Below are 455,802 nucleotides of genomic sequence, written 5' to 3'. Positions count from 1 at the left end.
AGCGATCAACGGCCGACTCGGACCGATCGTCGTCTGGTCGGCGATCGCAGCCACCGTCAGCATCATCATCAAGTCACTCGAAGAGTCTGACAACCCGATCGCATCGATTTTAGGGACGCTGTTCGCGGTTGGCTGGTCCATCATGACGTTCTTCATCGTTCCCGTGATCGTCTTCGAAGACGTTTCGGTGACCTCGATGTTCAAAAAGAGCGGCAGTACGTTCAAAGACACCTGGGGTGAAACCATCGGTGCTGGCTTCGGTATCAGCCTCATTTCGGTGCTCATCGGTATCGGACTGATCGCCATCGCGCTCGTCATCTCGGTTCCCGTGGCAGCCGTGTTCCCCGGACCTGGCATCGTGCTCGGCATCATGCTCGTCGGTGGCGCGTTCGTCATGGCGTACTTGCTCAACCAGACCGTCTGGGGCATCGCCAAGACGGCCCTGTACGTCTACGCGAGAGAGGGCGAACAACCGGAGGAGTTCGAAAACTTCGACTTCGAGAGCCTCGGCGGCCGTGCGGAAAAGCCCGCCGAACCGGGCGGGCAGAGCACTGGCGGCATCAAAGCGGACTAGTACGCCGTCACTCACCGAACTCGGCGACCCCGACCGACACGTTCTGGCGTGACGAACCACCACCTTCGACTCGCGGTCGTCCTGCAACACTCGAGTGAGCACATTGCTCTCGTCGTTTCCGCGGCGATAGATTGCAGTACGTCCCTCGAGGGAGCGTCGTCGCCTCTCTTTCGGGACTCTTCCCGTCCCCTCGCCGATCAACAATAACGGCTATTACCCCGGCCCGACGCTACGATGACATATGCGTTCCCGCTCGCGCCTCCACGCTGGCGCTCGACGCGCTCGCCGACACCTCCATCGATGCGTTCGGATCGACGCGCGAGCACTGGCGATGTTTCGCGTTTCGCTCGCCCTGTTGATTCTGGCTGATCTGCTGTTGCGTTCACGGAACTTCACGTTTTTCTACACCGAACACGGCGTCGTGCCACGCTCGCTGGCACGGGAGTTGTCCGCTGACTACGCCTTCTCGTTCTACCATCTCTCGACCAACACGACGGTGATAGCGGCCCTGTTCGTCATTCAGGCGCTGTTTGCTATCCAGCTCCTCGTTGGATACCGTACCACGTTTGCGACGGTCGTGTCGTTCCTGTTCGTCGTCTCGCTCGACCACCACAATCCGCTCGTATTGAGCTACGCCGACGTCCTCTTCCGGCTGCTCATGTTCTGGGCGATTTTCGTTCCCCTTGGTGAACGCTGGTCGGTCGACGCGGTCCACCGGCGACGGGAGCCGCGAACGGCCGTCGCGGGTATCGCGACGGCGTTTATTCTGGGACAGATGGTCTACATGTACGTCACCAACGGCATCATCAAATCCGTCTCGAGCACGTGGCGAAGCGGCAACGCTGCGCCACGAGTCCTCGGCCTCGATGAAATGACGTTCCTGCTCGGGGACACGGTTCGACAGTTTCAGACGTTCCTCGAGTTCGGCGGCCTGCTGTGGTACGTGATGATGGTCTGTGGCTGGGTGTTGCTCGTCACCTACGGTTGGTATCGGATACCGTTTCTCCTGTTGTACATCGGCGGCCACCTCTCGTTTGCGCTGACCGTCCGAATCGGCGCGTTCGCCTACGTCGCATTGGCCGGATTGTTGTTGTTTGTCCAGACGCCGGTTCTGGACACGCTCGAACACTGGCTTCGGAGGGCTGGTGAACGCTCACCGAGTCTGCAATCGTTGGCGCGACACCTCGAATCGATGCGACATCGGCTTCGCTCTGTCGGCGCTCGACTTCCCCCACCACATCCGCGATGGACGACTGACCGTGTCCGACGGGCGCGTGCGAGGATTCACGGCGCAACATTGCGACTGATCATCGTCACTATCGTCTTCGTTGGCGTCGTCCTGGTCGCACAGACCGCCGGTGCGGTCGCCGACCACGACGGGTCGGAACCGCTCGAGGAGGTCATCGACCGGACCGTATCAGAGACGCTCGAGGAGACGACGGGAGTCAAACAGGTCAACACAGTTGCCTCGGCGATGGCTATCGACCAGCCCGTCGGTTGGGGTGTGTTTGCGCCGAACCCGCGAACGACCGATCGGTACTACGTCTTCTCTGCTACCACCGAATCCGGTGAGTACGTCGACGTGTACAGCGACCGGCCGCTCGCATACGACCGGCCGTTCAACGAACTCCAGCGGCAGTACGGCACCTACCGCGAACGGTTTTACATGAATAGCGTTCGACGGGGTGGCTCGAGTACAGACACGGCCGCAATTCTGGCCGAATATCGCTGTGCCGAGTGGGAGGCCACACACGGTGAACGTCTCACGCACCTGAACATGTACGTCGTCAGTGAGGAGGTGACGAGAGCAACCGTCGACAGCCCCGAAGACCGCGACCGAAGCTATCGGCTATTCTATCGCCATGGCTGTGGTGATAACGAACCGATGACGTTCGAGCCACCCGAGTAATAGCAAACTGTCTTCTCGTCTCCGGCGCCGGAGACGAGATTGCACGCACGGGCGGCCCTCGAGTCGATGTTTGGTCGTCCTCGAGTCAGGGTAGAGAATCCGTCGACGGTTAGAACGCGACTAGGCCAGACGGGCGAACGCCAGGTTGCCCGAGATGTTTTTGATGTAAATTTCGACGACGTCCCCCTCACTCGCGCCGGGGACGAAAATCGTGTACTCGCCTTTCTCGGCGACACCGTCGCCTTTCCGGCCCGTGCCGGTGATCTCGACGGTGTAGGTTTTCCCCTCTTCGACGGCATCGCGCTGTTGTTGTTGCTGGCTCGTGGTCGAGCGCTTGGTCACCGGACGGAACGCGCCACAGGCGTCACAGCGCAACATCGGCGTCCGGTCCTCGCGAACCAGACGGGTGTCGGGCAGGCCACACTCCGAACAGCGAACGTACTCCTCGACGTAGGCGTCGACGGCTGCATCGAAATCTTTCGCGGAGAAGCTTCCGTTGTATCGGCCACGACCATCGCCGAGTTTTCCGCTGGTCCCCAGTTCACGCTGGACGAACCGGTGGAGGTGTTCGGTCTCTCTCGAGAGACTGTCGGCGATATCACCGAGGTTGGTAAACCTGGTGAACGCACCGTCTTTGTGTGCTTCCGCATCAGGCACCTGCAGTCGCTCGTCGCTACCCCCGATGTCGGGGACGTTCTCCATCGCTCGGTCGAGACTGGCCTCGTAATCCATATTCGAGGCAAGTAGCCGGTGACGTAAAGCCGTTCTGCTCTGGCTATCCGGAAGCCCTGGGCTGGAGAGCGGTGTTTTGAACGTCTCTCACTTCGTGGTCACCTGTTGGCTCGGCTCGTCCTCCGACGACGAGTCGTGGTCTCCGACGTCAGAGCCTATATGGGTGGTCTCGAGGCCATCGTGACTTACCGCCACGCAGACCACCCCGATGTTCCACTCCTCAAATCGCCAGGCTGAGGCGACCTGGCACGTGTAACCAGTTCCAATCCACTTTTCGCACCGATTTTCGAAATCGGGAACCATCGGTAAACGCTCTGAAAGCAGCGTTTACGGCGAAATCACTAGGTACTACAAAACGGCAGCAAAGGAGGTCCGCTCTCCCCGATTATGAACAGATGAGAGACGATCTCGCTCTCCGTTCGCGAGCGTGCGACTCTCGTGTTCAAATCGGCTCGATTGGACGTTTCACTGCTCACTGTCGTTCGCAGTAAAAGTCCGCTCTCCCCGATTTGAACGGGGGACAAGTCGATCTACAGTCGACTGCTCTACCAGGCTGAGCTAAGAGCGGTCACTCGTATGTAGCAGACGAATCCGGTATAAGGGTTATTATTTCGTCGGCCCGAGCGCGTGTGTGACACTCGTCAGACAACGGAACAAACTTGATATAGAATGGCTCACAATAGGTGCAGTAACTCGGTATCGATCATGGGTAAAATAACGTTCCGCGCGGATGACGAACTCGTCGCCGAACTCGAGGCGTTCGACGCCTCGAAAAGCGAGGTCATGCGCGAGGCACTCCGGACGTATCTCGATGCGCACGCGGCAGACGGTGTCGCCGATTCTCACAGCGACGTCGCTACCCAGAGCCGTGCGCGCGAGGACAGTCTCGATGCCCTGATCGAAACCCGAATCGACAGCCTACTCGCCGAGCGGTTCGAGGGCAGTCACGTCGGAAATCGGCCCCGAGAGGGCGGCCAGGATGTCAACGTCACGATTGCACTCGAAGGAGTGTCTGAGCACGCACGCCTACAGCACCAAGATCAGTCTGCAGTCGACGCCAAGCAGGACGGTGCCCACACTGGTGTTCGAACCAACGCGAACGAGGCCTCGAGTTCGGCTCCTGGTCGACACAGCGTGGGATCCGTAAACGGGGAAAACTCCGGTGAAAGCCACACTCACTCGAGAGACCAGAGCGAACCAGCTCGTGCCTGTGGACAGTGTGGATCGGCCCTCGGCGCTGATCACGTGTTCTGTCCGAACTGTGGAGAGAAAGCGTCACACCGGTTGTTCTGTGAGTGTGGTGACGAGATCAGGTCCGACTGGTCGTTCTGTCCGAGCTGTGGCCGCCGAACGCCCGCAGCGGACGTCCTCGAGTCCGACGGCGTGTGACTGTCATACGCATACGACAGTCGTAAGACGAAAACAATCACTCTCGCCGATAGTTTTATAATGGGTCGCGCTGTTGGCTTCAGCTACGTAAGACGAGTGTCTTACACGGGGGAATACAGGCCCACAAATCGGCGTACGTCTGTCGGTTTACCGTGTAAGACACACCGCGTCTGATGAGGCGCGCACCGTCTTACAACAAAGGGAATACAACAATGGAGCGTGTGACACTGCGGATTCCGAAACAGCAGATCGAGGAGGTCGAACAACTGGTCGAAACGGGCGAGTTCCCTAACCGGAGCGAAGCCATTCGATCGGCGGTTCGAGAAATGATTAACGAGCAGCAGGATGCTCGCCACGAAAGCCCGGGTAAACGCGGCTGGGCAAAGGTGTAACTATGCAGGATATTGTCCAGGACGCACTCGAAAACGCGGAAGCAGAGGCTCGAGACATGGATGCCGCACTCGACGATGACGACGAGTTCGGCGATCCTCGAATCGTCATCATCGGGTGTGGTGGTGCCGGGAACAACACGATCAACCGGCTCTATAACATCGGTGTCGAAGGCGCAGATACCATCGCCATCAACACCGACAAACAGCATCTGAAAATGATCGAAGCCGACACGAAGATTCTGGTCGGCAAATCGCTCACCAACGGCCTCGGTGCCGGTGGCGATCCGGATATGGGCGAGCGAGCGACCGAGATGGCCCAGGGAACGATCAAAGACGTTCTCGGCGACGCCGACCTCGTGTTCGTGACGGCTGGCATGGGTGGCGGAACCGGCACGGGTGCCGCTCCCGTTGCCGCCAAGATCGCCAAAGAACAGGGCGCAATCGTCGTCGGCATGGTTTCGACGCCGTTCAACGTCGAGCGTGCCCGGACGGTCAAAGCTGAGGAGGGCCTCGAGCGACTGCGCGAGCAGGCCGACTCGATCATCGTTCTCGATAACAACCGACTGCTCGATTACGTCCCGAATCTGCCAATCGGTAAAGCGTTCTCGGTGATGGATCAGATCATCGCCGAAACGGTCAAAGGTATCTCCGAGACGATCACCCAGCCCTCGCTGATCAACCTGGACTACGCCGACATGTCCACGATTATGAATCAGGGTGGCGTCGCGGTGATGCTCGTCGGCGAGACCCAGGATAAGAACAAAACCGAGGAAGTCGTTCGCGATGCGATGAACCATCCGTTGCTCGACGTCGACTATCGCGGTGCCTCGGGCGGACTCGTTCACATTACTGGCGGTCCGGATCTTACCCTGAAAGAGGCCGAAGGAATCGCAGACAACATCACCGAGCGCCTCGAGGCCAGTGCAAACGTCATCTGGGGGGCCCGGATCCAGGAGAACTACAAGGGCAAGGTCCGCGTGATGGCTATCATGACGGGCGTCCAGAGCGCACAGGTCCTCGGTCCGAGTACGCAAAAACAGGCCGACAAATCGCGTGCCAGCATTGAGGGGCTGAGTGATGCGGACTTCGACGCAAGCACAAACGTCGAAGGAACGAGCCAGACCCAGACGGGTCGAGGATCCGGCTACGGCGCACAGAGCGACGGTGGCCGCGACCAGCTCGAGCGCAACAACGGCGTCGACGTCATCAGATAATCCGCTGGCGATTCTGTTTTCACGTAATTTTATCGAAGCGGCTGCGCTTGCGTGTGTCGATCGTCCTATCGCACTCGAGCGTGTTAGAATCGTCTCGAAAATTGGCCCTGTATTACGCGGCTTCCCGACCCCGTCTCAGAGGGATCGTTGTCCCTGATTACCGGTCAGCGACGCACCGAAGTGGTCGCTGACTGGAAGTGATTACACGAATCCTCTCACTCGACGTACCGGCCTCGAGTCTCGATCTCGCGCAGTCGCTCGAGGATGCGTTGATCGCCGACCGATCGGTACCCCTCTCGGAGGTCGTCACGGAGTGGTTCGGGGTCGGCGGCGGTGCCGACGAGACTCTGATCGAAGATGTGGAGGTCCATCGCGTAGTCTTCGACGTGGTCGGTGTGATAGCCCAGGCCAAAGTCGATCAGATAGGTGCGGTCGTCGCCGACGCGAACGTTGCGCGTGGTTGGATCACCGTGAACGAACCCGGCTCGGTGAATCGTTGCCAGCGAGCGGCCAACCGAGCGCACACGGGCTGGTGTCAGTGCGTCCCGCAGGTCACAGTCGCCGACGTACTCGAACTCGAGGGTTGCATGTTTCCTGTCGACGTCGGTAACGACGGGAGTCGCCACGCCGTGTCGACGGGCGAGGCTCGTCAGCCTGGCCTCGAGAGTCGTCCGGTCACGGCGGAGTCGTGCGTCGAGTTCGGGATGGCGATAGGCTTTCTCGAGGCGTCGTTTGCGAACCCGCCCCTCGGTCGGCTCGATGGTGAGGTGTGCTTCGGCGCCCTGTGTAGTGTACTCGGTCGAATCCGTCGTTGCGGCGATACCGACCGACTCCTCCTCGAGTGTCCGTGGGGATCGCCAGGTGACCGGAACCTGGTCGGGTCGGAAGTTCGGGTCGACCCGTGAGTTTTCGACCGACAGCGTGTCCCCGGAATCGTACATTTTGGCACCCAGAACGGCGATCATCCCGGCGTTGTCACCCAACAGACGGGGTTCGGGGGCGTAAAACTCGGCTCCACGGTTAGCACACATAGTCTCGAGCATCTCACGCAAGCGGGCGTTCCGGCCGACCCCGCCACCAAGGACGAGTTCGTCACAGCCGGTCAGCGAGAGGGCGCGTTCGGAAACTTCGGTCAGCATGGCGAAGATGGTCTCCTGAAGGGCAAAACAGACGTCCTCGACCGCGTGGCCGTCGTCGACGGCGTCTTTCGCGGCGGACATGATGCCCGAAAACGAGAAGTCCATTCCCTTGACGACGTAGGGGAGGTCGATGTACTCGCCGTCTTTCGCGGCTTGCTCGACTTTGGGGCCGCCGGGGTGGGACCAGCCGATGTGGCGCGTAAACTTGTCGATAGCGTTGCCGACGCCGGTGTCCATCGTCTCGCCTAGAACGCGATAGCGGCCGTTTCGAAACGCCAGGAGATGCGCGTTTGCACCGCTGGCGTTCAGACAGATCGGATCGTCGAACCCGGACTCGTGGCGGCCGATCTCCAGATGGGCGACCATGTGATTGACGCCGACCAGGGGCACCTCGAGGGTTGCCGCCAGCGCGCGCGCTGCGGTGGCGACGATGCGTAAACAAGGGCCGAGCCCGGGGCCGCGGGCGAACGCGATGGCGTCGATGGCGGCCCGATTGTCGACGGTTTCGTCCTCGGGAGCCGTCTCGATGGCGTGCTCGAGCACCGTCTCGATCACCTGTGGGATTGCCTCGGCCATGTGCTCGGCGGCTTCACGTGGGTGAATGCCGCCGCTATCGGGTTCGTATGCGTCGCTTTCGATGTGGAGAGTGTCGGATTCGGTATCGAAAAGCGCCGCACTGGCCGCCCAGGCGGTGCCCTCGATACCGAGAATGCGTGTTTCGTTCACGAGTCAGTGTCGGGGCAAGGTCAAAACGCGAGAAGTGTGTCGACTCGAGTCGGGTTACTCCCACTCGGTGTAGCCACACTTGCCACAGTGTTTGCGGTCGCCGTGGTCGGCGAGGAAGGTGTCGCCACACCGTGGGCAGGCGTCGCGCTGGGCCGTACCGTCGTCGGCGTAGATTTCGTAGTGTGCCATCTCAGGCCTCCTCCGCCTCGGCGTCTGCTTCTTCGCTGACGATCTTGTTGCGGTCGAGCATGTGGTCCTGTTCGACTTCGGTCGCGTGGGCAGACGTCTCGTAGACTTTCGCGTAGCCGACGGTTTTGCGCATGCCGAATTTGGTGTCGAGTTTCCGGATGACGACCTCGTCGGCGTCCTTGTTCAGTTTGGCGGCGAGACTGTCACGAACCTGGAGCCGAGAGGGCGTAGCCTCCTCGTGGACCAGTTCGAACGTGACGTCCGTGCGGTGCAACATCGGATTCTCGTCTTCGGAGATGATGTCGACTTCCATGATATCACTCAGTTACTCTACTATGTCCGTGTTGCGCCTAAAAGGATTTCGAACCGGGGGGACTGTGACAGGTTCACATAGATACCGCCCATCTCGATGCGGTGTCTCGAGCTTCGAACCGAGGCTTTAGCGTCTGTGTCCGCTCCGTATGCTCACTTGGCTTACAATAGTGTGAAATAGTGTTTCAATACTATATTAGTAGCTATTCTGTAGCAAAAGATGTCGCACTGGATTTTCCTCGCTCGAGTTACTACCAGTCCGGTATAGGGGGCTGTTGTCGTCTCTCCTCGCTCAGCGATTACCCGGTTCGTCGGTCACCGATTCCACCACTCCCTGTCACGGAACGACGGCCAGCCCTCGAGGCGTCAGTTCCTCGAGTTCATCGTCCCACGCGACCGGGACCCGCCCCCAGGAATCGCCGAAGTCGCTCGAGGCGAACAGGCCGCGGTTGGTGGCGGCGTAGACGGTTTCGTGCTCGCGGTCCGCCTCGAGGATCGATCGGACGACACCCTCGCCCATCGGCAGGCCACGTCCGTCCAGTCGCTCCCAGTCGGCGTTGCTCGCTGGCTTGCGATACACGTAGGCGTCGGCGTTCTCCGGCGTGTGCGCACGCGAAGCACCGCTCGCACTCGAGACCAGGACGCGGTCGGGGTCGGCGGGATGTGGACACACCGACCAGCAGTAGCGATGGTCGAGACCTGCTTGCGGGTGCGACCAGGTTTCGCCCCCGTCGTCGCTCATCGCATACCCGTCGCCCGCTGCCGTGTATACACGTCCTTCGCGTTCCGGATGGGTCGCCAGACTATGGTTGTCGATGCGGGAGCCATCCGGGCGCTCTCGCCAGCTATCGGCCCCTTCGTCGCGGATGACGAACGCACCTGCCTCGATGCCGACGTAGAGGCGGTCGGGGTCGAACGGGTCGACCTCGAGCCAGCGGACGTGGTGGGTGTCGGGTCTGGGCGGGAAGTACCACTCCGATTCGGAGGGTAGGTCGGTGAGGCCCTCGAGGTGTTCGAACGAGTCGCCGCCATCCCTCGAGCGGTACACGCGGCTGGGTTCGGTGCCGACGTACACGGTGTCTGCGTCGTGGGGGCTAATCGTGACGGACATGACGGCGTCGCTTTCGAATATCGGTGGCTCGAGTCGGTCGAAGGACTCGCCGCCGTCGCTCGAGCGAAACAGTCCGTCGTCGAACGTGCCGACGAACACGCGTTCGGGGGCGTCGGGAGAGACGGCGACGCACTCGAGGTGGTGGTCCTCGAGGTGGACCTGTGTCGATGGATCGTTTCGTGGCGTTGTATCGTCGTCGTACACGAGCAGACGGTCTCGAAGTGCTGTGTAAACACGGGTCATACAGTCCATTCGGGGCGTGGCCTCTTCGACCCGTCGACTGTTGAAGGACGTTGTCCGGATCGATTCGACTGTTGGAGGGCGATGTCCGGATTGGTTTCGGAGACGAGTCAAAACGAGAACCGACTCGTGAAGTGGCTTTAGGTTTCGCGTTTCGCGATGTGGTACTCAGTTGTCAGTGTACTCACTCGAGGTGGCTGCTGTCGATGTTCGAGCGCGACCACTGAAAAGTCGACTGCCCGGGGAGAGCATTACACCAGAGGTTTACATACCCACAATTTAAACGTCGGTGATTTTCATCGAGTCACCAATTATCCGGACTCGAGTGTCGGGTACTGCGGGAATAAGGGGGTTCTCAGTCAACATGCTCGAGAGTGAGTTCTGGAAGGTTATACTCAACCGGAGAGAACGTAGCGAAATCGGCATCATTGGTGAAAACCGTCGGTTCCCGATCGCGATGCTCGAATCCCAGAACGACGATCGGGATGTCTTTCGGCTGTACGCCGGTAATTCTGGCGAGGAGCCGGGTGTGAACGTTCGCTCGACGTTCGTCGAGTAGCGAGTTGGTGACATCGCGACTCGAGGGGGGTTCGATGAGTCCGGTCATTCGGGTAAGCCGAGTCAGAAATAACGTCTTTAGCTCGTCTCGTTCCCTCGCTGTTAGCCCAGGTGTCCGATCGAACGCGTTGAGCGCTTCTTGCACCATATAGGCGTTGATCGCCGATATCGTCTCCCCTCGTTCGATCTCGTCGAGAAGCCGGGCTGCTCGGTCGTTCGTCCCAAGTGTTCCGAAAACCCAGAGGTTCGTGTCGAGGATCTTCACGCGTGATCGGCGTACTCGTCGGCTGTTTCTTCACGAGCGGCTGCAACCGCGTCTGCGACCTCCTCTTCGTCGACACGCTGGCGAAGATCGTCGAGTCGGCCGTGCAGTTCGTCGTCACTCACCGGCTCCTGCTCGGCGCGAGCGAGTAACTGCTCGACGCGGAGCGCCGCGATCGCCGGCTCGTTGTTTAGTTCGATCAGGTGGCGACGGACGGACTCCTTGATGAACTCGCTCTTGTTCGTGTAGACACCCGTCTCCTCGAGGAACTGCTCGAGCTCCCGATCGAGTTCTTCGGGAAACTTGACGCTGACGTTGGCGTACTTCATGGTAATACCATGGTAGTACAAACAAATAAAGGTACGGTCGACCGCCTTAGTCGGCCGAGAGCGCCGCGAAGGGTTTTACTGCGCTATGCGTATGGTTTACGCATGACCTTCGCGTCCACGTGGGGAAATGTACTTGACGAGTGTGAGGCACTCGAGGATAACGCGATACTCATCACACCGTTATCCGGCCAGCGATTTCGGATCACCGACGTCTAAGAGCATCGTGTTGTCGTCGAGTTTACCGGCTCCGGAGAGTCACGACCGTTCCAGCGGGATCAGTTTGAAACGCTTGTCGACCGCGTCCGAAGCGAAGTTGGCGGGTTCGAACTCGATCGACTCCCACCGGAGGCCGATCCGATTCCGGCAGTCATGAGCCTGCACCCGCGTTTCGAGATTGACAAACAGACCGGCACGCTTCGCGAAACCGATGAACCGACACCCTCCCAATTCGTCCGGGGTGTCTCTCCCAGTGTCGAAACAGAACGCACAGCGCCAGATCTCGATATCTATTCGGATGCGCTCTTGCTCATCGATGCCCTTGAGCAGTACGACGTGACCGAACTGGAGGAACTACCAACGCCATCGCTGATAAATCTCTACACGCTCCTCTCGGACGTCCAGCGAGACGCCGACGATCTCCGGGGTGACGTTGCGACTGTCCTCTTAGACCGCGTCCATCACGACCAACCCGTCCACGGGCAGTTCGGTTCCGTTCAGCGGACCAGTCGGACCTACCGATCACTCCGCGACGAAGACAAAGTCCTCGAAACGCTCGAGGAAGCAGGTATCCCTCGCGAACGAGTCACCAGCGTCGATTCGTCGAAGGTAGGCGAAGCACTCGAGGTGACCGAGTTGGCACCATCGGACGTCTACGAGATCGAAGAGCGCGAGTACGTCCGGAAAGCCGAGGTCAACGAGGAGGAAAAGGAGAGCCGGTTGCAGGGCCTCAAAGACCGGCTGGCTGCGACGGAAGGGGCCGAAGCCGAGGTACTTCGCGAGGAGATCGAGGAGTTGGAAAGACGCATCAACGACCTCACGAGCTTCCGATCCGGCGCGGAGGTGTGAGATGACTGCCTATCGCTTCCGTGTCAAACTCGAGTGGGATCCGACTTCGTTGTGGCGCGATATCGTCGTCGGAGAGGACCGAACACTTGCAGAGTTCCAGGCGATAATCAACGAGTCAATGGGACTCAACCAGGCCCATCTGTAGTTTTTTGGCGCGGATCAAGACTACTGGCAAAGCACAGTGAAGTACCAGCGACCGGAAGAGTACGAGAACCTCCCGAGCGGTGAGCCGATGGGGTGGGACGAGGTGGTGTACAACGCAGGGAAAATAGAACGTGAATCCCGAAGGGGTCGGGTTTCGGCCCATGTAGCCAACGTGAGAGACCCACTCACAAATATTGAAGGATTTTTAGATTCGATATGTACGATTAGTTGTTACTATCTGCCGAAGAGCGTCTCAATCCATAATTGTCAATTTCCGAGTGGGAATTGGACGTGTTCTGGAAGAGGGCCGGAACGCTGGTTCCCGACGATCGCGAGAGGCGAGAGTGGCTCCGCATCAAGGGTGGTACGCTTACCGCCAAAGCAGTCACTTTCGATGCAGCCGAACCCTCTTTTCGAGGGCTTCAACGGGAATGACGGCTGCGAAGGTCCGGGGTATTTTTCTCGCCAATGCACGAAATGGAAATATTAATATTCTAATCTAATAGGTGCGTAAGTATGAACCGTTGGGTTTTGATCGGGATCGTTGCAATCCTGCTGGTGTTCGCTGGGGTCGCGACTACGTTCGTGCTCCCCCTGAGCGTTGATTCGACGGGCGGGCCGTTCGAACTTGGCCAGTCCGAGTCGTACGTCTCCTCAGGGAAAATATCGACAGATGAAGTGGGGCTATTGATCGCGCACGAAGCCACGGTCCTCGCCGACGACGACGCACACCTCACGTTCGAGTACGAGAACAGGACCGTCGAACAATTCTACGACGACGGAACAGTCTATACAAAATACGAGGGCCACGTCGACGACGAGGAATGGATGGCGTCGACTGAGCCCACCGACGTCGAGGAGGTATACTTCGGAGAGCATGAGGACAGGTTTGTCCGAATCACTACGGAAAACGGAACCGTCGACTCCTCTTCCTCTCATATGTTGTTTGTGCGTATGGAGACCAGACACCTGCTGTCGGTTCCCGCGTACGAGCGCGTCAACGAGCAGGGTGACCGGACGGGCTACGCGCCGTCTTCGACGTGGACCAAAATGGAATCGGGGACGATGCGTGCAACTCCTGAGTCGGGTGAACTCAGCGTCGACACAGAAACCGGCGTCCTGCGAGAGGCGTCGCTACGGTATCAGTTGACTGAGGCTTCATCGTACGGGGAGTATCTGCTCCGGCCAGGCAATACGACGACGGTAAACGTACAATACGAGTACGACCCTGGCCCCAGTGTCGACGACATCGAGACACCCGCGTGGGTAGAGCAGTGTGTCGAGAACGATCACTGTGAGTTCTAGACGGAACCGGATCGACTCCCACAACGGCACGTACCCGGTTCCAGACGCTGGAACTGAACCCGCGCCCCGGTAGCCACTTCCGGTCAGGCCGACCCACGCCGGGCGGAGCGGGTTCGTGGGTTACCCCTCGCAGATTTCCAGATCCTCACCGGTGTCGACGCTCTTGATCCCGAACGGGAGCGCGACGACCGCCTCGTCAGATTCGTCGTCCACGACGGTGACCACGAGATCAAAGGACCCGGTTTCGTTGAACGCCAGTTCCCGAGTGAGGTCGAAATCGAGGTCCGGCGGGAACTCGATCGGTTCGTCCGTGAGTTCGCCGACCAGCGTGCCGTCGTCCTCCTCGAGGCCGTCCACCGGAAGGCAACCGCCTTCTTCGACGATCTCGACGACATGGAGGCGTGTCTCCAGACGCTCGAGCCCGAAGACATCCGTATCGAGTTTAAGAACGCCTACAAGCGATTCTCGCAGCTGATGGACGTCGTCCTTCCGGACCCGATGGCGAACCCGTACAAAGAGGATCTCGACCGGCTCAGCGAGATTTTCGCCCGCGCAAAAGAGCGCTACCGGGACGACTCGATGAACCTCGAAGGCTGCGGTGAGAAGGTTCGTGAACTCAAATCGAGTGGAGTCCTGACCGCTCCACGATCGGGCTCTCGATGGACGGTTCCATGGAGTTGGCCGTCCGGGCACCGACCAGTGCAACGGTGGATGACGTCGAGGACGTACTCGAAAAGAAGAAGCAGTGGATTCTCGAGACGCTATACGGCCTAGTCGAACAGGACGACCCGCCGCTGGACAAGGAGTACCTGAGCAGTGAGAAACTCCTTTATAACGGTCGTCGGTATCGGCTTCGAGTCGAGGAGTCCTCGGTGATTGAACCGGAACTCATCTTCGACGGAAATCGATTCGATCTACTCGTTCCTGAAAATGATGCTATCAATACACGCCGAAAGCGGCAGGCGGTTGTCGACTGGTATGTTACCGAAGCGACTCAGAAACTCCCCAAGCGAGCGGACGATTACATCCAAAAGTTGGGTATCGACGACATCGAGATCGAAGTGACGACGCTCCAACGTCGGTGGGGAGAGTATCGACCGGGACACGTTTCACTCCATTCGCGGCTGATTCTCGCACCGCGTAAGATTCAGGATTACGTTGTCGCGCACGAACTCGCCCATTTTAGGCACGAAGAACACTCGGACGCGTTCTGGAATACGGTCGGAACGTTGGTTCCCGATTATCGCGAGAGGCGAGAGTGGCTCCGTGTCAAGGGTAGTACGCTCACCGTCTAAACCGTCACTCTCGAAGCAGTTGAGAAGCAGTTGAACCTTCGCTTCGAGTGTTTCAACTGGAACGTCGGCTGCGGAGGTGCGGGGTATTTTTCTCGCCCGTGCCCTTAGGCACACTCCCTAAGGGGGATGTCCCACTGCCTGGGACGAAACCCGCCTGTCCAACGACTGAAAGGGACGCTGAAAGCACTCCAGACGAAGATACCCCCCCTCTCTCGCGACACGAAACCGGCAAAAGAAGCCTTGTTTTAGTGGGCTATTACAGTGTTGCCACTCACGAAGACAGCGCTATCTGAGCGTTGGTTTCACCTTCCCGACTTCCCACGCATCGCCTCCGGCTCGCCACTTCACCGTTGCCTCGAGCAGTTCACCAGGATCTCGACCGTCACGGTGCCAGTCATCTACACCTTCGGAAAGAACCTCTTGGAGATTCGGATACGAGGTACTCTTGAGCCGTGAGAGAATCGTATCGATTCGAACCGTCGGCTGATTCTCGTCAGTCACGTCGGTGATCTTCGCGGCGTACTTCTGACACCACTTCTGCCAGGCGCTCGAAGCGGCTTGGCGCGTTTCGAGGTCGAGAATCTTCGCGGCGCGATCTGCTGCGTTCTCGATCTGGTGCTCGGTGCTCTCGACGATCGCAGCGATCTCTTGCTCGTACTTCTTGCTCGCGAACGAAACCGAAGCACCTTCATTTCGAACGATTCCGTGGAGGCGCTCGAGTGCTCGGTAGATCGTACTGATTCCTCGCTCAGTGTTGTTCGCTATCTGTTGGGGGTGTTGCTCGCCGCCGTCGGTCACGAGCGTCTCGAGGACTTCCACGTCGCTCTCACAGAGGTCTCGCAAGACGGTAATGAGGAGCGTCCTGGTTCGCCTCCATCTCCGGCGTCGGATCAGCGACGAGCGGAACCGATTCGTCGGCTGGCTGCACATCAAAGTGCTTGTCCGGGATGTACGTCGTCTGATCGGCTTGGACGGGGACGTCACTCCAGTAAAGCACGTTGATGAGCGTCTCGTCGATCTCTCGGCGCAGCTGTTGGCGATCGCCCCAAGCGAAGGCATGACCCGTCAGCGACTTCTTCAACAGAACGCCGACCTTGGGGTGGTAGAGTGGGTCACTCTCGTCTTTCGTCCGGACGTGTTTCGGATGGTAGTGCTTGATCTGTTTGCCGTACCGGTGGCCTGAGATGAGCCGTTTGGCGTCCTCTTTCGGCAAGACAATTCGGTGGTTGTAACCGACGACGTCCTCGTTGTCGATCTTGTACTCGACTTTACTGTCCTTCTCCGTCGCACAGAGGAGCAAGAGCCGCTGCATAGCCCCACCGCGACCGACGAGCTTCTGACTCCAGTTCCGGTTCAGGCGAACGTAGCGCTCGTATGTCGTGATGTTGCTCATCTCATGAACCGAACTGGCGAAGTATTCTGGGTTGACGTAGATGTCACCCTCGAGGGCGAGCACCTGAACGAACTGCGGGAGCAACGCGAGGAACTCGTCCGGCTCGAGGTTCGATCCCGAGAACCGGACGTTGATGCCCTCGTCTTCGGGAATGTGATCGAACGGCGTCGAAACCGGCTCGCCCGTTTCGTAGTGGCGCATGTCGGTGAACCGGGGCTGAATCAAGTAGTTCGCCTTCCGCTCTCCTTGGCCCTAAGCGCCGATCCGGAACTCGTAGAGCCGGTCTCCGCCAATGGAGTCCTCGAGCCGGGGCGCGATCCCGCTCTTCTGGTAGGTGAGCGTGAGCGTCCACTCCTCGCCATCGATCTCCGTCTCGATCTCGCCGGAGTAGCCACCGAAGCCGGACGTGAGCAATTTCCCGACGATCCAGTACGGGCTCAGGCCGTTCTCGGTGAAGATGAGGTTGCCCTCGCACTCGTGCGGGGCCGTCGCCACGTGGCTCACGGCGCACCTCCGTCGACGAGATCACTGCGAAGACGAGTGTCGCAGTACGGACAGAAGTATCGCCGAGCACCGGAAACGAAGACGATCCGGATCGAACGCCCGCAGGATCGGTTGGGGCACTCGGTTACCGTCTCCCCGGGTTCATCCAGTCGACGGGCAGGTTGGTCGTGACGCGCTCGAGCGGTCACCGTTCCCACCTCCGCCAGGTGACCACCGGTGTCGGAGGAGACGAAACGATCGCGAGTTGCCTAACGACCGAAAAGCGACAGTATCCGGAATAAACGCTACACTGGGTAGTCGTTAGGGCATGATAATAATTTGATAAGTGCCCGGGGAGGGCTCCGAACCACGGAACGACTCACCTCGTTCGTCGTTCCTGCCTTCACCTCGCGTCGCTCGGTGAAGACCACCGGGTTCGTCGCCTCTTCCGGGCACCCCTTTTAGACTCGTCACTCACTCCGTTCGTGACTTCGTGTAGAAAGGAAGTGCCCGGGGAGGGCTCCGAACCCTCGATCTCCGCATGTCCCAGGTTCGAGGCTCGGCAGTCCTCGTATGGGGGACACGCAGGCTTCCAAGGCGAAACCGCACCGAATCTCTGAACCCTATGAGTGCGGCGCTATGTCCAGCTAAGCCACCCGGGCTCACTCTCCGCTTGTGCGCTGTGTTTCTTTAACCTTCCCATTCGACCCCGGCGTGCAATCCGTACCCACGGATTTATGACGAGGTCGTGCGAATTTCGCCGCATGACCGTTCCCGGAATCGTCCAGTCGACGCTCGAGGGCGAGGAGATCGCCACCCGTGTCGGGCTCGGTGGCGACGACGAACTGTTTATTACCCCCTCGAAAACCATTATCTATCGCGCCGATGGCCTTCTCAGCGACGAATCCGTCGATAGCTTCCCCCACGAAGCCGATCGACTCACGCTTTCTGAAGGCCGCCGAAAAACCCGATTCACGCTCGAGTACCCACTGGAGGGGACCCGCGAGTTTACCATCCCCGCAAAACGCACCGACGACGTCTTACATCCCGTCCTCGCGGGCGTCCTCAACGGCAACGGAATAACCGAACCCGGTGAAACCGTCCTCCAGACGTTCCGCTTTAGCGAACTGACCGTCATCCTCACGAGTCACCGCCTCGTCAAACACATCGGCGAGGCCGTCTGGGACGGCGATTTCGAGCAATACGGGTACGAATCCGTCACCAACCTCTCGTTCGAACCCGGGAGCGTCGCCACACAGATCGTCCTCGAGACCGACGGGCGACAACAGCGATTCAAAACCCCGAACGACCGCGCGGGCGAGGTTCGTGAACGCCTCGAGCGCGCCCTGTTTACGTATTACGACGTCGACTCGCTAGAGGAACTCAACGCCACAGTTGCCGAAGACGATGGTGATGGGGAGCCAGCAGAAGCGTCTCGTTCCGCTGTCGATTTCGGCGTCGGTGTTGACCCGCTGGATGCCAACCCACCGGAACTCGATGCTGACGGGGCGATTGCCGACGACCAATCAGGGGCAGACCCATCGGCTACCGCCGAGTCGACTGCCGTACAGACGGACACGCCGAACGATACCTCGAGTGACCCGCTTGGCGACACCACAAACGGTCCCCGCACAGGCTCGCCGACGACCGAGCGAGCGACGGGTGCGAGCAACGTTGGAGAGGACCCCTTCGAGTCCCCCACACTCGAGGCGGTCGACGAGAGTCAGGGATCGACCGAGTCGTCCCCGCCAACGCCCCGGACGGACCCCGAACTGCTCGAGCGAATCGAGGTGCTCGAGGAGACGGTCTCGAAACAGACCGAACAGATTGCCGCCCAACAGGAGACTATCGAGCAACTGATCGAAGAGTTACGCCGCGGCCGGTAAGGTTTCCCAGCGCCGGTACTCGACGCCCTCGTCACCAACCGATTTTCCTGTCACTCCCGCCCGGTAACTTTCCGAATACACGACGAGCCGAACGGCCCCAGTTCGCCGGCCTCGAGTTTGAGAAAGTAGCCCGTCGAGAGGCTCGAGCCACAGCGTCGGCAGGAAAAATCGCCCTCTTTGGTCACGACCTGTTCCTCGAAGCGAACGTACTGTCGGCTTTTGACGCGGACGATACCCTCCTCGCGTTCGATCAACCCCCGAAGTTCAGCTTCATCGAGGATCGTTCGGGCAACGATGGGGTCGTTCGTGATCGTCTCAATTCGGTCGACCACCTCGGGCAACGGCAGTGACTCGTATTCGAGTCGCTCGAGCAGAGCGAGACCGAGTTCGACGCGCTCGTCCATCGATCCTGAGTGACCTGCGAGTGTGCTTAAACATTGTGTCGGCGACCGCGCCGGATATCGAGTTGTAGACCTGCTGGATACCTCCAACGGGCACGCTTCGATCGAGAGTGACACAACGTATTGAAGGTGATACAAAACACCGGGAGAGGCACAAAGGTTTCAACGGCCGGGTTCGAACGCCCGCGTGTCGATGCAGCGTATCGGATCGGTTCGTGTCGTCGTGGGTACGCTACTGGTCGGTATCGTGCTTCTCGGCGCCCTGATTGTTTCTCCAACGGCCACCGTGGCGGCGCTCGACGGCATCGTCACCGACCCGACTACGTTTGCGCTTCTCGTGATCGGACTCTACGTCTTCCGGCCACTGTTTGCGTGGCCGACGACGCCACTCGCAGTCGTCGTCGGATACGGCTACGGACTGACGCAGGGCGTTCCGATTGCATTGCTCGGCGTCGCTTTTACCGTGTTGCCGACGTTCGGGGTCGCTCGGTGGCTCCTCGAGCGAGACGCGAAAACCGGTTCAGCCGAGCACGCTGGTCCGTCGGTTTCGAGTCCCGAACGTACCGCCGGAACCGGTCGATTCGACACACTTCTCGAGCGGAGCCACGACGTGGTCACTGGCTACTACGAGAACGCCGGGCCAATTCGTGGTGTCATTGCCTCGCGGTTAGCGCCGATTCCGTCCGATATCGCGACGTGTGCTGCAGCCGCAAGCGGTGTCTCGAGTCGTCAGCTCGTCGCCGGGACGGTAATCGGTGAACTCCCGTGGACGGTGGCAGCCGTCGCCCTCGGTGCGTCTGCGGCTTCGCTCACGGGTGCAATGGAGCAAGGGACGAACGGCGAGTACGGCCTGGTGTTGGCCCTGTTTTGTACGGCTACAGCCGGGATGCTTCTCGGGCCGACGCTGTATCGAGCGCTTCGCCACCGTGGCGAGGTCGTCCAGTAAGCGTCCTGATCACCCGTCTTCGACGAGTGCATCACTCATCTCTTTGAGGTCGGCCTCGAGTTGCTGGTAGGTTTCCGTTTCCTCGAGTTCCTCGAGGTCCAGTTCGTCTTCGAGAGTTTCCATCTTGTTCGAGAGTGCCTCGAGTTCTCGGCGGCCGTTCTGGGTGTAGCGAGACTGCACGCGCAGGTTTTCGATGATTCGGGTGAGCTGCATTCGTGAGACGGGCTTGGTCACGTAGTCGTCGATGTCGAGTTCGACGATGTCCAGTCCGGGGTCGACGGCAGTCACCATGATGATCCAGCAATCGTGGCCGCGACGCCGGATTTCGGCGAGGACTTCGTCGCCCGTCAGATCCGGCATATGACGGTCGAGCAAGACGACGTCGACGTCCGTATCGATCTGCTCGAGTGCCGACTGCCCGTCGTAGGCCGTTTTGACGTGATAGCTGTCGTCGACCCAGGTAGCGTACAGGTCGGTTATCTCTCGCTCGTCGTCGACGACGAGGATGGTCGGTTGGGTAGACATAGGGCGGTAGTTGTCGAGAAAAGGATGATAGACGGTGTAATCGTTGCGGTCAACTCAGTTGGTGAGTCGGGCCACTCGACTTATCGTACGCAGTGATCACCGGAAGGGGTCAGAACAGTCGTAGATGACGCCGTGTTGTGGACACACGTACTTACAGTGGCGCTTGTAGAGGGACGCCTCACAGCGCGGACAGGGTGGACCGTCATCGCGTGCAGGTTCCGCCATTGGTCGTTCGTTTGTGCCTCGAGTAGCATGATGGCATCGGTCAACGGGCGGCCTACCGGTTTCAGCGCAGTCAGTCATCGGGGGTTCCACGGTGGCCTATCGGGAACGCCCCAGCACGCGCCTATCGAGTGGTTTGAGGTGCCCGCCTGTCACGCGTCTCGAGCGGTGATTCGCCCCGTATTTCGATTATCCAACGATGATAACTGCTGACAACTTATTTGTGACTGGTTCGCATGCTGTGGGTCATGTCCACCGGACCACCGATCGACGAACTCCACTTTGCGGACGCCCCTGCCGTCGATACCGTTCCCGGCCCCAGGTCCCGAACCCTGCTCGAGAAGCAACGCGAGATCGACAGCAGCGCCGTCGCATATCCGAACAACATTCCGCTTGCGTTCGAGGCTGGAAAGGGAGCCACGATCCGGGACGTCGACGGGAACACGTTCATCGATATGTTCGCCGGAATCGGCGTCCTCAACGTCGGGCACGCAAACCCGTACGTCGTCGAAGCCATCCACGAACAGATGGACAAACTCGTCCATACGGTCGATTTCCCGACCGATGCGCGCCTCGAACTGATCGAGAAACTCGACGAAATCGCACCGGGGTCGCTCGCCGGGAACAATCGCGTCGTCTTCGGCGGCCCGACCGGGAGTGATGCGATAGAAGCTTCGATAAAACTCGCGAAGTACAACACGGGCGGCGACGGACTGATCGCGTTCCGCGGCGGGTATCACGGGCCGACGAGCGGGGCGATGAGTCTGAGTTCGAACAGAAAATTCAAGCGTCACTACACGCCGTTGCTCCCCGATGTCGTCCACGCGCCTTATCCGTACGCGTTCGCACAGGGAAAAACCCCTGACGAGGCGACGAAAGATGCCCTCGAGGAGGTTCGAGCGATCGTCGAAGACCCATACAGCGGTCTCGCGAACCCGGCGGGTATCTTCGTCGAACCGATTCAGGGTGAAGGCGGCGTGGTCGTCCCACAGACGGCCTTTCTCGAGGGACTCAGGGAAATTGCTGACGACAACGGGTTGCCGTTGATATTCGACGAAATCCAGAGCGGCATCGGCCGGACCGGAGAGTGGTTCGCCGCCGACCACTTCGACGTGACACCCGACGTCATGACGATGGCGAAAGCGCTCGGCGGCAACGGACTGCCGCTCTCGGCGACGATGTACCGGGAGGAACTCGATACCTGGGGGCCGGGTGATCACGCTGGCACGTACCGCGGTCACGTGACGGCGATGGTCGGCGGTATCCGCGCCATAGAGTACATTCAGGCCCACGACTTACTGGCCCACGCTCGAGAACTCGGTGACCACATCCGTGGTCGACTCGAGGAAGTCGCGGATACGAACCCGATGCTCGGTGAGGTGCGTGGGAAAGGATTGTTTATCGGGGCCGAGTTCGTCGACGGGGATGGGACTCCGGCGGGCGAAACGGTTGCGGCGATTCAACAGTACTGTTACGAACATGGCGTGCTGGTCTGGACTGCCGGTCGCCACGACAGCATCGTCCGACTACTGCCACCGCTCGTGTTAACCCGCGAACTGGCCGACGTTGCGCTGGACGTACTCGTTGAGGCGATTGCGGCGGCGACCACCCGGTGACGTGACAGCGGGTAATCGGTTGCTGCCTTTCGGTCGAAGCGTCATCGCTTCAACGTCACTCAGCCTCACTCGATATGCCCTACATTACTCCATGCTCGAAGACGTCCACGACCGGCCCCCTATTGATTCATCGGGCACTGACTTTTGGCCAGGCGTGTAGATTCTCTTCAAATTTTGTAACAATCATGATAAGGACACGATACCAACTTCTGCAGATTGCAATTCTAGTCATACTTAAGGAGAGGTATGTGGTGTGTGCGTGTCATGGTGCCAATTAACACTCGGGGAATTGGTGTACTATCAGACGAGAATCGTATTCGTTTGACCGACTGGGCCGTTCGAGGCGGTGATTACGATGTCTAACCGCGATGATCTCGGCGCTGTCGGCCGTTTCCGTGAGGAACTCGACCCCATCGTGTTCCTGTTTGGTGCGGGACTGACCGTCGGCGTGATAGCGACGTTTTTCATCAGCCGTTCGACCCTGGATTGGGCCATCAGTGGCCTCAACACGTTCTTCCTGGAGTACCTCAACTGGGCGCTGCTGGTGATCGTGTTTCTGGTCGTGGTCTTCCTCCTCTTTCTCATACTGGGGCCGTGGGGGAAAATCAAATTCGGCGACGATCCACCGGAGTATAGCTTCCTCTCGTTTTTCGCGATGTTGTACTCCGCAGGCTTCGCTGCAGGTGTGGTCTTTTGGGGACCGACAGAGGCACTGTTTTACTACGATAATCCATCCCCACTGTTCGACGTCTCGAGCCAGTCCGGACCGGCCATGGCTGTTGCTGTTCAACAGACACTGTTCCACTGGGCGCTACCCCAGTTGGCCGTGTTCACGATAATGGGCATTGCTATCGGCTACTTCGCGTACAACTACGAGAACGTACCACTGCGAGTGTCTTCAGCACTGACGCCGATTCTGGGCAAGGAAAACCTCGACGGGCCGGCCGCGAAAGCGATCGATATCCTCGCCGTGTTCGCAACCATCGGTGGCGTTGCGACGTCGCTCGGATTCATCGGCAGTCAGTTCGTCACTGGACTCGACTACCAGTGGGGTATCGACCTGGGCGACACGGGCATCTTACTCGTCGTCACGACGATGACGCTCCTGTTTACGATTTCGATGGTTCTGGGGGTCAACCGCGGCATCCGCCGACTCTCGAACTTCAACATGATTTTATTCGTGATTTTGCTTCTAGCGACGTTCATCGTTGGACCGACGATTTTCCTCGTCCTGCTCGGCACGCAGGCGCTCAGCGGGATGGTCACGAACTTCGTTTCCATGAGCCTCTACACCGGTGCGGGTACCGAGGGAGGCACCCAGTGGATGAACGATTGGACCGTGTTCTACTGGGCGTGGGCGCTCTCGTGGTCGCCGTTCGCCGGCCTGTTCATCGCTCGTATCTCTCGTGGGCGAACCGTTCGGGAAGTTGCGTTCACGGGTATCGTCGCCACGTCGGCGGCGACGATTCCGTGGTTCGTCTCTCTCGGCGGTACCGCGCTGTATGCACAGCACAACGAGATCGCCGACTTTAGCTCCGTCATGGCGTTCGAGCAGGGTGCGGAGGTCACTGGCTTCATCCTGTTCGAGGCGTTCCCGCTCGGAACGGTGTTCATGATCGCGTTCTTGATACTCGTAACCACGTTCTTCATCACCTCTGCGGACTCCTCGACGCTCGCGGTGTCGATGATGACGACCGGCGGGAAAGCGAGACCATCGAACATCAACCGAGTCTTCTGGGGTATCGTCCTCGGGATGACGGCGGCAATCCTGATGATACAGGGTGGCGTCGAGGCACTCCAGTCGGCCGCCATCATCACCGGCGGACCGTTCGCGTTCGTGTGCTTCCTGGCTATGCTCGGGCTGATCAAACACTTCACCTCGACGTACGGTCGCGTCTTGTTGCAAGAAGAGACGACGCTCATCGGCTCGAGTGACACGCCGCCGACGGTCGGCGGTGCCGCACAATCGAGCGACGACGACTGACCGAGAGCGCCACTCTCGTCGCTCCATCGAGTTCTCGTTCTGGGAACCTGCCTTTTCGGACGGGTGCCATTTTCGGTCTGTTCTTGAGGTTCGCGCCAGTGTCGGTCTGGAGCCCTCTCCCATGAGCGTAGCGACAACCGGCCACTCTGATACGGTTTCCTGTCGTCTCACAGGTGATGGTTGCAGCTGACTACCGCTCGAGCGTCTCGAGTTGCTGGTCTCGGGAGGTCTCCTGTTACTGACCTCGAGTGACCTAAATAGGTACGACAAAAAGCAATTACCGTCGTTCGGGAGTGCCGTCGGCCGTTCAAAACATCGGTCTGGCGGATACTCCTGCCGTTATCGACGAAGCATTGCGATGAAGCGCTCGAGGTATGCCGTGAATTCGACAGTTGGCGTGCCTGGCAGGTATATTTCCGGTTCTTCTTGGTCGATCGGCACGTTGGTAATCGGATCTCTGGATTCAGTCTCGTCCATACGACGTCTTTGAACTGCGCGAATTTATGCATTCGCAAATATAGTTTTTAGATAGTGAATCAACAATCGTTATTGTGAAATGCTCCCGTGGCAGTTTCGTTCAGAGATATCCATTCGTCGTCGATCAACCCGCTCAGCGACCACCAGCGCGACAACGGATTGGCGGCTTCCTTCGAGCAGTGACGTTCCAGAGGTTGACAGACCTGGGTGATACAAGTGCGAATGTTCGACGCGACGTATCGGGTACCGAGTCGAACGGTTACAATTGTACGTCCTCGAGTCGACGGGTCGCCCCTATCAGGACGTCCGCGGCGATCTCGAGGCTCCGCTCGTCGACGTCGAAGTGCGGTCGGTGATGGCTGTCCGGGTGGTCGGTACCGACGATCAGGTAGGCGGCGAATCCGCCGGACTCCTGGACGCGTCGCATGAGGAAGGTTGCGTCCTCGCTCGCGCCAAACGGTGCGGTTCGGATGGGTTCGTCCACCCCGTCGGTTTCTGCGGCAACGTCGTACACCAGTTCGACCAGGGCCTCGTCGCTGTCGGCTCTCGGGGACTCGCTCACCACCTCGAACTCGAGTTCACAGCCGTGCATGCTGGCAGCGGACTCGAACGTCCGGCGGAGTTCACCCTTCATGTACTCCATCAACTCCGTCGTTTCGCCGCGGGCTTCGGCCACGACGTCCGCTCGTTCGGCGATCACGTTGCTCGCGGTTCCGGCCTCAATCTGACCGACGTTGACCCGCGTCATGCCATCGCCGTGCCTGGGGATCCCGTAGGCGTTTTGCACGGCCGTCGCCACTGCCTGGATCGCGTTTCGCCCCTCGTTGGGTTCCTTTCCGGCGTGGGCTGATTCTCCCAGGATCGAGGCTTCGACGTGGCTCATCGCCAGGGGCTTCACGATGCCGGCGACCACCCGCCCCGTCGGATGGCCGAGACCGACGTGGACGGCAAGCAGATAATCCAGTTCGTCGGCATACGGCCCTTCTGCCATCGGTTTCCCCCCGCCAGCCTCCTCTTCGGCGGGCTGGAAGAAGACCGTGAACGTGCCACCGAAGTCGCTCTCGAGAACGCCCTCGAGGACGGCCAGTCCGATGGTCATGTGCGCATCGTGTCCGCAGGCGTGCATCAGCCCCTCGTGTTCGGAGCGAAACCCCTCGGATGCGGGCTCGTGGTCCTCGTCTTCGGCCTCTTCGACGAACAGCCCGTCGATGTCGACGCGAAGGCCGACCGACGGTCCGTCGCCTCGAGACACCCTGGCAACCACGCCGGTGTACCCTCCGCGCGTCGCCTCGAGAACGTCCTCGCGGGCGCCACGCTCTCGAGCACGAGTGAACCACGTCTCGAGGGACTCGTCGTCCGGAACCGCCATCCTGGCGTCGGGGTCCATCGCGGCCGGGCCGACGGCGATCTCGTCGATGCCGCCTGTCCCTGCCGCCTCGCTTCGCGCATCGATGCCCTCGAGTTCGTCGACGAGCAGGCTCGTGGTGTAAAACTCCCGCCAACCGGGTTCGGGGTAGCGGTGGAACCGTCGTCTGATCGCCCGCAGGTTATCGCGAACCGTTCGAGTCATCTATGCGGTTCGTTACCACGACAACACACTTAACTACGCCATCGATACCGTGTCACGCCACGGCAACCCCTTTTATCGGCCCTTCTCGCGTGTTGATATCTATGCACGATTCACCGCCGAACGTCGTCGTTCTCCGTGAGGGGACCGAAGGACTGCCGACGAAGCCGTACGCCGACCTGCTGGCCGAGCGATTGCCCGAGCACGAGGTTCGCCACGCACCGACGCCGCAGGCGGAACGCGAACTCGTCGAACGGGCACCGGTCGTCACGGGCGTCCGTATCGACGAGGCCTTGCTCGAGCGCGCCGAGAACCTCGAACTCTTCGCCTGCTCGTTCGCGGGCACGGATCACCTCCCGATGGAGGCGTTCCGCGATCGCGGCGTGATCGTCACCAACGCCGGCGGGATTCACGCCCCGGGTATCGCCGAGCAAGCCCTCGGCAACATGCTTGTCTTCGCCAGACGACTCCACGAGGGATGGCGGCGAAAGCAAAATCGAGAGTGGCGACACTTCCAGTCGTTCGAACTGACGGGGTCGACGGTCACCGTCGTCGGCCTCGGCTCCATCGGCACCGAACTCGTCGCCCGACTCGAGGGCTTTTCGGTCGAAACTATCGGCGTCAGATACAGTCCGGAGAAAGGCGGGCCGACGGACGAGGTGATCGGCTTCGACGAGGACGCCATCCACGACGCGCTCGCCCGAACTGACTACCTCGTGATCGCCTGTCCGCTGACCGACACCACCCGCGGACTGTTCGGCGAGGACGAGTTCGCGACGCTCCCACCTGACGCCGTCGTCGTCAACACCGCTCGCGGTCCGATACTCGACACCGAGGCGCTGGTAGCGGCCATCCAGTCCAACGAAATTCGCGGGGCCGCTCTGGACGTTACCGACCCCGAACCGCTTCCCGCTGACCATCCGCTCTGGGGTTTCGAGAACGTCCTTATTACACCACACACCGGGGGACACACGCCCAAACACTGGGACAGACTGGCAGACATCGTCGCGAGGAACGTCACCGCGCTCGAGGAAACGGAGTCGGTGGCTGGCCTCGAGAACGTCGTGTATGCACCAACGTAGCCACTGCACACAGAAACGACTGCTAAACCCGTTTCAGGGTCATATTATTGCGTCGCGTGTGTAAATTGTCGCACTGGCTAACAGACGGTCGCGTGACGGACAGTATATCAGGGGGCATCTCCGAAGACCGTGTATGGCCGTCGAACTGACCGGGATCACGCTCGGACTGGTTCTCGCGAGCGGATCGGCCGTGTTGTGGGCCGCCCAGTTTCTGTGTATCCGCCTGGGGACGGACAACGGCCAGGTGACTGATGCGGTGTTGGTGACGCTGTTGTCGAACGTCGTTCTGTTGACTCCGATAGTCCTCGTTCTCTACGCTGGGGAACTCTCGACGCTGTTTACTCCATACTCGATCCTTTCGTTTGCCGCTGCTGGCGTCGCTGGTTCGCTCGTGGCCCGGTTGCTCATGTACCGCAGCATCGAGACGATCGGAGCGAGTCGGACGTCGCCGGTTATCTCCGCGAACGTCTTCTTTGCGACCGTCCTCGCCGTCGTCTTTCTGGACGAACGGCTGACTGGAACGCACCTCCTCGGCATCGTTCTCATCGTCGGCGGCGTCGCCGTCATCTCCTGGGAGACGGCGTCCTCGGCCGAACCGGATCAATCCCTTCGCGACCTCGGCCTCTCGCTGGCGCTGCCGATTGGCGCGGCGGCCGCTATCGGCGTCGAGCCAATTTTCGTCTCGATGGGACTCACAGCGGGAACGCCCGCTATTCCTGGGGTCTTGTTGATGACGTTCGTTGGCACGATCGGGTTTGCTGGCTATCTGGTCTGGCACCGCGCGCCGGTTCGGGTTCCCTTGAAAAGCGCGACGATGGGCTGGTACCTGGGTGCCGGCGTCTCGAGCACCTTCGCGCTCGTCGCATACTTCGCTGCTCTCGAGGTCGCACCTGTCGTCGTGGTCGTTCCGCTGTTGCAGACTACGCCGTTGCTCGTGGTCGTCCTCTCTGCACTGTTTCTCCCCCAGCGACTCGAGAAGGTCACGCCCGCGGTGATCGCAGCGGCCGCCGTCGTCGTCATCGGAGCGGCGCTGGTGTCGATATCTGGCTCGTTGTGACCCCCTCGCCGTCTTGAAAGGGCGTGACGAGACGCGCCGCCTCCCGTTGCACCCGAAAACGTAGAGCGTGTTCGAGGACGAGGATTCCGAAGGGGTAGTAATACGCTGTTATCCACGGTAGTTTGTCGGCTACAATCTTGGTTACCGCCGAAACGGCCCTGTCGATACGTCCACTCGATCACACCGAAAACAGTTCCTGCGGAAAGGACGAAAAGCGCTCTGCGCCCGTACTCGTCACCCGGAACGGCTCGCTGATTTCGACGCCAAACTCGTCGAACCAGATGCCGGGAATCATGTGGAACGTCATATTCTCCTCGAGCACCGTCTCGTCGCCCGGACGAAGGCTCGCAGTGTGTTCACCCCAGTCTGGCGGATAGCCACAGCCCATCGAGTATCCGATTCGAGACGCCTTTTCGATGCCGTGTTCGGCAATGGTTTCCCGCCAGGCCAGTTCCACCGCCTCGCAGGTGACGCCCGGTTCGGCAACCTCGAGTGCGGCGTTTAGCCCCTCGACGACGACGTCGGCAACGCGCTGCATCTCCTCGGAGGGGTCTCCAACGACGGCCGTCCGCGCCAGCGGGGCGTGATACCGATGGCGACAGCCGGAGAGTTCGATGATGACGGGGTCGCCTGCCTCGAACGCCTCGTCAGACCAGGTCAGGTGTGGCGTGCCCGTGTGTTCGCCCGAGGGCATCAACGGGACGATGGCGGGGTAATCGCCCCCTATACCCTCCACGCCGTCGATCAAGGTGTGATAGATCTCCGCGGCGACCGTCGATTCGGGGACGCCCGGTGCCAGCGCATCGAGGCCCGCCTGCATCGCCGCATCGGAAATCTCGACAGCCTGCTCGATGTACTCGAGTTCCCGCTCTGACTTGACGATCCGCACCTCGTTCACCAGCAGCGTTGCGTCGGTGAAGGTCGCATGGGGAAGTTCCCGCTCGAGTCGCTCGTGTGACCGGGCGGTGTAGTAGTAGGCGTCCATCTCGACGCCGATTTCCGTTCGTTCCCGTCCCATCTCCTCGAGGACTGTCGCGACGTAGTCCATGGGGTGTTTGTCGACGGGCGACTGGACGTGGTCGTCACTGTAGGATCTGATGTGCTCGTGATCGATCCACACCGTCGCCTTCGCCCCGTTTGCGTCCATTTCGCGGCCGATCCACACCGGCTGGTCGTGTTCGAGCGAGACGACGACTCCCTGGTGGACGTAAAACGACCAGCCATCGTAACCGGTGAGATAGTTCATGTTTGCGGGGTCGGTGACGAACAGCGTCTCGAGACCGGCCTCCCGCATCCGTTCTTTCGTCGCGTCGACCCGGCGCTCGTACTCCTCTGGCTCGAACGGTGTGGTTGTCATTGACAGTCAGTCGAACCATCCATACCCGCATAATAGTTTTCCTGCGTCTCAACTCGACCGATTGGATGGCCCAGCGCGAGTTAGCTCGCGGCCTCGATGGATTCGAGTAACAGGTCTGCACCGAGGTCGACCTCTCGTTCGGTAACGTCGAGCGGGGGCAACAGCCTGATCGCTTTTTTGCCACAGCCAAGCGTGAGCAGGCCGCGCGTGACGGCTTCTTCGACGACCGCATTTCTCCGTTTGGTGGAGTCAAACTCGACAGCTATCATGAGTCCGCGTCCACGAACGTCGACGACTCCTGCCGGTTCTGCCTCGCGAAGTCGCGTTTTCATGTGTTTCCCGCGGTTGACGGCGTTGTCACACAGGTCGTACTCCTCGATGGCCTCGATGGTTAGCGCTCCCTGGAGCGCCGACAGGACGTCGCCGCCGCCCCACGTCGAGCCGATTCGGTTTTTCTCGGCGGGGAAGACGTCCGCCCGCGATATCGTGGCTCCGACCCGCAGCGCCTTGCCGGCGGCGATAACGTCGGGTTCGATCGGGTACTGATCGGCGGCCCACATCGTTCCGGTGCGTCCCATTCCGGCCTGAATCTCGTCGACGATCAGGCGGATGTCGTAGGTGTCACAGATGCGAGCAACTTCCGTCATGAACGCTTCGCTCGGGAAATTGTAGCCGCCAACACCCTGAACGGGCTCGAGAACCACGAACGAAATTTCCGACGGATCGAGGTAGCCACCCTCGGGCTCGAGCAATCGCCCAAGCTGGGACCGTTCGCCGGCGAAAAAACCACACGAACACGTTTTGGCGGTACAGTTTCGGTCCTCACAGAACGGGACGGTTCTGGACCCTGCAAGCTCCGGATACGATCGTGTGTATACCGATTTGGTGCGGGTCATCGAGAGGGTTCCCAGCGTTCGCCCGTGGAACCCACCGACGAACGTGACGCCGTACTTGGGGGCTTTGGCGGTCGTATGGGCGATTTTCATCGCGTTTTCGACGGCCTCGGCTCCGCTGTTACAGAGAAAGACCGTATCCATGTCGTAGTGACTCGAGATGTCGACGAGTCGATCCATCAGCTGACTCGGGCCAGGATGAGACGGCTCCTCGGGCGAAGGACCGGCGCCGACGTAGAAATCTTGACCCGCGATTTTCATCGGGTCACCGAGTTCGAACTCGGCCATCGGCTCGAGGATTTTCGGATTGTCGTAGCCAAGCGGCGCAGCGCCGATGTGGCAGGTAAAATCGAGGAATACGTTTCCGTCGACGTCCGTACAAAACGGGCCCGCTGCGGGTGCGGTTCGATCCCAGACGAATTCGTGGGAGTACTCACTCGGGGCGGCGTTGCGGTGGTGGTATTCGATCCACGAACGCGCTGCCTCGCCCGGGACAGTACGCACCGTTGGCTCTACTACGTCCCGATCCATAGGCAGAAATCGCGAATATGGTTATTAAGCGTTAGCGTCTAGCCGATGCCTAACACTCACTCCAGCCACAGGACTCACACGTCTTGCAGCCCTCCGAGAAGTAAAGCGAGAGCGAGCCACAGGAGGGACACTCGGGCGATTCCCCGGCGTCGATCAGGTCCTGGGTTGCGTCTTCGCGGTCGGCGGTTGCCGCGCCGCCGTCGGTCTCGTGGTCTTCGTACTCGATCGCCTCAGCACCGGCTTCGGCTTCCGGGTCGGCCGACTCCTCGAGCGTCTGCTGGTGTGGGTACGGTTTGTCGATCTCGTCGTCGAGGTAGCGTCGCATAGCTGTTCCAATCGCGTCTGGGATCGACTGAATCTGCTCGCCCTTGTCCCAGGCGACTTTCGGGGATCGGGTCCCACAGAGTTCGTCGACGACTTCATCGGGGTCGACTCCCGAGCGCAGCGACGTCGAGATGACTTTCGCCAGGGCCTCGGTAAAGGAGTTCGTGAAGCCGCCGGAGTGACCGATGTTCGCGAAGAGTTCGAACGGCTGGCCGGTTTCGGGGTCTTCGTTGATCGTGACGTAAACCTTGCCGTAGCCGGTGTCGATACGCTGGCTGACGCCGTGGAGTGCGTCAGGTCGCTCGCGTTTTTCGGCGAAGTCTATTGCCGGCTGTTTGACAGCCGTGTCGGTGAAACCGTCACTCTCGAGCACCTCGCGCACGTCGTCGTGCTCGAGGAACTGCTCGAGACCGCCGAAGATCTCGTCGATCTGTTCGATCAGGGCTTCCGCGGCTTCGGTCTCGTCGGCGAACTCGGTGTTGTCTGCTCGCGTTGTCAGTACCTGCTTGGTGCGGGTGCCGTCACGGTAGTAGGTGACGCCCTTCCCGCCGTTTTCGTACACCCACTCGAAGACGTCTTTGGCGTCCTCGAGCGTCGAGTCGTTCGGTGCGTTGACGGTTTTCGAGATGGCCGAATCGACACCTTTCTGACAGGCACACTGGACGGCTGCGTGGTCTTTCGCTGAGAGGTCTGCCGTGATGACGAACAGTTCGCCGATGGCGTCCGGGACGGTCTCGAGTCCCTCGACGCCGTTGAACTGGTTGGTCGCCATCTGCTCTTGGGCTTCGCGCTTTGCGGCCTCGACGTCGATGTCGTTTGCCTCGAGCGTGCGCAGGAAGTAGTCGTCGAACTCGACGAGCATCTCGTCGCCCTGGACGTCGTCGGTGACGTTCTTGTAGTAGGCGACGTTGTAAATCGGCTCACAGCCACCCGTGGTGTTGCCGACCATCGAGGTGGTTCCCGTTGGCGCGATAGTCGTTACGTTGTGGTTCCGGATGGGGAAGCCATCTTCCCAGTCGTCGGCAGATTCGCCGGTCTGGTGTTCGAACCACTCGCGGTACTCGGTTGGGTTCGCGTATTTCGACTCGTCCCAGTCGTTGAACGAGCCGCGCTCGGTCGCGAGTTCGTGACTCGTGGCCTTCGCGCCGTGGTTGATGTGGGTCATCAGCTGGCGGGCGACTTCGTTGCCTTCGTCACTGCCGTATTTGATGCCCAGCTGGATGTACAGCTGTGCCAGCCCCATGATACCCAGGCCGATTTTTCGCATGTCGCGAACTGTCTGTTCGATCTCCTCGACCGGGAAGTCGGACATGGTGACGACGTTCTCCAAAAAGCGGGTCCCGTACTCGATGCGCTCGTCGAACGCTTCGAAATCGATTGCCTCCTCGAGGAACGCGGCGACGGCTGCCTCGTGGCTATCGTACTCGTCTTCGTGTTCGGCCGACCAGACGCGCCAGTCGGGGGCGTCGAAGTCGGCGAGCGTCGAGAGGTTGATGTGACCGAGGTTGCAGGCTTCGTACTCCTCGAGCGGCTGCTCACCGCAGGGATTTGTCGCCAAAATGGTATGTTCGGGGTGTTCCTCGACGTCGAATGAGTGTTCTTTGTTGACTCGCTCGAGGTAGATGACCCCGGGTTCGCCGTTCTCGTGGGCACCTTCGACGATGCGCTCCCAGATGAGTTCAGCTGGAACCGAGAGTGGTTCGCCGACTTCGACGTACTCGTCGAGGTCGTAGCGGCCGTACATCTCCTTGGTCTCTTCGGTGGCGATGTGGGGTTCCTCCGTGCGCGGGTTGGTGAAGGTGTACTCCTCGCCGTTCTGGAGTGCTTCCATGAACGAATCGGTCACGCCAACGGAGATGTTAAAGTTCGACAGGTGGCCTTCGACGGCGTTCCGCAGGTGTTTTGGCACCTTGCCGTCGTCGTCGATCAGTTCGCGGGCTTCCTCGAGGGCCTCCGCGAAGGTGGTGTAGGTGTAATCGTCGGGGTCGTTCAGTCGGAGGGTGTGTGCCAGGGAGACGTCTTTGTTTTTCGCGTGGATGAACTCGATGACGTCCGGGTGGGAGACGCGCATGATTCCCATCTGGGCCCCGCGTCGAGTACCACCTTGGGCGATAGTTTCACACAGCTGGTCGTAGGTGCGCATGAAGGTGATGGGGCCGGAGGCGATACCGCCTGTCGAACCGACCGAGTCACCGAACGGCCGCAGTTGCCAGAAGCCGTAGCCGACGCCACCACCGCTCTGGAAGACCTCCGCGGCCTTCTTTGCGGTCTCGTGAATGTTGGCGAGATCGTCGTCTGGGCTCATGACGAAACACGCGGACAGCTGTTGAAGTTCGTCGCCGGCGTTCATCAGCGTCGGCGAGTTCGGCATGAAAGAGAGCGACGACATGCCCTCGATGAAGGTGTCTGCCACGTCGTCGACGTGTTCACGAACGGGTTCGGGAAGTTCGGGAACGACGGTGTCGTAGGCGAACTTATTGACGTTGTGTTCGGTCAGAACCGTCTCGACGTCATCGTCGACGGTCGTTCCGTCACCGAAGACTTCCGCGGCGAGTTCGTCCCGTCGCGGGTGGCCCGGCTTGAGTTGGTCGGGACTGACGGAGATTTCGAGATTCTGGTTGTCGGCTTCGTACACCGCTTCGGCGAGGGCGATGTTCTTGCCGATCCGCTCGAACAGTTCGTCCTGCGTTTCCGTGAGCTCGCCGTCTGCGTCCTTGCGAAGATAGCGTGCGGGGAGAATATTGTGATACGCGTTCGCCGTCATCCGCTCCTCGAGGGTCTCGCCCTCGGTGCGTTTGATCGGCAGTGTGATGTCGTCCGCAGTAAGCTCGGACCCGCTCATGCGCGCGACACCTCGACCGCACAGCGTCTTCGGCTGGCGATTTTCGAACCGAATCGAATGTTCCGTTCCATGAGTAGTGACGACGGTTTGGTATTCATCCAGAGGTATAAATCTATCTGACTTGTATTAACTTCACATTAGTTGTGTAGAAGTCACTCGCGAGTCGCGGGTGAGGGTGGGACGGCCGAAGTGGCCGTCTCCGCGGCTAACAGTGGCTACACACGCGATGGTCTTAATGATTTTCAGACCGGACTGAAAGTAGTCCCTCGGAGGATGGACCACCACGTTCCCGGTCGCAGTTATCGATTCCATCTCCATTATCGTTCCTACGGTATACGTACACTTGTGCGTGTCTCCGATCAGTCGCCTGTGACAAACAGTATCTGGTTGTCATCCGATACGAATCGCGCAGGCCACGCTCTCGAGACTCAGTGTTCGTTGATTGTCACGACATCCGGAACTATTAGGTAGGTTGAGTGCGCCAGACAAGCTATGTTGGATCCGATCACAGGTTCACCAATTCTGATGGCGCTTGCAGCACTGGCCCTCATCGCCGTCGTCATTACCGCAGTTAGATTCGCTATCAAAATCGCCATCCGCGTCGGATTGATCGCCGCGGTGGTTCTCGCCGGCATTTACACAGTCGGTTACCTCGGCATTATTTAACGACGGCCAGTAGTCGATTTCTGCGTCGATCTCGATCACGCGACGACGCGTGGCAGCGATACTTAGCCCGCTACTGACAGTTCTCGAGGAAATTTTCGATGACGTCGTGTCCGACAGCGGTGAGTACGCTTTCGGGGTGGAACTGGACGCACTCGAGCGGGTACTCCGCGTGTCGGACGCCCATAACGAGCGTTTCGCCGTCTGTTTGGTCATCGCTCTCGCTTTCTGCGCTCCCGCTGTCGTGGCGTGCCGTCGCCGTCACCTCGAGGCAGTCGGGGACCTCGGTGGCAACCAGTGAGTGGTACCGTCCCGCCTGAAATCCTTGCTCGAGGCCGGTGAACACGCCCCGACCGTCGTGATCGATGGGCGAGGCCTTGCCGTGGATCGGAGACGGGGCGCGTCCGACGGCGCCACCGAAGGCGTAGACGGCGGCCTCCAGGCCCAGACACACCCCCAGCGTCGGGATCGTGGGCGAGAGCTCGGAGAGGACGTCCATAGTGACGCCAACGTCGCGTGCGTTTTTGGGGTGGCCGGGGCCAGGGCTGATAATGATTGCGTCGGGGTCAACCTCACGAACTGCCTCGAGGTCGGCCGTGTTTTTCAACACCGTCGTCTCGGCGTGTTCGCTGACGTACTCGACCAGATTGTACGTAAACGAGTCGAAGTTGTCGATAAAGAGAACGTGCGGTCGGCGCTCTTCGATGGTCGATGACCCCGTGGTAGCTTCGCTCATCGTTCGCCCTCCGTGTGTTCGGGTGCGTCAGGCACGTGCTCGGTCGTTTCGATTCGCTCGAGTGCGTCCAACACGCCGCCCATCTTCTGTTCGGTCTCCTCGTACTCTGCAGTCGGGTCACTGTCGGCGACGAGGCCGGCACCCGCGCGAACGGTGATGAGTTGCTCGTCGGCTCCGCAGGGAACGCCTGGCGACGCGCCGTCTTCGACCGTAGCGGTTCTGATGACGATGGCGAAATCGGCGTCGCCGGTCCAGGAGTAGTAGCCGACGCCGCCACCGTACAACCCACGTGGTTCCTCCTCGAGCGCGTCGATAATCTCCATCGCTCGGACTTTCGGCGCACCCGATAGCGTGCCAGCAGGGAACGCTGCGCGAGTGGCGTCGAAAGCGTCACACGACGGTTCAGTGCCAGTCCGTTCATCGTTACCTTCGCCGGTTCGCAACCGCCCGGTCACCGTCGACTCGATGTGCTGGACGTGACTGTATTTGAGCACGTTCATGAACTCGTCGACGCGAACCGAACCGGGTTCGGCCACCCGGCGGACGTCATTTCGGGCCAGGTCGACCAGCATGGTATGCTCGGCCCGCTCTTTCCCGTCGGCGAGCATCTCGCCGGCCAGTCGGCGGTCTTCGACGGGGCTCGAACCACGCTTGCAGGTGCCGGCAATTGGGTTGGACATGATCTTCTGGCCCCGAACGGAGATGAGCGTCTCAGGGCTGGCTCCGACGACGGTCAGGTCGTCGTGCTCGAGGAGATACATATACGGGGATGGATTGACTGCCCGAAGCGACTCGTAGAAGCCCAGCGGGTCGACCTCGCCGGCTATCTCGCGTCGCCTGGAGATGACGCCCTGATAGATGTCGCCGTCGAGAACGTGTTCTTTGGCGCGCCGAACGGCGTCTTCGTATGCTGGCTGTGGGCCTGCAGTCTCGCCGTGTCGGACGAACCCCCCTGTCTCGAGCGGGGCTGCTGACTCGAGCGTTTCGCAGACTGCTGTTGTTTCGGCCAGCAATTCGTCGTAGACCTCGTCGGGGTCGTCGTTCGCGCCGACGATGGGCGTGAAGACGAGCGACAGCGAGTCGTCGTTGTCGTCGAAGACGAGCGTTTTGGTCGTCAGAACGAACTGGGCGTCGGGGAACCGTGAGTCGGGGCGTTCGAGGCCGACCTCCTCGAGCCAGAGGTCGTAGACCGCGTCGTAGGCGAGAAATCCGACGAGGCCGCCCTCGAGGTGCTGGCGTTCGCGCTCGGGTACGTTTTCGAGGCGCACATCGGGGAGTGCCTCACGAAGGACGTCGAGCGTGTCGACGTCGTCACTCACGTCGAGGACGTCGATCGGTACCGAGTCGGCAAACGTCTCGACGGTCGTGCCGTCGGGGTCGACGGTGACGACGGCTTCGGGATCGTAGCCGACGTAGGAAAACCGGGCGTGGCGGTCCGTACTGCTCGAGTTGGGGCGGAACGCGCCATCGGGGTCGCTCGAGGCGGTTTTGCCGGCGCTCTCGAGTAAAAACGCGTACGGTGAGCGCTCGGCCGTTTCGACGTCGGTTCGTCCCGTCAGTGCGGCATAGGCGCTCAGCGGCGTCGTCGCAACGTCGAGGGTTGCTTCGACCCGAATAACGGCCGGACGGTGCTGTCGGTCGGTTTCGTCGGCGTACGCGCGGAACTGCTCTCGCTCGAGGTCGAGCGCAGGGGTCGAAGCGGATGCCGACGCGGTGGGTGGTGAGAGGTGATCTGTCATGTCTGTGGTTCGAAATGGTTCAGGATTCTATCACACGTCGGTCGTCGACCGACGAGTCGATCCCTTTGCTGGCGTGGTGTGCGCTGGTGACGAACCGGCTTAGTGCCTCGTGGTCCTTCCGGCCCGGTTCGGTTTCGATGCCGCTCGAGACGTCGACGGCGAACGGATCGACGGTTCGAATCGCCTCGGCGACGTTTTCGGGCGTCAGTCCCCCAGCGAGCAAGACGGGTGACTCGAGGTCGGCGATAGCCCTTTGTGTCTGTTCCCAGTCGTGGGTTTCGCCGGTCCCGCCGGCCCCGGATTCGTCGACGGAGTCGACGACCAGGGCGTCGGCTATGTCGTCGTAAACCCCAGCGGTCGCGATGTCGTCGGCGTCGACGGCGAGGAACACGTCTGTGTTCGATTTAGCGCGAAGATAGGCGAGGTCGCCGGGACGCATTCCGCCGTGAACCTGAATAGCGTCGGGCTCGACCGTCTCCACGAGCTCGATCGCTCGTTCCGGTCCTGAGGGCATCGTCACGAGTACCGTCGTCACCAGCGGCGGCGCTGCGGCCACGAGTTCGGCCGCCCGTTCGACGGTGACCTCCCGTGGGGTATCCACAGTCACGTCACAGATGATACCGATGGCATCTGCGCCCGCGTCGACGGCCGCCGCGAGGTCCTCCTGCCGGGTTATACCACAGAGTTTCACCCGGGTCATCGGCTCACCGCGTCGGTCGTATCTGCACAGAGGCGCTCGAGGGTCGCACTCGCACTGCCCGAGCTGATCGCTTCGAGCGCCATCTCGGCTCCCGACTCGAGGGAGGTAGCTTCACCGGCCACGTAGAGTGCGGCCCCGGCGTTCGCCAGGATGACGTCGCGTTTTGGTCCCTCGAGGTCGCCCTCGACGATACCGCGCATGTCGGCGGCGTTCTCGACGGGACTGCCACCGGCGATCGCGTCGATGGAGGCTCGCTCGAGGCCGAGGTCACCAGGCTCGAGGGTATAGGTTTCGACCGCGTCGCCGTCGACTTCGGCGACCTGTGTTTCGCCGTGGATCGCGATTTCGTCGGTGCCGTCACCGTGGACGACGAGGGCGCGGTCGACGTCCATTCGGGCGAGTGCACGCGCGAGAACTGGAACCAGTTCCGGGTCGTAGACGCCGACGACCTGGGCGTCGGCACTCGCGGGGTTCGTCAGCGGTCCGAGGACGTTGAAAATCGTTCGCATACCGAGTTCCTTTCGGGGGCCGATGACGGCTTTCATCGCGGGGTGGAACACGGGCGCGAGCATGAAGCCGATGCCGTCGGTTTCGATTGCCTGCTCGACGGCCGGGGGCTCGGCATCGACGGTGACGCCGACCTCTTCGAGGACGTCCGCGCTCCCCGAAGACGACGAGACGGAGTAGTTTCCGTGTTTGGCGATGGGGACACCAGCGCCGGCGGCGACGATGGCACTCGTCGTCGAGACGTTGATCGTGTCGTAGTCGTCGCCACCGGTCCCGCAGGTGTCGACCAGCGGCGCACGGTCCGGGTCGATCGTGCGGGCGGCGTCGCGCATGCCTTCCGCGAAGCCGGCGATCTCCGCTTCCGTTTCACCCTTCGCTCGTAATGCGGCGAGGAGCGCACCGATCTGGGCCGGTGTGGCTTCCTCGAAGATGGCGCTCGAGGCCGCTCGAGCCGCCTCTTGTGTGAGATCGTTGCCGTCAGTGACGTGTTCGACGTAGGATTGCATAGAGGACACCAATGTACGATTCTGTCTTGTAATGTTCAAACAAGTACATCGACTTAAGCGTGTCGGAGCCATGCGACGGACGAGGTGGCTGTGGTGGTCACTCGCGTACAGCATCCGATTCGAAACCTTCAATTAGGGTGGCGGGCAACGATTGGTTGCAGCGCGAAAGCACGCACGAACCGGGTTGGTGGTCTAGTCTGGTTATGACACCTCCTTGACATGGAGGAGGCCGGCAGTTCAAATCTGCCCCAACCCACTATTTTTGCGCCGAACAATTCTGTGAGGCGAAAATCCGTTACGTTGGGTAGATTTAAATTAGACGAGTCGAGCGCAGCGTAGCGAGCATGTCTCGACGTAGTTCAAATCTGCCCCAACTCAGTCAGGCGGTTTCTCGAGCGATAGCGAAAAACGAGTTGCCAACGACCGTTATCGGCCGAACAGGCCACGAATCTTGTCGACGATACCGCCCGTCTCCTCGTCTGCAGTTTCCTCCGTGTCGGTGTCGTCATCCGGTTTCGGGCCTGTCGATGCGAGCGGGCCATCCGTACTTCCTGTCGCGTCAGCGTCCGTTTCGGCTGTCGATGCCGAGGCCGACGTGGTCGCCTCGAGGTCGTCGAGCGAGAGGTCGATTTCGTCGATTTCCGGTGTTTTCTCCCGCCCGTCACCCGCCTCGGCGGCCCGGACGTCTGCGCCGGTCACTGCACCGCTCTCGATGCGCTCCGTGAGGTCGGCGTCGATGGTCGGCTCGGCTTCCTCGTCGCCGGCATCCGTTTCGTGATCGGTACCCGGCGCTGGTTCCGTATCAGCCCGTTGCCCGTCGACAGGAGAGTCGGTTTCGTCGTCGGACTCGTCCTCGAGCGAATCGTCGGCCACTGTGTCCGTCCCAGGATCAGTTTCTTCGCTCGAGCCGTCACCTGTCGTGGTCTCGGCGGCCTGAGACTCGGTTCTGTCAGCGTCACCGGCGTCATCCGGTTCGTTCTCTGGATTGGAGGGGGTGTCTTCCACCTCGCTTGAAGCATCCACCTCGTCCAGCGATGATTCGATGTCGCTACTCGAGCGGGTGACGCGCGCGGACCCCTGCGGTTTGCTATCCGGCTTCGTCTCGTTCAGCGACGAGAGGATATCGTCGACGCTGGTCTTCGAAACGACGCGTTTTGGGCCACCACCGGGCCTGTCATGTTTGCGTTCGTCTATGTCCTCTCTCTCGCTCTCGTCGGTAGGTTCCCCCGAGGTCTCGTCGGCCGAGTCGGCCACCCCCTCCCTTGCGGACTCGTCGTCGCTCATTGCATCGGTCTGGCGCACGAATGATAATAAGGTTTCTCCGTCCGGTACCCACTCGAGTTTTTCACTCTCCGATGATTCGTGGACGTCTCGAGGGGCCAACGACCCCTATCCACCTGCGAGGTCTGGTCTCGAGAGGACGACGTTAATCACGGCACCCAGTAACAGCAAGATGCCGGCGAAGTAGAGCCAGGTGACGAACAGGATTATCGCACCGAGGACGCCGTAGGCCTGGTACTGGCCGGCGTTTGCGGCGTACACCTGAAAGCCGAACTGGAGGACGACCCAGCCGGTGGCGGTGAACACGACACCGGGGAGGATTTCCGACGGTGTCACGTCGACCGGGGGGAGCACATAGTAGATCGGCGTAAAAACGAGGACGAGACCGACCAGCAGTCCGAGCCAACTCAGGAGTCTCCCGAACGGAACGCGTCCGGCCAGAAAACCGATGATGATCCCGAGTAAGATCATCAACAGGAGTGCGAGAATCCCGGCCAGAAGGACGGTAATTCCATCGCGAATTTGCGTCGCAAGCGAATCTTTCCCGGCCGACCCGTACACCTGGTCGAACGCGAGACTGAGTCCACGCACGACCTTCAGCGCACCCCACGTCGAGACGACGAGTGCGACCACTGTCGCCTGCGTTCGTCCAGCCTCGGTCGTCAACGCCTCGAGCAGGATGTCTTCGCCCGCCTGTGGAAGGAAGTCTCCGGCGAGGACGACGAGTCGCTCGGCGAGTTGTTGACCGCCGATGAGCGAGCCGAGCGCAAGCGCGAGAATCACCATCGGAATCAGGGAGACGAACGCGTAGTACGCAAAACTCGCCGCTAAAAACGAGATTTCGCGGTCTTTGGCCGTTCGAGCGATCGCTGTCCCGACTTCGCGGACCTCCTGTGCCGACGGTGTCGACATACTCACGTCATACTCGTGGACTCGACACTGTAAGAGTATTCAAAGCATGAACAACAAATAACCGTCCCTACAATCGGTTCACCGGAGCGTACAGAAGTTATGCGTCGCGAACACTCGCCCCTCGTCGGAAATGTATATGCCGACACCACCACGGTCCCAGCCGTCGACATCCTCCTCGAGGATGGCTGCGCGATGGTCGGGGGAGTTCATCCACTGGTCGACGATACCGCCGGCGAGTTCCTCGGCAGTCTGGTGTTCGACGGTCTCGCCGTCTGAGGCCCGTTCGACGGGCTGTCCGACGCTCGTTTCGGCGATGTTCTCACCGTACACCTGACAGTAGTCGGCGACGGCCTGGAAGCGCTCGTGTGGCGACTCGCCGTCGGTATTGATGTGGCTGAACTCGCCCGTCTCGTACATGTCCCAGCTGTGTGCGCGTGAGACCGACGCGACGGTGCCGTCCCAGTCCAGCGGCTCGAGGCCGTGTTCGGCACGCTTCTCGTTGGCGATATCGTGGATGTGATCTTCGACCGCATCGGAGGAGACGACCGCTTCATCAGTCTGGTAGGTCGTTTCACCAGGGTCGCCGGGGTCCGTGAGCTCGGGGTTGCGGTCGCCAGCGTCGGGGATCTGTGCGTCGTCACCAGTACCGGTGACGTCCTCCGCGGTCGCCAGGGCCTGCGGGCCGACGAGCGCACCAGCGAGCACCAGCGCGCTGAGAACGCCGATGGCGACGAAGAGTTTGCCAACCTCGAGTGCACCCCTCTCGGTCGCTGTCTCTGTATCTCGACTGCTCGAACCGCTGTGTGAACCACGGTCACGTACTCCGTTCGAACGGCCACCAGTCCGTTTCATACCCCTACTGGTAGCGTGTCTTTCATAAGTCAGTCGGCTTCCCGTGAGTGTTCGACGTGTCGAGACGTCTCATCTCCCGTCCTGGGGCTGGTCGTCGTCCGCGTGAATGTTTTCGTGAAAACCGATGACGAGGCCAGGAACAACGGCCATAAAGAGATGTTCCTCGAGCGGGATGCCTCCGATTTCGATTCCGGTTCGAAGCGGAATGTCGAAGACGCCAACCTCGAGGGTATACCAGTCCCAGAAGTAGGCGATGGGATACAGCGCGAGGATGGTGACGGCCGCCCGTCTGAGCGCGCCGGCGCGGCGCAACAACAGGAAGGCGATTGTTCCCCAGAAAACTTCGGTCAGGAGGTAGGTGTATCGTCCGAAAACGCTAATGTCTCGAGCCATATCCAACACAGGAAACGATCACCTATAGCTACTGGGGCAAACCACGTTGTCGGAGTCGTGTTGCCGTGTCCGCTCGAGCACACAAGATACCGGCAATCCGTTCGAGCGTACAAAAGCCACACGGTCATTCTAGGGGCGAAGCGGTTGGCGGTATCTTAAATAGTTCCGCGAGAGTAATGGAGAGTGAAACGATGAATATCGCTGATATCGCCACGACGGAGTACATCGAAGTCGATGTTGGAACGCGAATGGGGAAGGTTCGTTCGATGTTTGAGAACGGCAATCCCAAGGGACTGATCGTCATCGATGACGGCTCGTACGCTGGCGTCATCAGCGAACGAGAGGTCCTCCAGTCACACGTCGAGGACGACGCCAAGGTCGCGGCCCTGATCAAACCGAGCCGTAACAACCCATCACCCAAAGTCGACCGACACGAAGACGTCCGCGAGGTCGCACGCGTGCTCGTCGAGGGCAATACCAAAGTCGCGCCCGTTTTCGAACACGACGAACTCTGGGGCGTCATCACGGACAACGACCTGCTGCGGGCCGTCCTCGACAATCTCGACGCGCTGACGGTAACCGACCTCTACACTGAAGAACCCGTCCGACTCGAGGAAGGTGACGGAGTGGGCAAGGCCATCAATCACCTCCGCGAGCACGGTATTTCGCGACTGCCGGTCGTCAACGAAAACGGTTACCTGACCGGTGTCGTCACCACCCACGACATCGCCGACTTCGTCATCCGACAGAACGAACGGATGACCACCGGCGACCGCGTCGGCGACAACGACCGGATGCTCGACGTCCCAATCTACGATATCATGAACAGTCCGGTCGTCACGACGACGCCCGACGCGACGGCCAAAGAGGCGGTCGAAACGATGCTCGAGCACGACTACGCCGGCCTTGTCGTTACCCCGGCAGACGACGACCGCGTGATTCAGGGTGTCGTCACGAAAACGGACGTCCTCCGCGCGTTGACGTTCACCGAAGAAGAGCACATGGATGTCCAGATTACGAACATCTCGTTGATGGACACTATCAGCCGGGAATCGATCACCCAGAGCATCGAGCAGGTCGCGGACAAGTACGCCGATATGCAGGTTCAGCACGCACACGTGCGCTTCCACGAGCACAAAGAGAAACTGCGCGGAACTCCGCTCATCCAGTGTCAGATTCGCCTGCGTACCAACAAATCACAGGTCGCCGGGTCCGGTGAGGGCTACGGCGCGGAGAACGCTTTCCGCGTCGCGCTGGACAAACTCGAGCGCAACGTCCTCGAGTTGAAAGGCGTCAGAAGCGACGAGGAGTACCGCGGTCAGTTGCTCCGCAAACTGAACGAACTGTAGCCAGCTTCATTATTTGGCGGCTCGAGTCGCCTTCGGTCGTGGCATCGTCCTTTTGGCTCGTTCTTTCGGAGGGAAAACCGCCGTTCAACCGTTCAGTCGCGCGGGTTCGTCGGCCCCCTCGAGGCCGTCGCCCGTGATGCGGAACGTCGCGGAGTCACCGGCGGCTTTCGAGCGGTGTTTGGTCAGCGTCGCACGGCGGTTGCCGCCGCGGAACCGGTCGAGACGGACGACGACGCCGGTCCAGTGTTCGAGGGTATTGCCGCCGAGCGGACGGGTGCGGTCGCTGTCAGGGTCGGCGAACACCTGGTTCGTGATGACCACGGCGAGGTCGTGTTTGCGCGCGAGCGAGAGCAGGTGTGTGATCTGATTGGCGACCTGGCGGAGGGCGTCCCCTGCCTCGCCGTCGTCGCCACGCTCGAGACGATAAAAGCCGGTGGCGCTGTCCAGGACGATCAGGTCGGCCCGTTCGGCGAAATCGGCCGCGTCGCGGACGGCTTCGGCCTGTTCGCCGAAGTCGTAGGCGTCTTCGATGACGATGTTCGAGGCGACCGCTTCCACGTCGTCGGTTCTGGCTCGTAACAGCTGTTCGAACCGGTCGACGGAGACGCCCTCGGTGTCGATGTAGACGGCGGTACCCCCGTTCGCGGCTGTCTCGACGGCCGCAGAGAGCGCGATATTCGTCTTTCCCGACGCTGGCGGCCCGTACACCTGGGTGACGGCCCCGCGTTCGAATCCACCCTCGAGCAGCGAATCGACTGGTCCACAGCCGGTCGGGATAGCCTCGTCGTTCACGGTCGACCTTTCCCGGCGGTGATAAAAAAGGCCCCGAAAACGGGCTGTGACGCTGGTTCGCATGACTCGAGTGTGGAACCTCGAGGCGGAAAGAATACCGCTCAACGAATGCCTGAGGGCGAACACACTTTATTCCGTGGAACGCCAAAGACGAGTGTGATCGTCGTCGCCACAGCCGATTTCGAAGTGTACCACGGGGTCGTCAACGAACTTCGCGACCGGGGAGCGACGTTTACGACCGTCGAACCGGACGACGACCTCCCGGAGTCGACGACGGTGATCGTCACCGGGGCCGAACACGCCGAATCGTTCGCGGACGAAGGGGTGTCAGTGATCGTCGCTGACCCCGACGCGATTCGGGCGGCCGTCGACGAAGCGCTGGCGACCGTTCGAGGTGGTGGCGGCCGCACGATTATCGGGGTTGACCCCGGTCGAAACCCCGGCATCGCCGTACTGGCGGGCGAGACCGTCGTCGCCGCCTTTCAGGTGCCGATTGGCGACGCCGTCGAGGTGATCCATCGGGAAGTTCGCGAGGGCAACCCGGTCGACCCGGTGGTTCGCGTGGGCGACGGCTCTCGAATCGAGGGAGCAAAACTCGTCTCCGACCTCGAGGACGTCCGCGTCGAACTGGTCGACGAGACGGGGACGACGCCGTACCTGGGCACCGGTGCGCGTGGCATGGGTGACGTGCTGGCTGCAGTCAACATTGCCCGCCTCGAGGGCGAACCCGTCGAAACACGAGAAATCGAACCGACAGCGGGTGAGCTACAGGTAATCAAAGACCGCTCGCGCGAGTACAGCGAGACCAACCGGGCCATCGACGAAGCGCTGGCCCGGCGGGTTGCCAGCGGTGAGTTGACGGTGCCCGAAGCGCTCGAACTCCATCACAACGGCAACGAGGAGAACCGAAACAACGACGCGGAGAAGCAAAACGAAGACGCTGAGTAGCGAACGTCTTTCGGTCGATAGCTACGTTGAGTCGTCCTGACCGTACGATTCGAACTTCGTGAGCACCGTCTCGAGCTGGCCGTCGGTGAGCGTCTGTGGCTCGAGACCGGCCGCGCGTGCTTCCAGGTAGAGGCGGGCCAAACTCTCGACGTGAACAGTGTTCTCGAGGGCGGTCTCGAGGTCGGGGCCGGTGACCACGAGGCCGTGGTTTTCGATGAACGCCGCGGTCGTGTCGGCTCGCTCCATCGCGTCGACGATGTTCGCGGCGAGGTCGTCGGTGCCGTAGGGGGCGTACTCGGCGACGGGAACGGATTTGCCGACCGCGACGATCATGTAATGAATCGGTGGCAACGGTTCGTTGGCGATGGCCAGCGTCGTCGACCACGGGGAGTGGGTGTGGACGATTGCGCCAACGGGGTCGCGCCGGTAGATGGCAGCGTGCATCGGCACCTCGCTGCTCGGAAGCATGTTTCCGTCGCGGTGTTCGCCATCGACGCCGACGACGGGTACGTCGGGCACGTCGAAGGAGTCGTAGGCGACGCCCGTGGGCGTAATCGCGAACACATCGCCTTCACGGACGCTGAGGTTGCCGGTTCGACCGGGGGTGAGCGTCGCGAGCTCACTCGCCCGGTCGACGACCTGTCGGCGCTCGGACTCGAGCATCATCGTACCAGATCAGTTAGCTCGCCGAAGGCTTGTAGGTGGTGGTCCGGAGTTTCGTGCGGGGATAGCGCGTCCACATCGGGGTCGTCACCTGCACAGTACAGCACCGACTCGAGGCCTATCGCGTTCGCACCGACGATATCGGCCGGGACGGAATCGCCGACGACCATCGCTCTGGAGGGCGGGCACTCGAGACGAGCGAGCGGCAGCGTGAACATGACCGAGGCGGGCTTTTCCTGCCCGGCTTCCTCGGAGGTGAGGACGAGGTCGAACGCGTCCTCGAGCCCCAGCGCCGTGAGTTTTCGAAGCTGGATTCGCGTCGTCAGATTGGTGATGATCGCGAGCGAGATGCCGTCGTTTCGAAGCGTTTCGAGCGTCGCCAAAACGTCCGACTCGAGGGACATTGCCTCGAGGTAGCCGTCCCAGTAGGCGTCGGCGAGTGCGAGCGCGTCTTCGGGCTGGGGCTCGCCGGTTTCCGCCTCGAGCGCGTATTTGAAGTACAGCAGTCGGTGATGAGAGGCTGCGGTACCAGCGACGTCGCGCTTGGCCCCGTGACGGCCACGTTGATAGAACGCTTCGAAGGTATCAGGGTCTGCGGCGAATTCGTAGCCTCCCTCGCTCGCAGTCGCTCGTGCGGCGGCTTTGCCAGCCTCGTTACAGGGTCCGTACGGATAGAGCGTGTCGTCGAGGTCGAACAGGACGGCGTCGACGGTCATAGGTGACGATGACTGGCGAGTCACAAACCGGTATCGGTCGCTGTACCGACGATGGGCCGTCTCTCCATGTCAATAGAACACACAACTGCCCTCATACCAAGCCTTAGGACACCTCGAGTCCTTCTCACGTCAAATGACTCGTATCGGACTCGTGTGCGTCCAGAACGCCGGTCGCAGCCAGATGGCCACAGCCTACGCCCAAGCCGAACGGGAGGCGCGAGGGCTCGAATCGCAGGTCGAAATCATCACTGGTGGGACCCATCCAGCCGACTCCGTTCACGATATCGTCGTCGAGGCGATGGCCGAAGTGGGATTCGACCTCTCTACTCGAACACCAAAGCCTGTCACCGACGCGGAACTCGAGGCCTGTGACGTCGTCGCTACGATGGGGTGTTCGACGCTCGAACTCGGTGCCGAGACCGACGTGCGTGACTGGGACCTCGAGGACCCACACGGGAAGGATCTCGAGACGGTCCACGAAATTCGCGAGGAGATCAGCGAGCGGGTTCGCGCCCTGTTCGACGACCTGGAGGCCGAGTTCGTCGATCAGGCGTCGTCGCCGTAGCGACTCTCCCACAGTCGGAGGTAGGTGAAAAGCGGGGCCAGCGCTGTGGCGGCTTCGGTCGGCCGGTACTCGACGCGCGGGGGCATCTCGTCGTATGACTCGCGCTCGAGCAAGCCGGCCTCGGTAAACTCGGAGAGTCTGGCCGAGAGCGTACTCGGGGCCGCGCCGATTTCTTCCTCGAGTTCGGAGAACCGTCGAGAGTCAGGCGTCGTGGCGACCGCCCGCAACACGGCCAGTGCGTGTCGACGCTCGAGCAGTTCGAGCAGGTCGGGAGACTCTTCGGTCTCGAGGTCGGAATCGACTTTGTCGGCCGCTTCGAGGGCGTCTTCGGAGGGTGCTTCGAGCAGTGCTTCCAGTGCGTCGGACACTGAATTTGGTTGTGCCATACGGCTTACTACGCTCTCGAGAGCCAAATACTTCGCGCTCCATAGTCCGTTCTACAGCGCGACGACGCGGTCACACTGAAGTCAGTGAGCCAACCGGGGCGTCGGTTCGCGCTCGCGCTCGTTCGATGCCATCGGTTCCGGCGGCAATCAGGGCGAAGACGCCTGCGGTTTCGGCGTCAGCGGTGTCGACGATGTCGAGGAGGAGTTCTTGCGTTTCGCCGGAGCGAATCAGGTCGTCGACGACGAGGACGCTGTCGCCCTCGTCGATGGCCGAGGCGGGCAGGTAGTAGGTGAGTTCGATGCCGGACTCGAGGCGTTCGCGGGCTTCGACGAACGTTTCGACGGCGGTCTCTTTGCGCTTTTTGGCGTAGGCACAGCGGGTCCCGTAGTAACTCGCGAGTGCGGACGCGAGGGTGATGCCGTCGGTCGCGGCTGTGAGGACGACGTCGGGACGACCGAAGTCGAACGCGTCCGCGACCACGGGGGCGACGAGGTCGAGAAACGGCTGATCGAAGACGGCACCGGAGTTGTCGACGTAGCCGTCCTCGTCGACCCGAATGCGAGCCTCGAGTTCGGTGACGAGTGCTTCCCGACCGACGTCCTCAACGACGGTTCGGGCGCGTTCGGTGCCGGGGAGGACGTGGCCGTTGACGTACCGGTTGAGGTCGCCGGCGGGGAGGCCGGTTCGCTCGGCGAGTTCGTCGTACGTGCGAGTTTCTTTGAGCATACACAGCACGTCGACGGCCCTCAGCTGGAGTGCGGCTTTTTCGGCGCGGTTCATACCTCGCCTGTCACGACTGTGTAAGTATGAACATATCGATGCGGATACAGCCGAGAATATCCACGGACGTGGTTATCGTCGAATCGGAACGTAATTCACGCCGCGTTGGGTAATAACAGGTGTGAGTGATGGTGAAGAAAACACTGATGGTCCTCCACGGCACGTTCAGCTAGCCTTTTTCGGCCTCATCGTCGTGAATATCTTTCCGCTCGTCGGCGTGTTCGTCGCCGGGTGGAGTGTCGGCGCACTCCTCTTGCTCTACTGGTTCGAGACCGCTATCGTCGGTCTGACGACGGCCGTACAGATGCGATTTGCCGGTGGGCCACTCGAGGATGCTGATACCACCCAATCGGCAGCGGTGATCGACGCCTCGAGCCGTCGGCGCTCGCGAAATCGACGTGAAGCCGGCGGCTTTCTCCTTCAACACTTTGGCTTCTGGGTCGCCCACGGTCTGGTGCTCTGGCTGTTTTTCCTGGTTCCCGAGTGGACAGCCGTGACCGCTTCCCTCGAGTCGTGGTTCTGGCTCGCACTCGGGGCATTCACGCTCAATTATCTGTTCACGACCGGCCACGAGTACGTCTTCCTCGGGGCGTATCGAACGGCTGTCCCCGATGACGTTATCGGGTACGCCTATCGTCGCCTCTGGTTCATGCACCTGGTCGTGACGCTTGGCGTCGTGTTCGTCGTCCTGTTGCACTCGACGCTCCCAGGATTGATCGTGCTGGTACTGTTAAAACTCGGTGCCGACCTCCGGGAGTTCGTCATCGAACATCGACCCGAACGGCGGCCACAGCCAGCCTGATACGGTTTACTCGGCTAGCAGACCGACTACTGGCCCGAGGCAGGCTTACTCGGCCAGGAAATCCGGCTCCGGTCGTTTCTCGTCGCGTTCGGCCTCGAGGTGGGCTTTGAACGCCTCGATTTCGACGTCGTACTCCTGGTCCTCGAAGCGGTCGCGAACCGAGATGTTGCCGGCTTCTTCTTCGTTGTCGCCGACGATGATCTGGTAGGGGACCCGGTCGTCGTGAGCGGCCCGAATCTTGCGCTCGAGGGTGCTGTCGCGGCCGTCGACCTCGACGCGGAACTCGTCGAACTCGTTTTTCACGCGGTGTGCGTAGCCCAGGTTCGCGTCGGAGATGGGGAGAACCCGAACCTGTTCGGGGGCGAGCCAGAACGGGAAGTTGCCCTCGTAGTGCTCGATGAGCATCATGAAGAACCGCTCGTAGCTGCCATAGAGCGCGCGGTGGATCATCACGGGTTTGTGCGTGTCGTTGTCCTCGCCGACGTAATCGAGGTCGAAGCGCTCGGGCATGTTGAAATCCAGTTGGACCGTTGGCCCGTCCCAGCTTCGCCCGATGGCGTCTTTGAATGCGTAGTCGATTTTGGGGCCGTAGAAAGCCCCGTCGCCAGCCTCAAGATCGTAATCGACGTTGCGTTTCTCGAGGACGGACTCGAGTTGGGATTCGGCCTTCTCCCAGATTTCGTCGCTGCCGACGCTCTTGTCGGGGCGGGTCGCCAGCGCAACCTCGTACTCGAGGTCGAACGTCGAGAGCACCGTGTCGATGCTGTCCATGATGGCCTCGACCTCGCGTTCGATCTGGTCGGGGCGGACGAACAGGTGCCCGTCGTCGATGGTGAACGACCAGACTCGTGAGAGCCCCGAGAGTTCGCCGCGCTGTTCCTTGCGGTAGACCTTCCCGTTTTCTGCGTAGCGAACTGGCAGGTCGCGGTAACTCCAGGAGTGGTCCTGGAAGATGGCGGCGTGACCGGGACAGTTCATCGGCTTCAGGCCGAACTCGTCGTCGCCGACGTCGAAGATGAACATGTCGTCCTGGTAGTTCTCGTAGTGTCCCGAGCGGTGCCAGAGTTCGGTCTTGAACACGTGGGGCGTCTCGACGTAGTCGTAGCCCGAATCCTCGTTCAGGTCCTCGACGAAGCGCTCGAGTTCCCGGAGAATCGTTTTTCCGGGCGGGTGATACAGCGGAAGTCCCGGCCCCGTCACGTCCTGGATGGAGAACAGGTCCATCTCCGACCCGATTTTGCGGTGGTCGCGCTCTTTGGCTTCCTCGCGGCGCTCGAGGTAGGCCTCGAGGTCGCCCTCCTCGGCGAAGGCAGTCCCGTAGATCCGGGTCTGCATCGGGTTCTCCTCGTCGCCGCGCCAGTACGCGCCGGCGATCTCGAGCAGTTTGACGACGCCAACCTCGCCCGTCGATGCGACGTGGGGGCCCGCACAGAGGTCTTCCCACTCGCCCTGGCTGTAGAAGGTGACCTGCTCGCCCTCCGCAGCGAGTTCTTCGAGCAACTCGAGTTTGTACGGTTCGTCGGCCAGTCGATCTTCGGCTTCTTCGATCGACACCTCCTCGCGCTCGATGTCGTAATCGGCCTCGATGATGGCCTCAATTTCGTCCTCGAGCGCGTCGAAGTCGCTCTCTTCGACGTCCAGGTCGTCGAAGTCGTAATAAAAGCCTTCATCGGTCGGCGGGCCGATGGCGAGTTTGACGTCGTCGAAGTGGCGCTCGACGGCCTGGGCGAGACAGTGGGCCGCCGAGTGACGGAGTACCTCGCGGTACTCGTCTGACTGGTCGGTGACGATTTCGAGGCGCACGCCGTCGTAGACCGGGGCCTCCTTGGCGACGAGTTCGCCGTCGAGTTTGCCGGCGACGGTGTCGCGGCCGAGACCGGGGCCAATCTCGTAGGCGCAGTCTTCGACCGTGGCGTCGGCGGGGACCTCGAGTTCGGAGCCATCCGGGAGGATGACCGTAATCGGTGACTGTTCAGCGTCGGATTGGGATTCGGATTCTGACATGGTGGCTGTGTGATGACTGTCCGGAGACAGCAATAGCTCGTTGGTGATTCGGAACAGCAGGAAGTAGGTGAGGTTTAAAAGCGGGCGGGCGGCCCTGTAAAGTAGACACCTACCATCGTGTCTCGAGGTAGTCTCAGGTAGAATAAAAACGTTGTGATGGTGTGTTCCGAGAACACGACGTTTAAGCCCAGTCGCACGGAAGCCGCCAACATGGCACTGAAAGAGTCCGAGTCCGAACTCGAGGCCGGCGACCCTGCACCGAGTTTCGAACTCGAGGGCGCAGACGGAGAGACGTACACGCTCGAGTCGTTCGAGGATAACGAGGCCCTGCTGGTCGTCTTCACCTGCAACCACTGCCCGTACGCGAAGGCGAAGTTCGATCCGCTCAACGAACTGGCCGCGGAGTACGAGGACGTCGCCGTCGTCGGTATCAACTCCAACGACGCCGAGGAGTACCCCGAGGACTCCTTCGAGAACATGCAGGAACTCGTCGAGGACGGCACCATCGCCTACGACGCTTACCTGTACGACCACACTCAGGCCGTCGCCACGGCCTACGGAGCGGTCTGTACTCCGGACCCGTTCCTGTTCGAGAACGACGGTGAGGAGTTCCGACTGGTGTATCAGGGCCGCCTCGACGACGCGCTGAATCCCGACGACGAACCGACGCGATTCCACATTCGCGAAGCTATCGACGCCGTCCTCGCCGGCGAAGACGTCGACCTCGAGTGGCAGCCCTCACAGGGTTGTTCGATCAAGTGGAAAGACGAGTGACCGGGAACTGATTCTCACTTCCCGACCGCACGACGGTACTGCACCGGCCACTCGGGGCCCTCGAGGCCGAGGTCGTCGGCCCAGCGAAGCGGGAAGTACGGATCGCGAAGGAACTCTCGAGCGATTAGCACGAGGTCGGCCCGGTCGTTGCGGACGAGGGCGTCGGCCTGTTCGGGCTGGGTGATACCGCCGACGGCACCGACGGCGACTTCGTTGCCGACGGCGTCGCCGATTCCCTCCGCGAGGGGCACCTGGTAGTTCGGCCCCGAGGGGCCTTCCTGGTCGGGGTGAATCCCGCCGGAACTGACGTCGATCAGGTCGACGCCGAGTTCGACGAGGTCGCTGGCGAGGCGTTTCGACCCCTCGAGGTCCCAGGACTCGCGGTCGGGGAGCCAGTCAGTCCCGGAAATCCGGACGAACACGGGTTTATCGTCGGGCCAGACCTCCCGCACGGCTGCTGTTATTTCACGGACGATGCGGGTTCGGTTCTCGAAACTCCCGCCGTAGTCGTCCTCCCGGCGATTCGTGACCGGCGAGAGAAACTGGTGCAACAGGTAGCCGTGGGCGGCGTGCACCTCTGCGACGTCGAACCCGGCCTCGAGCGAGCGCTCGGCACTCGAGCGGAACGACTCGATGACGGACTCGATATCAGCCGCCGTCGCCCGACGCATGGACTCGGGTTCGTGCTCGAAGGGGTACGCTTCGGGCGAGGGCGAGAGCACTTCCCAGCCGCCTTCGGATTCCGGCACGGGGAGACTCCCCTCCCAGGGCTGGTTCTTGCTCGCCTTGTGGCCCGCATGGGCGAGTTGAATCGCCGGGACCGAACCCTGGTCTTTCACGAACGCCGTGATCGGCTCGAGCGCCCGGACGTGTTCGTCACTCCAGATGCCGAGGTCGTGGGTCGAGATGCGCCCGCGGGGTTCGACGGCCGTGGCCTCGGCCATCACGAGGCCCGCCCCGCCCACGGCACGGCTTCCGAGGTGAACGCGGTGCCACTCGCGAGCCAGCCCGTCCGTCGGCGAGGAGTACTGGCACATCGGCGAGACAGCGATGCGGTTTGGAATCTCGAGGTCACGAAGCTGCAGCGAGGAGAACAGATCGGTCATTGACCACCGTTGCGTCTCGAGGGGGAAAACCGACGCGACAGCCGAGGTGTTTGCCGGAACTCGAGCGCTCCACTATAAAAACAATAGTAAATACTATAATTCTTGTATAATATACTACATTATTGGTTCCAAAAACTACATTATCGATATCAATCCGAAAACTCGCCTCTCGAGACCAACAGGATAATCGCCTCGCTCGAGCAACTGTCGCTATGGCCTGGAATCTACAGGAGACGTTCGAGACAGACCGCCCGATTCTCGGGATGATTCACCTGCCTGCACTGCCCGGTGCCCCCGGCTACGACGGGAGCCGCGAAGCGATTCGAACCCGAGTCCTCGAGGACGCGGCGGCGCTCGAGGCTGGCGGCGTGGACGGTATCGTGGTCGAGAACTTCGGTGATTCGCCGTTCTATCCCGATTCGGTCCCGACACACACGGTCGCGGAAATGAGTGCCATCGCGACGACGTTGACCAGCGCGGTCGACGTTCCGGTGGGCATCAACGTCCTCAGAAACGACGCCGAAGCCGCGCTCTCAGTCGCCGCGGCGGCCGGCGCGTCGTTTATCAGGGTGAACGTGCACGTCGGGGCCGCCGCAACCGACCAGGGCGTCCTCGAGGGACAGGCTCACGAGACGCTCCGGCTTCGCGACCGACTCGAGGCCGACGTGGGTATTCTGGCGGACGTACACGTCAAACACGCGACGCCAGTTGGCGACGCGAGTCTCGAGCGGACGGCGCTCGAGACCGCCGAACGCGGGCGAGCGGACGGCCTCATCGTCTCCGGGAGCGGGACCGGCCAAGAAACCGGGCTCGAGGATGTCGAACGAGTTGCGTCGGCCCTCGAGGGTCTCGAACGAGACGTCCCCGTCTTCGTCGGAAGCGGAGTCACCGCTGAGACGGTAGACGACTGCCTCGCGGCCGGGGCGAGCGGCGCGATCGTCGGCACCGCTCTCAAAGTCGATGGGGAAACCACGAACCGGGTCTCGAGCGAGCGCGTGAAATCCGTGTGTGAGGCGGCGCGGGCGGCCGCCGGAGAGACGGGCGCCTAACGAGTACCACAGTCAGGTTTGCCAGGCCAGTGAAAAGCTGGTTTCCGACCGAATCCAGGCGTCGTCGTTTTCGGGGTCATAAATCGTGGTCGAACCGTCTTCGGTTTTTTGTGCAACAGGGCGCGTTTTCATGGACGCAATATCCTGAACCAGCGAGGCTGCTGACTTAAGGCTTGGCGTGTTATTGAGTCTCCTTTATACGTCGATCTCAAATACCATCAGATAATCTGAGTTTATCGGTGGTCTCCCGGTACAGTTGAAAAATGATATATGTCTCATTCCTGCAGTAGAGTAGTGTATGACCGAGACACGAAAGCGCCGGCTTGGAGTTGCGGCTGGGCTGCTCAGTATCGCAATCTCGCTTGCCCTCATCGTAAACGGACTTTTATAACCCGAGAACGGCAGCGATACGCTCCGGTGACGTGTCTCGAGTCTCGACAGCGTGTCATTGTATCGTCCACAACGATCAGTACAGCTGCGAATAGAACACTAGGAATTGTTGAGCATCCGCGAACGAAGTGAGCGGTTCACCGCCGGAGCGGGGTGAAACCCCGCGACGGCGGCCTTTTGGCATCAACGGGTTTTACCGGGGTTCGACCGGGTGAGCAAAGCGAACGAGGGAGGACCCCGGTAAAAGAGGTTGCTGTACTGATCGTTTTCAACGTCCAAACCTCTCTTCTCATAATACAATACTCTCGAGGAAAAATACGCTCGAGGGCTAAAGCTGCCGTCTCAGTCCGCTGGTTTCTCGCGGGCTGGTGCTGGTGGGTGTAGTTCGATACCCACATCATCTGGCGTCATCACGTCCGGGAGGTCCTCGTCCCGTTCGCCGGTGACGTCCGCCAGAATCTCCGTAATGTAGGCGTTGAACAGTTCGGGATGTTCGCTCATCGGGAAGTGGCCGATTTCGGCCATTTCGACGGCGACTGCGCCTTCACCGATACCCTCTGCCGTCTGTCGACCATCTTCGGGGGTCGTCAGGTAATCGTACTCGCCGTTGACGATATAGAGCGGACACTCCTGGGCGTTGACCTGGTCGAGTTTGTCCCGGTAATCGTGATCGACGGAGTAGTAGTACAGGTCGCCTTTGAACACCCCCGTCGCCCCCTGCTCGTAGAGATACATCGTCTCCCGTCGGGCCTGTTCGGGGCTCTGCGGTGCCATCAGCCCCCAGCAGGCGTAGGCGTTTACCTCCGTGGTGTTCACTTCCGGGTGGTCCAGCCAGTCGATGTAGAAGCCGGGACTGTGCGCTCCGCACTCGAGACCGATCAGTGCACGGAATCGGTCCGGATACCAGTCTGCCAGCTCGAGACAGATGTTTCCGCCCATGCTCGAGCCCATGTAGATGGGGTCCTCGAGGTCCATCGCGTCGGCGATACCGACGAGGGTTTCGGTGAACCGCTTTGCGGTCATGGTGTAGTCTTCGGTCCACCACTGCTGTGTCGTCGGTGGCACGGATTTGCCGTGGAACGGCAGGTCGTGAGCGATGATGCGAAAGTCTTCGGTCAGATTCTCGTCGGTCAGAAGGTGTCGCCACTCCTGACAGTTGTTCCCCGCGGTGTGCTGACAGAGCAGCGGGATGCCGTCTTCGGGACCGTTCTCTTCGACGTACACGCGGTGGTTGACGCCCTCGATTTCGACGTGGACGTATTTGCCCGTAATCGGTTCGACGTCGCCGTGTTGGTGTGTCCCCGTCATCTATGAGCCTCCGTTGTTGTGTGCCACGCGCATCAGATCCAGCGTTCGCTGGAACGCACGTAGGTTCTGGAAGATACGCTTGTTGTCGCCGGTCAACTGGAGGTGCCCGTCCTCGTTGCGAACCGCACTGCGATAGTGCGAGGCGATGATCTCGTGATTGAACGCGGGAGGTGTCTCCTGGACGAACTCTTCCCAGGCTTCGCGGTCACCTTCGACGCCGAACGACCACTGGTGGTTCATCGTCGGGTTCGGCGTGATGTCGCTGATCTGTCCGCCGTCCATTCTGATGAGGACTCGCTCGTCACCGATGTCGATGTAGAAGTTTTCGTCGAACTTGTCGTGCCCTCGCACTTGCATCTCGTCGTCGTCGTTCACCGTCTCCTTGAACGATTCCCACCATTCGTGGGTGGCAAAGCTGGTTTCGGTCACTGTATCACCGGGACAATCTCCACCAAACTCGTATATGAAGCTGACACACGTTCGCGTTATATGTCGCCCACACCACGCCAGAAATCAGTGCCGAGTAAATCGAATATTACCGCAACTAAAGTGACGTTGCAACAATCGTTCGGTGTGAGTACTGGGGACGGTAGCCACGTCGTACGGTTACTGCTCGGTTGCGTCGACGGCCGTGGCATCGCTCTCGTCGTCGGTAGCGACCGTCGATAGCAACGTCGAAACCCGCGCGTTTTCTTTGAGTCTGAGGCCACCGGCGGGAACCGACAGCGGCAACAACGGCAGGTGAGAGACCACGTGGACGGTCGGGTGGGTGCCACCGCGGGCCAGCAACTCGTTTCGGGGCTGGACCACGAGCGGGCCGTCCGCCCCGGTCAGGAACTCGTTGTACTGGACGACGTACTGGCCGCCCTGGAGATCCCACCACTCGTACTCGTCGTCCGGATTTCGCGGCTCGGTTTCCACGGGCTCGAGGTCTGCGTCCTCGAGTTCGTCGCCGCCGAAATCCAGTCGGCCGGGACCGGCGACCTCGTAGATGGCGCTGACCGTCAGGTCGACGCCGTGGTCGTGGACTTGCGTCGGTTCGTACACCAGGTTATCGACGTAGGGAAGGACGTCGTTTTCGACGGACATGCTGGTCGAAGATGGTGCCGGGAGGGCAAAAAGCGTGGTGTCTCGAGTGGCGTGCTATCCGGAGGCGACTGCAAGAACTGAGACGGGTTACTGTATTCGCTTCCCGGTGATTGCCGATCCGGTATGGGCAACCCCGGGAAAAAGTGACAGTAGACCGTATGAGCGGACCTCTCGTATAGTTGCGTGCCACCGAACCCAAACCTCGTAACGAGCGCTCGACGGTACAGTGTCACGACAGTTTCCCTGACACGTCGTCCGGACGAAACTGCCTCGGTGTGGATCGCCTGTGACACAACACACATCGCCCTGGCCGACGAGACGCGGGTATGGATATCGACGCGGAACGATTACGGGCCGACCTCGAGGCCTCCGGCAAGATTGGAGAAGTTGACGCGTCCGAGGGCTGGGGGCGAACGGTGCTCACGGGCAGCGAAGCCAATCGGCAGGCTCGAGATCGGTTCGTCGAGCGACTCGAGGCCGCCGGACTGACCGTCGGTGTCGACGCCGTCGGTAACGTGACCGGGACCTGGACGCCCCCCAGCGCCGACCGGGAGGCCGGAGCGGTCGCCGCCGGCAGTCATCTCGATTCGGTCCCCGAGGGCGGTATCTTCGATGGGGCGCTGGGCGTTTACGCTGCCCTCGAAGCCGTTCGCTCGTTACAGGAATCTGGATTCGAACCTGTCCGCCCGCTCACGGTCGTCTCGTTCACCGAAGAGGAGGGGTCGACATTCTCGGGCGGATTGCTCGGCTCATCGGTTGCCACCGGCCAGCGCTCGGCCGAAGACGCCCTGGCCCTGTCCGACGGCGGCGCGCTGAGCGACGGCGGTGAGTGCCAGGATGAGGAACGAACGCTCGGGGACGCCCTCGAAGCCATCGGCTACCGTGGCGAGGGTCGACTCGACGCGAGCGATTGGGACGCCTTCCTCGAGGTTCACGTCGAGCAGGATACCGTACTCGAGTCCCGCGACGTTCCTGTCGGCATCGTCACCGATATCACGGGTATCTCACACTCGAGCGTCCGAATACGCGGTGAGGCCAACCACGCTGGCACGACCGCGATGGACGACCGGACCGACGCGTTCGCGGCCGCCAGCGAGTTCGTACTGAGACTCGAGGCGGCAGGCAGTCGCGCGGCCGAAGCCGGCGGTAACACTGCGGTCGCGACGGTTGGCAAGTGTACTGCTCGACCGAACGCGACGAACGTGATTCCCGGCTCCGTCGACCTCGGTGTAGACGTGCGAGACGTGGACGGCGAGGTCATGCGCGAGTTGCTCGGGGAGGCCGAGACGTTCCTCGAGGATCTTGAGGGCGAACGTGGCGTAGAAACGACGATCGAACGTCACCTCGAGGTCGAGCCAGCCCCGATGAGCGAGCGCTGTCGGCAGGCACTCGAATCCGAAACAGCCGCGATGGATATCGACTCGCTGGACCTCCACTCCGGGGCAGCTCACGATGCGATGCACGTCGCCCGCGTTACTGACGCCGGGATGCTCTTTGCCCCCTCGCGCGGAGGCTACTCCCACAGCCCGCTCGAGTGGACCGACTGGGAGGACTGTGCGACGGCAACGCGGGTACTTGCGGGGGCGATGAAACGACTCTCGAGTGAATAAAAACCACGTCAGCTACGACGCTATCCGTTTGCGCTCAGTACACGTACTCGTCTTCGCGCAACTGAACGTACTTTCCGTCGCGGAATTTGAACTTCCGTCGCTTGTACGCCGCAAGAATCTTCGTCGCACCCACGCCGGCACTGTATTTCTTGCCGAGAATCGATCCCTCGTTGCTCGAGCCTTGCATCCCGCTGACGACGTCGAACGCCCAATCCCAGTCGTCGGGTTCGTAGTCTTTGACGATGTCGGCGAACGCGATGTTCCGCAGGAGTTCGTCACCGATTGCGCGTTTCCAGACCTCGTTGTAGTGTTCGAGCCCGTCAGTCGCTGCGAGTCGCCCGGCGATCTTGCCCGAGCGAACGGCGACGTGGTAGCCGCCTTCGTGGAACGCCGACGTGGTGCCCATCGCACCGCCCGCGACGGCGATGTTCGCTCCCACCGGCGACTCGATGGGACGCGTCGAGGAGATCGGATAGGTTTCGGTGCCCTTCGACTTCCCGCGGTCTTCGACGAGGGGAATGTCTTCTTCGATGTCGTACTCGTCGCCGTACTCGAGTTCGAGCAGACGGCGGATGTACTCGCCACCCTGTGGGATGCGCTCGTCGCTCGGACGCAGGAGTTTGTACGATTCGGGGTGGGCGACGTCCGCGAGGTCCATCCCGATGGGCATCGTCAGGCCGACGCGGGCGACCGTCCCGTCGTTGGGGAAGATCCACGGATAGGCGGTTTCGCCGGGCATGTACCCCCACCAGAACTTGAGGGTGTCCTCGAACTCCTCGAACAGTTCTTCGGGGAACTCGCGATATTCCTGGTAGGCGATGTGATTCGCTTTCGGCGGCGAGAGGTGATCCGAGACGCTCTTACCAACCGGGAGGAACTGATCGAGAGCGTTCAGCGTGATTCGACGCTGTGGACCGTCGGCCAGCACGACGTGGGTTGCCTCGACCTGGTCGCCGTTCGAAAGCGTCAGTCTATGGGTCGTCTCGGTACCGGAGAGGTCGGTCTCGAGATTCTTGACGCCCGTTCCGACACGGAGGTCGGCTCCAGCGTCGGCCGCGCGTTCGTGGAGCCAGTCGTCCATTCGGGCGCGGTGGAAGGTGTAGCCGAACTTCGGATAGCTGGCTTCGATGCCAGTCGTCTCGAGGCGGACGCGACTCGAAGGGCCGATGAACTCGGTTCCCTCGAGTTCGCGGTGGATGATCTCGTCGGGAATCTCCTCGTAGTCGAAGTCCATGATGTCGATCCAGTAGTCGAGCATCCCCGCAGCGTCGGTCGAATCGGGGCCGAGTCCCTCGCGATCTTCGCGGGGGACGCCCTGCTCGAAGAGGACGGTTTCGGCACCGTGGGCCGCGGCGCGCTCGGCGGCGGATGCGCCGGCCGGGCCACCGCCGACGATGGCGACGTCAACGTGTTCCATATGCCGTTGGGACTCAGCGACCCCTATTAAAGTGCCTGAAAATCATCGCGGCGTGAGAGGGCGAAACGGGAGCAATTGTTTCGGCGACGGGTCGGAATATCGACGCGCATAGGGACTAATGCAGTCTACGGGTGCCGTTGAGACGGTGTGTAATGAGTTTCACTGGGTACTCTCTTTCCATCGGCCACTCCCTTCTTCGAGGCCATACGCTCAAGGTACCTCGAGCGCATTCTAGAGCTATGAGCGACACTGCCCCACCCGACGGCGACGAACCAGTCAACCGACCCGTTGCCCTCGAGGACGAGTCAGACCTCGAGTCGTTCGTCGACGAACACTCGGTCGTCTTGCTCGAGTTTTACACCGATGGCTGTGGCATCTGTGCGTCGATGGAACCCGTTATTACCGGCATCGCCAAATCGACGGATATCGCGGTGGGAACGATCAACCCGCGAGATGATCCACCGCTGATCGAGCGATTCGACGTTCGTAGCGTCCCCCTCTTCGTCCTGTTCGAAAACGGTGACGTGGTCGCGAGACGGGCCGATGGGTTCATTCCGGGTGAGGAGCTACGCGAATGGCTCGAGGCGAATCGGTGAGTTTGGATATTTTCGCTTAAAACGTATCTGCCGGTATTTCGTCGCTGTTCTCCCTGAGTAACCGAATCACCGGCTCGATTTCCTCCCAGTTTGGCCCCTTGACGATATTCTCGTGTTCGCGATCCCACACGATGTAGCCCATGTCATCGAGTGTTGGTAGATGGGAATGGATCAACTCCAGTTCCCGTACGTCCTTCTTTCGGGGATGGATTTCCGCCATAGTTTCCGTTTGTCCCACTGGATTGTGATCCAGTAGTGTCAGGAGTATGTGGCGCCGTGCTTGCGCCCCAAGAGCATTCGCGATCTGGTTAAAACCCATCGTATCACTCACGTGTGTCGATATGTCTCACAGGTGCTTATCCATATGGCATGGTGAACCAAGCATTTGATCTACCCCCGGCAGCAGCAGGCTCGGCACCGTCTGTAGCGGTGATCAGGTATTCTGGACCGGCTCGAACGTGTCTTCGAGTTCCTCATCCATGGCGATGAGTGTGTTTTCAGTGAGCGTCTCGATAGCCCGTCGAAGTCGCTCCGTGACGGCCTGATCGGATATTCCGAGTTCATCAGCCAGGTCCTGGGTGGACATTCGGCGGGGGATTGCGTAGTATCCACCCTGCACAGCACGCATCAGCGTTTCGCGCTGGGCTTTCGTCACCCCGTACCACATACCAGTCCCGGGCCGAACGGGGTTGTAAATCCGTCCGACCTCGAGGGGGATATGCCCGTTCGAACAGTACTCCTGGAATTCACTGAGCGAATCGTGCGTTGGAAACCGAATCTCGAACTCCCACGTGCTCGGTGTACCGGTCGCGCTCAGGAGTTGTCCCTGCAACTCGAGGATTCCCTGGAAAAACACGTCGCGGGAAACGTTCCAGTCGAGCGAATACAATCGCTCGTTGTTGTGGTGGGTCACTTCGACGATGCGTTCGACCGACGGGTGCGCCTCGACGTTTTCCTCGAACGATTCTCGAACGTCATCGGTCACCGAGAAGAACGGGACGGCTTTTTCGCCAAGCGGGACCATGTTCTCGAGTTCTATCGTCCCGCTGGCTTCCAACTCGAGGATCCGACCGAGTTCGAACGAGTCGGCCGGAATCCGTAGATGCACGATAACAGCCATCCTTCTATATACGTTGGGGACCGAGAGGGGTAAATATAGTCGGCCTGGTGCACCAACGTACACGAGGTTTGCATGGTGTACCATGCAGAACGGCAGACCTATTGGGGTGGCGACCCTCGAGGGGAGTGGACCGAACGCCCTACGCGAAGTACGACCCAGTGGTGTGGATGTGGTCGTGGCTTACCCCCAACTCTTCGAGTCGAGGATTGTGGCCCATCCATTATGACACGCGATCAACTCAGCGACCTTTCGATCACCACTGCCGACGAATTCGAGGCTATCCTCGCCGAGGTGATAGAAAAGGCGATCAAAGCCGACGTCGACGTTCGTGGCGCCTGGGAGTTTCAAACGCGCGGATCGACGCACGACTGGGAAGTCGAAATCATCGAACTGGCCAAACGTCTCGATGACGACGAAGAATAACGACCTTCTGTAGAGGCGCTATCGAACCACTGTCACCGGTATCGGTGCCCGGCGAACCACTTTCTCGGCGACGCTTCCGAGCAGGACCCTGGAGACGCCCTGTCGACCGTGGCTTCCGACCACGATGTGGTCCACGTCGTTCTCGGCGGCGAACTCGACGATCTCTCGAGCGGGAGAGCCGACGGCGGTTTCGACCCGGAACTCGACGCCAGCCTCATCCAGGAGGGTCCGTAATTCTGTGGACACATCGGGTGCCGCTTCGGCCTCGTCGAACCGTTCTCGCAGGAGATTGTATCCCGCGCTCGTGTAGCCCTCCGCGAGCTCGATCACCCGCAGGAGGATCAACTCGGCGTCGGGATAGGTCTCGGCTGCGTGTCGAACCGCCTGCTGGGCGGGTGTCGAACCGTCGTAGGGAACGAGGATTGCCATACTGAACCTGGGCCCTGGGCCGAGAAAAAAGTGTGGTTCCGCTTGGTGTCGCCGACGGTCGCCGATTGCAGTGTCGAAGGCCCTTATTTTCGAGGGCACTGCTATACTCGAGTACTATAGTAGCCAGTGAAAGTCATTGCACACCCTATCGCAAGCAGGCGTCGCAGTAGGTGTGTAAATCGCTTCAATGGCTACTATCCGTCTATCGCTCGAGTCTGTCCGACAATCGAGTCCTGCTCGTTCAGCGCCCAACACTGCTCCGCAGGAACAATCAGTAACTTGTCTGGATGTGTATTTGATGAGTGATATTTGTGGGATGGGGTCTCACTCGAGAACGAACCAGGAATATCACTCACCTGATTCACTTCTCAGGTGGTTGATTCGGCGCTTTGGGTTTCTGTCGTGTACGTCGATCGGTTCTGTGTGCCCAGGTTGCACCGAAGCCAGCACCCACGAAAAGCCCAGCAACGAGACCGATCCCGCCGGCTATGGCTGCACCGGTCATACCGGAGAGGAACGCGAGGCCGGCGACGACGGCGTCCTTGTAATCCATACCCTGCTATTCGGATTACTGGGTAATAATCCTCCCGTCTGCCAAAACAAATATTTTGATACTGATATGAAAATACTACGGTTACCGATAGGAAAGTTCGAGGTCCAGCACACGCTCGAGCAATCCATCGTCGTACAACTCGGTCGTCTGTTCGGGTCGAGTTCCGTGGACCGTTCGCACCGTTACGACGGTGTTGCGAAAGTTCTTGAACGTCGCCTCGTCGACCATCTGTCCGTCGATGGTCACCGCGCCCGTGCCCTCGGCTTTGGCCGCGTTGAACCGCTCGATTTTGTGGACGTCGCGCTCGAGTTCGGCGGGCGTTGGCAGGTGAATTCGATTGGCCTGGACGGTCTGTTTCGGGTACAGCGACCAGGAGCCATCGAGTCCGATCTGGGCCTCGCGCTCAACCTGGTCGGCGTAGGCGTCGGCGTTGTAGATGGTGACGCCCGCCCGTTCCCGAAAGAGGTCGTCGAAGGGGCCGCCGATGGCGAGCAACCCGTTCGCGCTGGCCTCGTTCGACAGCGCCTCGAGGAGGCCGTCCCAGCGCGGGCGACCATCACCGAGGTCCCGGCCGCCGAGTTCGGCGGCGTAGTCGACCGGGCCGAAGACGAGTGCGGTGAGCCTCGCGTGGGAACCGTCCCCGAGCATCGATATTTCTCGGAGGTCAGACCGTGCAGCCGCGGTCTCGATGATGATCGAGAGGCCGATCGAACCATCGGACAGCCCGGCTTCGGATTCGGCATCGGCGACCGCCTCGAGCGCTCGTTCGACGTCTCCGCGACGGCCGACTTTCGGGACGACGACGCCGTCGATATGGTCACCGAGTTCCCGAACGAGCGTCGCGATCTCCTCGCGGCCTCGGTCCCGAAAGCTCTCGTCGTCGTAACTCCACTGGACGCGCGGCCAGATTTCGCCCGGGAAGTCGTGTTCGGGGACGAGTTCGCAGACGTTCTCGAGGGCGGTCGCCTTCATATCGGGTGCGGTGCCGTCCTCGAGGTCGGGGACGAGCCAGTCGGGAGCCTGAAAGCCCTCGGCGGTGAGGCCCGAGCGGAGGTATTTCGCCGTGTCGTCTCTGGGGACGGCGGCCGGTGCGGTCTGGAACGTTCGGCAGATGTGTCGAGTCATGCTATTGCTTTTGTCGCTATTTCTGGTCGTTTTTGTCGCTATTTCTGGTCGTTTTTGTCGTGGTGTCCGGTCGTTTTTGTCGTGGTGTCCGGTCGATTTCGTCGCTTCGTCCGGTCGTTTTTGTCGCTTCGTCCGGTCGTTTTTGTCGCTTCATCCGGTTGCTTTGTTGCAGTTCGTGTGTCGGTCCTCGGGGCGGATACTCGTCGCTCACGTATCTCGAGTGAGGATTTCGGCGGTACGAGTGCCGGAGTACACCGGTTCGTCGCGCTGGTTGAACGCGATGTGTTCGAATCTGACCGTCCCCGCTCGTCCGTTGGCTGTCGTCGTTTCACGGCTGGTCTCGAGGACGCGGGTGAAACAGTAGACGGTGTCGCCGGGCGTGACGAACGTGTGGAACTGTTCGTTTTCGAACCCGACCTCGCGGAACGTGCGTTCGTCCGACCGGGCGTGGCCGAGGGCCGTCGATCGGGTGACGTCGCCGTAGGTGACGATGTCGCCCGATGGCGAGTTGGCCATCGCGTCGACGTTGTGGTGTTGTTTGGCCGTGTTGAGCGTCGCGAGCGGGAGGGTGGCGACGGTCACGTCATCCATTGTGCGGCCGCGCTCGTGTCGGTAGGCGACGACACCGTTTTCGCCTCGAGCGGTCTCGAGGGCGGCCTCGAAATCCTCGAACGCTTCGCCCCCGGGCGTGATGAAGGGCTCCGGAAGCGACGGGGTGGCCGCCTGCTCGGAAGGAGGCCGCTCACTTCCGCCATCGGTCTCCACCGATGCCGGCTCTCGACGCGGAATCATGTTCGTTCGTTCGTACGTACACAGCGTCTCTTCGGTGTCACCATCGTAGCCTCGAGTCTGCCAGGTGACGATACCGTACTCGGGCCGGGAGCGGGAGGTCTTGGTCTCGAGGACCTCGCTTTCGACGCGGAGGTCGGTGCCGGGTGCGATTCCGTCGACCGGAAACCGAACGTTGGTTCGGCCGAGGAAGTAGCCGCCTTTCTCGCTCAGGTCCTCGACGGTACAGCCGAGGGTGGCCGCCAGCAGGTAGTCGGGATGAATCGGCGGCGCGTCGAGTTCTTCACCGCCCGACTCCCCGTCTCGAGCGTCCGCGGCAGACGCAGAGCCACGCGTCTGAGTACCATCGGGCCCGCTCCCATGCGTTCGAGCCACGTCCTTTCCTCCATGCGTTCGAGCCACGTCCCGCCGCCAGTAGCGCGTATCGTGGTTCAACGTCTGGCTCGTCCACAGTTCGTTCCCCCAGCGGGTGAGCGTCAGGCCGGGTTCGTGGTCGATGCGCTGACCCACCTCGAAATCCTCGAAGCAGTGTCCTTTCTCGCGGGTCTCGGCCCGCTCGAGTGCCCGTGCGAACGTGTCCGTGTCGGTCCACTCGAGGTCGTCAGTCATTCCGAGGTCGTCAGTCATTCGCCATCACCTCCGTCTGTGTGGTGGCTTCCGACTCCCTCGCTACCCGCCGGGCCAGCGTTCGGCGCATCTCGTTTTCGACGATCATGTAGCCCTCGTCGAAGCCCATGCCGGGCTTGGCGAGCACCTGTGCGGCGTCGGTGGCGAGGGCCACGTGTGCACAGACGCGGGCAGAGCGATCGGTCTCGTTGCAGGTCCCGCCGAGGTACGCTCGCGTGTCCGTCCCCTCGCAGTAGCGAACGGCCTCGCCGCTGCGGTGAACTGAGCCGAGGTCGGGCGTCTTGATCTGGACGACGTCCGCCGCCCCGGCATCGACGAACGCGCGGACGTCTTCGAGCGTGTTGCACCACTCGTCGGCGACGATATCGACGTCGATGCCCGTCGAATCGAGGCCATCTCGTAACTCAGCCATCGCGTGAATCTGACACTCGCGGGTGCCGACATCCATCGGACCCTCGATCTGGAGCGGAATGTGGCCCGTCGCCTCCTCGAGGCGTTCGAAATACTCGAGCACAGCGTCGCTGTCGAAGGGGGCACCGAACAGTTCGCCGATCATGCCGTAGACGTCGATGTGAAATCGGGGCTCGTAGCCGGAAGGTGCCAGTTCGTTCGAGCGCTCTCGAAGCCACTCGAGGTAGGCCACGAGTTTCTCTCCGTCGGGTCCCATCTTCGAGCGGCTGTTGAACAGCCCGTGTGGCAGGACTGGCACGCCTTTGAGCAGCATCTTTTCGGCGTTCGTTCGCCGGTCGTCGCCGGATTGGCCGAACACGGGAACGGGTTCGGTTGCTGGCTGGGTTCCCAGCGTCTCGGCGAGTACGTCGGTCATTGTCGTTCCGCGGGCTCGAGCGGCGGCGGCGAGCAGCGCCTGTGAGACGCCGTAGCGGATGGCCGTGTGCAGTTGTTCCCCGGAACTGCCGGCTAACTCGCCGTCCCGAGCCAGTGGCTTGCCGTCCGGTCCGAGCGACTCGAGGGAGGCCACGTTCTCGCCGAACGCTCGCGGATCGCGCCCCTCGAACGCGTCTGCGACGGGACCTTCGACGAGCGGTTTGCACCTGTCGGCGCGAAAGACCGGGTCGCGCCCGCCAGCACCCGAGTACTGGACGGCAGCGCAGTCGCCGCGAACGACCGTCCCGTCGGTCAGTTCGAGGTCCACGAGAAGCGCTTCGCCAGCCTGTCGGATGGCATCGAAGCCCTCCGTCACCGGGTCGCCATCGTAGGCAAACCCGTCGGTTCGAGCCCCGTCTTTGATCGCTCGCTGGTCGTCCGTGTAGAATCCTGCAAGGCCAGGGGTGGCTCGAACCGATTCAATCTGCACGGTTTCCACCTCCGTTGGGCCGACCGATGAGACGACCGTCGCTGATCGCGTCGACGTCGTCGGCGACCATACGGAACGACTGTTTTCGGCCCTCGGTTTCGGCACGGCGGGCGAGTCGGGCCGCGTGAATCTCGCGGATATCCTCGCCCATGGCGAGGTCACCGAACTCGAGGATACGAACGCGACCGTCGTCGTCCCTGGCGGGCAAGACCGCTCCGCTCGCGCTGTCACTGGGCGCGAACGGGACGTCGAGTGTGCCGGCGTCGAACGCTCGGATGGTGCCTCGAGCCACGTCGCCGTCGCCGTGATCGAACACAGTGTCCATCAACGCGTGGGTTTCACGTTCGATCAACGCCTGTTCGTCTTCGATACCGTCGATGTCGATCTGCTGTTCGAGTGCCATATCGATGACCTGTCTCGTCGTTCGCAAGCCGGCCGCGTTGGCCTCTTTCGTGGGGACGCCCTGGAACTCCTGCGGTGATTTCGTGATGACCTTGTCGGGTCTGGCGATTGCCGCGGTCATGCCGCCGAGGCTGATGACGCCGTTCGCCCGTGCCTCGTCCGGCGGGAATCCCCCCATCCACTCGTGGAAGACGGTCGTCACACACACCGCATCGGGCAAGTACTCTTCTCCGAGTGAGCGAAGGGCCCGCAGGGCGGCCACGTCCTGAACGACGTTGCCGACCTGTCCGTAGCCGAGCGTGAGCGATCGGACACCCTGGGTTGCCGCGAGCAGTCCCTCCAGGAGCATCACGGTAATGGCGATACTCGGGGGGACGAGGGTGCCGGTGAGCGGACCGAACGGTTCGCGATTGATTCGCACCCCTCGCTCGGTGTACGCGCCGGCGAGACGGTCGACGAACTGCCAGTGTTCGATGGTCGTCGCCAGGTCGTGGCGCTTGGTGTAGGGGATGTTGTACGAAATTGGACCCCCTTCGAAGCTCTGAAACCCACCGGCGAAGGTGATGGCAGCTAGCAATCGGGCGTCCGGCGTGCCGTGGCGAACTTCGATGGGGGCGTCGACAGAGTCGATCAACGCCCGGCAGCCGTCGATGCCGTGGTTGACCGCCGGAAAGCCGTTGAGGGTATCCGTGCCGGACTCGCGAGCGTTTTCGAGCCCCTCTTGAGCTTTTGCGTATTCGTTGTCGCGCGTGTAGGAGTCGATGGTCGTGGGGAGGAGATCGGCTTCCCCCTCGGTGTGGAGATACTGGAGCAACTCGATCTGGTCCTCGAGTCGTGGGACGCCCGCTCTGGGTTGCAAGAGCGGTTGGTCGGCTCCCTCGAGGACGTCGGCAAATCGTTTGTGTGCCGGGAGCGACTCGTGGTAGCGAACCGCTTCCTCGAAATCGACTTTCTGCCCGGTCGGCCACTCGGTCCGTAGTTCCTCGTCGATGCGTCGTAACTGCTCGGATTGGATGCGTTCGTCTCGTATCATCGTGGTCGGCTACGTCGTCACCGTCGCGCGTTCGCGCTCTGTCGTCGTGATCTGGAGATCACGCTTGAGCGCAGCGATCGCTTCTTCCGGCCTGGTTTCGGCGTCGAAGACGCGATCGAAACCGAGCGCTTCGAAGGTCTCACGGGTCTCCTCGAAATCCGCCTGGCCGACGCTCAGGTTGCCACCGATGTAGGTAACGGCATCGACGCCGTGGTCCTCGAGGACCTCATGGAAGCCCTGACAGTCCTGTTCGGCGTGCCCGTACAGTGATGAGACCAGTACGGCCTCAGCATCGTGAGCTACAGCGGCCTCGGCGAACTCCGTCTGGGAGCTCTGGACGCCGAGGTTGATGACCGTAAACCCTGCTGCACTGAACGCCTGCTCGAGGATCGTAATTCCGACGACGTGTGCGTCGGAACCGATGACCCCGAGAACCACCGTACGGGACATTGTATGCACAACCATGATAGATGGGTGTTTAAAGTTAATGGTCGATCATGATAAAACACCTATTATCTCCTAACACACCTTCTGTGGGGCTGTATGACACTGTCATGATTTATAGTAAAGGTTTTTACGCACCTTTCGAGAGCATCACCCATGGGAGCGCTCTCTTCGCTTCGTGTGCTGGACCTGACCCAGGTGCTGGCTGGCCCGTACTGTACGATGTTGCTCGCGGATATGGGCGCGGACGTGGTAAAGATCGAACGCCCGGGTGGGGATCTGATCCGCCCGAACCCACCGTTCGTCGACGACGCCGAGGAGGAAGCCTACGGCGGCTACTTCCAGAGCGTCAACCGTGGGAAACGTAGCCTCGAGATCGATCTCGGTTCGGAAACCGGCCGGGAGGAGTTTCTCTCGCTCGTCGAGGAGGCGGACGTGGTCGTCGAAAACTATCGCGCGGGTACGATGGAGCGCTTCGATCTCGGCTACGAAACGCTTCGTGCGTACAACCCGGAACTGATCTATTCCTCGATTCGCGGGTTCGGTGACCCCCGGACCGGTGAGACCCACCGTCAGGGCCAACCATCGTTCGATCTCATCGCGCAGGCACTGGGTGGCGTCATGGAGATAACGGGACAGGAGGATGGACCGCCGACGAAAGTTGGTCCCGGTATCGGTGATCTCTTTACGGCGACACTGAACTGCATCGGGATTCTCGCCGCGCTCCACCATCGGGACCAAACTGGTGAGGGCCAGTACGTCGACACCGCGATGTACGACGCGATGATCAGCATGACCGAACGAGCCATCTACCAGCATTCGTACACCGGCGAGCCGCCGACCCGACAGGGGAACTCCCATCCGACATTGTTCCCCTACGACGCGTTCGAGACGACCGACGGCTACGTCGTCATCGCCGCTTTCGGGACCAATCACTGGCGGGCACTGTGTGCGGCAATGAACGAGCCAGAACTCGCCGAGAGCTATCCAACGCCCGGCAGTCGGCTCGAGCACCGCGAGTCCCTTCGGGAAAGGGTTCTCGAGTGGACGCGCCAGCGCCCGAGTCAGACGGTGATCGATGCGCTCGAGGGTAAGGTTCCAGTCGCCCCGGTCCAGACCACGGCGGATATTTTCGACGACCCGCACGTGCACGACCGCGAGATGCTGGTGTCGGTGGAACAACCCGGTGCAGACCGACGGGTCGACATCGCCGGTAGTCCGATCAAGATGAGCGAAACCCCGCCACGGCCGCGTGGTCGGGCACCGCTGCTCGACGAGCATCGAGAGGAACTCCTCGAGCAGAATGGGCGACGGGAGGGGATCGAGCACGGAGCCGAAACGGATTGACACGGTCTGTAGACTAATTGCCGGCTTTTTACACGTTTTTAACTCTCTCGAGCGCGGTCGCTCGGCATATGTCCGGAACCGTGGGGCCTATGATGACTCGAGATAGCTGCGCTATTGTTTGTTGTTCAATTTGCGATGGACATCAAACATGTCTTGTGACTGTTCTCATTTAATATTGTGGAACATATTGATTAGTGGGCGTCGACCTGTGCGTCTTCTCCGCAGGTGTTGGGAGGCGATAAGCAACGCTTCGTGTACCCAAATCTCGAATTAGCGGTCTATCTGCGGATCGACTCGATCCCATCTACAAAATATTTATTTACCGTAAATATGCAAGTATACAATCGGTATTTTGATTTATATGCGATACTCGGCGCATTTGTTCGTATTATACGTGTATCGATGGAGTCATTGGGAAATCTCACCATTGTGCAATGGTATTGTAAATAATATAAAATACTGTTGCATAACAATCGGACATTTATATTTATCCTGACAATCTCGGCCCGCGGGTATACACGTGCCGCGACGGAAACGGTTTTGTCGCTGCGTTAGTGACAAGGTATCATGGCACGAGCTACTGCACTATACGAAGGGGAGGCGTCCGTCTCCGGTTTCGAGAAGGAACTCTTCGATGACATCTCGGAAACCGAGCCCTGGGCGCTGGTCGAACGATTTAGCGACCTCGAGCGAGTCTCCGGAACCGAAGACGAGCGCGAGGCAGCAGCCTACCTCGAGGAAGAGTGGTCAGCACAACTTCTGAACATCTGGAAGAAATGTCTCAATCCAGTCGCTAGTGAAGCTCACCCGATGACTCAATCGGAGAAATGTCTCAGTGAGGAACGTTCTGAATTGATCTTTGTCCTCGAAAATCTCTGGCGAGATTTCTCGTTTGGTGCTCTTCCAGAGCGGTTCGATCGCGTTGAGCGTGGGTGAATATGGCGGGATGAAGACGAACTCGATGCCGAGTTCGTCGGCCCGTTTCTGGGTGAGTTTCGCGTGATGGGAGCCATAGTTATCGGCCACGAGCAGAATCCGCCCGACCGGATTCTGCTCGCGGCTCTCTTCGAGCGCCTCGACGATCGTCTCTTTGACCAACCGTTCTTTGAACGTAATCATGCTCTGGCAAGTCAGCGCGTAGAAGCCGATCGACCGCCATGGAAAGGTGACTAACGGCTTTTCGATCTGTACTGTCCGATCGAACGACCACATTCGCTGAGAATTCTCGAACGGCTGCGGCCACGCTTCATCGAAAGAACCCAAAGACGACGGGCTCATCACCACAAGCCTTGTGCTCGTCCTCGCTGAGCGCCTGACCAAGGCGCTCGGCGAGAATCTCCTCTGCATCGGCCGGCCGACGTGGATCCATCGGTCGTGGTTTCGCGTAGTTCATTCCTGCAGCGCGAAGTTTCCGGCTCAAGTGGGATGGATGATACATGACGCCGTAGCGGTCTTCGATGAGTGCGTGGACCTGTCGTGGCGTCCAAGGTTGGCCATCTTCGAGAATCGTACAGAGTTCGTCAAACTGGGCTAGGGTGAGCTTCGGCGGCCAGCCGCCGCCGAAGCGCGGTCGGAGCCCGTCGACATTGCCCTCGTTCCACAGGTGGGCCCAGCGACGCGTCGTGGATCGGGAGATCCCGATGCGGTCGCCAGCTTCTTTCCGGCTATCACCCTGATAGAGGTTCTTTACGAAACATAACCGCCGGACGAGACGGGTCTCGTCCGCCTTCTTGGCCTCTTCGATCGCGTGATCGAGTTCTATTTCCGTCAGATGCTTCACCAAAAGGCCCCGTGAACTGCTCTTCATCACGGCTTATACGCTTCCAACGGGGTCAACCCTTTCGCAGACCACTCAGGGCGTTATTTTTCAGTAGCTCCCGGCTCGATTCGCTTTGATTTCACAGAAACCCTCTCAATTGAACCAGCAACGAGTGATTACCCATCCCGTTTTCGTATCTGCTACCAACAGTGCCACTGTTGTAATGGTACCGGCACCGCAGACCCGACGATAGTATGACACTACCTGCGGTGGTGTTACACACATAACTTTGTAACATTAGATTATACAGGCGAGTTGAACACCGGTATCGGTTGGATTATCAGTAACCCTGGTTTCGAAGGCTGTCGGTTCACCTCGAGTCACGACTGTCTTCGGGAGATTATACGTACGTCGCTTTGATTCCGATAACTCGAGCGCTCCGGCGAACGATATCTGGTATCTCTGTTTGATATCGATCTCCCTGAAACCGCGTGGTGGGCCCGGAGACGCTCAACCCCCCGAGGACGGTGCCGTCCTGGGCTAGAATCGGCGCACCGACCGCTCGCATCCCGAGAATTCGCTCCTCGTCGTTGAACGCCACTCCCTGTTCTCGAATCTCTTCGAGTTCCTCGAGGAGGTCCTCACGGTCCGTCGTCGTCTTTTCGGTTATCTTCTCGAGCGGGCTGCTCGTGAGAATCTCCTCGAGGTCGCTCTCCGGGAGGTATGCGAGGTACGCCTTTCCAACTGCCGTCGCGTGCAAGTCAACTCGCGTCCCGATGTGCGAGTCCGTCGTGATCGCCTGTTCGCCGGACGTCTGGTAAACGTACACCCCTTCGGTTCCTTCGCGGACCATGACCTGACAGCGGTCGCCGGTCCGCTCGGCGATGTCGTCAGCTTCGGGCTTGGCGGCCTCGTACAGCCGATACGGGCGGCGAGCGTGATACCCGAGATCGAGCAATCGAAGCCCCAGGGTGTATTCTCCGTCGTCGGCAACCACGTATCCCAGCTGCTCGAGCGTTTGGAGATGATTGTGCACGGTACTTTTCGCGAGGTCGAGTTCCGACGCAATCGCCGAGACACCACCGCCGGACTCTCTGAGCACCTCGAGGATCCGAAAACTCGTTACGACGGCGCGAACGTGTTGATTTTCCCCTTCTGTCTCGTTCATGTGAGTACATCACACCCCAGTTCAATAATCCTTACCGTTCGTCCAGCCCGAACATGAGTTCATTCATGGCGGAATTATCGTGAAAGAGTGTTACAATTGACGCACACCCACCATTGTGGTGTGTTATCATTGGTTTATGTTTCTTCAGAATGAACAGGCGTTTTTTCTGCCCGAACGAATTGGGTTCCTCCTCGTTATTCCGAGCGCTGTGACCCCTATTTCGTCCCAGTGGCCCGTAGATGTGTACACGTGTTCGTGAGAGGAGGACGACGCCCTCGATGTACAGCTATCCTGGCTCCTCCTCGTGAGATATCTTTACATACTCCTGGACGTGATACATCGTATGGCAGGCTCCGAGCTAGGCGAGCGAACGATAGACGAGTCACCTCCGGAGGTCGTCTCGAGCGACGACGTCTCAATCGACGTGGAAACCGACGTCCTGATCGCCGGTGGCGGCGGAACGGGCCTCGTCGCAGCCCTCGCTGCGGCAGACCGAACGGATGGGACGATAACTGTTCTCGAGAAATCCGACCGACTGGGCGGGAACACGTCGTTGTCGACGGGCATGATACCCGCTGCAGGGACGCGACTCCAGCGCGAGGCGGGAATCGAGGAAACTCCAGCGGATATGGCTCGAGATATTCTCGAAAAAAACGACTATCAGGCCGACGAGGCGATGGTCGAACATCTCTGTGCGGAGAGCAAACACCTCATCCACTGGTTGATCGACGAATGGGATATCACGCTCAACCTCGTCGACGACTTTCGCTATCCGCGTCACTCTACGTACCGAATGCACGCCCCAGCGGGGCGAAACGGCGAGAACCTGATCGCCGAACTCGGGGAACGAATCGAATCGACACCGAATATCGAACTCCTGCGTAACACGCCAGTGCGAAAGCTGGTCGCCGACGGAGATGCAGTCGTGGGCGCGGTCGCGGGCGAAACACACACAGAAGTCATCGGAGCGAAGAAAGTCATCCTCGCGACGGACGGGTTTGCGGGCAACCGACGGATGGTCGAACAGCACTGCGGTGAGATTTCGGAGGCGCTTTACTTCGGCTCCGACGGGAACACCGGCGACGGCATTCGGTGGGGCTCGGCACTCGACGCCGAAATCGCGTACATGGACGCCTACCAGGGTCACGCGACCGTTGTCCACGGCACCGGTGCGCTCTCGACCTACGCGGTCATTATGAACGGCGGCTTTCTGGTCAACGAAGACGGCGAACGGTTCGGCAACGAGGCGAAGGGATACTCGGCGCTCGCCCACGACGTGGTCGCCCAACCGGGGGGTATTGCCTACGAAATCTTCGACCAGCGAATCTACGAGAAACTCGAGGGCGAGTTCGACGATTTCGACGAGGCCGTCGAACTGGGTTCGTACACCTCGGCTCCGAACATTGAATCGCTCGCGGAGACGCTGGGATGTGACCCCGAAGACACTGCGTCGACCCTCGAGGCGTACAACGAGGCCGTTCGAGAAGGTGAACCCGACAGCGTCGGCCGCCTCGATAGTCGACACGAACTCGAGTCACCCTTCTACGGGACGGCCGTCGTCGGCGCGCTCTTTCACACGCAGGGGGGACTCGAGGTGGACGAACACGCACGCGTCCGCAAAACGGATGGGACGCCGGTCGGAAACCTGTACGCTGGCGGTGGGACGGCAGCGGGAATCAGCGGCCATGGACCGGGTGGGTATCTGAGCGGCAACGGATTGACGACCGCCCTGGGCTTCGGTCGACTGGCAGGTCGTCATGCGGGGGCCGCTATCGAAGGTGAGGATCTCTCGTAGGATGACGGTTCGAACCGCTCGTCACGCAGGTCGTGTTGTGCGCTCCCGTCACTCGAGACAATGTGTGAGCCCGGAAACGCGGAAACGGACTCGTTCGGGGGTCAATAAAATAGCTCGGCGTCACTCGAGTGGCCCGGTTGGCAATCCTGGGAGGACACAACTATATAACGACTCGGTCACACAGTATCAGCTATGACGGATCGTATTTGGGAGGACCTCCTCTCTGAGCAGGACAAGCAAGTCATCCAGAAGGCCGGTTACGACAGCGAGGGCGCCTCCTCGTGGGAGTCACGCGGGACGGGTGAGAATCCGATGGTGCTCGTCATCGACGTCCAACAACTGATCGTCGGCGAGAACGTCCCCATCCTCGAGGCCGTCGAGGAGTATCGGACGGCGATGGGCGAAATCGCGTGGGACGCCATCGAGCACATCCAGTCGTTCCTGTCTTTTGCCCGCGAGCGAGACATTCCGGTGACCTACACCCGGGTCGTTCCGACGAGCTACGATGACCCGAATCACGAGGACCTGGCGATCGTCGACCCCGTCGCACCGGAACCCGAAGACACGGTGATCGACAAGAGCTACGCCAGTGCGTTTTACGGGACTGACTTGCTCTCGCGGCTCGTCAGGGACGACGTCGACACGCTCGTCATCGTCGGCAACTCGACAAGCGGCTGTGTACGGGCGACGACGGTCGACGCCCAACAACACGGTTTCGACGTCGTCCTGCCACAGGAGTGCATTTTCGACCGGATCGAGGCCTCCCACAAAATCGGACTGCTCGATATGTGGATGAAATACGCCGAAGTGCTCGAGACGGCCGAAGTCGAAACGTACCTCGAGTCGATGGGTGATGACGAATGAGCGACGGAACGTACGACCTGGTCATCGCAAACGGCACGCTCGTCACGGAAACTGGCCTCGAGGACGCCGACCTCGGCGTTGCGGACGAGAAAATCGCCGCCATCGGGGCGAGCGGGACGCTTACAGGCGAGGAAACACTCGATGCGGCGGACAAGTACGTGCTACCGGGCGCAATCGATCCACACACCCACCACGGCATTTACAACTCCCTCGAGTCAGATGCGGATACCGAGAGCCGCTCGGACCTGGTCGGCGGGGTGACGACGATCGGGAACTTCTTCCGCCGACCGGGTGCCTACGGCGATATCATGGACGATTACTTCGAAGACGCCGAAGCGAATTACCGCCACGATTACTTCTTCTCGCTGGGCTTGCTTTCGTTCGACCACGTCGCGGAGATTCCCCGGATTATCGACGAACTGGGCATCACCTCGTTCAAGTGGTACATGAACTACAAGTACGCCGCGAGCGAGAAGTTCGGCGTCGACTGTGACATGCTCGACGACTTCGGCGATGCGTTCATCCGGACGCTCGCCGAGCAGGACGTCCCGACGACGCTCGGCTATCACTCCGAGAACGTCGAGATCACGAACGCGCTCGCCGGCGGGAATCCGTACGTCGAATCCGAGGGCGACGAGCCGACAGGCGACTCCGATGAAACCTACGAGGTCTTCCTCGAGGAGTTCCCGGATTATGCGGAAACCCAGAGTATGGTCGCCGGGGCGAGTCTGGCTCGGCAGCACGACTACGACGAGAGCTTCTACGCCGTCCACGTCAGTGCCGGCCGAACGGCAGACGAACTCGCCAACTTACAGGAAGCGGGCTACGAACTCACGGGCGAAACTTGTACGCACTACCTGACACTCACTGCCGAGGAGTGTGACGACCGGATGAAAGTCAATCCGCCGGTGCGCCACGAGACAGACCAGGAGACACTCTGGGAACGCCTCGCCGACGGAACTATCTCCTGTATCGGGACCGACCACTGTGCGAACCGCACGGACGAGAAAATCGGCGCGACCATCCGTGACAGCAAACTGGGCTTCCCCTCGAGCGGTACGATGCTCCCGTTGATTCTCTCCGAAGGCGTCAACGAGGGTCGCATCGACCTCGAGCGCGCGGTTGCGGTCACGAGTACGAATACGGCGAAAGCGTGGAACCTGTATCCGAAGAAAGGAACCATCCGCGTCGGCAGCGACGCCGACCTCGCGGTGGTCGACCTCGAGGAGACGAAGACGGTCACGCCGGAACTGCTCCAGAGCGACGGCGACTATTCGATTTACGAGGGTCGATCGGTGACGGGATGGCCGACCCAGACGATCGTTCGCGGCGAGATTGCCTACGACGACGGTGAAGTGCTCGCGGCACCGGGGACGGGAACGCACATCGACCGGCCGGTATAAGCTGCCACAATCACACAACTATGACAAACACCCAATCTGGCCCGTTAGACGGGCTGACAGTAATCGAAGCGGGATCGATGATTTCCGGGCCGACCGTGGGCCGCTTTCTGGCGGACTTCGGTGCGACGGTGATCAAAATCGAACATCCGGAGTACGGTGACCACATCCGAAATTTCGGGACACAAAAAGACGGTATCGGGATGTGGCACAAGTACCTCAGTCGCAATAAGCGGTCGATAACGCTCAACATCTCCGGCGAGAAGGGGTCTGCCGTCTTCCTCGATCTCATCTCAGAAGCCGACGTCCTGGTCGAGAACTTCCGACCGGGTACCCTCGAGCGATGGGGGATCGGCTGGGAGCGACTGTCGGCGGTAAATCCGGAACTGGTCATGGTGCGGCTGTCGGGCTACGGTCAGACGGGTCCGTACTCTGAGAAACCCGGTTTCGGCACGCTAGCGGAGGCGATGAGCGGCTTTGCTTACGTAAACGGATTCGACGACCGGCCACCGCTGTTGCCGCCGACGGGACTGGCCGACAACATCGCTGCCCTGTACGCGACGTTCTCGCTCATGTTTGCGCTCTATCATCGCGACGTCAACGGCGGCAGCGGCCAGGTCGTCGACGTGAGCCTTATCGAGCCAATATTCAACCTCATCGGGCCGTTCCCGCTCACCTACGATCAGACGGGCGAAATCGCTCGCCGTTCGGGGAACCGATCGACCTCCTCAGCACCCCGAAACGTCTATCGAACCGGTGACGACCGATGGGTTGCCCTCGCCGCGAGCGCTCAACCGCTGGCGATGCGGACCTTCGACGCCATCGGCCGTCCCGAACTGAAAGACGACCCGCGGTTCGAAACCAACGAAAAACGCCTCGAGAACGTCGAAGAACTCGACGCGATCATCGGCGACTGGATGGCCGAGCACACCCGCGAGGACATCCTCGAGATCTTCGAGGAACACGACGCGACCATCGCGCCCGTCTACAACGTCGCGGATATCCTCGAGGACGACCACTACCGCGAGCGGGAGGCAGTCGTCGAAATCGACGACCCTGACCTCGGGACGGCAGCCGTCCAGAACACGATTCCGAAATTCAGCGAGACGCCGGGTGACGTCGACTATCTCGGCCCCGATCTGGGCGCACACAACGATGAAATATACGGCGAGTTTCTGTCGTACGACGCCGACGTGCTCGCCGAACTCGAACAGGAGGGAGTGATCTAATGGCTCTCGAGCTACCGGCGCGTGGCCGAATCGTCGAGATGCTCCCCCGCGATGGGTTCCAGCGGTACCCGGAGTTCATCCCGACCGAGGCGAAAATCGAGATGATCGACGCGCTGTCGACGACCGGCGTCGACGAAATCGAGATCACGTCGTTCACCCACCCGAAAGCAGTCCCGGCACTACGGGACGCCGGCGAGGTAGCCGCGGGCATCACTCGTCACGACGACGTCACCTACCGGGCGCTCGTCCCCAACGACGTCGGGATGGAACGAGCGATCGAGGCCGATCTGGACAAGGTCAACGCACTGGTCGTCATCAGTGACGGATATCGAAGCAAAAACCAGGGTGGGATGACTCTCGAGGAGAACCTCGAGCAGATCCGTCGTATCGTCGAGTTGGCTGCGGGGACGGGAATCGAAGTCGAGGCCGGACTGGGGACGAGTTTCTTCTGTCCGTACGACGGGCAGATTCCACAGGAGCGGACGTTAGGGGTCGTCGATGCGGTACTCGAGGCTGGCGTGGACGAGGTGACGCTGGCGACGACGATGGGGATGGCCGATCCGAGGGGAGTGACCGACATGCTCGAGGCGTTGTACGACGACCATCCGGATGCGGACGTGGGCTTGCATCTCCACGATACGAACGGGATGAGTCTGGCCAACACGCTCGCGGCGATGCAGTGTGGCGTCGACCGTTTCGACACCTCCGTCTGTGGACTGGGCGGGGGGACCATCCTGCCCGGCGGCCTCGGTGACGTCGGTAACACGCCGACGGAGGACTTGGTCAACATGTTTCACGACATGGAGGTTCACACGAACGTCGACGATGCCCGCCTCCGGGAAGTCGCTCGCGACGTCGCCGACCGACTCGAGTTGGGCACCCCAAGTCGCGTCCTGATGGGGGGCACTCGAGAGCAGGTCCTGGAGACGGCCGCCTCGAGTGCGGGAGGGGCGAAAAAATAACGACCACTGGCTCCCAAGGTACACTCACCGGTCACTCACACGACCACTCATCCACACGACCACTCACAACCACCCAATCTATGCACACGATTTCACAGCCACGTACACACTCGAGTGCGTTCCCAGTTGAGGGATCGCCATGAGTTCCAGCGCACGAACGATAACCGAAAAGATCCTCTCGACGAAAGCCGGTCGCGAGGTGACGGCCGGCGACTACGTCGAGGCGGAGATAGACGCGATGGTCGGTCACGACGTGACGGGGCCGCTCGCAATCGACGTCTTCGAGAGCGTTACCGGCGATGACGGGACGGTGGCCAACCCCGAGAGCGTCGTCTTCACGCTCGACCATCACGCGCCGGCCGACGGCGTCGAAGCCGCGAACAACCACAATATCGTCCGCGAGTTCGCCGAAACGTACGGTACTCACCAGTACGAGATCAGCGACGGCATCTGTCATCAGGTGATGATCGAAGAGGGCTTCGTCCGGCCGGGAGACCTCATCATCGGGGCGGACTCACACTCGACGACCTACGGCGGTCTCGGCGCGTTCGGCACCGGCGTCGGCTCGACTGACCTCGGGACCGTCTTCGCGACTGGCGAACTCTGGTTTCGGGTGCCGGAAACGATCCGATTCGAGGTCGAGGGGACGCTTCCGGACGGCGTCTACGCCAAAGACCTCATCCTGCGGTTCATCGGCGACGTCGGCTTCGACGGCGCGACGTACAAAACGGCAGAGTACGGCGGGTCTGCCATCGCAGATCTGCCGATCCACCAGCGACTCGTCCTCTCGAACATGGCCATCGAGATGGGCGGGAAAGCCGGTATCGTCGAACCCGACGAGCGAACGGTCACCTACCTAGAGCGCCAGTCGGGTCTCGACGTGTCGCTCGACCCGGATCTCGGTTCTGACCCCGACGCCGACTACGAGGCGGTGTACACCTACCGTGGGAGCGATCTCGCGCCGCAGGTGTCGAAGCCGTCGAACCCCGAAAACGCGGTCGACATCGACGAGGTGGCTGGCACGCCGGTCGACCAGGTGTTCGTCGGCACCTGTACCAACGGGCGCTACGAAGACATTCGTGCCGTCGCGGACGTCCTCGAGGGCGAGCGGATCGATTCGAACACGCGGCTGATCGTCGTTCCAGCCTCGAAAACGGTCTACCAGACCTGCCTCGAGACGGGCGTCCTCGAGACGCTGGTCGAGGCCGGTGCAACGTTCCAGAGTGCGGGGTGTGGTCCCTGTGCCGGCTATCACCAGGGCGTTCTCGGCGACGACGACGTCTGTCTCGCGACGGCGAATCGAAACTTCCCCGGTCGGGAGGGATCGATGCAGAGCGAGGTATATCTCGCGAGTCCGGCAACCGCTGGTGCAACGGCGCTGTATGGCGAGATTACCGACCCGCGTGACCTCGAGACCGACCGGTACGACGATTACGCAGTGGCTACCGTGGAGGGGGGACGATGACGGACACAGCACCTCGAGCCGACGGCGGAACGCCGCCTGTGGACGAACCCGGTCGAGCCTGGGTGTTCGGCGACGATATCGACACCGATCAGATCACGCCGTCCCGGTTTCTCGTTTCGACGGAACCGGCCGAACTCGCCGAACACGCGTTCAACGACCTCCGACCGGCGTTTTCGGCTGACATCGAAGCCGGTGATTTCGTCGTCGCCGGCGAGAACTTCGGCGGCGGTTCCTCCCGGGAGCACGCACCGCTGTCGCTGATCGGCGCGGGCGTCTCGGCGGTCATCGCCCAGTCGTTCGCCCGGATCTTCTTTCGAAACGCGATCAATCTGGGACTACCGGTGTTGATCTGTCCGGACGCCGGTGCTATCGAGGACGGTGCTTCGGTGTCGATCGATCTCGACGCCGGCCTCGTCCACGACCACGACGCCGGGGAAACCTACGAGGCCGAGCCCTTACCGCAGTTCTTACAGGAACTCGTCGACCAGGGTGGCCTCGAGGCGTACACCCGACAGAAACTGGCTACCCAGACCGAGTAACGACTCACTCGAGGTGGTCTGTACCGATTTTACCGACGTGATCTCGAGACGGCGAGCACCCAGTCTAGAACAGATCCGCAGGCTCGGCGACGCGATTCGACTTACTCCCGGAGCGCGCGACCGAGCGCTCGAGCAGCGTGTTCGTCCGGGACGAGTACCGTCTGCAGTCCCGTCGTCGCTGCCTCGTCACCGAGACCGTAGGCCAGCAACGTCTCGATTCGGGCTTCGAACTCGTCGGCCGGGATCGGGTCGCGGTAGTCTCCCGCCGGGTAGGCTCGCTCGCCCACGACACTCGATCCATCTGCGAACTCGAGGGTCACTCTCGCCCCCCAGTCTTCGGGGAACGCCGCCTCGTAGTCGTCGTCGACACGAATCTCGACCCGGTCTGCGAGCGCTTGCACCGTCTCGTCGGCGATAGCCTCGTCACTGAAGTGCTCGAGTTCGATGGACCCATCGTGGAGATAGCGTGAGCAGACGTACGGGATCGAGAACTTCGCCGCTGTGAGCGTCTCCGGGCTATGGTTGTCCATCTCGGCGGCGTTCGCGTAGGTCTCGACCAGTACTCGTTCGATCGTCTGGGCCTCGAGTGGGCCTTCGTGCGTTCGTTCGATCTCGCGAATTGCATCGACGGGCGCGTGGGTGTACCGACACGAGGGGTACGGCTTGACGTAGTGTTCGGTGACCGACCATCGCGTACCAAGATCCGCGAACAGCCGGTCGAAGCCATCCGGGAGCAGTTCCTCGAAGGGATCGTAGACGGCCGACATGGCGGCTCCGGAGCCCGGAATACCTGCCCGAGCGAACTGGGCCATCGTGACGCCGACACCTGCGGATGCGCCTGCAGTGAGATTGCGTGAGGGCGGTCCGGACGTGTACGGGTCGTCCATCGAGACGACGGCCCGATTAGCAGCCAGTCTGAACGTTTCTCGAACGGTTTGTGGGTTGGGATCGGTACAGAGGACTGCCGCAACTGCAGGTCCGACCGTCGTCCAGGTGGCGTGTGGATTCCGCACCAGCCACGGAACGGCGTCGTTCATACGGGCTTTCATCGCGAAAATCGCTTCCTCGAGTCGGGTGCAGATTTCGTAGGCTTTGACACAGCTTTCGACGAGCATCCGTCCGTCGGCGTCGACGTGTTCGGCCATCGCCAACCCACCGGTGACGATGCCGGAACCCACGTGGCCGCCCGTGTTGTGTCCCTCTTCGATCTCCTGGACGATCGCTGCGGTGCCGTTGAGTGTGGCTGCCTGCACGGGTGCGGTGGTTCGACCCGAGCCGATGACCGTCGTGTCGCCCGGCGGCAGGTCCATACGTTTCCAGGCCTCGCGATAGGGCTCGGCTTCGCTCCCCGCGACGGTGGCGGCGAGGACGTCTGTAACCATCGTTTGGCCGCGTTTTCGAACGTTCTCCGGGACCGGTTCCTCGAGGAACGCGAAAATGGACGCCTCCCACTCGCCCACCGGTTCGGGGTTCGTCATCTCGAACTCCTCCAACTGGCCGCTGTCGGTGATTCGGTGATGGACTCGAGACGCGGTGCTGGTTCGTTTCGGCAACTACTCCGTGTCATACGAACGCATTCGCTGGGAGGTACCTAAAGGTTCCTCGAGCGCTCGTTCGACTGTCGATCGCCGATTGGAGAACGTCGAAGGAGCTACGGGAGCGCTTAAGCCACTCGCGGCGAATGCGTAGGTATGTCACGGACACCGAGAGCCGTCGTCGAGGACTTTTTCGACCGCATGGCTGATGATGACCAACGGGAAACCGTCGGCGAACTGTTTGCAACTGATGCCACGATCACGCTTCCTGGGGCAACCTTCAGCGGGCCGGACGCGGCGAACGCGATGCTCGAGTGGCTCGCGCCACGGTACGACTGGGCGGCGAAATCTTACGGAACCTGGATCGAAGCCGGCGACTACTGTATCAGCCAGGGAACGCTGTATGGGGAAGACATCGATGGTGAACGTTTCGAGGACGTTCGCTACGTGGACGTGTATCGGGTCGAGGACGGGCTGATCGAACGGCTGGACATCTACAACGACCTCGCGGCCGACGGGGTGGTCACACCGGAGACGGCCGGCACGGCCGCGGAGGGAGAGCGGTGACCGAACGAACTGGCGTCCTGTTTTCGACCCGCGACGACCTCGAACTGGTCGCACGAGCGGAGACACTCGGATACGAGAGCGTCTGGGCTGCTGAAGGGCAAGGTAAAACCGCGTTCGGCAAACTCGAGCGGTGGGCGACTGTCACCGACGAGATTGGGTTGGCGACGGGAATCGTCAACGTGTTTTCCCGAACGCCGGCGGCGACGGCTCAGGCGATTGCCACCCTCGACGCACACTCCGACGGACGAGCGATACTGGGGCTTGGCGTGGCCCATCCTGGCGTTATCGAGGACTTCCACGGCGTCGAGTTCGACCGGCCGCTCGCGCGAATGGCCGAGTACATCCGACTCGTTCGGCGATATCTCGAGGGAACGCCTGGCGGCTTCGACGGGGAGTTTTTCACTCCCGATCGAACGGCGTTCTGGGAGGCCTTCGACCCGGTTCGAGCCGATGTTCCGATCTACAACGCGGCACTCGGTCCGGGAAACGTTCGCCTGACCGGCGACCTGGCCGACGGCTGGCTTCCGAATCTCTACCCGCTCGAGCAGTTCGAAACCGCCCTGGGCTGGCTCGAAGACGGTGCCGAACGCGGCGGCCGCCGGCTCGTGGATGTCGACGTGGCGATGTACGTACTGGCGTCGGTCGACGACGACCCCGACCGGGCCAGACGCGCGGCGGCCCGTCACGTCGCAACGTACTTCCGAGACATTCCCGGTTTCTACGACCGTGTCGCGGTCGAAGCCGGGTTCGAAGCCATGCTCGAGGCCGTGAACGACGCCCCGTCGACCGACACGGCAGCCGACGCGGTCGATCCGGCGTTTCTCGATATGGTCGCGATCACCGGTCGCCCCTCCAAGGTCCGTGACCGCCTCGACGAATTGCGTATGGTCGGTGTCGGCCTTCCCATCGTGCGAGCACCGATCGGTGTCGACCGAACCGCGGTCGAAGCCGTTCTCGAGGCGGCCGCCCCACAGTAGTTCCTCACGCGTTGATGTACGAGGTGAGTCCGACGACAATCATTATTTCGAGGAGTCGGTGATGGCCGACTGCCCGCCATCGATGTGGACCGTCTGGCCCGAGATATAGCGAGCACGGTCGCTGGCGAGAAAGCTCACCAGTTCGGCGACGTCCCGTGGGCGGCCAACTCGCTCGATTGCCGTCTGTTGCCGGTACCGGTCTTCGTCCCCCGAATCAGAGTGGATCTGTGTCATATCCGTTCGAATATAGCCCGGGTTGACCGCGTTGACCCGGATTCCGGCCGATCCCAGTTCGGCAGCCAGCGCTCGAGTCATCGAATCGAGTCCGCCTTTCGACGCGCTGTAGGCGACCCGTTCCGGTGCCCCGACCGTCGAGAGCATCGACGAGATGGAGACGATTGCACTCCCGAGCTCGTCCGCGTTGCGGAGTGCCGGTGTCGCTGCTCGAATTGCATTGTAGGTGCCGGTGAGGTTCACCTCGAGCACATTCGACCAGGTTTCGGGCTCGAGGTCGTCGATCGGTGAGCGGTCGATGATTCCCGCACAGTTGACGAGGACGTGGATACCGGTTCCGTTGTCAGCGCGGTCGACGACGCTCTCGAGGGCCTGCTGATCGGTTACGTCCGCCTCGAGCGGGTGAACGGTCCCACTGCGCTCGCTGGCTCCACTGGCGTCAGTCGGTTCTGTCACGTCGGTGGATCTATCCGCGTTAGGGGGCACCTCGTCGAGTGACTCGAGGTCGGCGACGTCGCAGGCGTACACCGTACAACCTCGTTCGGCGAGCGTGCGTGTACAGGCTCGGCCTATCCCGCCAGCCGCACCGGTGACGATGGCCGTTCGACCGCCGAACCACTGTTCGGATGGTGTCTCGTTCATACTCCGCTGTTCGGATGGGATGTACTAATCCTCACGGGTGTTCCGGTGACGACAGCCCCGACGTCTCGAGTCCCATTGCGTGCCGCTACCTGGCGGTTCACCCTCGTGTGGTGGGAAACCCTTATGCACACCCCCTCTGATATACACTCGTGACCGGAAGCATACTCGAGACTGTCGAGCTGCGAAAGCAGTTCGGCAACCTGGTAGCTAACGACGGGATCTCCCTCGAGATCGAAGCGGGCGAGATCCACGGTATCATCGGCCCGAACGGGAGTGGCAAGTCGACGTTTTTCAATACGGTAACGGGATTCTACGACGCTGACGGCGGTGACGTCATTTTCGACGGTCGGACGATTACGAACGAATCGCCGGACAAAATCGCCCGCAGTGGACTGGGTCGAACGTTTCAGATAGCCTCTCCGTTCCGGGATCTAACCGTCCGAGAGAACCTGTTGAGCGTCTACACGGCCGGCCTGGGATCCGGCCTTCGTGTCAGCGAGGACAAAAGACGCCGCGCAGCGGAAATTCTCGAACAACTCGAGATCGAGCACATCGCCGAACACGAAGCGAGCGATATCAGTGGTGGTCAACAGAAACTGCTCGAACTCGGTCGCATCCTGATGCTCGACCCCAAGTGTATCATGCTCGACGAACCGACGGCCGGCGTCAACCCGGCGTTGCAGAACCGTATTCTCGAGCACCTTCGTGAGCTCAATGAGGGAGGACGGACCTTCGTCATCATCGAACACGACATGAGCGTGATCTCGGGATTGACCGACCGTGTGACGGTGTTCAACCAGGGTCGGGTCGTCATGCAGGGTGATTTCGAGACCGTAACGAGTGACGAACGGGTGCGAGAGGCCTACCTCGGCGAAGCCACTGACCCGGATGCTGGACTCGCGGAGACGCTCGACGCCTCGGTCAGTACTGGGGGGGCCAGCGAGGCGCCTGCCCAGGCGGCGGGGACGAACGGCGGCGGGGGCGCTGGAACGGTCGCCAGCAGCCCAGGTGGAGTCCAGACCGATCCGACGGCCACTTCGGCAACTGTCGTCGGTGGCGAATCGACGGACAAAACGCTCGTCGCCGACGATATCATCACCGGGTACGGTAATCACACCGTCATCGATGGTGTTTCCGTCGAGAGCCGACCAGGGGTGACCTGTATTTTCGGTCCGAACGGCAGCGGGAAATCGACCCTGCTCAAAGCGCTCGTCGGTGCCGTCCCGGTCTGGTCCGGGTCGATTCACTACGGCGACACCGACATCACGCATACGAGCGCACACGAGAACCTCGAGCATGGGATGGTGATGCTCCCACAGGATGGCGGAATCTTCGGGAAGCTCACGGTCAAAGAGAACCTCCTGCTCGGTGGGTACCAGGTCGACGACCGGTCGGTTCGCGAGGCACGTCTGGAACACGTTCTCGAGACGTTCCCCGACCTCGAGCCGAAACTCGGTTCGAAGGGACACTCGCTTTCGGGCGGCCAGCAGATGATGTTGAGTTTCGGCCGGGCGATGATGACCGGATCGGACCTGTACTTGCTCGACGAACCCTCGAGTGGATTGGCTCCTTCGCTTATCGACGACGTGTTCGGGATGGCACAGTCCCTGGTCGATCAGGGTGCGCAGGTCATTCTGGTCGAACAGAACGTCCGCGAAGCGCTTCGTATCGCCGATTACGTCTACATCCTTGCCCAGGGTCAACTCCAGTTCGACGGTCCGGCAGCCGATCTCCTCGATGAGGACGAACTCGTGAATTTGTATCTCGGCCTCGAGTAAAAATCACAGAATCGATCTGGCACTTCTTTTCTCCGATTGTTGTCTGGTGTATATAACAAACTTATATGTGTGTTGCTTGCTACGGTGTGTGTATGGGGACGAATAGCAAGCAGTCTGAGAGACGCTCGTTTATCAAGTACCTCGGTGCAGCAGGTGCAATCGGTCTGGCCGGCTGTATCGGAGACGATCCGGATGCCGACGATGGTAACGGGAACGGCAACGGCGACGACGACGGAAACGGAAACGGTAATGGAAACGGCAACGGTGCTGATCCAGACGTTGACGAAGTCGTGATCGGATCGAACCATCCACTCAGTGGCGGGCTCGGTGGAACGGGAACTCGCATGGACAACGCCGTGAAGCTGGCGGCGATGATCAAAAACGAAAACGGCGGCATCGAATCGCTCGGCGGTGCCGAACTCGAGGTTATCAGCGGCGACAACCAGGGTGAACAGGAACTGGGCGGTGAGGTGACTGACGAACTCATCGACGATGGTGCACAGATACTGACCGGGTGTTTCTCCTCGCCGGTGACGAGTACGGCCACACGGGCGGCCGAACGAGCCGGCATCCCGTTCGTCGTATCGGTGTCCGTCGACGACGCCATCTTGCAGGAAACCGAACTGGACTACATCTACAGGCCACAGCCACCGGCTAACCAGATGGCCCTCAACCACGCGGAGATGATGACACAGGTGATCCGTGATGCGGGGCATTCAGTCGAAACCGCCGGTATCTATTACATCGATATCGACTTTGGCCAGTCGGTTCGAGACCACCTACGTGAGCAGTTGCCTGCAAACGACGTCGAAATCGTGCAGGAAGTTGGTATCGACTTCGGCGAAACCGCCGACACACAGGTGACACAGCTTGCCGATGCAGATCCGGATGTCGTCATTGCTATCTCATACGAAGCTGAAACGGTCGAACTCGTCCGGGCCATGGACGACCAGGACTACTCGCCACCGTTCCTGGCTGGCTGTGCTAACGAGGCGCTCAACGACAGGGCGGCGCTCCAGGAGATGGGCGAGACGACAGAAGGTGCGTTTGCAACGAACTTCGCGCTCAACCCGGTCGATGACCGAGCGGCCGAAGTGCGCCAGCGATTCGAAGACGAATTCGATCAATCGTTCGATGCGAACGTTGCGATGACCTACGCTGCAGCGGAAGTCATTATCGCCGGTATCGAAGCAGCCGGCTCCGATGACCCGGACGACATCAACGACGCACTCACCGACATAACTGTCGAAGACCACATCGCGGCGATGCCGCCGATTACGTTCGGTCCCGATGGTGAAAACGAAAACGCACTGGCACCGCTGTTCCAGGTCCAGGATCTGGAAGACCGTGTCATCTTCCCAGAAGAGTTTGCCGAGAGCGAGGTTCAACTGTAACCCCAGATGAGTGTCAGCATCTCCGGTCTGCTGTTCGTCACGGCGGATTCGGTGACAGCCTTCCAGCTGTCGCCGTCTTTTATCCGGCCGTCGACGTTTCTGCAGTTACTCGCGTTCGCGATTTTGCTCGGTGGCATTTACGGGCTGGTCGCGCTCGGGTTGACAATGATTTTCGGCGTGATGGACGTGATCAACTTCGCCCATGGCGCGCTCATGGTCGTCGGTATGTACATCGTCTGGTGGTTGTCGACAGCCGTCGGTCTCAATCCGTTCCTGACGATTCCCGTCGCTGTCGTGGCTTTGTTCGTGCTCGGTATCGCTATCCACCGGGTAACGATTGCACCGATTATGGACGCCCCACAGGAAAACCAACTGATAGTTACGTTCGGTGTGTTGTTGATCATCGTCAGCGCCATCGAAATCACGTTTTCTGCTGATCCGCAATCTCGAGTGTTGGACCTCGGAGCGGTCGGTATTGGCGGGGTCGCGTTACCCGGTGGCCAGCTCATTGCATTGCTAATCGCAATCGTTGCGGTAGTGATCGTCTGGGCGTTCTTACAGCGAACGCAACTGGGCAGAGCGATCCGTGGAACGGCTGACGACCGTGAGGCGGCTCAGTACGTCGGAATCAACGTGCCTCGAATCGACTACCTGACGTTCGGACTCGGTGCAGCGCTGGCCGGATTGGCGGGAGCTGTAATTCCGTTTATTCAGCAAATCGATCCGCATCTCGGGGATACCTATCTGATAAACGCGTTCGTTATCGTCGTCCTCGGGGGACTGGGTTCGTTCCCCGGTGCCCTCGTCGGCGGCATGATAATCGGATTTGTTCACGTGTTCGGTCAGTTCTTCCTCCCGGGATCTGGCAATCAGATTGCGATCTTCCTGATTTTCATCCTGGTGTTGCTGTTAAAACCTGAAGGGCTGTTCGGAGGTGGTTCTTGATGGCAACCGATGGCTTCTCACAGCGTCTCGATGGTGCCCGCCTCCGATACCGTTCGTTTACCAGTGCCTGGTATGGCGTTCCAATCATCTTGACGATCATCTTCCTGGCGCTCGCTGTGTTGCCGTTTACGCTCGGCCTGTATGCCTTCGGGTTCAGTCTCGGCAGCTGGGTAAGCGTCCACATGCTCGTGATAACGCTCGTCTGGGCAACCACCGCTCAATCGTGGAACATGATGTCGGGCTACACGGGCCAGTTCTCGTTCGGGCATGCTGCTTTCTTCGGGCTCGGTGCCTATGGGACCATCTTGCTGTTGAGTACCTACAGTCTCAACCCGTGGATCGGGATGATTATCGGCGCGACGATTGCCGGACTGTACGGACTCCTCATCGGCCTCCTCTGTTTCAGATACGATCTTCGAGGACACTACTTCGCGCTGGCGACGCTCGCGTTCGCCGAACTACTTCGGTTTACGTTCAACACCGTCCCACAGCTCGGTGGCGCGAGTGGCTTCTTCAAACCACTGCCGCGTGAGTACGCCGAGGGGTTTGGCCTGGTTGCGTTCCAGTTCCAGGAGACGTTACCGTATTATTACGTCATTCTGGCGTTCCTGGCAATCGTCACGATCGTCTCCTTTGGAATCAAGGAGTCACGGCTTGGCCTGTATCTCTTCGCGATTCGGGAGGATGAGAACGCTGCCGCGGCTGTCGGTATCCCGACGTTCCGCTACAAACTGCTCGGCGTCACCGTGAGTGCGTTCTTCACCGCCTGGGCGGGCGCGTTCTGGGCGATGTACTTCGATACGATCCGGCCGGAAACGGTCTACGATATCCTGATCAACGTCGAAGTCCTCCTGCCCGCAATCGTGGGCGGCGTCGGCACGGTTATCGGTCCGATCGTCGGTGCCTTCATCGTGATCCCGTTCAGTGAGTTCGCCAGGCAAAGCGTCGACGTCCCCGGTTTCGATCACATCGTCTACGGGATCCTCCTGATCGGTATCGTCCTGTACAGTCCGAAGGGAGTCGTCTCGTGGCCGAGTCGGTTACTGTCGTTGTTACACGAGCACGGCCCGTACGACAGTGACCTCGAGACCGAAGAGGAATTGGCCGATTCAGCACCCGAGACGAACGAATGACGCTCGCCAACGATATTGCGTCGTTTACGACGCAGCTCACCTACGACGAGTTACCGGCCGACGTGCGTGACCGAGTTGGGCTCGTCGTTGCAGACACGTTTGGCGCGATCGTTGGGGGCGCCTCGACCGAACCAGTCCACAGCCTCAGTGACCGGTATCACCGAACCGAAGCAGGCCCGGTCCCAGTTCTTGGAACCGACGTGCAGCTCCCGGTGAATCGTGGCGCACTCTGTAACGGCATCGCTGGCGTCGTGCTCGAACTCGACGAAGGACACAAAATGGCCGCCGGTCACCCGTCAATTCACGTGCTCCCGGCGGTGCTCGCTGTGGCCGAACGCGACGACCTGTCGGGTGAAGCCTTCGTCACTGCGTTCGTTGCGGGCTACGAAACCGCAGTGAGGATCGCTCGAGGATGTACGCCGCTGGCTGACGGCTATCACCCACACGGCGTCTGGGGCGTCGTCGGAGCGGCGGCCGCCGTCGCTCACGCGACGAATCTCGACCGATCCCAGACGACCAACGCACTCCGTATGGCGGCCAATCACGCCCAACACACAAGATTCGAAGCGGCACTCGAGGGAGCCACCGTCCGGGACACCTACGCCGCGATGAACGCCCCAGCTGCACTCTTTGCCGTCGAACAGGCAGCCGCCGGGTTCACCGGCCTCGAGGACGGCATCAGTCGCCATCTCGAGGGAATCACCGCCGAAGGCGTCGATCCGGCGCCCGTCGAGACGCTCGGCGACCGCTGGGAGATCACCAACGGGTACTTCAAAGTTCACGCTGCCTGTCGGTACACGCATCCGACGCTTGATGCGCTCGAGGACCTACTCGAGAGCGAGTCTATCCAACCGGACACCGTTTCGTCGGTCACCGTCGAAACCTATCCTGCCGCGGCAACGCTGACTGAGACGAATCCGACGACCCGCCTCGAGGCGAAGTTCTCGATCCCGTTTGCCGTCGCCACTCGGCTGATCAACGGTGGTTCGGGTAAAGACGCGTTCGAACCCCACGCAATCTCCGGAAGGACACGGGAACTCGCACAACGGGTTTCGGTTACGAGCACGCAGCGGTTCATCGATGCCCTCCCAGATTCACGAGGGGCTCGAGTGGCGGTCGCACTCGAAGATGGAACAGAACACACACGGACGGTCACACAGGCTCGCGGTGGAAGCGAACGTCCCATCACCGAGGCGCAACTTCGCGAGAAGTTCCGGTCGCTCACCGAACCGACACTCGGCGAGGAAAAGGCTCTCGAGGCCTGGGAGGTACTTCGAGAACCCACGACCGTTCCCGTTTCCTCACTGACTCGAGCGTGTCGTCCGGACACATAAACCCCAACTATCGACTGTGTGCAACGGCAGCGTTGTTCGCATAGACAGTATTTACAGTAAAATCACACAATTGTATAACGGATACGTACAATCCAGGGGTGGTTTCGACGGGCTCCTTGCCTCCACAGATATTGACCGGAACTGTTCAGGTTCGGGAAGCTACTCAGATCGACGTCACGCGCCGGTACTCGTCGTCGAGCGCGGCCGCGTCCTCGGGGAGCAACGCCGTGACGAGCGTGTCCGCGTAATCGCTGAAGTAATCGATGAGTCGCGCGATACGGTTCGAATCGATCGCCTCGAGCGAGTCGAGCAACATGAACGGCACCGTTTCGTACACGTCGTGGACGAGGTAGCCGGCGAGTGCGAAGACCAGTCCGGTCACCTCTCGCTCGCTTTCGCTCAGGTGTTCGATGGTGTCCTCGTAGGTCTGACCGTCTTCGGTCTGGCGAACGATGTGGAGCTCGAACACCGTCTGCTCGACGCGTCGACGTCCCTGTTTCACGTTCTGTTCGGTCTGTTCGATCCAGATCCGTTCGATATTTTCGTATTCCAGTACCTCGAGCACGGAGGCCATATGCTCGTTGAACGCCTCGACGGCCTCTTCTTCGATGCGGTCGATACGCGTTCGCAACTCGGTGAGGCGTTCGGCGACCGCATCGCGTTCGTCGCGAACGGCTTCGATTCGGTCGGCCGCGTCTTCTGCATCTTCGATATCGGCTTCGACGTCCGCGAACTCGTCGCGTTTTCGTTCGAGTCGAAACTCGAGTTCCGTGACGGTTTTTTGTTGATCGAGGGTTTCGTCCTCGCTTTCGGTCTCGAGTTCGCTGACGGTTTCCTCGAGGGTTTCGACTCGTTCCTCGAGGGTGTCCTCTTGCGATTCGAGCGTTTCGAGCCGTTCCGTGCGCGTGTCTATCTCCGTTTCCGTCTGGTCGACGCGCTTGGTTAGCCGCTGGCGGCGGTCGGTGATCGAGCGCGCGTTTTCGATCGTCGATTTTCGATCGTCGATCTGCTGACGGAGTTGGTTTCGTTCGTGAACTTTCTCTTCACGGAGAGAACGTAACCGATCGATTGTCGCCTCGATCTGGGCCCGTTCGACGGACGAGCCACAGGTCCAGCAGACCACTTCGTCGTCGGGTTCGACTAACTGGTCGGTGACTGAAGCCGCTTCCTCGTCGGAGAGGGCAGCTGTGATCTCCTGGTTCGTTCCTTCGAGCATCTCCTCGTTGAACTGGATGATGCTCTGGAGTTTCGATGTCTCGGCATCGATTGACGACCGCCGTTCACGCAACTCTTCGAGTTCGGTCTCGAGGGCGTCCGGATCGGTTTCGAGACTGCTCGGTAGCTCCTCGAGGTCTTCCCGGAGTTCCTCGAGTTCGTCTTCCAGGGTTTCGATGCTCTGTCGCTCGGTTTCTTGCTGGAATCGGGTTTCCTCGAGTTCGTTGCGCGCGCGCTGAAGTTCGTCCAGTTTCTCGTCGACCGCCTCGTCGTCGGGTTCTCGTTCGGTACGGGCTTTCTCGAGTTCGGAGCGGGCCGTCTCCAATTCGTCTTCGGTCGCTTCGATCTCGTCTTCGAGTGAGCGTTTTCGAGATTCGAGCGATGGCAGCGTCGATTTCGTCTCTTCTAACCGTTCGAGTTCCTGGTCCAGCTTTCGCTTCTCTGCGGTGGTCGTCTGGATTTGCGCTTCGATTTCGTCGACATCGATCGGACGCATAATGACGTCACGCAGGTTCCGTTGCTGGGTAACCGCCTGGCGGGCGGCGTTCGACTCGAGCAAGAACGCAAAGAGATTGGCGAGTGTCGGATCTTCGAGGTACGGGCTCCCGCTGGTGACGACTGTCCCGTTTCGCCGTTCGAACCGACGCTCGTAGGTTTCGCCCTGCATCGTCAATCGGACGTACCCCTCATCGGCATCGCCTTTGAGCGAAGCCTTGTTGCTTCCGAGCGCGGCCATAATTGACCGCAAGAAAGACGTTCTGTTGGTTGCGTTTTTCCCGGTGAGAACGTTGACGCCGTCCGTGAGTTCGACCGTCGAGCTGTCGATACCGCCGATGTTTTTGACGGTTACCGTCGGGCGTGTCGTCGTTTCCGAAGTGCTCATTGGGAGCCTTTGGGGGAGGACCTACTTATATGGTTACGTCGAATCGGGGCAGTTGTGCCGTTCGCTCCGAGACTGACCACGCCGTCCGTACTCGTGGCCGCTCATTCTTCGCAGCCACAACCGCCTTCCTCGAGGAACGTCCGCACGTCGTACTGCTCTCCACAGGATTCACACAGGACGTTCACGTCGACGAGGACGGAGACGGATTCGTGTTCGATGGAACCCGAACTCGCGTGTCGCTCGATGGTGTCTTCGGTGACGGCGGCGAGTCGGCTCGAGAGCCGTTGAATCGAGTCTGTATCTTTCTCGAGTCGCTCTTCAGGCGAGGTCTCGTTCCCCGGACCCTCGAGTTCTCGATCGGTCGTCAGGTAGGTGTGAATCGCCTGATGGGAGACGAACGAGGAACGTAACCTATCGACGTCGATGCCCGCACGTTCGAGTTCCCGTTCTGCCTGGATACGCATCCCGGCACTGACGTCGTCGTCGGTGAGCAGTCGGTACGTGTTTTCGGCTTCGCCGTCGAGCGGGGATTGGCCGGCCTGTGAGAGGCGTTCTTCGAGGAGCCGGACGTTGAATCGCCTGGCGAGTGCCCGCAAGCTTTCGCGTTCGTATCCCTCGCCGAGCCACCGTTGCTCGAGTTCGAATCCGAGGCCGTCGAGTGGCTCTTCCTCGAGCAGACGGGCCACCTTAGTTGGCATCGTTGGCCCCTCGCGGTTCGCGACCTGCCTTCGGTTGGATCGTGTTTGCGTTCATACGGACGGGTTCGAGTTCGATGTATTCGTGTGTACCGGTTTCCGTGGTCGGCCAGGTGGTGATCGGCCGGGACCTCAGCATACCGTAATTAATAAACTTCTAAGAATTTTATGAGATATACTGCGATAAGGTTAACAACAATAAATTGATAACCGATCCCCCATCGGCTAACACACATACTGTAGAGTATACTGGCTAATTCGCCCGTTCCTATGCATCTGCTTTCCAAATCACTTTCTTTTGTGTACGGGTTCGGTTCTCGAGAGAGTCTGTTTCCTCGGCACCCGAAAAATCCGTGAACTGGTGCCACTGTGTCTATTTCCGTTCTTATTATGGGTCGCCAATTCTGAGGGGTCGTCGGCGCCAGTTCTGACGACTTGCAGACTTTTAATAAACAGCAGCTAATTTATTACTTGGAAACGGTGCAAGATGACCGGACTGACTCCCTCGAGTACCGTGTTCGGTGTCCCGAGGTGTCGAGGCTGTCTCGGGTGGATCTTTGGGTTGGACAGTAACGCTTTTGCGCCACCCACCCACACCTTCCGGTATGGACTGGCCACACGATCCGGACGGGGACGAAGGCAGCGAGGGAATGCGCAAGTTCGATATGGCGGTCATCGCCAAGAAAGTCGACGAGGACGAAGACTTCCCGCTCGAGCGTGATGCCTTTGTCGAGGCCCACGGTGACGAACCGATTCGAATCAACCACCAGTCGGTCGTCGCTTTGCGTGAAATCTTCGAGTACGTCGAACCCGAGGAGTTCGAAACCATCGTGGACATGCACAAGGCTGTCGGTGCGGCGATGCGGAAAGGCAACTTCTGGGACTATCATCCGGTCGGTTCGAACCCAAAGCAGAAATCGGCCTAACAGCGCCCCAGGGGTGGAATTTGGCGTGTTTCGATTTCGTTTCTCGCGCTCGCAACTGTGAGCAACAATGCTGCATTGTCGATCCGACGAGGTGATACTGACCCCATCTCAGATCTGGATTACGTATCGCTTATACGATACCGTTCGAAACGAAGCAATACCGTGACGAACACGCAGGTGACACTGGTTCAGATCGACAACTACGGGCCGTGGACGGTAACCCCGGAGCCGCGACGCGAGGCGGATCTACAGACTCTCCAGTCGCGACTGTATGCCGACATTTCCCAGTTCGTCGGCAACCGGAACGGCTACGTTTTCTTTACTCGCTTCGACAATATGATCGCCGTGACGAACGGCCTCGACCTGGAGGACCACCGGCTGTTACAGGAGTCGGTGGGGAACCGCTATCCGGTCACGCTCAGTCTCGGCGTCGCAACGGGGACGACGCCGGCACAGGCGCTCTCTGACGCCACCTCGTTGATTCAGGATGCCGGTAGCGCCCAGGACGAAAACCGGCGCGAAATCCTTGATGGCCGGACCATCGATACTGCGTATCGAACGCCCGAGGACCTCCAGATCGCTCACTTCGACGTGATCGACGCGACCGGCGAGTACACCGACGAACTCAACGCGTTCGACAGTTTCATCGAAATCGAACAGGGCTACGCCTCGCTCATGCGCTACATGCGCCACGCCCACGACAGCCTCTCGTTCTTCGTCGGCGGTGACAACATTATCGTCGTCTGCCCGGACCTCGAGCGTGCGGACTACGTCGATGCTATCGAACACGTCGAGTCGGACGTTGAAGTAGCTCTCCAGGTGGGTGTCGGGCGGGGTGAGAGCGCACACGACGCAGGGTATGCGGCAAAACACGCCCTCGAACGATGTCGAGCACGCGGCACGCAGGTCGAACTCGAGCGGTAACGGGTCCCTCGAAGGTCCACACCAACCGCACTCGAGACGAACAGCAAGACCCGACAATTCGGTGTGTGAGTGTATAAACGTGCTGGAGGTAGTTTTTAGGTCGTCAGTGCAGTCTATTAGGATATGGAATCTAATCTCTCGGTCAGAGAAACCCTCACCACTGAATACGTCGGGGTGAGTGAATCTGACAGCGTGCTTGGTGCCGTTCGGCTGATGCGTCACGAACGCGCCGGCTGTGTCTTGGTTGTTCGCGGCTCAGAGGCAGTCGGTATCATGACTGAATGGGACGTTCTCGGCCTCGTAGAGGAGGAAGCCGACCCGGCTACGACGACCGTCGGCGACGTCATGTCCTCGCCGGTGCTGTCGATCGAAGCGGACCGTTCAGTAACCGACGCGGCCGATATGATGGCTCGAGAAAACATCCGTAATCTCGTCGTAGAGGACGAAGACGACGTACTGGGCGTGTTGACCCAGCGCGACGTGATCGCCGTGACGGGTTCGTTCCAGGGGGCGGCAAACGCGACGGGGGAACCGGTCTCGAGCGGACCGGCGGCCGAGCCGGAGGGTGAGGTCGGACAGACGTTGCTCACTAACGGCAACGGCAACGACGAGTTCAGCACGCAGGGCGTCTGTGAGGCCTGTGGCTCGCTCACCGATTCGCTACAGGATGCCAACGGCCAACTGGTCTGCCCGGATTGTCGCCGACTATAATCTGTGGGTCTCGAGTAACTGATCGTTCCTCCTTCGTTTCCAGCGACCTCGAGTGATTGTCCGAAGCCTTAACCGACGATCTGTGCGAACAGTTTGCGGTAGCCGATGCCGACGACGCCGGCGTACAGCATGATGGCACCCATAGCCGCGAGCCAGAGGGCCACGACGAGTTCGCCGGAACCCAGGTACTGGAGACTGAAGTACTCGGCTGCAGCACCAAGTGCCGTCAGTATCCCGGCAGCCAGAGCGTAGGCGAGAAGGACGGCGAACTCGATCAGCAAGTCAGCGTTCAGTGCAGTCATTGGGAATGAGTAGTGGCCTTGAGCAACCTAACCCTTTCCGTTGGTGCCCGCTCGTCAGATTCTTTTCTGGTGCGCGTGGGTGTCGATGTCAACGTGCACCATCGCCCCTCGCTCGAGGTGGTGGTCGGGACAGATGAGTTTCGCTCCGAACCCACCGTCTCGAGCGCAAAAACAGGAGAGGCCAGTAATCGGCGTTCCATCTACGGTGACGGTCACGTCGTCCCAGGTAATCGTTCGTCCGGTTACGGATCCGAGGTCAGTGCCGAGGAGGTTGACGGTGCCGTCCGTCCGCTCAGACGGAGAGTGGCGTTCGTCACTCGACCTATCAGGCTCGAGAAAGCCACCGCCCTGGTAATGGGGAAGCCCGCCATCGAGCACGCCTGTTGTCGCCGTTGCTGTCTCTTGTCTTCTGTCCGTCGCTGTCCCCCTTTTGGCCGTCCCCCTTCCTCTGTGTCTGGTGGCGCCAACGCCAACGAAGCCCGAACCTGGGGTGGGGTGTACGGGTTGGTCGAGGACGGCGTAGGTCTCTCCCGTCTCGACGACGGTGCCGGTGCCGTCCCACTCGAGGGGAGTGACGTCGATGTCGAGTGACAGCTCGAGCGAGCCGCTGGCTCGGTGATGGTTCTGGTCTGGCTTCCGAAAACCGACGTGCAGGTGGTTGTCGACCCAGGGGGCGAAAAATCCGGCGCGGACGAGCGTGCCAAGCGAGTCGCCGGCGTCCACGTACTCGCCGGGTTCGACGTCGGGATCGACGTGCAGTATTCGGGCGACGAGACCGGCGACGGACGGCGGACCGTCACACGAGAGTAAAATCAGGTGGTCGTGTTCTGGCGCGTACGGCTTTGCGGGCGCACGGACGCTCCGGGTTTCGAGGACGGTCCCCGAGACTGGTGACGGTGCGACGGTGGTTCGTCCGTCCGCAAGCGTTCCAGGATAGAGGTCGATGGCAGAGCCTCGGTCGTGGGCGGTGTACGGCGAGTTGTACAGCGAGAATCTGACGGTGTGGGACAGAAACGACGAGTCGACTATCACCGACGAGTCCATATTTCGAGGTGGGGTCGCGGGGCTTTAGATACCTCGGCTCGAAGCCGTCGCCATGACGCAATCCGTTCGAGTGCTTCGGGGTCGCGCCTCGACCATCGAAGACGACCGGGCAGCCAGCGGTCGCTTGCTCGAGGTTGCGGCCGAAGGCGAGCGCGCGGTTCGCGTCTGGACACCCCATCGGCAGGTCGCGTTCGGTCGTCGCGATAGCCGCCTCGAGGGCTACGAGATGGCTCGATCGGCCGCTGCGGAACACGGTTTCCCACCGGTCCAAAGACGGGTCGGCGGCCGAGCAGTCGTCTACGACGGAACGACCACGCTGGCGTTCGCCCGCGCTGAACCGGTCGCGGATTTCCGACGAGGGACTGACGACCGGTACGAGCGACTCACGAGCGACGTCGAAAACGCGCTCGACGGCCTGGGTCTCGAGGTGAGCCGTGGAGAACCCGCCGACTCCTTCTGTCCGGGCGCGCACTCGCTTTCGCTCACTGCCGGGAAGGCGAATGCGCCGCGGAAAGTGGTCGGTATCGCCCAGCGGGTCCAGCGCGAGGCCGCCGTCGTTTCGGGAATTGCCATCGTCACTGGGGCCCACGAACTGGCTGCCGTGCTCGAGGCGGTGTACGGCGCACTGGATGTCCCGTTCGATAGGCGGTCTGTCGGGAGTTTGGCGCTGGCAAATCAAGATATCGGCTACGAGGCGGTCCGCGACGCACTCGAGTCCGCGCTCGTGGGAGACGACAGAGCGGTTATCGAACCCGTCGAGTCGTAAGCCGTCCCGAACGCCGTCTCAGCGACGCTTACAACAGCACTGTCACGACGAGCACACCTGCCAGCGCGAATGCGGGAGCGTCTCCACGGGTCAGCACCAGCGGCGGCAGCGTCGGGTTCCAGGCGAAACACCGTGCCTGCAGCGCGAGCGAGAGCCGGTCAGCGCGGGTGAACGCCCGCTCGAGCGAGACGGTTCCGATGTGGACGACACGTTCGAGGAGGCTTCGCTCGGTACCGAGTCTGGCGGCCGAGGCGTCACGAATCGTCTCGAGGTCCTGTCTGAGCAGTGGGAGGAACCGAAAGACGAGTGCAACGCCCATGCCGAGCAACTGGCCGGGTTTGCCGGGGACCGTTCGTTGAATGGCCGCTCGAGAGTCCCGGACGGGCGTCGAGCGGATGTAGGCAGCGCTGACGAGGATGATCAACAGCACGCGGTAGCTTGCCAGTGCGGGAACGAGTGCCGCCTGGGGATCGAACCAGGGTGCCCCGAGTGTGAACGCACTGACGAGTGGTGCCAGGGCCAGCAGGGGCAGGGCAAAACGGTAGGCGTACAGGGCCTGGCGGAGGGGGACTCGTGCACTCCAGAGCAACCCGAGTGCGAGCCCAGTCAGTACGGCGAGGGCGGAGGGCGTCGTATGCGCGAGTGCGCTCGCAGCGAACCCGACCTGGACCGCGAGCTTCGATCGCGGGTCGAGACGATGAGCGAGCGTGTCGTCGGGTTCGTAGGTGAGCATTGATCTATTGGATGGCGACACTCAGGCTCGAGTCTCCGCTCCCGCTTCGGGAACGCGGACGTTCAGGGCCTCGAGTTCGGCGAGTGCCCGTTTCGGCTCGTCGTCGAGGACGATTTCGCCATCGCGCATGGCGATGATTCGGTCAACAATCGCGTGGAGGTCACGCAGGTCGTGCGTGGCCACGATGATCCCTGTCCCCGCCGCAGAAAGCGTGCGGAGGTGCTCGAGCACGGACTGTCTGGCGGGTTCGTCGAGGCCGGTGAACGGCTCGTCGAGCACCAGATGGGTCGGCTCCATCGCGAGCGCGCCGGCGATGGCGACTCTCGACTGTTCGCCGCCGGAAAGCGTTTGTATACGCTCGGTTTCGCGTCCCTCGAGGCGGACGGCTTCGAGCGCTCGCTGCACTCGGTCGTCGATTTCTGCACGTTCGAGGCCGAGGTTTTCGGGGCCGAAGGCCACGTCTTCGCCGATGGTTGCGGCGACGAACTGGTCTCGAGGTTGCTGAAAGACCATACCGACGGCTGTCCGTGCCGCCACGAGGTCGTCTTCGACCGGTGTGCCGTCGACGAGTACGGTTCCAGAAGTGGGTGTGAGCAGGCCGTTGCAGTGACGCAACAGGGTCGTCTTTCCACTTCCGTTGGCCCCAGCCACCAGAACGAACTCGCCGTCGCCAATCTCGAGGGAGACGTCGCTGAGTACCTCGACGTCGGCGATGGTGTGACAGACGGACCGAAACTCGATCATCGGGTCAGACCGTCTCGATGCGGCCGCTTTTGACGATAGCGGCGGCTGCGGCGAGTTTCACCAGATCGAGTGGGATGTAGTAGGCCGCACCCAGCACGAATGCCTCTGCAAGACTAATTTCGAGCACCGAGGCGAGCCACGGAACGCCGATGCCGTAGATGAGCGTCAGGCCCGAAACCAGGCTCACCGCGAGGACGGGTATCGAGACGGCTGTGAGTTCCCTGAGGGTTCGCCCACGATGTACCATCGCCCCGATGACGAACGCTGCAACCGGGTACGACCAGAGGTACCCGCCCGTATGTCCGAACAGGTGGCCGATTCCGCCGTTGCCGCCGGCGAAGACGGGGATACCGATTGCTCCTGCAGCGAGATAGAGGACCATCGCAACGGGCCCCCAGACTGGCCCAAGAGCGAGGCCGGCGAGACAAACGAACAGTACCTGGAGTGTCAATGGAACTGGCGATACCGGGAGCGGAATCGAGACGTACGCGGTTGCGCTGATCAACGCCGCGAGAAGGGCTGCTCGAGCGAACGACTGTACCACGTCGCCATCGACCAGGTCGACCGGCTGGTTCGAAGTAGCCATATCGGACCAATCTCGTAAACCGTGATTAAAACTTCCGTTTACGAGATTTGCGTGCGGGCTCGAGTGAGCATGATCTAATTACTATACTAAGACGATACTGATCTTGTACCGTTTACTATGTATTTCGTACCAAAATCACGGTTCGGATGTGGTTACCTCGAGCGATCACTTGCCGGGAAACAGTTCGGTCCTGATCGAAGGTGGTGGTTGGCCACAGTCGTACGAGGTTGCTGGCCACGGTCGTACGAGGTGGTTGGCCCGCGATTGAAGATAGTAATTGACTCGGCTTTCGTCCGTAGTTGGGAGTAACAGACGGTGCTGAGCGTTCTATGGATCGCTATGAGCGATTAGTGGTGGTGCCCGGTCGCTTCGGCAAACGTGACGCCGAATCGCTCTTCGAACAGATCCATGATGCGTGCTTCCTGGGCCTCGAGTTCGGCGTCGGGGCCCTCGCCGTGGTGGACGATGTGGTGAGCGCGACTGGCGAACGACAGCAGCGTGATGTCAGCGACCGTTTCGGCACGGTCCTGTCCCTCCTCGGCGAGCAAATCGACCAATCCGGAGGGAATAGTCACGTCGTCGGTCTCGCCGTCTTCGGTTTCGATGGTGAACGTCGTCGTTTCGATTTCGTCTGACATGGCTCTGTAGTTGGTGGGCATCCCTAAAGACCCTGTGACTTTCTCCCTCCAATCCTGACAGTCATTTGGTGTGACTGTCGTCTTTATACGCCTGGGTGTCAAGGGTTCGCACATGCCCAGTGTCGAACTCGAGGAAGAAACGATCGACCGCCTCGACAATCTCCGTGTGGAGGACGAATCCTACGACGAGTTGGTCAGCGAACTGATCAGCATTTACGAGGCAAGTGAACGTACCCTGTTTCACGCTGGGGACTGATCGAGCCCCTGTCCAGACTTGCTGTGTGAGAACTGTGCCGATAGCGGTTGACGGGGTACCCTCGGGCACGGTATGAGGAAGCTGCCGTACTCATCTCGAGGAAGCCACTATTCGGTCGAGATGGCGGACACGGGTTCGTTGGGTGACTACTCGGCCGCCAGCGAGCAGACTTCCTCCCAGCGGCCGTTCGCTTCGATTTTCGCCTGCAACTGCTGGGCGTACTCCTGTGTGAGGGTCTCGGCAGCCTCACGTTCTTCGTCGTAGGAGGCCTCACCGCCCATACCGAGGGCACCCTTGATCGACGAGAGAAAACCGCCAGAACTCGAGGAGCCAGCACCCGGATCAGCACCCATCGCACCGGCCTGGTTTCGAATGTTCTCGAGTTCCGGGAGAATCTGTTCGACCTTGTCGGTGTTGGCGACGACGCGCGCCGTCTCCGGGTCATCGGGGTTCTCGATTTCGAACTCCGTCGCGGTCATGATGAGGCTCCACTCCTGGCTGGTAAAGCGTGAACTCTCGACGCGAGAGGAGAACTCCCGGTCGACGGTCATTCGCTCGCCGACGACGCGATCACTCCACGAATTGGCCATGGTCGACTATTCGTGGTCCAGCGTATCAGCGTTTCCCTCGAGTGACGTTCGAGGTGGTCTCCCTCGACGTTCATCGTGGGAACGATGTCAGTAGTAGCCTGACTGGTTAGGGTGCTGGCGTGACGTTCCGTCGAATCAGCGTCGCGGGCTCGAGTCTGGAGTACTCTGCGGTTGCGACGAACGCGATGGCCCAGATAATCGCGAGCGCGCCCCAGAGGACGCCGGTCGACCCGGACTGGTCGGTGAACGCGATGGACATGAGGCCGTAGTAGGTCATCGGCAGCGCGGCGAGCCAGGCGGCCAGCCGCCAGCCGGTGAACCCGAGTGCGGCGACGAATCCGTACGCGAGCGGTGCGATGGCGAGTCCGGCCATCATCACGTAGTGCCCGTCGAGTGCGTGTGGGTCAGTTGCGCTCGTGGAGAGACTCCACTGGTTGAACGCGAACGCCAGAAGCGGAACCGCCGCGATGGCGACCAGTGCCAGCATGACGGGGCTGTAGGAACTGCCGCGTCGGAGCAGGGTACGACCCGCTGGATGGGCAACCAGCACGATGCTCGTGATTGCCATGAACGGGAGTACCTCCTCGGGTCGGCCGACCCCGTACCAGACGGTGCCGACGGTGATAACGAGAATCGTGACGAACGCACCCCACATGGAAGCGATGCGGGTTCTCGGTTTGTACGCCTGTGCAAATAATCCAAGGAGGAACACGGCAACTACAGCCGCGATTCCCATGACGTGAAGGCGATGGATGCCGAGTTCTGCTCCACCAGTCCCGGTCCATCCGGTCACGAGCGTCGCGAGTAACTCTGGCAGGAATGCAACGGTCATGATTGCCGCCGTGACCAGGGCAAGGGTGAACGCGACGATTCGAGTCTTCCCGATTGTAGATCGGTCTTTGAACGACGATGGTGCTGTCTCAATGGCGATGTCTCTTGTCGACATGATTGATCATGTTGTATTGGACACCCAACAGCATAAACATATCTCGATTGACATTATATTTGAATTGTCTTATTATCCCGAAGTATTTGCTAATTCGTGTCATGGGTGGTCGTGAGGAAAACTCAAATGGGTTTGAAAAGCCGCTATAGGCTTCTATTGTTCCTTGCTCGAGGGAGCGGAAAACCGAGACCATCGTATAAATCTGACACTCTCTATTATATGTCAATCACTTGGGTATGTATAGATGGGTTTTCTGAAGGGATAGCTGGTTGCTCGTATTAGCTCCCTCTCCTCTCGGTGGAGTGCCTTCCCCAGAGCCTGCTACCGTACACGAACTGAGGAATACGTGATCGAGTCGATCTAGAACGCGTCGCCTTCGAAGCTCGTCTCGGCGTGCAGCGAGTCCTTCAGGGCGTCGTGGACCTTACACAGTTCGAACGCGCGGTCGACGATCTTGTCGCCGGTTTCGTCGTCGACGTCTGCTTCGACGCGAATATCAAAACTGACTGCCTCGAGTTTGTCGTCGTCGTTGAGGTCGCCGGTGACGTCGATAGCGATCTTCCCGAGGTCGTCGACCCCGCGTTGTTGGCCGCCGACGCGAAGCGCCGGGACGTAACAGGCTCCGTAGGTCGCCAACAGCGTCTCGAGCGTGTCCGGCGCGTCCTCGCCGGTGGCGTCGATGGTCGTTTCGAACTGTCGGATCGTATTCGTCGCGCTGAATCCCGCTTCGGAGACGGTGGTGACTTCTTTTGTCATTGCATTTTACCTCTCGACAGCCACCGCCGTAAACGCAACGGAGTCGGCCAAATGGATTCGTGCTGAGCGCGACCTTCGTCAGAGCGAGAACGTTTCGTCGCCCTCGAGGACGACGACCTCGGCGTCGCTGCCGGTGGCCGTCACCTCGCGTTCGAAGTCCGCCGGGTCCTGCTCGATCGGTGGGAACGTATCGTAATGTTGTGGGAAGGCGTAATCGACGTCCAGCCAGTCGACGGCGATGGCGGCCTGCCAGGGGCCCATAGTGAAGTGGTCGCCGATGGGGACGGCTACGGCATCCGGCTCGAGGTGCGGACCGATAACGTCTCGCATCTCGGTCATGAGGCCGGTGTCGCCGGTGTGATAGAACGTCGTCGACTCCTCGTCTGAGACCTGGGTCGGTTTCGTATCGGAGATGATGAACCCGGCTGGCATGCCGGCCTCGACGTCGTACTCGGTCATGATGCCGTTCGTGTGGTCAGCGCGGTGCATCGTCACGTACGCGTCCCCACACTCGACGGTGCCGCCGAGGTTCATGCCCATGCCGCCGACGGCGTTCCCGTGACCGAAGTTGTCCTGGCAGTACGACACCAGTTCGGGTGTCGCGACGAGGGTCGCATCGGGGAACGCCTCGGCGTGGGCGATGTGGTCGGCGTGTCCGTGCGTGAGCAGAACGTAGTCAGGTGCGTCGACGTCATCCGGCTCGAGGTCAGTCTTCGGATTGTCGAAGAAGGGGTCGATCAACAGGTCGGTGTCGCCAACGGTAACGTGCCACGTCGAGTGGCCATGCCAGGTAAGCTCCATACGGTTGTCCCTTCCGCTGACAGAAATATAAAAGTGGCCGTCGCTTCCCAGCCTTCAGAACCACTCGAGGTAAATCTGCCCCGGGATTGAGACGAATCTGTCCAGGATCGAGGTGAATTACGCCCTCTCGAGGGGTCGAGATAGGGCTACTATAGCGTTTTGTTACGGAAACGGGCCACACCCACTTTTGTACGCGCCGTTCGTAGCTGCCGGTCACATGATCACGCTGAATCTCGAGAATTTCATGATCGAACTGAAAGACGGCAGCCTGAAAAACGTCGGCCCGACGAATAAATCGGCGACGGCAAAACTGTTCGCTGTCGAGGAGGCAGAGGCCCGCGAGTTCGGCGACAAACGCGTCAAGCTCGTCTTCGAAGACGACGAAGGCAACGAGGTACAGGTCGCGCTGTTTCCCGAAGAGGCTCGAGCGATTGCAGACGACCTGGCCGACCTCGAGGACTCCTCGCCCGTGTTCGAAGAGTAGGGCATCGGGCATGCGAACGGATTCGCCATAGCCGTCAGCTGAAAGTCGGCGGGACCGGCCGAAAATCCTGGCCCGAACACGTTGAAACCGACAGCAACGGGACCGATAGCCTGTGAAAAATCTCTCCGGATCGCTCCCTCGAGTGTGGCGAACGTATTTCGACAACCGTTTTAGGCACTACCTGTTTGTGTCGAGTAGATGGGTAACTGTATCATCTGTGGCAAGCCCGTCGACGGCTGGGTCTGTGAGTTCCACCAGGAGGACGTCGCCTTCGAGTTCGAAGGCACGTCCCCGTCGGAACTCGTCCCACCTCGGTACTACCGAGGGACTGTCGACGGTTACGCCGACTTCGGTCTCTTCGTCGATATCGGAGACCACGTCACGGGTTTGCTTCACCGAAGCGAGTTGGATAGTCGTCTCGAAAGCCTCGACCTCGAGCCCGGGGACTCCGTTTACGTCCAGGTGCTCGACGTCCGGGACAACGGAAACGTCGACCTCGGCTGGTCGATCCGCCAGGAACCACGTGAGTTCCGCGGCGAGATTATTCAGACGGCTGACGGCGAACAGGTCCTCCCCGAGGAGCGAAATGACGACGCGGACGACGCAGCAGACAGCACCGAACCGGAAGCCGATTCCGAGACGGATACCGCGCAACCGACGACCGCTCCGTCGCCATCGCCCGTCGAATCGACGAGCGAGGGTGGGGCGGGTGCTGCGACGGCAACCGCGCAACCGGCGACCGACGACGCGGCCGACGCGACGGCCGAACTCAACCGAACGACCGTCGACGCCATCGGCGACCAGGTCGGTTCGCTCGTTCGCCTCGAGGGCGAGATTGCGAGCGTCCGCCAGACCAGCGGTCCGACCGTGTTCGAACTCAGCGACGAAACCGGGACTGTCGAATGTGCCGCCTTCGAAGAAGCCGGCGTTCGTGCCTACCCGTCGGTCGAAACCGGCGATATGGTTTCGCTGGGTGGCGAAGTCGAACGCCGCCGTGGCGACCTACAGGTCGAAACGGAAGCGCTCGAAATCCTCGAGGGTGAAGAGGAAGCGACCGTCGAGGCCCGACTCGACGCCGCTATCGAACAGGAAGCACGCCCAACTATCGTCGCGCCGCTGGCCGAAGATGAATCGGTCGCCGCGGTCGAAGACGACGTTGTCGAGGCTGCGACGACGATTCGCCGCGCCGTCATGGAAGCGCGCCCGATCGTCGTCCGCCACAGTGCGACGGCAGACGGTTACATCGCCGGTGCGGCCATCGAACGCGCCGTCTTGCCGCTGATCGCCGAGAAGCACACGCGCGACGACGCCGTCTACCACTACTTCGAGCGACGCCCGCTCGAGGGCCACGTCTACGACATGGACGCGGCAACTGGCGACGTTACCTCGATGCTCGAGGCTCGCGACCGTCACGACGAGCAACTCCCGTTGGTCGTGCTGGTCGACGCCGGTGGGACGCGTGACTCGCTCGACGGCTACGACCTGCTCGACATCTACGGAGTCGACCGGCTGGTCATCGACGACAGTCGCGCCGACGCCGAAATCGTCGACGCCGTCTCCGTCGCTGTCTCACCGTCGCTCGCTGGCGACCAGGTCGACCTCTCGACGGTCACCTCGAGCGTTCTGGCAGCGAACGTCGCCGCCCACGTCAACGACGACGTCCGTGGCGACCTCGAGCACCTTCCCGCCGTGAGCTTCTGGGGCGACGTCCCCGAGGTGTACGCCGAACTCGCCGCGTCTGCCGGCTACGACGAGACCGCCCAATCGGAGCGACGTGAAGCGGTTTCCCTCGAGGCCTACTACCAGTCCTACAAGGACAAACGCGAACTCATCGCCGACTTGCTGTTCGACGACGATGGTGACCTCGCAGCCCACGTCTCCGAGCAGTTCCGCGACAAACTCGAGACCGAACTCGAGGCAGCACGCGTGAACCTCACCACCGAGGATGTGGACGGCAGCGCCGTCAACGTCCTCGATACGGCGGCGTTCACCCACCGGTTCAACTTCCCGACGGCTATCTTGCTGCTCGAGGAACTCCACCGGCGAGACGACGTTGCGGTAACGCTCGGCGTCGACGAGGACGAACTGCACGTCCGCGACGGTGACGCCATCGACGTTCGAGAACTGGGCGAGGCCGTTCGAAAGGCCGTGCCGAGTGCTGGCGTTCACGTCGTCGGCGGGCGCGATGGCTACCTGACGTTCCTCTCGGGCGAGCGCGACGCGGTTCGCGAGGCCGCCCTCGAGGCCGTTGGCGAGCGCCTGAACTGAGCGAACCGTCGTCTTTCTTCGACTGCAACCTCTCGGAGTAGAAACGTCTTTTTACCTCCGAAATGACAATCTGTTATGGCAACGGAATCGACGGTTGGAGAGCGTTTTCGCCGGAACGCCTCGGGCATCGCAGCGACCCTGATTACCGGCCTGTGGCTCGGGTTGCTGGTGAGCGGTGTCGGTGGCGACCTCTGGCTCGCCGTCATGTTCTTTGGCTACGTCGCCGTGATTCCCATCGTTTCGATGCTGTTCGACGAGGACGAGTGGGAAGGTGACTGGAACGAAGACGAGAGTGCCGACCGGAAAGCAGCGGACGCAAACGGAGATATGGATGCGACCGACGCCCTCGAGACGCTTCGGGACCGGTACGCTCGCGGGGAACTGACCGACGAACAGTTCGAACGGAAACTCGAGCACCTGCTCGAGACCGAATCGCTCGAAGATCTCGAGGACCGACTGTCCGAACAGGACTCCAGAAGCCGATCACGCGACCGGAGATTGGAGCTCGAGTAAGCCCCGTTCTCGACGTCGTCTGTACTGTGTTCGTCTGATCAGTCGTCTGCAGCGATCGGCTCTCCGTGTGAGATTTCGTCACCGAGCAGGGCCATGAATTCGGCGAGCCACTCGGGGTGGTCCGGCCAGGCCTGTCCGGTAACGAGGTTGCCGTCGCGTACGACGCCGTCGACCCAGGAACAGCCGGCTGCTTCGACTTCGGCGCGAACGGCCGGGTAGGCCGTCATCTCGTACCCCTCGAGCACGCCGGCGGCAGCCAGAATCTGCGGCCCGTGACACAACGAGGCGACCGGTTTGTCCGCCTCGAAGAAGTGCCGAACCGTCTCGAGCACCTCGTCGTAGGTGCGGAGGTACTCCGGTGCGCGCCCGCCCGGGACGACCAGCGCGTCGTACTCGGTTGGGTCGACCTCGGCCATCGTGGCGTTCAGGACGAAATCGTGGCCGCGCTCCTCGAGGTACGTCTGGTCGCCACGGAAGTCGTGGATGGCCGTCTTGACCGTGTCGCCGCTTTCTTTCTCCGGACAGACCGTATCGACGCTGTGACCGACGGCCTCGAGGGTCTGGAACGGAACCATTATCTCGTAATCTTCACCGAAATCGCCGACGATCATGAGGATGTGTTTTCCCATAGTCTCACCCGGAAAGTCCTACATCGAACTCGCATATAATATTGACACAGGTTAGCGTGGCCACACAGGTTACTGTAGGTAGAAAACGTTGGCCCCATCGCTGTGTAGTGGTCTCCTCTCGTTTCTTCTCAGCGGCTGGCTGCTCTCCTGTAAGTATCAGTCTACAGGTTCGACAGTCGAGACGATACCCTTAACCGGGTTCCACGGCCATACATTCCCAGATGAGCGGTGCCAGTGAAACCGAGGCCCTCGAGGCAGTGTGTGAAACACTCGTCGAGCGAATCCTCGACGGTGAAATCGAGCGAGACGAGGTCGAGAAGGCCAAGCTAGCGGCGTGTTCGGAACACTCAGCACCGAAGGTGCCGAAAAACTCCGAACTGCTCGATTACGCGCCACAGGAACACCGCGAGACGCTCGAGGCAGTGTTGCAGCGCAAACCCGTCAGAACGGCCTCTGGGGTCTCGCCGGTGGCGATTATGACCAGTCCAGAGCGCTGCCCACACGGGAAGTGCCTGTACTGTCCCGGTGGCCCCGATTCGGAGTTCTCGAGTTCTCAGAGCTACACCGGGCAGGAACCCGCCGCCGCCCGTGGCGTTCAGAACGATTACGACCCCTACGGACAGGTCACCTTACGACTCGAGCAGCTACGCGAAATCGGACATCCTGTCGACAAAGTCGAACTGATCCTGATGGGCGGAACGATGACCGCCCGAAGCCACGACTATCAGGAGTGGTTCGTCAAACGCGCCCTCGAGGCGATGAACGACTACGACGTCGAGAAAGAACCTGAACCGGCAGAAGGTGTCAGCTTCGCCCAGGACTTCGACGAGTACGAGTTCAAATACATCGAAGACGTTATCGCCGAAAACGAGACGAACGACGTCCGAAACATCGGGACGACGTTCGAGACCAAGCCCGACTGGTGTGACCCCGAACAGATCGACCGCATGCTCGAACTCGGCGGGACGAAAGTCGAGGTGGGTGTACAGACGACCTACGAGCGCATCAACCGGGAGATGCACCGCGGCCACGGGACGAAAGACTCCATCGATGCCAACCGCCGGCTCCGGGATTCGGCGTTCAAAGTCGGTTTCCACATGATGCCCGGCCAGCCAGGCATGAGCAAGGAGATGTGCCTCGAGGATTTCCGGGAACTGTTCGAATCGACCCAGTGGCGGCCGGATTACCTCAAAATATACCCAACGCTCGTGGTGCGAGGGACTGCGACCTACGACTGGTGGTACAACGACGAGTACGACCCGCTCGACAACGATGAGGCTGCCGAACTGGTCGCTGAAATCAAGGACATGATTCCCCGGTACACGCGGCTTCAGCGGGTCCAACGCGACATCCCTGCTGATTTCATCGATGCTGGCGTCTGGAAGTCGAACCTGCGACAACTCGCCCGCAAGCGCATGGACGAACACGGCTGGACCTGTGACTGCATCCGCTGTCGCGAGGTCGGGATGAACGACGAGGAGCCCGAAGAACTCGATCTCGAGGTGCTGACTTACGAGGCCTGTGGCGGCACCGAACACTTCATCTCCATCGAGGACTTCGAAAAGGACCTGTTGATCGGCTTCTGTCGGCTTCGATTCCCCAAAGACCCGGTGCGTGCCGAACTCGAGAACGCCGCCCTGGTTCGCGAACTCCACGTCTACGGCAGCGAGGTGTCAGTCGGCGACGAGAGCGAAGGCGGGCAACACCAGCATCAGGGATATGGCCGACAGCTCATGGAACGGGCGGAAACCATCGCGGCCGACGCCGGCTACGACAAGGTCAGCGTCATCTCGGGTATCGGCGCTCGAGCGTACTATCGCGACAAATTGGGATACCATCAGGACGGTCCGTACGTGAGCAAGCGTCTATAAACGAGAGCCGGTTGCGGATTGTTTTCGGATAGGTTGGACAACTGTACTTTCGGTTACGCTCAATGGCTCCTGATGGGGTTCGGGACCGTGAGGGGAACTGGCCACTCACTCGTGATGGACTCGACGGGGGCTCGAGTCTCGTCCAAGATTGATAATTTTACCAAGAATTAGTTAATTTTATAGTGTGTTGTTGTGAACGGGTAAACGCCGACCACGTCGGCAGCCAGGTTCATTTCCCCCACAGATGGACTGGCCGCATCTCCCATTCGGTTCCGTCGCCGGTCCGGGCACCCTGTCCCCACAACGCCCGATCGGTCGACGGCTTCGATTCTCGTAGTTGCGCAGTCATCTCGTCACTCATACGGTTTGCTGGCGTCTCTTACTGATGATTCTCCTATCGGGTCGCCAATCACCGTAAATTGCATCAGACGGCCAGTACAGTGTCGACGACGAGCATCAGTGCAAAGCCGAGCAGGAACGCCACCGTCGCCGTGTCGACGTAGCCGTGACCGTGACTCGAGGGAATCATCTCTCGGAAGACGACGGCGATCATCGCCCCGGCGGCGAATCCGGCCGCGACGGGAAAGAGACCGGTTACCACCGCGACCAGTGCGAACCCGGCCGCAGCAGCAATCGGTTCGGGAACGCCACCGGAGAGCGTCGTATACAGGACCGTTCGGGGCGGTGAAACCCCCGCTCGAGCGGCCGGCACGGCCATCGCGAACCCATCGGGGATGTTCTGGACGGTGATCGCGATGGCGATGGCGAATCCCAGGGCCGGCTCTCCGCTGGCAAAGGCGATGCCGACAGCCAATCCCTCGGGGACGTTGTGAATCGTCACGGCTCCGCCGACCAGTAGCGCTCGGCGTTTGTTATCTTGAATCGCTGTGGTCTCGAGCGCCGATCGAGTTTCGTCAGCGCCGTTTTCAGCCATAATTGCCGTCCCCTCGAGTTGTTCTCCTCGGTCTGTAAAACGCAGATGCAGGTGCGGGAGTGTGGCGTTCGCCACGAGCAAGAAGCCGCCGCCGGCGAGGACCCCGATGACCACCTCGAGTGGAGTCCCGATCTCGAGTCCGGGAACGACCAGCGCGAAGACGGCAGCACCGACCATGACCCCGGCGGCAAAGCCAACAGCGCCGTCGTAGAGGCGATGGCTCACGCTGTCGGTATAAAACGTGGGCAATGCCCCAATACCGGTGGCACAACCTGCGGCAGTGGCGATCAACACGACCTCGAGCAGCGAGACCATCGTCTGTCAATATACTCGTTCAGATTGCGTAATAGTGACTGGGTTCGGTATCCAAATTTGAATCGGTGACGCTACTCCGTCTCGGTTTCGCGAGAGAGACTCTCTCTGGTCGTCTCGAGTGTTGCAGTCTCGAGCAAGCACTCGAGTTTCTTCTCGAACTGTTCGTCACCGAGTTCCCCGCGTGCATAGCGCTCCCGAAGGATTTCGTGGGCGTTCGTGGTGGATTGTTGGCTACCGGTTACCGGGTTCGTATCGGTGTGCGGTGTCGGACCGGTCTGCTGGCTCGACGGCTCCTTCTTGCCTTGCGGAGATGCTGATTCCGTTCCAGAGTGATTCGAACGTCCATCCATCGCTGTTGGCGTAGAGTCTCGGTCTCGAGTTCCTTCAATACGATCAGACGACTGCTGGCCCTCGAGCCACACCGGTGCCGTGAGATACAACGGCAACAGACAGGCCAGGGCGACGGCAGCGAGGCCAGCGAGGAAGACGCCAGGGAATCCGGCCTCGAGCGTCGAGACCAGGTAGAGGGTCAGGAATCCGACGAGCGCACCGAACACACCGCTCAGGGCGATCCAGTGGCGTTGCCGTCGAAGAGGCTGTCGTGGGTTCTTTCTGGCTTTAGCCATTCGTCGAACTCGGACTAATCGTCACCGGCTTCACGCTTTTTCTCGTCGCCGGTGGCCGCTCGTTCGTCGATCACGTCGATCGAGATCCCACCCTCGAGCCCCCGACCGCGATCGGCATCTCCGAATCCGGCGCTCAGCACGCGGGTGAGGGCGTCCTCGACGTCTTCGTCGAGTTCGGTGATTCGGTCCGATTCGACCTCGATGACGAATCCGGTCGTAATGTTCGGTGAGGTCGGCAAGAACAGCACTTCGCGGTCGTCATCGGTCGTTCTCCCCGTTTTGAACGCCGTCATCCGCAACCCGTCCCAGGTCTCGAGTTTGACCGGGGTCTGCAGCGAATCCTGTTCACCGAAGGCGGTTTCAGCGGCCATCTTCGAGGCGTTGTAGACGACGCGCAAGCCAGGTACTCGGTTGGCCAGATTGTCGAGGATTCGCTCGAGTAGGCCACCGACGGTCGTCCGCATAAGATACCCCATCGACAGCGTGAGGATGATGAAAACGGTCAGGACGACGACGACACGAAGGAACTGTGCGAGTTGCTCGCGGGTCTGGTCGGCCCCCTCGAACGCCCCGTCGGGGATCAACGGTGTGAGTACGTCGGCATCCAGAATCACGCCAGGAGTCATCCCGGCGATGATTCCGTAGAGCCAGAAAAGGATGTACAGAGAGACGAGGATGGGACCGAGGACGATCAATCCGCTCGCAAAGTCCCGCTTCCACGAGGTCATGTGATGGGAGTCACACTATGGGGTTATCAGCCCTTCCCTTTTTCCGGCGAGTTGCCCGCATCTCAGCGACCGAGAATGGCTCGTGCAGCAAACAGCACGTTCTCCTTTCGCTCCATCATGCGGCGGTAGAAGTACGATTTCCAGCGACCGCCGTAGGGGACGTACTGCCACATTTCGTACTCCGCCGCGAGTTCGTCCTGTGCGTCCTCGCGCACCCCCATCAACATCTGTAACTCGAAATCCGTTCCGTACTCCTCGTGGAGTTCGATTCCGTACTCGATAAACTCCGGGTCGTGGCTACCGATCGCGATGCCGCCGTCGAAGTGTTCGAACGCGTACTCGAGCAGTTCCCGATAGACGCGATTGACCTCGGCTTTGTCCTTGTAGGCGACTTCAGCGGGTTCGTCGTAGGCGCCTTTGACGAATCGTACCTTCCCGGGCACGTCTGCGAGGCGTTCGACGTCTGCTTCGGTCCGTTTGAGATTCGCCTGCACACAGACGCCGACGCCACCGTCGTACTCCCTGGCGAGCGATTCGTAGGCGTCGAGGGTAACGTCAGTGGTCGTGTGATCTTCCATGTCGATCCAGACGAAGACGTCGTGTTCGGCCGCCTCCTCGACGATTTCCTCGAGTAACGCGCGGAACACGTCATCGCCGAGGTCGAGGCCGATCTGTGAGGGTTTGACCGAGATGCAGGCGTCGAGTCGCGAGTTCGCGATGTCACGGACGAGTGAGCGGTACTCGGCCGCGTCGGCTTCGGCCGGCGAACGGGAGTCGTAGTGCTCGCCGAGGAGGTTGACGATGGCCTTGATGTCGCGCTCGTTGAGCGACCTGACGTGCTCGAGAGCGGTTGCAGGGCTCTCCCCGGCGACGAACCGACTCGCGATAGGCGGAATCATACCCAACAGTCGGGAGCCGAGTACTTTCCAATTTGTGGTTCGTTCGTCCGGAGCGACCTGAACCACCCCGATTAAGAACGAGGGGTTCGTTGGCGCGGATATGGCAGTACTCGAGACGATCGCCGTCGCGTTCTGGGTGATGTTACCGGCGTATATTCCGAACAATGCGGCCGTCCTGTTCGGCGGTGGTCCACCGATCGACGGCGGCCGAGAGTGGGGTGGAAAACGCGTTCTGGGGGATGGGAAAACCTGGCGCGGGACCGCTGGCGGTATCGTTTCGGGGCTCGCAGTGGCAGGACTGTTGACGCTCCTCGCGCCATCGGTGGGCGACGTCGTCGGATTCGAGGTCCCCGACTTCACGCCGTTGGCAGCCGTCGGCCTCGCCGGCGGAGCGATGCTCGGCGATATTCTGGCATCGTTCGCCAAACGCCGTACTGGTCGTGAGCGCGGCGCGATGTTCCCTGGCGTTGACCAGCTCGATTTCGTCGTGGTCTCCCTGCCGTTGACCGCCTTGCTCGCCACCGACTGGTTTCGAACCTGGTTTACGCTCGAGGTTATCCTCGTCATCGTTATCCTGACGCCGATTTTGCACGTCACGACGAACGTGATCGCGTACAAACTGGGGCTCAAAAACGAACCCTGGTAAGGCGGGCCGCCACACACCGTTCGATAGCTTCTCCTCGGACACACATCACATCCCTTATTTGAACTCGGTGCGCCACTCTCGCCAATGACGAACCAGGCACTCATCGATGCACTTCGTGCGGCCGATGCCGTCCAGTTTGGCGAGTTCGAACTCTCACACGGCGGGACCAGCGAATACTACGTCGACAAGTACCTCTTCGAGACCGATCCGCGCTGTCTCGAGTTGATCGCCGAGGCCTTTGCCGACCGACTCGAGGGCGACGCGAAACTCGGCGGCGTCGCCCTCGGTGGCGTCCCACTCGCGGCCGCAACGAGCGTCGCTGCGGGCGTCCCCTACGTTATCGCTCGGAAACAGCGTAAGGAGTACGGAACGGCGAACCTCATTGAAGGACGACTCGAGCCGGGCGAGGAGGTCGTCGTCGTCGAGGACATCGTCACGACGGGGACGAGTCTGGTCGACGCGGTGGAAGCGCTGCGCGAGGCGGGTGCGACCGTCGAACGCGCGCTCGTCGTCGTCGACCGGCAGGAAGGCGGTCGCGAGAAGGTGGAAGCGGCAGGCCTCGAGATGGAGGCGCTGGTGACTGCCGACGAACTGCTGGCAGACCGGGACGCCTGACCCGGCTCCGTCAGTACTCGTCGTCGTAAGCTGCTTCTGCCCGTCGCGCAATCGAGCGAATAGGTTCCCCCGTCTCGGCTGCGACGGCGGCGACATCGTCGTACTCGGCGCTCACGTCGTACACCTCGCCATCGTTGTCGCTGCCGATTTTCACTGTCACGTCGTAGGTGTCGCCAGCTACCTCGAGGCTCACCGTCTCGAACGCTCTGTTCGCGATCCAGCGGTGGGAGGCCCCGGTTTCTCGGATACCGAGCGTCCCCGTCTCTTCGGCGAGTCGGCGGGCAACCGCGTCTCGGTCTTCAGGTTTACAGATGACTTTGACCAGGTGGCCCGGTCGCGACTTTTTCATCGTCAGCGGGACGATAGAGACGTCTCGAGCGCCAACCTCACCCAGCCTCTGGTGGAGACCACCCAGCACCTCGGGGGCCACGTCGTCGAGGTTCGTCTCGAGGACGGCGATATCGTCTCGCTCGAGCGAGCGGTCGCCCCCTCTGGATGCGAGTAGCGCGCGTAACACGTTCGGGTGCGGGTCGAGGTCGTAGCCGCCGGCACCGTAGCCCGTTTTATCGACCTGCATGGATGGGAGGGTATCGACCCCGTCTGCCACCTCGGCGAGAATCGCGGCTCCAGTCGGAGTGAGCAGTTCGGTCTCGACGGGGCCGCCTGCTATCGCCCAATCTGCCCGTTCGACGATCTCGAGAACGGCCGGTGCCGGAATGGGGTACTCGCCGTGGCTCATCGACCGGGTACCGCCGCCCACCGACAGCGGTGTCGTCACGACCTGCTCGACCGCGAGGTCTGCGAGCAAGGCGACGGCACCGACGATGTCTGCGATGGCGTCATCGGCCCCGACCTCGTGGAAGTGAATCGACTCGAGGTCTGTCCCGTGGACGCTGGCTTCGGCCTTCCCGAGACGCTCGAAGATGGCGATCGCCGTGGACTCGATGTCGGACTCGAGATCCATTCCCTCGACGATTTCCCGGACCTCGAGATAGCTCCGGTGGGGGCCGTGGCCTTCCGCGTGGACGTGCCCGTGGTCATGATCGTCTTCACCGTGGTGGCCGTGCCCGTGGTCATGATCGTCTTCACCGTGATGGCCGTGCCCGTGGTCATGATCGTCTTCACCGTGGTGGCCGTGCCCGTGGTCATGATCGTCTTCACCGTGGTGGCCGTGCCCGTGGTCATGGGTATCCTCATGATGATTGTGGGAGTGACTGTCTCCGTGGCTGTGATCGCGTTCGTGTTGATGATCGTGTTCGTGGCCGTGAGATGCCGTTTCCTCACCGGTCAACAACACGTCGACCGTCGTTGCTGCAATCCCACACTTCGTCGTTGAACCGATCCGATACTCCACCTCGAGTGCGTCTTCGATTGGCTCGAGGGCCGTCACTGATGCACCGGCATCGATGAGAGCGGCGAGGAGCATATCGCCACTGGCCCCCATCCGGCCGTCGAAGACGAGCGTCGTCGTCATACTAACACAGGCGAGGGTGTGGGTCAAAAACCCATCCATCGTCTGGGGGTTCCGGCGATCGAGGGCCTTTCCCCTCGGCTCTCTCGCTGGCGACCGAAGCTCCATTTTTTGTATCGGCCACGTCTCCCAAATCGACCGATGCCGGTACATCTATGTACTTCGCTGTCTGAGTTTGATATGGTATCGTCTAGCACAGGTGCAGACCGTCGCTAGCAAAAAACCTATCCGACACGGTGTCGGAGTCAGGAGTATCCCCGTCTACCCACAATCATGAACGAAGTGCAACTGGAGGTCGCGAAAGCATACCCCAACGACTCGGGTCGTGGTATTGCCCGTCTCGACCCGGACACGCTATTACATCTCAAGCTCAGTCCGGGCGACATCATCGAAATCGAAGGCGCAGAGACGACCGCCGCGAAAGTGTGGCGTGCAGACCGGCAGGACTGGAACACGGACACCGTCAGAATCGACGGCTTCACCCGGCAGAACGCGGACGTCGGCATCGGCGAACGGGTAACGATTCGCAAAGCGGAGGCGACGAAGGCGAACAAACTGGTGCTTGCCCCGCCGGAAGAGGCATCGGTCCAGTTCGGCTCGGACGCCGCTGGCATGGTTAAACGGCAGATCCTCAAGCGGCCGGTGGTGGGCCGCGATATCGTCCCCGTCATGAGTTCGACGAACCATCCGTTCATGCGCTCACCGGGACAGGCGATTCCGCTCATCGCGGTCGAAACCGATCCCGAGGGCGTGGTCCTCATTACCGAAGACACGGATGTCGAGCTACGAGAAGAGCCGATTTCCGGCTTCGAGAAAACCGGTGGTGGCATCACCTACGAGGATATCGGTGGCCTCCAGGGCGAGATCCAGCGCGTTCGCGAGATGGTCGAGTTGCCGATGAAACACCCACAGATCTTCAAGAAGCTGGGGATCGAGCCGCCACAGGGTGTCCTCTTGCACGGCCCGCCTGGTACCGGGAAAACGCTGCTCGCCAAAGCGGTCGCCAACGAAACCTCCGCCAGTTTCTTCTCTATTGCCGGCCCCGAAATCATCTCCAAATACTACGGTGAGTCAGAACAGCAACTCCGGGAAATCTTCGAGGACGCGAGCGAGGAGTCGCCCGCGATCATCTTCATCGACGAACTCGACTCTATCGCCCCCAAACGCGAGGACGTCACCGGCGAGGTCGAACGGCGTGTCGTCGCCCAGCTGTTGACCATGATGGACGGTCTCGAGGCCAGAGGCCAGGTCATCGTCATCGCGGCGACGAACCGCGTCGACAGCGTCGACCCGGCCCTTCGACGACCGGGCCGTTTCGACCGCGAGATCGAGATCGGCGTCCCGGACGAGATCGGCCGTGAGGAAATCCTGCAGATTCACACCCGCGGGATGCCGCTTTCGGACGATGTCAACCTCTCGCATCTGGCGGACGAAACACACGGCTTCGTGGGTGCTGACATCGAGAGCCTGACCAAAGAGGCCGCGATGAAAGCGCTCCGTCGGTACCTCCCCGAAATCGACCTCGACGAAGAGGATATCCCGCCAAGTCTCATCGATCGGATGATCGTCAAACGCGAGGACTTCCGTGGCGCACTCGCCGAAGTCGAACCGTCCGCGATGCGCGAAGTCCTCGTCGAACTGCCCAAGATGAGCTGGGACGACGTCGGCGGTCTCGAGGACGCCAAATCGAAGGTCCAGGAGTCAGTCGAGTGGCCGCTTCGTACTCCCGAGAAGTTCGAACGAATGGGCATCGATCCGCCGGCGGGCGTCCTGTTGTACGGGCCGCCGGGCACCGGGAAGACGTTGATGGCGAAAGCCGTCGCCAACGAGACCAACGCGAACTTCATCTCAGTGCGCGGTCCACAACTGCTCTCGAAGTGGGTCGGTGAATCGGAGAAGGCGATCCGACAGACCTTCCGCAAGGCGCGTCAGGTCTCGCCGACAGTGATCTTCTTCGACGAACTGGACTCGCTCGCACCCGGCCGGGGCGGCGAGGTCGGCAGCAACGTCTCCGAACGCGTCGTCAATCAACTCCTGACCGAACTCGACGGCCTCGAGGAAATGGGTGACGTGCTGGTCATCGGCGCGACCAACCGTCCGGACATGATCGACCCCGCACTCTTGCGGTCCGGTCGGTTCGACCGCCTCGTGATGATCGGCGAACCGGACACGGAAGGACGTGAACGCATCCTCGAGATCCACACTGAGGACACCCCGCTGGCTGCAGATGTCAGCCTCCGAGAAATCGCTGAGATCACCGAGGGCTACGTCGGCAGCGACCTCGAGTCCATCGCCCGCGAAGCGGCTATCGAAGCACTACGGGAAGACGACGACGCCGATATCGTCGAAATGCGTCACTTCCGACAGGCTATGGAGAACGTCCGTCCGACGATCACGGACGATATCCTCGAGTACTACGAACAGATCGAGCGCGACTTCAAAGGCGGGACCAAAGCCGTCGAACCCGGTACCGGGCGTCGCGGCAGCCGTATCGGCTTCCAGTAGTCTCTATACGTCGGTTTTCGATTCTTTGCCGTTGATCCGACCGTTACTCTGTTTTTCGTGGTTCATCGAGTCTCCGCTCGAGTCGTCCGTTAAAACGGGTTGTGCATGGTCGGGACAGTCGCTCACCTCGATGGCTGAACATTGACTCGTGTCGACAGTAACTCGGGATTACTCGCTGGTAACGATACAAAACGGACGGTTGGTTGATGGATACTCAGGTGAACGGTCGATGGCCCGCCGAAACGACGACGGTAGTATATATCACCCACTGTCCTCTCTCCGACGAGGCGATGTCAGGACCACGGTCGACACAGGATGGCGATGATGGAAAACGGTCGAACGAGCAGGGTGCGTTCTCCCGGGAGTTCGAAACGAGTGGTCGACTCGAACAGTACGCACCGTCCTTTGCGAATCAAATGCGTGTGGCGAGCTTCTGGGCGGCCATTTGCTTGCCGGTATTGTATCTCCCACTTTTGATCGTTGGTCTCTCGAGTGCAGTGGTCACGCTTGTCTTTACTGGGCTGGTCTGTTTACACGTTTTGACGTTGTACGTTGGACATACATACAATCAATAGTGACGGGAGACACGATTTGTTTTGGTATGTAGCATATCCTGGTGGCGCTGAAAGGTTTATATGCCTTAGTATGTTCATTAATCACCAATGGAGCAGACTCGAGGTACCTATGTGCAGAAAGCCTGTGCGTACCTGACCAGACCCAACGGCGATTTTCTCGCGTTCGAGAGCCCGGAACACAACGGTCTGCAGGTCCCGAAAGGAACTATCGAAGGGGCAGAGAGCCCTCGAGAAGCAGTGTTTCGGGAAATTGTCGAGGAGAGTGGCATCGGTTCGATTGGTCCGACGACGCATCTTACGAGTGACGTCTGGTGCCGGCGTCGATCGCCGCTGAAACACTACGTCCGCCACTTCTATCACGCCGAGGTTTATGACTCGCGGGACACCTTCACCCACACTGTGACGGGAACCGGCGAGGAGGTTGGGCTCGAGTTCGAATATCAGTGGATCGACCATGAGACGGCCTCGAGTCGGCAGTTTGCGCTCGACCTCGACGACTATTTGTACTTGCTCCCAGCGGGTGGCGCTCACTCGAGCGCGATTGATGCCCCACGAGTGGACGGTTTCTCGGACTGAGAGGGATTAGCGTAGCCAACCAGAGGTTTCGAAGGACGGCTGTCGACGCTGTGCCTCGGTTCTTCGTCGGTGACGATGAACTCCGACGATAATCCCTCTGAAAAGCGCGGCCGTTCCTCGAAAAGACGACTCCTCAGGATCCGATCTTTGTTCGCGGACAACAGACGGTGCCGACCCGTCTTGGTTTCGGTAAAAAACGGGTACTACTCTCCTGTCTCAACGAAATCGTGTCAGCGGCTGAGTAGGCAAGAGTGGTTTACCCGCTCCAGGTGCCGCCGAGGTCGCTCGAGACGTTTTCACGCCAGGTTTCGAACTCGGAGCGACACTCGGAGTTGTGGCCGATGTGCGTCATGAACCCTTCACCGGGATCGGCGAGTTCACCGCCACAGAACGGGCAGGTTGCGGTATCGTTCCAGTGGGTCGTGTGTACTGACATGGATCAACAGTCATCCATTTCGTATATAAGGTTACCCACTATACGTATCATATTCATCCATTGGCATTATATTTCACTAATATGATTTGGATAGCGGACGCTTCGCGCTATCTCTTTTTGACACGGATCGTTGTCCCGTTTTATCGGTGATCGGTAATCCTGTTTGAGCAGTTGCCACAGATTGTGTGACTGGCACGTTCGATCCCCGACCGTGGAAGCTATGAACACGCCATCACAAACTGGATGATAGGATATGGTGGACCCTTCCCAACCCGGTCCGGTCTCGAGACGGCAGTTCCTCGCCGGTGCGACGATTTCAATCAGCGGACTTGCCGGCTGTGCACTGCCCGGCTATGGAACCTACGACCGGGACCAGGAGTCGTTCGACCCCGTTCACCTGCCGTACGACGAAACGTATCCGGACCGGAACGACGTGACGATGTTTCGCCGAGGGCTACGAAGACTGGGCTATTATCCCGATCAGACGGTCCCCGACTCGGTGTCGGTCAACTGGTCCCTGCCGGTGAACTACATCGGTCATACGGCCGCGAAATCGACGCCGATGCCGACGCCCGATGGAGAGACGATTCTGATTCCCTCCGACACCGGGCGGCTACACGCCGTCACGCCCGACGGCGAACATCGCTGGGCACACATGACCGGCGCTGGTCGGTCGCTGGGATTTCACGGCACACCGACTATCGTCGGAGACACGGCCTATCTCGGCGGCTACGACGGTGATATGTACGCCTTCGACGTCGAGACGGGTGACACGATCTGGCGGACGACGGGTGCTCAACTCGACGGTTCCATTGCTATCGGCTCGAGTCCGGCCTACTGGGAGGGTGTCATCTACGTTGTGACCGAGTATTCCAATCCCAACGCGGGCACGATGTGGGCGCTCGATGCCGGCACCGGTGAGCCGCTGTGGAAAGACGACCGATTGTGGGGAATGCCCCACCCGTCCACGGCTATCGACCCGGTCGCCGAACGCATGCTCACCGGCTCGAACGACGGTGTGTTGTACGCCTGGGAGTTCCCCTCTCTCGAGTTCGAGTGGGCGTTCCAGACGGGCGGCGAGATCAAGGGGACGATTCCGACTTACGACGGTGGCGCATTTGTCGGTTCGTGGGATGGATCGTTCTACCGGGTTGACCTCGAGGACGGCACCGAGGAGTGGTCGTTCGAATCGGGCCCGATCATCATGTCGAACCCGGGGATCGACCCCGACGCCGGCATCGTCTACATCGCCGGTAACGACAGACACGTTCACGCACTCGATACTGACACGGGGGAGCGCTACTGGTCGACCAACGTCGGCGGCAGCGTGATCGGCTCGCTCACTGTCACCGCGGACACGGTCCTGGTCGGGTCGTACGATAGCCACCTGTACGCTCTCCACAAGGAGACGGGCGAGGTCCGCTGGCGGGTAGAGAATCGCGGCCACGTCACCAGCGAACCGATTCCGTACGACGGACGAATTTACTACGCCGAACGCGCCGACATTACTGGCCACTGGGACGAAAACGTGGAAGCGGTACTCGAGGCACCCGGCCACGCCTACTGTCTGGTTGCCGACGAGTGATGGTGTTGGGAACCGGCATACCGACCCCGTATCAGACGGGTTAAGTCGCTTCGACCACTGGCTACCCACAATGAATCGACCCGCCGAGCGAGGAGACCGTATCTCGAGACGAGCGATCTACCGATGAGCAAAGAGTACATCGAAGTTCGGGGCGCACAGGAGCACAACCTCAAAGATATCGACGTCTCGATTCCGCGAGAGTCGTTCACCGTCGTCACGGGGCTCTCCGGGTCGGGGAAATCCTCGCTGGCGTTCGACACCGTCTACGCCGAAGGCCAGCGGCGGTACATCGAGAGCCTCTCAGCCTACGCCCGAAACTTCCTGGGGCAGATGGATAAGCCACAGGTCGAAAACGTCGAAGGCCTCTCACCGGCCATCTCCATCGACCAGAAAAACGCCGCCAACAACCCCCGATCGACCGTCGGCACGGTGACGGAACTACACGACTACCTTCGCCTGCTGTACGCTCGAGTCGGCACCCAGTACGACCCGATCACCGGCGAGGAAGTCGGGACCCAGACGGCCCAGGACATGATCCAGCAGGTGATGGACTTGCCCGAAGGAACCCGTGCGAAAATCGCGGCACCGGTCGTTCGCGACCAGAAAGGCGCGTTCGAGGACCTGTTCGAAGAGTTGCTGACCAAAGGGTACGCTCGCGTCGAAGTCGACGGCGAGGAACACGACCTCAGCCTCGAGGCACCCGATCTGGACAAAAACTACGACCACACCATCGACGTCATCGTCGACCGCGTGAAAATCAGTGAAGAAGCGCGTCCGCGCATTACCGACAGCGTGGAGACGGCCCTCGAGGAAGCCGATGGCGTCCTCAAACTGATCATCCCGGAGCCGAGTGCGGACATCGAACTGGGGTCGAACACTCGCTCGACCGGCGACCTGGCTGGCGACGGTGACGACCGACTCACCCTCGAGTTCTCGACGGCGCTCGGGAATCCGAACAGCGACTTCCAGTTCAGCGAAATCGAGACGCGCAGTTTCTCGTTCAACAGCCCACACGGGGCATGTCCGGAGTGTGAAGGGCTTGGCAAAACCAAGGAAGTCGACGAAGACCTCGTCATCCAGGACCCCGAAAAACCGCTGAAAAACGTGTTCGAAGCCTGGAGTTACAACCGGTCGTACTACCAGACCCGAATCGACGCGGTCGCAGCCCACTTCGACGTGAGCATCGACACCCCCTGGGCGGAGCTCGAGGACGACGTAAAGCGACAGTTCCTCTATGGCACCGACGACCAGGTCGTGTTCAAACGTCGGACGAAAAACGGGATTCGGCGCAAGACCAAGCGCTTCGAGGGCGTCATTCCGAACCTCGACCGACGCTACCTCGAGACCGAATCGGAGGGGACTCGCGAACACATCGAGAAGTACATGGCGGTCACCGAGTGTCCAGCCTGTGATGGCTCCCGGCTCAAAACGCAGTCTCGACACGTCCGGGTCGCTGGAACCTCTCTGGACGAAATCAACCGCATGTCTATTGGGGACGCCCTCGAGCACTTCGAAGGCCTCGAGGCCGACCTGTCGGGGCGTGACCTGACCATCGCCGAGGAGATTCTCAAAGAGATTCGGGCGCGGCTTGGCTTCATGTGTGAGGTTGGGCTCGAGTACCTTACCCTCGACCGAGAGGCCTCGACCCTTTCGGGTGGCGAAAGCCAACGGATTCGTCTGGCAACGCAAGTCGGGTCCGGCCTCGTGGGCGTGCTCTACGTACTGGACGAACCGTCGATCGGACTGCATCAGCGAGACAACGACAAACTGCTGGACACGCTGTGTGAACTTCGGGACATCGGCAACACGCTGCTCGTGGTCGAACACGACGAGGAGACGATGCGCCGGGCGGACACCATCATCGACATGGGTCCGGGTCCGGGCAAACGCGGCGGCGAGGTCGTCGTCAACGGGCCGCTTGAGGAAGTCAAGGCCTGTGAAGCGTCGGTGACGGGTGACTATCTCTCCGGACGCAACGGGATTCCCGTCCCCGAAACGCGTCGAGAGCCAGCGGGTGCGCTCACGATTCGAGGTGCCCGCCAGCACAACCTCAAAGACGTGGACGTGGACATTCCGCTCGGGTGTTTCACGGCTATCACCGGCGTTTCGGGTTCCGGAAAGTCGACGCTCATGCACAAAGTGCTGTACAAGGCGCTGGCGCGACGGATGAACGACAACACGTCCGTCATCCCGGGCGACCACGACGATATCGAGGGCATCGAGGAGATCGAAACTGTGCGCCTGATCGACCAGTCGCCGATCGGCCGGACGCCGCGCTCGAACCCGGCGACGTACACGGGTGTCTTCGATTACATCCGGGAGCTGTTCGCCGAGACCAAACTCGCCAAACAGCGCGGCTACAAGAAAGGGCGCTTCTCGTTCAACGTCAAAGAAGGGCGCTGTGGGGAGTGTGGCGGGCAGGGGACGGTCAAAATCGAGATGAACTTCCTCTCGGACGTGTACGTTCCCTGTGAGGCCTGTGGCGGCGACCGGTACAACGACGCGACCCTGGACGTCGAGTACAAGGGGAAAACCATCGCCGACATCCTCGAGATGTCCGTCGAGGAGGCGTACGACTTCTTCGAGGCCTCGAGTCGCCTCCGCGACCGTCTCCAACTGCTCAAAGACGTCGGCCTCGAGTACATGAAACTCGGTCAACCCTCGACGACGCTTTCGGGTGGGGAGGCCCAGCGAGTCAAACTCGCCGAGGAACTGGGCAAACGCGACTCCGGCAACACCCTGTATCTGCTGGACGAACCCACCACGGGGCTACACTCGGCGGACGAGCGAAAGCTCATCGACGTGCTTCATCGACTCACCGACAACGACAACACCATCGTCGTCATCGAACACGAACTGGATCTGGTTAAAAACGCCGACCACATCGTCGATCTTGGACCGGAAGGCGGCGAAAACGGTGGCGACGTCGTCGCGACTGGGACACCCGAGGAAGTCGCTCGCGTCGAGGAGTCGTACACGGGGCTGTACCTCCGTGACCTCTTGCCAGCCGTCGACCTCGAGGGCCCACGCGGTGAGCGTGTCGAACCGATGACGATGGCGATGGACGACGATTAGATTTGTGTCTGTCCACCATGACTACACGTACCAAGGCAGTTGAATATATATGTGTCGTCCGACCAAGGTTTTTGCCGGTGCCAGCGCCGTCGGCTTTTATCGAATGACCGCTGTTTCTGTCCGGGAAGCCTCGGATTCTCCCTCGCGCGAGGTCGATCGCTCGAGCGGGAACGAGAGCGTTACGATCGAACCACCCTCGGGCCGGTCTGAGAATCGGAGGTCACCGCCAGCGTTCGTCACGATCCAGGTGACGAGCCAGAGCCCGAGACCCGAACCGTGATCGAGTTGGGTCTCTTTCCCATCCAAAACGGCCCGCCGTTCCGCTTCCGGGATGCCCGGCCCGTCGTCGCTGACGGTGAACTCGAGGCGGGAGTTACCGTCGTAGTCGACGCGTTTGACGCCAATTTCGACGGTCGGGGTTGCGTCGTCGGGTATCTCCGGGAGTCCGTCTTCTCCGCCAGTGCTCGTTTCGTGATGGTGTTCGACCGCGTTGTCAACGAGTTCGTGTAATGCGTCGACAATACTTCCGTCGATGGTCGGACAGTCAGATTCCTCGACGTACGTGAGGATCTGTGCGCCCGGATACGCCGCCGTGGCTCGGTCGGCGGCAGATCGAACCGCCTTCGAGGGCTCTATCAGGGAGTGATTGGAACGTCGCTCGAGCGTTCGTTCGACGCCACGAGCCTTGTCGGCGGTGGCAAGTAAATCGCTAATTTCGCGGCGAATGGGCTCGACGTGGGTGCGCTCGAGGGCAGGGTCCTGATCGGCGATCAGATTTGCGTGCCCCTGAATCACCGTAAAAGCGTTTCGAAGGTTGTGCCTGAGAACGCGGTTGAGGACCTGAATTCGCTGTTCTCTATCCCGTTGTTCGGAGATATCACGGACGATGGCGACGTAGCCGTCTTGGAGTGTACTCACGGTAACGTCCTGTGGAAACGTGGTGCCGTCTCGACGAACCCCGGTGAGCGTTCCACGCCAGGACGAGCGTTCTTCGAGTGCTGGGAACACTTCGCGCTCGATCTGAACACAGGCAGCGTTCGTATACAGGGCGTCCCAGGGTGTGTACTCGAGTGAGCGGTCTATGTCGTACAGGTCGGTGTAGGCATCGTTGACGTAGCGGTGACGATTCTCGTCGAAAATGGCAATCCCGTCGTTGGAAGCATCGACCGCCTGTGAGAGCCGTTCGTGAGCTCGGTAATGCCTGGAAAAGTCGACGTAGACGTGTCCCAGCAGTGTTCCCACACCGAGGCCAATGCTCGTGGCTGTCAACAGGATCTGGGTTGGACCGCCGGTCTGCCCGAACCGTAGCGTGTACAGATACGTGACCCAGAGACTGATGGCGATTGACGCGACCGCACTCAGGAAGGCTGTCGCTACGATGAGCCGCTGTTTACCAGCTGATAACTTGTCACGCTGTCCGTACCAGAGTAATAAAATCCCAACACTGACGGGTACCACGAGTTCGAGCACGAGTGTCGTCGTTGACCCGCTTGCAAAGAGTGCGTACACCGTCGCCGCCCCTAAAAGCCCGAAACCGACCAGCGTAACAGCCTGAGACGTAATGGCACCCACAACTCGGTTTCCAGCAGCCCCCGCTTCCATTATACGTATGACGTAACTCCCACACCGGATATAAACGATATGGCCAATTGTTACTGCTGGTTATTTCACTGCTGTGGATCTGGGCAAAATTGGGTAAACCTCGATACCAGTAACGTATTTCATGTTCGACTGATATTATGGTCCCATGCCCAGTTCCAACCGACAGGTGACCAACCCCGGTGCGTTCAGCCACCGATCACTCGGCAAGCAGGTACTGTTCACGGTTATTACGCTCGGGCTTTATCCTGTCTACTGGTACTATATCACTCTCGTACAGTTCAGCGAGGGCACTGATGCGGAGTACAGTCCTGTGCTTCGGTTCATTGGATTTTTCATTCCGTTCGTGAATCTCGTCATCATGTGGTGGTTCGCACAGGATGCTGAGGCTGTGGTCGAACAGGACGGCCTCCTCATCTTCCTGGCTGAACTCGTGTTCCCGCCCATCGTCTGGTATCTCGTCCAGACCGGCATCAACGACGTTGCCCAGTCAGCGTGAACAGGGTCGCTGCAATCGCATGGCGGAATTTCTGCGGTGTAGGAGAAAGCCCGGAGTTTGACCCCGAGCGGTTCACCGATGATCGCGCTCGAGCGATTCGTCTTCGAGGATTTTCGGGCAGTCTGCGACCCGGAAAGAGTCCATCGACGGCATCTCGAGTATCTCCGTTTCCTCGTTCGTACAGCCAACGACCGGTGGCTCGGTGAAATATTCACACTGGTGGCAGTACTTGCGCTTGGGGATGGTTCGAATCTCGGGTTCATCGACGGCTGGTTCCGTCGGTTCCTCCGAAGGACCCTGGAGTTCGTCCCAGAGTTGGTCGGGATCGATTTCGTCGACGGATTCCTCGTCGAACAGTTCGTCAAATGGCGTGTCGTCGGTGCGTCGGTCGTCGATTCGTCCGGTCAGTTCCTCGAGAGGGCTTTCGTGTGTCGTCTCGGGATCAGCTTCAGCCCGCGAGAGACTCGTTGTTGCTTCGAGAGCGGGAATCGCTTCCTGGTCGTCGTAATCCGCTTTCCCCTCGAGTGCCGACGGCTCTTCCTCGTCGGCTGACGGTGCATCATCTTCGGATTCGTCGTAGCTTAACGCCGTCTCTCGAGGGGTCGATTCGTGTGGCTCGGTTGGTTTCTCGTCGTTACTCATCGGAATCCGTCTCTGTTTGCCCTTTGGAGAAGGCGTCGTCGTCGTGGTCTGACTGGCCGGTTCCTTCGGTCGAAACGGCGGCGACGGAGTCGAACAGTTCCTCACCGCCCGTCGTCGAAACCGCGTCGGCTGCGTGATCGGGAAGCGCCGGTGGGTCGCCAACCTCGAGGGTATGGGTGCCGAAAAATGAGGTTTTCTTGGAGACGTCGGCGATGGAACTCTGGCAGTGCGGACACGCCGGTTCGGTCAACAGTGCGATGTCGACTGCTGCCGAGCATGCCTCGCACGTTGCGGTTCGAACGCCGAGCTGGTTGGCGGCGAGTTTGAGCTGGTCGACCTCCGACCGTCGGCGCTCCTGTACGGCAAGGGTGTCGCGTTTCTCTCGGAGGTCGAGCACCGCAGTGGCAAGCAGCGTCGACTTGTCCTCGAGGTCGTCTGTGGTCTCGAAGAGGTGCTCGAGAATCGACTCGAAGTTCTCGAATCCCGAATCGACCGTTGTTTCGAGTGCCTCGAGCCCAGCTTCGAAGTCCTCGCGGGCAGCCTCGAGCGCGACGATCCGTTCCTCGAGCGCGGTGATCTCCGCAGTCTGTGCGAACTCCTCGTGCGAGTGGTCTTTCGGGGCTTTTTCGTCCGTCTCACGTTTGATTTCGATAGTGCGCTCGCGAACGTCCTCGACGTGGTCGATGAACTCTTGGCGTTGTGCCTCGAGGTCGGCCCGGAGCGCTTCAACACGTGCCACATCGGCGGGTTCGAAGTCGCCGTTGGTGGCGGCGGTTTTGACTGTGGTGAGGAGCTGTCGACATAACTGCCCGTCGCTCAGGTCGTGCCGGTCGGCTTCGTCCTCGAGCCACGTCCCCACTTCGGGTGGGAGGCTAACCGAAACCTGGTGTTGCTCTTGCTCCTCACTTGCCATCGAATCGGTATTAGGACGATGTACTCTTAGTGATTGTGGCGGTTTCCGGCGGTTCTCGAACCCACTGAACGACCAGTGGCCTGACCGTCGGTGATACCGTAGTTCGAGTCAGGGTCCGTTGGCGACACTCGGCTGTCAGTTGTCTCGAGTGCGGCTCAGTCCCCCATTTCGAGTACGGGAGTCACCGGATCTTTCGGACGTTGCTGATGTCGAATCCGCTGTCCCGGATTTCCGTCTCGAAGCGAACGATGTTCTCTTTCTCGAGACGCGAGAGCACGCCTCTGAACTCCTCGACGACGAGGGTGCGGTCGCGCTCGGAGCCGCCGCTTTCCCACTCGAAAAGCAGGGTGCCGTCGGCGGCCTCTTTGATGCGACCGAGTTGCCGGCGGTCGAGAACATCGACGTTGACGAGCAAGAGCATGAGCCCGCCCCAGCGATAGGTCGCCCGTTTGAGTCCCTTGAGTAACATGGCGAGGTTTGCTCGACCGAACTCGGCTTCTGCGGCGACGAGCAAGTCGCTTACCGAGTCGATGACAACCAGATTTCCAGCCGCGTTGGCACTCAAGTAGTCTCCGAGCGCCTCGAGGACACTCTGTCGGGTCGTATCGGTGCCGAGGGAGGTGATGTTCGTTTTCTGTTCGTTGTACCACTCGGTCGGGACGGGGGTCATCTGGAAGAACTCCCTCGAGAGGTCGGCAAACGCGACGGGGTTGGTGCCTGAATCCACGAGGTCGTCCTCGAGGACGAATCGCATCTCGTCGACGATGGCAGCCGGTTCGCTGGTAAAGGTCACGTAGTGGACTTCGTGGGGGAGGGTGACGTTCGATCTCGTCTCTCCGTAGTAGAACTCGAATAGATCGCTGTCGGCCTCGGCGAGTCCGTTCATCGCCGTGGCCGTGTAACAGAATTCGCGGCCACCCGCACCTGCTTCGCTCGCGGCAACGACGACGCTTCCGGCCGGTGCGCCGCCACCGATCATCTCGTCGAATCGCGACACGCCGAGTGGCATCCGCTCCATACTCGAGGATGCGAGGCGAGTTGCTTACGTGTTGTGGCGGATGAGGTCTCCAGTGGCCTGGGAGATCACTATAGTAGCCAGTGAAACGATTGACACACCGACTGCGACGCCTGCTTGCCAGGTGGTGTGAAATGACCTTCACTGGCTACTGTGGGTGTGAGTGCAACGAATTGATTTACGCAGTGTCCGTGTAACCTTCTGCCTTCTCTACCGGATGGATACGCACTGACACAGAGATATTGTACATGACTGTGGTGATTTCCATTGGTATGGTTGTTTAAGCCATTCACTATTTAATTTGTACCCGAGCCTCGGTATTCGTTCAACCGCTTTCTCAAGTGACGCCTACAGTTCCCGTTGTCGTCCTTTCGGCACCGTCGATCGCAACTCGCCGTGGAGGTAGAGGCCGACGCCAATCGGTTCACGCTCGCCGGCGATTTCGTGGGCGACGATCAGGTATCCCCAGTCCCCGTCCCACTCGAGGGACTGGTCCTCGCCACCTGCGAACCGTCGGGCGGCCTCACGCTCGAGGTCGATAACGCAGGCGTCTGCGTGCCTGCCAAAGCGCTGGACGAAATCGGTCGTCGGCTTCCAGTGTTCCTGTCGCGTTCGCAGGCAGGTCATACCGATAGCTTCGATCGGTGCGGGCGACGGACTCTCTCCGCTGAAAATCCAGATTTTGCCCGCGCCTTTCTCCCAGAAGGTGAAGCAGTCGAACGTCTCGGCTGGAATCGCAAATCGGTCTTCGAAGTACTCGAGGACTTCGGCTCTGGTTGCCCGCCCCGCCACGACGCGCTCGCTCGCCGTCGCCGGAAGCCTGTCGAATCGCTGGCCGACGTTCGATTCGCCGTCGCTCGAGTCACCGCCACTCATGCCGACCCCACCTCCAGTTTCGCGACGAAGAACCCACCGGTGTCGTTGTGGTGTGGGTAGATTCTGATCGCCTTCTCGAGGCTTTCGTCGTACGTGTCGTCTTGCCATTCGGTGATGCCGGGTACCGACTCGAGGCCGATATCGATGTCCAGAAGGCGACAGTCCGTCGTGTCGAGGGCGTGCTGGACGACGGCTTCGTTCTCCTCGGGCGCGAAGGTACACGTCGAGTAGACGACGGTACCCCCCGGCTTTGTCGCCTGTACTGCGCGCTTGAGGATCCCTTTCTGGATACCGGCGACGGAGTGGACGTGGTCTTCGGTCCACTGCTCGAGCGTCGTCGGATTCTTCCGAATCGTTCCTTCACAGGAACAGGGTGCGTCCACGAGGGCGTGATCGAAGGCGTCGAACGCGAGGGGATTGAACGAGAAGTTTCTGGCGTCCTGGTTGGTCACTGCGAGTGAGGTCGCGCCGAGACGTTCGGCGTTGAATCTGAGTGCCGAAAGCCGTCCGAGATTGTTATCGTTGGCGACGACGGTGCCACGGTCGTCGAGAAGTGCCGCCAGTTGCGTGGCTTTTCCGCCGGGGGCCGCACACGCGTCGAAGACGCGGTCGCCCGGTTCGGGGTCGAGAACGACCGGCGGGACGGCCGAGACCTCCTCTTGCGTGTGGATGAACCCGTGAAAGGAGGCCCACGTCGAACCCGGTGCGTTCGTCTCGAGGCGCAACACTCGTGGATTCCAGTCGGCCTGCTCGACGGGAATCCCGTCTTCAGCCAGGGCAGCCATAGCTCGGTCGATGTCGGCTTTGATCGTGTTGACGCGCGCGGCAATCCCGAGCGGTCGATCACACGCCGCTCGAAACGCCTCGAAATCGTCGATAATTGGTCGGTACCGCTCGAGAGGCTCCATTGCACCCTCGTTTGCGGGCCGGTCGTTTGTGGGTTTCGAAGCGTCCGCTCACAACACTGCCCGCACTGGGCAGCCACCTCCCAGAGGCAACCCCCTTTTAAGAGGATGGCGCGAGTCATCCCCCGTATGTCTCGTATTTGTACGCACAAATCGTCGGTCGATTTCGAGAAACCTGCACTCGTCGAGGGGTTTCCGGGCGTCGGTCTGGTCGGAAAGATTGCCACCGATCACCTGATTGATCAACTCGAGATGGACTACTACGCGAGCGTTCACTGTGAGGGACTGCCGAGAATCGGAATCTACCGCCGTGGTGATGGTGTTATCCGGCCCCCTGTCAGACTGTACGTCAGCGAGGAAGCGAACCTGTTTGCCCTCCAGAGCGACGTCCCTATCGGGTCACAGGCGGTCAAAACCGTGGCCGAGTGCCTGACCGGCTGGATTCTCGAGCACGACGCCACGCCGTTGTATCTCAGTGGGTTGCCGACCGACTGGGACGACCGTCCCGATGTCTTCGGCGTGGCGACCGGGGACGGAATCGAGCAACTCGAGGCCAATGGTATCGACTTCCCTCCGGAAGATGGTGCTGTAAGTGGGCCGACCGGGGCGTTGCTCAATCGAGCCGCCGAACTCGAGGTCGACTCGCTCGGCCTGGTCGTCGAGTGCAGCCCACAGTTTCCCGACCCGAAAGCTGCGAGCGTGTTGATCGAGGAAACGATCGCGCCAATCGCTGATATCGACGTCAACGTCGAAGATTTGATCGACCGTGCGGCGGAGATTCGCCAGCAACGGGAGGCGTTTGCTCGACGAATGCGCGAGATGGGGGAAGCAGAGAGCACGCAGGCACAGCCGTTGCGAATGTATCAGTAACCCGGCTCTGGCTACTATAGTACCCCGGTGGTGTGAACCTCGAGAACCGAAAGACAGTTTTCCCGCCTCGGTAATCGGTTGGTATGCTTTCGATTGCACTTGCCGGCAAACCAAACGCCGGGAAGTCCACCTTCTATACGGCGGCGACGATGGCCGACGTGGACGTCGCGAACTATCCGTTCACTACCATCGACGCCAATCGGGGGGTCAGCTACGTTCGGACCGAGTGCCCGTGTCTCGAGCGCGATGAGCGCTGTACCAGCGACGACTGCCACGGCGGCAAGCGCTACGTCCCTATCGAACTGCTCGACGTGGCCGGTCTCGTGCCCGGGGCTCACGAGGGGAAGGGGCTTGGCAACCAGTTCCTCGACGAGTTGACCAACGCCGACGTCATCATCAACGTCATCGACGCCTCCGGAGGGACGAACGAGAAGGGCGAACCCGTCGATATCGGGAGTCACGACCCGCTCGAGGACATCGACTTTATCGAAGCAGAAATGGACATGTGGCTGGCCGGCATCGTCGAGGGAAACTGGGAGGGCGTCGAGCGCAAATCCAGATCGCCCGACTTCGACCTCGACGACGTGCTGGCGGAGATGATGTCCGGTTTCGGTGCTTCCCCCACCGACGTCGCCAAAATTCTGCGTGGACTCGAGTACCCCGACGATCCGATTCAGTGGACCGACGAGGACCGGGAGGCGCTGGCCACGGAGATCCGCCAGCGAACCAAGCCAATCGTCGTCGCCGCGAACAAAATCGTCGTTGCACCCGAAGCAAACGTCGACCGCCTGCTCGAACTCGACAAACCCGTGATTCCGACCACTGCCGAGGGAGAACGCGCGCTCAGAAAGGCTGCCGAGGGCGGCCTGATCGAGTACGACCCCGGTGACACCACCCTCGAGATCACCGGCGACGTGAGCGATGCGCAGCGAAACGCACTCGAGGGCCTCGCCGAGACGATGGGCCAGTGGGATGGGACGGGTGTGCAGGCCGCGCTCAACTACGCGGTGTACGACTTACTCGACCACTTGACGGCGTATCCGGTGCAGGACGCCTCGAAGTGGACCGACGGTACCGGGAACGTTCTTCCGGACGCGCTGTTGATGCCCGACGGGTCGACGCCGGTCGATCTGGCCTACGCCGTCCACTCCGACATTGGCGACGGCTATCTGCACGCCGTCGACGCTCGCTCCTCGCGGGAGATCAGCGATAGCTACGAACTCGAGGAAGGAGACGTGATCAAGATCGTATCTACTAACTGATTATATTGTGACAAATAAGATTCTGCGTTTTAGGCGGGCGCGGTGATCAGTACAGGTAGTACACATAGCACGCTAAGTAGCGAGTTGTCCGTTCAATAGACGATAATCACCTATTTTTCCAGTAAGCCAATCTCCGAGTATCGCACCGACCATCCCTACCAGTACAGAAATTCCAATACTGGCGGCAGATATGAAAATAACAGCCATGATTTGAAAACCACCGAATCCTAGTGGCTGGCTCAATCCTGAGATGAACACAAGTAGGTCAAGGAACGGCCATAATACCGGCAGTGCAGCGACAAGCCCAGTTCGCTTCCCAACTTGACCCGCCTCTATCCCACGTCTATTGGCAAGGAATCCGACGAGTAAACCTGCGAAAAACACAGGAGAAAAAGAGTTGCTGAAGTCAGGGTACGATTGCCAATAGAGGATGATTGTAAACGGAGTGGACGCGAGACCAGCAATGATAGCATATCGCCAAACTTCATCAGAGAGTGTATCTGAGATAGTCTGAAGGCGACTCATAGCTATTTGTTTAAGATTGTCTGATATAAACCCGTTGTTCACTTCGCACCTGTAGTGACCGCGAAGGTCAAAGCAAATCAAGATCGAGTTTATACGTTGTGTACACTGTGTGTACTCAGATATGGTAATCAAGATCGTCAGCACCAACTGACAATATTCTAATAGGACGGCTCTACGTTTTAGATGGGTGTGTCGATCAGTACAGGGAAAAGAGTGGCCGCGCTGACTATCCACTACTTGTTATTGAACGGCCATCCCGCATGTTCGGGATTGCCGAGCATGTTTGACCAATAGTAAAAGAGCAAGATAAGAACCGCCATTAGAAATCCGTATAGAATTCCAGATACGAGGGTGTCACTGAAAATATAATTGACGAGTCCTATCGCTGCTGATAAAGTCAATATAAGTGCAACTGACTGCTTGAGGGCAAGTGCAGTATCTATCTCAGCCATTATCTAATAATACTATTCTGCCATGTATATTCTCTTCGTCGTTCAGTTTGCATCTAAAGTGATCGCAAAGGTCAAAATGGTGTTTATATGTTGTGCACACTGTGTGTACTCAGATATGGTGATCAAGATCGTATCTACTAACTGATTGTACTGTAACAAATAAGACTCTGCGTTTTACGCGGGCGTGATAATCGGGACAGGCGGAGGAATTATCGGAGTTGTTCTTCGTTCAATCGACGGTGATACTCAGATTTCATTATGTGTAGCGTGAGAAGTGCCGGAAAGAGAAGAAGTGGCCATAACCACGGAACCAGTAGAATAAGTATCGTAAACTGTACGGCAAAGAGCATCAGTAGAATATCGCTCTGCCTCTCGGAATTTATGCACATTAGACTATCATATTTCTGAGCTTATAATACATATTTCGCTTCTAACTAACCACTTCGCATCTGCAGTGACCACGAAGAGCAAAGCAGACCAAAATTAAATTTATACGTTGTGTACACTGTGTGTACTCAGAAATGGTGATCTAGATCGTGAGTACGAACTAATAAAACAGGAGTCGTAGCGCGTTACTCGTTTTCGAGTGCGTCGTAAACATCCGGATTCGCGTCCCGGTCAGCCGCTACCACTCGCTGGATGCGCTCACCTCGGATTTCTATCATCATTTCCCGTTCCCGTTGCCGTTGGCTCGTACACGTACGAGCGACGAATATCGATATCGTAGAGGAGCGTCCCTTCGGGAAGTCCTCGGAGTCGCCAGAGTGCATACAGGTCACCGATAGCGCCCGCCGTGTTCAACACGAGGACGAACCCGGCGGTGATGGCCACGCCCGGAATCGGGACGAACAACAGCGGTACGCACACGGCGCTGATGACGACGAGTGGCGCACTGCCGACGCGCAACATGTCGTCTCGGCGCTGGAATTCGCCGAAGACGGCAGCATAGAACGCTCCCATCGACGGTACGAAGCCGAAGGTGACGTCGTGGCCATAGTACCGAAAGGCCAGGCCGTGGAGACCTTCGTGGACGACGGTTGTTGCAATCAGGGCGATGAGAAACGGGATGCCGATAGCGGTCAAATCCATCGCGTACGTGGTCGTCTCGCCGTCGACGCTCACCTCGAAGAATGTGAACGTTTCCGGACCGTGGACGGCCGTCAACAGAGCCACGACTGCGACGGCCGTCCCAATGCCCAGGAGACTCGAGCCAACGATCAACGCCACCGTTGGATACGAAAACTCGTAGGGTTCCGCGTAGCCATCGGGTGTTGACGGGAGTGACGGCGAGGGTTTCGCGGTCGAGGATGTGGGGTGTGTTGCCGACACTGGCGACGGCTTCTCACTCGTGAAATAAGTATGCTCTGTTGACCTGCTCGAGGGGCTGCTCACGCCTTCAAACTGGAGTTGTCCTGCGTTTTCAGTTACCGAGTCTCCAGTGAAAAAACGAACCGCGTTGCAGGCGCTCCCCAACAGTCCCGATGTGGAACCTGATTGGGCGATGGTGGCCTCGAGGAGGGCGTCTCGGACACCTGCAACCTTTGCCGTGGCCGCGGATGCTCGCGCGAATTCACGAACGGCCTCGTTGCGATACCGAGGGGGCTTGGTCAGAACACAAAACGGCTACAAAGGCACCATAGAACCGTCATAGACGGCGTCCCCACTCGCCGTCAGTGCCACCCTTATGCCCATAGCGACCACGAGTACGAGTGCATGACGAACCACGATACCGACACGCTCGTTTCGGCCGACTGGGTGGAAACTCACCTCGAGGAGTTCCAGGCCGACGACCCCGCGTACCGACTGCTTGAAGTCAACAATCCGACCGTCACTGCCGACTCGGAGTACACCCCCTACGAGGAGGGCCACATCCCCGGCGCGACGTTTTTCGACTGGGACGCCGACCTCAGTGACTCGACAACTCGTGACCTGCTCGATAAAGCTGCCTTCGAGCGACTGAACGCCGAGGCGGGCATCACCGAGGACTCGACAATCGTCCTGTACGGCGGCGGGCGCGTCCCCAACTGGTTCGCGCTGTTTGCCTACTGGGAGTACAAATACTACGGCCACGAGGACGTGCGGATTATCGACGGCGGGAAACCCTACTGGGTCGAAAACGAGTACCCGCTGACGACCGACGAACCCGAGTTCGAACCCCAGGAGTACAACGCTCGAGGCCCGTTCGAGAGCATTCGAGCCTACCAGAACGACGTCGAGCAAGCCATCAGCTCCGGCGTGCCGCTGGTCGACGTTCGTTCGCCCCAGGAGTTCACCGGTGAGGTCATCGCCCCTGAAGGGCTCCAGGAGACGGCCCAGCGAGGCGGCCATATCCCGGGCGCAAAAAACGTCCCAACGACCTCGGTGTTGAACGACGACGGGACGTTCAAGGACGCCGACGAACTCCGGGCGCTGTACGAGGACGTCGGCATCACCGAAGACCAGTCGGTAATCACCTACTGCCGCGTCGGCGAGCGGTCGTCCATCGAGTGGTACGTCCTCGCCGAACTGCTCGGCTTCGACGACGTCGAAAACTACGACGGATCCTGGACGGAGTGGGGCAACCGCATTCGCGCGCCGATAGAGACCGGCTCGGCTGATTGAGAGCGTTTGTCTGAACTCCGTGACACTCGAGTCAAGCGTTTTCGCTCGAGTCTCGAGTTCTTCATCGACCTGCTGAGTGGCCCAGAACTATCGATGCTTGCCTTCGTGAAACTGTTGGATACCGTTGTATCGGAGGGTACCGCAGCACCGCGGGCGACCACGGAGTGGGTGGACGCCGGTGAAACGATACACACCTGTTGCGACGCCGTCTTGCGACCGGGTCTGCATTGACTGTCACTGGCTACTGTACCCAGGTACAGAGCAGACGTGTGTTTATCTGTTAGCAGAATGAAACAGGAGTAATGCGACAGTTCGTTCGGGCAATGGTTATCCCGTTTTTTATGGCGCTCTTTCCGGCAGTCTGGTATATCAACCGTAACCTGACGACAGCGCGACTCCCACCACATACTGAACCCACCACCACACTGGTTGTAGCGGCTATCGGAATCGCAGTTTTCGGCTCTCTCGTGTTTGCTGTGATCGTGGCTCAATTCAGGCGCAGAGATAGCAAAACACCATCGCAACCGGTACCGTATCCACAGCGGATCTTCCAGCCGGATACGACGGCGCTCGTAATCTTCGGTTGTTTCGTCGCTACCGCTTTCGTGTGGGCGCTCATCGAAATGGCCGGGTTTGGGCCAGCGTGGCTCGGGAGGCTCCTGGAGTTCCTCCTTATTCCAGTAGCGCTCCCTCTCTTGGTACTTGCACCGCTTGCAATACGCTTTCACTGGGCAGTGGTCCTCGGGCTCGTCCTCTGTGTCCTTTGGATGTCCCTTCTCGGGACTCTTTTCTCCGATGTCGTCCACCAACGGTCGGGGCCAGCGATGAATACCTGATACCTGCCGCGAACGGACCCATTTATACGCGTTCCCCTGTCACACTCGAGTATGGCCTACCACGATCCAGGAGCGGCGGACCCGCTCTCGATTCACGGTGTCGTCCCACCGACGGTAACGGCGTTTCACGAGGACGAGTCGGTCGATTACGAACAGACGGCGGCCCACGCCCGCTTCGTCGTCGACGGCGGGGCACACGGTGTGTTCCCGCTGGGAACGAACGGTGAGTTCCCGCTGTTGACGCCCGACGAGAAACAGGGCGTGGTCGAAGCCGTCGTCGACGAAATCGACGGCGACGTCCCAGTTATCGCTGGCGTTGGCGCACCGAGCACCCGCGAAACGGTGGCCCACGCCGAACACGCCGAAGCCGCAGGCGCTGACGGTATCGTCGTCGTCACGCCCTATTACTATCCGCTGGACCACGAGGCCTACCTCGAGCACTACGAGCGCGTGGCCGCGGCCACCGACCTGCCGATCTACATTTACCACATTCCAAGCAAAACTGGGAACGCTATCCCGCGATCGACGCTCGCCGCCCTCGCCGAAATCGACTCCATCGTCGGCCTCAAGGACTCGAGCAAAGACGTGCCGTGGCTCGCCCAGTCGATCGATGCCCACTCGGAACTGACCTTCCTCGCGGGCTCGGACTCGCTGCTCTTTACGGGCCTCGAGATCGGATGCTCGGGGATGGTGAGCGCCGTCGCGAACGTGTTCCCCGAACTCGTGGTCGAGTTGTACGAGGCGTACGACGAGGGTGACGAAGCACGCGCTCGAGAACTGCAAAGCGAGGTCTACGATGTCCGTGACGCGCTCAAAACCGGCGGCGCGTACATGTCCGGCGTTAAAACCGCACTCAAACTCCGTGACTTCGATGCCGGGCCGCTCCGAAGCCCGCTGCGGTTGAAAGACGACGAGAGCACGGCCGAACTCGAGGCCGAACTCGAGGGACTCGGCTTGTTGTAACCGCAGAGCTTACTATTTCGACACTGTCCGTTCGAATTACCCCCTCTCGAGAACCGCTTACCGGCCACCTGCAAAACGGTGGCATTTTTTGCCAACGGCCCGGAACTCGAGGTATGGAACTCACCCCGGAGCAGGAAGCGATCAGTGAGGTGGTGCGAGACTTCGCTCTCGAGGAGATCAGACCGACGGCGATGGAGGCCGACGAGACGGAAACGTTTCCCGAGGACGTCTGGGATGGACTGGCAGACCTCGACCTCACGGGACTCACCGTGCCCGAAGCGTACGGGGGCTACGACGCCGACCCGGTCACGTACGCCATCGTCAACGAGGAAGTCGCCTACGGCATGCTCGCCGTGGCGACCGCGTTATCGGTTCACTGTCTGGCAACCTCCTGTATCGCCTCCTTCGGGGACGAAGATCAGAAAGAACGCTGGCTACCCGAGATGGCGACCGGTCGGCCTGTCGGAGCCTTTGCCCTTTCGGAACCCCACGCTGGGTCGAATCCGGCGGAGATGTCGACCGAAGCCCGGCGTGAGGGTGACGAGTACGTGATCAACGGTGACAAACAGTGGATTACCAACGGCCAGCGCGCCGACGTCATCATCCTCTTTGCGAAAACAGACCGGAACGACCCCTCGACGGTCACCCAGTTTCTGGTACCGGGTGACGTCGACGGACTCACCGTCGGCGAGAAAGAGGACAAACTCGGTCTCCGGGCGAGTGATACGACGGGGCTGCACTTCGACGACGTTCGAATTCCCGCCGAAAACCGACTCACTCCGGAGGGTCGTGGACTCTCTGCGGCCTTCGATATCCTCACTGGCGGTCGGATCGCTATCGCGGCCCAGTCGGTCGGCCTGTCGCAGTCGGCGCTCGACATCGCCCTCGAGTACGCCGGCGAGCGCGAACAGTTCGATCAGCCTATTGGCGACTTCCAATCGATCCGGCACAAGTTCGCCGAGATGGCGACGCGCACCCAGGCGGGCCGCTTGCTCACTCGGGATGCGGCCCGCAAACGCGCTGCCGGGGCCGACGACGCGGCGATGGCTGCGAGCATGGCCAAATACAACGCGAGCGAGGCGGCGATGTTCGTCACCAACGAAGCGGTCCAGATTCACGGCGGCTACGGCTACGTGACCGACGGCGAGGTCGAACGCCTGTACCGTGACGCGAAGATCACCGAAATCTACGAGGGAACGACCGAAATCCAGAAGAAAATCATCGGTCGACACCTCCTCGAGTAACTGATCGATAGTGTATCCGTTCGAGTGACGGCCGGACTGTGCGTATCTTCGAGTCCCGTCCGACAGTATATTTTTCCTCGAGACATACACCGACTCGTGACCGAGTACGACGCCATCGTCTACGATCTGGATGGAACGCTCGTCCACCTCACGGTCGACTGGGGACGTGTCACCACTGACGTCCTCGAGGTGTACGAACGGGCACGTATCGAACCGCCAAGCAGCAGTCTCTGGGAGTTACTCGAGCGCGCCGAGGAGTATGGACTCAAATCGCCGGTCGAATCGACGATTGCGGGCCACGAACACGATGGTGCGCGAGCCTCGAGACGACTCCCGCACGCTGACGAGTTGGTCGGTCAGCCGGAATCGATGCCCATCGGCGTCTGTTCGCTCAACTGTGAACGGGCCTGCCACCTCGCACTCGAGACGCACGACCTGTTCGAACCGGTCGACGCCGTGGTGGGTCGGGATACCGTGACGACGAGCAAACCCCATCCCGAACCGTTGCTCGAGACGATATCTGGGCTGGGCGCACGTCCCGAACGAACGCTGTTCGTCGGTGATTCACCACGAGACGAAACGACAGCAAAGCGGGCGGGGACGGGCTTCGAGTACGTTGACGGACGGCGAACGCTCGAGTTGGGGCGGTAAGTTTCCTGTTTCGTTACCGCCCAGAGATCCAATCGGCGAGCCAGCGGTCTGTGTGCGGCATCTCGCTCTCGTGGGCCATCTCTCTCACTGCATCGAGATCGAATGGGGTCCGCCGCAGTGATACATCGAGCGTTCCGTTAGACTGCGTGAGCAGTGCGTATTCTGCCTCAAGCCGATTGTACACCCTTCCTGTTGTACGTTCTATCCCGTATGAGAGGCCCACGCTTCCAGGATTCAGAAGAATCGCATCTCGATACTGTTGAAACAGTTGGATATGCGTGTGACCTCCAGCAAGGATGTCTGCCTCACAGTCATCGAACATTTCGTCGAGTTCGTTCTGAGGCGTCGTTGGTGCTACCCAGTCAGTCGTCGATTGGGGCGACCCATGATAGCAAACAAGTTGGAGTCCGTCATCCAACTGCACCTCAATTGTCGAATCAAACGATTTTACAAAATCCAGTTGACTGTCCGACAGCTGTTCGCCACCCCATGCCCCGATATCACTGAACCACTCTAGGGACTCCTCCGGTTCTTCAGCCGCTTCCGGAGTAATTACCCACTCATCGGCGTTGCCCATAACGACCGGGCAATCCAATCGCCGTATTCGATTCACTGCCTCGGAGGGTTCAGGACCGCCAGCCGCGACATCACCCAAGCAAACGATTCGGTCAATAGTTTCATCTTCGAGATCGCGTAACACCGCATCTAGGGCAACGGTGTTTCCGTGGATATCTGCAATAATGGCTGTTCCCATGCACTCACTCGACTGGGTGCCAAGAATAATATACTGGTCAACCAGATTAGGAGGGGGCCGTCTGGAAGCGATGTTCACTGTAAAATCGGTCAAACCCTATCAGTCTCCATCAAAACAGTGGCCTGTACAAGTCTCGCGCTGTGAGTGTAGCATGTCGTCCACAACGCATTATCGAACCGGATTGTGACAGATTTTCCAGTAGAAAGTCCGAAATTTGACGTGCGTTCGTCACTCGCGGCCCTGCGCTCGTTTCGCGTAAGCAAGCACCGAAAGCGCGATAACGATCCAGATGGGTGCGCCGAGGCGGACTGCAAATTCGGCTCGAGCACCCCACGTGGGCAAGTCCACTGGGATCGAAGCGAGGGTGACGAGTGGCGCACCGACCAGAATCGTGAGCACGAAGGTGACCTGCATGACCCAGCCGTAATCGACTCCCTCCGGAGAACTGGTCTCGACGCGTTCAGGCACGTTCGGGAGTCTCGAGGCTGCGTGCTTAAACACGACGCTTTTGGCGTCCTGACCTCCCCTGTGACCCGACCTGTTGGTCTACGTGACTCCCCAGTCTGCAACCGTGGTTGAAACTGGTGGCGGGTATCCAGTTTCATCCAGCAGTCGACACGTGACTAACAACTAACACGATCTGCTGTTACTTTTATCAGTGATCACCCATACCGGGTCGGCAACCATCGGAAAGAGACGACAGTAAACCGTACAGGGAATCGTCAAAACTGCGGGCCGTGACCGCGATCGTTCACGCAACAGAATATAGTAGCCAGTGAAACGAGTGACACATCGACCGCGACGCACGCTCGCGATCGGGTGTGCACTGACTTTCACTGGTTGCTCAAACTGTGTACTCCGCGAACGTCTCGATGCTGTGACTCGAGGCCAGCGCATTCATAAGGTTTCGAGCGAAATAGAGATAGACCTTCCCGAGACGAGCGCTATGACTGACCGCAATCTTCTGTATCTCGTTGCTCTTGCCATTGCCGCTGCGTTGGCTGTTGGTATCTCGATTTATGCGATTCGTAGCAGCCATCGTAAGGGTGACCGTGTCCGTTTGCTACTGGCGGCGATGATGGCAGTGACTGCGCTCTGGTCGGTGAGTTCGTTGTTCGCGCATCTGACTGTTAGCGAGTCGATGACGCTGTTCTGGTTCGGGCTGAGCAACGTTTCGACGTTTGCACTACCAGTGGTCTGGTTTGCCTTTGCACTCCAGTATGCAGGCTACGGCCGATATTTGACGAAACTGACAGTCGGCGGACTCCTGGCCGTTCCGGTGTTTTCACTTGGGGCGCTCGTAACCAATAGCTGGCACGGACTGTTTTTTTCGAACATTAGCGTGGTGGCGGACGGTTCGATTGTCGATTTCACACCGGGAATCGTGTACGGTACTCATCTTACGTATGCGTACGCAGTGATCGTTGCCGGCCTTGCTCTTATTACTCACTTTGCATACGTCTCGAGGAGTTTATACCGCCGGCAGGCTATCGGCATTGTCATTGCGGTCTGTGTCCCGTTGGCAGCGAACATCGCGTATACGGGAAGTGGCAGTGCACAACTGAACTGGACACCGGTGGCGTTCGCCGTCACTGGGGCGGCTATCGCCGGATCTATCTACCGGTACCAGCTACTCGATGTAATCCCAATTGCGCGCCAATCCGTCGTCGAAACGATGCGTGATGGAGTCATTGTTCTGGATTCTGATCGCCGAATCGTCGACGCCAATCCGGCGGCAGCAACGTTACTTGACCCGCCCGAAGATCGCCTCATCGGTAGTCACGCAGACACGATACACATCGGACAGGAACCGCTGACGGCAGTCCTCTCGAGCGAGGAAACAGAACGGGAAATCTGCCATGATGGGGGTCGCCGAGACGTGACGATTCGAACGACACCACTCGTCGAATCGGCCGGTGGGATGCTCATCGTCTTACAGGACGTGACCGAACGCCGACAACGAGAGCGTGAACTCGAGCGAACGAACGAGCGTCTCGACGAGTTTGCGAGCGTCGTCAGTCACGACCTGCGAAATCCGCTCAACGTGGCGTCGGGGTATCTCGATATCCTCGATGAACGCGTCGACGACGAGGCAATCGAGGTGCTGGCCACCCAACACGAGCGCATGGAGCACATTATCGACGATGCGCTGACGCTCGCCAGAGAGGGGGCAAGTGTGACCGAAACGTCAACACTGTCACTGGCAGAACTGGCCACTGCGGCCTGGACAAACGTCGAGACGGCCGACGCGACGCTCGAGATAATCGACGACCGACAGCTCGAGGGTGATCGAGGTCGGTTACTGCGGGTCTTCGAAAACCTGTTTCGCAACAGTGTCGAACACGGGTCCGACACGGCGGATACTGACTGCGCCGAGACGACGGCGTCGGATGAGAATCTCGGGGTTGCTGTCGCCGTCGGGACCACGCCGGATGGGTTCTTCGTCGTCGACGATGGGCCCGGCATTCTACTGGAGAAACGCGAAGACATCTTCGATTCGGGATATTCGACCACAGCAGAAGGAACCGGATTCGGTCTCGCCATTGTCGAACAGATCGTGGCCGCTCACGGCTGGCAGGTGGCACTCGAGGAGAGTCCGCTTTCAGCGTACGATGGTGCATGTTTCGTCGTGAAGGCCTCGGAGGTGGCGATACAGCCGCCGCCCTCGGATGAAAAACAGTGATGTTTAACCGTTAGACGACAACCCTCGAGCATGCCAACCGTTCGGGACGTTCGTGCCAAGGCGGGGAAAGAACCGATTACGATGCTCACCGCGTACGATGCGCCGACGGCGGCTATCGTCGACGGGGCCGGCGCCGACGTTATTTTGGTCGGTGATAGTCTGGGAAATACGTCACTTGGCTACGAGACGACCCTCCCGGTTACCGTCGACGACATGGCTCGACACGTCGGCGCCGTTGCTCGAGCGACCGATGACGCACTCGTCGTGGCCGATATGCCGTTTCTCTCCTTCGGCGTCGACGAAGCGGCCAGCCTCGAGAACGCGGGTCGCATGCTCAAAGAAGAGGACGCCCACGCGGTCAAACTCGAGTGTGGACCCCACACGGTCGAGTTGACCGAGCGGATGGTGCAACTCGGCATTCCCGTGATGGCGCATCTCGGGCTGACACCCCAACACGTCAACCAGTACGGCGGCTTCCCACGCCAGGGAACGGACGAGGATTCGGCACGGCGCATCCTCGAGTTAGCACAGGCGCACGAGGATGCTGGCGCGTTTTCGCTCGTGCTCGAGCACGTCCCCTCGAACGTGGCCGCCCAGGTAACTGAAGCCATTGACATCCCGACTATCGGTATCGGTGCGGGCCCGGACTGTGACGGACAGGTGCTGGTCATCGACGACGTTATCGGACTCAGTGACTGGAGCCCCTCGTTTTCGAAGCAGTTCGGGGATGTCAAGGGTGAAATGGAATCTGCCGTCGAGGGGTACGTGGACGCCGTAGAATCCGAAACGTTCCCGGCGGCGGAACACAGTTACGAGGAGTCGGATCTGGATCGAATCTATTGAGGGCGAGCCAGCAACGTACTATCGAGGACGATTCAGTGGCGTGACCGTAGCGGCCGTGGTCGCTGTTAGTTGGCTCGAGATCCCGCGAGACGATTATGAGATGTCTTCGAGGAACGAGAGAAGTGCCTGGTTGAACGCGGCCGGCTGTTCGAGCATCGCGAGATGGGCGGCGTCGGGTATCTCCTGACGGGTCCCTGCCGGGAGCTGGTCGGCCAGATACTCGTGGTAGTCCGGCGGCGTCAACTGGTCGTACTCGCCGTGGAGTGCCAGGGCAGGCACGTCGATTGTGCCGAGTTGCCCACGGACGTCGAACTCGTGGCAGGTCAGGAAATCTCGCTGTGTTACCTCGCGACCGCACTCTCTCATGGCAGCTTTCGAGAGTGCTTGCAGGCGTGGATCCGGGTCGTGGAAAAACCGGTCGGTATCGTGGAGAAAGTCAACAGCGCGTTCGAAGTTTTCCGCGAGCCAGCGACGGATATCCTCGAGGACGCCGAGTCGTGCGCCGGTTCCGGTGAGGATGGCCGCGCCGACGGGTATCTCCTCCGATCGTTCGAGTAAGATGTGCATGACTACGGCGCCACCGAGTGAGTTCCCCGCCAGAACCCGGCTGTCGGTTGCCTCGTAGACGGCGATGACGTCGTCGGCGTAGGCTGAAAGCGTCGTATACCCGGGTTCGGCGTCGATATCGTCCGACTCTCCGTGGCCGCTCAGATCGACCGCGACGACGGGATGTTTGTCCGCAATTCGATGCTGTGATTTCCAGACGGTGCTCGAGCCCCCACTGCCGTGGACGAAGCAGATCGGGGCTCCCGGAGCGTCCCGGTCGGCGTACTCGTAGGCAGTGTCACGACCGTGGTGGGAGACCGTGTGCATACCCGTCCTGACGGGAGCAAGCCCCATATACTGTCGGCTACAAATCGCCTTCTGAGGGCGACTGCTCGATCCAGGTCCGGGCTACTGTCGACCACTGTTCGTTGGAACTGCAATTCTAGTCTTGTTCGTCTATATCAACTACGTACTGCGATTCCCCGACGAAAGATTTATATATTTGAAAACCTTACCTCGAGTTAGTTATAATGAAACTCGACCAATTCGCTCGTGACGACGACCGCATCGTTCGTCAGTATCAGTACGACGATGGAACGGTGCTCGCCGTCGACTTCGGCGGCGTCGGTGCCGAGTGCTCGGTTGACGTCGTCGATGGGACGGTTATCGTCGTCGTCGGAGACGAGCAATACGAACTCGATATGCCTGTGCAGGCAAGTGACGCACAAGCGTTTATGCGAAACGGCGTCCTGACTGTCGAACTGGAGGCGTCATTATGAAACTCACCGTTAGACCACTGAAACAGAAAGACGCGGGTCGTGGACTGGCTGCGATCGACCGCGTCTCGATGCGGGAACTGGGACTCGAGAACGGCGATTACATCCTGATCGAAGGAAACGGTGACGAGCGCGCGGTCGCTCGCGTCTGGCCAGGGTATCCCGAAGACGAGGGTCGTGGCGTGATCCGTATCGACGGTCGGCTCCGCCAGGAGGCCGGCGTCGGTATCGACGACCGTGTGACCGTCGAAAAGGCGGACGTCAAACAGGCGGCTAGCGTCACGGTTGCCCTCCCACAGAACCTCCGTATTCGCGGCAACATCGGACCGCTCGTTCGTGACAAACTGAGTGGACAGGCCGTAACCGAGGGCCAGACGGTGCCGTTCTCGCTCTCGTTCGGTCCGATGGCAGGGTCAGGACAGTCCGTTCCGCTAAAAATCGCCTCGACCACGCCGGCTGGAACGGTCGTCATCACCGACTCGACCGAGATCCAGATATCGGAGACGCCCGCCGAACAGGTCAGCGCTGGTGAACAGACGGGCGCCGAGGGCGTACCGAACGTGACCTACGAGGACATCGGTGGGCTGGACGACGAACTCGATCAGGTCCGTGAGATGATCGAGTTGCCGATGCGCCACCCCGAACTGTTCCAACAACTCGGTATCGAACCACCGAAGGGTGTCTTGCTCCACGGCCCACCGGGTACCGGAAAAACGCTGATGGCGAAAGCCGTCGCCAACGAAATCGACGCCCACTTCCACACGATTTCCGGCCCGGAGATCATGTCCAAGTACTACGGCGAGTCCGAGGAACAGCTCCGTGAGGTGTTCGAGGAAGCCGAAGAGAACGCTCCCGCGATCGTCTTCATCGACGAAATCGACTCGATCGCCGCCAAACGTGAAGACGCAGGCGGCGACGTCGAACGCCGGGTCGTCGCCCAACTACTCTCGCTGATGGATGGCCTCGAGGAACGAGGCCGCGTCACCGTCATCGCGGCCACGAACCGCGTCGACGCCATCGACCCCGCGCTCCGCCGTGGCGGCCGTTTCGACCGCGAAATCGAAATCGGCGTCCCGGACAAGGACGGCCGCAAGGAAATCCTGCAGGTCCACACCCGCGGGATGCCCCTCTCGGACAGCGTCGAACTCGACCGCTATGCGGAGAACACACACGGCTTCGTCGGGGCCGACCTCGCCAGCCTGACCAAAGAGGCCGCGATGAACGCCCTTCGGCGGATCCGCCCCGAACTCGACCTCGAGCAGGAAGAGATCGACGCGGAAGTGCTCGAACAGCTACGCGTCACCGAACGGGACTTCAAGGAGGCGCTCAAGGGTATCAACCCCTCGGCGCTCCGTGAAGTGTTCGTCGAAGTACCCGACATTACCTGGAACGACGTTGGTGGGCTGTCCGACACAAAAGAGCGCCTGCGTGAGACGATCCAGTGGCCACTCGACTATCCCGGAGTGTTCGAGGCGATGGATATGCAGGCTGCAAAAGGGGTTCTCATGTACGGACCGCCGGGGACCGGGAAGACCCTGCTCGCAAAAGCCGTCGCCAACGAAGCCCAATCGAACTTCATCTCGATCAAAGGGCCAGAACTGCTGAACAAGTACGTCGGCGAATCCGAGAAAGGTGTCCGTGAGGTCTTCGAGAAGGCACGGTCGAACGCTCCGACCGTGATCTTCTTCGACGAGATCGACTCCATCGCCACCGAACGCGGGACGCGCCAGGGGGACTCCGGCGTCGGCGAACGAGTCGTTTCACAACTCCTGACCGAACTCGACGGTCTCGAGGAACTCGAGGACGTCGTCGTCATCGCGACGACCAACCGACCGGACCTGATCGATTCGGCGTTGTTGCGCCCCGGTCGACTGGACCGACACGTCCACGTGCCCGTGCCAGACGAGGAGGGCCGTGCGAAAATCTTCGAGGTCCACACGCGTAACAAGCCGTTGGCCGACGCGATCGACCTCGAGTGGCTCGCGAGCGAGACCGAGGGATACGTCGGCGCGGACATCGAAGCCGTCTGCCGTGAGGCCTCGATGGCAGCGACCCGGGAGTTCATCCGGACCGTCGACCCCGACGACATGGACGACACCGTCGGCAACGTTCGCATCAGCCGCGAACACTTCGAGGAAGCTCTCGATGAGGTGCCACCCAGCGTGACGCCCGACACCCGCGAGCGCTACGAAGAGATCGAAGAGCAGTTCCAGAAACCCGAGGCCGAAACGGGCGACGAACAGCTAGGCCGAACCTTCCAATAGGACCTTTTCCCTGCGGTTTTTCGCTCTCTTTGGTCGTTCATACCGCTTGAAAAGACCTCCACCAAAAAGCCGAGCGCGAATCGCTCGGTGAAACGCGGCGCGTCGCGCCGCGTACACTTCCCCGCTGACAATTCGGCTTTTTTCGAGATAGATGATTCTCTGCAATTGTATTCTCCCTGCAATCGCTAACTCTTCTCCCCTTACTCGAGTGTCTCCAGCACTTCCTCCGCGTGCCCCTCGGGTGAAACAGCCTCGAAGACAGCGCTAATGGTGCCGTCAGGACCTACGACGTAGGTGTTCCGGAAGACGCCATCGAACGTGTTACCGAACATGTTCTTCTCGCCGTAGGAATCGTAGGCGGCCGAGACCTCGCCGTCTTCGTCCGAAAGCAGGTCGAACTCGAGGTCGTACTCCTCGGCGAACGATGCCAGGTCATCGACGGGATCGTCGCTGATACCGACGACGGCCGCGTTTTCGCTCTCGAACGATGGGCGGGCATCGCGGAACGCACAGGCCTCGACCGTACAGCCTTCGGTGTTCGCTCGCGGATAGAAGTAGACGCTCAGGTGCTGCCCTGAAAAGTCCTCGAGACAGACAGTCTCGCCGTGTTGATTTTGCAGTGCAAAGTCGGGTGCCTCGTCGCCGATCTCGAGCATACGGGACCCTTCGTCTCGACGGTAGTAGTGATGTCGGTCGCGCTCGCGTCACTCGAGTCGCTCGGCCGCTTCCCGCTCGAGTAGCGGCGTCGCGTTCTGTTCGGGAAGTGTGACGATGTCGTCGCTTGCGAGCGTGTACTCCCGGTCGTCGATTCCGAGAATCGATCCGACGTCCTGGGTGATTTTGACCGTCGTTCGCTCGACGTCCGTACCATTGCCCGCAGGCGCATCGTCAGGTTGCGTTGAGGCGTCGTCGGCTTTCATCGTCGTGTCGTCGATACCACTTGCGGGGGGACCATCACTGGCTGACGGCTCGGGTGTCTTGCCTTCCGTGGTGTCCTCGAGCGGCCCGTTGTCGACCGGTGGCTCCTCTGGTGGTGGCGGTGGGGGCGTTTCGGTTGACGCGTTTGGCGAGGCTTCAGCAGAGGCCCCCTCGTCTACAGCGCTCGAGAAATCTCCGCCCATGGCATCGGCAACGCTTACGCCATCGGTTGGTGACTCGGCCTGGGAGTGAGAATCCGCGTTCGGTGACTCGGTGGTGACATCCACGCCGACCGAATCCTGGCCGACCTCCTCCTCGACCGGCGGCACGTCGCCGCCGTTGTCGAGTACCTCGAGCACTCGCGTTTTGTTGCCCTGGATACGCTCGACGAGGTCGTCGAACAGGTCGACTTCCTCGGCAGTGAGCCCCTCGTCGTTGGCTGCCATTCCGGCCGCGGCGAGGCTCGCCTGCTTGACGAGCTTGCCCATCCGGCGTTCGTAGATAGCTTCGACGACGTCTTTGGCCGTCTCGATTTCGTCGGTCAACTGGATAACCTCGGGAGAGGAAAACGGGTCGTCGGCGGCGTCCGCGACGCGCTCGCGCTCGGCCTCGAGGTTCGCGATGTACTCGCCGACTTCCTGGTAAAACGACGGGCGCAGGTGCTGAAGGCTATCCTTCTGGCGTTCTTTGCTCTGCACCGTGCGTAACTCGTCGAGATTCATTCTTTTTCTTTCTCCGCCCGACCGCGCGCCATGAGGAACATGGCAACGTACTCTGGGAGTGACTGGTCACCCTCCGGCACTGTAAAGATATCGCCACCGAGTTCCACCTCGCCGCCCCGTGTGACGTCGACGGTAATCTCGTGCCCGGTGAACGTTTCGGGGACGGCGTCGACCAGCGGGTCGAACGACTCGAGGTCGTCGTGGTCGATTCGACGGGTTTCGAGGGCGCTGCCGCCGTGGAGACTTCCCGGAAGGCGAATCAGCCGGTTCGTGTCAGTCGTCACCGGTTCGTCGATGGGCGCGTTGTCCCGTTCGACTGCCATCGAAGCGAATCGCTCGGCGAGTTGTGAAACCGCGGTGTGGACCGTGACGTTCCCTGTCTCGAGTTCGTCGCGGTTGGTTCGAGCGGCGTTGAGGGTCGCTTTGGCTTTGCCTTCCCCGATGCCGTCGAACGACTGGAGGCGCTCGAGGGCGTCAGCTTCCTCCAGGGCCAGTATTTCGTCGATGAAGCCCATGAAGTGGCGGTGGGTTCGACGACCCCAGCCGCCGTCGATGGCGAGGTGCCGTCGCTGGGTCGGCGTCTTGCGGCCGAGGCCCGCGACGGTTTCGGTTTCGATCAGTTCCTCGTAGTCGAGGCCGATACCGCGGACGTAATCGACGATTTCGCGTCGATGCTCGCGCTCGAGATGCTGGACCGCATCGTCACGGACGTGGACGTGATAGCCCCGGCCGCCGGAGAAGACGATCTCGAGGTCTTCGAATCCGAAATCGTCCTCGAGGAAGTCGAGCAGGCGAAAGAGGGCCTCCTTACAGGTAGCGAGCATTTCGGCGTAGGAGTCCTCGCCGAGGGTGACCCGCGGCAGGTGGTCGGCGTCGAGGTCGAAGACCAGATCGGATGTGCGCCACTCTTTTTCGCTCATCGAGTTCGCACCTGGGTCGCGATAGCGACCGACAGAGAAGTAGACGTGCTGGGGCCGTTTACGCTCGAGGAAGTCCTCGAGCGAACCTAACTCGAGGAGCGACCGGTGGCGAACCATCGTGGTTTTGGGGCCTTCCGTCCAGGGGATGTAGCCCCACTCGCGTTCGTTTGCCGAAGGGGGTGGCGTGATCTCTGTACGCCGATAGTGGTCTCGAAACCGCCCCCGAAGATAGGCTCGCGTGCGCTCCTCCATGCGTCCACGACAGTCGGGAGTACGGGCATATAGTCGTTTCCGAATGCTGGCGCGGGCGACACACTGGCCGAGCGTCTCGACGGGACGATTTCGTACGGGTTCGAAGGTGCCCCCGTGCTTGAGGGCCGTGTCGGCGCTCGAGTGTGACACTATCTACTCGATGGTATCTGTCGACTGCCAGTCCATAGCACACGGATTACCGGCGAATAAGATCCGAAATACGGTCGGTGAGTCTGGCACTCGAGCCCAGCCGGAGGTAGTAGGCGTCGCCACCGTCTTCGTAGTAGTTGTCGATGCGGCGTTTGATCTCGAAGCCGAGATGTTCGTAAAACTGGAGGGCGTTTTCGTTGGTCGTCCGAGCGTGGCAGGTGATGGTGTTGTGGTCTTCGGCGACGTGACCGACGAGTCGCTTGCCGATGCCCTGTCCGCGACACTTCGGTGAGACGGCCAGAAAGAGAATGTAGCCGTCGCGTCGGACAGCGGTAAACCCGATCAGTTCTCCTTCCTGCAGATAACAGTAGACCGTCGACCGACGATAGGCGTCGACGAAAAAGTTACGCCGCTGCTTGAGGACTCCCTCGGCCTGGCTAATCTTTTCTTTGAGTGCCCAGGCCGCGTCGACGTACTCGTCGTTTCCGGGGCCGACGACGCGACTGTCGATGTTGACGCTCACTACCACACAGTATCACTGTCACCAATATAATTCCACCGGCAGCGAGGCTCTGTGGCGCAGTTCGAATTGGACGCCTACCACCAATGTTCGCACAGAGACAAATACCGTCGTCCCCATGGTCCACCAATGGACGAGGCGCACTCACTTCCCGATGAGACGTACATTGGTCGGGTCGCACTCCGTACCGGTAGTAATCTCGACTCGATGGTCGCCTTCTACCGGACTGTCGTCGGCCTCGAGGTCATCTCTCGAAAGGGGACGTCGGCGAGTCTCGGCGTCGATGGAACGACCATACTCGTGTTGACGGCCGACGAATCGCTTTCGTCCCGGCGCGCCGAGCACGCCGGATTGTTCCACACGGCATTTTTGCTCCCGGACAGGGGGGCGCTCGGGGCGGCACTCGAGCGGATTCGCGAGAACTGGCACCTCTCTGGTGCATCCGACCACTTCGTGAGCGAAGCGCTGTATCTGCGAGACCCGGAGGGAAACGGTGTGGAAATCTATCGGGATACGCCACGGGAGTCCTGGCCGTGCCGCGACGACGGGACCGTCGAAATCGGGACGAAACCGCTCGATCTGGAGGTCATTGCAACCCACGCAGACGGGGGCGACCGCGTGCCGTCGGGGACGAAAGTCGGACACGTCCACCTCGAGGTGACCGACCTGGACCGATCTCGGCGGTTTTACGGCGATATGGTGGGCCAGACCCTCCAGACAGACCTGCCACAGGCGGCGTTTCTCGCGGCTGGCGACTACCACCATCACATCGGGCTCAACACCTGGAACGGCCGAACACAGCCGGCAGCAAAGACGCGGGGACTGGCGTGGTTCGAGTTCGTCCTGCCGGATGCGGACTCGCTCGAGGATGTCCGTCGTCGACTCGAGGCGGCCGGGAGTTCGGTCACTGACGTGCAGTCCGAAGTGTCCGTCGGTGCGGGTGAACCAGGGTTGGCCGACGGTGCGGTGGAATCTGGGACTACGGCCGACGAGATGGAATCCGGATTTGGCGTCCGCGACCCGGATAACATCGCCGTTCGGTTTCGCTCGGAAGGGTGAGGTCCCAACAACGGGATATATAGTACCCTCGAGGTGGTACGGTCGGGTATGCAGTACGAACTGCGGCCGCACACTGCCGATGTCGGCGTCGCAGCGTCGGCCGACACCCTCGAGGAGACGTTCGCGGCGTTGGCGGAAGGGCTGACGGCGGCCTCCTGGGACGGACTGGAGGCCTTCCAAGGCCCCGAAGATTCGTCGGCGCGATTCGACGTCACCGCCGTCGCCGAAAGCCGTGAAGCCCTGCTGTTCGAGTATCTCGACGAACTCATTTATCAACGGGATATCCGCCTCGAGTTACCCGTCGACAACCGAATCGAGTCTCTCGAGTGCGTCGACGAATCGGACGACTCCACAGCGGTTCCGGAGGATTCGGCAGCGACTGCGGACTCTTCGCTGTCGTCTTCGGCGGTGGCCATCGACCGCTGGCGACTCGAGGCTAGCGCTCACGGGATTTCACTCGAGTCGATCGATGCCAGAGAAATCAAAGCAATCACCTACGCGGATATGCGCCTCGAAGAAACTGATTCGGGGTGGGAGGCGTACGTCGTTTTCGACGTGTAGCGAGGGGTGACTCGGTTCGTGTTGTCGTATTTTGGCTGCCTCGAGGTGTTTTGTCGACTTCGAGAATCTGGACTATGACTACGATAGCAAAAGATACAATACTAATACTAAATTGGTTGGGCTTTAATACCAGTGTTTCACAACACCACGTCACCGGCGATCGGTATCGAGGAATCGGTCTCCAGTCGGTGCAATGCGAGAAGCACGCCCCTCGAGGTCGAGGCTGCTTCCACTTCGGACGAACGGTCACAACGTAATCGAACAGGACGGACAGAACCCTATAGTAGCAATTGAAACGATTGACACACCTACCGCGATGCTGCCTTGCGATAGAGTGTGCAATGACTTTCAATAGCTACTATAGTTACAACGTAACCGAACAGGACTGACAAAGCCCTATGAGTCTCGCGGGTGAAGCCTCACATATGACCGAAACGTTCGACGCCGACGGGATCACTCTCGAGCGAGTCCGTGAGTTCGTGTGGGAGATGCCGCAGACCGGTGATATGGGGGTGCCGGCGCGCGTCCTCGCGAGCGAGGCGTTACTCGAGGAAATCAGCCAGGACCGGACACTCGAGCAGTTGCGAAACGCGACGCATCTGCCGGGGATGACCAAACACGCCATCTGTATGCCAGACGGTCACCAGGGGTACGGCTTCCCGGTCGGGGGCGTGGGGGCAATCGATGCGGAGAACGGGTGTATCTCACCCGGATCGATCGGCTACGACATCAACTGTGGCGTCCGGATGATGCGGACGAACCTCACGTACGAGGACCTACAGGGTCGCGAACGCGACCTCGTGAACGCGCTCTTCGAAGCGATTCCGTCGGGTCTCGGCGGTGGGGGTGTCGTCGAGACCGATGTCGACACCGTGGAGGCGATTCTCGAGCGCGGTGTCGACTGGGCGCTCGAGCACGGCTATGCCGTCGAAGACGACCTGTTACACTGTGAAGACGAAGGCGTCCGGGCGGGTGCCGACGCGTCGAAGGTGAGCGAGAAGGCCAAAAACCGCGGGAAAAATCAGATCGGTTCACTGGGTTCGGGCAACCACTTTCTCGAGGTTCAGCGGGTGACCGATATCTTCGATGCCGAGGTCGGGGATGCCTTCGGCCTCGACGCAGATCAGATCGTCGTCCTCATCCACTGTGGTTCTCGCGGGCTGGGTCACCAGACCTGTAACGATTACTTGCGAAAGATCGAACGCCACCACAGCGGCCTGCTGAACCAGTTGCCCGACAAGGAACTCGCGGCAGCACCCGCGGGCTCGCAACTGGCCGAGGAGTATTACGCGGCGATGAACGCCACGATCAACTTCGCGTGGGTCAACCGACAGCTCATCATGCACCGAACTCGAGAGGTGTTTGCAGACGTGTTCGACCGCTCGTGGGAGTCCATGGAGATGGAGCTCCTGTACGACGTCGCACACAACATCGGGAAAAAAGAGCGACACACCGTCGACGGCGAAGAGCGGGACCTGTTCGTCCATCGAAAAGGGGCGACGAGAGCGTTCCCGGCCGGCCATCCCGACGTCCCACGGAGCTACCGCGACGTCGGCCAGCCCGTCATCATCCCGGGCAGCATGGGTGCTGGCAGCTACGTCCTCCGAGGTGGCGAGCATTCGATGGACGTCAGCTTCGGGTCGACGGCCCACGGCGCTGGCCGACTCATGAGCCGGACGCAGGCCAAACAGGAGTACTGGGGCGAAACCGTTCAGGCCGAACTCGAGGACACCCAGCAGGTGTTCGTCAAAGCCCAGTCGGGAGCCACGGTCGCGGAGGAAGCCCCTGGCGTCTACAAGGACGTCGACGAAGTCGTTCGGGTGTCCGACGCGCTCGGTATCGGAGACAAAGTCGCCCGGACGTTCCCGGTGTGCAACATCAAGGGGTGACGCGTCCTCGCACCGCTCAAATGCCTCGTCGACCTCGAGACAGGACTGTTCACACTTGAGACAGCGGCGGGGCGTGCCAACCATACTCGAGCCGAGGTAGCTCTCGTGGTCGATTTAGGGTGATGACTGGAGATTTAGGGAGGTGACTCGAGCCTGTGCGGGTTCCCTCGGGCCGCTTCGAGCCCTGGGATGGCGCTGGAAGCGTGCTCAATCACTGATTCGGAACGGACTCTCATCGTCCTCAGATCCGTCCTCGTCCTCGAGATAGGGCTTTCGGGCCGTAATCGTCACTTCGGCCTCCGGGGCGTCCTCGTCGACCCATGGGCTATCGTAACTCGAGAGTTCGAGCCCGGTGACCTCCCAGCCGGCGGATTCGATCAACTCGACCAGTTCGCGCTGATCAGTCAGCATTTCTCGGTCCATATCCAGAGAAGTGTCTCGAGCGAGGTAGTGGTTACTCACAGCGTGGCCACTGAGTGAGCAGCGGCCCAGACTGTCTTCGAACCCGAAAGATGAAACCAAAAATGGTTTCACAAACCCGTCTTCGACCCTCGAGTTTAAGCGGATTCGAACGATACTGCATCATATGCTTGCCGACGAGTTCGGGCGCGAGGTCACCGGGGTACGCATCTCGCTCACCGATCGGTGCAATTTCGATTGTATTTACTGTCACAACGAGGGGCTGGGTGACACCCGTGGGCCGATGGATCCACAGGACGACGAGATGGAAACCGACGACGTCGTCCGTTTTCTCGAGGTTGCCGAGGAGTTCGACATCAACGCGGTCAAGTTCACGGGTGGTGAACCGATGCTCCGCCAGGACCTCGAGGAGATTATCGAGCGGACGCCCGACTCGATGGAGGTGTCGCTGACGACGAACGGCACCTTCCTCCCCGGGCGCGCCGAGGATCTGGTCGAGGCGGGCCTCGACCGGGTAAACGTTTCTCAGGACGCCCTCGACCCGGAAGCGTTCGCCGCAGTGACCAAAAGCGGTGCCTACGACAAGGTTATCGAGGGCGTGGAGGCAGCGCTTGCTGCCGGTCTCGATCCGGTCAAACTCAACATGGTCGTCTTCGAACACACTGCGGGCTACGTCCCGAAGATGGTCGATCACGTCGCCGAAAACGAGGGATTACAGCTCCAGTTGATCGAATACATGCCCGAACTCACTGGCAAACCGGAATGGAACGTCGACATCGAGCGCGTCCACGACTGGTTGGCCGAACAGGCCGACGAAATCGAACACCGGGAGATGCACGACCGCAAACGCTACTGGATCAGTGCCGACGGCTCGAGTGGGGAATCCGTTAGTGAACCGAGCAACGAGCGGCGCGGCATGGTGGAAATCGTCGACCCCGTCGAAAATCCGACGTTCTGCGCGAACTGTCACCGCGTTCGGGTAACTCACCAGGGCTATCTCAAGGGCTGTCTGAACCGCAACGACGACCTCCGACCGATGGGTGAGATGACCAAACCCGAAATCCGCGAGGCGTTCCGGGAGGTCGTCGCCAACCGCGTCCCCTACTACGGCGAGTACATGGTCCGCAACGGCAACGGGGAATGGGAACTCAACGAGGAGTATATCGGCGTCTGAATTTGGATCGAGTATTCGCTATTCTTTGCCCGCTCGAGTGTTCATACGGTTTACTGTCGTCTCTTCCCGGTGATTGCCCATACCGGGTCGGCAATCGCCGGGAAAAAATTACAGCAGACCGTATCAGTCTGTGATCGAACCGGGCACACGCCAATCAGGACATATCTTCTCTGTTGGAACCCTCATCACGGAAATCCATTTCCATCATCATACTTAATGCGTGCTCCTTGTTCTCACATAACAGGAAACTACGCTGCATTTTTCCCAGAAAATATCATTTATATATGTGTGAGGGACAATGAACGAATTGTACAACAGACGGACAGTCTTACAAAGTGGGGGAATCGGTGCCACAGCACTCATCGCTGGGTGCTTAGATGACGTTGGTCTCGGTGACGAGCCCGGTGACGAAACCTACTACATCGTCGCCTATCATTGGGGGTTTGCTGCGTTCGACGAAGATGGAACTGAACACGAGTTAATCGAAGTCCCAGAGGGAACCGAGCTAACCATCGTCGCGATCAACGATCATGCAAGCGACGCGTTCGGAGATCTACCTGAGCCTGTTGAAACGATACTCGAGGACTTTGATGCGCTGGAACGGACGAAACAGCACGTCGAGGATGGGACTATTCCTGAACCTGAGGACGCTACGATTGAGGAAGTATACGAAGAGGCTCACGACCACGCTCACAATGGCCACGATGACGATGGCCACGATGACGATGGCCACGATGAGAACGAGTTAACGATGTTGGATCACGAGCTGATCATACCTGGACACGACGTCGAAATGATGGTGTTGAGCACCGCAGACGAACCTGTCCAGACGTCGTTCGTCACCGACGAAACCGGAACGTTCGATTTCGTCTGTACCCATGACTGTGGATACGGCCATCCGTACATGGTTCGGGAGATGCTACAAGTCGAATAACTCTCTATACACTGAGGGGCTAGCGCTGAAAAACTGACGAAACCCCGACTTCAGCTTACTACCTCTTCCTTTTAGAATGAGAGGGAGAAGAATTGGCCAGCTGGGACAGAGACAAACACATTGACAACAATTCTCGATCCAATAAAAACTCACCTGAAAGAAAAATTGACTGGGAAATAATGAGATTCACTACCTTGTTCACCAGTACTGACCGATTACTCCCCATCGTAGATTCTCTCTCAGTCGTGGGCGTAGTCACACTGTGTATTCAGCATGTGGATTGTGTGTGTACAAAAGGATTCTAACAGACCTGGCATATCCCAGTGCGGGGGCAGGCCGTTTTCAGGCGGCTTCCGGTCGACTCGAGCGAAGCCCGGCGATCAAAAAGACGACGGCCAGGATCAGGAGGACGACGACGCCGAGGGAGTAGCCGGCTCCGCTGAAGACGAACACGCCGTAGCCGACCGTCGCCGAGAGGAGACCGACGGCGAGACTCGTGACGATGTGGGCGGACTCGAGCCGCCCGGTGACGGTCTCGCGACCGAGTTGTTCCCCGAGTTCGACGGCGCTGTTGGCGAGATCCCAGGCTAGCAGTGTGCCGACAGCACCGATGACGCTCGCTTCGGGGGAGAGACCCTGTAACCCGCCGAGGACGACACTGATAAAGAGGATGCCTCCTCCGAGATCGACGCCGAGTCGAACCCCGCGATGGAGTCCCAGCGCGAGCAGGCCGAGCCCGACCAGGCCGAACAGCCCGCCGGCCGGTGAACCGGAGCCGATGACGACCAGTGTGCCGAGCGCCGCGGTGATCGATGCGGCCGTGTTTCGCCGGGTGGGTTTTCGGGTCAGCTCCATCATCGGGAATCACCGCTGTTGGCGCGGGCAACGGCTTCGTCTATCGACTGCTCGGCCGTCCAATCGATGACGGGAATGCCGGCTCGCTGGAGGTCGAATCGCCGGATTCGACGGCCGACTCGAGCGAGCTGTTGACTCGTCGTGCGTTCTGCCGTCGGGTCCGGGCTGATAACGGTCACAGCGTGACCACGGGCACCGAGCCGTCGGGCGATACGGACGCTGGCATCGTCACACAGCGGCGTAAAGAGGACGACCTGCGTCTCGGAGGTGAGTCGCTGGCGGATGAGTCGAAGCTGTGGGTGCCACTGGGTTCGACCGTTGGGCGGGACCGTCGAGAACTGCGGGTGTGAAGACAGCAGCGACCGTAGCTGCCCACGATGGTGTTGGCCCGAGGACGGCGCGAGCCAGCAGGTGTTTCGCAAGTCGAGTTTTCGGTCACCGGTCCGGTCGACTGGGCCGAGCGCCGCCAGCCCGACCGTGTCGCCGGTGTCGAGCAACGATGCGGCGATGCGTCCGGCAGCTTCGACCGAGCGGTCGACGGCGTGTGGAGCATCCGGCTCCGGTGCCAGATACGACGATTTGCGAGCGTCGATCAGGATGACGACGCGGGCCGCTCGTTCCTCGTGGAACTGGAGGGTGGCGAGTTCGCCGGAGCGGGCGTGACGGTTCCAGTCGATGCGGTTGAGCGGGTCGTTTCGCTGGTACTCACGAATGGAGTGGAACTGCATACCTTCGCCGGCGTCAGCCGTCGTCAACTGCCCGGAGAAAGCGGCGGCTGCGGGCTGTAACGGGACCTGCGTTGCGAGCGGCTTCAGCGTTGGTTCTGCCGTCATCGTCGTTTCCACGCCGAGATAGTATTCTTTCTCGCTCGCTCGAGAGAGGTCTCTCGTCAAGATCACGGCCGGATCGAACGTGTGTGTCCCTCGTCTCGCGGTGACCGTGTACTCGAGGTCGACAGACTCCTCGGGGCGAAGCGCGGTGCCGATGCGGGCGGAGCCGTCGGTGATGGCGAGGCCTGCCGGGACGCCGTCGATGATTCGAAGGTCCGCTAACAACCGGCCCGAGTCGTTCGTGATGGTGACGGTGACGTCGACCTCCTCACCCGGCTCCGGTTGCTCGTCGCTGAGGGTTCGCTCGAGCGAGAGCGTCGGTTCGGGAACCGATTGGATGTGGGCGAAGCCGGCGTAACCCGCGGCAACGACGCCGGCGAGGACGACGCTCGGTGATTCGGCAACCGCGCCCAGCCCAACTGCAAGCAGTGCGAGTCCACCGACGCCGGTCCAGTAGCCCGTATCGCGAACTGCGGTGAGGTGGAGCCCGGTCGTGGATGCCGCCGTGGTTCGGGGGACGACGTTCTCGAGGGTTTCTGCGTCCGACTGTGGAATCGACTCCGGTGCAGCCGCCTCGAGACCGGTGTAGCCGATGGCGGCGATTGCTGCGGTCGTTCGCCGGACGTCCGAGCGAAAGCTGCTTTCCCTGTCCAGTACCGCCGCAAGTCGACTTCGTATCGGTCGGCCGGGGGCCTCGAGTTCGGGTGAGAGGAAGGCCGCGACGCGCTCGTCGCTCGTCCACTCGCCGGTTTCAATCTGGTGCTTTGCTGCTTCCTCTGAGAGTCCTTCGAACCGAGTGAGGACAGCCACTGCGGCACCCTGCAACCCTTCGAGGACCTGTCTCGAGCCAGTAGCGAAGGTGTACGTGTCCGTGCGGAACTGGTTGATCGTCTCGGAGAAGTTCGCCCCCGGAACGGGAACCGTCGTTCGGTGTTCGGGGTCTGTGGTCTCGGCGGTTTCAACCGCTCGGCGTCGCCGAGCGAAACCGTTCAGTGCTGCGCCGATGGCGACGAGGCCGACTGCGGCCACGAAGCCTTGTGTGACGTTGAGGTCGGTCACCCCGACGAGAATCGAGAGCGCAGCCAGGAGAATCGCGACGCCCACGAGCAGTGGGATTCGCTTGACGTTCACCACCCGCCACCTCCCGTCTCGGCGTTCGTTCTCCATCCGTCACGTACGCTCATCCATCTGACCTCCGTCCGTCACTTTCGTCCATCTCTTTACCGTTTCCGTAGGTCGCTTCGATCTCCCTGAGAATCGAGACGGCACGCTGTTCCCGTTCGTCGGTCGTCTCCTCGTGGCCGTATCGAACGTCCTGGAACAGTTCCGTTAGTTCGTCAACGTGCTCGCGAGCGAGCCCAGCCTCGATGGCTGCGTCGGCGAATTCACCGGGCGTCGTCGTTTCGGGTCGATCGACTTCGAGGCCCTCGGTCATCTCTCGCCAGGCCCGGTACACCTCGTTATCGAGGGCACTCGAGTTCGCGTCGTCGATTCGGTCGGCGGCCCGTCCGGCAGCGCTGGCAACGGCGAGTTGATCGCTCGTGGGTTCGGCGTCGACCGCCGATTCGGTGTTCGATTCTTTCCCGCCTGGTGACCGGTTACTCAGGAGCAAGCCCGCGATAAAGATGAACGCGAGCAAGCCAACGGCGGCCAGAATTGGTGGGACCTGATTGTCCGTTTCGCGTTCGGTATCGGCGCCGCCTTCCCCTCCGCCGACCTCGGGCGTTTCGTTGACGGTTTCGTTGGGTGCCCCGCCGAGTTCGGGACCACTTCCGAACTGGAGGAGTAGGTAGACGACGGCGATGATGATCGTACTGGCGAGTAAGATCACGGCCCCGGCTTTGACGGCTTCCCGCCTGAAATACAGTAGATACCAGACCAGTGCGATGCCGGCGATGGCGACCAGGGCGTACAGAAGATATTCGAAGAACGTTGGGAGTTCGCCGCTCGGTGGTTCGTCCATCTCGGTTTCCGGAACCTGCTCTCCGGGACCGGGTTCATCAGCAGGTCCGGTGCCGGGGCTTCCGGTGGGGTCGGCTGGATCGGCAATGGTCGCTGCGATGAAACCGATCGAGACGATCACTGCGAGGGCAACCGCAATTCGAACGAGCGTGTCCGTGGAAGGCACCAATTGACCGTCGTTTCTGGCTACCGACTAATAAGTCCGTGTATTCTGTTTGTCAACACGACTCGTTCCGCGCGCTTTCGGGCGGTCTCTATCGTTGCCCTTAAGTACTGTCCCCGGGAAAGTGAGCGTGCAATACACTGCAGGGGATGCGTCCCCGAGTCTGTATAGGCGACATTGACCACGGTGTCGTGGTAGCCAAGCGGCCCAAGGCGCATGGTTGCTAACCATGTGGCGTCAAGCCTCCGGGGTTCGAATCCCCGCCACGACGTCGATTGCGTGACCGCAGCTATCAGTCACTGGTGACTGCTGTTACGTTTGCATCGCAAACCGACCACACACTAGAAACCATATATGAGCGAGGAAACACCTCAAGACCAAGCCGAGGACGACGACCTTCAGTACTTCGTCCGCATCGGGCAGACCGACCTCGACGGGACGAAATCCGTCGAACGGTCGCTCTCGGAGATGAACGGGATCGGTCGACGAACCGCCCGACTCATCGCCGACGAAGCCGGCGTCGACAGAACAGCGACGTTCGGTGCGCTCGAGCAAGAGACGATCGACGAAGTCGTCGCCGCCGTAGAGAACTACGCCGAAACAGTCCCTGGTTGGCTCACCAACCGCCAGAACGACTTTTACACCGGCGAGAACAGCCACCAGACCGGAAACGACCTTCAGCTGGCCCGCCAGCACGACATCAACCGGATGAAGATGATCGACTCCTACAAGGGCGTGCGCCACAAGCGCGGCCAGAAGGTCCGCGGTCAGCGAACCAAATCTACCGGCCGTACGGAAGGGACCATCGGCGTCAACGTCGAGGAACTCCGCGAGGAAGCTGCCGAGGAAGCAGCAGAGGGTGACGAATAATGCCACTCGGATCCAACACCAAACAGTACGAGACGCCGAATCACCCCTATCAGGGTGAACGTATCTCGAGCGAGCACTCGCTGCTCGACCGATACGGTCTCAAAAACAAAGAAGAACTCTGGCGTGCCCAGTCCGAACTGCGTTCGTACCGACGCGAGGCTCGTGACCTGCTCGCCCAGGAACAGGACGACCCCGCCGTCATCACCCGGACCGAGGAGTTCCTCGGTCGACTCAAACGCGTCGGCATTCTCGACGAAGCCGACGGACTCGGCGACGTCCTGGCGCTCGAACCCGAAGACGTGCTCGAGCGCCGTCTCCAGACGGTCGCCTATCGGAAAGGACTGGCACACACGCCACAGCAGGCGCGCCAGTTCATCACCCACGGCCACATCGTCCTCGACGGACAGCGCCAGCGCGTCCCGTCGTACGTCGTCGACGTCGACGAGGAGGACCTGGTCGCGTTCGACGAGAACAGTCCGTTTGCGGACGAACTCCACCCAGAACGAGCGGAGGGACAATAACATGGCAGACGACAAATGGGGCGTTGCCCACGTACACGCATCGTTTAACAACACCATCATGACCGTGACCGACCTCACGGGCGCCGAAACGATCGCCAAGTCCTCCGGTGGGACGGCGGTCAAACAGAACCGCGACGAAGCGTCGCCGTACGCGGCCATGCAGATGGCCGAGTCGATCGCCGAAGAGGTCAAAGCGGCCGGCATCACCGGCCTGCACGTCCGCGTTCGTGGCCCCGGCGGAAACCTGCAGAAATCCCCCGGCCCCGGCGCACAGGCGACGATTCGCGCGCTCGCCCGCTCGGGCATCGAAATCGGTCGCATCGAAGACGTGACCCCGATTCCACACGACGGGTCGCGCGCACCGAAAGGCAAGGGCGGCTTCTAGATCATGACAGAAGCATACGACGTCGAGTTCGTCGAACGCGGGGACCGGAACATCCGGTTTCTCGTCCGTGGCGTCACGCCAGCGTTCGCCAACGGCATCCGGCGAGCGATGGTCGCTGACGTCCCCACGATGGCGATCGACGAAGTCCGCTTCATCGAGAACTCGTCGGTGATGTTCGACGAGCAACTCGCGCTCAGGCTCGGACTCGTCCCCCTGACGACCCCGCCGGAAGGCGAGTTCGCCGAGGACGACGTCGTGACGCTCTCGATCGACGTCGAAGGGCCGGGAACGGCCTACTCGGGCGACCTCGTCTCGAGTGACGATCTCGTCCGTCCGGCCGACGAGAACGTGCCGATCATCAAACTCAAAGACGGTCAGCGACTCGAGGCCGAAGCAGATGCCGTCCTCGACCGTGGAAAGGACCACGCCAAACACCAGGGCGGCGTGGCCGTCGGCTACCGACACCTCCAGCGTGTCACCGTCGGCGAGGACATCTCGGAGTTCGAAGAGCAGGAGACGCAGATCATTCGTGGCGTCATAGAAGAGGGTGCGGCGGAAGCCGCAGAAACGTCGAGCGGCGACGAGCCGCGAGACGGCGACCTCGTTCTCACGAGCGAGTTCGACCACGACCTCTCCGAGCGATATCCCGGCAAAGAAGTTCACGTCGAAGACGTGCCCAACGCCTTCGTGTTCCACGTCGAGACCGACGGCTCGTTCGACGCGAGCGACCTCGTGACGCGCGCGGTCGACACCATCGATTCACGAGCCGCCGACCTCGAGGAAGCCGTCCAGCTGTAACGTAACGATACCAACACACGATCAAATCATGACCCATCGCCCGACACACACCGTTTCGATGCCGCCGGCCGCCAGCGCCGACACCGACGAGACTGGCGTCCGAGCGGCTGTTCAAATCGAAAGGGGTTTTACGTGGCGACGGGTACGGGGAAGTGCGAGCAGGGATAGCCAAGTCAGGCCAACGGCGCAGCGTTCAGGGCGCTGTCTCGTAGGAGTCCGCAGGTTCAAATCCTGCTCCCTGCATCACTTCTCCGATCTGTCGAGACGGACCTCACCGACTCGAGCATCAGCTATCAGCCGAGGCGAGCGCTCGTCTCGTGTCGCTGGTCGCTCGAGGTTCGTGACTCCGTCTCGCATTCTTGTTCCCCAATTTGGAGGAAACCAATGAGTACAAAGACCAATCCGAGACTTACCGATCTCATCGCCGAGTTGAAGTCTACGTCCCGCGAGCGGGACGCAGCCGTCTGGCGAGATATCGCAGACCGTCTCGAGAAACCCCGGCGTAACCACGCAGAGGTCAACCTGGGGCGTATCGAGCGCTATGCGAGAGAAGAAGAGACCGTCGTCGTCCCCGGCAAGGTGCTGGGGTCCGGCGCACTACGAAAGAACGTCACCGTCGCCGCCGTCGACTTTTCGTCCTCGGCGGAGACGAAAATCGAACAGGTCGGCGAATCCGTTCGACTCGAGCAGTTGCTCGAAGAGAACCCCGACGGTTCGAACGTCCGGGTGATCGCCTGATGTCCGTCGCCGAATACGACGCCGACATCGTCGTCGACGCCCGTGACTGTATCCTTGGCCGCGTCGCTAGCGAGGTCGCTCAGCGCGCACTCGATGGCGAGGCTGTTGCCATCGTCAACGCCGAAGGTGCCGTCATCACCGGCGACAAAACCGACGTGTTCGACACCTTCCGAACGCGCATTCAGCTGGGTTCGGACAACGGTCCGTACTACCCACGGCGTCCGGACGCCATCCTGAAACGCTCCGTTCGTGGCATGTTGCCGTACAAAAAGCCACGCGGACGAGAAGCACTCGAGAACGTTCGCGTCTACGTCGGCAATCCGTACGAGGGCGACGAAGACCGTGAAGCCGAAGTTCTCGAGGGCACGTCACTGGACCGACTCTCGAACATCCGCTTCGTCCACCTGCACGAAGTTTCCGAACAGCTAGGTGCTAACGTCACATGGTAACGAACACGAGTGGAAAGAAGAAGACGGCCGTCGCCCGTGCAACCGTTCGCGAGGGTGAAGGCCGAGTCCGAATCAACTCCCAACCGGTCGAACTGGTCGAACCCGAGATGTCGCGTCTGAAGATGCTCGAGCCGTTCCGCATCGCAGGCGACGACCTCCGAGACGGGATCGACGTCGACGTTCGCGTCGAGGGTGGCGGTGTCAGTGGGCAGGCAAACGCCGTCCGCACCGCCATCGCTCGCGGGATCGTCCAGCATACGAACGACGCCGAACTCCGCGATGCGTATATGGAGTTCGACCGTTCGCTGCTGGTCAACGACGTCCGCCAGTCCGAGCCCAAAAAGTGGGGCGGACCCGGTGCACGGGCCCGCTACCAGAAATCCTACCGTTGAGGTGATCAGGATATGATGGTACCGGTCCGGTGTTTCACGTGCGGTAACGTCGTCGGCGAACACTGGGAGGAGTTCGACGAACGAGCAAACCAGGGCGAGGAGGACCCACAGGAAGTCCTCGACGAGCTCGGTGTCGATCGGTTCTGCTGTCGACGAATGCTCGTCAGCCACACTGACCTCGTCGACGTCGTTTCACCCTACCAGTAAGCATGCAAGAACAACGCCACAATCGATACGAAAAAGCACGCATCCTCGGCGCTCGAGCGCTGCAAATCTCTTACGGTGCGCCGGTGTTGACGCCGACTGACCAGACGGAGCCGATCCTGATCGCCGCCGAGGAGTACGATGCAGGTGTGCTGCCGTTCACGGTGTATCGGGGGTCAAAATGACGCTGATAACCGACGTTCGGCTGCGCGAAGTCCTCGATTCCCGGGGTAACCCGACGGTCGAGGCCGACGTACTGACCGAAAGCGGCGGATTCGGTCGCGCCGCTGCCCCTTCGGGGGCGAGTACCGGTGAGTACGAGGCGATCGAACGTGAGCCGTCGGCAGCGATTGCCGCGGCTCGTAAACACGCGGTTCCTCGGCTTGTCGGTGAGGCCTTTGCGGGGAACCAGCGCGAAGTCGACGGAATCTTGCGGGCTGCAGATGGCACTCAGGACTTTTCGGAAATTGGGGCCAACAGCGCGGTCGCGATTTCCATGGCGGCGGCGAAAGCGGGGGCAGACGTCCTCGGTGCGCCGCTGTTTCAGCACCTCGGTGGGACGTTCCGCGGCCAGAACTTCCCGGTGCCGCTCGGAAACGTCATCGGCGGTGGCGAACACGCTGCCGACGCGACGGACATTCAGGAGTTCCTGTCCGCACCCGTCGGCGCGCCAAGCGTCGCCGACGCGGTGTTTGCCAACGCGGCGGTGCACGCAACGGTTTCCGAGTTGCTCCACGAGCGCGACGTCCCCGCGGGCAAGGGTGACGAGGGCGCGTGGGCCCCATCGATCGACGATGCGGAGGCCTTCGAAATCGTCGAAGAGGCCGTCTCGACCGTCGAAAACGAGGTCGGCTTCGAGATTCGATTCGGACTCGACGTTGCCGCTGCGGAGATGTACGACGACGAGTCGGAAACCTACGAGTACAGCGACACCAGTCGGGACACCGACCAGCAAATCGCCTACATCGCAGACCTCGTCGAGGAGTACGAACTCGTCTACGTCGAGGACCCACTCGACGAGAACGATTACGACGCCTTCGCGACGCTGACCGAGGAGGTCGGTGATCAGACGCTCGTCTGTGGCGACGACCTGTTCGTGACCAACACGGAGCGACTGGCCGACGGAATCGAACGAGGCGCGGCAAACAGCATCCTGATCAAGCCGAACCAGATCGGAACGCTTACCGATGCCTTCGACGCGATCGAACTCGCCCGCGAAAACGGCTACGAGTCGATCGTCTCTCATCGTTCGGGCGAGACCGAAGATACGACGATCGCACACCTCGCTGTGGCGACCGACGTGCCGTTCATCAAGACGGGCGCGGTCGGCGGCGAGCGAACCGCCAAGCTCAACGAGCTTATCCGAATTGCAGACGATGCGACATGACTGAGGAAAACGCACAACAGGACGGACTCGACGCCGCCGAAGAGGCGATCGACGAGGAGCCAGCCGAAGGGGCTGGACCCGCCGCCGAACCCGCCGAGGACGTCGAGCCAGTAGACGAACAGCCCGCCGCAGCCGAGGAGGCCGCGGACGAACCAGCCGGACCGACCCTCGACGACGACGTAATGTCCGACGAGGAAGCCGACTTGCTCATCCCCGTCGAAGACTACCTCGGCGCCGGTGTGCACATCGGAACCCAGCAAAAGACCAAGGACATGGAGCGGTTCATCCACCGCGTCCGAACCGATGGTCTGTACGTACTGGACGTTTCGAAGACCGACGGCCGTATCCGAACGGCTGCGGACTTCCTGGCGAACTACGCACCCGAACAGATTCTGGTCACCTCGAGTCGCCAGTACGGTCGCTTCCCAGCGGAGAAGTTCGCGGAAGCGGTCGGTGCGCGTGCCCGCACGGGTCGGTTCATCCCCGGTACGCTGACCAACCCAAAATACGACGGCTACATCGAACCCGACGTCGTCGTCGTCACGGACCCGATCGGTGACGCCCAGGCTGTCAAAGAGGCGATCACGGTCGGCATTCCGGTTATCGCGATGTGTGACTCGAACAACCAGACGAGCAACGTCGACCTCGTCGTCCCGACGAACAACAAAGGTCGAAAAGCGCTTTCTGTCGTCTACTGGTTGCTCGCAAACGAGGTTCTCGACCGCCGTGGCGCCGAGCCAAGCTACGCGCTCGACGACTTCGAGAGTCTGGTCTAACGCGGCAGTTGTCGGTTCGTTTCTCGAGTTTTATGCGTTAGTCTCAGAGCGCCAGTGATGTCACCGCGATGGCGATAGAGACGGTTTACTGTCGATTTTCCATACCGGCTCGGCAATCATCGGAAAAAGGGTGCGGGAAGCCGTATAACTGGCGTCGGGTGCGAGAAGATAGGTATTAAGCGTCGTCGTGCGAACGCCCCTACATGGCAGTTTCGAGCGCTCCCGGGAAGGTGTATCTCTTTGGGGAGCACGCAGTCGTCTACGGCGAGCCGGCGGTGCCCTGTGCCATCGAGCGACGGGCGACCGTGACGGTCGAGCGACGGGACGACGACGCACTTCGCGTACAGGCAGACGACCTCAGTTTGGATGGCTTTACCGTCGAGTACGGCGGTCCCCGTGACGGACATCCGGACATCGACGTCCCACAGCCGCTCATCAGGGCGGCGATGGGATACGTCGACGGAGCCATCGAACAGGTGCGCGACGTTACCGGCGAGACAGACGTCGGGTTCGACGTCACCATCGAGAGCGAGATTCCGCTGGGAGCCGGCCTCGGCTCCTCGGCTGCAGTCGTGGTCGCGGCTATCGACGCCGCGACGCGCGAGCTGGGTTTGACCCTCGAGACCGATGAACTGGCAGACAGGGCGTTTCAGACGGAGTACGCCGTCCAGGAGGGACAGGCATCACGCGCAGATACGTTCTGTTCGGCGACGGGCGGTGCGGTCCGCGTCGAGGGTGAGGACTGTCGCTCGCTCGAGGCCCCGTCGCTACCGTTCGTAATCGGGTTCGACGGTGGTGCTGGCGAGACGGGCGAACTCGTCGCAGGCGTGCGGTCGCTGCGCGAGGAGTACGACTTCGCAGCCCAGACGGTCGAGACGATCGGCGACCTCGTCCGAGAGGGTGAAGCGGCGCTCGAAGCGGGCGATATCGAGGAAATTGGCCGATTGATGAACTTCAACCACGGTCTCCTCTCGGCACTGGGCGTTTCGGCGCGCACGCTCGAGACGATGGTCTGGGCGGCCCGCGATGCAGGTGCGGTTGGGGCCAAGTTGACGGGTGCAGGTGGTGGTGGTTGTATCGTCGCGCTCGATCCGACGCCGGAAACTGAGACAGCGCTTCGGTTTACGCCTGGGTGTGAGGACGCGTTTCGGGCCGAACTCGCCGAAGAGGGGGTGAAACGGCTCGAATGACGACCGTCCTCAAACTCGGTGGGAGCGTCATTACGGACAAAGACCGTGAGGAAACGCTCGACGGAGCGGCACTGGAGGCGGCTGCGACGGCTGTCGGCTCCGCTCTCGACGGATCGGCCCGTTCGCCCGGTCAATCGACTCCAGAGCTGGTCATCGTCCACGGCGGCGGGAGTTTCGGGCACGTCAACGCGAGCGAACACGGAGTGAGTACGACGCGTGGCTCCCACGACATCGGTGCCGTCCACGCGATTCACGGCGCGATGAAGACGCTCAACCGATTCGTCCTCGACCGCTTGCTCGAGCAGGGGGTTCGAGCGGTGCCCGTCCACCCGTTTTCGCTGGCCGCTCGCGATGGCGATGGCACGCTCACACTGCCCAGTGAACCGGTCGAGACGCTCCTCACAGAGGGGTTCGTTCCGGTATTACACGGCGACGTAGTCGCCCAGCGCGATGCGGGCGTGACGATCATCAGTGGCGACGAACTCGTGACCGAACTGACGACGCGCCTGGATGCTGACCACGTCGGTCTGTGTTCGACTGTGCCGGGCGTGCTGGATGGCGACGGAGCGGTCGTCGACCGGATCGACGCTTACGAGGACGTCGCAGCCGTTCTGGGGGCCAGCGAGTCGACGGACGTAACCGGTGGGATGGCCGCGAAGGTGCAGGCACTTCTCGCGCTCGAGGCCGAAGCATCGATTTTCGGCCTCGAGGCGCTGCCGGCGTTTCTGGAGGGCGAATCGCCAGGGACGACGATTGCTCGAGAATAAGTTCGGGGTCCTGCGTTTCGGCGCGTAGGTGATTACTCCTCTTCGCCCATCGCGTCGTCGGGCGGGGAACCGACCGTCCCGCGCTCGAGCACCTCGCCGGTTTCGGCGTGTCGTGTCGCGAGTTCGACGTACGTGTCAGCAGCGGCCCCCCAGGCGTCGGTTTCGAGTTCCTTTTTCACCCTCGCGGGAGCGCCCAGGACGAGCACCGACTCCGGGACGGCGGTTCCTTCGGTAACGACGCTGTTGGCTCCAACGATGCTACGCTCGCCGATGGTCGACCGGTCGAGGACGATTGCGCCCATGCCAACCAGCGCCCGTTCTTCGACGGTCGCGTTGTGGACGATGGCGTTGTGTCCGACGGTCGCTCGCGGCCCGATCCGTGCACCCTCGTGAATCGTCGCATTGTCCTGTACGTTGGTGCCTTCCTCGAGGACGATTTCGCCGTGGTCGCCACGGAGAACGGCCCCTGGCCAGACGCTGGCGTTGGGGCCGATCGTGACCTCGCCGATGACGACGGCAGTTTCGTCGACGTACGCGGAGTCTGCGATAGTCGGCGCGTGCCCGTCGAACGTTCTGATCATACCGCTAGCTGTGCCTGCCTCGAGTAAGCTTTTCTGGAACCGGCTGCGTTGAGTTGGGAAACCACTTTCTGTGTTTTTGAAGACGCTATCCTTTTCGAGCTGCTGATGGGGTTAGTGCTAACAGATACTGGCAGATATGAATGCATAATAGATGAATTATATAGCAATGTTGGTTAGTCCTGGTCAATTTCAAGCCAAAGCTCGAATGTAGCTACATATATGGTCCGTTGCGGCGAATTTTACACTTTAAATAGTATAATAGGTGGATTTTGTGGTGGCATGTGTTATTATTGTCTGTGTGTGGCGTCCGGATTTGGGCTCTCGTGTCACGAAGAGCTGAGTGTACGAAGAGGACCACGTCTTGGGGTGTTAAATTCATTTACACAGCATCGCTTGGCGGAGAGACGAGGCACTCTTATAACTGTCGAATAAATGGTTGGTCGAGACAAATGTCTGAATTATGACCTAGATTTTCGTCGTGCTCGATTCGTATAGGATTCTCTTGCTGAGATGAGCGGTCCACAGTCCGATGATCGTGAGCGTGGGAAGCAACGCTGTCTTTCAACCCAGGGTGTTATGTAAATGCGAACGCGCTCGTCTCACCTGTGTGCTCCGTTCGATACTCACACGAATGCCATTACATTAATATGCCTGTAATATTAGCGGGAGTCCGTTTCCCAGTCCTGTCATAACGTCTGGCTCGCGTTGGACATGTTGATACTGGCTTCGGTGACGTTCGCGGCTTCCTGAACCATGTGTGGCATTTCCTCGTGGAGGTACTCACCAGTAAAACGGCTCGTGGGACCGGAGACGCTGATAGCACCGAGGACGGTTCCGTTCGCATTTCGAATGGGGGCACCGACGGCGCGAATGCCCTTCACTTCTTCCTCGTCGTTGATCGCGTACCCTCGGTCGCGAATGGTCTCGAGTTCTTCGATCAGCGTCTCGAGGTCCGTGATCGTGTTCTCGGTTTTTTCGAGGAGTCCGTGCGTGTCGATAATCTCGCGGACGCGGGATTCGGGAAGATACGCGAGAACCGCCTTTCCCGTCGATGTAAAGTGGAGAAAGTCGGTTTTCCGCTCTTTGGCCGTGTGGTAGGTGTCGCCGACGGCGTTCTCGCCAGCCACTTTGTAGACGTTTCGCTCGAGACCGTGTTGTTCGGCCATCAGGTGGACGTACTCGCCGGTCTCGCTGGCGAGCTGGTCGACGACCGATTTTCCGTGCGCAAAGAGCACGTGCCGGTGTCTCACCGATTTCCCGAGATAGAGAAACTCCAGGCTGAGGTGATACTGGTCGCCTTCTTTGATTACGAATCGTTTCTCTCGGAGGGTATTGAGATACGCATGTGCGGAACTCTTTGCGATATCCAGTTCCGTCGCCACTTCGGTCACGCCGGCACCGTCGAGTGCATCGAGGGTGTCGATTACGTCACAGGCTCGAGCAACGGTTTCGAGTGTGCGAGCGGATCGGTGCTTGTCCCGGGCCATACGAGGTACTGGGAAGCCAATAGTATAGCTGTTCGCATTTGGGAAACACTTTTCACGGATCGAGTATCCGGTGACTCGAGCGCACCACACCGTCGACTAATAGGGATTATCGTAGCCACCCGGCGGTTTCGGAGTACGGCTGTCGACGCTGTGGCAGGGTTCTTCGTCGGTACCGATGAACTCCTCTGATAATCCCTATGACCCTCTCAGCTTGCAGAACCGGTACCATACGACGGTTCGCTTACTGCGAACGCTCGGACTCTCGGCCTCGGCGGGGTTTCCCTCGACGAGAGCTGGGAAACGCAAACACTTAACACAGCGTGCTTCACATCGAGGACTGTATATGCAGGTCTCTGCAAAGAGGCTTCGAGCCGATATCGAAGCGAACGCCCAGTTCGGCATCGTTCCCGACGTTGAGGGCCATGGACGGACGGTACTGACGGGAACAGACGAGAACAAACGAGCACGTGACCGATTCGTTCGCCGTCTCGAGGACGCGGGTCTCGAGGTAACGGTCGATGCCGTTGGAAACATCGTCGGTCGCTGGGTACCGCCGGGTGCAGACCCGTCGTTGGCACCGGTTGCAGCGGGCAGTCACCTCGATTCGGTCCCACAGGGCGGTATCTTCGACGGGCCGCTTGGCACGTATGCCGCACTCGAGGCCGTTCGAGCGATGCAAGATGCGTCAGTGTCACCTGGGCGACCGGTACACGTCGTCTGTTTTACCGAGGAGGAAGGCCAGCGATTTGGCAACGGGTTGCTCGGTTCGTCGGTTGCCACGGGGCGACTGTCCGTCGAGGAGGCGCTCTCGCTCGAGGACGAATCAGGGACGACGCTTGCCGACTCGCTCGAACGTATCGGCTACCGTGGCGAAGGGCAGATCGACGCTGCCGAGTGGGACGCCTGGCTGGAACTGCACATCGAACAGGGAACTCGCCTCGAGGAGGCCGGTGCGGCAGCCGGCGTCGTCACGTCCATCACCGGCATCACCCACTGCTATATCGACGTTCGAGGTGAAGCAAATCATGCCGGTTCGACGCCGATGCACGACCGAACCGACGCGCTGGCGGCGGCGAGCGCACTCATCCTCGACCTCGAGTCGTCGGCACACCGAATCGTTTCGAGTGAATCCCCTTCGGCCGTAGCCACGGTCGGCAAAGCGACGGTTTCGCCCAATGCAACCAACGTCATCCCCGGAACGGTCCGTCTGGGTGTCGATATACGCGACATCGAGGCCGCGTCGATGGAGGCGCTCGTCGCGGACCTCGAGGCCAGTGGGGAACGCGTCGAAAGCGAACGTGATGTGGAGGTGTCTATCTCGAGACCGTACGACATCCCGCCTGAGCCGATGGCCAACCGGTGCCGAGAGGCGTTGCTCGAGGCCGGATCGTCAACCGGTATCGAAACGTTGCGTCTGCACTCCGGGGCAGCCCACGACACGATGAACGTCGCTCGAGTAACCGATGCCGGCCTCGTCTTTGCGCCGTCTCGAGACGGAATCTCACACAACCCACAGGAGTGGACGGACTGGGAGGACTGTGCTGGCGCAACGACCGTTCTCGCGGCAGCGCTTGGTACGTTGGCCAGTGAGTGAAAAGCGATCGTGTGACGTCGGTGTCAGCGACACCTGCTATAGATCAGCGCCGAGTCCATCGTTTTCGGAGGAACACCGATAGCCATTCGTGGAAGTCTTGGGGCACTCGAGTGGGGACGGCATCGCTCGAACCCCTCTATCGTTCCAGGAATCGCTACCAGACCCACCGCCGGAGAACCACGTGTTCGGTGGTCCGATTGTAGAAGATTTGGCGTTTCTACCCTCAAATTCCATAGTTTTAAATAGTACAATTCGAATATCGATAGGTAGGTATGACAAGCCATCACAGGAGAGAAGCGACTAGCGATTCCGAAACGGAGCCAAGTCGTCGGCTCTTCATGAAAGCGGCCGCAGCAGGTGTGCCAATCGCCTTTGCCGGGTGTCTCGGCGGCGACGATGATGACGGTAACGGGACGGACAACGGAAACGGCGTCGGGGACGAAACCGAAGTTGACACCGACGACAGCGACGCTACCTACGGCGGTGAGGTTCTCTGGGGAGGGAGCGTTCCGGTCCAGAGTCTCGACCCCCACTTCGAAAGTGCGGCTGCCAGTGCTCGAGTCCTCGAGAACATCACGCAGGGACTCACCAGAGTCAACTGGGAGTACGAACTCGAGGGACTGCTCGCCGAATCGTGGGAAACGTCCGAAGACAACAGCGAACTGACGTTCAACATCCGCGAGGGCGTTCAGTTCCACGACGGGACTGAACTGACGGCCGAAGACGTCTACGCTTCGTTCAACCGAATCGAGGAACAACAGGGCCTCGCGGCCGATTACATGGCATTGGTGGATTCGATGGAGGCCGTGGATGACCACACCTTCGAGATGGTGCTCTCCGAACCGTTCGCCCCGATGCTCTCTCGAATGGCGACGTCTCACATGCACATTATCCCGGCCCACCAGGCCGACGAGAACGAGGTCGACGAGCCGATCGGTACTGGGCCGTTCGAGTTCGAGAGTATGGAACTCGATTCCGAGTTCGTGATGGTCGGCTTCGACGACTACTGGGACGACGACTTGCCGTATCTCGACAAGGTCACCAAGAGCGAGATCTCGGACGATGACAACCGACTAAACACGTTCAATGCGGGCGAACTCGACTTCATCAACGGCGTGCCACCGCGTCATGCAGAGGACCTCGAAGACGACCCCGACATCGACTTCATCCGTCGGTTCCCACAGTCGCTCACGTACCTCGGATTGAACTGTAACGAGGAACCGTTCGACGATATCGACGCCCGACTGGCGCTCGACTACGCTATCGACAAACAGGAAGTCATGGAGGCTGCACTATACGGCCAGGGACAGGTCGCGACAAGCCCTGCAGCCCCCGATAGCGAGTGGGAACATCCGGACCTCGAACCCCGGCCGCAGGATTACGACCTCGCTCAGGAGCACCTCGAAGCGGCGGGCTATCCAGACGGGTTCGAAGTGACCTTCCAGATTCCAGAGCAGTACAACGATCAGGTGACGGCCGCACAGGTGATCGAATCACAGGCGGCACAGGTCGGTATCGACCTCAATATTCAGCTGATCACCTGGAGCAACTGGCTCAGCGACGTCTACACCGACCGTGACTTCGAGGCAACGACGAGTTCGTACCTCGCACTCTGGTTCCCAGACGCCGGTTTCCACCGCCCGTTCCACTCCGATGGCGCGTTCTTCTTTACGGGCTGGGAAGACGAGGAGTACAACGACCTCGTCGACGAGGCCCGTCAGTACTACGAGATGGAAGATCGTGCCCCGCTGTACCACGATGCGGCGGAAATCCTGCAGGAACGCCGTTCCGGCCACATCCTGCTCTACTGGATGCCCACGCTGATGGCACGAACGCACGAGTTCCAGGGTGAAGTCATGTCGCCGGACGGGTCGACGTTCCGGTTCGAAAATACGTGGATGGAGTGATCGCTTCGACAGCTATCACTATGAGACGGCAACATACACATCAATAGATGGCGTTCATTAGTTACCTCCTGAAGCGGCTGGCGTTCATGGCCGTCACGCTGTTACTGGTAACGCTCATCACGTTTGGGCTGACGAACATCCTGCCCGGTAACGTGGCATTGTTGATTCTCGGACCGAACGCGACCGAGGAATCGATCGCCGCCCTCGAGGCCCAACTCGGCCTCGACCAGCCGCTGTACCTCCAGTACATCGACTGGATTGTCGGCCTGATTCAGGGGGATATGGGCACCTCGTTGCGCTACGGGACGCCGGTTTCAGAACAGATCGCGATCCGCTTACCGCGTTCACTGTTGCTCGCCATCTCGGCGACCATCGTTTCTGTGACCCTCTCGATTCCCCTGGGTGTCATCGCCGCGGTGCGTAAGAACACCCCCTCAGATCTGACCGCGTCGATGCTCGCGTTCATCGGCCTCTCGCTCCCCATCTTCCTGTGGGGTCTGGTCTTCATCTACGTCTTCGCGCTGACGCTGGGTGGTTTCCCGACCAGGGGGTACGTTTCGCCGTTCGAGGACCCGATTGCGGCGGTCCATCACCTCATCTTGCCCGCGAGCGCCATGGGCGTGGCACTCACTGCCTACATCATGCGGATGACGCGCTCGAGTATGATCGACGAACTGAGCGAAGATTACGTGGAGTTCGCCCGGTCGAAAGGACTGAGCGAGCGGGCCGTCGTCCTCCGACACGCACTCAAGAACGCAGCGATTCCCATCATCACGGTTATCGCCTTCCAGTTCAGCTACGCCTTCGGTGGCGTGGTCGTGCTCGAGGAGGTCTTCTCCTGGCCTGGTATCGGTCGGTTGACGCTGACGGCCATCGAGAACCGCGACATCCCGCTGTTGCAGGGATGTATCATCGTGATCGCGATGATCTACATGCTCTCGAACTTCCTGGCCGACGCGTTTTACGCGTACGTCGACCCACGAATTCGCTACGGAGGTGAAGAGTAATGTCGACCAGCCGATTCACGCTGACCGAAGAGCGCAAGGCCCACTACGGCCGCTTTATCCGACAGTTCCGACGAAATCAGAAGGCGATGATCGGACTCGTCATCATCGCCGCGCTCTTTTTCGTCGCGATCTTCGCGCAGAAAATCACTGTCTTCGACGTGGCTATACAGCCGTTTTCGTTGACGCCACACGATCCCGAAGCGACGAACATTCAGAACCGCGAGGAGTCCCCGTCGCTCCAGCATCTGATGGGGACCGACGACCTGGGTCGGGACATCTTCAGCCGGGTGCTCGTCGGTGCACGTATCTCGTTGTACGTCGGGTTCACTTCCATCAGCGCCGCGATGGTCATGGGGACGACGATTGGCGTCGTCGCCGGCTACTATCAGGGACTCATCGACGAGGGGCTGATGCGGGCGATGGACGCGATGATGTCCTTTCCGCCCATCTTGCTGGCGCTGACCATCGTCGCCGTCCTCGAGCCGAGCCTGAACAACGTCATCGTCGCGCTGGCACTGGTGTACACACCGTTTATCGCCAGGGTGGCCCGCAGTGCCGCCCTGTCGGTTCGTAACGAATCGTTCGTGGAAGCCGCGGTTGCCCGCGGGGAGAGCGACGCCTACATCATCTTCCGCGAAGTGTTACCCAACTGTGTCGGGCCGTTACTCGTACAGGCGTCGATCAACATCGCGTTCACCATGTTGCTCGAGGCGAGCCTCTCGTTCCTCGGGCTTGGTGTCCAGCCACCGACCCCATCCTGGGGCTTGATGATCAATCAGGGCTGGGCGTTCATGGGCGATGCCCCGTGGCTCGTTTTCTTCCCGGCACTGGCAATCGCCACCGCGGTGATCGGCTTCAACTTGCTGGGTGACGGCCTCCGCGACGTCCTCGATCCCAAGGGGGAGATTATCGAATGACTACGACCGATCCACTACTGAGAGTCGACGACCTGCGAACACAGTTTCGCACCGAAGAAGGTACTGTTACCGCCGTTAACGATGTCTCGTTTGCCCTCGATCAAGGGGAAGTGATGGGCATCGTCGGCGAGTCCGGAGCCGGCAAGAGCGTGACGGCGAAATCGATCATGCGTCTGATCCGGTATCCCGGTGAGATCGTCTCCGGTTCGATCACCTTCGACGGTCAGGACCTGCTTTCCCTCTCGGAAAAGGAGATGCGAAGCGTCCGAGGAAACAAGATCACCTTGATTCCGCAGGACCCGATGACCTCGCTCAATCCCGTTCTCACGGTCGGACAACAGATCATCGAAACGATTCGACTGCACCAGGACGTCGGTGAGGGCGAGGCTCGAGCGATCGCGATCGAGGCGATGCGCGACGTCGAGATCCCGGATCCAGAATCGCGTATCGACGAGTATCCCCACGAGTTCTCCGGCGGGATGCGCCAGCGGGTGTTGATCGCTATCGGTCTCGCGTGTGAACCCGACCTCATCATCGCCGACGAGCCGACGACGGCCCTCGACGTGACGACACAGGCGAAGATTCTGGAACTCCTGAACGATCTCCGGGAGGAGCGTGGCGTCTCGATTCTGATGATCACGCACAACCTCGGGGTCGTCGCCCAGACCTGTGACCGGGTTGGCGTCATGTACGCCGGCAATCTCGTCGAGACCGGGCAGGTCAGCGACATCTTCGAGCAACCGCGCCATCCGTACACCCGGACGCTCATCGACGCGATTCCGGAAGTCGATTCCGACAGAGACCGGTTGTACGCGCTCGGCGGTTCGATGCCGGACCTGAAAAACCTACCCAGCGGCTGTAACTTCGCCGACCGGTGTCCACATGCCATCGATGCATGTCACTCCGGCGGCGACCCGCCACTCGAGTCCCTGTCGAACGGACCTGCTGGTTCGCAAGCAGCGTGTATCCGGACCGACGACCTAGATCTCTCGGAGCCGGCCGTCGAAGAAGGCGTCGAACGACGGCAGCGAACGGAACACACCGAGCCACTCCTCGAGGTCGACGGGCTCGAGAAACACTTCTCGGCGGGTGACGGCCTCTTTGGGAACCTCTCGCTGGCGCGAACCGACGGCGGTAGCCTGACGCTCGAGCGACGGTACGTCAAAGCCGTCGACGGCGTGAGCTTCACGATCAACCGGGGCGAAACCGTCGGGCTGGTTGGCGAGAGTGGCTGTGGGAAGTCTACGGTCGCCCGAACGGTGATGCAGTTGCTCGAACCGACCGGCGGCGAGGTGTACTTCGACGGACATCCGTTACACGAACTCGGAAAGCGGGAGATTCGGAGCCTTCGTCAGGAGATGCAGATCATCTTTCAGGACCCGAAAAGCTCGCTCAACCCGCGGAAGACAGTGGGTCAGATCATCGGTCGTGGGATGGAAAAACACGGCATCGCGACGGGCAACGAAAAACGCGAGCGGATCGAAGCGCTCCTCGAGCGAGTTGGACTCCAGGCCAGCGATATCGACAAGTATCCACACCAGTTCTCCGGGGGTCAACAACAGCGAATCGCCATCGCGAACGCGCTGGCCGTCGAACCGGAGTTGATCGTCTGTGACGAACCGGTTTCCGCACTCGACGTGAGCGTGCAGGCCCAGATTCTCAACCTGCTCGACGACATCCAGGACGAGTTCGGACTCTCGTACCTGTTCATCTCTCACAACATCAGCGTCGTCAGACACCTCTGTGATAGGGTCGCGGTGATGTACCTCGGCAAGATTGCGGAGTTCGGCTCGGTCCACGAAGTGTTCGACCCGCCGTATCATCCCTACACCGAGAGTCTGTTGTCTGCGGTTCCCCACGCTGACCCAGCGCAGATGAGCGACCGAATTTTGCTCGAGGGAACCGTTCCGAGCCCGCTGAATCCACCTAGCGGCTGTCCGTTCCACACGCGCTGTCCGAAGAAGATCGGTGACGTGTGTGAAACCGACGAACCCCTTCCGGAAGCGGTCGACGACAGGAGTGCCCACCAGATATCCTGTCATCTCTCACTCGAGGAGATGAGCGAACCGGTAACTGGTCGGCCGGTTGCCGGTTCGGGTGTCGAGGACGCATGACGTTCTCGATCTGTGCGACGGTCGACGGTCGTCACGGGGTTGCCGTTGCCACCAAGGCGATTACGGTCGGGTCGACCGCCTCGTTCGTCTGTCGCTCGGGGGCCGTCTGTACCCAGGCGATGACGAGTACGCCCCTCGGTGTGCAAACGATTCGTGCTCTCGAGGCAGGCGAGCCGATTGGCGCGACCGTCGAACGACTGCTCGCGGACGATCCCCACGCCGTGGTTCGTCAGATCCACGGCGTCGATGCCAGTGGCGAAACTGTTGCGGTCACGGGTGACGAGTGTGTCGAGACCGCAGGTGAGCGCGTCGGACCCGACTATACGGTCGCCGGCAATATGCTCGTCGGCGAGGATGTCCTCGGCGCGATGGCAGACCGGTTCGAGACGACCGTCGGGCAATCGCTCGATGAACGGTTACTCGCTACGCTCGAGGCGGGTGCCAACGCGGGTGGTGACAAACGCGGAGAATACCCGCAGAGTGCCGCGTTGGCTGTATTCGACCCGGACGAACCGCATCTGGCTCACGATCTTCGGGTCGACGAACACGATGATGCGGTGGCCGAACTGGCTCGCGTTCACGACCTCGCGAGTACCGTCGGGAGCGAGTGGGCAGCGGAGTATCCTCGAGCGGATCTCCAGCGCCACCCTGAGTGAACCTATCGGATATATTTTTATCCTTTAAAAAATATCATTGTCCAACATCATTACTTGGGAGTTCAATCGCTAAGGCGCAATACATGGCCTCTTCAATGGCGTAATAGGTGTTTTGGGGAAATGGCTTTGTTGAGAAACTGAAAGCACCTTTCTCAGTTCAGTATGGAGTTAAAGCGGCCCTAAAGGGAATGAAACGTATGTACTACCTCAACTCACTCTCCTTTCCGGGTTACTATCATAAATAGTATATTTTGGGATATAATTGTATATGTTTACATGTTTGGTCAAGGTGTTCTCGGCGTGTCGGCGATCGAAGACTCAATGCTCAGTCGAACAACACGCGCTCGAGAATCGGCCTGAGGAACGACCCGCGCCTGGTCTTCTTCGAGTGAACGAGCAACACCGGCTGTTCGATGGCAGCCGCGAGCCGATCTGAACGCTGCTCGATGAGCAGATCCGGGAGCCGACGGTGGGTAACCGTACTCAGCATGACGAGGTCTGCAGGCTCAAGATCGGCCGATAACCCGTCGACAGCGTCGTTCGCCCGGACGATCGAACTCTCGACGGGCACGGTACAGAGGGCGTCGAGTTCGGCGTGGTAGTCCTCGACCGTCTGGACGAGTTCGTCGGATGCGTTATCAGAGACGGCGTAGAGGAATCGCAGCCGGGCATCGAGTTGGGTCGCCAGCGTGTTCGCGAGTTCGACCTTCAGCGGATCGTTGAACGGACTGCGGTCGGTTACGATCACGATATCGTCGACCGGCGTGTGCCGTTCGTGCTGGACGAAGACGACATCACAGGGAGCGTGCTCGAGGATCCAGTCCGTATCGCGGCCGAACAACGTGCCGAGACGGCTGGTTGCCTTCTGACGGGCGAGGATCAGGTCCGCACCGGTTCGCTCGGCGAAGTTGACGACGGCGTGGCGAGTGTCGTGGCTGACGATCTCGCCGACTTCGACCGGGACGTCGAGCTGATCGACCAGCGCGTCGGTCCGTTCCTCGAACGCGACATCTCGTTCGGAGAGTTCGCTCGCTGCCGTGTCGAGAGGTACCTGGTCGGGTACTTCGTCGAATCGGACGACACGAATGCGGCCGCCCTGGCTGCGGACGATCGGTGCGGCGAGTTGCAGGAGGGCGTTTTCTTGCTCGCGCGTGACGTCCCGACGCAGCGGGATGAGTACCTCGTACCGATCCTCGCGCGCGAGTTCGGTCTCGGTGTCGCGAACGAACTGTTTGCCCGCCTCGCGTCTCGCCAGACCGACGGCGACACCCTCTCGTTCGACACGGTCTCGGGCGTAGTAGTGGTACCAGATGAACCCAAACAGCGTGATGAGAATCGTGCCAGCGATCGGGAGCCGATCCATCTGAGCGATGATGAACACGCCCGACACGATGCCGAAGAGCTGTACCCACGGATAGGCGGGAGCGTGGAAATCCGGCTGGTACCACTCGAGATCACGCTCTCGGAAGGCGATCAATGCCCCACAGACCAAAATGTAGACGAGAATTTGGAAGGCACCGGCCATCTTCGCGATGTCGTCAACCGGCATCGTCGCGACCACGAGCACGATAATTGCACCCGTCGTCAGGATGGCGACGAACGGCGTTTTGAACCGTGGGTGAATGTACTCGAACGCCGGGACGAAGAGCCTGTCTCGACTCAACGCCAGTGGATATCTCGAGGCAGTCAAGATGCCAGCGTTGGCCGTACTAACGAGTGCGAGCAACGCGGCGATAACGATCGCGGCGACGGCAGCGAATCCGACGGCGAGTTCCATCCCGGCCGCCGGCACCGTCACGTCCCCGAACAGCAACTCGGTCGCGAGCGCCATCGGTTCTTCCGAGCCGGCCAGCTCGTCGCCCTCGATGATGCCGACGAGGACGAACACGAGCAAGGCGTACAGAAAGCTGGTCGCGATCAGCGAGATGAGCAACCCAAGCGGGAGGTTCCGGCCAGGATTTTCGATCTCCTCGGCCACGGCTGCGACCTTCGTCACGCCGGCGTAGGAGACCAGCACCAGCGCAGTTGCGTTCAGAATCCCGCCGACCCCCTCGCCGAAGAAATCGGCGTAGTTCGCCGCCTCGACCTGGACGATGGCGGCGGCGACGAACCCGGAAAGGATTACGAGCATGACGATCACCATGACCAACTGGAGGCCGCCGGTCTGTTTGACTCCGAGGAGGTTGACGCCGATGAGAATGAGTGCCAATGTGACACCGAGAGCCCTGACCCCAGGAACTGTGAGCGCGAACTCGAGCCCGGGGATCATCAGCTCCCAGGTCGGTAAGGCGTAGACGAAGTGAATGTAGAACATGCCGCCATAGAGCGCGAGCGAGCCTTTGAGCATCAACATGAGCCAGGTACCCAATCCTGCGATCGTGCCGGCTGCTGGCCCCATCCCGCGTTCGATGAACACGTAATCGCCACCGGCTTCGGGCATGGCTGTGCCGAGCTCAGCAATGCTGAGTGCGGCGGGGACGACCAGAATCGCGGCGAGGACGAAGGCGACGATGACGGCCGGCCCAGCGACCGCCATCGCCAATCCAGGGAGAATGAAGATGCCGCTGCCGATCATCGCGCCCATACTGATCGCAATGACGGCGAACAGACCCAGGTCTCGCTCGAGATCCTTCGGCATAGCTCACATACTCGTTCTGTACGTGTGTTTAGAAATGTTTGTATTCCGGTGAGTGCCGTTTTATTGATCGGTGGAAACTATCTTTGGTGGCAATATTTGGTGAGAAAAGAGTCCGTTTGACCGATTTTCTTCGTAGGCTGTTCGTCACGGCCGCTCGCTGTGCGTATACGCCGCTCGAGCACAGCGCCGTCGTCTACCCCTGGTCAAGGTCAATGTACCGTGACTGGTGCCAGAACGGACGTTTGAAGGGATGTGCAGTCGGATCTGGTCCCAGTGTGGCATCTAATTTATGACCAGGACGATAGAACCCGATCGAACGAGAGTCGTCTAGAATCGGTTCAGAACGTCTCGAGGACCTCATCCAGACAGCCGTCCGGCTTGTAGTGGCTGAAGTGGTCGGGGACGTAATCGACGTTGTGATCGGCGTAGTTCGCTGGGGGCGTCCCATCGAGGCTGCTGGCACCGATTGCGGTGCCCCACTCGGCCGTGCTGTACGCCCAGTTAAGTACGTCGTCGTCGTTCATCCAGAAGTTATCGAGTCGGCCGACAGTCCGTTCGATGGCCGATCCATACTCGCCCTCGAGTGCCGGAGAGCCGTTGTCTGCGGCACCACCCAGAAGCGTGACGCTCGTGACGGCATCGCGATACCCCCAGTTATCGAGCGACTGGACGGCACTGAGGACGACTCGGGCACCGAGCGAGTGACAGCAGAGCCTGATTGCAACCCCAGGGTTCTGTGCGTGGTAGTCGGCGACAAACGCCGCGAGCTTCGCCCCGTTTCGCTCGGCGATCTCGGTCGCGTTGTACCAGCCGTAATCGGCGTCCCAGGTGTAGCCGACGACCGGATGGGGATAGCCTTCGAGGTCGAACGTGGACCCGGCCTCGCTGACCGAGCAGACGCCTCCCTCGAGGTCGTTGTTCCAGCCGTGGGCGTGAACGAGCAACTCGCTGGGTGTGGAACCGTCCAGTCCGGGAATCTGGTCGCCTGCGAGGTCGTAGTTCGTGGCATCGTTGCCGCTCGTTACGTAAACGCTACCCCACCAGGTGGTGTCGAAGTGTCCACGCGTTGTGACCCGCGGATACTCCATTGGCGGGTCGTCACATCCGCCTTTCTTGCCGGCCTGTGCCGGTGACGAACTCACAGCGAGGCCACCGATACCGACCGCTGAAACGGCCGCTCCTCGCAGCACTGCTCGTCTGGAAACGCTCGAGTCCGCGTTGTCGTGGCTGTGATCGTGTCTCGGTGACATAGCACACACTGTGCGGGGAATCGTTATTAATCTTATCACGAATGATTGTGTAGAATAAAACATGGGGAAACGGGAGAAACGTTGCACATCGGGACAATTTCTTTTCGGGAGGCACTTCGAGCCTCGATGTTCGAGCGGCCACGAGAACCCACGGACTTTATACCACCTGAGCGAGTAGGTGCCGATAGCGAAACCCGCGGGCAAGTGCGTTCGCGTGACGTATCGACGGCGTCGCCGTCTTTCCGTCCGGATAAAACCCGAACGCATAGCGGGACTGTGGCCGACGCGACACCGTGGCGGTCTGCCGTACCCGTGATAGGGATTGTTGTGATCACGGGCCGCCGATCACCGAAACGTACTGGTGATCGGTGGTACAGCGTGACAACAGTTCCTATCGGTCCGTGGACCGTTTCGATGGGCGCATACACGCCCAGTTACCAATCATGGAAATCGAAATTGCAACCATTGGCGGTTACGAAGAAGTTGGACGGCAGATGACTGCAGTCCGCGCCGGAAACGACGTGGTCATCTTCGACATGGGTCTGAACCTCTCGCAGGTCCTGATCCACGACAACGTCGAAACCGAGCGAATGCACAGCCTCGACCTGATCGATATGGGCGCTATTCCGGACGACCGGATCATGAGCGACCTCGAGGGCGACGTGCAGGCTATCGTCCCGACCCACGGTCACCTGGACCACATCGGTGCAATCAGCAAACTGGCCCACCGGTACGATGCGCCCGTCGTTGCGACCCCGTTCACGATCGAACTGGTCAAACAGCAGATCGAGAGCGAACAGAAATTCGGCGTCGAAAACGACCTGATCAAGATGGACCCCGGGGAGTCCATGACGATCGGCGATCACGGAGTCGAACTCGAGTTCGTCAACGTGACTCACTCGATCATCGACGCGATCAACCCGGTACTCCACACGCCCGAGGGTGCAATCGTCTACGGCCTCGACAAACGGATGGACCACACCCCGGTTCTCGGCGATCCGATCGACATGAAGCGATTCCGTGAGATCGGTCGCGAGGACAACGGCGTCCTCTGTTACATCGAAGACTGTACGAACGCGAACAAGGGCGGCCGCACGCCCTCTGAAAACGTAGCTCGCGAACATCTGCGCGACGTCCTTTACAGTATGCAAGACTACGACGGCGGGATCGTCGCAACGACGTTCTCGAGCCACATCGCCCGCGTGAAATCCCTCGTCGAGTTCGCCGACGACATCGGTCGCCAACCCGTGTTGCTCGGTCGCTCGATGGAGAAGTACTCGGGAACCGCAGAGCGCCTCGACTTCGTCGACTTCCCATCGGATCTGGGTATGTTCGGTCACCGAAAATCCGTCGATCGCACGTTCAAGCGGATCATGAACGAGGGCAAAGAGAACTTCCTTCCCGTCGTCACCGGCCACCAGGGTGAACCGCGTGCGATGTTGACCCGGATGGCCCGCGGGGAGACGCCGTACGAACTGGACGATGGTGACAAAGTCGTCTTCTCCGCCCGCGTGATTCCGGAGCCGACCAACGAGGGGCAGCGCTACCAGGCCGAAAAACTGCTCGGTATGCAGGGTGCTCGCGTCTACGATGATATCCACGTGTCCGGACACCTCAACCAGGAGGGCCACTACACGATGCTCGACGCACTCCAGCCGCAGAACATCATCCCAGCCCACCAGGACCTCAAAGGTCTTTCCGGCTACGTCAAGTTGTGTGAAAGCGAGGGATACAAGATGGGTCGCGACGTCCACGTCTCTCGGAACGGCAACCTGATCCAGCTTGTCGACTGATATGACATCACCAGAGGCACGCGAACAGGCTGTGCTCGAGGCCGTCGGAGAGCGACGCAAACTGGTCAACGAAGCCATTCCCGAAGAACTCCCGATTCAGCGGCCCGAACGGCTCTACGAGGCGTCCCGATATCTCCTCGACGCCGGGGGGAAGCGACTCAGGCCGACGGTGTTGTTGGCGGCCGCGGAGGCGCTCGCAGACGTCGAAACGCTCTCGGTTTCCTACCGTGAGTTCCCGTCGTTGAACGACTCGACCGTCGACATCATGGCCGCGGCAGTCAGCGTCGAAGTTATCCAATCGTTTACGCTGATTCACGACGACATCATGGACGACGATGACCTGCGACGGGGCGTCCCGGCCGTCCACAAGGCCTACGACCTCGAGACGGCGATACTCGCGGGAGACACGCTGTACTCGAAGGCGTTCGAAATCATGCTCGAGACCGGTGCCGAGCCCGAACGGACGGTCCAGGCACTCGACATCCTCGCGAAAACCTGTACGCGTATCTGTGAGGGACAATCCCTCGACGTGAGTTTCGAATCACGCGACGACGTCACACCCGAGGAGTACCTCGAGATGGTCGAACAGAAAACGGCCGTCCTTTATGCGGCGTCGGCCGCGTTGCCTGCCGTGTTGATGGGTGCCGACCAGGACACCGTCGACGCACTCTATGGCTACGGACTCGACGTCGGTCGGGCGTTCCAGATTCAAGACGACGTTCTCGACCTGACCGTGCCGAGTGATCAACTCGGGAAACAGCGCGGGAGCGACCTGGTCGAACACAAACAGACGCTCATCACGGTCCACGCTCGTGGACAGGGAATCGACATCGAGTCCCTGGTGGATACGACTGACGTCGAGGCCGTCACCGAAGCCGAAATCGACGCCGCCGTCGAGACGCTCGAAGATGCCGGTTCCATCGAGTACGCCAACACGAAGGCACGCGATCTCGTCCAGCGCGGGAAGGACCGTCTAGAGGTCCTGCCCGACAACGAGGCGCGTGACCTGCTGTTCCAGGTCGCCGATTACCTCATCGAACGCGGCTACTAGTCCCCCAAACGTTGGCCGGAGTGATACCGATAGCAGGTGTCCGATTTCACGCAGCCGTCGACGTTTGGAAAGATGCTAAATAGGGACTGGTTTCCCTGTTCGCGCAACGTCTCTCGAGTGACGCCACACGTCACAACGTCTCTCGAGTGAGGCCGCCCGTTCACTAGTGACGACAGTGTTACTGGTGGCCAGTGGTTCGATCAGCCGAAAACTGAGGTTTGCAGAGATCTGCGGATCGACCTCGGCACAACTCATCCCTCGAGTTTCGGCGTGACTCACCGTTCGATATCGAACGCGGGTTTTTGGGAACAGGGTGTCCACTAGGGGTATGGATACTCGAGAATCGACGCCTTCTCGTCGCCAGTTTCTCGGCGGTCTCGCTGGGGCAGGTGCGGTCGCCACGGCAGGGTGCCTCGGCGGCTTTATCGGCAGTAGCTCACAACAATCGTTCGACCCAGCGGAACCGAGTGATCCGCCCGAGGGGACGCCCAGTGAGTTCTATTACGTGCTCGAAGAAGGCCTTCGAGACTACGAGATCACGGTCGAAGCGATGTACGAAAACGACGGCGATCTCATCCTCGAGTACGAGTCGACGGTCGGCCCGGGGATCGTCGACGAGACGGCAGACGATACCGACGGCGACACTGCGTCGGAGGATGCTGACGGCGAGTCGACGACCGACTCGGAAACGGAAGCAGAGGAACCTGCCGACGTCGGAACCGACCCACTCGAGCAGGCGACGATGGACGAACTCGGTGTAATCGTTCAGGCGTACAACGAAATCGTCGTCCAGAACGGTGGTGGCACGGAGTACGAGATGTTGATCGGCGATATCGTCAACCCGCTAGAGGGGCAGGCCTACGGCTGGGGTGTTCGTCAGGAGTGGCTCGAGGCGTACAACGAGGGTGAACTCCAGCAGTTCGCCCTGTGGATGCAGATCTCGCAGTTCATCGTCTACGAAGAAGACATCGACGAAGTCTCCTGATACGGTTTGCTGTCCCTTTCACGTGTTCCCATTAGCCTGCGCTGTAGCTGTTGTGTCGGTTTGGACTCGAGACACACCACCAGCGGGCCCACACCGGGGTAGTTTTCAACGCTGGGCGAAAACCAACTGCCAACAGCCATGGACGAGGATCTACGTGCGGCCGTCGAGCGGGAAGCGGAGAAACACGCGTTGTTGAACGCTGTCAAACACGAGAGTGATGCCAACGTCGGCGCGGTCATGGGGCCGCTGATGGGCGATAACCCGGCGTTCAGAGAGCACGCTGACGAGGTGCCAGGGGTAGTCGGCGGCGTCGTCGCCCGAGTTAACGATCTTGGCCGGGAGGCTCGTCGGGACCGTCTCGAGACGTTGGCCCCCGACGAACTGGCCGAGATCGAAGCCGAAGACGAGGACGACGACCGGCTCTTGCCCGACCTGCCGGGAGCCGAGGACGTCGACCAGGTTCGGATGCGCTGTGCGCCGAACCCGAATGGCCCCTGGCACATCGGCCACGCACGGATGCCCGCTGTCATCGGCACGTATCGTGAGCTGTACGACGGCTGGTTCTGCGTTCGCTTCGACGACACCGACCCCGAAACGAAACGCCCCGACCTCGATGCCTACGATGCCATCCTCGAGGACCTGTCGTACCTTGGCTTCGAAGCCGACGAGACGTTCGTCGCGAGCGATCGCCTCGAGATCTATTACGACCACGCTCGAGACCTGATCGACGCCGGCGGGGCCTACACCTGCTCGTGCTCGGGCGAAGCGTTCTCCGAACTGAAAAATGCTGGCGAACCGTGCCCCCATCGGGATAAACCGATAGAGACGGTTCACGAGGAGTTCGAGGCGATGATCGACGGCGAGTACGAGAGCGGAGAGATGGTGTTGCGAGTCAAGACCGACATCGAGCACAAAAACCCCGCACTCCGTGATTTCGTCGCGTTCCGAATGGTCGACACGCCACACCCGCGCGAGGAAGCCAGCGAGTATCGCTGCTGGCCGATGCTCGACTTCCAGTCGGGGATCGACGATCACCTCATCGGCGTCACCCACATCATCCGCGGTATCGACCTCCAGGATTCGGCCAAACGTCAGCGGTTCGTCTACGACTACTTCGACTGGGAGTACCCGGAGGTCATCCACTGGGGGCACGTCCAGGTCGACGCCTACGACGTGAAGATGAGCACGTCGACGCTCAAAGAACTGATCGACGCGGGCGAACTCGACGGCTGGGACGATCCCCGCGCGCCGACGCTCAAGAGCCTCCGCCGGCGGGGCATCCGAGGCGAGGCCATCACCGAGGCGATGGCCGGACTCGGTACCTCGACGAGCGACGTCGACCTCGCGATGAGCGCCATCTACGCGAACAACCGCGACCTGATCGACGACGAGAGCGACCGCCGGTTTTTCGTCCGCGAGGGCGTCGAAGTCGGCCTCGCTGGCAGTCCACCCGAACAGGCAGCGCCCAAACTCCACCCGGATCACGAAAACCGTGGTACCAGAGCGATTCCCGTCGGCGACGCCGTCGCTCTCGAGGAGGATGATCTGCCGGGCCGTGAGGAACGCATCTGGCTCAAGGGCCTGGGCTGTTTCCAGTACACGCGCGACGTGCTCCAGTACACCGGCGAATCGATCGACGTCGTCCGCGATGGTGACGTCGACGTGGTTCACTGGGTCCCTGCTGCGGAAAGCGTTCCGCTCACGCTACGCACGATGGACGGCGACGTCGAGGGACGTGCAGAACCCGGCGTTCTCGACTACGACGCTGGGGCCGTTTGCCAGTTCGAGCGTATCGGTTTCGTCCGACTCGATCAGGTCGACCAAGCGGGCTCCGTCGCATACTACGCACATCCCTGACGCGAACGACGCAGGCCGCCCGTTCCGATCTTCCGCCGCTTTTTCCCTCGAGTCAGGCACGGGAACTGTTGCAACTGGGTACCGATAAACGCCGAACCGGGACTCGCTGACGACGAACCCTATCAGCCCCCCTCCTCGAGAAGATCTGACCCGCTGTCTGGAAGCGGGTCTGCCACGACACCGTCCTGTCTACCCAGCACGCGAGCGTGGGCCGCACAGACGAACCGGTTTTCCGTCCAGGGGATGTGTAACTCGACGGCCACCGGTCGGTCGCAATCGGGCTCTGAACACGTTTCCGGCATTGTTTCTCGAGAAGTGTTTGTCATCCAGCGACAGAGCTTTTTCGGGTGTATGAACCGACTTGCTTATTTGCGGTAATCGCAGGTGACCGGTTCCATTGCGACGCCCTGATCGACGCGTGCGTCTCTCGAATTAACCGTTTTTCAAAATTCGGACCACTTTCTCACACAGAGAGGGCGGATCGGACCGTGGGATCCCGACGCTGTCGTCAGTACGCCGGTCGCTGGGCCTGGATCACGTCCGAGAGCTGCATTTGCTCCTCGGCGAGCAGTTCGGTGAGATCGTCGGAGGTGATGATACCGACCAGTTCGTTGTTCTCGTTACAGACCGGTAATCGGCGAATACCGTGTTCGCTCATTAGTTCGGTGGCACGGTAGAAGCCGTCCGTTTGGTCGACAGTCGTCAGCGAATCTGTCATGACCTCTCCGGCTGTCGTAGACGCCGGATCCGTCCCGTCTCCAATCACCCGCAGGGCGAGGTCGCGGTCGGTGACGATCCCGACCGGTTCGTTACCGTCCGTGATTACGATGCTTCCGACTTTGGACTCGTCCATACGTGTCGCGAGCTCCCGGACGGATTCGTCTTCTCGTGCCGTTACAACGTCACTTCGGGCAAGGTTTTCGATTGGCATGAACCCGGGCTATGGTCCCACTGATGATGGCATAAAGCCACACCGTACGAGTGTCGCTTCGGGAACATCACTCGAATTGAGAGGAACGACGGTGTGTGTCTCGTATCCGTCAACGGCTACGTCACCTGTGTTGGCGGCCAAGCCCATTCAAAGCGGCCGAACGAGACGTGTATCCGATACCGATCGCATCACAATCCACACACTCCCAGCGATACTCGCCCCTGAATCCGCGAATCGAAACGACGGCACCGCAGGTGGGACAACACTTGCGTCGGCGCAACGTCCGTACTCGTTCGAGCATATCGACGACGGTTCGGTCATCGTTCATTTCACCCTCTCCTGCCAATCGTCTCGGTATAAGCTTTCTCATACGCGGGTTTTACCTGATACCCTGTTCACCGCCTGCCTTCTGCACGCCGGGCGCTCGAGCACGCGTTTTCACAAACGAGGACGGACTCCTGTCACAACACGAAGACAGCGACGAGAAACCCCACGAAGAGCGTCGTCGTCAACAACACTTGGATCGCCGTCGACGCCAGTATCCCGGCCGTCGCGAACACGGCAGTTCGGGCGCTCTGGTCGGCGTCACCGTTGCGGGCGAACTCGAGCAAAAAGACGGTCCCGAAGAGGCCGACGAGCAAGCCGAGTGGGCCACTAATGAACATGAGTGCAATCGCGACGATAGCGGCCACACCAGTGGTTTCCCAGGAGGCACCGCCAGCCCGCGCCGCAAACGAAGAGGCGAACAGTTCGGCAACCAGGGTGAGTACACCGAGGAGCGTAAGCACTCCGAGGGCGAGGAGTCCAGGTTCGGCAAACCCGCTGTGCCACCAGTACAGGTAGAGTCCGCTTAGCGAGAGCAAACCGCCAGGAACCAGCGGGACGAGCGTGCCGAGGATCCCGGCGACGAGCAACACGATGGCAAGCACGGCGACCAGGTCCATGTCTGACAGTGGTCGGCGGGGCAAAAAGGCGTATCGACAGGCTCGATTGCTTCAGGCGGAGCTGTCTCGAGTGGATACCATTACGGTCTCGAGGTGAGAGGCACGGATATGGAGGCGTCTACGACGGACCGGGGTGCGATCATCATCGGGGCCTCGTCGGGAATCGGCGAGGCGCTGGCACACGAACTCGCGGCGGATGGCTACGAGGTTGGACTGGCAGCCAGACGGACCGAACGGCTAAAAGCGGTCGGTAACGCCCTGCCCACGAACGCGTACGTGGCGACGATGGACGTGACCGATACCGAAGACGCCAGAACGGGCTTCGAAGAACTGCTCGAAGCCATGCCGCCAGTCGACGTCGTCGTGCTCAACGCCGGTTTCGGAACCGGGAACGACGACCTCGAGTGGCCGCCGGAACGTGAGACTATCGACGTCAACGTTCGGGGCTTTACTGCGCTGGCAACTGCTGCCCTGGATCACTTCGAATCGCGGGGTCCGACTGCGAGCGACCACGACGGCCATCTCGTCGGTATCTCATCGGTGGCCTCGCACTTCGGCAATCCCAGTGCGCCGGCGTACAATGCTTCGAAAGCGTTCGTCTCGACGTATCTCGAGGGCTTGCGCCACCGGAACTCCACACGCGAGACCGACGTGACCATCACGACCGTCGAACCGGGGTTCGTCGACACCGAAATGCTGCTGGCCGACGACCCGTTCTGGGTTGCCTCGCCGGAAACCGCCGCCAGTCAGATCGCTCGAGCGATTCGCAAGCGGCGTGTACACGTTTACGTCACCCGACGCTGGCGTCTCGTCGCCTGGCTGTTCGAGTTGGTCCCCGAGCCGATTGTTCGGCGGCTGATGACCTGAGCATATGCCGTTCAGCTGTGTCGCCCATCTACGAAACGTGCTTACGCGTCGTGAACGCCGAGAATCCCCGGTCGCTCGAACTCCAGATCGAACTCGGGGCCAACGGCACGGGCGTCGATGGTCGGCCAGGGTTCGCCCATCGGTGCGTCCTCGGTGGTCGTCAGGACCTCGAAACCGTCTTCGGTGACGAGGACGGTGTCCTCGCTCTTTGCACCCGCGACGGTTGGATTCCAGGCGTAGGCCATCGGCGTCACGAGCGGTGCCTCGTGGTTCGGCGTTGCGATCCACTCGCGGCCGGCGAACCCGGCAGCGCCGCCCTGGTGGTGTTTTTCCCACTCCCCGTCGAATCCAAGCCGGTCGTATGCCTCCTGGATAGCGCCAAACACGTCTCCTGCGGTGGCTGGACGTTCGGTATCAGCGTCGACCGCAGGCTCGCCGTCGGCCGCCCGGCCGCCCCCTTCTCGAGCCCCGGGCACTTTTGTCGGCCGGGTTCCGCCTGCTTGCGTCGCGGCCAGCGCGGTCGTCTCGACTCGGGCGGCCGTAACGTGGTTGTCCTCGAGCCATCCGGGCGGGTCGAAGGCGACCGCTCGAGTGCAACTCGCGTGTAGGCCGTAGCGTTGGGTCGTCACCGAAACGAGGACGTAGTCGCCGAACTCGACGGATTTGGGCGTGTAGTGTCGGTATCGCTGGGCGCGTTCTGCACCGCCCACGAGAACGACCGGCGCCTCGATGTTCTGTGCAGCCAGCGAGACGGTGAGGGCTGCCGTCACTTCCGCTTCTGTGTCGTCGGCTTGTAACTCCCGGCAGACGGCTTCGACCGCAGTTGCGGTGTCTCGGCCGAGCTCGCGGTAGCGTTCGATGTCGGTTTCGGTCAACGGCTGGCGAACCTCACTCGGGTCGATTCGCTCGATATTCGCAGCCGGAACGTCGATGTCCGCCGCTGCCCGTTTGCCCTCGACGACACTTGCGAGTGCGTCCGAGAGAGACCCTTCGTACCAGGGGAACGTTTCCGTCTCGATGGGCACGCCCGCAGCCTCGAGGTCGGGAACTTCCTCATCGCGGAGTCGCTCGAGTTCGATGGTGTTCGCCAGGAGTGTGACTGCGTCGCCGTCGTAGCCGAGTGCACCGACGCCGATGTCACCTTCCCGGTCGACGACGTTGTCGCCGCCGGCGAGCCACGCAAACGAGTTCGGTCGGGCGAACCAGACGGACGCGAGGTCGTTGGCCTCGAGATGAGCGTCTAGCCGCGCGAGTTTTTCCATGTCGGGGCCTCGAGCGGGAACGGCTTGAATCCGACGAACCGTTCCGTCGATACGCTACCAACTGCTCATCCGGTTACCCGCACATGTTAGCGATACGTGGCTCGCACTCTCGTCGCCCGGGAAGAACACGGACGATTCAAATACGCCCACTCCTAACCCCCGATGAGAACCCGTGTCTTACGATACCCACACGTCAGATTCCTCGCGGTTGCCGATCACGTTCGGCCGGACCCGATTTCGGTATCTGTTGACGCTCACGGTCGCCCTCGTCGCGGGAACGATCATCCTCGGCGTCGCGGCCAGAACGACCGGATCGGGACTCGCCTGTGACGCGAACTGGCCGGTCTGTGACGGTGGCTTCCTGAACCTGTTGCCTCAGGGCCAACCCTCCTTCTGGGAGTGGATCCACCGCGTCGTTGCCATGCTGGCCGGCTTTGCAATCATCGCCTCGGCGATTGCTGCAATCTGGACCGACCACGCGACGAAAGCCGTGGCCGGACTCGTAACGGCGGGCCTGATTCTGACGCCGATTCAGGTGTACCTCGGCGCTGAGACCGTCCTCTCCTATCAGATGACGGTTCTCAACTTCCACTTCTGGACCGCCATCCTGATTTTCGTCATCTTCGTGGTGGCGCTCGTTCTGGCCTGGGAGGACCGCCTCGAGGCGAGACACGTCGCGATAGGCCTCGCCATCGGTGCGGTGACGGTCCCGGTACAGGTGCTTTTGAGCCCGATTTTCATCCAGCAAAACACCCCCACCACGCTGACGATTCAGATGGGCGTCCTCTTGACGCTGCTCGCTGTCGTCACGCTGGCTGCACTCTACGGCAGCGACGTCTTCGACAGCCTGGCGACTCGAGGAACGATCGCGCTCGGAACGCTGTTGACCCTCGGGACGCTCGTTTTGAGCCGCGAATCCGTGATGACCTACTCGCCGGCACTCGACCTGACGTACCTGCTGGTCGCCGGCGCGTTGTTCGTGACCCTACTCGTCGGTGCCTGGTTGGCCTTCAAGGAGCGTCGCTCGCTCGAGCGTGGCCAGGCGACCGCCTGATAGGGACTGTTATCGTCACATATCGACGAACACCGACCCACTGGCAAGCCCTCCGCAGTATGCTGTTCTCATCGTCCTCACATTACAGTCGATCACTTATTCCACGATACTCTGTTTACTAGAGTTATTCACTACCAAATCTGAACTTTCCCCAAATCCATCGACGACTCGAGTATCACAACCGGGAATGTCTCCATCCTCGAGACACCTCACCCGAGAGCGGACACCGCCATCACGGCGAGCACCGACGCCCCGACTCCCAGCACGAAGAGACCGTAGTTCGCCAGCCGATTTTTCGCCGGCGTCACGTTTAGCGTGAAGCGACGTGACGTGAGCGGCCAGAACGGAGCCACACCCATCGGGGTCAGTGCGTCTCCGAGAATGTGGGTAACGATGGCGAACGCGGACACTGCGAACACGAACGTGACGAGCGTCGTGTCGACAGTGCCGGTGACCACCTCGAGTGCCAGATAGAGTCCACCACCCATGACGGCACCGACCAGGAGGGCAAACACCAGCGTGTGGGTGATGCCTCGGTGCTCGATGAGTGGAATCTGGTGGTCGGCGTCGGGCAGCGTCGACAGCGAGAGACAGATGACGGCACCGAGAATCGCCAGCACCTGCTCGCCGGCGAGGGCGACGCTCGCACCGACGGGCGCGTAGGCGAGCATCGTAATGCCGTAGTGACCGAGTTGATACATCTGTCAAACTGGAGGTCACCGGCCAGTATATGTCCTGTGGTTGCTGCCGTCGAGAATGCCTGTGAACATACCGACGCCGATGGCGTTCTTCCTGACCATACCGATATCGTTCTTCCTGAAGAGACCGATTCCGTTCCCTCCTGAATCAAACTCGAGTGAGCCCCCTGCTCGAGACTCAAAGCCAACCCCAATATACCCAACCGCACGAGCCCGGTATATCCAACGGCGAGACCCCGAACGTTTTTGCCTCCCCGAACGTGCGCAAGCGCATGGCAGACATCGACCCAATGACGCGTTTTCCAGTCCCGGACGTCGAATCGCTTCCCGAAGATCTGCAAGAACGCATCGAAGACGAGACGGAGCGGGCCGGGTTCACTCCGAACGTCTTTCTCGCTTACGCCTACCGACCCTCGCACTTCCGGGCGTTTTTCGACTACTACGACGCACTCGTCGAGGACACCGAACTGACTCGCCTCGAGATCGAGATGATCATCGTCGCCGTCAGCGGCGCGAACGACTGTTATTACTGTAACACGGCTCACGGCGCTCTCGTTCGACTGTACGGTGATGACCCGCTGTTGGCCGACCAACTCATTTCCAACTACCGGAACGCGGACGTCAGCGACCGCCACCGCGCGATGCTGGACCTTGCGGTCACCCTGACCGAAAATCAAGCAGCCGTCGAAGAAAGCGACCTCGAGACACTCGAGGACCACGGCTTTAGTCGCCGCGCCATCTGGGATATCGGCTCCGTCGCCGCGTTTTTCAATCTCTCGAACCGGATGGCCCAGCTTGCAGATATGCGTCCCAACGAGGAGTTCCATACGCTCGGCCGCGAATAGCCGTACTCGAGGCAGGCTTCTCGAGAGGAGCGAGCAAACACGATGGGAGAAGGCGTTTCTGGAACGAGTGAAAGAGGTTACTGCTCGGCTTCGTCGTCCGTTCCGGCAACGTCGCTTTCACTCGCTTCGTCGTCGTCAGCGTCCGTCCCTTCGGTTTCGGCTTCGTCGTCGGTCGCCTCGTCTACGTCAGCGTCGTCAGAATCACTGTTATCGGGCGTCGCATCGTCCTCGAGGTCGCTTGCATCGTCCGCACTGTTGGCGGCACTATCCTCACCGTCGACGGCTTCGCCGTCATCGTCCTCCGCGACTTCACCACCGAGTTCGATTGCTTCCTCGGCTTCAGCATCGTCGGCCGCGTCCTCGGCTTCAGCATCGTCGGCCGCGTCTTCGACTGTCGACTCGCCGGCGCTCTCGTCCTCGTCATCACTGTCGTCAGCAGCGGGGGCTTTGTCCTCGGATTCCTGACCACTGTCGTCGGCTTCCTCCGAGTCGTCCGGTTCGTCTTCCTCGAGCGAGCCGTTGCTCACCGTCACCTGCGCGTTCTGAATGACTTTATCGCCCATTTCGTAGCCCGGTGTGAACACGTCTGCAATGGTCCCCTCGGGTTTCTCGCTGTCGACGCGCATCATGACTTCGTGTCGCTGTGGGTCGACGGCCGTTCCCGGTTCGGGGTCGACCTCTTCGACGTTTTCTTCCGAGAGGATACGGTCGAACTCCTTGAGCGTCATCTCGAGACCATCTCGTAGGCTCTCGACGTTCTCGCTCTCCTCGTTGAGCGCCCGTTTGAGGTTGTCTCGAACGGTCACGAGTCGCTCGACGAGGTCCTCTGTCGCGCGGTCTTTGATCTGCTGCTGGCGTTTTTTCGCCCGCTTTTTGTAGTTCTGGAAGTCCGCCTGCGTTCGTTTGACGTGACTTTTGAGGTCGCCGATCTGCTCTTCGTACGCTTCGATGGTTTCCTCGCGATCCTCGAGGGCCCCTTCGCGCTCGTCGAGTTGATCCTGAAGGTCGCCGATTGTTTCGGCCTGGGCTTCGACTCGCTCGCTGAGGTCCTCGAGTTCGGCTCGCTGGTGCTGGACGGTGCCGTTGAGTTCTCGCGCCATCTCGACGATCGAGTTGACGTCGCGGGCGATTTCGTCGTCGTACTCCTGAAGCGTCTCGAGGAGATTTTGAATGTCCTCGCTCGTCTGGGGGGTATCCGTCTCTTCGTCGGACGGTTCGTCGCTCGCCGATTCCTCGGTGGTGTCGGCCGATGGCGTCGTGTCGTTCGCCTCGACCGGTTGCTCGGTGTCGGCAGCGTCGGCCGTCGATTCCGTGTCGGCGTCGGCCTCTGTGGCGTCCTCACCATCCGATTCGGCTGGGTGCTCACCGTCGGCGTCTCCCTCCGCTGGGACACCCTGGGCTGTGGAGTTCAGGCCCTCATCTTCGCTCATATGCCAGACAAGGAACAGCGGTAATAAAAGGGTTGAGGTACGCGTCGTGGAGGGTCACTCGAGGTGACACGCGAGCGGCTGGTGACTGTACACTATCCATCGGTCACTGGGACGCTGAAAGTGGTGCCTATAGTAGCCAGTGAACGTCAGTGCACACCCGCTCGCAAGCGTGCGCCGCGGTAGGTGTGTCAATCGTTTCACTGGCTACTATACTCGATAGTTCCGTCTCCCTCTCGGTGGACATCACCATCTTCTATACTGTCGCCACCGTCAGCTTCGGTCGTGTCCGATACGCCGCCGTCCGTCAGGCTTCGCTTCGAGGACGGAACGATCCGTCTCGAGACCGAGACCGATGCGCCCTCGTTCCTCGACGACCTGTCGGTGCTGTCACTCGAGTGGGACTCGCGCTCGGGGTGCTTTCGCGTTGCAGCACACGAGTACGCCGCGTTACGGGCAGCGCTTCCCAACGAATCCATCACCGTCGCAGATTCGGTGCTTCGTGTGGAACCCCCGGCATCTCGAGCGGATGCGCTCGCGCCGGAACTCGATCGCACGACCGCTTACGAACTCCGGCCGTATCAGCGAGACGCGCTCGAGGCGTGGCTCGAGACGGACCGCTGGGGCGATATCGAGCACGTGCCAGCGGCGTCTCTCGACCGTACGGACACGGCAGTGTCGGCCGCCGGCTATCCGCGGCACGCTCCCGCTGGCGTCCTCGAGTTACCCACCGGGAGCGGCAAGACGGTCATCGCGCTCGAGGCCATCGCCCAACTCGAAACGCCGACGCTGATAGTGGTGCCGACGATCGACCTGCTCGAGCAGTGGGTGGGCGAACTCCGCCGGGAGTTCGACGTACCAGTCGGCCAGTTCGGTGGTGGCGAACAACGCCTCGAGTGGCTGACGGTCTCGACGTACGACTCGGCGTATCTGAAAGCCGAATCGGTTGGCGACCGATTTGGATTCGTCATCTTCGACGAAGTACACCATCTGGGTGGCGAGGGATACCGAGACATCGCCCGAACGCTACCCGCACCCGCCAGGCTGGGGTTGACGGCGACCTTCGAGCGACCCGACGGGGCCCACGCAGCCGTCGAGTCGCTGCTCGGCCCGCTGGTCTATCGCCTCTCGGCAGACGACCTCGCGGGCGAACATCTCGCGACCTACGACGTCAAACGACTCGAGGTCGCGCTGACCCCGAGCGAGCGGGAGGCCTACGAACGCAATCAGGAGACGTTCACGAATTACCTCGCTCGCTCGAACATCCGGTTGCGGTCGGGTGCCGACTACCAGCAACTCGTGAAACGGTCTGGGAGCGACCCCGCGGCACGGGAGGCCCTGCTCGCCCGCCAGCGGGCGCGCGAGGTAATGCTCGGGGCCGAACGCAAACTCGAGACCCTCGAGGACGTGCTCGAGACCCACCGTGGCGAACGAACGATTCTCTTCACCGCACACAACGACCTGGCCTACGAGGTCGGGGAACGCTTTCTGGCTCCCGTCATCACCCATCAGACTGGGACGGCCGAACGGCGAGACATTCTCGAGCGATTTCGGTCGGGCGCCTACTCGAGAGTGGTCACCTCGAACGTGCTCGACGAGGGTGTCGACGTTCCCGACGCCTCAGTCGCGGTCGTTCTCTCCGGGAGCGGTAGCGAACGCGAGTTTACGCAGCGCCTCGGGCGAATTCTCAGACCCAAAGACGACGGCGGCCGAGCGCTCCTGTACGAAATCGTGGCCGCTGAAACCGGGGAAGAATCGATCGCTGATCGGCGTCGGTAGAACAGGGGCTGAACAGGACGAGAGCGCGGGGCTTTCCTTCGAGGTATCGTAGCTAGTGACAGTCAGTGCACACCCTCTCGCAAGCGGGCGTCGCGTTAGGTGGTTCAATCGTTTTCACTGGCTACTATATCTCCCGAAACCGCGATTTGACCTCGCGCGCTGTGTCGGTTCCGTACGCATCGACCAGCGTCTCGAGAGCGTCCCCGAGGTCCCGTTTACACGTCCGCGGAGAGTGATACTCGAGTTCACTGGCAACCGTCTCCCAGGACTGACATTGTAACACCCGTCGGATCACGAGTCGCTCGGTGTGTGGTGCCAGTGGTTCACCTCGCCACGCTGTCCGCCGGTCGGTCGAGTCGTCGACTTCGGGCCTCCCGTCATCTCGCTCGAGCAGGTACCGATACACCAGTCTGCTGAACGGGCCGGGATCGACGTCGAACAGCGCGGGGCCGTAGGCAGCCCCGGCGACCAGTTCCCACTCACTGTCGGTGAACTCGAGTGGGGGTGCGTACACGGGGTCGACCGAGCGAGTTAGCGCCCGGACGACGTCCGGTTCTAGGTTGCGGAGACTGTCGGCGAGGACGTTCGGGAGTCGGCGGGCAAACCATCGTTCGTGGCGGTCGACGAACGCTCGGCCGTCGTCGCTCATCGCGCGACACATAATCGCGGAGTACTCGCCGCTGGCGTCGTTTCTGGTCGTGGATAGGTGCAGCGGCCGATATCCGTTGTGCCGCCAGAACGAGACCAGCGACGGGGTTGCCCCGAACCCCGTTCCCAGCCAATCGACCGTGGCTCCTACATCGGCGGCCAGCTTCTCGAGCAACAGCGAGCCAAAGCCGGCAGATCGCACCGCGTGGTGGGTCGCGATTCTGACGACGCGACAGCCGGCGAGGCCGCCGACGGCTTCGTCCCGGAGGTGGCTGCTGAAGAGGTCCGGGATCATGTTTCCACGGAGTCGTGCCCCCTCGTACAACCGTCGCTGGTCGGCCCGCTCGAGGTTCCCCTCTCGAGCGATCAGCGCAACGCTGACGACGTGGCCGTCGTACGTGAGCGCGTAGGTCTCGAGGTTCGGTGCATCGAGGAGTCGCGCCAGGTCGTTGGGTTCGGTGCGGTAGTGAGCCAGTACGAGCAGGCCGAAGGTCTCCCGGAGGAGACGTTCGTCGCGAGACAGGGTTTCGGCGTCCAGCTTTTGGTAGCTGACTGTGTCCAGAGCCGCGCCATCGAGCAGGTCCGGCACGACCGGCCTCGCGTCCAGCAAGAGTGCGTGAAACGACCAGACCTCGAGAGGGTCGCCACCGGCATAGCGGATCGGCTCGGTGAGAGTGTACTCGGTAACCTCGTGGTCGCTCGCTGCCAGCCGATCGCGAAACCGGACGGAAAAACCACGTCCGGCACCCTCGTAGCCGTGAACGGTCGTGGCGAACGCGATTCGCTCGGCGTCCAGGAAATCCTCGAGCACGGTAACCGGGAGCGCGGCCGCCTCGTCGACGAACACGAAATCGAATTCCGACAGACAGTCGGTGGCCTCGAGAGGCGGGTAATAGTGAATTTTGCCACCAGCGGTACTCGTCACTGACCGTGGAGCTTCGGCGGTTGGGCCTGGTTCCTCGGCGGTTCGGTATAACTCGCCGGCGGTGTCGGTTGGGTGATTGGCCTCGAGGCGCTCGAGCAGTTCCCTCGCTCGGGCGAACACGTCGTCGACGTTCGAACGGTCGGGGGCGGTCACGAGCACACGCGAGCCAGTCGCGGCGAGCGAGCCAGCAGCCAGTCCGATACCGCTGGATTTGCCGCGGCCACGGTCGGCCTCGAGGACGACTGCCTGGCCCGGTTCGGACAGGGCCTCGAGGTGGCCAAGTGCCGTCGCCTGGTCGTCGGTTCGACAGGCGTCGTACGCGAGGGAGGGAAACGAAACCTCGAATTCAGGTTCTTTCTCGGCCATCCGGTATACTGTTTCCCGAATGTCGTCGCCCTCTGTACTTACTCCACTCTCTGAACCAGGTATTCTATCTGTAGTAGTTGTGCTGGAGCGATCGGCTCGCTCGAGTCTGGGGGCCGGATTCGTCAGCCCCTCGTCGACGATTTCGCCCGACTCTACATCGACGATGGCGAGGCCCCGGTGTGCGCGGATGGTCTCGACGAGTCGTCGTCGAAGCCGTCCCGAAACGTTCTCGAGGGTGTAGGGAGCGACCACGAGCGATTCGTCGAACGCATCACGCCTCTCGGGCCACTCATCGAGCGGTGGCGTGAGCAGTATGAAAAGGCCACCGCCATCTATTGTGCCCACGACACGGCCAATCGTGTTCGGTTCGAGACCTTCGTGGGCGTCCACGATGACGATGTCTCGAGTGGTCCCGAGCAACCCGCTCGTCTCGTGTTGGGTTCGCTGTTCACAGCGTAGTCGGTCGGTCGGTCCCACGAGAGTCGTCCTCGAGATCGGTGCTTCGAGCGCTTCGAGAATCGGCTCGAGGGCGTCGTACCCGTGTTCGCGACCCCCAGTAAGCACGAGCCCCCGCCGCTCGTTTTCCCGGCGTGCTTCGGCCTGCAGTCGTCGTGCGTGGGCGGCGGGAGCGTGGTTCATCGTTCGTGAAATCGTAGGAGAGGAGGCCCCTTGATACGGTCGGTTGTCGTCTCCTCCGCTGCTCGTGCAACGGTGTCGCACGGGTCCGCGCATTTGGACACGCTTTTAAGGAGGGCACCGTTACTCAGTCGTACACCCTACGCGGGGTTGATGATGCTCCTAGCCCTACAGGAAACCCGCCGGAAACCCGGCCCGGGCACCTCGCCCGGATGGCAGGGGAGCGCGAGCCTGCGCGTGGGAGATAGGTGAACAACCAATGGCAGTTTACGTAACTACAGACATCCCAGCCGACCTCGCAGATGACGCCCTTGAGGCACTCGAGGTCGCACGAGACACAGGCAGTGTAAAGAAAGGAACGAACGAAACGACCAAAGCCATCGAGCGTGGCAACGCCGAACTCGTCTTCGTCGCCGAAGACGTCAGCCCGGAGGAGATCGTGATGCACCTCCCCGAACTCGCTGACGAGAAAGGCATTCCCGTGGTCTTCGTCGAGACCCAGGACGACGTCGGCCACGCCGCCGGCCTCGAGGTCGGAAGCGCCGCCGCGGCGATCGTTGACGCCGGTGAAGCGGCCAACGACGTCGAGGATATCGCCGGCAAGGTCGAGGACCTCGACTGAGGTGATTATTGATGAGCGCTGAAGACGGAGAAAGCAGTTCAACGCCCGCCGAAGTCATCGAGGTCGTCGGCAAGACTGGCATGCACGGTGAAGCGATGCAGGTCAAATGCCGGATCAAAGATGGCGAGAACCAGGGACGGATCATCACACGAAATTGCCTCGGACCGGTCCGCGTCGGCGACATTCTCCAGCTGCGCGAGACTGCCCGCGAGGCCGACTCCATCGGAGGACAGTAACTATGGTCGAGCATCGAACCTGTGACTACACGGGCGAAGAGATCGAACCCGGAACCGGCATTATGTACGTCCGGAACGATGGTAGCGTTCTCCACTTCGTCGATTCGAAGGCGGAGAAAAACTACAAACTCGGGCGCGAACCCCGCGATCTCGAGTGGACCGAGGAAGGCCGTCGCGGCAAAGGGCCAGTTCAGGAGCAGGTCGAACCCGAGGAACCCGAGCCCGAAGCGGAGGCCGAGGAAGAAGAATCTCAGGTTGAAGCCGAAGCCGACGCTGAGGAGGAAGCGGCCGACGCTGAGGAGGACGACGAAGAATGAGCGATCACGAGCGCACCTTCGTCATGGTCAAGCCCGACGCATTCGCCCGCGGACTCGTGGGCGAAGTCGTCTCCCGTCTCGAGGACCGCGGCCTGAAACTCGTCGGCATTAAAGTGATCAACATGCCAGAATCGCGGGCCAAAGAACACTATGCCGAACACGAGGACAAGCCGTTTTTCGACGGCCTTATCGACTTCATCACGTCCGGTCCCGTCGTCCCGATGGTCTGGGAAGGACAGGACGCGACCCGCCAGGTCCGCCAGATGATCGGCGCAACCGATCCGCTCGAGGCGGCCCCAGGGACGATTCGTGGTGACTATGCACTCGACCTCGGTCGTAACGTCGTCCACGCGGCCGACCACGAGGACGAGGGCGCGAACGAACGCGAAATCGAAATCCACTTCGACGAAGACGAACTCATCGACTACGACCAGCACGACGCTGGTTGGCTCTACGAGTAGGGTTCGTTGTTCGTTTTCTACACCGTTCTCTTCTGTACTGAAGAGGCGTAAGGCAAATCCCGGTGGCTATTTGAAAAAACACATATCTTCTTTCGGATAGACGTAACACCTAATGTCCTCGTCCCGGTATGGGCCACTGGTGGTTTCGAATGGTAATTTACGGTAGGTGGTTTTCGAATGCGTGAGCGGGAGACCGCGACAAATACACCCATTGGGGTGACGACGCCGTCGCTCGATACGGTGTTCGATATTCTCGCCGACCGACGGCGACGATTCGTCCTGTATCACCTGTATGATGCCGTTGATGGCGTCAGCACGGTCGAGGAACTCGTCGATTTCGTCGCCGTACACGAACCTGATGCCGGTCCCTCGAAAGACGAGATACAGGTCGCGCTGTATCATATTCACCTGCCAAAACTCGAGGAAGCAGGCGTTATCGAGCACGACCAACGCAGCGAAACGGTCCGATACTGGACGCACCCTTCACTCGAGGAGTGGCTCGAACACGCCTCGTATAAAGAACGAGAGAGCTAACTTCCTCTAAATATCAGCTACTGGGCACAATAGCACGTAACCGCATGATTGCCCATCCCGGGACGGCGATCACCACGAAAAAGGCACAGTGGACCGCATCACTCGTCGTCATTTTTCCAGTATTGACGTTGTAGCTCCCGGCTGCGGCTCAGTTTCGTGAGTATCGAACGTCTTGACAGCAACTCGAGTGGACGGTTGTCTGCGGTCGATGGAGGACACGCCAACTCCCAGTGTTTTTGACCGGTCACCATTGTGGCATGATACCGTTTCACTCCTCAATATTTAACAGGTACGCTGTCGTTAGAAGTAAGTGGTGTTCACTAATGACTGACCACGAACTTCCACCGCTTCCTTACGATTACGACGCACTCGAGCCATCGATTTCCGAACAGGTCGTTACCTGGCATCACGACACCCACCATCAGGGCTACGTGAACGGGCTGAACGCTGCCGAGGAAACCCTCGCCGAAAACCGCGAGTCCGGTGACTACAGTTCCACGGCTGGCGCGCTCGGTAGCGTCACCCACAACGGTTGTGGGCACTATCTCCACACGCTGTTCTGGGAGAACATGTCGCCAAACGGTGGCGGCGAGCCGGAAGGCGACCTTGCCGACCGCATCGAGGCCGACTTCGGCTCCTATGAGGCCTGGAAAGGCGAGTTCGAGGCTGCAGCCAGCGCCGCCGGTGGCTGGGCACTGCTGGTTTATGACCCGGTTGCGAAACAGCTTCGCAACGTCGCTGTCGACAAACACGACCAGGGCGCACTCTGGGGCTCTCACCCCATCCTGGCCTGTGACGTCTGGGAGCACTCGTACTACTACGACTACGGCCCAGACCGCGGCAGCTTCGTCGAAGGCTTCTTCGACGTCGTCAACTGGGAGAAAGTCTCCGAAGAGTACCAGAAGTGCCTCGACCACTTCGAGTAATAACGACGGCTCAGTACACCTTTCCATTTTTTGCACTCACTCGAGAAGTGACAACGCCAGCGAATCCACATCGTTTACCGTTTCCGCGAGCGTACGCCACAGCATGCCCGTTCCAAAAGACGAGTTCAACCGACTCCCACCGTGTGACTTTTACACGCCAGAGGAGCTCCTCGAACCGGACCAGATGTACACCGTCTACGAAATTGCCCGACTCTTACAGGGTCTGGAGCCTGAGGCAGACATCGACAGAGAGACTGAGGATATCTTGCTCGACTGGGCTATTCCGTGGGTGATGACCAACGCCTCGAACCTGGTCGTTGGCGAGCCACGGACGGACGACGAACCGGGCTATTACGGGCTGAAAACAGGCGACGAGTAATCTTCCACCCTCGCTGGTAGTGCATCCCGAGTCCATGCCCACTCGGGTGTGAGGCGGCCCCTGAGACGTGTTCGCTCGGCCGGATCGAGTCCGCTGTCCTCTCAGTGCTGTCTGGCCATCTGACTCGCCAGTTCGACGTGTCGGTAGGGGTCTGTGGTGACGCTCGGGCCGTGACCAGTGTGCAATTCACGAAGCGACGGGTCGAGCACCTCGAGCATGCGGTCGATGCTCTCGATCAACGTTGCTCGGTCCCCTTCTGGCAAGTCGGTCCGACCGAAACTACCGTTCTGGAACACGAGGTCGCCCGCAAACAGCACCTGCGGTTCTTCGGCGTACAGGCAGAGATGGTCGTCTTTGTGTCCTGGCGTGTGGTAGGCAACGTACTCGTGATCCCCCATCGTAATCGCTCCCTCATCCTCGAGTCCGTGATCGACACCATCGAACGACTCGTTGTACCCCCAGACATCGACGTCGAACGCCGTGAGGACCGCCTCGAGATTGTCGACGTGATCAAGATGCGTGTGTGTCAAGACGACCGTGTCGAGGGTGTCCGTGTGTTCGTAGATTCGTTCGATGACGTCGAAGTTGGCACCGGTATCGACGAGCACCGTCTGTTCTCCAGTGACCAGAAACACGTTGCTCGTGAACGCCTGGATACCATCGGTGAGATTAACGATCATACCAATCAGTATGCGAGTGAGCCCTTTGTCCGTATCGACTCGAGAAATAGCGTGTGACCTGTTGTTACACCGTGGTATCGGCTCGCAGACCCTTCGCCACAGTCACAAACTCTTTTAGCAGCGGCGCGTATAGCAGAGACGAATGCACAGGCCGGCACTCACAATAAGCGCTCTCGTGATTTTCCTCACGTTCGGACTCCTCGTGGCGAGCGGACCCATGCTCGCAGCCGACGAGAGTGGTGCCGGCATTGATGTCTCACTCGGCGAGAGTGGGGTTGACGAGTCAAACGACGAACTCGAGGTGACTGGCATGCTCGAGTCATCGACTGAGCGTCACCACCTCGAATCACGGACGTATCTCAATACACGAGAATTTGACACGACGACGTATACGATAACTGTCCACAGTAACGGCGATGCGACCTGGACGTTCCGGCACGAACGGATCCTTTCATCGAGCGACGAAGAATCGCAGTTCGAAGCCTTCGCCGAGGAGTTCGAAGACGAAGAGACCGAACTGTACACCGACTTCGTCAACCAGGCTGAAGCACTCACCGAACTCGGCAGCGACGTCACCGACAGGGAGATGGCCGCCACTGATTTTAATCGGTCGGCCACTATCGAGCAGCGATTTAACACCAGGGGCGTCGTCGAGATGTCCTTTACCTGGGAAGGCTTTGCGGTCGTTTCAGACGACGAAATTATCGTCGGCGACGTTTTCGACGGCGGGTATTACATCACCTCCGAACAGACCCTGGTAATCGAAGCCGACGACGGCCTCACGTTCACCAGTGCCCAACCGGACGGACAGGTAACCGGCGCCTCGCTCGAAGACAGCAACTCGATTACCTGGTCCGGTAGCAAGCAGTTCCTCGATGGACAACCGCGAGTGGTCCTCGAACGATCGGGGTCGTCAGAATCGAGTGGCACATCCAGTTCGCTCAGTGAGAACCTCGGTAACAGCCCCTCGAGCTGGCTCCTTGGGGCTATTCTGGTCGTTTTCATAGCAGCTGTGAGCGTTGGCGTCTATCGATATCGACAGGATTCCTCGAGCGCCCCGGCAACCGAGACCGAATCGGAGAATAAAGCAGTTGCAGCGTCTCCCGATGGACCACAGACAGCTGCCGCCGATCCGATCACCGATGCTGAATTGCTGAGTGACGAAGACCGCGTCGTCTCCCTGATCCGTGAAAACGGTGGCCGAATGAAACAGGTCAACATCGTCGACGAAACCGGCTGGTCGAAATCCAAGGTCAGTATGTTGCTCTCGGAGATGGAATCCGAAGGCACCATCAGCAAGCTTCGGGTTGGCCGGGAGAACATTATCAGTCTTGATGGGTTCGAACCGGAAGCCGCTCGGTCTCCGTTCGAGGAGTGACTCGAGTGTGCGAAAGACGGACACCCCGTGCCCGAAACGGAACGCTTAAACGGTTTTCCCGGCAACCGTAGAACGTAGCACGAACGGCACTACTGCTCCGTTGGTGTAGTCCGGCCAATCATATTGCCCTCTCACGGCAATGACCAGGGTTCGAATCCCTGACGGAGCATCCTTTTCCCGACGCCGTCTCCCGATTTCGAGCCCGTGCTAACCTCACGTAAGCATGAAATCGAAAGGCAATGCGATTGAGATGGTCGGGTCACCCCGACGCAGTACAGCGATTACGACTATTTGCCCTGCAATCCGATTCAAAGGACTCTCTCAGGGGTGGTCAGCATGGATCTAAGCGAGTTCACGCTCGTTCCAGGCCCGACCGAAGACCGACTCGGTGAGCGCCAATTCGTCGATTACCGAACCGAGCGAGCGGACATGGTCAAGTGGCTACTCACGTTCGGAATCGAACCTCAAAAGGCAAATGGCTACGCGGAAAGCACGGTCAAAAATCGGATCTACCGGATGGATCAGTTCTGCCGCTTCGTCTGGGACCAAGAGGGCCAGTACACGACGGCCGTCACGCACGACCACGCGGACGCTTGGATGCAGGAACTGGCCTACGCTGAGTGTAGCGACACCCACCGCGACCTCTGTCAGAAGGCCGTGCGAATGCTGTTCAAATGGCGTGCCCACGAGCGCGGTGGTGAAGCGTGGGAGCCGGAAATTTCGTTCAGTTCGAACGACGGGACGACCACCCCACGTGACTACCTCACTCTCAAGGAACGGAAACTAATCCGCGAAGCAGCACTAGAGTACGGCAGCATCCCCTCGTACAACAACGTCTCGCCGACCGAGCGCCGCGAGATCAAGGCATACCTCGCACAGCGGTTCGAGAAACCGATGGAGGATGTCACCGCTCGTGACTGGGAGCGTGCGAACAGCTGGAAGATCCCGAGTCTCGTCAGTGTCAGCCTTGACGCCGGATTACGGCCAATTGAGGTCGAACGGGCCGTCATCTCGTGGGTCGATCTCGCAAACGGGATCTTGCGCATCCCGATCGAGGATAGTTCCAAGAACGAAGACAACTGGCGCGTAAGTCTCAGCAAGCGGTCAGTCGGGATGCTCGAGCGGTGGCTCGACCAACGAGTGACGTACGATCTGTACGATGGGCGCGATGAGCTGTGGTTAACTCGAGAGGCTAACCCGTACGGATCCGCGTCGCTCCGTCGCATCCTCCATCAGCTGTGTGAGATCGCTGGTATCGAGTACGAGAACCGCCAGATGAGTTGGTATACGATCCGCCACTCGACAGGTACCTACATGACTCGAGAGGAAGACCTGGCAGCCGCACAGACGCAACTTCGACACAAGAGCCCGGAGACGACGATGAAATACGACCAGACGCCAGTTGAAGATCGCCAGGATGCGTTAGATCGGATAGGATAAACCGGCGCTTTTCTGCTATTTTCTTACCATCTGACAAAAATGAGCTGTGAGATACGCGGCAGAATAGAGACGATGATCAGCAGAGAGGTGTCTACGGCAGGGAAACATTAGTTCCGTTTCGACAGTCATTGACGTAAGGACTCGAACTAGGTACCGACTCATCAGACACGATTCCAAACGGTTGAAACGTGTTTGGTTAATCCGTAGACGTTCGCACGGACGTTGAGTGAATCGTCCGTCTGCTGTCTTTGCTGATGAAATCCGTCGACTCCTCCGAATAGTCCATAGCGGCAGATCACTCTGTACCGGACGACTGCGGGGGTGAATGTTGAGTTAATGTCTTCGGTCCGTAGACGAGTACCACTACAACGACTACCAGCAGCGTCAACACTACTGGTAAGAGTCCGCCGATGGGGCCGTGGGGAACGAGTTCACCGCTGAAGTTCCCCGAGAAGTGAAACAGAACTGCTCCGAGAACACTGCGTCCCGTGTTATTGTAGATCCATGTGTAGAGAACTGAGACGAGTATAGCCCCGACCATGAAATCCCAAAACGGGAGCGTCAGCACACCTAAACCGGCCTGGTAGGTGCCCAGCATGAAAAACAATGGGGCGTGCCAAGCGGCCCAAGCGACGCCGAGGATCAGGCTAGCCCCTAACGCGTTCCAGCGCGCCTGTAGCCCGTCGAGTGCGTATCCGCGCCAGCCTAGTTCTTCCGGTATTGGGCCAAACATCAACATGAAAATCGCATACGGGAGGATCGATACCGGGTCGACAGCTAACTCGGCAACTCGCTTCTGATGTCGCACCTGACCGCGTCAGCGACCTGGAAGATCGCCTCCGGCGAGTGCAGGCACGGCGTCATCATCTCGAATCCTCAGACCAGCACCGAGAGCTACTCGACCTCGTGACGACGGCTCGAGAGCATACTGAAACAGGGAACGCAGCGTTTCAAGCGTCGGAGTACGAGGCCGCGCTCGAAGCGTACGAAGAAGCGAACGAATACTACGACGAAGTGGAAACCCTGTACGGACAGTTTTTCGGCGAACTGGCGGCCGATCCCGATCGCTGTGATGTATGTGGATGTATGCTAGACGACGATCTTGTGCCATGGGAGATCGAGATTGATAGTGAAGGCTCACTACAGGTGTGTCCGTCATGTGCCCAGTTTGGACCAGACGGAACGCTACCAGCACCTGATGAGGTGAGGGTTGAACGTCGGTATGTGGAGGAGGACATTGAGAGTATTCGCTCCGGTGATGTTGGGTTGTCGTGGGCGTCAAATAACCCAATATCGTCGAACGAGGCGGATACCCAATCAACTGGTAGTGGACGAGATACACGTCAGATGCTTATCCAGCTGGTCGGTGTTGTGCAACAGGTCGGTCGTGTGCCAACCGCGGCAGAATTGGATACTGACACTGACTTTGGGTGCCTTGAGTACGAAGACGAGTTCGGTGGAATTGAGGAGGCGTTACGGGAAGCGGGTTTCGACGTCTGAGCAGTCTAACCCCGTTAACGGGGTTCAGAGTCAAAGAATTTGGCGGGGAAAGAATCATGCTTTCACTCTGTCACTGTTTCTATATGCCACCAGACCGCCTCCGCAGCATCGTCCCAATGTTCGGCGGGGCGACAAACTATGTCGACACCTTGGACGCAATCCTCGAGTTTGTCGACGATTATAATCCGACAACTAACGAATTCGTCGGCTGGCACCGCGGGTCGTTTGCGAACGTTTCGAGCAGGGATTCGATCATGCGCCGAGTCAGTTATCTCCAGCAGGTTGGCTTGCTCGAATCTGACGGTGACCACTGGTATCTCGCAACTGCCGGCCACAAGTACATCCAGGATCAAACCACAGAGACGCTACTGCGCATCATGTGCGACCGAAACGTTGGCCTTCGAAGCCTTCTCTATGCGCTCTCTGCGGCACCGATGACGATCAAAGAGATCAGCGACCAGCAGTTGAATACGCATCCTGAACTCGGTTGGAGCTCTGGCGAGACGGATATGGCGAAACAACGGGCGAACTGGCTCCGGAGTATGGGCCTCGTCAAGAAAGAAGGCAACTTCTTCGATATCACCAGTGAAGGGCGACAGTTCGTCCAGGGCGCTGTTGAGGATTGTGCTGATTCAGATTGGACGCCGGCAACGGACGGTGCTGAGGCGAGTGCTGGGACGTACGTGACAACGATTCATTCTCGCGTGGTTGATCCTGAGTTCCGGGCGACGGTGATTTCGCGTCATGACCGGATGTGCCCGATCTCGGGTGTTGATCACCCTGGGCTACTGGACGTGGCGCACGTGTTATCGTGGAGTGAGTACCCGGAGTATCGTGCGGATTTGACGAACGTGCTGGCGTTGAGTAAGACACATCACGCTGCGTTCGATCGTGGACTCTTCACTATCGACCAGGACTACCGGTTGCACGTGAATCCGGCGTTCGAGACGCAAAGCGAGTTGCTGCAGCGAACGATTATTGAGCAAGATGGTGAGCGAGTTGCGCTTCTCAAAGAGAGTCTGAACCCGGAGTACCTCGCACAACATAACGCGGCACTCGCGTGGGTGTAGATGAATTGAGAAAGGAGTGGGGTAGTAGACGATGTTCTTGTGGCTCCTTTTGTTGGTCACCCAAAAGATAATCACTTCCAGAAAATTAGTTGTGCATAGAAATGGATGGGCCCGTGCGTATTTCTGACGACCTCCTTGAAGCAATCGATGACTATCGAACAGAAGGTGAAACACTCGGGGAGGCTATTGAGCGGATGGCCGGCGAATTTGGACTCCTTCCGTCCGACCTTTCGACAGTCGCTGATCTTCGAACTGCGTTGAGAACACGGTACAATGACCGTGACCGGGTATCTCGAACGCTCGAAGTACTTCGCTTGGTGTATACGGGGCAAGAACAGACAGGTACGATCGGCGTTCCGCACACCGATATTGGCTTGGAGTACAGCAAAGCGATTAACACGCTTCGGCAACTCGATTTAGTTCAGAAACATGAATACACCGGGAAGTACGAGTTTGGGTACCGGACGAGTGACACTGGGACATACATCGGGTCGAAACTAGTTCACGAATTCATTAAAGACCGCAAGGACGCCCTTCAACGCATTATTGGTGATTATCCTGAACCGTTACTGCGTTACTTCCTCAATTTCGGATTCACCGAGACTGATCTCAAGTACCTTTCTACTCGGCAGGCACCACTACCAGCGTCGTATTCGCCGCTCATTGAGGACGAGCGAATCCAGAACCCGTACGAGGAGTTTTTGGATCGCCTCGTTGATATCGGTGTTGCGGTAAGGCACTCTGATGATCAATTCACTGTTCTTCCACCAGAATTCAAGAGATTTCTTGAGAAGCGCAACCTCGGAACGATCGATGATGCGAAACGACTTGAGATTGCGATGGCAGTAAAAACGTACGCCGCTGGGAACGTTGAGTCTCGAGAACGGTTGCTTGAGTTATTAGTGACCGCCAGGGAGTTTGACTTGAGAGAACAACTCACGGCGTTCCATCGGGAAGGACTGACCTCTGAGTACCGAGATCAAGACACGGCTCCGTTCACAATAACTGACAGTGATCGACTCGAAACTCGTCTTGATCAGGACATTGCAGACATCGTTGCTACAGCTAACTCGGCTTGATCCCAAATACGTATGACTCTCGCTAATGTCACACCGGTTGCTGTCTCGTTGGATCCTGGGAATCCTGTTTCAGTGACAGTGCCGGCCGGAATACACCTGTTGTGGTGGTGTCGACTTACCCCAAGCGTAGACGATCTTGACCTTTCAGAGACTCATCGACGTGTAGAGCAAGGTCAGCGGATTGACCCTCTTCTCAGTTCATTAACGGCGAGTGTAATCGTTGAGGATGAACCTGTTCACTTGGTCACGGAACTCGTCAGACCTGATGGGAATCCAGAAATTGGTTGTTGGAATATTACGGATCCGCTCTCAGTGGGCAGGTACGACGCTACAGTCACTTTGGCTATCGATTCTGACAGCCCTGATGCGCTTCCGCCGTACATTACGCAGCCGAGTGGTACTCCCATCAGTTGGGATGACGATTCGATGGTTACAGCAACCATTGAACTCTCCGTTGTTGACGTAGAAGCGGAGTCGTTCGATCAGGGAACAGATCCGTTTTGGGGAGACCGGGACGTGTACATTGCCGAATCACGGTAGCCCTGCTGCTAACACAATCACCAGTGACCAAAACACTCGAACCACCTCTCATAAGCAAACCCCCTCCCTCTCAAACAGTACACCAATGACTTCAAACGACGTCAATACGCTGTACGAGTATCAGTGCCCGTTTACCGGAGTCTGTGACCACTGCGCGGATGAGCGAGCGCTCTTCTATCAGACAGAAGCTGGTGAACGCTTGTGCAATAACTGCAAAACACCCATTCTCGACGAACTTCGAGACCGAGGATTAGGATTCGAAGCCATCGATGTTATTGAGAACGACCCGGATTGCCAGTCGTCCGAGACGATCACAGACGAGTCTGAGTCTGGCGACGCTCACATCACCGAACACTTGCACGAAATCACCCCGAAACAGGGGCTGCGAGAAGACCAGTACGAACTCGAATACGATCGAGTGAACTGGGATACTGTTAGTCGATCAGAAACAGTCGGCGAAGACGACATCATTACCTCTGGTCGGTATTCTCACTTCGAGATCGATGCAACAGGGTTCGACGCGATGCGGATTTACCTCGACATTGACGCGCAAGAAAACGCGGCATATCTGACCGATGAGGCTGTCTACGTGTACAACCACATCGTGAGTAATAGTTCTGGATCAGGGTTCGGTGTGTGCGAACGCGAACTGGAACGAGCGGCCGCTACTGCCCTTTGTGAACTCTCCCTCAAGGGGAAAATCGAGGGGCTGAAACCAGCAGATCAACGACCGCCGCCCAGAGAGACACTGCTTGAGCAAGTAGAGCTCAGTGACCAAATCGAGTCCATTACCATTACCTCCGAACAGGAGTCTGACGAAGAGTATGTCGTCTACGCCGTGCCTGCGACGCTCGACGTTACTGAAGCGCAACTACTGGACGAGTTGCGAACCAGTTACGATATCACCTATTCGCAACCGGATCGTGTCGTAATTGTTGAACACGAAGAAGAAATTCCAGACACCAGGCGTGAGTGAGTACCTGGAGGGCAGGCGGATTTGACGAACGTGCTCCCGCTGAGTAAGACGCATCACGTTGCGTTCGACCGTGACCTGTTCACGATCGATCGGGACTACCGACTGCACGTGAACCCGTCGTTCGAGACGCAAAGCGAGTTGCTGCAGCGAACGATTATCGAGCAAGATGGTGAACGAGTCGCGCTTCCGGATGAGAGCCTGAAACCGGAGTACCTTGCGCAGCATAATGCGGCGCTCGCGTGGGTGTAGAGATCAAGGGAATTTGACGAGGTGACGTGGCGCAGTCGTATGTATAATGAGCTTGAATTGTAGTCGAGCAGGGAACAGACCAGTCTATTAATCTAATCAATAGAAAGTTGCGCAAACGAGGACAACACAGTTTATTTGTATAATTGAAAAATTACTTCTATCAGAGCAACATGCCCCCTGAGCTGCAACGCGAACCGGAACATCGGCTCCCGCTGGGAATGACTGTAATTGATTCTGATGCTGGGTATGATCGTTATATTGTGGTGGGTCACCCTGACGAGACTTGTGGTGAATTTCCAGTTTCAGGTACAGGCAAGACTGTTGCAGATTTCAACGAGGCTTACGATGAGGAAACCTCAGTTATTCAAGTGGTTGCGAAGGAGGCGCTTGATGGGAACGTGGATGATTGGACAAGGATTTCATTGGCGGATCTTCAATCGGAAGCAACTGCTGCTGGATTGAAAGTATATTCGTACCCTTCCGAGCGATTGAAGTCCACGTTTTCACATGTGCCAAATCGAGTAGAGACGCACCGTGATCTCATCTGTTACCAGTATGCTCGACTCACGCATCTAGCTTCAACAATTGATCATCCAGACCAATTCAAAGGCTGGTTGCTGTGGACCAAATACAATGAGCTAACTAGTGGTGAGATCACGATGTCGTCGGCACTCAAAGAGAACCAGTACCAATTGAAGGAAAATCTTGGCTACTGCACGTACTGTAACCGAGAATCTGAAACTACGTTCGATCACATCATTCCACGTGACGCTGGAGGGGCTGATGACATTAGCAACATGGTCCCTGCATGTAAGTCATGCAACTCCAGTAAGAGTAATAAGAATATCATAGATTGGCATCAGGAACATGGGTTTCCAATCGATCGTGTCGTCGTTGGGAAATACTTAAAACTCAAATGGAATGAATGTGAGGAAGCCGATTTACTGAACCAAGAAATCCCCATTTCACTCCGTAACCGGTGGGAAGGACTTGAAATTGCACGCAGAATTGATCAAGCACTCACGATGCATCCCGACAGGTAATTTGAGTAGACTGCGGATACAGCTGGTGAACTAAACCTAAATACCACTGATCTGTGAGGATGATAGTAGCCTAGAGTGGTGGTCAGTCCTTATCCAAGCGATAGTTCCGAACAAGCGGTTCAATTTCGTTTGAAATGACGTCGGCATCAACTTCGGTCCAGCCGCTAGTTGGCACGTCTTTACTGAAATTTATTTTGATACCGGGAATTTCGCTGTTCTCTACGCTGTTTTTGGAGACAAGCGGAGCAATTTTGTTAAAGACGATTTGTTTCGGGACGGGAATCCAACCACCTAATCGAGAACCGTTTCCGAGATAAACCTTTGAAACTTCGGGTTCACTTGGCTCTGGACTGGTAATATCTGAATCATTGTCTTGTTCTTCAGCGTTTTTTACAGTCCGTGCATCTTGCATTCGTTTTTCCAATAACTGATTTAGCCGATGAGATTCGTTCTCGGCTTCGTCGAGATCGCTGTATACGGCTTGTACAATGACCTCATCTTCATCCCGGGTACCGGTTCCTCTCCGTGATTTGATCCGGACAGATATGTTGCCGTTTTCCATCTCAGTCACGTTCGGAGACATGTTGACTGTAGATTATCAGGGGATCTGTAATAACGTGTTGGCTATTTGTGATCGACAACCGACCCTATCAGTTGTTTATAATAAGCACGAGGTCAGTATCGGAACAGTATACTAATCAAGATCGAATACCGGGTTTAGTCAGTAAAATCAAATAGCTCTGGAGTTTCAAGGTTTGGGTCCTCTTCTAGTTCGTGATCTAATTTCTTGGGGTCGGGGATTTCGAACGTGATTTCGGGGTTGGGGCGTGAGACGGCTGCAGAGACGCGTTTTGCTTCTTCCAGTATAGTGACGCCTTCGCTTTCGACGCCGGTAACTGTACACCAGGTGCGCGATCGGGTGATGCCAACGAAAGCCTCGTTGCGACGGTGGACGGCGCTGTCTCGGTATTCCGGGTCTTGGATGTTCTCAAGTCCTACGAGGTACACAGAAGCTGCTTCGTTGCCCTTTGCTCGATGGATTCCGGATACGGTGACTGCGCCATCCGTAGCGAACACCTTCGGATCGTCAAGCCAGACGCAGTTCACGTCGTGACCGTGTTGTTCGAGCTGGTTTCGAAGGAGAACGTGGCCGATATCTCGGTGTCGAGAGCCAGGCACAATTACCAGTATCTGTTCTGGTTGCAATCCGGTCTCGATATCCTGGTTGATCTGCTTTGCAACCCAGTTCAGCTCTGCCATTTTTGTCGGGAATGATTTTGTCTGGACGAATGGCTTGGCTTCTGGGACATCATGTAACGGGTGTGGGGAGTTCTCACTTGGTCTACGAATCGTTGCCTCTTGACCGATCTCTCTGAAGTCACCCTCGACGTCGTACCCGAGAGCGTCCCAGCCGTCACCTCTCGTAATCGTCTGGATCGGTCCGTCAGTCGATTTGAGACCCATACCGAGGGCGTGACCGGCCATCAACACTGATCTAGGTGAGCGGTAGGCCTGTCGCATAATATGGCTTTTCTGGACACCACGGGCGTACGAGCCTCGCAAATCAAGAACCGGCTCGCCGTCATCAGTAGTGCCGAAAATATTGGTTGGACTCGGTGCGGTCAGGTTAGAGAGACTCTGTGCTTCATCGTATGCCCAGACAAGCCGCTGGTTCTCGTCGAGTGCTTCGAGACAGAGATTGAAGAAATTCGATCCAAAATCCTGTGCTTCATCGATAAAGATTGCATCGTAGAGCTGTGGAACGTCCGCTTCGTCGAGCAGTTCTTCGCAGCATGCGTCGAACACGTCTTCTCGATCCGGGAACGCGTTGGATGCCCCATGCCACGTTCGAGGCTTTCGGTTAGCTGCTGTTGCAAGATTATAGTAGATCCCGTTACCGGATTCTTGACCGCCCCACGCGTGAAGGACGGAGAGTTTCTCCCAGTTGGGTTGGTCGTTGGCGAAGCGCTGGTAGAACCGTTCAACGAGCGTTGTCAGTTGTTCGTACAGGCTCTTTGTCTGGAAGGTAATCGCAATATCCATTTCAGGGTGTCTTTGGTGCGTCCGTGCGGCTTTCATCGCTAGCAGAACGGTCTTTCCTGACCCGGCGATGCCGCGGATCTGCTGTGGCCCTGGTGGGACGAGCATCCCGATTTCTTGTTGTTGCTGGTCGAGTCCGCGAAGCCCGTTGGTCACACGTTCATACAGTTCGCCTTTCAACGTCGGGTTCGCGGGTGGGTCAGTTCGACCACCGCTGATCGATTGGCCGCAACTGAGGACGTCGCGTGCGGCTTCGTACTCCTCATCAGTAAGAGGGTCGAACGTCCGAACGTTTTCGAGCGCGTCGCGTAACGCAACAGGCGTCAAATCGTCACTTAGGAGCGTTCGCGGTGCAGCCGGGCCGTTGAACCCACGGTCTTCCCATTCTGCTCTCGTGATATTCGGGAGTGCGACGAACGTATTCGCCGGAACGCGACACCCATCAAGATCGGACAGTGCCGGTTCACTCGTGAAGAATCGACGCAAGAACAGCGCTTGATTCCGAGCCTGTTGGTGTGGTGTAGACCGCGAGTAACGCATATTCCGCAGGTGCCACGTATGGCCTTCGATACGGTCGATATGACGGTTCGTATAGCCTTTCACTTCAATAACGAGCAGTCCGAGTTCCTGATGCAAAATTACGATATCTGGCTCGTGATCGAACTTATCTCCCCCTTTGTCGACGATCGGATACTGGTGGTACGCGACACCGTTTTCGCTACCGTCGAAGGCTTGTTTGAGTCGTTCCCACGCCTCCAACTCTGCGTCAGCTCCAGCGGCGTCCGTATCCGCAGTCGTCGGGAGAAATTCCATGCGGATACTGGTCAGTAGAGATGTATATTTGTTCTTGCCCAATTTCAAGGAGCGGTCTCTTCAAGAGATCGCATTGGACAGCGAAAACGCCCTCACAATCCTGGTCGAGAGGAGAGGTGCAGTATTCCATCAACCGGTCTAGAGTAAGGAAAGCCGCTCATTGGCTCTTAGGCGTACTGATATGCAGCCGACAGCCCGGGCAGGTAAGAATAGCATCCCGAAGAGTGATATACTCATGTTCCGTACGTTGATTTGATGCCAGAATCTGCCCCAGCGTTCGAGGATGTGAACGAGCGCGCCAAAGAGGACTGGAAACGTGATACCAGCCCGTTCGACCGTGTGCGGTCAGTGATGCGCACGGCGTACGAGCCCATGAGCGCGGCGACCGTTGCCGAAAACGCCCTTACGTCGGAGCAGACTGCCCGCAAGCATCTTCGCTCGCTTGTCGAACACGGCTACGTGGCAGAGACCGCGTCACCAGACTCGACGGGGACGCTGTATCAGCGGTCCACGGACTCGCTCGCCCTCGAACAGGCTCGACGTATCCTCGACGAGACGGACACCGAGACGCTCTCGACACGCGTTCTGGAGATGCGCGAGGAGCTTCGAGAGTTCGGCGACCGGTTCGGCGCTAACTCGCCCGATGACGCCGTCCGATCCCAATCGAATATCGACACAGAGACGCTCCTGGAGTGGCGAACGACGCGGCGGAACCTCGCATTCGCTGAGGTGGCGCTCGCGCTCAGCGCGGTCGAAAACCCCACTGGTGCCGCAGAAAAAGTCTGATGCAATTCGACAATGGAGACGGCGACTCTCACGCACTTCGAGGCACTATCGACGTGACGAAACTCGATGCGTTCCGAGATGCGTTCAGCGCCATCGAACCGATGGCCTCAGGCGAGATCGATGACCGACTCAACCCCCGAGAACTCCGGCTCACGATACCGTATGGCGTCGGAGAAGCAGATACAACCATATTCACGGTTCGATGGACGACGGTGGGCGACTACAATATTCACTACTCGGATACGTCCGGACGCAACCTCCGGTGGGATATCCACCCTCACGACTTTTCAGCACCGCCCGACGACCGACACTTCCACCCGCCACCAGACGCGTCAAGCGCGGATACCCAGGTAGAGGCATCGTGTCTCAGGGAACCCTCAGTTGACATCGTTGCCCGAGCAATTCACCTCTTATGGCGACAGGCACTTGACGAGGGGGCGATGACAAACATTAACGCCGGAACGAACCAACCCTGACCGGGCTCAGTACAGTGTATCAGTACTCAGTGATCTGACCCTGATTCATAACTTCTCCATTAACACGGGGGAACCCAAAGTTACGAAAATCGCCCCGATTATCGAGGACTGATACTAGCCAGTGAATCGATTTACACTTCCAGGACGAGTGAGGGGTGGCTAGGGAGGTTGTCACGGTACTTCTACTCGTCCCATTCGACGGGACGCTCGATGATCAGGTCGTCGTCAAGGTCGAAGCTTCGGAGGTCGAGTTGGACTTCACGCTCGCGGCGTTCGCGTCGGTGTTTAGTCAGTGTCTCGAATGGTCGCGGGATCTCCAGCAGCGTTGCATCGCCGCTTTTCCCTACGCGGATGTTGCGGGCCACGTAGAGGTAGTAACGGTCTGCGAGTGTGCTTCCGGCGGCTTTCCACTCGTTCCATGAGAGTGAGGGTTTGCGCGTCTTGAGCCCCGACGTTTTAAGCTCGATACACCGGTCGATTCTGGGTTCGTCATCCTCTCCGGTTGCGATGGTCAGTACGTCAAAGCCTGGCCAGTCGGTGGCGAACGGGTTTTCGTCCTCGGAGAGCCCAGCTTCCGTGAGGAAGTTGTCGATCGCCTGTTTGACGAGATCAGGGTCTCCTTTCGCGTTGACTGGTTCCTTGATTTCAGAGTCCCCCTTCGCTTCTCCGTACGTTTCCGGTGTACTCACGTCCCAGACTTTTGTCTCGGGGTTTGGCTCGTCGTTCTGTCGAAGGCGATCGCCCTCGGACTCAATTGTGAGCGCCATTCCGAAGTCATCGATTTTGGTTCGATACTCTTGCGAGGCAGGTGTTGCGCCCGACCCAGAACTATTCCTCTGTCGTTGTACGGTCTTCGTCTGGTCGGTGGTATTCACAGATGTCGTCCGCGGCGACTCGGGTTCGTAGATTCTGCTCTCGCCGATTCGGGTGAGTTTCTCTACATCGGGTACGCGGTTCGATCTACTCGCAGACCCCGAGTCGGCTTGCTCAGTCGTATTCAAGTCGCGCTCCACGCTGATGGACGTGTCCGACTGGTTCGACGTATCACGGTCTGTCTTCTCGGACTCCTCGTACACGATTTCCGTTCCTCCTTCGTCTTCGAAGAGTTGACTTCGAGCAACATCGAACTGGCCGTCGTGCATACCGTTCCCGAGTATGCGAAGCCGGTCGAGTAGGGTTGCTTCTGGCGACGACTCTCCGAACGCGTGCTCGATGAGGTTGTACACTCCTTCGTAGTACTGCGGGATGTCGAGATAATCCGTGTAAGCCCGGGCGACCGCATCGACGAATTCCCTGTCGGGTAGTGATCCGTCGATCAGGACCGCAGATTTTGTCCCTCCATCTCCCCGGGTAATGTGGTACGGTTGTGGACGCGTGTCAGTCTCGAACTGTGCTGCCGGTTCTGTCGTTGTCAGTTCCAATTCGAGTCCGTCGACGATCTCGAGTTGCTGGTAGAAGCGTCGTGTGTTGCTTGTGTCTTGGTCGACTGCGGCTGCGGAAGGCCGGTCTGACCGGAGGCGCAAGAGAAGCGCAACGAGAACCGTTTCAATCCACCCCTCGTCGATCGTGGTCCCGTTCACGTTCGCAGGGATCCCGATGTCGTCGCCTGGGCAAGGCATCTTGGTAACCACAGCCGCCGTGTCTGTAGCGCTCAGGAGCGTTCCGAAGCGCGCGGCTTCAGGCTTGAAGAGGACAATGTGTGGCAGGCCCAGGTTCCTGTATCGCTGGCGGTCGGTGTGTGACCTGACGAAGTACGACTCTGATGCTGGGTAGAACTCGTACGAGTCGCCGTCTCGGCAAAGGATCGAAGCTGTGTCGAGTCCTGTTTGTTCAGGGCGCCACTCCGGATCAGCAATGCGTTCAGCTTGGAGTCCTGGAAGAAGTTCTGCAACTCGTGTGTAGATGAGTTCTACCTCGCCTGCGAAGCGGCCCGGTTCGACTGAGGCGTTCTGCAGATGATCGTGGACGCGTAAGAGTACACACTCGACGTCGTCAGGGGAGAACTGTTCTTGTTCGAGCTGCGTTCCGATGCCCAGTGCTGAGGTGAACGCGTCGGTTGTGTCTGTCCCAGTGTCGGTCGGATGGAACCCTTTCACGAAGGGGAGTAGGGACCTGTTGCCGTCGAGTTGCAGACTGAATCGCTCGCGGTCGCTCGACGGAAGGAGCCACGCACGCGGTGGTGCTACCGTCCCCTGACTCGTCGGGACCCAGTCGTGTTGTTGTAGTTGCCACACCCAGAGGTTCACTCCTGCGGCCCGTCGTTCCTTTGAGCGGAAGAAGTACGACCGGTTCGAGCCGCGCCACCGGTTATTGGTGAACTCTGCGGCCAAGCCATGCTGGTGTCGTCTGAGTTCCGTGTCCCACCACGTTGCGAGGTGATTCAGGAGGCGTGTCCCAACAGACTCGTCAGCCGCTGCGGCCGAGAGAATTTCCTCGGCGTATTCGAGCGGGTTTATTTGGTAGAGATAGCCGTGGTCCTTTACGTCCAGTTCCGGGTCAACGTTGTCCAGGAGGTGTTCTCGATACGTTGCCCATTCGTCGTCGGAGAGGCCGCTGTAGCGTGGGTCGACGGGGGTTGTTGTCTCGTCTGACGCGGCGAGGTCGTCTGCTGGGGCGATCGCTGATCGCGGCGGTTGCTGGAAGCCTTTCGTTTTCCGGTACCGATGCCGTGTCGATGCGTCCGGCGCGAAAAGCGGGAGCGGACGGACGTGTTCGGCGACACCGAGCCATCGGAAGAACGCTACCCACTCCTCGATTTCCGCGGTGTCCGACGCTTCGAGGTCGAACCACTTCAGCGGGGGAAGGAACCACGGGTCGAACCTGTCTGTGTCGCTCTGTTCGTTGACGTCGGTGAGTAGCGGTTCGATCTGAGCGTTGTTAGGTCTGTCCAGTGGCTCTTGCCAGTCCTGTGGGACGTAGACGCGGTGTGCGGGTTGCCACTCGATTTTACCTCCGTTCAGCGGGACGGCAGGGATCGGGAGTTTCGAGAGGTCGAAAAATGAGCGCCGTGAAGAGCGATACAGGAGTGGTTTCGTCGGATCACGGTCGTTCTCGGGTGATCTGACTGCTGCCAACTTCCGGATCGTTGCCAGCGTCTCAGTCGTTTCGAGAGGCGCAGTATCGACGTCCCGTGAGTTCGGTCCGGGGATCCACGGACGGATCGCCGCGTCGAACACGCGCTCGAATGAGAAGGATTCGATTCGCCAAATACTCTCCAGTTCGGAACGGAAACCAGTCGGCAGAGCCGCTTTCCGGAGTTCCGGTGCGGCGTTGGGATCGGTCCCGTGGTAAAGTTCGCGTGCGAGGAACGCGAGCGTCGGCAAGCTGTCGCGTGCAACGTCTTCCTCGGGCGGCAGGAATAACGACTGATCGCAGGTTCGTGTTCGGACCGCTACTCGTGTCTCGTTTGCGTCGGTACTGGTTCCGGTTGGGAACAGTTGTGTGGATCGGCAGGCGGCGTCGAACGCGTCGCGCTCATCGTCAGACTCCAGGGTCTTGCGGACTTCGACGAGGTGGACGAGGATCGGGTCAATCCAGAGGCGTGCAGCGTTCTCGGTGTCTCCTTCCGCATCACCGGACTCATTTGACTCTGCTTGCTCCGTCGGTTGGTCGGTGCTGTACTCGCGGAGCGGCGGGTTCGCACTGGCTTCATCGAGGCTTCGTGGAATTGCTTCAGGTGGCAACCGCGTTGCACCGAGTGCTTCGAGTGTATTGGTCGTGTGATACGTTAAGAGATCGGCTGCCGGGAGGTATTTGGACTCGGCACCATCTGTAACGTGTTCGTGGTTAAGGAGTTCGGCGAACGCTGTCCCCAGCCCGTCGGTCTCCGCGGCCGTATGAGGAAGGCCGAGTTCTGTAATTGTTCGGGGCGCCTCACCACGGTGTGGAGGGACAAACGGGACGGTAGAGATTCGTTCCGTGAACGTCTCGAACAGACAGTGTTCAACGGACCCGGGTGTGAACGACCACTCACGCGCGCCGCCGAGGGAGGGATCCAGTGTTGCGAGGAACTCTGCTGGTGTCGTCGCCGACACATCGATGAAAGGAACGACTGTTTCCGCGAGGAGTCCGCCGAGTTCGGCGAACAGGGCGGCGTTGAACTGGCCATCGTACCCTCGCTCGTCGTTGTGGTCGAGTGTAAGGTTACGACGTGAGGTATCTGATTGAAACGTCCCAGTGATGAGCGCGGGGATCGGACTCCGTTCCTTCGTCGGGAGGAAGACGTGCATGTGCGGTGGTTGGTCATCTGTTTCGCCGTAAACAGGAGCCAATCGCCAATCCGCGGGATTCGTTGAAGGGTTCTTACAAGTAGGCTCCGCGATGAAGCCTACACCGACTGAGAGTTTCCCCATCGTGTCGACTTCGACTTTGCTCAAGTTCGATTGCTCAATGATAGCGGTTCGATCGATTTCATCGGTTTCGAAAACAACGAACGACTGCGTATCTTGCTCTGTTCTTCCGGGAGTGGTCGTCTCTCGCGTCAAGTGTACGAGTGACGCGTCTGGATAATCGCTGATAGTTTCGCGGTCAACACGCCACGTTCGCTCCCACCCTGAACAGTCAATTTGAATGCGATTCAACTCCGGCAAGAGCGCGACCGTGTTTTCGCCAAGCGCACGTAGTTTCCGTTCGATCCTCTCGCACAGGTTTTCCGGATCGCGGAGGGGGAACTCGAAGACAGTCGTATACCCCTCGTCGAGGAGGTTTTGCACCGCTGAGGATGGAGTGGCCTCATTCGGTAGTCCCAGCACAGGGACATCGGATGCAGCGAGCCCGTCCGGAAACGCCTCCCGGATATCAGGCTCTGCACTGAGAATCTCCGCTGTTTGTTCTCTGTCAAACCGTGCGGCAACCGATGGCGAGAAGACGGCGGGTCGGTCGGTGATCCCTAAAACCGAGGTGAAGCCCCGGCCTTTGTGCCCGATCGAAGTATCGCCTGCTTTCGTCGTCCGCGTGGTCAAGGTGAGTGCGTAGAGATCGTCGATGGTAAACGCGGCACCGTTGTTCGCCACGAGGAGCGCGTTTTCGGAGAGTTCAAACCGAACGTCCGGGTCAGGCGTATTCCCCATCTCGTCGACGGCGTTCTGGAGTAGTTCGAAAATAAAGCGACCATCGTAATCCGCTCGGTCTTGACGCTCGGTCCCCGCATCAGATTCGATCCGATCCGGGTTACTCCGATAAGTGCCGAGATGCGTCTTTTGGATGTCCTCTATCGACGCATGAGTGGACGACATACCGTTTACGGTCTGTCCATACCCACTTATTCCTGTTGACCTGTCAATAGACACGGTACGAGGCTCCATTCAGTTTCGCGGGACGACGGCGTTCGAATACGGCCTTATCGATCCTATTAGAAACTCTGATGTTCACTTTCACCCTGGTTGACTGACGTTTAATAGTCCTGCAGTTACATGTAGGTATAGAGTTTCAGGTAGGTGGTTTGGTGCCGCTCTCAGCGAAACACGGATTTACCATGATTTACCGACAATGTTGACGTTAGGACACATCGCGGACACGCATCACGGGCATCGCCAGTACGGATTAACACAACGTGAGGACGATATGGTGTCATCCACACGCACCGCGTTCGAAGAGATGATCGACGATGGCGGAACAGACGCGATCCTGTTACCCGGGGACCTGTTCCACTCTCGGGATCTCCGCCCGAAAATCCTTCATCAAACCGAGCAGGTACTCGCCGAAGTTCCGGATGACGTCCCGGTACTGGTCTCACGCGGGAATCACGACGAGAACTTGACGCCGCGGGAGGTGACGTGGTTGAATTACTTGCATCAACGCGGGCACGTCGTGTTCTTGAAGGCGGACTTGTCGACGGATCCTGAGACGGCACAGTTCGAACGGTATGATCCTGATGAGCCAGGTGAGTACGCGGGGTTCTACGATATCGAGACAACAGAAAGTGATGGCCCGGTTCGCGTGTTCGGATTACAGTGGCGTGGCGCTCGAACAGGGCAGGCGTTACAACAAGTGGCGAACGGGATCCGGAAGACGAACAAGGAGTACGGTGAGCCGGCGTTTACGGTGTTGTTGGCGCATTTCGGGATGGAGGATGAGGTACCGACGTTAGGTGGAACGGTAACCCACGCTGAGTTGCGGGAGGTGAAGGACGTGGTGGATTACCTTGCGCTCGGGCATATTCATAAGCGGTACGAAGCGAGTGACTGGATCTTCAATCCGGGGTCGCCGGAGGCGCACAACACGCGGGAGGGGCGAGATGACTGGGAGCACGGGTATTACTCGTTGACGGTGAAGCCTGACGCGCTTGGAAGTGGTGAGGCGGTTAACTTCGACGTGACGCATCATGAGACGAAACGCCGACCGTATTACCGGATCGAGTTCGATGTGACGGCGTACGACTCGCCGGGTGAGTTAGAGTCCGCGTTCCGCGAACACGTTCAAAGCGAACGAGTGGCGGTTGAGAAGTACTGTCAGAAGTCGGCGTACACGGCGCACGGGGAGCCTCGATCGCCGATTATTGATCTGCGGTTCACGGGGACGTTACAGTTTAGTCGTGGGGACTTCCGGACTGACGACCTCGCGGCCGCCGCCGAGGAACAGTGTGACGCGTTGTACGTGCAGGTGAACACGGGGATTCGAACTGCGAACGTGCAGCAACTCATCTCGGAGATTGATGAAGAGGAAGTGTTCAAAGACGGGCGGTTGAACACGGCGGCGCTGGAAGACCGTGTGTTCGAAACGATTACGCAAGAGTCGGTTTACGCTGAGCAAGCCTCGGATGTGGCTGGCGTGCTGGGGAACGCGCATCAGATGGCGCAAGCTGAGGAAGCAGTTGAGGACATCCGTGAGTCGGTGAGTTCAGCGCGACGTGAGTTGTTCCCGGACTTCGCTGAGAACGTCGTACTCGATATCGATGAGGATCCGTTCGGCGACAGTACTGACGATGCGTCTGCGGAAGGTGATGCATCGTTGGATGAGGGTGATGAAGTTCCGGAGGTGGTGAACGAATGAGAATCACGGAAGTCGCGTTGGAGGACATCAAGTCGTATGAGGATCGAACGGTCGTGCCGATTGAAGGCGGTGTGACGGCGATTCTCGGTAAAAACGGTGCGGGGAAATCGACGATCCAGGAAGCGATCGGGTTCGCGTTGTTCGATTCGTTGCCGTTCAACAACAAGGATTTCGTGCGCGAAGGTGTGAGTTCTGGAACCGTTGAGGTCACGTTCGACATAGCAACTGAGAGTGGGACGGACCGATTCCGAGTCACTAGGTCGGTCGGGCGAGCGCACTACGGCGTGCATCGGTACGATGCTGCGAGCGACGAGTGGGTAGACCAGGATATTGATTCGAAATCGGGGTTGATGACGTGGTTGTGCGCCCGGATAGGCGTTGAGGATGGGGGCGAGTTGCAGAGTCTCTGGGAGTCGTGTATCGGGGTGCCGCAGACACGATTCCTTTCCGACTTCGCACAAACTGCAGGGAATCGGAAAACGACGTTCGACGCGTTGCTAAACCTTGATGTGTACGAGGAGTCATGGAACCATCTCAAAAACGTCCCGGACGCGATCGAGCAGCAACAGCAAGATCTTCGAAATGAAATCGCTACGTTGACTGGTGAGGTACAGAGCCTGCCAGACGAGCGAGTGGAAGCGGAAACGCTCGCTGAAGCAGTGGAGAAGATCAAGACGCGTATCGAGCAGAAACAGAGCGAGTTGTCTGAGAAAGAAGCGGAGTACGAGGAGTTAGAAGCTGTCAAAGACGAGATTGAGGATCTCGAAGGGAAGGTCGACTCGTTGGAGAAGGAAATTGAGGCGACAGAGGAGCAACTAGAAACGGCCGAGGAGGAGCTTGCTGCTGCCGAGGGTGCCCAGGAGAAATGCGAAGCGAATCGTGACGGGTATCTGCAGTACGAGCAAGCGAGTGAGCGTTTGGACACGTTAGAGGAACAAGAGGAAAAACGGGATCAACTCGTCGAGCGGAAAACGGAGCAAGAACAAGAGATTTCGGCGATCCAGTTCGGGGTTGAGCAGTTTGAGAATGACGTTGAAACGTTAGAGTCGGCACAGGGAACGCTCGAAGCGCGGGAGGATGAGAAAGAACGATTTGAGGAACTTGAGGATAAGATCAGCTCGCTGCAACAACGCGAGGGTGAGGTTGAGGAACTGCAAGAGCAAATTCAGACCCTCGGTAGCGAGATCGACGAGATACAAGAGAATATTGAGTCGCTGAAAACGACGGTCGAAGAAATCGAAGTGGAGTGGGAAGCGACCATACATCCGGACGAGTTCGATGAGGAGATTAGTGACCTGAAGGCAGATCGGAAACAACTGAAAGGCGAGCGGGAACGGCTTGAAGAGCAGTTGGAACGGTTGCGTGATGCGGGTGTGGATGCGCCGTGTCCAACGTGTGATCGTCCGTTGCGTGAAGAACACCGGTCGGACACGATTGAACAGCGCGAAGCCCGGATTGACGAGATCAAGACGGAACGCGAGAAGCTTGGTGAGGAGTTGATTGACCTGCGTGAGAGGCGGGAAAATGCACGGGAGGTCAAGCAGCGTGCCGATTCTCTCCAGACCCATCGTGACAAGATCGAGTCTTTGGAAGCCGATCTTGCCGACTTGCGGGATGAGAAGACAGACACAGCGAAAGAGCTCACTGATCTCGAAGGCGCATTGGCAGAGCTCCCGGAACTCGAAGCAGAGAAGGCCGACTTGGAGGAAGCGTACGAAGCGTATCAGACCGCTGAGTTCCGCGTTAAAGAACATGGCGACGCGCCGGAAAAGTTGGAAACGAAGCGTGCGGATCTCAATTCTGCTACCGCGGAACTTGATGAGATCGAAGACGAGTTGGAAGAGTACGAAGAGTTAGACGAGAAGTTAATCGAGGTCAGAGCAACGCTTGAGGAAACGGAGGAAGCACATCAGACGTACATCAAGCACGAGCAACAGGCATCACAAGTTGAGAATCGTCAAGAGGTGGTCAACGAGTTGCAGGCCGATCTTACCGACCTCGAAGATCAGCTGGAAGAAACAACGGCCGAGCTTGATGAGACGGAAGCGTCGTTCGACGAGGACCAACTGGAGGCACTGGAGTCGGCTATCGACGATCTCAAAGGCGAGATTCACCGATCGAAAGGTTCTCTCGAAGAGAAGCAAGGAAATCTCCGCGATGCGCGCGAGAAGATCGAGCGGTTAGAGGCGAAGTTGGAGGAGCGTCAGGCGAAGCTGCAGCAGTTGAAGGAGTTGAAGGCAGATCAGCAGTTCGCGGAGTGGGTGCGTGAGAACGTTCGGAAAGCCGGGCCGAAGATGCGGGAGATCATCACAGACCGGATTGGGACGCGGGCGAACGAGTTGTTCCGGACGATTCGCGGTGCGTCCGCGGAGACGCTTGAGTGGACGAGTGATTACGAGATCGTTGTGCACGATGCGGACGTGCGAAAATCGTTCTCGACGCTAAGCGGCGGTGAGAAGATGGCGGCTGCACTCGCGGTGCGCCTCGCCATTCTGGAACAGTTAGCGTCGGTCGGCGTGGCGTTCCTGGATGAGCCGACGGCGAATCTCGACCGGGAGAAAAAGCGGAATCTCGTGATGCAGTTGAAGCAGTTGGATAGTTTCGAGCAACTCACCGTCATCAGTCACGATGAGACGTTCGACTCGATGACGGATTACACGATCACCGTGGAGAAAGACCGGCAGACATCGGAGGTGACCGTGAGTTAATGCCGATTGACAAGCACGGGGTTGCTGCCGAGTTAGAAGCTAATGTTGGGACGATCGAGGCGTACCTGGAAGACGATTCAGGGGTCGTTGAGCGGTATCAGGACGCGTTCCAGCGGCTTCCTGAGGAGTGGACGAGTGAGGAGATCCGTGAAGCGTTGCAGGATGCATCGTACCCAGGAGCGTACCCGACCGACGAGTTCGATGACGTAGACAGCATCATCGAACCTCATCCTGAGAGTGACGGGTGGGAAAACCACGAGGAGGTGAACGAGTGGGCGCGCACCATTCTCCGCGACGTGCCGGTCATGGCCGTTGACGGGTCGCAACTCCCGCCGACCACGCAGTTCAATGTCCCACTCTCGTACGTGCAGGCGGCGTGGGCCGTCAACTATCATCACGCCGATGGTCGTCTAGAGCGCGATGTACACGGGCGGTTGTTGACGCCTGATGAGATTACGCAGGAATCAGACGATGGTGACTACCGGTTCGTCGACTCACAACTCGTCGGCCATCACCGATTCGAGCACGAAGGAGCGCTCCTCATCGAGCAACTCGTGGAACTCGCGGACGCTCGTGTCGCCGGTGACATTGAGCAGACACCGATCGTGTTCTACGACGGGCCGCTAATCGCGTCATTTGCGAATCCGTTGAAACCGGAGACGCGCGAGCGATACATCTCAACGTTAAGCCGAGTGATCGCCGCCAGTCAACACCACGAAATCCCGCTGGTCGGGTACGTCGCCGGCTCGAGTGCAACTGAACTCGTGAAGAAGACGCGGCTCCTGTTACGGGAGGAGTTCGGGACTGACCGCGTCATCCCGGACGCGCACGTCCTGACTGAGTTAATGAGTCCGTGGGGGGACACAACGATTCCGTTCATTTCGAAACGCGATGGGAGTATCGACGCGTTGCAAACGACGTACGAGGGCGAGCGGTACGAGTTCCGGGATGATATCCTGTTTTCGTACCTGAACGTGCCGCCCGGAGCCGGGCTCGACCGGATCGAGTTCCCTGGGTGGCTGTGTCGCAGCGACGGCCCTGACGGGTATGATTCGATGTACGAGTATACTGTCGAAATTGTCCGTGCAGAAGCCGGGATCGGTCGCGGGTACCCGGAAATTCTCCAGCAAGCCGACAGTGATGCGGTGCTGAATCACCGCGACCGACAGCAATTCTACCGGATCGTCCAGCGGTGGGGCGAATCGAACGATGTGCCCGTAGAATGGAACGCGAAAGCCCTGAGCAAAGAACTCCGACGACGATGACAACCGAACCTATGACAGAATCAGACGTAGACACGCCGGATCTGGACTCGTGTGTCCGGATTGGGAGTATTGTTTCCTCGAACAGCCATCTCGACTACGTGGTCGAAGTGTTCAAAGACCGGGACTGCACTCGGCCACCGGAACTCCACGAGCGCGAGTTCGGGCAACCCGTGTTCATCAAAAAAACCGTGAATGGAACCGAGTACGCGGTGATGGGCGTGATTTACGACACGCAACTTGTCGATCCTGACCAGGGGCGCACCGGCCCGCGGTTAGCGCAAGACGATCAAGCCCAGTTCACACCTGGGTATATCGAAGAGCGAACGACGCTCGCCGGCGTAGCGTTACTTGGAACCGCGGCCATCACCGATGACAGAACGATCACGGAACCGACTCATCGGATGCCGCGCTGGACGTTAGAAGTGGAGGACACGGTGTTCCACTGCCCAGACGAGGTCACAGTTGCGTTCCACACTGTCGACGACCAGATTCAGTTAGCGTACATGGATCGCCTCGTCGACGTTGCGGGTGATCTCGGCGCTGAAGTCATCGTCACACTAATCGAGCGGTTACGCGGTATGTTGGCGGACGATGACCAGAATCAACGCGTGCTGGATGTCGTCGAACAGAACGTTCAGTGGCAAGCGCGGGAACGCCGCGGGGTGGTGTAATGTCGGGGCGTGCAAACGTAATTGGGACGGTCGCTGGGCCGGGTGATGATCCGAACGAGTTTGTGTTCGTCGCCCCGGCAGACCGATCGATCAAGACGGGGGAGTTCATCACGTACACCGTACCGGTTGATGATGAGAATCGGGCGGTGTTTGCTCGCGTGACGAACCGTGAACTGATTCGCGGGCTTCCGGACGGGTTCCTCGCGGATCCGGAGGTCGGCCCGGAGACGGTCGCAGCAACGCTCGGTGTCCCAACTACTGATGCGGAACTGTACCGGTTGACAGCGACGGTTATCGGGTACTACGATACCGATATGACGACGTTCGCTAACCCGAGACAACTCCCCAGCCCGGGAACGCCGCTGTCGATCGCGCCAGATCAAACACTCGAAACCGTGCTGCCGAACCTCGGCTGTGAAACCGACGAAACGGACGTCACGGAATTAGAAGGGGTCGCACACGTCGGCTGGCTCTTGAATCGGCCGCCGGAAGCGACAAATCTTCACATCCCGATCGAGGAGTTCGCCTCGACGCACCTGGCAATCCTCGCTTCGACAGGGAGCGGGAAATCGTACACGGCATCAATTCTCATCGAAGAGATGATGCGACCCAGCGCACGCGCATCTCTGCTCGTGTTCGACCCGCACGGCGAATACGACACGCTCGCGGAAATGCAGGGTGCGGAGGGCTTTCAGGGCAACGACGGGTACGAACCGGACGTCGTCTACTACGACCCTGAGCGACTCCGCGTTCGAATCTCAGAACTGGAAATCGGCGACGTCATGGCGATCCTGGATAACCCGAGCAACCGGATGCAAGAGCGACTTTCGACCGCCTGGCGGGCGATGCAACGTCGAGACAGTCGAACGTGGGGAGTCAATGAACTCATCAATGAGATGGAACAGAGATACGGTGACGATGACCCGAGTGTCGGTGCTTTGGAGTGGCGACTTCGACAGTCAATAGAACGGAACGACCTCTTCGATCCCGAAGAAAACGTTCCACTGACCGAGATCGTCGATCCGGGCCAGTGCACAGTCCTCCAGATGGACACGCTGGATAAGTGGAATCAGCAACTCATCACGACGGTGTTGTTGCGTCGATTGTACCGACAACGCCTCGATGACGTACGAGGCCGCGACTCGGAAATCGAACAACCGATTTTTGCGCTCTTCGAGGAAGGGCACCGGTTTGCTCCAGCATCCGGCGACGCGCCATCACTGGGGATCATGCGAACGATCACGTCCGAAGGCCGTAAATTCGGATTCGGCCTCGGAATTATCAGTCAGCGCCCGTCGAAAATCGATCAGGACGTCCTGTCACAGTGTGGCACGCAAATCTCGATGCAAATCCAGAACCCGAACGATCAGGACGCAATCAAGAAATCGGTCGAAGCCGCCGGCGAGGATGTCCTGCGGGAACTGCCAGGATTGACTCCTGGGCAAGCAGTCGTCTCTGGAGACGCGATGAACACGCCGGCACTGATCCAGGTTCGACGCCGGACCACCCCGCACGGCGCGGGTAGTCGCCCGGTAATCCGAGAGTGGCACGATGCGTACGACGAACGACGGCGTGAACCATCGCGGTCTGAAGCGGCTGACTTCGGCGAGGGCGATTCGACCGGAGTCCAAAGTCTCGACTGATGTCAGTTTGTCGGATTCGTGCAAGACGAACAGCAAGAAATATAGTAGGTATAGAAATAATTACCCACCTCTGGTATAGAGGGCTGGTCAAGAGCTGTATCAATCGTTGCTGTAAGATCGTCGGGCAACCCAAAGAAGCGGTTGCTGAGAGCGGCCTGGAGTTGTCTCCAGCACTCCTCGACAGGATTCAGCTCTGGCGAGTATGTCGGTAACGTGACGAAGGCGAGGTCGTCACGGGCCGCCAGGTCCGTGACGGCCGACGCCTGAAAATACGGCGCTCCATCTAGTACAATGAGCAGATCATCTTCGGACTCTTTGCATAATGCAAGAATGAAATGTCTGGCGTGGTCGGCGGTGACGTACTCTTCGAATCTGGAGAAATAGCGATCACCGTCTTCGGTGATCGCGCCCAACAGACACGTCTAGTCGCGTTGACCGGATAATTCGACAGACGGCCGCGTGCCACGGGGAAACCACGCCGCACGCGGCTCGACTTGCACGGATTTCTTGGTTTGATCGATGCAGACTACTGTGGCGTCCAACTCCCGGCGTTTTTTTTGAACTCCTCGCGGAACGTTTCTTGTTCGTCAGCATCGGATTCGGCGGCTGTACGGCGTGGTTTTTGATAGCTCAATCGTGACGACGGCTGGCGTAGTTGTCTGACGGAGTAGGAAGCGTGATTTCTGTTGTAAAGCCTTGAATTTCTTTAATGAACCGCGATTCTTCGTTGCGTTGAGTTTGGATTAGAACGTCGTTTTTTGCCCGAGTTAATGCGAGATAAAAGAGTCGTCGTTCTTCTTCGAGAGGGTCGATACTATCAATGCCTATACATCTAACTGGGCGTAAGCCAGCGAATCCACGATAGTACTAACTACCTCTTCAGACCGAATAGTCCGCAACGAGACTTCCCCAGGGTGAATTTCTGCGAGTAAATCAGATGCCATCGATTGCACACCTCCCTTATAGTACATGGCCGCATCAGCGAATATTTCCTGTGACCAGGCGCGTTTGAGTCTTGTCTCCTCAAGCGGCCTATACTCGAACGTGCCATTACAAAGGTATTTTTCACCAAGCTGGAAATCTGGGCCGAGACTCTCCGATTCACGGATCCGCTCGTTCAACTCCTTAAGCGCTAGAACGGATGTCGCTTCAAACGATCCACTCAGGGTTGCCGTTTCTAGCTCACTCAATGTGTTGAACCCATACGTTTCCGCCAGGGTTTCGTAGTCGGGCATGGTTCGAGTGACGTGGAAGTTCCGTCTCACTGCTGGAGGGAGTTGGGTGTCTGCGTAGTTCGTGTCAACTATCCCGATTACATGGAGTTCCTCGGGAATCCAGAGATTCGTTTCCGTTCCTGTAACTGCCACTCGGTTCTCTCTGCCTCGATTGGTTGGCTGTAGCAATTGCCAGAGGTTTCCAAAGACCGTTGTCGCATCAACGACGTGAAAATCCTCTATGATCATAACGTACCGAGGAGGATTTTCACTCTCGGTACTTTGATATTGGAGTTCATCGGCAGCAGCTAGATCGCAGAATTTTCCAAACTCACCAGTAATTGGCACGTGATTCTTCTCAGTCTCAGTGGAATGACCAACGACAAACTCTCGGTATGTCAGATCCGGTCGGAAGTTAGTGACTGCTACACGGTTTTTGGGTTTGACACGCCCTTTGTCCTCGAGCCATCTGTCTGCTATTTGGTGAGCAATGGCCCGCTTTCCAGTGTTTTTTGGACCGACAAGAGTAACCAATTTTCGCTCTTTAAGCGAAGCCTGAATGGCTGTGATCTCGTCTGAAATGCGGTTTTTTCCGGACTCCGTCTCCGATTTACCACCGAATGTTGTACCAGTTGATAGATCTGGCAGTTCTTCACTGACGGTGCCTGTAGAACCAGGCTCATCAATTTCTGCGTCATCACTCGTCTTGCCAGCCGACGTATTAATTGACCCTGTATCGGTTTTGTCTACATCATCACCCGGCGTTCTGTCAGCAGTTTCATCTTCCGGAGAAGTATCTGTTGGATCGGTCTCGACCGACTCCACCTGATCTACACTAGTCGTATCTTCGCTCAGGTCATCGGCGTCATCGTTCTCGCTGATAGGAGTCGGCTCAATCAGCTCCAATGGCTCGCCATTGTCGATGACAGGATTCTCCAGTTTGGTTTTCATTGGCCTGGTCGCAATTCCGAGCCGGGCCTTCTGGACGAACTCTTCAATAGCACCGTAGTCTTTAGCAATTTCCCGCCTGTTCTCTTTCGAGAGACTGACTGGCGAGACAATATAATCCAGATCGTGATCTGCATACTCAGCGAGAACCTTACTATGGATGTCGATGTTGTATACGTCTCCGAAAACAAGGAAATATGGCCTGGATTGTTTGTCGTCTTCTGAACCGAAGATAGCCGCTGAAACCGTTGGGGCTTTGACTGCACCAAGGACGACACCACCGTAATTATAGCGGTACGTCCCCTGGTAGAAGAGAGCAACATCGTTCTTCGAGAAGTGGTGTTGATCCCAAGTGGACTCCTGAATCGGCCAGCATTTGATTCGTTCTCCACCGGCTGTAGCCGACTGCAGTGCATCGATTTCCGATTCCAGAGCACGTTGCTGTACATCCTTTGTTCGTTGAGTGTCCGTTGTATCCGAGGCTTCTGCACGCACCTCTGCTTCAGCTAACCCATTCTCGACCAATCGGCTGAAAATGGACTTCTCTTCCTTGCTTGTACAGGGAATCAGGTGGATCCCCGAGTCGTCACCGATAGCCTCCATCATAATTTCACCTCTACGAGTTCAGGAGTGTACAATTCCGGCTTGTATTCGCGGACATCCGCGAGAATTTTGGCGTATTCAGCTGATGTGATGGTGCCCTGTTGGCGTCCATTACGAATAGTGTCGACAAACGCATCCTGGACTTCGATATCATCGAATAATTCTCCCGGTACCTCCAGTAAGGATGCGAAATTCTTCTCGCTGAGACCATCGTCGTCAAGTATCGATCGCATGTAGTAATCGAGGAACTGGGTTCGACGTTCCTGTGGAAGTGACGATAGGATCGGCTCGAGTGAGTCGAATTGAATCCCAGATAATAGTGCACGGACTTGGCCCTGTTTCAGTGCAACAAGAAGAGCGTCGGCAATTTCACGTCGTTCCTGTTCAGGAAACTCGCCAGTGATACGAATTGCTGTCTCAAGCGTACGATACTGTGTTTTATCTTCCTCGACACATCGGACGACATAGTTTGCAAACTCACGGAGTTCTGAAGACTCCGGTGGCGTCATTGATGGTTCAGCACCTATAGGCGACGACTGTTGATGGTCACTGTCGAGATTCTCTGTGGCTTCTGCGATCAGTTTTTGAATGGATTCGTGACTTCCTCTATCGAACCGCGCTTGGAACATTTTCACACGGTCTCGATCGGTACTGCTCAGTCGAAGGTAAGGTTCCGGATCTTCAATCTCCTTGACTACGCCACGGATATCGATTAGGAACGTAACAAGCTCATTCCGCCGTTCCGGAGGAATATTAATTTGATCCAGTACACGCGTAATCCCCTGACGGGTGTTCGTGGAGACGTCATTCTCGATTTCTGCATAAATCTCATCGAGAAGATATGGATCAGTTTCTAACTCTGCATGCAACCGTGGGAAATCCTTCTGAAGTACGGCGATAGCTGTCAAGAAGGCACGCTTTGCCTCGTTATTGGTGATCCCTACGCTATCACCTGCCTCATCAGGAGTTACTGATTGAGACTCGGTAGGCAATTCAAGAAGCCCCCTAGCTTCTGCCAGCTTTTCGAGCGTTGCGACGCGATTGAGCGCACGAGTTATTCGTCGCGGTGTTGTAAGACCAGCATCGTAGAGAACTTGAAGGCTCCGCTGTGAAAATGACCGATTCATTTGATCGACACGGTTCTTGAAATAGTCTTCGAGCCGCGATTGGGATGGAGTTGGAATTTCGAGTTCAGTTTCGAAAAATTTCGCGAGAAAGTTCTGCTGTGTTCGCGTATCACCGAGGTAATCGCCGTCATCGGCCGCCTCGAGGTGTTTGTACAACGCATCTTCGTCACACGGAATAATGTAAATGCACTTTTCGTGGCGGAAGAATGACTTGAGTGCAATCAGAATCTCGTACGTTGTCTCGCTTGAACACCGATCAAGATCATCGATCGTGATGATGATCTTTTCGAGGTCTTCGGGGTCATTTCGTGATTGCAGTTCTCGGTAACGTGCGTTCGTCTCGTCGATCAACGATTCGAAGAGATTTTCGTAAGCGCCTGACCAGTCTTTCTGAGGATTTGCGAGCGTCTTGTGGACATCTCGGCGTGTATCTTGGAAGTCCGAGAACAGGGTATCTAAGTACGCTCCGGCGATCAGTGTGAGGACACCAATTGCAAGTGATGCAATCAGGTTCCAGGGGAGTCCATGGATGAAAGCAAGTGAAAGAGGTCCTATTGACTCAGGTAACGGTGCCTGTACCTGGGTCGGTATTAAAAGAAGGGATCCTAGTACCGCAAGTGTGAAGAGTACGACAAAGTGGAACGAGTCAAGATTTCGAATTGCCTGGCTGAGTGGTTTACTTTCTTCTGAGGTAATCTCGGATACATCGTACAATTCCTCAATCAAGGTCTCAGAGGAAAGAACGCCACCAGAGCGACCGTGAAGAGTACGACGGTTGTTTTTCTTGTCACTCTCACGACCCTTGGAGGAACCAGATGTGAGGTTATCTTTTGATTGACCTGATTGGTTGAACCGTTGATCCAGTTCTTCCCCAAGAGATTGGTTGAGATCCAAGAGAAGCTCCGTTCGAACTGAGCCTTCGGCGTGTTTCCAAGCGTCGAACTTGACACACAGCGTGTTTTCAAACACCCTTTCGCTTTCTACGGACTGTTCTCTAAATTCAGTGTAATTGTTATGATCCGACTGAGCTGCCCGGATTCGGCGATACAAGAGGTTAACAATTGTCGACTTCCCGGAACCCCATGTACCATATAGTCCGATGTGCCACGGGGGATTGACTCGATAGATAATTTCCTCCAACGTATCTACGTATGCCCTGTGGCCGAACTTATCATCCTCAATGGATTCGAGCGTTTCCTCATTAAGGAGGAAATCCGATCCTGTACTCGAAGCATTTGATGACGACTCGTCGTCAGCGTCATCGACTGGTTCATTTACCGGCCTACTCCTGAGGGGGCTAGCTTGCTGGTCACTACCTTGTTCGGTAACTGTATTGGCTGATTGTCCATCCAGTGTTTCATCTTCAATTCCCACGTTCTCATCGACACCATCAGCGCTACTGGAAGCTGGCTTGTTGTCAGGCAAGTCCATTGTACAAATCACCCCCAAAGTTTAGTTTCGATTGTCGAGTTAACGCGTTGTCCCCTGAACCACCCATAGTCAGGGTCGTTATTTTTCCCGTTATGGGGTAAAATCGATCTCCTACAAATCTGTCATGACTAAGTCGGCACTCAAATCCACCCCGTTCGAGCACGTCACTCACCAATTTCTGAGATTTCATCGAAATGGTATTCGAGATGTGATTTCTCAATAGAGTGGCTTTCAATTACCGTGAGAGGCTCACCGTCGACAGATTCATCATATGAATGATGGATCTCTAACGTTTCGGGATCAACCGCGATAACCCCGTAATCGAAGTCTGCGTGATGGTTCGGACAAAGGATCAAGACGTTTTCGGGGACGTCAGGTCCATCGTGTGGAGGTGAGAGTGGGCGGAGATGATGGCTTTCGGCATAGAGATTACCACCGTCGCGGTGTCGTACCTGCCCGCACACCTGGCACCTGAACTCGTACGCTTCTTTGAGGTCGGTTGCCGGCTCGGAATTTCTCACAATACGGGTAGTCGTAGTTCGACTGTGGCCCGGCTCAACCACGTCAACTCCGGCTTCTTCGATATCGAGGGCATCTTCGGTTGCTTCCTCGAGAATCGTTCCACGATCGAACCCAACGGGTTCATCGTCGTCTGAAAGCAAATCGTCAAACTCTGCCATTTCTTCAACGAGGGTTTCCACGTGTGGATGAGGGCACTTGAACTTGACGTGCCGCTCGGCAGTCTCTCCATTACAGCCGAATTCGTCGCCGAGATCATCAAAGGTCAGACCTGTGTCGGATCGCCATCGCTCACGGAGTTGTTTGCAGGTCTCACGGTCAATATTCTCGCCGCGTTTTAAGACAGGCTTTGGCTCTACATCGGTCTCGTGAGAGCATCGTCCGTTAGCATGGCGTAATACCGTCTGGTAAGTGAACTCGCTCTCTCCTGCGATGGTCAAGACGTCAAGACCCTCCTCGTGGTACAGACGCCTAAATTCCTCACAGGTCTCAGTGGGGACTTCCGTGTGTTTGTAAAGATCTACAAGCTCGAGCGGTTCAACCTCACAGTCGTGATCACATTCTCCCGCCAGATGACGCACTAATGTGCGCCATCGTGTGTCGATTTCGTCACTGATATCTTGTGGAGACTCACCCCCCTGAACCCGTCGCCGATACTGGTTACATTCGGCCAGTGAAACTCGGTGTTCGACAGGAGGTTTAACCGGGTCAACATCAGTCGTGTGATCACAGTCCCCGTAGAGGTGATATCGAATTACTGGCAACTCCAGATTGGCCTTTGCCGATAAGGCCTCAAGTCCCTCGTTATGACTGTACTCACTGCGAATTTGTTCGCAATCGGTAACTGTAACTTCTGATTCCTCAATCATGAAAAGTAATCAACGTACTTTCGAATTGTTTGGTCTTGAGCAACCGCATACGTTTCTAAGTGTCCAACGTCGACTAGATCGTCGTATCCACCTTCTTCCTCAAGAGTCACGTAAATCGCACCTAAAACCAACCCAGAAACACTGATCCCTCCCGATAGATCGTGTTTTGCTAGTTTGACGCGAGCGTCTACGCGTTCAACAACTAATTCTGGAAGATCCAAGTCCGCTGTCAACGTCTCGACGGCACTATTGAAACTGGTGAATCGACGTTGATCACGAGGTACCTCGTTCTCGTGCTGATCTAGAACTATCTTGTAGTTATTCCGTATCGTAACCTGTGTTGTGCCTACTGACTGACAAACCTCTTTTTGTGAACATTCGTATCCATAGAGAACGCTTCCTGCATAAATGGCAGAGCCAACGATTGTCGTATTAGCTTTATTTCGTAATTCGGTGTGTTCGTTGGCCGCCTCAACCAACTCTCGCACGTTACTATGATATTGTTCTGGAATACCGATATCATTGAGGTATGATTCTACTAGAATCTCCGGTCGCTGTGGTGGGAGATCAAAATCAACCGCATTGAAAACGTTCTTCGTAACTGTACTCAATCGCTTTTCCCGCACCCGAGCGACATCGCTTATATCACGTATCGTCACAGGCTTTCGCATAATACGTACAGCCCCGTACAGACAAGCTGCACTCAGGTCGTCTAAATGGCTATAGGAGTATTCCGAATCCAGGACAAGCCTGAAGATTCTCAGCGCTTGCTTTGCAACTGACTCATCCAGTTGAAGCCCATCTACCATACGTTCCACTTCAACACTTACGTACCTTAGCGACCCATCTCTGATCATTTCTTGAGACATAAGTTCTGAAAATACCTAGTGAGTTACTGGTATTTCCATCGAAGCAACTGTTCGTTATAGTGGTTACGAATGGCAGACAGTGCGCTATGGTGTTGTGAAGGTCTGTATGCACTTCGACGTCGATATCGCCCTGGCGTTTACATACCTGACAAGAACATCAAAACAATGCCCACCGGTACTTTGGCATTTATTGCCTACCATCTACATCCTCCAACCGATGGAGAGCATATGGATTACGAACGGATCGACGAGTATCGCCCCGATAATCAATCCACTCAATGCAGCCTGTCATGAAGGGTACCTGCCGACTGATATCTACCTTCTCGATAACCCTGGAATAGAGTATGTGAGTGGGCCAGCAACAACGATGATGAAGACGATTGTCACTGCCCACGGTGGAGATGAACCATCAGTCACCGTGGAGTCCCTCGAGGACGAACTCGATTTCGCCGGGATCGTTGATTATCTCAAATCAGGAATCGAAGCAGCCCAGGAGGCCAACGCAGAAATCGCAGTTGACGTTACCCCAGGCCGAAAATTCTGGTCGATCATAAGCTTCCGGGCAGGATTTGAATACGACGTTGACCACCTCTACTACACGCATGTGTTGAGCCAGGATTACTACGGCCAGTCGTTTGCGTCGATTCCGCGGAGTGCAATTGATCTGATCGACTTCAAAGAGGTGTTCTAGATGCGGGTCGCTCGAGACAACTTGACAGTGCTGTTGAATCGGTTGCACGACCGCGGCGAAGACCGAATCAGTGTCTCGCACCCATCGGATGAGGTCGGTAACCTATTGACGATTGAACTTGGAGCCCATGATGAGTGTACGATTCGGTTTTCGAAGCGCGGTGAAGCGTATGCTCGTGCCCGTAATGACGTTGGTCGAAATCACCCGACAACTGTCTATGAAGATTTACCGAGCCGACGTGAGTACATCAACGCGGTGATGGCAAGTGGGGTCGTCCCGATCATTAACTACGATGATGTCAAGACGTTTGTTAACCGGTACGGGGATCCAGATTTGCTTGCGGGGCACCCACCCGTGTTCGTTGGCCTGGATACGAATCTCTTGCCGTGGCGAATTGACCGGATTCTCGGGTTACGTGATCCCGAGGAAGGTGTCGGCTATGTGAACGGGTTAGTGTTAGCAACCGGAATTCGTGATGAGTTGACGTGGGATCACAAGTGCCACGAAACAGAACCGTTTGTTGACGCGTTCGGTGATTCCTTTGAGGAATACTGGAATCAACCGCTCGGATCGGCCCGGGTTGGTCGCCTTGGATTGCTCACCTACCGGGCGATTCGAGACATCCAGCAGGCCGATGAGATTCAATGTGACCGGGACGACGACAAGATCGTGGCCGCGTACGACGAATATGATCACAATCAGCGTTGCCAGATGCTCTTGTTGAGTAATGATCGGAACTTCGTCGAACGAGCCCGGGCACACACGCTTCTCGCACATCACATTGAATTCCCGGCTGACGTACCCCAGAAAACAACGGCAACTTGGGAGGAAATTGAGTACCTCTTGTATCTGCTCGCGCTGTTATTTGGGGTGCTTGAATTACCGGCAGTCAACGTCCACGGCGTGTGGCGTGGGAAAGACGAACTTGACTGGCAGAACGAACGCGTCAAACTCGACTGTCGCAGCCCGAAACTCGAGCCATTGCTTGAGTGTGACCTCTCGATCGTCGAGACCTACGAGGAAATTCGGTTATAGGGAAGCGTTTTCTTCAGATTGACATTATGCGTCATTCTCTTTAACCGCGATTGGATACTGTTCCTCAGGAACGAGGATCTCGAGAATCTCGTCTTTTGTCGCTCCGTCATGCCCGTAGATACACGTTTGAACGGCGCCGATAGCGGTGAGACAATCCTCTCGAGAGGCACCGGAAGGAAACTCAAGTTCGTCACAATGTGATCGGTCGATTGAATCCCCAGAACCCATACTGAGAAGGGGGTACTCCGACTATTTGTAACTGTGCCAGAAATTATTAGTTGCGAGTCATATTCGTGCGTAGTGATGGAGTGTATCGTTCGAAAGTTGGCGATGAAGGCTCATGCGAAGGGTGGAGCTGCTGTATCGGCAGAGACGTTGGCTACGCTCGCACTCTCGACAAACGATCTCGTGTCTGTCACCGCAGACGGTGACCAGTACGCGTTCGCACGAGTAACCGAAGCTGAAACGGGGGATGGAGCACTTCCGGGGATTGCGCTCGATATCTATCACTGCAATCAGCTCGGTGTTGGCCCCGGTGATCGAGTCAAAGTACAACCAGCGACGCTACCGGAGGCAAGGAAGATCTCCGTTCGAATCCCAGAGGTTCTCTATTTCCAGGGACGATCGACGGAAATCGAGCAACTCGTTCGGTCTCGGCTCCGACACCGCCCAGTTGGTGAAAATCACCCCGTAATGATTAATCTCGAACTGGAGAACGCGGACGTCGGACAGCACCTCCCGGTTCGCCCGACGGATGTACACCCGACGGGGCCGGCGGTCGTCACCAACGAGACCAGAATTGAGTTTGATCAGGAGTTGTACTTTTGGAGACCAACTGATCAACAGACCCCGGAGACCGTAGGTTACGACGAAATCGGTGGTCTAAGCGATGAGCTCGAGCAGCTACAAGAGATGGTGGAACTGCCGTTCGAACACCCTGAGTTGTTTGACCGGCTCAACATTGATCCGCCAACGGGTGTGCTGTTACACGGGCCACCAGGAACGGGGAAGACGTTGCTTGCGGGCGCGATTGCTGACGAACTGGACGCACACTTTGCCCATATTGATGGGCCAGAGATCATCGATAAGCACGTCGGCGTCGCTCAAGAAACGCTTCGAGGAATTTTCGAGCAGGCTCGTGAGGAGTCCCCAGCAGTGTTGTTCATCGACGAGATAGACGCGATCACGCCCAAACGTGACGGGAACTCACGAATGCACCTGGATGATGAACGCCTCGTCACCCAGTTACTCACACTGATGGATGGGCTGGATACGACCGATGATCTTGTTGTTATTGGCGCGACGAACCGAGTGGATAGTATCGACCACGCTTTGCGACGTGGGGGTCGGTTCGATCGTGAGATACACGTAGGGATTCCAGACGAACAGGGACGACGTGAGATACTCGAGGTTCATACTCGTGGTGTCCCGCTGGCCTCGCGTGTCGATCTGGATGATTACGCTGCCCGTACACATGGTTTCGTTGGAGCGGATTTAGAGACGCTGGTGACCGAAGCCGGGTTGAACGCGCTCGAACGAGCGACTGCTCGTCTCGAGACACAGCGGACGGCGGAGTATGATGACGTGCTTTCGGAGCTCTGTGTTACAATCGAGGATCTTGATCAAGCGCTCACGGAGGTCGAACCGTCCGCGATTCGCGAGCACATTGTCGAGGTTCCGTCGGTAACCTAGGATGATGTCGGCGGGCTCAGCGATGTCAAATCCCGGCTTCGAGAGACGGTTCACTGGCCGTTAGCGTTCGGCGGTGCATATCGGGCGTTGGACATCGAACCGCCGTCAGGGATTTTGCTTCATGGGCCACCTGGTACCGGGAAGACGTTGTTGGCGAAAGCGGCGGCAAACGAGACGGAAAGTAATTTCTTAGCCGTGGATGGCCCAGAACTGATGAGCAAGTGGATTGGCGAATCCGAAGCAAACGTCCGCGAGATTTTCGAGACGGCGCGAGCGAACGCTCCTTGTATTCTCTTTTTCGACGAGATTGACGCGATTGCGAACGAACGGGATGGGAGTCAAAACGATTCGGGGGTGACTGACAGGGTAGTTTCTCAACTGCTCACCGAACTCGATGGAGTCGATACCCTCGAGAACGTAATTGTGATTGCGACGACGAATCGACCGACACTGATCGATGAGGCGTTGCTCCGACCTGGCAGACTCGATTATCAACTTGAAGTACCGTTACCGGATCAGGAAGCTATACGCGAGGTTCTCGAGGTACATACACGGTCGAAACCGATCGGCGAAGACGTCAGGTTTGTTGAGTTGGTCGAACAAACTGAGGGATGGTCGGGGGCCGAAGTAGAGGCGTTATGCCGTGAAGCGGCGATGGTTACGTTTCGTGATGTCGCGGCCGAGACGGAGCGTGCAGAGGTCGTTGATGCCGTCGCAACGGCGACAATCGGTCACGACCATTTCGAGCGAGCGATCCGATTACTCGAGACTGACGAGTCGTTTGTAGAACAGCGCTCAGAGTGACGCCAACAGTGTATGTGACTAAGCTCCGTTCTCCAGTGGGCGCTGAATGCCTGATGAGCGGAGTTATCGCTCTCACTCTTTGGTGGTCAGTGACTGATTATCTATTTCACCGTATTATCCCGACACCTGGAACGTATCTGTAGCGTACCCAGGCTCCGTAAATTGTGAGGAGGAGGGCGGGCCAAACGAACAGTACTACCAGGACTAATAGAGTGGCGACCTCTTCGAAGGGGATGCCAAACCGTGTCTGGTCGCCGTTCATCGCCGTCCACACGAGGGTGAGTACTGGCCCAACACTGGCAACTTCCCAGAGCAGTGGCCGGGTCGGATACTCCTGCTCGAAAAACCCACGACGAACGATCGTGGTGAACCAGAAGTACGTGAATAAAAATGCCGTGAGGAGTGTGATGGTCATTACGGCACCGAGAAAGACGTTGAGAATTCGACCAGCCTGGAGTGGGCCCACGGTGAAATAACTCATCCAGAGGTCGTCAGCAGTGACGCCCACGTGTTGGAATATGGCAGATTCGGCGGCGAACAAAAATCTGGCACCGATCCAGAGTCCAAAGAGTCCGAAGACCCCCATTCCGATGGCCTCCCACGACCAATCCGTGAGAAACGATAACAGCCCCGTAATCACGAGGCCAGTGAGCCCCAATACGAGAACGAACGAGAGTGGAACGGTGAGCATCCCGAACACGACGTTAGCCATCGCGTCAGTGCTTCCGTGAACACTGCCAGTAACGAATAACACGACGCCGATCAATCCAAGAAGGCCTATGTTCATCACCCACACCGGGTCAGCCGGATCCGATGGTTTTCGAGGCGCACCCGAGGAAAGCCGAGCAACGGATAGTGCAAATTCTTTCCCGAGGCTTATTGCCCCACAGGCTACGAGAAGAAGCGCACTCGTTACCGGAGTCAACGCGGCTGGACTGACGAGTAATTCGGTAATGGCCACGATCAACATGACAGCGATGAGGACTCGAGGAACAGCAAACGAGAGGTTGGGCCCGAGGCGATTGATCCGATCGAGGATCTCGAGTAGTTTTCGGTCGGTAACCTGCGTTCGCGCAGTTTGACTGGCGCTGGCGGCGTATATCCCAACGTGAGCTATAGTGGTACCAAGCCACATGATGAGGCTCACGGCAATCGAAATGAGTGTTTCATCCCAGAACCGATTGACGAATCCACCGTCCACGTGAGCGGTCTGTGTCGCTCGGCCGGTTGTACTACTAGTGGTGTTAGAATTAGTTGATCGAGACGAACCGGCAGTCCAATCTGTATTCGTTTCAGTGTTCCCTGTCGATTGGGTGTTGTCGCTCGAGCGTGACTGCCCAGAGTCGTCACCCGAACCAGGGTTGCTGCTGGTCGTGGTGTTCCGATCGCGTGTCCGGTTTGCCTGCCGCTGTTGTGATGCCGGGTCATCCCACCAGCCTTCGAGCTTGGTTTGAGCAATGTAGCTGCGATGGCCAAGTCGATCGTATCGGGTTCGCTCGGCTGGATCGGTCAGAACTGCTTTTGCTTTGTTCAATCGGATCATCATCGCGGTACTTCCGGTCGGTGTATCCGGATGATACGTGCCCGCTTTCTCTCGGTAGGCCTCGAGAATCACCGCCTGACTCGCGGACGGGTGGATCCCCAAGAAGGTATATAGCGTCGTCTCGGCTTCGTCCATCGTATATAGGTTGTGTTGGTTCTGATCCCTGGCGTGGAGGTGTTTCACAGCCGTTTTAGCTGGTGACTGGTTTCGTCGTTACTCTTAGAGTGTAACCAGTTGCAGGTTACTGGAAGGCAATTTCACCGTTACCATGCTGGGAAGAGTTGGTTGATTGGTCAATTGGATCTCGAGAGAGAATGTTCAGTGTCTCCTGAGCGAGATCGACAAGTTGGTCTATCGTTGTCGTTATCCCTTCGATGACACGGCGATACTCGACGACGTCGAACGCGTCTCGTGACGGATAGAGGTAGTCGTTTACACCGAACCCGTTCCAATACTCGTTCTCGCCGTACGTTAGCGAGAGAATTTTAGGTTCGACTGGCTGTACCTCCTGTTTAACCAGGGCGTCGAACTCGGCGTTGTGGGCATCAATCTCTGCGAGGTCCTCGAGTAGTAACGCGTGGACGTGGTATTCGCGCTCGTCTGGTGAGAGGGACTCAGCGCTAACGTCTCGTCGCGTTTCGATATCTGTCGGCGAGTACTGGTCTTTGAGAACTGCTGAGAACGGGTATGGGCAGAAGGCTTCGAATCGTGGCTCACCGCTGGTTTGGCGGATTTGAACGTACCATCCCCGGTGATGGACGTCTAATCCGTGGGCGTCTTCGCCGCTCCCTGTCGGTCGAGCATTGTCGCTGATCTGATCGCCATTGGCATGAGCGGCAGCTGCGAGGGAACCAATTGACTCATACAGGTTCATAGCTATGAAAGTGATATGCAGTTGAATATTTAAACGCCAAAAAGGCTTTGAACAAGACGGATTCGACTTTCATGTTCTACTACTACGAAATTAGCCGATTTTAAATTCGTTAAAAGATAGATTTATACTTTGGGAGTTCCAACTATTACGTGTCGTTCGAGCCAGCTGATCTGGTTCGAATTGTTGACCGGGACGTTGTACCGCTTTCAACCGGGTTCGACGCACCTACGCGTCACGTCCCTCCTATGTCCACAGCTATTTCCAACGCCAACACCCAGGAGAGTGGGGAAACGTGCCCCGAGTGCGGGGGATCGGTCGTCCGAACCCCTAACGAACAGGTTTGTGGCAACTGCCACGTCGTTACCAACGACACGCCGATCGACCACGGGCCAGAATGGCGAGCGTTCAACCACAACGAGTCCCGAAAACGCGCCAGGACTGGGCCACCGGTTACGCTTGGCGACGGTGACCATGACCTGGCTACGACGATGTCGTCAAGCGGTAGAGACAGCAACGGTGCTCCGCTATCGCCAACACAGCGACAGCGCTACGCTCGCCTCCGCCGGCTCAACCGCTGGTTTGTCGAAAGTGGGAATGCTGGACGCTCGCTTCGAGACGGCGTTATTCAACTCCAAAAACTCGCCAGCGACCTCGATGTTCCCACGTCGGTTCAAAGCCGAGCCCAGACGCTGTTCAAAAATGCCGCCAGCGACGGCTACCTCACCAATTATGGGATCGATCGCACCGTCCCGGCGGTTCTGTACGGTGCCTGTAAACTCGAAGGTGTACGACTCCCCATTGATATGGTTACCGTCGTCGCCCACGCGTCTCGTCGTGAGATTTTACAGACCTACCGGTTTCTTCGGCGAGAACTTGGACTCGAAGTCCCGCCAACCGAAGCAGCCGATGCCGTTCCCGCTATTTGTAGTGAGTTAGATGTTAGCCACACCGTTGAGCGTGAGGCGAAAGCGGTGATCGGCGCCTTCCAACAGGAGAACCCGGGCTCTGGGACGTTCCCGAGTACGGTCGCAGCAACTGCAGTCTACGCGGTGTGCCGTCACCTCGAGTCACTGCCGACTGTCAGCCAATCGGAGGTCGGTAAGGCTGCTGGCGTCAACCCCTGTACGATTTCCACTTGGCACAGTGAGGTCGAGGTGTACGTAGTCGAGTAACCGAGAACAGACCACCGGCAAGAGCGCTGTTCACTTCGGGGTTCGGCCTGACGGATTCCATCTCATCGACACAGTCGGTGATTTCGTACCGAATCGACCAAGGCGGGACCAGTTACGAGTCGCCGGATTCGTCCTGTTTTTGCCGATCCTCGTCAGTGTACTCGCCGGTGGAACCTTCCCGCCGAGCACGGCTGATTCGTTCTGAGGTCGATCGGTACGCGTTCCGTGCGCCTTCCCCACTGTGATCCATGTCCAGCGACCGATTGGCTTTCATCCCCATACTCGAGGCGGTGAGTGCGGCATCCTGATTCGCCCCGACAAACAGGAACTCCCAGCCATGATCCTCCTGGCGCCTTTCAACGAGTTCTCGAACCACGTCTCCAGGCGTCTCAGATGCGTTCTCTTTCCCATCGGTGAACGTGACGAAGATTACATTCGACGGTCGCTCGTGATCTTCCAGACCAGCGATGAAGTCCGTCGTCTCATTGATGGCAGTGTTCAGCGCATCGTGAAGCGCGGTTTGCCCGCTTGGACTGTATGTTTCCCCGAGTGGCGGCGCCTCCTCGGTTTCCCGGCCTTCGTACACCTGATCAACAGTAGTGTTGAAATCATAGAGCGTGACGGTCGCAGTTCCCGGTTCATCTTGCTGGTCGTCAAGGAAGGTGTTGAACCCACCGACGGTATCGTTTTCAATCCGTGACATCGATCCCGAAGAGTCCAGAACGAAGGTGACGTGTGTGTCCATACAGGAAGGAAGTGTTGCTTCCATGACTTAAAGGCCAAAAGCGGATCTCGACAAATCGCCACCAGCTTGGGCTTCGTTCCTTGTTCCAGAAGTAGCTGAATTACGAAGTGCTTCCCAGGTGATTAGGCGTATGTTGATGAAGTATTTGTAGCCGTAGAATATAGGTCGTCACATGAGTACCCAGCGGGCCCGAGAAGAGCGATTCATTGAGGAGTGCCACGCGCACAACCCGTGGTGGGAAGGCGATGTCGAGCGATTACAGCACGCTTCAGCGTGGCACCCACGTTCCGACCTATACGCCGTTCTCAATCAGATCGAAAAAGCCAGGGACGCCTCAGATCTTTTCGATCGGGTATTCGGGTGGTACGGCCAAACGGGGATCGGAAAGAGTACACTCTTGTTACAGCTTATTGGGACGATCGTTGACGCTCCATCTGAGTCTGTTGGGTTAGAAATCGATCGCCGTGAGTACGAAATCGTGGATGCATTTGATCCGACAGACGTTCTCTATATCCCGATCGAGCGGTCGTTGTACCATCTTGAGCGTGCTGAGGAGGCGATCGACACCCTCGGGAGAGTCGTTGAGTACTTTGAGACGCGGATTACCACCGGATCGGATCGGTTGATCCTCCTTGATGACCTCGGTGTGCTCGAATCCAAACCCGGCCGTCTCGCAGAAACGATCTACCAGATGGTAGACGAGCAAACGTACGTGATCTGTACCGGAAGCGTCCGCGAACACGTTTCACTCGAAACCGAGACCGAACGGCTTCTTACGAACCCGGTACCGCTGTTGCCAGTAAAATTCGTCGATTTCGCACAGATGCGACTCGGCGACGAGCAGGCGACCCGACTCGAACGACTGCAAGCTGGGGAGAGCACCGCTGCTCGCGACGATCCAGATACGCTCACGCTCCAAGACATCCGCCGGCCGCTTCGGGACGACGCTGATCCCGTCTCCTTTGCGAAGACGTTCGATAGACTCTACTTCGATGTACTCGACAAGGACGACCGGCAGTCGATCGCTCAAGAAGCGCGAGAGTTCCTTCGCCACGGCGGATTCCCACGCCAACTCACTGTTGGCCACTCCTCGACGACCGCCGGTGAAACGACGAACGAACTTGCACGATCTCACCTCGAACTATACCTGTTCAAAGAACTCGCTCGAGCGAAATCGATTGACCGGCCAGAGAACCTCCAGCAACTGTGTTCGCTCGCCGCACTTCCCGGAACAAACGAGTATGGGTACCGCGAACTCGCAGGGAGACTGGACGTTGATCGCCGAACAGTCAGAAACTATATCCAGGTTCTGGAGGAAGGGATCGTACTTACCGAGTCAACGAACTACGCGCTTCGTCGTCATCGAAAGACCCGCCTCTACCTTCGAGATCCACGACATGTTGTTCTCCTCTCTCAGCGCCACGCTCACGACGGATTCGAATCAGTTGAAGGACGATTCCCGTATAATCCTAGCTTCGAACGCATCCTTTGCCGAACAGTTGTCTTTGATCACGCGATGCGTCTCGCATACAACACCGGGTTAGAGCCGTCGATCGAATTCGCCGAAACCGAGCATGGTGTCATCGAGTACATCTTACGACAGAACTCAACCGTCCTCCCTTTTGCACTCGGCTACGAGCCTCGTGCTGGGGATGCAACCGAAGCCGTCACGACATTTGATCCAGCTACCGGCAATCACGAATCAGTATCGGGTTCCTACGACGCACCCGTACGCTTCGTCATTACCGATGCTGTTCCACGCGGACGACAGAGCGAAGGAACGCTACAGACCACCGTCGATGAAACTACGGTGTGTTATGTGCCGTTTTGGGCGTTCCTCCTGATCTGCTGAGTATCGAGTGTTCCGGCAATCGCTCACTCATCGGCGTCGTCGATCACGTCCTGGTAAATTCGCTCTGCGTCACTCGCTGACATGGGGCCAAATGCTTCCCGAATAATGACGGGCCACACACACCAGACTCCTAAGACACCGAGGCTAAGTGGAAGGAGGAGGTCACTGCCGAGGAAATCAATGCTGCGCACGTAGAGCAGTGCAAGGCCAACCAAACTCACCAGGGACCCGATCCAGAGTCGAGCCCATTGCCTCAGTGTGAACACGGTCGTCAACTTCTCGCGGGTACCTTTAGACATCTCCTTCAAACCTCGTCGACGGCGGTTCGTGCTTGAACCTTGCTTCGTTCGAAGTGGTGTATATCATTGTGAGTACTCACAACATTCGTTCGTTTCAGGCTCTACAATCTCATCAGGGAGGTCCTCGAAGCTCGTTCGTGTCGCATCCGGTTCGACGACCCCTTCGAATATGACTTGTGCGACTCGATTTCCACGTTTATGGTCTGGGAGTTTCGGTTCCTCAACTACAACGTCACCACGCTCTCGACCTCGTTCGAGTGCCGGTTTCGAAATTTGCACGAATGGCGGTACATCTGCTTCCGCCTCTGTCTCTTCGACAGCGAAGATGGGACCTTTCTCACTCCGTTCCCCGAGAAATTGGGCACGAATCTGAAATCCAGGTGGGAGGTCAATTGCAAAAATGCTGCCCGACCCAAACCGGAACTCGCCGAGTGTAAACGACCGGTTCGCCGTGGCCTCTGAACAGTTTTTTAAGCAGTCTTCAAAGCCGATTACAGCAGACCGTGAGTCATCAAGGGTGGAACGGCCCTGTTTTGGAGAGGCAGTCATCTTTTGCCATGGCGGTTCACCGAAGTGGGTGGGGAGGTACCATGATGTGTCCTTGGCCTTCCGTATATCACCAGAGTCGAGTGTTGCTGCGCCGGCGAATACAGCGCTCAGTTCGAGTGACCTCCAAACAGGTGAACAGTATGCGCGAATCGAGCCAGGGTGAAAGAAGTGCTGTAAGAGCACATCTGCAATCAGCACGTAGTCCTGCTGAAACGGCCCGTATTCTGGCCACTCTGCGTTTTCCGTATCGACTGACTGGCGTAGAATCTTGGTTCCACGAGTCCATTGGAGCGTCTCCTCGATCGACAGTTTCGAATCTCCAGAGTGTTGACTCGTAAAGAACCAATGCTCATCTTGAGACGGCGCGTATCGCTCTCGCCATCGTCGGTCAAACAGTGTCAGTGCGTCACCGTCGTAGACGACACTCGAGAGGGCCCACCGCGACAGCGTGCTTGCTCGAAGCCGGGCATCGCCAACCAGTCCTGTGGTGTGCGGTTCGAGCGCACTCTCCGCAAGAAGTTCAGCTATGAGCAGCCAATCCTGATCTGTTAACTGTTTGAGTCCGGCACACACCCACTCTGGATCAACGTACCACCGATACGGACTCTCTCTGACGGACGAAGGGCTTCTGGTTACATGGGGGTGGTTCAGTGCATGTGCCACTTCTGGTAACCTGTCTCGATATTCGGTAACCGAATCGATCTGGTCGAACACCGTTTCCATAAGATATGACCGGCAGGCTGTGAGGCCCGTGGTGGCACCCACTCATCAAGGTTGACGTGGCTGATTTTCGGTCTCGGGTGGGTGCCCCCCCATTTTCATTTCAATACATATCATCCTCTTCCCTATCGACCCCTGTTTTCACGCCGACTTCGACCTCTTGCTTATTGGATGGGTCAGTCGGGTGTTCTTCTAGGTCGTCAGGTTGAATCTGCATCTCTTCCTCCTCAAGGAAATCCGTGATGATCGGCACGTCGAATAGCGCTGCCCCCGAGTGGTCGAATAGAACCGCGGTGAGTTTCTCAACGGCGCTGACCCGATGTTTCGCTTTGTGATCGACATTATAGTACGAGAGCGAGTTCAACACGGTTTGCGCTTCTGCATCGGTGGTGATGGGAACGGTAGAACCGGCTCCAAGTGAGTGTGACTGTCGCAGTCGGTTGTGGAGTTGCCGAGCCCGTTGTTCCTCGTCGGAATCTGGATTCAGTTCCATTATCTCGTCGTTTCGATACTCCGTCAGTGCCTTCTCGAGAACAATGCTGGCACAGTCATCGAGAAGTAACGTAAATGGTTCAGACATCGGAGTAGGGTTGCGAACTACGTCTTTCATACGAAATTGGGTTCAGTAAATACGTTTGTTCGAGGCTATTTAAACGGCAAATTGCCGTATCGGACGGTGGTCGACCGACGGCTGAAAGCCCGACCAAAGGGATTGCCGGCGAAAGACTGTGTTTAGTGACTTATATGGCGTTCTCTTGTAACTAATCAGCACCGTAGATAGGTGTGAACGCTCACCGCTTTTGATTTCTGTTACTCATCATAATACCGACGACAGAAGGTGACCTGTGGCGGGAAATCCAGAAGTTTACCTTCGGCGTGATACGAGACGAAATTGGCAAATTCGTTTGGCTCTTTTTCAGGAGACGGCCCGCTATCTTGCACCGGGAGGTCTACCGCTTGAAGATCCTGGATCAGGTCGGCAAGATCTGCTGTCCCTTCCTGAACTCGGTCGGCAGTTTCACGGATTGACTCGAGTTCACGGTGCTGATCCAGGAGCGTAGCCCACTTATCCCGGGAAATGGCGACGCCATCAGGCTGTGAGACGTTGAAAGCGTGAATCCAGTCACCCCCAATCCGGTGATAATAATGAAACTCATCGATCGAATTACAGTCGTACGCATCTCTTCGTGTGACCCAGCCGCCAAACCGATACCGTCGCCAGCATTTTGCCCCAGCGATATACACCGGATTTTCCCCTCCATCTGGCGCCATATGGACAACTCCTTCATCCGTGTCGGGCCACTCACCCGGTTGGTGACTGACCCATGGATCGGATCCGTCGGCACTAATGGCCAGATTATCACACAAACGGCATACAGGATTTGAGTACCCGATTGGAAGATCATTGGAATCTTCGGCTGGCGTCCCACAGATAGCACACCGAATTTCGGTCGAAGGGGCAATTCCATCTGTTGCAACGAGAACATCCGCTGGTGGAACCGCCTCCGAAACGAGGTTCTCGGTGTCCAACGTTTCTCGAGTATAACCCCTACGACTTATTGGATGCTCGTTCGATCACTGAACATGGATCGAACACCAGCAAACCAGATGCACCAATCTCCTTCGAAGTCGTGGGACGAAAGCTTGGATCCGAGCCCTCTCGGAGGAAGCCACGTAGGAGAGAGACATCGATGACGCGAGCGAAACTGGCCGCTGAATACGACCACCGAGTCGGCGAAGGACCGATCTGGCACCCAGACGAATCACTTCTCTACTGGGTCGATATACCGTCGGGCCGGCTCTACACATACGATCCCACGACGGATCAAAGCAGGCAAGTGCTGTCGCTCGAGCGGGCGGTGGGCGGCTTTACGATTCAAGCCGATGGATCGCTCGCGCTCTTCCTCGAGTCGGGCGGCGTGGCCCTCTGGGACGGCAGCGGGGGTGAGTCTGATCTCGAGTACCTGATTGATGCCATCCCTGGAGAGGAGGACTCGCGCTTTAACGACGTGATCGCCGATCCCGAGGGGCGAGTCTTTGCGGGAACGATGCCCACCGAATCGGAGTCGGGACACCTCTATCGAGTCGACACCGACGGAACGTACGTACTCGCCGACGAGGAGGGGTACGACATTCCGAACGGCATGGGCTTCACCCCGGACGGGGAATCGATGTACGTTACCGAGTCAGAAGCGAGGACGATTCACCGCTTCGAGTACGACCGAGCGACCGGCGACATATCCGGAAAAGAAACGTTCGTCGAAATTGCTGAGGGCGATGGCGTTCCCGATGGACTCACGGTTGACGAGGAGGGGTTCGTCTGGTCGGCGCGGTGGAACGGTCACAGCGTCGTTCGTCACGCACCTGACGGTACGAAAGTCGACCGAATCGACGTCCCTGTGCCGAAGGCCTCGAGCGTTACCTTCGGCGGGGACGACTCCCAGCAACTCTACGTGACGACTGCCAAAGGTCACGACGGTGCTGACCCCTCGCCAGCAGGGTCGCTCTTTCGAGCAGCTGTCGACGTGGCTGGCGTTCCCGAATTTAGGTCACGATTGGCGCTCGAGTAATCGCCATTCCAGCATCGAGCGTGCAGACCGCCACGATGGGACGATGGAATCGGTCGGCGTTTGGGAGGGTACTGAGTAGGAGGTCATTTTAATATTCGATCGGATCGCTCGAGCCGACGTTCTCGAACGCCTCGAGACGCAAGGCACAGGAATCACAGGTGCCACAGGCCGGTGTCTCATCTCGGTAACACGACCAGGTCAACTCGTAGGGGACGCCCAGCTCGAAGCCTCGCTTTGCAATCTCCGTCTTCGACCAGTCGACGAACGGGGCGACAAGGTCGATTTGCGTCTCCGGTTTGGTGCCGATGTCGATGACCTGCTGGAACGCGTCGAAAAACGCCGGTCGACAGTCCGGGTAGCCGGCGAAGTCTTCCGAATGCGCGCCGATAAACACTGCGTCGCAGTCGTTGGCTTCGGCATACGAGACGGCCATCGCCAGCAGATTGGCATTTCGGAACGGGACGTACGACGTCGGTATTTCGTCGCTCTCGAGGGTTGCATCGGAAACTGCCATATCCGCATCTGTAAGGCTCGAGTCGCCGATTTTCGAGAGGTGACTCGTCTCGATGTGCAGGAAGTCCGCTGCATCTACCGCCGCTGCCAGCGCGCTCGCACAGGCGTGCTCTTTGCTCTCGGTTCGCTGTCCGTAGGAGGTGTGGAGGAAATACGGTTCGTAGCCGCGATCGATCGCTTCGTAGACCGCGGTCGCACTATCCATCCCGCCGGAAACCAGAATTACTGCGCGTTTGTCGTTAGGCATGCATATATCGTGTTTAGTGAATCGCCATCGGTCGGGTTCTGTGCCCTCTCAGGGCCAGATGATATCGGTTCGCTCTCCTGCTCGAGGACCGCTTGGATGGTTTCGATCATGTTCCCGGTTCGTCGTTCCAGAGGTCGACGTGCAATCGCGGCGTGTATCGATAGCCGCGTTCCATCGCTAGCTCGGCTACGTGGTTTCGGTTCTTATCCAGTGTTGCTCGAGTCATGCCTTCCGGCATCAATAACACGTCGCCGTCAGGAACGGTAACCGCAACCTGCTCTCGGAGCATGTCAACGAGGGTGTCGATTTCGGACAGATCATCCGCCCCGGTAACGACGAATTTCAACTGGCTCTCGTACTCGTCGACCAGATTTGTGAGCGCCTCGAGGTCGATGCGCTGGTCCTCGTGACGCCGCTCCCACTCACCATCTCCTTTCGGGTCACGATCTGGTGTGGGCGTGCTGTTCGAGAGTTTTGGGCTGATACTCGCCAGATCAATCGCTGCATCTCGATAGATGGTGCCGTTGGTCTCGACGGTCGTGTGGTAGCCGTACGCTGCTAACTCATCCAAGAGTGGGACGGCTTGTTCGTGGATCATCGGCTCACCGCCAGTCAGCACCACGTGACCGGCGTGTTCGTACTCGCGGACTTCGTCGACGATATCTTCTATCGAGAGCCGGGCTCCGGTCGGTTCCCAGGAGGTGTGATAGGAGTCACAGAACCAGCACCTGAGATTACATCCAGAAGTCCTGACGAACACTGAGGGAACACCGGAGAGCTTTCCTTCACCCTGTAACGAGTAGAAGAGTTCGTTAATGGGGAGTCCGTCCCCGTCTCCGTTGTCGTTGGAGCCAAGGCCTGAAACGTCACTTGCGACTGGCATTAGTACGTGGCACAGAGTTCGTTGGTTTCTCGAACGGTCACCGAAACTCCCGAGACGGTATCAGGGAACGCCTCGAGCATGCGTTCCTCGAGCAGCACTGCCATCACCTCGGCCGTGGGGGGATGCTCGAGGATGACCAGTGCGTCGGTGTCATCCGATTGTGCAAACGCCTCGATCAGCGGATCGCCTTCCTGGACGAGAAATCGGTGATCCCAGTCGTCGATGACTGCAGTCACGTCGCCCTTATCGACGATCCACCCGTGTTCGGACAACTCGCCCGTGACTTCGACCGTAATCTCGTAGTTGTGCCCGTGTGGCCGGGCACATTTGCCATCGTGGTGCAGAATCCGATGGCCTGTACTGATCCGGATGGGGCTGTCGTCGCCGATGCGAAGGGTCCGTTCACCGGCTCTCGAGAGTGATATATTCTCTGCAGGCCTTTTGGATAATCTTCTAGGCATGCCTGAAGAATACCTTGGGACGAGATAAGCGTACTCGTTTACCGGTCCGAAACCAGGCAGTCACGAGTAGAACAGTGTTGGTCGACGTTCACCACTGTACTCGTCAGGGAGATACGCCTCGAGGTCGTCACGATCGGCCTCGCCCAGAAGTTGCTCGAGGACGTCCACGGCTGATGCTCTGAGGAGTGGTTTGTTATCGTTGCCGCAGTTTTCGTCGAACGTACAGGCCGGACACCCATTGGGCTGTCCGCACTGACAGTCGCGAAGTTGATCGCGGGCTCGCTCGGCGAGAGCCTCGAACTGCTCGTAAATTGCGCGAGCGAATCCGAGCCCACCATCGACGCCGTCGTAAATGAACCAGCCCGACGCCGTCTGTTCACCTAACTCCCGGGAGCGTCGCTCGAGGACGGCCCTGGCGGCTTCGAAGGAGTCACCGACCGAGTCGGCGAGGTCGTCGTGCTCCGGGTGGGCATAGTGGGTGTCCATGACGAGCGTCGCTAACCCACCAAGATCGTTTTTATCGACTCTAAGCTCGAGCGGTGCGGTCTGGATGGTTGCGTGTTCGGCCGCGTGTAACCCGGCGATGTACCCGAGGTGTGCAACACCTGATTGCTCCTGCCTGACACCTGTCTCGACGCCGTACTCGCGATATTTCCGAATGAGCGCCGCTTCGATCTCTTCGGGAACCTCGAGCCAGCACAACTGGGTGTCCATCAGGATCGGTGGGGTGTTCGTCGGAATCAGCTGTCGTTTCGGCTCGCTGTTGCCGATGTACATCTCGTCGTAGGCGTGGTGATGGACGAACACCGTTCCGCGACCGAAGTGAAGCGTAAACCCGTTAATCTCTCGAGACCGTTCGGACGTGGCATCGAGCACAGTGACCTTGTTTCGTGTCCGTGTGTAGTACGGGCGATCGACCGGCTCGAGTTCGATGACAGGCTGGGGTCGGTCCTCGTCGACAGTGACGACTTCGAACTGTTGGCCGTGCTGGAGCCTGACAGCGCCTTCGTGATAATCGCGGTAAGCACGGTTTCGGTCAACGGGTTCCAGATCGAGTTCGTCGGGGAGCCCCCAGCGTTCTCGGTCGACACCGTCAGCAAGTCGAAGCTGATAGTCTATGTCGGTGGTACCATAGAGATTGACACGGGTTTGTGGGCGGCGGGGGCCGCTGTAATGGACTGCCCCCTGGAGGTAGCCGTCGACGAAGCCGGCTTCGCGCCACATTTTTGTGGCGGCTCGGAGGCGCTCTTCGTCGGCGAACGTGTCGATATCTGCTTCGTCGAGGGCAATCTCGTCAGCGGCACACAATACGTGGCTGGCGAAGACGGCATTGTTCGAGATATCGACGACCGCGTCTTCGACGTCGGTCTCGAGCACGTACTCCGGATTGTTCATGACGTACTGATCGAGGGTGCGGTGATCGCCGACCATCACGGCGAGACTTCGACTGGCTCCGCGCCCTGCACGGCCAATCCGTTGCCAGAAGGCCTGGCGCTGTCCGGGATACCCCATCAGGATGGTCGCATCGAGGCTCCCGATATCGATGCCGAGTTCGAGTGCGGAGGTGGTCGCGAGGCCGGTGAGTGCGCCGGTCTTGAACTGGTGTTCTCGGGCGTGACGTGTACGGCGGCCGAGCCCGGCATTGTACGCCGCATAGTCGCCGGAACTCGAGCGCCCGGACGCTCGAGGGGTGGATCGACGATGATCTGCTGCTCGTTGCACACTCAGTTCGGTGAGTTTACGGCTTGGACAGAACAGCAACGTTCGAACGCTTCTTGCCGTCAGGTGATCGAATATTCTGGGTGCCTCGACGCTTGCGGGGACGCGCTCAGTTACGGCTCTTTCGTCTGTATCCGTCTCTCCCTCGAGTGCAGAGGCCGGATCACCAGTCTCGTTTTCGGCCTTTGCACGCGGTGGTGGGTTCCAGAGGACGATATCCCGCGATCCGTGTGGTGAGCCGTCCTCGTCGACGACGGTCACCGGCGCGTCGAGCAGGGTTTCTGAGTGCGCCCTCGGATTACCGATCGTCGCCGACGTGAGGACGTACTGTGGAGTGCCGACCCAGTAGTCGACGACGCGTTGCAACCGTCGGAGGATCCACGCGACGTGCATCCCTTCGACGCCGGTATAGGTGTGTGATTCGTCGATCGCCACGAGGTCGAGACTGCTGTAAAACCGGCTCCACCTGTCGTGGTGTTCGAGGTAGACGTTGAGTCCGGCAAAGTTGGTGAGGATAACGTCCGCTTGCTCACGGATGGCTCGACGATCACCGGTCGTATCACCATCGTAGACTCGGACGCGAACGTCGAGGCCGAGTTGGTCGTACAGTTCCTCGAGTGCTTCGTGCTGGTCTTTCGTCAGTGCCTTCGTCGGATACACGCACAGTGCGGTCGACGAAGTGTTGGCGTCGTTCGCGCGAGTTCCATCAGGATTGAGAACACCGGCCTCGAGGAGGTTCCGGGCAATCTGGAGGCCGTAAATGTGGGTTTTCCCGCTCGAGGTCGACGTCGTGACGGTGACGTTGTCGCCGGCCCCGAGTGCGTCCAGTGCGATTGCCTGATGGCTGAACAGTTCGTACGGATACGGGTCTGCGAGTGTGGGTCCCAGCACGTCCTCTGCTGGAACGGTCGCTGCTGGCTTTGCGGGCACTTCGATGATATCGATATATTCGGATCTGGAGGTGAGGCTCGTCCGTGGGAACGTGTCGACGAGGTCCGTGCCCGTGACGTCGACGTTGGCCTGGATATTCGTCTCTGTCGTGGGTGTCTCGGTCATGGCTAGAAATCGGTCAGTCCGGCCTGCCGTCCGTCGGCGCCGCCGGAACCACTATCGGTCATGTCGCGTCGTGGCGCTTCCGTAATGGCCCGGTAGACGTGCCAGAGCGCTCGGCAATCGTCCTCACAGTACGCTCGATGTCGCTCCCAGTCGGGTTCGCTCGCTGAATCGTTCGGGTTCCGCATGAACCGCTGATACGCGGCTGCCGTCTGTGCGCCCGTGAGGCCCGTCTCATCCGGTTCGTAGCCGAGCGCTCGAGCGACGTGGTCGAGTTTGTTCGTTCGTCCGGGAAGCAACGCGTTGCCATCACGAACCGCCCACTCGTACAGGTCGTACGTCCAGAGACCGTCCCAGGGTTCGACGTATTCGGGGTGGTACCGGTCGAGGAACTGCCGGAGGTGTCGGTAATCAAAACGGTGGCCGTTCCAGGTAAGGAGGGTTCGGTCACGGTGGTTGGCGAGCAGCCAGGTGATGAAGGCTTCGAGTACCGGTGCCGGATCGCTGGGATCGGTTCGCTCGATGAACGCCTGGTGGCTGTCAGCCGCCGGATCGTAGACGCCGATTTGCCAGATGATCGTTGGCGAGAGTCCATCGGTTTCGATGTCGAGACACAGCGGTGGGCGCCCATCACGCGTTTTGACCGGCGTTTTGTTCGTCAACACCAGTGGCTCGCTCGAGTCGATAACCGCAGCGTGTGCGTGTATCTTTTCGGCCGTGGTCCGGCCAACACCCGGGAGTTCGGTGAGGTCATTAATTGCGAGGTCGCCGACGTCACGCGTCGTTTGACACCCCTGTTTTCGCAACTGGTCGGCTGTCGTTCGGCCGACCCCGTGCAGCGCACGGAGTCCGAACTGGTCGGCATCGACTGCTTCGGCACCGACGCTACCGTGTCGCGTGCAGGTACACTGGGCAATCATCGACTCGCCCCGATCCGTTGCGCCGAGTCCTGCAACCGGGACCCGTACCGTCGAACCGTCGTGGGACAGGCCCCACTCGTGTGTGTACGTTGCTGGTTGGCCACCGGCCAGCACCGTCACCGGCTCGGGAAGTATCGAACTGATCGTAGCCAGCCGTTCGGCGGCTGGCAGCGTCGAGGAAAGCGCGGTCGGGTCCCATTCGACGGTCAGTTGTGGGACGATCAGGAACGTGGCTCCCTGGCTGCCGGTCCGTCGTTCACCCGTCTCGAGTTGGGTCTCGAGACGATCGAGCACGTCTCGACGCTGTATCGCAATGAGGTCTATCGTCTCTGATGGCGGGTTCTGGTCAACTGCCTCCCGAACGCCACCACGGTGGTTGTAGCGATAGTGGTGGATAGCGCCACCACCGTGGCCCAGTTGTGGGTGGACGAGAGGGCGGTTCGGTGCGCCATCACGGACGGCCGCGAACGCGACCGGATTCCGAGGCCCCGGAATCGTGATGAGATCGGGTTCGAAGTAGCCCAGGGCGTCTCGAACCGCAGACTGGTGGAGACGCTCGAGCGTCGTCGACGGAAGCGTCAGCAACGCCACCGAGTCTGTGGTCGCCATTCCTGGATTGTCGTTGTGGCCGGTGCTGTATAAGCATGCGCTCACCGATGTGAAAGGCGGTACAATGTCGAACTGCGCTTTCCAAAGGTACTCGAGTGATGGTTATAGCGTGCTTTCGTTCGACGCGCCCGTCTGGTAACTGAAAAGCAGATCACATAACCGATAATGAAGCCAAATCTGGGAAAGCTGTTTGGAGTTCTTCGTCACGTGCTTCATCACTGGTACCATCGCTGAGTGGCTCCCCAAACCTGTACCCGTGAGTAATCATGCAGTGCCGTTCGATTTCACTCGATAGTCGACGTTTGGGAAGGGACTGAACGCCGTTCCGTCACTCTCTCCTGTTGGCGCTCATCGAGGGTCCTCGAGTGCCTCGAGCGCCCCCGGATTTTCGAGACTCGAGATATCGCCCAGGTCTTCGCCAGTGTAGGCCGCCTGGACGGCTCGGCGGATGATCTTCCCGGACTGGGTTTTGGGGAATGCATCGACGAACAGGATTTCGCGGGGCCGGAACGGTTTGCCGAGTTCCTCGCCGACCTGTTCGCGCAGTTCACTGCGAAGGTCGCCGGTCTCATCGGTACCCGACTCGAGGATGACGTAGGTGACGACGGCGGTGCCGGTGGTGTCGTCTGGCGCACCGACGGCGGCGGCCTGGTTGACGGCCTCGTGATCGATGAGCGCGCCTTCGACTTCGGCCGGACCGACTTTCCGGCCGGCCACGTTGAGCGCGTCGTCGGCCCGTCCGTGAAGATACCAGAAGCCGTCCTCGTCCTGCTGGGCCCAGTCCCCGTGGTTCCACATGTCGTCGAACGTCGACCAGTACTCCTCGAGGTAGCGTTCGTCGCCGCTCCAGAGCGATTTCGTCATCGAGGGACAGGAATCGCGGGCGACCAGAAAGCCGCGTTCGTGGTCGTCTTTGACGGACTCGCCGGCCGCGTTGACGATGTCGATGTCCATACCCAACCCCGGACCACCGAGCGTACAGGGTTTGAGCGGCTGGGTGGGAAGTGGCTGCAGGAAACAGCCGAACAGTTCGGTACCGCCGGAGATATTGATAATTGGTGCCTCGCCCCCGCCGACGTGTTCGTAAAACCAGTGCCAGGATTCGGGGTCCCAGGGCTCGCCCGTCGAACCGAGGAGGCGAAGCGACGACAGGTCGTGTCCCTCGAGCCACTCCTCCCCGTGCTTTCGAAGGGCGCGGATGGCCGTTGGCGAGATGCCGAACTGGGTGAGTCCGTGTCGATCGATCATCTCCCAGAATCGGTCGGGTTCGGGGTAGTCAGGTGCACCCTCGTACATGAAGACGGTGCCACCGAACGTGTGGGCTCCGATCAGGGTCCAGGGGCCCATCATCCAGCCGATGTCACTGACCCAGAAAAAGCGGTCGGCGGGTTTCAGATCGAAGCCGAAATGGAGTTCCTTCGCCGGTTGGACGAGGCCGCCGGCGTGCGTATGGATTATTCCTTTTGGCATCCCTGTTGTCCCAGAGGAGTACAGCAACATCGACTCCTGGCTCGAGGGAAGGGATTTACTCTCGTACGCATCATCTTGCGCTTCAACGGCCTCGTGCCACCACTCGTCGCGGTCGTCGTTCCAGGGGATGTCGTGGGTGGTCCCGGAGTCGCTCGAGTCGGGTTGTGCCTCGCTCGAGCCCAACCGATCGAAGACGATTGTATGTCCGACGTGGCCAGCCTGTTCGATCGCTTCGTCTGCAGACCTTTTCAGGTAGATCGGACTCCCGCGCCGGTAGAACCCGTCGCCGGTAACGAGCACCGAACACTCGGCGTCCTCGATGCGGGTGGCGACGGCATCGACGCCGAAGCCCGAGAAGATGGGGACGGCGATAGCCCCCACTTTGAAACAGCCGTACAGGATCGAGACCACTTCGGGTACCATCGGCATGTACAGGCCGACGGTATCACCCGTCTCGATACCCCGTTCCTCGAGGGCGTTGGCCACTTTGTTCGCCTGACGGTGGAGTTCGTGATACGTAATCTCGCGAACCTCGCCGTCTTCGCCCTCCCAGATCGTTGCTACTTTGTTACGGGTTTCTGTCTCGAGGGCGGCGTGTCGGTCGACCGTGTTGTGGGCGATGTTGAGCTCGCCACCGGGGTACCAGTCGGTGAACTGCGGCCCGTCCGAATCGTCCCGCACCTCGTCGTAGGGCTCGTAAAACTCGAGGTCGAGATAGTCGACCAGTTCGTCCCAGAACCACTCCACGCCGCTCTCGCCGTCACCGCGGTCGGTCGTCGTTCGCTCGATGAGGTCGTCGTAGTTTTCGATACCGTACGCCTGCATGAACGCCCAGACGTTCGTGGATTCGACGAACGACTGCGTTGGTTCGTGCACTATCCGATCGAGTTCGCCGAGTGTTGTGTCATCGGTCATTGTCACTCGTAGGTCAGCGTCATTCCACCGTCGAAGAGCAGATCACCGCCGTCGAGATGGCGTCCAAGTTTCGAAAAACCGACCACGAAGAGATTAGCAACGTCGACCGGGTCCATCATCTCTTTGACGCGGGATTGGCCGAGCATCACGTCTTCGATGACTTCGTCGACGCTGATGCCGCGCTGTTGAGCCGTGTCCGCTAACTGATCGGTGACCAGGGGCGTCTTGACGTATCCCGTACTGACCGAAAACGAGCGGATCTCGCCATCGCCCTCAGCAGCGATCGACTGCGTGAGCCCGCGCAACCCGAACTTCGAAACGTTGTAGGCTACCTTGTCACTCGTGACGTAGTGGCCGTGAACCGACGCCATGTTTCCGACACAACCCTGCCCATCGTTCGTCTTCTGAAAGTGGGGGATACAAAGCTTCGTGAGGTAGATCGGGGCACGAAGCATTATCTGATGGATACGATCGTAGGATTCCATCGGGAAGTCCTCAATTGCGTCGATGTGTTGCATTCCAGCGATATTGGCGAGGTACTTCACCGATCCGTGAGTTGCCGCCTCCGCAACGATCCGTTCGATGTCGTCGTCGACAGTGAGATCACCCACGATCGGCTCAATGGAACCCGAAACACCGATCGTCTCGCCCAGTTCAACCGTCTCTTCGAGTCCCGCTTCGTTGTAGTCCGTCGCCGCGACTGTGAGCCCATTTTCTGCTGCAGTGAGGGCGACCGCCTGTCCGATTCCCGAGCCAGCACCGGTGACGATACAGACGTTTTCGGGAGTGAACGACTCGTCGTCTACGGTGTGGATCGTCTCTCGTGTGACGGCAGGGACTGCGACTTGGTCCTGAGTCATTAGTACAGTATCTTTCTCTGTAAAGCCGCTAAAGCACGTATGTTAACATATCAACCGGCAGAACGTGGGAGTTTTCGGCGGCGATCTGCGCTCTCGCTGACGCAGAAAACACTCGTACACAGACAGTATTGGATGATAAATGCTAACAATTAATGTATGGGGGTACTATTTCGCTACTGACCTGCGATGATTGACTTAAATATCGACATGCGTCAATACGATTGCCCGTTCATCGACACGACGGACGATGTCGATGTTGCGTTTTCGGCCGTTCAGTGGCAACTGGATACAAATGCCGAAAAACTCGAAACTCGTCTCATCGCCAGGGGGGGATCGCCGGGTGCGCTGGACACTGGACTCCAGACGCTTCAGGAGCATCGAAATATGTCGGATTGTTATTTACTCTCTCGACGTGGAAACGTTGCTCAGATCGGTACCGTCATCGACCAAACGAACGCGATGAAGACGATACAGCGACATGGCGGCTACATTACCGGCCCGTTCCAGATCGAAAACGGCCGTGAACACTGGCACGTCGGGTTCGACGACGACGACGCAGAGGACCGAACGCTCGCAGAACTCGAGCGACACAACGACTTCGACGTCGAGAACAGAGACCAGTTCGGTGAGACGACGCTGTTCGACCTTCTCGAGAACGCAGACAGTGCGAGACGGTTACTCGATGGTTGCCGGTCGTTGACCGAGACCGAACGCAAAACGTTCGAGACGGCTTCCGAGTTCGGCTACTACGAAACCCCTCGTGAGGTAACCCTCGACGACCTCGCCGATCATTTCGACATCTCGAAAACCGCCGTGTCGATGAACCTTCGACGGAGCGAACGGAAACTGCTCCAAGCAGCGCTCTCTGCACTCTCCAAACTGGACGATACCGAGAATACGATTTGAACTCCATGGACAGTTCCTGTGTCCGTGTTACCGTGTTAACATCGGCGTTTATTCGATAGTCGACCGTTCACGTTGGTATGGACACTCAGTTCACACGGCTCAAGGGGACGGAACGACCGTCGCTCGAGTTTTCACCGGAGGTAACCGACTCCGTTGCGGAGATCATTGCCGCCGTTCGCCGCGATGGTGACGAGGCGGTCGCAGCACTTACCACCAAGTTCGATGGCGTTGAGCGTGGGTCGATACGGGTCACCGACGACGAACGGACACAAGCGCGCGAGCAACTGGCCGAGTCGGATCGCGAAGCCATCGATGCAACCATCGAGAATGTCCGGACGTTCCACGAAGAGCAGTCCGAACACATCGAAGGATTCGAACGCGAGTTCGGCGAGGGAATTCGTCTCGGACAACGGGTACTTCCGATCGAACGGGCAGGCGTCTACGTGCCCGGTGGCCGGTATCCGCTCGTTGCCTCGCCTGCGATGACGATCGTCCCAGCAACCGTTGCTGGCGTCGACCACATTGTCGCCTGCGCACCACCGCAACCGGACGGCGGGGTGCAACCGGCACAGCTGTACGCTATGGATCAAGCCGGTGCCGACGAGATTTATTGCGTCGGCGGCGCACAGGCAATCGCGGCGATGGCCTACGGGACGGAGACGGTTCCGTCAGTCAATGTCGTCACCGGACCCGGAAACGTCTACACCACCGAAGCCAAGCGACAGGTGTTCGGTCACGTCGGCGTCGACTTCCTTGCCGGCCCGACCGAGGTACTCATCATCGCCGACGAGACCGCCGACCCGGAACTCGTTGCAACGGATCTGCTCGCCCAGGCCGAACACGACACCGACTCGAGGGTTGTCCTGGTCTCACTCGAGGACACTCTCGCTCACGACACCATCGACGCCGTTGAGGCGCAACTCAAAGCGCTCCCAACGGCAGAAACCGCGCGAACCTGTTGGGAGCAAAATGGCGAGGTGATCGTCGCCGACGACCGGGACGCCGCCATCGAGGTCGCCAACGACTACGCGATGGAACACCTCCAGGTGATGAGCGACGAACCCCGTGAGTACGTCGACGACCTCGTGAATTATGGGTCGCTCTTTCTCGGCCACCATTCGCCGGTCGTCTTCGGCGACAAAGCTGTCGGAACTAACCACTGCCTTCCGACGCTCGAGGTTTCGTCGTACACCGGCGGTATCTGGGTTGGTACGTACCTGAAGACGCTCACCCACCAGCAACTGACAGCGGACGGGGCGGCTTCGATCGCACCGCATGCAGCGAAAATCTGTGAACTCGAGGGAACGGTCGCTCATCGAATCTCCGCGGAGAAACGGTTTGGGAAAGAGACCGATGAGCAATAATCATTGATACAACTCTCGAGCACCGAGAATCGTCTTAACACGTAGAGAAAGTGCACGTAGAGACGATGAAAAACGAACTGACCTCAGTACCAGACCGTTCCGCCGTCGACGTTGATATCCTGTCCGGTAATGTGTTGCCCGGCGTCGCTCGCGAGGAACACCGCCATCTCTGCAACGTCCTCGGCGTCGACCAGGGTCTCGAGCGCCGCATCGTCGGTGAACACCTGCTGTTTTGCCTCCTCGAAGTCGACGCCGAGCGACTCGGCCTGGGCCTCGATGACGGCGTCGATCCGCGGCCCCCTGGTTGCACCCGGACAGATCGCGTTCACCGTCACGTCGTCCGCACCAAGTTCGAACGCAAGCGTACGGGTGAGACCGATCACCGCCATCTTCGAAGCGGTGTACGGCGTCCGGTTCTCGAGCGGGCGCTTGCCGCTGATCGAGGAGATGTTGATGACGCTGGCTCGATCGCTCTCGCGGAGGTGGGACGCGGCGTGTTTCGTCGTCAGATACGGACCCGTGAGGTTGACGGCCATCGTTCGATCCCACGCTTCGCGTTCGACCGACTCTATCGGGGCCGTCGGTCCGGCAATACCCGCGTTGTTAACGAGTACGTCGAGACCACCGAACGTTTCGACCGTCTGCTCGATCGCTTCCCGAACAGAAGGCTCGTCGGTCACGTCCGTTCGGATTGGGAGCGCCCGTTCAGTGCCGTCGATCAGTGCAGCCGTTTCGTCGATTCCATCGCCCCGTGCCGCAAGCGCAACGTTAGCGCCTCGAGCACCGAAAGCGAGGGCGATCTGTCGTCCGATACCCTGGCTGGCACCGGTGACGAAGACGGTTTGTCGAGTCATACGGGTACGCGATACCGACTCCGAGAACGCGTGTTCGTCACTCGCCACCACCTTGCATCAACATCTGTATCTTCTCGTCCTCCATGAGGACGTCCGGATCGCCGCTATCGACGATCTCTCCGCGCTCCATGACGTACATTCGGTCGACGATTTCGGGAACGTGACTCGCGTTCGATTCCGCTATCAGTACCGAAATACCGCGGTCGATAATCTGGTGGATGTACGTCTTGAGATTCTCGACGATGACCGGTGCCAGTCCCTCGAGCGGTTCGTCGAGGATGAGTAAGTCGGGATTGAGGGCGAGGGCGCGACCGATGGCTGTCATCTTCCCTTGCCCGCCGCTCAAGTTCTGCACTTCGGCGTCCCGTCGTCGCTCCAACTCCGAGAACAACTCGAAGATACTCTCGACCATCACGTCCTCGTCCTCGACGCCACGGGCGTCACCGGACGTCCAGATTGGCAGCCGAAAGTTCTCTTCGACAGTCATCCCGGTGAAGAGTTCGCGGTTTTCCGGCTGGTATCCAATGCCTCGACGCGGGATGAGTTCCGGTCGAAGATCGGTCATCTCCTCGCCCTTAAAACGAATCGAGCCGTTTGCGATCGGCGTCAGTCCCATAACCGAGCGAAACGTCGACGTTTTTCCGGCGCCGTTACGACCGACGAGAGCGACGGCTTCACCTTCCTCGACGCTGAGGTCGATACCGTGAGTCACTTCGAAGCCCGCGACAGTGGCAGAGAGATTCGAAATCTCGAGTAATGGCTGGGTCATTCGTCCACCCCAAGGAGTACCCGTCGCAGTTCCGAGTCGGTCTCGAGCAGTTCCGGCGCTCCCTCCCGAAAGACGCTTCCGTTGTGAAGAACGACCAGCCGATCGGCGTACTCCTTGACGAGATCCATGTCGTGTTCGATCGTCACTGTAGTCACGTCGTCGGCTTCGCTCGCCTGGACGATGGTCTCGATGACGTACTCTTTCTCTCGTGTTGCGACACCGGATGTCGGTTCGTCGAGCAGCAGGTAGGTCGGATCGAGACCGAACGACATCGCGACGTCGAGCAGTTTGCGGTCGCCGTGTGGGAGCGTCTCTGCAACCTCCTCGGCGACGTCTTCGAGGCGAAACTGCGCGAGCAGGTCGTCGACCGTCTCCTCGACCTCGTCGTGGTCGTCGTCGAGCGACCCCATACTCAGCGTTCTGCCGTATCGGGAGAGGACGGCGACGCGAAGGTTCTCCCGAACCGTCATCTCCTCGAAGACGTGGACGATCTGGAAGCTCCGAACGAGGCCGGATTTCACCCGCTTTTCCGGGGCAGTCGTCGTAATATCGCGCTCGGTCGTCGAGCCGTTTCCGTCGTCCTCGTGGATGACGACCGAACCCTGATCGGGCTCGAGTAGGCCTGTCAGGAGATTGATCAGTGTCGTTTTTCCAGCGCCGTTTGGACCGACGATGAACACCATCTCGCCAGGCGTCTCGCCGAAGCGAAGCGAGACGTCGTCGGTGGCGCGCAGTTCTCCGAACTCTTTGCGTAGGTTACGTGCTTCGAGCATCTATTTCACCCCGAATATGATGATTCGGACGGTACTTACGGCACGATACAATCGCTCCCTGATCGAAGCCCCAATCGTGGTTACGTCATCGCGAAGCAGTGTCGGATCCTGACGGCGTCGATCGAGTCCAGCCGATATCTCGGGGAGCGTCCCCAGCATGCCTTTTGGCAATACGAACACGACGAGCAACAACACGATACCCGTGAGGGCGTGATAGTACTCGACGTAGAACCGAGCCAGTCGGAGCAAATAGATGAGGACGATGCCGCCGATGATCGGCCCGACGAGCGTTCCGATGCCGCCGAGAATCGCCATGAACAGGATTTCACCGGAGACGAAGACGAACAAGACGGGCTCGGGTCGGACGTGCAGTTGCAAGAGGGCGAACAGTCCGCCGGCGATCCCGCCATAGATGCCGGAAAGCGTGAACGCGATCCAGACGTAGCGATCGACGGGAATGCCGATAAACTGAGCGCGGGTTCGATCTTGCCCGATTGCGTCGAGTGCCCTGCCGAACGGTGAGTTGACGATTTTCCACGTCACGACGAGCATGACGAGGAGGATGACCACAGTGAGGTAATAGAGGGTGTAGTTGTAGGCTGTAATCGGATCGGTGCCGAGCGTCGCGACGAGCCACTGATCGATTCCGAGCAGCGATGGTCGGTCACCGCCGACCCGGACCGAGAGGCCGTCGTTGTAGTTGAAGTATCCGCTCTGGAGAACGAACGCGAACAACACCTGATTGAACGCGAGCGTCAACAGTGCAAAGTAGATATCGAGGTAGCCGGCGACGAGGTAGCCGATTACGAGTGCGAGAACCGTCGCTACGGCAATGGCACCGAGGAGCAACAGGAAGCCACTCGAGACCTCGTAGTGCGAGGACAGTACGGCAACCCCGTACGCGCCAGCACCAAAGAAGGCTGCATGACCGAAGGAAACGAGTTCGGTGTGACGCAACAGCAAGTTCAGACCGACTGCAGCGAGTCCGAACAGGATGCCCTGATGAATAATCGAGAACGACAGCGCCGTGGCGCTGGTGATATCGGGCACGGCAAAGAGCGCAACGATTCCGAGGAGTGTTAACACTACTTGCCCAGCGGTGAGTTCGAGCCCCTTCATAGGCCGAAAGTGCGTTTTGCCGTCGCGTTCGACGAGGAAGCGGCTCATTCGATCTCACCCCACGTACCGTAGAGACCCTCGGGTTTGAGCAGGAGAATAATTGCCATCAGGATGAACGGTGCTGCCAGCTCTAGCTGGGGCAGGTTGAACACACCGACGGTCCACCGGCTGATGACGCCGACCAGTATCGCAGCGACGAACGCGCCTTTCAGACTCCCGAGGCCGCCGATCACGATGATGACGAACGAGAGGACGAGGGGGTCAAGCCCCATCTCGAGGAAGGCGGGTCCAGGGCCGATACTGGCCATCGCACCGCCGAACCCGGCGAAAAACGCGCCCATCGCAAAGACGAGGGTGAACGTCCGATCCGTGCTGACGCCAATGGCGGTCGACATCTCTCGGTTGATCGCGGTCGCGCGAACGATTCGGCCGGTCTTCGTTCGGTCGAAGAACCAGACGAGCCATGCGAAAACCACGGTACCGACGAGGATGACGATGATGTTGTACGAGGGATAACTGAAGCCGACCAGTTCCGTCGTCGGGACCTCGTTGAGCGTGCTGTACACGGTGGTGTTGACCGGGGACGTCCCCCAGCCAAATTTCATCACATCGATGAAGATCAACAACAACGCATACGTCAATAGGAGCTGATAGACGTCCTCACGTTCGTAGATCGGCCTGACAAAGATCGCTTCGAGGGTCGCACCGACTGGCAACAAGACGGCAGCGGCCGCGAGCGACCCAAGCAGAACGACAACGGCGAAAATGATTGCCGTGAAGTGGCCGGTCGGTTCGGCCACCAACCCGGTCAAGAAGCCGACGATACTGAACACGAGAAACGCTCCGAGTGCATACAACTCACCGTGGGCGAGGTTCAAGATTCCCAGCACGCCGAAAATGATCGTCATTCCAGAGGCGATCATAAACAGAATTAGCCCGTAGTAGAGGCCGTTGAGCGTATGCGCTACGAGGGATTCGACCATTGTTCTTATACCCCACTATCCTGCTGGTCTTGGTTGTGTTGTCTTGAAAACATCATAAACTGATATTGAGTAGGCCGTTAGTTCCGGTCACCAGCTACCGATCCAGTCCAGTGACGTCATTCCCGGTGGTGGTGACACCTCTTCGGGCGCGTAGACGTTGACATCCTCGAGAACTGCGCCGCCGACCTCATCTGACCACACTATTTCGCCGAAGTGGGCATTCGAGTAGCCCTGGTGGTCGGTGGACATGACGTGGTAGCCCGCCGGCGTGTAAAACCCGTGTTCCTCGAGTATCATTGCGATTTCCTCCTGCTCGGGCCACCGCCCGAGGAGTCTGACTGCCTTGTCGGCTGCCGTTGCCCACGCGGTAACCGCACCGTAGCCGCTCATGAAGTGGGCCGTGGGGATGACGCCGTACTCATCTTGTACTTCGTCGAACAGGTCCGCAGCGGGCGACCACTGGTCGGTGCTGGGTTGGTCCCAGTAGAAGTTCCGCGAACCCGAGTAGATTGGGCCCTCGAGGTCGCCTTCCTCGTAATCGTTGGCTGATCCGTACAGAACGGGGCCGACGACGAGTTCAGTGTTGTCGAGCATGTTGTTTGCCTGCCCCTGAGAGAGGAGCAACGTGGCGTCGCCGCCCCAACAGCTCGTGAAGACGACGTCAGGCTCTTCGCTGTTGATATTCGTGACGTGCGTCGACATGTCAGGAGCACCGAGATCCGGCGTCCCGTTGTAGACTTCCTCCGCATCCGTCAGTTGCTCGATTCCTGCACGGAAAATCGCCATCTCGTCTTCGCCGAATGCGTAGTTTGGATTGACGCCAGCGTACGTCTCGATGTTGTCCGCGCCAAGGATCTCAACCGCCTCGATAGCCGCCGAGAGTGCCTCCATCACGTCGTGGTTCTGGAATCGGAACGAGTACGTCGTATCTGGGTAATCTTCCTCGTACAGCGTCGTCACCGTTCCGTCAGTCGCAACGTTGACCACGCCCTGGTCATCGATTTCGGGGACCATCGCTTCGTGACCGCCGCTCGAGATTGGTCCGAACGTGACCTCTTTCCCCTCCTCAACGAACTGCTGGTAATTCTCGAGTTGTTCGGTTCCCTCTTCAACGATATCGAGTTCGATCTGCCGGCCCGCAACGCCGCCGTTTGCATTGATTCGTCGGACAGCCGTTTCTGCGCCATACTCCGCTTGCAACCCGAGAACCGCCGGTGCACCTTCCCGAAACGTTTGCAATCCTGCTTCGATCGGCTCGTCGGGAATATCCCCGTTGTCACTGGTGGTGGTCGCGTCGTCATCATCACCCACGAGTTCTGTACAGCCAGCGAGTGCGACTGCAAGCGCCGATCCGCCGACGAGTTTCAGTATATCTCTTCGTTCGATACTCCCCTCTTCAGCTGCCGAAATTCCAGGATCGTTCATCGCGAACGAACACCTTGTGGTGGCTGTGTTGCCATACATATGATAGCTGTTAACACATAAAATAGTCAAATGTGTACATGTTAACACCGGTGTCAACGAGTGCCCTTGTTGACAGTATAGGTGTAAAGGAAGCAACGAGAGTTTCCCAGTCGTCCGGCCCGCAGTCGTTTACCTCGGTATCGTCTCTCCCTCGGCTTGCTTCTGGCCACCAACGTAGTTGCTACTGTTTCTGGCCGGTTGTTCCCGACAAAACCAACCGTCCCTCGGATGCCATCGTCACGAACCTCGAGTCAGTACTGGCTTTGCACTGTGTCCATCTTACAGCGGACACACAGGTCATCGGCGACGCAAGCGATATTGTCGTACGGGCAGTCGTATGCGTCGACGGTCACTGAGAGGCTCCGTTTCGCATGTTCCCACTTACGCGCCCAGTCGTCGATATCCATCTCTGCGGAGGTGAATACCACGTCATCGTCTCGATCGATAATCTTCGCTGCTGTCACTGAACCCTGGCGGTCTTTTACAACGCCGATAGCATCGTGGTATGAGGCACAGCGAATCTCTGTCGTCTTCGCAGCATCCTCTAACAGTCTGACTCTGATGGTGCCGTCGTACTTCTCGGTCGGTTCCAATCCACCTCCCATAGCCATCCTGTCGGTATGGGTCTGTAAAATACCACAGCCTCCGGTTTTCACCGGCTATTACAGGGTAAAACGGCTCGAGAGTCATCAGTACCGTTGGACGCAGCCCCAGCGAAGAACTCGAGGAACGCCGACCCCGACTCTAGTTCGGGAAACCCATCGCGCTGATCTGTTCTTGGTACCGATTTCGGATCGTGACCTCGGTAACCTGGGCGACGTTGGCGACTTCGTTCTGCGTTTTCTTTTCGTTACACAACAGGGCGGCAGCATAGATCGCGGCCGCTGCATACCCGGTCGGTGATTTTCCGGAGAGCAGCCCCTGCTCGGCGGTGGTGTCGATGATCTCGTTGGCCTTGTTCTGGACTTCCTCGGAAAGTTCGAGTTCCGAACAGAATCGTGGGACGTACTTCTTCGGGTCGACGGGTTGCATCTCGAGGCCGAGTTCTTTCGAGATGTACCGATACGTGCGGCCGATTTCCATCCGGTCGACGCGCGAGACGGCCGATACTTCGTCGAGCGAGCGTGGGATGCCTTCCATCCGACAGGCGGCATACAGCGTACTCGTTGCGACGCCTTCGATGGAGCGCCCGCGGATGAGGTCTTCCTCGAGGGCGCGTCGATAGAGGACGCTCGCGACTTCCCGGACCGAACGCGGAACGCCCAGCGCGGAGGCCATGCGATCGGTTTCGGAGAGTGCAAACTGGAGGTTGCGTTCGCCGGCGTCTTTGGTTCGGATTCGTTCTTGCCACTTGCGCAACCGATTCATCTGACTGCGTTTTTCGGAGGAGAGCGACCGGCCGTAGGCGTCTTTGTTCTTCCAGTCGATGGTCGTCGTCAGCCCCTTGTCGTGCATCGTCTGGGTCGTCGGCGCACCGACGCGGGATTTACTATCGCGTTCGGAGGCGTTGAATGCCCGCCATTCGGGCCCCCGGTCGATAGTTTCTTCCTCGAGGATCAAGCCACAGTCTTCACAGCTGACCTCGCTGCCGTCTGCACTTTGGCGTAGTGAACTAGAGTTACACTCCGGACAGGTCCGGCCCTCCTCTGTCTCGGTTTCCTCCGTCGATGTCGTCTCCGTGCGCGCTTTTTGTCGAGGCGGGCGTTTCATGAACGAGTAGAGAAACTCGCTCGAGACGGTTAAATACTATGCGATAATGTTAACAGAACAACACCTTTTCGAGTCCGCCTGAAAAGCACACTCGAGAGACCCTCAAACTGGTCTGTATGGTGACTCGAGCGACGGCGAGCGGTCGTCGCTGGTGGGTCCTCGTGAACTGTGCCAATTCGGAGGGGTGGCTACAGGCCGTCGTACGGGCCAGCTTTCGCTGCGGTCAACCGGTCGACCTGTTCGGGGCTGAGTTCGATGGCCGCGGCTGCCAGGTTCTCCTCGAGCTGGTCCACCGTACGCGCGCCGACGATTGGTGCGGTAACGCCGTCACGATGACAGAGCCAGGCGAGGGCGACCTGCGCCGGTGTGGCATCGACTTCCGCAGCGACGGCGTCGAGTTCGTCGTGCAGATCGAAGTTCGCCTCGGTGAGGTACGCGTCTCTGAACCGACTCGACTCGGCTACTTTCGAATCGTCGGGGAGATCCTCGTCTCGAGTGTACTTGCCGGTCAAAAAGCCCTGCCCGAGGGGACTCCAGGGACAGACCGCCAGATTGCGCTGTCGGGCGAACTCGAGGTAGTCCCCCTCGATTTCGCGGTCGACCAGGTTGTACCGTGGTTGCAGGACCGTAAAGGATTCCCAGCCGTGTGCGTCGGCGATGGCGTTCGCCCGGGCGACCTTCCACGCATTCGGGCGCATCGTCGAGGCGCCCAGATAGTGGACCTTCCCGGATTCGACGACCCCGTTGAGGGTTTTCATCATTTCTCGCGTGGGCGTCGCGTCGTCCCAGCGGTGGATGTAGAGGACGTCGAGGTAGTCGGTATCGAGCCGGTCGAGGATGGCGTCGACGCGGTGGCGGACGTTTTTCCGATTGGTGCCTCGACTGTTTGGGTCGCCGTCACGGATCTGCCAGTAGAGTTTCGAGGCGATCGTGTACCGTTCGCGGTCGCGGTCGTCGAGCCAGTCGCCGATCCACCGTTCGCTCTCGCCACCGCCGTAAACGTCTGCGGTGTCGATGTATCGGCCGCCGGCGTCGGCGTAGGTGTCGAGCAATTCGTGGCCGCGCTCTTCACTGATCTCGAGGGTGCCTTCTTCGGTCGTTCGACCGAATCGCCAGGTGCCAAACTGGAGTTTACTGGTGTGGATACCGGTTCGGCCAAGCTGGACGAAATCGAGGTCGATCTGGGTCTGATCGCTCATCACACGGTAGTTCTGGGGAACGGATGAAAAAGGGGCAGGAAGCGGCGATCCGTTCGTGGGACGAACGCCTTCGCTCTCGAGCCAACGGCGGCGGTGTGTTCTCGAGTGACAGGAACGACCGAAACCTTCCTCATGGCTCCTCGAGTGGATTGAGGAGGAGGCAAAATCATGTACGACAATATTCTTCTTCCGACAGATGGCAGCGACACCGTCGAGCGGACGATTGAACACGCCCTGCCCATTGCCAGAGATAACGACGCCACGGTTCACGCGATATCGGTGGTCGATACACGAATCGTGCAGGCCGCGACGGGCGAGACACGTGAGAAAATAACATCACAACTCGAGGATGGCGCGTCGAGCGCGACGGCTGCCGTCGCTGCACGGGCCAGCGAGGCCGGACTGGAGACGGTCGAGTCCGTCGAGCGAGGAACGCCAGCGAAGGCGATCCTCGAGTATGCTTCGGAGTCCGATATCGATCTGATCGTCATCGGCACCCACGGCAAGAGTCCGCGTGAGAAACAGATTACGATGGGGAGTGTTTCCGAGCGTGTGGTCGACCGATCACCGGTTCCGGTGTTCGTCGTTCGGGGTGCTGAGGGCTCGACGTAGACCGGCGTAGTAACCCGGTCGCTGGTCTGAACGAACGGCTGTGAACGCGCTATCAGCGAACCGTTTTGACGCGACGAAATTACACTATATCGAGTGTTCGGGGGGAGCCGCTTCTTTTGGAGTGAAATGGTGTCGTGAAACCGGTATCAGGAACGCGTACCTTCGTGAGTTACTCGTTTTTCACGGATTTCTTCGGGGCGCGCGTCGAAAACTGGCGATACTGGCACACAATTCACTCGAAGTCGAGTACGTTTAACGTGAAATTAAGGGTGATAGGTCAAACCAAGCGAATGTCTGCCGATACCAAAGGCAAAATTTATACAACTCGAGAGATTTTTGCCATGTGAGATGCCAAATAAATCAGGTGTATCCCGACGATCATTCCTCAAAGCGACGAGCGCCGGTGCAGCCACGGCGGCAGTGGCAGGGTGCTTCGGTGGCGACGGGGACGACGACGGGAACGGCGACGACGACGGAAATGGTGAAGGTAACGGTAACGGTAACGGTAACGGCGAGGACGAGATTTCGAACGTCCAGAAAGCCCAAGATGCCTGGGACCGCATCGTAGCGAACCCTGGCCCGGAAGACGAAGACCTGCGTAACCAGGCCTACGTCGAGATGGAAGAGGCCGTCCGTGACGACATGATCCTCATGCCGTTGTACCACAACCTCAACGAGCGGTTCTGGTACGACCACGTCGACGTCGAACGGACCGGTGCCCTCGGTGGCCACCGTCAGCAGCACAACGACACGTCGCTCGATGACGGTTCCACCGAGTTGAACCTCATCAACTCGACGGTGTCGTCACTGGACCCCATTCAGTCGACTGACACCGCGTCCGCTGTCATCATCAATCAGGTCTACGAGAACCTGGTCGACTACCCCGACGGCGTTGCCGAACTCGAGAACCAGTTGCTCGAAGAGGTCGACATCTCCGACGACCTCCTGACGTACACGTTCACGATCAAAGAGGCAACCTACCACGGTGGCGAGGAACTCACCGCTGACGACTTCAAGTACGCCTGGCGGCGCCTTGCAGAGTCAGAACACAGCCAGCGTGCCAACTTCATCCTCGGCTCCGGTTTCCTCGGTATCGACCACGAGACCGACGAGGAGGGCAACGTCGTGCCGGACTCCATCGGTGTCGAAGTCATCGACGACCGGACGTTCGAGATGACGCTCGCAGAGGTCGAAGCCGCAGCGCTCGACATCCTCACCTACGACTCCTTCGGTCCAGTTCCCGAAGGCTTCGTCGACGACATCGAAGGCTACGATGGCGAAGTCACCCAGGAAGAGTTCGCAACCGAAGTGATGAACGGTACCGGTCCGTTCGAGTTCGACGTCTGGGACCCAGGGACGGAAGCCCGCGTCACGCGCTTCGACGACTACCACGACGACCCCGCGAACCTCGAGTCCATCCACTGGCAGATCCTCGAAGACGACGACGCCATCTGGACGTACATTAACGAGCGTAACGCCGACATCTTCGGCATTCCGACCTCGCAGTACGAACAGGACAACATCGATGCCGAACCGGACGACCTCAACCGTGACTTCGGAACGTACGGACCGCTCGAGAACGGAGACACGGTCAACTACCTCGGTGTCGCCGAACTCAGCACGTTCTACGTCGCGTTCAACGCGAGTCAGACGCCAAAGCCGGTCCGTCAGGCAGTGGCGTACGTCACTGACCACGAAGAACTGATCAACCTGATCTTCCAGGGACGTGGCGAAAGTGCGTTCAGCTTCACGCCGCCGGGTATCTGGCCCACGGGCGCCGAGGGCTACCAGGAGTTCGTCGACGACTGGCCGTACTCGCCAAACGAGACGGACCTGGCATCGGCACAGGAAGTGCTCGCCGACGCCGGCTACACCGAAGACGATCCGTTCGAGATGACGCTGACGACCTACGCGGACGAGACGTTCCAGCAGTTCGGTCGAAACACGCGTGACAAACTCGACGGCACCGGCATCGACCTCTCGCTCGAGGAGGCAGAGTTCAGCACGCTGATCAGCCGTGGTGAAGACGGTGACCTGGCGTTTTACTCGCTGGGCTGGATCTGGAGCTGGGCCGACCCCGCATACGGCCTGTTTGGCTTCGAACCCGCCAACACCAACACGGACCTGATCCCCGAAGAGGCAGACGGCTACTACCTCGACTGGGAAGCTGAAGAGGAATAACGCCGAACTGACGGCGGAGTGACGGAGCGCTTTTTCCGTCGCCGTTTTGACGACGCTTAATAACCCCGGTTGCGGAAAATCATGACACCTATTACCCTCGAATGCATACCGAGAGCTTAGTACTACACATGTTTACCGCGTGGACCACACGTGATGCGCTATGAGCCGCTGGCGATACTTCTTCCAGCGAGTCCTGCTGTCGATCCCGATTCTGTTCCTGGTGATGACGCTCATCTTCGTTATCCTCAGGATGGGGCCGCTCGATCCGGTTGCAGCGATGCTTGGACCGGAAGCCAGTGGGGCGCAAGCCGAACAGATACGAGAAAATATGGGGCTCAATGAGCCGCTATGGCGCCAGTATATCGATTACATGGTCGATCTGATCACGTTCAACTTTGGCCAGTCGTACGTTATTCAGTCCGGCCGAAGTGTAAACGCACTCATCGCCATTTTCGCGCCACGAACCATCTGGCTTGGATTCTGGGCGGTGTTGTTGCCGCTGTTCATCGGCATCCCCCTCGGGTTTTACGCCGGACTCAACCCGAACAGCTGGGGAGACTACATCGCCTCCTTCTCGGGTATCGTCTGGCTCGCAATGCCTAACTTCTGGCTGGCAATTATGTTGCTCGCCGTCTTGCGCCGAACACAAGGTGGGGGCTTTCTCGGCTTCGACTGGTACACGATTGGCCCAGAAGTCCGGAGTCTCATCGGGACGCCACCACTGAATTTCATCGGATTCGAAGAGTGGCAATCACTCGGCATGGTCCCGATGCCCAGTGGCTTCTATTTCGACGGCGGAACGCTTGCCGTGGCAATCAAAGTCATCTTACCCGCTGCTATCGTTCTCGGTTCCGCATCGATGGCGAGTGAACTCCGAATCGGACGGACGGCCATCCTCGAGACGATCAACTCGAACTACGTCGAGACGGCCAAAGCGAAAGGGCTCTCCGGACGCGTTATTCTGTGGAAACACGTTTTCCGCAACGCCCTGATTCCGCTCGTCCCGATCATCACGAACGAGGCGTTGTTGTTGCTCGGTGGGTCAGTCATCGTCGAGGTCATCTTCGGGATTAATGGTCTCGGCCGACTGTTCTTCATCTCAGCGACCCAGGGTGACCTGCCGCTGGCAGGCGCACTGATATTCATCTTCACACTGATAACGATCTCGTTGAACATTCTACAGGACTTCCTGTACACGATCCTCGATCCACGTGTGGGGTACGAACAATGAGCATGTCATCTAATGAGTCAGACACTGTCTTGACGCTTCGAGAACGAATCGCGGCGAACCCACGACCGGCACTCATCTGGGTGGCGGGACTGGCGCTGTTGATCCTCCTCGAGCTCGGTCGAATCGTCGGCTGGATACTTGCCGCTGGCGGGGCCGTACGAATGGTCCTCGGGGCCGTTCCATCGGTTCCGTGGTGGGTCGCTGATAACGTCGCTGACGGGTTAAGCAGCGTTTCAGGCGGCCTCGGTCAAATTGGCGGAGCGGTCGGATTCAGCGTAACGGCTGCCTTAGTATTGATCGCTGCTGCCTTCCTGGTCAAACCGCTGTTCGTCCCGTTTTCGGTCTCGAAGAAAATCGGGCTCGATGCTAGACGGGTCGGCCCGGACGCGCTCAGCGAGAACCTGCTCGAGCGACTCGTGATCGCTGCAGGCCTCGGTGTCGGTGCTGCTCTGGTCTTGGTGACGCCGCTTGGTGGTGCCCTCGAAGCGGCAGTTGCCAGCCTGACGAACGCCCTCGAGTGGGTCGCAAACGGCTGGACGCTCAGTGACCGAGAACTGATCTCAAACGAAGGTCACCGATCGCCGGATGGTGGTTGGGAAGGAACCTTCCTCGGACTTTCGCCAGCAGTTGCCTGGGCGATCCGCGTCCTCGTCATTTACGCGTACGCATTCGCCGCGCTCGTCTGGCTCTGGAAGGGCTATACGACCTACCGTGAACACTACCGCGGAGCAGATTGGACGCCTCGAGACGACTGGATTAACCGGTTCCGAACCCACTACTGGGGCATCTTCGGGCTTATCGTCGTCTTCGGGTTCGTCGTTCTCGCGCTGTGGGCACCGGCTCTCGGTGCGGCAAACGCGGAGGCGAATCTCTACAGCCCCTATCAGAACGAATTCGAATATCTCACTGACGACGGGGAAGTCGAATCGATAGCGCACGGGACTGCAAACATTCAGAGCCGGTCTCAGGGTGGTGACAGCACGGTTGGGATTATGAGCTACGATGATTACGATCGGTGGGCGCCATTAGGAACGAACCCCGACGGGAAGGACCTCTTTACGTTCCTCGCGTTCGGAGCGCGTACGTCGCTCATGATCGGGCTGATCGGTATCGGTATCGCTACCTCGATTGCACTGATGATGTCGCTGATCACGGCGTACTACAAAGGTACTATCGACATCGCGACAATTGTGGTGAGTGACACAATCATCTCCGTTCCTGTCTTCCTGATGGTGTTGTTGCTCTCCGTGGTTTTCCAACAGGGGAACCATCCACTGGCCGATATCTATAGCGGAGGGTTACTGCTCGCGTTAATTTTCGGGGCGCTGTACTGGCCGGGGCTCTGGCGGGCGATACGTGGCCCCTCGCTCCAGGTCGCAGAACAGGAGTGGGTCGATGCGGCAAAAAGCTACGGCCAGACGCCGATGAAGACGATGCGCAAACACATGGCTCCGTACATCCTGAGCTACATCATGATCTACGCATCGCTGTTGCTCGGTGGTGTGATCATCACGACCGCTGCCCTGTCGTTCCTCGGCCTGGGGATCAACCCGCCGACCCCCGAATGGGGGCGGATGGTCAGTGACGGCCGGTCGTACGTTTCGACGAGCTCCTGGCATATCGCAACCGTCCCTGGCATCCTGATCGTCCTCGTCGTCACCGGATTCAACGCACTCGGTGACGGCATTCGGGACGCTATGGATCCCGAAAGTGAGTCGGGCGATGCTGGAACAACGGCCGCTGCCACGGGAGGTGGTGGATAATGTCGATGGAATCTCCACCACAGGCAACCCGTGGCGACACCGATCCGATCGTCGAAGTTCGAAACCTCCAGACGGCGTTTTACACCGACAAGGAGGTTATTCGCGCCGTCGATGGCGTCTCGTTCGACCTGACGCCCGGTGAAACCGTCGGGATCGTCGGTGAAAGTGGGTCTGGGAAGAGCGTCACCGCACGTTCGATGATGGGACTGGTCGACAATCCCGGTGTCGTCCTCCCAGGCAGCAGCATTCGTTTCACCCACCTCGAAACGGTTCGAGAGTTTGCCAACAAGTTCTCAGGGCGAACTGTCGACGTCAGCGAGCTCGAGGCAGAACACGACGTTCGATCGCTACTCGAGCGACCGGGCATCGACGTCACGCCAGCCCAGTTGGGCCACGAGTCAGTCGAGTCGATGACGATTGCGGACCTGCTTGCCACAGGCTACGGTGACCAACTCGGATTGACCGGCAGCGACGACTGTGTGTTCATCACCGAACAGTCGTCCGGCGAGATTGTCGAGGGATTCATCGAAATTACCCGTCTCGAGGGGAAACCCCAGCGGGCCATGCGCGGTGGCAAAATAGCGATGGTGTTCCAGGACCCGTTGACGAGTCTCAACCCGGTCTACACGGTTGGTAATCAGATCAAAGAAGCCCTGCGTCTTCACCAGGGACTTCGCGGAAAGGCCGCAACGAAAGAAGCGATTTCGCTGCTCGAGGCGGTTGGCATCCCGGACTCGCGACGACGTGTCGCGGAGTACCCACACCAGTTCTCCGGTGGCATGCGCCAGCGTGCGGTCATCGCGATGGCGCTGGCCTGTGACCCGGAAGTGTTGATCTGTGACGAGCCGACGACCGCACTCGACGTGACCATTCAGGCGCAGATTCTCGAGTTGCTCGATGAGCTACAAGAAGAGCGCGACCTGGCGATCATGTTCATCACGCACGACATGGGTGTCATTGCCGAAGTTGCAGACCGAGTGAACGTGATGTACGCCGGTGAAACGGTCGAAACGGCCGAAGTCAACACGCTGTTTGCCAATCCGAAACACCCCTACACTGAAGGCCTGTTACAGTCCATTCCGGGTCGACAAGAGGGCGACCGATTGCAAACGATTGAAGGGAACGTCCCGACGCCGAACGAGCCACCGACGTTCTGTCGGTTTGCACCACGGTGTCCGAAAGCGTTCGAATCGTGTGACTCCGTTCACCCAGTATCGGTTCCGGTCGAATCGGGTGTGGACGATCATACGGCGGCATGTCTCCTGTATCCAGAAGACGTATCGGAACTCGATCGAATCGAACGCCATTCCGAATCGGAGTCTACGGAGGGTGAGCACTGATGAGTCAACGAACGTTACAGTCCGAAGAAGAAGTGACGGACGAACGAGACGACGTGATGGTCGAGGTGTCTGACCTTCGCACCTATTACGACGAAGGAAAACTGTTTGGCGGAAACCCTGTCAAAGCAGTCGACGGCGTCTCGTTCGAAATTAAACGCGGCGAGACGCTCGGCCTCGTCGGCGAATCTGGCTGTGGGAAAACGACGCTCGGTCGTACCCTCGTGCAACTCGAGGAAGCGACGGGCGGCGAGATCCACTTCGATGGAACCGACATCACGACGCTGAGTGGCCCCGAACTCAAAGCCTGGCGTCGAGACGCACAGATCGTCTTCCAGGACCCGGACTCGAGTCTCAACGACCGGATGACGGTCGGTGAAATCGTCCGCGAACCGCTCGACGTTCACGACTGGAAGACGCCCAGAGAGCGTCAACAGCGGGTTCGCGAACTGCTCGAGAAAGTCGGTCTGCAACGGGAACACTACTACCGGTACCCACACCAGTTCTCCGGTGGACAGCGCCAGCGAATCGGCATCGCTCGGACGCTGACGCTGGAACCGGAGTTTATCGTCCTCGACGAGCCCGTGAGTGCACTGGACGTGTCGGTACAAGCCGAAGTAATCAATTTGCTCGAGGACCTGCAAGACGAGTTCGGCCTGACATACCTGTTCATCGCGCACGACCTCTCGGTTGTCCGGCACATCTGTGACCGGGTTGCGGTGATGTACCTCGGTAACATCATGGAGATCGGGCCGACGGAGGAGCTGTTTACCGATCCGGCCAATCCCTACACGCACGCATTGCTGTCGGCGATTCCGGAGCCGGACCCGACTGCGCACAGGGAGCGAATTACCTTGCAGGGAACGCCGCCGAACCCGCGAGATCCGCCAAGTGGCTGTCCGTTCAGCACCAGATGTCCGGCGCGAATCCGGCCGGATGAGTATGAGAACCTCGACGATACCCTCTGGACGCAACTTGACCTCCTTCGAGAGATCGTCCGGGAACGCAAACGGGCCGAACGGGGTATCAGCGACCGTCTCAAGTCGCTTCTCGGTCGAGAGAGTCGATTCGGTTCCATCGACGAGATTTACGACGAACTGTTCGGCGACATCGAAATCCCCGAGTCGATTCAACCGGCGCTCGAGCAGGTTGCAGATGACGTCCGGGCAAAGGACGAGGAAAGCGCCCTCGAGTTGCTCGACGAAGAGTTCGGCAGCGTCTGTGACACGGATATTCCGGCGTATCATCCGGTTGGCGACGACGGTCGAGTCAGCCTGTGTCACCGGCACGAACCCGGACACGACACCCCTCGAGCGGTTATCGACCGACGACATCGCTAAGGATTCTTTCGAACCGGCATGGCATCATATTCTTCGCCCCGGCTTGCCCGAATCCGTGTCGCAGCACTCGTTTGTGCGGATACGCTTGCGTACGTGACCGGTGTGGTATTGGTTTCGACGTTCTTCGTTACCGCCATTAGCCTGGCAGTTGGCGGCGGCTTCGAAGGGGCGAAAATCGGCCTATTCTTGCTCGGATTTGTGCTTATGGCCTATGCAACGATTCGGCTCTGGCCGTCTTCGCCGGAGGAACTCGAGCGAACACAGTCGGGAACGGTTGGCACGGAAGCGGGTAGGGCGATTGGGGCCGAACCGGACCAAACGACGTTCCAGCGTTTGGTGCGGACACTGCCACCGTTTCGCTGGATTACCCCACCACCGCCGATGTACACAATTTCACCTCCGGGCAAACTCTTTTGGAGCAGTGTCGGTGTCCTCTTGACCTCGTATTTGCTCGAAACCGTGTTGGGTGTCGGGGTCTGATGGCCGGGGAGGCCGCCACACCGAGTGGGGTAACCAGGGTGTGGGTACTGGATCGAGTTTCCTGTGTCTCGAGCGCGCCGTGATCTATCCCGAGCGTTCTGCTGAAATTTCAGGTCGCTTGAAAAGGAACCACTCGTGCTGACACACTCGAAACCATTATCCGAATCCCTACGTGACTAGAGGATATGTCCAAACGCGATGACGATTCTGTCGGGCTTCGCGCCCGAACACCGGCAGTGAAAGAGGCCTGGAAGCGGACGAATCAGGACATGGAAGCCATTGCCGAGGAGCGTCGCGAAGACGGCTGGGAGGTCATCACGATGCCCTCGGTGCATACGTCACCGGTCGGTCGGGAAGACGGCGAGGACGATTATTACGGCCTCGTCCACGTAATCCCGGACAACCACGCTGATGCGTTCAGTGAGGCATTCGACCCGGATACGTTTACCCGATGGGAAGCGTATCGGAACGACGTCGATGGCTTCGTGTTTCTGGTGACCGAATTGATGGACCCCGAGTCGAAAACCGCGATTCTGGTTGCCGGCCAGTACAACATGCAACTCTCGAAGGGAATGGTTACGACGGCCATCAAAACGGATGACCTATACAGTCACTTCAAAACGATTAACGGCACCGAACTGGGCTCCGTTCGCTACGAAGAAATCGACCCGTTCATCCCGAACGTCGACGGGTTTATCGAGCGGTTCGATATCGACCAGGACGCCTGATAGCCTCCATTTTCACACCGGCATAGACGGGTGCTGACGGGAGCGTGCCATCCCGTTTGGCGACCACTTGAAAAAGACGACGGGAGACCCCCTTACTCGAGGACGACCAGCGTATCGCCCATGTCGACGCTTTGTCCTTCTTCGACGGCGACCTGTGCGACGGTGCCGCCAGCCGAGGCGACGATATCGTTCTCCATCTTCATCGCCTCAAGGACGACGACCACGTCGCCGGCGGCGACTTCGTCGCCTTCACCGACCTCGACAGACAGGATAGTGCCTTGCATTTCGGCGTCGACACGTTCGCCATCGCCCTGAATCTCAGCTTCAGCCTCGCTCGAGCCACCGGCCGGCTGTGGCGGGCTTGCGCTTTCGCTGGGGTTGTTCCCGCCGGCCGGGACGAACCCGCCGCGTTGCTCGAGGTTGACGTCGAAGCGTTTGCCGTTTACTTCGACGGTGAACTCGCGTTCGACGACTTCTTCGTCTTCGGTGGCGCTCTCGCTGTCGTCGCCCCACTGTTTCTGGGCCTGCTCGAAGCGGCTGCGGTCGATTTCTTCGTCGAGATACTTGGTGGTGTGGCGACCCTCGACGAACGTCTCGTCGGTGAGCATCAGTCGGTGGAACGGGACGATGGTGGTGATGCCCTCGATTTCGTACTCTCGTAGGGCGCGTAGTGAGCGTTCGATACACTCGTCACGGTCTTCGCCCCAGACGATGAGTTTCGCGATCATCGAGTCGTAATCGGTGACGAGTTCGTCACCCTGGCGGAGCGCATCGTCGAGGCGGACACCCACGCCGCCCGGTGGGTTGTACGTCGTCAGCGTGCCGCCCGTGGCCGGCTGGAAGTCCTTGGCGGCGTTTTCGGCGTTGATGCGGAACTCGATGGCGTGGCCGTCGATTTCGACGTCGTCCTGTTCGAAATCGAGTTCCTCCCCATCGGCGACCCGAATCTGTCGTTTGACGATGTCGATCCCGGTAATCTCTTCGGTTACACAGTGTTCGACCTGAATGCGGGTGTTGACCTCGAGGAAGTAGAAGTTCGCGTCGGGACCGAGAACGCCCTCCCGGCCGGGTTCCTCTTCGACGAGGAACTCGACGGTGCCGGCGTTGACGTAGTCGGCGGCGGCGACACCGCGTCGGGCGGACGCACCGATCTGTTCGCGGAGTTCGTCCGAGAGGGCCGGCGATGGGCCTTCCTCGATCACTTTCTGGTGTCGGCGCTGGAGTGAACAGTCACGCTCTCCCAGATGGCGTACATTACCGTGTTCGTCGGCGATGATCTGGACTTCGATGTGGCGTGGGTTCTCGAGGTAGCGCTCGAGATACACCGAGTCGTTCCCGAAGTAGGCCTCGCCTTCTCGCTGGGCGCTCTCGAGTTGGGATTCGACCTCGCTCTCGTCTTCGACGACTTTCATGCCGCGGCCGCCACCGCCACCTTCGGCTTTGATCGCGATGGGGTAGCCGTGTTCGTCACCGAACGCGTACACCTCTTCGGGGTCGGTGACGGGTTCGGTCGTCCCGGGGACGATTGGGACATCGGCGTCGTTCATGATCGTCCGGGCTTTCGTCTTCTCGCCCAGGGCTTCCATCGAGTCGCTCGAGGGCCCGATCCAGGTGATGCCCTCGGCTGCCTCGACTTTCCGCGCGAACTCGGCGTTCTCGGCGAGGAAGCCGTAGCCAGGATGAATCGCGTCGGCGTCGGCTTTCCGCGCGGCCTCGATAACGGCCTCGTGGTCGAGGTAGGATTCGGCCGCGCGTGCTGGCCCGATATTGTATGCTTCGTCGGCGTACCGGACGTGGCCGCCGTGTTTGTCCGCTTCGGAGTAGACGGCGACGGTTCCGACGTTCAATTCCTCACACGCTCGCATTACCCTGACGGCGATCTCGCCACGGTTGGCCACCAGAACCTTCCTGAACATTCGTGTCTGAACAGTCGAATAGCCACTACCTTACTTTTTCGCAACTGATACCGTAAACTGCGCTATATTTGCCAGTTGACGATATATCACAATCCGCTTGCAAGGGACGACGAACCATCGTTGCATATTCTGTTGTCGATCCGTTCTCGAGTGTTTGTTGCCGTCACTACAGCCTCTCCAGTGATCTGAGCCCGGGATGTGGTCACATCCTCGAGTTGGTGGTCTCCACACGATGGACCGCTACTCGAGATTTCCCAGGGGACTATGGGTTCGGTTGCGATACAATAGCAATTTAATAGCAACTATGTAGTATGTGATCGAGATGTGGTACCGACCAGAGCGCAAAACTGGACTGCTCGAGGACAACACTGGAGTCAGAACTGGTCCGCTCGAGGACAACACTGGAGTCAGAACCGATCTGCTCGAGACGCCGCCAACCAGGGATTCGTGGGGGCGCGTTTCGGGACGCGTGCGGCGTGTCCACGCTGGGCCCTGAGTCGGCCGGCGTAGGCCCATCGTTTCCCGTCCCAGGTTTCCTCCTCGGCAGTGGCGGCCGCGGCCTGCTCGAGATCGGTGAGGTGGGCACCGATAGCTGCGATGATGGCCGCGGCCTCTTCGGTACTCGCATCGTCGGGCAGATCCAGGGCGACGTCTGCCGGCAGGACCTCTCCCAGCGGATTCGGATCGTCGATCGTTCCGGGGTCGGCCCCCGTTGGGTGCTCGTGGTCGGTCATCAGAGCGGGATGTTGCCGTGTTTCTTGTCGGGGGCATCCTCGCGTTTGGTCTCGAGCATCTCGAGGTCGGCGATCAGGCGTGGACGGGTTTCTGTCGGCAGGATAACGTCGTCGAGGAAGCCTTTGTCGGTCGCGGTGTAGGGGTTGGCGAACTGCTCGCGGTACTCCTCTATGAGCTCGTCCCGGAGGGAATCGGGATCGTCAGCTTCCTCGAGTTCCTTTCGGTAGAGGATGTTGACTGCACCCTGTGGCCCCATGACGGCGATTTCGGCTGTCGGCCAGGCGTAGTTGACGTCCGCGCCGAGGTTTTTCGAGGCCATGACACAGTAGGCCCCGCCGTAGGCTTTTCGCGTGATGACCGTAAGCAGCGGAACGGTCGCTTCGGCGTACGCGTAGAGCAATTTTGCGCCGTGTCGGATGATTCCCCGGTGTTCCTGGTCGGTACCGGGCATGTAGCCCGGAACGTCGACGAACGTCACGATTGGAATATTAAATGAATCACAGAAGCGGACGAATCGGGACCCTTTCATCGAGGAATCGACGGTGAGCGTTCCCGCGTTCACGCGCGGCTGGTTGGCGACGATACCGACCGACCGACCGTCGAGGCGGCCGAAGCCGACGACGAGGTTCTTCGCAAAGTTTTCGGCAACCTCGAAGAACGAGCCCTCGTCGACCACCGAGTCGATGACATCGACCATGTCGTACGGTTTCTGTGGACTGTCCGGGACGATGGACTCGAGGGCCTCGTCACGTCGGTTGGGATCGTCCCAGGGCTCGACTCGCGGCGGGTCCTCGACGTTGTTCTGGGGGAGATACGAGAGCAGCCGTCGGATGTCATCGAGTGCCTGTTCTTCGGATTCGACGGCGAACTGGGCGACACCGGTCTGACTCGAGTGGGTCATCGCGCCGCCAAGTTCTTCGTGGGTGACCTCCTCCCCGGTGACGGTTTTGGTGACGCCGGGGCCAGTGATGTACATGTGGCTGGTGTCTTTCACCATGAAGATGAAGTCCGTGATCGATGGCGAGTAGACGGCACCACCGGCACACGGACCCATGATGGCCGAAATCTGGGGAACGACGCCGCTGGCTTGCTGGTTGCGCTGGAAGATTTCGGTGAACCCGGCGAGTGATTTGACACCCTCCTGAATCCGAGCTCCCGCCGAGTCGTTGAGGCCGATAATCGGCGCACCGACCTCCATCGCCATGTCCATCACCTTGGTGATCTTCTCGGCGAAGACCTCGCCTAACGAGCCGCCGAAGACGGTAAAGTCGTGGGCGAAGACGAACACGGTTCTGCCGTTGACCTCGCCGTAGCCGGTGACGACACCGTCACCCAGAACCTTGCGCTCTTCCATCCCGAAGTCACTGGTCTGGTGGGTTCGGAGCTGGTCGAACTCGGTGAACGAATCGTCGTCCAGAAAGTACTCGATACGCTCTCGAGCGGTCATCTTCCCTTTCTCGTGCTGGCGCTCGATCCGTTCTTCGCCACCGCCGAGCAATGCCTCTTCGCGCATTGCCTCGAGTTCTTCGATCCGATCTTCCATCGTCATTGTGCCATCCTCCGGGCTGTGGTCATTGCCCGAGGCAAGGACGAGCGATAGGAAAAACGTTCTGGGATACACTGGGGGATGGTCACATCACACAATTCGTGGATGGATAGTAAGCTCGTCAAACACACACAAACTCTTTATATCACCCACGACATCGTAAACCATGGTACGGAAGTTCAACCGTAGACAGGTGCTTACGACAGTTGGTGGTGCCAGCGCAGTTGGTCTGGCAGGTTGCCTCGGCGACATCGGCGGGGGCGGCGACGGTGGCGAAATCGCTTACGCGACCTTGATGCCGGAAACTGGGGACCTCGGCAGCCTCGGCCCGGCGATTCGAGACGGCGCGGTGCTCGTCGAACGGCAGTTAGAAGACGAGGTCGATTTCTCGTTCAATGTCCAGACCGCGGACACAGAAACCGACCCAGAAGCGGGGATCTCCGCTGCTCAGGGGCTCGTTGACGACGGCTATCCAGCCGTGGTCGGCGCTGCAGCCTCGAACGTGACGTTGCAGGTAACGCGTCAGGCGTTCATCCCGAACCAGGTGGTGAGTATTTCGCCAGCATCGACGTCCCCGGCAGTGACCGATCTCGACGACGACGGCTACACGTTCCGGACGGCGCCCAGTGACGCCCTCCAGGGGCCAGTCATTGCGGAAGTCGTCATGGATAACCTCGATGCGCAGACAACCGGAACCCTGTACCTCAACGACGATTACGGACAGGCACTCGAGGAGTCGTACGTCGACGCCTTCGAAGAGGCCGGTGGGGAGGCAACCGACCGCGTCTCCTTCGAACCCGAGCAGGCCTCGTATGCGTCACAACTCGGGTCGGCACTCGATGCCGATCCCGACGTGCTGATGGTCGTTGGCTTCCCACAGTCGGGTATCACGCTGTTCCGTGATTACTACGACAACTACGCCGACGACTGGGACGGCAGCGTGATCGTCCCCGACGGTCTCATCGACGACACGCTTCCGGACGAAGTCGGCAACCCGATGAACGACGTCTGGGGAACGGCACCGAGTGCAGCAGGTCCCGGAGCCGACGAGTTCGCGAGTCTGTACGAAGACGAGTTCGATAGCGCACCGGGTGTGTTCAACAGTCACGCCTACGACGCAGCAGCAGTCATCTGCCTGGCTTCGGCCGCAAACGGTGGCGACGCTACCGGAACCGAAATCCGAGACACCATTCGCGACGTTGCTAATCCAAACGGAGAGGCAGTCGACGCGACGAACCTCATCGAGGGAATCGAAATGGCTGCTGATGGCGATGACATCAACTACCAGGGCGCCTCATCGGCCGTCGACTTCGACGACAACGGTGACATGCAGGCCGTTTCCTACGACATCATGCGCTACCAGGACGGCGACATCGAAGTGCAGGAGACTGTCGAATTCGAGAACTGACCCTGAAAACCTTCCATTATTTCTCGTCCTTCGAGCAACGGCCCTCTCCGAGTAGCACCGATTCTACAATCCGAACCGGTCCTCCCGGCAGTCTCGAGTGTGGTTCAGATAGATCGGTGCACCGCAGGTGAGCGCTCGAACGGTAACCGCCGTTGTTGCCGGTGAGCGCTCGAGCGGAAACACCACCACCAGTTCAGATGCCGACAGACCGCATCAGTCTCGAGTTATCGAGGCTGGGTCGGTGAACCCTCTCGGGAGTTCTCTGTCTCGCGCTGTCACCGCCAGCGGTAACGAACGCGCAACCGATTGGAGAAATCCCACGGCTACTGCCGTCTGAAGGACCTCAACCGCCGAGGAACTGTTGGCGGACCTCGTCGTCTGCGAGCAGGCGATCTCCGGTATCGGTGTAACTGTTCTCACCCTGTGCGAGGACGTAGCCCCGATCACAGCGTCTCAGTGCGGTTTTGGCGTTCTGTTCGACCATCAAGATCGCCGTCCCATCGGCATTGATGTCGTCGATGCGGTCGAACATTTCTTGCACCAGGTCGGGCGCCAATCCGGCCGATGGCTCGTCGAGCAACAACAGATCGGGATCGAGCATCAGCGCTCGCCCCATCGCGACCATCTGGCGCTGGCCACCGGACATCGTGCCGGCTTTCTGGTCCTGACGTTCGCGAAGCACCGGAAACCGCTCGAAAACGGCCTCTATCTGGTCCTGGGGCACCTCGTCGAGAATGTACGCCCCCATCTCGAGGTTCTCCCTGACGGTGAGCGTCCCGAAGATGTTCTCGTTCTGTGGGACGTAGCTGATACCTTTGTGGATGATCTCTTCGGGTGCCAGTTCCTGAATCGGTTCGCCCTGGAACTCCACGGTGCCGCCCATGTGCGTCGTTAGCCCGAAAACAGATTTCATCATCGTCGATTTTCCTGCGCCGTTCGGGCCGACGATGGTGACGTACTCGCCTTCTCCGACGTCGAGTTGTACGTCCGTCAGGATCTGGAGGTCGCCGTAGCCAGCATCGAGATTTCTGACCTGCAAGATACTCTCGTCGGGGACAGTCGCGAACGGGTCAGTCTCCGCTTTGAGCGACTCTTCGAGGGTTGCATCCGACGCTGATTCCGGTTCGTCGGTACTCATACGTCCATCTCCCCCAGATAGGCCTCGATAACTCGGTCGTTGTTCTTCACCATACTCGGCTCCCCTTCTGCCAGCACTGAACCCTGGTGCATGACGATCACGTGTTCACAGTTTTCCATAATTACGTCCATGTCGTGTTCGACGAGCAAGAACGTGTAGCCCTGCTCGCGGAGGTCGTGAATGCGCTCGAGCAACTTCTCCTCGAGTGTCGGATTGACGCCGGCCAGCGGCTCGTCGAGTAACAGCATGTCTGGCTCGGTCATCATCGCTCGTGCCATCTCGAGCAGTTTGCGCTGCCCGCCGGAGAGCGTCCCGGCCTGGTCGTGAGCGATGTGATCGATCTCGAAGAAATCGACGGTTTCCCACACGCGCTCTCTGAGCTCGCGTTCCTGTTCGATAACTTCGACTCGCGCACCCGGCGTGACCGACCGCCAGAGTTGCTCGCCGATCTGTCCCTGTGGTGCGAGCATGAGGTTTTCGAGGACGGTCATCTCCTCGAGTTCGCGAGCGATCTGGAACGTTCTGACGAGTCCGTTAGTGGCGATCTGGTCTGGTCGACGGCCCGTGATATCCTCGCCCTGGAAGGTTACCGTACCGGAGTCGGGTGTGTGTGCGCCGGCGATACAGTTGAACGTGGTCGATTTCCCGGCCCCGTTCGGTCCGATAAGTCCCGTGAGGGTGCCGGCCTCGACGGCGAAACTGGCGTCGTCGACGGCGACGATTCCGCCGAAGGTTTTGCGGAGGTTCTCGACGCGTAGCGGAACGTCACCGGACAGCGAGCGCCCCGATTCGGGTTCCGTTTCTGCCGGTTTGGCTGTCGCGTCACTCATCGCTCTCACCTCGGTTGGTCCCTGCAGGCCCGGGACGCTCGAGACCGATTGCGGCGGCGGTCTCCGTCCGGTGGCCCAGCACGCCCTCTGGACGCCGTTGCATAATGATTACGAGCACGACGCCGAGCAGGATGAACCTGAGCGAGGAAATGTTGTTCATGACGTACGCGAGTAGGGGCGTCATTTCGAGGGAGGCGAGCGGGGCCATCGCACCAGCGAACGTCCCGGGTGCGCTCCCGAGACTCAACGAACTGGAGACGAGGCTCGCGAGCGTTCGAGGGCCCTCGAACAGGAGACCGACGAAGAGGATCGAACCGACGAGACTGCCGGTGTTCGACCCTGAACCGCCGATGATCAGCGCGACGAACACGTAGAAGGTCACGATTGGGCGGAACGAGTCGGGGCTGACGTATCCCTGTGAGCCCTGCCAGAGAATGCCACCGAGACCCATGAGCGCACAGCCGAGCATGAACACCTTGATTTTGAACCAGCGGGTGTCCTTGCCGAGTGACTGGGCAACGAGTTCGTCCTCACGGATCGCCTTGAGGACACGTCCGAACGGCGAGTTACCGACGCGGACGAGGAGCCAGTAGACGGCGATGACGAACACGATCATCACGAGAACCCAGAGCCACCGGCGAATCACCGAAACTCTCAGGAACGTACCCAGCACCTCGATGAGGACGTCACCGAAGGCGGTATTGAGCCACGCATCGGTCGGCCGAGCGGGCAGGTCGATACCGCTTCCGCCACCGGTTCCGAAGCCGAACACGCTGAGCGTCCAGTTCGACAGATTATTGGAGTTGAGCGTCAACCGGATGATCTCAGAGAGGCCGAGCGTGACGATTGCGAGGTAGTCTGCGCGCAGTCGAAGGGCGGGCACGGCGGCGATCAGGCCGACCAGTGCGGCCATTATCATCCCCGCGATGACGCCAACGATCAGCGGCAGTCCGAGTCCGGTTCCCGAGACAGCGTCGGGCGACGTCGAGACGAGCGCCATCGTGTACACCCCGACGGCCATGAACCCGGCGACCCCGATGTTGAACAGGCCCGTGTATCCCCAGTGGAGATTCAGTGCCAGCGTCAGGATTCCGTACGCGGCAAACAGGAACGTGAGGCGGGTGATGGTCGAGCCTGCCGAATTGATGTCGCCTCCGCCGAGGAACGTCAGGACGATAAACAGGGCGTAGATGGCGAGCATCGTCGAAATGACGATCCTGAAATCGGTTTTCCCGATTTCGGTGGCCAGGATGTCACGAATCGACGGGTCCTCGCCGTCGATTCCGCTCGAGCCGTCAGCTGTTTCGGCCGTCATGCTGTCGTCACCCCGCCGAAGATGCCCTGTGGTCGGTAGAGCAACACGAGGATCATGATCAAGAACGCCGCGGCAGCGTTGAAGTCAGACGAGATCCAGATCAGCGAGACTTCGTGAACGAAGCCGATGACGAATCCGCCCGCAATCGCCCCATAAATCGAGCCGATTCCGCCCAGAATCACTGCTGCGAAGATGAACAACAGCAGGAACCAGCCGATGTTGAACTCGATAGTTCCGCGCTCGAGGACGTAGAGATACCCGGCGACGCCGGCCAGTGCGCCTCCCAGCACCCAGGTGGCGGTGACGACGCGCTCGGTCGGAATCCCGGTCACGAGCGCGAGGTCCTTGTTGTCGGCCATCGCGCGCATGGCTTTCCCGAGTTTGGTTCGCTGGAGCATGAAGTGCATCGCCAGCATGAGGCTGATGGCGACGATGACCAGCGTTAGTTCGTGCATGTTGACCGAGAAGCCCGCGATTTCGGTGTTGACGTCCTGCGTCGAGGTGACGCCGCGGGTTTGGCCGCCGTAGACGAACTGGAGGATGTATCGCAGTGCCAGTGCGGCACCGATACTGGCGATGAGTAGTGGAATGCCACCACGGTCACGCATCGGCTTGTAGACGATGCGGTCGATGATCACCGCGACGGCGACGGTCGCGAGGGCGGCGATGATGACGCCGATCAGAATCGAGAGGGGGGCTTGCACGATCGAGGCACCGATCTCGTTCGGGCTAGCTCCGCTCCCGGGTCGCACCAGCAGCAGGTGACCGAGATCACCGATCCCCCAGCCGGCGACGAGCAAGGCTGCACCCCAGCCGGTAAACGCGCCGGTCGTCACGAGGTCACCGTGTGAAAAGTTCGCGAAGTTCAAAATGCTGTACGTCATTGAGAGGCCGATCCCAGCGAGCCCGAAAATTAGCCCGACGATGATCCCGTTCCACACCAGTCCACTGAGTCGACCCATCGACAGGGGGTCTCCGCCAAACGTTAGCCCACCGGCGATCGGCACCTCGATGCCGGCGAGGCGGGCGAGTAAGTCGAGAGTCAACAGGACTGCCGCAAGCACCGCAATGGCCAGTAGCGGTTGCTCGCGGATAGTTACCTTTCCCCGAGTTATTACATCAGATACGTCCATGTGTAAGGCTATCACATTACCAGGGGAGGGCGGCCATAAATAATGCTTCGGTCTTTCGGTTCTCCAGAGCGATATTTTACCCGGTATCGGTCTACAATTCGAAAACCCAACTCTTCTGATACGGTTCGTGGCGTCGCCTCAAGCCGATACTCCACTGGTGGAAAACTCTCGAATTCCACGACAGCTCGCGCCTGGACCCGCATGTCTGCCCGTGATGCGGTCTCCAGCGGCAGTTGCACCAATATCTCCCCGGAGAGCGGTGGCACCATATCTCGCCGGAGGGAAGTTTCACCACTGTAGCCCGACGACAACCCCGTAGCGAGCGCTCGAGTACGTGATTAGGTCCCCTGTCACGCCTCGCCGTAAACCGGCACAGCAGCCCCGCTGGTCACACTCGAGGCGTCGGTACAGAGAAAGGCCATTACTTCGGCGATATCGGACGGGTGGACCCAGCTTTCGTGGTCCGCGTCGGGCATCATCTCGCGGTTCATCGGGGTGTCGATAACGCTTGGCATAACGCAGTTTGCCCGCACGGTTCCGCGATTTTCTTCGGCCAACGTCTCGGTCAAAATGCGTATTCCCGATTTCGTGATTCGGTAGGGTCCGTCGCCGGACCCGCCCTCGAGGCCTGAACGGGCGCTGACGCTGACGATTGCCCCACCGCTGTCCTGCAGGTGTGGGAGTGCGTGTTTCGAGGCCAGAAACGCCGTTTTGAGGTTGATATCCAGCAGGAGTTCGACCTCCTCGAGTGGCGTCTCTTCGATGGGTGAGCCACCGCGCCAGGTGCCCGCGATGTTCAGCAAGTTGTCGATCCGGCCGTGGTCCTCGATAATCCGTGCAAAACAGTCCTCGACATCGCTTTCGTCGGTCAGGTCGACCTGATAGAAGTGTGTACGCTCGTCGGGCTCTAGTTGTGCGTCGTCGTCGTCCGGTTCGACGACATCGAGTGCACAGACGGTTCCACCGGCCTCGCTGAACGCCTCGACGGCGGCACTGCCGAGTGCGCCGCTCGCGCCGGTAACGACGGTAACGGTTCCTTCGAACTCCAGGGTGGCGTATCCCATGGTTTCGTGTTCGTCCTGTGAACGCTTAACACGCAGGGTGCAGGAGATCGAATCGACGACTTTCCGTTGCAGCAAGTGGGTTCGGAGCGAGCGTTCAAGCCGATAGGTACCATACATGATACCGAATGCGTTTGATCGCTCATCGCGGATTCGCGGCAACGCAGCCCGAAAACACGGTTGGCGCGCTCCGCTCGGCGGCGACCCAGGCCGACGCCGTCGAGTTCGACGTCCGCCGCTGTGGCTCCGGGGAACTAGTGGTGTTTCACGACGAGACGCTCGAGCGCGTCACCGACGGCACTGGCCTGGTATCCGAAACGGACCTCGAGGAACTCCAGTCGCTCACTATACTCGACTCCGGTGAGCCGGTACCGACTCTCGAGGCGGTACTCGAGGCGCTTCCACCGGACGTCGAAATCAACCTCGAAATGAAGGCACTCGGGATCGCCGAAGACGTGCTCGAAGCGCTCGAGGGCGTCCCCAATCGCGTCGTCACGACGTCGTTTCTGACGCCGGAGTTGCGGACGGTTCGGGAACACGACCGGAGCCAGCCGACGGGCCTGCTCGTCAGTCGCCGGCTCACGACGCCGGTGACGCTCGCGGTCGAACTCGACTGTGATGTCATCGGCGCGAACTACTGGCGTTGTCTGAGTACGTTTCTCGTTCCTCGAGCCAAATCCGTGGACCTCGAGGTACACGCCTGGTCGCTCGAGCACGAGGCCGTCGCTCGAGTGCTTGGCTGGCGGGGCGTAGATTGTGTCTCGGCGGATCGGCCACTGTCGGTGTGACTGTCTCTTTACTATCAAAAACGAAGCAGAGGGGTGACAACCGCTCAGCGCTGCTCGAGCGTCGCGAGCACCTGCTCGTGGACGTCGGCTGCCGTCACCGAATCCGCTTCGATCGGCTCGGTTACCGACCCCTCGTCGTCACCTTCGAACGTGCGGGCTTCGTTCTCGAGTGTGACGCGCTCTAAGTGTTCCATGACGAGTTCGGGGCGCTGTTCGCCGACGGCCGTGAGACACTCGAGTAGATCGTCTCTGGCCGGCGTTGATGGGTTCTCGACCACGAACGAGACGATGTCCGGCACCGACGGTGCGACGTCGTTTGGGGCTTCCGTTGCTAGCTGCGCCAGACAGTAGGCGATGTCCTGATGGACCACCGTCGTGGACGCTCCCAGTAGCGACCGTAGCTTCGGCACGGTGGGGAGACACATCGATGGTTCCGTCTCGACCCGTTCCCGTATTGCTTCGACTGCCGGGGCGTGTCTCTCCACCTCGTCAGCACTGAGCTGGGCCAACGTACGGCCAAGCTCGAGCGACTCGTCAGTTCCCGTGTCTGTCCCCTCCCCTTCCATCTGGATGAAATCTTTCAGAACAACGTAATAAGTATTGTGGATTAACGTGTAGGGTGAAATGAACGTCTGACGCTGGCTCGAGTGCACGGGTGAGAATCCCCCACAAGTAAACAACCTCGAGCGCGGTGGCCCGAGGCTTTTAGAATTGCTCTCGACAGGGCCAACAAACCACAATCGGTGGGCAACAACCGCCAGTGCAGCAAATCGAGGTTCCACGTTGACGGCCGTCGGAGAGTACGATCCATCGCGCAGTCACTTCCACCTCGTCAACTTCAGCCACGGCTTGGTACAGGCCGCCATCACCGGTTGCCTCGGCGGCGAGGAAGGGAACGCTCTCTTCGTCTGCCAGGGACGCCGCCCCGAGGAACTCGTCGTCAACCATCGCTAGCTTGACTTCGTCCTCCTCGCCGGCTAGCGTCACACCGCCAACCTCGTATTCACCGACAAGCCAGATCGCGATTTCATTTCCATCGCAAAGGTACGCAGCAATCTCATCGGGCTGCCCAGTATCGTCCTCGGTAAAAGAAATGCCAACGAACAGCTCGTCAGTAACCTCCCCGACGTATGTGTTTTCCAACGGTTCGGCCTGCAGGGTCCCGCTCGGAATCTCTGCCTCTAAAGTTTCCAGGTTGAGTTCCGACGTTTCGAATGGATCGAAATCATCAGGATCGAATTCATCCTCGTCACCTTGGTCATCCTCGTCGTAGCCGGCGCTCGCGGTTCCGATGATACCAAGTGCGCTTGCACCAGCCCCGCTGGCTTTTAGCATAGTTCTACGTGAGATCCCGTCAATCAGGCCGTTACCGGAACGTTTGGTAACGTTTTGGCTTGTGTCGTGGGGCATAGTATCTCCGCTCCATCCATACGCGAGATGGGTACAGATAGTCATCTACCGCCGTTGTTGCAGCTACTGACGGATTTTCATCTGCCGATTCACATTACCCGATCAAGCTGTCGTGTCGGTTCGAACGGATGATTCAAGGGACGGATTGAACCCTGAGAAACCAGTCTCTGAGCTGGTTAGGTCGCTTCTGACAGTAATCGGGTAGTTCGTTCAAGATATGCTGAACTCACAGCGCGAACTTTTTCCACCTCGGGTTCGCCTTTGGCGAACCACTCGGCGCAAAAACTTCGATGAAAAAGGCGGACGACTCGGCCTTCGGCCTCGTCGTCCGGGAATCGCCCTCGCATCACTCACGCGGAGACCAGTGCTGCACTCATCCTCTCGACTCAGCAAGCGCTTTTTCTCACCATCTGAGGGCTTTAACGGAGCCGGATTGTTGTACCTATTTACCGGTCAGCGACCATTCCGGTTCGTCGTTGACGGGCGAGACGACAACGAACCCTCTCAGTGGCTTCCCAAACCTGAACGGATGAGTGAAACCGATGGCTGTTTTCCGGTTTTACTCATCAGTCGACGTTTGGGAGGAAACTCAGGCCAGCCACTCCTCGGGCTTCGTGTCGTAATCCACGTCGTCGGCCGCGAGATGTTCGACCTCCTCCCAGGGCACGTCTTCGACGGTTACCCGGTCGCCGTCGTAGCGCATCCGCTTGCCCCGTTCGCTGGGCGATGGCTCCCGACTGCGCCGTTTGGCGACCTCGAGGTCGTGGTCGTCGACTTCCTTGACTATTGTGAGCAGGTTCACGGGTCGTCCCCAGAGTTCGAACACGCGCTCGAGCGTGGCTTTCGCTTGCCCGAGGTCGAGCATGACGCCGTTGTACTCGTGGCCGAGCAACAGTTCGTTGGCGTTGTTGTAGTTGCCGTCGTAGACGGCGATGGTCGGCTTGCCGAAGTTCGTGAACTGCAACAACAACTTCTTTTTGACGTCCTCGGCGTCGACACTCGAGACGTGGTACTGGCCCGTCGCACGGGAGTACTCGTAGGTGAAGTAGTCGTTCTCGGTGATGAACTCCTGGGTGAGAAACGCATCGAGGAAGGTGACGTCGTTGTGGCTCTCCCGGAGTTCGAACAGGCGATTCCAGCCCGCACTGTACTCGACGTCTTCCAGCGCTTGCTCGACCGTCTCGTATCGCGCGTCGTCGAACAGATAGCGACCGATCTGCTCGAGTTCGTTCTGGCTCACTCGGGACAGAAAGCCCCGGTTCTGTGGCTTGACCAGCGAGTAGTGCCGGCGGGCGAGTCCTGCGTGGGTCAGCACCTTCCAGGGGTGTCTGTCGACGTCGATGTCGCCCGCTCTCGCCGCGTCGAGTGCCTCCTCGTCGACCCACTCGTCGGAGAGGTCGGCCAGCGCTTCCAGGCTCTCACTCGAAATCGAATCGAGTGCGGCCGGTGGCTCGAGTTGTTCGAGCACCGAATCGAAGTCGACGGCCTCCTCGAGGTTGCGCCAGCTAATCCCGTCGACGCGTAACAGGCGTTCGAGGACCTCCCGGCGGTTGGTCGTATTTTCGACGTACTCCCAGAGGGCCATGCCGAGGCTGTAAGGGTTGAGTCCGGGGGATGCGAGCACCTTCGCCATGTGGTCGGCGTAGTTCAGGAACTCGTCGTCGCCGGCGAAGCGCTCGTCGGTCATCATCGTCGATTCCCAGTACGCAGCCCACCCTTCGTTCATGATCTTCGTCATCTTCTGGGCGGCGAAGTAGTAGGCTTCGGCGCGCATCATATCGAGGACGTCACGCTGCCACGGCTCCATGTCGGCGGCTTTCTCGCTTTCACGGTCGTACTGTTTCCCGTACTCTCTGACGAACGCCAGCACGTCTGGCTGGGGCTCCGCCGGGAAGGTCTCACCAGCGCCGTCGTCCTCGAGTTTCTCCAGCCACTCATCGTCGAAGACCTCGGCTTTTACCTCATCGGAGAGGCCGAGTTCGTCGAGTTTCTCGGCGAGGTCGTCGTCTAACTCCTCGTGTTCTCGCTCGAACTCGAGTCGGCGGGCGAAGACGGCGTGCTGATCGATAGTGTCCTCGAGGACGAGGGCGTTGTCGATCCATTTCTCGACGTCGGCGCGATCGATTTCGGGGTCAGCCATGTACTCCCCGATGGCGTCGGCGTGGCGCTCGAGCATGGCCGCGGCGTTGACCTGTGCGGCGTCGCTGCTATCGCCGGTGAAGAGGCCGAACCACTCGTTGTTGGCGAAGAAATCGGAGTGTGCCTCGACGTGGGTGATGACGGCCTTCTGGTCGGCCAGCGTGTTCGACTCCTGGAGGAACGCGTGGGCCGGATTGTCGTTGTTGACGATTTCGAAGGCTTTGCCCCCGCCGTACTGGCCCTGTTTTTGCTGGCGGTCGTACTGCATGCCCCAGCGCCAGTGGGGGTACCGTGACTGGAAGCCACCGTAGGCGATCAGTTCGTTCATCTCGTCGTAATCGACGATCCAGTAGTTCACCGGATACGGCTCGAGGCCGAGTTTGAGTGCCAGTTCCCGGGCGTCGGTCACCGCGGGCTCGAGTTCGCCCGCGATTGCCTGTTTGTGGAATCGGTCTGCGTTCGCGTTAGTCATCGTCGGTGGCCTCCGTTTCGGTGCTGAGGATACGGTAAATCGCGTCAGTGACGTCGTCTTCGCTACTGACGTATGCGACTGCGACGTCGTCGCCATCGCCGAAGTGGCGCTCGAGTTCCTCGGCGTGGGTCGCGTTGATCGCGTTGCCGCTGGGCTGGGTTTCGACGTAGGCATGGAGGTTCGCCGGAATCGACTCCATGAGCGGGATAACGCGCTCTTCGGTGTCGTTGCTCGAGTTCTCCGAGTCGCCCGCAGCGAACACGTAGCGGTTCCAGTCGCTCCATGGGTATTCCTCGAGCAGTTCGGCAGCGAGTTCGTACGCACTCGAGATGCGGGTGCCGCCGCCGCTTCGAATACCGAAGAACTCCTCGCGTTCGACCGCCCAGGCGTCGGCGTCGTGGGCGATGTAGACGAACTCGGCGTTGTCGTACTTCCCGGTGAGGTACCAGTCCAGCGGTGTGAAGGTTCGCTCGACCAGTTCCCGTTTCTTCTCGCGCATCGAGCCCGAGACGTCACGGATGTTGACCACGACGACGTTCTTCTCTTTCTCCTCGATGATCTCGGGGAAGCGATAGCGCTCGTCCTCACGCCGGAAGGGGACGTGTTTGATACCCTCCCGACGGATCTGGTCCTGGACGCTCTCGCGCTCGACGTTGGCCTCGACTGCCTCGATGTCGTCCCATTTCCCGCGCTCGTCAGCCACCTCGTCGTGGGCCTCTTCGATCCAGGCCATCGAGACTGGCAGGTTCTGTCCCCGAGCGTACTCGAAGACCGCTCGAGCGCTAATGCCGTCGACTTTGCACACCTCCTTGAGGAACTCCTCGTCGAAGTCCATCGCGAGCTTGCGTTTCAGTCCCTCCTTGAACATCCGCTCGAAATCGAGCGTACTATCGGGCCCCGAGCGAGTCAGGTCGGTGTACGGGCCTTCTTTCTCCTCGATCACGCGCTTGCCCTTTGGCTCGAGGTCGAGCCCCAGTGCCTCGTCGAGTTCTTCGGCGAACTCCTCGGGGTCCATCTCGTAGTACTCGTGGTCGCCGCCTTCCTCGCCGGGATCGCCGTCTTCGTCGCCGTCGCCGGGTTGTGGCTGTGGTTGGCCAACCGGTTGGCCGACGTCAGGCGTCCCACCATCGCCCTGTCCGACGCCACCCTGGTCGCGCTTGTCGTACTCGAAACTCGGCAATGAGACGATCTTTACCGGGACGCGGATTCCATCGTCGCCGCCGCTGTTCAACTCGCCGTACTGGATAAACTCGGCGAGGTCCTCGCGACGCTTTTCACCAACCGCGCGGAATCGCTCGAGGTCGTCTTTCAGTCCCATCGGTAGCTCACCTGTCCCATGACGTGTCGACTCGTCAACTCAGCAGACGCCGGCGAGTAGCCGAAATCGGAGACGAGTCGGTCGATAGTCGCTTCCTTGACGGCTTCTGTCTGGGTGCCGCTCGGCGGGTCCTCCCACTGGCGAGGCTCGAGGTCCTCGAACGTCCGGCGCACGTCGTCCCAATCGTGACTCTCGAGGACCGACGTGACGGCGGGGATCGACGCCAGGTCGACCTGGTCGACGGCGAAGTTTTCGTCGCGCTGTTGCCAGGCGTGGCGGTTCAACGCCGTAATGATCTTCTCTTTGCGGAAATCGCGGACGCTCTCTCTCGGGAGATTTGACTCGTAGGCGGCTTCGGTGAATCGACCCAGATGCTCTATTTCGAAGAGCTTCATCTTCAGCGGGTCCGGGTCGATCTCTTCGCCGCGGTCGTTGTACAGTTCGGCTCCGGTTTCCCAGGCGTAGACGTGCTCGACGTACTCGGCGACGGTCGCCTCGTCGACTCGTTTGTCGTGCATGATCGCGTCGATGATGTCGGCCTCCTGCTGGTCGAAGCAATGATTTTTCACCGGAACGACCCGGTTTTCGAACTCCGAGCGCTCGCCCGTCGAGAACACCGGCGCGTCGGCCAGTCCGTCGGCCATCGCGTTCAGCACGTCTCGAGGCATGATGACGTCCTCGACGGCCAGGTCTGGATGGTGCCGATCCCGGTCTTCGTGGAGCAAGTCCGCCAGCGTATCCCGCGTGTAGGTGACGGGAACTCCGTGTTCCCCGTCGTGACTGTCGCCGTCGAAGTCGAACTCGTCTTTGTACCGCCGGGTGTCTCCCTCCTGTAGGTATCCCTGGTCGTACAGCAGGGCTTTCTCGACGAGATCGAGTTCGGCAGGCGTCCGTTCTTCGTCCAGGCGGGTCACTACCGCGTACAGTGCCGCCGCTTGCACCGCGTGGGGTGCAAATTCTCGCGTGCGGTGCTCGCCGTCCTCGCCTTTCACCGTAACGAACACCGGTTCACGGATCTGCTCGCGGAGATCGTCGTACGCCTCGGCCTCCCAGACCTCGGTTTCGCCGGTCAGTTCCCGTCGGATCAACTCGGTCTCGAGGCTCAGGTTCGTCAGGTAGCCGAACTCGTGTTTGTCGAGTCGGCGTTTGAGTGCTTTCAGTGGGTCCATGCCGTTTCGGTCGGCGTGCTGGTTGAGCTGGGCCTCGAGGTCGGGATTGGAGATGATGAGCAACTGGGTATCGATGTCCATCGCGATGCCCTTGTCGAGTTTGACCGAGCGTTCGTCGGGAACGTTGAGCAGCTTCTGGAGCAAATCGGCGTGCTGGGCGGCGTCTTCGACGACGGTCAGAACGCCGTTGCCCTGGGAGAGGACACCGTCGTAGCTGAACGCCTGTGGGTTCTTCCGACCGCGTGAATCCAGCTCCTGGAGCATGCCGTGCATCCACGAGCCGACCAGTCGCTCCTTCGGTCGGCCGTCGTCTTCGGCGTGAAGGACGCCGATTCCACGTCCCGTATCGACGACGTAGTTCGTCACGCGGAGGTGGCGCTCGTCGCTGATGGCCGAGAACAGTCCTTCGACGCCGTCTCGGCGGTACTGTTTCTCGAGGAAATCGTAGGCTTCACGCGAGAACGGGTCGAGGCGCGTCTCGACGCTGATCGGAATGTGATCGTCAACCTCGGCGTTCAGCGAGGCGAGGATGTCTTCGCGAACGCCCTCTGGAAACACCGAGAGCGGATGGGCCTGGACGGGGCTCTCGTACCAGTTTTCCTCGTCGTCGCCCGTAGACGTCGTCCCGTAGCTTAGGCCGCGTTCGTCGGGTTCGGTCGTCGTGACGTTCCACTCGAGGGTGTAGCGTCGTCCTTCGGGGGTCTTCGAGTACTCCCGGAGACCGTTGATCAGACAGCGCTTGAGTTCGGACTTGCCGGTCGCGGTCGGCCCTTCGAACCAGATGATTTTCTCGTCTTTAGCCCGACCTGCGGCAATCGAACGCAGGTCGTCGACGAAGGCGTTCAATACGGCGGTATTCCCGAGGATGGCGTGTTCGCCGTCGTTGTGCGGGTCGTCGAAAAAGCGGTAGCGTCGCTTTTGCTCGCCCTCTTCGACCACCGTTCGGGTACCGGCGGCTTCGATGGCTTCGAGGACGTACTTCGAGGCGTGGGAGGCGGTCGTCGGCGTCTCGAAGATCCGGTCGACGTAGGCCGCGAGGCTCATCGGCTCCTCGTAGGCCGCCTCCAGGGAGCGGTCGGCCGCGGTCACGTAGTCGGTGCCGCGCATATCAATCCTCAATTTCGGCTTTGGCGACCTCCGCGCCGGCGAACTCGAGCACCTCCTTCGCGCCGGCTTCGGAGTAGCCCTGTTCGATGAGGGCGTCGATCCAGGCGCTGCGTTCGTCGTCGTCGTACTCGTTGGCGCTGACCAGGGCGGAGAAGTTGATGTTGTGTTTCTTGTCCTCCCAGAGTTTGCGCTCGAGGGCACGGCGGAGTCGCTCGTTGTCCTGTGGATTGAACGTGTCTCCTTCGCGTGCGCGTCGGGAGACCCAGTTCGAAACCTCCTGGCGGAAGTCGTTTTTCCGGTCTTCGGGCACGTTCAGCTTCTCCTCGACGGCCCGCAGGAAGGTCTCGTCTGGCTCCTGCTCGCGGCCGGTCAGGCTATCCTCGATGGTGTCGTCGTCGATGTAGGCCATGACGTGGTCCATGTACTTCTCGCCCTGGCGCTGGATCTCGTCGACGTCGTAGGCCAGTGCGTGACGGACGTCCTCGATGGCACGCTCGCGGTACTCCTCGCGCACCGTCTCGAGGTAGCGGTAGTATCGTTCGAAGTTTTCCTCGGGAATCGAGCCGTGGTGTTCGATGTTCTCCTCGAAGAAGTTGAAAACCGTAAGCGGCGAGAGGAACCCGCGTGAACGGTGTTTCGAATCCATGATAGCCTCGGCGATCTCGTCGCCGATGAAGCGGGGTGAGACGCCGACCATTCCCTCACCGATTTCGGCCTTCTGGGCGGCTTCCTGGCGAAGCTTCTTGATGTCGATGTCGTCGCCTTCGTCGATTTCACCGTTGTACGCTTTGGCTTTCGAGAGCAAGTCCACAGTTTCAGTATCGGGCTCTTCGATGCGGGTGAGCACGCCGAACAGCCCCGCCATCTCGAGGGTGTGTGGCTCGACGTTGATGTCGGGGACGTCGGCATTGTTCAACATCTTGTTGTAGATCTTGGCCTCCTGTTCGTACGAGAGGACGTACGGGAAGTCGATCCGCTTGGTGCGGTCGTTGAACGCCTCCATCTTCTCGTCGCCCTTTTTGTCCTTGTACTCGGGCATGTTCGTGCGTCCGACGATCACCTGGTCGATGTCGATTCGCGGGTTGTTTTTCGGCTTGATCGTCATTTCCTGGGTGGCATGGAGGAAGTCATAGAGAAACTCTCGCTGGAGTTTGAGCAACTCCTCACCGGAGAAGACGCCACGGTTTGCGTTACAGAACGCACCCGAGTAGTCGAACGCTCGCGGGTCGGATTCGCCGTAGACCGCGATTTTCGAGTAGTTGACGTCCCCGGTTAGCTCCGTTTCGTCCTGGTTTTTCTTGTCCTTTGGCTCGAACGTCTCGAGACACTGGCGTTTGTTCTCGTCGGCAATGAGGCGGACGATTTCGATGTGGTTCTCGAGGACAGCCTGGAGGTCGTCGTCGTAATGAGCGAGCAGTTTATCCATGTAGAACTCGCTCTCGGGGTCGAGGCTCTGCTCGTTGCGGATGGTGTAGGGGGCGTCCAGCCGCTCGTTCAGGTCGTCGATGACGCGCTGGCGTTGTTTCAGCGGTAACAACACGAGCGGGTCCTGATTCATCGGCGATCGGACGGTGTCGTCGGTGGGGTCCTGGTCACGGATGACGTCTCCGAGGTTGGTCCACCGGAAGGTGTACATCCGCCCTTCTTCGCGAAGGGTGTAATCCTCGAAGTACTTGCGCACCTGTTTGTCGAAGTGTGATTTTCCGGAACCGACCGGTCCCAACAGCAGTTTAATACGGCGCTCGGGTCCGAGGCGTCGTGCGCCGGATTTGACCTTGTTCACGAACTCGTGTATCGACTGGTGGATGACCGTTCCGTAGAAGGTGTTCTCGCCATCTCCGAGCGGGTCTTCGGCGGCCAGTTTGTACTCGACGACGCCTTCGGTCTCGTCGTAGCTTGTCCCGTAGTAGTCGAACATGTCGGCCACGCGCTGGTGGGCGTTGCGCGTGATTTTCGGATCGGCGTAACAGGCCTCGAGGTACCAGCTAAACGCGTGCGTTTCCCGCAGGTCCTCGGGCATGGATGCTTTGTAATCGGTACTGAGCGTCTCGAGCGTCTCGATATCACCAGTCATGGTCTGTGTGTGTTGCTTCCCCGGTCGTGTCGGTGTCCGGCACGCCCGCTGTCTACTCGCTCGTAACGGCGTGGCGATGAAGGTGCTTGGGCGGCAGGTGCAGGGCGTGTCATGTGTGAACTTCTACCACTCCTGTCGACGCGGCCTCACGTTCGAGGGGTCGTCGTCGATGCGCCGGGGACGGGCGCGAAGTGGATCGGTTCGGCAGCCGGATACCGATAGTGTTTAATGAGGTTGTATTACAAGTACTTAAGGCTAACCCCAAAAGATATTTATCAGGAGCTTTTTCCGGCAAAATCTTTCAGGAATCCTTGTATGTTATCACAAACCATGGCTGGTTCGACCCTCTCCGTACTTAAGCAAACGGGTGGGATTGCGGTGAATTTACTCGCCCGCACCCGTTTTCACTCGAGTCTCTCGAATCCGACAGCCCCTATAGGAGCGAGCGGGTACCCCCTACTGATGAGTGAGTTCGACGCGGTCGCCGACGGCTGGACGATCTGGACCGAGGAGGACGACGGCCGCTGTGTCCTCGCCTACCGACCGGACGTGTTCAACGCCGATGACTTCCCCCCCGAATGTCTGCCCACGCTGTATCTCACCCACGGCCGTCGCACCCGTCGACCTGGCGTGAACCCCGGCGACCAGTCGGCAGCTCGCGACTGGCACGTGACGCTGTATCTCGAGCCGGACGTGCACCTCCGGGAAACAAATCGGTTCCCGACGCGCGAGGAAGCCGTCGACCGGACGCTCGAACTCGCCCGGGCCTTCGCCGCCGGCGAAATCGCGTATCGCGACATGTATCAGGTCCCTCGAGAGCGTTACTTCGAAAAATTGGACGAGTTGACGGGCGGAGAGGACTGATACAGTCCCCTGTAACTGTCTTTGGCTCGCTTCGCTCGCCATTGGCCTACTTGTACAAGAGGGATGCGAGCCCGGACGTGAGGCTTAACAGCCCCCGTCCCGAAAATCCGTCAGTACGATGTCTACCGTCACCCTCCTCGGGACGCGCCTCGCCGAACCCGGCACGGAGTTCGTCTACGAGGGCGAAGCCGACGGCTGTGCCGGCTGTCCGTACCGCAGTCAGTGTCTCAACCTCCGAACCGATTGCACCTACCGCGTCACCGAAGTCCGAGAAAACGCCCAGACGCTCGAGTGTGCCATGCACGACGGCGGCGTCCGGGCCGTCGAAGTCGAGCCGGTGACCGTCACCGCCAATGTGCCCAAAAAAGGTGCCTTCAGCGGATCAAAAGCCAGCCTCGGCGGGCCCTGCCCGTACGTCGAATGCCCGAGCCACGCCTACTGCGAACCGGACGGTATCGCCTTCGACCGCGAGTACCGTATCCAGCAAATCGTCGGTGACCCGCCACACGAGGTCTGCCACCTCGACCGCTCGCTCGAACTCGTCGAACTCGATCCGAGTGAGTAAAAAGCGCCTTTTACCTTCCCGAGGGCACTTATCTGTCTCTCGTGTAGGGTCGAGTATGCACGCTCCCACGAGACGCGACCTCCTTCGACTCGGCGCACTTGGTGCCACCGGTGCGGTCGCCGGCTGTCTCGCTAACGGTGACGACCCAGGTGCTGGAAACGGAGATGATGACGACAACTCGGACGATAACGCCGACCCCACACTCGAGCCCGAATCGGTCGAGACGGTCCATTTTGCGACCCGGACCGACCGGCCCGCGTGGGACGAAGAAGCCGTCGGAACCGCAGCACTCGCGGGCTCTGAGGCACGGCTGAGCGCCGTCACGCCAATCGAGGCGGTGTCCGATGACCACCTCGAGGAGACGCTGGGGCCGTTCATCGAGGAGACCGATTTCGAGACGTCGATTTTGCTGTTCGTGGAATCCGGCGGCCCAGACCTCTGTTGGAACGACCTCGGGATAACCGACGTGGGGCTCGAGGACGGCGGCGACCACCTGACGGCGACGGCGACGGTTCACGATACCCGCGAGGCAAACGAGGCCTGCGGGCAGGCGATGATCTACCCGTCGACGCTCACCCGGATTACGGTCGACGGCGACCTGCCGACGACAGCCGCGGTGACGATTACGGATGGCTGGGACGAAACCGAAACCGTGGAAACGTCGGTCGACATCTCCGTCGACCCGGACGACCTCGAGGGGTACGTCCGACCCGACGAGGACCCCGATATCGTGCCGGCTTCGCTCGAGTGCGATGGTGAGAACGTAACCCGAATGGATGCCCGTGAAACCGTCGACTGGGGCGAGAACGACCGATTTGCCATGCGAATCGACCGACTCGAGGCCGAGCGCGGAGAAACGGTAACGGTCACGATGACCAACGTCACGAACGACGAGCGGGTGACCGGCAACGACCGCAAGTTCGGTCTCGAAGTGTACACCGACGAAGGCTGGCAGGACGTTCGTGTTTACGACGGCGAACACGAGTACGGGCCGGGGTACACCGACGAGGGCTACATCCATCCGCCGGGCGAGGGGTTCGAGTGGTCGCTCGAGCTATCGACGGACGAGTTCGAGACGGGACACGATATGCTCGAGGTGTGTCCGGATCTGGTGGCTGGCCGGTACCGGTTCGTTTACTGGCCGACCGATCTGGCAGTGGCGTTCGATCTGCGAGGATAGAATCCCTAGTCCCAACGTTTATTCGACTCTCTGACCTGATATGACTAATGAACCTATTCAGGAAAGCCGGGGAGAAATTCGAAGAAACGAAACGGTCGTTCATGGCGGGTGCGGAAACGGCGTACGTCTGTCGGTCCTGTGAGGAGTCAGTAGAGGAAGACTACGAGCACTGTCCACACTGTGGCGAGGAGGCGGTCGAACTATAGTAGCCAGTGAAACGATTTACACACCTACCGCGACGCCCGCTTGTGATAGGGAGTGCAATGACTTTCACTGGCTACTATAGTGGCTTCCCAGACCTGAACGGATGCGTAAAACCGATTACGGGCGTCCGGTTTTCACTCATGGGTCAACGTTTGGGGGGGGGGGGGGGGTACTAGCCGATGAAGATCGGTGCAGATGCTGAAAGGACTGATGGATCACTGTATCCGTTGAGTGCCGAGTGGCGAGCGCTCGAGGTTACGTGGCGAGTGCTCCGCTGAATTCGTCTTCCGTGTTCTGGCTGTCGCTATTGCCGGAGGGGCGAAACCATTGAATCCGACCCGAGCAGTCTTCGGATATACTGACCGTCCCTCTCTTCGAAATGTAGCAATCGCTCGAAGGTATTAGAGAGACGGGTTAGGAAAGCCAGCGGAACCTCGCGTGGAAACCACGAAAGGTGAAAGGCCGCCGTCTGACCGTGCCGTCTATTTCCTCCTCTCTTTCACGTACTGATAACCCCTCCGGTATTCGAATCTCGAGGTCGTCGCCAGTCGTGGACAGCTTGAGCGTACAAAAACCTGCAGCAAGAGGTCATAGCGCCAGTCAGGGTTATGGCTCACTTTTTCTATACTATAAGATGTTTCAATAGTCTATTTATAAAAGATTAGTTATGAGATATGATCGTGACGATCCCGGATTTGAACGCGTAGCGACATTCGACATCGAGACAACTCACTACAAAGCAAGCGAGGGCGAAACCGTCTCTATCGGAATTGGCGTTCACGAACGCGGAGCTCCGGGTGAGGATGCCGCGTACGAACGATATCACCGCGAAGAATACGACGAGGCACAGTTGATCGAGCGTGGCCTCAAACGGCTCGATGAACTGGGCGTCGACGGGGTGGTCTCGTTCAACGGAAACGATTTCGACCTCGGTTTCCTTCGAGACCGCCTAAATCTGTTGAACCGTGCCACTGCCATCCCCGAAATCGACGCTCTCGAGACGCATATCGATTTATTCGCCGATCGAAAAGCGGTGTGCAATCGAACTGGTCAAAAGTGGCCGAAACTCGAGGAGTGTCTTCTGTCGTACGGCCTCGACGAACCGGAAACACGCTGGAACGGGTCACCAGTAACGAACGTTCGGTTTGGCGAGGAACTCGGGCCGGCCTATCTACAGGCACTTTCGAACGCCAACCACGACCGTATCGAACAACTTCGTGCGGTGATCGACCACTATCTCGTGACCGACCTCGAGGCAAACCTGGCAGTTTTCTACGCTGATATCGGTTACCCGTTCGAGCCAGCCCACCTGGGGACGTCACGTTCATTTTGACTGAACGTCCGAATTCGGCAACTCGGTCGTCGCGTTGGTCCATTCGGTAACACGATCTCTCGCTGGTATAGCCGGGCAATCGTCGTACGGTTTACCGTCGTCTCGTGCCGTGATTGCCGACCAAGTATGGGCAATCATCGGTAACAAGTTACAGCAGACCGTATCAGTCCTCATCACTCGAGTCCTCGAGCCACGACCCGGCCCAGCACTCGATTTCGTCGAAGACGGGCTCGAGTGAGCGGCCTTTCGGCGTCAGGCTGTAGTAGGTCGCGATGGGGGCGTCCTCTTCGATTCGGCGTTCGACGAAGCCGTGGTCGCCCAGGTCCTCGAGCACGCGCGAGAGGGTGCGGGCGTTTGCGTCGGTCGCCCGCTTGAGTTCGTTGAATCGGTATTCGCCGTTCTGGAGTTCGTGCAAGACGGCCAGTCGCCACTGGGAGCCGATCTGTTCGATGGATTCGACGACGGGGCAGACGGAATCGTCGTCCTCGACGTGAGACTGTTCCCCGGGCGCTGTGGTTCGTTCGGATGACATCAGGGTTACCTGCTAACCCGTATGTCGCGAAAGCCTATAGCAGTTCGGGAACGAACCAGCTAACACGAGGTAACCTATTACGATGCCCGAACCGACATCCGACGCGCCGCCGACGACCGGTTTGCACCACGTCACGAATATCTGTACGGATATGGATGCGACGAAGGACTTCTACGAGGATGTCCTCGGCTTTCACACCGTCAAGATGACCGAGAATTACGACGATCCGGGGACGCTGCATTATTATTTCTCTCCGACACCCGATGGTGAGCCCGGAACGACGATCACCTACTTCGAGTACCCGAACAGCCGTGGCCAGCCAGGTCCCGGTGCGAGTCACCACTTTGCCATGGGCGTCGAAGACGAGGAAATGCTGCTCGAGTGGCGCGAGCACCTCCTGGCACACGACGTTCGCGTCTCGCCCGTTCGAGATCGAACCTACTTCAAGAGTATCTACTTTACCGATCCGGACGGCCTCGTCTTCGAACTCGCAACGATGGACCCCGGATTCGCAGTCAACGAGGAGGTTCCAGGAACGGAGTTCATCGACCCGCATGGGGACGAAGGTGATGACCAGTGACGGGTGCGCCCGACCCTGATTCGGACGACGCCCCGGAAACGCTCGAGATCGATGTCGACGAACACGTCGGCTCGCTGTATCGGGTCCTCTCGAGCGTCGTCGTTCCCCGTCCCATCGCCTGGGTGTCGACCACGAGCGAGGATGGCGTCGACAACCTGGCTCCGTACAGTTTCTTCACCGTCGCCGCAATCGACCCGCCGACGGTGCTGTTCGCCCCCGTCGACGCTGTCGACGGACTCAAAGACACCCCCCCCAGAACATCGAGGACACGGGCGAGTTCGTCATCAACCTCGTCACCGAGGGCCTGACCGAGGCGATGAACGCGACCAGCGCCACCCTCGAGGCCGGCGAGAGCGAGTTCGATCACGCGGACATCGAGCGCGCCTCCTCCACGGTCGTCACCCCACCCAGAGTCGCTGCTTCGAAGGCCGCCTTCGAGTGCACGCTCGAGGAACTGGTCGACGTCGGCGGCTCGACGCTCGTCCTCGGCCGAGTCCGGTACGTCCACCTCGAGGAGTCGGTGACGACGGACGGCAAAATCGACATCGAAAACGTCGACGCCGTCGGCCGACTGGCCGGAAGTTGGTACACGAAGACCGGCGAACGGTTCTCGCTCGAACGACCGCCGTGAGTATTACTGTTTTCCGCTCACTCCATCGGATCGTCACACCGTTCGAGCGCCGCTTCACCGTCATCGAAGTGATCTGATCCGTCCTGGTCTCGGCCGTCTGCGAACGCTTCGGCTCCCTTGGCGAAGTGGTCCGTTGCGTCGCTCAACGCTTCGGCCAGACACGACATATCTATCATATCTGCTCTAAAACCGGCCGATACTTCGCTTTCGGCTTCCTGGAACGTGGTGAACGCAACGTAGAATTGGTTTGAAGAATCGCTGTACGCCGCCGCAGCCTCTTCGAACTGGCCGGCATCCAGCGCCTGGTTGGCGGTCTCGAACGATTTCATCGCTGCAGCTAGCTCTCGAATGCCGACCGACAGGTATTCCATCGCGACGATAACTTCTTCTACCTCGTCTATTGCGACCGCTAACTCGGTCAGGTCGGTGTGGTCGATGTCGTCCATTGCATCGGGATCGATCCGGTCGAAGGCTTCCCTGGCGTCCGAAACGTGCGCCTTCGCCTCGATGGTACGGTCTTCTGCTCGCTCGAACGCGTCGATGGCATCCTCGAACCGATCCATATCGAAGTACTGGTCTCCCGTATCGTACTCGTCGAACGCGTGACCAAGGGCTCCAAACGACTTCACCAGGGCTCGAAAGCAGTCGACCGCCCCTTCGAGCGCTTCGATTCGGCGCAGTTGCTCGTCGGTTGCCTCACCTCTGGCGGTCTCGAGGTCGACACTGGCCTCGTCCAGTCGGGCGGTGATTGGACGGGTTTCGATCGCTTGGGAATCGCTCGATACGGGGTCATTGGCTTCTTCTACGGCTTCGTCGAGTTCGTCGACAGCTACCTGGAGGTTGTTATCCGCGGCTTCGATGAGGGCTTCGACGTCGGTTGGTTCCTCCTCGTCCGTGTCGGCTGAATCGTCCGTCCCAGTATCGGCCGCCGAATCGTCACCGTCACCCGCATCGTCGGCTTCGTCGCCGAGGCAACCGGCGATGGCCAACGATCCGCCAGAGCCAACGGCGGTAATCAGGAACGTCCGTCTTTTCATAATTTGTTTTGGATGTTCTTCCCTGAAATGTTTTCTGGCATACTATCTCAGCAACGTGATCGCTATTTCTCGATTCGCCGTAGAAAAGTGGATGTTCCGTCTGGTACAAGCTCGTTCGGTCCTCGGCTTCCAGTGTAACAGTTGAGACCGGTAACTGTGGCCTTCACCTGCTATCGTTTGGGGTGACTATCACGGCCGCTAGCCTTTTCTAACGTCTCCGCTTTTCTCGAGACAATCAATGATCGAAGTCACGGACCTCCGCAAAGAATACGGCGGATTCACCGCCGTCGAGGGGAGTTCCTTCAGCATCGAGCGTGGCGAGGTCTTCGGCATCGTCGGCCACAACGGGGCTGGGAAGACGACGACGCTGAAAATGCTCGCCGGCCTGATCGAACCCACGGGCGGTACGGCCGTCGTCGCCGGACATCCGGCGGGTGCACCCGCGATGCAACGGCGGTTGGGCTTTCTACCCGAGCAGTCCCCGCTGTACGAGGAGATGACCCCCATCTCCTACCTCGAGTTCTTCGCCGACCTCTATGACGTGCCGAAATCGGTCGCGGCCGAGCGAATCGACGACATCCTCGACCGTCTCGACCTCGAGCACCGTGACCGGGAACTCGGGAACATGTCGAAAGGGATGAAACGCAAAGTCGCGATCGCTCGAGCGCTGGTCAACGACCCGGATGTCCTCATTTTCGACGAACCTGCCTCGGGGCTGGACCCGCTGACGACGAACTACATTCTCGAGTTCACCAGCGAGTTGACCGACGAGGGGAAAACCGTCGTCTTCAGCGCGCACAATCTCTTTCACGTCGAAAGTATCTGTGACCGCCTGGTCATCATGTCCGAGGGAACGATCGTCGCTCGAGGGACTATCGACGACATCCGCTCGAGGTACGGCGGTCGGACCTACCACGTGACGTCCACGTTGGGTGCTAACTCGGCGGCCGTCGGCCCTGATGCTGTCGATGCTTCTGTCACCGAGTACGCCCGAGAAAACGGCCACTGTCGATACGTGGTCACCGACATGGACGGCGTCGATGCCGTCCGAACGGCGGTCGAAGCTGTCGGCGGACGGGTTACCGATATCGAGACGAAGACGCCCAGCCTCGAGCAGATATTCCTCGAGGTGGCTGACGAGGCGACAGCGTGAGCGGGGTGTCGAGCGAGGGGACGAACGACCGTGGCTCGCTCGGCCGCATCTGGCGAATCGCTCGCTGGGAGGTCACTCGTAGTGCGGGGACGGTCGATCGGAAGACGATCGCCGTCGTCCTCGTGTTGTTGCTCGCTGCGGGGTTCGTTGGTTACAGCACCGTCGACGACGGGGTCGGTCTCGAGGACGGTCTGTACACCGTCGCCGTCGACGAGGAGAGCCCCTACTACGAGGTCGCCACGACCGACCGAACGTTTCGGACGGTCGACCCCGGCGAGCCAGCCGACCTGACCGTCTACGCGAACGGGCACGTCAACCCGGCGGAGACGGCGAAAGGGAACGCGGCTCACGCGGCGTTTGCCGACGCCGTCGAACGCCACAACGAGGCGTTGATGATCGCCGAATCTGACACCGCGGCCGCGTTCCCGGTCAGCGTGACGCTGGTCTACGAGCAACGGGAACCGCTCGAAGCTGTCGGTGACGGGGACCTCGAGGGAGACGACGGGGATGGTGGCACGGAAGCGGACGGCGATTCGACAGCAACCGATGGCTCGAGCGACGACGGAACCGGTTCCGAATCCGCTGACGACGACGCTTCAGCCATCGCGACGCCCGAGTTCGGGGGCGGTTCCATCGACGACTCGAGCGGCCCGCAGACGCCGGGCTCGATTACGCCGCCGTTCCCGTTCCAGTCGCTGGTGCTCGCGTTCCTGTTCGTCGTGCCGATGAACTTCGTTATCCAGGCGTACGGGAGCACGATCATGGACGAGCGAATCAAACGTCGCGGGGAACTCCTGCTCGTCTCGCCGGCCTCCCGGTATGAAATCGTTGCGGGGAAGACGCTCCCGTACCTGGTGGGCGTGACCGGATTGGTGGGTGCAATCGCACTCGTCATCGATGGGGGCTGGCTTTCAGTAGCCGCTGTTATCCCCATCGCACTCCTCTTTCTAGCCGCGACGTTCGTCGGCGCGATGTTCGCCCGCTCGTTCAAGGAACTCACGTTCGTCACCGTGACGATTTCGGTGTTTCTGACGACCTACACCTTCGTCCCTGCGATCTTCACGGACGTCACTCCCATAGCGCTCATCTCACCACTGACGCTTGTCGTCCTCGACTTGCAGGGAGAGAGCGTTCGAGTGGTCGAGTACCTGTTTTCCACTGCGACGTTTTATCTGGGTTCGGCCGTCCTGTTCGGTCTCGGGCTGGGGAGCTACCGCGAGGAGGATATGTTCACCCAGAAGCCGATTCCCGCGAAGGTAGTCGATTCCATCGCAACCCAGGTCCGTGGAAAAGCCAGCGTGTTCGCGATGCCAATCGTGTTTATCCCGTTCGTCTTTGGTATTCAACTGTTGACGGTCTCGCTCGTGTTCGCCCTGCCACAGACGCTTTCGCTGCCAATCATCTTTCTTGTCGCGGCGGCCGTCGAAGAGGTCGCAAAGAGCATTCACATCTACGCGGGCTATTCCCACTCCCGGTTCGACTCCTCGAGCAAAACGGCGCTGGTTCTCGGTGCTATTTCCGGGCTCGGCTTTTTCGTCGGCGAAAAGCTCACCCACGTCGTCCAGTTGGTTGGGCTCCCGGACATCGTCGAAGGACAGGCCGCTTTCGGTCCGGCACTCGCCGGTGAGTCTCTGCCCGTACTGGTCGCAATCGCACTGGCACCGCTCGTGTTACACGTCGTGACCGCGATGATCGGGGCATTGGGAGCCAGCCGCGGGCGTGGCAGTTACTTCGTCGCCCTCGCCCTCGCAACCGCGGTCCACGCGACGTACAACCTTGGGGTGATCACCCTTGTCTTCTAACGCAACGACGGAACCGACGTGGCGGGCGAAACTGGCAATCGTTCGCCGTGAGGTTCGGTCGCTCCGCGCCGAAAAGACAATCGTACTCGCACTCGCTATCCAGCTCGTCATCGCCGGCTTTTCGGGCTTCCTGGTCGTCGGCCTCGTCTCGCTGTACGATCCTAGCGCGGTCGATGGCGGCGAGATGGAAATCGCCGTCACCGGCGATGACCGTGACGCGATCCTCGAGATAGTTTCCGAACAGGAGACCCTCAGTGCCCAACCGTACGACGACCCGGAAACCGCCTCCGACGCCTTCGACGAACGACGGGTCGCGGCCGTGCTCGAGGTGGTGCGACTCGAGGATGATACCCTTCGAATAACGGTCACGGCACCAGACGAGGGTCTCGGAACGACGCTCCTGATCTCGGAACTCCAATCGGCGCTGCGGGCCGTCGAATTCGAGGAACGGACGGCGAACGGCGACCGTCTCGAGTCACAGCCACTGCCGGTTCCGGAAACGGATGGTGCCAATCCGTACGTCGGATTCACTTACACGATTCTGATCCCGCTATTGTTGTTCCTCCCGGTGTTTATCAGCGGTTCCATCGCCGTCGATTCGCTGATCGAAGAACGGCAGCGAGGCACCCTCGAGTTGCTTCGAGTTGCCCCGCTTTCGTTCGCGGATGTCATCGACGCGAAACTGGTGGCAACGGCGGGATTGGCGCCGCTGCAAGCCGTCGCGTGGTTGCTGTTGCTCGCGCTCAACGGAACGGCAATCGTCCATCCCGGCCCTCTCGTCGTGCTTGTATCGGCGCTGGCGCTGTGTATCGTCGCGGGTGGCCTCGGGGTGGCACTCTACGCCCCGGACCGTCGACAGGCCCAGTTGCTGTATTCGGCCGGTATCGTCGGCTTACTCGTCGTGACGACGCTGTTGCCCGAACATCCTGCCAATACCATCGCGAAGTTCGCTATCGGTAGCGAGACGACGACCACCTGGCTGTTGCTCGTGGCCTACAGCGCCCTCGGTCTCGGCTCGTACCTCCTCTTGCGCGTGGGCGTCTCGAGGCTCAATACGGAAGCGTTGTAGCTCGAGGGTGGAGAAGAACGGATTCTGCAACTCGAGGGAAGCAATCAGTTTCACTCGAGGGAAGGCCGAGTGGAGACACCTGGGCCGGTCAACAGTTAAGACGTGTTGCCCGAATGTCGAGATGTGACTGGCGACATGACACGCCGCGCTGTACTCGCGGCGACGGTTCTGGCCGGCACTGCCGGTCTCTCACTTTCGGCAGCGGACGAGTTGCTCGAGCAGTTCGCGCCGCTTTCGGGTACCGTCTGGGATGCGGCCCGCCGTACTCGTCCGGAGCGCGTCGAGAGCCCGGCCGGTGAGGCGACGATCACCGTGGACGACGAGGGGGTACCACACGTCGAGGCTGACAGCGAGGAAGCGGCGTCGTTCGCGGTCGGCTACATCCAGGGGTTCGACAGGCTGTTTCAGCTCGACTTACAGCGTCGAGTCATGCGCGGCCAGACCGCTGAACTGGCCGGGGAGGTGGCCGCCGATGGAGACGAGTTTCACGTCCGCATGGATTTCGTCGGTGCAGCGCAAGCCACCTGGGACGTCGTCCGCGAGACGCCAGCAGGGTCGCTCGTCGAACGCTACACTCAGGGGGTAAACGCGGCGCTCGAGGACCACGCGCTTCCGCTCGAATTCGAGTTACTCGGCTACGAACCCGACCCATGGACGCCGGTCGACTCGATGCTGATGGAAAAACAGATTTCCTGGACACTCACCGGCAACTTCGGGGAACTCAGACGGGCCGTCATCGCCGACGAACTCGATGCCGATCTGTTCGAGGAACTTTACCCGGTTGCAATGGACCACGATGTGCCAATTCTCCGGAGCGACCCGGACCACCGCGAGCGACTGGGCGACCTCCGTGGGGTTGCCGACCCATCCAGTGATTCGCCGGACGAATCGGACACCGAATCGACCGATGCCCGGCGACCCTCCACTCGAGATGGCTCCACTCGACCCACCTCGACTCGAGGAACCTTCTCTCGAGTCGCTCGTTTAGAGACGGTAGCAAACGCGCCTGGCCGGCCCCTGACTGACTGGCTCTCGGCGTTCGAATCGCCACCTGGCGTCGGTTCGAATAGCTGGGTGGTATCTGGCGAACACACCGAAAGCGGGACGCCGATCATGGCCAACGACCCGCATCTGGCGTTGATGACGCCGCCGCTGTGGTACGAACAACACGTCGAAACCTCCACCACGTCGGTTCGGGGCGTGACGTTCCCGGGGGTTCCGTTCGTCATCATCGGGGCGAACGACCGCGGTGGCTGGGGATTCACCAACGTCGGCGCGGATGTCCTCGACTGTTACACCTACGAAATCGACGACGACGAAGGCCGCTATCGCTACAGAGACGAGTGGCGCTCGTTCGAAACCGCAGAACGCGAAATCGAAATCTCCGGGGCCGAAAACCGGACGATCACGACCCGGAAGACCGTTCACGGCCCGTTGCTCGAGCGAGAGGACCATCGCGTCGGGGTCGCGTGGACGGGGCTCAGCGCGACCCGAACCACGCAAGCCGTGTACGAACTCACGAGAAGTGACGGTCTCGAGGACGCACTCGAGGCGGCGCGGATTTTCGACTTGCCCACACAGAATCTGGTCTATGCTGATGCCGATGGCCGAACGCTGTACGTACTGACGGGCCGGCTCCCGGTCCGTGAAATTGAGGGCGAAGTCGTCACCGGCAACCGCCTGTTCGACGGTTCCGAGGGCGAAGCCGAGTGGGCTGGCTTTACCCCCTACGGAGAGTCGAGTTGGGACGGCTTCGTCCCCTTCGAGGAACAACCACACGCCATCGACCCGGACGTGCTCGGAACGGCCAATCAGCGAGTCGCCGACCATCCAGAGCACTACGTCGGCGTTGCCTACGCGACCCCCTACCGCGGACGTCGCATCTACGACGTGCTGGACGAAGCCGCAGATACCGGAACGCCCACCGACCCGGCGTTCCACCGCGACCTGCAAACCGATACCAGGGACGAACGTGCGGTTCCCCTCGTTCCCGAACTACTCGAGGCCGGGAAGAACGCACTCGAAAACGGCGAAACTGAACTCTCGAATCCGGCCACGCTCGAGAGCGCACTCCAGACACTCGAGTCGTGGTCCTTCGAAATGAACCGCGACGAACGTGGCGCACTCGTCTTTGCCCGGTGGATCGACCACTTCGAACGGGCAGTATTCGATCCGGTGTTCGAAGACACCGACCTCGATGCGTCGTACTATCCGAACGAGTGGGTACTCGAGACGCTCTCGCCGGACAGTCCGGTGTTCGAGGGGCGATCACGGGCCGGGGTCATGGTCGAAGCGCTCGAGGACGCTCTCGAGGAAACCGACAGCGAGGGGTGGGAGAGCTACGGCGACTGGAATACGACTGCGCCTATCGCTCACCCGTTCGGTGGGGAAGCCCCATTTTTGAACTACGACGAGCGACCTCGCGATGGCTCGCGAGCCACCGTCGATAACTACCGGGTCGAGTCTGCGGTTGGCGCGAGCTGGCGGATGGTCGTCCAACCGGGCGAGGCCGCCTGGGGTATCGTCCCAGGCGGGAACTCGGGTGAGTACTTTTCACCCCACTACGACGACCAGTTCCAGCGCTGGGCCGACGGCGAGTACAAATCCATGGATCTCGAGATTGTGGGCGAGGAGACCATCACCTTCGAGGAGGGGTCCCGATGACGCGCGACGAAGCTCCTGTCGACGCTGCTGTGGATACCGAGTCGCTCGAAAGTGGGGAGGATGGCGGCGCGGCAACCACCGGAAATTCCGCAGCGGATACCCCCCTCGAGCGAGTTCGGGCTGACCCTCGACTTCGACGAGGTGCCCTGGTCCTCGCCGTCGTGGTCGGAATCGCGCTGACGTGGCTCCACTGGATTGGCTTACTCGTCGGCGGAGCGCTCATCGGCCTCGTCTCGAAGAGCCTCCCCAGGGCCGTCGGTGCTGCTGCCGGGTTTGGTCTGCTTGTCCTCGTCGTGTTCGCGTTCACGCTCGGTGGATCGCTGTGGCCCGTCCTCGAGATGACACCCGTTTCGTATCTGGTGGTCGCTGCAGCCCTCGGGATACCGATGCTTGGGTCGTTGCTTCGTGGCGTACTTTGAGAGCGAACACGACACTCGCCGTGTCCCAGGTTCGCCGTTCGATATGCTCTTTAGGGCCGACAGAAAGCATACGCTATGGAGTACACCACGCTCGGAAACACGGGTCTCGAGGTCAGTCGCATCTGTCTCGGTTGTATGAGTTTCGGCTCGAGCGACTGGCGACCCTGGGTACTGGAGGAAGACGAAAGCCACGAAATCATCGAGCGGGCCATCGACCTCGGGATTACCTTCTTCGACACGGCGAACATGTACTCGGAGGGTGAATCGGAACGCATCCTCGGGGAAGCGCTCGAGGGGCACCGCGACCGTTCGGTCGTCGCCACCAAGGGCTTTTTCCAGATGGACGAGACGAACCCCAATTCGGGTGGACTCTCCCGGAAGGCACTCGAACAGGAGCTACAGGCGAGTCTCGACCGACTGGGGATGGACACCATCGACCTGTATCAGATTCATCGACTGGACGAGACGACCCCTATCGAGGAGACACTCCGAACGCTTGACGACGCCGTCCGGCGCAATCAGGTGCGCTACATCGGTGCCTCCTCGATGTGGGCCTACCAGTTCGCGACGGCATTACACACCAGCGAGCGCCTGGGGCTCGAGCGATTCGTCTCGATGCAAAATCACTACAACCTCGTCTATCGGGAGGAAGAACGCGAGATGCTCCCGCTCTGTCAGCAGGAAGGGATAGGCGTAATTCCGTGGTCACCGCTGGCTCGTGGCTACCTGACGCGGCCGGCGGAGAACGTCGACGCGACCGACCGCGGTGCCTCGGAGGAGCATCTGTACAGTCACCCCTACCAGGAAGGTGGCGGCCCGGAAATCAACGCCCGCGTCGAGGAACTGGCAGCGGACAAGGGCGTCACGATGGCACAGATCGCTCTCGCCTGGCTGTTCAATCAGGATCACGTCGACGCACCCATCGTGGGCACCACCAGCGTCGAGCACCTCGAACAGGCGGTTGAGGCACTCGAGATCTCGCTCACGTCCTCGGAACTGGAGTACCTCGAGGAGCCGTACGAACCGGTTCGCGTGACCGGCCACGAGTGAACCGCCCGGGGCTTGACCTCGAGGCACCCGCGTCGTTCATTTGTAGAGTCGTCGCTGTCGTTTTCGACAGTTCCTCCAGTTACTGTGACCTCGGTGTCGCTACCGCTGGTGCCGGTTCTCGTTCCCACTTCTCCTCTGTGTAAGCCATCTCCCAGAACCGGTACTCGAGTTTTGCGCTCGTGAGAAACGCCTGTTTCATCGCCTCTCGCTCGCCGGGATGGCGTTCTCCACAGCGGTCGACGAACTCGCGCATCCACTCGACCGATTCGGCGAACTCGTCGCTCGTGTATTTTTCGATGAACGGTGTGTACCGGTGGTCCGTCGTTGCGATGTCAGCCATGTGCTCGGCGATGTCCAGATAGCCTTGACCACAGGGATAGATGGCCGCAGCAATTTCGGCCACCGAGCCCTCGTAGGCGGTTCGAAGCAGAAAGTTCGTGTAGGCAACGCAGGTTGGGGCTTTCTCGACCGACTCGAGTTCGGTCTGGCTAATACCGTAGTCGGCGGCGAACGAGCGATGCAGGTCCATCTCCTCGGCGAGAATTCGGTGTGCGACTCCCAGCAGGTGCGTCATCGTCTCCTCGTCACGGACGCGTGAGCCAGCGATGGCGAACACGCGAGCGTAATCGAGTAAATACCGGTAATCCTGACACACCCAGGTTCGAAACGCCGATTCCTCGAGCGTTCCCGAAGCGAGTTCCGTCACAAAGGGATGGGACTGCTGTGCGTTCCAGAGCGGTTCACCGGCCTCGAGTAACCGATCACTCATTCGCATTGTGCTCGAATACGTATCCCTCGTTGATATATCTTAGTAATATTACCTTGTGGTGCAGGCGATACGTTCAGTAGGTCCGTCAAAAACAGGGGACCAGCAGTTCGGCGTCTCGAAATCGGTTCCGCGCGGGAGACAACGCGATGGTCGAAACGGGTGAGTCTTCAGGACAGTCGGGCTGCCAGATCGGCTTCGGTGATGATACCGACGGTCTGGCCGGCTTCGGTAATCATCACGGCCTTGTAATGCTCGAGAAGGTTGCTGATCTCATCGAGCGTGGCGTCTTTCGATACCGTCGGAAACGATTCGGCCATGTGCTCGGCGACGGGTTCGTCACGGTGTTCTTCTTCGAGGTGGACGAGTTCGCTCTGACTGATCGATCCCACTGGAATGCCATCCTGGATAACGGCCAGTTGTGAGTAGGCCTCCTGTTCCATTCGATGGGCTGCTTTGCTTACCGGATCGTCGGGACCGACGCTTACGACGTCTTCGTGCATCAGATCGGCGGCTTTGATGACGTCACTTTCGGCCTCCTGCAACGCATTGACGATTCGTCGGAGCGTCGAGAGCCGTGGATCGACGTCACCACCTTCGATGCGGGCGATCAACGGCTGTGAAACGTCGGCCCTGTCGGCGAGTTCACTCTGGGTGAGCCCCAGATCGTTTCGCTGTTGCCTGAGATCGGTTGGCGTGGGTAACTCCATACGGCACAATAACTACGGGTTATAGAAAGCTGTTTGGGTGTCTCCACTACTGGCCGGGGTCGGTGACGTTCGTGTTTTCCCTCGAGAGTCCGCCACCTGTCGAATGCGAGAATCGAGTGAAAATGGCCGCAGTGTCTTCGAGATCGCTATTCGTCGTCGCTTTCGACTTCGAATACCTCGACGACCGAGAGTGGGACGTCACGGAGGGCACCGCCGACTTCGCTTTTAGCGATTCGGGAGGCGTGCTCTTCGCCGTCAGCGTTGAAGACGTCCATCTCGAGGGCGAGACCGACCAACGCGGTGTTAGCGGCGATAAACGCCGAGTCGAACGGCTCTCCACAGGCTGGACAGCCGGTTGCGCCGACCTCGACTTCGACGTACTCCATGTTCGCGCTGTTGAGGCGTTTTCCTGCTTCGCTGACAGCGACGCCGATTGCGTCGTCGATTGCGTCGACGTCACGGACCAGCCAGGCTGCTTCCATTGCGACGAGATAATTTCCCATAGGTGGAAGTAGTTCCGGGGGGTTTCCTGCTTTGCGGTTTCGGTTTCCGCTCGAAAACCGGTCTCGGGTATCGCTATGATGGCTCGAGCAGTATCGTGCGATAGGTGCGCATGGACGTTGTACACACGAAATTGTCCGATTACGGAGTGCGCACGAGTTAGCTACGTTGCTCATAAGTTATACAGAGTAGAAGCAAGTAATCTCGTCTGGATACGTGTGGTTCGGCCCGAACGCCACCTGAATTGTGTTCAACACAACCTGAGATTAATCGACAGACTGCGACGACTTCGAACCTAAATGCTCGATCATGATGAACAGTGTTCGGCAGTAACCCTTTTATACAACCCCGGTCTGTGCCCCGACTGTAGACCGATGATAACCCGCGCGTACCACGCGTCACTGTTCGCACTGTACCAGCTGTGTATCGCGGTCGGCATCGTCCTGATGCCGCTCGCCCTCGCCGCCAGCCGGGCCGGCGTGTCCATCCCGATTCACAAGCTCCTCGCCAGCGTCGGCGAGGCCCTCGAAAACGCATCCCAGCCAGCGTCCACACGATAAGCCTTCTCTCAAACTGATCGATTCGATTTGCCAGCGCTCGAGCCACGCTGCTGTGCCGTGCTTTACAGAAGTGCAAGGAGCTTGACCCCGAGGCGATTCACGGGCGCGCACACAGTCACGACAAATTACCCTCGAGACAGTGTGGACGCCCCCTGTACTCGCGCACCCGCGCTCGAGTCGCTCCTGCTTCGATCAGTGAGACGTTACCTGTAGTCTTCCCGGTGATTCCCTATCGAGTCGGCGATCTTCGGTACACAGTGACAACTGACTGTGTGAAATACCGGAACGAGGCGAGGTGACCGCCGATGTTTTATACCCTGTCGGCCGTAACACTCGTTCAATGCGAACGCCAACCCACGACTCCGAGTTTGCTCGCACGGTCGACCAACTGGCGAACGAGCCCTCGCCGTACGAGCCGGAACTCGGCTCACTCCCGCAAAACGGCTTCTCGCAGTCCGATCTCGACACCGTCAACAAGACGGGGACGACCACAATCGGCATCACGACTGCCGACGGTGTGGTCATCGCGACGGACATGCGCGCGAGCCTGGGCGGCCGATTCGTCTCGAACAAAAACGTCCAGAAGGTCGAACAGATTCACCCAACTGGCGCGCTGACGATGGTCGGCAGCGTCGGTGGCGCTCAGTCGTTCATCAAGAGCCTCCGCGCCGAAGTCAACCTCTACAGCGCCCGGCGCGGCGAGGAGATGAGCATCGACGCACTCGCCACCCTCGCAGGGAACTTCGCCCGCGGCGGGCCGTTCTTTGCCATCCATCCGATTCTGGGCGGCGTCGACGACGACGGCAGCCACGTCTACAGCATCGACCCTGCTGGCGGCGTGATGGAAGACGACTACACCGTCACCGGCTCCGGGATGCAACTGGCCTACGGCCACCTCGAGCAGTCCTACGAGCCCGACCTCTCGAACGAGGAAGCGATGACCATCGCGGCTCGTGGCATCAAATCGGCCGCCGAGCGCGACACCGGCTCCGGCAACGGCGTGTTCCTCTGTGAGATCACCGAGGAGGGTGTCGACATCCACGGACACAACGACTTCGAAGAAGTCATTTAAACCCTACCTGTCTTCGGCCGTTTTCCGGTTCGCAAACGCACCCAGTGATAGCTGTCCGTCCTCAGTTTCTACAGGAGTAGTCGGTCTTTCCTGCGAAGCGGCTTCACTCGAGTCGTTGGAATCACCTCCGCTCGAGTCACTGGCGTTGTTTCGTTCGCTCGAGTCACTGCTGTCGTTTCGTTCGCTCGAGTCACTGCTGTACTCGTGAAGTTTCCTCGAGTGTTCGGCTCCCGCGGTCGCCTCGCTCGAGTCGGTATCGGGGACTGTCGCTGCGTCCGCCGAGTCTTCGCTCCGGCCCTCAGCGTTTCGCACGTCCGCGTCTGCGCCCCCGTCTCCACCCTCCCAGCCGTCGAGACTCGCCTGGTCGACCTCGCTGAACTCGAGGTTGGCCACCTTGACGCCCAGTTTCCTGACCGGGTCGTGTTCGAACTCCGCGAAGAGGTCGCGCGCGATGTCGGCCACGAGGCCCGGGTCGTCGACGGGGCCAGGCAGGGAGCGCTCGCGGGTACTGATCTCGAAGGGAGGTGTGACGGCTTTGACGCCGACGGTTCGGTACATCGCCCCCTCGCGCTGGGCGCGCGCGGCGACGGCGTCCGCGAGTCGGTCGACGACCCCGAGTTTCGGCTCCGGTTCCTCCACAGCGCCGTCGAACGCGGATTCACGGGAGAAACTCTTCGGGAGGCCCTTGGGTTCGACCTGTCGGTCGTCCTGACCTCGTGCCTGGTCATAGAGGTCCCGACCGCGTTCGCCAAACCGGTCGACGAGGACGGCTGGGTCAGCCTCGGCCACGTCGCTCGCGGTCTCGAGTCCCATCGACCGGAGTTCGCGTGCAGTGACCGGCCCGACGCCGTGGAGTAAATCGACCTCGAGTGGACCCAGGAACGCATCCACGGTTCCCGGTTCGACCACGGTCAGCCCGTCGGGCTTATCGAAGTCGCTGGCGATTTTGGCCGCGCTCATCGACGGGGCAACGCCGATACTGACGGTGATTCCGACCTCCCGTCGGATACGGTCTTTGACGTGGCGGGCAAACCCGTCGGCGACGGACCAGGCGGTACGGTCGGTGACGTCCAGATAGGCCTCGTCGATGCTCACCTCCCGGACGACGTCCGCACAGTCGTGCAAAATAGCTCTCACGTCCTCGGCGACCGACTGGTAGTACTCCATGTCGACGGGGCGATAGTACCCCGTCTCCTCGCGAGACAGTTCGGGGTCGTCGTCCACGTCGGCCCGGCGAGGCAGACGCTCGAGCGCGCTCGCAATTCCTTGCGCGCTTTCGACGCCGAACTCGCGGGCTTCGTAACTGGCGGTCGCGACGGCACCGACGGTCTCTCCGGGTTCGTAGCCCATCCCGACGACGACGGGATCCCCCTGGAGTGCAGGTTCCCGCAGGCGTTCACAGGCGGCGTAAAAACAGTCGGCGTCGACGTGCAAGACGATGCGCTCGTCGTCGGTCTGCTCGTCCTCGACGCCGGGCAGGGAGGGTTCGTCGGCCATCGCGTTCCTTGGCTTCGCTTTCGCTGGAGCTGACGTGAACGTTGTGCTCGAGCCGCTTCGACCGGGACGGCTGCGGCTATCTGGACTAACGGTGAAACGGAAATTTGAGCTAGCTCAAGACACTTATCTGATCGTTTCGTAGACGCCAATATGAACCGACGGACGGTCGTTATGGGTGCTGGTGGGGCCCTTTCTACCGCCCTGGCAGGGTGTCTCGGCGGCCAAATCCGAAATGATGAACCCAGGGAGGGTGCTGGAAACGGCGCGAACGGGAACGGCGAATCCGAGACTGACCGCGAATCCGAATCGGCGTACACTCTCGTAATGGAGGACTCTCCACTCCGAAAGACGGGCGAGTTTGGTTCACTCGAGGTCGAACTCGTCGACCCACACATCGAGGCGGACTCGCCGGGGGTGCTCGAAGCCACGCTCACGAACGTCCACGTCGAACCCGTTCTCGCCCAGTCCGGTGGACCAGCGCCGTTCGGCATTCTGCAGGCGACGGCGACGGACGGGACCGACGAGGGTTCGACCCTCACCTTCTGGAGCGACGCCTACGAAGAGAGTTCGGTCGTCGGCACCGACGGCAAACAGGTCGAAGGCGCGGATTCGATTGCCGTGTCGGTCGAACTCGAGTCCCGTGAGTCACTCACCCGCACGTACGAACTGTATCCGTCGGCACCGAACCTCGAGACTGGCGAATTCGAAGCCACGCTCGGAACGACCCTCAGTGACGACGAGACGTTCGAGACGAGTGATTTTCTCGCCGTCGACGTTGCCATGGCTATCGAAGCGGGTGTCGAACCGGCAGACGATGGGGACGATTCCAGAGACGAGGACCGCGACCCGATTCCCGAAGTGCCGCGAGTGGACGAACCGCCCCACGAAATCGAACGGCCGCAACCGCCGGACGATCCGACCGACGAAGCCGAGTGGAACGACCACTATCTGGGCGAATCGATGGCCGAAGCACCGTCTCTCCCGTTCGAACACCTGTCGAGCGTCCCTATCGACGACCGGATGCTTTCACCTATGGAACCCGAGAACGGGCAGTACGTGGTTCGACTGATCGAGAACGAGGCGGAACGTGATCGGGTGTTCGACCTCGAGGCGATGGACCGCGGGTCTCGAGACCGACTCGAGGGAATCGACTTCGATCGGTCGTGTCTCGTTGTCGTTGAATCCGGATTCGGGTCGGGGTCAGTCAATCACGTCTGGCGACGTGTCGAGGCGGTGACCGACGGTGTGCACTTGCACGGCTACTATACAGACCCGAACGTGCGAACCGCCGACTACACGGGTCGCCACTCTGTCGTCACCGTCGACCGTCCGGCTACCGATCTCGAGTTGGCTCGAGTCAGCCTCACTGTCACAACGGATCGCCGTATCCATTTCAACTCGTCGGAAGGGCCTGTGAGCCTCGAGTAGTTTCTTTCGACTTTGGTAGTATTTCCAGAGTAAATCAGAACGAATCTCATAGCAAGCGAGAAACCGCACTTGTACTGCCGCGACGCCCGCGTTTTAGACCCTCGAGCGAAAACCTCGAGCTATGACGTACGATCTGGACCGATTCACCTCGAGACGCTCGGCAGTGCACGCCACCGGCGGGATGGTTGCGACGAGCCAACCGCTCGCGGCACAGGCAGGGCTGTCGATACTGCGCGACGGCGGCAACGCGTTCGACGCCGCCGTGGGTACCGCGGCCGCGCTCAACGTCGTCGAACCGACCTCGACTGGGCTTGGCGGCGACGTGTTCGCGCTGTACCGCACGGCCGACGGCGAGGTTGGTTCGATGCGGGCCTGCGGTGGCGCGCCTGCGGAGGCGACTATCGAGAACGTCTCCCAGTCCGTCCGCGAGCACGATGACGCCGAGTCCTGGTATCCCGAAGCGCGTGGCTATGCGGTCGATGGCGGCGACGAGAACGAGGACCTCGAGATGCCGTTTCTTGGCCCCCACGCGGTGACGGTTCCGGGGACCGCTCGCGGCTGGGAGACCACCGTCGATGAACTGGGGACGCTTTCGCTGGCCGACGTCCTCGAGCCGGCCATCCGGTACGCTATCGACGGCTATCCCGTCACGGAAGTCATCTCGTACTACTGGCAGGGAGCGCCACGGCTGTTTACGGACGATCACGCCCGCGAGGCGTACCTGTTCGAGGAGGAGCCACCCGACCCCGGACAGGTCGTCACGCTCGAGCGACTGGGCGAGTCGATGCAAAAAATTGCCGACGAGGGCGCGGATATCGTCTACGAAGGCGAGATCGGCGAGGCCATCGCCGCGGAAATTCAGGACCAGGGCGGGTTCATGACCCTCGAGGACCTGGCGGCGTTCGAACCGGAGTTCCTGGAACCGGTTTCGACCACGTACAACGGGACCGAGGTGTTCGAACTGCCGCCGAACAACCAGGGGTTGATCGCCCTCGAGGCGTTGAACATCGCCGAGGAGATCGGCGCGGGTGACCATCCCTACGACTCGCCCGAACGCGTCCACGCGTTCGCGGAGGCGATGAAACTCGCGTTCGTCGACGGCCACCACTACATCACCGACCCCGAATACGAGACGGTGCCGCCGCTAGCTTCCAAAGCCTTTGCGCGTGAGCGAGCGGCAGCGATCGGCGACACACCGATTCAGGACCCTGAGGTTGGCGTACCGACGAACGCTGCCGAGGACGCCGACACCGTGTTGCTCACCGTGGGCGACAGCGAGGGGAACCTGGTTTCGTACATCAACTCCCGCTTCGCTGGCTTCGGCAGCGGGATCGTTGCTGGAGACACCGGCATCGCCCTGCAAAACCGGGGCGCGTCGTTCTCACTCAATGCTGACCACCCGAACTCGCTCGAGCCGGGGAAACGGCCGTTCCACACGCTCGTGCCGGCCATTGCGAAGTTCGACGAGGACGACTGGGCAGCCTTTGGCGTCATGGGTGGGTATATGCAGCCACAGGGCCACCTGCAGGTCATCTCGAATCTCGTCGACTACGGGATGGGGGAACAGGAAGCGCTGGACGCGCCTCGATGGCGCTACCGCGAGGACGGGACGCTCGGCGTGGAGGAGCGACTCCCGGCACAGACCGGCCTCGTCAGAAAAGGCCACGACGTTCGCATCCTTCAGCCGTCGCTGTTCGGTGGTGCCCAGCTCGTGCGACGAACTGATGACGTGCTCACCGGCGCGACGGAACCGCGAAAGGACGGACAGGCGGTCGGCTTCTAGGCGGGACTGTTGGGAAGTAACGAGGATTTCCGGACGGTTTCGGTTACTAGAGTTTGGTCAGGTTTGGTCGTCTCGCACTCGTGGTCAGATTTCGACGTCACTCCCTCGAGTGCCGTTCCTTCCGTCGCTCGATCTTCTCCGGTTTTCGATTTCGGACGATGACGACGTCGTAGGCATTGTCGGCGGCGACGTTGGTTCCGATCGAACTGAGGGAGGTGACGATTCGGCCGGCGTTCTCGCTGCCGACGAAGACCATGGAGGCGTCGACCTCCTGTGCCATCTGTCGGAGTTTGATCGCGATGGTGCCAGCGGTCGCATATCGGTCGACAACACGATACCGGAACGTTGCACTGGGCGCGAGGGTTTCGATATCTTCCGCCAGTCCCTCCGTAATTCGGTCGAGATCGAAGGCTTCGCCGGGTTCGAGCCAGCCTCGGTCTCGAGCGTAGCCGGTGTTTTCACGGGGGATAACCGAGAGAACGACGAGAGAGTCATTGAGAACGCGCTCGAAGTCAGCGGCTCGAATGAGCGCCGCTTTCGCGAGTGGCGAGCCATCGAAGGGAACGACGAGGGTCATACGCAACCAGTGGCCCGTGAAAGAATATAAATCGTGGATATTCCCTCTCTTCGAGAAATATCCCTCGAGCCGATATTACCCGAAATTCTCGATCAACGCGTCGTCGGGGTCGCCGCCGGCAGCCTCGATGGCGTCTGCAACCTGCGTGACGAAGTCCTCGAAGCCGAAAACGTAGAACTGGCCTCCCTCGAGATGGGCCTCGATAGCTTCCTCGAGGTTCTCGTCGTCCCCGTCGTCGATGAGCGTGGTCGTGCATCCGGCGGCCTCCAGAGCCTCGAGTCGGTCGACGTGCGCCGGTTCGTCGTCTTGATAGATGACCGCGGCGTCGTGGCCGGCGGCCTTTGCGGCCTCGGCGATAGCGACTGCCGGACCGACACCGGGTCCCCCGGCGACGGCGACGACGTCCTGATTGCCCTCGTAGGCGACTTTCCCGTAGGGGCCTTCGATGGATACTGCATCTCCGGCCTCGAGTTCGGCGAGCCACGGCGCGAGTTCACCCTCGGGATCGATACCGACCGTGATTTCGAACGTCTCCTCGACGGTGGGTGAGGAAAGCGTGTAGTATCGTGTTATCTCCTCGTCGTCGGGTGTCGCTCGAAGGAGGACGAACTGTCCCGGCAGGGCCTCGAACGCGGCCGGGCTCTCGAGTTCGATTGCGATGGTCGACGGTCCGACTTCGGTGACTGATTCGACGGTGGCGTCCGTCCGGTCCATGCACGAAGTCTTCCGGCGGTCGCTTCAAAGGTGTTTGCTTCCCGGCCGCTCGAGCGAGGTTTTCCGAGTTCGTGTACTCGAATCCCATAGTAGCCATTGAAACGATTTACACACCTATCCCGACGTAGTCTTGCGGTAGGGTGTGCAATGACTTTCACTGGCTACTATACCGATGGCTTTGGCAGCGTGAATCACCCCGAGCGCAGGGGGTCGGTGGTTTGTCTTCGAATGCTGATAAACAGTTACTACAAACGAGGTTAACAATTAGCTCCGGCTACGGGTTGGGTGGGGTTTCAGAAGTCTTTTGATGCCTTACGGGCAACGTCCGTCACGACATGACCGAGGACTTAAACTGGGCAATCGGAGGCGAGGCCGGTGACGGGATCGACTCCACAGGGAAAATTTTCGCCCAGGCACTCTCCAGAGCCGGACGACACGTCTTTACGTCGAAGGATTTCGCGTCGCGGATCCGGGGCGGGTACACCGCCTACAAGATTCGGACCTCGACAGATCGCGTACAGAGTGTCGTCGATCGGCTCGACATTCTCGTCGCGCTCACCCAGCGAACCATCGACGAGAACCTCGACGAACTCCACGAGGGAAGCGCCGTCATCTACGACGGCGAGCGCTCGTGGGAGGCCGAGATTCCTGACGAAATCACTGCCGTCGACGTACCGCTAAAAACGCTTGCAGAGGAGGCAGGCGGTGCAATCATGCTCAACGTCGTCGCGCTCGGTGCTGCGTGTGAACTCACCGGCTTCGACGTCGAGTACCTCGACGAATCCCTCGAGAAACGCTTCGGCGGGAAGGGATCGAAAATCGTCGAAAACAACCGCGAAGCCGCCCGCAAGGGTCGCGATTACGTTCGTGAAAATTACGACCTGGAACTGGGCTACGACCTCGAGACGACCGACAACGACTACGTCCTGCTCAACGGTGACGAAGCCATCGGGATGGGCGCACTCGCCGCCGGCTGTCGGTTCTACGCCGGCTATCCCATCACGCCAGCGACGAACGTGATGGAGTATCTGACCGGTCGAATCGAACACTACGGCGGCCACGTCGTTCAGGCCGAAGACGAGCTATCGGCGATCAACATGGCGCTCGGTGCGGCGCGCGCCGGCGCTCGGTCCATGACGGCGACGTCCGGTCCTGGTATCGACCTGATGGCCGAAACGTTCGGACTCGTCGCCACGAGCGAAACCCCGCTCGTCATCGTCGACGTGATGCGTTCGGGCCCGTCGACCGGGATGCCCACCAAACAAGAACAGGGCGACCTGAACATGACGCTGTACGGTGGTCACGGCGAGATTCCGCGTTTCGTGGTCGCGCCGACCACCATTGCCGAGTGTTTCTGGAAGACCGTCGAGGCGTTCAACTACGCCGAGAAGTACCAGACGCCGGTCTACGTGGTCGCAGACCTCGCACTCGCGGTCACCGAACAGACGTTCGCCCCGGAGACGTTCGACATGGACGCCGTCGAAGTCGACCGTGGCAAACTCCTCGAGGACGAGGACGTCGAAACCTGGCTGGACGAGCAGGGGAGATTCCGCGCTCACGCCGCCACCGACGACGGTGTCAGCCCGCGCGCGATTCCCGGTATGACCGACGGTGCGCACATGAGCACGGGTCTCGAACACGACGAGCTCGGTCGACGAACGGAGGACACCGACGTTCGCGTCGAGCAGGTCGACAAACGCAACCGCAAGGTCGAGACGGCCAGAGCGGAAGAAGACTGGGACTACCGCGAGTTCGGCAACGAGAACGCCGACAACCTCGTCATCTCCTGGGGGTCCAACGAGGGTGCGCTCGTCGAAGCGCTCGAGTACCTCGAGGACGACGGGGTCGACGTCCGCGTCGTTTCGGTGCCATACATCTTCCCGCGCCCGGACCTGACCGACGACGTTACGGATGCCGAGAACGTAATTGTCGTCGAGTGTAACGCGACCGGCCAGTTCGCAGACGTGATCGAACACGATACGCTCACCCGCGTCGACCGCATCAACAAGTACACGGGTGTCCGCTTCAAGGCGGACGAACTCGCCGATGCAATTGCGGCGAAAATCTCTGCGGAGGCTCCAGCACAATGAGTTCCCAATCAGACGTCCGATTCACCGATTTCAAATCGGACAAACAACCGACCTGGTGTCCCGGCTGTGGTGACTTCGGGACGATGAACGGCATGATGAAAGCGCTCGCCAACACGGGGAACGATCCGGACAACACGTTCCTCGTGGCTGGCATCGGCTGCTCCGGGAAGATCGGGACCTACATGCACGCCTATGCGCTCCACGGCGTCCACGGTCGTGCACTGCCCGTGGCGACCGGCGTCAAAATGGCCCGTCCGGATATCGAAGTGATGGCCGCCGGCGGTGACGGTGACGGCTATTCCATCGGTGCCGGTCACTTCGTCCACGCCGTTCGCCGCAACGTCGATATGACCTACGTGGTCATGGACAACCGCATTTATGGCCTCACCAAAGGCCAGGCTTCGCCGACCTCGCGCTCGGATTTCGAGACCTCGACGACGCCCGAAGGGCCACAGCAGCCACCGGTCAACCCGCTTGCACTCGCACTCGCTTCCGGGGCGACCTTCATCGCTCAGTCGTTCGCGTCGGACGCGCTCCGTCACGCCGAAATCATCGAAGAGGCCATCGAACACGACGGCTTCGGCTTCGTCAACGTCTTCAGCCCGTGTGTCACGTTCAACGACGTGGACACCTACGACTACTTCCGTGACTCGCTGGTCGACCTCAAAGAGGACAGTCACGACCGTCACGACCTCGAGGCCGCCAAAGACGTCATCCTCGACAGCGACAAGGAGTACCAGGGCGTGATGTACCAGAACGAGAACTCGGTGCCGTACCACGAACAACACGGCGTCACCGAGAACATGGCCGAGATTCCCGACGGCGCACCCGAGAACGCTATGGACCTCGTCCGCGAGTTCTACTGACCAATCGTTTCGATTTTTCCTGACTCACCGTCGGCTCGAGTCATCGATCCCCGACTTCAGTCGTGGAGTTCCGCCTCGGATACGTGTGACTCTCATCGGAACGTAGTCCACTCGAGGCGTCCAGACACCGGTCACTCGTCCAGACGGTATCACTTCGAATTTTCCCCATCTCACCGTTGGGAACCGCGAGGCGGGACGGTTTGTGCCCGTTTTCCAATAGTGGTCAACTCCGTGTGGCGAATTTCGAACTTTTCACAATCACCGGCGGCATGTCTTCCCATCGTCTGGGAATCAAGGTCATTTATGATGGCTGTACGGTCCCTACGTCAACGTAGGTGAGCATATGAAATGGACAATCGTCGTCGGCGTCAAGCAAGTGCCCGACGCAGATGAGGTCGGTATCGACCCGGATACCGGTCGCCTGGACCGGGCAAATGCACCCGCCGTGATGAACCCGCCGGACAGAGACGCCCTCGAGGCGGCCCTCTCGATCAAAGACGCGGTCGACGCTCGCGTCGTCGCGATGACGATGGGGCCGCCGATGGCGACGCCGGTGCTCGAGGAAGCCGTCGCGATGGGCTGTGACGATGCCGTGCTCATCACTGACCGTGCCTTCGCCGGGAGTGACACGTGGCCGACCAGCCTGACGTTGGCGAGGGCGGCCGATTACCTCGGTGCCGACATCGTCATGGCTGGCGAGGAGACAACCGACTCCTCGACTGGCCAGGTGCCGCCGGGCATCGCCGCCCACAATGGCTGGGCACAACTGACGTACGTCGAAGACGTCGAAGCCCGACCGGAAACGAACCAACTCGTCGCCAGGCGCGACGTCGAGGGTGGGTACGAGCGCGTTGCCGCCGATCTGCCTGTCGTCGTCGCTGTCGCCTACGGCGAGTTCGAGCCACGGCCCGCGCCGTTGCACCGGAAACTGTACGCCGAAAACGATTTCGAGCCGGTGCAGTTGACTGCCGAGGATCTGGGAATCAAAGACGAGGTCGGCCTCGATGTTTCCCCAACCTCCGTTGGTGGCATGGAAACCGTCCAGCCAGTCGAACGGAAGAGCGAGGTCATCGATTCGGCTGACGATCTGGCCGACCAGATCCAGGAGGTGATGTTATGAGCGAGACACCAGCAGGGAGTGGTATCGATATCGACGACTACGAAGACGTCTGGGTGTTCATCGAGGAACACGCCGGCGAGGTCATGCCGGTCTCGTGGGAACTGCTCGAGGAAGGCAAGAAGCTCACGGACAAACTGGGACAGGACCTCGTGGCGCTGGTCATCGGCGAGGATGTCGATGACGTGGCTGAGGAGGCACTCGAGCTCGGTGCTGACCGCGTTCTCGTCGCCGACGATCCGGTGTTCGAGCCCTACCGGGCTGACCCCTACGGAGCGCAGTTCCGGGCGATGGTCGAAGACCGGAAACCGACCATCGTCCTCATCGGTGGCACCCACACCGGCCGTGACTTCGCCGGACGAGTCGCCGTTCCGGCTCACGCCGGGTTGACGGCCGACGTAACCGAAATCGATGTCGACGACGACGGCCTCTTGCAGGCCCGTCGGCCCGCCTTCGGCGGAGACATCCTCGCGACGATTCTCTGTGAGGACCACCGGCCACAGATGGCGACCATCCGACCCGGCGTCTTCGAAGCCGGCGAACGGGACGCGGACGTCGAAATCGATGACGATGTAATCACGTCTGTCGACGTCGTGGTCGACGAATCCGACACGCTCAGCGAAGTGCTCGAGCGCGAGGTCGGTGACACCGCGGATATCACCGAAGCGGAACGAATCGTTGCCGTCGGGGCTGGCGTCGAGGGTGACCTCGACCCGGCTGTCGAACTGGCGGAGGCACTCGGTGCCGACCTGGCAGCGAGTCGTGCCGCGGTCGACGAAGGCTGGATCGATGGCTCGAGGCAGGTCGGGCAGACGGGGAAAACCGTCCGACCCGAACTGTACGTCGCTATCGGTATCAGCGGTGCTATCCAGCACATCGAAGGGATGAACAAATCCGGAACGGTGATCGCGATCAACAACGATCCGAACGCGCCAATCTTCGAACACGCCGACTACGGCATCGTTGGCGACTTCGCCACCGTCTGCCCGGAGCTGACGGAGACGCTTCGTGAGCGCGACGGTATGGAGGTGAAAGCATGAGCGATAAATCTACACAGGCGGCTGGTGCGACACTCCTCGACGAGCGGGCTGGCGACGCCGCCCTCGAGGCACCGAACTACGACAACGACTTCGATGCCATCATCGTCGGGGCGGGCCTCGCCGGGAGCGCCGCGGCGCTGACGATGGCACAGCGCGGCCTCGAGCCATTGCTTATCGAGCGTGGCAAGTACCCGGGGGCGAAGAACGTCTTCGGCGGCGTGCTCTACACGCCGACGATCCGGGAGCTAACCGATCTGGATTCAGCACCATTCGAGCGCTACATCGGCGAGAAGCGCTTCAGTATGCTGAGCCACGACGACGAGACTGCTGTCTCGCTCAAACCCGGTGACTGGCACCGCGAACCCCACAACGACTCCTACACGGTATTCCGTGGGGACTTCGACGAATGGTTCGCCGAGCAGGCCGTCGAGGCGGGTGCGACCCTCGTCACCGAAACCACGGTTACGAACCTGGTCCGTGAAGGCGGCGGCATCGTCGGTGTCCAAACGGACCGGCCCGATGGTGAGATTCGCGCGCCGTACGTCGTCCTCGCCGAGGGCGGCAACTCGCTCGTGAGTGAGGGAGCAGACCTCAAGGCGAGAGAAGACCGTACAAACATCGCTGTCGCCGCGAAAGAAGTGCTCGAGTTCCCCGAGAACGACGAAGCTATCGAAGATCGGTTCCGGCTGGTTGGTGACGCCGGTGTCTCCTATCATTACTTCGGTGAAGGGGCCGTCGGCGAGGCCTACGGTGGCGGGTTCATCTACACGAACGACGACACGGTCAGTGTCGGTGTCGCTTACAGCCTCGACGACGCGGCGACCAAACGCCAGTCGCCCGAGGAGACGCTGAACCTGTTCAAGAGCCACCCGGCCGTCGCACCGTTGCTGAAAGACGCCCGAACCGTCGAGTACAGCGCGAAGACGATTCCCGAGGGCGGCGCCGAGACGATGCCCGATCTCGTCCACGACGGGGCGGTCATCGTCGGCGACGCTGCGGGCCTCGTCCTCAACAATGGCGTCCACCTCGAGGGGACGAACATGGCCGTCGAAAGCGGCTACTACGCCGGCGACGCAATCGCCGAGGCCGCAGAAAACGGGAAGACGGGGGCGTCCGCGCTCCAGTCGTACCCCGAGCGCCTCGAGAACTCGTACGTGGTGCAAAATCTCGAGCGCTACGCGTGGCTCACCGAGCGCGTCGAAGAGGACCGTGATCTGCTGTTCGAACAGCTACCGCGGGCGATTGCGGACGCGAGCACCGAGTACTTCCGGATGGACCGCTCCCCGAAAGCGACCCACGCGAAAGCCGCCAAACAGCGGATATTCGAGACGCTGGGTGGCTGGAAAGGCGCAACGAAACTGGCCCTGCGATACCGTAAACTGGTGAGATAACAATGAGTGCAACCCCACAGGTTCCGACGATGCAAAACGACTCGATGGAAGACCGACTGTACACGGTGTCCTACGACGACCCCGGTGAGTCCCACCTCGACGTGAAGGTCCCGGACATCTGTACGGACTCGTGTGAAACGAGTGATTGTATGGCGGTCTGCCCTGCCGACGTCTGGCGTCGGGAGGATACCGACGATCTGCCGACCATCGCCTACGAGAACTGTCTCGAGTGCTCGAGTTGCCGGTTTGCCTGCCCGTACGACAACGTCAGCTGGGAGTATCCGACGACGGGGTCGGGTGTCACGTACAAGCGTGGATAGCGCAAGCGAACGTGGCGCCGTTCGGCTGTGCTCGTTTCTGTTCTAATTGGGTTGGGTCGTTACTGGGATGCGACGGAATTAATCCCACTCTGGACCCAATACCAAGAGATTATCGGGAAGAAAAGGAACAAGAGGAAAACGGGTATTGCACCCTGCTCCGTAACAGCCTCGCCCGCGTTGGAAATCTGCCAGAATGCGATAATGTTCACGACTGGAATGACTGCCAAGATTGGGGTTAGGCTCTGGTCTGTTCCCTGATCGAGGGTGTTTGCCGTTTTGTACGTCCAGTAAATCGTATACAGGCCAAGTGTGATTATCGCGAGGAGGGCCTGCATCCCGAGCGACCCTTCTTTGAATGCCGATCTGTCCGTAACTTGTGGTGTTGCAGACATGCAAGTCGTACATTAAACTCAAGCCTTATGTAATTACGTGAATTTTTAACCGCTGACAGAACAAGCGAATCCCTTCGAGGTCGAACCCTGGGCCAGTTAACAACGGCAGAGTTCCGAACAAATAGTCCGTTCACCTCTGTTCCCGTTCAGTGGGAATCATCTGCGATATACATGACTGTGTGAACCGTAGGCACGGACGAGGGCTCCGACCATGACCGACACACTCACTTCCCGGCCTGGCACAACTCGTATCGGCTCCATCGAATCAGCAGCCGTTGCGGCATACGACGCACTCGAGGCGGAGGGCTGCACCGACATCGAAACCTCGCTTCCACACCAGACTCGAGGCACCTGGATCGTTCCGGCGACGACCGATGACGGTCGCTACCACGTTCACATCGACCCGAAAACTGGCTCGACGCGAGTCAGTAAGCGCCGAGAGTAACTTCGGAGCGAGATTTCGGGGGTCTCGAGTAGCTCGACGAGAGCAACGTGGCGACGACTTCTTCCGTAACTTGTATGTAGCGACTGGATTTCAGCGGTCGTCTTCTCGAGTCCATCCTGCCTCGAGCCCCCTCACAACCCGTCGTCGATACCTTCGTCAGTGTTCGCCTCCGGAATGCCGCGGTCGCCTTCCGGTGGATGCTCGACGGACTCCATCAGGTCTTCGATGAGAACCCCTTCGTCGGCGAGTTGTCTCGGGAACCCTCCGAATACGATGATAACGTCATCCCGGTGGGTGAACGTGGTGATCCAGAGGAGCAACTCGATGGGCTCACCCTGTATTCTCGTCTCGGAAATGAACTCCTCGATGATCCGCGCCTCACCAAGCATCGGGAGCGAAAATGAGTCGCCAGTCGGTTGTGGCTGGGCGATGTCGTCGAACTCCGAATCGACTTCGTCGCCAAACTCCTCGAGCAGTTCTCGCGGGGTCATATCGGCGAAGGGATTGATCGGTGAGCCGGCGACTTCGATTTTGGGCATGGAGAGGCACGCGAAGATAGCTGCTTCCTGACTCTGGCCCTGAATCGTGACGTCGTTCGTGTAGGTCCCAGACCACGCGGCGGCACCGATATCGCGCTCGCCGATCGTCTCGCCGATTCCTAGCCAGCCCTGATCGCTCAGTTCGTAGCCCGTCCGTTCGAGGGCCGGTTCCGACGGCAAAATCGGCTCGGCGATGTACTCGAGTGATTCGTCGCCCAGCACGAAGCCGATGCAGCCAGCAGTCGCCGACACCAGTCCGGTACACCCGGCGGCGAGTGCTGTTCTCCGATCCATCATTGTCGGGTACATATCAGACCGGGAGTAAATGTGTTCCGGCTGGCACTCGAGTGTCCGTTTTCGCTCGAGTGGCCTCTCAGATCACAGAAATGCAAGGAGGAAGCCCACGACTTCAGTCGTGTGTCGATGACACGATCGGCTGGGCCTGCTCGTATACAGTCCCGGGGCCTGTCAGCCAGGTTCGTGGTCTATAGGCGGTGCAGGACGAGAACCCCGACCCTTGAGGTCGGGGTTGTTGACTGAACAGGTCTTGATCTTGCACTCTTCGCCGGCACGTATCAACAGTTATCGGGGTGGCCCACGCGCATATGGATATGGCGGAGTTTTCCACCCGTGTCGAGGCGGTATCGATCAGCGGCATCCGCGAAGTGTTCGAAGCGGCCGGCGACGATGCGATCAACCTCGGCATCGGACAACCTGACTTTCCGACGCCCGATCACGCCCGACAGGCTGCCATCGACGCCATCCAGTCGGGAGACACCGACGCCTACACCTCCAACAAAGGCATTCTCCCGCTCCGGGAGGCTATCTCGAGCGCGTACGACCGCAACTACGGCATCGACGTCGACCCGAACGACGCTATCGTGACTGCAGGGGGCAGCGAAGCGCTTCACCTGGCGCTCGAGGCACACGTCGACCCCGGTCAGGAAGTCATCTTCCCGGATCCCGGATTCGTCGCGTACGATGCCCTGACGAAACTGGCTGGCGGGACCCCCAAACCGGTCGACCTTCGAGCGGACCTGACACTCGACCCCGCTGCCGTCGAGGCGGCGATCACCGACGAGACGGCCGCCTTCGTGATCAACAGCCCCGGGAACCCCACGGGTGCCGTCCAGAGTGAGGCCGACATTCGCGAGTTTGCTCGGATTGCCGACGAACACGACGTCCTCTGTATCTCCGATGAGGTGTACGAACACATCGTCTTCGAGGGCGAACACCACTCGCCGCTCGCGTACGCGAACACGGACAACGTGGTCGTCGTGAGCGCCTGCTCGAAAACGTACTCGATGACCGGCTGGCGGCTGGGCTGGGTCATCGGCTCGAATCGACGCATCGAACGCATGCTTCGGGTCCACCAGTACTGTCAGGCCTGTGCCTCCGCCCCGGCCCAGTACGCCGCCGAAGCCGCGCTCTCGGGTCCACAGGATTGTGTCACAGAGATGCGTGAGTCCTTTCAGGAGCGCCGCGACGTCGTCCTCGACGGCCTCGAGGATGCGGGTCTCGAAGTACCGACCCCCCAGGGCGCGTTCTACGCGATGCCGAAGGTACCCGAGGGCTGGTGTGACGAAGTCCTCTCTCGAGGCGTCGTCGTCGTTCCCGGAGAGGCCTTCGGCGCGAACGGCGAGGGCTACGCCCGCCTCTCGTATGCGACAGGCATGGAGGACCTGAAAGACGCGCTCGAGATTATGCACGCGGCCACGGACGCGGTTCGGTAAGTCGGTTTCCAGTTGGGTACGAAGGTCGGTTTCCAGTTGAGTATGACCGATTTCAGGACAGTCGTCGGACGGTCTCGAGTGCGTTCGTTCGTCCGGCACCGAACTCGTCGTCGCTTCTCCCGTTTGCTCCTTGCCCACCGTGGGCAATGGCGTTGGTCACCTGGCGGGCGTTTGTCGTTGGCTCGAGTTCGCGAACCAGTGCGACGAGTCCGGCGACCTGTGGGGCGGCCATCGAAGTGCCGGCTTTCCAGCCGTAGCCGCCGTCGTCCAGTGGAATCGTCGAGAAGACGAGATTCAGCGGGAACGGCCACTCGACCTCAGCCGGGTCTTCGCTGAGGGTTTTTGCTTCCGTTTCGTATCCGCCACCCGGTGCACCGACGGTGACCTCGTTCGTGCCGTAGTTCGAGTAGAACGCTCGCTCGTCGTTGGGTGCACTTGCGCTCACCGAGACGACGCCGGCGAGGCTGTTCGGGAGCGTGAACAGGCCGCCCTGTTGAAGGCTGGTATCCGAGTTGCCTGCCGAACCGACGAGTACCGTCCCTTCCTTCGTTACGCCGTTCGCGACGGATTCCATGAACCGTCGATACTGGGCTGCGTTCTCCTGTGGCGGTATGGGTGGCGTCCCGAGGCTCATGTTTGCCGCGTCGGCACCGACCGAAGCCGCGTACTCCATGCCGAGGAGGACGTCACCGAATGCTGCTCCCCCGTCGTCGTCGAAGATGCGAACGGAAAGGAGGGTCGCGTCAGGAGCGGTGCCGAGCATGCCGAGTGTACCGTTCCCGGCTACGGTCCCGGCCACGTGTGTGCCGTGGTCGCCCACATCGCCGGTGTGTTCACCGAAGTCGCCGTCGATAATCGAGACGCTCGCGTCGGTGTCGACCGTGAGATCCGGGTGGGTGTCGTCGATTCCGGTATCGATGACGGCGATTTGCCGACCAGTCCCGGTCGCATACTCGTGGGCCTCTTTTACCTCCTGTATCTGTTTATCCCAGAGATACTCGTCGTAGAAGTCGTCGTCCATCGCGACGTCGACATCCGCCGTCACTGCCGGGGACTCGAGTTCGAACTCGAAGTCGTACGCGGCGGTTTTGACGCCACGAACGGCCGCTATGTCCTCCGGTGTTCCGTCACCCGAGAGGAGAACGATGTCGCCACCGGCCAGTGAGGAGTGTACAGTGTAGCCTGCTCGCTCGAGTCGTTCTGTTCCTCGGTTTGTGACCCGTGCAATAAATCTGGTACTGCCGTTTGCCGCACTTGCGAGGCCCGAAAAGGCCAGCGTTGCACCCATCGCACCGATACCCTGTAAAACGGATCGTCGATTGTAACTCATGTGAATGTCTCCCATTTCGGGACAGTACGCTCTCCAATACAGTCGATGAAGTAGGTAGCGACGAGCGGCAATTCGTGTGAAACGACATCACCTTAATATAGGTGTGTGTTTCCCGAAACGTACCAGTGTCAAAACTCAATCTTCCTCGAGAATCGAGTGACACAAGACCAGTGCAGCCTCGAGGTGTTCGTCCGCCTTATCGTTTCCAGTTGTATCGGCTTCCTCGAGTAAGTGTTTGGCCTGACTAACTCGCTTTTTTGTAGTCGCTTCATCGAGCGGATTCATAGCCGCATCTCGGACGACGGCTTCTGCCTCGCCAAGCCAGCGGTTCGTTCGGTGGTCGATCGGCAATTCGGCCGTTGCTTCGAGTCGCTCGTGAAGCAGGGTGACGCGGTCCTCGAGTGCGGTGTCGGAATCGTCTTTGTCCATCGTAACGGCTATTCGTTCGCTATTCGCCTGGCCTTTTGGGTGGCCCAATCCGCTCGGTACGTGATGTGAGCGGTTCCTGGATGGGCTTGCCCTCGCCTTCACAATTATGTCACGTGAGAGCATAGTACGCTCCATGTCCCTCGTGAGAGACGCCAGTGGCTTCGAGGCGGCCGCTCGAGCCTACTGGTCGCAGGTGCATCCGGTGTTTATGTTGCCGCCGCTTGCAGCCTCACTATTCGGGGCTATTCTGGCTCGTGGGGCCGACCCAGGCGTCGCCACCATCCACGTCCTGGCGATGTTTGCGGCGGTCTACACGGCACACGTCAAGGACGGCTACATCGATTTCCACGTTCGGGGTGAAGACGACGATCATCCGCTCACTGTGGCTGGTTGTCGGCTCGGGCTCACTGCCTCGTCGGCTCTGTTCGCCGTTTGCTGTGTATTACTGTGGCTGGCTGTCGGCCCGATTGCGGTCGCACTCACCGTCCCTGCCTGGATAATCGCGTACTTTCACGCCCCGCAACTGGACATGCACCCGATTTCGGCCACGATGGGCTATCCAGCGGGCATCGCGCTGAGTATCCTGGGTGGCTACTACGTGCAAGCGACGTCACTGGCACCAGTCCCTATCGCGTTCGCCATCGTCTTTCTCGTATTACTCTCCGGTATCAAAGTCATCGACGACACCAAAGACTACGACTACGACCGCTCGATTCGAAAACGGACGGTCGCCGTGGTCGTCGGCCCCGCTCGAGCGTATACGCTCGCGTACGGGCTGATGGCGACTGGGATGGCGATTGTCGTCCTCATGGTCGCGCTGGGTTTCTTTCCACCAGGGGCGCTGCTCGCTATCGCGGCCTTCGGTCTCGTCGCCGCTATCGCTCGCCGTGGGGACGCTGCGCTCGCGACGATGTTACTCATACGTGGCTCGTACGTGTTCCTGGCCGTGCTCGTGGCGGCCGTGTGGTTCGAGCCGCTCGAGGCCCTGTTATCGCTCCTGTAACCTTCTCCATCACTCGAGGGCGTCGGCCACATCTGGACTCACGTGCCCGGTGTGGTAATAAACGCCGACAACCAACACGAGACCAGCTCCGAGTGCGATTGCTGCACTGACCGTGTACATAATCGGGAAGCCGATGATGCCGACCAGCGGCAACGAGACGAGGGGGCCGAGGCCCCCACCGACGTCACCGAGAACGTTGTTCGTCCCCATCGCTCGTCCCATACGGTCCTCGGGCGTCAGGTCTGCCAGCAGCGCCGTGAGGGGGCCACTGACCCCACCCTGGCCAGCACCGATGAGTGCACAGCCAACGACGACGGTCACGAAGGAACCCGCCAGCGCGAGCACGACGAACCCGAGACAGTTGATGAGCAGAAAGCCGACGAGGACGGGCACTCGAGCGCCGACGGAATCGCTCACGACACCACCCGATATCGTGAACACAGCGCCCATCAGGACGGTGATAGCCATCAACAATCCGGAGGTGCCCTGCTCGCCGTACTCGATGCCGTAACCGAACACTGCCGTCGAAATGGTGAGCGATGCGTCGCCGAGATACAGCACGAGGGTCGAAAACAGGACGCCCACGTAGGCGAAGTAGAGGCCGAAGTTGACCAGGCCCACAGTGATCGCCGGAATCGTAATCTCGAGGTCCCAGGGTTTGACCGAACTGTCGTGTCCCTCGACGTGGGTTTCCGGAACCACGAGATAGGCGATGACGCTCGCCAGGGCGGCGAATCCGGCGGCCAAGATGAACGCCGCCGAGTTGCTGTACAGTTCGCTGACGATCCCGCCGAGGACCAACCCAGCGGGGAACCCGAACGTAATACCCGCACGAACGACGCCCATGCTCGTCCCGCGGGAGTCTGCCTCGCTCACGTCTGCCGTGATCGTGTATGCCGTCGCGAACACGAGCGCACTGCCAAGCCCCCAGAGGATTCGCGCCACCATGAACCACACCTCCGGTGACGGCGAGACGAACCCGACGAGCGTCCCGAGGACGGTGTCCGGTCTCGAGGCGTAGATTGCCAACACGTAACCGAACGTGGCGACGCCTTCGATGGCCAGACCGACGACGAACGGCTTTCGCGTCCCAATCCGGTCGATGAGTACCCCTGCAGGCGCGTTTGCCACCAGCCGCGTCCACCGATTCGCGGATAAAATGAGGCCGACGACGAACGCCGAAATGCCGAGGACTTCCCCCAGGTTCGGCAGGATGGGAAAGACGACGCCACCGCCGAACCCGACGAAGAACGTACTCGCGACGACGGCGACAACGATGTTTCGGCTACTCGGCGAATCACTCGAATCGGACACGGGTATCAGTGCTGTTTCGTTTCGATACACTCGAGTTTCTCGAGTGAGGGTTTGATTCTTGCGAAGACGGCGAAGGGCGTGTCAGGTGCGACGACGTTTACTCGTCGCTGGTAGTGGCGCTGCTCTCGATCCTGTGGCGATCTGGAGCGTCAAACCCGAAAAACGAGGCGTTAGAACGTGTCGAGTTCGCCGTCGATCACGCGCTGGGTAATCTCGGTGACGTTCCCGAGGCCATCGTCGACGATTGCCTCGATGTCACCCCGGACGTCCTCGAGGGCGACGTCTTCTTCGAGCACGACGTGTACGTCAGCGACGTGGGGCTGATCGATTGGGCGACCGATCTGGCTCAGCAAACGGACGCGCAGGTCGCGGATTCCATCGACTTCGCCTACGACGTTCTCGGCGATGTCGGTCGAGAGCAGGTTGTAGATTTTACCGATGTGGTTGACCGGGTTTTTCCCGCTGGTGGCTTCCATCGACATCGATCGATTCGGCGTGATGAGGCCGTTGGCACGGTTGCCTCGACCAACGGAGCCATCGTCACCCTGTTCGGCCGAGGTGCCCGTGACGGTGAGGTAGATCGAACCGGATTCGACATCGTCGGCCGTATTGACGTAGACGGAAACGTCCCGGTCGGTGTACTCGTTGGCGACGTCGGCGACGAAGTCGCTGACGTCCTCGACGGTTGTGACGTAGTCGTCGATGTCGTCGATGTGTGCGTCGACCATCGCGGCAGCGACGGTCACGTCGATTTTGTCGCCTTCGCGTTTGCCCATGATTTTGACGTCGGTGCCGAGTGCTGGGTTCTCGGCAGCAAACTCCTCGTTGAGCCGTCGTTCCGCGTTGTAGACGATCTGTTCGGTTTCTGAGAGTGGAGCGTGACCAACGCCGAAACTCGTGTCGTTGGCCATCGGAACGTGCACCTCGTCTTCGCCGAAGACGTCTTGCAGGTCGCCGCTGCCCTCGCCAAGCTTCACGTCGACGACGATGTCCTCGCCGAAGACCAGTTGGGGCAGTTCGGACTCGAGGTATTCTCGCGCGGCTGAGAGGGCGATTCGTTCGGTTGGTATCGTCTGCCCCTCGTAGTGTTTGGTCGCCCGGCCGACGATGAGAAGATAGATCGGATCGACGACTTCGCCGCCGCCGAAAGCTGGTGCGGCTTCGCCGGCAACCAACTGTGTCTCGTCTGTATTGAAGTGGAGCACCTTGCCAACGCGTTCGAGGTACTCGCGGGCGAGCGCCCCAGCGACGCTTTCGGCAATGCCGTCACAGATCGAATCGGGATGGCCGATTCCCTTTCGTTCGACGATTTCGACCTCCTGGTCCTCGACTGCACGGCGGTCGATCGGTTCGACCCTGATGTTCCGTTCGCTCATTACTCTCCGTTCTGCCGGGTTGGTTCTATAACTTGCGAAAAGTTTGCCAGACAGAAAGATACCCTCGAGTTATACGCCGGCACTGGCGACCTCCGTACTGTCTACTCGAGCAACAGTTCCAGATACGAGGTTCGCAGTTGGGTTTCGGGGTCGAGGTCGAGGCGCTCGAGGACCCGTTTAGCCCCCATCCGGACGGATTCAATCTCCTCCATACTCTCGGTCTCTGCCTCGATTTCGACGTACTCACCAACGTCATCGACGGCATCCAGCGTGACAGTGTAGCCCTCAAGCGCGTAGCGTTCACGTTCTTTGTAAACGGTTGCAACCGGTTCGAACCCGAGTGCACACAACACGTCGTCCATCGTTTCCCCGTCCTCGACGCCGGTTTCGTGTTCCGCACGGGTTTTCGACTCGTTGTCGAGCAGCGGCCCCTTGTAGGTTACTCGGCTTTCAGCCGTCTCATCGGTCAGTTCACGGCGAATCCGAAGCGCTTCGTCGGTCTCCGAAAACGAACGGTGGGGCGCGTCGTAGTAGGTATCTTCCTGTGTGACTGTCCCCTGTTTCGTCGCCCCTTCCACCTCGAGCTGACGACGGACGGTCTCGAGGACGGCTTCGACTTTGAGTTCGACCTCGTACATGTGTGGTGGTTGGGTTGGGCTGGGTAAAGGGGTTCGTGGAACTGGTGGGGGCTCACTTTCAGCGCATCTCTCAGACAAAAACGTCGACCTTAAATGCAGACGGCGGGTCGTACCACATATGACTGAGGATCAAGAGGCCGAACTCGAATCCGAATCAGCGACCGATGACGTCGAGGAGGACGTCGAACAGGAAGAGTCCGAGGAGGAGCCAAGCGGGCTCCAGGCTGGCGAATTCGTCAAAATTGCCTACACCGCCCGGACGGTCGAGGGCGACCAGCTAGTCGACACGACCGACCCCGAGGTCGCCGAAGAGGAAGGCGTCGACACGGAGGAACGCGAATTCGGACCGCGAACCATCGTCCTCGGCGAAGGCCACATCTTCGATGACGTCGAAGACGCCGTTATCGGTGGCGAGGTCGGCGACGAGGGTGACGTAACCGTTCCCGCGGAAGACGCTTTCGGCGAGTACGACAACGACGCCGTCGAAACCATCAGTGCCGACAAAATCGACGAGGACGACCGCTACCCCGGTGCACACGTCCACATCGATGGCCGCCACGGCTACATCAGCACAATCGTCGGCGGTCGCGCACGCGTCGACTTCAATCACCCCCTCGCGGGTGAGGACGTCGAGTACAACTACGAAGTGCTCGAGGTCGTCGACGACCGCGCACAGCAGGCGGCCGGCCTGTTCGAGATGTACCTCGACGTCGAACCCGAACTTCACATCGAGACCGACGAGGTTGAAGAGGAGGTTCTCGTCGAATCTGAGGACGACGAAGCGGACGAGGATGCCGAACCCGAATACGAGACCGAAGTCGTCGAGAAAGAGACGCTGTACGTCGAATCGACGCCACAGCTGACGATGAACCAGCAGTGGATGTTCTCGAAACAGCAGATCGCTCAAGACGTCATCGACAAGGTCGGCGTCGACCGCGTCATCGTTCAGGAGGTCATCGACGGTATGGGCGGTATGGGTATGCCCGGTATGATGGGCGGCATGGGCGGTATGGGCGGCGGCGAAGCCGACCTCGAGGCCGCACTCGAGGATGCCGACGTCGACGCCGACGAAATCGTCGACGAACTCGAGGCAGAAGCCGACGACGAGTAGAAAGCCCGTCACCGTTTTCCGATCCGTTTTCGACCCGATAGCCTGTACCAGCGCTGTTTGTATAGTAGCAATTGAAACGATTTACACACCTATCGCGATGCAGTCTTGCGAGAGGGTGTGCATTGACTTTCAATAGCTACTATAGCTTACTGGCACAGTAGCTTCACTACCAGACCGTATCACGGATGTGTGACGGTCCGAACCACACCGTTCACAGTGACGACAGACCAACGCTGTTCGACGTTACGGTAGCGTGCCGACGAGCTTTTCGGCGTTGGTGTCGGCTCCTGTCGTTTCCTCACGGAGCCACTCGAGGAGCGTCTCGATGAGTTGTTCGCGTGCGAGTTCGTCACTGATAGTCGGGGAGGTATCGCCGCGCTGGTCGCCGTAGGCACCGAACTGGGCGTGATTCATCCCGTCTATTTCGACGACGATAGCGGCGTCCCCAAGGAGGTGACGGTTAGCTCGCTCGGTGTCCCGGTCGATGACGCCGTCAGCCGTCCCCTGTATCGAGAGGACCGCGAGGTTCGTGCCACGGAGGTCGTCACTCTCGTCACAGTACGACGCCAGGTGGACGACGCCGTCGATCCGCTGGTCGTTTCGGGCCGCGTAGCGACAGGCCATCGCCCCGCCCAGCGAGTGGCCGCCGACGTACCACTGATCGATTCCGTCGTGACGGTCCATGACGTCGTCTGCGGCGCTCGAGTCCAGAATAGCCAGGTTCAGCGGCATCTCGGGGATCATCACGACCACGTCCTCGTTTGCGACCACGGGTGCAAGCGTCCAGAGGTAGCTATCGGGATGGACGCGAGCGCCGGGATAGACGATCAACCCGACGGTCTCGTCGGTTATTTCGCCGCCCTGGAGGACGTACGTTCCGTCTTCGACCTCGAGGAAAACGTCGTCTCGGTCCTCGATCGCTGCGAGGCGATCACTGTCCCCTCGATAGGGGTTCTCGAGGTAGATCACGACGCCGACAGCGACGACGGCGAATACGACGAGCAGGGCCAGTAGAATCGCTTTCCAGCGCCGGCGAACCCGGCGGGCAACGGCTCGGACCCGATTTCGAAGCCGTTCCTGGCGCGAGGTATCGGTCACGTTCGTGTTCAGGCGATGTCCCGACTCGTGTCGATTTCGACTCGCTCGGAAAGTTGGAGTTTAATCGACTCGACGGGTGCCCCACCGCCCCGGAATTTCGGTATCGTGAGGTGGTTTTCGATCTCCGTCCCGCCGAGATCGGTCTGTAAGTCGAACACCGCGTCAGCGGCGTGTTCGGTCGTCGGACGGTTCGACGGCGGATTGGGTCGTTTGAGACAGTGGAGGACGGCGACGGAGCCGGTCTCGAGCATGTGTGTTTTCAGCCCGTTGAGAAACTCGAGATAGTCGTCCTGGTCGGATTCCTCGAGGACGTCCATCGTGTCGATAATGAGATTCGCACCGTCGGGTAAGGCACTGATGAGTCGGTTGGCTTCCTCGAGCGGGTCGCCCTCGTTGATGTGGCGGACCGTCGGGCTCCCGACGCGGGACATCGATGATTCGATGGCGTGTCGGACGACGTCGTCGGTTCGTTCGGTCGTTAGATACAGCGTGCCACGGGCGGCCGTCAGTTCGTACAGTAACAGTTCGGACTGGCTCGCCGGTTTGGCGGTGTAGGCAACCACACAGCCTGGCGGGAGCCCACCATCCAGTTTCCGGTCCAGCACGTCGATTCCCGTTTCCAACCGGCCAGCCATACGATCACCCGTATTTTCTCACAGTGACCGGATAACTCTTTGGCCCGATTGCAGTCGTTGTATTTCACCGTTGTCACGAACGCCGCTGCCTCGAGCGCAAACTCCCATGATTTAAGCAACACCGGAACCGTCCCTCGAGTGCGCAATGAAACTTCATGAGTACCAGGCGAAGCAGGTGTTCGCTGACGCCGGGATTCCGACGCCAGCGTCACAGCTCGCCTCGGATGTCGACGGCGTCGTGGCCGCGGCCGAGGAGATCGGGTATCCGGTCGCGATCAAAGCACAGGTCCAGGTCGGCGGTCGGGGGAAAGCCGGCGGGATCAAACTCGTCGACGACGAGGCGGAAGCCCGCGAGGCGGCAGACGCTATTCTCGGGATGGACCTCAAAGGCTACCACGTCGACCGCGTGCTGGTCGAGGAAGCCGTCGACTTCACGAACGAACTGTACGTCGGCGTGACGATGGACCGCGGCGCGGGCAAACCCGTCGCGATGGTGTCGACGAAAGGCGGTGTCGACATCGAGGCCGTCGCAGAGGAAACGCCGGAGGCCATCGCTTCCGAACACATCGATCCCGCGTTCGGGATGCACCCCTACCAGGCCCGCAAGGCCGTCTACGATGCGGGTGTCGACCGCGAACTCGCGCGTGACGTCTCGAGCGTCCTGACCACGCTGTATCAGCTCTGGGACGACCGCGACGGCGCGGACGCCGAGATCAACCCGCTGATGGTCACGAGCGACGACGAGGTCATCGCGGCCGACGCCGTGATGAACATCGACGAAGACGCCCTATTCCGCCAGCCGGAGCTCTCGGCAATGGAAGAGGAGGCCGCGTCGGGTGACGAACTCGAGCAAAAGGCAGACGAATACAGCTTCGACTACGTCCGTCTCGAGGGCAACGTCGGGATCATCGGCAACGGTGCCGGCCTCGTGATGACGACGCTCGATCTCGTCGATCACTACGGCGGCGAGCCAGCCAACTTCCTCGACGTCGGTGGTGGCGCGAAAGCCGCCCGTATCGCCAACGCGCTGGATATGGTGTTCTCCGATGAGAACGTCGACAGCGTCGTCTTCAACATCTTCGGCGGGATTACCCGTGGCGACGAGGTCGCGAAAGGGATCAACGAAGCCCTCGAGCAGTTCGACGAGATTCCGAAACCGGTCGTCGTTCGACTCGCCGGAACCAACTGGGAGGAAGGCATGGAGATTCTGAACGAAGACCTCGTGACGGTCGAACAGACCCTCGAGGATGCAGTCCAGCGTGCCGTCGAGTACGCTGATGAGGTGAACCAATGAGTGTACTAGTCGATGACGACACCCGCGTCGTGGTACAGGGAATTACTGGTGGCGAGGGCAAGTTCCACGCCGGCCAGATGATCGAGTACGGCACGAACGTCGTCGCCGGTGCGGTTCCCGGCAAAGGCGGCCAGGAAGTCCACGGCGTCCCCGTCTACGACACGGTTCACGAAGCCGTCGAGGAAGAAGACGCCGACGCCTCGGTCGTGTTCGTGCCACCTGCGTTCGCAGGTGATGCGATGTTCGAAGCGTTGGATACGGAACTCGACCTCGTCGTCGCGATTACCGAAGGCGTCCCGACCCAGGATATGGCTCGGGTCAACCGCCGACTGAGCGAGACCGATACCTACCTCATCGGACCGAACTGTCCCGGTCTGATCACGCCCGGTGAAGCCAAACTCGGCATTCTGCCGGGGAACATCTTTGCCTCGGGTGACGTTGGACTCGTCTCGCGCTCGGGAACGCTGACCTACCAGGTCGTCGACAACCTCACCAAACGCGGTATCGGCCAGACTACCGCCATCGGTATCGGCGGCGACCCGATTATCGGAACCAGCTTCATCGACGCCCTCGAGTTGTTCGAGAACGACCCGGACACGAAGGCCATCGCCATGTGTGGTGAGATCGGCGGCGAAGACGAGGAGGAGGCCGCAGCCTACATCGACGAGCACGTCGATACGCCCGTCGCCGGCTTCATCGCTGGCCGCACTGCACCCCCAGGAAAACGGATGGGTCACGCCGGGGCCATCGTTTCTGGCTCGGGTACCGGTACCGCTGAGAGCAAGATCAACGCCCTCAACGACGCGGGCGTTCCCGTCGGCGACACGCCCGAAGAGGTCGCTGACCACATCGAGAGCTTCCTGTAACTGGGAGAGTCGACTCGAAGCGTCTCCCTCTCGCTCGAGTGCGTTTTTTCTGCACTGTCAATGAGCTTCGGGTCTGCTCGAGTGGTGCCTGCCTCGAAGCTGCCGCCTCGTTCGGGTCAGGACGAATCACCGGGCTGCTGACCTATGCCGTGAGCAGCGACCGAAGCGTCGACTCCTGTTGCATTCCGACGAGTTGCTGTGCTGGCTCTCCGTTCTCGAACAGAATTAGCGTTGGAAGCCCCCGAACGCCGTACTGCTGGGCGAGTTGTGGGAGTGCCTCCGTATCGACTTTCGCAATCGTCCCCGGTGTCTCAGCGGCCAGTCGGTCCAGCACCGGCGCGAGCATCTGACACGGGCCACACCAGTCGGCGTAGAAATCGACCAGCACCCGCGAGTGGGTCTCGAGCACGTCACCGAAGTGGTCCGGGCCAGTGATCCCGATTGGCTCGTCCGGGCTTTCGGTCGCGCTTTCATCCCCGGAACCGACCGACTTGCCGCCGGTTCCCTCGACGCGGTCGCGTAGCTCCTGACGCTTTTGCTCTCGAATACGCTCGAGTTCTTCGTCTCCAGCCATATCGAATCGTTCGAAATCGACGGCAAAATCGCTTTCGCCCACACTCATGGTTCGTCTGGGACCATGCTCTCCTTCGAGGCTCGAGCGTCAGGTGACGAGTTTACTTACTATGAAAACAATATCGAATTGGTACAAAAAATAACGTGAAAGCAGCGATCAGAACGGAAGCTTCGACCGAATCCAGGCGAAAAAACCGCCTGATCCCTCGTCGTCTTCGGCAGGGACCATCTCGGTATCATCTTTTTCTACGTCTGAAAGCACGATTTCGCCGCCCGTTTCGTCCCCGTCCTCGAGTGTCTCCGGTGTCGCCGTGTCCTCCGCCGATTCCTCGAACCCAGTATCGTCGAGGCTCGCTTCGCTCTCGTCTGCAGCGTCATCTTTCGTGTCCGCAGCCGTTGTATGCTCTCGCTCGTCGACCGACGACTCGAGTGAATACTCACGCCGTCCTCCCAGGTCCTCTGCCGCCGACTCCGAATTTTGGGTCTCGGGTTCCGAAGTTGGGGTCCCGGGTTCCGAAGGTGGGGCCTTGGATTCTGCAGTCGAGGCCTCGGGTTCTGCGGGCGATACCTCGGATTCCTTCGGAGAAGTCCGCGTGGCCTCCGTCTCGAGGTCCTCGTTTCGAGGCTCCACCTCCTCGTCCTGGTCCGTGCGGTCTGTGACCTTTGGTGCACCTTCTCGGTCGGTCACTGTGTGGCCGTCTGTGGTTTCGCCTTCGGTTGGCTTCGTACCGGCTGGAGCGTGGCCGTCCGTACTAGCAGCCGACTCGGCTCCATCGGCGTCGTCGCCGCTCTCGGTCAGGCCTGGCATCGCGTCGGTCGACTCACTCGAATCCGTCGAGTCGCCGCTATCGACCCAGAGGAACTCCTCACCTTTCGTTCGGCCCGTCAGGAGAAGATTGTCGAGTGCGCCTTCGTCGACGAGGTCGTCGTCGATTTCTTCGTCCTCGACGACCGGTTCGTCTGCGCTCGCGATGATGTCTTCCGGACTTGCTTCCTCGAGGACGGACTCGGCTCCGTCGTTCGCTGATACTTCGTCGCGCAGTTGGTTGAATACGTCGGCAGCGGTTAGATCTTCGATTTCTTCGTCGTCTTTTGGATCGTCCTCCTGCCGATCGATCTGTTCCCCCTCGAGCGACTCGTCTTCGATGTCGCCGAACAATTCCTCCATGCTCGGCCCGGAATCGAAGCCCCCCTCGCCCGAATTTTTATCGATCGAACTATCGGTCATGCTTACTTCTTTAGGATTAGATTATCACACACCATTAAGTTTTGGAGTGTTAAATCATCGGTCTGGCCGTGGAATTCCTTCGAGGTCCTCCCGCGTGGGCAATCCCGGAATAACCTCTCGAGCGGTGACACAGTGGGCCCCGGTTCGACACCCAAACCGAGTTGCTGCGGTGACGTCGAGGCCAGCCGTCAGCGCCACCGCAAAACCGGCGTTGAACGCGTCCCCGGCACCTGTGGTATCGACCACGTCGACGACGGGCGCCGGAATGCGCTCGAGGTCGTCCTCGGTGATAATCAGGGCTCCGTCTTCGCCGACCGTCATGACCACGCAGCCGACACCCAACTCGAGCAGTTCGTGACCGACGGTTTCGTTCGGGACATCCGCGTCCGGTTCGTGACCAGCCAGCAGTCGCGCTTCGGTCACATTTGGCGTCAGGTAGTCGACCGACTCGAGGATTGTGGCCGGGAGTTCTCTGGCAGGGGCGGGATTTAGTACGGTCGGAACGCCCGCGTCCGAAGCGAGTTCGACGGCTCGTCCGACGGCCTCGTCACCAATCTCGAGTTGGCAAAGCACCACGTCGGCGTTCCGAATTTGTTCGTGGGCATCGGCAACGTGATCGGCATGGAGTTCGGCGTTCGCCCCCGGAGCGACCGCGATGGCGTTCTCTCCGTTTTCGTCGACGATGACGAACCCCGCCCCGGTTGCGACGTCGTCGATGCGCTCGACGGCTTCGACGTCGACGTCCTCTCGTGCCCAGAGGTCGAACGCTTCGTCGCCGTAGTGGTCGTCGCCTACACAGCCCACGAACGAGGCGTTCGCCCCGAGTCTGGCCACGCCGATAGCCTGATTCGACCCCTTTCCGCCGGGGCCTTCGGCGAAATCCGAGCCGAGAACGGTCTCGCCGGGAACTGGTATCTCGTCCACGTCGATCACGAAGCCGGCGTTGTAGCTCCCGACGACAGTCACTCGACCACCCGAGGAGACCACATCGTCTCCCTCCGCGTCAGTACTCACCCTCGCCCACCTCGCCGGTGACGATTTCGACACCGCTCGAGGCACCCAGCAACTCCGCCCCCGCCTCGAGCAGTTCGACGGCATCCTCGAACGTCTTGATACCGCCACTCGCTTTCACCTTCGTTTCCGGGGTCGCGTACTCGCTCAGGAACGACACGGTCTCGACGTCGGCTTTGCCGCCGGCACCCCAGCCACTCGAGTTTTTGATGTAATCGAACCCCGCGTCGACGGCCGCCTGCGTCAGAAATTCCCGGCGCTCGGGCGAGAGGGCCGCGAGTTCGAGCATGATCTTGACGGTCGCGTCACCGGCCGCGTCGACGATGGTCTCGAGTTCCTCTCGGACGGCCTGGTCGTTCCCGGACCTCACGAAACCGATATTCGGCATGACGTCGATTTCCTCCGCTCCGGCGGCGACTGCGTCTCGTATGGCGACCGCCTTCGTCAGCGGTCGGTCACCGCCCATCGGGAACCCGACAGCCGTACAGACGGTGACCTCCGAATCAGCGAGTCTCTCTGCGACGTGGGGTACCCAACACGGCTGGACCATCGCCCCATCGAACCCGTACTCGAGGCACTCGTCACAGAGTTCGTCGATGCGCTCTCGATCTGCCGTTGGCGTCACCTCAGTGTGCTGAATTCGCCCGGCAATATCGTCAGTGGTGTATGTCATATCAACCCATTATCTATCAACGTCTATTATGCTACCGACTTATCCTCTGTTTGGCAGTCGTGTACTCGGTTCCCTGCCGGTACTATCGACGCTCGAGGCGACGCCAGAACGGCAGCTTCGTTACCGTCGTCCGAACCCGTGGCTGGCACGGAACCCAGAACGCGAGTATCCCGAGTAAAAAACCCACGAGCAAGAGTTCGAGGATGACCGACGAGAACAGGGCGACAACGATAACGAACACGCCGCCTGCACCGAGCGTGTACTGTCTTGATGCCTGGGACTCGAGGTGAGAGCGCCCGTGCCAGACGAGCAACGCACCGAGTGAGACACCGAGTACGACGCTCCCGGTCGTGCTTTCGGTGAACGAAACGACGACCAGAGAGAGGACACCGGCGAGTCCGAAGGTGGCACCGACCGACGAAGGACTGCGGTTACGGACCGACAGTGCGACGCCGAGAAAGAGCACGCCGAAGAGGAAGCCGGCGACGACGTCTTCGATGTAATGAGCGCCGAGCACGACTCTCGAGAGGCCTACAGTGAAAATGACCGATCCAGCCACCGCAACTCGCGTTCGCCGGGTGGCAATCTTCGTATCGACCACCAGCAATCCCCAGAGGACGGTCGCCGCGAGCGTGTGCCCGCTCGGGAACGAAGTGGTTGCGATTTCAGCCGGGTGTGTGTAAATCGGCCTGACCAGGGCGGGAAAAGCCGCCGGATCGATCGGTGGGTCCACCGGGGGACGCTCGATATCGTTCAGATGCTTGAGTAGACTTCGAAACGCGTAACTCCCGAGGACGATACCGAGCCACGTTGCCGCCCGCTCTCGAGCACTCACCCAGTAGATAGTCAGCAAAACCGGCACCTGGTAGAACGTGCTCCCCAGAAACGAAAGCACCGTCAGCAAAACTACGAGCCAGAGCGGAGCAATATCCCGCACGGCTTCGACAGTAGATGGATCAAAGAGCATCGTTTCCGGCACTGTGTGATGAATCATAATCAAGTCATTGGTTTGAACTTATTGAATTTCCGTTCACTTGGACGGGAGTTGTGTCCTCACGTTTCATCGATGGCTGTCACGCGTGGGCACCCTTGGTAACCAGCATGCGAACGACTGATGTGTGTCCTCGAGCGTGGCACCTTTGATGTCCTCGAGCGAGAGACCATCGGTGTCTTCGAGTGCACGTTCCGCCCTGTGCGTTCGACTCCGCCGTTCACACGCCAACTCTGTTTTCGGGGAAGAAAACCCACACCGGGTGTTTTCTCACGGTGAAAACACCGCTATTCGTCACTGAATATACAGGTCCCGAGCAGTCATGACGCTTTCGGCGTTGTCGAGAGACGACAAGAGGACGACGCCTGCTGGGCCACGCATCTATAGTAGCCAGTCACTGGCCGTAGTCACAGAAAGGACGGCCCGTCGACGGTCGCCGTCTCGGCGTCACGCCAATCGTGTGCCGGTTCCCAGCCAAACGTCGCTCGAGCCTTCGCCGTCGAAAAAGCGGATTCCTCCCCAGTCAGGTCACAGTCCGCTGGTAAGTCACCGAAGACGGCTTCGATCGTCTCTGCAGTCTCCCGGCCAAGATAGTTCGTTTCCGCGACGGCGAGATACGCTTCGTGTCCCTCAGTTTCGGCCTCGAGCGCCCGCTCGATCAGGGAGACGACGTCCCGAACGTCGATGTACGACCAGAAATTCCCGGACTTCTCGGCGGTGGCCGGATCGAACGATTCCCGAACGCTCGTCAGATCGTAGTCGCCCGGATAGTTCACCCACGAGGGACGAATCGAGGTGACCGAAATTCCGTCACGACGGACGACCATCTCCGCCAACTCCTCACCGACGAGTTTCGAGGTTCCGTACGGGTCCTCCGGTCGTTTGGGATGGGCCTCGTCGATGGGGAAATAGTCCGGTAGCCACACGTCTTCGGCGAAGGGCGTCCCGTAAATGCTCTCGCTCGAGGTCCAGACGATATCCGCATCCACAGTGCCCGCCGCGACGAACGTGTTGTACGTACACTCGACGTTGTTGGTGAAGGTTTCAGTGCCGGGGACGATTCCCATCTTTGGAATCGACGCACAGTGGACGATCGTGTCCGGGTCGACCGTCTGTATCAGCTCCCAGGCCTGTCCCTGGTCAGTCAGGTCGGCCGCGTAGAAGTGGGCGTTTTCTCGAGTTTTCGGTGGCCGCTCGAGGTCGACACCGACCACGTCGTGGCCCAATTCGGCGAGTCGGTCGACGACCCAGCTACCGATCCCGCCTGTTGCTCCGGTGACGAGTACATTCATGGATGCGGGTTGGTGCGTCTCGAGTTAAGTGGTGTGATCAGTTGCCGTTCCCCGTCAATCAGCACGGTTGGAGGTCGATGTAGTGCAGCACACTTGTACTGCCTGGGATTTGAACCACGGTCGGACGTACTCGCTCGCTTCGCTCACTGCGTGCGACCTCCCTGATTCAAATCCAGAGCGACTTCACGGCTCACGGATGCCGAGCACACGCTACGCGGTGCTCGTCGAAGTTGTTCGCCGTAGAAGTGCGCTGGCTGGGATTTGAACCCAGGTTGTGACCATGGCAAGGTCACGTGATACCACTACACTACCAGCGCCCTGTTGCAATTAACAGTACTCCGCGAGGGATGTATAAGCGTTGCGAATCGGGACGCCTGCGACACACGACAGCATACGCCCGTCACTCGATTTCCTCGAGCAACGAATACACCGACCTCGAGGCCATACACTCCCTGAACCGGCAACTATTGGCAGTCACCACCTATCACTACACGGGGCACTCTCCCTCGAGCGACTGTGTGTGCGAGTACCAACGTTTTGAGCCCTGTGAACGCCTCACAGCCCGGATTCTAATCCGGCACCCTTTTAAGACCATGTCGGTAACAAAGCGCTACAGTCTAGTGACGAGGCGCCGAAGTGGCGGTATGACCACAAGCGTACTCGTGCCGTCGTCACTCAGCCGGGAAGCCGAGGACAAACGCGAGGCAACTCGCAAACTCGGATACGTCGCTCGCGCGGCAACCATCTTCCGTGCTGATCGCCTCATCGTCTACCCAGATCGGGACGGCGAAACGGGGCAATTTGACGGCGGGTTCGTCGAAACCGTGTTACGGTACGCCGCGACGCCCCCATACCTCCGAAAGGAGGCCTGGGGCAAGCGGGACGAACTGGAGGCCGTGGGCGTCTTACCGCCGCTCCGCACTCCGTCACAGACCGGCTCCGAATCGAACGGTTCGGGGTCGTCAAGACAAGGAATCGTGACCGAGGTCGGACCTGAAGGGCGCGTCCGGGTCAATTGCGGCTTGCAACACCCGATCTCCCTCAACGTGCCGCCATCGATGGCGGTACAGGAGGGAGAGCGCGTGACCGTCAGGATCTCTTCGCGACGACCGGTCCGTGCGAAGCTCGTCGACGAATCCCCACCGGGATTTGCCGTCGAACGCACGGACCTCTCGGCAGCACTCGGCCGTGAGGACGCTGGCGTTCGCATCGCTGCGTCCCGCTACGGTGAACCGCTCACCGTCGGGACACTGGGAACGCTAGCCGGGCGCATCGAACGGGACGGTATGACCGTCGCCTTCGGCGCACCCGAACGAGGGTTGCCGGACATCCTGGGCATCGATCAAACGGCCGTCGAGGCCGCATACAGTGGCCAGGACGACGCAAACGTCGAACCCAACGATCTGGAAACGGGGTTCGACCTCTGGCTCAATACGGTTCCGCATCAGGGCAGCGACGTCGTGCGAACGGAAGAGGCTCTGTTCGCCACGCTCGCGCCCCTCTCACTGAGAACGTGATAGAATGCCACAACCAAACGCACCACGCAAAGGCTCACTCGGATTCGGTCCACGACAGCGGGCGACCAGCGAGGTCCCACGCTTTAACTCGTGGCCGGATGACGACGGACAGCCATCGCTCCAGGGCTTCGCGGGCTACAAGGCCGGCATGACCCACGTGGTAATGGTCGACGACACCGCAAACTCGCCGACCGAGGGAATGGAAGAGACCGTTCCCGTCACCATCGTGGAGACGCCGCCAATGCGCGCCGTCGCCCTGCGTGCGTACGAGAACACACCGTATGGACAGCAACCGATTACCGAGGTCTGGACGACCGAGTTCATCGACGAACTCGACCGCGTCCTCGACGTCCCCGGAGACGACTACGACGCCGATGCCGCCGAAGACGAACTTCGTGGGGCACTCGAGGAAGGTCGTGTGGATGACGTTCGCGTCATCACCCACACCGTCCCCGGCAGCGTCCCCTCGGTCCCCAAGAAGAAACCCGACGTGATGGAAACGCGTGTTGGCGGCGGCTCCGTCAACGACCGCGTCGATTTCGCGCTCGAACTCGTCCACGAGGGCGGGGAGCACGAGATGAACGACGTCTTCCGCGCCGGCGAGTACGTCGACGCGAGCGGCGTCACGAAAGGGAAAGGAACGCAAGGTCCCGTCAAGCGATGGGGCGTCCAGAAGCGCAAGGGCAAACACGCCCGGCAGGGATGGCGCCGCCGCATCGGGAACCTCGGTCCGTGGAATCCAAGCCGCGTTCGCTCGACCGTGCCACAGCAGGGTCAGACCGGCTACCACCAGCGGACTGAACTGAACAAACGCCTCGTCGATATCGGCGACGGCGACGACGCGTCTGTCGACGGCGGCTTCGTCAACTACGGCGAAGTCGACGGCCCACACGCGTTGATCAAGGGCTCGCTCCCCGGGCCGAACAAGCGCCTCCTGCGCTTCCGCCCGGCGATCCGACCCGGAGACCAGCCGCGTCTCGATCCCGAGGTGCGCTACGTCTCCACCGCATCCAACCAGGGATAAACTATGCAGGCAACAGTACGAGACCTGGACGGCGCAGACGCGGGGGAGATCGACCTCCCGGCGGTGTTCGAGACGAACTACCGCCCGGACCTGATCGCTCGCGCGGTTCGCGTCGCACAGGCAAACCGAAAACAGGCCTACGGTGCCGACGAGTTCGCCGGGATGCGGACTCCCGCCGAATCGTTCGGCAGCGGCCGCGGGATGGCTCACGTCCCCCGACAGAACGGACGCGCTCGACGCGTTCCACAGGCTGTCAAAGGACGCAAAGCCCACCCGCCGAAGGCCGAGAAAGACCAGGGCGAATCGATCAACAAGAAAGAGCGACAGCTCGCCACCCGAAGCGCCATCGCCGCGACGACCGACGCAGACGTCGTCACAGAGCGTGGCCACGTCTTCGACGAGGAGACCGAACTTCCGCTGGTCGTCAGCGACGAGTTCGAAGACCTCGTCAAGACCAAGGAGGTCGTCTCCTTCCTCGAGGCAGTCGGTGTCGACGGCGACATCGAACGCGCCGACGAGGGGCGAAACGTTCGCTCCGGCCAGGGCAAACTCCGTGGCCGAAAATACCAGTCTCCGAAGTCGATCCTCTTCGTGACCTCGAGCGAGACCGGTCCGTCGCGCGCTGCCCGCAACCTCGCGGGTGCCGACGTGGCGACCGCCGCCGAGGTCAACGCGGAGGATCTGGCACCGGGTACGCAGGCCGGTCGACTGACCGTCTGGACCGAGAGCGCCGTCGAGGAGGTGGCTGACCGATGAGCAGTCTCATCGAGTTCCCCCTCGTGACGGAGAAGGCCATGAACGACATGGACTTCGAGAACAAGCTCCAGTTCCTGGTCAACGTCGACGCCAGCAAACCCGAAATTCGGGACGAAGTCGAAGACCGCTTCGACGTCACAGTCGACAAGGTTAACACACAGATCACGATGCAGGGCAAAAAGAAAGCGACGGTGACCCTGAGCGACGACGACGATGCTCAGGAAGTCGCCTCCCGAATTGGGGTGTTCTAACCATGGGACGACGAATCTTCGGCCAACGACGTGGCCGCGGTGCACCAACGTTCCGTGCCCCATCACACCGCTACAAAGCCAAACTCGAGCACAAACGTGCGGACGATTCCGACGTCGTGTCGGGAACGGTCGTCGGCATCGAGCATGATCCGGCTCGATCGGCACCGATCGCCGCCGTGGAGTTCGAAGATGGCGACCAGCGACTCATCCTCGTTCCCGAGGGCGTCGCTGTCGGTGAGGAGATCCAGGTCGGCGTCAGCGCCGAGATCAAACCCGGAAACACGCTTCCGCTCGCTGAGATTCCGGAAGGGGTCCCGGTGTGCAACGTCGAGGCCAAGCCGGGCGACGGCGGCCGATTCGCTCGTGCCTCCGGTGTCAACGCGGACCTGATCACGCACGACCGCAAGGCTGCGGTCGTTCAACTGCCAAGTGGCGAAGTCAAACGCCTCGACCCACAGTGTCGGGCGACCGTCGGCGTCGTTGCCGGCGGCGGCCGAACCGAGAAGCCGTTCGTCAAGGCAGGAAAGAAACACCACAAAATGCGCGCCCGCGGGATCAAGTGGCCGCGCGTTCGCGGGGTTGCCATGAACGCCGTCGACCACCCATTCGGTGGTGGCGGTCGCCAGCACCCCGGACGTCCGAAATCCGTCTCCAAGAACGCACCACCGGGACGGAAAGTCGGTGACATCGCCTCCCGGCGCACCGGTCGAGGTGGAAACAAATGAGTCAGGAGTACCGAACCGGCCGTGAGGGTGAGGAGTTCACCTACCGCGGTCACACGCTCGAGGAGCTTCAGGATCTGGAGCTCGAGGAAGTCGCTGAACTGCTGCCGGCACGCCAGCGACGAAGTATCGTGCGCGGGTTTTCAGTCGAGCAAGAGAAGTTGCTCGAGAAAGCTCGCGAGAAAGACGAACAGGAGACGGCCAACTCCCCGATCCGGACGCATCTGCGCAACATGCCGGTGCTCCCGGAGTTCGTTGGCCTGACGTTCGCTGTCTACAACGGACAGAACTTCGAACGCGTTCGCGTCGAACCCGAAATGATCGGCCACTACCTCGGTGAGTTCCAGCTCACCCGAACGTCGGTCTCACACGGACAGGCCGGTATCGGTGCGACGCGATCGTCGAAGTTCGTCCCACTGAAGTGATCATCGTATGGGAATCAACTACTCAGTCGACGCCGACCCGGACACGACCGCGAAAGCGATGCTTCGGGAGCGTCACATGAGCAACAAGCACAGCAAAGAGATCGCCCGCGAGATCAAGGGTCGAACGGTCGACGACGCCGCCGACTATCTCGAGGCAGTGATCGCCGGGGAGCGTTCGGTTCCGTTCCGTTCGCACAACTCTGGCGTCGGCCACCGATCGGATATCGATGGCTGGGACGCCGGTCGATACCCCGAAAAAGCAAGCGAGGCGTTCCTCGAGTTGCTCGAGAACGTTTCGGCCAACGCCGACCACCAGGGCTTCGACGGTGGGTCGATGGAAATCGTCCACTGTGCAGCCCACAAAGTCGGCGAATCCGTCGGTCGCAAACCGCGAGCGATGGGACGTGCCTCCGCCTGGAACACGCCGCAGGTCGACGTCGAGATCGTCGTCGCCGAGGCGGACACCGAAGAGGAGGGTGACGACTAATGGCAGACGAACATCAATTCATCGAAAACGGTCTGCAGCGGTCTCAGATTGACGAGTTCTTCGAGGAAGAACTCGGCCGTGCAGGCTACGGTGGTATGGACGTCGCCAAGACGCCGATGGGAACGCAGATCGTCCTCAAGGCCGAAAAGCCCGGGATGGTCATCGGCAAAGGCGGTGAGAACATTCGGAAGGTCACGACGGCACTCGAGGAGAAGTTCAATCTCGAGGACCCGCAGATCGACGTGCAGGAAGTCGAGGAACCGGACCTCAACGCCCGCATCGTCGCCGACCGACTGGCCAACGCACTCGAGCGTGGCTGGTACTTCCGAAAAGCCGGTCACACGACGATCGACCGGATCATGGACGCCGGCGCACTCGGTGCCGAAATCGTCCTTGCCGGGAAGGTCACCGGCGCACGCTCGCGCGTGGAGAAGTTCAACCGTGGTTACATCAAACACAACGGCGAGCCTGCCGAAGAGGTCGTCGACAGTGGCCAGGGCGTCGCAGTGATGAAACTTGGCACCATCGGTGTCAACGTCAAAATCATCCCACCGGGAGCCGAGCTCCCCGACGACTTCCGCATTCGCGACGATGTAGACCTCGAGGAAGTCGTTCCCGAGGCAATCGAGGCTAACGAGGCCGAAGGCGTCGAGGAACTGCTCGAGGGTGAGCCAGAGCCCGAAGCTGAGGACCTCGAGGCTGACGAAGCAGTCGACGCCGACGAAGCCGTCGATATCGACGAGGATGTCGTCGAAGAAGTCATCGAAGAGGAAGTCGTCGACGAAACCGAAACTGACGCCGGCGAGGCCGAAACCGCCGTCGACAGCGAGGAAGACATCGAAGCGGAACTCGACGAACTCGACGAGGAGATCGAAGCCGAAGCTGAAGATCTCGTCGCCGAAATGGAAGACGACTCTGAGGAGGATGAGGAATAATGGCGATCTTGCACGTTGACGAAATCCGCGACATGACGCCTGCTGAACGGCAGGCAGAACTCGAGGATCTCGAGACGGAACTGCTGAACGCCAACGCTGTCCTCGCCGCCGGTGGTGCCCCGGAGAATCCGGGCGAAATCGGCGAACTCAAGCGGACGATCGCGCGGGTCAAGACGATCCAGCGAGAAGAAGGCGATCTCGACGAAGACGAGGAATAACGATACGATGGCACTGACACCCGAAACACTCCCACGACACGAACTCAACGGCCTGCCCGTCCGGGTCGTCGATAGCGACGACGCCGATCGGGTCGGCATCGAGGGACGAGTCGTCCTCGAGACGACGAAGACTCTCTCCATAGAAGTTCGTAACGAGGGGGAGTCCCGGGTGCTCACCGTGCCGAAATCGGGCTCGGTATTCGAGTTCGCGATCACCGATGAAGCCGCCGGAGACGAGAAGTCTCCGGGGACTGCGTCCAAACTGGCCGAGACACAACCTGCCGACGACTCGGCAGACTGCGCTGGCGAGGACGTAGCCTACGTTACGGTCGATGGCTCGCGACTCCTCTCACGACCCGCCCGACGCACCGAAACGAAAGGTGACTCACCATGGCAATAGGACTAGACGTTGAAACCCCTCCGGAACCAGAGAACCCGGAGGAATACGACTACGAGAAGTGTCCGTTCTACGGCGAATTGTCCGTTCGAGGTCAGATCCTCGTCGGCACCGTCGTCTCTACGGACATGGACAAGACCGTAGTCGTCGAGCGAGAGTACGACGTGACGGTACCCAAATACGACCGTCAAATGAAACGTCGCTCGCGCATTCCGGCACACGTGCCGGGCGTGCTCGAGCCGCTCTCGGTTGGCGATTCGGTCAAAATAGCAGAGACCCGACCACTGTCGAAGACGAAATCGCACGTGGTCGTCGAAGTAACACAGGAAGCGACCGAAACCGACGTCGCCGAGTTGACGCTGGAAGAAGAACACGATCCCCAGCTGTCGACCGAAGACATCGTTGGCGACGCATCGAACGACGGTGATGCCTGATGGAGGCAATGAAAGCCGACGTTACCCAGGGCCTCGTCAAAGGTTCGCTCGTCACGTGTGCGGATAACACGGGCGCTCGCGAACTGAAGGTCCTCAGCGTTGCGGGCTACCACGGCACCAAGAACCGCCAGCCAAAGGCGGGACTCGGTGACAAAGTGACCGTTTCGGTCACGAAGGGTACCCCCGAGATGCGACGACAGGTCCTCGAGGCCGTCATCGTTCGACAGCGGAAAGCGATCCGCCGGCCCGATGGAACCCGACTCAAGTTCGAGGACAATGCTGCCGTCATCATCGACGAGAACGAAGAACCCCGTGGCACCGAGATCAAAGGGCCAATCGCCCGCGAGGTCGCAGAGCGCTACGGAACGATCGCCAGCACGGCGACGATGATCGTGTGAGTATCGAACTATGACGAAACAACCACGCAAACAGCGAACACAGACGGAGCGTGCCCCGCTTCACCAGAAGCAAAAACAGGTTCACGCCACCCTGTCAGACGACCTCCGCGAGGAGTACGGCCGCCGACGCACCCGTGTCAATACGGGCGACCGCGTCGAGGTCATGCGCGGTGACTTTGCCGGCGACGAAGGCGAAGTCGTCCGCGTCGTCCTCGAGGACGCCGTGATCCACGTCGAAGGCGTGACGGTCGAGACGGCCGACGGTGAGGAAGTTCCTCGCCCGCTCGACGCCTCGAACGTCCGTATCGTAGATCTCGATCTCTCTGACGACCGGCGTGAGGCACGTCTCGAAGGTGATAGCGAATGAGTAACCACCAGAAACGACTCTCAGTACCGAAATCGTGGCCGGTCGAGCGCAAGACGGACGTGTTCACGGTCAAAGCACGTGCCGGCCCACACGGCGAAGCCGGCGTCCCGCTGGTCATTATCCTGCGAGACGTCCTCGGCTACGTCGACTCGAAGAAAGAGGCCCGGTATGCTCTCTCCCAGGATGCAATCCTGGTCAACGGCGAACCGATCAACGACGAGAAACGTCCCATCGGGATGTTCGACATCGTCGGGTTCCCACAGCGCGAGGAGTACTACCGCGTCTTCCCCGACGAAGGCGGTCGTCTCGCACTGACAGAGATCGACGCCGAAGCAGCAGACGGCCGACTCGGCAAAGTCGTCGGCAAACAGCAGGTCAAAGGCGGCAACACGCAGTTGACCCTGCACGACGGGACGAACGTCACCGTCGACGACGAAGCATACGACGCCAAAGATTCGATCGTCATCGGCAACGAGGACAAATCGATCGTCGCTCACTTCCCGTACGAAGAGGGCGCGCTCGTAACCGCCGTCGCCGGTAACCACGGTGGCAAAATCGGCGAACTCGTCGAGATCGACGTTACACTCGGCAGCGGTTCGAACATCGTCACCGTCGAAACCGACGACGAAACGTTCGAGACCGTCGAGGAGTACGTCGTCGTGATCGACGAGAATTTCACTGACGACGACTCGAGTGGAGGTGACGACGAATGAGCGAGGCGAGCGAAGCCGAGTTCCACGAGATGCGCGAGCCACAGGTCGAGAAGGTCGTCGTCCACATGGGCGTCGGTCGCGGTGGCCGTGACCTCGGGCGTGCCGAAAACATCATCGAGGAAATCACTTCCCAACAGAGTGTCCGCACGCTCGCAAAGAAGACCGAACCCGAGTTCGGCATCCGCCAGGGCGATCCGATCGGCACGAAAGTCACCCTCCGCGGTGACGATGCCGAAGCCTTCCTCGAGACGGCACTGCCGCTCGCGGACCTGTCGGCGAGCCAGTTCGACCAGACCGGGAACTTCAGTTTCGGCGTCGCCGAACACACTGATTTCCCCAGCCAGGAGTACGACCCCACAATCGGGATCTACGGCCTGGACGTCACGGTGAACATGGTCCGACCGGGGTACCGTGTCACGAAACGAGCGAAAGCCAACCAGTCGATTCCGTCGAACCACCGACTCACCCCGGAGGACGCCATCGCGTACCTCGAGTCGAGTTTCGACGTCGACGTCGAGGTGACAGACGATGAGTGAAAGCGAACAGGAGACGGGCGAACACGCCGCAAAGCGAACGGGCCAGGAAGTGGCCTGTCAGCGCTGTGGCCGGAAACAGGGACTCGTCGGCAAGTACGACATCAACCTGTGCCGGCAGTGTTTCCGCGAGATTGCCCGCGACATGGGATTCAAGAAGTACCGATAACATGACCGGAAACGACCCACTCAGCAACGCACTCTCGGGCATCGACAATGCCGAGAGCGTTGGCCATCTGAGCCACGAAGTATCACCCGCCTCAAACGTCATCGGCAGCGTCCTCGAGGTCTTCTATGACCGCGGATACATCGACGGATTCGAGTTCGTCGATGATGGCAAAGCCGGTACGTTCGAGGTCGAATTGAAAGGAGCGATCAACAAGTGCGGCCCCGTCAAGCCACGCTACGCCGTCAAAGCCGACGAGTTCGAGAAATGGGAGAAGCGGTTCCTCCCGGCTCGAGACTTCGGCGCACTCATCGTAACGACGAGTGACGGCATCATGAGCCACTACGAGGCTCGTGAGGCAGGTATTGGGGGCCAGGTGATCGCATACGTCTACTAGAACAATGCGAATTGAACTGGACATCCCCGACGACGTAACCGCCGAGGTCGACCACCTCGACGTGACGGTCGAAGGCCCGGAAGGCAGCGTCACCCGCCGCCTCTGGTACCCCGACGTCACCGTCGAAGTCGAAGACGACACCGTGGTTATCGAAAGTGAGACGGAAAACGCGAAAACGAACGCGACCGTTGGCACCTTCGAGAGCCACATCCAGAACGCCTTCCACGGCGTGACCGAGGGCTGGGAGTACGAGATGGAAGTCTTCTACTCTCACTTCCCGATGCAGGTCCGTGTGGAAGGGGACGATGTCGTCATCGAGAACTTCCTCGGAGAGAAAGCGCCCCGACGAACCACGATTCACGGCGACACGCAGGTTCGTGTCGACGGCGAGTCGCTGACCCTGACGGGCCCGAACAAAGAACACGTCGGCCAGACGGCGGCCGACATCGAACAGCTCACCAAGGTGAAAGGGAAAGACATCCGCGTCTTCCAGGACGGTGTCTACATTACCCAGAAGCCACGGAAAGGAGGTGCCTGATAGATGGCTGACGACGAACCACAGGAACTCGAAGACATTAGCGGCGTTGGTGCGAGCAAAGCCGACGCCCTGCGAGAGGCAGGCTTTGAAACGATCGACGACGTCAAAGCGGCCTCCCAGGACGACCTGGCCGAAGCCGAAGGCATCGGTAACGCACTCGCGGCGCGTATCAAAGCCGACGTCGGCGACCTCGAGGTCACCGACGAAACCGAGGCTGAAATCGAAGACGAAGTTGCCGAGGCCGAAGCGGAAGCCGAAGCCGAGGACGTCGAAACCGAACTGCAGCCCCGTGGCCTGACCGAGAAGACGCCCACCCTCGACGACGAGGAAGCGCGACTGCTCGATCAGCGTCGCGGCGAGGGCAAGCCGGCGTTCAAACGCCAGGACTACCACATGAAAAAGCGGACGCCAGAATCGTGGCGCAAGCCACGAGGTGGCCTCTCGAAACAGCGCCGAGGCTTCAAGAGTCGCGGCCCGAAAGTCCAGGCCGGTTTCCGAACGCCGGAAGCCGTTCGCGGCAAGCACCCAAGCGGCTTCGAGGAAGTCTACGTCGAGAACACGGACGACCTCGAGGGTGTCGACGGCGACACCCAGGCCGTTCGAATCGCCGGCTCCGTCGGTGGTCGCAAACGCGAACAGATCGAAGAACAGGCCGAAGACGCCGAGATTCGCGTCCTGAACCCCACCTACGTCGAAGTCGAAGTGGAGGATGACGAATGACTGATCTGAAAGCACAGAAACGACTTGCGGCGGACGTCCTCGACGTCGGGAAAAACCGTATCTGGTTCGACCCCGAAGCGCAGGGCGAGATCGCCTCGGCGATCACTCGCGAAGAGATTCGCGAACTCGTCGAGGACGGCACCATCCGCGCCAAAGACGCCCGTGGTAACTCCCGCGGACGCGCCCGTGAACGCAATAAAAAGCGTGCCTACGGCCACAAGAAAGGCCCCGGCAAACGCAAAGGGAAGAAAGGCGCCCGCCAGAACGAGAAAGAACAGTGGACGAGCAAGATTCGCGCACAGCGCCGAACGCTCCGTGAACTCCGTGACAAAGGCGACATTACGCCAGCACAGTACCGCCAGCTGTACCGCAAGGCCAGCGGCGGGGAGTTCCGTAGCGTTCAGTACCTGTTGAACTACATCGACAACGAATACGGTGACCAATAATGGCGACAGGACCACGATACAAAGTTCCGATGCGTCGTCGCCGTGAGGTCCGGACGGACTACCATCAGAGGTTGCGCCTGCTGAAATCGGGTAAGCCCCGCCTCGTTGCTCGCGTGAGCAACAAGCACACCACGGCGCAGCTGATCACGCCCGGCCCAGACGGAGACGACACGCTCGCAAGTGCTCACTCGAGTGACCTCGAGGAGTACGGCTGGGAAGCGCCGACGAGTAACCTCCCGGCAGCGTACCTGACCGGCCTGCTGGCCGGTCAACGAGCGATCGACGCCGGCGTCGAAGAGGCAGTGTTGGATATCGGCCTCAACAAAGCGACGCCCGGAAACAAAGTGTTTGCAGTACAGGAAGGCGCAATCGACGCGGGACTCGACGTGCCGCACAACGACAGCGTCCTCGCAGACTGGTCGCGTACTCGCGGCGAGCACATCGCCGAGTACGCCGAACAGCTGGACGAACCGCTCTACAGCGGTGACTTCGACGCGACCGACCTTCCAGAACACTTCGACGACGTACGAGAGGCGATCTTAGAATGAGCGGAAACAACTACAACGACGGGTGGCAGCCCGTTACCCGACTGGGGAAAATGGTACAGGAGGGCGAAATCGAGACGATGGAAGCCGCCCTCGACTCGGGTCTCCCACTCAAGGAGCCAGAAATCGTCGACCAACTCCTCCCCGGCCTGGACGACGAAGTGCTCGACATCAACATGGTCCAGCGGATGACCGACTCCGGCCGCCGAGTGAAGTTCCGGTGTGTCGTCGCCGTCGGCAACCGCGACGGTTTCGTCGGCTACGCCGAAGGCCGTGAGGACCAGGTCGGTGCTGCCATCCAGAAGGCAATCGGTATTGCAAAACTGAACCTCATCCAGGTCCCCCGCGGCTCCGGTTCGTGGGAAGACCGATCCGACCGACCACACTCGCTGACCCGACAGACGACGGGCAAAGCGGGCTCGGTCGAGGTCACCCTGATCCCTGCCCCCGAAGGTCTCGGGCTGGCTGCGAGCGACACCGTTCGCGCCGTCCTCGAGCTGGCAGGCATCGAGAACGCCTGGACGAAAAGCCACGGCAACACTCGGACGACCGTGAACCTGGCAAAAGCAACCTACAACGCGCTGGAGAACGCCTCGCAATCGCGCGTTCCCCGAGAGGTGGCTGAACGATGACGGCGAAAGCCCTCATCCAGGTCCGCGGGGAGGTCAACCGCAAGGAAGCCGTCGACGACACGCTGTCGATGCTCAACCTGCACAAGGTCAACCACCTCACTATCGTCCCCGACACCGACACTTACCGCGGTATGATCACCAAAGTCAACGACTTCGTTGCTTTCGGTGAGCCAACCGCCGACGTCCTCGAGACTGTGCTCGAAAAACGAGCCGAACCGCTCGAGGGCCGACAGTCGGACGTGGACGAAGAATGGCTCACAGAGCACACCGAGTACGACGACTTCGGCGCACTCGCCGAAGCCCTGCTCGACGAAGAAACGACGCTTCGCGAACAGGGTCTGTCGCCAACGCTCCGTCTCCACCCGCCACGTGGCGGTCACGACGGTGTCAAACATCCGGCCATTAAGGGCGGCCAACTCGGAAAGCATACAACGGAGCAGATTAACGCCCTCTTAACGTCGATGCGATAACCATGACGAGTAAGAAACGACGTCAGCGCGGCTCGCGAACCCACGGCGGCGGTACACACAAGAACCGCCGCGGGGCCGGCCACCGAGGTGGCCGCGGCAACGCCGGGCGTGACAAACACGAGTTCCACAACCACGAACCGAGGAAAAAACACGGCTTCAAACGACCGCAGGGCGTTCGCCCTTCCGTCGCTGAAATCGACGTCCGCACGCTCGATGAGGACGCCATCCTCTACGTCGCCGACGGCGACGCCGAGGAAACCGACGACGGCTACGCCATCGACGCGCGCGACGTCGTCGAGGACGGCCACGAGGTCGACGTTGTGAAAGTGCTTGGCAGCGGCCAGGTTCACAACGCTCTCGAGGTCACCGCAGACGCCTTTAGCGAGACCGCTCGCGAAAAACTCGAGGACGCCGGTGGCGAGCCACTGCTCACCGAGCGTGCACAGGAGCGGGCGGCCGAGGAAAACGAAGCCGAAACCGAAACCGAATCTGAGAACTAACTATGGGATGGAAGGAAGCCGCCGAACCGGTCTTGACGCGGATGCCGACAGTCACCCGTCCGGATGGGCACGTGCCCTTCAAGAAGAAACTGGGCTGGACTGCGGGCATCCTCGTGTTGTACTTCTTCCTGACGAACATCACGCTCCTGGGAATTCATCCACAGGGTGGTGAGGACCTGTTCGGTCAGTTCCGCACCATTCTGGCAGGTGAACACGGGTCCCTGATGCAGGTGGGGATCGGACCGATCGTCACCGCCAGCATTGTGTTGCAGTTGCTCGGCGGAGCGAACCTGCTGGGCCTGGATACGAACGATCCGCGTGACCAGGTGCTCTACCAGGGCCTCCAGAAGTTGCTCGTCATCGTGATGACGGCACTGACAGCGCTACCGATGGTGTTCGCCGGTGGCTTCCTTCCACCAGCAGACGTCCTTCAACTGGGCAGTCTGACCCTCGTCGGGACCCAAATTCAGACGCTGATGTTCATCCAGATCTTCATCGGCGGTATCCTCATCCTGTACATGGACGAGGTCGTCAGTAAATGGGGAGTCGGCAGCGGTGTCGGCCTCTTCATTATCGCCGGTGTGAGCCAGCTGCTGGTCTCGGGATTCCTCTCGATGAGCGATGAGGGGTTCTTTTACAGCTGGTATCAGATCCTGTTTACGAACGAAGTGACTGCCGGCTCGTGGCTCAGTCGAGAAGGGTTCAACACGCTGTTCATCGCCGACGGCGGTGGACAGTTGCTGGCACTGGCAACCACGCTCTTGATCTTCGGGATCGTCGTCTACGCTGAGTCCGTCCGCGTGGAGATTCCGTTGAGTCACGCTCGAGTAAAAGGCGCTCGCGGTCGCTTCCCGGTGAAGCTCATCTACGCGAGCGTCCTGCCCATGATCCTCGTTCGTGCAGTGCAGGCGAACATTCAGTTCATGGGGCAGATTCTCAACAGCCAGTGGGCGACCATGCCCACCTGGCTTGGAGAGTATTCCGACGGCCAGGTCGTCGGCGGGTTCTTCTACTACACCGCGCCAATTTACTCGCCAAACGATTGGATGTGGTGGACTGGACAGGTACCTGCTGGTATCGAAGTCTGGCAGATATTCCTCAGGATTTCGGTCGACCTGACGTTCATGGTCATTGGCGGTGCAATCTTCGCCATCTTCTGGGTCGAAACCACCAACATGGGCCCTGAAGCGACGGCCAAACAGATCCAGAACTCCGGAATGCAGATCCCGGGCTTCCGACAGAACGCCGGTGTCGTCGAGAAGGTCATGGAACGGTACATCCCGCAAGTGACCGTCATTGGCGGCGCACTCGTCGGCCTGCTCGCCGTCTGGGCGAACATGCTCGGAACCATTGGTGCCGTCGACGGAACAGGGCTGCTGCTCGCGGTCTCGATCACGTACAAGCTGTACGAGGAGATCGCCGAAGAGCAGCTCATGGAGATGCACCCGATGATGCGCCAGATGTTCGGCCGCGAGTAGTCCACACGGCGTTTTCTTTTCCCGTCTGGCTTTCGCTCGAGTGACAAACCGCCGGATTTTTCTTTCGGTGGGCGTGCAGCCGGCGAGTCACATCGGCAGGATATATATGGACGAAGGGTCTACGGTTTCTCAGGAATCGGAACGATGCCAGAAATATATCTGATTAGCACACTTTTGATGGGACTGATCGTGATTGCGGTGGTCGCGACGATGACCCGAATGGGACAACGAGCAACGCCGAGTGGCCACGCAGGTAGCCGAAGTCGGTACGTCGATTGGTCGCCCCGGACTGAACCGGAATCCAGCCGTCTCGTCGCACTCTCGAAGATGCCGATCGTCTGGACTGCAACGTTCATCGCGCTCGTCATCGCGTTTCTTGCGGGTGCAGCCCTTCTGGTTGGGGAGGGAGAGTTCGTCGATGTAGCCCTGATTGAGCCGATCGTCCTCGGAATCGGTGGGGCTGTCCTTATCGGATTCGTCTTCTTTGGTGCGTACTTTGCCGCCCGTGACCGAACCGAGAGTTCGGCTATCGGCGTCGCTGCAGCATCGGTGCTCGTGCTGACGCTTGGCCTGATAGCCGTCGTCGGGTTGTTGTTGCTTGGGTAGTCTGTAGTCACTTTTTCATCGAGCTTGAGTACGAGATACCCTCGAGCGGACGATGTTTTTCCTCGAGTGCTGTTCGAGTACGATGTCTCTATGAGTGTGTTGGTCGAAGCTCGAGCGGGCTGCAATAGTTCGCGTGCGGCTGAGAATTCGTTTGTAACCCTGTATCGAGGGTCTTTGACGTGTCAACCGAGTCGTTAATACAGAGTTCGTGGCTTTCCAGACCTGCACGGGTGTGTGAAACCGATGGTTTCACTCGTCAGTAGGCGTTTGGGGGGTTGATGATTGTCACGCAGGAGATGGTCAATCAAGCGGCGACGTATAGCCAACCTTGTGCCAGCCATCGGGTCGGCTTACAGGCACAAGCGTGACGAGGCACTGAGCTAAATATCTTGACGGGCACAGAAATAGTAGCCACTGCAAGCCATTTCACACCCGATCGAAAGCGACGTCGGCGATCGGCGACACGTGACGACAACGGTCTCTATGAAGTGTTACGATAGCGTCGTTCGGGAGTGGATGCAGAAAATAGAGACGGGTAGGTATCGCTCGGTGATCGATTCCGGGCCAGTTACTGGATGGAGAACCCGGCCGCAATGGTCAGCAGGAACACCATGAAGACGGCGACGAGCATCATGTAGGTGATCGACCGAGGTTCGTCGATGAGATGCTGGAACCAGCCCGCAATCAACAACGACTTGATGACCGCGAGCACGATGGTCGCTCCAAGGGCGAACTCGTAACTGAACGGCAGTTCGAAGAACACGAACTTGGCCGTCCCCAATACCAGTAACAGGACGTAGATGAGCGTGTAGGTCCGTACACTCGACATTGGAGGGAACTCAGTGAGACGGACACTTATACCTTCCTCATATGGCTCGAGGCGGGTCACAATTGCTGAGCCGGTGCCCACTCGAGTACGGAAACGACACCGTGATAGCGATCCGGTGCTTCGGGGCAAACAATGAGATGGCGTTCGGTCGCCGTTCGACGAACCGGTCTGGTCCTCATCCTGTCGGTGCTCGCACTGAGTGTCGCTGCCGGCATCACGTCGGCGAGTAACGTCGTTACCGGACTCTCTGAGACTCGAGGCGATGTGAGCGTCCCGACCTGGCTCTATCTGGCGACGGGAGCCGGTGTGGTCGGTGCCTCCGCACTGTTAACGATGATGGTGACTGATCAGGAGTTTGTCGCCGACATTCATCATCAGTCCGTCGGCTTCTCGAGTGATACAGTGGCTCGAACGGTCACGATCATCGGACGGGCAATAGGCGTTCTCGCGTTAGTCGGCCTGCTAATCGTCGGGGTATACGGACCACAGGGAATCGGTCTCACCAGTCTCACCGTGCTGGTAACGTTCGTGGTCGTTCGGGCGATATTGACGATGACTGCCTACACGGTGGGGAATCCATGGCCGATACTCAACCCCTGGCGAACGATTGCGACCGTCCTCCCGTCACGTAACGCGCCCTATCCGTCGTGGCTTGGTTCGTGGCCCGCTGTGGCCGCGCTGTTGTTGTTCGTCTGGGTCGAAGTGATACTGCCGGTCATCTCGAGTCCGTTGCATCTGACGGCCGTTATCGGTGTCTATACACTCCTAACGCTTACCGGGGCCGTCCTCTTTTCACCCGAAACCTGGTTCAGGAGGGGAGATCCGCTGTCGGTCTGGTTCCGATTGTATGGCGCGGTTGGACCGCTTTACCGGGACGATACCGGTACATTGCGCCTGCGGTGGCCAGGGACTCGACTCGGCGACGACGACGTCATCACAGACCTCTCGGTGGTCGCCTTTGCTATCGTCCTCGTCTGGGAGCTCACCTATAGCGGGTTCATCGTCACGCCACCAGGGATCTGGACCATCGAAACACTCGTCGGGATCGGCCTCCCACCAGCGCTGGTCTACTTGCTGTTGCTCCTCGTCGGCTACGCCGGTTTCTGCTGGATGTACTGGCGTGCGGCAAAGTGGACTCGCACACGAGCAGATACGTTTCTCTCGAGGCGGTATCTGGCGATACGGTACGCGCCACCCCTGCTGGCCATCGCCGCGGGCTATCACGTGGCCCACTACCTCGGGTTCGCCATTTCGCTGTGGCCAACACTCCTGAGTGCACTCAGTGCGCCGCTCAATCCGGACCCCAACCCGACACAACTCGCGTTGACGCCCTGGTTCGGATACGTCGAAATCGCCGGCATCCTCATCGGCCACGTGATCGCCGTCTGGATCGCTCACGCGGTCTCGCTCGAGTTGTTCCCCGGCAAGTTACAGGCAATCAGAAGTCAGTATCCGTTCATCATCGTGATGATCGTGTTTACGATGGTGAGTCTGTATCTCGTGTCGCTGCCGGCGTTCGAACCGCCGTACGTCCAGAGTTAATCAACCCGGGACATTCGAACCTGGCCATGCAGACGTCACATCGATATTCCTTTTTGCGAGTAGCGCTTATGTCAGGTGAATGCTCGCCGAGACGGTTTCCCAGCCGGAGTACGACGTCCCCGAGTCTGAGACCTCGTTCGAACGATGTCCGTACTGTGAGCGACCATTTCGGACAGACGAGTTGTTGATCCACCACGTGGGCTCGAGCCACAAAGAGGTCTGTACAGACGAGGAACTCGAGGCCTACGAAACGGTCGAATCCGACGAGGAGTTCGAACTCTTTACGTTCCACGTCAAGGCAGCTGTGACCGTGTTCATGGTCTATTTCATGTTTTCGTTCATGTACGCACTCGTGTGGGCCTGATACTATTGTCATGCTCAACCAATGTGCCGCCTGATCGAGCAATTAGCCTCAGGAGCGCAATCGAACACCGAGGCCAAGCGCAGCTAGCGCCGCCGTAAGCGTCAGAAGTGGGATGGTTTCACCTACTGCCATCGGATGGTGTGACGACTCGTTCATCATCAGCGTCGGCCGAATCCCCTGTCTCGCCAGTTTCAATCGCTTGCGGTGGTATCCGTTCCCGGCGAGAGCGGGTCATAGAAAGCGTCACGTGCGAAGCAGCAGGGTGCGAAAAGTGTGTCCAACACCAGCGCAACCCTGCAAGACGTAGCTTCGGTAGACGACTTCTTGAATGCGGCGGCTACCGAGACAGTACCGCTGTTTGAATACCTTGAACTCCAGTTTCTGAGAGAGTACGACGTGTTCGCCCCCGCTTCGAGGGGGCGAACACGAGTTCACCAGCCACCAGCCCTCTTTTGGGGCTTTCTACACTGCTACTACAAGGACATCTACGGCACACGTCCGGTTGCACGAGAACTCCAGCAGGCCTCGTCTGGTATTACTGCGGACTCGACAAACCGCCGTCTAGAGACACGGTTGACCGCTTTCTCACCGATCTCGAACACGTTATCGACGGTATCTTCCACAGGCTCGACTACCGGACAGGAGTCGAACGGACCAACGACGCAGTCAAGGACTGCGGCCTCGGGTACGTCCGCGCTCGAGGCCGCGTCCACGCACGAAAAGAAGTGTTCCTTGCGCTGTGTCTCCGGCTCGTCGTTGCCATCACCACTACGAACGAGGAAACGAACCGGGCTGTGAGAAGCTATGGGATGGATTCTATGACACGCTCAACCGAAATAAAACAGGCGGTCCACGACATGAGCTGTTCCTCATGCGATCTAATAATTCTTGCAGTGGTTGCACGAGCGGCAACACCTGACAAGCAGTCAGCAGATGCCTATCTAACCCTCGTTATCGTAGCTCATCGGAGGTCGGGCCTATGACAGTCAACACTCCAGTAGACGACCGGGACTACGAATCGCTCACTCAGAAGATCCACGGCGAGGTTCTCCGACCTGATGACGAGGGCTACAACGAGGCGCGTGAGGTCTGGAACGCCATGATTGACAGGCATCCCGCCGTTATCGCCCAGTGTGCCGGCGTGGCCGATGTCATCCAGGCGGTCGAGTTCGCCCGTGACTACGACCTCTCCCTCGCCGTCAAAGGGGCGGGACACAATGTCGCCGGGAACGCTGTCTGTGACGACGGACTCGTAATCGACCTTTCACTGATGTCGTCGGTCCGGGTCGATCCTGTTGCACGGACGGTCCGTGTCGGACCCGGGGCGACGTTGGCCGATATCGATCACGAAACCCAAGCGTTCGGGCTCGCCACACCAATGGGCTTCGTCTCCGAGACCGGCATTTCCGGTCTCACGCTCGGCGGCGGCTTCGGCTGGCTCTCGCGGAAGTACGGAATGACGATCGACAATTTGCGGTCGGTGGATCTCATCACTGCCGACGGCGAGTTGATCCACGCGAGCGAGGACGAGAACCCCGACCTGTTCTGGGGGCTCCGGGGCGGGGGCGGCAACTTCGGCATCGTCACGTCCTTCGAGTTCGACCTCCACGAAGTCGGTCCAGAGATCCTGGCAGGATTGATCGTCTATCCGGCTGCGGATGCGAAGGCCGTGGCCCGTCACTGGCGGGACTTCGTGGCTGACGCCCCGGATGACCTCAGCGTCTGGGTGCTCGCTGGTACGGCACCTCCGTTTCCGTTCATCCCCGAGGAGTACCACGGGAGCACGATCCTCGCTGTCGTCCCTGTCTATACGGACAACGTGGATGAGGGGATGGCGCTGGTCAAGCCGCTTCGTGAGTTCGGTGAACCGGTTGCAGACAACGTAGCGCCGCGTCCGTACGCAGCCTGGCAACAGTATTTCGATCCGGCAAATACGTCGGGAGCACGGAACTACTGGAAATCGCTGAACTTCGACCACTTCAGCGACGACGTGATCGACACGTTCCTGGAGTACGGCCGAAACCTTCCGACAGCCGACTCGAAAATCGGCGTCGCCCACCTTGGCGGGGCCGCCAGCCGTGTTCCGGGAGATTCGACCGCGTACCCACACCGCGACGCGGAGTTCGTCGTGAACATCACTCCGCGCTGGACCGAGCCAGCCCGTGATGACCAGTGCATCGGGTGGGCACGAGAAGCCCACACGGCATTGACCGAGCATTCGACCGCCGGAACGTACGTGAACTTCATCACCGAGGAGACTGGCGAGGAACAGTTCGCCTACCGCGAGAACTACGACCGTCTCGTCGAGCTAAAAAACGAGTACGATCCGACCAACCTCTTTAGCCTGAATCAGAACGTCAAGCCGAGTCCCTAAGGATCTCTACTCCACTGACCGCGTCCAGTTGAATTCGCCACAGTGATGCTGATTATTGCGATACATCGCCCAACTGTACTTACCGTTCGTCGGGTAGTCGTGGAGAGAGTGTGCGGGCCGATCTCTGACACCCTTTTCCCGGAGACGGTGTTTCGTCCCAGTCATCCCTATCGGTGTGAGTGGGCTGTTGCTCACTCGAGCCCTCTGTCACATCGTCTTGGTCGCCCAGCCCGTTCGAGTTGCGAACATCGTCCGACAAATTTCCGTCCGAATTATACGCCGGCGGTTCGTCGGGTGCCGTCGTAGTTGTCATCGTCAGGACGAGTGCCTCGGTCGCCGCTTCGGCATCGATAATGCCGTCTCCGTATCGTTCATCGGTCGCGTTCGGTGCGTCTGCAGGCTTTCCCGTACTGTTTGGTTTGTCGCTGCTCGAGTTGCGTATAGGGTGGCTACCTCGGCAAGGATTTGTACGTAAAATCGTGAGGGGCGTTCACGAACCAGCCCGACACCCTACGGTAAAATCCTCTCACGCTAACACGGAGAGGAGGGCAACGCCGATACCGAGCGCGGCCCTGGCGTGACGATCAACGAGAAACGAACCTTCTTCCAACCAAACTCCACGACCTGCCCGTTCCCCAAACTGTGCTCATAGTAGCCGGTGAAACGATTTACACACCTACCGCGACGCCGTATTGCGAGAGGGTGTACAATGACTTTCACTGACCAGTATAGACGGTGCCCTTTATTAGCTCTCGTAATGTGCCGATTGGATATGTCCAGTGACAGTTACGGCGTTGTTATGGACGACGATGCAGTGGCCGAATACCTCGAATCGAAGGGAGTCGGCACGTTGTCGTTCGGTAACGAAACGGGCGGTTACGGGATTCCGATGTCGTTCGGATACGATCGGGTCGAAGATCGGATCATCTTTCAACTGTCTTTCGGTGAGGAGAGTCTGAAAGCGAAGTATATAGAGGAAGGAAATCAGGTTACTTTGTCGGCGTACGACTGGGAATCGATCCACGACTGGCGGAGTGTAGTCGTTCGGGGCACCCTCCACGAGATCCCGGTTGCCGAAAATTCACGACCGGCCGGGATTTTCGCAGCCTTCTCGAAGATCGCGTCACCCGAAGTGTTTCAGGAGCCGTTGAAAGATCTCGATTTCGAATGGTACGACCTTCGAATCGACGACGTACATGGGCGTCGGGCCGTCGATGCAGAAAACGAGGAGTGATAAATCACCTACGATTTGGCGGTCTGTGCCTGTCCAATGAAAACTGGTCTCACTCGTTCCACGTTTTCATTACCCGCTCCACGGCCGATGCCAGTTCGTCGAATTCTTCGGTCGGTAGCTGGTTCGTCGTTACGAAGACTCCCTTGGAATCCGAAATCACACGAACCAGATATCCTCTTTCGAACCGCCGAATAGTGTATTCGTACCGACCGAGTTCGGATCCTTCGTGTGTCGAAACCCGGTGGAATCCCTCGCGTTCGTTATCGACGAACGCTGCTATGTCTGCCTCGGCCGAAAGATAATCCGTGAGGTGAACCTGGTCGAAATCGTCTTCGGTAAAATAGACGATGCTTCGCAATGCCTGGCCTACGGTTTCCGAGCACGCCGCCTCAAGTCGGTCGCTGTCTTCGTTGGACAACATACGCTCTGATTTGCTTCGGTCGAGGAAAAACGTGTATTGGGGACGGCAGTGATTTTCGTTTCAAGATAGGTATTCTTTCGTACACCACCGCCAACATTGCGGCCAGCTCCCACTGTACGGTCACTGGGCCCCTGACTATTCCAAGAGGCTCGCTTCGATGATTAAGCATGAGGAGACGGTACCAGTGGTATGGGTCTGGTCGAGTTACCCCGTCGGACACGGACGGTTCGGTGAGCGTCGAACGCGCATCGATCGAAGTATCCACCGGCTCTCAGACTGAGAACAATCCCATCAACATCGAATTCGATAGCCCACTCGAGGAAGAATTAAAAATCACAAACAGCGTCGAAAAGTTCGTCGGGGGCTGAATCCGCCTACATCAGGTAGAACAGCGGGAACAGGAACACCCAGACGATATCGACGAAGTGCCAGTAGAGGCCGAAGAACTCGACTGGTCGGTGGTCTTCGAGGTAGGCATCATACAGGATGATCTTGTAGATCATGAACCCGGCAACGAGCAGACCAAGCAGGACGTGGAGTCCGTGCAGTCCCGTCGTCACGTAGTAGATGGAGTACTCGAGGCCACTGAACCAGAAGTCGCCTTCGGCGAACTTGGCATTGTACTCCCAGGCTTTTACGCCCATGAATGTGAAGCCGAGCATCAGGGTAGCGGTGAGCGTCGCAAGCAACCCCTTCTTGTTGCCACGTTCGGCCATGACCAGTGCCAGAATGACGGTGAAACTCGAGGTCAACAACACGTACGTGTTGAGCAACCCGGGCCAGGCCGCCGGTGGGACAGTCGTCCAGTCGGACCAGCCGGTGTGGAGGCGCATGAAGATGAACGCTCCCAGCACGGCACCGAAGACCACGACGTCTGATGCCAGGAATACCCAGAGACCGAATTTGCCATTATCGACGCCTTCGAACGGCCAGCGTTCGGCCACTTCCATCTCGGGTGCCTGGAACTCCTCCATACCGAACTGCCAGAGGAAGTACAACAACAGACCCAGTCCGGTCACGGCGAGAATCGGATAGACGATGTTCGGATCGCCAAATCCATCGACGTTCGCGCCCTGGGCGTTGGCGAACCGGGCGACGTACGGACCGAGACCGGAGATGCCCAGGAACATGATGAAGGTACCGAACCCGATTCCCAGCGGCCAGATGCTGGCGTGGTCGGCGTGTTCTTCCTCGTGTTCGTGTGCGTCGAGTACGGCGTTCGAGCCTTCTGTCGTAGCTATTCCCGTTCCCCCGTCCGTTGCTGCAGGCTTCTCTTCGACGAACTCGAGACGACCGGTCGCGTAACTCGGTCGTCCATCCCAGTTCTCGAGCGGTGGGGGCGATGGAATCGTCCACTCGGCCGTTCGGGAGAACTCCCAGGGATTATCCGGCGCGTCTGGACCGGAAACGAGGCTCTTCCCGAGCGTGTAGAACATGATCAGGAACGACGCCCCGAAAACGAACGCTCCGACGGTCGCCATCTGGTGATACATCGTCATGCCCTCCGCGAAGTGGAACACACGCCGTGGGGTTTCCCAGGCGAGGAACATCGGGAAGTAAAGCAGGTTAAAGCCGACGAAGTAGACAGCGAAGTTGAGTTTGCCGAGCGTCTCGTTGTACATCTTCCCGGTGATCTTTGGCCACCAGTAGTACAGGCCGGCGATCAGTGCCGTCACGCCGGAAACCATCACGTAGTGGAAGTGGGCAACGACCCAGTAGGTGCCCCGGAACTCGTAGTCGAGTACGACCGCGCCGAGGAACACCCCGGTAATGCCGCCCAGGATGAACAAGACGAGCGCACCGAGACTGAACAGGAACGGCGTGGTGAACCGAACCCGACCTTTGATCATCGTATAGATCAGTGCGAACACCATCAGGTCGAACGGCAACGAGATACCGATCGTCGTCGCCATGAACAGCGTCTTGATCTCGAGGTTGATCGTCGTCAGGAACATGTGGTGCATCCAGACGAGGAACGACTGAACGGTAACCAGGACCAGCGCAATAATGACCCATTTTCGACCGACAAGGCGGCGTCCAGTGAACGTCTGGAACGTTTCGAACATGATTCCCAGCGCAGGGAAGAAGACGATGTACACCTCGGGATGGCCGAAGAACCAGAAGATGTGTGCCCAGAGCAAACTCGAACCCTCACCAGCACCGAAATACTGCGTGAGCATCACGCGGTCGATCGTGAGCAACAGCAGTGCTGCGAGCAGTGCAGCGAACGCAAAGAGCATCATCCAGACGGTCAACAACCACGACCAGGTAAACATCGGCATGTTCCAGAGACCGAGTCCCTCCGCACGCTGGCGATGGATCGTCGTCAGGAAGTTGATCGTACCGAACGTGATCGACAGGGTGAACATCATCAGCGCCATGATGGTCGCAGTCCCGCCAGCCGTTGCCTCGAACGGCGTGTACGCCGGTACGTTGAGCGGTGCGTACATGGTCCAACCACCCTCGAAAGTGCCGCCAATGAAGAACGAAATCATCAGCAGGACGCCCGAGAACAGATAGAACCAGTAGCTCAACGCGTTGAGCCGTGGGAACGCGAGGTCTTTTGCGCCAATCTGCAGTGGCACGAAGTAGTTCGCGAAGCCTGCCGCAAACGGCGACAGGAACCAGAACACCATCAATAGGCCGTGTGAGGTCACCGCCTGATTGTAGGTGCTGTCAGTGAGGATACCGGCACCGCCGCTTTCCCAGAGATGTGCACGGAAGAGGAGTGCCATCACACCGCCGAAGACCAGGAAAAAGAGGGCGGTGCTCAGATACAGAATCCCCACGTCTTTGTGATTCGTGGTTACTAACCACCGTTTCACAGACCGCATTGGGGGAAAGTCATCGCCCATCAGTCGTCACCTCCGTCGTTTTCATTGTCTTCAGTATCGTTTTCGTCGTCATCACCGGGTTCCTCGAGTGTGAGGGTTTCGTCTGGACCGCTGACGATGTCGACGTCCATCTCGATCGTTTCGAAGGCGCCATCTGGCGACTCGACGAGCAGCGTATACGTGTCTCCCTCGTCGACAGTAATCCGGAGTTCGCCGTCCTCGAAGTCGTCCTCGGTGAAGGTCACAACGGTGTCATCACCGTGCACAAGCGAGCCTTCGATTGCGTCCGGATCGGTGATTGGTTCACCCTCCGCGTCTTCGAGATCGATCGTGACCGTCAACTGGTCCTCGAGCCACTGTTCGTATTCGGCTTCACTCTTGACCGTCAACGTGCCCTCCATGCCGGAGTGGCCGGGGCCACAGAGTTCGAAGCATTCGATCAGATACTCACCTTCGTCTTCGGCAACGAACCACGTAACGTCAGTTTCGCCTGGGAGTGCGTCGGATTTCACCCGCAACTCCGAAACGCCGAACGCATGCCAGACGTCTGTCGCAGTCACCTCAATCCAGATGGGTGTGTCTGCTGGGACGACCATTTCGTTACTGGATTCGACGCCGTTTTCGTAATAGAAGCTCCAGCCGAAGGCGAATCCTTCGACGTCAACTTCGATTGCGTCTTCGCCTGGTCCTTCGGGCCCGTCTTCGACGTACAACAGCATGCCGTAGGTCCAGAGAACCAGCGAAATGACGATGATGGCACTCAGAATAAACGAAAGGAAGAGCTTCTTCCCACCGCTACCACCCGTTGGGAGCTCGCCCAGCGTGGGCAAGTTTTCGTCCGGGTCGCGAGCGCCGTCGTCACGGTATTTGTACGCATTATACAACGTGTAAGTGATGACGATGATACCGACGAGCGTCCCCAGTCCAAGGAACACGAGGAAGATATCCTCGAAAACGTCGACACGTGTCATCAGCAGGGTCGGAAGTGGGATGGAGATTGTGGTCACCTCGGTTGAGTAGTCCTGTTATGGGACGATGATGGCTGGGTGCACTTATCTATTTGGAAACGCCCCACCAAAATCTGGTGAGCGAACAAGGCAGTCGTTCACCAGATTTTCGGTTGCGTCGTCACACCAGCCGATGTCCGTCACTGTATAGTTTGACTACCTGGTCTTTTGTCTGTCGTTCTCTCCTGGCGAACAGGCGGCATAATTCCTGCTTACCGTGGCGAAATGAGGTCAGTTGAGCGGCCCCACCATCTATCGATTCGACCTCGAGCCAGGGGTACGGTTTTATGCCGTGACCACGTTATTCAATGTATGCCAGAAGAAGTCCTCTTCAAATTCGAACAGCAAATGTCTACTGACGAAATCGCTGACTACCTTCGCTCTGTGGCCGACCGAATCGAAAGCGGGGAGCCACTCAGCCTCGAGTCAGGAACAGACTCAGTTACGATGGACGTCCCGGCAAACCCCACGTTCGAAATCAAGGCCGAGCGAGAAACGTCTTCCTCGGGTGGGACGCCCGAACTGAGTGTTGAGTTCGAACTCGAGTGGGACGAGGGTGTCGATGATGAGGCTGTCGGCGACAACTCGTTGACCATCGATTAACACGGTCTGTTGTGCTTGAGTATCGGTTGTCCTCGTCTTCACTCGGGCAATCACCGATAACTCGTTACGCTGTCCGTTGTTGTGTCAGCGACGAACTGACCTGGCCGCTGATCGACACGTAGCGACGACAATTCCCGTCAGTTGTGCCGCACAAACGGTTCCGTTGTGCTATCACCGTTTTTCACACCGCAGCAATCCAGATAATCGTGTCTTCAGGGCAATCGAACACCTCCTGTATCACGCCGTCACAGAACTGGGCAATCCGGTTCGGATCAGCTTTCGCGCTCACGCGCGCGTTCGTCCCCTCGGCTTCTTCGGGCCGGATCAGTTCCTCGATTTTGAACGCCGGAAACTCTGCTAGTAACCCTTTCAACCGCTCGAGTTCGTCGTCAGTACAATCGAGGCTGATCGTTCCATCGGCGAACTGTATCCAGGGGACGCCGAGGTCGGGGTCCGGTCCGGCGCCATCCTCGAGACTCGTTTCGTCGATCTCGATCGTCAGGTACGGGCTCGCCCGCTCGCGGTGAGCCGTAATCGCGTCGACGATCAGCCGTACCCGTTCACGGGGCGTCTCGGCGGAAAATCGCGTCATAGCCGGATGATCGTGCGCCATTCTTTAAGCCTTTATGTGCTGGCGCTGAACGAGCGCATATGGCACAGCCACGTATTCTCATCCTCGGGGCTCCCGGGGCCGGCAAAGGAACCCAGAGCGCAAAAATTGCAGACCACTTCGATATCGAACACATCACGACCGGAGACGCACTCCGGTCGAACAAGGAGATGGATATCTCCCATCTCGACCTCGAGTACGACACCCCCGGCGAGTACATGGATCAGGGTGAACTCGTGCCAGACGCCGTCGTCAACGCAATCGTCGACGAAGCACTCTCTTCGGCAGATGGCTTTATTTTAGATGGCTATCCACGCAACCTCGAGCAAGTCGAAGAACTCGAAGGAATGACGGATCTGGACGTCGTTATCGCCCTCGACGTGAGTGAGGCGGAACTCGTCCACCGACTGACCGGGCGACGGATGGACCCCGAAACGGGCGACATCTATCACGTCGAATACAACCCGCCGGAAGACCCCGACGTCGAAGAAAGGTTGATCCAGCGGGAAGACGACACCGAAGAGACCGTTCGTGAACGACTCCGTGTGTATTCCGAGAATACGGCAGCAGTTCTCGAATACTACGAAGATGACGGTCGCCTCGAGCGAGTCGATGGTGAGCAGCCACCCGATGACGTGTGGGAGGACGTGAAGGAAACGGTCGAAGAAACGAGCTAGGCTTCCTAAACCGGAACCCATGGCTGAAATCGGGCGGTAACGGTCGATTTCACCCATGAGTCGACAGTTGGGAGAGGACTACTACGTCAAGCGGTGACGTGTGAGCGAGAGCGGAAGACGTCGCCGGTTATCCGACAGTCGGAGAAACCGCTAGTGGATAGTCACACCATCGATACTGATATCGATGTTCGGATCGTGTACCGATCCGTTCTCTGCACCCGAATCCGAGTGACCAGGGCCCAGATTCGGTGGCGATCCGTTTTCGATACCACCGTCACCAATCCCGATATCTGGAACGTCTCCATCGGATTGCCCAGGACCCAACTCGAGTGGGCTGATCTCGATCGTCGTCGTCTCCTGATTCTCCTCACTGCGGACGGTGAGATCACCAGTTCCGACGTCTTCGTCGTCAGTCCGCCAGACCAGTGTAATCTGTTCTGTTTCATCTTTTCCGAGCGTGCTCGGTAACGTGACTGACTGCGTGTCGACCGTTTGTCCATCGGGGTCAGTGAGAACGATCGTCTGTGTCACATCTGATTCATCGCTGTCTTCGTACCGACTCGTCACCGTCACTTCGACCTCGAGGAACTCCCCGGCAGTGGCTTCCTCTGGGGCCTCGTCGATCGAGACATCGAACGTTCCTTCAGCGGCGAGTTCCCAGGCGAACCGTGGGTACGAATCGGGTATCGCAACCCACGGGCCGCCGTCTTCTTCGAATACGAGGTTCTCCATGTGTCCGGGTTGGTTTACCTCGAGTCCGGTCATTTCCTGAGTGTTTCTTCCGTTCCACTCGGTCTGCACACGGTTCATATTGATGTCACGGAACCAGTTGCCCGCCTCACCGTATGCTGCCGGTTCGACGGTCGTATCCCAGTAGATACTATCTGCAAACTCGTCCCCGTGAGACAGGACCGTGCCGACGACTGCTCCCGCTTCAGCGCTGTCGGCAGTCGCTGTCCCACTCGTATACATCTGTTCGAACGTCGAATCGCGGTACGAAGACGTACCGATAATAGCACCGACGTGTTCGTCACCGCTAACATCCGTGTGTGTATACGCCATCGAAACCTGCGTATTCCAGGTGGCACGGCCGACAAGTCCGCCAATTCCCTCGTGGTTCAATCGATTATTGCCAACGGCGTTGATCTCACCACCGACGACAGTTCCAACTGCAACGAGCCGATTATCGATATCGGCGTGGGCACCATCACCGATGAGACCGCCGACCAACTGCTCCTGGCCTTCGACGTAGCCTTCACTTCGAGCGTCAAGAACCGTTCCCCCAGCCTGCCCGACCAGTCCACCGACGTGTTGATTCCCAACGACGCTCACGTTTGTCAGTCTGACACTTTGGATCACAGAACCATCACCAGGTTGGACATCATCGCCCGTAACGGGATGGAAATCCTGCGTATAACTGGTTGCGCCGAACAGGCCGACGAAATTCTCATCGGGGCGGTCAATACTTAGCCCATCGATAACGTGTCCGTTTCCGTCGAAGTTCCCGCCGAACGGTTCGTGGTCAATTGCTTCAGGAGATTGCCAATAGGTGTTTGGATAGTTGTGACCGTCTGGACCAATCGGCTCGAATCCTTTCCCATCGTTCCAGTACTCTGTGCCGTGTGCGTCGATATCAGCGACGAGTTCGTAGTGTGCCTCGAGGTCGTGGTCGTTGATACACTGGAGTTCATCGATCGTACTAATCTGGTAGGGGTCGGACTCGGTCCCGGCTCCCTCGTAGTCGACAGCGTCACAGATTGGGCCATCTCGTTCGACGACGACCAATCCGTCACGTTCGTCGTCGTCGGTCGTCACGGAGACTCGCTCTGTGATCGTATCGGCATCGGTCTGGTAGTCGAAGGTGACGGTTTTCGTCTCATCTTCGTCGACAGTGACGGCAGTCGTGTCGATAATCGTTCCATCGGCACGCTCCAGGGAGACCTGTTGGCTGGCAGTGCCAGCGACGCTCTCGAGTTCCGTCACGATCTGTACCGATTCACCGGGCGAAATAACATCGGCGGTGGACTCCACGCTGTTGACCTGTAAAAGTGGATCAACGTCGACGCTCGCTGTCGCGTTATCTCCATCGGTTCGAAGCGTCACTGACGTCGTCTCCCCAGACCGAGGGGCAGCCACGCTATCCCACACGATAGGCACAGTTTTGGACTCCCCTGCATCGATATCGATGTCGTCGACGGCGACGATATCGTCATGGAAGCCCTCGAGCCAGACGAACTGCTCCCCAGCGTCGCCTTCGTTCGTGAGGGTAACATCGAGGTGGAGAGCATCGTTCGGCTTGACAGACGAATTGCGGACGTCGATTCCCTCAATCGAAAACGCAGGGGTGTCGCCATCTTCGACGACCAGGAACGACCCCAGGTGATCGAGAGAGTCGTCTTCGGTAGCGATATCGTACTGGTAGATTGTGCCCGCATCGACCGCGTGATCAGCAATTGGAAGGGAAATTTGCTTCGTGCTCGCACCGTCGATCGTGATCGATTTTTCCACCTGCTCGACGACTGTCCCATCGTCCATGAGGGTGAGCGTCACTGGCTGTTCTTGTTCGAATAAATGTGTATTTGCTACGCTCACTTCGATCGAGGCATCAGCTCCATCGGGAATGACGTGGCCCGTCTCTCCGGACACCTGTTGGTCTTCGGGGACGCCTAGATCGGCGGTGACTGCAACTTGCGGTTCGAATCCATTGGTTACCTCGAAAGTGGCTGACGAATCTGCATTGTCGGGGTTGTTTGGACCCTGTGGTCCTTCGTCGCCCGTAACGATATCGAGTTCATACTCGCCATTGGGCCAGTTGGTTTCGTTTATCGACCACGAAACAGTAGCGTTCGATCCATACTCAAGCGGCATGGGGCTGGTTGTACTGGTAACTTCCTGACCAGACGTTTCACCCCTAATAGTGAGTGTAACGTTCTTCGATCCGTTCTTTGCACCGATGTTTGCGATGTCAGTAGAGACGTTGATCAACTCTCCGGATCGACTCACTGCCGTCTGGCTAATCCGGTATTCGACGCCTTCATATTCGGTGTAATAAAACGAGCCCCGTGGATCGGTTTCGTCGTCCTCGGTCAGGATCTCGTATTCGTACGTCTGGCCGGACTCGAGGCCCTTGGCCTGCCCGGGATTGACTGAGAGAGTAACGTCGGCAGACTCGCCGCCAGCAAGCGTTTTTGTCGCTTCGTGATGTGGTGTGTTGAATTCGACGCCGGGTATTCGCAGACGGATATCCTGTTCGTCATCGATGTCGCCAGTGTTCTCGACAGTCGTTTCGAAGTTCATCCAGTCACCGCCAGCGTTGACAAACGTGTCTGTCGGAGAACCGCTTGCATCGACTAACCCCCGGTCCGTTTTCACCCAGAAGAACGGCGGCACTGGCTCCATCGTCTCCGTCTGCGTCGCGATTACGGTCTGAGAACCGTCGACATCGAACGAGCCACCAACGTAGTTTTCGTCTTCAAAGGACGCGACGTCCGTCGATACGTTCTGTGCACCGAACGTCGACTCGAGATGTCTTCGCCATCCATCGTGAAACTCGCTTTCGATGACGACTGCGACATCCGTATAGCCGTTACTACGAGCAGCCGACATTGCCTCTTCGATAGCGCCGTTGAAGCCATCGGTTGGTTGGTGTCGAACCGTGGCTTCTGAACCTCGGACGTCATCTTCATCGATGGTGACGAAACTGAGAGTGAGACCGTCGTCTCCAGCCATCGTCGGTGCTGATCGCACGGTGGTGGTCGAACCGCTTCGTTCCCACGTCCCACCACTCTGATAGGCGAGAACACTGTCTCCGGTTTCGTATTCGATCGCACCGAGCGATTCGAGATGGACAGCGGCCTCACCATCCGGATCGAGTGAGCCAGCTTCGGATTCGTTGTACCACACGATGTATACCGTCCCATCGTCACTGTACTTGGCGTCAGTCCACGGGACGACTTCCTCCGAGTAGGTCGTTGTCGTCGTCGAAATTCCGTGATGAGTCATGTCCACGGACGAAGCTGCCTGTTCGTGTGCTGAACTGCTCTCGAGTGCCTCGAGCGCAGCCATTCCCGTCACAGCGAGCACTGCCGCCCCAACAAATACCATACCAAATAGCAAGACAACGCCGATGAGCGGTGCGTCACCTCGCTGTTCAATTGATATGCCCTCGGTTACCACACCCATACGATTGCTAATTTCACCTATATATTTATAAAAGTATTGATTATACACTAGTGATGATTCGAGTTCTACTTCTAACTAAAAGCAATGGGTGTGTTGAACGGAAAGCGAGTACGATAACCCCCGACCCGGGCGCGAAGATAAACACTTGTATACCGCAGGTGACCTAGCCCAAGCAGATGACGCGTACAGCGGAGAAGATCAATGCCCTCGTCCGCGAAGATGGCTCCTTCGAGGAGGCACTCGAGTCGATTCGCCAGACGGTCGACGAAAACGGCGGCGAAGTCGAGTGGGCGGACGTTCGAGATGACCTGACGAGTGGGCAGTGGGGTCGATTGATCGAGAAAGGGGTACTGGTCGATGGTGACGAGGGATTCGAGATAGCCGACCGGGAGGCGTTCGATAGCGCGCTCGACGGCGACGCCGAAGGGGCGGCAGATCTGCCGGAAGTCGACGCGGAGGCCTCGAAATGGTCACAGTGGGACAAACTGGCCGGATTGGCGTCGGTCCTGTTTATGGTCGGCTACTGGTTCGACTCCGTTCGAGATTCGATCGGCGGAGTTATCGACATCGCGCTCGGTCCGCTGGCTGCTTCGATGCCGTTTTACACCGTTATCCTGGCAGTCGCGATGTTGACGGGGCTGTATTCGACGCTCCTCCAGGCGAACCTGATGGACATGGAACGCATGGGCAAGTACCAGGAGCGGATGAAAGCCATGCAGGACAAACGCAGCGATGTCCAGGAACGCAAAAAGGAAGCCGAAGAACGAGGCGCAAGCGAGGCCGAACTCGAGAAACTCGACAACGAACTCGACAAGGTCCAGGAAGAGCAGATGGAAGCCATGGCGGACAACCTTGGCATGTTCAAAGAGCAGTTCCGACCGATGGTCTGGATCATGCTCTTTACCATTCCGCTGTTCCTCTGGATGTACTGGAAAATCCACGCGACCGGCGATCAGGTGGTTACCGAAACCGTCATCATGCCGATCGCCGGCGAAGTCGAGTGGAGCGATGGCATCATCGGTCCACTCCGTGCGTGGATTGTCTGGTATTTCCTCTGTTCGATGGGATTCATCCAGCTCCTGCGAAAGGCGCTCAACATCGATATGTCGCCGGCGACGAGCTAGGCCGACACCGTTTTCAGCCGCTGCCCGAAGGCTCGAGTTTGCTACCTCTGTCCAATATTTTACCCCGGGTATTCAGATTCGGCTACCACCTCATGGGAATTGCTTCAACACTCTCTCACGTGCTCCGACGTTGAGTCGGTATGTTCGCCGGATGCCACTTCCGAGACTATGTCTCGAGGAACCGGTGGTGAAGGTATAACTCGTTCTTTGACCGTAGATCGAGTAACGTGACGTCCCCATCGGTAATGACTGCGCGGCACCTTCTAACAAGGCCACGCTTCGAGGGAAACGATTCAAAACCCATTTTACCAGTCCGAACGCAGTTCGACCATGTTACTAACCGTCTCCGGTCCACCGGGCGGGGGAAAAACCACGAACGCCGAGTTGCTGGCCGACGAATTCGGCTTCGAGCACGTCAGCGGGGGCGATATTTTCCGACAGCTGGCCGACGAGCGCGGCTATACGCCACTCGAGTTCAATAAACTGGCCGAGGAGAACGATCAGATTGACCGCGATCTGGACCGGCGACTCCGCGAGATTGCCGTCGAACGCGAGGATCTAGTGCTCGAATCGCGACTGGCGGGCTGGCTCGCCGCCGAGCAAGCTGACCTCAAGTTCTGGCTCGATGCGCCCCTCGCCGTTCGGGGCGAACGAATCGCCGAGCGAGAGGAAAAAACGCCCGAACGAGCAATGGAGGAAACTCGCGCACGCGAAGCAAGCGAGGTCCATCGCTATCGCGAGTACTATGGCATCGAGTTCGACGACCTCAGCATCTACGACCTCTCGGTGAACACCGCACGGTGGGGTCCGGAATCGGTCGCCGATATGCTCGTCACCGCCGTCGAAGCCTACGATAGCCGGTCTGACGAGGGGAAAACACCTGTCGACATCGACGCGGAGTTCTAATGATTCGACGTGGCCCGCCATCCGAGCGACCGCCCACAGCTCTGTTACAGTTCGGGGTCGTCAATCTCGATAAGCCCCCTGGTCCGTCCTCCCATCAGGTGAGCGGCTGGATTCGTGACGCCGTCGCAGAGACGCTCAGCGAGGCTGGTAAGACACCGATAGATCGGGCTTCACATGCAGGTACGCTCGACCCAAAAGTCACCGGGTGCCTCCCGCTCATGCTCGGCCACGCGACCCGTCTTGCCCCGGCATTTCTCGAGGGGCGAAAGGAGTACGTCGCTGTCCTCGAGTGCCACGGGCCGGTACCAACTGATGCCCGATCGGTCATCGCAGAGTTCGAAGGACCGCTCTACCAGAAGCCGCCACGAAAGAGCGCTGTCTCACGTCGGTTGCGAGTTCGCGAAATATACGACCTCGAGGTTCTCGAAACCAGCGAACGGAAGGTCCTGTTACGGATTCGCTGTGAGAGCGGGACCTACGTCCGGAAGCTGTGTCACGACCTGGGGCTGGCACTTGGCACTGGAGCCCATATGGGTCATCTTCGACGAACCGAAACGGCACCGTTCGACGATTCGACGCTCGTCTCTGCGTACGAACTCCTCGACGCACTGGCGTTCTGGAACGAAGACGACGATCCGGACCCTCTCCTCGAAATCGTCCAGCCGGCCGAACGGATTCTCGAGGGCCTCCCGGGGATTACCATCGCTCCCAGTGCAGCCGAGTCGGTCGCCACCGGTGCGCCAGTGTACGCGCCCGGCGTTATCGACGCGGACATCGAGTTCGTCGGCGAGGACGGTTCGCCTCCGCTCGTCGCCTGTTATACTCCCGACGGAGCGGCTATTTGTCTGGGAAAACTCGTCGGCGACCCCACAGCCGATACAGGGACGGTCGTCGCGCTCGAGCGCGTATTGGTGTAGGGTATTTTGGCTTCTGTCGGCGGGTAAAACACGGGCTCGAGTCAGTCTGCGGCCTCGTCTCGAGCGAGTGCGAGTACCGTGGCTTCGCCGTCGACAACGACACCGTCGTCCGTGCGAGCGATCGTTTCGACTCGGAATTGATTGTCGCCGAGCGCTTCGACAACGTTTGCAGTTGCCGTGACCGTCTCGCCGGGATACACTGGCTGCTCGAACGAGAGGTCCTGTGAAAGATAGATGATGTCTCCAGGGAGTTTGGCCAGCGCGCTCGAGATAACGCCTGCAGCGAGCATTCCGTGACTGATCCGGCCATCGAAGAGGCCCGTTGCCGCGTACTCCGGATCGAGATGTAGTGGGTTGTCGTCGCCGGTGATGTCCGCGAACTGTTCGATACGATCCGTTGTAATCTCTCGGCGCGAGCGCGTCTGGTCGCCAGGTTGAGCTATCGACATACGTACTGATTCGGCCGAACCTGCCTGTACCTGCAGGTTGATACTCGAACCGACAGCGTCGAGGGTTGATAGTCGAACGTCAGGATACTTGGTCGCTGAGAAACCTACTAGATACTCATGAGACAGGCGACCAACGGCGACGTTCGGCTGGCCTACGAGGTCAGCGGGCCATCCGATGGCGAACCGGTCGTGTTCATCGAGGGACTGGGCTACGGCCGGTGGATGTGGCGCTGGCAACAGGAGCCACTCGCCGCAGACTATCACACGGTGCTGTGGGACAATCGCGGCACGGGCGAGTCGGACGTTCCCGAGGGACCGTACTCGATCGAAACCATGGCCGCCGATCTCGAGGCCGTCCTCGAAGACGCCGGTATCGACCGGGCACACGTCGTGGGGGCGAGCATGGGTGGGATGATCGCCCAGCGCTATGCCCTCGAATACGACCGGGCGGCGTCACTCTCGCTGTTGTGTACGACGCCGGGCGGACCGGACGCCGTGCCAGTGCCGGACGCGACGCAGGAACAAATGTTCGCCGCGCCCCCCGATGCCGACGAACGCGAGCGCATCAAACACCGAATGCGCCCAGCCGTCTCCGATAGCTTCTACGAGAACGAACCCGAACTCGTCGAACGAATCGTGGACTGGCGACTCGAGAGCGACGCCAGCGACCCGGCGAAACAGGCACAGGCGGCTGGCGTGGCGACGTTCGACGCGACGGACGAACTGCCGAACCTCGAGACGCCGACGCTCATCATGCACGGCGAGGCCGACCGTGTGTTGCCCGTGGAAAACGCACACCTGCTCGCAGAGCTATTGCCGAACGCCAGACTCGAGGTTGTCGGGGGCGGCCCACACCTGTTTTTCATCGAGTCGGCTGACTGGGTCACAGATCGACTCGAGGCGTTTTTCGAAGCCAACCCGATCGACACTGGAGGTGTCTGAACGGATGGCTGGTGCATTGAGAGGAAGTGAACGGATACCCCCTCGGAGCAAGGACGTGGAACACGGTGATTCACCGTGAACTGGAGTGACGAACCGTATCGGTGGGTTGGCGATTGGGCGGCACGACGCGCATCGCTGAGCCCCAACCGAACCGCCGTCGTCGACGCGACAACGAAAACGAGCGTCACCTACGGCGACCTCGAGGACCGGGCAAATCAAACCGCGCGCCTGTTGGAAACGCACGACGTGACTGATGGTGACCGTGTCGCCGTCGTCTCGCGGAACCGACTCGAGGTGTTCGACCTGTTCTTTGCAACAGGAAAAACCGGCGGTGTGCTGGCTCCACTGTCCTATCGGTTGGCACCTCCGGAGTTGGCCGCGCTCCTCGACCTGGTCGACCCGAACCTGCTCGTTATCGAGTCGCCGTACGTCGAACGGCTCGAGCACGCCATTGCTCGCTCGTCGGTCGATCCGGCAGTCCTCGAAGTCGAGACAGACGATCCTGCGGGCGGCTGGGACGTCTATAGCGACGAACGGCCATCGGATTCGAGTCCAGTTGCGTCCCGGGAACGGTCCCTCTCTGATCCGCACCTGCTGTTACACACCGGCGGTTCGACCGGGACGCCCAAGGAGACGACGATCACCCACGGCTCGATTTACTGGAACTCGATGAACACCATTACCGCCTGGGGGCTTCGTCCGGACGACGTCACGCCGATGGTGTTTCCCACGTTCCACACCGGGGGCTGGAACGTTCTCACGCTCCCGCTGTTTCACATGGGGGCGACCGTCGTCATCGACCGCGAGGTCGAACCCACACGCGTCCTCGAGCAGGTCGAAACCTACGGCGCGACGATTCTCGTCGCTGTTCCCGCCGTGTTACGTGCGATGGCGACCGACGACGACTGGGAGGCAACCGACCTCTCGAGTCTTCGCTTCGTGAAAAGCGGCGGCGGCCCCTGCCGGGAAACCATCGTCCGTGCCTGGCAACGGCGTGGAGTCGACTTCTCACAGGGCTACGGATTGACCGAAATCGGGCCGAACAACTTCGCGATGCCCGACGATTACGGCGACGACAAGGTGGCGAGCGTCGGCAAACCCGTCTTCCACGCGGATGCGCGGGTGGTCGACGAGGACGGGGTCGAACTCGACGACGGTGGGGTCGGCGAACTCGAACTGACCGGCCCACACGGTGCGCGCGAGTACTGGCGCAATCCCGAGGCGTCAGAAGAAACCTTCGGAGAGCGAGCATCGGACTCGAGTCCCTGGGTATCCACAGGCGATCTGGCTCGAATCGATTCGGACGGCTACTTCCACATCGAGGGGCGAAAGAAGAACATGTTCATCAGCGGCGGAGAAAACGTGTACCCGCCAGAAGTCGAGGATGTCATCACCGAACACGATGCCGTCGCCGAAGCCATTGTCGTCGGCGTTCCCGACGATCAGTGGGGAACCGTCGGCAAGGCGGTCGTCGAACTCGCCGAAGGATATGGCCCCGATGTGGGAACGACGGGCCACACCGTCGAAACTGCTGACGGCGGAACGGGAACCGCAAACATGGGATCGGCCGAGTCTACCGAGAGGCAATTGTCACTCACGCTCGAGGACCTCGAGGTGTTCCTTGACGGCAAACTCGCCCGATTCAAGATTCCCAAGTATCTCGCGTTCGTCGACGAGATGCCGATGAGCGGCCCCTCGAAGATCGATCGTGCGGCTATCGAAGATCGATTTGGTGGTGACGGGACGTGAGTGGCACCCCCGAGGCCGTATGGCTGCCACGAATCTCGTTTCGACACGGCTGGCATCGAAACCGACAGCTACGGTTATGGTCATGGAAACCATGTGATAGATCATGATTGACTTCACGCTGGACATGGAGCAGTACGACTGCCCGTTCATCGACACCAGCGACGACCACGATGTCGCGTTCACGGCCGTCCAGTGGGAGTTCGATAGCCGGCGACGCGAACTCGAGACGCGGATGATGGTCGAAGGCGAGGACCGCTCGATTCTCGAGTCGGGCCTCTCGACGTTACAGGCTCACGACAATATGCAAGAGTGTACGTTGTTCAAAAAGCACGAGGGGACGGCACTGTTGCGAACCGTTATCGACGAAACAGACGCTATGCGCGTTATCCGGGACAATCACGGCTACATCACTGGCCCGTTTCACATCGAGGATGGAAGTGAACGCTGGGAGGTCGGATTCGATACCGGGGACACCGCCGATGACGCGCTCGCAGAACTCGAGCGGAACAACGAGTTCGACGTTCTCGCGGAAGACGATTTCGAGCTGACCGAACTGTATGACCTGCTCGAGAACGCCGACGCTGCGAGCAACTTACTCGAAGGCTGTCGGTCGTTATCGGAGGTCGAACGCCAGACGCTGGCGGTCGCAGCGAGAAAAGGCTACTTCGATCAACCGCGGGGAGCAACGCTGCAAATGCTCGCCTCGGAGTTCGACATCTCGGACACAGCCGTCTCGAAAAACGTCCGCCGAGCCGAACGAAAGATCCTCAAACGCGTCGTCGACGCGATGGAAGGAATCGAATGACTGCGCGGTAATTCACATCGTTTTTTGCCATGGACTCCAACACTACGAATATGCATCAGGCACATATCGTCGGAGTCGGAATGACCGACTTCGGCGTTCACGAAACGCCACTCACGGAACTCTTCGCCGCTGCAGCGTTCGACGCGCTCGACGATGCTGGCGTCGGCGGAGAGGCAATCGAATCGTTCTATCTGGGGAACGCGATGAGTGGCCAGTCCGAACGGGATACCCATCTCGCGCCGACCATCGCGAGCCACCTTGGACTGGCCGGGATTCCCTGTCAGCGCTACGAAGACGCGTGTGCGACCTCCTCGAATGCGTTCAAACACGCCGTTCGCGCGGTCGAAGCCGGCCAGCACGACGTGGTCCTCGTCGGCGGCGTCGAACGCTGTACGCCGACGACCGGACTCGAGACGCCCGAAATGACGTCAGTGTTCGCGTCGGCGTCACATCGCCAGTACGAACAGCCAACGGGCATCTCGTTTCCCGGCGTCTTCGGGCTCCTGACGACCCGACACATGCACGAGCACGGTACGACCGAGGAACAACTCGCTGCCGTTGCCGTCAAGAACCACGGCCACGGGACGCTCAATGATCGCGCACAGTTCGGCACCGAGACGACAGTCGAAGAAGTGCTCGACAGCCCCATCGTCGCCACGCCGTTCCGACTGTTCGACTGCTGTCCGTTCTCGGATGGCGCCGCTGCCGTCGTCGTTGCGAACGAAGACGTCGCTGCCGACATGGAAGCAGACTCAGTCGCTGTCACCGGTATCGGTCACGCAACTGACGTCGTTCCACTCGCCGAAAAGGAGGATATGACGGCCACCCAGTCGGCACGGGATGCCGCGACCCAGGCCTACGAGGCGGCCGGCATCGGTCCAGAAGACGTCGACGTGGCAGAAGTCCACGACTGTTTCACCGGCGCGGAAATACTGGCTATCGAAGCCCTCGGATTCGTCGAAGACGGCGAAGGGGGCACGGCGGCCGTCGAGGGCACGACTGCACTCGGTGGACGAATCCCGGTTAATCCGAGCGGCGGGCTGAAAGCCAAGGGCCACCCTATCGGAGCAACCGGCATCGCGCAACTGGTCGAACTCACCGAACACCTTCGTGGGGAGGCCGGCGAACGCCAGGTCGAAGGGGCAACGCACGCCCTCGCACACAACCTCGGTGGCGACGCTGCAACGACTGTCGTTTCGATCCTGGAGGGAGATGCATGAGCGAGACAGACTCGAGCGAGGCGACCGAATCGCTTCCGGAACAGTTGAACCACCGTACCTGGACGCAAGCGCTTCGTGAAGGGAGGCTTCTCGGCCAGCGCTGTCGCGACTGCGGCGCGGAAACTGCAACCCCGTCTGGGGCGTGTAACACCTGTGGGTCGCGCGAACGCGAGACCATCGAACTACCGACGACGGGCACGCTCTATACGGAAACGACGGTCGCCGTCGCCCCCCAGGGGTTCGACGGGGGCTACAGGGTCGGTATCGTCGACCTCGGTTCGACTCGCGTGATGGCCCGACTCGAAGGCGACAGCGACATCGGTGACTCGGTCGAACTCGCCGGCGTGCTCGAAGTCGATTCGCCGGTCCCTGTCTTCGAATAACGGATTCGTCCGACCCGGTCACACCCGCCTCGGACTGCTGGAACCCAAACGTCTTTTCGACTCCCGGACGTGGCCCGAGATACGATGACGAACACTGACCACAGTGGCGACCATCCGCGAGCGAACGGGATGCCTACTCTCGGCCTCGGCACCTGGCAGCTCGACGATCCGGAGCAGTGTGCCGAAAGCGTCGCCAACGCACTCGAGATGGGATACCGACACGTCGATACTGCCCAGGGCTACGACAACGAGGAGTTCGTCGGCCGCGGCATCGAAGCGGCCGACGTGGACCGCAGGGAGGTCTTTCTGGCGACGAAAGTATCGACGTCGAATCTGGCTTACGACGACGTCATCGAGACGACGAAAACGAGCCTCGAGAAACTGGGTGTCGATGCCGTCGACCTGTTGTACGTCCACTGGCCTATCAACACTTACGACACAGAAGAAACCCTCGCGGCGTTCGACGATCTCTACGACGACGGGTACATCGAGCGCGTGGGCGTGAGTAATTTCGAGCCACGACACATCGAAGAGGCGGTCGAGACACTCGATGCACCGATATTTGCCAACCAGGTCGAGTGCCATCCGCTGTTGCCACAGACCGAACTCCGGGCGGTCTGTGCAGCCCACGAAATCGAACTCGTCGCCTATTCACCGCTCGCTCGAGGGAAGGTGTTCGACGTCCCTGAAATTGGGTCCGTAGCCGAGAAACACGACGTCAGCGAAGCGCAGGTCAGTCTGGCCTGGCTACGTGAAAAGGGGATTACGGCGATACCGAAAGCCACTGGTACTGACCACCTCGCGGACAACTTCGCTTCGCTTTCCCTCGAGCTAGACGACGAAGACGTTACAACGCTTGACAGCATTGACAGTGTCCACCGCGAAGTCGATCCCGATGCGGCCCCTTGGAACCTCCAGTGAGGGTGTTGCCGTCGGTTACAGTGTTCGATCGTCCACTGATGATCATAGCGAGAGGGTCATTGAAACGATCCATACCCCCTATCCCGATGTCGCCCTGCGGCAGGGTGCGCAATAATTTTCACTGGCTACTATACCACGACACCGGCATTGTATGATGTTCGAGCACTGACTGTTCGATTCGAGTGATCGTCTCGAGGAGGAAAGTTTACGGTATCGCAGTCGATTTGGTTGGATAATGTCTACCCGTGCACGCAACCGAGGCGGTGGTGGGATCGTCGCCGCGGTGAAGGTTGATCTGGCGCTCTTACACGGGGCGTGGATGGAACTTATCTTTCCCCGACAGCGTGGCCGTGGCCACTCCGTCATGGGGAAGTGGAAACCCGAAACGCTCCCACAAAAGATCGGGTACGCCCTCTGGAGCGCGATCGGCGCACTCGGTCTCTTGCTCGTGTACCCGCTGACGGTCATCGGACTGGCAACGCGGTTTTACGCCGCCAAACTCGACTCGACGGCGACGCGACTCGGTATCGTTGGGGCAACCGGGGTGGCACTGCTTTTCTGGGGTATCCTGACCGTTATTGCCCACATCCAGTTGCCCTGGGACGCCTTTCTCGCCGTCGCCGCCGCGAGCGGCGTCGCAACGCTGTCGACTGCACTGGCCGCAACCTGCTCGAAATTCGGCGGTCGCCCCCTGTCCGTTGCCCTGGCGTACCCGTTCGCTATGACGGCCCTGTTTCTCCCGCCGGTCGTCGCCGCCCTGGTAACACCCTCGCTCGAGCCCCACGTCCTCGAGCCGAGTTACGATCTGGCCGTCTGGTTGCTCGACACCGTTCTCGTCTTCGGCGACCTGAACACGTATCTCCGTGATAACTACCAGCTCGAGGGAGTCGCCTACGCGGGCATGTGGCTCGGTTTTTCGTTCCCGCTTGGCTGGTTCCTCGGTGCGATGGTCGCGCTGGCGAACGTCGTCCGGCCGACGAATTAACACGGCCTGTCGTCCCTTGCTGAGTGCTCCGTCAAGCGCCGACGGATAAATTTACACCGCCCATCCTCGGTTCCGCATCCGACATCCTTAGGAGAAATCCCATCGTATCTCCCCGTATGGCACTCGAGTTCGATCTCCCGAAAACCGTTGGAGCGTTCGCACTGATCGTGGCAGTCGGCGTCGGTATTCTGCTAACCATGCCGATGGGAATGGGGACCGACACCGTTCTGATGATGGTGCTCCCATCGATGGCCGTGTTCGGAGCGATTGCGCTCGCAATTGGCGTCAAACACGGCGAGTATCGAGCGACTCAGTAGTTCACTCGAGTGTGGATTACGGGACGAGCAGGACGGGAATTTCGTGTTTCTGGAGAAGTCGCTCGGTCGTGTCGCTCTCGAGAACCCGATCGAACAGGGATTTCGACTCGTAACCGAGGATGACGAGGTCGATATCTTCCGAGGCAACGATATCGGTAATCGCCTTTCTGATGACGGCTCTGGAATCGGGATCGCCCTCGATGAGTCGAACCTCTGCTTCGACCGACGCTTCGTAGTTGTCGCCGAGCGACTCGATTTCGCTCGCCGCTATCCGTGCGGGGTCCGCTTTAGCGTCACTGATGTGTGTCGCCACGACGTGAACGTCCTCTCTATCGCCGAAGAGCTCGAGGGTTGCTCGAACCGCTCGTTCGCTAACCGGCTGGATATCGAACGGCACCAGTATGTTCATATAGACACGTTATCCGCCACCGCCCTAATGATTGTGGAGAATTGCACCCTCGGTTCTCGAGGGAGAACACCATCCTCGGCTCGGGTGATGGGGGATTCCAGATACGACGCATCGTCACCACTCTCGAGAGGTGAGAGCGTTCGTCGTTCAGAGTGCCTAACCGCGGCGATCTGAAGTCAGAAAATTAGTTGCGGACGACGTTCGTCGCGCGAGGGCCTTTGGGGGCCTGTTCGATGTCGAATTCGATCTCGGTGCCTTCTTCGAGGTCCGGGCCGCCGACGTCTTCCATGTGGAAGAATACGTCATCGTCCGCGTCGTCCGTCGAAATGAAACCGTAGCCGCCTGTGTCGTTGAAGAAATCAACGTTTCCTTTCGCCATTGCTTCTAAACACAACGCCGATACACGGTTAAGGCTTGCGAGGGTCGTGGTACCACGACCGTTGGCTTCGGAGGCTTCGTTTCGCCCAGTCAACTGGAGACCCGAGGTAACCCTCGAACCTACATGTAGCCCAGATCTCGCAGCCGAGCCATCAGGTCCTCTTTGTCCTGAGCGCGACCGGCCCGCTCGGTCGTTCCCTCGAGGTCCTGCAACCAGGCCGGCTCGTCTTCGGCCTTTTTCGTGCTGATCTCACTGCCCAGCGACCGGAATCCCTCCCAGTATTTCGGGGAGACGGGGATGTCAGCCTGCTCGACACCCTCCGGAAGGTCGTCTGCACTCTCCGGGACGTACCCCTCGTCCGGGAAGTGCTCGACCGTATCGGGGACGACGAACTGCCAGAACGCCTCCCAGACGGCGCGTTCTTCGAAGTGCAAAATCGGTTGGACGCGGTCGTGTGGCGGGTAAATGTCCGGGTCGTGACGCGGCGAGAAGAACGTCTCGTCGGCACGGGCTTCCTGTTCGTCCCATCGAACGCCGGAGATGACTCCGTCGATGTCGTACTCCTCGAGTGCGTCGTTGAGCGCGACGGTTTTCAGCAGGTGATTCCCTGCGTAGGTGTCGAGCAAGAACGGGAACGACTCGTCTTCGTACTCGAGGATGTTCTCGATGTGATGCCGGTTGTGCTCGTCGAGGTCCGCCACGGGAATGTCGTCGCCCGGCTCGAGGCCGTGTTCGTCGACGTACTCGCCGATATTGGTGTTACGAGCGAAGATGACGTCGAGGTCCCACTCCTCGGCCCAGTGGTCGACGAACTCGATAATCTCGTCGAAGTGCTGGTAGTGGTCGATGAAGATCGCTGGCGGTACCTCGAGGTCGAATCGGTCCGCGACCTCCTTGACGATGTACAGGACGAGCGTGGAGTCCTTGCCGCCGGTCCACATCACCGCCGGGTTTTCGTACTGCTCGAGGCCCTGGCGGGTGACCTCGATGGCCTTCTCGATCTTTTCGTGCACGTGCGGGTAATCCGTTGGATCCTGATCGGTGCCGTCTTGATAGTTGACGTCGACGTAGTCGGGAAAGTTCTCGGACATATCGTGTAATTAGATATAATTACCAGGGATAAACCGCTTGTGGCGGCGGAAATCTCTGTCGGTACTCGAGATGAGAAGAACACTCATAGTTTCGACTCACGATGTACCAGATTGTTCGTTTCCTGAACAGGCATACATATTTAGAGGTTAAAACAATACGTATATATTGTTGAGTGCCTGCCTATATTAAGAGAGTGTCATCAACAAGTGGATAACGGCCAGAAGTATAATATGATACGATAGTCATTATTGAGACAACTAATGGGCTCTACAATTTGTGAGGATTCAAGAGGGGCCACTCCTGTTGTCGGGCTTACACTTCTCATTGGCATTGCCTTAATTGGTTCTCTTGGAATTTTTATCGTGGGATTAGACCTGATCGGAGCCCAGCAACAACAAGCTGAAAATGAACGTGCTGAACAGAGTTTCATTGAACTCAAACAGTCGATGCACACCCAAGGTTATCAATCAGATACCAGCCAAACGATCAATTTAGACCTTGGCGACGGAGGTGCAATAATTCGAGACGATGCAGGATCAATCTCAGTGGATTACGAGAATCTCAGCGAGGAATTTGAAGAACCCATTACCTTTGGGGCTATAGAATACGAAGGACATGATGGGGGAATATATGCGCTTGAGGGGGGTGCAGTGATTCGAGGAACTGGCGAAAATGCACAGATGGTTTCGGGACCACGTATCGAATATGACGGGGTAACAAACACCCTCAATTTCCAACTGGTTGAGGCCGTTGGTGAAGGCCAGTTAGACTCAGATTCGATAAGTCTGAAAATGAACAGTAGCGAGGGTTACAGTTCCGTCGTCGAAGATGAGCAGGTGATAATAACAATAGAAAGCAGATATTGGGGTGCTTGGGAACAGTATTTCATCAACGAGATCGGGGAACGTGGTGTCCTTGCAGAACCAATAGAAGAAAGTGACAAAGGAAAAGTGAGAGTAGATCTCGGCCGAATCGATCGTCCAACACCGTTTGAGAACGCTGTCCACGTCCGAGAAGAACCAACTGTGCGTGGAGAGGCGGGCGGAATTGATGGCGAAGTGGAAGTAAATGATTCTCTTGAACCAATTGACAATGAAATTTGGGAATTAGTAGCAACTGCAGAAAAAGAGTACACGAATGAAGGAGAACTAACTGGAGGGACTCTCGAAGCTGGCGAGTATTACGCAGATGAAGTAAATCTTGGTGATGATCTTACTGTTGATCTCGAGAATGGAGACGTTGTTCTGGTGGTGAACGGAAGTTTAAACGTAAACAATGAATTCCGTGTCACAAACTGGGGCGAGAATGAATTGCAAATATACACTACTGGAGATATCTCAATCGATGATCAGATGTGCGTAGATCAAACCGAGTGCACCGGCTCATTTCCAGATAGGCAAGGAAATAAACCAGGACCCGGTGAAATCAACGCTCAACATCTTCAGGTGTATGGAACTTCAGAATTTGAGTTAACAATGAGTGGGGATTCGTATTTTGAGGGCGTCGTTTACGCACCTGCTGGTGAAAACGGAAGTTCAACCCTTGAAGAAAGTGGCAATTTCATCATAGATGGGTCTGTTGTTGTTGGGCATGTTGATATCGGTGGTACGTCAGAAATCAGCCACCATGGTCATCTAGAATTCCTGGACCCTGCGATCGGAGGTCCAGTTCAACCACCAGAAATTACGTACCTAAATATTGCACACCAACAAATAGAAGTAAGCCAGGACTAGCGATAATAGGAGAGAGGGAACGCCGTCCTGTTTATCAACAATTCCAGGCTGATATGTTATCTTGATTTGTCGGAATAATTTCAGAGGTGCGTTTTACAATTATCGGCTCTGGTGAATCGCCAGACTGCGACGACTTGATCCGTCAGAACTAGGGAGTTGAAGCGGGAAACGGCGGATGGTTCATGTCCAAAATTTCCCGCTTCACTGGGAAGGTAGTGACGTTGGCTAAAAGTGCTGTTGGTGGCCGAGGCGAATCCGCCGCCCCGCAGGGTGGCGGCGGATTCGCCGACTACGCCGTCGTTTCGCTGCATTGTCTCCGGATTTACTTGGAGAAATCCTACCGCGAAGCGCTTGATCTACTGAGCGAGATGCCACAAATACTGGCGGAGATCGGCCTTGAGAAGGCCGATCTCCCTGATCACTCGACGCTGGTAAAAGCGTTTGACAGGATCAAGATGGCGATCTGGCGAGTGCTGCTGCGCCTGTCGGCGCAGCTGCACGAGCCATCTGGTCACGCGGCGATGGACGCGACATTTTTCGACCGCGAAAACGCGAGCAAACACTACTGCCGTCGCACGAATTACCGCGTTCAGACGCTCAAAACAACCGCTCTCGTCGATACAGCGTCACAAGCTATCCTCGACGTTCACTGCACAACCGAAAAACGTCACGACACGCAGATCGGCTGGCAACTCGCCCGCCGCAACGCGGGCGAGTTGCACAGCCTCGCCGCCGACAAAGGCTATGACTGGCAACGGTTACGTGATAAACTCCGAGAAGAGGACGTAAGACCGCTGATCAAGCATCGTGAGTTCCGTCCCATCGATCACGCGCATAACGCGCGGATCGATGATGCTCTCTACGGCCAGAGAGCGTTGTCTGAGACCGTCTTCTCGGTGATCAAGCGCACGCTCGGCGACGCCGTGTGTGCGCGAAGCTGGTATCGTGAGTTCCGTGAAATCGTCCTGATGTGTGTCGTCTACAACATCAAGCGTGCTGTGAGCTAGGCGAATCCAACGCCGTATGGTGATTCACCACGGCCCAATTATCATATTTTCACTACTTATCGAATAGAAAAGCGATAGCGATCTGCTTCGAGAACAACTTAAGATGCGGTTTAGCCTTTCGAGTGGATCGAATGCCCAGTATTCAGGAAAGGAACTCGAGTATCAGTCGCTAATAAATTTGTTATCGCGCCAGTTGACCCCCGCAGAGGAGGCCTTTCGCTCTCGAGGTCCTTCGACGACCTCGACGTCGGCTGGCCGTGGTTCCCCATCGACGATACGAGTTGCCTCGAGTTCGCCGTCGTTTTCCGAAATCGCGGTCAGCGTTCCCTTTTCGGTCTCCTGGGCGATCGCACAGAGTACCTGAAACATCTCGTACTGGAGCAGGGAGTTCTGGAGGACGGTTTCACGGTCGCCTTTGAACGCCGCGAACTCGACCAGTTCGGATTCGATCTCGTCTTCTTCCTCCTCGTCCCACCGGAAGGAGTTCCGTCGCTCGTCCGGGTCTTCCTCGTACACCCGGTTTTCGGTGACGCTCGCTTTGAGCTGGGCCGTCGGGGTATACTTGCTCACGCTGTCGTCGTCGGAGACGGCTTTCAAAATCAGCGTGTTGTTTCGCCGCGTTAACTCGACGTCGGTGACCTTCTCCGGGTAGGTCGCCGTCTCGAGAAACTCGTGTAGTTCTTCGAGTGGGAGTTCGAGGGTGGAGTGCAACCGATATACGTGTCTGGAGTCCTCTGTTGACATGTGTGGAAAGGTGGGCGACAGTCGTCTGCCCGTTACTACGGTGGCGGGCCATATATGACCTGCTATTATATACTCGCCCGATTCATTTGAATTCATATACGTATCGGGCACAATCGAAGGTGGCGGCCTCGAACAGGCACCCGAACACGCACTTCCATTACTCGACGGTCAGTGTCGACTCGAGGTCACCACGTTCGTCGAGTTCAGCGAGGATGTCCGAGCCGCCGACGAACTCGCCGTCGACGAAGGTCTGTGGGATCGTCTCCCAGCCGCTGTGTTCGGAGAGCGCCGTCCTGAACTCCGGCAGGGACTCGAGGACGTCGACGGTTTCGAAGTCCTCGCGATAGGTGCCGATCAACTCGAGTGCGCGCTGGGAGTACCCACACTGGGGCATCAACTGCGTCCCTTTCATGAACAGCACGACCTCGTTTTCCTCGAGGGTTGTTTCCACGATGTCGTCGACTTCGGACTGCTCGAGACTTGAGTTCGGTTGGAACGTCATTGCCACCACTTGGTGCGTCACGGACTAAGGGTTTGTCCTCTCGCGGCATCTCACACCGAGTGTCGTTCTTCGGTTAGACCAAACTCTTAATTATGAAGTATTTAGTATTTCCTTAGTAGTGATTATGTTGGCTAGTTGGAGTATTCGATAGTGAAGTTGGAGTATCGGTCAGTGAGGGACGCTTTCACGAGTGGGAGACGAAGAAACGACAGGGGGCCGTGTTTCGAGGGGATTGTGTAGCGGTTACTCGTCGGTGCCGACACTGATGACCTGTAACAGCGAGTAGACGGGGACGCCGTCGATCTCGTCCAGCCCCTGTTTGTCGGCGAGGACGACACACGCCAGTGGTTCGCCTCCTTCCTTACGAATTGCCTCGACCGTTTCACGCATTGTCGTTCCGCTGGTGATGGTGTCGTCGACGATGTAACACTCCCGGCCACGGATGGTCGCGAAGTTACGGGAGAAGGTTCCGCCGAGTTCGTCGATATCGTCGTCGTCCCACTGGTGTTTGGCGGGTGTGTACGTTCCCAGGTCGGTCTCGAGTTCGTGGGCGACGAGCGCTGCAATGGGGCCACCGGCTTTCTCGATGCCGATCGTCAGGTCGACGTCTTCGCCGTGTTTTGCCAGCAGGTCGGCGAGCGCTTTGGCGACGTAACCCATTCGCCTCGAATCCCGACCGATGGCCGACCAGTCGACGTGAATGTCGCCAGACCCGCCACTCGAGGACGCCGTTTCTTCCGCGGGGGTTGGGGCGGTACCGCTCCGTTCGACGAGCCAGCTGGCGGTTTCTCGAGAGACGTTGAGTTCGTCCGCGATTTCGCCTTTCGAGAGGCCGCGGTCGGCCAGGTCTGCTGCACTGTCGATGAGGTCGTCGACGTTTTTCATATGGTGTCAAATTCGACCGCCGTTTTTATAGTCGTGTCGTCGTCGACGAATGCGTCCTGGAACGAATCGAGGTCGTAGACGCCGGTGACGAGATCGTCGGTAAACGACTGCGGAAGTTCTGAGAGCGTGTCGATGGCCGATTCGAAGTGGCCGCGGTGTGAGTTGACGCTCCCGACGAGCGCCTTGTTGTGGAGGACGAACTCCTCGTGGAGCGCACCGCCGTCGATTTCGAACTCCCAGCTCGAGGGCACCCCGAGTAAGGCACCGACCCCGTTCGGTGCGAGCGCTTCGATAGTCTCGAAGGCGTGTGGCGCGTAGCCCGTCGCCTCGTAGATGAAGTCGATTCCTTCGTGGACGTCAGGTACCTCCGAGACGGGCGTTTCTCGAGAGTCGACGTACGTTGCACCGAACGATTCGATGATATCGATAGTCGGGTCCGGTCGGTCGCGACGGCCCAGACAGTACGTCCGGTCGAACTCGAGGGTTTCGACCAGCATGGCCACGGTCAAGAGCCCGAGCGAGCCGTTGCCGAGGACCATCGCGGATTCGGGTCGCCAGTCGAACGCGGAACGGCTGGCGAAGGCGTGTTCGATGGCCTTCTCAGAGATACTAATGGGTTCGACGAGAAAACCGAGCGATGCGAGCGATTTTGGAATCGACACGAGATATTCTGCGGGGCTGGTAAAGTATTCGGCCATGAAGCCGTGGCCACCGACGATCCCTCGTTCGACGTACTCGCCCTCCGGTGCCATATCTGGATAGCCCGATTCGAAGTAGTGGTTGGTTCCGTTTGGCGGTCGTCGAACCGTGGGGACGACGAGTTGGCCCGTCTCGAGGTCAGTTCCGTTCGGGTCTTCGACCACGCCGACGGCCTCGTGGCCGAGTACGAGGTGGTCCGCCCCATCTGGAACGCCACCGTGGGCACCCGAGATCACCTCGTGGTCGGTGCCGTCGACGCCAACCCGGAGCGTCCTGACGAGTGCCTCACCCGTTTCGGGTTCGGGTATCGGCTTCTCGACGATCGTTGGCTCACCCGCCCCTGGTTCGACTGCAATAGCGTACATACCCGACAGTTAGCGTCCGAGGGCTAAAAGTTTATTCTATCTCGAGTAAAGAATCATTTTCGGTTGCTCGAGTCGCTTCGTAGTGGCACAGACCTCTTTTGAACAGGGTGCTGGGAAGGGGGCAACCGTCGCGCCAGCGGAAACGATTATCCCCGCGCCACACGCATGCCGTGACATGGAACGATACGATCTCGTCTACCAGCTCTACGACGAGTTCGACACCAAGACGCTCCGCGAGTACCAGGAGTTCGTCGATGTCTTTCCGCCGGTCGACTCGCGCGTCGCTCTCGAGCACTGGCAGGAAGCGAGTGACGAACTCGAGGCGCGTAAAGACGACATTCGGGCGGCGTTCGCCGCCGGCGAGACGTTCGCCGAGATCGCCTCGCGAACGACACGCGATCAGGCCTTTACGGCGCTCGACCTGGAAGCCAAGTACGCGAGGCCGGTGAACGTCCTCGTGCTAGACGTCGACGAGACGCTGCGCTCGGCTGGAAGCACCGACAACGAGATTCCGCGTGACACGCTGCACGTCCTGACCGAATTTCACGAGGCGGGCATCCCCATCGTCATCTGTACGGGACAGACTCTCGAGAACGTCAAAGGGTTCGCGATCCAGGGGTTGGGCAGCGAAATCGTCCACTCGGGTGAACTCTCCATCGTGTACGAGTCGGGCAACGGCGTGTTCACGCCAGGCCACGGAGCGGATACCAAGCAGTTGCTGTACAACGACCTCGACGATTCGATTCGAGATATCTTCGATGCGGTTCGGGCGCGCGTGCTGACTGGGGCTCCGGCGCACCTCCGACGCGGCTGTCACCTCCAGGGCAACGAGTTCAACGTCACGATGAAGCCGAACTACGAGACGGGCTCGAGTCAGGCCCGCGAAGTCATCGATGACGCACTGGTCTACATGATCGACCTGCTTGGAACGGCGGTCGCCGACGTGATATCGTGGTCACCGTCAGACTCGAACGAACTCGTCGGCTACACTCGAGCGTTTTACGCCGGTGAAGACCCCGAAATCCGTAGCGTGCTCGAGGGAGAGGGGGCCTATCCTGACGTCGATCGGGCTGCCGTTCCCGAGCCGCTGGCCGCTGTATTCGAGCGGATCGACGTTGCCTACTACGAGGCCGACGCAGCGGAAGTAAGCAGCCTGGAACTCAACAAGGTTGCCGGCGTGAAACGGGCGCTCGAGGTGCTGGGGGTCGAGGACCCCTTCGCGCTCGTTATGGGTGATTCGAAAACCGATCTCCGCGTAATGGAGTGGGTCGCCGAAAACGACGCGGGCATCGCGGCTGCCCCAGAACACGCCTCGAGCGACACGCTCGATCACGTGATCAGATCGGACGAACTGGTCTTCGCACAGGGCAAAAGCGTCGACGTACTCCGGACGGTTTACGCGCTCAATCAGCTAGCGCGGCTCAACTGACCTACGGCGTTCGGTTCACTGATCTCCCGATCGCGTGCAACGGTGTCAGTGGGGTGATCGGCGGTACATGAGTATACGGTTTCCCGTCAGTGTTCGACGAACTCGAGCAACACGCCACCGGTGTCTCGCGGGTGTAAAAACGCCACGTCGTGGCCCCACGCGCCCGGCCGTGGTTGTTCGTCGATGCACTCGATACCCATCTCGCGGGCGCGCTCGAGGGCGCCACTGGCGTCGTCGGTTTCGACTGCCAGATGGTGAATACCTGGGCCGTTTCGCTCGAGGTAACGTGCGATGGTCCCTCTCTCCTCCGGTTCCAGCAGTTCGAAGTAGCCGTTTTCGAACGCGAGAAAGACGACGGTCATCCCGTCGAACGTTTCCTCGTGGGCGATTTCGACGTCGAACAGGTCGGCATACAGCGCGGCCGTCGCACTCGCGTCGTCGGTCGCGATACCAGCGTGATCGATACGCATATGCGCTGTGGCGTGTCGAACCGTCGTCAGTGTTGCGCTCGATGCCCGTGATTGACCAAAAAGTTGTTACTACACCAACACCAAACGCTTCGGCATGGAGATCACGAACACGGAAACCCTCCCGGACCGCGAAGTCATCGAAGTCCTCGGCATCGCCCGTGGCAATACGGTCGAGGCCAGGAACGTCGGCCGAGACATCACGCAGGGTATTCGAAACGTCTTCGGTGGTGAGCTCAAGGCGTACTCCGACCTGTTGACGAAAGCACGCGACGAAGCGATCACCCGCATGGAAGCCGACGCCGAGGAAATGGGCGCTGATGCAGTACTCAATGTCCGTCTCGAGACCTCACAGATCACCGACGGTGGCTCGGAAGTGATGGCCTACGGGACGGCAGTGCGACTGCGGTAACAACGGCTTTTCGGGGAGAAAGAATCCTTCGAAAACGATCCCTCGAGGGGCGTTCCCTGCAACAGGAACGCTGCTGGCGATTATTTCCCGTAACAGCATGCTTATACTGGCCTGTGTTGTGTGTTATACCGCAGCACAATCCAGGGTGGCAATGACCCGACGATGGGTCGGCCGTGGGATGCCAGCAATCGATATAGCTGGCCACGCTGGACATCACCTGCACCCTGTGGTGGGTTTTCTCGAAGACCATCGACCCGTGAGCAGTGCCTCCGTTCGTCGGGGGCGTCTCCAATCGGCCGCAGGAATCGGTAACCGGGCGTTTCACCACGGACGGGACCGTCTGTTCGTTTCGCTCGAGCGCACGACGAATGGAGAGATTCAAGGGGCCGGCGCGTGCTGTGACGAACAATGCGCCACGACAACGTCATCACGAGTAAACAACTGTCACGGGAGGATATCGAAACCATCCTCGATCGGGCCGCTGAAATCGACGCCGATCCGTCCGCAGTTGCCAACTCCTATCCGGATACCATCCTCGGACTGCTGTTTTTCGAACCCAGCACGCGAACGAAACTGAGCTTCGAGACGGCGATGAAGCGCCTGGGGGGCAACGTCATCGATATGGGGTCTGTCGAATCCTCGAGTGTCAAAAAGGGGGAGACACTCGCGGACACCGTTCGGGTGATCGAAGGCTACGCGGACGCCCTCGTCGTTCGCCACCCAAAACAGGGCTCGTCGACGATGGCTGCGGAGTTCGTCGACGTCCCGCTGATCAATGCCGGCGACGGGGCCGGACATCACCCCACCCAGACGCTCCTCGACCTCTATACGATTCGAGAGAACGCCGGCCTCGAGGACCTCTCGATCGGGATCATGGGCGATCTCAAGTACGGCCGGACGGTCCACTCGCTGGCCTACGCGCTCTCTCACTTCGACGCCCACCAGCATTTCATCAGCCCCGAAAGTCTCCAGTTACCTCGTGAGGTCGTCTACGACCTCCACCAGGAGGGGGCCTCGGTTCGCGAACACGAAAATCTGGACGAGATCCTGTCGACGCTCGACGTCCTGTACGTGACGCGCATTCAGCGCGAACGATTCCCCGACGAAAACGAATACCAGAAGATCGCTGGCGAGTACCAGATCGATATGGAGACTCTCGAGGTAGCGAGCGACAACCTGACAGTGATGCACCCGCTCCCTCGAGTCGACGAGATCGCGCCGGAAATCGACGAAACGGCCCACGCGGCGTACTTCGAACAGGCACACAACGGGGTCCCCGTTCGAATGGCGCTGCTCGACCTCCTGCTCGGTGATGCACAATGAGCGACGACACATCCACTGACGATACCGCACACGAACTGCGCGTAAGCAAGATCAGAAACGGCACCGTGATCGACCACGTCCGAGCGGGCCAGGCACTCAACGTACTGGCAATTCTCGACATCGACGGCAGTCAAAACGAGGAGGTTTCGGTCGGGATCAACGTCCCCTCCGACCGGCTGGCTCGAAAAGACATCGTCAAAGTCGAGGGACGCGAATTGAGCCAGGAAGAAGTCGACGTCCTGTCGCTCATCGCGCCCGACGCGACGATCAACATCGTCCGCGAGTACGAGGTGACGAGCAAACACCGCGTCGAACGCCCCGACGAAGTCCAGGACGTGTTACGCTGCCCGAACGCAGCCTGTATCACGACTGAAGACGAACCGGTTACCTCTCGGTTCGAGGTGCTCGAGGACGGCGTCCGCTGTCTGTACTGTGGGACGATCGTCCGCGAATCGATTGCCGACCTCATCGAATAGTACTCCGTCAAACATCGACCTGTGAGCCGCCCCTTCCAGAATATCTAAGTGCCGGGCAAACGTGCATTCGAACGTATATGTCGCGAACGATCAAATTCCTGCTCGTACTGGTCGCCGTCGTCGTCCTCTGGAAAGTCGTCTTCAGCAGTTCCGAAGTCGACGTCGAGTACGATCCACTCGAGTAGCTGGCCGATATCCGAACCGCTTACCGTCTCGGCGCCGAACCCGTTCGTATGTACGGCGTCGTGACGCGAAACCCCGACGAAGTCGCCTGGGAAGACTTCGACCGCGCTTTTTACGAAGTCAAGGACGTGACCGGCCGGTCTGCACAACCGCTTCCTGATGCGGTCAACATGGTCTCCTGTTTCGGAGACAACGCGGCAGCCGATGCCGAACCCTCGCTGGTTCCCGTCGACGACGATGGGAATCGGGCCACCCGCGAGCGGAAATACTTCGACTGGGCGTACATCTGCCCCTCGAGGACCGAGTACCGGGAAGGGCTGCTCGAGATTATCGACGACTGTGTCGAAGCGAACGCGGACGTCAGACTGGACGACGTCGGCTTCCCCCGGCAGGGATACTGTCGGTGTGACGTGTGCCAGGAGTCGTTTGCCGACAGCGACTTCGACGACAGGCAAGCCTGGCGAGCGAACGTCATCACGGAGTTCGTCGCCGAAGCAACTGAACGAATCCCTGGCCGGGTCTACCTGACGCTGTATCCTGACCCGTACCCTGGCCACCTGTACGAACGGGCGGGACTCGACCTCGAGGCCCTGTCCGAGCACGTCGACGAGTTCGTCGTGCCGCTATACGATATGGCCTATACGACGACCTACTGGCTCGAGGTGATCGCAAGCGGATTCGAGAGCACGCTCGAGACACCCTTTAGTATCGAACTGTACGCAGTCGACATCGACATCGATAATCTGTGTAAGGCCACCGAAGTCGCCGGTCACTACGGCAAAGACGTGTTCTTCGGTTACGAGGCGAGCAATGCACGCGGAGCGTTACGACGGTTGCGAGCCGATCAGCAGACGGGCGTATCCCACGGCGAACCGAGTTCCTGAGAGCGGGACACGTGTTGCGGTGTCAGTGATCGCCCCGCCACCGCACATTCTTTACGCGTGATATCGAATATCAACGTATGTACGACAGCGTTCTCCTCCCAACTGATGGAAGCCAGGCCTCGGAACGGGCCCTCGAGTATGCTATCGACCTCGCACAACAGTACGACGCCGCCCTTCACGTCATGTACGTCATCGACAAAGCCGTTTTCGCCGGCGACGTCGAAACCGGGACGATCGTCACCCAGTTCGAACAGGTGGGACAGTCTGTGCTTGAGGAGGTCGAAACGGAAGCTACCAGAGCAGGTATCGAGACAACCATTACCCATCTCGGCCGCGGTAGTCCGCACGAAGCGATCCTGAAATACACCGAAGAAGAGGATATCGACGTGGTAGTGATGGGGACCAGAGGTCGAACCGGGCTCGACCGCTACCTGCTCGGAAGCGTCACGGAAAAGGTCGTTCGTCTCTCCGATGTGCCGGTGTTAACGGTTCGCCACTCCGAACGTGCCGACTCCGAATCCACCCAGGAGGAGTGAATTTCCGGGACGAGTGTCCACACACTCGAGTCTCTCGAGGTTCACGGATACGCTCGAGTTCGGCTCGCGACCAGTTCGGGGTATGCCGGTCTTCGCTACGGTACCTGCTCGAAGCTGCCCAGCACTCGACAGGGTTCGACCATCGGCGAGGAAACCGTCGCAATTTTTACCACCTCGAGACGAGTTTCGAGTATGACTGGTTCGGAAACGGGTGACGAAAGCGGTGGGGCGGCTGTATCTGCGGACAGGCCACAGAGCGTACTCGACGAGACCGACGAGCCACGAGCTATCGATATGCACGCCCACCAACCGACGAGTGAGTTCTTGCACGACGCCGGCGGGCAGATGATGAAAGATGCTGCTGCACGCTTTGGCGCAGATCTCGAGACGGACACCTACGAGAACATGATCGAGAGCTACCACGCGGCAGGCGTGGGTAGAGCCGTGTTACTCGGCTGGGATGCTGAGACGAACACCGGGAATCCACCGGTCCCAAACGACTACGTGGCCGAGGTGCGCGATGAGTACCCCGACTTCTTCATCGGTTTTGGCTCCGTCGATCCGCTGAAAGACGACTGCGTCGAAGAGGCGATTCGGTGCGTCGAAGATCTCGACCTCTCGGGTTTCAAATTCCAGCAGATTGCTCAGGGGTTCGATCCGAGCGACCCCGAACACGAACAGCTCTGGGCAACGATCGAAGACCTCGGCGTCCCCGTCGTCTTCCACGGCGGCAACTCGACGCTCGGTGCGTGCTCGCCGGGCGGGCGCGGGCTCAAAATCAAGTACGGCAACCCGATGTTGATCGACGACGTCGCTGCCGACCATCCCGAGTTACAGATACTGATCGCCCACCCTGCGTTCCCGTGGGAGCGCGAACAACTCGCCATCTGCCAGCAAAAGGGGAACGTGTACATGGATCTCTCAGGGTGGATGCCGAAATATATCGACGACCAGGTGCTCCACTACGCGAAGACGCTACTCGCCGATACCGTCATGTTCGGCACCGATTATCCGATGCTCGAGCCCGAACCCTGGCTCGAGCAGTTTGCCAGCCTCGAATTCCCGCCGGACGTCCAACGAAAGCTGCTCTGGGAGAACGCTGAATCGTTCCTCGGACTGTAACCGGTTTCCTTCTCGAGGAACGGTGCCTACAGTGCCCTCTCGAGAGACCTTACTCGCCCGCCCCTTCGAGAGAGCCCTCAACACACACCTGTCAACAGATATATTCACCAGCGCTGAAAACGCATCATCCAGACGATGGCACTCGGCTGGCTCCGATCTGGTGACGGTTGTTCACTCCCCCCACTTCTCTGTGCCGTGTGTCGCCTGCTTTTTCCAACCCATCTTGATGCAACTGGAGGCGGGTTGCGGTGACCGCCCTCGAGGATGTCGCCAGCGGAATCGTCACACACGCGAAAATTATCGTCGCCATCGGTCTCGTGCTCACGCTCGTGTTGGGTGCCGGATTGCCCGGTCTCGAGACGGATACTCGACTCGAGCAGTTCGAGACGGCTGCACCGGAGGGCGATGCCTTCGAGTACGCCGAACGGAGTTTCGACGAACGCGACGAGAACACGACGACAGTCCAGGTCATCTGGCGAGCTGAAGGGGAAGCAATCGGCGGGCAAACGGACAATGCACTGACGCGAGAGTCCTTACTCGAGGGACTGTACTTCCAGCGCGACCTGCACGAAGACGAGACGATCGGCCCGACGCTTGTCGAGGAGACGCCGACTGTTGGCGTAGAAAACGTGCTGGCAACGGCAATTATCCGACTCGAGGAAGCTGCCCTCATCGAGGAAGAAGCGACCGAGTTCGAGCGGGAACTCGAGGCCGTCGAGACGCAGATTCGATCCCTCGAAGGTTCACTCGAGGAGATAGCAGCGCTCCAGGCAGAGTACGAAACTCTGAACGATTCCTACGAGGCGGGCGATATCGACGACGAAACCTACGACGAGCAGGCGAGCGCGTACGAAACACGCATCCAATCGGTAATCGAAAACGCCACTGAGACTCTCGAGAGCGACCGAGCCGCAGACTTCGAGGCTGCAGTCGACTCCCTCCGCTCGATCGAGCACGAAATCGCCGAACTAGAGCGCGAACGAGCGGCCGAGAACGTGACCGACGACGAGTACGAGGTTCAACGCAACGGGCTCGAGTCTGCACGCGGTCAGGCAATCACTGACGGTTCTAGTCGCCTCTATCTCGACGAACTCGAGGCCCTCCAGCGAGAAGGAGAACGACTCGAAGATACCCGGGATGCACTGGAGCGAATCGAACAGCCACCGCTCGAAGAGCAGATCGAAGTGCTGGAAGCAGCAGATCAGGATGACGTCGACGAGGCAATCGAATTCGTCCTCGGGGCGGAGGGACCCGGCAGTGACAGAGCCGTACGCTTGCTCCCGGCCGAGTACACGCCGGGTGAGACGCAGGCGAGCGACCGCATGTTGCTCATCACCCAGTCGCTCGACCGGGGCGACAGTCCGCCAGGAGCGCTCGGGGACGACGTCATCGAGGCCCAACACGAGATCGAGGAGGATGCGCTCGAGTGGCGGGCGAACACCATCGTCTTCGGGTTCGGACTGGTGGCGGCAGAGGTCGACCAGGCGGTGTTCGATAGCGTGTTGATCGTTGGTCCGCTGGCACTGCTGTTCGTGGTGGGTACACTCACCATTGCCTATCGTGACCCCCTCGATATCGTGTTGGGGTGTGTCGGTATGCTGGTCGTCCTCATCTGGACGTTTGGGGCCGCAGCATGGGCCAGCGTTGCGTTCACGCAACTGTTCGTCGCTATTCCCGTGTTACTGATCGGGCTCTCTATCGACTACGCGATACACGTCTTCATGCGCCAGCGAGAGTACTACGCACTCGAGGCGGAAGGGGGGTCGGAGAGCCCTGAAAAGTCCTTACAACGGGCGGTGACGGATGCGGATTACGGTAGCGAGTCGACCTCGGGACGAGCGATGGTCGGAGCCCTCGGTGGAATCGCCGTGGCACTGATCCTGGTGACGGCGACCGCGGCAATCGGATTTCTGGCGAACCTCGTCAGTCCGGTCGGTCCCGTTCGCGAGTTCGGGGTCGTGAGCGCCCTGGGAATCGTCTCCTCGTTCGTCGTCTTTGGGGCGTTGATTCCTGCGGTGAAGGTACAGGTGGACGGTTTCCTCGAGGATCGTGGCTACGATCGTAATAAACGCGCTATTGGAACCGGGGAGGGTGGACGCATCCTCTCGAGCGGGGCGACGCTCGCTCGCCGGGCACCGCTCGTCGTCCTCCTGTGTCTGTTTCTCGTCACTGCAGGCGGTGCTGTCGGTGCGACACAGGTGGATACGACGTTCGACGAGCGCGCGTTCCTCACGGACGACACTGCTTCGTGGACGGCCTATCTCGGGCCACTCGAACCTGGGGAGTATCGAATGCAGGCGTCGTTGGCGTACCTCAACGAGCACTTCCAGCGCGAAGGTGGACAAGCTCAGATCCTGATTGCAGGCGACATAACTGACGGTGAAACGATGCAACGGGTCGCACGTGCCGAGCGACGGGCGAGCGAGAGCGATGCTGTCTACGTCTTGCCCGGGGGGAACCCAGATATACAGTCGCCGCTGTCGGTGATGGAGGCAACTGCCGACGACAGCGAGTCCTTCAACGCGACGTTTCGTCTCGCCGACCGGACGGACGACGACGTTCCCGACCAGAACATGGTGGGATTGTACGACGGCCTCTTCGAAGCGAATCCGGATGCCGCGAGTCAGGTGATTTATCGCACGGAAGCTGGAGAGTACGAAGCGGTGAGGCTCGTTATCGGTACTGACACCGGGCTCACCAGCGCCGAAATCGCAGCTGAGATGCGAGCAATAGCCGCGGCAGTTGATGGGGCAACCTGGTCCGGAAGCGTCTCGAGTGGGGCCGACGCCGATTCGAACGACGGAGCCAGCCGACTCGAGGTAATTGCGACCGGTGAGCCCGTACTTACGTACGTCTACGAACGGGCGCTGTTCGAGAGTATCATCCAGGGATTACTCGTCGCACTGGTGGCCGTCACGGTATTTTTGATGGGTGTTTATCATCGACAGGGACACGGTGCGTTACTCGGTTTCGTTACCGTCGTTCCTGTCATCGGTGCACTCGGTGCGACGCTCGCCACGATGGCACTCCTCGGCATCCCGTTCAACGTGCTGACGGGGATGGTTGCAAGCCTCACCATCGGGCTGGGCATCGCCTACAGCGTTCACCTCAGTTCCCGATTCGCGCAGGAACTCGAGAGCGTCCACACGACGGACGACGGCGCTGGCGATGATGCAACGAGCGGTGTCGAAAACCCGGTCTATCGGGCGCTCGATCGGACCCTTCGAACGACAGGCGGTGCCCTCACTGGGAGTGCTGTGACGACAATTCTCGGGTTCGGCGTCCTGACCGTGGCAACCGTTCCGTTGCTCCAGCAGTTCGGCTTCGTGACCGCGCTTACCATCGGATATGCGTTTCTGGCTAGCGTACTTGCATTGCCAACCCTGTTGTACATCTGGGCTCGCAAAACAACCGATCTATAGACGTATTCCACGTGGGCTGGTCGAAAGGAGCGAGCGCTCGAGTGCTCGTGACGACAACGGCCCCTATGAGCGACACTCGAGTGCCCCGGCGATAACGCCGGTGAAATCACGTCTCAGGTGGGCTATTGTGCCGAATTTTGGGTTTCCCTACGCACGGGATTTAGGTTGGTTATTATCCCATCGTTCCCTGCAGATGTTGCTGTTAGTATTCGAATAACAACGAGTATTTATGGGTGGGTTTAGTAGGAAGATAACAACAGAATGTTTCCTGCAGGAAGAAGAATCAGGGGAGGTATCAGCACGTGAGCGTCCCTGACCGGTTAGCCAGGACAGTTACAACCCACAGTAAGGCAGTTATCGCTGTTATGCTGGTGTTGACCCTCGTGATCGGGTCTGGTGCGACGATGGTGGACAACGATTCATCGCTCGACCAGTTCGAAAGTGACTCTCCGGAGCTGGCAGCTTCGGAGTACATCGCAGAGAACTTCACCGTCGACGAACGGGAAAACGTGACGACGGTACAAGTCATCGTTAGAGGTGATAACGTCCTGAACCAGACGTCTCTGATAGACTCACTCGAGTTCCAACAGGAGATACGAGCGAACGAATCGATAAACGCCACGCTCGTTGAAGACGATGCTATAACCGGCGTCGAAAACATCGTCGCCATCAATCAGATCCGTGGCGAAGAGGCTGCGGAACTGGCCGAGCGCGGTGAAGCCATCGAGGCCCGGAGCGAGGAACTCAATCAAACGAGCCAACAACTCAACAACAGCCTCGGGGCCATCGTCGGCCTCGAGCGAGAGTACGCGACCTTGAACGCTTCCTACGAGGCAGGCGAGATTAGTGAAGAAGAGTACGAACAACGGGCTGGTGACCTCGAGACCGACATCGAAGACGAAATCGTTGGAGCGACGGCCGACCTGGATGCCGAGCAGACGGCGACGTTCGAAGCGACCGTGAGTGATCTTCGCACGGTGGTCTCTCAGGAAGTCGCTCTCGAGCAACAACTCGAGGATGGAGAGATTACCCAGGCGGAGTACGACGAGCAGGCGTCAGAACTCGCCGACCAGCGTGAGGACCTGTTCGTCCAGGGGACGTCGGGCGTCCTTGCTGACGAGTTCGAACAGCTCGAAGCGGACAGCGAGCAACTGCAAGAAGACCAGCAGGCCCTCGCGAGTGCACCGACGCCAACGCTCGAGGAACAGATCGAAGCGCTCGAGGCACTGGACGAAGAGGAGTACGAGACCTTGGTCAGCGATGTACTGGGTGACGACGAGTCACCCGCGCTGGCGTTCATGGCTTCGTCCTACGAACAGGGGTCGACCCAGGCCGACGCCCGCATGACGTTCGTCACCCAGTCGACCGATGGTACTGGCGCACCTGAAATGGGCGATTTCAGCGGCGATGCCATGCACGCCCAACTCGTGTTGCAGGAGCTGGCGATGGAACAGACCGGCAACGAGTACATCATCTTTGGATTCGGTATCATCTCGGACGAAATCGATCGTTCGATGGCCGACAGTCTAGCAATCGTCGGACCGATGGCGCTGTTTTTCGTCGTCGTCGCCCTCTTTATCGCCTACCGTGACATTCTCGATATCATCCTGGGCGTCGTCGGTATCCTCCTCGTACTCGTCTGGACGTTCGGGTTCATGGGATGGGCTGGTATCGCGTTCAACCAGATGTTCGTCGCCGTCCCGGTGTTACTGATAGGGCTCTCTATCGACTACGCGATACACGTCTTCATGCGCCATCGCGAGCAACGCGAGGCACTTCCAAAAGAGACCGCAGACCCACGCCCCGACGGGATGGTACGGGGATCGATGCGGGTCGCGTTAGCCGGTGTCGGCGTCGCCCTCGTCTGGGTGACTGCAACCACTGTCATCGGCTTCCTCTCGAACCTGATCAGTCCGATCGGCCCGATTCAGGAGTTCGGTGTCGTTAGTTCGGTCGGTATCCTCGCTGCCCTGCTTATCTTCGGCGCGCTCGTCCCTGCAGCCAAAGTCGAACTCGACGGCTTCCTCGAGAACCGGGGTATCGACCGGCACAAACGGGCGTTCGGAACCGGGGAAAGCCGCTTCGGCGGGTTCCTCACGCTGGGGTCCACTGCGGCCCGACGCGCACCGCTCGTGATCGTTCTCGTCGTCTTAGTCCTTACCGCAGGCGGTGTCTACGGTGCCAGTCAGGTCGACACCTCGTTCGACGAAGAAGACTTCCTCGCCGACAGCCCGCCCGAGTGGACACAGAACCTCGGTCCGCTGAGTCCGGGAGAGTACCAGGCCAAATCTAACCTCGACTTCGTCAACGAAAATTTCCAGCGCCAGGACATCAGGGCCCAGATCCTTATCCAAGGAGACATCACTGACGACGAAACCCTCGAACGGCTCGATGCGGCTGAGAACGATGCTGCGAACGCAGATACCGTCTACACCTTGCCAAACGGCAACACCGATATCGACGGTCCGGTTTCGTTGATGCGAGACGTGGCCGCCGAAAACGAATCGTTCAACGAGACGTTCACCGCCGCTGGTGGTGGCCCCGACTCCGTACCAAATCAGAATCTCGAGACGGTGTACGATGAGTTACTCGAGGCAGAACCAGCTGCAGCCGAGTACATCTACCGCACGGATAACGGCGAGTACGAGGCGACACGACTCGTCATCGCCGTACAGGGTGACGCCGCCTTCGGGGACGTCACTGACGAGATGCGGACGATCGCAGCCGGTATCGACGACGGCGGTGCCGATTCGCGATGGACGGCAACCGCGACGGGCGACCCGATCGTCAACTACGTCGTCGAGAGCGATCTGATGGACACGGTCCTCGACAGTCTCATGATTACGCTCGTCGCGGTCGTCCTCTTCCTCTCGATAGCGTACTGGCTGACGGGGAAAGGTGCACTGTTGGGCATCGTCACGCTGCTTCCGGTTGCCCTTGCCGTCAGCTGGATTCTCGGAACGATGTATCTCCTCGGGATGCCGTTTAACGTCCTCACCGGTATGATAACCAGCCTCACTATCGGGCTCGGCATCGCCTACAGCATTCACATCAGTTCCCGGTACACGCTCGAACTCGAGCGCGAGGGTAACATGTGGGAGGCGATGGAGACGACAGTCACCGGGACCGGGGGCGCACTCCTTGGGAGTGCCGCCACGACAGTCGGCGGCTTCGGCGTGCTCACGTTCGCCATCCTCCCGGTGTTACAACAGTTCGGTATTATCACGGGGCTCACGATCATCTATGCGTTCCTCGCGAGCGTGATCGTCTTACCCACGCTCCTGGTCCTGTGGACCAAGTATGCCAGACCGGAACTCATCGAAAGCGGGTCGCCTGCAGGGTCACCGACTGCAGCGAGTGACGGCGGACACGATACACTCGGGGATGGTGTCGACACTGACCAGCGTGACGGCGGTGATGACAGATGAGCAAGCCCGGTGAAACCGACGCGATCGAGGCCTTCGAACGCCTCGGCCTCACCAGCTACGAAGCACGGGTCTTCATCGCGCTGCAGCAACTGGGCTCGGGGACGGCCCGTGACGTAGCCAGCATCGCCGACGTTCCTCGTTCACAGGTCTACAGCGTCGCCGAAAGCCTCGAGGGCCGTGGCTTACTCGAGGTCCAGCAATCCAGTCCGATCCGATACCGACCGGTCAGCGTCGACGAAGCCCAGTCCGTGTTACGCTCGCGGTTCGAAAGCGAACAAGAACGAGCCTTCGACTACGTTGAACGCGTCCGAACCGAGCCGGCAGGCGAAGAAGAACAGGAAGATATCTGGACCGTTCGCGGTCGCCCGCAGATCGATGAACGAGTGACCGATCTCTGTTCACAGGCGACCGACCGACTCATCTTTGGCACCAGGTTGCCCCCGCTGGTGACTGACGATGTCGAACAACTGCTCGCTACCAAAGCACGTGAGGGACTCGAGGTCGCCGTCGTCAGCCGAGAACCCGAAGTCCGAAACCGGCTCGGTTCGCTCGAGGGCGTGACGGCGTTCACCCCGCCCGACCACCGCGCCGAAGACGAGCGCTCGGGGCGGATCGTCATCGCTGACGACGACACGATCCTGTTGAGCGTCGTGGACGACGACGGCAGCGAAACCGCCATCTGGAGTGCTGGGTCGCTCTTTGCGTCGGTCCTGATCGAGTTGATCGAAGCGAGTAACCAAGCGCCTGTATCAAAATCAGAGTAAATGTTTTTGAACGAGAGTCTTGATTTATCCCTCTCTTTTTGAACTGGGGTGGATCCAAAACGTATACATTAGATAACGTTCGATAACGAGTATGATTCTGGTTCTCGATAACGAAGTCCGACCCGATTATCGATACCTGGCGCCCGAAATAACACGGCTACTCCCGGATGCCAAACGACACGTGTTTGTCGATGACCCCACTGTTCAGTCACTCAAGGGGGTTGATGGTGTTGTCCTCGGTGGAAGTACGGCGAGCGTGTACGACTCTGAACACGAGGCGTGGGTCGACGCGCAATGTGATCTAGTCCACCGTTGTCTCGAAGAATCAATTCCGATACTGGGTATCTGTTTTGGTCACCAGCTAGCGAACGTCGCTCTTGGCGGAACCGTCGAAGCCGACGAACGACGAGCAACCTTCGTCGAATGTACACACGACGACTGTGGCGTTCTCGAGGGGGTGTTCCCACCGGTCCCAGCACTCCATGCTGACCGAGTCACCGAACTAGGTACAGGTTTGTCTGCCGTCGGAAAGACAACGTACGACGAGCACTTTTGCACGGTTCACGACGAAAAGCCCCTGTGGACGGTTCAGTTTCACCCAGAGTTCACCGAGCGCGTCCGCGACAACCCGAGCGATTGGGACGACGGAGCGTTCACGTTTGCGGACTCAAACGCTCCCCGCGTTCTCGACAATTTTGCCGAGTACTGCGGATACTGACCGGGTATCAGAGTAGAGGGCTCCTGTTGCCTTTTTTACGTACTTTCGGCGATAACAGGCCCTTCGAGGCGGTCCTCCGGCACTGTTCCGTCGTCGTTCCATCCTCGGACGGCATAGTACCTCGAGAGAGCGTCCTCGAAGCCTGGCAGATCGTATGGTAGCGTATCATCTCGTCGATCGAATCCTCGATGATTGTTGAAGTGACGCTCGAGGTCGACTATTCGTCCACCGACCGCGAGTAACGTCTCGTAAGGCGTCGCGAGCAAGGTTTCAAACCGGTCGGCCGTCAGAAAACTGCCTGAAAACTTGCAGGCGATAGCACTGTCTTTCAGGGCGTTCGCGTTCTCGCTTTCGACGACGACCGAGGGCTTTCCCTCGAGGCCGATCGGGTCGAGGGCGTCTTCAGCGTCGACGAGCGGGTACTCGTAGTCGTACATCTCGGCGTACATGTGATCGGCCCCACGATTGGAAGTGGCAAACGCTAACCCCTGCCCGTTGAGCGCCCGACCGTCGTGTCCGGGGAACTCCATGCCTTTGGAACTCCAGTTTTCGACCCCCAACTCGTTGTGGAATCGGTCAATACCCTCGGCAAGCATGTCGCCGACGGCATCTCTGTGGGCGATTTTTTCGACAAGGTCGTGGATCAAGTCTACGTCGCCGAACGCGTCCTCGCTGGCTAGGTACGCCGAGATGACGTCTCCTGCGGAAATCGTGTCCAAACCCAGTTCGTCACACAGTTCGTTCGACTGCATCACGTCGACGATGTCCTCAACTCCGACGTTCGAGCCGAACGACATCACCGTCTCGAATTCGGGGCCTTCGGTCTCGAGCCCCGTCTCTTCATCGCGAGTCGGTAGTTTACAGGCGAACGCACAGGCCGAACAGGTTCCTTTCTGATACTTTTTTGATGCGACAGCGTCGCCGTCGATGCCGTCAGCGCCCTCGAAAGACAGTTCCGAAAAGTACCGCGTGGGCAAGGCCTCGAGTTCGTTCGCTAGAGCCGTCACGCTAGCGGTTCCCTGTGATTTCATGATACTGTCCGACGTTGCCGCCTCGCGGTGGACGTCTATCTGTATCGGATCGAGTTCAACGTCGGGTGTCGCATTTCCGTCGAAGGTTATCGCCTTGACTCGTTTCGATCCCAGAACCGCACCGAGTCCGCCGCGGCCGAATGCTCGGCTTTCGCTGGTCATGATCGATGCAAAGCGGACCTGGTTTTCCCCTGCTGGGCCGATACAGGCGACGTGTTCGGGCCCGAGTCCGCGCCGATGCTTGAGGGAAGCGCCAACTTCGGAGACGGTCGCCCCCTCAAGATCGGGAACGGATTCGAACTCGACACCTTCGTCCGTGACGTGGATCGCGATGAGATCATCGCTTTCCCCGGCGATTTCGACGGCTGCGTACCCGGTTGCGATGAAGTTTCGCGAAAGAAAGCCGCCGGCGTTCGACGAGAGGAGACCATCCGTCAGCGGCGAGACGGCCGTCGCCGATAGGCGTCCGGTAAAGCTCATCGTCGCGTGCTGGAGGGGCCCCGTAGCGAACGTGAGCCGGTTGTCTGGACCGAATGGGTCTGCGTCGTAGGGAATCCGATCGTGAGACAGTTTCGTACCGACCCCGCGCCCGCCGATGAACACCTCGAGGACGTCGTCGATCGATTCTGTCCTCGCCGTCCGCTCACCCACGTCGATCGAAAGCATCGGGCCGGTTGCGTGGACCTTCGTCACGGCGATCAGGCGTCCGAAACGACGCCGAGTCTAGTATTGATCGCGTCCAGTTTGTCGTTTTCAATCCACTGGACATCGTAGTCGAACAGAGAGGTCGGCGACGACAGATCGAACCGATCCGACGACGCGTCGACGTCATCGCTGCCGAAGAGGTACGCCGCAGGCCGTTCACCGAACGTCTCGAGGCGATCAGTGACCCAGCCGTCGTTGACCGGGCTGGCGAGGATGATCGGCGACTCCGGAAAACGTGCGACCTCACTTCCCCACGAGTCGACCGACTCGACGGTCGGTTCGGCCAGTCCGTAGGCTTCTCGATAGGCCTCGATTTCGGACTCGAGATCGGAGACGGCGACGACGACGAACGCGAGGCCGGTCAGCTCGCCGTCTTCAAGTCCATCGGTTGGCCAGGAAACCCGTTTCGAACGCGGCGTGTGATCGCTGATCAAAAACGGGTATTTCGTCGCGAGACCCCCTTCACCAACGATAGCGAGTTCGTAATCGAAGTACGTTCCGTCGGGTCGTTCTCGTCCGTACCGAGTGGGGCCCTCGACGGGGATGGCCGACTCTCCAGCCCTCTCAGCGTCGGCTTCGATATCCGCACACTCGAGGGCGAACGCACAGGGGCCACCGTCAGCCTGCACGTGGTCGTCCCACCACGGTGACTCGTCTCCCTCCTCCATCACTGACAGCAGTTCGATGTAGGAACCGTCAGGAAATGCAACCTGTGAGAGGTGATTGATATCGTTGGCCAGCGGACCGGCGTAAGCGGGTTCCATTCCGAGATCGGCAAACGCGTCGGTCATCTTCTCCAGATCGGAGGCGACGATCACGGCGTGATCCAGCGTCACTGCGCCTGTATCTTTTCGTGTGTGCATGCTGGATAGGTTTCGACGCAACCATCAATAACGTTCCGGTAAGCCGTAGATGTAGTTCGATAATGGGGAAGTATATTAAACAAGATTCAAATATGTCCATTATAGCTGGCTCATAAGCAAGATATTTATCTGTGTTAAAACATACGCCACATATGGCAGTAGACGATCCACTCAACGATCTCCATTATTCCGACGCGCCACGGGTCGATACGGCAATTCCCGGCCCGCGCTCACAGCAACTGCTTGAGCGACAGGCGGCCCACGAGGGGGCAACCGTTGCCTACCCGAACGCCGTCCCGATTGCCCTCGAATCGGGCAAAGGCGCGACCGTTCGGGATCTCGATGGCAACACCTATATCGATCTCTTCGCCGGCGTTGGCGTCTTGAACGTGGGACACTCCAACCCGTACGTTCTCGAAGGGACCCACGAGCAACTCGATGATCTCGTTCACACTCTCGATTTTCCGACGGAGGCCCGACTGGATCTCATTGAGGCGCTTGACGATATTGTCCCCGGCGGGTTGCAGGGAGAAAATCGGATCGTCTTCGGGGGCCCGACTGGAAGCGATGCTGTCGAAACATCAATCAAACTCGCGAAATACAACACTGGCGGCGATGGCCTCATTGCGTTCCGTGGTGCCTACCACGGTGCCAGCGCGGGCGCACTCAGTCTCACGGCCGGTCGCAAGTACAAGCGTGATTACAGCCCGTTGTTGCCGAACGTAACCCACGTTCCGTATCCGTACCCGTTCCAGCAGGAGTGTTCGCCCGAAACGGCCGCACGGCGGTCGATCGAGAACCTCACCGAACTCCTCGAAGATCCGTACAGCGGCTTCACGAATCCGGCCGGTATCTGGATCGAACCGATTCAGGGTGAAGGCGGCATCACCGTCCCCCCGAAAGGGTTTCTCACGGAGGTACAGGCGATTGCAAACGAACACGACATTCCACTCATCGTTGACGAAATCCAGACCGGATTCGGTCGCACCGGCGAGTGGTTTGCGAGCGATTGGGACGGCGTGACACCGGACGTGATGCCGATCGCGAAGGCGCTCGGCGGGATCGGCCTGCCGCTTTCGGCGACAGTCTACCACGAGTCCCTCGACACCTGGGGACCCGGCGGCCACATCGGCACCTATCGCGGTCACGTGCCAGCAATGGTCGCCGGCTTACGAGCGATCGAATTTATTCGGGATCACGACCTGCTCGCTCACGCGCGTTCGGTCGGCAAGGAGATGCGTCAACGCATTCTGTCGGCAGTCGACGACCTTCCCGGCCGCGTGGACGTTCGCGGTCGCGGTCTGTTCACTGGCGTCGAATTCTTGGACTCGACGGGCGAGCCACAAACCGATCTCGTCAATGTCGTCCAACGGACGTGCCTCGAGAACGGCGTCATCGTCTGGACAGCGGGCAGGCACGGAAACGTCCTCCGTATCATCCCGCCGCTGGTGATAACCCACGAACAAGCGGAGACCAGTATGAACATCCTGGCCGAAGCGATTCGAAACCACGCAACAGCGGGCCCAAACCAGCTATGACGCACATCCGACAGTATAATACGGTTTCCGTGGGTACGGCCGTACCAACGATGGCATTGGAGCAACATCGCTCCGTCAACCACTGAGACACATGGATAAGAAAGACCTTCAAATATTGGCCGCGATTGCCGAACACGGTACTGGGAGCCCCGACGTGATCGAAGCACAGACGGACATCCCCAAATCGACGGTCCACTATCGCCTCGAGAAGCTCAAAGACAGCGGCGTCGTGAAAAACGATCTCTACGAACTCGATCTCGAGGCTATCGGACTCAACATTACAGTCATCACCGAGGTTCTCGCGGAATTCGAAGAGGAGTACCACCATCGCGTCGGCGAACAACTCGCCGACGTGGAGGGGGTTAACCAGGTATACTTTACGATGGGGGATACCGACTTTATTGTCATCGCCCATCTGGCCTCCCGAGAGATGGTCGAGTCGCTCATCGAGTCCTACGAAGCGATCGAAGAAATTCAGCGCACGAGTTCGCAGTTCGTTATCACGACCGTCAAAAACGAATCGCGACCGATCCGCGATTTCGATATCGAAACCATTGCGTCGGCACTGTTACCGGATACGTAACTGTCCGACAAAACGAGTTTCCTCATCTCTCGCTGGACGGATACACACCCTTCGCCAACTTCGGATCGGATTTTTCGCTCGAGATGTAATACGCTCGTTCTGGAGAGGAATTCTCAAGCAATAACTACTCGAGTAACACGACTGCCTGAGCAACAGACTCCTTGAGCAACACGAAAAACAAGTCGACAGTAAAAACAGCAGCCGTCAGTCAGGTCTTATTCGGCGAAGATCTGATTCCACTGTTCGCTCCAGCCGTCCTGGTTTTGCCACATGAACTCGTAGTTCGGGATTTTCAGGCTTCCATCGCGAACGTCGTCGATGGTTGGCGCGCCGAACTCCTGAATATCCTCGGGAAGCGTGGCGTCTCGATGGGTCTGCCCCGTACCGACGATTCCCGGATGTTCTTCCTGGGACTCGAGCGAGAGCAGTTCGTTGACGTAAGCCATCGCCGGCTCGACGTTCCCGGCTTCAGGAACCGCGACGCCCTGGTGGGCAGCGATTCCCACGGGATCGGGTCGACGAACGGGACGAATCGGCGTCCCACGGAGGTAGAGGTCGGTGACCCAGATGTCCCACGCCGGAAGCAATACGTCGGCTTCCCCGCTGGTCAGCAGTTGATTCGCCTGCGCGATGCCTTCGATGGTGTGAGTGTGCTTGGGCTTGATGTGTTCTTCCATCCACTCGAATCCGGCGTCAACGTCCGGTTCGGCGGCGTCGTACGGTTCACCCGTTGCGATTGAACTCGCCAGCAAGAGAAACTCACCCTGCGTCCAGGCGAACGGTGCCATCGCGATGTTGTCTGCACGCTCGATGACCTCCTCCCAGGAGGTCGGAATCTCATCCCAGTGATCGGTGTTGATGACCGGTGATAACTCGCCGAAGTACCAGCTTACGCCGTGGTCGTCGTAATACTTCGCCTCGTCGTAGATGTGTTCGTAATTGGTGAGAATATCCGTGTGGTCGGCAAACGAGGCCAGCCAGTCGTTGCGGTGGGCCTGAAAGATGCCGTTCACGTTAACGTCGATGACGTCCGGTGGGTTTTCGGGATTCGACTGAATAGCCGTGATCATCGCCCCCGTCGTCGACTGTTCGTCGTTGATCTCCAGGTTGTATTTTTCTTCAACCCGAGGAATCACGTTCTGTCGTTGATGCTCGGCCAGCGCACCCGCATTAAGCATTACGTGAAGCGATTCGCCGCCAAAATCGGGTAGGTCGTCACCGTTTCCGCTTCCGTTTCCGTCACCATTCCCGTTGCCGTTTCCATTTCCGTCGTCGTCGTCGCTGCCACCGAGACAGCCAGAGACGCCGACCATGCCGGCAGTGGCCATGCCACCAGCTGCACGCAGCACCGTTCGACGTTGCATTCTGGTATCGTCTGCCATACTCTACAGCTCAATCATATTCCAACCTATATAGATATTCTGGTTGTGGTTCAGTAAAACTATATTGTTACGGATACAGTTCAAGCAAAAGCATTATTTTGGCCTACAGTCCGACAATGCCGATATACTTATTACGACGGGATGGCCAATTCGACTCAATCGACGAAATATGTCTTCCGACCTGATTCAATTTCAAAATATCACGAAAACGTATGGTGATACGAGGGCCGTCGACGACGTATCGTTTTCGATAGCTGACGGTGAATTTCTCGCCCTTGTCGGACCGTCGGGATCGGGCAAATCAACCACACTCCGGATGCTCGCGGGGTTCGATACCCCTACGACTGGCCGTATCACCCTGGATGGCCGGTCACTCAACGATGTCCCGCCGCACAAACGGGATACGACGATGGTTTTTCAGGACTATGCGCTCTTTCCGCACATGACTGTCGGCGAAAACATCGCGTTCGGCCTCAAACGTCGCGGCGATAGCGCCGACGCGATAGATAGTCGTATCGACGAGGTACTAGATCTCGTCGATCTCGGTGGACTTAGAGATCGAAACACGGCAACGCTCTCGGGCGGCCAACAACAACGAGTCGCGACTGCCCGTGCGCTCGCACCGGAACCGAAAGTCCTCCTGATGGACGAACCGCTCGGAGCGCTCGATAAAAAGCTGCGCGACCGGATTAAAGTCGATTTCTCCCGTCTCCAGCGTGAACTTGGGATCACCACGCTGTACGTCACACACAACCAGGACGAGGCGCTTACCATGGCTGACCGAGTCGCCGTGATGAACAACGGGGAAATCGAACAACTGGGTCCGCCTGAAGCGCTGTATGACCGACCAAAAACGCGATTCGTTGCGGATTTTATCGGCGATACGAACTTTATCGACGGCACGTTCACGTCCCGTAACGGGAGCGTCTTCCTCGAGGCACACGGACAGACTTTCGGGACCGACGTCGCATCGCTTCCTGGAACGAACAGTACCGCGTTCGTGCGACCGGAGAACATTGCTATTTCCGAACCGGGCAATGTGACGGGCGAAAACACCCTCGAGGCGACGGTCTCTCAGGTTCACTTCGTCGGTTCGATGATACGGTACTTCGTTACCGTGGACGATACGGAGTACATCGTCGAAACGAATTCGACCGATAGTAGGTACGAGACTGGTGACCGCGTTACCATGAGTTGGAGTGCAGCAAACACCCGTGTCGTCGACGCCTGACCATGACTGCAAACTCACTGCTTTCGACGCTGTCTGATCGACTCTCGTCGTTCATCAGAACACACGGCGAGACGCGCCTTGGCTCGACACTTATGCTCGGGCCTGCGCTCCTCACCGTGTTTTTGCTGATGGTCGTTCCGGCACTATTGTTGATCCGTTACAGCTTCCTTCCGTTCGAAGACGGCGCTATCGGCAACGGATTCACGCTCGACAATTACCGGCGAATCGGCTCTATTTCGCTGTATCTGAACGTAACGATTCGAACCGTCCGGATCGCCGTCGCCGTTACGGTGTTCTCGTTTCTCCTCGCGTTTCCGCTCGCGTACACGGCCGTCAGGAAGGGTGGACTCCTCGGCCGCATAATCGTCTTGAGTGCATTCGCACCGCTGACGATCGATCTCGTGATTCGATCGTTCGGCTGGTATGCCCTCTTGTCGACCGGCGGACTTGTCCAGTCAGCGCTGGTTGCCACGCCGCTGTTCACCGAAGAAACGGCCCCGCAACTGCTCTACAACGAACTCTCGATAATCATCGGCATGACTCACGTAATCCTCCCGTTCGTCGTCTTCCCTATTGTCAATGTGTTACACACGATTCCACCTTCACTCGAAGAGGCCGCCCGCGATCTCGGCGCAAACCGTCTAACCGTCTTCCGAACGATCATCTTCCCGCTTGCACTCCCAGGAATTGCAGCAGGCTTACTTATGGCGTTTTTACTCACGATGGCCGCGTACGTCACCCCCGCGATCCTCGGTGGCCGAATCGAAGTGCTTCCGACGATCATTACCTCGCTCATCACCGGCTCAAACAATTGGCCGTTTGCGAGCGCGCTGTCGATCATCTTGATCGTTGTCGCTATCGTCATCATCGTCGCTTACCATCACGTCCGTAAACACATCGTGGAGGGCGTCGCATGAGTACCGATGTTCGCCCTCACTGGGACCGGCTTACGACCATCGGGTCACAGGTTGCTACAGTTTGTTACCGAGCTCTAGTCTACAGCATCATCGCGTTCTTGCTCGCGCCGCTGCTGATCGTCGTCGTCATCTCGTTTCAGGAGACGCCATACGGCGGTTGGCCCCCGGAACAGTACTCGCTCGAGTGGTATACCGAAATCCCCGAAGCGGTCGGCTATCTGGGCCTAGGAGACGCGCTGACGACCAGCCTCCAGGTTGCAATTGCAACGGCTATCATCGCGACAGCCATCGGCGGGCTCGCAGCGTTCGGGCTCGTTCGATCCGACCTTGAGTCGTCGGCGACGCTTGAAACTCTCTTTCTGTCGCCGCTGATCTATCCGTGGATGCTCGTCGGTTTCGCTATCTTGCTCGTCATCGGCCGCATCCGGACGGATCTCGGGGTTCAGATTCCACTGTCCTTCTGGACACTATTACTCGGTCACGTGATCATCACGCTGCCGTTTACGATCCGGACGACGACTGCAAGCCTCCAGAACTTCGATCACACGCTTGAGGAAGCCGCACAGGATCTGGGTGCAACCGAAGTCGAAACGTTCCGATACATTACGCTGCCACTAGTGAAACCGGGACTGGTCAGTGGCGCGATGTTCGCGTTTGTGCTATCGTTCAACCAGTATATCGTTTCGCTCTTTCTGGCCGGCCCCCAGAGCCAAACTCTCCCGTTGCGGCTGTTCAACCTCTTTTTTAACACGCCACCGCAACAAATCGCTGCAATCGGAACCCTGCTGATGGTCGGCACGCTCGTACTCGTAGCCATCGCCGAGTACACGGTGGGCATCAGCGAGTATATGTAGCGCGGGCCCGCTACTCGAGACGATATCGCAACAACGCCGCAATCCCACCCAGGTTCGACAGCTGCTCGCCGGGCGGAAACTCACTCGAGAAAACTGTCACGTCGCCACCTTTCTGTTCGGTCGTTCGGACCACGTCGTCGACGTCGATCGACCACTCTCGGTCCGGGCCGCGTTCCTGACGGAGGGTTTCGTCCAGAACGAGTAACCGCTCGATGGCTCCGTACTCGGCTGCCTGCGCGACGTCTTTGGGGCCGTAGGCCGCCTTTGCACCCGCAGCAATACGCCTGGTGAGTTCATCGATGTACTCGGCTTCGGACTCGATGCGAGTCCGCTCTTGTACGTCGGCGACCGCACCGCGTTTGAGCACTTCGTGGACGCCTCGATCACCGACACTCGCGGTATCGACCATCGTTACCAGGGAGGCAACGTCGGGATAGTTCCGCTCGAGGTACTTCAGCGCGTCTTGTTTGGTGAAGCCGGGACCAGCGAGGATGATCGCGTCCACTTCGAGACGCGAGAGGACGGCCCCGAGGTCGGCGAACAGTTCAGAGCGGTCCTGTGCGTACTCGCCTTTGCCGGTCGGGCCGGTGATCGTCGCCCGCGATTCGGTGCCGTACTGGGCGACGGTGTGGACGTGTGCCTCCCCTTCCTCGACCGTCGCGATGGCGACGTCCGGATTCTCCGTCGACTCGACGGCTTCCTCGAGGCGCGCGTTCTGATCGGGTTTGAATCGTTTGTCGATCGAAATCTCCTCGCGAACCTCGACGTTAAGGGTGTGATGAAAGCCGAGTTGGTCTTCCCGCGAGCAGGCGACGATCTCGCCCCCGACTCGTAACCGGTTGGCAAACTTGTGGAACTCGACGTCGTCCACGGCGATGGCGACCCACATGTGTTCCCGTTCGCCCCCCGTATCACGCATCTGTTCGTCGTTGCGCTGAATGCGACGCGTGGTGTCACCCGCAACGCGGTCGCCGGGCTCGAGGACGTACTGGAGGTGCCAGAGGTCGTCAACGCTCTCGGGGACGAGCGTGACGCGTTCGCGCCCGCCCTCGAGTTGCTCCCGGTCTGTAATCTGCATGGCTGCAACATCGGTCGGGGCTGGTAAGTGCGTGACGAATCGCTCGTCACCGAGCGCGGTCGATCTGGGCTTTTGGGGCACACCCGTGACATGGTTCGGAACGTCTCCAACCCAGTACCGCACATCCGTCGACAGGTGAGCCGAACCTATCGATTCGGCTGCCAACTCAACGTTTGACGCGGCTCTCAGACGGTCGGTTATCGTTTCTCCCCGGTGATCGCTATACCGGGTGGCCGATCATCGGGAGAGAGTCCCAACCGACTGTATCAGTGTTCGGACTCCTCGAGTGGCTCCTCCGGACCGACATCCTGTTCGACGGCAAATGAGAAATACAGCAAGATAGCGATAATCACGACCAACGCTACGGTAACCAGCAGTGCGATGGCAACCATGGCGTTCGGTGACAGCTGTGTGAACGTCTGTTCCGGTACCATCTCAGGGGCGGGGAGTCCGGATGCCTCGAGAGCAGCGGTGGCTTGCATACTGGTAGCAAATTACGTACAATCCCGTATTAGTGTTCGCTTCTTCCTAGTCGATGCTTGCCAATGGTCGAGGGAATCGCCGGAGAACGGTTTCGGTACACTGTTCCGTGGTATCGACGGCCTCGGGTATGACACGGGGGAGTATCGATCCCCTCTGTCTTCCAAAATGGTCGAGTTCTCGAGCGTTACTCCTCGACCAAACGGCTCCCACCCGGCGGCAGGAAGTGAGCGATCTGATCGGGGCTGGCGATTTTCCGGACGAACGACTCGTCGGCAAAGCGCTGGCGTAACTCCCGATAGATCCGTTTTGCGGCGTCAGCCTGGGCAAAACGGCCCGGCTCGACGCGAATCGTCGTCACCGCCCGGTCCTCGATAGCTGACGGTGGCCCACCGATGACTCGCGTATACGGCTCACACTGAATCCCGACGGTGACGCCGACCGGGGTGTCGTCGAGATAGCGCCGATCACCGCGAACGGCGAACCCACCCTTCTCGAGGTACTCGCCGCTTTCGGGCGTTTTCGATACCTGGTCGGAGTCCACCATGTAGACGTCACCAGCATAGCGGCCGTCCTTCCAGACGGACGAATACGAGACCGCAAACTGTGCCGCTTCCTCGACGCTCGAGTCGGGAATTTCGATATCGCTCGAGGACGCTTCGCTCGGGTCCGTCGCCTTGAGCACCGTGACCGGACCACCGTGGGCCTGTGTGTGGAGCACGCGGTCGCCTCGTTCGAGGTACTTCTTGACGAGTTCCTCGTTCTGATCGGCGTTACGACCGCCGATGACGAGATAGTCGTCGCTCGTCCGGAACCAGCGGAATCGCTCGTACCACTGCTCGTTCTTTCGAACGGGAACTGACGGCTCCGCCAGCCAATCACGCGGTTCGTCCTCGTCTTCCTCACCGTCGGCATCGTCGTCGCCACCATCGGCTTCCCACGCGTCCCGACGCCGTTTGATTTCCTCGAGTTGCTCTCGTGTATCTTCGATCGCCGCGAGTGCTCCCTCCTTTTTTTCCGCGATACGTTTCGCTTCGGTGTACAGGCGGTCAGCGTTCTTCTCGACCCCGTCATCGACGACCAGCGTGATCGGCTCTCCCTCGAGGCGAATCGTCACCGTCCCTTCCTTGCCGTTGATATCGACAAACGGCTTGGCCGCGTCGAGTCCGGATTCTTTTGCCTCCTCCAGTCGACCGGCAATCTCTCCCCAGGGGACACCGTCCTCGCGAGCCGACCGAACCGTCGACAGGAGTTCGTCGACGGTGCCATAATTCGCGTACAGCAACTCGGCCTTCTCACGTTCGGCCTGTGCCTGCTCGTCGAATCCCGAAATCGCTCCCTCCTGCTGGTCGATGATTCGCTGGTGTTTGGCGATCTGTGCTTCAAAATCGGGACGCTGCTCCCGGGGATCCGGCTCGTCGGCGTCCAGTTCCAGCCGGAAGAAGTACTCCTCGAGCGCTTCGAGGAACGACTCGTAAGGCTCACCCGCCAGTTCGACGTGTTCCTCGAGTGGGAACGGGGTGACGTCGATGACTCGGTCCGTCTCCGTTTGGCCCGCTGTGGCGCTTTCGTCCCCCTCGTCCTCTGACTCCGAATTATTCTCATCGTCCTCGAGGTACACCCGCGGTTCGAAATTCCCGTTCCGAATATCGAGTGCCAACCGCTCGATCGCTTCGTACAGACGACTGTAGACGGTTTCGTCCGCGTCCTCGATTGCAAGGGTTTTCTCCACGCCGGCTCGCGTACACAGCTCTTCGGCGTACAACCCGCCGAAGTTCAACTGGGTCGCCAGGGTCCGAACGACGTCCGTATCCGAATCGTTCATCTGGTGCTCGAACGCCTCCCGTGTGACCGTCAACGGGTTGAGACGCGACTCGGGGAACTCGTATCGCGACCCCGGTACGACAGTTCTGGATTTCAACCGAACCGTCTCGAGGCAGTCGATGACCTCGTACTCGGCATCGGTCACCGCGACGTTGCCCTGCCCGAACAACTCGACGATAATCCGCGTCACCCCGTCGTCACGATCGAACGCGAACTCGAGGATGCGGTCGAACTCGTACTGTTCGACGCCGACGAAATCCGCGCCGGACAGTCGGTTTCGCAACATCATCGCGAACTGCGGTGGCCGACCCGGTGCGTCGGGCACCCGTTCGGGTGACAACGTGTGTGCCCGCTTTTTCTCGCCGACTTCGAGGATCAACTCGAGTCGGCCGCGGTCGAAATCGCGCATCTTCAGTCGCAGCAGGTCATCGCCATACAGATAGGCTTTGTCGACTTTCGCACCTTCGTAGGTTCCAAACTCCGTGACGAAGGCGGCGAGATCGACGCTCGTCAGTTCCGTTTTGGGCTCGCCACTCATATCACACACTGCCGTCCCCGGTGGGAAAGACGTGTCGCTCTGGAACGCACGCCCACGCTCCGCATCTCGAGGATCGTGTGTAGCCAACGACGTTCAGGACGGATGCTGATGGCTAATTCGCTCCGCGACGATTCCGGGGACCGGTGTCCGGCAAGCCCCACAGAACCACTGCTGTGACGTGCCTCTGTCCTCGCGCTCGAGGTCCTGTCGGTAGGTCAGTGTTGCCCCACACACGCAGGTGTAACTCGTGGTCATACTTCGACAGTTGGGTATCGGGGGTCAAATAGCCGTGGCAGAGACGGAATAGCCACGGTTTGTAGTCGAATCGACCACTGGATTTATTAGCTGACACTGGCCAGTATCTATTACGTAGGCCGACATGAGTTTCTCGACCGTCAGTACTGAGTTATCCCCGGTGGCCTGGTTGATCGTCGTCCTGGCCACGATTATCGTCCTCATTTCGGTCGTTGGAACCGTCCTGATAACTGCCGACTTCACGTTTTATCAATGAGATACGAACAGTTCATTCCGTCGAAAACGCTTCTGTACCACCTTACCGGCCTCTTATTCAGGGTGTACATCACGGTTGTGGTCGTCGTCAGCCTCTATAGCCTCATGTGGGTCCTCGAGGTCGCCGGCTATCTCGACGAACGGATTATCGCGACCATCTGGATTGCTATCGCTGCGATGGGGACAGTCTTTCTGGTGCTGTTGATCCCGATGTACTGGTCGAGTCGCTCGAAGAGTCGGTAGCGGAGCACTCGAGGGCGTCGATCCCCCGAATCGGAACACTCTCGAGCGCATCATCGCTGGCTCACGAACATCCGACGAATCGGTCGCTGACGTGGGCTTCACAGTGGAGACACCTCGAGCCACTCGAGGGCGATCAGTGACTCACTGCCACAGCGACCACCCCCATTTTCCTTCGTTCGAATCGGCGTACAGCGTCGAGGCGAGACCTGCGCGGGTATCACTCGTCTCAAATCGCTGGAAAATCACACCTGTTTTCCGAACGCATACTGGGAAATGAGTCGCTACGGAAGCGACTAACGGGATACTTCGAAAACTATCGGAATCGTAATGACTCGCCGGGGTTGAGCAAACCGGAGGTTTGCGATGTTCGGCGAGTTCACTGACTGACTCGAGCCAAGCGAGAGAAGGGAAGTGGACTCGCCGGGATTTGAACCCAGAGGAAGACGGTCGTTCGCTCCGCTCACGCTGCGACTTCCAGGGCTAAAATCCCGCCTTCGACGACTATGTGCATCGCTCACGGATTTGTTCGCGCTGCAAAATAGTGGACTCGCCGGGATTTGAACCCGGGGCCTCTTCCTTGCGAAGGAAGCGATCTGCCACTGATCTACGAGCCCTCGAGGAAATCTATCCGTGGTTTGTACTTGTGTCTTGTGTTTCGAAGCGGAAATCGAGTACCGAACCAGTCCGTTGACACGCGAGAACCGTTGCACTGTGGGGTCCCATCGAAACCTATCCGTATCAAACCGCAGACTGGCGGGGACGCGCCGTAGCCCTGGGCTCGAGCACGCCTAGCCGTCCGGCAAGCAACCCGAGCAAGAAGCCGGTAAAGTGCGCTATCAGGGCAACCCCAGGGGAACCTGTCGCAATCGTAATCGCGGCCGCCAATACCACGAAAACGACCAGCGTGAGCCAGAGCGGCACGTCGACTCGAGCGGCGAGTCCGTCAGAAACACGGTTCCCGGCGATGAGATACCCCATCAACGCGAAGACCGCTCCACTGGCACCCAACACGGCTGATCCGGAGCCGCCGGTCAACGAGGCCATGGCACCGGTGACAAGCACCTGCGAGATGCCGGCCAGTGAACCGGTGAGTACGAAAAATACGTGGAATCGGCCTCGAGTCGTCGCCCGTGCGATCGGCCAGCCGAAGAGGAGGAGTCCGAAACTGTTCGAAAGCAGATGCCCGAGGTTGCCGTGTGCGTAGACGCTGGTCACGATCGTCCACGGATTGGACTCGAGGGGGGGTGCAAGCACGAACAGGCCAGCCATAAGTGCCAGGCTGAACAGTGCGGCTACTTGCTGGAGAACGAAAACGATCGCGAACAGCCCGAGGGTCTCGAGCAGCGGGCTGGGCGAATCTGTACCCATATGTCACCCTTGGCGAGCGAACACTAAAGTCTGTATCGTGGGTGCACGCGAGACGGCTGTATCGAGACAGTTGTATCGAGCCGACTTACTCGAGAAGCGTGTCGCTCACGGTCTTGGCGTCGTGAAAATGTACCGAAACGATGTCAGTCACGTCCTCAACGGGCCAGTTATACGCTCTCCAACGGTGGCCGCTCTGGCATACCGTTTGGAAAGCGAGAAAACGGTCCGTTTCAGTCTTCGAGGACGATCTCGATCGACACGTCGTTTGGCACCTGGATACGCATGAGCTGTCGGAGTGCGCGTTCGTCGGCGTCCAGATCGATCAGGCGCTTGTGGACGCGCATTTCCCAGTGCTCCCACGTGGCGGTACCTTCGCCGTCTGGAGATTTTCGCGCTGGCACCTCGAGCGTCTTGGTTGGCAGCGGAATCGGACCGCTGAGGTTGACGCCGGTGTTGTTCGCAATCTCGCGGACGTCCGCACAGATGTCGTCCAGATCGTTGGGGTTGGTGCCCGCGAGTCGAACGCGTGCCTGCTGCATTTATTTCTCGTCGACGCTCAGGACTTTGCCTGCCGCGATGGTCTGGCCCATGTCACGGATGGCGAAGCTCCCGAGTTCTGGGATCTCGCTTGCTGGCTCGATGCTGAGTGGCTTCTGTGGGCGGATGGTGACCACAGCAGCGTCACCCGACTGGATGAAGTCGGGGTTCTCCTCGGCGACTTCGCCGCTCGAGGGGTCCATCTTCTTGTCGATGGATTCGATCGTACAGGCAACCTGGCTCGTGTGAGCGTGGAAGACCGGCGTGTAGCCAGCGGTGATGACCGATGGGTGCTGCATGACGATGATCTGAGCCTGGAACGTCTCGGCGACGCTTGGTGGGTCGTCGGCTGGGCCACAGACGTCACCGCGGCGGATGTCGTCTTTGCCGATGCCACGGACGTTGAAACCAACGTTGTCACCGGGGCCGGCGCTTGGGACCTCTTCGTGGTGCATCTCGATCGTCTTCACTTCGCCGCCCACGTCGCTGGGCTGGAAGGAGACGTTGTCGCCGACGTTCATCGTTCCGGTCTCGAGGCGTCCAACGGGGACGGTACCGATACCGGAGATGGTGTAAACGTCCTGAATGGGGAGACGGAGGGGCGCGTCGGATGGCTCCTCGGTCTCTGGCAGGTCGTTCAGGGACTCGAGCAGGGTACGGCCGTCGTACCACGGCGTGTTGTCGGAGGCTTCGGCGATGTTGTCGCCCTCGAAAGCCGAAATCGGGATGAACGAGTCGTCCGAAACCTGGAACTGGACCTGGTTGAGGAGCTGGTTGACCTCTTCGACGACTTCCTTGTAGGTGTCCTCGGAGTAGTCGACGACGTCCATCTTGTTAACGCCGATGAGCAGCTCGTTGATACCGAGCGTTCGGGCCAGGAAAACGTGCTCCTGGGTCTGGGGCGCGACACCGTCGTCTGCGGCGACGACGAGGACGGCGTTGTCCGCCTGGGATGCGCCCGTGATCATGTTCTTGACGAAGTCACGGTGACCAGGACAGTCGACGATGGTGAAGTAGTATTTGTCCGTGTCGAACTCCTGGTGGGCGATGTCGATGGTGACACCGCGCTCTCGCTCTTCGGCGAGATTGTCCATGACGTAGGCGAACTCGAATCCGCCTTTGCCTTTCTCTTCGGCTTCCTGTCGGTGCTGTTCGATAACGTGCTCCGGTACGCTTCCTGTCTCGAACAGGAGGCGTCCGACCAGCGTACTCTTTCCGTGGTCGACGTGGCCGATAATGGCCAAGTTCTGGTGTGGTTTGTCGCTCATTGTTATAGCTCACGCGCAAAGGCGCTTATATCGGTCTCTTTTGCCCGATGCGGTTAAAACCATTTCGAAAGTGTATTCGAGCCACCCCGTCTCCTGCTTGCGGTTTGTGAGTGTTGCACACGCACAGACAGTCCAGATCAGTAGATGATCTGTCATCGCGACCGGTGTCCCAAGGGTCCGCTCCTTACCCGCATTTGCCGGTGCCTGGTGTGGTATCGGACCACCGGTTAGCCTTCGACAGCTGCGGTCCTACGCAGGCGATAGTGCTGGCGCGCGAAGGAGAATCAGACAGTGCTCGAGCGTGCCGTGTACCTCTCAGAGCGGGACGTGTTACGGCAGTCGGCCCACGTCAGACAACACAGCCGTTGCCGTCTCCGGGCCACCCGCGCCACGGCCGCTCGAGTACAGATCGCCGGCGTGTCGAGTCTCAATCTGAACGATGTTCTGTGTTCCCGAGACGGCCATCGCTCCGTTTTCGGGCACGAGTCGTGGTCCGACACGGATACCATCGCGCGTCGCTTCGCCCACGAGACGGATGGTTTCCCCGTCTTCGGCCGCTAGCTCGAGTGCACTCGGTGGGATGTCCTGAATGCCCGCCACGTCGGCGTCGGCGAGCGAAAAGCCGCCGTCGCTGAGTACGTTTGCGAGGATAACACACTTCAGAGCGGCGTCGGTCCCGTCGACGTCGAACGTCGGGTCAGCTTCGGCTACGCCCAGGTCCTGTGCCTCAGCGAGGACGTGTTCGTAATCGAGACCCTCGGCAGCCATTCGCGTGAGGATGAAGTTCGCCGTGCCGTTGAGGACACCCCGAACCGCGGTGACTGCCGCTGGTGTGCAGTCTTCGATGGTCGAGAGGACGGGGATTGCACCGCCGACGGCGGCCTCGAAGCGGATCGATCCAGCGCTGGCTCGCTCGAGTTCGCGCAACTCGTCGTAGCGTTCGGCAACCGGACCCTTGTTTGCCAGGACCACGTGCCTGTCGGCCTCGAGAGCCCGCTGGCAGTGAGAGAACCCGGGTTCGGCCTCACCGAGCGTGGTTGGTGTGGCCTCGATGAGGACATCGTAGTCCGTTTCGAAAACGTCCTCCAGGCTCGACTCACCGATCGGTTCGTTGCCCGCTTTGCGCTCGAGTGCGCCGGGGACGTCGATTTCATCGCCAGCGTCGGCGACCGCTGCCGTGCTCGAGTCGGCCAGTCCGACCACCTGGTGTCCGTACTCGCCGGCGAGGTCGGCCACTGACGCGCCGACGGCACCGGCTCCGAGAATCGCCAGTCGCATCAGGCCTCACCTCCCGTGAGCGGTTCGACAAGACGGAGACCCTTGCCGTCGGCCAGTGTCCGCAGGTTTTCGAGAACCGATTCGGCGTTCCCCGAATCCACAGCCAATCGTATGCGTGCACTCGAGACGTCTTCCATTCCGTCCGGTGCGGTCAGTGAAAGGTCGAGAACCGAGGCATTCTCGTCCCGGCTGATGGTCGAAAGCGTATCCGAAAGGTCGGTTTCGACCAGGTGGCCGACGAGTAACACGGTCAGTTCCTCTCCGTAGCGTTCCGGCCCGGCCTGAATCACGTTGATGCCAGCGTCTCGCAACGCATCGACGATGCCGTCGAACCGTCCGGGCGCGCTCTCGAGGTCGACCTCGACTGGAATGTGCCCGCGTGGCGTAATGTTTCCGCGCTCGTGGTGAATACTCAGAAGGTTGCCACCGTTTGCGCTGATCGGCTCGAGCGCGCGGAGCAATTCGCCGGGTTCGTCGACTAACTCGAGGCGAACCGTGTACGCACTCAGCCCGCCATCGGCTTCGGTGGCGGACGCCTCCTCCGCGGGTGCGTCGACGGTCGCGTCCGCTGTCGACCCTCCGGAAGCGTACTCGTCACTCATAGACGATACCTCCCGGTGGGCGTCCACACGTCGTCATGGCTACGTCTGTGCATCCAGGCTGTAAAAACGTATAGGCACCGCCAAAACTGACCGGCCGTGTGAGCATTCGACACGACGCCTCGTGCGGACTGGGACGCCTCGAGTGAGTCCGCAGATGGGTCGCCTTCCAGTCCCTTACAGGTGATCGCTGCCGGGGTTCGAAGAGCCCCAATCGCCACGCCCACCTTCCGTTCGATCGATACCCATGATCGACTCGGCCTGTTCTGGACCACCCAGGGTGTCTCGGGGATTGGGAACTCGGACGGTTATCTCCTCAATTTCGGGCCAGGTGAGGAGTTCGGCTTCGATATTTCCCGTCGTGATATCGGCGACATCGCAGCCGCTACAGCCCCCACCGAGTTCGATGACCACCTCGCCAGTTTCCGGATCCGCTTTCCGCACAGCACTCGTTCCGCCGTGCATCTGGATGATCGGCATTTCTCGAGTGAGGAACTTCTCGACGCGCTCTTTCAGGGGTACATCGTCCTCGGAACCAGTCATTGAGACTGCTAGGGAATCAGGAAGTGAAAACGTTTGGTTTGTGCCAACGGATCTTTCCGTCAGAAACTGACGACGCGACTCGCCATCGAGTGGAATCGGCCATCGTCCGCCGAGTCATTGAATTCAGCATCCACGATATCGTTCCTCACTGGTGGCGGTCACTCAGCGTGCGTTCCCGTCCTCGGACTGACGCCGACGCTCGAGTGCGAGCGCACCCCCTGCAATGGCACCAGCGGCGGCCAGGCCGGTAAATCCGGGTATTGGGTCTTCGGCGTCGTCACTATCACCGTCACTTTCGTCGTCGGCCGCCGTTGCTCTGTCAGCATCGGACGATTCGTCGTCGGTTCCAGCGCCGGTTCCGTTGGTATCCTGGTCGTCGGTTACCCCGTCGGTGCCATCGTCGACAGTCCCATCCGTGTCTTCTGCCGTTTCGAACGTGGGTGGGTCCGACTGGAAACCCGGTTCGCTCGAGAAGACGTAGAGTGCGCCTTCGGTATTCGCCGTCGGTATTATCGGGGTACTGCTCGCCACGAAAGTGTCGCCCGGTTGAGCCACTCGAGCGGTCCAGAAGGCGGCCACGGAGGGATCCCGCCACGCAGTTATCTCTTCGGGTTGCTCGAGGTCCGTGAGGTCGTGAATCGACACCCCACCGCGATACCACGAGGCATAGAGCCAGCCGTCCCGCAGCTCGAAATTATGCGCTGTGGTCCACTGCCCGCTTCGATAGGTTGCGTCAGGCGTTTCGGGCGGCTCTATCGACGCCGTCTTCGTCGGCTCCGTCGGGTCGCTGACGTCGTAGATATCGATGCCGCCCGGCCGGTCGGCTTCCGGGGCACCGGTCGCCCAGGCCTCCCGGCCCACGGCCATGATCGTTCCCGTCTCGTCGACCGCCGAGTAGTGGTCGTTTCCGGGCAATCCGATGTAGTAATCGTTGATCTCTCCCTCCGGGATTTCACGTTGTTCCTCGAGCGTCGTCTCGGCGACGTGTGAGATGTATTCGGGTTCGGTTGGGTCGCTCACGTCTACCAGATACGTGCCGGCGTTCCAGTAGGCAAGGTAGGCAACCTCGTCGTGAACGTAGACGTCGTGTAAGTAGTACAGGTACGGATCGACGTCACCCCATCCGGGTTCGAAATCGAGCAGTGACCACCGACCGATCTCCTCGGGTTCATCGTCACCCAGGTCGAAAATCGTCAGCGGGTTTCCCTCGAGATCGTTCGCGACGAGATAGAGGCGATCGCCCTCGAGAAAACAGTTGTGGATGTGGTAGTCGGTTTCGTAGGGCGCACCCAGTTTGACGGGGTCGGCAGGGTCGCTCACGTCGTAGCAGACGAACCCGTTAAACTGGCCGGGAGCCGGGTTCGCTGGACCGGGAACGACCAGTCGCTCCTCGCTCACTTTGACGTCCAGAATATCGGTTAGTTCGCGGTCGCCCTCGAGCAAGTCGTGTTCCTCAACGAGCACCGTCGGCTCCGTCGGGTCAGAAATATCGACCGTCGCAAACCCTTCGACGGTGGCGAGATACACCGTCTGACCGTCGTCACCGACTACCGCTTCACAGGCACCAGCGACTGGTACCGTTCCGAGCGGTTCGTACGAGGAATTCACTGTCGCGCGAGTACGTGATATTCCGGTTCTAAGACCCCCGATACCCGTTCCCACGACCGTCGTGGCGACTCCCATCGAACGGAGAAGCGACCGTCGTTGCATACGCTCACCTTGACTGCTGGGTATAAAATTCAACGGGCCGCCTCGAGCAACGATACGAACTTCGTACGAAGGTGCTATAGAAATCGAAGTAAGTGTTACAACCGGCGTCGGTCTCCGGTACCATCGGTCATCGCACTCGCGAGCGCTCCCTCGAGCACCACGTCATCACCAAGATCGGTGACGGTGATTTCGGGAACGTTCGACATGACCATATCGGGCACCCGCTCGCGGATCGGGTCAGCGACGAGTTCCTCATTGTGTAAGACGACGGCACCCCCAAGGGAGACGACCAGGGGGGCGTAAGAGTGGACGATGTTCGAAATTCCGATCGCGTTCCAGTGAGCCACCTGCTCGATGGTGTGATCGGCCAGTTCGTCGACGCCCGCGAGATCGAAGACGTCCTTGGCCGTGAAATCCGGGTCCTCGAGCGGCAGGTCAGTCTCGATGGTCGGGTCGTCCTCGGCGAGAAGCCGAGTGTATTCGGGGATGTTGTTCCCCGAGCAGTAGGCCTCCCAGTGGCCGTCGATGCCACAGCCACAGGTGAGTCGTCCTCGCGGGTCGACAACGCAGTGGCCAACCTCGCCGGCGTTGCCGTCCCAGCCGTCGATAATCCCGCCGTCACAGCAGACGCCCGCCCCGATCCCCGAGGAGATAGTCACGTACACCATATCGTCGGGGTTTCGGTCGGAGTGGAAACGTTCGCCGATCACCCCCGCGTTCGTGTCGTTGTGGAGGTAGACGGAATCGGAGTCGACGAGTTTCGAAATGGGTCCCGTCAATGGAATTCGGTCGATCGTGTCCGGAAGGTTCGCCGGATCGATAACCGCACCCTCAGCCAGGTCGAAGGGACCGATTGAGCCGATGCCGACGGCATCGACCTGCGCCGGTTCGATGCCTGCCGTCCCACAGGCTTCCCGAAGCGTCTCGAGGACCTGCTCGGTCACGTCGATCCCGGTTGGCCCACGGGGGGTTGCGTTCCGACTCGAGGCCAGCGACCGGCCACTTTCGTCACCAACGATGGCCCGAACGTTGGTTGCGCCGAGGTCGACGCCCGCGTAATAGACCATTCTTACTCGAGTAAGCGACGGCCCATCACTTAACTACACAGATTATTACTCGAGAGTGAGTATCTATGGCACGTTATACACCCACCTTTTGTCCCGCCCACCTTTTGTCTCGCTCGGCTTGCGCCTCGCTCGCAAAATCTGGACCAAAAAGTGTTCGCTCAGTCCTCGACTAACGTGGTCGCTCTCTGAACCAATCAGCTTTTGTCCTGCCCACCATTTGTCTCGCTCGGCTTGCGCCTCGCTCGCAAAATCTGGACCAAAAATGGACCCAAAAGCCCAAAATAGGTCTCGTTACTCGACTTCGAACTCGATAGCCGCTCCTTGGCCAAAGCCAACACACAACGTTGCCAACCCTCGACCGCCGCCGCGCTCGAGCAACTCGTGAATCAGGGTAACTGGCAGGCGAGCGCCGGAGGCCCCGAGTGGGTGCCCGACGGCAATCGCGCCACCGTTGACGTTGAAGCGCTCGTTGTCGATACCCAGTTCGTCACGGCAGTAGACCGCCTGACTCGCGAACGCCTCGTTGAGTTCCACCAGGTCGTACTCGTCGATGTCGCGACCGGTTCGCTCGAGCAGGCCCTCCGTCGCCGGGACCGGACCAATTCCCATCACCGTCGGGTCGACACCGGCGACGTTGTTCGAGCCGACCGTCGCCAACACCTCGAGGTCGTGTTCCTCGGCGAAGGCCTCACTCGTGACCATGAGACCAGCCGCACCGTCGGAAATCTGTGAGGCGTTACCGGGCGTAACAGTTCCGTCGCCTTTGAACACGGTCGGCAACCCAGCAAGCGTCTCGAGGTCGGTATCCGGGCGGATTCCCTCGTCTTCGCTGACGGAACCCTCGTCAGTCTCGATGGGAACGATCTGCGCGTCGAAGCGACCCTCCTCGGTCGCTGCGTGGGCGCGCTGGTGACTCTGGAGGGCGTACTCGTCCTGTGTCTCGCGGTCGACGTCGTACGTCTCGGCGACTTTCTCCGCGGTCATCCCCATCTGGAGTTCGCCGACGTTGTACTCCGTCGCGAGCGTCGGGTGCAAGGTCGCGTAGCTGTCTCCCATCGGAACGCGTGACATATTCTCGACGCCACCGGCGATGATACAGTCGCGCTGGCCGGCCCGAATCGCGTCCGACGCGGAGATAAGCGCCTGCATCGAGGAGGCACACCAGCGGTTGATCGTCGTCGCCGGGACGGACTCGCCCAGGTCCGACAGGAGCGCGATGACTCGAGCCATGTTGTTGTCCTGCTCGTCGCGCTGCTGGGCACACCCCCACATCAGGTCGTCGACGTCCTCGCCCGAAAGGCCAGTTTCTGCGAGCATCTCGTTGACCAACGGAATCGAGAGGTCCTCACTCCGAACGTCGGCGAAAGCGCCGTCGTCTTTGCCCTGTGGTGTCCGCACGGCCTGCACGATTACTGGCGTCTGTGACATACCGCCTGCAACGTCCTTCACGAACTTAAATGCCGGTAGAACTGGCGGTGACTCGAGTGGAGTTTACCGACAGTCATACGGCGACGACAATCCTTATTGTAACCGTCTCGGAATGACCGTCCATGGACGAGGACCCCGAGTCAGGACAAAACCGAGGGCAATCGACGACACGAGAGACAGCGAACGAACAGTCAGTAACTGACAGTGAAAACACACGTGGGTCGCCGTCCACAGACGAGAAAGCCAGCAACGCTTCGGATGGGTCGGGTGCGATGCCCGGCGTGCCCGACGAAACCGACCTCGAGGAAGACAGTGCAGTCCCGAAAGACGTCCAGAAGTACGCCCGGTTCAAAAAGATGGACGGGGCCCAGTACGACCGGGTCAACGAGTTCCTCCGCGACCGGACCTACATCACTGCTCGAGAGTGGGCGATTGCACGACTGTGTGCCGATTTCCGAACCGAGACGGGCGTCGAGATGACCAAAATCGGCGAGAACCTCCCCGAACTCGTGCCCTTTATGACCGACACCTACACCCCGCAGGCGGTCAACCAGGCCCGGTCGTCGTTCGAGGACAAGGTTCGGACCGCTGGGGCGACCTTCCTCTACGGCGCGATGTGTGATTTCTTCACCGCCGAGGAACTCGACGACGTGATGTACGAGGCGACCGAGGTTGCGAAGTTCCTGCTCGAGGTCGAAGGCGTCGACCTGGCCGTCGAAGACGAACTCGAGGCCGAAGAACGCATCTCGAGTGTGATGCGCGAAGTGCGTGAAGCAAGTAAATCGCTTCGAGACGAGGAAAACTGACCGCAGTTCGTCGTCGGTTCCGAAGATCAATCGTCGTACAGGTGGCAGGCGGCCGGATGTGGTCCCTCGCCCAACGACGGGGACTCACGTTCACAGAGACTTTCGTATCGATCTTTGAGAATCTCGGCTGCCCCGTCCCAGTCTTCGGTTGCCAGATGACCCAGTGCCTCGTCGATGACTGCCTCCTCTCGTGGTGGCAACGTGGTCTCGAGGACCGCGGCTTTGATGTCCTCGACGAATTCGTCGATCCGTGTCTCGTCGACGAGCGGCCCTTCGTCCGTCGCTTCGGCGTGGGAACTCACGACCTCGAGGCTGATAGTTTCGCGTTCGACGAGTTCCCGGAGGTTCATAACGTCTCGGTACACCGGCTGTTCGAGGTCGAGGTCGTCCGGTGGGATCACCTGCGGGCACCGGGTTCGGAAGCGACAACCGCTTGGCGGGTCACGTGGTGATGGAACGTCACCCGAGAGCGTTTGCCGCTCTCGATCCCGCTCGTCAGTCGACGCTCGCGGTACGCTCGCGAGCAGCGCCTCGGTGTACGGGTGAGTCGGGTTCTGGAAAATCTCCTCGACGGGACCGATTTCGACGATTTCGCCCAGGTACATCACGGCGACTCGATCACAGATGTGACGAATCACGGATAGGTCGTGGCTGATGAGTAGATACGTCAGGCCGAAATCGTCTTGCAGATCCTCGAGGAGGTTCAACACCTGCGCCTGGACGCTCACGTCCAGCGCACTGGTCGGTTCGTCGAGCACGACGAACTCCGGTTCGAGGGCGAGCGCACGCGCTATCCCGATTCGCTGGCGCTGCCCGCCCGAGAACTCGTGTGGATACCGATCGATCTGATCGGCCGAGAGCCCGACACGCTCGAGGAGTTCCTGGGCTTTCTCTCGTCGTTCTTTCGCCGTCCCGACGTTATGTACCTCGAGCGGTTGTTGAATCGTATTTCCGATGGTCATCCGGGGGTCAAGACTCGAGAACGGGTCCTGAAAGACCACCTGCGCGTTCCGTCTGAACGCGTTTTTGTCCGCCCCCTCGAGTTCGTATACGTTCTCGCCCTGGAACTCGACGACGCCCTCGGTCGGCTCCTGGAGATGCAACAGGGTTTCACCGGTGGTCGACTTGCCACAGCCGGACTCGCCGACCAAGCCGAGTGTTTCGCCGGGGCGAACGTCGAAACGCAGGCCGTCGACGGCCCGAACGGCAACCGGTTCGTTCCCCAGCAATCGGTCCAGCAGCGAATCCTTCTCATAGAAGTACTTGCGTAAGCCTTCGACGCGGACGAGTGGCTGGTGGTCAGTCTGACCGGTTCGTGTCTGTTGCTCTGCGGTCTCCTCGCTCACCTGGTCGAAACTCATTGGGAGCCACCTCCGACATCGCTTGCCGCTTGCTCGGTCGCAAATCTCCCTTCCTCGAGCGCTCGGTCCGGATCGTAGTCCTCTTCGGCCAGATAACACGTGACCGAGTGTCTCCCGTTCGCATCGACGTCGAACGCCGGGGGTTTCTCGAGACAGGTATCCATCGCCTTCGGACACCGATCGGCGAAGTAACACCGATCCCCCATCTCGTGATCGAGCAGGCTAGGAACGTTCCCTGCAATCGCCTGCAATCTGTCGCCAGTTCCCTCGAGGTCGGGCACGCTGCCGAGGAGCCCTTTGGTGTAGGGATGTACCGTGTCGTCGAACACGTCCTCGAGCGTGCCCCGCTCGACGATCTCGCCGGCGTACATGACGCCGACACGGTCGCACATCCGGGCGACGACACCCAGGTTGTGGGTGATGAGCAGAATCGTCATGCCGGTTTCGGCCTGGAGTTCGCTCAACAGGTCGAGAATCTGAGCCTGAATCGTGACGTCGAGTGCGGTCGTCGGCTCGTCGGCGATCAATACGTCAGGCTCGCTTGCGAGGGCCTGGGCGATCATCGCCCGCTGGAGCATCCCACCGGAGTACTCGTGTGGATACTCGTCGGCTCGCTGGGCAGGATCCGGAATGCCCACCGTCTCGAGCAGTTCGATTGCTCGTTCCTTGCTCGATTCACTCACGTACCGTTTCGATGGGAGCACCATCGACGTGATGTACGAGCCAAGCGAGTACTCCGGTCCCCGCGTTTTGGCCCGGCCGGAGCGTGGAATCGCCGTCGCTCGTTGTTGGACCTCGACCGCTTCGGCGATCTGTTCCCCAACTGTTAGACTGGGATTGAAACTGCTTTCGGGATCCTGGAAGATCATACTGAAGGCGGTGCCACGAAGCGAGCGGCGGGCCTCCTCTGGTATCGCTCGGAGGTCGACACGGTCACCGTCGACAGCGTCGGGATACCTCGTTCGCATATTCTCGGCGAACGACGAGTTTCGATAGCCGATCGATCCACTCGTAATCCGGCCGGGCGATTCGACCAGGTCCATCAATGAGAGGGCTGTGACACTCTTGCCACTGCCGCTCTCTCCGACGATGCCGAACACTTCTCCACGCTCGAGTTCGAGATCGAACCCGTGGACCGCATTTACCTTCCCCTCGCTGGTGAAAAACTGGGTCGAAAGATCGTCGATCTGGAGTATGGTTTCACTCATCTTAGACACCTCGTTCGTCGCCTTCGATATTCGGATCTAATGCGTCACGGAACCAGTCGCCGAGCAAGTTGACGGCGATCACCGTCAACATGATCCCGATACCGGGGAACATCGAAATCCACGGCCGGGTTCGCAGCAGGTCCTGGCCTCGTTCGATTTCGTACCCCCACGACAGGGTCGTCCCGGAGAAGCCGAGATACGCCAGGGAGGCCTCGAGCAAGATGACGGCCGCCACCTGAATCGTCGCGAGGACGATAATCGGGGTCAGACTGTTCGGCAGGATGTGTTTGGTCAGAATTCGCCGGTTGGGCATCCCGAAGCTTTTGCTGGCTTTGACGTACTCCTGGTTACGAAGTGAGAGTGCCTCACCGCGGGCAACCCGGGCGAACCACACCCAGATAACGAGTCCGGCGACGACGGTCACCGAACCCGGTATCGGAATCGATTCGGGCATCCCTTCGGCAAATCCTGCCATAACGATGGGGTCGGGCACCTGTATCGGTGTCGAGCCGAAGACGCCCACCAGCGCCATCGCTAACACCAGACCAGGGAACGCCAACATGATGTCGGCAGACCGCATCAACGTGTCGTCGATACGCCCGCCATAGTATCCGGCTACCAGCCCGACTGGGACACCGATGACGAGCGCGAGCGCGGTTCCCAGGAGAGCCACCAGGAGCGAGACGCGAGCTCCGTAGACGAACCGCGAGAACACGTCCTGTCCGACGTTGTTCGTACCGAGAATGTGCTCGCTGGTCGGATGTACTTCGATGTCGACGATGTCGCCGTCTTGTGCGATCTGTGTTTCGTAGCTGTGGCCCATCGGTGGATATGGTGACCCCGTATCGGCGTAGTGGCCCGTTCGCGTTGGATCGTGTGTCGCCAGGAGTGGGGCAAAGATCGCCATCAGGATAATTGCGAGCAGCAACACCAGTCCAATTTTGGGCAAAAAGCTCTCTTTGAACGTCTGCTTGAGATTCGACGTCATTCGGTCGGAAATCATTCGGCGCTCACCTGTGGGTTGAGTTTGGTATACAGCGCATCGACGACGATGTTGATAACGATAAACGCGAGGGCGATGAAGATGATGATACCCTGCATCAACGGCCAGTCACGGATTCGCAAGGCATCGACGAGGCGCAGTCCGAGTCCGGGCCAGTTGAACACGGTTTCGGTAATGACGGCGCCACCCATGAGCGTCCCCATCTGGAGGCCTAGCACGGTAATAATCGGAATCATCGTGTTACGGAGGACGTGTTTGTACCGGATCAGCGGGTTCGGCAGCCCCTTGGCTTTCGTCGCTGTCACGTAGGGCTTCCCGAGTTCGTCGATCATTCCACTCCGAGTCAGGCGCGTGATGAGCGCCGTGAAGTAGGTTCCAAGCGTCAGTGCCGGCAGCGTGATGTACCGCAGCCAGGCACCGAGTTCAGACGCTGACTGATCGAACACCAGTGCGCGCATGGCATCGGGGAATCCGACACCCCGTCGTCCCGTTGGGAACCCATAGAAGTCGTAGCCAATATAGCTCGGATACGGGATTCGAACCGCCCCCACAGGGACCGTCGCCGTACTCATCGTCGGATACGGAATGCCGAACCAGACGCTCATTACGAGGATCAACATCAGTCCGAGCCAGAAGTTCGGTGTACTGATTCCGAGCAGGGAAAACAGCGTCGCCCCGTAATCTGACGGCTCGTTCCGACGGGTGGCCGAAACGACACCCAGCGGAATTGCGATAACGATAGCCACGATCGTCGCTGCAATCGTCAACTCGATGGTAGCGGGAATCCGCTCGATAACCATCGCCGTCACGTCACGGTTTGACTGCCAGGAGTACCCCAGATCACCCTGTAACAGTCCACCGACGTAGTCGAGGTACTGGACGTAAATGGGTTCGTTCAACC

Annotated in this window: 441 protein-coding genes, 8 tRNA genes and 6 pseudogenes (2 of these 455 running past the window's edge); 241 read left to right on the top strand and 214 right to left on the bottom strand. The window is 59.5% G+C overall.

All coding sequences use genetic code 11. The features are described 5' to 3' along the window. Together NLK60_RS07580 and NLK60_RS07575 are read left to right on the top strand one after the other, a co-directional pair. Window positions 1–574: the 3' portion of a DUF6159 family protein gene (locus tag NLK60_RS07580; RefSeq protein WP_254810277.1), read on the top strand. The gene continues 332 nt to the left of window position 1, outside the view; 574 of the gene's 906 nt are visible here — the last part of the coding sequence; its start codon lies off the left edge, out of view; its stop codon occupies window positions 572–574. A 241-nt stretch (window positions 575–815) separates the two neighbouring features. Continuing rightward, on the top strand, window positions 816–2,483 hold the full coding sequence (locus NLK60_RS07575) for an HTTM domain-containing protein (RefSeq protein WP_254810276.1): 1,668 nt from the start codon (window positions 816–818) through the stop codon (window positions 2,481–2,483). Between the two features lie 120 nt (window positions 2,484–2,603). Here NLK60_RS07575 and NLK60_RS07570 read toward each other — a convergent pair whose 3' ends face one another. Continuing rightward, window positions 2,604–3,215, bottom strand: a complete 612-nt coding sequence (locus tag NLK60_RS07570) for a translation initiation factor IF-2 subunit beta (protein ID WP_254810275.1) — start codon at window positions 3,213–3,215, stop codon at window positions 2,604–2,606. 494 nt (window positions 3,216–3,709) lie between these two features. Next, window positions 3,710–3,783 (bottom strand) — tRNA-Tyr (locus tag NLK60_RS07565). Between the two features lie 137 nt (window positions 3,784–3,920). Between NLK60_RS07565 and NLK60_RS07560 the strand changes: the two genes are divergently transcribed. The 3 genes from NLK60_RS07560 to ftsZ all read left to right on the top strand — a co-directional run bounded on the left by NLK60_RS07560 (window position 3,921) and on the right by ftsZ (window position 6,210). Beyond that, window positions 3,921–4,604: a double zinc ribbon domain-containing protein gene (locus tag NLK60_RS07560; protein ID WP_254810274.1), complete on the top strand. Its 684-nt coding sequence runs from the start codon at window positions 3,921–3,923 to the stop codon at window positions 4,602–4,604. 212 nt (window positions 4,605–4,816) lie between these two features. Then, window positions 4,817–4,996 carry a ribbon-helix-helix domain-containing protein gene (locus NLK60_RS07555; RefSeq protein ID WP_254810273.1) on the top strand — a complete coding sequence of 60 codons (180 nt, stop codon included), beginning with the start codon at window positions 4,817–4,819 and terminating at the stop codon, window positions 4,994–4,996. 2 nt (window positions 4,997–4,998) lie between these two features. Next, window positions 4,999–6,210 (top strand): cell division protein FtsZ, encoded by a 1,212-nt coding sequence (gene ftsZ, locus NLK60_RS07550; protein ID WP_254810272.1) that lies wholly within the window; start codon window positions 4,999–5,001, stop codon window positions 6,208–6,210. Between the two features lie 215 nt (window positions 6,211–6,425). Here ftsZ and NLK60_RS07545 read toward each other — a convergent pair whose 3' ends face one another. The 6 genes from NLK60_RS07545 to NLK60_RS07520 form a co-directional block, all read right to left on the bottom strand. Then, entirely contained in the window at window positions 6,426–8,075 is a 1,650-nt protein-coding gene (locus tag NLK60_RS07545; protein WP_254810271.1) for a bifunctional N(6)-L-threonylcarbamoyladenine synthase/serine/threonine protein kinase, read from the bottom strand. A 54-nt stretch (window positions 8,076–8,129) separates the two neighbouring features. After that, window positions 8,130–8,264, bottom strand: coding sequence for a 30S ribosomal protein S27ae (locus tag NLK60_RS07540; protein ID WP_254810270.1), 135 nt, complete (start codon window positions 8,262–8,264; stop codon window positions 8,130–8,132). 1 nt (window position 8,265) lies between these two features. Beyond that, a complete protein-coding gene (locus tag NLK60_RS07535) occupies window positions 8,266–8,577 on the bottom strand; it encodes a 30S ribosomal protein S24e (RefSeq protein ID WP_254810269.1) in 312 nt (103 codons plus the stop codon). A 336-nt stretch (window positions 8,578–8,913) separates the two neighbouring features. Beyond that, window positions 8,914–9,930, bottom strand: a complete 1,017-nt coding sequence (locus tag NLK60_RS07530) for a beta propeller repeat protein (protein ID WP_254810268.1) — start codon at window positions 9,928–9,930, stop codon at window positions 8,914–8,916. Between the two features lie 352 nt (window positions 9,931–10,282). Next, on the bottom strand, window positions 10,283–10,750 hold the full coding sequence (locus NLK60_RS07525) for a hypothetical protein (protein ID WP_254810267.1): 468 nt from the start codon (window positions 10,748–10,750) through the stop codon (window positions 10,283–10,285). Beyond that, window positions 10,747–11,076, bottom strand: a complete 330-nt coding sequence (locus NLK60_RS07520; protein WP_254810266.1) for a ribbon-helix-helix domain-containing protein — start codon at window positions 11,074–11,076, stop codon at window positions 10,747–10,749. Before NLK60_RS07520 ends, NLK60_RS07525 begins: the two co-directional genes overlap by 4 nt. 102 nt (window positions 11,077–11,178) lie before the next feature. Between NLK60_RS07520 and NLK60_RS07515 the strand changes: the two are divergent. The 3 genes and pseudogenes from NLK60_RS07515 (at window position 11,179) to NLK60_RS07505 (ending at window position 13,590) form a co-directional block, all read left to right on the top strand. Further along, window positions 11,179–12,141 (top strand): annotated as a pseudogene (locus NLK60_RS07515) (DUF7983 family protein). Between the two features lies 1 nt (window position 12,142). Beyond that, window positions 12,143–12,286, top strand: coding sequence for a plasmid pRiA4b ORF-3 family protein (locus tag NLK60_RS07510; protein WP_254810265.1), 144 nt, complete (start codon window positions 12,143–12,145; stop codon window positions 12,284–12,286). 515 nt (window positions 12,287–12,801) lie between these two features. Beyond that, window positions 12,802–13,590 (top strand): hypothetical protein, encoded by a 789-nt coding sequence (locus NLK60_RS07505; RefSeq protein WP_254810264.1) that lies wholly within the window; start codon window positions 12,802–12,804, stop codon window positions 13,588–13,590. 120 nt (window positions 13,591–13,710) lie between these two features. Here the strand turns inward: NLK60_RS07505 and NLK60_RS07500 are convergent, their stop codons facing one another. After that, complete coding sequence (locus NLK60_RS07500) at window positions 13,711–14,283, bottom strand: hypothetical protein (RefSeq protein ID WP_254810263.1); 573 nt, start codon at window positions 14,281–14,283, stop codon at window positions 13,711–13,713. Between NLK60_RS07500 and NLK60_RS07495 the strand changes: the two genes are divergently transcribed. After that, window positions 14,262–14,885 carry a M48 family metallopeptidase gene (locus tag NLK60_RS07495; protein ID WP_254810262.1) on the top strand — a complete coding sequence of 208 codons (624 nt, stop codon included), beginning with the start codon at window positions 14,262–14,264 and terminating at the stop codon, window positions 14,883–14,885. The genes NLK60_RS07500 and NLK60_RS07495 overlap by 22 nt on opposite strands. A gap of 285 nt (window positions 14,886–15,170) precedes the next feature. On the opposite strand, the gene NLK60_RS07490 is transcribed toward NLK60_RS07495, so the two are convergent. The 3 genes and pseudogenes from NLK60_RS07490 to NLK60_RS07475 form a co-directional block, all read right to left on the bottom strand. After that, window positions 15,171–15,728, bottom strand: a complete 558-nt coding sequence (locus tag NLK60_RS07490) for a hypothetical protein (RefSeq protein ID WP_254810261.1) — start codon at window positions 15,726–15,728, stop codon at window positions 15,171–15,173. Beyond that, window positions 15,712–16,773: pseudogene (locus tag NLK60_RS07485) on the bottom strand (DUF7845 domain-containing protein). The gene NLK60_RS07490 and the pseudogene NLK60_RS07485 overlap by 17 nt, the downstream one beginning before the upstream one ends. A 495-nt stretch (window positions 16,774–17,268) precedes the next feature. Continuing rightward, window positions 17,269–17,423 (bottom strand) — tRNA-Met (locus NLK60_RS07475). 102 nt (window positions 17,424–17,525) lie between these two features. Here NLK60_RS07475 and NLK60_RS07470 point away from each other — a divergent pair. Next, the gene (locus NLK60_RS07470; RefSeq protein ID WP_254810258.1) at window positions 17,526–18,647 is read left to right on the top strand and encodes a DUF7115 domain-containing protein; all 1,122 of its coding nucleotides are present in this window, start codon (window positions 17,526–17,528) and stop codon (window positions 18,645–18,647) included. 50 nt (window positions 18,648–18,697) lie between these two features. Here NLK60_RS07470 and NLK60_RS07465 read toward each other — a convergent pair whose 3' ends face one another. Continuing rightward, window positions 18,698–19,051, bottom strand: a complete 354-nt coding sequence (locus NLK60_RS07465) for a DUF5830 family protein (protein WP_254810257.1) — start codon at window positions 19,049–19,051, stop codon at window positions 18,698–18,700. A 190-nt stretch (window positions 19,052–19,241) separates the two neighbouring features. Between NLK60_RS07465 and NLK60_RS07460 the strand changes: the two genes are divergently transcribed. Beyond that, a complete protein-coding gene (locus NLK60_RS07460; RefSeq protein ID WP_254810256.1) occupies window positions 19,242–19,994 on the top strand; it encodes a TVP38/TMEM64 family protein in 753 nt (250 codons plus the stop codon). A gap of 9 nt (window positions 19,995–20,003) precedes the next feature. On the opposite strand, the gene NLK60_RS07455 is transcribed toward NLK60_RS07460, so the two are convergent. Beyond that, on the bottom strand, window positions 20,004–20,519 hold the full coding sequence (locus NLK60_RS07455) for a response regulator transcription factor (protein WP_254810255.1): 516 nt from the start codon (window positions 20,517–20,519) through the stop codon (window positions 20,004–20,006). 96 nt (window positions 20,520–20,615) lie between these two features. After that, a complete protein-coding gene (locus tag NLK60_RS19505; RefSeq protein ID WP_256530397.1) occupies window positions 20,616–20,744 on the bottom strand; it encodes an HVO_2523 family zinc finger protein in 129 nt (42 codons plus the stop codon). 245 nt (window positions 20,745–20,989) lie between these two features. Here NLK60_RS19505 and NLK60_RS07450 point away from each other — a divergent pair, with 245 nt between their 5' ends. After that, window positions 20,990–22,357 (top strand): aspartate aminotransferase family protein, encoded by a 1,368-nt coding sequence (locus tag NLK60_RS07450; RefSeq protein WP_254810254.1) that lies wholly within the window; start codon window positions 20,990–20,992, stop codon window positions 22,355–22,357. Between the two features lie 355 nt (window positions 22,358–22,712). Continuing rightward, a complete protein-coding gene (locus tag NLK60_RS07445) occupies window positions 22,713–24,341 on the top strand; it encodes a BCCT family transporter (protein ID WP_254810253.1) in 1,629 nt (542 codons plus the stop codon). Between the two features lie 339 nt (window positions 24,342–24,680). Here NLK60_RS07445 and NLK60_RS07440 read toward each other — a convergent pair whose 3' ends face one another. Both NLK60_RS07440 and NLK60_RS07435 read right to left on the bottom strand, forming a co-directional pair. Beyond that, window positions 24,681–24,818 carry a hypothetical protein gene (locus tag NLK60_RS07440; protein WP_254810252.1) on the bottom strand — a complete coding sequence of 46 codons (138 nt, stop codon included), beginning with the start codon at window positions 24,816–24,818 and terminating at the stop codon, window positions 24,681–24,683. Window positions 24,819–25,077: 259 nt separating this feature from the next. Then, window positions 25,078–26,388: an amidohydrolase gene (locus NLK60_RS07435; protein WP_254810251.1), complete on the bottom strand. Its 1,311-nt coding sequence runs from the start codon at window positions 26,386–26,388 to the stop codon at window positions 25,078–25,080. Between the two features lie 101 nt (window positions 26,389–26,489). Between NLK60_RS07435 and NLK60_RS07430 the strand changes: the two genes are divergently transcribed. After that, on the top strand, window positions 26,490–27,467 hold the full coding sequence (locus NLK60_RS07430; RefSeq protein WP_254810250.1) for a D-2-hydroxyacid dehydrogenase: 978 nt from the start codon (window positions 26,490–26,492) through the stop codon (window positions 27,465–27,467). A gap of 133 nt (window positions 27,468–27,600) precedes the next feature. After that, on the top strand, window positions 27,601–28,524 hold the full coding sequence (locus tag NLK60_RS07425; RefSeq protein ID WP_254810249.1) for an EamA family transporter: 924 nt from the start codon (window positions 27,601–27,603) through the stop codon (window positions 28,522–28,524). 178 nt (window positions 28,525–28,702) lie between these two features. On the opposite strand, the gene NLK60_RS07420 is transcribed toward NLK60_RS07425, so the two are convergent. The 3 genes from NLK60_RS07420 to NLK60_RS07410 form a co-directional block, all read right to left on the bottom strand. Continuing rightward, on the bottom strand, window positions 28,703–29,881 hold the full coding sequence (locus NLK60_RS07420) for a M24 family metallopeptidase (RefSeq protein WP_254810248.1): 1,179 nt from the start codon (window positions 29,879–29,881) through the stop codon (window positions 28,703–28,705). Window positions 29,882–29,961: 80 nt separating this feature from the next. Next, window positions 29,962–31,305: a class-III pyridoxal-phosphate-dependent aminotransferase gene (locus NLK60_RS07415; protein ID WP_254810247.1), complete on the bottom strand. Its 1,344-nt coding sequence runs from the start codon at window positions 31,303–31,305 to the stop codon at window positions 29,962–29,964. A 49-nt stretch (window positions 31,306–31,354) separates the two neighbouring features. Beyond that, entirely contained in the window at window positions 31,355–34,471 is a 3,117-nt protein-coding gene (locus tag NLK60_RS07410) for an adenosylcobalamin-dependent ribonucleoside-diphosphate reductase (protein ID WP_254810246.1), read from the bottom strand. Window positions 34,472–34,963: 492 nt separating this feature from the next. Between NLK60_RS07410 and NLK60_RS07405 the strand changes: the two genes are divergently transcribed. Continuing rightward, window positions 34,964–35,137, top strand: coding sequence for a DUF8029 family protein (locus tag NLK60_RS07405; protein ID WP_254810245.1), 174 nt, complete (start codon window positions 34,964–34,966; stop codon window positions 35,135–35,137). 70 nt (window positions 35,138–35,207) lie between these two features. Here the strand turns inward: NLK60_RS07405 and trpG are convergent, their stop codons facing one another. The 4 genes from trpG to trpD are packed head-to-tail and all read right to left on the bottom strand — an operon-like array spanning window position 35,208 to window position 39,322. Beyond that, window positions 35,208–35,870, bottom strand: a complete 663-nt coding sequence (gene trpG, locus NLK60_RS07400) for an anthranilate synthase component II (protein WP_254810244.1) — start codon at window positions 35,868–35,870, stop codon at window positions 35,208–35,210. Continuing rightward, window positions 35,867–37,609, bottom strand: a complete 1,743-nt coding sequence (gene trpE, locus NLK60_RS07395; protein WP_254810243.1) for an anthranilate synthase component I — start codon at window positions 37,607–37,609, stop codon at window positions 35,867–35,869. The genes trpG and trpE overlap by 4 nt, the downstream gene beginning before the upstream one ends. 19 nt (window positions 37,610–37,628) lie before the next feature. Further along, window positions 37,629–38,309 carry a phosphoribosylanthranilate isomerase gene (locus NLK60_RS07390; RefSeq protein WP_254810242.1) on the bottom strand — a complete coding sequence of 227 codons (681 nt, stop codon included), beginning with the start codon at window positions 38,307–38,309 and terminating at the stop codon, window positions 37,629–37,631. Next, on the bottom strand, window positions 38,306–39,322 hold the full coding sequence (gene trpD, locus NLK60_RS07385) for an anthranilate phosphoribosyltransferase (protein WP_254810241.1): 1,017 nt from the start codon (window positions 39,320–39,322) through the stop codon (window positions 38,306–38,308). Before trpD ends, NLK60_RS07390 begins: the two co-directional genes overlap by 4 nt. A gap of 181 nt (window positions 39,323–39,503) precedes the next feature. Between trpD and NLK60_RS07380 the strand changes: the two genes are divergently transcribed. Further along, a tRNA-Val gene (locus tag NLK60_RS07380) sits at window positions 39,504–39,578 on the top strand. A gap of 170 nt (window positions 39,579–39,748) precedes the next feature. Here NLK60_RS07380 and NLK60_RS07375 read toward each other — a convergent pair. The 4 genes from NLK60_RS07375 to NLK60_RS07360 all read right to left on the bottom strand — a co-directional run bounded on the left by NLK60_RS07375 (window position 39,749) and on the right by NLK60_RS07360 (window position 42,760). Continuing rightward, complete coding sequence (locus NLK60_RS07375) at window positions 39,749–40,606, bottom strand: putative sodium/potassium/calcium exchanger (protein WP_254810240.1); 858 nt, start codon at window positions 40,604–40,606, stop codon at window positions 39,749–39,751. 105 nt (window positions 40,607–40,711) lie between these two features. Then, window positions 40,712–41,515, bottom strand: coding sequence for a YihY/virulence factor BrkB family protein (locus NLK60_RS07370; RefSeq protein ID WP_254810445.1), 804 nt, complete (start codon window positions 41,513–41,515; stop codon window positions 40,712–40,714). A 78-nt stretch (window positions 41,516–41,593) separates the two neighbouring features. Further along, on the bottom strand, window positions 41,594–42,367 hold the full coding sequence (locus tag NLK60_RS07365; RefSeq protein WP_254810239.1) for a CAP domain-containing protein: 774 nt from the start codon (window positions 42,365–42,367) through the stop codon (window positions 41,594–41,596). Between the two features lie 69 nt (window positions 42,368–42,436). Further along, window positions 42,437–42,760, bottom strand: coding sequence for a lycopene cyclase domain-containing protein (locus tag NLK60_RS07360; protein ID WP_254810238.1), 324 nt, complete (start codon window positions 42,758–42,760; stop codon window positions 42,437–42,439). Between the two features lie 191 nt (window positions 42,761–42,951). On the opposite strand from NLK60_RS07360, the gene NLK60_RS07355 reads away from it, so the two are divergent. Then, entirely contained in the window at window positions 42,952–44,109 is a 1,158-nt protein-coding gene (locus NLK60_RS07355; protein WP_254810237.1) for a CBS domain-containing protein, read from the top strand. Between the two features lie 84 nt (window positions 44,110–44,193). On the opposite strand, the gene radB is transcribed toward NLK60_RS07355, so the two are convergent. Further along, entirely contained in the window at window positions 44,194–44,901 is a 708-nt protein-coding gene (radB, locus tag NLK60_RS07350; RefSeq protein ID WP_254810236.1) for a DNA repair and recombination protein RadB, read from the bottom strand. A gap of 156 nt (window positions 44,902–45,057) precedes the next feature. On the opposite strand from radB, the gene NLK60_RS07345 reads away from it, so the two are divergent. Then, complete coding sequence (locus NLK60_RS07345; protein ID WP_254810235.1) at window positions 45,058–45,849, top strand: hypothetical protein; 792 nt, start codon at window positions 45,058–45,060, stop codon at window positions 45,847–45,849. A gap of 21 nt (window positions 45,850–45,870) precedes the next feature. Here NLK60_RS07345 and NLK60_RS07340 read toward each other — a convergent pair whose 3' ends face one another. Together NLK60_RS07340 and NLK60_RS07335 are read right to left on the bottom strand one after the other, a co-directional pair. Beyond that, a complete protein-coding gene (locus NLK60_RS07340) occupies window positions 45,871–46,515 on the bottom strand; it encodes a ribulose-1-phosphate aldolase (protein WP_254810234.1) in 645 nt (214 codons plus the stop codon). Further along, window positions 46,512–47,228 carry a ribulose-1,5-bisphosphate 5-phosphatase gene (locus NLK60_RS07335; RefSeq protein ID WP_254810233.1) on the bottom strand — a complete coding sequence of 239 codons (717 nt, stop codon included), beginning with the start codon at window positions 47,226–47,228 and terminating at the stop codon, window positions 46,512–46,514. Before NLK60_RS07335 ends, NLK60_RS07340 begins: the two co-directional genes overlap by 4 nt. 133 nt (window positions 47,229–47,361) lie before the next feature. On the opposite strand from NLK60_RS07335, the gene NLK60_RS07330 reads away from it, so the two are divergent. Continuing rightward, window positions 47,362–47,793, top strand: a complete 432-nt coding sequence (locus NLK60_RS07330) for an arsenate-mycothiol transferase ArsC (RefSeq protein ID WP_254810232.1) — start codon at window positions 47,362–47,364, stop codon at window positions 47,791–47,793. Here NLK60_RS07330 and NLK60_RS07325 read toward each other — a convergent pair. Then, the gene (locus tag NLK60_RS07325) at window positions 47,775–48,179 is read right to left on the bottom strand and encodes a winged helix-turn-helix transcriptional regulator (RefSeq protein WP_254810231.1); all 405 of its coding nucleotides are present in this window, start codon (window positions 48,177–48,179) and stop codon (window positions 47,775–47,777) included. The genes NLK60_RS07330 and NLK60_RS07325 overlap by 19 nt on opposite strands. 70 nt (window positions 48,180–48,249) lie before the next feature. Next, window positions 48,250–48,960, bottom strand: coding sequence for a phosphoribosyltransferase family protein (locus NLK60_RS07320; RefSeq protein ID WP_254810230.1), 711 nt, complete (start codon window positions 48,958–48,960; stop codon window positions 48,250–48,252). 121 nt (window positions 48,961–49,081) lie between these two features. Here NLK60_RS07320 and NLK60_RS07315 point away from each other — a divergent pair, with 121 nt between their 5' ends. Continuing rightward, on the top strand, window positions 49,082–49,762 hold the full coding sequence (locus NLK60_RS07315; protein ID WP_254810229.1) for a DUF6498-containing protein: 681 nt from the start codon (window positions 49,082–49,084) through the stop codon (window positions 49,760–49,762). Window positions 49,763–49,807: 45 nt separating this feature from the next. Here the strand turns inward: NLK60_RS07315 and thrS are convergent, their stop codons facing one another. After that, a complete protein-coding gene (thrS, locus tag NLK60_RS07310; RefSeq protein WP_254810228.1) occupies window positions 49,808–51,766 on the bottom strand; it encodes a threonine--tRNA ligase in 1,959 nt (652 codons plus the stop codon). Between the two features lie 210 nt (window positions 51,767–51,976). Between thrS and NLK60_RS07305 the strand changes: the two genes are divergently transcribed. Then, a complete protein-coding gene (locus NLK60_RS07305; protein ID WP_254810227.1) occupies window positions 51,977–52,540 on the top strand; it encodes a thioredoxin family protein in 564 nt (187 codons plus the stop codon). Between the two features lie 14 nt (window positions 52,541–52,554). Here NLK60_RS07305 and NLK60_RS07300 read toward each other — a convergent pair whose 3' ends face one another. After that, complete coding sequence (locus tag NLK60_RS07300; RefSeq protein WP_254810226.1) at window positions 52,555–53,646, bottom strand: NADH:flavin oxidoreductase/NADH oxidase; 1,092 nt, start codon at window positions 53,644–53,646, stop codon at window positions 52,555–52,557. Window positions 53,647–53,858: 212 nt separating this feature from the next. Here NLK60_RS07300 and NLK60_RS07295 point away from each other — a divergent pair, with 212 nt between their 5' ends. Then, a complete protein-coding gene (locus NLK60_RS07295; RefSeq protein ID WP_254810225.1) occupies window positions 53,859–54,695 on the top strand; it encodes a BtpA/SgcQ family protein in 837 nt (278 codons plus the stop codon). 732 nt (window positions 54,696–55,427) lie between these two features. Here NLK60_RS07295 and NLK60_RS07290 read toward each other — a convergent pair. The 3 genes from NLK60_RS07290 to NLK60_RS07280 all read right to left on the bottom strand — a co-directional run bounded on the left by NLK60_RS07290 (window position 55,428) and on the right by NLK60_RS07280 (window position 57,482). Beyond that, window positions 55,428–56,393 (bottom strand): alpha/beta fold hydrolase, encoded by a 966-nt coding sequence (locus tag NLK60_RS07290; RefSeq protein ID WP_254810224.1) that lies wholly within the window; start codon window positions 56,391–56,393, stop codon window positions 55,428–55,430. Further along, window positions 56,394–56,822 carry a hypothetical protein gene (locus NLK60_RS07285; RefSeq protein ID WP_254810223.1) on the bottom strand — a complete coding sequence of 143 codons (429 nt, stop codon included), beginning with the start codon at window positions 56,820–56,822 and terminating at the stop codon, window positions 56,394–56,396. It abuts the gene before it with no gap. Between the two features lie 177 nt (window positions 56,823–56,999). Next, window positions 57,000–57,482: a dCTP deaminase/dUTPase family protein gene (locus NLK60_RS07280; protein WP_254810222.1), complete on the bottom strand. Its 483-nt coding sequence runs from the start codon at window positions 57,480–57,482 to the stop codon at window positions 57,000–57,002. A 326-nt stretch (window positions 57,483–57,808) separates the two neighbouring features. Between NLK60_RS07280 and NLK60_RS07275 the strand changes: the two genes are divergently transcribed. Further along, window positions 57,809–59,092 carry a Zn-dependent hydrolase gene (locus NLK60_RS07275; protein ID WP_254810221.1) on the top strand — a complete coding sequence of 428 codons (1,284 nt, stop codon included), beginning with the start codon at window positions 57,809–57,811 and terminating at the stop codon, window positions 59,090–59,092. A gap of 34 nt (window positions 59,093–59,126) precedes the next feature. Here the strand turns inward: NLK60_RS07275 and NLK60_RS07270 are convergent, their stop codons facing one another. Then, window positions 59,127–60,509, bottom strand: a complete 1,383-nt coding sequence (locus tag NLK60_RS07270; RefSeq protein ID WP_254810220.1) for an NAD(P)/FAD-dependent oxidoreductase — start codon at window positions 60,507–60,509, stop codon at window positions 59,127–59,129. Between the two features lie 239 nt (window positions 60,510–60,748). Between NLK60_RS07270 and NLK60_RS07265 the strand changes: the two genes are divergently transcribed. Then, entirely contained in the window at window positions 60,749–61,105 is a 357-nt protein-coding gene (locus NLK60_RS07265; RefSeq protein WP_254810219.1) for a thioredoxin family protein, read from the top strand. A gap of 16 nt (window positions 61,106–61,121) precedes the next feature. Here the strand turns inward: NLK60_RS07265 and NLK60_RS07260 are convergent, their stop codons facing one another. Both NLK60_RS07260 and NLK60_RS07255 read right to left on the bottom strand, forming a co-directional pair. Then, a complete protein-coding gene (locus NLK60_RS07260; RefSeq protein ID WP_254810218.1) occupies window positions 61,122–61,436 on the bottom strand; it encodes a hypothetical protein in 315 nt (104 codons plus the stop codon). A gap of 102 nt (window positions 61,437–61,538) precedes the next feature. Beyond that, window positions 61,539–62,225, bottom strand: coding sequence for a helix-turn-helix domain-containing protein (locus NLK60_RS07255; protein ID WP_254810217.1), 687 nt, complete (start codon window positions 62,223–62,225; stop codon window positions 61,539–61,541). 222 nt (window positions 62,226–62,447) lie between these two features. Between NLK60_RS07255 and NLK60_RS07250 the strand changes: the two genes are divergently transcribed. Continuing rightward, window positions 62,448–62,648, top strand: a complete 201-nt coding sequence (locus tag NLK60_RS07250; protein WP_254810216.1) for a hypothetical protein — start codon at window positions 62,448–62,450, stop codon at window positions 62,646–62,648. An 18-nt stretch (window positions 62,649–62,666) separates the two neighbouring features. On the opposite strand, the gene NLK60_RS07245 is transcribed toward NLK60_RS07250, so the two are convergent. The 7 genes from NLK60_RS07245 to glmS all read right to left on the bottom strand — a co-directional run bounded on the left by NLK60_RS07245 (window position 62,667) and on the right by glmS (window position 69,386). After that, window positions 62,667–63,077 (bottom strand): universal stress protein, encoded by a 411-nt coding sequence (locus NLK60_RS07245; RefSeq protein ID WP_254810215.1) that lies wholly within the window; start codon window positions 63,075–63,077, stop codon window positions 62,667–62,669. 361 nt (window positions 63,078–63,438) lie between these two features. After that, window positions 63,439–63,630 carry a hypothetical protein gene (locus NLK60_RS07240; protein WP_254810214.1) on the bottom strand — a complete coding sequence of 64 codons (192 nt, stop codon included), beginning with the start codon at window positions 63,628–63,630 and terminating at the stop codon, window positions 63,439–63,441. A gap of 81 nt (window positions 63,631–63,711) precedes the next feature. Further along, window positions 63,712–64,755, bottom strand: a complete 1,044-nt coding sequence (citE, locus tag NLK60_RS07235) for an L-malyl-CoA/beta-methylmalyl-CoA lyase (RefSeq protein ID WP_254810213.1) — start codon at window positions 64,753–64,755, stop codon at window positions 63,712–63,714. A gap of 207 nt (window positions 64,756–64,962) precedes the next feature. Further along, window positions 64,963–66,171, bottom strand: a complete 1,209-nt coding sequence (locus tag NLK60_RS07230; protein WP_254810212.1) for an acyl dehydratase — start codon at window positions 66,169–66,171, stop codon at window positions 64,963–64,965. Beyond that, window positions 66,164–67,486, bottom strand: coding sequence for a methylaspartate ammonia-lyase (locus NLK60_RS07225; protein ID WP_254810211.1), 1,323 nt, complete (start codon window positions 67,484–67,486; stop codon window positions 66,164–66,166). The genes NLK60_RS07230 and NLK60_RS07225 overlap by 8 nt, the downstream gene beginning before the upstream one ends. Next, entirely contained in the window at window positions 67,476–68,921 is a 1,446-nt protein-coding gene (locus NLK60_RS07220) for a methylaspartate mutase subunit E (RefSeq protein ID WP_254810210.1), read from the bottom strand. Before NLK60_RS07220 ends, NLK60_RS07225 begins: the two co-directional genes overlap by 11 nt. Window positions 68,922–68,930: 9 nt before the next feature. Next, window positions 68,931–69,386: a methylaspartate mutase subunit S gene (glmS, locus tag NLK60_RS07215; RefSeq protein WP_254810209.1), complete on the bottom strand. Its 456-nt coding sequence runs from the start codon at window positions 69,384–69,386 to the stop codon at window positions 68,931–68,933. A 135-nt stretch (window positions 69,387–69,521) separates the two neighbouring features. Between glmS and mct the strand changes: the two genes are divergently transcribed. After that, window positions 69,522–70,712 carry a succinyl-CoA:mesaconate CoA-transferase gene (gene mct, locus NLK60_RS07210; protein ID WP_254810208.1) on the top strand — a complete coding sequence of 397 codons (1,191 nt, stop codon included), beginning with the start codon at window positions 69,522–69,524 and terminating at the stop codon, window positions 70,710–70,712. Between the two features lie 747 nt (window positions 70,713–71,459). Here mct and NLK60_RS19680 read toward each other — a convergent pair. The 3 genes from NLK60_RS19680 to NLK60_RS07195 form a co-directional block, all read right to left on the bottom strand. Then, window positions 71,460–71,924 (bottom strand): IS630 family transposase, encoded by a 465-nt coding sequence (locus tag NLK60_RS19680; protein ID WP_425499070.1) that lies wholly within the window; start codon window positions 71,922–71,924, stop codon window positions 71,460–71,462. 34 nt (window positions 71,925–71,958) lie between these two features. Beyond that, window positions 71,959–72,492 (bottom strand): IS630 family transposase, encoded by a 534-nt coding sequence (locus tag NLK60_RS07200; RefSeq protein ID WP_254810206.1) that lies wholly within the window; start codon window positions 72,490–72,492, stop codon window positions 71,959–71,961. Window positions 72,493–72,871: 379 nt separating this feature from the next. Further along, complete coding sequence (locus NLK60_RS07195) at window positions 72,872–73,639, bottom strand: IclR family transcriptional regulator (RefSeq protein WP_254810205.1); 768 nt, start codon at window positions 73,637–73,639, stop codon at window positions 72,872–72,874. Between the two features lie 343 nt (window positions 73,640–73,982). Here NLK60_RS07195 and NLK60_RS07190 point away from each other — a divergent pair, with 343 nt between their 5' ends. From NLK60_RS07190 to NLK60_RS07160, 7 genes are all read left to right on the top strand, one after another. After that, the gene (locus NLK60_RS07190) at window positions 73,983–75,434 is read left to right on the top strand and encodes an FAD-dependent oxidoreductase (RefSeq protein ID WP_254810204.1); all 1,452 of its coding nucleotides are present in this window, start codon (window positions 73,983–73,985) and stop codon (window positions 75,432–75,434) included. A gap of 192 nt (window positions 75,435–75,626) precedes the next feature. After that, entirely contained in the window at window positions 75,627–76,298 is a 672-nt protein-coding gene (locus NLK60_RS07185; RefSeq protein WP_254810203.1) for an isochorismatase family protein, read from the top strand. Next, complete coding sequence (locus NLK60_RS07180; RefSeq protein WP_254810202.1) at window positions 76,295–77,701, top strand: dihydroorotase; 1,407 nt, start codon at window positions 76,295–76,297, stop codon at window positions 77,699–77,701. Before NLK60_RS07185 ends, NLK60_RS07180 begins: the two co-directional genes overlap by 4 nt. Window positions 77,702–77,721: 20 nt before the next feature. Continuing rightward, window positions 77,722–78,927 carry a CaiB/BaiF CoA transferase family protein gene (locus tag NLK60_RS07175; protein WP_254810201.1) on the top strand — a complete coding sequence of 402 codons (1,206 nt, stop codon included), beginning with the start codon at window positions 77,722–77,724 and terminating at the stop codon, window positions 78,925–78,927. Continuing rightward, complete coding sequence (locus tag NLK60_RS07170) at window positions 78,927–79,889, top strand: hydroxymethylglutaryl-CoA lyase (RefSeq protein ID WP_254810200.1); 963 nt, start codon at window positions 78,927–78,929, stop codon at window positions 79,887–79,889. The genes NLK60_RS07175 and NLK60_RS07170 overlap by 1 nt, the downstream gene beginning before the upstream one ends. 139 nt (window positions 79,890–80,028) lie before the next feature. Next, the gene (locus NLK60_RS07165) at window positions 80,029–81,354 is read left to right on the top strand and encodes a 3-isopropylmalate dehydratase large subunit (protein ID WP_254810199.1); all 1,326 of its coding nucleotides are present in this window, start codon (window positions 80,029–80,031) and stop codon (window positions 81,352–81,354) included. After that, a complete protein-coding gene (locus NLK60_RS07160; RefSeq protein ID WP_254810198.1) occupies window positions 81,351–81,893 on the top strand; it encodes a 3-isopropylmalate dehydratase small subunit in 543 nt (180 codons plus the stop codon). Before NLK60_RS07165 ends, NLK60_RS07160 begins: the two co-directional genes overlap by 4 nt. A 101-nt stretch (window positions 81,894–81,994) precedes the next feature. On the opposite strand, the gene NLK60_RS07155 is transcribed toward NLK60_RS07160, so the two are convergent. Next, window positions 81,995–83,371 (bottom strand): MmgE/PrpD family protein, encoded by a 1,377-nt coding sequence (locus tag NLK60_RS07155; protein ID WP_254810197.1) that lies wholly within the window; start codon window positions 83,369–83,371, stop codon window positions 81,995–81,997. A 213-nt stretch (window positions 83,372–83,584) separates the two neighbouring features. Here NLK60_RS07155 and NLK60_RS07150 point away from each other — a divergent pair, with 213 nt between their 5' ends. Both NLK60_RS07150 and NLK60_RS07145 read left to right on the top strand, forming a co-directional pair. Next, window positions 83,585–83,995, top strand: coding sequence for a nuclear transport factor 2 family protein (locus NLK60_RS07150; RefSeq protein WP_254810196.1), 411 nt, complete (start codon window positions 83,585–83,587; stop codon window positions 83,993–83,995). Continuing rightward, window positions 83,992–84,972, top strand: coding sequence for an LLM class flavin-dependent oxidoreductase (locus NLK60_RS07145; protein ID WP_254810195.1), 981 nt, complete (start codon window positions 83,992–83,994; stop codon window positions 84,970–84,972). The genes NLK60_RS07150 and NLK60_RS07145 overlap by 4 nt, the downstream gene beginning before the upstream one ends. Before the next feature lie 42 nt (window positions 84,973–85,014). On the opposite strand, the gene NLK60_RS07140 is transcribed toward NLK60_RS07145, so the two are convergent. Beyond that, window positions 85,015–85,848 carry an SDR family NAD(P)-dependent oxidoreductase gene (locus tag NLK60_RS07140; protein WP_254810194.1) on the bottom strand — a complete coding sequence of 278 codons (834 nt, stop codon included), beginning with the start codon at window positions 85,846–85,848 and terminating at the stop codon, window positions 85,015–85,017. A gap of 149 nt (window positions 85,849–85,997) precedes the next feature. Here NLK60_RS07140 and NLK60_RS07135 point away from each other — a divergent pair, with 149 nt between their 5' ends. From NLK60_RS07135 to NLK60_RS07115, 5 genes are all read left to right on the top strand, one after another. Continuing rightward, window positions 85,998–87,626: an ATP-binding cassette domain-containing protein gene (locus NLK60_RS07135; protein ID WP_254810193.1), complete on the top strand. Its 1,629-nt coding sequence runs from the start codon at window positions 85,998–86,000 to the stop codon at window positions 87,624–87,626. A gap of 92 nt (window positions 87,627–87,718) precedes the next feature. Next, a complete protein-coding gene (locus NLK60_RS07130) occupies window positions 87,719–89,020 on the top strand; it encodes an ABC transporter substrate-binding protein (protein WP_254810192.1) in 1,302 nt (433 codons plus the stop codon). Between the two features lie 6 nt (window positions 89,021–89,026). Next, window positions 89,027–89,965, top strand: coding sequence for a branched-chain amino acid ABC transporter permease (locus NLK60_RS07125; RefSeq protein ID WP_254810191.1), 939 nt, complete (start codon window positions 89,027–89,029; stop codon window positions 89,963–89,965). Beyond that, complete coding sequence (locus NLK60_RS07120) at window positions 89,965–91,098, top strand: branched-chain amino acid ABC transporter permease (protein ID WP_254810190.1); 1,134 nt, start codon at window positions 89,965–89,967, stop codon at window positions 91,096–91,098. Before NLK60_RS07125 ends, NLK60_RS07120 begins: the two co-directional genes overlap by 1 nt. Beyond that, window positions 91,095–92,432 (top strand): MmgE/PrpD family protein, encoded by a 1,338-nt coding sequence (locus tag NLK60_RS07115; RefSeq protein WP_254810189.1) that lies wholly within the window; start codon window positions 91,095–91,097, stop codon window positions 92,430–92,432. Before NLK60_RS07120 ends, NLK60_RS07115 begins: the two co-directional genes overlap by 4 nt. A gap of 163 nt (window positions 92,433–92,595) precedes the next feature. On the opposite strand, the gene NLK60_RS07110 is transcribed toward NLK60_RS07115, so the two are convergent. Beyond that, window positions 92,596–94,530, bottom strand: coding sequence for an archaea-specific SMC-related protein (locus tag NLK60_RS07110; RefSeq protein WP_254810188.1), 1,935 nt, complete (start codon window positions 94,528–94,530; stop codon window positions 92,596–92,598). 101 nt (window positions 94,531–94,631) lie between these two features. Then, complete coding sequence (gene rdfA / locus NLK60_RS07105; RefSeq protein ID WP_254810187.1) at window positions 94,632–95,228, bottom strand: rod-determining factor RdfA; 597 nt, start codon at window positions 95,226–95,228, stop codon at window positions 94,632–94,634. A 602-nt stretch (window positions 95,229–95,830) separates the two neighbouring features. On the opposite strand from rdfA, the gene NLK60_RS07100 reads away from it, so the two are divergent. The 3 genes from NLK60_RS07100 to NLK60_RS07090 all read left to right on the top strand — a co-directional run bounded on the left by NLK60_RS07100 (window position 95,831) and on the right by NLK60_RS07090 (window position 97,786). After that, entirely contained in the window at window positions 95,831–96,151 is a 321-nt protein-coding gene (locus NLK60_RS07100; RefSeq protein WP_254810186.1) for a DUF5785 family protein, read from the top strand. Window positions 96,152–96,313: 162 nt separating this feature from the next. Continuing rightward, window positions 96,314–97,075: a GTP cyclohydrolase III gene (locus tag NLK60_RS07095; RefSeq protein WP_254810185.1), complete on the top strand. Its 762-nt coding sequence runs from the start codon at window positions 96,314–96,316 to the stop codon at window positions 97,073–97,075. Between the two features lie 123 nt (window positions 97,076–97,198). Further along, window positions 97,199–97,786, top strand: a complete 588-nt coding sequence (locus tag NLK60_RS07090) for a CBS domain-containing protein (RefSeq protein ID WP_254810184.1) — start codon at window positions 97,199–97,201, stop codon at window positions 97,784–97,786. A 68-nt stretch (window positions 97,787–97,854) separates the two neighbouring features. Here the strand turns inward: NLK60_RS07090 and NLK60_RS07085 are convergent, their stop codons facing one another. Both NLK60_RS07085 and NLK60_RS07080 read right to left on the bottom strand, forming a co-directional pair. Continuing rightward, window positions 97,855–98,088: a DUF8151 family protein gene (locus NLK60_RS07085; RefSeq protein WP_425499069.1), complete on the bottom strand. Its 234-nt coding sequence runs from the start codon at window positions 98,086–98,088 to the stop codon at window positions 97,855–97,857. Between the two features lie 54 nt (window positions 98,089–98,142). After that, window positions 98,143–99,132 carry a DUF8155 domain-containing protein gene (locus tag NLK60_RS07080; protein WP_254810183.1) on the bottom strand — a complete coding sequence of 330 codons (990 nt, stop codon included), beginning with the start codon at window positions 99,130–99,132 and terminating at the stop codon, window positions 98,143–98,145. Between the two features lie 52 nt (window positions 99,133–99,184). Here NLK60_RS07080 and NLK60_RS07075 point away from each other — a divergent pair, with 52 nt between their 5' ends. Next, entirely contained in the window at window positions 99,185–99,898 is a 714-nt protein-coding gene (locus NLK60_RS07075; protein WP_254810182.1) for a lipoate--protein ligase family protein, read from the top strand. Window positions 99,899–99,926: 28 nt separating this feature from the next. Here NLK60_RS07075 and NLK60_RS07070 read toward each other — a convergent pair whose 3' ends face one another. From NLK60_RS07070 to NLK60_RS07055, 4 genes are all read right to left on the bottom strand, one after another. Further along, the gene (locus NLK60_RS07070; protein ID WP_254810181.1) at window positions 99,927–100,631 is read right to left on the bottom strand and encodes an energy-coupling factor transporter transmembrane component T family protein; all 705 of its coding nucleotides are present in this window, start codon (window positions 100,629–100,631) and stop codon (window positions 99,927–99,929) included. Window positions 100,632–100,652: 21 nt separating this feature from the next. After that, window positions 100,653–101,375: an energy-coupling factor ABC transporter ATP-binding protein gene (locus NLK60_RS07065; RefSeq protein WP_254810180.1), complete on the bottom strand. Its 723-nt coding sequence runs from the start codon at window positions 101,373–101,375 to the stop codon at window positions 100,653–100,655. A 4-nt stretch (window positions 101,376–101,379) separates the two neighbouring features. Continuing rightward, on the bottom strand, window positions 101,380–101,961 hold the full coding sequence (locus NLK60_RS07060; RefSeq protein ID WP_254810179.1) for a biotin transporter BioY: 582 nt from the start codon (window positions 101,959–101,961) through the stop codon (window positions 101,380–101,382). A gap of 347 nt (window positions 101,962–102,308) precedes the next feature. Further along, window positions 102,309–102,599 (bottom strand): DUF7545 family protein, encoded by a 291-nt coding sequence (locus NLK60_RS07055; protein ID WP_254810178.1) that lies wholly within the window; start codon window positions 102,597–102,599, stop codon window positions 102,309–102,311. A 112-nt stretch (window positions 102,600–102,711) separates the two neighbouring features. Here NLK60_RS07055 and NLK60_RS07050 point away from each other — a divergent pair, with 112 nt between their 5' ends. After that, window positions 102,712–102,855, top strand: a complete 144-nt coding sequence (locus NLK60_RS07050) for a DUF7557 family protein (RefSeq protein WP_254810177.1) — start codon at window positions 102,712–102,714, stop codon at window positions 102,853–102,855. A 146-nt stretch (window positions 102,856–103,001) separates the two neighbouring features. Here NLK60_RS07050 and NLK60_RS07045 read toward each other — a convergent pair whose 3' ends face one another. From NLK60_RS07045 to NLK60_RS07030, 4 genes are all read right to left on the bottom strand, one after another. Continuing rightward, complete coding sequence (locus tag NLK60_RS07045) at window positions 103,002–103,445, bottom strand: DUF5799 family protein (protein ID WP_254810176.1); 444 nt, start codon at window positions 103,443–103,445, stop codon at window positions 103,002–103,004. A gap of 106 nt (window positions 103,446–103,551) precedes the next feature. Continuing rightward, on the bottom strand, window positions 103,552–104,391 hold the full coding sequence (locus tag NLK60_RS07040; protein WP_254810175.1) for a hypothetical protein: 840 nt from the start codon (window positions 104,389–104,391) through the stop codon (window positions 103,552–103,554). A 360-nt stretch (window positions 104,392–104,751) separates the two neighbouring features. Continuing rightward, window positions 104,752–105,147, bottom strand: coding sequence for an OsmC family protein (locus NLK60_RS07035; RefSeq protein WP_254810174.1), 396 nt, complete (start codon window positions 105,145–105,147; stop codon window positions 104,752–104,754). Window positions 105,148–105,225: 78 nt separating this feature from the next. After that, window positions 105,226–105,948 carry a metal-dependent hydrolase gene (locus NLK60_RS07030; protein ID WP_254810173.1) on the bottom strand — a complete coding sequence of 241 codons (723 nt, stop codon included), beginning with the start codon at window positions 105,946–105,948 and terminating at the stop codon, window positions 105,226–105,228. A 217-nt stretch (window positions 105,949–106,165) separates the two neighbouring features. On the opposite strand from NLK60_RS07030, the gene NLK60_RS07025 reads away from it, so the two are divergent. The 3 genes from NLK60_RS07025 to NLK60_RS07015 all read left to right on the top strand — a co-directional run bounded on the left by NLK60_RS07025 (window position 106,166) and on the right by NLK60_RS07015 (window position 109,213). Continuing rightward, window positions 106,166–106,432: a hypothetical protein gene (locus NLK60_RS07025; RefSeq protein WP_254810172.1), complete on the top strand. Its 267-nt coding sequence runs from the start codon at window positions 106,166–106,168 to the stop codon at window positions 106,430–106,432. 198 nt (window positions 106,433–106,630) lie between these two features. Then, window positions 106,631–108,700, top strand: coding sequence for a DHH family phosphoesterase (locus tag NLK60_RS07020; protein WP_254810171.1), 2,070 nt, complete (start codon window positions 106,631–106,633; stop codon window positions 108,698–108,700). 75 nt (window positions 108,701–108,775) lie between these two features. Further along, on the top strand, window positions 108,776–109,213 hold the full coding sequence (locus tag NLK60_RS07015) for an SHOCT domain-containing protein (RefSeq protein WP_254810170.1): 438 nt from the start codon (window positions 108,776–108,778) through the stop codon (window positions 109,211–109,213). A gap of 38 nt (window positions 109,214–109,251) precedes the next feature. Here NLK60_RS07015 and NLK60_RS07010 read toward each other — a convergent pair whose 3' ends face one another. Continuing rightward, window positions 109,252–109,842, bottom strand: coding sequence for a DJ-1/PfpI family protein (locus tag NLK60_RS07010; RefSeq protein WP_254810169.1), 591 nt, complete (start codon window positions 109,840–109,842; stop codon window positions 109,252–109,254). Window positions 109,843–110,063: 221 nt separating this feature from the next. Here NLK60_RS07010 and NLK60_RS07005 point away from each other — a divergent pair, with 221 nt between their 5' ends. Beyond that, window positions 110,064–111,713, top strand: a complete 1,650-nt coding sequence (locus NLK60_RS07005) for a tRNA uridine(34) 5-carboxymethylaminomethyl modification radical SAM/GNAT enzyme Elp3 (RefSeq protein WP_254810168.1) — start codon at window positions 110,064–110,066, stop codon at window positions 111,711–111,713. A gap of 229 nt (window positions 111,714–111,942) precedes the next feature. Here NLK60_RS07005 and NLK60_RS19500 read toward each other — a convergent pair whose 3' ends face one another. The 5 genes from NLK60_RS19500 to NLK60_RS06985 all read right to left on the bottom strand — a co-directional run bounded on the left by NLK60_RS19500 (window position 111,943) and on the right by NLK60_RS06985 (window position 115,215). Beyond that, complete coding sequence (locus tag NLK60_RS19500) at window positions 111,943–112,074, bottom strand: hypothetical protein (protein ID WP_256530396.1); 132 nt, start codon at window positions 112,072–112,074, stop codon at window positions 111,943–111,945. A 63-nt stretch (window positions 112,075–112,137) separates the two neighbouring features. Next, window positions 112,138–112,962 (bottom strand): ZIP family metal transporter, encoded by an 825-nt coding sequence (locus tag NLK60_RS07000; RefSeq protein ID WP_254810167.1) that lies wholly within the window; start codon window positions 112,960–112,962, stop codon window positions 112,138–112,140. Between the two features lie 71 nt (window positions 112,963–113,033). Then, entirely contained in the window at window positions 113,034–113,588 is a 555-nt protein-coding gene (locus NLK60_RS06995) for an SHOCT domain-containing protein (protein ID WP_254810166.1), read from the bottom strand. 14 nt (window positions 113,589–113,602) lie between these two features. Then, window positions 113,603–114,316 carry a DUF502 domain-containing protein gene (locus tag NLK60_RS06990; RefSeq protein ID WP_254810165.1) on the bottom strand — a complete coding sequence of 238 codons (714 nt, stop codon included), beginning with the start codon at window positions 114,314–114,316 and terminating at the stop codon, window positions 113,603–113,605. 62 nt (window positions 114,317–114,378) lie between these two features. Beyond that, entirely contained in the window at window positions 114,379–115,215 is an 837-nt protein-coding gene (locus NLK60_RS06985; RefSeq protein ID WP_254810164.1) for a proline dehydrogenase family protein, read from the bottom strand. Window positions 115,216–115,315: 100 nt separating this feature from the next. Here NLK60_RS06985 and NLK60_RS06980 point away from each other — a divergent pair, with 100 nt between their 5' ends. Both NLK60_RS06980 and pyrE read left to right on the top strand, forming a co-directional pair. Then, window positions 115,316–115,861 carry a CDP-2,3-bis-(O-geranylgeranyl)-sn-glycerol synthase gene (locus NLK60_RS06980; protein ID WP_254810163.1) on the top strand — a complete coding sequence of 182 codons (546 nt, stop codon included), beginning with the start codon at window positions 115,316–115,318 and terminating at the stop codon, window positions 115,859–115,861. An 84-nt stretch (window positions 115,862–115,945) separates the two neighbouring features. Further along, window positions 115,946–116,476, top strand: a complete 531-nt coding sequence (pyrE, locus tag NLK60_RS06975) for an orotate phosphoribosyltransferase (protein WP_254810162.1) — start codon at window positions 115,946–115,948, stop codon at window positions 116,474–116,476. 10 nt (window positions 116,477–116,486) lie between these two features. Here the strand turns inward: pyrE and larC are convergent, their stop codons facing one another. After that, window positions 116,487–117,950, bottom strand: a complete 1,464-nt coding sequence (gene larC, locus NLK60_RS06970) for a nickel pincer cofactor biosynthesis protein LarC (protein WP_254810161.1) — start codon at window positions 117,948–117,950, stop codon at window positions 116,487–116,489. A 270-nt stretch (window positions 117,951–118,220) separates the two neighbouring features. On the opposite strand from larC, the gene NLK60_RS06965 reads away from it, so the two are divergent. The 3 genes from NLK60_RS06965 to NLK60_RS06960 all read left to right on the top strand — a co-directional run bounded on the left by NLK60_RS06965 (window position 118,221) and on the right by NLK60_RS06960 (window position 121,603). Beyond that, window positions 118,221–120,452 (top strand): CDC48 family AAA ATPase, encoded by a 2,232-nt coding sequence (locus NLK60_RS06965; protein ID WP_254810160.1) that lies wholly within the window; start codon window positions 118,221–118,223, stop codon window positions 120,450–120,452. A gap of 206 nt (window positions 120,453–120,658) precedes the next feature. Then, complete coding sequence (locus NLK60_RS19785) at window positions 120,659–121,027, top strand: DUF8028 family protein (protein WP_484555226.1); 369 nt, start codon at window positions 120,659–120,661, stop codon at window positions 121,025–121,027. Between the two features lie 87 nt (window positions 121,028–121,114). Beyond that, a complete protein-coding gene (locus tag NLK60_RS06960) occupies window positions 121,115–121,603 on the top strand; it encodes an NUDIX domain-containing protein (RefSeq protein ID WP_254810159.1) in 489 nt (162 codons plus the stop codon). Between the two features lie 256 nt (window positions 121,604–121,859). Here the strand turns inward: NLK60_RS06960 and NLK60_RS06955 are convergent, their stop codons facing one another. Continuing rightward, window positions 121,860–122,039: a DUF7501 family protein gene (locus NLK60_RS06955; protein ID WP_254810158.1), complete on the bottom strand. Its 180-nt coding sequence runs from the start codon at window positions 122,037–122,039 to the stop codon at window positions 121,860–121,862. 253 nt (window positions 122,040–122,292) lie between these two features. On the opposite strand from NLK60_RS06955, the gene NLK60_RS06950 reads away from it, so the two are divergent. After that, a complete protein-coding gene (locus NLK60_RS06950; RefSeq protein WP_254810157.1) occupies window positions 122,293–123,624 on the top strand; it encodes an outer membrane protein assembly factor BamB family protein in 1,332 nt (443 codons plus the stop codon). Between the two features lie 123 nt (window positions 123,625–123,747). Further along, window positions 123,748–126,699 (top strand): excinuclease ABC subunit UvrA, encoded by a 2,952-nt coding sequence (gene uvrA, locus NLK60_RS06945; protein WP_254810156.1) that lies wholly within the window; start codon window positions 123,748–123,750, stop codon window positions 126,697–126,699. A gap of 96 nt (window positions 126,700–126,795) precedes the next feature. On the opposite strand, the gene NLK60_RS06940 is transcribed toward uvrA, so the two are convergent. Next, window positions 126,796–128,301, bottom strand: coding sequence for an ATP-binding protein (locus tag NLK60_RS06940; RefSeq protein WP_254810155.1), 1,506 nt, complete (start codon window positions 128,299–128,301; stop codon window positions 126,796–126,798). Window positions 128,302–128,446: 145 nt separating this feature from the next. On the opposite strand from NLK60_RS06940, the gene NLK60_RS06935 reads away from it, so the two are divergent. Then, window positions 128,447–128,797 (top strand): DUF4234 domain-containing protein, encoded by a 351-nt coding sequence (locus tag NLK60_RS06935; protein ID WP_254810154.1) that lies wholly within the window; start codon window positions 128,447–128,449, stop codon window positions 128,795–128,797. A 72-nt stretch (window positions 128,798–128,869) separates the two neighbouring features. Here the strand turns inward: NLK60_RS06935 and NLK60_RS06930 are convergent, their stop codons facing one another. From NLK60_RS06930 to NLK60_RS06910, 5 genes are all read right to left on the bottom strand, one after another. Next, window positions 128,870–129,439, bottom strand: a complete 570-nt coding sequence (locus NLK60_RS06930) for a DUF8135 domain-containing protein (protein ID WP_254810153.1) — start codon at window positions 129,437–129,439, stop codon at window positions 128,870–128,872. Then, window positions 129,432–130,352 carry a hypothetical protein gene (locus NLK60_RS06925; protein WP_254810152.1) on the bottom strand — a complete coding sequence of 307 codons (921 nt, stop codon included), beginning with the start codon at window positions 130,350–130,352 and terminating at the stop codon, window positions 129,432–129,434. The genes NLK60_RS06930 and NLK60_RS06925 overlap by 8 nt, the downstream gene beginning before the upstream one ends. Window positions 130,353–130,533: 181 nt before the next feature. Next, the gene (locus NLK60_RS06920; protein ID WP_254810151.1) at window positions 130,534–131,370 is read right to left on the bottom strand and encodes an RAD55 family ATPase; all 837 of its coding nucleotides are present in this window, start codon (window positions 131,368–131,370) and stop codon (window positions 130,534–130,536) included. 345 nt (window positions 131,371–131,715) lie between these two features. After that, the gene (locus NLK60_RS06915; protein WP_254810150.1) at window positions 131,716–132,243 is read right to left on the bottom strand and encodes a DUF7122 family protein; all 528 of its coding nucleotides are present in this window, start codon (window positions 132,241–132,243) and stop codon (window positions 131,716–131,718) included. Next, entirely contained in the window at window positions 132,240–133,151 is a 912-nt protein-coding gene (locus NLK60_RS06910) for an RsmB/NOP family class I SAM-dependent RNA methyltransferase (RefSeq protein WP_254810149.1), read from the bottom strand. Before NLK60_RS06910 ends, NLK60_RS06915 begins: the two co-directional genes overlap by 4 nt. Window positions 133,152–133,277: 126 nt before the next feature. On the opposite strand from NLK60_RS06910, the gene NLK60_RS06905 reads away from it, so the two are divergent. Together NLK60_RS06905 and NLK60_RS06900 are read left to right on the top strand one after the other, a co-directional pair. Beyond that, window positions 133,278–134,018: a proteasome assembly chaperone family protein gene (locus tag NLK60_RS06905; RefSeq protein ID WP_254810148.1), complete on the top strand. Its 741-nt coding sequence runs from the start codon at window positions 133,278–133,280 to the stop codon at window positions 134,016–134,018. Between the two features lie 83 nt (window positions 134,019–134,101). After that, on the top strand, window positions 134,102–135,280 hold the full coding sequence (locus NLK60_RS06900; protein WP_254810147.1) for a redox-regulated ATPase YchF: 1,179 nt from the start codon (window positions 134,102–134,104) through the stop codon (window positions 135,278–135,280). Window positions 135,281–135,352: 72 nt separating this feature from the next. On the opposite strand, the gene NLK60_RS06895 is transcribed toward NLK60_RS06900, so the two are convergent. From NLK60_RS06895 to NLK60_RS06885, 3 genes are all read right to left on the bottom strand, one after another. After that, a complete protein-coding gene (locus tag NLK60_RS06895) occupies window positions 135,353–135,805 on the bottom strand; it encodes a DUF5518 domain-containing protein (RefSeq protein ID WP_254810146.1) in 453 nt (150 codons plus the stop codon). A 233-nt stretch (window positions 135,806–136,038) separates the two neighbouring features. Then, a complete protein-coding gene (locus NLK60_RS06890) occupies window positions 136,039–136,257 on the bottom strand; it encodes a hypothetical protein (RefSeq protein ID WP_254810145.1) in 219 nt (72 codons plus the stop codon). Between the two features lie 645 nt (window positions 136,258–136,902). Beyond that, window positions 136,903–137,586, bottom strand: a complete 684-nt coding sequence (locus NLK60_RS06885) for a DUF3267 domain-containing protein (protein ID WP_254810144.1) — start codon at window positions 137,584–137,586, stop codon at window positions 136,903–136,905. Window positions 137,587–137,970: 384 nt separating this feature from the next. Between NLK60_RS06885 and NLK60_RS06880 the strand changes: the two genes are divergently transcribed. From NLK60_RS06880 to NLK60_RS06855, 6 genes are all read left to right on the top strand, one after another. Beyond that, window positions 137,971–138,858: a sulfurtransferase gene (locus NLK60_RS06880; RefSeq protein ID WP_254810143.1), complete on the top strand. Its 888-nt coding sequence runs from the start codon at window positions 137,971–137,973 to the stop codon at window positions 138,856–138,858. 6 nt (window positions 138,859–138,864) lie between these two features. Continuing rightward, complete coding sequence (locus NLK60_RS06875) at window positions 138,865–139,089, top strand: hypothetical protein (RefSeq protein ID WP_254810142.1); 225 nt, start codon at window positions 138,865–138,867, stop codon at window positions 139,087–139,089. 71 nt (window positions 139,090–139,160) lie between these two features. Further along, entirely contained in the window at window positions 139,161–139,694 is a 534-nt protein-coding gene (locus NLK60_RS06870) for a hypothetical protein (RefSeq protein ID WP_254810141.1), read from the top strand. A 51-nt stretch (window positions 139,695–139,745) separates the two neighbouring features. After that, on the top strand, window positions 139,746–140,657 hold the full coding sequence (locus NLK60_RS06865) for a dihydrodipicolinate synthase family protein (protein ID WP_254810140.1): 912 nt from the start codon (window positions 139,746–139,748) through the stop codon (window positions 140,655–140,657). Window positions 140,658–140,770: 113 nt separating this feature from the next. Next, window positions 140,771–141,901 (top strand): acyl-CoA dehydrogenase family protein, encoded by a 1,131-nt coding sequence (locus tag NLK60_RS06860; protein ID WP_254810139.1) that lies wholly within the window; start codon window positions 140,771–140,773, stop codon window positions 141,899–141,901. Window positions 141,902–141,997: 96 nt separating this feature from the next. Next, the gene (locus NLK60_RS06855) at window positions 141,998–142,552 is read left to right on the top strand and encodes an HAD family hydrolase (RefSeq protein ID WP_254810138.1); all 555 of its coding nucleotides are present in this window, start codon (window positions 141,998–142,000) and stop codon (window positions 142,550–142,552) included. Window positions 142,553–142,565: 13 nt separating this feature from the next. Here NLK60_RS06855 and NLK60_RS06850 read toward each other — a convergent pair whose 3' ends face one another. Both NLK60_RS06850 and NLK60_RS06845 read right to left on the bottom strand, forming a co-directional pair. Beyond that, a complete protein-coding gene (locus NLK60_RS06850) occupies window positions 142,566–143,306 on the bottom strand; it encodes a metallophosphoesterase family protein (protein ID WP_254810137.1) in 741 nt (246 codons plus the stop codon). 228 nt (window positions 143,307–143,534) lie between these two features. Beyond that, a complete protein-coding gene (locus NLK60_RS06845; RefSeq protein WP_254810136.1) occupies window positions 143,535–143,774 on the bottom strand; it encodes a DUF5822 domain-containing protein in 240 nt (79 codons plus the stop codon). A 478-nt stretch (window positions 143,775–144,252) separates the two neighbouring features. On the opposite strand from NLK60_RS06845, the gene NLK60_RS06840 reads away from it, so the two are divergent. Together NLK60_RS06840 and panB are read left to right on the top strand one after the other, a co-directional pair. Further along, a complete protein-coding gene (locus NLK60_RS06840; protein ID WP_254810135.1) occupies window positions 144,253–145,989 on the top strand; it encodes a histidine kinase N-terminal 7TM domain-containing protein in 1,737 nt (578 codons plus the stop codon). Between the two features lie 30 nt (window positions 145,990–146,019). Further along, on the top strand, window positions 146,020–146,832 hold the full coding sequence (gene panB / locus NLK60_RS06835; protein ID WP_254810134.1) for a 3-methyl-2-oxobutanoate hydroxymethyltransferase: 813 nt from the start codon (window positions 146,020–146,022) through the stop codon (window positions 146,830–146,832). Window positions 146,833–146,925: 93 nt separating this feature from the next. Here panB and NLK60_RS06830 read toward each other — a convergent pair whose 3' ends face one another. Then, window positions 146,926–147,705: an alpha/beta fold hydrolase gene (locus NLK60_RS06830; protein ID WP_254810133.1), complete on the bottom strand. Its 780-nt coding sequence runs from the start codon at window positions 147,703–147,705 to the stop codon at window positions 146,926–146,928. A gap of 203 nt (window positions 147,706–147,908) precedes the next feature. Between NLK60_RS06830 and NLK60_RS06825 the strand changes: the two genes are divergently transcribed. Continuing rightward, window positions 147,909–148,157: a DUF7127 family protein gene (locus NLK60_RS06825; protein ID WP_254810132.1), complete on the top strand. Its 249-nt coding sequence runs from the start codon at window positions 147,909–147,911 to the stop codon at window positions 148,155–148,157. Then, entirely contained in the window at window positions 148,154–150,418 is a 2,265-nt protein-coding gene (locus NLK60_RS06820; protein WP_254810131.1) for a CDC48 family AAA ATPase, read from the top strand. Before NLK60_RS06825 ends, NLK60_RS06820 begins: the two co-directional genes overlap by 4 nt. A gap of 200 nt (window positions 150,419–150,618) precedes the next feature. On the opposite strand, the gene bcp is transcribed toward NLK60_RS06820, so the two are convergent. From bcp to NLK60_RS06800, 4 genes are all read right to left on the bottom strand, one after another. Beyond that, on the bottom strand, window positions 150,619–151,074 hold the full coding sequence (gene bcp / locus NLK60_RS06815; protein WP_254810130.1) for a thioredoxin-dependent thiol peroxidase: 456 nt from the start codon (window positions 151,072–151,074) through the stop codon (window positions 150,619–150,621). Window positions 151,075–151,122: 48 nt separating this feature from the next. Further along, window positions 151,123–152,058 (bottom strand): DNA replication complex subunit Gins51, encoded by a 936-nt coding sequence (locus tag NLK60_RS06810; protein WP_254810129.1) that lies wholly within the window; start codon window positions 152,056–152,058, stop codon window positions 151,123–151,125. Beyond that, entirely contained in the window at window positions 152,055–153,230 is a 1,176-nt protein-coding gene (gene priS / locus NLK60_RS06805; protein WP_254810128.1) for a DNA primase small subunit PriS, read from the bottom strand. Before priS ends, NLK60_RS06810 begins: the two co-directional genes overlap by 4 nt. A 196-nt stretch (window positions 153,231–153,426) precedes the next feature. Continuing rightward, window positions 153,427–153,903 carry a GNAT family N-acetyltransferase gene (locus NLK60_RS06800; RefSeq protein ID WP_254810127.1) on the bottom strand — a complete coding sequence of 159 codons (477 nt, stop codon included), beginning with the start codon at window positions 153,901–153,903 and terminating at the stop codon, window positions 153,427–153,429. A 126-nt stretch (window positions 153,904–154,029) separates the two neighbouring features. Here NLK60_RS06800 and NLK60_RS06795 point away from each other — a divergent pair, with 126 nt between their 5' ends. The 3 genes from NLK60_RS06795 (at window position 154,030) to NLK60_RS06785 (ending at window position 157,409) form a co-directional block, all read left to right on the top strand. Next, window positions 154,030–154,959 carry a VOC family protein gene (locus NLK60_RS06795; RefSeq protein WP_254810126.1) on the top strand — a complete coding sequence of 310 codons (930 nt, stop codon included), beginning with the start codon at window positions 154,030–154,032 and terminating at the stop codon, window positions 154,957–154,959. Between the two features lie 48 nt (window positions 154,960–155,007). Then, window positions 155,008–155,520: an archease gene (locus NLK60_RS06790; protein WP_254810125.1), complete on the top strand. Its 513-nt coding sequence runs from the start codon at window positions 155,008–155,010 to the stop codon at window positions 155,518–155,520. 425 nt (window positions 155,521–155,945) lie between these two features. After that, window positions 155,946–157,409: an RtcB family protein gene (locus NLK60_RS06785; RefSeq protein WP_254810124.1), complete on the top strand. Its 1,464-nt coding sequence runs from the start codon at window positions 155,946–155,948 to the stop codon at window positions 157,407–157,409. A 207-nt stretch (window positions 157,410–157,616) separates the two neighbouring features. Here NLK60_RS06785 and NLK60_RS06780 read toward each other — a convergent pair whose 3' ends face one another. Then, window positions 157,617–157,832, bottom strand: a complete 216-nt coding sequence (locus NLK60_RS06780; protein ID WP_254810443.1) for a hypothetical protein — start codon at window positions 157,830–157,832, stop codon at window positions 157,617–157,619. 163 nt (window positions 157,833–157,995) lie between these two features. Here NLK60_RS06780 and moaA point away from each other — a divergent pair, with 163 nt between their 5' ends. After that, a complete protein-coding gene (gene moaA, locus NLK60_RS06775; protein WP_254810123.1) occupies window positions 157,996–159,003 on the top strand; it encodes a GTP 3',8-cyclase MoaA in 1,008 nt (335 codons plus the stop codon). Between the two features lie 298 nt (window positions 159,004–159,301). Beyond that, complete coding sequence (locus NLK60_RS06770; RefSeq protein WP_254810122.1) at window positions 159,302–159,937, top strand: cupredoxin domain-containing protein; 636 nt, start codon at window positions 159,302–159,304, stop codon at window positions 159,935–159,937. 342 nt (window positions 159,938–160,279) lie between these two features. Here the strand turns inward: NLK60_RS06770 and NLK60_RS06765 are convergent, their stop codons facing one another. From NLK60_RS06765 to NLK60_RS06755, 3 genes are read right to left on the bottom strand one after another with little or no spacing between them, the layout of a single operon-like run. After that, complete coding sequence (locus tag NLK60_RS06765; RefSeq protein WP_254810121.1) at window positions 160,280–160,795, bottom strand: DUF7519 family protein; 516 nt, start codon at window positions 160,793–160,795, stop codon at window positions 160,280–160,282. Then, complete coding sequence (locus tag NLK60_RS06760) at window positions 160,792–162,753, bottom strand: DUF58 domain-containing protein (protein ID WP_254810120.1); 1,962 nt, start codon at window positions 162,751–162,753, stop codon at window positions 160,792–160,794. Before NLK60_RS06760 ends, NLK60_RS06765 begins: the two co-directional genes overlap by 4 nt. Window positions 162,754–162,802: 49 nt before the next feature. Further along, window positions 162,803–163,750: a DUF4129 domain-containing protein gene (locus tag NLK60_RS06755; protein ID WP_254810119.1), complete on the bottom strand. Its 948-nt coding sequence runs from the start codon at window positions 163,748–163,750 to the stop codon at window positions 162,803–162,805. A 185-nt stretch (window positions 163,751–163,935) separates the two neighbouring features. Here NLK60_RS06755 and NLK60_RS06750 point away from each other — a divergent pair. From NLK60_RS06750 to NLK60_RS06680, 15 genes are all read left to right on the top strand, one after another. Further along, window positions 163,936–164,018: transfer RNA gene (locus NLK60_RS06750), tRNA-Ser, on the top strand. An 83-nt stretch (window positions 164,019–164,101) separates the two neighbouring features. Then, on the top strand, window positions 164,102–164,617 hold the full coding sequence (locus NLK60_RS06745) for a 30S ribosomal protein S13 (RefSeq protein WP_254810118.1): 516 nt from the start codon (window positions 164,102–164,104) through the stop codon (window positions 164,615–164,617). After that, window positions 164,617–165,138 (top strand): 30S ribosomal protein S4, encoded by a 522-nt coding sequence (locus tag NLK60_RS06740; protein WP_254810117.1) that lies wholly within the window; start codon window positions 164,617–164,619, stop codon window positions 165,136–165,138. The genes NLK60_RS06745 and NLK60_RS06740 overlap by 1 nt, the downstream gene beginning before the upstream one ends. A gap of 1 nt (window position 165,139) precedes the next feature. Next, window positions 165,140–165,523: a 30S ribosomal protein S11 gene (locus NLK60_RS06735; RefSeq protein ID WP_254810116.1), complete on the top strand. Its 384-nt coding sequence runs from the start codon at window positions 165,140–165,142 to the stop codon at window positions 165,521–165,523. A 3-nt stretch (window positions 165,524–165,526) separates the two neighbouring features. Continuing rightward, window positions 165,527–166,321 (top strand): DNA-directed RNA polymerase subunit D, encoded by a 795-nt coding sequence (locus NLK60_RS06730; RefSeq protein WP_254810115.1) that lies wholly within the window; start codon window positions 165,527–165,529, stop codon window positions 166,319–166,321. Window positions 166,322–166,479: 158 nt separating this feature from the next. Beyond that, window positions 166,480–166,564: transfer RNA gene (locus tag NLK60_RS06725), tRNA-Leu, on the top strand. Window positions 166,565–166,705: 141 nt separating this feature from the next. Next, window positions 166,706–167,059 (top strand): 50S ribosomal protein L18e, encoded by a 354-nt coding sequence (locus NLK60_RS06720; RefSeq protein ID WP_254810114.1) that lies wholly within the window; start codon window positions 166,706–166,708, stop codon window positions 167,057–167,059. After that, window positions 167,059–167,508: a 50S ribosomal protein L13 gene (locus NLK60_RS06715; protein WP_254810113.1), complete on the top strand. Its 450-nt coding sequence runs from the start codon at window positions 167,059–167,061 to the stop codon at window positions 167,506–167,508. Before NLK60_RS06720 ends, NLK60_RS06715 begins: the two co-directional genes overlap by 1 nt. Then, window positions 167,502–167,900 (top strand): 30S ribosomal protein S9, encoded by a 399-nt coding sequence (locus tag NLK60_RS06710; protein ID WP_254810112.1) that lies wholly within the window; start codon window positions 167,502–167,504, stop codon window positions 167,898–167,900. Before NLK60_RS06715 ends, NLK60_RS06710 begins: the two co-directional genes overlap by 7 nt. A gap of 12 nt (window positions 167,901–167,912) precedes the next feature. After that, window positions 167,913–168,107 carry a DNA-directed RNA polymerase subunit N gene (locus NLK60_RS06705; protein ID WP_254810111.1) on the top strand — a complete coding sequence of 65 codons (195 nt, stop codon included), beginning with the start codon at window positions 167,913–167,915 and terminating at the stop codon, window positions 168,105–168,107. A 2-nt stretch (window positions 168,108–168,109) separates the two neighbouring features. Then, a complete protein-coding gene (locus NLK60_RS06700; protein WP_254810110.1) occupies window positions 168,110–168,289 on the top strand; it encodes a DNA-directed RNA polymerase subunit K in 180 nt (59 codons plus the stop codon). Beyond that, window positions 168,286–169,491: a phosphopyruvate hydratase gene (gene eno, locus NLK60_RS06695; RefSeq protein WP_254810109.1), complete on the top strand. Its 1,206-nt coding sequence runs from the start codon at window positions 168,286–168,288 to the stop codon at window positions 169,489–169,491. Before NLK60_RS06700 ends, eno begins: the two co-directional genes overlap by 4 nt. After that, on the top strand, window positions 169,488–170,267 hold the full coding sequence (rpsB, locus tag NLK60_RS06690; protein WP_254810108.1) for a 30S ribosomal protein S2: 780 nt from the start codon (window positions 169,488–169,490) through the stop codon (window positions 170,265–170,267). The genes eno and rpsB overlap by 4 nt, the downstream gene beginning before the upstream one ends. 203 nt (window positions 170,268–170,470) lie before the next feature. Next, window positions 170,471–171,457 (top strand): mevalonate kinase, encoded by a 987-nt coding sequence (gene mvk / locus NLK60_RS06685; protein WP_254810107.1) that lies wholly within the window; start codon window positions 170,471–170,473, stop codon window positions 171,455–171,457. After that, window positions 171,454–172,224 (top strand): isopentenyl phosphate kinase, encoded by a 771-nt coding sequence (locus NLK60_RS06680; protein WP_254810106.1) that lies wholly within the window; start codon window positions 171,454–171,456, stop codon window positions 172,222–172,224. The genes mvk and NLK60_RS06680 overlap by 4 nt, the downstream gene beginning before the upstream one ends. Before the next feature lie 32 nt (window positions 172,225–172,256). On the opposite strand, the gene NLK60_RS06675 is transcribed toward NLK60_RS06680, so the two are convergent. Together NLK60_RS06675 and NLK60_RS06670 are read right to left on the bottom strand one after the other, a co-directional pair. Then, window positions 172,257–172,805, bottom strand: coding sequence for a gamma carbonic anhydrase family protein (locus NLK60_RS06675; protein ID WP_254810105.1), 549 nt, complete (start codon window positions 172,803–172,805; stop codon window positions 172,257–172,259). Between the two features lie 686 nt (window positions 172,806–173,491). Beyond that, on the bottom strand, window positions 173,492–174,292 hold the full coding sequence (locus NLK60_RS06670; RefSeq protein ID WP_254810104.1) for an IclR family transcriptional regulator: 801 nt from the start codon (window positions 174,290–174,292) through the stop codon (window positions 173,492–173,494). Window positions 174,293–174,635: 343 nt separating this feature from the next. On the opposite strand from NLK60_RS06670, the gene NLK60_RS06665 reads away from it, so the two are divergent. The 6 genes from NLK60_RS06665 to NLK60_RS06635 all read left to right on the top strand — a co-directional run bounded on the left by NLK60_RS06665 (window position 174,636) and on the right by NLK60_RS06635 (window position 182,487). After that, window positions 174,636–175,886, top strand: coding sequence for a Zn-dependent hydrolase (locus NLK60_RS06665; RefSeq protein ID WP_254810103.1), 1,251 nt, complete (start codon window positions 174,636–174,638; stop codon window positions 175,884–175,886). Window positions 175,887–176,158: 272 nt separating this feature from the next. Next, the gene (locus NLK60_RS06660) at window positions 176,159–177,793 is read left to right on the top strand and encodes an ABC transporter substrate-binding protein (RefSeq protein ID WP_254810102.1); all 1,635 of its coding nucleotides are present in this window, start codon (window positions 176,159–176,161) and stop codon (window positions 177,791–177,793) included. A gap of 47 nt (window positions 177,794–177,840) precedes the next feature. Further along, entirely contained in the window at window positions 177,841–178,800 is a 960-nt protein-coding gene (locus NLK60_RS06655; protein ID WP_254810101.1) for an ABC transporter permease, read from the top strand. Beyond that, window positions 178,800–179,717, top strand: a complete 918-nt coding sequence (locus tag NLK60_RS06650; RefSeq protein WP_254810100.1) for an ABC transporter permease — start codon at window positions 178,800–178,802, stop codon at window positions 179,715–179,717. The genes NLK60_RS06655 and NLK60_RS06650 overlap by 1 nt, the downstream gene beginning before the upstream one ends. Next, window positions 179,714–181,831, top strand: coding sequence for a dipeptide ABC transporter ATP-binding protein (locus NLK60_RS19595; RefSeq protein WP_305880184.1), 2,118 nt, complete (start codon window positions 179,714–179,716; stop codon window positions 181,829–181,831). Before NLK60_RS06650 ends, NLK60_RS19595 begins: the two co-directional genes overlap by 4 nt. Further along, window positions 181,828–182,487 (top strand): DUF1028 domain-containing protein, encoded by a 660-nt coding sequence (locus NLK60_RS06635; RefSeq protein ID WP_254810099.1) that lies wholly within the window; start codon window positions 181,828–181,830, stop codon window positions 182,485–182,487. Before NLK60_RS19595 ends, NLK60_RS06635 begins: the two co-directional genes overlap by 4 nt. Window positions 182,488–182,812: 325 nt before the next feature. Here the strand turns inward: NLK60_RS06635 and NLK60_RS06630 are convergent, their stop codons facing one another. Together NLK60_RS06630 and NLK60_RS06625 are read right to left on the bottom strand one after the other, a co-directional pair. Continuing rightward, the gene (locus NLK60_RS06630; protein ID WP_254810098.1) at window positions 182,813–185,125 is read right to left on the bottom strand and encodes an amino acid permease; all 2,313 of its coding nucleotides are present in this window, start codon (window positions 185,123–185,125) and stop codon (window positions 182,813–182,815) included. 338 nt (window positions 185,126–185,463) lie between these two features. After that, complete coding sequence (locus tag NLK60_RS06625; RefSeq protein WP_254810097.1) at window positions 185,464–186,375, bottom strand: DUF726 domain-containing protein; 912 nt, start codon at window positions 186,373–186,375, stop codon at window positions 185,464–185,466. A 443-nt stretch (window positions 186,376–186,818) separates the two neighbouring features. Between NLK60_RS06625 and NLK60_RS06620 the strand changes: the two genes are divergently transcribed. The 4 genes from NLK60_RS06620 (at window position 186,819) to NLK60_RS06605 (ending at window position 192,061) form a co-directional block, all read left to right on the top strand. Further along, window positions 186,819–188,168 carry a ribonuclease J gene (locus tag NLK60_RS06620; RefSeq protein ID WP_254810096.1) on the top strand — a complete coding sequence of 450 codons (1,350 nt, stop codon included), beginning with the start codon at window positions 186,819–186,821 and terminating at the stop codon, window positions 188,166–188,168. A gap of 1 nt (window position 188,169) precedes the next feature. After that, complete coding sequence (idsA3, locus tag NLK60_RS06615) at window positions 188,170–189,219, top strand: geranylfarnesyl diphosphate synthase (protein WP_254810095.1); 1,050 nt, start codon at window positions 188,170–188,172, stop codon at window positions 189,217–189,219. A 328-nt stretch (window positions 189,220–189,547) separates the two neighbouring features. Continuing rightward, on the top strand, window positions 189,548–190,204 hold the full coding sequence (locus NLK60_RS06610) for a DUF8159 domain-containing protein (protein ID WP_254810094.1): 657 nt from the start codon (window positions 189,548–189,550) through the stop codon (window positions 190,202–190,204). A gap of 138 nt (window positions 190,205–190,342) precedes the next feature. Continuing rightward, window positions 190,343–192,061: a glutamate--tRNA ligase gene (locus tag NLK60_RS06605; RefSeq protein WP_254810093.1), complete on the top strand. Its 1,719-nt coding sequence runs from the start codon at window positions 190,343–190,345 to the stop codon at window positions 192,059–192,061. A 122-nt stretch (window positions 192,062–192,183) separates the two neighbouring features. Here the strand turns inward: NLK60_RS06605 and NLK60_RS06600 are convergent, their stop codons facing one another. The 3 genes from NLK60_RS06600 to NLK60_RS06590 all read right to left on the bottom strand — a co-directional run bounded on the left by NLK60_RS06600 (window position 192,184) and on the right by NLK60_RS06590 (window position 193,936). Then, window positions 192,184–192,387, bottom strand: coding sequence for a DUF8014 family protein (locus NLK60_RS06600; RefSeq protein WP_254810092.1), 204 nt, complete (start codon window positions 192,385–192,387; stop codon window positions 192,184–192,186). A 182-nt stretch (window positions 192,388–192,569) separates the two neighbouring features. Then, on the bottom strand, window positions 192,570–192,992 hold the full coding sequence (locus tag NLK60_RS06595) for a CBS domain-containing protein (protein ID WP_254810091.1): 423 nt from the start codon (window positions 192,990–192,992) through the stop codon (window positions 192,570–192,572). 461 nt (window positions 192,993–193,453) lie between these two features. Continuing rightward, the gene (locus NLK60_RS06590; protein WP_254810090.1) at window positions 193,454–193,936 is read right to left on the bottom strand and encodes a DUF456 domain-containing protein; all 483 of its coding nucleotides are present in this window, start codon (window positions 193,934–193,936) and stop codon (window positions 193,454–193,456) included. Window positions 193,937–194,044: 108 nt separating this feature from the next. Between NLK60_RS06590 and NLK60_RS06585 the strand changes: the two genes are divergently transcribed. Continuing rightward, entirely contained in the window at window positions 194,045–194,803 is a 759-nt protein-coding gene (locus tag NLK60_RS06585; RefSeq protein ID WP_254810089.1) for an SDR family NAD(P)-dependent oxidoreductase, read from the top strand. Window positions 194,804–194,844: 41 nt separating this feature from the next. Here NLK60_RS06585 and NLK60_RS06580 read toward each other — a convergent pair whose 3' ends face one another. After that, on the bottom strand, window positions 194,845–196,065 hold the full coding sequence (locus tag NLK60_RS06580; protein WP_254810088.1) for a M24 family metallopeptidase: 1,221 nt from the start codon (window positions 196,063–196,065) through the stop codon (window positions 194,845–194,847). Window positions 196,066–196,237: 172 nt separating this feature from the next. Between NLK60_RS06580 and NLK60_RS06575 the strand changes: the two genes are divergently transcribed. Beyond that, complete coding sequence (locus NLK60_RS06575) at window positions 196,238–197,119, top strand: COX15/CtaA family protein (RefSeq protein ID WP_254810087.1); 882 nt, start codon at window positions 196,238–196,240, stop codon at window positions 197,117–197,119. 209 nt (window positions 197,120–197,328) lie between these two features. Here NLK60_RS06575 and NLK60_RS06570 read toward each other — a convergent pair whose 3' ends face one another. Further along, window positions 197,329–197,820, bottom strand: coding sequence for a metal-dependent hydrolase (locus tag NLK60_RS06570; protein WP_254810086.1), 492 nt, complete (start codon window positions 197,818–197,820; stop codon window positions 197,329–197,331). 269 nt (window positions 197,821–198,089) lie between these two features. Between NLK60_RS06570 and NLK60_RS06565 the strand changes: the two genes are divergently transcribed. Continuing rightward, complete coding sequence (locus NLK60_RS06565; RefSeq protein ID WP_254810085.1) at window positions 198,090–198,662, top strand: peroxidase-related enzyme; 573 nt, start codon at window positions 198,090–198,092, stop codon at window positions 198,660–198,662. A gap of 284 nt (window positions 198,663–198,946) precedes the next feature. Here NLK60_RS06565 and NLK60_RS06560 read toward each other — a convergent pair. Beyond that, window positions 198,947–200,092: pseudogene (locus tag NLK60_RS06560) on the bottom strand (nucleotide exchange factor GrpE); the annotation flags it as partial. Between the two features lie 282 nt (window positions 200,093–200,374). On the opposite strand from NLK60_RS06560, the gene NLK60_RS06555 reads away from it, so the two are divergent. Continuing rightward, entirely contained in the window at window positions 200,375–201,868 is a 1,494-nt protein-coding gene (locus NLK60_RS06555; RefSeq protein ID WP_254810083.1) for a DEAD/DEAH box helicase, read from the top strand. Window positions 201,869–201,992: 124 nt separating this feature from the next. Here NLK60_RS06555 and tmcA read toward each other — a convergent pair whose 3' ends face one another. Next, a complete protein-coding gene (gene tmcA / locus NLK60_RS06550) occupies window positions 201,993–204,446 on the bottom strand; it encodes a tRNA(Met) cytidine acetyltransferase TmcA (protein WP_254810082.1) in 2,454 nt (817 codons plus the stop codon). Between the two features lie 256 nt (window positions 204,447–204,702). On the opposite strand from tmcA, the gene rpl7ae reads away from it, so the two are divergent. From rpl7ae to NLK60_RS06515, 7 genes are all read left to right on the top strand, one after another. Then, window positions 204,703–205,065, top strand: coding sequence for a 50S ribosomal protein L7Ae (gene rpl7ae, locus NLK60_RS06545; RefSeq protein WP_254810081.1), 363 nt, complete (start codon window positions 204,703–204,705; stop codon window positions 205,063–205,065). Between the two features lie 11 nt (window positions 205,066–205,076). Beyond that, a complete protein-coding gene (locus tag NLK60_RS06540; RefSeq protein WP_254810080.1) occupies window positions 205,077–205,301 on the top strand; it encodes a 30S ribosomal protein S28e in 225 nt (74 codons plus the stop codon). A gap of 2 nt (window positions 205,302–205,303) precedes the next feature. Next, complete coding sequence (locus NLK60_RS06535) at window positions 205,304–205,618, top strand: 50S ribosomal protein L24e (protein ID WP_254810079.1); 315 nt, start codon at window positions 205,304–205,306, stop codon at window positions 205,616–205,618. Further along, on the top strand, window positions 205,615–206,079 hold the full coding sequence (gene ndk, locus NLK60_RS06530) for a nucleoside-diphosphate kinase (RefSeq protein ID WP_254810078.1): 465 nt from the start codon (window positions 205,615–205,617) through the stop codon (window positions 206,077–206,079). Before NLK60_RS06535 ends, ndk begins: the two co-directional genes overlap by 4 nt. A gap of 177 nt (window positions 206,080–206,256) precedes the next feature. Beyond that, window positions 206,257–206,613, top strand: a complete 357-nt coding sequence (locus NLK60_RS06525; RefSeq protein ID WP_254810077.1) for a DUF7344 domain-containing protein — start codon at window positions 206,257–206,259, stop codon at window positions 206,611–206,613. A 323-nt stretch (window positions 206,614–206,936) separates the two neighbouring features. Next, window positions 206,937–207,539, top strand: coding sequence for a superoxide dismutase (gene sod, locus NLK60_RS06520; RefSeq protein ID WP_254810076.1), 603 nt, complete (start codon window positions 206,937–206,939; stop codon window positions 207,537–207,539). Between the two features lie 103 nt (window positions 207,540–207,642). Then, the gene (locus tag NLK60_RS06515) at window positions 207,643–207,918 is read left to right on the top strand and encodes a DUF5827 family protein (RefSeq protein WP_254810075.1); all 276 of its coding nucleotides are present in this window, start codon (window positions 207,643–207,645) and stop codon (window positions 207,916–207,918) included. A gap of 101 nt (window positions 207,919–208,019) precedes the next feature. Here NLK60_RS06515 and NLK60_RS06510 read toward each other — a convergent pair whose 3' ends face one another. Continuing rightward, the gene (locus NLK60_RS06510) at window positions 208,020–208,598 is read right to left on the bottom strand and encodes an MBL fold metallo-hydrolase (RefSeq protein ID WP_254810074.1); all 579 of its coding nucleotides are present in this window, start codon (window positions 208,596–208,598) and stop codon (window positions 208,020–208,022) included. Between the two features lie 142 nt (window positions 208,599–208,740). Between NLK60_RS06510 and NLK60_RS06505 the strand changes: the two genes are divergently transcribed. The 3 genes from NLK60_RS06505 (at window position 208,741) to NLK60_RS06495 (ending at window position 211,416) form a co-directional block, all read left to right on the top strand. Beyond that, window positions 208,741–209,976, top strand: coding sequence for a helix-turn-helix transcriptional regulator (locus tag NLK60_RS06505; RefSeq protein ID WP_254810073.1), 1,236 nt, complete (start codon window positions 208,741–208,743; stop codon window positions 209,974–209,976). A 94-nt stretch (window positions 209,977–210,070) separates the two neighbouring features. Further along, window positions 210,071–210,145 (top strand) — tRNA-Glu (locus NLK60_RS06500). 167 nt (window positions 210,146–210,312) lie between these two features. Beyond that, window positions 210,313–211,416 carry a tyrosine-type recombinase/integrase gene (locus NLK60_RS06495; protein ID WP_254810072.1) on the top strand — a complete coding sequence of 368 codons (1,104 nt, stop codon included), beginning with the start codon at window positions 210,313–210,315 and terminating at the stop codon, window positions 211,414–211,416. A gap of 295 nt (window positions 211,417–211,711) precedes the next feature. On the opposite strand, the gene NLK60_RS06490 is transcribed toward NLK60_RS06495, so the two are convergent. Next, window positions 211,712–212,224 carry a CPBP family intramembrane glutamic endopeptidase gene (locus tag NLK60_RS06490; protein ID WP_254810071.1) on the bottom strand — a complete coding sequence of 171 codons (513 nt, stop codon included), beginning with the start codon at window positions 212,222–212,224 and terminating at the stop codon, window positions 211,712–211,714. A 98-nt stretch (window positions 212,225–212,322) separates the two neighbouring features. Between NLK60_RS06490 and NLK60_RS06485 the strand changes: the two genes are divergently transcribed. The 6 genes from NLK60_RS06485 to NLK60_RS06460 all read left to right on the top strand — a co-directional run bounded on the left by NLK60_RS06485 (window position 212,323) and on the right by NLK60_RS06460 (window position 217,873). Continuing rightward, window positions 212,323–212,916 (top strand): homing endonuclease associated repeat-containing protein, encoded by a 594-nt coding sequence (locus NLK60_RS06485; protein WP_254810070.1) that lies wholly within the window; start codon window positions 212,323–212,325, stop codon window positions 212,914–212,916. Between the two features lie 83 nt (window positions 212,917–212,999). After that, a complete protein-coding gene (locus NLK60_RS06480; protein ID WP_254810069.1) occupies window positions 213,000–213,986 on the top strand; it encodes an HNH endonuclease in 987 nt (328 codons plus the stop codon). Window positions 213,987–214,087: 101 nt separating this feature from the next. Further along, window positions 214,088–215,065 carry a hypothetical protein gene (locus tag NLK60_RS06475; protein WP_254810068.1) on the top strand — a complete coding sequence of 326 codons (978 nt, stop codon included), beginning with the start codon at window positions 214,088–214,090 and terminating at the stop codon, window positions 215,063–215,065. Window positions 215,066–215,690: 625 nt separating this feature from the next. Continuing rightward, window positions 215,691–216,581 carry a hypothetical protein gene (locus NLK60_RS06470; RefSeq protein ID WP_254810067.1) on the top strand — a complete coding sequence of 297 codons (891 nt, stop codon included), beginning with the start codon at window positions 215,691–215,693 and terminating at the stop codon, window positions 216,579–216,581. A gap of 21 nt (window positions 216,582–216,602) precedes the next feature. Beyond that, window positions 216,603–216,830, top strand: coding sequence for an HNH endonuclease (locus NLK60_RS06465; protein WP_254810066.1), 228 nt, complete (start codon window positions 216,603–216,605; stop codon window positions 216,828–216,830). A 170-nt stretch (window positions 216,831–217,000) separates the two neighbouring features. Further along, entirely contained in the window at window positions 217,001–217,873 is an 873-nt protein-coding gene (locus NLK60_RS06460; protein ID WP_254810065.1) for an HNH endonuclease, read from the top strand. A gap of 82 nt (window positions 217,874–217,955) precedes the next feature. Here the strand turns inward: NLK60_RS06460 and NLK60_RS06455 are convergent, their stop codons facing one another. Continuing rightward, on the bottom strand, window positions 217,956–218,456 hold the full coding sequence (locus NLK60_RS06455; RefSeq protein ID WP_254810064.1) for a DUF7389 domain-containing protein: 501 nt from the start codon (window positions 218,454–218,456) through the stop codon (window positions 217,956–217,958). Between the two features lie 134 nt (window positions 218,457–218,590). Next, window positions 218,591–220,726, bottom strand: coding sequence for an NERD domain-containing protein (locus tag NLK60_RS06450; protein ID WP_254810063.1), 2,136 nt, complete (start codon window positions 220,724–220,726; stop codon window positions 218,591–218,593). Window positions 220,727–220,981: 255 nt separating this feature from the next. Here NLK60_RS06450 and NLK60_RS06445 point away from each other — a divergent pair, with 255 nt between their 5' ends. Beyond that, window positions 220,982–221,512: a helix-turn-helix domain-containing protein gene (locus NLK60_RS06445; RefSeq protein ID WP_254810062.1), complete on the top strand. Its 531-nt coding sequence runs from the start codon at window positions 220,982–220,984 to the stop codon at window positions 221,510–221,512. Further along, complete coding sequence (locus NLK60_RS06440; protein WP_254810061.1) at window positions 221,512–221,988, top strand: toxin-antitoxin system TumE family protein; 477 nt, start codon at window positions 221,512–221,514, stop codon at window positions 221,986–221,988. Before NLK60_RS06445 ends, NLK60_RS06440 begins: the two co-directional genes overlap by 1 nt. A 182-nt stretch (window positions 221,989–222,170) precedes the next feature. On the opposite strand, the gene NLK60_RS06435 is transcribed toward NLK60_RS06440, so the two are convergent. Then, window positions 222,171–227,222, bottom strand: coding sequence for a sacsin N-terminal ATP-binding-like domain-containing protein (locus NLK60_RS06435; RefSeq protein WP_254810060.1), 5,052 nt, complete (start codon window positions 227,220–227,222; stop codon window positions 222,171–222,173). 253 nt (window positions 227,223–227,475) lie between these two features. Here NLK60_RS06435 and NLK60_RS06430 point away from each other — a divergent pair, with 253 nt between their 5' ends. The 5 genes from NLK60_RS06430 to NLK60_RS06410 are packed head-to-tail and all read left to right on the top strand — an operon-like array spanning window position 227,476 to window position 235,265. Next, the gene (locus tag NLK60_RS06430; protein WP_254810059.1) at window positions 227,476–228,978 is read left to right on the top strand and encodes a metallophosphoesterase family protein; all 1,503 of its coding nucleotides are present in this window, start codon (window positions 227,476–227,478) and stop codon (window positions 228,976–228,978) included. Further along, a complete protein-coding gene (locus NLK60_RS06425) occupies window positions 228,975–231,686 on the top strand; it encodes an AAA family ATPase (protein WP_254810058.1) in 2,712 nt (903 codons plus the stop codon). The genes NLK60_RS06430 and NLK60_RS06425 overlap by 4 nt, the downstream gene beginning before the upstream one ends. Continuing rightward, window positions 231,686–232,951: a DNA double-strand break repair nuclease NurA gene (locus NLK60_RS06420; RefSeq protein ID WP_254810057.1), complete on the top strand. Its 1,266-nt coding sequence runs from the start codon at window positions 231,686–231,688 to the stop codon at window positions 232,949–232,951. The genes NLK60_RS06425 and NLK60_RS06420 overlap by 1 nt, the downstream gene beginning before the upstream one ends. A gap of 11 nt (window positions 232,952–232,962) precedes the next feature. Continuing rightward, window positions 232,963–233,622 carry a DUF8166 family protein gene (locus tag NLK60_RS06415; protein ID WP_254810056.1) on the top strand — a complete coding sequence of 220 codons (660 nt, stop codon included), beginning with the start codon at window positions 232,963–232,965 and terminating at the stop codon, window positions 233,620–233,622. Further along, entirely contained in the window at window positions 233,622–235,265 is a 1,644-nt protein-coding gene (locus NLK60_RS06410; RefSeq protein WP_254810055.1) for an ATP-binding protein, read from the top strand. Before NLK60_RS06415 ends, NLK60_RS06410 begins: the two co-directional genes overlap by 1 nt. 2 nt (window positions 235,266–235,267) lie before the next feature. Here NLK60_RS06410 and NLK60_RS06405 read toward each other — a convergent pair. From NLK60_RS06405 to NLK60_RS06385, 6 genes and pseudogenes are all read right to left on the bottom strand, one after another. Further along, window positions 235,268–235,899: pseudogene (locus NLK60_RS06405) on the bottom strand (IS630 family transposase); the annotation flags it as partial. Next, window positions 235,896–236,078 (bottom strand): 3'-5' exonuclease, encoded by a 183-nt coding sequence (locus NLK60_RS19675; RefSeq protein WP_425499075.1) that lies wholly within the window; start codon window positions 236,076–236,078, stop codon window positions 235,896–235,898. The pseudogene NLK60_RS06405 and the gene NLK60_RS19675, both read right to left, overlap by 4 nt. 11 nt (window positions 236,079–236,089) lie before the next feature. Next, complete coding sequence (locus NLK60_RS06400; RefSeq protein ID WP_254810054.1) at window positions 236,090–238,033, bottom strand: 5-methylcytosine-specific restriction endonuclease subunit McrB; 1,944 nt, start codon at window positions 238,031–238,033, stop codon at window positions 236,090–236,092. Next, window positions 238,030–240,588 (bottom strand): KAP family P-loop NTPase fold protein, encoded by a 2,559-nt coding sequence (locus tag NLK60_RS06395; protein ID WP_254810053.1) that lies wholly within the window; start codon window positions 240,586–240,588, stop codon window positions 238,030–238,032. Before NLK60_RS06395 ends, NLK60_RS06400 begins: the two co-directional genes overlap by 4 nt. 164 nt (window positions 240,589–240,752) lie before the next feature. Beyond that, window positions 240,753–241,976 (bottom strand): HNH endonuclease, encoded by a 1,224-nt coding sequence (locus NLK60_RS06390; RefSeq protein WP_254810052.1) that lies wholly within the window; start codon window positions 241,974–241,976, stop codon window positions 240,753–240,755. Beyond that, complete coding sequence (locus tag NLK60_RS06385; protein ID WP_254810051.1) at window positions 241,973–242,785, bottom strand: transcription initiation factor IIB family protein; 813 nt, start codon at window positions 242,783–242,785, stop codon at window positions 241,973–241,975. The genes NLK60_RS06390 and NLK60_RS06385 overlap by 4 nt, the downstream gene beginning before the upstream one ends. Before the next feature lie 166 nt (window positions 242,786–242,951). On the opposite strand from NLK60_RS06385, the gene NLK60_RS06380 reads away from it, so the two are divergent. Continuing rightward, complete coding sequence (locus tag NLK60_RS06380) at window positions 242,952–243,536, top strand: hypothetical protein (protein ID WP_254810050.1); 585 nt, start codon at window positions 242,952–242,954, stop codon at window positions 243,534–243,536. A gap of 258 nt (window positions 243,537–243,794) precedes the next feature. After that, window positions 243,795–244,571 (top strand): hypothetical protein, encoded by a 777-nt coding sequence (locus tag NLK60_RS06375; protein ID WP_254810049.1) that lies wholly within the window; start codon window positions 243,795–243,797, stop codon window positions 244,569–244,571. A gap of 24 nt (window positions 244,572–244,595) precedes the next feature. On the opposite strand, the gene NLK60_RS06370 is transcribed toward NLK60_RS06375, so the two are convergent. Then, window positions 244,596–244,799: a hypothetical protein gene (locus NLK60_RS06370; RefSeq protein ID WP_254810048.1), complete on the bottom strand. Its 204-nt coding sequence runs from the start codon at window positions 244,797–244,799 to the stop codon at window positions 244,596–244,598. Between the two features lie 102 nt (window positions 244,800–244,901). Here NLK60_RS06370 and NLK60_RS06365 point away from each other — a divergent pair, with 102 nt between their 5' ends. Then, window positions 244,902–246,263: an AAA family ATPase gene (locus NLK60_RS06365; protein WP_254810047.1), complete on the top strand. Its 1,362-nt coding sequence runs from the start codon at window positions 244,902–244,904 to the stop codon at window positions 246,261–246,263. A gap of 87 nt (window positions 246,264–246,350) precedes the next feature. Beyond that, window positions 246,351–247,067, top strand: coding sequence for an ATP-binding protein (locus NLK60_RS06360; protein ID WP_311136942.1), 717 nt, complete (start codon window positions 246,351–246,353; stop codon window positions 247,065–247,067). A gap of 106 nt (window positions 247,068–247,173) precedes the next feature. Here the strand turns inward: NLK60_RS06360 and NLK60_RS06355 are convergent, their stop codons facing one another. Both NLK60_RS06355 and NLK60_RS06350 read right to left on the bottom strand, forming a co-directional pair. Continuing rightward, window positions 247,174–248,745 (bottom strand): DnaJ domain-containing protein, encoded by a 1,572-nt coding sequence (locus NLK60_RS06355; RefSeq protein WP_254810046.1) that lies wholly within the window; start codon window positions 248,743–248,745, stop codon window positions 247,174–247,176. 106 nt (window positions 248,746–248,851) lie between these two features. Continuing rightward, on the bottom strand, window positions 248,852–249,484 hold the full coding sequence (locus NLK60_RS06350) for a hypothetical protein (protein ID WP_254810045.1): 633 nt from the start codon (window positions 249,482–249,484) through the stop codon (window positions 248,852–248,854). Window positions 249,485–249,729: 245 nt separating this feature from the next. Here NLK60_RS06350 and NLK60_RS06345 point away from each other — a divergent pair, with 245 nt between their 5' ends. Further along, the gene (locus NLK60_RS06345) at window positions 249,730–250,656 is read left to right on the top strand and encodes a transcription initiation factor IIB (RefSeq protein WP_254810044.1); all 927 of its coding nucleotides are present in this window, start codon (window positions 249,730–249,732) and stop codon (window positions 250,654–250,656) included. Window positions 250,657–250,768: 112 nt separating this feature from the next. Here NLK60_RS06345 and NLK60_RS06340 read toward each other — a convergent pair whose 3' ends face one another. After that, window positions 250,769–251,401 carry a vWA domain-containing protein gene (locus tag NLK60_RS06340; protein ID WP_254810043.1) on the bottom strand — a complete coding sequence of 211 codons (633 nt, stop codon included), beginning with the start codon at window positions 251,399–251,401 and terminating at the stop codon, window positions 250,769–250,771. Window positions 251,402–251,573: 172 nt separating this feature from the next. On the opposite strand from NLK60_RS06340, the gene NLK60_RS06335 reads away from it, so the two are divergent. Beyond that, a complete protein-coding gene (locus NLK60_RS06335) occupies window positions 251,574–253,253 on the top strand; it encodes an ATP-binding protein (protein ID WP_254810042.1) in 1,680 nt (559 codons plus the stop codon). A 23-nt stretch (window positions 253,254–253,276) separates the two neighbouring features. Here NLK60_RS06335 and NLK60_RS06330 read toward each other — a convergent pair whose 3' ends face one another. From NLK60_RS06330 to NLK60_RS06315, 4 genes are all read right to left on the bottom strand, one after another. Continuing rightward, window positions 253,277–253,552, bottom strand: a complete 276-nt coding sequence (locus NLK60_RS06330; protein WP_254810041.1) for a hypothetical protein — start codon at window positions 253,550–253,552, stop codon at window positions 253,277–253,279. Between the two features lie 63 nt (window positions 253,553–253,615). Then, window positions 253,616–254,299: a hypothetical protein gene (locus tag NLK60_RS06325; RefSeq protein WP_254810040.1), complete on the bottom strand. Its 684-nt coding sequence runs from the start codon at window positions 254,297–254,299 to the stop codon at window positions 253,616–253,618. A 625-nt stretch (window positions 254,300–254,924) separates the two neighbouring features. Further along, the gene (locus NLK60_RS06320; RefSeq protein ID WP_254810039.1) at window positions 254,925–255,401 is read right to left on the bottom strand and encodes a hypothetical protein; all 477 of its coding nucleotides are present in this window, start codon (window positions 255,399–255,401) and stop codon (window positions 254,925–254,927) included. 230 nt (window positions 255,402–255,631) lie between these two features. Then, window positions 255,632–256,093, bottom strand: coding sequence for a hypothetical protein (locus NLK60_RS06315; protein WP_254810038.1), 462 nt, complete (start codon window positions 256,091–256,093; stop codon window positions 255,632–255,634). 419 nt (window positions 256,094–256,512) lie between these two features. On the opposite strand from NLK60_RS06315, the gene NLK60_RS06310 reads away from it, so the two are divergent. Continuing rightward, entirely contained in the window at window positions 256,513–257,391 is an 879-nt protein-coding gene (locus NLK60_RS06310) for an SMP-30/gluconolactonase/LRE family protein (protein WP_254810037.1), read from the top strand. 88 nt (window positions 257,392–257,479) lie between these two features. Here the strand turns inward: NLK60_RS06310 and queC are convergent, their stop codons facing one another. The 7 genes from queC to NLK60_RS06275 form a co-directional block, all read right to left on the bottom strand. Continuing rightward, a complete protein-coding gene (gene queC / locus NLK60_RS06305; protein WP_254810036.1) occupies window positions 257,480–258,151 on the bottom strand; it encodes a 7-cyano-7-deazaguanine synthase QueC in 672 nt (223 codons plus the stop codon). A gap of 106 nt (window positions 258,152–258,257) precedes the next feature. Beyond that, the gene (locus NLK60_RS06300) at window positions 258,258–259,034 is read right to left on the bottom strand and encodes a 7-carboxy-7-deazaguanine synthase QueE (RefSeq protein ID WP_254810035.1); all 777 of its coding nucleotides are present in this window, start codon (window positions 259,032–259,034) and stop codon (window positions 258,258–258,260) included. Beyond that, window positions 259,034–259,495, bottom strand: coding sequence for a 6-pyruvoyl trahydropterin synthase family protein (locus NLK60_RS06295; RefSeq protein ID WP_254810034.1), 462 nt, complete (start codon window positions 259,493–259,495; stop codon window positions 259,034–259,036). Before NLK60_RS06295 ends, NLK60_RS06300 begins: the two co-directional genes overlap by 1 nt. A 60-nt stretch (window positions 259,496–259,555) precedes the next feature. Then, window positions 259,556–262,270, bottom strand: coding sequence for a DEAD/DEAH box helicase (locus tag NLK60_RS06290; protein ID WP_254810033.1), 2,715 nt, complete (start codon window positions 262,268–262,270; stop codon window positions 259,556–259,558). Between the two features lie 2 nt (window positions 262,271–262,272). Next, window positions 262,273–263,796, bottom strand: a complete 1,524-nt coding sequence (locus NLK60_RS06285) for a ribonuclease H-like domain-containing protein (RefSeq protein ID WP_254810032.1) — start codon at window positions 263,794–263,796, stop codon at window positions 262,273–262,275. Between the two features lie 348 nt (window positions 263,797–264,144). After that, a complete protein-coding gene (locus NLK60_RS06280) occupies window positions 264,145–266,181 on the bottom strand; it encodes an AMP-binding protein (RefSeq protein ID WP_254810031.1) in 2,037 nt (678 codons plus the stop codon). Window positions 266,182–266,183: 2 nt separating this feature from the next. Further along, a complete protein-coding gene (locus NLK60_RS06275) occupies window positions 266,184–267,041 on the bottom strand; it encodes an SDR family oxidoreductase (RefSeq protein WP_254810030.1) in 858 nt (285 codons plus the stop codon). Between the two features lie 186 nt (window positions 267,042–267,227). On the opposite strand from NLK60_RS06275, the gene NLK60_RS06270 reads away from it, so the two are divergent. Continuing rightward, a complete protein-coding gene (locus tag NLK60_RS06270) occupies window positions 267,228–267,947 on the top strand; it encodes a helix-turn-helix domain-containing protein (RefSeq protein WP_254810029.1) in 720 nt (239 codons plus the stop codon). A gap of 77 nt (window positions 267,948–268,024) precedes the next feature. Further along, window positions 268,025–269,311 carry a histidinol dehydrogenase gene (gene hisD, locus NLK60_RS06265; RefSeq protein ID WP_254810028.1) on the top strand — a complete coding sequence of 429 codons (1,287 nt, stop codon included), beginning with the start codon at window positions 268,025–268,027 and terminating at the stop codon, window positions 269,309–269,311. An 83-nt stretch (window positions 269,312–269,394) separates the two neighbouring features. On the opposite strand, the gene NLK60_RS06260 is transcribed toward hisD, so the two are convergent. The 10 genes from NLK60_RS06260 to NLK60_RS19495 form a co-directional block, all read right to left on the bottom strand. After that, window positions 269,395–270,165, bottom strand: coding sequence for an SDR family NAD(P)-dependent oxidoreductase (locus NLK60_RS06260; protein ID WP_254810027.1), 771 nt, complete (start codon window positions 270,163–270,165; stop codon window positions 269,395–269,397). Between the two features lie 37 nt (window positions 270,166–270,202). Beyond that, window positions 270,203–270,934: an ABC transporter ATP-binding protein gene (locus tag NLK60_RS06255; RefSeq protein WP_254810026.1), complete on the bottom strand. Its 732-nt coding sequence runs from the start codon at window positions 270,932–270,934 to the stop codon at window positions 270,203–270,205. Continuing rightward, a complete protein-coding gene (locus tag NLK60_RS06250) occupies window positions 270,931–271,707 on the bottom strand; it encodes an ABC transporter ATP-binding protein (RefSeq protein WP_254810025.1) in 777 nt (258 codons plus the stop codon). Before NLK60_RS06250 ends, NLK60_RS06255 begins: the two co-directional genes overlap by 4 nt. Beyond that, on the bottom strand, window positions 271,708–272,874 hold the full coding sequence (locus NLK60_RS06245) for a branched-chain amino acid ABC transporter permease (protein ID WP_254810024.1): 1,167 nt from the start codon (window positions 272,872–272,874) through the stop codon (window positions 271,708–271,710). It abuts the gene before it with no gap. Next, a complete protein-coding gene (locus NLK60_RS06240; RefSeq protein ID WP_254810023.1) occupies window positions 272,871–273,809 on the bottom strand; it encodes a branched-chain amino acid ABC transporter permease in 939 nt (312 codons plus the stop codon). Before NLK60_RS06240 ends, NLK60_RS06245 begins: the two co-directional genes overlap by 4 nt. Before the next feature lie 87 nt (window positions 273,810–273,896). Further along, window positions 273,897–275,234 carry an ABC transporter substrate-binding protein gene (locus NLK60_RS06235; protein WP_254810022.1) on the bottom strand — a complete coding sequence of 446 codons (1,338 nt, stop codon included), beginning with the start codon at window positions 275,232–275,234 and terminating at the stop codon, window positions 273,897–273,899. Window positions 275,235–275,524: 290 nt separating this feature from the next. Then, window positions 275,525–275,878 carry a hypothetical protein gene (locus NLK60_RS06230; protein WP_254810021.1) on the bottom strand — a complete coding sequence of 118 codons (354 nt, stop codon included), beginning with the start codon at window positions 275,876–275,878 and terminating at the stop codon, window positions 275,525–275,527. A 139-nt stretch (window positions 275,879–276,017) separates the two neighbouring features. Next, window positions 276,018–276,983: a transcription initiation factor IIB gene (locus tag NLK60_RS06225; RefSeq protein ID WP_254810020.1), complete on the bottom strand. Its 966-nt coding sequence runs from the start codon at window positions 276,981–276,983 to the stop codon at window positions 276,018–276,020. 188 nt (window positions 276,984–277,171) lie between these two features. Next, window positions 277,172–278,182: an aldo/keto reductase gene (locus tag NLK60_RS06220; RefSeq protein WP_254810019.1), complete on the bottom strand. Its 1,011-nt coding sequence runs from the start codon at window positions 278,180–278,182 to the stop codon at window positions 277,172–277,174. Continuing rightward, on the bottom strand, window positions 278,182–278,316 hold the full coding sequence (locus NLK60_RS19495) for a hypothetical protein (RefSeq protein WP_256530395.1): 135 nt from the start codon (window positions 278,314–278,316) through the stop codon (window positions 278,182–278,184). Before NLK60_RS19495 ends, NLK60_RS06220 begins: the two co-directional genes overlap by 1 nt. Window positions 278,317–278,350: 34 nt before the next feature. On the opposite strand from NLK60_RS19495, the gene NLK60_RS06215 reads away from it, so the two are divergent. The 8 genes from NLK60_RS06215 to NLK60_RS06180 all read left to right on the top strand — a co-directional run bounded on the left by NLK60_RS06215 (window position 278,351) and on the right by NLK60_RS06180 (window position 287,854). Next, a complete protein-coding gene (locus NLK60_RS06215) occupies window positions 278,351–278,794 on the top strand; it encodes a universal stress protein (RefSeq protein ID WP_254810018.1) in 444 nt (147 codons plus the stop codon). Between the two features lie 348 nt (window positions 278,795–279,142). Further along, on the top strand, window positions 279,143–280,975 hold the full coding sequence (locus NLK60_RS06210) for an ABC transporter substrate-binding protein (RefSeq protein WP_254810017.1): 1,833 nt from the start codon (window positions 279,143–279,145) through the stop codon (window positions 280,973–280,975). Between the two features lie 160 nt (window positions 280,976–281,135). Continuing rightward, window positions 281,136–282,206, top strand: a complete 1,071-nt coding sequence (locus tag NLK60_RS06205) for an ABC transporter permease (RefSeq protein ID WP_254810016.1) — start codon at window positions 281,136–281,138, stop codon at window positions 282,204–282,206. Between the two features lie 2 nt (window positions 282,207–282,208). Continuing rightward, window positions 282,209–283,969: an ABC transporter permease gene (locus tag NLK60_RS06200; RefSeq protein ID WP_254810440.1), complete on the top strand. Its 1,761-nt coding sequence runs from the start codon at window positions 282,209–282,211 to the stop codon at window positions 283,967–283,969. Then, the gene (locus tag NLK60_RS06195; protein WP_254810015.1) at window positions 283,969–285,309 is read left to right on the top strand and encodes an oligopeptide/dipeptide ABC transporter ATP-binding protein; all 1,341 of its coding nucleotides are present in this window, start codon (window positions 283,969–283,971) and stop codon (window positions 285,307–285,309) included. The genes NLK60_RS06200 and NLK60_RS06195 overlap by 1 nt, the downstream gene beginning before the upstream one ends. Next, window positions 285,309–286,646, top strand: coding sequence for an ABC transporter ATP-binding protein (locus NLK60_RS06190; RefSeq protein ID WP_254810014.1), 1,338 nt, complete (start codon window positions 285,309–285,311; stop codon window positions 286,644–286,646). The genes NLK60_RS06195 and NLK60_RS06190 overlap by 1 nt, the downstream gene beginning before the upstream one ends. 18 nt (window positions 286,647–286,664) lie before the next feature. Further along, window positions 286,665–287,126 (top strand): DUF7555 family protein, encoded by a 462-nt coding sequence (locus NLK60_RS06185; RefSeq protein ID WP_254810013.1) that lies wholly within the window; start codon window positions 286,665–286,667, stop codon window positions 287,124–287,126. Between the two features lie 185 nt (window positions 287,127–287,311). Next, a complete protein-coding gene (locus tag NLK60_RS06180) occupies window positions 287,312–287,854 on the top strand; it encodes a DUF7529 family protein (protein WP_254810012.1) in 543 nt (180 codons plus the stop codon). A 92-nt stretch (window positions 287,855–287,946) separates the two neighbouring features. Here NLK60_RS06180 and NLK60_RS06175 read toward each other — a convergent pair whose 3' ends face one another. The 3 genes from NLK60_RS06175 to NLK60_RS06165 form a co-directional block, all read right to left on the bottom strand. Then, a complete protein-coding gene (locus NLK60_RS06175; protein ID WP_254810011.1) occupies window positions 287,947–289,770 on the bottom strand; it encodes an acetyl-CoA carboxylase biotin carboxylase subunit in 1,824 nt (607 codons plus the stop codon). Window positions 289,771–290,177: 407 nt separating this feature from the next. Further along, a complete protein-coding gene (locus tag NLK60_RS06170) occupies window positions 290,178–290,504 on the bottom strand; it encodes a DUF8022 family protein (protein ID WP_254810010.1) in 327 nt (108 codons plus the stop codon). Next, window positions 290,504–292,048: an acyl-CoA carboxylase subunit beta gene (locus tag NLK60_RS06165; protein WP_254810439.1), complete on the bottom strand. Its 1,545-nt coding sequence runs from the start codon at window positions 292,046–292,048 to the stop codon at window positions 290,504–290,506. The genes NLK60_RS06170 and NLK60_RS06165 overlap by 1 nt, the downstream gene beginning before the upstream one ends. Window positions 292,049–292,217: 169 nt before the next feature. Between NLK60_RS06165 and NLK60_RS06160 the strand changes: the two genes are divergently transcribed. After that, window positions 292,218–293,459 carry an ABC transporter substrate-binding protein gene (locus tag NLK60_RS06160; protein ID WP_254810009.1) on the top strand — a complete coding sequence of 414 codons (1,242 nt, stop codon included), beginning with the start codon at window positions 292,218–292,220 and terminating at the stop codon, window positions 293,457–293,459. 343 nt (window positions 293,460–293,802) lie between these two features. Here the strand turns inward: NLK60_RS06160 and NLK60_RS06155 are convergent, their stop codons facing one another. The 5 genes from NLK60_RS06155 to NLK60_RS06135 form a co-directional block, all read right to left on the bottom strand. Beyond that, complete coding sequence (locus tag NLK60_RS06155; RefSeq protein ID WP_425499068.1) at window positions 293,803–294,597, bottom strand: ABC transporter ATP-binding protein; 795 nt, start codon at window positions 294,595–294,597, stop codon at window positions 293,803–293,805. Next, window positions 294,594–295,427, bottom strand: a complete 834-nt coding sequence (locus NLK60_RS06150; protein WP_254810008.1) for an ABC transporter ATP-binding protein — start codon at window positions 295,425–295,427, stop codon at window positions 294,594–294,596. Before NLK60_RS06150 ends, NLK60_RS06155 begins: the two co-directional genes overlap by 4 nt. Then, window positions 295,420–296,742, bottom strand: a complete 1,323-nt coding sequence (locus tag NLK60_RS06145) for a branched-chain amino acid ABC transporter permease (RefSeq protein WP_254810007.1) — start codon at window positions 296,740–296,742, stop codon at window positions 295,420–295,422. The genes NLK60_RS06150 and NLK60_RS06145 overlap by 8 nt, the downstream gene beginning before the upstream one ends. After that, window positions 296,739–297,875: a branched-chain amino acid ABC transporter permease gene (locus NLK60_RS06140; RefSeq protein ID WP_254810006.1), complete on the bottom strand. Its 1,137-nt coding sequence runs from the start codon at window positions 297,873–297,875 to the stop codon at window positions 296,739–296,741. Before NLK60_RS06140 ends, NLK60_RS06145 begins: the two co-directional genes overlap by 4 nt. A gap of 350 nt (window positions 297,876–298,225) precedes the next feature. Continuing rightward, complete coding sequence (locus NLK60_RS06135) at window positions 298,226–298,939, bottom strand: SDR family oxidoreductase (protein ID WP_254810005.1); 714 nt, start codon at window positions 298,937–298,939, stop codon at window positions 298,226–298,228. A 125-nt stretch (window positions 298,940–299,064) separates the two neighbouring features. Here NLK60_RS06135 and NLK60_RS06130 point away from each other — a divergent pair, with 125 nt between their 5' ends. After that, window positions 299,065–299,724, top strand: coding sequence for a glycerophosphodiester phosphodiesterase (locus tag NLK60_RS06130; RefSeq protein ID WP_254810004.1), 660 nt, complete (start codon window positions 299,065–299,067; stop codon window positions 299,722–299,724). A 44-nt stretch (window positions 299,725–299,768) separates the two neighbouring features. On the opposite strand, the gene NLK60_RS06125 is transcribed toward NLK60_RS06130, so the two are convergent. The 6 genes from NLK60_RS06125 to NLK60_RS06100 form a co-directional block, all read right to left on the bottom strand. Next, window positions 299,769–300,290, bottom strand: a complete 522-nt coding sequence (locus NLK60_RS06125; RefSeq protein ID WP_254810003.1) for a hypothetical protein — start codon at window positions 300,288–300,290, stop codon at window positions 299,769–299,771. A gap of 139 nt (window positions 300,291–300,429) precedes the next feature. Next, a complete protein-coding gene (locus NLK60_RS06120; RefSeq protein ID WP_254810002.1) occupies window positions 300,430–301,059 on the bottom strand; it encodes a hypothetical protein in 630 nt (209 codons plus the stop codon). A 664-nt stretch (window positions 301,060–301,723) separates the two neighbouring features. Further along, complete coding sequence (locus NLK60_RS06115; protein ID WP_254810001.1) at window positions 301,724–303,745, bottom strand: SpoVR family protein; 2,022 nt, start codon at window positions 303,743–303,745, stop codon at window positions 301,724–301,726. Next, window positions 303,738–305,063, bottom strand: coding sequence for a YeaH/YhbH family protein (locus NLK60_RS06110; RefSeq protein ID WP_254810000.1), 1,326 nt, complete (start codon window positions 305,061–305,063; stop codon window positions 303,738–303,740). The genes NLK60_RS06115 and NLK60_RS06110 overlap by 8 nt, the downstream gene beginning before the upstream one ends. Further along, window positions 305,054–307,339: a PrkA family serine protein kinase gene (locus NLK60_RS06105; protein ID WP_254809999.1), complete on the bottom strand. Its 2,286-nt coding sequence runs from the start codon at window positions 307,337–307,339 to the stop codon at window positions 305,054–305,056. The genes NLK60_RS06110 and NLK60_RS06105 overlap by 10 nt, the downstream gene beginning before the upstream one ends. A gap of 1 nt (window position 307,340) precedes the next feature. Then, complete coding sequence (locus tag NLK60_RS06100) at window positions 307,341–309,413, bottom strand: PrkA family serine protein kinase (protein ID WP_254809998.1); 2,073 nt, start codon at window positions 309,411–309,413, stop codon at window positions 307,341–307,343. A 462-nt stretch (window positions 309,414–309,875) separates the two neighbouring features. On the opposite strand from NLK60_RS06100, the gene NLK60_RS06095 reads away from it, so the two are divergent. The 5 genes from NLK60_RS06095 to NLK60_RS06075 all read left to right on the top strand — a co-directional run bounded on the left by NLK60_RS06095 (window position 309,876) and on the right by NLK60_RS06075 (window position 313,559). Continuing rightward, window positions 309,876–310,277: a DUF5820 family protein gene (locus NLK60_RS06095; RefSeq protein WP_254809997.1), complete on the top strand. Its 402-nt coding sequence runs from the start codon at window positions 309,876–309,878 to the stop codon at window positions 310,275–310,277. A gap of 118 nt (window positions 310,278–310,395) precedes the next feature. Next, window positions 310,396–310,842: a UPF0179 family protein gene (locus tag NLK60_RS06090; protein WP_254809996.1), complete on the top strand. Its 447-nt coding sequence runs from the start codon at window positions 310,396–310,398 to the stop codon at window positions 310,840–310,842. 55 nt (window positions 310,843–310,897) lie between these two features. Then, complete coding sequence (locus NLK60_RS06085) at window positions 310,898–312,022, top strand: immunoglobulin-like domain-containing protein (RefSeq protein ID WP_254809995.1); 1,125 nt, start codon at window positions 310,898–310,900, stop codon at window positions 312,020–312,022. Window positions 312,023–312,069: 47 nt separating this feature from the next. Further along, the gene (locus tag NLK60_RS06080) at window positions 312,070–312,228 is read left to right on the top strand and encodes a zinc ribbon domain-containing protein (RefSeq protein WP_254809994.1); all 159 of its coding nucleotides are present in this window, start codon (window positions 312,070–312,072) and stop codon (window positions 312,226–312,228) included. 665 nt (window positions 312,229–312,893) lie between these two features. Beyond that, entirely contained in the window at window positions 312,894–313,559 is a 666-nt protein-coding gene (locus NLK60_RS06075) for a ribonuclease H-like domain-containing protein (RefSeq protein ID WP_254809993.1), read from the top strand. A 163-nt stretch (window positions 313,560–313,722) separates the two neighbouring features. On the opposite strand, the gene NLK60_RS06070 is transcribed toward NLK60_RS06075, so the two are convergent. Continuing rightward, the gene (locus NLK60_RS06070) at window positions 313,723–314,091 is read right to left on the bottom strand and encodes a winged helix-turn-helix transcriptional regulator (RefSeq protein ID WP_254809992.1); all 369 of its coding nucleotides are present in this window, start codon (window positions 314,089–314,091) and stop codon (window positions 313,723–313,725) included. Between the two features lie 82 nt (window positions 314,092–314,173). Here NLK60_RS06070 and NLK60_RS06065 point away from each other — a divergent pair, with 82 nt between their 5' ends. Both NLK60_RS06065 and NLK60_RS19670 read left to right on the top strand, forming a co-directional pair. Continuing rightward, window positions 314,174–314,671, top strand: coding sequence for a VOC family protein (locus NLK60_RS06065; RefSeq protein ID WP_254809991.1), 498 nt, complete (start codon window positions 314,174–314,176; stop codon window positions 314,669–314,671). Between the two features lie 47 nt (window positions 314,672–314,718). Further along, a pseudogene (locus NLK60_RS19670) lies at window positions 314,719–315,302 on the top strand (flavin reductase family protein). A gap of 17 nt (window positions 315,303–315,319) precedes the next feature. Here NLK60_RS19670 and NLK60_RS06050 read toward each other — a convergent pair. After that, window positions 315,320–316,339: a hypothetical protein gene (locus NLK60_RS06050; RefSeq protein ID WP_254809989.1), complete on the bottom strand. Its 1,020-nt coding sequence runs from the start codon at window positions 316,337–316,339 to the stop codon at window positions 315,320–315,322. 238 nt (window positions 316,340–316,577) lie between these two features. On the opposite strand from NLK60_RS06050, the gene NLK60_RS06045 reads away from it, so the two are divergent. The 6 genes from NLK60_RS06045 to NLK60_RS06020 all read left to right on the top strand — a co-directional run bounded on the left by NLK60_RS06045 (window position 316,578) and on the right by NLK60_RS06020 (window position 324,496). After that, window positions 316,578–317,492 (top strand): ABC transporter ATP-binding protein, encoded by a 915-nt coding sequence (locus NLK60_RS06045; RefSeq protein WP_254809988.1) that lies wholly within the window; start codon window positions 316,578–316,580, stop codon window positions 317,490–317,492. Continuing rightward, window positions 317,489–319,294: an ABC transporter permease family protein gene (locus NLK60_RS06040; protein WP_254809987.1), complete on the top strand. Its 1,806-nt coding sequence runs from the start codon at window positions 317,489–317,491 to the stop codon at window positions 319,292–319,294. The genes NLK60_RS06045 and NLK60_RS06040 overlap by 4 nt, the downstream gene beginning before the upstream one ends. Beyond that, window positions 319,284–320,363, top strand: coding sequence for an ABC transporter permease (locus NLK60_RS06035; RefSeq protein ID WP_254809986.1), 1,080 nt, complete (start codon window positions 319,284–319,286; stop codon window positions 320,361–320,363). Before NLK60_RS06040 ends, NLK60_RS06035 begins: the two co-directional genes overlap by 11 nt. Window positions 320,364–320,498: 135 nt before the next feature. After that, window positions 320,499–323,027: a penicillin acylase family protein gene (locus tag NLK60_RS06030; protein ID WP_254809985.1), complete on the top strand. Its 2,529-nt coding sequence runs from the start codon at window positions 320,499–320,501 to the stop codon at window positions 323,025–323,027. Continuing rightward, entirely contained in the window at window positions 323,024–323,446 is a 423-nt protein-coding gene (locus tag NLK60_RS06025) for a hypothetical protein (RefSeq protein WP_254809984.1), read from the top strand. The genes NLK60_RS06030 and NLK60_RS06025 overlap by 4 nt, the downstream gene beginning before the upstream one ends. Window positions 323,447–323,521: 75 nt before the next feature. After that, entirely contained in the window at window positions 323,522–324,496 is a 975-nt protein-coding gene (locus tag NLK60_RS06020; protein ID WP_254809983.1) for an aldo/keto reductase, read from the top strand. 79 nt (window positions 324,497–324,575) lie between these two features. Here NLK60_RS06020 and tenA read toward each other — a convergent pair whose 3' ends face one another. The 3 genes from tenA to NLK60_RS06005 all read right to left on the bottom strand — a co-directional run bounded on the left by tenA (window position 324,576) and on the right by NLK60_RS06005 (window position 326,475). Continuing rightward, complete coding sequence (tenA, locus tag NLK60_RS06015; protein ID WP_254809982.1) at window positions 324,576–325,271, bottom strand: thiaminase II; 696 nt, start codon at window positions 325,269–325,271, stop codon at window positions 324,576–324,578. A 161-nt stretch (window positions 325,272–325,432) separates the two neighbouring features. After that, window positions 325,433–325,972, bottom strand: coding sequence for a CBS domain-containing protein (locus NLK60_RS06010; protein WP_254809981.1), 540 nt, complete (start codon window positions 325,970–325,972; stop codon window positions 325,433–325,435). A gap of 146 nt (window positions 325,973–326,118) precedes the next feature. Next, window positions 326,119–326,475 (bottom strand): DUF555 domain-containing protein, encoded by a 357-nt coding sequence (locus NLK60_RS06005; protein WP_254809980.1) that lies wholly within the window; start codon window positions 326,473–326,475, stop codon window positions 326,119–326,121. Between the two features lie 372 nt (window positions 326,476–326,847). On the opposite strand from NLK60_RS06005, the gene NLK60_RS06000 reads away from it, so the two are divergent. After that, a complete protein-coding gene (locus NLK60_RS06000; RefSeq protein ID WP_254809979.1) occupies window positions 326,848–327,033 on the top strand; it encodes a hypothetical protein in 186 nt (61 codons plus the stop codon). A gap of 340 nt (window positions 327,034–327,373) precedes the next feature. Beyond that, the gene (psmB, locus tag NLK60_RS05995) at window positions 327,374–328,105 is read left to right on the top strand and encodes an archaeal proteasome endopeptidase complex subunit beta (RefSeq protein ID WP_254809978.1); all 732 of its coding nucleotides are present in this window, start codon (window positions 327,374–327,376) and stop codon (window positions 328,103–328,105) included. Between the two features lie 3 nt (window positions 328,106–328,108). Here the strand turns inward: psmB and dinB are convergent, their stop codons facing one another. Next, the gene (gene dinB / locus NLK60_RS05990; protein WP_254809977.1) at window positions 328,109–329,602 is read right to left on the bottom strand and encodes a DNA polymerase IV; all 1,494 of its coding nucleotides are present in this window, start codon (window positions 329,600–329,602) and stop codon (window positions 328,109–328,111) included. 150 nt (window positions 329,603–329,752) lie between these two features. Here dinB and NLK60_RS05985 point away from each other — a divergent pair, with 150 nt between their 5' ends. Continuing rightward, complete coding sequence (locus tag NLK60_RS05985) at window positions 329,753–331,030, top strand: DUF8130 domain-containing protein (RefSeq protein ID WP_254809976.1); 1,278 nt, start codon at window positions 329,753–329,755, stop codon at window positions 331,028–331,030. Window positions 331,031–331,151: 121 nt separating this feature from the next. Then, window positions 331,152–332,813 carry a gamma-glutamyltransferase family protein gene (locus NLK60_RS05980; RefSeq protein ID WP_254809975.1) on the top strand — a complete coding sequence of 554 codons (1,662 nt, stop codon included), beginning with the start codon at window positions 331,152–331,154 and terminating at the stop codon, window positions 332,811–332,813. 97 nt (window positions 332,814–332,910) lie between these two features. Here NLK60_RS05980 and NLK60_RS05975 read toward each other — a convergent pair whose 3' ends face one another. Next, window positions 332,911–333,390 (bottom strand): universal stress protein, encoded by a 480-nt coding sequence (locus NLK60_RS05975; RefSeq protein WP_254809974.1) that lies wholly within the window; start codon window positions 333,388–333,390, stop codon window positions 332,911–332,913. A 75-nt stretch (window positions 333,391–333,465) separates the two neighbouring features. Beyond that, complete coding sequence (locus NLK60_RS05970; RefSeq protein WP_254809973.1) at window positions 333,466–334,104, bottom strand: FAD-dependent oxidoreductase; 639 nt, start codon at window positions 334,102–334,104, stop codon at window positions 333,466–333,468. 335 nt (window positions 334,105–334,439) lie between these two features. On the opposite strand from NLK60_RS05970, the gene NLK60_RS05965 reads away from it, so the two are divergent. The 6 genes from NLK60_RS05965 (at window position 334,440) to NLK60_RS05940 (ending at window position 340,928) form a co-directional block, all read left to right on the top strand. Continuing rightward, window positions 334,440–336,194, top strand: a complete 1,755-nt coding sequence (locus tag NLK60_RS05965; RefSeq protein ID WP_254809972.1) for a 2-oxoacid:acceptor oxidoreductase subunit alpha — start codon at window positions 334,440–334,442, stop codon at window positions 336,192–336,194. Then, entirely contained in the window at window positions 336,191–337,060 is an 870-nt protein-coding gene (locus NLK60_RS05960; RefSeq protein WP_254809971.1) for a 2-oxoacid:ferredoxin oxidoreductase subunit beta, read from the top strand. Before NLK60_RS05965 ends, NLK60_RS05960 begins: the two co-directional genes overlap by 4 nt. A 343-nt stretch (window positions 337,061–337,403) precedes the next feature. Then, the gene (locus tag NLK60_RS05955) at window positions 337,404–338,180 is read left to right on the top strand and encodes an electron transfer flavoprotein subunit beta/FixA family protein (RefSeq protein WP_254809970.1); all 777 of its coding nucleotides are present in this window, start codon (window positions 337,404–337,406) and stop codon (window positions 338,178–338,180) included. Continuing rightward, window positions 338,177–339,217: an electron transfer flavoprotein subunit alpha/FixB family protein gene (locus NLK60_RS05950; RefSeq protein ID WP_254809969.1), complete on the top strand. Its 1,041-nt coding sequence runs from the start codon at window positions 338,177–338,179 to the stop codon at window positions 339,215–339,217. Before NLK60_RS05955 ends, NLK60_RS05950 begins: the two co-directional genes overlap by 4 nt. Next, window positions 339,214–340,608 (top strand): FAD-dependent oxidoreductase, encoded by a 1,395-nt coding sequence (locus NLK60_RS05945; protein ID WP_254809968.1) that lies wholly within the window; start codon window positions 339,214–339,216, stop codon window positions 340,606–340,608. Before NLK60_RS05950 ends, NLK60_RS05945 begins: the two co-directional genes overlap by 4 nt. 2 nt (window positions 340,609–340,610) lie before the next feature. After that, a complete protein-coding gene (locus tag NLK60_RS05940) occupies window positions 340,611–340,928 on the top strand; it encodes a ferredoxin family protein (RefSeq protein ID WP_254809967.1) in 318 nt (105 codons plus the stop codon). Window positions 340,929–340,987: 59 nt separating this feature from the next. Here the strand turns inward: NLK60_RS05940 and NLK60_RS05935 are convergent, their stop codons facing one another. Beyond that, complete coding sequence (locus tag NLK60_RS05935) at window positions 340,988–341,320, bottom strand: DUF4234 domain-containing protein (RefSeq protein WP_254809966.1); 333 nt, start codon at window positions 341,318–341,320, stop codon at window positions 340,988–340,990. Window positions 341,321–341,531: 211 nt separating this feature from the next. Between NLK60_RS05935 and NLK60_RS05930 the strand changes: the two genes are divergently transcribed. Then, a complete protein-coding gene (locus NLK60_RS05930; protein WP_254809965.1) occupies window positions 341,532–341,765 on the top strand; it encodes a hypothetical protein in 234 nt (77 codons plus the stop codon). A 131-nt stretch (window positions 341,766–341,896) separates the two neighbouring features. On the opposite strand, the gene NLK60_RS05925 is transcribed toward NLK60_RS05930, so the two are convergent. Next, window positions 341,897–342,601: a DUF6517 family protein gene (locus NLK60_RS05925; RefSeq protein ID WP_254809964.1), complete on the bottom strand. Its 705-nt coding sequence runs from the start codon at window positions 342,599–342,601 to the stop codon at window positions 341,897–341,899. A 314-nt stretch (window positions 342,602–342,915) separates the two neighbouring features. On the opposite strand from NLK60_RS05925, the gene NLK60_RS05920 reads away from it, so the two are divergent. Next, the gene (locus NLK60_RS05920) at window positions 342,916–344,037 is read left to right on the top strand and encodes a pyridoxal phosphate-dependent aminotransferase (protein WP_254809963.1); all 1,122 of its coding nucleotides are present in this window, start codon (window positions 342,916–342,918) and stop codon (window positions 344,035–344,037) included. Between the two features lie 52 nt (window positions 344,038–344,089). Here NLK60_RS05920 and NLK60_RS05915 read toward each other — a convergent pair whose 3' ends face one another. Together NLK60_RS05915 and NLK60_RS05910 are read right to left on the bottom strand one after the other, a co-directional pair. Beyond that, window positions 344,090–345,367, bottom strand: coding sequence for a S8 family peptidase (locus tag NLK60_RS05915; protein WP_254809962.1), 1,278 nt, complete (start codon window positions 345,365–345,367; stop codon window positions 344,090–344,092). 135 nt (window positions 345,368–345,502) lie between these two features. Further along, on the bottom strand, window positions 345,503–345,796 hold the full coding sequence (locus tag NLK60_RS05910; RefSeq protein WP_254809961.1) for a DUF8152 family protein: 294 nt from the start codon (window positions 345,794–345,796) through the stop codon (window positions 345,503–345,505). 133 nt (window positions 345,797–345,929) lie between these two features. On the opposite strand from NLK60_RS05910, the gene NLK60_RS05905 reads away from it, so the two are divergent. Next, window positions 345,930–346,799 carry a UbiA family prenyltransferase gene (locus tag NLK60_RS05905; RefSeq protein WP_254809960.1) on the top strand — a complete coding sequence of 290 codons (870 nt, stop codon included), beginning with the start codon at window positions 345,930–345,932 and terminating at the stop codon, window positions 346,797–346,799. Between the two features lie 9 nt (window positions 346,800–346,808). Here NLK60_RS05905 and NLK60_RS05900 read toward each other — a convergent pair whose 3' ends face one another. The 3 genes from NLK60_RS05900 to cyaB form a co-directional block, all read right to left on the bottom strand. Continuing rightward, on the bottom strand, window positions 346,809–348,143 hold the full coding sequence (locus NLK60_RS05900; RefSeq protein WP_425499067.1) for an MFS transporter: 1,335 nt from the start codon (window positions 348,141–348,143) through the stop codon (window positions 346,809–346,811). A gap of 140 nt (window positions 348,144–348,283) precedes the next feature. Then, window positions 348,284–349,489, bottom strand: a complete 1,206-nt coding sequence (locus NLK60_RS05895) for a methionine adenosyltransferase (protein ID WP_254809959.1) — start codon at window positions 349,487–349,489, stop codon at window positions 348,284–348,286. Window positions 349,490–349,590: 101 nt separating this feature from the next. Next, window positions 349,591–350,127 carry a class IV adenylate cyclase gene (gene cyaB, locus NLK60_RS05890; RefSeq protein ID WP_254809958.1) on the bottom strand — a complete coding sequence of 179 codons (537 nt, stop codon included), beginning with the start codon at window positions 350,125–350,127 and terminating at the stop codon, window positions 349,591–349,593. 118 nt (window positions 350,128–350,245) lie between these two features. Here cyaB and NLK60_RS05885 point away from each other — a divergent pair, with 118 nt between their 5' ends. Further along, on the top strand, window positions 350,246–351,238 hold the full coding sequence (locus NLK60_RS05885) for an FKBP-type peptidyl-prolyl cis-trans isomerase (RefSeq protein ID WP_254809957.1): 993 nt from the start codon (window positions 350,246–350,248) through the stop codon (window positions 351,236–351,238). Between the two features lie 243 nt (window positions 351,239–351,481). Here NLK60_RS05885 and NLK60_RS05880 read toward each other — a convergent pair whose 3' ends face one another. Together NLK60_RS05880 and NLK60_RS05875 are read right to left on the bottom strand one after the other, a co-directional pair. Next, a complete protein-coding gene (locus NLK60_RS05880; protein ID WP_254809956.1) occupies window positions 351,482–352,336 on the bottom strand; it encodes an alpha/beta fold hydrolase in 855 nt (284 codons plus the stop codon). Between the two features lie 8 nt (window positions 352,337–352,344). Then, window positions 352,345–352,971: an RAD55 family ATPase gene (locus tag NLK60_RS05875; RefSeq protein ID WP_254809955.1), complete on the bottom strand. Its 627-nt coding sequence runs from the start codon at window positions 352,969–352,971 to the stop codon at window positions 352,345–352,347. Window positions 352,972–353,116: 145 nt separating this feature from the next. Here NLK60_RS05875 and sucC point away from each other — a divergent pair, with 145 nt between their 5' ends. Both sucC and sucD read left to right on the top strand, forming a co-directional pair. Next, on the top strand, window positions 353,117–354,265 hold the full coding sequence (gene sucC, locus NLK60_RS05870; protein ID WP_254809954.1) for an ADP-forming succinate--CoA ligase subunit beta: 1,149 nt from the start codon (window positions 353,117–353,119) through the stop codon (window positions 354,263–354,265). Beyond that, on the top strand, window positions 354,262–355,131 hold the full coding sequence (gene sucD / locus NLK60_RS05865; RefSeq protein ID WP_254809953.1) for a succinate--CoA ligase subunit alpha: 870 nt from the start codon (window positions 354,262–354,264) through the stop codon (window positions 355,129–355,131). Before sucC ends, sucD begins: the two co-directional genes overlap by 4 nt. A gap of 142 nt (window positions 355,132–355,273) precedes the next feature. Here sucD and trxA read toward each other — a convergent pair whose 3' ends face one another. From trxA to NLK60_RS05830, 7 genes are all read right to left on the bottom strand, one after another. Next, a complete protein-coding gene (trxA, locus tag NLK60_RS05860; protein WP_254809952.1) occupies window positions 355,274–355,705 on the bottom strand; it encodes a thioredoxin in 432 nt (143 codons plus the stop codon). A gap of 156 nt (window positions 355,706–355,861) precedes the next feature. Continuing rightward, complete coding sequence (locus NLK60_RS05855; protein WP_254809951.1) at window positions 355,862–356,932, bottom strand: prolipoprotein diacylglyceryl transferase; 1,071 nt, start codon at window positions 356,930–356,932, stop codon at window positions 355,862–355,864. A gap of 54 nt (window positions 356,933–356,986) precedes the next feature. Continuing rightward, window positions 356,987–357,946 carry a ribokinase gene (rbsK, locus tag NLK60_RS05850; RefSeq protein ID WP_254809950.1) on the bottom strand — a complete coding sequence of 320 codons (960 nt, stop codon included), beginning with the start codon at window positions 357,944–357,946 and terminating at the stop codon, window positions 356,987–356,989. Continuing rightward, window positions 357,936–358,616 carry a deoxyribose-phosphate aldolase gene (gene deoC / locus NLK60_RS05845; protein WP_254809949.1) on the bottom strand — a complete coding sequence of 227 codons (681 nt, stop codon included), beginning with the start codon at window positions 358,614–358,616 and terminating at the stop codon, window positions 357,936–357,938. Before deoC ends, rbsK begins: the two co-directional genes overlap by 11 nt. A gap of 82 nt (window positions 358,617–358,698) precedes the next feature. Beyond that, on the bottom strand, window positions 358,699–359,583 hold the full coding sequence (locus tag NLK60_RS05840; RefSeq protein WP_254809948.1) for a phosphatase PAP2 family protein: 885 nt from the start codon (window positions 359,581–359,583) through the stop codon (window positions 358,699–358,701). 431 nt (window positions 359,584–360,014) lie between these two features. Further along, the gene (locus NLK60_RS05835; protein ID WP_254809947.1) at window positions 360,015–360,899 is read right to left on the bottom strand and encodes an NAD-dependent epimerase/dehydratase family protein; all 885 of its coding nucleotides are present in this window, start codon (window positions 360,897–360,899) and stop codon (window positions 360,015–360,017) included. Between the two features lie 246 nt (window positions 360,900–361,145). Continuing rightward, a tRNA-Gly gene (locus NLK60_RS05830) sits at window positions 361,146–361,216 on the bottom strand. Window positions 361,217–361,543: 327 nt separating this feature from the next. Here NLK60_RS05830 and NLK60_RS05825 point away from each other — a divergent pair. The 26 genes from NLK60_RS05825 to NLK60_RS05700 all read left to right on the top strand — a co-directional run bounded on the left by NLK60_RS05825 (window position 361,544) and on the right by NLK60_RS05700 (window position 376,574). Continuing rightward, a complete protein-coding gene (locus tag NLK60_RS05825; RefSeq protein ID WP_254809946.1) occupies window positions 361,544–362,416 on the top strand; it encodes an RNA methyltransferase in 873 nt (290 codons plus the stop codon). A 4-nt stretch (window positions 362,417–362,420) separates the two neighbouring features. Then, window positions 362,421–363,440 (top strand): 50S ribosomal protein L3, encoded by a 1,020-nt coding sequence (locus NLK60_RS05820; protein WP_254809945.1) that lies wholly within the window; start codon window positions 362,421–362,423, stop codon window positions 363,438–363,440. Between the two features lie 3 nt (window positions 363,441–363,443). Beyond that, entirely contained in the window at window positions 363,444–364,196 is a 753-nt protein-coding gene (gene rpl4p / locus NLK60_RS05815; protein ID WP_254809944.1) for a 50S ribosomal protein L4, read from the top strand. Continuing rightward, a complete protein-coding gene (locus NLK60_RS05810; protein ID WP_254809943.1) occupies window positions 364,193–364,447 on the top strand; it encodes a 50S ribosomal protein L23 in 255 nt (84 codons plus the stop codon). The genes rpl4p and NLK60_RS05810 overlap by 4 nt, the downstream gene beginning before the upstream one ends. Before the next feature lie 2 nt (window positions 364,448–364,449). Continuing rightward, a complete protein-coding gene (locus NLK60_RS05805; RefSeq protein ID WP_254809942.1) occupies window positions 364,450–365,172 on the top strand; it encodes a 50S ribosomal protein L2 in 723 nt (240 codons plus the stop codon). Beyond that, on the top strand, window positions 365,169–365,594 hold the full coding sequence (locus NLK60_RS05800) for a 30S ribosomal protein S19 (RefSeq protein ID WP_254809941.1): 426 nt from the start codon (window positions 365,169–365,171) through the stop codon (window positions 365,592–365,594). Before NLK60_RS05805 ends, NLK60_RS05800 begins: the two co-directional genes overlap by 4 nt. A gap of 7 nt (window positions 365,595–365,601) precedes the next feature. Further along, window positions 365,602–366,081, top strand: a complete 480-nt coding sequence (locus NLK60_RS05795; protein ID WP_254809940.1) for a 50S ribosomal protein L22 — start codon at window positions 365,602–365,604, stop codon at window positions 366,079–366,081. Further along, on the top strand, window positions 366,081–367,016 hold the full coding sequence (locus tag NLK60_RS05790; protein ID WP_254809939.1) for a 30S ribosomal protein S3: 936 nt from the start codon (window positions 366,081–366,083) through the stop codon (window positions 367,014–367,016). The genes NLK60_RS05795 and NLK60_RS05790 overlap by 1 nt, the downstream gene beginning before the upstream one ends. Beyond that, window positions 367,016–367,234, top strand: a complete 219-nt coding sequence (gene rpmC, locus NLK60_RS05785; protein ID WP_254809938.1) for a 50S ribosomal protein L29 — start codon at window positions 367,016–367,018, stop codon at window positions 367,232–367,234. Before NLK60_RS05790 ends, rpmC begins: the two co-directional genes overlap by 1 nt. A gap of 7 nt (window positions 367,235–367,241) precedes the next feature. Beyond that, the gene (locus tag NLK60_RS05780) at window positions 367,242–367,634 is read left to right on the top strand and encodes a ribonuclease P protein component 1 (protein WP_254809937.1); all 393 of its coding nucleotides are present in this window, start codon (window positions 367,242–367,244) and stop codon (window positions 367,632–367,634) included. Beyond that, window positions 367,625–368,065, top strand: coding sequence for a 30S ribosomal protein S17 (locus NLK60_RS05775; RefSeq protein WP_254809936.1), 441 nt, complete (start codon window positions 367,625–367,627; stop codon window positions 368,063–368,065). The genes NLK60_RS05780 and NLK60_RS05775 overlap by 10 nt, the downstream gene beginning before the upstream one ends. Continuing rightward, window positions 368,065–368,463: a 50S ribosomal protein L14 gene (locus NLK60_RS05770; protein ID WP_254809935.1), complete on the top strand. Its 399-nt coding sequence runs from the start codon at window positions 368,065–368,067 to the stop codon at window positions 368,461–368,463. Before NLK60_RS05775 ends, NLK60_RS05770 begins: the two co-directional genes overlap by 1 nt. Window positions 368,464–368,473: 10 nt before the next feature. Continuing rightward, on the top strand, window positions 368,474–368,830 hold the full coding sequence (gene rplX / locus NLK60_RS05765; protein ID WP_254809934.1) for a 50S ribosomal protein L24: 357 nt from the start codon (window positions 368,474–368,476) through the stop codon (window positions 368,828–368,830). After that, complete coding sequence (locus NLK60_RS05760; RefSeq protein WP_254809933.1) at window positions 368,827–369,543, top strand: 30S ribosomal protein S4e; 717 nt, start codon at window positions 368,827–368,829, stop codon at window positions 369,541–369,543. The genes rplX and NLK60_RS05760 overlap by 4 nt, the downstream gene beginning before the upstream one ends. After that, window positions 369,540–370,079, top strand: a complete 540-nt coding sequence (locus tag NLK60_RS05755; RefSeq protein WP_254809932.1) for a 50S ribosomal protein L5 — start codon at window positions 369,540–369,542, stop codon at window positions 370,077–370,079. Before NLK60_RS05760 ends, NLK60_RS05755 begins: the two co-directional genes overlap by 4 nt. Further along, window positions 370,072–370,245 carry a 30S ribosomal protein S14 gene (locus NLK60_RS05750; RefSeq protein ID WP_254809931.1) on the top strand — a complete coding sequence of 58 codons (174 nt, stop codon included), beginning with the start codon at window positions 370,072–370,074 and terminating at the stop codon, window positions 370,243–370,245. Before NLK60_RS05755 ends, NLK60_RS05750 begins: the two co-directional genes overlap by 8 nt. Before the next feature lies 1 nt (window position 370,246). After that, a complete protein-coding gene (locus NLK60_RS05745; protein WP_254809930.1) occupies window positions 370,247–370,639 on the top strand; it encodes a 30S ribosomal protein S8 in 393 nt (130 codons plus the stop codon). A 4-nt stretch (window positions 370,640–370,643) separates the two neighbouring features. After that, entirely contained in the window at window positions 370,644–371,177 is a 534-nt protein-coding gene (locus NLK60_RS05740; protein WP_254809929.1) for a 50S ribosomal protein L6, read from the top strand. A 3-nt stretch (window positions 371,178–371,180) separates the two neighbouring features. Then, window positions 371,181–371,897 (top strand): 50S ribosomal protein L32e, encoded by a 717-nt coding sequence (locus NLK60_RS05735; protein ID WP_254809928.1) that lies wholly within the window; start codon window positions 371,181–371,183, stop codon window positions 371,895–371,897. Beyond that, window positions 371,894–372,343 carry a 50S ribosomal protein L19e gene (locus NLK60_RS05730; protein WP_254809927.1) on the top strand — a complete coding sequence of 150 codons (450 nt, stop codon included), beginning with the start codon at window positions 371,894–371,896 and terminating at the stop codon, window positions 372,341–372,343. The genes NLK60_RS05735 and NLK60_RS05730 overlap by 4 nt, the downstream gene beginning before the upstream one ends. Next, window positions 372,343–372,891 (top strand): 50S ribosomal protein L18, encoded by a 549-nt coding sequence (locus NLK60_RS05725; RefSeq protein WP_254809926.1) that lies wholly within the window; start codon window positions 372,343–372,345, stop codon window positions 372,889–372,891. The genes NLK60_RS05730 and NLK60_RS05725 overlap by 1 nt, the downstream gene beginning before the upstream one ends. Further along, a complete protein-coding gene (locus tag NLK60_RS05720; protein WP_254809925.1) occupies window positions 372,888–373,520 on the top strand; it encodes a 30S ribosomal protein S5 in 633 nt (210 codons plus the stop codon). The genes NLK60_RS05725 and NLK60_RS05720 overlap by 4 nt, the downstream gene beginning before the upstream one ends. Continuing rightward, the gene (locus NLK60_RS05715; protein ID WP_254809924.1) at window positions 373,517–373,990 is read left to right on the top strand and encodes a 50S ribosomal protein L30; all 474 of its coding nucleotides are present in this window, start codon (window positions 373,517–373,519) and stop codon (window positions 373,988–373,990) included. Before NLK60_RS05720 ends, NLK60_RS05715 begins: the two co-directional genes overlap by 4 nt. Window positions 373,991–373,992: 2 nt before the next feature. After that, entirely contained in the window at window positions 373,993–374,490 is a 498-nt protein-coding gene (locus tag NLK60_RS05710; protein ID WP_254809923.1) for an uL15m family ribosomal protein, read from the top strand. A gap of 2 nt (window positions 374,491–374,492) precedes the next feature. Next, window positions 374,493–375,968, top strand: coding sequence for a preprotein translocase subunit SecY (secY, locus tag NLK60_RS05705; protein WP_254809922.1), 1,476 nt, complete (start codon window positions 374,493–374,495; stop codon window positions 375,966–375,968). A gap of 177 nt (window positions 375,969–376,145) precedes the next feature. Beyond that, a complete protein-coding gene (locus tag NLK60_RS05700; RefSeq protein ID WP_254809921.1) occupies window positions 376,146–376,574 on the top strand; it encodes a hypothetical protein in 429 nt (142 codons plus the stop codon). 568 nt (window positions 376,575–377,142) lie between these two features. On the opposite strand, the gene NLK60_RS05695 is transcribed toward NLK60_RS05700, so the two are convergent. Beyond that, window positions 377,143–377,403 (bottom strand): cytochrome C oxidase subunit IV family protein, encoded by a 261-nt coding sequence (locus NLK60_RS05695; protein WP_254809920.1) that lies wholly within the window; start codon window positions 377,401–377,403, stop codon window positions 377,143–377,145. 132 nt (window positions 377,404–377,535) lie between these two features. Between NLK60_RS05695 and NLK60_RS05690 the strand changes: the two genes are divergently transcribed. The 5 genes and pseudogenes from NLK60_RS05690 (at window position 377,536) to NLK60_RS05670 (ending at window position 382,917) form a co-directional block, all read left to right on the top strand. Beyond that, on the top strand, window positions 377,536–378,945 hold the full coding sequence (locus NLK60_RS05690) for a hypothetical protein (protein ID WP_254809919.1): 1,410 nt from the start codon (window positions 377,536–377,538) through the stop codon (window positions 378,943–378,945). A 79-nt stretch (window positions 378,946–379,024) separates the two neighbouring features. Continuing rightward, complete coding sequence (locus NLK60_RS05685) at window positions 379,025–379,309, top strand: DUF7410 domain-containing protein (RefSeq protein ID WP_254809918.1); 285 nt, start codon at window positions 379,025–379,027, stop codon at window positions 379,307–379,309. A gap of 273 nt (window positions 379,310–379,582) precedes the next feature. Further along, window positions 379,583–380,114 (top strand): annotated as a pseudogene (locus tag NLK60_RS05680) (hypothetical protein); the annotation flags it as partial. Window positions 380,115–380,288: 174 nt separating this feature from the next. Continuing rightward, the gene (locus NLK60_RS05675; protein WP_254809917.1) at window positions 380,289–381,683 is read left to right on the top strand and encodes an FAD-binding oxidoreductase; all 1,395 of its coding nucleotides are present in this window, start codon (window positions 380,289–380,291) and stop codon (window positions 381,681–381,683) included. 799 nt (window positions 381,684–382,482) lie between these two features. Beyond that, a complete protein-coding gene (locus NLK60_RS05670) occupies window positions 382,483–382,917 on the top strand; it encodes a pyridoxamine 5'-phosphate oxidase family protein (protein WP_254809916.1) in 435 nt (144 codons plus the stop codon). A gap of 49 nt (window positions 382,918–382,966) precedes the next feature. Here NLK60_RS05670 and NLK60_RS05665 read toward each other — a convergent pair whose 3' ends face one another. Continuing rightward, the gene (locus NLK60_RS05665; protein ID WP_254809915.1) at window positions 382,967–383,338 is read right to left on the bottom strand and encodes a DUF7522 family protein; all 372 of its coding nucleotides are present in this window, start codon (window positions 383,336–383,338) and stop codon (window positions 382,967–382,969) included. A gap of 167 nt (window positions 383,339–383,505) precedes the next feature. On the opposite strand from NLK60_RS05665, the gene NLK60_RS05660 reads away from it, so the two are divergent. Further along, a complete protein-coding gene (locus tag NLK60_RS05660; RefSeq protein WP_254809914.1) occupies window positions 383,506–383,706 on the top strand; it encodes a hypothetical protein in 201 nt (66 codons plus the stop codon). Window positions 383,707–383,712: 6 nt separating this feature from the next. Here NLK60_RS05660 and NLK60_RS05655 read toward each other — a convergent pair whose 3' ends face one another. Together NLK60_RS05655 and coxB are read right to left on the bottom strand one after the other, a co-directional pair. After that, complete coding sequence (locus tag NLK60_RS05655; RefSeq protein ID WP_254809913.1) at window positions 383,713–386,193, bottom strand: cbb3-type cytochrome c oxidase subunit I; 2,481 nt, start codon at window positions 386,191–386,193, stop codon at window positions 383,713–383,715. Then, window positions 386,193–387,143 (bottom strand): cytochrome c oxidase subunit II, encoded by a 951-nt coding sequence (gene coxB / locus NLK60_RS05650; protein WP_254809912.1) that lies wholly within the window; start codon window positions 387,141–387,143, stop codon window positions 386,193–386,195. Before coxB ends, NLK60_RS05655 begins: the two co-directional genes overlap by 1 nt. A 348-nt stretch (window positions 387,144–387,491) precedes the next feature. On the opposite strand from coxB, the gene NLK60_RS05645 reads away from it, so the two are divergent. Continuing rightward, the gene (locus NLK60_RS05645) at window positions 387,492–387,782 is read left to right on the top strand and encodes an amphi-Trp domain-containing protein (protein WP_254809911.1); all 291 of its coding nucleotides are present in this window, start codon (window positions 387,492–387,494) and stop codon (window positions 387,780–387,782) included. Window positions 387,783–387,963: 181 nt separating this feature from the next. Here NLK60_RS05645 and NLK60_RS05640 read toward each other — a convergent pair whose 3' ends face one another. After that, the gene (locus NLK60_RS05640) at window positions 387,964–388,374 is read right to left on the bottom strand and encodes a DUF7975 family protein (protein WP_254809910.1); all 411 of its coding nucleotides are present in this window, start codon (window positions 388,372–388,374) and stop codon (window positions 387,964–387,966) included. Window positions 388,375–388,433: 59 nt separating this feature from the next. Between NLK60_RS05640 and NLK60_RS05635 the strand changes: the two genes are divergently transcribed. Beyond that, entirely contained in the window at window positions 388,434–389,069 is a 636-nt protein-coding gene (locus NLK60_RS05635) for an adenylate kinase (protein ID WP_254809909.1), read from the top strand. A gap of 150 nt (window positions 389,070–389,219) precedes the next feature. On the opposite strand, the gene NLK60_RS05630 is transcribed toward NLK60_RS05635, so the two are convergent. Then, the gene (locus tag NLK60_RS05630; RefSeq protein WP_254809908.1) at window positions 389,220–393,251 is read right to left on the bottom strand and encodes a DUF7289 family protein; all 4,032 of its coding nucleotides are present in this window, start codon (window positions 393,249–393,251) and stop codon (window positions 389,220–389,222) included. A 176-nt stretch (window positions 393,252–393,427) separates the two neighbouring features. On the opposite strand from NLK60_RS05630, the gene NLK60_RS05625 reads away from it, so the two are divergent. From NLK60_RS05625 to NLK60_RS05615, 3 genes are all read left to right on the top strand, one after another. Further along, window positions 393,428–394,375: a DUF106 domain-containing protein gene (locus NLK60_RS05625; protein ID WP_254809907.1), complete on the top strand. Its 948-nt coding sequence runs from the start codon at window positions 393,428–393,430 to the stop codon at window positions 394,373–394,375. A 330-nt stretch (window positions 394,376–394,705) separates the two neighbouring features. Beyond that, window positions 394,706–395,281, top strand: coding sequence for a (d)CMP kinase (gene cmk, locus NLK60_RS05620; protein ID WP_254809906.1), 576 nt, complete (start codon window positions 394,706–394,708; stop codon window positions 395,279–395,281). Next, the gene (locus NLK60_RS05615; protein ID WP_254809905.1) at window positions 395,281–396,198 is read left to right on the top strand and encodes an RNA-guided pseudouridylation complex pseudouridine synthase subunit Cbf5; all 918 of its coding nucleotides are present in this window, start codon (window positions 395,281–395,283) and stop codon (window positions 396,196–396,198) included. Before cmk ends, NLK60_RS05615 begins: the two co-directional genes overlap by 1 nt. A 41-nt stretch (window positions 396,199–396,239) precedes the next feature. Here NLK60_RS05615 and NLK60_RS05610 read toward each other — a convergent pair whose 3' ends face one another. After that, complete coding sequence (locus NLK60_RS05610; RefSeq protein ID WP_254809904.1) at window positions 396,240–396,647, bottom strand: MaoC family dehydratase; 408 nt, start codon at window positions 396,645–396,647, stop codon at window positions 396,240–396,242. A 117-nt stretch (window positions 396,648–396,764) separates the two neighbouring features. On the opposite strand from NLK60_RS05610, the gene NLK60_RS05605 reads away from it, so the two are divergent. The 8 genes from NLK60_RS05605 to NLK60_RS05570 all read left to right on the top strand — a co-directional run bounded on the left by NLK60_RS05605 (window position 396,765) and on the right by NLK60_RS05570 (window position 403,969). Beyond that, entirely contained in the window at window positions 396,765–397,589 is an 825-nt protein-coding gene (locus tag NLK60_RS05605; RefSeq protein ID WP_254809903.1) for an alpha/beta fold hydrolase, read from the top strand. A 75-nt stretch (window positions 397,590–397,664) separates the two neighbouring features. Next, a complete protein-coding gene (locus NLK60_RS05600; RefSeq protein WP_254809902.1) occupies window positions 397,665–399,338 on the top strand; it encodes an AMP-binding protein in 1,674 nt (557 codons plus the stop codon). A gap of 103 nt (window positions 399,339–399,441) precedes the next feature. Continuing rightward, window positions 399,442–400,143 carry a helix-turn-helix domain-containing protein gene (locus NLK60_RS05595; protein ID WP_254809901.1) on the top strand — a complete coding sequence of 234 codons (702 nt, stop codon included), beginning with the start codon at window positions 399,442–399,444 and terminating at the stop codon, window positions 400,141–400,143. A 50-nt stretch (window positions 400,144–400,193) separates the two neighbouring features. After that, entirely contained in the window at window positions 400,194–401,363 is a 1,170-nt protein-coding gene (locus tag NLK60_RS05590; protein ID WP_254809900.1) for a thiolase domain-containing protein, read from the top strand. After that, entirely contained in the window at window positions 401,360–401,746 is a 387-nt protein-coding gene (locus NLK60_RS05585) for a Zn-ribbon domain-containing OB-fold protein (protein WP_254809899.1), read from the top strand. The genes NLK60_RS05590 and NLK60_RS05585 overlap by 4 nt, the downstream gene beginning before the upstream one ends. 84 nt (window positions 401,747–401,830) lie before the next feature. Then, entirely contained in the window at window positions 401,831–402,667 is an 837-nt protein-coding gene (locus tag NLK60_RS05580) for an aldo/keto reductase (RefSeq protein ID WP_254809898.1), read from the top strand. Window positions 402,668–402,902: 235 nt separating this feature from the next. After that, the gene (locus tag NLK60_RS05575; RefSeq protein ID WP_254809897.1) at window positions 402,903–403,652 is read left to right on the top strand and encodes a hypothetical protein; all 750 of its coding nucleotides are present in this window, start codon (window positions 402,903–402,905) and stop codon (window positions 403,650–403,652) included. Window positions 403,653–403,768: 116 nt separating this feature from the next. Continuing rightward, window positions 403,769–403,969: a DUF7333 family protein gene (locus NLK60_RS05570; RefSeq protein WP_254809896.1), complete on the top strand. Its 201-nt coding sequence runs from the start codon at window positions 403,769–403,771 to the stop codon at window positions 403,967–403,969. A 16-nt stretch (window positions 403,970–403,985) separates the two neighbouring features. On the opposite strand, the gene NLK60_RS05565 is transcribed toward NLK60_RS05570, so the two are convergent. The 3 genes from NLK60_RS05565 to NLK60_RS05555 form a co-directional block, all read right to left on the bottom strand. After that, window positions 403,986–404,378, bottom strand: a complete 393-nt coding sequence (locus tag NLK60_RS05565; protein WP_254809895.1) for a universal stress protein — start codon at window positions 404,376–404,378, stop codon at window positions 403,986–403,988. Between the two features lie 184 nt (window positions 404,379–404,562). After that, window positions 404,563–404,757, bottom strand: coding sequence for a cold-shock protein (locus tag NLK60_RS05560; RefSeq protein WP_097009945.1), 195 nt, complete (start codon window positions 404,755–404,757; stop codon window positions 404,563–404,565). 119 nt (window positions 404,758–404,876) lie between these two features. Then, on the bottom strand, window positions 404,877–405,848 hold the full coding sequence (locus NLK60_RS05555; RefSeq protein ID WP_254809894.1) for a phosphoadenosine phosphosulfate reductase family protein: 972 nt from the start codon (window positions 405,846–405,848) through the stop codon (window positions 404,877–404,879). A 261-nt stretch (window positions 405,849–406,109) separates the two neighbouring features. On the opposite strand from NLK60_RS05555, the gene NLK60_RS05550 reads away from it, so the two are divergent. Together NLK60_RS05550 and NLK60_RS05545 are read left to right on the top strand one after the other, a co-directional pair. After that, window positions 406,110–407,582 (top strand): DUF7289 family protein, encoded by a 1,473-nt coding sequence (locus NLK60_RS05550; RefSeq protein ID WP_254809893.1) that lies wholly within the window; start codon window positions 406,110–406,112, stop codon window positions 407,580–407,582. 182 nt (window positions 407,583–407,764) lie between these two features. Next, complete coding sequence (locus NLK60_RS05545; RefSeq protein WP_254809892.1) at window positions 407,765–408,589, top strand: IS5 family transposase; 825 nt, start codon at window positions 407,765–407,767, stop codon at window positions 408,587–408,589. Between the two features lie 162 nt (window positions 408,590–408,751). On the opposite strand, the gene NLK60_RS05540 is transcribed toward NLK60_RS05545, so the two are convergent. The 4 genes from NLK60_RS05540 to NLK60_RS05525 all read right to left on the bottom strand — a co-directional run bounded on the left by NLK60_RS05540 (window position 408,752) and on the right by NLK60_RS05525 (window position 411,784). After that, window positions 408,752–409,333: a DUF7110 family protein gene (locus NLK60_RS05540; RefSeq protein WP_254809891.1), complete on the bottom strand. Its 582-nt coding sequence runs from the start codon at window positions 409,331–409,333 to the stop codon at window positions 408,752–408,754. Window positions 409,334–409,490: 157 nt separating this feature from the next. Continuing rightward, the gene (locus tag NLK60_RS05535) at window positions 409,491–409,835 is read right to left on the bottom strand and encodes a glutaredoxin family protein (RefSeq protein ID WP_254809890.1); all 345 of its coding nucleotides are present in this window, start codon (window positions 409,833–409,835) and stop codon (window positions 409,491–409,493) included. A 243-nt stretch (window positions 409,836–410,078) separates the two neighbouring features. Next, window positions 410,079–410,720 (bottom strand): transcriptional regulator GfcR, encoded by a 642-nt coding sequence (gfcR, locus tag NLK60_RS05530; protein ID WP_254809889.1) that lies wholly within the window; start codon window positions 410,718–410,720, stop codon window positions 410,079–410,081. Beyond that, on the bottom strand, window positions 410,717–411,784 hold the full coding sequence (locus NLK60_RS05525) for a glucose 1-dehydrogenase (protein WP_254809888.1): 1,068 nt from the start codon (window positions 411,782–411,784) through the stop codon (window positions 410,717–410,719). Before NLK60_RS05525 ends, gfcR begins: the two co-directional genes overlap by 4 nt. A 175-nt stretch (window positions 411,785–411,959) precedes the next feature. Here NLK60_RS05525 and NLK60_RS05520 point away from each other — a divergent pair, with 175 nt between their 5' ends. Then, entirely contained in the window at window positions 411,960–413,213 is a 1,254-nt protein-coding gene (locus tag NLK60_RS05520) for an HAD family hydrolase (RefSeq protein ID WP_254810435.1), read from the top strand. A gap of 86 nt (window positions 413,214–413,299) precedes the next feature. Here the strand turns inward: NLK60_RS05520 and mce are convergent, their stop codons facing one another. Then, window positions 413,300–413,683 carry a methylmalonyl-CoA epimerase gene (gene mce, locus NLK60_RS05515; protein ID WP_254809887.1) on the bottom strand — a complete coding sequence of 128 codons (384 nt, stop codon included), beginning with the start codon at window positions 413,681–413,683 and terminating at the stop codon, window positions 413,300–413,302. Between the two features lie 94 nt (window positions 413,684–413,777). On the opposite strand from mce, the gene NLK60_RS05510 reads away from it, so the two are divergent. The 10 genes from NLK60_RS05510 to NLK60_RS05465 all read left to right on the top strand — a co-directional run bounded on the left by NLK60_RS05510 (window position 413,778) and on the right by NLK60_RS05465 (window position 426,948). After that, window positions 413,778–414,092 carry a YbjQ family protein gene (locus NLK60_RS05510; RefSeq protein WP_254809886.1) on the top strand — a complete coding sequence of 105 codons (315 nt, stop codon included), beginning with the start codon at window positions 413,778–413,780 and terminating at the stop codon, window positions 414,090–414,092. 408 nt (window positions 414,093–414,500) lie between these two features. After that, window positions 414,501–415,415 (top strand): aspartate carbamoyltransferase, encoded by a 915-nt coding sequence (pyrB, locus tag NLK60_RS05505; protein WP_254809885.1) that lies wholly within the window; start codon window positions 414,501–414,503, stop codon window positions 415,413–415,415. Then, entirely contained in the window at window positions 415,412–415,891 is a 480-nt protein-coding gene (gene pyrI, locus NLK60_RS05500) for an aspartate carbamoyltransferase regulatory subunit (RefSeq protein WP_254809884.1), read from the top strand. Before pyrB ends, pyrI begins: the two co-directional genes overlap by 4 nt. Window positions 415,892–416,124: 233 nt before the next feature. Further along, the gene (locus tag NLK60_RS05495) at window positions 416,125–416,958 is read left to right on the top strand and encodes a hypothetical protein (RefSeq protein WP_254809883.1); all 834 of its coding nucleotides are present in this window, start codon (window positions 416,125–416,127) and stop codon (window positions 416,956–416,958) included. Between the two features lie 77 nt (window positions 416,959–417,035). After that, window positions 417,036–417,494 (top strand): universal stress protein, encoded by a 459-nt coding sequence (locus NLK60_RS05490; protein WP_254809882.1) that lies wholly within the window; start codon window positions 417,036–417,038, stop codon window positions 417,492–417,494. A gap of 294 nt (window positions 417,495–417,788) precedes the next feature. Further along, window positions 417,789–418,616, top strand: a complete 828-nt coding sequence (locus tag NLK60_RS05485; RefSeq protein ID WP_254810434.1) for an amidohydrolase family protein — start codon at window positions 417,789–417,791, stop codon at window positions 418,614–418,616. Window positions 418,617–418,864: 248 nt separating this feature from the next. Next, on the top strand, window positions 418,865–422,038 hold the full coding sequence (locus tag NLK60_RS05480) for an efflux RND transporter permease subunit (RefSeq protein WP_254809881.1): 3,174 nt from the start codon (window positions 418,865–418,867) through the stop codon (window positions 422,036–422,038). Window positions 422,039–422,340: 302 nt separating this feature from the next. Then, entirely contained in the window at window positions 422,341–425,466 is a 3,126-nt protein-coding gene (locus NLK60_RS05475) for an MMPL family transporter (protein WP_254809880.1), read from the top strand. Beyond that, window positions 425,463–426,230, top strand: a complete 768-nt coding sequence (locus NLK60_RS05470; protein WP_254809879.1) for a TrmB family transcriptional regulator — start codon at window positions 425,463–425,465, stop codon at window positions 426,228–426,230. The genes NLK60_RS05475 and NLK60_RS05470 overlap by 4 nt, the downstream gene beginning before the upstream one ends. 91 nt (window positions 426,231–426,321) lie before the next feature. After that, on the top strand, window positions 426,322–426,948 hold the full coding sequence (locus tag NLK60_RS05465; protein WP_254809878.1) for a type 1 glutamine amidotransferase: 627 nt from the start codon (window positions 426,322–426,324) through the stop codon (window positions 426,946–426,948). Between the two features lie 35 nt (window positions 426,949–426,983). Here NLK60_RS05465 and NLK60_RS05460 read toward each other — a convergent pair whose 3' ends face one another. Further along, window positions 426,984–428,645: an aldehyde ferredoxin oxidoreductase family protein gene (locus NLK60_RS05460; protein ID WP_254810433.1), complete on the bottom strand. Its 1,662-nt coding sequence runs from the start codon at window positions 428,643–428,645 to the stop codon at window positions 426,984–426,986. A gap of 32 nt (window positions 428,646–428,677) precedes the next feature. Further along, entirely contained in the window at window positions 428,678–429,547 is an 870-nt protein-coding gene (locus NLK60_RS05455; RefSeq protein WP_254809877.1) for a VOC family protein, read from the bottom strand. Between the two features lie 152 nt (window positions 429,548–429,699). On the opposite strand from NLK60_RS05455, the gene NLK60_RS05450 reads away from it, so the two are divergent. Next, entirely contained in the window at window positions 429,700–431,085 is a 1,386-nt protein-coding gene (locus tag NLK60_RS05450) for an aspartate aminotransferase family protein (protein WP_254809876.1), read from the top strand. Between the two features lie 91 nt (window positions 431,086–431,176). After that, on the top strand, window positions 431,177–431,668 hold the full coding sequence (locus NLK60_RS05445) for an Lrp/AsnC family transcriptional regulator (RefSeq protein WP_254809875.1): 492 nt from the start codon (window positions 431,177–431,179) through the stop codon (window positions 431,666–431,668). A gap of 215 nt (window positions 431,669–431,883) precedes the next feature. Here NLK60_RS05445 and NLK60_RS05440 read toward each other — a convergent pair whose 3' ends face one another. Then, window positions 431,884–433,050, bottom strand: a complete 1,167-nt coding sequence (locus NLK60_RS05440) for a type 2 periplasmic-binding domain-containing protein (RefSeq protein ID WP_254809874.1) — start codon at window positions 433,048–433,050, stop codon at window positions 431,884–431,886. 169 nt (window positions 433,051–433,219) lie between these two features. On the opposite strand from NLK60_RS05440, the gene NLK60_RS05435 reads away from it, so the two are divergent. From NLK60_RS05435 to NLK60_RS05425, 3 genes are read left to right on the top strand one after another with little or no spacing between them, the layout of a single operon-like run. Beyond that, entirely contained in the window at window positions 433,220–434,281 is a 1,062-nt protein-coding gene (locus tag NLK60_RS05435; protein ID WP_254809873.1) for an ABC transporter ATP-binding protein, read from the top strand. Window positions 434,282–434,283: 2 nt separating this feature from the next. Next, window positions 434,284–435,198, top strand: coding sequence for an ABC transporter permease (locus NLK60_RS05430; protein ID WP_254809872.1), 915 nt, complete (start codon window positions 434,284–434,286; stop codon window positions 435,196–435,198). Next, complete coding sequence (locus NLK60_RS05425) at window positions 435,195–436,052, top strand: ABC transporter permease (RefSeq protein ID WP_254809871.1); 858 nt, start codon at window positions 435,195–435,197, stop codon at window positions 436,050–436,052. The genes NLK60_RS05430 and NLK60_RS05425 overlap by 4 nt, the downstream gene beginning before the upstream one ends. Window positions 436,053–436,062: 10 nt before the next feature. Here NLK60_RS05425 and NLK60_RS05420 read toward each other — a convergent pair whose 3' ends face one another. From NLK60_RS05420 to NLK60_RS05405, 4 genes are all read right to left on the bottom strand, one after another. After that, window positions 436,063–437,130 carry an mRNA surveillance protein pelota gene (locus NLK60_RS05420; RefSeq protein WP_254809870.1) on the bottom strand — a complete coding sequence of 356 codons (1,068 nt, stop codon included), beginning with the start codon at window positions 437,128–437,130 and terminating at the stop codon, window positions 436,063–436,065. A 266-nt stretch (window positions 437,131–437,396) separates the two neighbouring features. Next, on the bottom strand, window positions 437,397–437,612 hold the full coding sequence (locus NLK60_RS05415; protein ID WP_254809869.1) for a hypothetical protein: 216 nt from the start codon (window positions 437,610–437,612) through the stop codon (window positions 437,397–437,399). A gap of 185 nt (window positions 437,613–437,797) precedes the next feature. After that, window positions 437,798–439,972 carry a ribosome rescue protein RqcH gene (gene rqcH / locus NLK60_RS05410; RefSeq protein ID WP_254809868.1) on the bottom strand — a complete coding sequence of 725 codons (2,175 nt, stop codon included), beginning with the start codon at window positions 439,970–439,972 and terminating at the stop codon, window positions 437,798–437,800. 93 nt (window positions 439,973–440,065) lie between these two features. Next, on the bottom strand, window positions 440,066–440,227 hold the full coding sequence (locus NLK60_RS05405; RefSeq protein ID WP_254809867.1) for a hypothetical protein: 162 nt from the start codon (window positions 440,225–440,227) through the stop codon (window positions 440,066–440,068). Window positions 440,228–440,351: 124 nt separating this feature from the next. Between NLK60_RS05405 and NLK60_RS19490 the strand changes: the two genes are divergently transcribed. Then, window positions 440,352–440,483: a hypothetical protein gene (locus NLK60_RS19490; protein ID WP_256530394.1), complete on the top strand. Its 132-nt coding sequence runs from the start codon at window positions 440,352–440,354 to the stop codon at window positions 440,481–440,483. Further along, on the top strand, window positions 440,480–440,725 hold the full coding sequence (locus NLK60_RS05400; RefSeq protein ID WP_254809866.1) for a hypothetical protein: 246 nt from the start codon (window positions 440,480–440,482) through the stop codon (window positions 440,723–440,725). The genes NLK60_RS19490 and NLK60_RS05400 overlap by 4 nt, the downstream gene beginning before the upstream one ends. A gap of 542 nt (window positions 440,726–441,267) precedes the next feature. Here NLK60_RS05400 and NLK60_RS05395 read toward each other — a convergent pair. The 10 genes from NLK60_RS05395 to NLK60_RS05350 all read right to left on the bottom strand — a co-directional run bounded on the left by NLK60_RS05395 (window position 441,268) and on the right by NLK60_RS05350 (window position 450,523). After that, window positions 441,268–441,339: transfer RNA gene (locus tag NLK60_RS05395), tRNA-Ala, on the bottom strand. A 124-nt stretch (window positions 441,340–441,463) separates the two neighbouring features. Next, window positions 441,464–442,093, bottom strand: coding sequence for a rhomboid family intramembrane serine protease (locus NLK60_RS05390; protein ID WP_254809865.1), 630 nt, complete (start codon window positions 442,091–442,093; stop codon window positions 441,464–441,466). 230 nt (window positions 442,094–442,323) lie between these two features. Then, window positions 442,324–442,632: a 30S ribosomal protein S10 gene (gene rpsJ / locus NLK60_RS05385; protein ID WP_254809864.1), complete on the bottom strand. Its 309-nt coding sequence runs from the start codon at window positions 442,630–442,632 to the stop codon at window positions 442,324–442,326. After that, window positions 442,633–443,898, bottom strand: coding sequence for a translation elongation factor EF-1 subunit alpha (gene tuf, locus NLK60_RS05380; protein ID WP_254809863.1), 1,266 nt, complete (start codon window positions 443,896–443,898; stop codon window positions 442,633–442,635). It abuts the gene before it with no gap. A gap of 330 nt (window positions 443,899–444,228) precedes the next feature. Then, window positions 444,229–445,176, bottom strand: a complete 948-nt coding sequence (locus NLK60_RS05375; RefSeq protein ID WP_254809862.1) for a homoserine dehydrogenase — start codon at window positions 445,174–445,176, stop codon at window positions 444,229–444,231. After that, a complete protein-coding gene (locus NLK60_RS05370; RefSeq protein WP_254809861.1) occupies window positions 445,176–445,778 on the bottom strand; it encodes an amino acid-binding protein in 603 nt (200 codons plus the stop codon). Before NLK60_RS05370 ends, NLK60_RS05375 begins: the two co-directional genes overlap by 1 nt. Window positions 445,779–445,952: 174 nt before the next feature. Next, on the bottom strand, window positions 445,953–446,318 hold the full coding sequence (locus NLK60_RS05365; RefSeq protein WP_254809860.1) for a NifU family protein: 366 nt from the start codon (window positions 446,316–446,318) through the stop codon (window positions 445,953–445,955). A 162-nt stretch (window positions 446,319–446,480) separates the two neighbouring features. After that, window positions 446,481–448,028: an LVIVD repeat-containing protein gene (locus tag NLK60_RS05360; RefSeq protein ID WP_254809859.1), complete on the bottom strand. Its 1,548-nt coding sequence runs from the start codon at window positions 448,026–448,028 to the stop codon at window positions 446,481–446,483. Between the two features lie 95 nt (window positions 448,029–448,123). Next, a complete protein-coding gene (locus tag NLK60_RS05355; RefSeq protein WP_254809858.1) occupies window positions 448,124–449,095 on the bottom strand; it encodes an ROK family protein in 972 nt (323 codons plus the stop codon). Between the two features lie 291 nt (window positions 449,096–449,386). Beyond that, complete coding sequence (locus NLK60_RS05350; RefSeq protein WP_254809857.1) at window positions 449,387–450,523, bottom strand: thiolase family protein; 1,137 nt, start codon at window positions 450,521–450,523, stop codon at window positions 449,387–449,389. A 122-nt stretch (window positions 450,524–450,645) separates the two neighbouring features. On the opposite strand from NLK60_RS05350, the gene NLK60_RS05345 reads away from it, so the two are divergent. After that, window positions 450,646–451,329 (top strand): DUF5806 family protein, encoded by a 684-nt coding sequence (locus NLK60_RS05345; RefSeq protein ID WP_254809856.1) that lies wholly within the window; start codon window positions 450,646–450,648, stop codon window positions 451,327–451,329. 26 nt (window positions 451,330–451,355) lie between these two features. Here NLK60_RS05345 and NLK60_RS05340 read toward each other — a convergent pair whose 3' ends face one another. The 4 genes in view from NLK60_RS05340 to NLK60_RS05325 are tightly spaced (at most 1 nt apart) and all read right to left on the bottom strand, a layout consistent with a single transcriptional unit that may run on beyond the window. Then, window positions 451,356–452,690 carry an ABC transporter ATP-binding protein gene (locus NLK60_RS05340; RefSeq protein ID WP_254809855.1) on the bottom strand — a complete coding sequence of 445 codons (1,335 nt, stop codon included), beginning with the start codon at window positions 452,688–452,690 and terminating at the stop codon, window positions 451,356–451,358. Further along, window positions 452,687–453,898, bottom strand: a complete 1,212-nt coding sequence (locus tag NLK60_RS05335) for an ABC transporter ATP-binding protein (RefSeq protein WP_254809854.1) — start codon at window positions 453,896–453,898, stop codon at window positions 452,687–452,689. The genes NLK60_RS05340 and NLK60_RS05335 overlap by 4 nt, the downstream gene beginning before the upstream one ends. Before the next feature lies 1 nt (window position 453,899). After that, window positions 453,900–454,901: an ABC transporter permease gene (locus NLK60_RS05330; RefSeq protein WP_254809853.1), complete on the bottom strand. Its 1,002-nt coding sequence runs from the start codon at window positions 454,899–454,901 to the stop codon at window positions 453,900–453,902. After that, window positions 454,898–455,802: the 3' portion of an ABC transporter permease gene (locus NLK60_RS05325; RefSeq protein WP_254809852.1), read on the bottom strand. Its footprint extends 172 nt past the window's final position; the window shows 905 of its 1,077 coding nt (coding positions 173–1,077); its start codon lies beyond the right edge, outside the window; its stop codon occupies window positions 454,898–454,900. Before NLK60_RS05325 ends, NLK60_RS05330 begins: the two co-directional genes overlap by 4 nt.

The organism is Natronosalvus amylolyticus (assembly GCF_024298845.1).
Lineage (GTDB): Archaea > Halobacteriota > Halobacteria > Halobacteriales > Natrialbaceae > Natronosalvus > Natronosalvus amylolyticus.
This window is presented reverse-complemented; position numbering and strand designations above follow the sequence as displayed.

Bases quoted from the DNA above. Each gene is read 5' to 3' on its own strand.
- NLK60_RS06115 (WP_254810001.1), bottom strand. From the start codon at position 303,745: ATGACTAACGCGAACGCAGACCGATTCCACAAACAGGCAATCGCGGGC.
- bcp (WP_254810130.1), bottom strand. From the start codon at position 151,074: ATGCTCGAGATCGGCGACGAGGCACCCGACTTTGCACTGCAAAATCAA.
- NLK60_RS06920 (WP_254810151.1), bottom strand. From the start codon at position 131,370: ATGGAGCGGATGCCACTCGGCGTGTCGCGATTCGACGAGATGATCGGT.
- NLK60_RS06145 (WP_254810007.1), bottom strand. From the start codon at position 296,742: ATGACGGCCGAAACAGCTGACGGCTCGAGCGGAATCGACGGCGAGGAC.
- NLK60_RS06825 (WP_254810132.1), top strand. From the start codon at position 147,909: ATGAAACTCGACCAATTCGCTCGTGACGACGACCGCATCGTTCGTCAG.
- NLK60_RS06155 (WP_425499068.1), bottom strand. From the start codon at position 294,597: ATGAGTACCGACGAACCGGAATCAGCGTCGGATGCAACCCTCGAAGAG.
- rpl4p (WP_254809944.1), top strand. From the start codon at position 363,444: ATGCAGGCAACAGTACGAGACCTGGACGGCGCAGACGCGGGGGAGATC.
- NLK60_RS07555 (WP_254810273.1), top strand. From the start codon at position 4,817: ATGGAGCGTGTGACACTGCGGATTCCGAAACAGCAGATCGAGGAGGTC.
- NLK60_RS05855 (WP_254809951.1), bottom strand. From the start codon at position 356,932: ATGACCGATAGTTCGATCGATAAAAATTCGGGCGAGGGGGGCTTCGAT.
- NLK60_RS06450 (WP_254810063.1), bottom strand. From the start codon at position 220,726: ATGGAATTTCTCCCGACGACTGCGGATACGGACGCCGCTGGAGCTGAC.
- NLK60_RS07295 (WP_254810225.1), top strand. From the start codon at position 53,859: ATGGCCTGGAATCTACAGGAGACGTTCGAGACAGACCGCCCGATTCTC.
- NLK60_RS06290 (WP_254810033.1), bottom strand. From the start codon at position 262,270: ATGACCGAGACACCCACGACAGAGACGAATATCCAGGCCAACGTCGAC.
- NLK60_RS06595 (WP_254810091.1), bottom strand. From the start codon at position 192,992: ATGCCAATCGAAAACCTTGCCCGAAGTGACGTTGTAACGGCACGAGAA.
- NLK60_RS06365 (WP_254810047.1), top strand. From the start codon at position 244,902: ATGAAGGCTCATGCGAAGGGTGGAGCTGCTGTATCGGCAGAGACGTTG.
- NLK60_RS05560 (WP_097009945.1), bottom strand. From the start codon at position 404,757: ATGGCGAAAGGAAACGTTGATTTCTTCAACGACACAGGCGGCTACGGT.
- queC (WP_254810036.1), bottom strand. From the start codon at position 258,151: ATGCCTAACGACAAACGCGCAGTAATTCTGGTTTCCGGCGGGATGGAT.
- NLK60_RS05360 (WP_254809859.1), bottom strand. From the start codon at position 448,028: ATGCAACGACGGTCGCTTCTCCGTTCGATGGGAGTCGCCACGACGGTC.
- NLK60_RS07160 (WP_254810198.1), top strand. From the start codon at position 81,351: ATGACGGACACAGCACCTCGAGCCGACGGCGGAACGCCGCCTGTGGAC.
- NLK60_RS07455 (WP_254810255.1), bottom strand. From the start codon at position 20,519: ATGTCTACCCAACCGACCATCCTCGTCGTCGACGACGAGCGAGAGATA.
- NLK60_RS07190 (WP_254810204.1), top strand. From the start codon at position 73,983: ATGGCAGGCTCCGAGCTAGGCGAGCGAACGATAGACGAGTCACCTCCG.
- moaA (WP_254810123.1), top strand. From the start codon at position 157,996: ATGCTTGCCGACGAGTTCGGGCGCGAGGTCACCGGGGTACGCATCTCG.
- NLK60_RS05345 (WP_254809856.1), top strand. From the start codon at position 450,646: ATGGACGAGGACCCCGAGTCAGGACAAAACCGAGGGCAATCGACGACA.
- NLK60_RS06870 (WP_254810141.1), top strand. From the start codon at position 139,161: ATGCGACAGTTCGTTCGGGCAATGGTTATCCCGTTTTTTATGGCGCTC.
- NLK60_RS06340 (WP_254810043.1), bottom strand. From the start codon at position 251,401: ATGGACACACACGTCACCTTCGTTCTGGACTCTTCGGGATCGATGTCA.
- NLK60_RS07140 (WP_254810194.1), bottom strand. From the start codon at position 85,848: ATGAACGAGACACCATCCGAACAGTGGTTCGGCGGTCGAACGGCCATC.
- uvrA (WP_254810156.1), top strand. From the start codon at position 123,748: ATGAGCAAAGAGTACATCGAAGTTCGGGGCGCACAGGAGCACAACCTC.
- NLK60_RS06420 (WP_254810057.1), top strand. From the start codon at position 231,686: ATGCCGATTGACAAGCACGGGGTTGCTGCCGAGTTAGAAGCTAATGTT.
- NLK60_RS07265 (WP_254810219.1), top strand. From the start codon at position 60,749: ATGAGCGACACTGCCCCACCCGACGGCGACGAACCAGTCAACCGACCC.
- NLK60_RS07065 (WP_254810180.1), bottom strand. From the start codon at position 101,375: ATGATCGAGTTTCGGTCCGTCTGTCACACCATCGCCGACGTCGAGGTA.
- NLK60_RS06935 (WP_254810154.1), top strand. From the start codon at position 128,447: ATGCCCAGTTCCAACCGACAGGTGACCAACCCCGGTGCGTTCAGCCAC.
- pyrI (WP_254809884.1), top strand. From the start codon at position 415,412: ATGAGCGACGACACATCCACTGACGATACCGCACACGAACTGCGCGTA.
- ftsZ (WP_254810272.1), top strand. From the start codon at position 4,999: ATGCAGGATATTGTCCAGGACGCACTCGAAAACGCGGAAGCAGAGGCT.
- NLK60_RS06915 (WP_254810150.1), bottom strand. From the start codon at position 132,243: ATGAGTGGCGGTGACTCGAGCGACGGCGAATCGAACGTCGGCCAGCGA.
- NLK60_RS07075 (WP_254810182.1), top strand. From the start codon at position 99,185: ATGACGCAATCCGTTCGAGTGCTTCGGGGTCGCGCCTCGACCATCGAA.
- NLK60_RS05825 (WP_254809946.1), top strand. From the start codon at position 361,544: ATGACCACAAGCGTACTCGTGCCGTCGTCACTCAGCCGGGAAGCCGAG.
- NLK60_RS06255 (WP_254810026.1), bottom strand. From the start codon at position 270,934: ATGACCCAGCCATTACTCGAGATTTCGAATCTCTCTGCCACTGTCGCG.
- NLK60_RS06235 (WP_254810022.1), bottom strand. From the start codon at position 275,234: ATGAACGATCCTGGAATTTCGGCAGCTGAAGAGGGGAGTATCGAACGA.
- NLK60_RS05885 (WP_254809957.1), top strand. From the start codon at position 350,246: ATGACTGAGGATCAAGAGGCCGAACTCGAATCCGAATCAGCGACCGAT.
- NLK60_RS06710 (WP_254810112.1), top strand. From the start codon at position 167,502: ATGGTAACGAACACGAGTGGAAAGAAGAAGACGGCCGTCGCCCGTGCA.
- NLK60_RS07100 (WP_254810186.1), top strand. From the start codon at position 95,831: ATGGACTGGCCACACGATCCGGACGGGGACGAAGGCAGCGAGGGAATG.
- NLK60_RS05740 (WP_254809929.1), top strand. From the start codon at position 370,644: ATGCGAATTGAACTGGACATCCCCGACGACGTAACCGCCGAGGTCGAC.
- NLK60_RS06705 (WP_254810111.1), top strand. From the start codon at position 167,913: ATGATGGTACCGGTCCGGTGTTTCACGTGCGGTAACGTCGTCGGCGAA.
- NLK60_RS05665 (WP_254809915.1), bottom strand. From the start codon at position 383,338: ATGTTGTCCAACGAAGACAGCGACCGACTTGAGGCGGCGTGCTCGGAA.
- NLK60_RS06225 (WP_254810020.1), bottom strand. From the start codon at position 276,983: ATGAAACGCCCGCCTCGACAAAAAGCGCGCACGGAGACGACATCGACG.
- NLK60_RS05465 (WP_254809878.1), top strand. From the start codon at position 426,322: ATGATTCTGGTTCTCGATAACGAAGTCCGACCCGATTATCGATACCTG.
- NLK60_RS06980 (WP_254810163.1), top strand. From the start codon at position 115,316: ATGGCAGTACTCGAGACGATCGCCGTCGCGTTCTGGGTGATGTTACCG.
- NLK60_RS06315 (WP_254810038.1), bottom strand. From the start codon at position 256,093: ATGGCGCCAGATGGAGGGGAAAATCCGGTGTATATCGCTGGGGCAAAA.
- NLK60_RS06895 (WP_254810146.1), bottom strand. From the start codon at position 135,805: ATGAGTCGCCTTCAGACTATCTCAGATACACTCTCTGATGAAGTTTGG.
- tmcA (WP_254810082.1), bottom strand. From the start codon at position 204,446: ATGAACCACGCTCCCGCCGCCCACGCACGACGACTGCAGGCCGAAGCA.
- NLK60_RS06900 (WP_254810147.1), top strand. From the start codon at position 134,102: ATGCTTTCGATTGCACTTGCCGGCAAACCAAACGCCGGGAAGTCCACC.
- mct (WP_254810208.1), top strand. From the start codon at position 69,522: ATGGGAGCGCTCTCTTCGCTTCGTGTGCTGGACCTGACCCAGGTGCTG.
- NLK60_RS05905 (WP_254809960.1), top strand. From the start codon at position 345,930: ATGTCCCTCGTGAGAGACGCCAGTGGCTTCGAGGCGGCCGCTCGAGCC.
- NLK60_RS06205 (WP_254810016.1), top strand. From the start codon at position 281,136: ATGAGCCGCTGGCGATACTTCTTCCAGCGAGTCCTGCTGTCGATCCCG.
- NLK60_RS07465 (WP_254810257.1), bottom strand. From the start codon at position 19,051: ATGGACGAGCGCGTCGAACTCGGTCTCGCTCTGCTCGAGCGACTCGAA.
- NLK60_RS06955 (WP_254810158.1), bottom strand. From the start codon at position 122,039: ATGTCAGTACACACGACCCACTGGAACGATACCGCAACCTGCCCGTTC.
- NLK60_RS07320 (WP_254810230.1), bottom strand. From the start codon at position 48,960: ATGAACCGCGCCGAAAAAGCCGCACTCCAGCTGAGGGCCGTCGACGTG.
- trpG (WP_254810244.1), bottom strand. From the start codon at position 35,870: ATGAGCGAAGCTACCACGGGGTCATCGACCATCGAAGAGCGCCGACCG.
- NLK60_RS05435 (WP_254809873.1), top strand. From the start codon at position 433,220: ATGTCTTCCGACCTGATTCAATTTCAAAATATCACGAAAACGTATGGT.
- NLK60_RS06700 (WP_254810110.1), top strand. From the start codon at position 168,110: ATGCAAGAACAACGCCACAATCGATACGAAAAAGCACGCATCCTCGGC.
- NLK60_RS05425 (WP_254809871.1), top strand. From the start codon at position 435,195: ATGAGTACCGATGTTCGCCCTCACTGGGACCGGCTTACGACCATCGGG.
- NLK60_RS06460 (WP_254810065.1), top strand. From the start codon at position 217,001: ATGCCCCCTGAGCTGCAACGCGAACCGGAACATCGGCTCCCGCTGGGA.
- NLK60_RS06080 (WP_254809994.1), top strand. From the start codon at position 312,070: ATGAACCTATTCAGGAAAGCCGGGGAGAAATTCGAAGAAACGAAACGG.
- NLK60_RS05945 (WP_254809968.1), top strand. From the start codon at position 339,214: ATGAGCGATAAATCTACACAGGCGGCTGGTGCGACACTCCTCGACGAG.
- NLK60_RS06215 (WP_254810018.1), top strand. From the start codon at position 278,351: ATGTACGACAATATTCTTCTTCCGACAGATGGCAGCGACACCGTCGAG.
- citE (WP_254810213.1), bottom strand. From the start codon at position 64,755: ATGACTCGACACATCTGCCGAACGTTCCAGACCGCACCGGCCGCCGTC.
- NLK60_RS06995 (WP_254810166.1), bottom strand. From the start codon at position 113,588: ATGGCTAAAGCCAGAAAGAACCCACGACAGCCTCTTCGACGGCAACGC.
- NLK60_RS06475 (WP_254810068.1), top strand. From the start codon at position 214,088: ATGGATGGGCCCGTGCGTATTTCTGACGACCTCCTTGAAGCAATCGAT.
- NLK60_RS05585 (WP_254809899.1), top strand. From the start codon at position 401,360: ATGAGCGAGACAGACTCGAGCGAGGCGACCGAATCGCTTCCGGAACAG.
- NLK60_RS06270 (WP_254810029.1), top strand. From the start codon at position 267,228: ATGATTGACTTAAATATCGACATGCGTCAATACGATTGCCCGTTCATC.
- NLK60_RS07230 (WP_254810212.1), bottom strand. From the start codon at position 66,171: ATGACTGACGACCTCGGAATGACTGACGACCTCGAGTGGACCGACACG.
- NLK60_RS07430 (WP_254810250.1), top strand. From the start codon at position 26,490: ATGCACGATTCACCGCCGAACGTCGTCGTTCTCCGTGAGGGGACCGAA.
- NLK60_RS06850 (WP_254810137.1), bottom strand. From the start codon at position 143,306: ATGGGAACAGCCATTATTGCAGATATCCACGGAAACACCGTTGCCCTA.
- NLK60_RS07000 (WP_254810167.1), bottom strand. From the start codon at position 112,962: ATGGTCTCGCTGCTCGAGGTCGTGTTGATCGCCACTGCCGCAGGTTGT.
- NLK60_RS05840 (WP_254809948.1), bottom strand. From the start codon at position 359,583: ATGCTCTTTGATCCATCTACTGTCGAAGCCGTGCGGGATATTGCTCCG.
- NLK60_RS05580 (WP_254809898.1), top strand. From the start codon at position 401,831: ATGACGAACACTGACCACAGTGGCGACCATCCGCGAGCGAACGGGATG.
- idsA3 (WP_254810095.1), top strand. From the start codon at position 188,170: ATGACATCACCAGAGGCACGCGAACAGGCTGTGCTCGAGGCCGTCGGA.
- NLK60_RS05805 (WP_254809942.1), top strand. From the start codon at position 364,450: ATGGGACGACGAATCTTCGGCCAACGACGTGGCCGCGGTGCACCAACG.
- NLK60_RS06130 (WP_254810004.1), top strand. From the start codon at position 299,065: ATGCGTTTGATCGCTCATCGCGGATTCGCGGCAACGCAGCCCGAAAAC.
- mce (WP_254809887.1), bottom strand. From the start codon at position 413,683: ATGCGTATCGATCACGCTGGTATCGCGACCGACGACGCGAGTGCGACG.
- NLK60_RS07375 (WP_254810240.1), bottom strand. From the start codon at position 40,606: ATGAGCGACGACGAGTCCGCAAGGGAGGGGGTGGCCGACTCGGCCGAC.
- NLK60_RS05485 (WP_254810434.1), top strand. From the start codon at position 417,789: ATGCACGCCCACCAACCGACGAGTGAGTTCTTGCACGACGCCGGCGGG.
- NLK60_RS06810 (WP_254810129.1), bottom strand. From the start codon at position 152,058: ATGAATCTCGACGAGTTACGCACGGTGCAGAGCAAAGAACGCCAGAAG.
- NLK60_RS07125 (WP_254810191.1), top strand. From the start codon at position 89,027: ATGAGTGTCAGCATCTCCGGTCTGCTGTTCGTCACGGCGGATTCGGTG.
- NLK60_RS06410 (WP_254810055.1), top strand. From the start codon at position 233,622: ATGTCGGGGCGTGCAAACGTAATTGGGACGGTCGCTGGGCCGGGTGAT.
- NLK60_RS06480 (WP_254810069.1), top strand. From the start codon at position 213,000: ATGCCACCAGACCGCCTCCGCAGCATCGTCCCAATGTTCGGCGGGGCG.
- NLK60_RS07305 (WP_254810227.1), top strand. From the start codon at position 51,977: ATGGCACTGAAAGAGTCCGAGTCCGAACTCGAGGCCGGCGACCCTGCA.
- NLK60_RS05935 (WP_254809966.1), bottom strand. From the start codon at position 341,320: ATGTCTGCAACACCACAAGTTACGGACAGATCGGCATTCAAAGAAGGG.
- NLK60_RS06795 (WP_254810126.1), top strand. From the start codon at position 154,030: ATGGACGAGGCGCACTCACTTCCCGATGAGACGTACATTGGTCGGGTC.
- NLK60_RS07170 (WP_254810200.1), top strand. From the start codon at position 78,927: ATGGCTCTCGAGCTACCGGCGCGTGGCCGAATCGTCGAGATGCTCCCC.
- NLK60_RS05930 (WP_254809965.1), top strand. From the start codon at position 341,532: ATGACCGACACACTCACTTCCCGGCCTGGCACAACTCGTATCGGCTCC.
- NLK60_RS06675 (WP_254810105.1), bottom strand. From the start codon at position 172,805: ATGATCAGAACGTTCGACGGGCACGCGCCGACTATCGCAGACTCCGCG.
- NLK60_RS06470 (WP_254810067.1), top strand. From the start codon at position 215,691: ATGACTTCAAACGACGTCAATACGCTGTACGAGTATCAGTGCCCGTTT.
- rqcH (WP_254809868.1), bottom strand. From the start codon at position 439,972: ATGAGTGGCGAGCCCAAAACGGAACTGACGAGCGTCGATCTCGCCGCC.
- NLK60_RS05780 (WP_254809937.1), top strand. From the start codon at position 367,242: ATGGCACTGACACCCGAAACACTCCCACGACACGAACTCAACGGCCTG.
- NLK60_RS05985 (WP_254809976.1), top strand. From the start codon at position 329,753: ATGAACCGACGGACGGTCGTTATGGGTGCTGGTGGGGCCCTTTCTACC.
- psmB (WP_254809978.1), top strand. From the start codon at position 327,374: ATGCGAACGCCAACCCACGACTCCGAGTTTGCTCGCACGGTCGACCAA.
- NLK60_RS06565 (WP_254810085.1), top strand. From the start codon at position 198,090: ATGGCAGACATCGACCCAATGACGCGTTTTCCAGTCCCGGACGTCGAA.
- NLK60_RS19495 (WP_256530395.1), bottom strand. From the start codon at position 278,316: ATGAGGAAGGTTTCGGTCGTTCCTGTCACTCGAGAACACACCGCCGCC.
- NLK60_RS05535 (WP_254809890.1), bottom strand. From the start codon at position 409,835: ATGACGTTCCAACCGAACTCAAGTCTCGAGCAGTCCGAAGTCGACGAC.
- NLK60_RS05635 (WP_254809909.1), top strand. From the start codon at position 388,434: ATGGCACAGCCACGTATTCTCATCCTCGGGGCTCCCGGGGCCGGCAAA.
- NLK60_RS07010 (WP_254810169.1), bottom strand. From the start codon at position 109,842: ATGGGAAAACACATCCTCATGATCGTCGGCGATTTCGGTGAAGATTAC.
- NLK60_RS06990 (WP_254810165.1), bottom strand. From the start codon at position 114,316: ATGACCTCGTGGAAGCGGGACTTTGCGAGCGGATTGATCGTCCTCGGT.
- pyrB (WP_254809885.1), top strand. From the start codon at position 414,501: ATGCGCCACGACAACGTCATCACGAGTAAACAACTGTCACGGGAGGAT.
- NLK60_RS05460 (WP_254810433.1), bottom strand. From the start codon at position 428,645: ATGCTTTCGATCGACGTGGGTGAGCGGACGGCGAGGACAGAATCGATC.
- NLK60_RS06650 (WP_254810100.1), top strand. From the start codon at position 178,800: ATGTCGACCAGCCGATTCACGCTGACCGAAGAGCGCAAGGCCCACTAC.
- NLK60_RS07290 (WP_254810224.1), bottom strand. From the start codon at position 56,393: ATGACGGGGACACACCAACACGGCGACGTCGAACCGATTACGGGCAAA.
- NLK60_RS06535 (WP_254810079.1), top strand. From the start codon at position 205,304: ATGGTCGAGCATCGAACCTGTGACTACACGGGCGAAGAGATCGAACCC.
- eno (WP_254810109.1), top strand. From the start codon at position 168,286: ATGACGCTGATAACCGACGTTCGGCTGCGCGAAGTCCTCGATTCCCGG.
- NLK60_RS06965 (WP_254810160.1), top strand. From the start codon at position 118,221: ATGAACGAAGTGCAACTGGAGGTCGCGAAAGCATACCCCAACGACTCG.
- NLK60_RS06525 (WP_254810077.1), top strand. From the start codon at position 206,257: ATGCGTGAGCGGGAGACCGCGACAAATACACCCATTGGGGTGACGACG.
- NLK60_RS07015 (WP_254810170.1), top strand. From the start codon at position 108,776: ATGGCAACGGAATCGACGGTTGGAGAGCGTTTTCGCCGGAACGCCTCG.
- NLK60_RS05570 (WP_254809896.1), top strand. From the start codon at position 403,769: ATGGCACTCGAGTTCGATCTCCCGAAAACCGTTGGAGCGTTCGCACTG.
- NLK60_RS07325 (WP_254810231.1), bottom strand. From the start codon at position 48,179: ATGGCACAACCAAATTCAGTGTCCGACGCACTGGAAGCACTGCTCGAA.
- NLK60_RS06065 (WP_254809991.1), top strand. From the start codon at position 314,174: ATGCCCGAACCGACATCCGACGCGCCGCCGACGACCGGTTTGCACCAC.
- trpD (WP_254810241.1), bottom strand. From the start codon at position 39,322: ATGCAATCCTACGTCGAACACGTCACTGACGGCAACGATCTCACACAA.
- NLK60_RS05670 (WP_254809916.1), top strand. From the start codon at position 382,483: ATGGACGACGATGCAGTGGCCGAATACCTCGAATCGAAGGGAGTCGGC.
- NLK60_RS07410 (WP_254810246.1), bottom strand. From the start codon at position 34,471: ATGAGCGGGTCCGAGCTTACTGCGGACGACATCACACTGCCGATCAAA.
- NLK60_RS06570 (WP_254810086.1), bottom strand. From the start codon at position 197,820: ATGTATCAACTCGGTCACTACGGCATTACGATGCTCGCCTACGCGCCC.
- NLK60_RS05540 (WP_254809891.1), bottom strand. From the start codon at position 409,333: ATGTCAACAGAGGACTCCAGACACGTATATCGGTTGCACTCCACCCTC.
- NLK60_RS05775 (WP_254809936.1), top strand. From the start codon at position 367,625: ATGGCAATAGGACTAGACGTTGAAACCCCTCCGGAACCAGAGAACCCG.
- NLK60_RS07355 (WP_254810237.1), top strand. From the start codon at position 42,952: ATGAATATCGCTGATATCGCCACGACGGAGTACATCGAAGTCGATGTT.
- NLK60_RS06720 (WP_254810114.1), top strand. From the start codon at position 166,706: ATGAGTACAAAGACCAATCCGAGACTTACCGATCTCATCGCCGAGTTG.
- NLK60_RS06260 (WP_254810027.1), bottom strand. From the start codon at position 270,165: ATGACTCGACAAACCGTCTTCGTCACCGGTGCCAGCCAGGGTATCGGA.
- NLK60_RS06025 (WP_254809984.1), top strand. From the start codon at position 323,024: ATGACGCGCGACGAAGCTCCTGTCGACGCTGCTGTGGATACCGAGTCG.
- NLK60_RS05980 (WP_254809975.1), top strand. From the start codon at position 331,152: ATGACGTACGATCTGGACCGATTCACCTCGAGACGCTCGGCAGTGCAC.
- NLK60_RS07280 (WP_254810222.1), bottom strand. From the start codon at position 57,482: ATGTCCGTCGAAAACGACGTCCTTCCCTACGTCGATAACCTGGTGTAC.
- NLK60_RS07165 (WP_254810199.1), top strand. From the start codon at position 80,029: ATGAGTTCCAGCGCACGAACGATAACCGAAAAGATCCTCTCGACGAAA.
- NLK60_RS07175 (WP_254810201.1), top strand. From the start codon at position 77,722: ATGACAAACACCCAATCTGGCCCGTTAGACGGGCTGACAGTAATCGAA.
- NLK60_RS07360 (WP_254810238.1), bottom strand. From the start codon at position 42,760: ATGGCTCGAGACATTAGCGTTTTCGGACGATACACCTACCTCCTGACC.
- tuf (WP_254809863.1), bottom strand. From the start codon at position 443,898: ATGAGCGACAAACCACACCAGAACTTGGCCATTATCGGCCACGTCGAC.
- NLK60_RS05520 (WP_254810435.1), top strand. From the start codon at position 411,960: ATGGAACGATACGATCTCGTCTACCAGCTCTACGACGAGTTCGACACC.
- NLK60_RS06425 (WP_254810058.1), top strand. From the start codon at position 228,975: ATGAGAATCACGGAAGTCGCGTTGGAGGACATCAAGTCGTATGAGGAT.
- NLK60_RS06000 (WP_254809979.1), top strand. From the start codon at position 326,848: ATGATAACCCGCGCGTACCACGCGTCACTGTTCGCACTGTACCAGCTG.
- NLK60_RS05685 (WP_254809918.1), top strand. From the start codon at position 379,025: ATGCTCGCCGAGACGGTTTCCCAGCCGGAGTACGACGTCCCCGAGTCT.
- NLK60_RS05555 (WP_254809894.1), bottom strand. From the start codon at position 405,848: ATGTCCGAGAACTTTCCCGACTACGTCGACGTCAACTATCAAGACGGC.
- NLK60_RS06400 (WP_254810054.1), bottom strand. From the start codon at position 238,033: ATGATGGAGGCTATCGGTGACGACTCGGGGATCCACCTGATTCCCTGT.
- NLK60_RS06005 (WP_254809980.1), bottom strand. From the start codon at position 326,475: ATGGGAAATTATCTCGTCGCAATGGAAGCAGCCTGGCTGGTCCGTGAC.
- NLK60_RS05375 (WP_254809862.1), bottom strand. From the start codon at position 445,176: ATGCGACTGGCGATTCTCGGAGCCGGTGCCGTCGGCGCGTCAGTGGCC.
- NLK60_RS05710 (WP_254809923.1), top strand. From the start codon at position 373,993: ATGACGAGTAAGAAACGACGTCAGCGCGGCTCGCGAACCCACGGCGGC.
- NLK60_RS06010 (WP_254809981.1), bottom strand. From the start codon at position 325,972: ATGGAGTTACCCACGCCAACCGATCTCAGGCAACAGCGAAACGATCTG.
- NLK60_RS06085 (WP_254809995.1), top strand. From the start codon at position 310,898: ATGCACGCTCCCACGAGACGCGACCTCCTTCGACTCGGCGCACTTGGT.
- NLK60_RS06910 (WP_254810149.1), bottom strand. From the start codon at position 133,151: ATGGAGCCTCTCGAGCGGTACCGACCAATTATCGACGATTTCGAGGCG.
- NLK60_RS06165 (WP_254810439.1), bottom strand. From the start codon at position 292,048: ATGGAAGATCGGATCGAAGAACTCGAGGCAATGCGCGAAGAGGCATTG.
- NLK60_RS06415 (WP_254810056.1), top strand. From the start codon at position 232,963: ATGACAGAATCAGACGTAGACACGCCGGATCTGGACTCGTGTGTCCGG.
- NLK60_RS06030 (WP_254809985.1), top strand. From the start codon at position 320,499: ATGACACGCCGCGCTGTACTCGCGGCGACGGTTCTGGCCGGCACTGCC.
- NLK60_RS07570 (WP_254810275.1), bottom strand. From the start codon at position 3,215: ATGGATTACGAGGCCAGTCTCGACCGAGCGATGGAGAACGTCCCCGAC.
- trpE (WP_254810243.1), bottom strand. From the start codon at position 37,609: ATGACAGATCACCTCTCACCACCCACCGCGTCGGCATCCGCTTCGACC.
- NLK60_RS06830 (WP_254810133.1), bottom strand. From the start codon at position 147,705: ATGCACACGGTCTCCCACCACGGTCGTGACACTGCCTACGAGTACGCC.
- NLK60_RS06375 (WP_254810049.1), top strand. From the start codon at position 243,795: ATGGCAAGTGGGGTCGTCCCGATCATTAACTACGATGATGTCAAGACG.
- NLK60_RS07275 (WP_254810221.1), top strand. From the start codon at position 57,809: ATGGATATCGACGCGGAACGATTACGGGCCGACCTCGAGGCCTCCGGC.
- NLK60_RS06160 (WP_254810009.1), top strand. From the start codon at position 292,218: ATGGTACGGAAGTTCAACCGTAGACAGGTGCTTACGACAGTTGGTGGT.
- NLK60_RS05810 (WP_254809943.1), top strand. From the start codon at position 364,193: ATGAGCAGTCTCATCGAGTTCCCCCTCGTGACGGAGAAGGCCATGAAC.
- NLK60_RS19500 (WP_256530396.1), bottom strand. From the start codon at position 112,074: ATGAGTGACGAGATGACTGCGCAACTACGAGAATCGAAGCCGTCGACC.
- NLK60_RS05730 (WP_254809927.1), top strand. From the start codon at position 371,894: ATGACTGATCTGAAAGCACAGAAACGACTTGCGGCGGACGTCCTCGAC.
- NLK60_RS06280 (WP_254810031.1), bottom strand. From the start codon at position 266,181: ATGACCGATGACACAACACTCGGCGAACTCGATCGGATAGTGCACGAA.
- NLK60_RS07245 (WP_254810215.1), bottom strand. From the start codon at position 63,077: ATGGCAATCCTCGTTCCCTACGACGGTTCGACACCCGCCCAGCAGGCG.
- NLK60_RS07365 (WP_254810239.1), bottom strand. From the start codon at position 42,367: ATGAAACGGACTGGTGGCCGTTCGAACGGAGTACGTGACCGTGGTTCA.
- NLK60_RS19505 (WP_256530397.1), bottom strand. From the start codon at position 20,744: ATGGCGGAACCTGCACGCGATGACGGTCCACCCTGTCCGCGCTGTGAG.
- NLK60_RS05365 (WP_254809860.1), bottom strand. From the start codon at position 446,318: ATGACTGGTTCCGAGGACGATGTACCCCTGAAAGAGCGCGTCGAGAAG.
- NLK60_RS06630 (WP_254810098.1), bottom strand. From the start codon at position 185,125: ATGCCGAAGGATCTCGAGCGAGACCTGGGTCTGTTCGCCGTCATTGCG.
- NLK60_RS06455 (WP_254810064.1), bottom strand. From the start codon at position 218,456: ATGTCTCCGAACGTGACTGAGATGGAAAACGGCAACATATCTGTCCGG.
- NLK60_RS05760 (WP_254809933.1), top strand. From the start codon at position 368,827: ATGAGTAACCACCAGAAACGACTCTCAGTACCGAAATCGTGGCCGGTC.
- NLK60_RS05695 (WP_254809920.1), bottom strand. From the start codon at position 377,403: ATGTCGAGTGTACGGACCTACACGCTCATCTACGTCCTGTTACTGGTA.
- NLK60_RS06610 (WP_254810094.1), top strand. From the start codon at position 189,548: ATGGATACTCGAGAATCGACGCCTTCTCGTCGCCAGTTTCTCGGCGGT.
- NLK60_RS07370 (WP_254810445.1), bottom strand. From the start codon at position 41,515: ATGTCGACACCGTCGGCACAGGAGGTCCGCGAAGTCGGGACAGCGATC.
- NLK60_RS06275 (WP_254810030.1), bottom strand. From the start codon at position 267,041: ATGACTCAGGACCAAGTCGCAGTCCCTGCCGTCACACGAGAGACGATC.
- NLK60_RS06245 (WP_254810024.1), bottom strand. From the start codon at position 272,874: ATGAGCCGCTTCCTCGTCGAACGCGACGGCAAAACGCACTTTCGGCCT.
- NLK60_RS06100 (WP_254809998.1), bottom strand. From the start codon at position 309,413: ATGACTGGTGATATCGAGACGCTCGAGACGCTCAGTACCGATTACAAA.
- NLK60_RS05915 (WP_254809962.1), bottom strand. From the start codon at position 345,367: ATGAGTTACAATCGACGATCCGTTTTACAGGGTATCGGTGCGATGGGT.
- NLK60_RS05700 (WP_254809921.1), top strand. From the start codon at position 376,146: ATGGGACTGATCGTGATTGCGGTGGTCGCGACGATGACCCGAATGGGA.
- NLK60_RS05355 (WP_254809858.1), bottom strand. From the start codon at position 449,095: ATGGTCTATTACGCGGGCGTCGACCTCGGCGCAACCAACGTTCGGGCC.
- NLK60_RS06345 (WP_254810044.1), top strand. From the start codon at position 249,730: ATGTCCACAGCTATTTCCAACGCCAACACCCAGGAGAGTGGGGAAACG.
- NLK60_RS05725 (WP_254809926.1), top strand. From the start codon at position 372,343: ATGGCGACAGGACCACGATACAAAGTTCCGATGCGTCGTCGCCGTGAG.
- NLK60_RS06540 (WP_254810080.1), top strand. From the start codon at position 205,077: ATGAGCGCTGAAGACGGAGAAAGCAGTTCAACGCCCGCCGAAGTCATC.
- NLK60_RS05750 (WP_254809931.1), top strand. From the start codon at position 370,072: ATGAGTGAAAGCGAACAGGAGACGGGCGAACACGCCGCAAAGCGAACG.
- NLK60_RS06220 (WP_254810019.1), bottom strand. From the start codon at position 278,182: ATGAGCGATCAGACCCAGATCGACCTCGATTTCGTCCAGCTTGGCCGA.
- panB (WP_254810134.1), top strand. From the start codon at position 146,020: ATGCCAACCGTTCGGGACGTTCGTGCCAAGGCGGGGAAAGAACCGATT.
- NLK60_RS07420 (WP_254810248.1), bottom strand. From the start codon at position 29,881: ATGACAACCACACCGTTCGAGCCAGAGGAGTACGAGCGCCGGGTCGAC.
- NLK60_RS06740 (WP_254810117.1), top strand. From the start codon at position 164,617: ATGCCACTCGGATCCAACACCAAACAGTACGAGACGCCGAATCACCCC.
- NLK60_RS07575 (WP_254810276.1), top strand. From the start codon at position 816: ATGCGTTCCCGCTCGCGCCTCCACGCTGGCGCTCGACGCGCTCGCCGA.
- NLK60_RS05795 (WP_254809940.1), top strand. From the start codon at position 365,602: ATGGGAATCAACTACTCAGTCGACGCCGACCCGGACACGACCGCGAAA.
- NLK60_RS06735 (WP_254810116.1), top strand. From the start codon at position 165,140: ATGGCAGACGACAAATGGGGCGTTGCCCACGTACACGCATCGTTTAAC.
- NLK60_RS07155 (WP_254810197.1), bottom strand. From the start codon at position 83,371: ATGACGAACCCCGAACCGGTGGGCGAGTGGGAGGCGTCCATTTTCGCG.
- tenA (WP_254809982.1), bottom strand. From the start codon at position 325,271: ATGCGAATGAGTGATCGGTTACTCGAGGCCGGTGAACCGCTCTGGAAC.
- NLK60_RS07435 (WP_254810251.1), bottom strand. From the start codon at position 26,388: ATGACTCGAACGGTTCGCGATAACCTGCGGGCGATCAGACGACGGTTC.
- NLK60_RS06170 (WP_254810010.1), bottom strand. From the start codon at position 290,504: ATGACCGACCACGAGCACCCAACGGGGGCCGACCCCGGAACGATCGAC.
- NLK60_RS07390 (WP_254810242.1), bottom strand. From the start codon at position 38,309: ATGACCCGGGTGAAACTCTGTGGTATAACCCGGCAGGAGGACCTCGCG.
- NLK60_RS05875 (WP_254809955.1), bottom strand. From the start codon at position 352,971: ATGGCTGGCCGGTTGGAAACGGGAATCGACGTGCTGGACCGGAAACTG.
- rplX (WP_254809934.1), top strand. From the start codon at position 368,474: ATGACGAAACAACCACGCAAACAGCGAACACAGACGGAGCGTGCCCCG.
- NLK60_RS07090 (WP_254810184.1), top strand. From the start codon at position 97,199: ATGGAATCTAATCTCTCGGTCAGAGAAACCCTCACCACTGAATACGTC.
- NLK60_RS07085 (WP_425499069.1), bottom strand. From the start codon at position 98,088: ATGACTGCACTGAACGCTGACTTGCTGATCGAGTTCGCCGTCCTTCTC.
- NLK60_RS07030 (WP_254810173.1), bottom strand. From the start codon at position 105,948: ATGGAGCTTACCTGGCATGGCCACTCGACGTGGCACGTTACCGTTGGC.
- NLK60_RS06930 (WP_254810153.1), bottom strand. From the start codon at position 129,439: ATGAGTAACGACGAGAAACCAACCGAGCCACACGAATCGACCCCTCGA.
- NLK60_RS05770 (WP_254809935.1), top strand. From the start codon at position 368,065: ATGGAGGCAATGAAAGCCGACGTTACCCAGGGCCTCGTCAAAGGTTCG.
- sod (WP_254810076.1), top strand. From the start codon at position 206,937: ATGACTGACCACGAACTTCCACCGCTTCCTTACGATTACGACGCACTC.
- NLK60_RS07195 (WP_254810205.1), bottom strand. From the start codon at position 73,639: ATGAACGAGACAGAAGGGGAAAATCAACACGTTCGCGCCGTCGTAACG.
- NLK60_RS05910 (WP_254809961.1), bottom strand. From the start codon at position 345,796: ATGGACAAAGACGATTCCGACACCGCACTCGAGGACCGCGTCACCCTG.
- NLK60_RS06320 (WP_254810039.1), bottom strand. From the start codon at position 255,401: ATGTCTGAACCATTTACGTTACTTCTCGATGACTGTGCCAGCATTGTT.
- NLK60_RS05645 (WP_254809911.1), top strand. From the start codon at position 387,492: ATGCCAGAAGAAGTCCTCTTCAAATTCGAACAGCAAATGTCTACTGAC.
- NLK60_RS05640 (WP_254809910.1), bottom strand. From the start codon at position 388,374: ATGACGCGATTTTCCGCCGAGACGCCCCGTGAACGGGTACGGCTGATC.
- NLK60_RS05330 (WP_254809853.1), bottom strand. From the start codon at position 454,901: ATGATTTCCGACCGAATGACGTCGAATCTCAAGCAGACGTTCAAAGAG.
- NLK60_RS06020 (WP_254809983.1), top strand. From the start codon at position 323,522: ATGGAGTACACCACGCTCGGAAACACGGGTCTCGAGGTCAGTCGCATC.
- NLK60_RS06195 (WP_254810015.1), top strand. From the start codon at position 283,969: ATGTCGATGGAATCTCCACCACAGGCAACCCGTGGCGACACCGATCCG.
- NLK60_RS06605 (WP_254810093.1), top strand. From the start codon at position 190,343: ATGGACGAGGATCTACGTGCGGCCGTCGAGCGGGAAGCGGAGAAACAC.
- NLK60_RS05675 (WP_254809917.1), top strand. From the start codon at position 380,289: ATGACAGTCAACACTCCAGTAGACGACCGGGACTACGAATCGCTCACT.
- NLK60_RS06580 (WP_254810088.1), bottom strand. From the start codon at position 196,065: ATGGAAAAACTCGCGCGGCTAGACGCTCATCTCGAGGCCAACGACCTC.
- NLK60_RS05400 (WP_254809866.1), top strand. From the start codon at position 440,480: ATGAGATACGAACAGTTCATTCCGTCGAAAACGCTTCTGTACCACCTT.
- priS (WP_254810128.1), bottom strand. From the start codon at position 153,230: ATGGAGGAGCGCACGCGAGCCTATCTTCGGGGGCGGTTTCGAGACCAC.
- NLK60_RS06045 (WP_254809988.1), top strand. From the start codon at position 316,578: ATGATCGAAGTCACGGACCTCCGCAAAGAATACGGCGGATTCACCGCC.
- NLK60_RS07505 (WP_254810264.1), top strand. From the start codon at position 12,802: ATGAACCGTTGGGTTTTGATCGGGATCGTTGCAATCCTGCTGGTGTTC.
- NLK60_RS07040 (WP_254810175.1), bottom strand. From the start codon at position 104,391: ATGTCGACAAGAGACATCGCCATTGAGACAGCACCATCGTCGTTCAAA.
- NLK60_RS05370 (WP_254809861.1), bottom strand. From the start codon at position 445,778: ATGAGTGACGAGTACGCTTCCGGAGGGTCGACAGCGGACGCGACCGTC.
- NLK60_RS06445 (WP_254810062.1), top strand. From the start codon at position 220,982: ATGCCAGAATCTGCCCCAGCGTTCGAGGATGTGAACGAGCGCGCCAAA.
- NLK60_RS07120 (WP_254810190.1), top strand. From the start codon at position 89,965: ATGGCAACCGATGGCTTCTCACAGCGTCTCGATGGTGCCCGCCTCCGA.
- NLK60_RS07110 (WP_254810188.1), bottom strand. From the start codon at position 94,530: ATGAGCACTTCGGAAACGACGACACGCCCGACGGTAACCGTCAAAAAC.
- NLK60_RS07130 (WP_254810192.1), top strand. From the start codon at position 87,719: ATGGGGACGAATAGCAAGCAGTCTGAGAGACGCTCGTTTATCAAGTAC.
- NLK60_RS05745 (WP_254809930.1), top strand. From the start codon at position 370,247: ATGACCGGAAACGACCCACTCAGCAACGCACTCTCGGGCATCGACAAT.
- NLK60_RS06090 (WP_254809996.1), top strand. From the start codon at position 310,396: ATGTCTACCGTCACCCTCCTCGGGACGCGCCTCGCCGAACCCGGCACG.
- NLK60_RS06190 (WP_254810014.1), top strand. From the start codon at position 285,309: ATGAGTCAACGAACGTTACAGTCCGAAGAAGAAGTGACGGACGAACGA.
- NLK60_RS06730 (WP_254810115.1), top strand. From the start codon at position 165,527: ATGACAGAAGCATACGACGTCGAGTTCGTCGAACGCGGGGACCGGAAC.
- cmk (WP_254809906.1), top strand. From the start codon at position 394,706: ATGTTACTAACCGTCTCCGGTCCACCGGGCGGGGGAAAAACCACGAAC.
- NLK60_RS19595 (WP_305880184.1), top strand. From the start codon at position 179,714: ATGACTACGACCGATCCACTACTGAGAGTCGACGACCTGCGAACACAG.
- NLK60_RS07255 (WP_254810217.1), bottom strand. From the start codon at position 62,225: ATGGCTGTTATCGTGCATCTACGGATTCCGGCCGACTCGTTCGAACTC.
- NLK60_RS05940 (WP_254809967.1), top strand. From the start codon at position 340,611: ATGAGTGCAACCCCACAGGTTCCGACGATGCAAAACGACTCGATGGAA.
- NLK60_RS06125 (WP_254810003.1), bottom strand. From the start codon at position 300,290: ATGGAAGGGGAGGGGACAGACACGGGAACTGACGAGTCGCTCGAGCTT.
- NLK60_RS07150 (WP_254810196.1), top strand. From the start codon at position 83,585: ATGTCACGGACACCGAGAGCCGTCGTCGAGGACTTTTTCGACCGCATG.
- NLK60_RS06880 (WP_254810143.1), top strand. From the start codon at position 137,971: ATGACGAACCACGATACCGACACGCTCGTTTCGGCCGACTGGGTGGAA.
- mvk (WP_254810107.1), top strand. From the start codon at position 170,471: ATGGCAGTTTCGAGCGCTCCCGGGAAGGTGTATCTCTTTGGGGAGCAC.
- NLK60_RS05335 (WP_254809854.1), bottom strand. From the start codon at position 453,898: ATGAGTGAAACCATACTCCAGATCGACGATCTTTCGACCCAGTTTTTC.
- NLK60_RS06840 (WP_254810135.1), top strand. From the start codon at position 144,253: ATGACTGACCGCAATCTTCTGTATCTCGTTGCTCTTGCCATTGCCGCT.
- NLK60_RS07300 (WP_254810226.1), bottom strand. From the start codon at position 53,646: ATGACCGATCTGTTCTCCTCGCTGCAGCTTCGTGACCTCGAGATTCCA.
- NLK60_RS07250 (WP_254810216.1), top strand. From the start codon at position 62,448: ATGACACGCGATCAACTCAGCGACCTTTCGATCACCACTGCCGACGAA.
- NLK60_RS07445 (WP_254810253.1), top strand. From the start codon at position 22,713: ATGTCTAACCGCGATGATCTCGGCGCTGTCGGCCGTTTCCGTGAGGAA.
- secY (WP_254809922.1), top strand. From the start codon at position 374,493: ATGGGATGGAAGGAAGCCGCCGAACCGGTCTTGACGCGGATGCCGACA.
- NLK60_RS05390 (WP_254809865.1), bottom strand. From the start codon at position 442,093: ATGGGTACAGATTCGCCCAGCCCGCTGCTCGAGACCCTCGGGCTGTTC.
- NLK60_RS07330 (WP_254810232.1), top strand. From the start codon at position 47,362: ATGACTCGTATCGGACTCGTGTGCGTCCAGAACGCCGGTCGCAGCCAG.
- NLK60_RS05590 (WP_254809900.1), top strand. From the start codon at position 400,194: ATGCATCAGGCACATATCGTCGGAGTCGGAATGACCGACTTCGGCGTT.
- rdfA (WP_254810187.1), bottom strand. From the start codon at position 95,228: ATGCCAACTAAGGTGGCCCGTCTGCTCGAGGAAGAGCCACTCGACGGC.
- NLK60_RS07530 (WP_254810268.1), bottom strand. From the start codon at position 9,930: ATGACCCGTGTTTACACAGCACTTCGAGACCGTCTGCTCGTGTACGAC.
- NLK60_RS06585 (WP_254810089.1), top strand. From the start codon at position 194,045: ATGGAGGCGTCTACGACGGACCGGGGTGCGATCATCATCGGGGCCTCG.
- NLK60_RS06070 (WP_254809992.1), bottom strand. From the start codon at position 314,091: ATGTCATCCGAACGAACCACAGCGCCCGGGGAACAGTCTCACGTCGAG.
- NLK60_RS07220 (WP_254810210.1), bottom strand. From the start codon at position 68,921: ATGATACGAGACGAACGCATCCAATCCGAGCAGTTACGACGCATCGAC.
- NLK60_RS07340 (WP_254810234.1), bottom strand. From the start codon at position 46,515: ATGATGCTCGAGTCCGAGCGCCGACAGGTCGTCGACCGGGCGAGTGAG.
- NLK60_RS06285 (WP_254810032.1), bottom strand. From the start codon at position 263,796: ATGGCGACCACAGACTCGGTGGCGTTGCTGACGCTTCCGTCGACGACG.
- NLK60_RS06890 (WP_254810145.1), bottom strand. From the start codon at position 136,257: ATGGCTGAGATAGATACTGCACTTGCCCTCAAGCAGTCAGTTGCACTT.
- NLK60_RS06240 (WP_254810023.1), bottom strand. From the start codon at position 273,809: ATGGTCGAATCCCTCGTAGCGCATACGCTCAACGGCCTCTACTACGGG.
- sucC (WP_254809954.1), top strand. From the start codon at position 353,117: ATGAAACTTCATGAGTACCAGGCGAAGCAGGTGTTCGCTGACGCCGGG.
- NLK60_RS06370 (WP_254810048.1), bottom strand. From the start codon at position 244,799: ATGGGTTCTGGGGATTCAATCGACCGATCACATTGTGACGAACTTGAG.
- NLK60_RS06105 (WP_254809999.1), bottom strand. From the start codon at position 307,339: ATGCGCGGCACCGACTACGTGACCGCGGCCGACCGCTCCCTGGAGGCG.
- NLK60_RS06295 (WP_254810034.1), bottom strand. From the start codon at position 259,495: ATGCCTAGAAGATTATCCAAAAGGCCTGCAGAGAATATATCACTCTCG.
- NLK60_RS06350 (WP_254810045.1), bottom strand. From the start codon at position 249,484: ATGAACCTGTATGAGTCAATTGGTTCCCTCGCAGCTGCCGCTCATGCC.
- NLK60_RS05415 (WP_254809869.1), bottom strand. From the start codon at position 437,612: ATGCAAGCCACCGCTGCTCTCGAGGCATCCGGACTCCCCGCCCCTGAG.
- NLK60_RS07070 (WP_254810181.1), bottom strand. From the start codon at position 100,631: ATGCTCACCTACGAACCCGACGACACGCTCGCTCATCGTCTCGACCCG.
- NLK60_RS05975 (WP_254809974.1), bottom strand. From the start codon at position 333,390: ATGACCCTCGTCGTTCCCTTCGATGGCTCGCCACTCGCGAAAGCGGCG.
- NLK60_RS05655 (WP_254809913.1), bottom strand. From the start codon at position 386,193: ATGGGCGATGACTTTCCCCCAATGCGGTCTGTGAAACGGTGGTTAGTA.
- NLK60_RS05630 (WP_254809908.1), bottom strand. From the start codon at position 393,251: ATGGGTGTGGTAACCGAGGGCATATCAATTGAACAGCGAGGTGACGCA.
- NLK60_RS05895 (WP_254809959.1), bottom strand. From the start codon at position 349,489: ATGAGCGAACGGAACATCAGGGTCGAACCGATCGACCGCCGTGCAGTC.
- NLK60_RS05455 (WP_254809877.1), bottom strand. From the start codon at position 429,547: ATGCACACACGAAAAGATACAGGCGCAGTGACGCTGGATCACGCCGTG.
- NLK60_RS06790 (WP_254810125.1), top strand. From the start codon at position 155,008: ATGCAGTACGAACTGCGGCCGCACACTGCCGATGTCGGCGTCGCAGCG.
- NLK60_RS07540 (WP_254810270.1), bottom strand. From the start codon at position 8,264: ATGGCACACTACGAAATCTACGCCGACGACGGTACGGCCCAGCGCGAC.
- coxB (WP_254809912.1), bottom strand. From the start codon at position 387,143: ATGACACGTGTCGACGTTTTCGAGGATATCTTCCTCGTGTTCCTTGGA.
- NLK60_RS07335 (WP_254810233.1), bottom strand. From the start codon at position 47,228: ATGACCGTCGACGCCGTCCTGTTCGACCTCGACGACACGCTCTATCCG.
- NLK60_RS07415 (WP_254810247.1), bottom strand. From the start codon at position 31,305: ATGGATCGGGACGTAGTAGAGCCAACGGTGCGTACTGTCCCGGGCGAG.
- NLK60_RS05925 (WP_254809964.1), bottom strand. From the start codon at position 342,601: ATGATGGATCGGAGAACAGCACTCGCCGCCGGGTGTACCGGACTGGTG.
- NLK60_RS05720 (WP_254809925.1), top strand. From the start codon at position 372,888: ATGAGCGGAAACAACTACAACGACGGGTGGCAGCCCGTTACCCGACTG.
- NLK60_RS06770 (WP_254810122.1), top strand. From the start codon at position 159,302: ATGAACGAATTGTACAACAGACGGACAGTCTTACAAAGTGGGGGAATC.
- NLK60_RS06380 (WP_254810050.1), top strand. From the start codon at position 242,952: ATGCACTTCGACGTCGATATCGCCCTGGCGTTTACATACCTGACAAGA.
- NLK60_RS06665 (WP_254810103.1), top strand. From the start codon at position 174,636: ATGCAGGTCTCTGCAAAGAGGCTTCGAGCCGATATCGAAGCGAACGCC.
- NLK60_RS07020 (WP_254810171.1), top strand. From the start codon at position 106,631: ATGGGTAACTGTATCATCTGTGGCAAGCCCGTCGACGGCTGGGTCTGT.
- NLK60_RS06430 (WP_254810059.1), top strand. From the start codon at position 227,476: ATGTTGACGTTAGGACACATCGCGGACACGCATCACGGGCATCGCCAG.
- NLK60_RS06390 (WP_254810052.1), bottom strand. From the start codon at position 241,976: ATGATTGAGGAATCAGAAGTTACAGTTACCGATTGCGAACAAATTCGC.
- NLK60_RS05755 (WP_254809932.1), top strand. From the start codon at position 369,540: ATGAGCGAGGCGAGCGAAGCCGAGTTCCACGAGATGCGCGAGCCACAG.
- NLK60_RS05735 (WP_254809928.1), top strand. From the start codon at position 371,181: ATGGCTGACGACGAACCACAGGAACTCGAAGACATTAGCGGCGTTGGT.
- NLK60_RS06395 (WP_254810053.1), bottom strand. From the start codon at position 240,588: ATGGACTTGCCTGACAACAAGCCAGCTTCCAGTAGCGCTGATGGTGTC.
- NLK60_RS07240 (WP_254810214.1), bottom strand. From the start codon at position 63,630: ATGGATTACAAGGACGCCGTCGTCGCCGGCCTCGCGTTCCTCTCCGGT.
- NLK60_RS06140 (WP_254810006.1), bottom strand. From the start codon at position 297,875: ATGGACGTATCTGATGTAATAACTCGGGGAAAGGTAACTATCCGCGAG.
- NLK60_RS06435 (WP_254810060.1), bottom strand. From the start codon at position 227,222: ATGTCGTCCACTCATGCGTCGATAGAGGACATCCAAAAGACGCATCTC.
- NLK60_RS05625 (WP_254809907.1), top strand. From the start codon at position 393,428: ATGACGCGTACAGCGGAGAAGATCAATGCCCTCGTCCGCGAAGATGGC.
- NLK60_RS06745 (WP_254810118.1), top strand. From the start codon at position 164,102: ATGAGCGAGGAAACACCTCAAGACCAAGCCGAGGACGACGACCTTCAG.
- NLK60_RS07050 (WP_254810177.1), top strand. From the start codon at position 102,712: ATGCCCAGTGTCGAACTCGAGGAAGAAACGATCGACCGCCTCGACAAT.
- glmS (WP_254810209.1), bottom strand. From the start codon at position 69,386: ATGGTTGTGCATACAATGTCCCGTACGGTGGTTCTCGGGGTCATCGGT.
- NLK60_RS06150 (WP_254810008.1), bottom strand. From the start codon at position 295,427: ATGAGTGACGCGACAGCCAAACCGGCAGAAACGGAACCCGAATCGGGG.
- NLK60_RS06820 (WP_254810131.1), top strand. From the start codon at position 148,154: ATGAAACTCACCGTTAGACCACTGAAACAGAAAGACGCGGGTCGTGGA.
- NLK60_RS06180 (WP_254810012.1), top strand. From the start codon at position 287,312: ATGTCCAAACGCGATGACGATTCTGTCGGGCTTCGCGCCCGAACACCG.
- NLK60_RS07405 (WP_254810245.1), top strand. From the start codon at position 34,964: ATGTTGGATCCGATCACAGGTTCACCAATTCTGATGGCGCTTGCAGCA.
- cyaB (WP_254809958.1), bottom strand. From the start codon at position 350,127: ATGTACGAGGTCGAACTCAAAGTCGAAGCCGTCCTCGAGACCGTCCGT.
- NLK60_RS06765 (WP_254810121.1), bottom strand. From the start codon at position 160,795: ATGATGGAGCTGACCCGAAAACCCACCCGGCGAAACACGGCCGCATCG.
- NLK60_RS06300 (WP_254810035.1), bottom strand. From the start codon at position 259,034: ATGCCAGTCGCAAGTGACGTTTCAGGCCTTGGCTCCAACGACAACGGA.
- NLK60_RS06335 (WP_254810042.1), top strand. From the start codon at position 251,574: ATGAGTACCCAGCGGGCCCGAGAAGAGCGATTCATTGAGGAGTGCCAC.
- NLK60_RS05405 (WP_254809867.1), bottom strand. From the start codon at position 440,227: ATGACCACGAGTTACACCTGCGTGTGTGGGGCAACACTGACCTACCGA.
- NLK60_RS05950 (WP_254809969.1), top strand. From the start codon at position 338,177: ATGAGCGAGACACCAGCAGGGAGTGGTATCGATATCGACGACTACGAA.
- NLK60_RS05920 (WP_254809963.1), top strand. From the start codon at position 342,916: ATGGCGGAGTTTTCCACCCGTGTCGAGGCGGTATCGATCAGCGGCATC.
- NLK60_RS06135 (WP_254810005.1), bottom strand. From the start codon at position 298,939: ATGGGATACGCCACCCTGGAGTTCGAAGGAACCGTTACCGTCGTTACC.
- rpsB (WP_254810108.1), top strand. From the start codon at position 169,488: ATGACTGAGGAAAACGCACAACAGGACGGACTCGACGCCGCCGAAGAG.
- NLK60_RS06985 (WP_254810164.1), bottom strand. From the start codon at position 115,215: ATGATTCCGCCTATCGCGAGTCGGTTCGTCGCCGGGGAGAGCCCTGCA.
- NLK60_RS07060 (WP_254810179.1), bottom strand. From the start codon at position 101,961: ATGGCTACTTCGAACCAGCCGGTCGACCTGGTCGATGGCGACGTGGTA.
- NLK60_RS06660 (WP_254810102.1), top strand. From the start codon at position 176,159: ATGACAAGCCATCACAGGAGAGAAGCGACTAGCGATTCCGAAACGGAG.
- NLK60_RS06780 (WP_254810443.1), bottom strand. From the start codon at position 157,832: ATGGACCGAGAAATGCTGACTGATCAGCGCGAACTGGTCGAGTTGATC.
- NLK60_RS05660 (WP_254809914.1), top strand. From the start codon at position 383,506: ATGAGGAGACGGTACCAGTGGTATGGGTCTGGTCGAGTTACCCCGTCG.
- gfcR (WP_254809889.1), bottom strand. From the start codon at position 410,720: ATGAAAAACGTCGACGACCTCATCGACAGTGCAGCAGACCTGGCCGAC.
- larC (WP_254810161.1), bottom strand. From the start codon at position 117,950: ATGACGACGACGCTCGTCTTCGACGGCCGGATGGGGGCCAGTGGCGAT.
- NLK60_RS06635 (WP_254810099.1), top strand. From the start codon at position 181,828: ATGACGTTCTCGATCTGTGCGACGGTCGACGGTCGTCACGGGGTTGCC.
- NLK60_RS07460 (WP_254810256.1), top strand. From the start codon at position 19,242: ATGCAGCGTATCGGATCGGTTCGTGTCGTCGTGGGTACGCTACTGGTC.
- NLK60_RS06250 (WP_254810025.1), bottom strand. From the start codon at position 271,707: ATGCTCGAAGCACGTAACCTACGCAAAGAGTTCGGAGAACTGCGCGCC.
- hisD (WP_254810028.1), top strand. From the start codon at position 268,025: ATGGACACTCAGTTCACACGGCTCAAGGGGACGGAACGACCGTCGCTC.
- NLK60_RS06865 (WP_254810140.1), top strand. From the start codon at position 139,746: ATGGCCTACCACGATCCAGGAGCGGCGGACCCGCTCTCGATTCACGGT.
- NLK60_RS07510 (WP_254810265.1), top strand. From the start codon at position 12,143: ATGACTGCCTATCGCTTCCGTGTCAAACTCGAGTGGGATCCGACTTCG.
- NLK60_RS06680 (WP_254810106.1), top strand. From the start codon at position 171,454: ATGACGACCGTCCTCAAACTCGGTGGGAGCGTCATTACGGACAAAGAC.
- NLK60_RS06110 (WP_254810000.1), bottom strand. From the start codon at position 305,063: ATGGGACTGAAAGACGACCTCGAGCGATTCCGCGCGGTTGGTGAAAAG.
- NLK60_RS07185 (WP_254810203.1), top strand. From the start codon at position 75,627: ATGACGGATCGTATTTGGGAGGACCTCCTCTCTGAGCAGGACAAGCAA.
- NLK60_RS05690 (WP_254809919.1), top strand. From the start codon at position 377,536: ATGAGATGGCGTTCGGTCGCCGTTCGACGAACCGGTCTGGTCCTCATC.
- NLK60_RS06785 (WP_254810124.1), top strand. From the start codon at position 155,946: ATGACCGAAACGTTCGACGCCGACGGGATCACTCTCGAGCGAGTCCGT.
- NLK60_RS07055 (WP_254810178.1), bottom strand. From the start codon at position 102,599: ATGTCAGACGAAATCGAAACGACGACGTTCACCATCGAAACCGAAGAC.
- NLK60_RS05450 (WP_254809876.1), top strand. From the start codon at position 429,700: ATGGCAGTAGACGATCCACTCAACGATCTCCATTATTCCGACGCGCCA.
- NLK60_RS05350 (WP_254809857.1), bottom strand. From the start codon at position 450,523: ATGTCACAGACGCCAGTAATCGTGCAGGCCGTGCGGACACCACAGGGC.
- NLK60_RS05965 (WP_254809972.1), top strand. From the start codon at position 334,440: ATGACCGAGGACTTAAACTGGGCAATCGGAGGCGAGGCCGGTGACGGG.
- NLK60_RS07470 (WP_254810258.1), top strand. From the start codon at position 17,526: ATGACCGTTCCCGGAATCGTCCAGTCGACGCTCGAGGGCGAGGAGATC.
- NLK60_RS07115 (WP_254810189.1), top strand. From the start codon at position 91,095: ATGACGCTCGCCAACGATATTGCGTCGTTTACGACGCAGCTCACCTAC.
- rpmC (WP_254809938.1), top strand. From the start codon at position 367,016: ATGGCGATCTTGCACGTTGACGAAATCCGCGACATGACGCCTGCTGAA.
- NLK60_RS06655 (WP_254810101.1), top strand. From the start codon at position 177,841: ATGGCGTTCATTAGTTACCTCCTGAAGCGGCTGGCGTTCATGGCCGTC.
- NLK60_RS05525 (WP_254809888.1), bottom strand. From the start codon at position 411,784: ATGTACGCTATTGCAGTCGAACCAGGGGCGGGTGAGCCAACGATCGTC.
- NLK60_RS05820 (WP_254809945.1), top strand. From the start codon at position 362,421: ATGCCACAACCAAACGCACCACGCAAAGGCTCACTCGGATTCGGTCCA.
- NLK60_RS07450 (WP_254810254.1), top strand. From the start codon at position 20,990: ATGTCCACCGGACCACCGATCGACGAACTCCACTTTGCGGACGCCCCT.
- NLK60_RS05575 (WP_254809897.1), top strand. From the start codon at position 402,903: ATGTCTACCCGTGCACGCAACCGAGGCGGTGGTGGGATCGTCGCCGCG.
- NLK60_RS06940 (WP_254810155.1), bottom strand. From the start codon at position 128,301: ATGGAAGCGGGGGCTGCTGGAAACCGAGTTGTGGGTGCCATTACGTCT.
- NLK60_RS05715 (WP_254809924.1), top strand. From the start codon at position 373,517: ATGACGGCGAAAGCCCTCATCCAGGTCCGCGGGGAGGTCAACCGCAAG.
- NLK60_RS19490 (WP_256530394.1), top strand. From the start codon at position 440,352: ATGAGTTTCTCGACCGTCAGTACTGAGTTATCCCCGGTGGCCTGGTTG.
- NLK60_RS06625 (WP_254810097.1), bottom strand. From the start codon at position 186,375: ATGTCACCGAGACACGATCACAGCCACGACAACGCGGACTCGAGCGTT.
- deoC (WP_254809949.1), bottom strand. From the start codon at position 358,616: ATGACATACACCACTGACGATATTGCCGGGCGAATTCAGCACACTGAG.
- NLK60_RS05835 (WP_254809947.1), bottom strand. From the start codon at position 360,899: ATGAATGTACTCGTCACCGGAGCAACAGGCGGGATCGGTAGCTGGGTC.
- sucD (WP_254809953.1), top strand. From the start codon at position 354,262: ATGAGTGTACTAGTCGATGACGACACCCGCGTCGTGGTACAGGGAATT.
- NLK60_RS06310 (WP_254810037.1), top strand. From the start codon at position 256,513: ATGACGCGAGCGAAACTGGCCGCTGAATACGACCACCGAGTCGGCGAA.
- NLK60_RS06860 (WP_254810139.1), top strand. From the start codon at position 140,771: ATGGAACTCACCCCGGAGCAGGAAGCGATCAGTGAGGTGGTGCGAGAC.
- NLK60_RS06440 (WP_254810061.1), top strand. From the start codon at position 221,512: ATGCAATTCGACAATGGAGACGGCGACTCTCACGCACTTCGAGGCACT.
- NLK60_RS06515 (WP_254810075.1), top strand. From the start codon at position 207,643: ATGCCCGTTCCAAAAGACGAGTTCAACCGACTCCCACCGTGTGACTTT.
- NLK60_RS07535 (WP_254810269.1), bottom strand. From the start codon at position 8,577: ATGGAAGTCGACATCATCTCCGAAGACGAGAATCCGATGTTGCACCGC.
- NLK60_RS06095 (WP_254809997.1), top strand. From the start codon at position 309,876: ATGAGTGAGTTCGACGCGGTCGCCGACGGCTGGACGATCTGGACCGAG.
- NLK60_RS07425 (WP_254810249.1), top strand. From the start codon at position 27,601: ATGGCCGTCGAACTGACCGGGATCACGCTCGGACTGGTTCTCGCGAGC.
- thrS (WP_254810228.1), bottom strand. From the start codon at position 51,766: ATGTCAGAATCCGAATCCCAATCCGACGCTGAACAGTCACCGATTACG.
- trxA (WP_254809952.1), bottom strand. From the start codon at position 355,705: ATGGCTGGAGACGAAGAACTCGAGCGTATTCGAGAGCAAAAGCGTCAG.
- rpsJ (WP_254809864.1), bottom strand. From the start codon at position 442,632: ATGCAGCAGGCACGCGTTCGACTCGCGGGCACCAACCCCAACGATCTG.
- NLK60_RS05495 (WP_254809883.1), top strand. From the start codon at position 416,125: ATGTACGGCGTCGTGACGCGAAACCCCGACGAAGTCGCCTGGGAAGAC.
- NLK60_RS05510 (WP_254809886.1), top strand. From the start codon at position 413,778: ATGGAGATCACGAACACGGAAACCCTCCCGGACCGCGAAGTCATCGAA.
- NLK60_RS05470 (WP_254809879.1), top strand. From the start codon at position 425,463: ATGAGCAAGCCCGGTGAAACCGACGCGATCGAGGCCTTCGAACGCCTC.
- NLK60_RS06200 (WP_254810440.1), top strand. From the start codon at position 282,209: ATGTCATCTAATGAGTCAGACACTGTCTTGACGCTTCGAGAACGAATC.
- NLK60_RS06600 (WP_254810092.1), bottom strand. From the start codon at position 192,387: ATGACAAACACTTCTCGAGAAACAATGCCGGAAACGTGTTCAGAGCCC.
- NLK60_RS05610 (WP_254809904.1), bottom strand. From the start codon at position 396,647: ATGTCGATAGCTCAACCTGGCGACCAGACGCGCTCGCGCCGAGAGATT.
- NLK60_RS07035 (WP_254810174.1), bottom strand. From the start codon at position 105,147: ATGACAAAAGAAGTCACCACCGTCTCCGAAGCGGGATTCAGCGCGACG.
- NLK60_RS05440 (WP_254809874.1), bottom strand. From the start codon at position 433,050: ATGGCAGACGATACCAGAATGCAACGTCGAACGGTGCTGCGTGCAGCT.
- NLK60_RS06670 (WP_254810104.1), bottom strand. From the start codon at position 174,292: ATGGCCCGGGACAAGCACCGATCCGCTCGCACACTCGAAACCGTTGCT.
- NLK60_RS05430 (WP_254809872.1), top strand. From the start codon at position 434,284: ATGACTGCAAACTCACTGCTTTCGACGCTGTCTGATCGACTCTCGTCG.
- NLK60_RS06495 (WP_254810072.1), top strand. From the start codon at position 210,313: ATGGATCTAAGCGAGTTCACGCTCGTTCCAGGCCCGACCGAAGACCGA.
- NLK60_RS05800 (WP_254809941.1), top strand. From the start codon at position 365,169: ATGAGTCAGGAGTACCGAACCGGCCGTGAGGGTGAGGAGTTCACCTAC.
- NLK60_RS05595 (WP_254809901.1), top strand. From the start codon at position 399,442: ATGATTGACTTCACGCTGGACATGGAGCAGTACGACTGCCCGTTCATC.
- NLK60_RS07440 (WP_254810252.1), bottom strand. From the start codon at position 24,818: ATGGACGAGACTGAATCCAGAGATCCGATTACCAACGTGCCGATCGAC.
- NLK60_RS07005 (WP_254810168.1), top strand. From the start codon at position 110,064: ATGAGCGGTGCCAGTGAAACCGAGGCCCTCGAGGCAGTGTGTGAAACA.
- NLK60_RS05615 (WP_254809905.1), top strand. From the start codon at position 395,281: ATGATTCGACGTGGCCCGCCATCCGAGCGACCGCCCACAGCTCTGTTA.
- NLK60_RS05445 (WP_254809875.1), top strand. From the start codon at position 431,177: ATGGATAAGAAAGACCTTCAAATATTGGCCGCGATTGCCGAACACGGT.
- NLK60_RS06185 (WP_254810013.1), top strand. From the start codon at position 286,665: ATGGCATCATATTCTTCGCCCCGGCTTGCCCGAATCCGTGTCGCAGCA.
- NLK60_RS07520 (WP_254810266.1), bottom strand. From the start codon at position 11,076: ATGAAGTACGCCAACGTCAGCGTCAAGTTTCCCGAAGAACTCGATCGG.
- NLK60_RS06355 (WP_254810046.1), bottom strand. From the start codon at position 248,745: ATGGACGAAGCCGAGACGACGCTATATACCTTCTTGGGGATCCACCCG.
- NLK60_RS06385 (WP_254810051.1), bottom strand. From the start codon at position 242,785: ATGGTAGATGGGCTTCAACTGGATGAGTCAGTTGCAAAGCAAGCGCTG.
- NLK60_RS06120 (WP_254810002.1), bottom strand. From the start codon at position 301,059: ATGCTAAAAGCCAGCGGGGCTGGTGCAAGCGCACTTGGTATCATCGGA.
- pyrE (WP_254810162.1), top strand. From the start codon at position 115,946: ATGACGAACCAGGCACTCATCGATGCACTTCGTGCGGCCGATGCCGTC.
- rpl7ae (WP_254810081.1), top strand. From the start codon at position 204,703: ATGGCAGTTTACGTAACTACAGACATCCCAGCCGACCTCGCAGATGAC.
- ndk (WP_254810078.1), top strand. From the start codon at position 205,615: ATGAGCGATCACGAGCGCACCTTCGTCATGGTCAAGCCCGACGCATTC.
- NLK60_RS06230 (WP_254810021.1), bottom strand. From the start codon at position 275,878: ATGGGAGGTGGATTGGAACCGACCGAGAAGTACGACGGCACCATCAGA.
- NLK60_RS07025 (WP_254810172.1), top strand. From the start codon at position 106,166: ATGATCACGCTGAATCTCGAGAATTTCATGATCGAACTGAAAGACGGC.
- NLK60_RS05420 (WP_254809870.1), bottom strand. From the start codon at position 437,130: ATGCAGATTACAGACCGGGAGCAACTCGAGGGCGGGCGCGAACGCGTC.
- NLK60_RS05545 (WP_254809892.1), top strand. From the start codon at position 407,765: ATGTCCAAAATTTCCCGCTTCACTGGGAAGGTAGTGACGTTGGCTAAA.
- NLK60_RS05955 (WP_254809970.1), top strand. From the start codon at position 337,404: ATGAAATGGACAATCGTCGTCGGCGTCAAGCAAGTGCCCGACGCAGAT.
- NLK60_RS06330 (WP_254810041.1), bottom strand. From the start codon at position 253,552: ATGTCTAAAGGTACCCGCGAGAAGTTGACGACCGTGTTCACACTGAGG.
- NLK60_RS06510 (WP_254810074.1), bottom strand. From the start codon at position 208,598: ATGATCGTTAATCTCACCGATGGTATCCAGGCGTTCACGAGCAACGTG.
- NLK60_RS05605 (WP_254809903.1), top strand. From the start codon at position 396,765: ATGAGACAGGCGACCAACGGCGACGTTCGGCTGGCCTACGAGGTCAGC.
- NLK60_RS06925 (WP_254810152.1), bottom strand. From the start codon at position 130,352: ATGGCAAGTGAGGAGCAAGAGCAACACCAGGTTTCGGTTAGCCTCCCA.
- NLK60_RS06050 (WP_254809989.1), bottom strand. From the start codon at position 316,339: ATGAAAAGACGGACGTTCCTGATTACCGCCGTTGGCTCTGGCGGATCG.
- NLK60_RS06905 (WP_254810148.1), top strand. From the start codon at position 133,278: ATGTCTCGTATTTGTACGCACAAATCGTCGGTCGATTTCGAGAAACCT.
- NLK60_RS19785 (WP_484555226.1), top strand. From the start codon at position 120,659: ATGGATACTCAGGTGAACGGTCGATGGCCCGCCGAAACGACGACGGTA.
- NLK60_RS07270 (WP_254810220.1), bottom strand. From the start codon at position 60,509: ATGGAACACGTTGACGTCGCCATCGTCGGCGGTGGCCCGGCCGGCGCA.
- NLK60_RS06075 (WP_254809993.1), top strand. From the start codon at position 312,894: ATGAGATATGATCGTGACGATCCCGGATTTGAACGCGTAGCGACATTC.
- NLK60_RS07560 (WP_254810274.1), top strand. From the start codon at position 3,921: ATGGGTAAAATAACGTTCCGCGCGGATGACGAACTCGTCGCCGAACTC.
- NLK60_RS06590 (WP_254810090.1), bottom strand. From the start codon at position 193,936: ATGGACCTGGTCGCCGTGCTTGCCATCGTGTTGCTCGTCGCCGGGATC.
- NLK60_RS06620 (WP_254810096.1), top strand. From the start codon at position 186,819: ATGGAAATCGAAATTGCAACCATTGGCGGTTACGAAGAAGTTGGACGG.
- NLK60_RS05565 (WP_254809895.1), bottom strand. From the start codon at position 404,378: ATGAACATACTGGTGCCGTTCGATATCCAGCCGGTTAGCGAACGAGCG.
- NLK60_RS05490 (WP_254809882.1), top strand. From the start codon at position 417,036: ATGTACGACAGCGTTCTCCTCCCAACTGATGGAAGCCAGGCCTCGGAA.
- NLK60_RS05960 (WP_254809971.1), top strand. From the start codon at position 336,191: ATGAGTTCCCAATCAGACGTCCGATTCACCGATTTCAAATCGGACAAA.
- NLK60_RS07180 (WP_254810202.1), top strand. From the start codon at position 76,295: ATGAGCGACGGAACGTACGACCTGGTCATCGCAAACGGCACGCTCGTC.
- NLK60_RS06210 (WP_254810017.1), top strand. From the start codon at position 279,143: ATGCCAAATAAATCAGGTGTATCCCGACGATCATTCCTCAAAGCGACG.
- NLK60_RS06715 (WP_254810113.1), top strand. From the start codon at position 167,059: ATGTCCGTCGCCGAATACGACGCCGACATCGTCGTCGACGCCCGTGAC.
- NLK60_RS05340 (WP_254809855.1), bottom strand. From the start codon at position 452,690: ATGAGTTTCGACCAGGTGAGCGAGGAGACCGCAGAGCAACAGACACGA.
- NLK60_RS05790 (WP_254809939.1), top strand. From the start codon at position 366,081: ATGGCAGACGAACATCAATTCATCGAAAACGGTCTGCAGCGGTCTCAG.
- NLK60_RS06960 (WP_254810159.1), top strand. From the start codon at position 121,115: ATGGAGCAGACTCGAGGTACCTATGTGCAGAAAGCCTGTGCGTACCTG.
- NLK60_RS07495 (WP_254810262.1), top strand. From the start codon at position 14,262: ATGGAGTTGGCCGTCCGGGCACCGACCAGTGCAACGGTGGATGACGTC.
- NLK60_RS06505 (WP_254810073.1), top strand. From the start codon at position 208,741: ATGCACAGGCCGGCACTCACAATAAGCGCTCTCGTGATTTTCCTCACG.
- NLK60_RS05550 (WP_254809893.1), top strand. From the start codon at position 406,110: ATGGGCTCTACAATTTGTGAGGATTCAAGAGGGGCCACTCCTGTTGTC.
- NLK60_RS07080 (WP_254810183.1), bottom strand. From the start codon at position 99,132: ATGGACTCGTCGGTGATAGTCGACTCGTCGTTTCTGTCCCACACCGTC.
- NLK60_RS06175 (WP_254810011.1), bottom strand. From the start codon at position 289,770: ATGTTCAGGAAGGTTCTGGTGGCCAACCGTGGCGAGATCGCCGTCAGG.
- dinB (WP_254809977.1), bottom strand. From the start codon at position 329,602: ATGGCCGACGAACCCTCCCTGCCCGGCGTCGAGGACGAGCAGACCGAC.
- NLK60_RS06950 (WP_254810157.1), top strand. From the start codon at position 122,293: ATGGTGGACCCTTCCCAACCCGGTCCGGTCTCGAGACGGCAGTTCCTC.
- NLK60_RS07045 (WP_254810176.1), bottom strand. From the start codon at position 103,445: ATGGCCAATTCGTGGAGTGATCGCGTCGTCGGCGAGCGAATGACCGTC.
- NLK60_RS05970 (WP_254809973.1), bottom strand. From the start codon at position 334,104: ATGGACCGGACGGACGCCACCGTCGAATCAGTCACCGAAGTCGGACCG.
- NLK60_RS19680 (WP_425499070.1), bottom strand. From the start codon at position 71,924: ATGTGGTCGTTCGATCGGACAGTACAGATCGAAAAGCCGTTAGTCACC.